This is a genomic window from Mesorhizobium sp. NPDC059054 (assembly GCF_042739215.1).
Taxonomy (GTDB): domain Bacteria; phylum Pseudomonadota; class Alphaproteobacteria; order Rhizobiales; family Rhizobiaceae; genus Mesorhizobium.
The window spans coordinates 622,589-1,072,836 of sequence record NZ_JBHYHV010000002.1; the positions used below are offsets into that span (position 1 = coordinate 622,589).

Sequence of the window (450,248 nt, forward strand, 5' to 3'; positions counted from 1 at the left end):
GCCAATCTCTATGCGCTGGCGATCATCGGCGTTCTGGCTTCGGTGGTGGGCGCGTTCTATTACCTGCGCATCATCAAGCTCATGTGGTTCGATGAGTCTGTCGGCGGCTTCCAGCCCATGGCCGGCGAGCTGCGCCTGGTGCTTGGCATTTCCGGTGCCTTCGTGTTGTTCTACGTATTGATCGGCGGCCCTATTAGCACCTACGCACAAGCTGCTGCGAAGACCTTCTTTTGATGGGCTTCACGCTGGCGCCGACTGCTGCTTCCCAAGGCTTTCGTCTCGAAGCGCATGACAGTGTCGGCTCTACCAATGCGCTGGCGCTGGAGCATGCCCGCGCCGGCGATCCCGGCAAGCTCTGGGTCGTTTCCAAGAAGCAGGAGAGCGGACGCGGGCGACGCGGCCGCGTCTGGGCGACGCCGGAAGGCAATCTTGCAGCCACACTGCTCGTGGTCACCGAAGGCGACCTGCGCATGGCCGCAACGCTCGGCTTCGTTGCAGGGCTGGCCTTGGCGGACGCGCTTGACGCGGTGGTTCCGAAAGGACGTATTGCGGTCGCGCTTGACGGAGCTGCCGCGGGCCGCAACCGTTTCGAGCTGAAATGGCCGAACGACGTACTGGCTTCGGGCGCCAAGCTTTCCGGCATCCTGCTGGAATCGACACTGCTCGACGGCAATCGATTTGCCGTGGCCGTGGGCATCGGCGTCAATGTCGTGGCGCATCCGCAGGACCTGCCTTATCCTGCGACGTCGCTGAAGGCGCTCGGCGCAACCTGCGATGCCGAGACGCTGTTCCTGGCACTGTCGGACGCCTGGAGTGAAAACGCGCGGCTGTGGGCTGACGGGCGGGGGCTGAATGCCATCCGCCAGCGTTGGCTTGAGCGGGCGGCAGGGCTTGGCGGCGAGGTTGCGGTCAGGATCGACGGCGATGTCGTACGTGGCATCTTCGAGACCATTGACGAAGACTGTCGTTTTGTGATCCGCGAAAGCGGAGGACGCCTGATAACGGTTGCCGCCGGCGACGTGCATTTCGGCGCGGTGGCTTCGGCCGGAGCGCAATAGAGCGGACTGCCCTGATCGGCAATTCGCTCTATCTATTTGTTTTGCCGCATGATCCTTTTCCGAAAAGTCTGCAACTTTTCGGGGTCATGCTCTAGGCTTCCACGGCGCCATTCGCGCCCATCGTGGAATAAAAGGAGAGACTGGATGGCGAAAGCGGATAACGCCGAACTCGTGTTCGTGCCGCTGGGCGGCGTCGGCGAAATCGGCATGAACTTCGCCCTCTATGGCTATGGTCCAGCGAACAACCGCGAATGGATCGTGATCGATGTCGGCGTGACTTTTCCGGATCCCGCTCACCCGGGCGTCGACCTGATCCTTCCCGACACGCGTTTCATTGAAGACAAGCTCGCCAACCTGCGTGGCATCGTCATCACCCATGCGCATGAGGACCACTATGGCGCGCTGCATGACATCTGGCCGAAGCTGAAGGCGCCGGTCTGGATGACGCCGTTCGGTGCCGGTCTTCTTGAAGCCAAGCGTCAGGGCGAGGCGAATGCACCGAAGATTCCGGTGACGATCTACCGTGCCGGCGAGAAATTCACTGTGGGTCCGTTCGAGATCGAGGCGATCCCGGTCGCGCATTCCATCCCCGAGCCGATGTCGCTGGCGATCACGACGCCGGTCGGCACGGTGATCCATACAGGCGACTGGAAGATCGATCCGGCGCCGTCTATCGGTCCGAAGACCGACGAAGCGCGTTTCCGTGCCTATGGTGACAAGGGCGTGTTGGCACTGGTGTGCGATTCCACCAACGCACTGAGGGAAGGGGACTCGCCTTCCGAGCAGGAAGTGGGCGAAAGCCTGAAAAAGCTGATCGAGGAAGCCAAGGGGCGCGTCGCCATTTCCACCTTCTCGTCCAATGTCGGGCGCGTGGTGGCGATCGCGCGCGCCGCTCGTGACGCAGGGCGTCAGGTGCTGGTGCTTGGCCGGTCGCTGAAACGCGTCATCGATGTTTCCAGCGAGCTGGGTTACATGGACGGGCTGCCGGAGTTCATCGCGGAGGAGGATTACGGCTTTATCCCGCGCGAGAACCTCGTCATCATCTGCACCGGCAGCCAGGGCGAGCCGTTGGCGGCTCTCGCCAAGCTGGCGCGCGACGAGATGAAATCGGTCGCACTGACAGCCGGTGACACCGTGATCTTCTCGTCCCGCACCATTCCCGGCAACGAGAAAGCGATCCTGGAGATCAAGAACCGCCTGATCGATCTCGGCATGAAGATCATCGAGGACGGTGATGCGCTGGTGCACGTATCAGGCCATCCGCGCCGCAGTGAATTGAAGCGCATGTATGAATGGGTGCGGCCTGAGATCGGCGTGCCGGTGCATGGCGAGGCCGCGCATCTGGTGGCGCAGGGATCGCTGATGTCGATGTCGGGCATCCGCCAGGTCGCGCAGGTGCGCGACGGCGATATGCTGAGACTCTACCCGGGCGCCGCCGAAGTCGTCGACCAGGTGCCGTATGGCCGCGTCTACAAGGACGGCAAGCTGGTCGGTACCGACGAAGCAATGGGCATCCGCGAGCGGCGCAAGCTGTCTTTTGCCGGCCATGTCGCGGTCAATGTCGTGCTGGACGACAAGTATGAACTCGCCGGCGACCCCGACCTCGTCGCCATTGGCGTGGCCGAGGCCGACGCCGCGGGCGAGCTTCTGGAAGACATCATGCTCGACGCGGCCGTTGGTGCGGTAGACTCCATCCCCCGCCAGCGCAGGAAAGACCTCGACCTGGTCCAGGAATCCGTCCGCCGCGCCGTGCGCGCCGCCGCCAACGAGACCTGGGGCAAGAAGCCGCTGGTGACGGTGTTTGTGACGAGGTGACGAACGAGTGAATAGCGAATAGGGATTAGTGAGTAGAAAGTGGAAAATAGAAGTTTCGCAGCGTTTTCCCTCTACTCACTGATCACTACTCACTGGCACTATTCCGCTTGGACTAATAATGCTCGGACGATTGAACCATGTCGCGATTGCAGTGCCGGATCTGGCCGCAGCCAGCGCCGTCTATCGCGATACGCTGGGTGCGAGGGTAACCATGCCACAGGCACTGCCGGAGCATGGCGTGACCGTGGTGTTCATCGATCTCGGCAACACCAAAGTGGAGTTGCTGGAGCCGCTGGGCGAGAATTCGCCGATCGCTGCATTCCTGGAAAAGAACCCGTCCGGCGGCATGCACCATGTCTGCTACGAAGTGGACGATATACTCGCCGCCCGCGATCGGCTGAAGGCGGGTGGCGCGCGCGTGCTGGGCGACGGCAACCCGAAGATCGGCGCGCATGGCAAGCCGGTGCTGTTCCTGCACCCGAAGGACTTTGCCGGCACGCTGGTGGAGCTTGAGCAGGCATGACCGGAGGAACCATCACCCCCTGGGACTGGATCTCCATGGTCGCGGTCTACTTTGTGGTCTGGTGGATCACACTGTTCGCGATCCTGCCGTTCAGCTTCCGCAGGCAAGACGAACAGAGCGAGGTGTTGCTGGGCACCAATGCCAGCGCGCCGAAAAAGCCGCGCTTCCTCTACATCATCATCTGGACTTCGATCTGGGCCTTTATCGTGCTCGGTGTCTATTATGGCGTCACCCAAGGGCTTGGCTGGACCGTGGATGACATTCCGCAGATCCTTCCGAAGTTCGACTGAAGCCGCGTCACCGCCTTCAGGTGCCGTGAGGGTTTTCTTCTTGTTGCAGTGCAATATGGAATCTTCGCCAATAATTTTTTGACGGGCGTCGCGGTCGCGTGGACAGAGACCCACGCAGTCGGAATGACAATGTTGTGACGGTTGCGTGACGTCGTTGCCGTCGGGCGATCTGCCCGGCATGCGAATGGCAGTCGCGTCGAAATCTGCGAAAAAAGCTGAGTAAAATTGGAAGGAAAACTCGGGTTTTTCCGCTGGAAAAATTGAATTTGGTTCGTGAGCCGGCTTTATCGTTCACTTCAACAGAGAACAGCAATTCACTGATTGCTCAAAAAAAATGCAAGGCACGAAGCCTTGCAATTTAAACGCGTCCGATCTGCTTTCCGTTTCCGGCGGCTGCGAGTTACCGCGCCTAGATCGCATCCTCCCAAGACTTTGACCGCGCAGGAGAATAGGTCTTTACCCCATCCTCTCGGTTATGTTGTCACAGTAGAACAGCGCGCATGAAAATGTCACGTTAAATTTTACGACTAAACGTACTTTCCTGTGCTGCATTGCACAATAAAACGGCTTGGCTTGCTTAAGGAAAGAACAGCCTTTACCAGCGCGCACTTGCCATGGACGCGCGGGTTTCCATTCCGCCATGAAATGGCTATGAAGCCCTTGCATTGAAGCCCGCTATGCGCCGATTCCGGCGCGGCCTTCCTCACTTACGGACCCGCCCATGCGTTTGTCGCGCTATTTCCTGCCCATCCTGAAAGAGAACCCCCGCGAGGCCGAGATCGTCTCGCATCGCCTGATGCTGCGTGCCGGCATGATCCGCCAGCAGGGGCAGGGCTCCTTCACGATGCTCCCACTGGGCAAGCGCGTGCTCGACAAGGTCTGCGCCATCATCCGGGAGGAACAGAACCGCGCCGGCGCTCTGGAAATCCTGATGCCGACCATCCAGTCGGCGGAGCTGTGGCGCGAAAGCGGCCGCTACGACGCCTATGGCAAGGAGATGCTGCGCATCAAGGACCGGCAGGACCGCGAATTGCTCTACGGCCCGACCAACGAGGAGATGGTGACGGAGGTCTTCCGCTCCTACGTGAAGTCCTACAAGGACCTGCCTCTCAACCTCTACCACATCCAGTGGAAGTTCCGCGACGAGGTGCGCCCGCGCTTTGGGGTCATGCGTGGTCGCGAATTCCTGATGAAGGACGCCTATACGTTCGACCTCAACTACGAGGGTGCCAAGGCGGCCTACTACCGCATGTTCGTGTCGTATCTGCGCACCTTCACCCGCATGGGCCTGAAAGCGATCCCCATGCGTGCCGACACCGGCCCGATCGGTGGCGACCTTTCCCACGAATTCATCATTCTGGCCGAGACCGGCGAAAGCCAGGTGTTCTGCCACAAGGATTTCCTGTCGCTGCCGGTACCGGGCGAAAACGTCAACTACGACGACGACGGCGAGATCGCCGGCATCGTTCAAGAATGGACGACGCCCTACGCCGCGACCGACGAGATGCATGATGAAGCCGCCTGGGACAAGATCGCCGATGGCGAGCGTCTCTCCGCGCGTGGCATCGAGGTCGGCCATATCTTCCATTTCGGCGATAAGTACTCCAAGCCGATGGGTGCCAAGGTACAGGGGCCCGACGGCAAGGAGCACAATGTTTCGATGGGTTCCTATGGCATCGGCCCGACCCGTCTGATCGCCGCCATCATCGAAGCAAGCCATGACGAAGCCGGCATCATTTGGCCGGAGAGCGTCGCGCCTTTCGACATAGCCCTCATCAACATGAAGGCGGGCGATGCCGATTGCGATCGCACCTGCGACGAGCTCTATGCGACGCTGACTGCCGCCGGCAAGGACGTGCTTTACGACGATACCGACCAGCGCCCCGGCGGCAAGTTCGCCACCGCCGATCTGATCGGCCTGCCCTGGCAGGTCATCGTCGGGCCGCGTGGAGTCGCCGCCGGCGAGGTCGAGATCAAGAACCGCAGGAGCGGCGAGCGCGAAACGGTATCACTCGGGGCCGCTCTCAAGCGCCTGGGTGCCGCCGCATGAGCCAGACGGCGGCAGCCAAGCCGGCGGGCGCCGGGCCTTTCTCGGGTTTCGAGCGCATGGTGGCCTGGCGCTATCTGCGCTCGCGCCGCAAGGAAACGGTGATCTCGGTCATTGCCTCGATTTCCTTCCTCGGCATCATGCTGGGCGTTGCGACGCTGATCGTCGTGATGGCGGTGATGAACGGTTTCAGGGCCGAGCTTCTGTCGCGCATCCTTGGCATCAACGGCCATCTCATCGTCACGCCGGTGGATATGCCGCTGGAAGACTATGCCGAGCTCGCCACGCGTATCAACGGCGTGCCGGGTGTCAAATACGCCATTCCACTGGTCGAGGGGCAGGTGCTGGCGCAAGGCAATGTCGGTTCCGGTGGTGGTGCGCTGGTGCGTGGCATCCGCGGCGAGGATCTCGGCAAGATCACGCTGGTCGCGAACAACATCAAGCAGGGTTCGATCGTCGGTTTCGACACAGCCGGCGGCGTTGCCATCGGCCGCCGCATGGCTGAAAATCTCGGCCTTGTGCTTGGCGACACCATCACGCTGATCTCACCGGACGGCGATGTCAGCCCGCTCGGCACCACGCCGCGCCTGAAAGGCTATCCTGTGACGGCGATCTTCGAGGTCGGCATGTCGGAGTACGACACCTCGATCGTCTACATGCCGTTCTCCGAAGCGCAGATGTATTTCAATTCGGAAGGCAAGGCGCAGAGTCTCGAAGTCTATCTCGACAATCCCGATAATGTCGAAGCGATCAAACCCAAGGTGGAGGAGGCGGCGCAGCGCCAGATCTACCTGACCGACTGGCGCCAGCGCAACCAAACCTTCTTCTCGGCGCTGCAGGTCGAGCGCAATGTCATGTTCATGATACTGACGCTGATCGTGCTTGTGGCGGCGCTGAACATCATTTCAGGTCTCGTCATGCTGGTGAAGGACAAGGGGCACGACATCGCCATCCTGCGCACCATGGGGGCGACGCGTGGTGCCGTGCTCCGCATCTTCCTGATGACGGGCGCGGCGATCGGCGTGGTCGGCACCATCGCGGGCGTGCTGCTCGGCGTTCTCATCTGCCTCAACGTCGAACGTATCCGCGAGTTCTTCTCGTGGTTGTCGGGCACGGTGCTGTTCAACCCCGAGCTCTATTTCCTCAGCCAGCTGCCGGCCAAGATGGACGCCAGCGAAACGTTCTCGGTCATCATCATGGCGCTCGTGCTGTCCTTCATCGCGACGCTGTTTCCGGCCTGGCGGGCGGCGCGGCTCGATCCGGTCGAAGCGCTGAGGTACGAGTGATGGCTGAGCTGGTGCTGGAGCTGAAGAGTGTCGAGCGGCACTATGTTCAAGGGCCGCGTAAGCTCACCATCCTGAATGGCGCCGACTTTTCGCTGCGGCGCGGCGAGATGGTGGCGATGGTGGCGCCGTCCGGTACTGGCAAGTCGACGCTTCTCCACACCGCGGGCCTGCTGGAAAAGCCTGACGGTGGCGATGTCATCCTGTCCGGCAGGGCTTGCGGGCGGCTGTCGGACGAGGAGCGCACCGCGATCCGCCGCAATGACATCGGCTTCGTCTACCAGTTCCATCATTTGCTGCCGGAATTCTCGGCGCTTGAAAACATCATGATGCCGCAACTGATCCGCGGTCTGCCGAAGCCCGAGGCCGCCAAGCGCGCGGCGCAGTTGCTGGACTACATGCAGATCGGCAAACGTGCCCAGCATCGGCCGGCGGAGCTGTCTGGAGGCGAGCAGCAGCGCGTGGCGATTGCACGCGCTGTGGCCAATGCTCCGCTGGTGCTTTTGGCGGATGAGCCGACCGGCAATCTCGACCCGGTGACGGCGTCCTATGTCTTCGATGCGCTGGAGGCGCTGGTGAGGCAGTCAGGTCTGGCCGCTCTGATCGCCACGCACAACCATGAGCTCGCCGCTCGCATGGACCGCCGTGTGACGTTGGCCGAAGGCAAGGTCGTGCCGCTGTAAAGAAGGGACACCGCGTTTCCATGGGCTCCTGTGGTTTCGGCCCGACCCGCCTGATCGCCGTCCAGCGCCTGGGCGTTGCCGGATGAGCCAGACCGCGGCAACCAAGTCGGCGGGCGCCGGGCCTTTCTCGGGTTTCGAACGCATGGTGGCCTGGCGCTATCTGCGCTCCCGCCGCAAGGAGACGGTGATCTCGGTCATCGCCTCGATCTCTTTCGTCGGCATCATGTTGGGCGTGGCGACGCTCATCGTCGTGATGGCGGTGATGAACGGGTTCCGAGCGGAACTGTTGTCGCGTATCCTCGGCACCAACGGCCATCTCATCGTATCGCCGGTAGACCTGCCGTTCGAAGACTATGCCGAGCTTGCCAAGCGCATCAACGGCGTAAGCGGCGTCAAATATTCCGTCCCGCTGGTCGAGGGCCAGGTGCTGGCGAAGGGCAATGTCGGGTCAGGCGGCGGAGCACTCGTGCGCGGTATCCGCGGCGAGGATCTCGACAAGGTCACGCTGGTGGCCAACAACATCAAGCAGGGCTCGATCGTCGGTTTCGACACCGCCGGTGGTGTTGCCATCGGCCGCCGCATGGCCGAGAATCTCGGCCTGGCATTGGGTGACATCATCACGCTGATCTCGCCCGACGGCGATATCAGCCCGCTCGGCACCACGCCACGTGTGAAAGGCTATCCTGTGACGGCGATCTTCGAGGTCGGCATGTCACAATATGATGCCTCGATCGTCTACATGCCGTTCTCCGAAGCGCAGATGTACTTCAACTCGGAAGGCAAGGCGCAGAGTCTCGAGGTCTATCTCGACAGTCCCGATGATGTCGAAGCGATCAAACCCAAGGTGGAGGAGGCGGCGCAGCGGCAGGTCTACTTGACCGACTGGCGCCAGCGTAACCAGACCTTCTTCTCAGCGCTGCAGGTCCAGCGCAACGTCATGTTCATGATCGTGACGATGATCGTGCTGGTGGCGGCGCTCAACATCATCTCTGGCCTGATCATGCTGGTGCAGGACAAGGGGCAGGATATCGCCATCCTGCGCACCATGGGCGCGACGCGTGGCGCTGTCCTGCGCATCTTCTTGATGACCGGTGCCGCGATCGGCGTTGCCGGTACCATTGCCGGCGTGCTGCTCGGCGTTCTCATCTGCCTCAACGTCGAACGTATACGCGAGTTCTTCTCGTGGCTGTCGGGTACGGTGCTGTTCAATCCAGAGCTCTATTTCCTCAGTGAGCTGCCGGCCAAGATGGAGGCGGGCGAGACGCTCTCCGTCGTTGCCATGGCGCTAGTGCTTTCATTCCTGGCAACGTTGCTCCCAGCCTGGCGGGCGGCGCGGCTCGATCCCGTCGAGGCGCTGAGGTATGAATGATGGCCGAGGTGGTGAGCTGAAAAGTCGAGCGGCACTGGTCGAAGGCAGCATCGTGTCACCAGGGAGTGGCCTATCTATCCTCGCCAGCGAGCGTCTGGAGTGAGCTGACGCCAGTTCGACGTCTCTCGCTTTGTTGCCGGATATCGACCTGTGATCCTCCTGATCAGGCCAGGGCAGGGCATGCCCTGTGAATTCCCGGCATAACCCGGCTCCCCTCCGCTCTCATCAACCTTTCCTTAACCCTGGCTTCAGGCGCCACCCGGAATCGTCCGATGGTTCTGCTTTGTTCCGTTGACTTTAGAACAAAATTAGAACAAATTGCGTACATATTAACAACAGGAGCCAGCCATGACCGATCTGATCCAGGACGTCGCCTCTCTTGTCTGCATGAGCGCTTTCCTCGTCTCGATGGCGATGTGGATCGGCGCGATGTGATGAAATCGCCGCGGCAGAGGCCGTGGCTAATGGACAAGGCCGACGGTATGGCCGGCCGTGAAGACAGACCATAGTCCGGCCCGATACGGGCACCAGGACGAACCTTTCAGAAACAGCATCGATGAAGCCTCGGCGCGACATGTCGCTCGTACACTTGCGATGATCGCAACGCGCCGCTTCTTCTCATGCATTTGCATGCCGCAATCTCCAGGTCACCGGAGGGCGGGGCGGGGTAGAAACCATGCCGGCGGCTTACGAGGTCGTAGCGGCTGGGCTTACGTGGCGTGATTTTAGCGCTGCCGGCCTCAGCCGGCTTTGCGCTGCAACTCCGCCTTGGGTGCCTCGGCAGGGCCGAATACGCTTTCGAAGCCGGCTCTCAAGGCCACGTCGAGATCGGCCATCGTCACTGGCAGGCCAAGGTCGACCAGCGAGGTGACGCCATGGTCGGTGACGCCACAGGGCACGATGCCGTCGAAATGCGACAGGTTCGGCTCGACGTTGATGGCAATACCGTGGAACGACACCCATTTGCGCAAGCGGATGCCGATCGCCGCGATCTTGTCTTCTGCCGGGGTGCCATCGAGTGATGTTGGCCGGTCGGGCCGCACCACCCAGACGCCGACGCGGTCCTCGCGTCGCTCGCCCTTCACGTTGAAGGCGGCAAGCGTTGCGATGATCCATTGCTCAAGCGCAGCCACGAAGGCGCGGACGTCCTCGCGCCGACGCTTGAGGTCCAACATCACGTAAGCGACCCGCTGGCCGGGGCCGTGATAGGTGTACTCGCCGCCGCGGCCGGCCTTGAACACCGGAAATCGATCCGGATCGATCAGATCGCCCGACTGTGCACTGGTGCCGGCAGTGTAGAGTGGCGGATGTTCGACCAGCCAGACCATCTCGTCTGCCATGCCTGCACGAATCGCCTCGGCGCGCGCCTCCATGACATCGAGCGCGGTCGCATAGTCGGTGAGGCCAGGTTCGATGCGCCACTCCACCGGCGCGGAGCCGGCAAAGGGCAGGAACGTCGTGGCTATCTGGCTGCGTTCGGTCATGGCGCTCACGGAAAGGCTTGTCATCATATGGCTCCAATCGGAGCCGACGTCCAGTTCCGGCGATTGTCCCAGGGACACTCCCGCTGAAGCCCATAAACGAGTGAACCTGTCCCATGCATGGTTCTGACGTGGGACAGTTTTGCCCTGAAAGCTGCAGAAATGCTGAGTTCTCGGAGTGAGAATGGTGCGGTCGAGAAGACTCGAACTTCCACGGGTTGCCCCACAGCGACCTCAACGCTGCGCGTCTACCAATTCCGCCACGACCGCACGTGGTAGGGCCGGAGTGCACCGGCTCGCGGCGTGTAGCAAATCGTTTCCGGCGAAACAAGGCCATCGCCAGCAATATTCGCACCTTCCGGCAAAGAGTTTTCGCGGGGCGGACTTGGCTGGTCGCAGAACCCTGGATTGGCATACTTTTCCGGCCTGTGTACGGCTTCAATCCGGCAACGTCTTGTTCTACACCGGGCACGGACCCTTTCCCTTCAAACCGGTCGCGGGGAAAACATGCAAGGTGAGGAGCGTAACGAGGCCGATCCGATCCACGCCGACATTTATGGCGAGGACGGCGTCATCCGTGCGCCCTTCGTTGCCCACATCGGTGCCGCCATCGCCGACCGCGACATCCTCGCCCTCAAGCGGGAAGTGGGTGACCTGCATCAGTCGGAAGTGGGCGACCTGCTGGAAGCCCTGCTGCCCGATCAGCGCCGGGCATTGGTCGAACTTCTGGGTTCCGATTTCGACTTCTCGGCCCTGACCGAAGTCGACGAGGCGATCCGCCTCGATATCGTCGACAACCTGCCCAACGCGCAGATCGCACAGGCGGTGCAGGAGCTCGACTCGGACGATGCCGTCTACATCCTCGAGGACCTCGATCAGGAAGACCAGGACGAGATCCTGTCGCAGCTTCCGTTCACCGAGCGCATCAGGCTGCGGCGCGCGCTCGACTACCCGGAAGAAAGCGCCGGCCGGCGCATGCAGACCGAATTCGTCGCCGTGCCGCCGTTCTGGACGGTCGGGCAGACCATCGACTACATGCGCGAAGACAAGGATCTGCCGGACCGTTTTTCCGAAATCTTCGTCATCGACGCGACCTTCAAACTGCTCGGCGCCGTCGGGCTCGACCAGGTGCTGCGCGCCAAGCGCGCGGTGAAGGTCGAAGAGATCATGCATGAGACTCGCCACGCCATTCCGGCGACGATGGATCAGGAAGAGGCGGCGCGGGAATTCGAGCAATACGACCTTCTGTCCGCCGCCGTCGTCGACGAGAATGAACGGCTGGTCGGCGTGCTCACCATCGACGATGTGGTCGACGTCATCCAGCAGGAGGCGGAGGAAGATCTTCTGCGCATGGGTGGTGTCGGTGACGAGGAGCTGTCCGACACGGTGGCCGCCACGTCGCGCTCGCGCGTGCCTTGGCTGCTGGTCAATCTCTGCACGGCTTTCATCTCCGCCTCGGTGATCAGCATGTTCGGTGCCACCATCGAGGAAATGGTCGCGCTGGCGGCGCTCATGCCGATCGTGGCTTCGCTCGGCGGCAATGCCGGAACACAGACCATGACGGTGACGGTGCGGGCGCTCGCGACCCGTGATCTCGACATCTACAATGCCGGCCGCGTCATTCGCCGCGAAGTGCTGGTCGGGCTGCTCAACGGCGCCATCATCGCGACCCTGCTCGGACTGGTCGCCGGCACATGGTTCCAGAATGTGGATCTGGGCCTCGTCATTGCGGCCGCGATGATCGTCAATATGCTGGCGGCGTCGCTTGGCGGCATCCTGATCCCGCTTTTCCTCGACAAGTTCGGCGCCGATCCCGCGATCTCATCGTCGATCTTCACCACCATGATCACCGACGTCATCGGCTTCCTGGCCTTCCTGAGCTTTGCCAGTTGGTGGTTGCATCTGGGCTGAGGGGCCGCAGAGTGTACCAGTCGCCAATTGCCTAGGCTCATCGAGCTTCGAGCGGTGAAAACTCATTGCGCCGAAAAGCTGGGAGTTCAGGCGAGGGCGACTGGTGCAGATTTGAACGATTCTGGCGCCATAGGCAGTTGGATTGCGGAAACGATTGAGGATTTTTGCCTGCAATTGACTTTTACGTAAATGCCGTGCGAAGCTTCCGAGGAACCCGCATGCTGTTCGATTCTCGCATCATCCATGTGCGAGGTGGCACGACGGACAACGGCATATTTTAAAGCCATCTGCGCCCGGAGCGACAATGCGGGAATACTACACGATCACCGAATTGACGCGCGAATTCGATATCTCGACGCGCACACTGCGTTTTTATGAGGACGAGGGGCTGGTCGCTCCGGTGCGGCGTGGGCGTACGCGCCTATTCCGCCCCTCCGACCGCCACCTCATCCGCCAGATCCTGCGTGGCAAGCGGCTGGGCTTCGCTATCGCCGAGATCCGCGAGATCATCCAGATGTACAAGGAGCCGCCCGGCGAGGTCGGACAGCTCAAGCTCATGATCAAGCGCATCGAGGAGAAACGGGATTCTCTGCGCCAGAAGCGTCGCGACCTCGAAGAGACGCTGGCTGAACTCGACCAGGCCGAGGAATCCTGTGTGGAACGGCTGGTGGAACTGGGTGTCAGCACCTGAACCTGAGGACGCTGCCGCATCTCATCCTTTGGTAGCCGTCGGGTCGCCGCTGTGCTTTTCCGTTGTACTCCCATCACCGTCTCTGCAATGATCTGAGCACTATGCGAGCTGGGGGGCTCGACGGTGAACATGGATCTCAAAGGGCTCGACCTTGCCCTCGACAAGGTAGTGGAAGCGACGTTCAGTCCATCGCTGTGGCAGGACGTCGTCGAAAGCGTCGCGCAAGCGACTGGCTCATTTGGCGTCAATATCATCCCTGTGGCCAAACGTTCGCCTCAACTGATCATTGCCACCGAGAGCCTTGGCGGCGCGCTTGAGGATTATTTCAACGATGGCTGGCATGAAAACGACTGGCGTTTGCGCGGAGTGCCGCATCTTTTGAAGCAGGGCACCGCCTGCGAGCCGCAATACACGTCGCGCGACGAATTCGAACACCATCCCTACTACCGCTTCCACGCCAAGCACGGCATCGGGCGCTCGTGCATGGTCGCCTTTTCGACGCCGGAGGACATGCTGGTCATGACGTTGCACCGCAAGCTGGTCGATGATTTCTTCAGCGAGGAGGAGGTCTCGGTCCTGCGCGCGATGCGCGATCGGCTCACCATGGCGTCGACGTTGATGCGCAGCGCCATGCAGCATCGGGTCGCCGGCATGATGGAGGCGTTCGAGTTGGCGGATGTGGCGGCGATCTTCTTCAATCGCTTCGGCAAGGTGACGCGTGCAAACGACGCCGCGGTCCGGCTACTTGGAAGCGAGCTCCAGGTCAGCAATGGGGAGCTGCGCTCGCGCCGCTCCGACGAGACCATACGCATCCGGGAGCGCGTGCGCTCCGTTCTCAGCGAATCGTGGCTTCGCCCCGTCGGCGCGGATGGTCCGCTCCTCATCGCGCGCGAGGGCAGGCGCCCGCTGGCCATGCGCATCCAGAGGCTGGGTGGCAGCCTGCCTGACTTTTTCTCGCCGTCCGTCGGCGTTTGCCTGCTGGAGGATCCGGAGCGGCGCAGCGCTGCCGAGCCGCAGCTTCTGCGCCAGGCCTTCGGATTGACGCGGACGGAAGCCGAGATCTCCGTACTGCTTTGTCAGGGTATGCGGTTGAGGCAGATTGCCGAGCGGAAGTCGATTTCTTACGAAACGGCGCGTGCGCATCTGCGCTCGATCTTTGCCAAGACAGGTGCCAGCCGTCAGGCGGATCTCATCGTGCTGACGGGAAATCTTGGAAGCGTCGGCTAGCTGTCGCCGGCTGCACTGAAGTCATGCAAGACTCTTCCACGCTGCATTGAAACAGCAGGGTCCGACAACTCCGATGTATGGAAAACTGGTACGCCCAAGGGGAATCGAACCCCTGTTACCGCCGTGAAAGGGCGGTGTCCTGACCGCTAGACGATGGGCGCAGCCAAGGCGGCTTATAGTGGCGTTGTGCGCGGCGGGCAACCCGTCAAAATCGGGTTTTCTGCATTTTTTTCCAACCCTTGCGAAGAAGACCGGATAGCGCTGGATTCCTTGGGGTTCGGTACCTGGCCTGGAAGGATCGCGACCAGGGCGAGCCTGGGCCGTCAACGGGAGCTTTCGGAGGCGATTTTCCGCAGGAAGCTGGATGACGCGGGGAATCGACCTGCACGGGGCCGACTGTCTTTTCCACTCCGCGAATCGGAGCGGTCCGTGCCGCCAGTGCCTATCCCTGGAGCGGGGCGCGGCTTGCGGACATCGGTGTGGTGACACTTGTGCCTTTCCGGGGCAAGGGACATGCACGCAAAGCGGTAGGTGCATTGAGCCGCCATGCCTTTGGCCAGGGTTATGAGCCGCAGTACCGTTGCCAAACCGACAATCTTGCCTCCGCGGCGCTCGCCGAGGCATGCGGCCTGACGCTTTTCGGCAAATCGCAGTACGTTTCTCCCGACAGCACGGTCTGAACGACACGCTATGGACGTGTTATTCTCGCTGACGGGGAGAAAGACATGGCGTTCGCGATCAAGGCTGAGATTGCCGATCCGCAAGCGGAGCATTTTGCGTTCACTGCGCAGAAGACGATGTATGGCGGTAAGAACATCGCCGCCGGCGATACGATCTTTCTGTTCGCAAGCGAGAACGAGGGCGGGCATGGCCTCGTTGCGCGTGGCATCGTGCTTTCCGCGGAGGCGGTTGCGAAGCAAGCGGACATTGAACGGCAGACGCCGCGTGTCAGCATATCGGTCAGGCGCACAGCGCTTGCCAGGCGGCCACTTGGCCGCAGCGAACTCAGGCATCTGACCGACTGGCAGGATGGCAGGCCCGGAACCGAGCTCAATTTCAAGTTCTACCGGCAGGCGACAAACAAGATCGTCGGCATTACCGACGGCGCAGCGGCATTCCTGAAGGGATTTTTCTAGACGGTGGCTTAACCGCGGCGGCGGCAGCGCCAGTTCCAGTCGCGCTCGGGGCCGACGTCAACATGCACGGATTCGGTGTGGCAATAGGTGCCGACACCACCGCGCCCGGGCAGCGAGCGTACATAAGTCGCCAGATCCCACTTGCTGACGCCCGGAATCTGGATGTCGGCGGCGGCGCAATACATATGGAGCGAGTTCTTGGCGCCGCGCGCACGTACATTGCGGGCTTGGTCGCGATAGCCGGAGGTTACGATCATCTTCTTGCGGTAGTGCCCTTCGATCTGCTTCAAGACGCGCACCAGCGACGGTTTCAGACAAGCAACATCCACGCTTTCGGTCTGTTTCAGCAGGCCGTTGGGCGCGAGGCGCGCCAGGCCGGCGGCTGAAGCCACCTGATAGGAGCCACCCTCGTCGTCCTCATTGAGGTCGACATCGCTGTCATCGTAGGTGCCGGAACGGCGGGTGATCTCGAACAGCGCGGTCTTGCGCACGCCGGGCAGACTGTTGAATGCAGATGAACTGTCCGCGGAAGCCAGCGTCGCCTGCTTTTGGCCGGCCTCGGCGGAAGCCAGCGTGATGATCGGCTTGGCGGGCTTGTCTTCGGGGATGATCGCTTGTTTGGTTCCGGCTTGTTCCGCGGGCACGATCGGTTTTGGTTTCTCCGCGACCGGCGCTGCCTTGGCTGGTGACGAGCCGAACAACGAGGCCAGGAAGCCCTTCTTTTCCGGCTTGGCAGGCGCCGCCGGCATTTCGCCAGCCGTCACATAGACCGGATGGTTCATTTCCGGCGTTGCAGCGCTGGCTGTCTGCGGTGCCACGGCGGCTGGCTCGGCAGCTCGCTGGCTGGTCGCAACGCCTTGTTGCGGCAGGACGGCAGTGGTGCCAGCCGCGACCTGTTGGGCCGCAGCGGCCGTTTGCTGGGCGGTTTGTTCAGGCGCGACCAGCTGTTGCGGCGTGTTGCCGACGAGAGCCTGTGCATCGATCGGAGCGGTCAGCGGAAAAGTAGCGGTACCTGGTTTGGCGGACGGAAGATAGGCAATCTGTTCGGGCAGGGCGGTGTCGCCCTCTGCGGTCATCAGCGTCTGCGGGGTCGCCGCGGCGGCTTGGGCCGGATCCGTGGTGTTCGGAGTTCCCCGTGTGGTCGCGGCTGGATTTGTTCCGGCGTCGGAGGCTGCATAGTTCGGATTGGCGACGCCGAGGTCTGGCGCGCCCGTCGAGGTGCAGGAAGCCAGCAGCAACGCACACAACGCCGCCACGACGGCGCGGCGTTCTCCTTTCGCGAAGCGCGAGCTGCTTGCCCTCAAATCCAAATTCCCCCTCGCTAGCCGATCCGAACCGTCATCTCAGGCGCCAGAACGCCGCCGAATGATCGAGTTTCCGCAATCGGAAACGAGACCTGTGACAAATTCGCAAGCTTTCTTATGAAATCGTCCGAGCTTGCGTGATTTGCGTCAAATTGATGATTGACGTGACCATTTCGCCCGCTTTGGCGAAGAGGTCAACTCACCGCATATTACAGATTGTTACACTCTGACTTTTACATAGTCGCCGGGAGCGTCGCCCAGCGTTTCCATGGTCTTGCCCGGAATCCGGGCCGGCACGCGCTTGTCGTCCTTCGCCTCGATCCAGCGTTGCCAGTGTGGCCACCACGAGCCTGGGTTCTCGGTGGCGGCGGCGATCCAGTCTTCGAATCGTCCAACCGGTTTGCCGCCGGTCCAGTGCTGGTATTTGCCAAGTGCAGGTGGATTGACGACGCCGGCGATATGGCCGGAACCCGCCATCACATAGTCGACCTCGCCGCCGAAATACTGGCAGCCGAGGAAGACCGAGCGCGCCGGTGCGATGTGATCTTCCTTGGAAGCCAGGTTGTAGACAGGAATTGTGATGTCGGAGAGCGAAACCGTGCGCCCGGCAAGCTCCATCTGGCCACGCGAAAGGTTGTTCTCCAGGTAACAATTGCGCAGGTAGAACGAATGGTTGGCAGCCGCCATGCGGGTGGAGTCGGCGTTCCAGTAGAGCAGGTCGAAGGGAAGAGGCTCCTTACCGCGCATGTAATTGTTGACGACATAGGGCCAGATCAGATCGCCCGAGCGAAGCATGTTGAAGGCGGTCGCCATCTTGGTGCCGTCGAGGAAGCCTTTACCACGCATCGCGATTTCGAGTGCGGCGATCTGTTCCTCGTCGACGAAGACCTTGAGGTCCCCGGCATAGGTGAAGTCGACCTGGGTGGTGAAGAAGGTGACTGATTTGACGCGGTCATCGCGTTCCTGCGCCAGGAGAGCGAGTGCTGCGGCCAGAAGTGTGCCGCCGACGCAATAGCCGATCGCGTTGACGCCGCGTTCCCCGGTTGCCTGTTCGATCACGTCGAGGCCGTATTGCAGCCCCTCGCGGATATAGGCTTCCCAGTTCTTGGTGCCGTGGCGTTCGTCAGGATTGATCCAGGAAATGACGAAGACGGTATGGCCTTGTTCCACTGCCCAGCGAATGAAGGACTTCTCCGGGTTGAGATCGAGGATGTAGAACTTGTTGATCCATGGTGGGCAGATCAGCAAAGGCCGCTTCAGTACGGTCTCGGTTGCCGGGCTGTACTGAATGATCTCCGCGACGTCGGAACGGCCGACCACCTTGCCAGGGGTAACGGCTATGTTGCGGCCGATCTCGAATTTCGAATAGTCGGCTTGGCGCAGCTTCAGGTCGCCCTTGCCGGCGGCGATATCCTCGGCGAACATCTTCATGCCGCGCACCAGGTTCTCGCCGTGCGAGGATACGGTTTCGCGGAACAGTTCAGGGTTGGTGAGGATGAAGTTGGATGGCGAGATCGCGTTCGACACCTGCTTCACATAGAAGCCGGCCTTGTGTCGCGTGTGCTCGTCCAGGCCCTCGGCATGTTCGACAAGGTCGGCCGCCCATCGTGAGGTGACCAGATAAGCCTGTTTCAGAAAATCGAAGAAGGCATTCTTGCCCCATTCCGGGTCCTGGAAGCGTTTGTCGCCGCGTTCCGGTTTGACACCTGTGGCCTCGTCCTCGACGCCGCCGATGCGATGGATGGCGCTGGCCCAGACATTCATATAGCCCGCGAACAGCCTGGTCTGCGCCTCCAGGGCGCGTTGGGGGTCGGCCAGCCAATATTCGGTGAGCTTGGAGAAGGTCTTGACCATGTCGGCCATGGGCTCGGCAACGCTGTCGCGCACCTCGCCGCGTTCACGCGGTTCGGCCCAGGCGGAAGCGGCCTTGCCGGCCTGTTCGATGACGCGCGCCAGATTGAGCGCGAAACGCTCTGGGTCCTTTACCAGATACTGCTCGACGGATGGATGTTCATGGGCGTCCGTCTTGCCTGCATCAGGTCTGTCGGCCATGGTTTGCGCGGTTCCTCCCTAGCCATTTCTTGACATAGTATCATGCAAGGTCGAATAGGAGCCAATATGCTTTTGCTCTCCCATGATGGGAAAGTGAGCTTTAATGGCCATTGCGGGAAATAGTATGACGGATCGTGTTGGTCAGCTTCTGATTGCCGTCACAGGGCGGTTGTCGCTGGCGCTCGTTCTTGCCGGCGGTCTTGCCATGGCTGGCTGCGCCAGTTCGAGCAGTGGACGTTCAACGGCCGTACAGTCTGGTGGCTCGGTGACCGGGCCAAAGGATACCGGCACATTCCCCAATCTGAACATCAAGCCGCAGAATGCGGCAACGCAGTTCACCGAAGACGAGAAGAACGCCAAGCTGGCGCAATTGTCGGCCGCCAAGTCCAACGTGCAGGCGCATCCGGGTGATCCGGCTGCCGCGGCCGATGCCGCCGAGCTCGACAAGCTCAAGGCCAGCCACGCCAAGGACGCCCTGAAGCAGATTGGGGCCAAGTGCGACCCCGCCCTCGACCCGAATTGCAAATAACGTTATAGCGCGCCGCCAAGCGCCCCTCGATCGGAACGAACATGGAAGAGTTTCACAAAGTCCGCCGTCTTCCACCCTACGTCTTCGAACAGGTCAATCGCCTGAAGGCCAGTGCCCGGTCACGCGGCGCCGACATCATCGACCTGGGCATGGGCAATCCCGATCTTCCGACCCCGAAGGCCATCGTCGACAAGCTGTGTGAAGTGGTACGCGATCCGCGCACGCATCGCTACTCGTCCTCGCGCGGTATTCCTGGCCTGCGCCGCGCCCAAGCCAATTATTACGCCCGCCGTTTCGGTGTGAAGCTCAATCCCGACACCCAGGTCGTGGCGACCCTGGGCTCCAAGGAAGGCTTCGCCAATATGGCGCAGGCCATCACCGCGCCGGGCGATGTGGTCTTGTGCCCGGATCCGACCTATCCGATCCACGCCTTCGGCTTCATCATGTCGGGCGGTGTCATCCGCTCGCTGCAGGCCGAGCCGAATGACGGCTTCATTCCGGCGCTGGAGCGTGGTGTGCGCCATTCCATCCCGAAGCCGCTGGCACTGATCCTCAACTATCCGTCCAACCCGACGGCCTATGTCGCCACACTCGACTTCTACAAGGACGTGGTGGCCTTCGCGAAGAAGAACGACATCATCATCCTGTCGGATCTCGCCTATTCGGAGATCTATTTCGACGGCAACCCGCCCCCTTCGGTGCTGCAGGTGCCGGGCGCGATCGACGTCACCGTCGAGTTCACTTCGATGTCGAAGACCTTCTCCATGCCCGGCTGGCGCATGGGTTTCGCCGTCGGCAACGAGCGGCTGATCGCGGCGCTGACGCGCGTCAAGTCCTATCTCGACTACGGCGCCTTCACGCCGATCCAGGTCGCGGCCACCGCGGCGCTCAACGGTGATGGTTCCGACATCGAGGAAGTGCGCGATATCTACCACAAGCGCCGCGACGTGATGGTCGATGCCTTCGGCCGCGCGGGCTGGGACATCCCGGCGCCCGCCGCCACGATGTTCGCCTGGGCACCGATCCCCGAGCCGTTCAAGCATCTCGGTTCGCTCGAATTCTCCAAGCTGCTGATCGAGCACGCCGATGTGGCTGTAGCGCCTGGTATCGGCTTCGGTGAGCACGGCGACGATTACGTGCGCCTGGCTCTGGTCGAGAACGAGCACCGCATCCGGCAGGCGGCCCGCAACATCAAGAAATTCCTGGCGACCACCGCCAAGCAGCCCAACAATGTGGTGCCACTGGCAGCACATCGCTGAACTGCCGCAGACAATCCTGAAAGACCGAGAAAGAGGGGCCGTCCATCATGGCTGAATCCTTGCGTGTTGGAATTGCCGGCCTCGGCACCGTCGGGGCTTCGGTGGTGCGTGTGCTCACGGAAAAGGCGGCCGAACTAACCCGCCAGTGTGGCCGCACCATCACCGTGACCGCCGTCTCTGCGCGCAGCCGTGGCAAGGATCGCGGTGTCGATCTTTCCAATGTCTCGTGGTTCGACAATCCGATCGATCTCGCCCGTTCGAACGAAATCGATGTCTTCATCGAGCTGATAGGCGGCGACGAAGGCCCCGCGCGCGAAAGCGTGAAAGCTGCGCTCGAAGCCGGCCGACATGTGGTGACGGCCAACAAGGCACTGCTTGCCAAGCATGGCGTGGCGCTGGCCGAGATCGCCGAGAAGAAAGGCGTGCTGCTCAACTATGAGGCGGCGGTGGCCGGCGGTATTCCGGTCATCAAGACGATGCGCGAGGCGATGGCCGGCAATTCGGTCAACCGCGTCTTTGGCATCCTGAACGGCACCTGCAATTATATCCTGACCCGCATGGAGGCCGAGGGCCTATCCTTCGAAGCGTGCCTGAAGGATGCGCAGCGTCTCGGCTATGCCGAGGCTGATCCGACCTTCGACATCGAAGGCAACGACACCGCCCACAAGCTCGCCATCCTCACCAGCCTGGCTTTCGGGCATAAGATCGCTGCCGACGACATCTATCTGGAAGGCATTTCCAACATCACCCAGGCCGACATTCGTGCCGCCGCCGAACTCGGCTATCGCATCAAGCTGCTCGGCGTTGCCCAACGCACCGAAAGCGGTATCGAACAGCGCGTGCACCCGACCATGGTGCCGACCGCCTCCGTGATCGCACAGGTGCACGGCGTTACCAACGCGGTGGCTATCGAGACCGACATCCTGGGCGAATTGTTGCTGTCCGGCCCCGGTGCCGGCGGCAATGCCACGGCCTCGGCGGTGGTCGGCGATATCGCCGACATCGCCAAGAGCCAGCCCGGCTTCCAGCACGGACCGGTGTTCGGTCGTCCGGCCAAGGAACTGAAACCTTACAAGAAAGCACAGATGCGCAGCCATGCCGGCGGCTACTTCATTCGCCTCACCGTGCACGACCGTGTCGGCGTATTCGCTTCCGTGGCCAAGCGTATGGCCGACAACGATATTTCGCTGGAATCGATCGTTCAGCACGCTGTCGGGCCGGAGGTCGTCGACAAGAAGACCGTCATTCTCGTCACACACGAAACGACGGAAGCGGCGGTGCGCAAGGCGGTGGAGGCCATCACCAAGGACGGTCACCTGACCGACAAGGCGCAAGTGATCCGCATCGAGCGGGCCGGCTAACAAACGCACGTCAGCAATTATCTGACGGTGCGTGGCCGGGAATTGCCTCAGATCCAGCGGCGTACGCGCTTGGCATAGTCGTGATATTTCTTGCCGAATTTGCCAGCGAGCGTCTTTTCCTCGCGCTGGATCACCAGCTTGCTGGTTACCAGCCCCGCGACGAAGGCAAGCAGGATGAGCCAGATGTTGCCGGTGATCAGCCCGATGCCGACAACCAGCGTTGCCAGCGACAGATAGATCGGGTTGCGGCTGATGCCGAACGGACCGCCGGTCAAAAGATGTGTCGGCGTGGCCACTGGGTTCAGCGGCGTCCTGGACTTGAACATCATGCGGATGGCGGCGAACCACAACGCAACCGCGCCCAATGCCGCCAGCCAGCCGAAGCCGAACAGGATGTCGCCCAGGACATCGCCGAACCAGGGCAAGGGGTAGAGGATGCCCAGGACAACCCCTGCAATCAACGCGATCAGGAAGATGACGGGCGGTAGCGGAAAGGGCAGGCGTACGGCATCGGTCATTGCGGTTCCCCCGGGCTCATGGCGTCCTCGGTCTGAACCGTGCAGGTGCTGATGAGATCGCTGAGGCGGGTCCTGGCCGAAGCCGACTGGTCGCCCCTCATGATGCCGGTCAGCAGCCCGTCCTTTTCGACCGCGGTGAGCATGCATCCACAATAGCGCACGCAGAAGGCGGCGTCGCGGCTGTCCTGGCACGATGCCTGGCAGGTATTGGTGAAGCCGAGCTTCTGATCTTGTGCCGGGGCGGGCCACGCTTGCGCAAACAGCCATACGCAACCGATCAACACGGGCTGGTGGATCAGGTAGAAGGCCAGGCTGTGGCGGCCGATGAAGGTGAGGGGACGCTGAAATGTCTGGCTGAGTGAAATGGTCGCCAGTCGTTCGAACAAGCCGGCCGCCTTGGCCAGTTTGGCCACGCCGATGCCGATCATTACCGCACCGAACCAGGGAAACAGCGGGACGTAGTCGTTCGAGCGCGGGTCGGCCGAGGAGAGGCCGACCCATAAAAGTGCAGGATGATCGAAAAAGGGCGAGCGCAGATAGAAGGGAGCCGCGACCACCAGCGCGGCGGCGACCAGCGTCAGCAGCGCAGGCAGGCGCAGGAACAGAAGGCCGAGCACGCTGGCCAGCGCGATCTGATGCAGGATGCCGAAGAAGATGAAGCTTTCGGGTGTGGCGAAATAGGTCGCCACAGAGATCGCAGCCGCCGCCACCGCCACCATGGCGAAGCGGATCCAGAAGCCCCGCCAGCGGATGCGCTCGCCATGCGCGAGTACAAGCGAGACACCGACCAGGAAGAGGAAGCTCGAGGCGATACAGCGTGCATAGAGCTTCCAGGGGCCGTGCGCGGTCAGTCCCAGGCTCGTGTAACCGAAGAATCCGAGGTCCCAGGTGAAGTGGTAGCTGGCCATTGCCAGAAGCGCGATGCCACGCAAGACGTCGATCAGCGCAATGCGTCGGGAGGAGGAAATCTGCTGTTCAAGGCTCATGCGGCAGGATTCGAAATTGCAACCGTGCCATGCCTAGCATGGATGCGGGCGAAGCGAGAGTGGGCGGGAGATGCACTGCATCTTCTTTCAAAAGGAAGAAAATCGCTGGCGCCGTTGTACCAGCCCTCAAAACCCGTTGGCCGGCTTCGCATTCCGGCATGAGTGCGTCGGTTTCCTGCTACCGATTCGGCCGTCAGCGACGCAGATTTCCGTTGCGAGTCGCTAGTCTGGGAATTCATGTCCACGCACGTCCGCCATCCGATCTGGCTACCGGCTGTGCAGCCGGCGGACGCGCGCACCTTCGCCTCGCTCTATGCCATCGAATCCTGCGCGCGCGCCACGGTCGCCTCAGTTATCCCGATCCAGGCCTATGAGATCCTGAAGAACGAGCAGACGGTCTCGATCCTCTATACGATCGTGTCGCTGCTGGGCCTGTCGGTCACGCTGTTCATGCCGATGCTCATCCATCGCTTCGCGCGCAGATGGGTTTACACGGCTGGCGCGCTGCTGCTTGCCATCGGCTCGCTCTTCTTCGTCACCCATTCGCTGCCGGGCCAGATCATCGGCATGCTCTGCCGGGTGATGGGGGCGAGCGCGCTGTCGATCACGCTCAACCTCTACATCATGGACCATATCCGCAAGACCGACCTGATGCAGGCCGAATCCTTGCGCATGGCGTGGTCGATGATCGCCTGGACGAGCGGGCCCACGCTCGGCATCTTCCTCTATACGCGCTACGGCATCTATGCCGCGCACGGAGCGGTTGCCGTCTTCGCGCTCTGTCTGCTTGCGCTGTTCTGGTACTACCGGTTGGGCGACAATCCGATGATCGTGCCCGGCAAAAGCCGACCCATCAATCCGTTCGCCAATATCGGGCGCTTCGTCAGCCAGCCGAGGTTGAGGCTCGCCTGGCTCATCGCCTTCGGCCGGTCCTGCTACTGGACCACCTTCTTCGTCTACGGCCCGCTGTTCATGGTCATTACCGGCCAGGGCGAACTCGCCGGCGGCTTGCTGGTCTCGGCCGGCAACGCTCTTCTGTTCGCAGCGATTTACTGGGGCAGGGCAGGCAAGCGTTATGGCGCGCGCAACGTGATGACGCTTGCCTTCATCGGGATGGCGATATCGCTCTGGTTGGCTGGCGCCATTGGCGAACTCATTCCGCTCGCCACCGCCGGGCTGCTGCTGGTCGGTGCCCTGTTCACCATCGCGCTCGACGCCATCGGCTCCACCGCCTTCATGCGATCGGTGCGTGCCTATGAGCGGTCGCAGATGGCTGCGGTCTATCGCACCTATCTCGACTTCTCGGAACTGACGCCGCCGCTGGTCTATTCCGTGGTGCTGACGTTCTTCGGGTTGGGATCCGTTTTCGCCACACTGGGCTGCCTTGCTGCCGTCTGTGCGCTTGTCACCTGGCGATATCTGCCAAAGTCGATGTAACGACCGCCTGCCGCAATGACGCTTCCGCATCCGTAGATGGCGGAATTTGGTTTGCCGGACGCTGCGATTCTTTCTATAGTCCGCCTGTCGTCGGTCCCTTCGGGACCAAGAGGGAATACGGTGGGGAAGGGGAAATCCATCCGAAGCCGTGGCTGCCCCCGCAACTGTGAGCGGTAGTCCTCTCCAATGCCACTGAGGTTTGCCTCGGGAAGGTGGGGAAGGGCGCTGATCCGCAAGCCAGGAGACCTGCCGGCGACAGCAATGACGGTAATGCCCTCGGGTGGAGGGCGAAAGGACAGACCATGAATACCGCTTCCGTTTCTCTCGGCGCCTCGGCCTCCTCGCAGTCGCGTTTCCTGCAGCTGGCACTTGCCGGTCTGCTCGGCATTTTCGTCATCGGCTTCACTGGCTTCTCGCATATCGAAGCCGTCCACAACGCTGCCCACGACGCGCGCCACTCGATGGCGTTCCCCTGCCACTAACCAGGGGGAACCCGTCATGTCTGTTTTTCGCAACGTCGTGTTCGTCGCGGCGATCGCGGGTCTATTGGCCGGCATTGTTCTCGCTTGCCTGCAGGCCTACGCAACCGTTCCGCTGATCCTGAAGGCGGAAGTCTATGAGCAGGCCGCGGGCGGCCACGAACATGCGGCCGCGCCTGCGGCACCCGCAGCCGATGCCGGCACCAATGCGATGAGCTCGGCGCCGGCTCCTACCGCCGCTCCGGCCGAGGAAGAGGAAGGCTGGGCGCCTGCCGATGGCGTCGAACGCTTCTCCTTCAACGTGCTCTCCAACGTCGTCACCGGCATCGGTTTCGCGTTGATCCTTGTTGCGTTCTCGGAATTCGCCGGCGGCATCGGCAATTGGCGCCAGGGTGTGTTCTGGGGGCTTGCCGGCTTTGCAGTCTTTACGCTGGCACCGGGTCTCGGCCTGCCGCCGGAGCTGCCGGCGATGCCGGCTGCCGAACTGCTGCCCCGGCAGGTCTGGTGGATTTCCACCGTCGCTGCCACGGCCATCGGTCTGGCGTTGATCGCCTTCCGCCGCTCATTGCCGCTGACGGTGCTCGCCATCGTGCTGATTGTCGCGCCGCATGTCGTGGGCGCGCCGCAGCCGGAGAGCTATGACACGCCGATCCCGGAAGGACTGCATCACCAGTTCGTCGTGGCGGTCACGCTGACCAACCTGGTGTTCTGGGTTGTGCTGGGCGTTGTCGTCGGCGTCGTGCGCGGTCGTTTCACCGGGCAGTCGGCGAGCCTTCGCGACAGCTTTGCCTGATCGCCTGACCTTGGTTATCGGCGGTGCGCGCTCGGGCAAGAGCGCGCATGCCGAAAAGCTGGTTACGGCGCTGCCGGCGCCGTGGACCTATATCGCGACCGCCCAAGCTTATGACGATGAGATGCGCGAACGCATCGCGCATCATCGTGCTCGGCGTGGCGAAGGCTGGGAAACGGTGGATGCGCCACTCGACCTCGTCGGGGCGTTGGAGCGCTTGCCCAAAGGGCGTCCGGTGCTGGTCGATTGCCTCACGCTCTGGCTCACCAATCACATGCTGGCTGAGCATGACGTGGAGGCCGAATGCGCGAAGCTGAAGGCCGCACTGTCGAAACCACGCGGCCCGTGGTTCGTGGTGTCCAATGAGGTCGGCCTTGGCATCGTGCCGGACAATGCGCTGGCACGCCGCTTCCGTGACGCCGCCGGGCGTCTCAACCAGCAGGTCGCAGCGGTCGCCGACAGTGTGGTGCTGACCGTTGCCGGCCTGCCGCTCAAGGTGAAATGACATGACCGGAATCAATGAGAGCGAAGCCGAGCGCCATCGTGCCAAGATGGCCAAGCGCAAGGCGGTGCAGGATGCCGAGGTGGCGCAAAAGACGATCGAGAAAGGGCTGCTCATCGTCAATACCGGGCCTGGCAAGGGTAAGACCACGGCGGCCTTCGGACTGGCGCTGCGCATGCTGGGCTACGGCCGGCGTGTCGGTGTCGTGCAGTTCATAAAGGGCAAGTGGCATACCGGCGAGAAGGACGCTTTCAAGGCCTTCGGCGATCAACTGGTGTGGTATTCAATGGGCGAAGGCTTCACCTGGGAAACACAGGACCTGAAGCGAGACATCGCCGCTGCCGAAGCTGCCTGGGTCAAGGTGGAAGAGCTGATGGCAGACCCTTCAATCAGCCTGCTGGTGCTGGACGAACTCAACATCGCGCTGCGCTATGATTATCTGGATATCGACCGTGTCGTGACTGTGCTGAAGGGGCGGCGCGATGATCTGCATGTCGTCGTTACCGGTCGCAATGCCAAGCCGGCGCTCACCGAAGCTGCCGATCTCGTCACCGAGATGGGGGCGACCAAGCATCATTTTTCCGCCGGCGTGAAAGCGCAGCAGGGAATAGAATTTTAGCGCATCGGCCCGAAAATCGGAATCGATTTTCGGAAAGCACGATGTGCAGCTTAAAAGTGTTAGAGCGTCCTTTGCGCGTCCGAACGGACGCGCGGCGCTCTAAAGGCTACCAGATCATCAGCGCGATCGCGCCGAGCAGTACGATGAGCAGCATGTCAGCGGTCCAGTAAAGCCTCAGCGCCTGGCGGATATCGGCGCTGGTGACGCCGACGCGGCCGCCTTCTCCCATGTAGCGGCCTTCCACCAGGACACCGCCGTAGGAACGTGGGCCGGCAAGCGCCAGGCCCAGAGCGCCGGCCATCGCGGCCTCCGGCCAGCCGGCATTGGGCGAGCGATGAAAACGGGCGTCGCGCCGCATGGCGCGCCAGGACTCGGCCGGATCAGCGCCCTTGACGAAAAACGCGGCGGCGACGATCAGCAGGCCGGTCAGGCGCGAGGCGGGCAGATTGATGAGGTCGTCGAAGCGCGCCGCTGCCCAGCCGAAAGCCTCGTGGCGCTCGGTGCGGTGGCCGATCATGGAATCGGCGGTGTTGGCGGCCTTGTAGGCGGCACCACCGGCCAATCCGCCGACGCCAAGCCAGAAGGCGGGGGCGACGATGCCGTCCGAGAAATTCTCGGCCAGGCTCTCGATGGCGGCACGCCCGACAGCGGCTTCATCGAGTTTTTCCGGGTCGCGGCCGACGATCATCGAGACCGCCTTACGCCCGGCAACGAGACCGCCGCTGTCGAGGGCGTCAGCCACTGCTTCGACATGGCTGGCGAGGCTCTTCTGCGACAGAAGCGAGCTTCCGAGCAGTGCGACGGCAACAATGCCGAGCGGCAGGGCAAGCAGGGCCGATTCGGCGAGCCGAGCGATCGTTGCGGGCACGACAACGATGACCAGCAGCGCAAACAGGCCGGCCATGCGACGCGCCGCGTCGCTGTCGGCGGCGCGGTTGAGCCCGCGATCGAGACAGGATATCAGGGCGCCGATCCACGTCACCGGATGGCCGATGGCGCGAAACAGCCGGTCCGGATAGCCGAGCCGAGCTTCGATCAGCAGCGATAGAAAGGCGGTCAGGGCGGACATGCGGCTTCCAGGCGAGGCAATTGCGGCAGTTGATCACGGCGGAAGTCTTGGCCGGGCGCGGGCACTGTTTCCTGACGCACCGGAACCGTTCGTCGATCTCTCGACCGGGATCAATCCGCACTCCTATCCACTTTTCGATCCGCCCGCCACCGCCTTCACCCGGCTGCCGGAAGCAGCACGGCTTTCCGAATTGCTGGCGGTTGCTGCGGCTGCCTATGGCGCGCAGTCGGCCGGGAACGTGGTCGCGGCGCCGGGCACCCAGATACTCTTGCCGCGGGTCGCCTCGCTGGTGAGGGCAGGCCGCGCGCTGGTGCTGTCGCCAACCTATGCCGAACACGCCCGGGCAGCCGCCATTGCCGGCCACGTCGTTTCCGAAACGACGGATTTCGATGCGCTGGCCGAGGCGGACCTCGCCATCGTGGTCAATCCCAACAATCCGGACGGGCGCGTCGTTTCGCGCGAGCGGCTGCTTAACCTTGCAGATCGCATGAAGGCAAAGGGTGGTCTGCTCGTGGTCGACGAAGCCTTCATGGATGTCGGCCCGCGCGAGGCGAGTCTCGCTGCCGACGCCGGGCATGGCGGGTTGGTGGTCCTGCGTTCCTTCGGCAAGTTCTTCGGGCTTGCCGGCGTGCGGCTCGGCTTCACGCTGACGGAGCGCGCGACGGCCGCACAGCTCAACAGCCAGCTTGGCCCCTGGGCCGTGGCGGGGCCGACACTGGAGTACGGCATCCGCGCGCTTGGCGACATCGCGTGGCAAGAGGCGATGCGGCGGCAATTGACGAAGGACGCCGCCCGGCTCGATGCATTGTTTGCCGGCCGAGGCGTGCCGGTGGCTGGCGGCACTTCATTGTTCCGCTATCTGGACTTCGGCAACGCGTCAGGCCTGTTCAACGCGCTCGGGCGGGAGGGTATCCTGCTGCGCCATTTCGCGGAACGTCCCGGCACGCTGCGTTCCGGTCTGCCTGGTTCGGAAGAGGAGTGGCAACGGCTGGACGCCGCTCTTGCAGGCTGGGCCGCGAAGGATGATGGTTCCCAAAACAGGATCCGCGCATGATCATCGTCTGTCCGCTCTCCAAGGTCGAAGCCACTGTCGATCGTGCCGGTGCTGAGCGGCTGCTGTCCTTGCTGGCGGCAGGCACCGATATGGTGCGCCCCTTTGCCATCCGGCCGGAGAACCATCTGCATCTGGTCATGCACGATATCGCAGAGGCGCAGGAAGGCATGACCTTGCCCGGCGAGGAGCATGTGCGCGCTTTGCTTGGCTTCGCGCATGACTGGGACCGGTCGCGACCGCTGGTGGTCAATTGCTATGCTGGCATCAGCCGTTCGACGGCTTCGGCCTACATCATCGCGGCTGCTCTCGCTCCCAAGCGTGACGAGATGGAGCTGGCGAAGACATTGCGTTGGCTTTCGCCTTCGGCCACACCCAATCCACGCCTTGTCGCGGTGGCAGACCACATCCTCGGCCGCGATGGCCGCATGGTCGCGGCCATTGCTTCGATCGGTCGCGGTGCCGATGCTTACGAGGGCGTGCCGTTCGAGCTTGAGATCGAGTGAAGTGCTCGGCCTCACAGAACCCAATCGCTCAATTTCGCCTCACGCACGTCCTTCAGCAGTGCGATGAATCCGTCGGCCTGATGCTCGGCGGTCAATCGGCCCTTTTCGGCGGTGGCAATCGAAGCATCGCCCACCACACCGTTGGGGTTCAAATCACTTGCGATCCAGGCATAGGCGTGGGTGCCGGTCTGGCGCAGCAGTGAAAACGCCTTCTCTGCCTTGGCGACGTTGGAAACGAAGTTCTCAGCCTCGTCCATGGCGACCAGGTCCGGGCGAAAATGCAGCATCAGCGAGGTTTCGACATCGCCGCCATGGATGCCGTGGCGATCCTCGAGTTCCGTATACATGCCGGCGGGGCGGCCGAAGCGCTGCCAGCTCGTCTTCACGGCTAGCATTTTTTCGCGCACGCGCAGTTCGCGCGTGACGATGCCCATGATCTCTTCATTGCCGCCGTGCGAGTTGACGACGACGAGTTTCTTCAACCCGGCGCGCGCGATGGAAAGGCCCAGTTCGGTCCAGGCTTCGATCAGCGTCGAGGGCGGCAAGGTGAGCGTTCCCGGTGCATGCACATGTTCGTTGGATTTGCCGACGGCCTGCACAGGCAGGATACGGATGTCGAGGTCGGCAGGCAGGCGCTCGATCACCGTCTCCAGCATGCCGTTCATGATGCTGGTGTCGGTCGACACCGGCAGATGCGGGCCGTGCTGCTCGATCGCCGCCACCGGCAATACCGTGATCGTCGTTTCCGGGTCTATGGAAGCATATTCCGTGGTGCGGAAATCGCCCCACCACACGCGTCTTTTCGTCGTCACATCAGTCTCCGGATTGTGGGCAGCCCATTCGGGCTTGTCTATCACAAGGAAAGGGCGCGGGCTGCTCACCCTGCCGCAATCACCTCCACCTCGACCTTGAATTCCGGTCGCGCGAAACCGCCGACGATCATCAGCGTGGACGCCGGTGCCGGGTCCGCAAAGGTGCGGTCGCGCACGGCCATATAAGGCCTGAGATAAGCGCGATCGGTGACATAGGCGTTGATGCGCACGACATCCTTCAGGCTGAGGCCGGCCTCAGCCAATACGGCAGCGATGTTCTTGAAGCAGAGCTCGGTCTGTTCCTCGACCCCTTCGGGGATGTTGTCATCGGCGGTGATTGCGACCTGGCCGGCGCACAGGATGAGCCGCTTGCCGGCAGGGACTTCGACGCCATGGCTATAGCGGGCGAAAGGCGGCTTGATCGATTTGGGCATCAGATAGCGGAACATCGCGGTCTCCATTCGAGGCAGCGAAACTAGGCCCGCTTGAGGTTGCGATTCAAGCACTGCTTGCGCGGTGCAAACATTACTTTGATCGTGAACTACTCATGGACAGCTGCCTGGAAAGTGGGCACGATGACGAACGAAGCTGCAGGGCAGGGAATACTCATCGCAATGTTCTTCCGGAAATGCGCGGCGGGTGTTGTGGCACGGCCTTTGCTTTGTCGGTCGATAGTGATGCTGTGCTCCGGGTGAGCGAAGGGGAGAGGAAATCGATGACGAAGATCTTGGCCAAGGCCACTGTGGCGGCCGCGGTGTTGTTCGGCGGTTGGATGTCCGCCGCGACGGCTAACGAGAAGGTGACGTTTGCGACCAACTGGCTCGCCCAGGCCGAGCATGGCGGCTACTATCAGGCCGTCGCCGACGGTTCCTATGCCGCCTGCGGCCTCGATGTCACCATCCAGCAGGGTGGCCCGCAGGGCAGCGGACGGCCGCTGCTGATGGCCGGCAAGATCGATTTCTACATGGGCGGCAACATGCTGCAGGCATTCGATGCCGTGCATCAGGGCATTCCCTTGCGCGTCGTTGCGGCCACCTTCCAGAAGGAACCGCAGGTCATCATGGCGCATCCGGGCGAGGGGCTGGACAAGTGGGAGGACCTGCCCAAGGCCGACCAATACATCATCGGTGACGAGGGGGCGCAGAGCTTCTTCCTGTGGATGGTGTCTGAATTCGGCTTCGACGCAGCCAAGCGCGTGCCTTACACCTTCAACCCGGCTGCCTTCATTGCCAACAAGAAGTCGATCCAACAGGGTTATGTGACTTCCGAGCCGCATGCGGTTGCCAAGGAGGGTGGCTTCCAGCCCAATCTGTTCCTGCTCGCCGACAATGGCTTCAACACCTACGCCACCACGATCGAGGCGATGCAGACCACGATCGACAAGCGGCCCGAGGTTGTTCAGTGCTTCGTCGATGGTTCGGCCAAGGGCTGGTACAATTACCTCTACGGCGACAACAAGGCCGCCAACGAAGCGATCAAGAAGGACAATCCTGACATCAACGACGAACAGATCGCCTTCTCCATCGAGATGATGAAGAAGTACGGCATCGTCGATTCCGGTGACACCGAAAAGCTCGGCATCGGCGCCATGACGGATGAGCGCATGCAGAGCTTCTACGACAAGATGGTCAAGGCAAAGGTGCTGCCAGCCGGCATCGACATCAAGAAGGGCTACACGCTGCAGTTCGTGAACAAGGGTGTCGGTCTCGATCTGAAGAAGTGAGTGGTATCCCGGCAAATCGCGTGGCAGGCGCAGGCCCCGTCCTTCTCCCGTAGGGGGAGAAGGGGAAACGGGCGCTTATCCGCGGAAAGGCACTGATGTTGCAGAAGGTGGCCGACAGGGACGACAGCTGGCAGCGCGGAGCCGCACCGCTGCTTTCCTTCAAGGGCGTGGGCAAGGTGTTCTCCAATGGCGTGACCGCATTGGACAACGTCAATCTTGCTGTCCGCGAGGGCGATTTCGTCAGCCTGCTCGGTCCTTCGGGCTGCGGCAAGTCAACGGCGCTCAGGTTGATCGCCAGGCTTTCCACCCCGACCTCCGGCCAACTGGAGTGGCGCAAAGCATTGGGTGACGACTGTGTCGGTTACGTTTTCCAGGAACCGACCCTTCTGCCCTGGGCAAGTGTGTTCGACAATGTCTGGCTGCCGCTGCGCCTGCGCGGTGTGTCGCGCCTCAAAGCCACGCCGGCGGTGATGGAGATGCTGGCGCGCGTGCATCTGGAAAACTTCGCCGACGCGGTGCCGAGGGAACTTTCCGGCGGCATGAAGATGCGCGTTTCCATCGCGCGCGCCATGGTCACCAAGCCGCGCGTGCTGCTGATGGACGAGCCGTTTGCGGCCTTGGACGAGATCACGCGCTTCAAGCTCAACAATGACCTGCTGGAACTCTGGCAACAGGAACGTTTCACCGCCGTCTTCGTCACCCATAGCGTGTTCGAAAGCGTCTTCCTGTCCAGCCGTATTGTCGTGATGGCGGCCAAGCCGGGACGTGTGTTCCGCGACATGACGGTCGATGCGCCTTATCCGCGCGACGAGGCGTTCCGCACGTCATCAACCTATGCGGAGCTGTGCCGGCGGACGTCTGACGAGCTGAGCGCGGCCATGGATGCCCAGGTGGAGGCACGGCCATGACCGCCATCGACAACCGGTCGGTCGTGCTCGACCCTGAAGAGGCGCGGCGCGTTCGTCAGCAGCGGCTGGAGAAGATAGGCTCCTGGGTGCTGCCGCTTGCCATCATGGTACTGGCGGTCTGGTTCTGGGACCGTATCTGCGTATGGAACGACATTCCGAAATACATCCTGCCGAGGCCAGGCGTCGTGGTGCAGACCTTGCAGGACGACGCGCCGCTGCTGTTCTCTTCGTTGCTGGTCACGCTCAAGATCACGTTCCTCAGCCTTGCGCTCGCCATTCTCGGCGGGGTGGGGCTGGCTGTGCTGTTTGCCCAGTCGAAATGGGTGGAGATGTCGTTCTTTCCCTTCGCCGTCATCCTGCAGGTGACGCCGATCGTGGCGATCTTTCCGCTGATCAACATCTATGTCGACAACCAGACCGCCAAGCTTTTGCTGTGCGCCTGGATCGTCGCCTTCTTTCCGATCCTCTCCAACACGACGCTGGGGCTGAATTCGGTCGACCGCAATCTTCGCGATCTGTTTCAGCTGAACGGCGCCACGCGTTGGCAGGAGCTGTGGCACCTGCGTCTGCCGGCGGCCATGCCCTATTTCCTCGGGGGGCTGAAGATCGCTGGCGGCCTCTCGCTGATCGGTGCCGTGGTGGCTGAATTCGTTGCCGGCACGTCCGGCCAGGCTTCGGGTCTCGCTTCGCGCATCATCGAGGCGGGATATCGGCTGAACGCGCCACGGCTGTTCGCTGCCCTCATTCTGATTTCACTGACCGGCATCGTCATCTTTCTCGCACTGTCATTGCTGTCGCATCTCATTCTGCGCCGCTGGCACGAGAGCGCGCTGAAGCAGGAGGCATGATGGCGGACGCTTCATACAATTGCCGAGGCTGCATCCCGTTCACGTCGAGTGACCGGGCCGTGGCGGACGCGGAGGTGTATTGAACAAGCTGCCGATCCCGCCATCTGGAATCTATACATTTGAAAATGCTCGCCTTCATGCCTCGCTGACTGTCGGGTTCGACGGCCTTGCCGACGCAGACGGCTTTGTGAGTGCCGATGTCGCCATCAATGGCGGTCGCATTGTCTCCATTGCTCCTCACCGTTTGGGAACGCCGGCTTCTTCAGGGGCGCTCGACCTCAAGGGCCGCATCGTCCTGCCCTGTTTTGTCGACTGCCACACCCATCTCGACAAGGGTCATATCTGGCAGCGTAGCCCCAATCCGGATGGTTCGTTTGCCGGTGCATTGTATGCGGCACATGCTGACCGGACGGCGCGCTGGAGCGCAAAGGACGTTTCGCGGCGCATGGATTTTGCATTGCGCACGGCTTTCGCGCATGGAACCAAGGCCATCCGCACACATCTCGACAGCGCGGCGCCCCAGGACGCCATTTCCTGGCCGGTATTCGAGGACATCCGCGAAAAGTGGCATGGGCGCATCGACCTGCAGGCGGCTTGCCTCGTCGGTATCGAGGAAACCCGTGACCAAGCCTGGTTTGCAGGATTGGCGCGGCGCGTGGCCGGGGCAAGGGGCGTTCTCGGCGCAGTCACCTATATGGTTCCCGATCTCGATGCCTTGCTCGACCGGATGTTCGCGCTTGCCATCGAACATGGCCTCGACCTTGATTTCCATGCCGACGAGACCGACGCGATCGATGCGATCTCCCTGAAAAAAATAGCGGAAGCGGCGTTGCGTCATCGTTTTGAACGCAAGATCCTCGTCGGCCATTGTTGTTCCCTGGCGCGTCAGCCTGACGGCGAGGTGCTCGATACTTTGGACAAGGTGGCGCGGGCAGAAATCGCCGTCGTGTCGTTGCCGATGTGCAATCTCTACCTGCAGGATCGCCGGCATGACCAAACCACGCCGCGCTGGCGCGGCGTGACACTGCTACATGAAATGAAGGCACGCGGTATTCCGGTCGCGGTGGCTTCCGACAACACGCGTGATCCATTCTACGCCTATGGCGATCTCGACATGCTCGAAGTCTACCGCATGGCGACGCGTATCCTGCATCTCGACCACCCGGTCGGCGATTGGCCACGCGCGGTCGCGCAGACGCCGGCCAAGACGATGCAACTCGACAATACGGGTGTGTTGCAGCCAGGCGGACCGGCAGATCTGGTTGTTTTCAAAGGGCGGAACTGGACCGAGCTGTTGTCGCGCCCGGAAGCCGATCGCATTGTCATCCGCGACGGCAAGCCGATCGACACCAGCCTGCCGGACTATGCCGAGCTCGATGATCTGATGGGGGCATGATGGATATCGCGGCGCTGAAACGAGACCTCGAGGGGCTCAAGGTCGAGGATAACGAAAAGATCGTCCAGCAGAAGAGCCGCGACTTCTACTGGTACAGCCCTGTGCTCAAGCGCCAGCTCGAACATGTCACCGGCGATCTCGTCATATCGCCGAAATCCGAGGCGGAAGTGGTGCGCATACTCGCGGCCTGCTTTTCGCATCGTGTGCCGGTGACGCCGCGCGGCACGGGCACCGGCAATTACGGGCAGGCGATGCCGCTTTCCGGCGGCGTGGTGCTCAATCTGGCTGAAATGAACGAAATCGTCGCGATTTCTCCCGGCCGTGTGGTGTGCCAGCCGGGTGCGATCATCGCCGATATCGATCGCGCGACGCGTGCACATTCTGCGCAGGAACTGCGCCTGCACCCTTCCACCTACAATACGGCTTCCATCGGTGGGTTCATCGCTGGCGGCTCTGGTGGTGTCGGCTCGATCAATTTTGGCGGTCTGCGTGACTTCGGCAACATCGTCCGGCTACGCGTCGTAACCATGGAGGCCGAGCCAAGGATACTGGAATTGACCGGCGAGGATCTGCACAAGGTCACCCATGCCTATGGCACCAATGGCATCATCACTGAAGTCGAGATGCCGTTGACGGCATCCTATGACTGGGTGGACGTGCTGATCGGTTTCGACAGCTTCATGGGCACTGCGCGTTACGCCAACGCACTGGCCTGCCAGGATGGGCTGCTGACCAAATTGATCACGCCGATCGCCGCGCCGGTTCCGCAACTTTATTTCAAGAGGCACCAGAAGTTCCTGCGCGAGGGGCAAAGTATCTGCGCGATCATGGTCGCCCCGCATTCGCTCGACGCATTCCTTGCCTTCACGCGACGCGAAGGCGGTGAGGTTATCTTCAACGCTGCCACGTTGAGTGAGGAGGAGAAGAAGGGCCTGCCGCCGGCCTTCGAACTGGCGTGGAACCACACGACGCTGCGGGCGCTGCGCGTCGATCCGTCGATCACCTACCTGCAATCGCTCTATCCGTTTCCCAATCATCTGGCCTTGGTTGAGAAGATCGACGCGATGTTTCCCGGCGAGGTGTTCTCGCATCTGGAGTTCGTGCGGTTGGACGGCAACATCACCTGTTTCGGTCTGAACCTGGTACGCTTCACCACGGAAGAGCGGCTGGACGAAATCGTGCAGCTGTTTGAGGAGAATGGCTGCCCGATCTTCAATCCGCACCGCTATACGCTGGAGGAGGGTGGCATGAAGCAGACGGATTCCGTCCAGCTCGCCTTCAAGCGCGAGGCCGACCCGCAAGGGCTGCTCAATCCCGGCAAGATGATCGCGTGGGAAAATCCTGACTACGATTACCGCTCTGGAAGGACGTTCCTTTTCAAAGGCTTGGCGAAGGCTGGTTAAGCATGCGGGTGCTGGTCGTCTATTGCCATCCTGTACCGGAAAGCTTCTGCGCGGCTCTGCGCGATGCCGCGCTCGAAGCTATCGCTGCCAAGGGTTGCGAGGCACGGCTGGTTGATCTCTATGCCGAGAATTTCGACCCGGTGATGCGAGATGGCGAACGGCGCGAATACAACGAACGCGCGCCGGCCGACCCGGCGCTGGTGGAACACATCGCTCATCTGAAATGGGCGGAGGCGATCGTTTTTGTCTATCCGACCTGGTGGTACGGACTGCCGGCAATGCTGAAGGGATGGCTGGACCGTGTCTGGGCCAAGGACGTCGCGTTTGCGCTCGATCCCGCCGGACGGATCACACCGCTGATGGGTCACATCCACAAGATCGCGGTGGTGACGACCTGCGGCGCGCCGCGCTGGTGGTCGCATGTCGTCGGCCATCCGGGCCGAAAGACGATCCTGCGTGGCATTCGTGCCTTGTGCGCCAAGCGCTGCAAGACCTTGTTCCTGGCGCATTATCTGATGGATGCCTCGACGCCGCAAAGCCGGGCGGCTTTTCTCGGGCAGGTACGGCAGAAGTTGAAGGCGTTTTGAGGATGCCGGCAGGCAGGTGAGGGGCGGCATGAACCTTGCAAGGCAGGCTCTGCCCCTCATCCGGTCCTTCGGACCACCTTCTCCCCGTGAACGGGGAGAAGGAAGATGCTACATCCGCACCCTCTCAGATTTCGGATCATACATCGGCCTCAATGATGCTTCTGCGGCGAAGCGTTCGCCGGCGATCTCGATCTCATAGCGGGAGCCGAGGATATCGGCTTCGCCCTCGCCGCCGGCCGGCACATAGCCCATGCCGATGGCGCCGCCGAGATGATGGCCGTAATTGCCTGATGTAACGGTGCCGACGATCTTGCCGTCGCGCACGATCGCTTCGTTGTGGAACAGCAGTGGTTCCGGGTCGGTCAGGCGGAATTGCACCAGGCGGCGCTCTAGCCCGGCATCCTTCTTTGCCAGCACCGCGTCGCGGCCGATGAAATCGCCCTTTGCTGTTTTCACCGCGAAGCCAAGGCCGGCTTCCAGCACATGATCCTCGTCGGTGATGTCATGGCCGAAATGGCGAAAGGCTTTTTCGATGCGGCAGGAATCCAGCGTGTGCAGGCCGCAGAGTTTCAGGCCAAGGTCTTTGCCGGCGTCCTCGATCGTTTCGAAGACGTGTGCGGTCTGGTCGGTTGGGACATAAAGTTCCCAACCGAGTTCGCCGACATAGGTAACGCGATGGGCACGGGCGAGACCCATGCCGATCTCGACTTCCTGAAATGTACCGAACGGGTTGGTTTCGTTCGAGAAATCGTTTGGACTCACCTTTTGAATCAAGTCACGTGAGCGTGGTCCCATGAGGCAGAGCACGGATTCGGCGGCTGTCACGTCCGTGATGACGACAAACTCGTCATTCACGTGCCTGCGCATCCAGGCGAGATCGCGCTGCAGTGTGGCGCCTGGAACAACCGCAAAGAAGGCCGTTTCGGAAAGGCGCGAGACGGTCAGGTCGCTTTCGATGCCGCCGCGCCGATTGAGCATCTGCGTGTAGACGATCCGGCCCGACGCAACGTCGAGGTCGTTGGCGCACAGCCGCTGCAGGAAGGCAAGCGCATCCCGGCCCTCGATCCTGATCTTGCCGAAGGAGGTCATGTCGAACAGGCCGACATTGTTGCGCACGGCCAGATGTTCCTCGCGCTGGTTGTCGAACCAGTTCTGGCGTTTCCAGGAATAGCGGTATTCGCGTTCCTGGTCGTCCCTGGCGAACCAGTTCGCGCGTTCCCAGCCGGCGATTTCGCCAAACACCGCACCGCGCGCCTTCAGATGTTCGTGGATGGGCGAACGACGCACACCGCGGGACGTCACGACCTGGCGGTAGGGGAAGTGATCGGCATAAAGCAGGCCAAGCGTTTCGGAGACGCGCTCCTTCAGATAGGCGCGGTTCTTCTGGAACGGCTGGGCGCGGCGGATGTCGACTTCCCAGAGATCGAACGGCGCCTCGCCATCGTTGATCCACTGCGCCAGCGCCATGCCTGCGCCGCCTGAGGAAACGATACCGATGGAATTATAGCCGGCTGCGACCCAATAACCGCCGAGTTCCGGCGCTTCGCCGAGATAATAGCGGTCATCCGGCGTGAAGCTTTCAGGGCCGTTGAAGAAGGTGTGGATGCCGGCCGTGCCCAGCATCGGCATGCGATTCACCCCCATTTCGAGGATGGGCTCGAAATGCTCGAAATCCTCCGGCAACTGGTCGAAGCAGAAATCCTCGCGGATGCCCTCCATGCCCCAGGGCTTGGCATTGGGTTCGAAGGCGCCGAGCATCATCTTGCCGGCATCCTCCTTGTAGTAGGCGCATTCGTCTGGCACGCGCAGCACCGGCAGACGCGTAAGCCCGGAGATCGGTTCGGTGACGAGATAGAAGTGCTCGCAAGCGTGCAGCGGAACGGTGACGCCGTTCTGCGCACCCAGTTCGCGGGCCCACATGCCGGCACAATTGATGACCACATCGGTCTCGATCGTGCCCTGGTCCTCTCCCTGTGCCCACGATACGCCCGATACACGCCCGTTTCTGGTGTGAACCCTGGTGACCTTGACGTTCTCGATGATCCTGGCGCCACGCTGGCGTGCGCCTTTCGCCAAAGCCATGGCGATGTTGGCTGGGTCGCACTGGCCGTCGAGCGGCAGATGCACCGCGCCCACCACGTCGGACACGTTGAGATGCGGATACATCTCCTTGACTTCGCTGGGAGAAATCTCGCGCACGTCGACGTCAAATGCGCGGGCAAGCGATGCCTGCCTGTAGATTTCGTGCTTGCGTTCCTCGGTCAGGGCGACGGTTATGGAGCCGACCTGGCGCATGCCGGTGCCGACGTCGGTTTCTTCCTCAAGCTTGACGTAGAGGTCAGCGGAGTACTTCGCCAGCCGTGTCATGTTCTGCGAAGCGCGCAACTGGCCGATCAGGCCGGCAGCATGCCATGTGGTGCCCGACGTCAGCTGCTTTCGTTCCAGAAGCACGATATCGGTCCAGCCGAGCTTGGCCAGATGGTAGGCCACCGAGCAGCCGGACACGCCGCCGCCGATGATGACGGCGCGGGCTTTGGAGGGCAGGGCGGTCATGCGGCCTCGCGTCGATAGGTGGAAACGAAGCGGCGCAGCCTTTCGGCCGCCTCGAGAAGGATGGGTTCTGGCTGGCACAGGCTGATGCGGATGTGACCGGCGGCGGCATCGCCGAAGGAGGAGCCCGGCATGACACCGACATTCTCACGGTCGAGGAAAGCCCAGGCGAATTTCTCGTCGTCCGGTTCGACCGCGCTGATATCGAGCATGGCATACATGCCGCCCTCGGAGCCGCGAACGGTCACGTTGTTCATGCCGTGCACGGCATCGAGGAAGAGTTTGCGCCGTCCGGTATAGAGCGCGGCGATCTGTTCCACGCCGTAATCGTTGTTCAGCGCTTCGATGGCGGCGCGGCTGACAAAATCGGTCAGGCCGTAGGTGATGACAAGGTTGAGGCTGATCAGCAGCGTGATCAGTTCCTGCGGGCCGGTCAGCCAACCCAGGCGCCAGCCGGTCATGCCGTGGCTCTTCGACATCGAGTTGATAACCAGCGTGCGCTCTTCCATGCCGGGCAGGGCGCGTGGTGAAAGATGCTCGCTGTCGCCCAGCGTCCAATAGACCTCGTCGCTCAGCAGCCACAGATCATGTCGGCGGCAGATATCGGCGATGCCTTCCAGCGATTTCCTGGAATAAACCGCGCCGGTGGGATTGTTGGGCGTGTTGATGAGCATGGCCCGTGTGTTCGGCCGTACCGCTGCCTCGATCGCCTTTGGGTCAGGCTGGAAGCCATCCGTGGCGCGGGTCTCGACCACGGTGAAATCGGCGCCAGCGGCGCGGAATGTGCCGGGGTAGGTGGCATAATAGGGCGCCACGACGATGGCGTGGTCGCCTGGGTCGAGCACGCCCTGTACGGCGGCATAAAGCGATGCCTGGCCGCCGGGCGTGGCAATTATTTGCTCCGGGCTCGTCTCCACGCCGGTGCATCGCGTGGATATCCGCGCCATGGCCTCACGCAATGCCGGGATGCCGGGCAACTGGGTGTAATGGTGATGACCCGCGCGCAGCGCGGCAACGCCGGCCTCCACCGTCTCCTCTGGCGTATGGAAGTCATGGTCGCCGACCGAGAGCATGATGATGTCTTCGCCGGCTTCCAGGCGCTGCCATGCGGCGAAGTGAACCTCCCAGCCGTCCTTGCCGGAAGGCGTGATGCCGGAAATGCGGGACGAAGGTTTCGGCATGTCAGGCTCCTGCAGTCGCAGAGATCGTCGGACCGGAATTGGCAAGTACCAGCTTGCCTCCGCCATTAAGCAAAGGGATCAGCGAGCCATATCCGGCAATGGTCGGATGCGGGGTTTCGGCGGCATGTTTGTGTGTCGCTGTCACGACAACGACTTTCGTGCCTGCCGCCTCCGCGGCCTGGATGCCAGCCGGGGCGTCCTCGAAAACCAGGCAATCCTGTGGCTTCTGGCCAAGCCGTTCGGCGGCAAGCAGGAAGCAATCTGGCGCCGGCTTGCCATTGGCCACGTCTTCTCCCGTGATCATCACCGGCGGCACCGGCAGGCCGGTGGCTTCCAGCCGGCGGATCGCCAGCCGACGCGGTGATGAGGTGACGATCGCCCAATGCTGCGATGGCAGCGCATTGAGGAATGCAGCCGCGCCGGCGATGGCTTCGATGCCTTCGACGTCCTCGAATTCGGCCTGGGTCAGTGCTTCGACTTCCGCCATGACGTCGATGCCGGGCAAATTCAGCCGGCGGATGGTCTCCACAGCCCGCACGCCATGGATGGTCGGCAGGAACGTCTCCACGTCAAGACCGTGCTTCTGCGCCCACGCCGCCCACACCCGCTCGGCAGCCGCGATCGAGCTCAGGATGGTGCCGTCCATGTCGAACAGGAACGCGCCGAAGGTGTGGTCGGGGAAGGGAAGGGTCATTATGCGCGCAGCCTTTGATTTTCGGGGTCCCACAAGGGTTTGTCTTCCTGGACCGTCGCCTTGAAGCGTTCGCCGAAAATCTCGACTTCGATTTCGGTGCCCGGCACGGCCAGATCGGCGCGCACCATGCCGAGCGCAATGGATTTGTCCACCCTGTAACCCCAGCCTCCCGACGTCGTTTCGCCAACGATCGTACCGTCATGCCAAAGTGTGGACATGTAGGGCGCGTCGCATTCCCCTGGGGCCTGTACGACCAGCGTCGCAAACCGTTTCTGCACGCCTTGCTGCTTCTCGTTCAGCAGCGCCGCCTTGCCGCGGAAATCCGGTTTGTCCCATTTCACAAAGCGTTCCAGCCCACCCTGCAAGATAGTGTAGTCGGTCGAGAGATCGCCCTTCCAGGCACGGTAGCCTTTTTCGAGACGCAGGCTGTCGAGGGCGAACATGCCGAAGGGTTTCAGGCCGTGCTTCTGCCCGGCAGTCCAGACGGCGTCGAAGACGGCGGCAGTATCCTCAACCTTGGTGTGCAATTCCCAGCCGAGTTCGCCGGCAAAGGAGACGCGCACCAATTGCAGCCAGCAGCCGGCAATCTGGCAGGATTGATGCGAGAGCCAGGGCAAGGTCAGATCAGCGTCCGTCACATCGGCCAGTATGGCCCGTGAATTCGGTCCGGACAGAATCTGGCAGGAGAAACTCTCGGTCATATCCTGCAGCGTGATTTCCGTGCCCTGGGGGAGTTGCTTCGAAAGCCACTCGAAGTCATGCAACTGTGCCACCGCGGCGGTGATCAGGAAAAAGAAGTCCTCCTCCAAGGCCATGATCGACATCTCGGTGACGATACGACCCTCGTCGTCGGCGAAATAACCGAGGCCGATGCGGCCGGGCTTCGGCACCACACCGGTTGTCAGGGTGGAGAGCCACGCGCGGGCGCCGGGACCTTTCAGGCGGAAACGGCTGAAGCCAGGCAGGTCGAGAATGCCGGCGGCATCGCGCACGGCCAGGCATTCCTCGCGAATGCGTGGCTCCCACGGCCCTGAGCGGGCGAAGGTCTGCGTCGATTGCTCCGAAATGTCGTCGCCCGGCTTGGCGTACCAGGTTGCACGTTCCCAGCCATTATAGGCGCCGAACTGTGCTCCCATGGCCTTCAGGCGTTCATGCAGCGGCGAAAGCTTGCGGTCGCGTGCCGCCGGCCAGGCGTGGCGTGGGAAATGGATGGCGTATTCGTGGCCATAGACTTCCATACCCTTGGCGACGGCATAGTCCTGAGCCGATCCGAACGCCGTGAAGCGGCGTGGATCGCATGACCACATGTCCCATTCGGTCTGGCCTTCCGTCACCCATTCGGCAAGCACCTTGCCGGCGCCGCCGGCCTGGGCGATGCCGAATGTGAAGACACAGGCCTCAAAAGCGTTGGGCACGCCGGGCATCGGCCCAAGCAGCGGGTTGCCGTCCGGTGCGTAAGGGATGGGGCCGTTGATGACCTTGGAAAGGCCGGCGGTGCCGAGGATCGGGACCCGTTCGATGGCATCGTTCAGGTACCATTCCAGCCGCTCGAGATCGTCCGGGAAGAGCTGGAACGAGAAGTCGGCCGGCATCGGGTCGCCTGAGGTGGCCCAGTGCGCATGGCAGTTGCGCTCATAGGGGCCGAGATTCATGCCGTTCTTTTCCTGGCGCAGGTAGTAGGAGGAATCGACGTCGCGCAGCAGCGGCAACTTGCGGCCGGCTTCCTTCGACCAGGCAGCAAGTTCGGGGATTTCGTCAAAGAGAATGTATTGATGGCTCATCACCATCATTGGCACTTCACGGCCGAACATCCTGCCCACTTCGGCGGCACGATAGCCTGCGGCGTTGACGACGTATTCGCAGCGGATTTCGCCTTTCTCGGTCACCACCACCCATTCGCTGCGCTCGCGCCGCACGGCGATAACCGGGCAGAAGCGAATGATCTTGGCGCCCTTGTCGCGTGCGCCCTTCGCGAGTGCCTGGGTGAGCTGGGCCGGGTCGATGTCGCCGTCATTCGGGTCGTAGAGTGCGCCCTGCAATTCATGTGTCTCGATGAAAGGGTAGCGTGCCTTGACCTCGTCGGTGCCGATGACTTCGATCGCCATGCCTTGATAGCGGCCCATGCCCTTGGCGCGCTGGAATTCCTGCATGCGCTCCTGGCTGTGCGCCAGCCGGATCGAGCCGGTGACGTGGTAGTTCATCGGATAGTCGACTTCTGCCGCCAGCCCCCGGTAGAGCTCGGTCGAATAGCGCTGCATGTTCATCAGCGACCAGGAGGACGAAAAGGTCGGCACGTTGCCAGCCGCGTGCCAGGTCGAGCCGGAGGTCAGTTCGTTCTTTTCGAGCAGAACGCAATCGGTCCAGCCCGCCTTGGCGAGATGATAGAGGGCCGATACGCCCACCGCGCCGCCGCCGATGATGACCACACGCGCCGTCGTCGGAATTCCGGCCATTCTGTCCTCCCGATTTCCTGGGGCGTTTCCGTTTTTACGGAAACGCGGAAACGCTCTAACCCTTTGTTTTACGCAATTCCGGACGGAAAACCGCTACGCACTTTTCCTGGAATTGCTCTAGAGTGGAAAGTGATCGATGGATCGGAATTCCGCTCTATCTATTTGTTTTGCCACACGATCCTTGTCCGAAGAGTCCGCAGTTTTTGTTTCGCTGACCTCGGTTCAGGATCATGTTTCTAGTAGACCGGTGGCGAGACCACCCAGATCACCACTGCGGGTACCGTTCCCGGGTTCCTCCAGCGGAACGGCTTGCCGGCAAAGCGAAAGCTGTCGCCTTCGCCAAGTGTGTGCCAGGCCCCATCAATCTCGATCTCGAAAGTGCCGGACGTGACGTAGCCGGCTTCTTCGGTTGGCCTTGTCGCGGCCTTCTTCAATTCCGCACCCGGCGCGAATTCCGAGCGCAACATCTCGAAACTGCCACCGAGGTCGGGTGACAACAGCTCTTCCACCAGTCCCGATTCGCTGGTACCCAGCGACCGTCGCCGACCGCCGCGCACCACCACCCCCCGCTCGTTTTCTTCCGGCACGTCATGGCTGAAGAACAGGCTGAGTGGCACGTCGAACAAGTCCGCCATGGCGCGAAGATCGCCAAGCGACGGCACGGAAAGGCCACGTTCGACCTGGCTGACCCAGCCGACCGAGCGGCCGAGTTTCAGGGCGATTTCGGCCAGGGTCAGGCCTCGCGTCTTGCGTAGCGCGCGAATGTCTGCGGCGAGAAAACGTTCGCCGGTCTGCGCGTCCGGTTGGGCAGCAGGTGATGTCACTGTTCGACCGTTCGTGAAAAAATCAGCTATAATTTCATGAGACGCCAAGTGCGTGAAAAGATCAAGCGCGATCTAATGGTCCAGACAAAATTGCTTGCGGTATTTTGGTGCTTCATGCAAAGGCACCGCGACCGCGCGTTGGGGGACGTGCCCATTGAAATCCTGCGTTGAAGAGATTGCCATGCTGGCACCTGAAAGCAGCACCCCGAAGTTGGACGAAGCGACGATCGTGGACGAAGCGATCATCTCGCGCCGATCCGTTCGCGCCTTCCTGCCCGATCCGGTCGACGATGCGACGATCCGCGACATCCTGAATGTCGCCTCGCGCGCACCGTCCGGCACGAACATGCAGCCGTGGAAAGTGTATGTTGCGAAAGGCGAAGTGAAGCAGAAGCTGAGCGATGCCATCCTGAATTCCGGCATCCGCGCCGAAAAGGCGGAATGGGATGAGTACCGCTATTATCCCGATCAGTTCTTCGAGCCCTATCTCACACGCCGTCGTGCTAACGGTTTCGGCCTCTACGGTGCGCTGGGAATCGGCCGGCGCGAAGTCGACAAGATGCGTGCACAGCACGACCGCAACTTCATCTTCTTCGACGCGCCCGTCGGTATGATCTTCACCATCGACCGCCGGCTGAACCAGGGCTCGTGGATCGACTATGGCATGTTCCTGGAAAATATCATGATCGCCGCGCGGGCGAGAGGGTTGCACACCTGCCCGCAGGCGGCTTTCGCTCCCTATCACCGGCAGATCCGCCCTGTACTCGATATTTCCGAGGAAGAGATCGTCGTGTGCGGCATGGCGCTTGGGCATGAAGACACGTCAAAGCCGGAAAGCGCTTTCCGTACCGACCGTGCGCCGCTGGAAGAGTGGGTGAGGTTTGTGGAGTGAGTAGCGAATAGTGGGTAGTGAGTAGTGAGTAGTGAGTAGTGAGTAGTGTTGAGAGTCGCCGAGATAAAATACTCACTACTCACTACTCACTACTGCATTTCCACTCACATTCTGACCGTCCTGCGGCGTCAGCCGGCGATAGGCGAGCAGTGCGCAGAGCGTGATCAAGGCTTCGATCACGAACAGCACGCGGAAATCCGCGACAGAAGCATGTCCTCCCGCACCCGTCAGCAACGACAGAACCGCGGCGGCGATGCCGACGCCGATGGCGACCGCAAGCTGCCACAGGATGTAATAGAGCGCGCTGAAACGGGCGAGTTGTTCAGGTTCGATATCGGCATAGGCAAGGTTGCCGGTCGAGGCCCATTGCACCGAACGGAATACCCCGAACATGAAGATGTAGGTCAGCACGATCCACACCGGGGTTGTCGCCTGGATGAGGGCAAAACCGGCGACAAGAGCGGCGACGATCGGGGTGTTGGTGACCAGCACGCGGCGGAAGCCATAGCGCTTCAGCATGGCGGGCATCATAAACCGGGTGAGCAGCGAACCGACTGCTGCCATGAACGTCAGCGATCCGGCGTGGACAGCGCTCATGCCGAAGCCGAGCTGGAACATCAGCGGCAAGATGAAGACGACCGAGCTCAGGCCGATCGTGTCTAGGCCACCGCCGGTCAGGAAAGCGACGCGGAAGGTGCGAATGCGCAAAAGCCTGAGATCCAGGACAGGATTGCGCGCTCGCAGCAGGTAAAAGACGGCGAAGCCGAGCAGGGCAACAGCGATCGCGACCTGCGCGGCGATCAGGGTGCCCGCCATGTCTTTGGCGGCGAGTGAATCCATGCCGAGCACCAGAAGCACCATGCCGACGCCGACAAGGGCGAAGCCTGGAAAGTCGAATGGAGTACGAAGTGACTTCCTGGCTGTCGGAAACAGGGCCGCCGCAAGCAGAAGCGCAGCCAGTGCCAGCGGCACGTTGATGAAGAAGATCCAGCGCCAGGAAATGTAGGTCGTCAGCGCGCCGCCGACGAGCGGGCCAACCAGAGGCCCCGACTGGCCGGCCAGCGAGATATACATGTTGATCTTCAGCGTGCGATTGCGCGGAAAGCTCTGCAGCACGACGATCTGGCCCAGCGTGCCCATCAAGGCGCCACCAAACCCCTGCAGGGCGCGGGCGCCGACGAGCGTCCACATGTCATTGGCGATGCCGCACAGCGCCGACGCGATGCCGAACACGATCAGCGCGAAGCAGTAGGCGTTGCGCAGGCCGAAGCGATCCGCAGCCCAGCCGCCCAGGGGCATCATGATGATGAGGCTCGCCACGTAGGCGGTGACCAGCAGGCCGAGTTGGCTTGGCGGGCGGGCGAGTGTTTCGCCTATGCCTGGAAGGGCGGTGACGACCACATTCTGGTCGAGGCTGGTCATGAAGACACCGCAAGCAACGGTGACCGGAATGAGCAGCGAAACGCCGTCCGGTGAATCGACGCGACCGGTCGCGGTCGCGGAAGTCTGTGCGTCCATGGTGAACGAAATCGAGCGCCGGCCTTTTCGATCAATCGACGGCGGCCGAAACCGTCGATTCTTTCAGTCAACTATCGAGCCGCCGCCGGTTTGTCTCTAGCGGCAGGATGAGCTCTTCGTAAGGCCAGTTCCCGGCGCACGAGCAGAGACGCTGTCTAACGTGCCGGCATATAGGCCATGCATTCGAGTTCGAGTTGCGCACCGAGCGCAAGGCCGTTCGCACCGAATGCAGAACGCGCCGGCAACCGGTTCGGATCGAAATATTCGAGATAGACCCGGTTGAAATCGCCCCATTTCGACATATCGGCCAGCATGACCGTGCATTTGAAGATATCGGCGAAGCCAAGTCCGTTTTCCCTCAGAACCGAGCCGATGTTCTCCATCGTCTGGCGCGTTTCGGCTTCGATGCTACCCGATACCAACTCCAGCTTGCCTGGTACATTGCCGAGCGCGCCCGACAGATAGAGAATGTTGCCGACGCGTACCGCCTGGCTGAAAGGGAGCTTCGCTGCCTTGGCCGCCGGTGAATTGATGAATTCCATGACGCGACCTCTCGAACCCGATTTCAGGCGACTTCGTATCCGACTTCTTCCGCAGCGTGACCGAGTGCCTTCCAGAAGGAGCGGGCAAAGGAGCGGAAGACATAGATGTCGAAACGGTCGCCGCCTGTTCTCTGGATTTGCGCGAAAACGTCGTGATGCGTGGTCGAGCGCGCGGCGCCGACAGGGAAGGCGGGCAGGGCAAAGTCGATGGCGAAGAATTTCGCCAGGACCCATTCAGCCTCCGGCCCTTCGATGCGAATGGCCGTGCGGCCATGTGACAGGTCCGTCACTGTGCCAATCGCCGGCGTGATCGCCTTGGCGAGTGCTACCGCGAGGCCTTCTGCCTCGTCGACGACCGTAAATTTGCCCGGGGCAAACCCGAAGGCGGCCTTGTCGCCTTCAATCACACCGCCACCGGCGCCGTCCGGCAAGGCAAGGCCGGACACCTTGCGGATGGCAGCGATTGCACGCGCTTCCTCACCTGGCCAGGCCGCAACCTGGATGATGGAACCGGGGCGTGTCTCGGACAGGATCACACCGACGCCGTCCTCGAAGCGGCCGTGCGAGCCGACACGATAAACGGACTCAAGCGGCGAAAGGCGCTCAACCATGCATGCGGCTCCCTTCGGGATCGAAGAAGTGGTGGCTGACGATCTCGACAGGACCGAAGCGCTTGCGCAGCGGGTCGGACATATGGGCGCGCGTGCCATGGCGGCTCTTGCCGCCCTGAACGAGCGCCAGAGCGATATATTTGCCGAGCGCCGGCGCATAGCAGCAGGCCGTGATGTGACCGATCGATCCGTGCGGGTTTTCCTCGTCGAGTTCCTCGACGATGTGCGCGCCACCGTTGAGGGGCCGGTTGTCGAGGGCGACGATGCCGACGAGTTGCAGGCGGTCGGTACCAATCAGACCTTCGCGGTCCATCATGGCCGAACCGATGAAGGGCTTTTTCTTCGACAGCATCCAGTCGAGGTGCAGGTCGCGCGCGGTGGTGCGGCCATCGATCTCGGCGCCGGTGACGTGGCCTTTCTCGATGCGCAGCGTGCCGAGCGCTTCCAACCCGTAGGGCACGAGGTCGAACGGCTTGCCTGCTTCGATCAACGCTTCCCAGACGTGGGTGCCGTAGCCGGCGCCGCAGTAGACCTCGAAGGCCATCTCTCCGGAGAAGGACAGGCGACAGATCATCACCGGAACGCCGGCGATTTCGCCGTGGACAATGCCCATGAAAGGCAAAGCGGCATTGTCCACCGCAGTGCCCTTGACGCAGGCGGCGAGGATTTCCCGTGCCTTCGGCCCGCCGATCGCGGCGCCCGCCCATTCATCGGTGACGGAGGTGACGGTTACCCTCAATTCCGGCCAGATCACATCGAGGAAGTATTCCAGATGCTGCATCACCTTGCCAGCATTGGCCGTGGTGGTTGTCATCAGGAAGTCGTCCTGGCCGAGACGCCAGGTGGTGCCGTCGTCGAAGGCGACGCCATCCTCGCGCAACATCAACCCGTAACGCGCCTTGCCGACAGGCAGGCTCGAGAAGATGTTCGTATAGACCCGATCGAGCAATTCTGCTGCATCCGGGCCTTGAACCGCGATCTTGCCGAGCGTCGAGACATCGACGATGCCGGCCGTCTCGCGCACGGCCTTGGCTTCGCGCACATAGGCCTGTTCGACCGTTTCGCCGGCATGGCCGTAGATCATAGGCCGGAACCAAAGGCCGGCGGAATACATCGTGGCACCCCGGGCAAGGTGCCAGTCGTGCATCGGCGTCAATCGCTCGGGCTTGAGATCGCCAAACCGTTCTGCCGCCAGCGAACCGAGGGAAACAGCTGTATAGGGCGGGCGGAAACGCGTTGTGCCGACTTCCGGGATGGGTTTGCCGAGCGCTTCGGCCATTATGGCCAAGCCCGGAACATTCGAGCTCTTGCCCTGGTCTGTCGCCATGCCGAGCGTGGTGTAACGCTTCAGGTGCTCGACCGAGATGAAACCTTCGCGATGGGCCAGGCGCACGTCATCCGCGGTGACGTCGTGCTGGAAGTCGACGAAACTCTTGCCCTCCGCCTTGATCTCGAACACCGGCGCCGGTTCGGGATTGACAAAGGTCGGCTCGATTGCCGGTTGCTCGACGACACGTGCCTTGCCTCCTGCCGCGGCAAGCCCTGCAGCGTGGCCTTCGACGATCGCATCCGCGGTCGCGAGGTGTCCGGTGAAGGCGCCGGCGCCGCTCCAATTCTGCGTCGGCTCCGGCGGCAGAAAGGCCTGCAGCCTCTCATCCCATTCGGGTTTCGCGCCAGCCTGGCTGGCCAGATGCAACACCGGCGACCATCCGCCGGCCATCAGCAGGCAGTCAGTCTGGATGCCACGCTGTTCGCCGGTCAGCGTTCCGCTTGCGCGGTCCAGCCGCTGGATCCTGATGCCGTTCAGTGTCTTGCCGCCGTCCGTCGCTGATACTGCATGACCTGCAATCAGTTCCGCGCCGGCTGACGCGGCGAGCGCACGTGCCTGATCGGAAATGTCAGTGCGGACATCGACGATCGTCGCAACATTGGCGCCGGCCTTCTTGAGGCTAGCGGCTGCCTGGTATGCGGTGTCGTTGTTGGTGAAGAGCGTGATCTTCTCGCCCGGAAGCACGCCGAACTGGTTGGTGTAGCGCTGCGCGGCGCTGGCCAGCATCACGCCGGGCCGGTCGTTTCCCGGGAAGATGAGGGGCCGTTCCAAGGCGCCGGCGGCGAGCACGACCGATCTGGCGCGGATAGTCCAGTGGCGATGGCGCGGTTCGCCGCGTGCCGCGGTTTCCTTATGGTCCGAAACGCGCTCCAGGGCAGCCAGCGTGTTTCCGTCGTAATAGCCCCAGACCGAGGTACGGGACAGCAGACGGACATTGTTGCGGCCCTTGAGGCCGTTGACGATTTCACTTGCCCAGTCTGCTGCTCGTGCACCGTCGATGGTCTCGCCGGACCAGTTGGCGGAACCGCCGAAACGTGGGTCAAGTTCCGCCAGGATGACGTGCGCCCCACTATCGGCGGCTGCCTTGGCAGCCATGAGCCCCGCAGGGCCGGAACCGACCACCAGCACGTCGCAGAAGGCATTCATGCGCTCGTAGCGGGCATCGTCGGCCACCGTGCCGGCGCGGCCAAGGCCGGCGGCGCGGCGGATGAAATGCTCGCAGAACATCCAGAAGCGGGTGCCCTTCAAAGGCCCGACCACCGGGCCCATGAAGGTCTTGTAGTAGAAGCCGGCGCCGATGACCTTGCTTGCAAGCTGGTTGACTGCCCCGACATCCCAGTTCAGCGACGGGAAACGGTTCTGGCTCTCGACCCGCAAGCCGTCATAAATCTCAATGGCGGTGGCCGGAATGTTCGGCTCGCGCGCGGTGCCGCGCAGGATGGTGACCAGCGCGTTCGGCTCTTCCACACCGGCGCTCAAAACGCCGCGCGGCCGGTGATATTTGAAGGAGCGTCCCATCAGCGTGACGCCGCAGGCAAGCAGTGCCGAGGCCAGCGTGTCGCCAGCATGGCCGGTGTAAGGCACGCCGTCGAAGGTGAAGCGGACGGTTTTCAGCCGGTCGATCTGACCGCCTGTTTCGTTACGGCGCGGGCTCATGCCTTGGCTCCCGGCTTACGCCGCTCGGTTGCGCGATGATGGACGGCGCCGCGCACCGGCACGGTGCTTGAGATGACATGAGATAGCGTGTTGCGCATCACACGAATGTGGCTGCGGCAGCCGCCGGAGTGCTGCCAGATCTCGTTATGGTCACCGGCAGGGTTTTGCCGATCGTAGACATATTCGTTCCAGGCCTGCAGGTCCTGCGAGTTGGGGGCAGGGCGCTGGCGGTTGCCGTCGCCCTGATAGGTGAATTCGGACACGTCCCGCGGGCCGCAATAGGGGCAGGTGAGCAGCATGATCAGTCCTAATGCAGGCGGGGCGTGGCGCCCTGGCCCTTCTCGTCGATGACCGCGCCACGATGGAAGCGGTCAAGCGTGAAGGCGGCGTTGAGGTCGTGCGGCTCATCGCGTGCGATGGTGTGGGCAAAGCAGAAGCCTGAGGCCGGGGTCGCCTTGAAGCCGCCGTAGCACCAGCCGCAATTGAGATACATGCCGGGCAAGGGCCCCGTCGTGATGATGGGGGAACCGTCCATAGACATGTCGCACACACCCGCCCAGGAGCGCAGCATACGCACGCTGGCAAGGCTCGGGAACAGCGCCAGCATTTCTGCCATCACCTCTTCCACGATCGGCAGGTTGCCACGCTGCGCGTAGGAATTGTAGCCGTCGAGATCGCCACCGTAGATCAGGCCGCCCTTGTCGGATTGGCCCATGTAGAAATGGCCCATGCCGAAGGTGACGACGGTGTCGAGGAACGGCTTCAGCGATTCCGAGACGAAGGCCTGCAGCACGTGGCTTTCGATCGGCAGCCGGTCGATGCCGGCAAGCTGCATGACGCGACCGGTGCTGCCGGCAGCAGCCAGAGCTACTTTCCTGGCGCGGATTTCGCCGCGGGTGGTGACAACGCCGGTGACGCGATCACCATCACGCAGGAAACCGGTGACTTCGCAGTTTTCCAGGATGTCGACGCCGCGTCGGTCGGCGCCGCGCGCATAGCCCCAGGCGACAGCGTCGTGACGGGCAGTGCCGGCACGCGGCTGCATCAGGCCGCCGAAAATGGGAAAACGCGCACTGGCCGAGACATCGATCGCCGGCATAAGCCGCTTGATCTCGGCAACCGACATCAGCTCGGCATCGACGCCCTGGTGACGCATGGAGTTGCCCCGACGAGCATAGTCGTCGAACTGGGCAGGCGTGTGTGCGAGGTTGAGCACGCCGCGTTGCGAGAACATGACATTGTAGTTGAGGTCGTGGGAAAGGTTCTCCCACAGTTTCATCGAGTGTTCGTAGAAGCGGGTATTTGGCGGTAGCAGATAGTTGGAACGCACAGCCGTGGTATTGCGACCGACATTGCCGGAGCCAAGATAACCTTTTTCGACCACCGCGACATTGGTGATGCCGTGCTCCTTGGCGAGATAATAGGCGGTCGCAAGACCGTGCCCGCCGCCACCGACGATCACGACATCATAAGAAGCCTTGGGGTCGGGTTTGCGCCATGCAGGCTTCCAATCCTTGTTGCCGGACAGCGCATTGCGCAGCAGCGAGAGAGCCGAATATTCCGCCATGCCAACTCCATCCCGAATCCGCATGCGGCTCGGATAGCCCATTTCAGTAGGAGACTATAGAGCCAGCCCTGCCGCCAAAGCCAGAATTGCGCCACGGCTTTTCGACTGACCGACCAGCGTACTCACGCGTGAAGCGGCTTGCTCCGCCCCAATGCCGTCTCTATCAAGGGCAAGATTTCGCAGCCTTGATGGCTGCTTCGCGAGTTGCCGGTCTATGCTTTATCGATTTGTCCGTCTTTTGCTGATCCTGGCTCTCACGGCCGCGATGCCGGCGCTGGTGTTGGCACAGACCGGAATTCCGCTGCTTGGCGAGACCGCTGAGCCGGCATCTCCTGTCGCACAGCCTCCCGCGCAGGCTGCACCGCAGGCACCTCAGGCCGCTCCTGTGCAGGCACAGCCATCCGATGAGCTAATCACGGAACAACAGAATGCCCTGAAGGCTCTCGTGGCGAAGACCGACGCCTTCGCCAAGCAGATCGACGATAACCAGGAAGATGACGGTACGTTGGTCGATATTCGAAGCCAGTTGGAAGAGCTTTCCAGGCAGGCACTGGGTACAGCGACCGTCTTCCGGCCGCGGCTGAACGAAATCAATGCCCGTCTCGAACAGCTTGGGCCCGCACCAGCACAAGGTCAGCCGGCCGAACCGGACATCGTCGCCACGGAACGCAAGGCGCTGACGAACGAAAAAGCAGAGATCAATGCCGTCATTGCCGGTGCACAGACGCTGTCGGTGCGTATCGCGAGCATGGGCGACAAGATCTCCACCCTGCGCAGCGAACTCTTCCGCAAAACGCTGACCAAGCGTTATGAGCTGAATGATCTGCTCAGCACCAAGCTTGCCGTCGACGCCAATACCGAATTTTCCAATCTCTCCGGCGCCGTAACGTCCTGGTTCTCCTTTGTCCTGAAATTCAAGTACCAGGCCGCTCTGGTCGCAACGATCATGGCACTGGTGGCGGCGCTGGTCCTGCATATCGTGGTGCGGCGCATCTTCGGCCGCATCTTCGAGCCGGATCCAACGGTGGAGAATCCGACCTATCTCAGCCGCCTGTCCGCAGCATTCTGGTCGACCTTGCTGCCGACGCTGGGGCTCGGCGTCTTCCTGTCGCTCGCCTATTTTTTCTTCGACTACTACGGCGTGCTGCGAGGCGATATCGGCATCTTCCTGCGCTCGATCATGGGTGTCATCCTGATCGTGTTCTGCGTCCATCGCCTGACCAATGCCGCGCTTTCGCCCGGCATGCCGAAATGGCGGCTGATTCCGGTCGAATCCGGTCCGGCGCGCTGGCTGGTTGTGCTGTCCACCGCCATGGCGGTGGTGCTCGGCGCCAACGTCTTCCTGTCCGTGGTGAACGAACAGATGGGCTCGCCGCTTTCGCTGACGGTCGGACGCAGTTTTGTCGCCACCATCATTGTCGGCCTGATCCTGATCATGATGGGCCTTGTGCGGCCCTTCCGCACGAAGTCCGGAGAATGGCGGCCATGGCCGGCCTGGCTGCGCTTCCTTGCCTACGCGCTTGGAACGATCATCATTGTCGCAGCTTTGCTCGGCTATATCGGGCTTGCCATTTTCCTGGCATTTCAGGTCGTCATTACGACCACACTGTTGATCACTGCCTATATCGGCTTCCTGTCCGCGCGGGCCATCGGCGCCGAGGGCGGTTTCGCGGAAACCTCGGTGGGACGCTGGATCGCCGGTCGAACAAGTTTGGAGGAGGGCACGCTTGATCAACTGGGGTTGGCAACAAGCATTGCCCTCAATCTGCTGATCGTCGTCGTTTTCCTGCCAATGCTGCTTCTGATGTGGGGCTTCCAGTTCGCCGACATCCAGGCCTGGGCCTACAGGATCGCGATGGGCGTCACGGTCGGGTCCGTCACCATTTCGCTGTTCGGCATCCTGACGGGCGTCATCGTCTTCATCCTCGGCTACTTCCTGACGCGCTGGTTCCAGTCCTGGCTCGACGATTCCGTAATGGCGCGCGGCAAGGTCGATACCGGTGTGCGCAACTCGATCCGGCTTGTGGTCGGCTATGCCGGTGTTGCCCTGGCGGCGGTCGTCGGGGTCTCATCGGCGGGCATCAACCTGTCCAACCTTGCCCTGATTGCCGGTGGTCTTTCCCTCGGTCTCGGTTTCGGTCTCCAGAACGTGGTCTCCAACTTCGTCTCCGGCCTGATCCTCCTTGCCGAGCGGCCGTTCAAGGTTGGCGACTGGATCGTGGCCGGTGACGTCAGCGGAACCGTCAAAAAGATCAGCGTTCGTGCAACCGAGATCGAAACCTTCCAGCGCCAGTCGGTGATCCTGCCGAACTCCAATCTGATCAACAGCGCTGTCGGCAACTGGACACACCGCAACAAGCTCGGCCGGGTCGAGATCAAGGTGGGTGTTGCCTATGGTTCGGATGTCCGGCGTGTGCACGAAGTCCTGCTCGAGATCGCACGCGGGCATCAACTGGTGTTGAAAAATCCGGAACCTTTCGTGCAATTCGTCAATTTCGGCACGAATGCACTGGAGTTCGAAATCCGTGTCTTCCTCGCTGACATCCTGAACGGCGGTTCGGTGCAGAACGATATCCGTTTCGCGATCATGGACGCTTTTGGCGCGGAAGGCATCGAGATCCCGTCGGCGCCGCGTCAGCAGATGCCTCATGCGGACAAGGAGCCCTGGCCGATCGACGACGACAAGACCGAGGCGCTGCATGCGGAGGAACAGGCAGCGAAGGAAGAGGAGGAGCGCAGTCAACCGAAGGGTCGTCGCCGAGCGCGCCGGCCTGATCCGAGCTAGCTTTCACGCCAGCTTCAACCGATTGCGGCATGAATGAGGCATTCAGTTGCGGTTCAGCTTGATTGTCCTATAAGCTTGATTGCGAAGGGCGAAAATGCCTCGCGAACGCAACAGAGGCGGTGGAAACACCGGAATTGCAATGTGGAAGATCCTCATCGCCGCCGTCGCTCTCATAGCCGCGAGCGAGGTGGGCCATACGGCCAGCGCCGTCAACAAGGACAATGAGACCCGCACGCTGATCGTGACCGAGGGCGGCGGCAAGAGCGAGTTGACGCTTGCGGGCGGCGAGACTGTAGAGTTCTGCGCGAGCGGCTGTTTCGTGACCTTGCCCAATGGCGATCTCGAAGCGCTGACCGGTTCCGAGACGATCGTGATCTCGGGTGGCAATGCGACCGTAAAATAAGCGCGAAACGCATGTTTTGGAGGGATAAGGCCGGACATCTGTCCGGCCTTTATTCTTTTGTGGTAAGCTCCACTTAACGACGGCTGGCAAAACAGGACGGCGGGCGCCTGTTTTGTGGGGTCTTTTCAGCGTTCGGTAATGTGTCCCGCCACTATATCCGGTCCGACGGCTGCTTATGGTGGCCTGGGTGGGTGGGACAACAAAGCCATGGATGCGCGCTCTGACAGGAACGCAACGCCACTTGCTGTCGATCTGGACGGCACCTTGCTTGCGACCGATCTCCTGTGGGAAGGACTGTTCATCCTTCTCAAGAAGAATCCGCTTTATCTCCTTCTCATTCCTGTCTGGTTGGTCGGCGGTCCTGCCCGATTGAAGCAGGAAATCGCCAGCCGTATCGATATCGATCCCGCAATCTTGCCCTATCGCGAATCGTTGCTCTCCAGACTCCGCGCTGAGTGGGCGGATGGGCGAAAGCTCGTGCTTGCCACTGGCACACCACGCAAATTCGCTGAAGCAATCGCGACCCATCTCGGCATCTTCGATAGGGTGATCGCCACAGACGGCACCGACAACCTGACCTCGGTCAAGAAACGCAGCGCGCTGGTGGCCCTCTATGGCGACGGCGGCTTCGACTATGCCGGCAATAGCCGCCACGACCTCAAGGTCTTCGACGCTGCGCGCAACGCTATCGTCGTGGCACCGGACCGCGCTGCCAAACGTTGGCAAGACAGGAACGGTGGCGAACTGGTGCCAGGCCCTGAGCGATCTCTGAAGACCGTATTCAGGATGCTTCGTGTGCACCAATGGGCCAAGAATGGGCTCATCGCAGTACCGATGGTGCTTTCGGCCGAATATTTCAATCCAATAATGCTGTGGCAGACGCTGATGGCCTTTATCGCGTTCAGCGCGGTCGCGTCAGCCATATATATCGTCAATGACTTCTTCGACCTGCCGCTGGATCGCCGCCATCCGACCAAGCGCGATCGGCCTTTTGCCGCGGGCACGCTCTCCATTCCTTTCGGCATCGGATCGATCATCGTCCTGCTTGCCATTGGCGTCGCTGTCAGTCTGACGCTGGCGCCTGTCTTTGGTGCCGTGCTCGTCGGTTACACGGTGATCACACTGGCCTATTCGCTGGCGTTGAAACGCATGTTGCTCGTGGATGTGCTCACGCTTGCCGGTCTCTATACGGTAAGGGTTCTGGCTGGTGCCGCCGCCACGGGCGTGGAAGTGTCCTTCTGGCTGCTTGCATTTTCGATCTTCTTCTTCCTGTCCCTGGCGCTGGTGAAGCGTTTCGTCGAGCTGCGGACCTCGACACCGGCGCCTGGCGAACGGATTGCCGGCCGTGGCTATCGTGCCGAAGATCATGACGTCATCGCGCAAGCTGGGCTGGCTTCGGCATTCTCTTCCGCACTGGTGTTGGCGCTCTATATGGACAGCACCGAGATGCGTGGCCTTTACCCGCATCCATGGATGATCTGGCCTTTGCCGCCGATCATTTTGTATTTGACGATGCGCATCTGGATCCTCGCCCGCCGCGGCGAGATGCATGATGACCCCGTCGTCTTTATCATTCGTGACTGGCGCAGCCAGGTTTTCGTGCTGATCGGCGCGGCGCTGTTGGTTGCAGGAGCGTGGCCGAATTGAACTCAAGTCGTTTCCAGAGTTTCGGCAGGGCGACACCGCCGGCCACGAAGGTCATTTCGGCAGCCGACGCTGTCGCGCTGCTGAAGAGTGGCAGCGCGCGCCCGGATTCACTGCTCGCATATGGCAACGGCCGTTCCTATGGCGATACGTGCCAGAACGTCTCGGGTACGCTTGTCGATATGCGGTCATTGGCCAGAGTACACTCCTTCAACGACGAAACAGGCTTGCTCGAGGCAGATGCCGGCGTGCTGCTCGCCGACATCATCGCTTATGCCGCACCGTTCGGATTTTTCCCACCCGTTGTGCCCGGCACCCAGTTCGTGACGCTTGGCGGTGCCATCGCGAACGACGTGCACGGCAAGAACCATCATCGGCGCGGCACTTTCGGCTGCCATGTAGAAGCCTTCACGCTGCTGCGTTCGGATGGCCATGTTCTTACCTGCTCAGAAACCCAGAATACCCGCCTGTTCTGGGCAACAATCGGGGGGATGGGGCTCACGGGCTTGATCCTGTCCGCCACGATCCGTCTGATGCGGGTGCCGTCGCTGGATGTTCTGGAAACGGTGACCCGGTTTGGCAATCTTGCGGAATATTTCGATCTTGCCGAAGCCGCAGACCAGGCCAACGAATATGCGGTGGCGTGGATCGACCAGTTGGCCAGTGGTCGTCGCCTGGGCCGTGGCCTGCTGTTCACAGGCAATCATGCCGACCACGGTTCGCATGGGGCGCCAAAGCCGGGCGGGCGTTTCTCGGTGCCCTTTCAGCCGCCGGTCACGGTTCTCAACCGGCCGTTCTTGAAGATGTTCAACACCGCCTATCGGTGGAAAAAGGGTAGAGCAAGCGATCCGCACAGGGTTGGATATCAGGGGTTCTTCTTTCCGCTCGACGGCGTGCGTGACTGGAACCGGCTTTATGGACCAACTGGTCTTTATCAACATCAAAGCGTCGTTCCCGGCGAGGCGGCACGCGAAGCCGTGCCAGCGTTGCTGGCGGCCGCAAAGCGCGCCGGGCAGGGTTCGTTCCTGACCGTGCTGAAGCGCTTCGGCTCAGTCCGCTCACCCGGGATGCTGTCTTTCCCACGCCCGGGCTACACGTTGACGCTCGATTTTCCAAACCGAGGTCAAAAGACACTGGCATTGCTTACCGAACTTGACCGCATAGCAGTCACGGCAGGCGGGGCGGTCAATCCTTACAAGGATGCGCGCATGAGCGCGGAAACCTTCGCAGCCTCGTTTCCTGATTGGCGGCGGCTGGAAGCGGTCCGTGATCCGGCCTTTCTGTCGAGCTTCTGGGCGCGCACCGCTCAACGGCTGGGCCCGCAGCGCAGCGGCCTGTCCGAAGCGGCTGAATGACAAGGCCTCATTCCGACGCAGGTAAACAGAATACAACCAGGACGGTCTGAAAATATAGATTCCGTTTCACGGATTCTTTTCAGCTTTGCAATAGACGAGAGATGGGTTCTGGGGACGACATGAAATATATAGCCTTCATATTATTCACGGTGATGACCAACGCCGCCGCACAGCTCATGCTGAAACAAGGCATGATGTCGCTCGGGCCGATTTCGTTCGATGGTGTCAATCCGATCATCAGGCTTTTACAGATCGTCTTCAGCCCGTGGGTGTTCCTTGGCCTTTGCACCTTCGTCATCTCGATGGCATCGCATCTCTACGTCCTGTCCAAGGTTGAGTTGTCCTTTGCCTATCCCTTTCTCAGTCTTGCCTATGTCGCCGTGGCGGTCTTCGCTTATTTCGTTTTCAAGGAGGACCTGAATGCCTGGCGGATAGCCGGTATCGCCTTCATCTGCGTTGGCACTGTGCTCATTGCCCAAAGCGGCGGGACCGACCGCGGGCACGAGGCTGAGAAAAACGAGGCAGCACAGACGGCATCCCTTTCCAGCGAAAACGGGACGGTTCGATGAGACATGTGATTATCGGCGGCGATGGCTTCGTCGGCCGGCATCTTGCCCCCAAGCTCGTTGCTGATGGCGAGGAGGTCGTTGTCGCTGACATCGTCAAGAGCGATCTGAAACACTATCGCTCGGCACGCCATGTCCATTGCGATGTGACCGATCCGGCATCGCTTGCGAAATTGGGCATCAAGGCCGAAGACATGGTCTACAACCTGTCGGCCAAGATGTTGTCGCCGATCCAGGTCCGCGCCAAGCGCCACGACTTCTTCTATCCCGTGAACTATCACGGTACGGTCAACATCATCGAAGCAATGGACAAAGCCGGTGCACTGAGGCTCGTCCATTTCACCACCGACATGATCTACGGCCATACGGTCACCCATCCGATGACCGAAGAACATCCGGTTTCGCCGCTTGGCGAATATGGCATGTCGAAATGGGAGACCGAGCGGCTTGCCGCCGAGTGGCGCAAGCGCGGCATGTCGATTTCTCTATTTCGGCCGCGCCTGATCATCGGTCCGGGTCGTCTCGGTATCCTCGAAAAGCTGTTCAAGCTGATCGACTGGAACCTGCCGGTGCCAATGATCGGTTCGGGCCGCAACCCGTATCAATTCATCTCCGTATTCGATTGCGCGGAGGCCGCCAGACTTGCCTGGAAGGCCGGGGTGCCCAACGAGGCCTACAATCTCGGCTCGATCAATCCGCCGCCCGTGCGCAAGCTGCTCGGCGACCTGGTCCGTCACGCAGGCTCGAAATCGATCCTGTTGCCGACACCTGGCTGGGCCGTGAAGCGCACGCTCGACCTGCTCGATCTGATGAATATGCCCATCATGGATCCCGAGCAGTATTTGATTGCAGACGAGGATTGCGTGCTCGACGTGTCCAAGGGCGAGCGCCAGCTCGGCTGGGTGCCGCAATATCGCGATGAGGACATGCTGATCGCAGCCTACAGCGAGTATCGCGCCAAGAAAAACGGGACTGCTGGTGCAACCGAGCACGCGCCTGCCGAATAGATCCAACAGGCGCTGGCTTTGTTTCCAGGCGGAACCAGCTCCGCCGTCAGGAGAGATTTCGAGATGACCGTCATGAGCAAACCGGAACAGGCCACGGCGCATGTCGCAGCCATTCGCAAGCCGGACCTGATCACCGTCGAGCAGGCGAAGGTGCTGGACGTCGCCCGTATCACCGATCTGTTCAAGGCGCATCTCAACCCGGGGCAGCTGCATTTCATGAAGCTGCTCGGCTTCCACAAGGTGAAGATCGAGCGCGCCGAGGGTATGTTCTACATCGACCAGAACGGTCGCAAGATCCTGGATTTCTTCGGTGGCTTCGGATCACTGGCCTTCGGCCACAATCATGCGCGCATCCTGGAAGCGCGCAAGAAATTCCAGGAGGAGAAGCGGCAGGAGATCGCGATTGCCTTCATGTCGCAATATGCGGGCGCCCTCGCGCATAACATCGCTGCCTGCTCGCCTGGCGACCTCGACATGGTTTTTCTCGGCTCGTCCGGTTCGGAGGCGATGGAGGCAGCGGTGAAGCTCGCCGAGCGTGCCGCCGGCCCGAAGCGGCCGAAGGTCGTCTATGCGGAGAATTCCTTTCACGGCAAGACCAAGGGCGTTCTCGCCATCACCGATGGCTCGCTCTACCGCGCCGAATTCAAGGTCGTGGACAACACCGTGCGCGTGCCATTCGGCGACATCGATGCCGTAGAGCGGCTGTTCCGCGCCGATCCGGAGATTGGCGTCATCGTCCTGGAGACCATCCAGGGTGGTGGCGGTATCATCCAGGCACCCGCCGAATACTGGCAGAAACTGCGCGCCTTGTGCGACCAGCATGGCGTGTTGTGGGTGGCTGACGAGGTCCAATGCGGTTATGGCCGCTCGGGTCGCTTCTACGCATTTGAACACTATGGCGTGGTGCCGGATGTGACGGCACTGGCCAAGTCGCTCGGCGCCGGCAAGGCAGCGGTCGGTGCGATGATCGCTAGGCGTGACGTCTATATGAAGGCTTATGGCACGCCGAAGACGGCGATGATCCACGCTATGGCTACCTTTGGCGGCATGGGCGAAGCTTGCGTGACTGCCATCGAGGGGCTCAACGTGCTCTACGATGAAGGGCTGATCGACAATGCTGCCGACACTGGTGCCTATCTCCTGGAGCGTCTCGCGGCACTCAAGGACAAGTATCCGAAGATCATCAAGGACGTTCGCGGCAAAGGCCTCATGATTGGCCTCGAATTCCACGACTTCTCACAGACCTTGCCGATGGTGCTCCGTCCGGTGGTCAGCGTGCTGGACGACAAGCTGAAGGGATCACTCTCCGGTTTCGTCGGTTCGCTGCTGCTACGCGACTACGATGTGCTGGTTGCGTTTACCGAATACAACCGCAACGTCATCCGGCTGGAACCGCCGCTGATCTGCCGGCGCGAGCATGTCGATCGCTTCATCGAAGCGTTCGACAGCCTGCTGTCGCGCGGCATCGTTTCGATCGTCAAGGATTTCGTGAAGAGCCAGGTGCGCTGACCCCGCAACTTTGCGGATTGAAACACAGAAGGCCGGGCGATGATCCCGCCTTCTTTGTTTTTAGGCCTGTTTCCCAGTCAATTGGTTCGGATGATGTCGGGACCAAGTGCGGCGTCGAACTTCGGGTGAATGAAAGCATCATAACAGGCGTCGAGCTTGATGCGCCGGTGTTTGGTCAGTGCCGGCTCGTAGAGCGTGTGGAGTATCTTGTTGTTTGCCGTCGGTGGGCAGGTCGGCAACAGCACGAGATCGGTGTCCGCGACGGCTTGTTCTTCCTGCGCCCCTGGAGGAGGGACAGCGCGACCAGGATCTGCACCGATCGCGACATGCAGGGGGGCGGAACGCTCCATCAACCAGGGGAAAGGGTTGACGAAATTCAGCGACATGATGGTGTCGAAACGGATGTCGGCCTTTGTCTCGATCTCCCGAATGGAATCGATCGCAGTGTCGACACCACGCAGGTAGCCGATCTGGAAGTCGAAATCGGAGTAGAGCAGGGGCGTCGGCAGCTCGTTGATGTCGGCGAGTTCTTCGTAGAGCTTCCCATGCTCGGGATAGAAGCGCATCATATGATCGGTACGGACTTCGACATCGGGGCGCATGTTGAGAGCGCCGAGCGACTTCAGGTTGCGCTGGTCCATCGCGACATTCTTGATCGCGCCGAGATAGGTGCGTGCGGTGCGCTCGATGATGCGTATGGCGGGCGGCAGGGCCGCGGCGGCGACTAGAGCCGAGATGATCAGCACCAAGGCCGGTTTGTTGGAGATCCTGCTGGTCTTCAGGAGAATGGCAAGCAATACCGGCCACAGGAAGATGAAGGCCTGGCTACCGGTATTCTGCGTTTCGTAGAGGATGCCGGCGGTCAGGACAACAGCCAGCCAGAGGCTGTCGCAAGTCAGCACGGAGCTCTTTTCGACCGGTTGCATGCCCAGTCTGCGCCAGTCGGACCATAGAAGCACCAGAACCAATGCTCCCGCGGATCCGACGATGCCGAAGCTGAGTGAGGAGGCCTGCAGGATGCGCGGCAGCAAGGAACCGCTGTTCAGACTGATCAGCATGAGGATGTCATCGACGTAGCGGTCGACCATTCCCGACGAAACTTCCATGCCGGCAATGATCGCCATGAAGACCACCGCGACGATCAATGCGTCGCGCAGCGTGACGCGTCCCGCGATCAACGCATAGGCGCAGATCATGCCTGCGGCCAGGAAGCCGGTAATCTTCAGGAAAAACAGCGAGCCCATGCAGATGGCGATCAGGCCCACCAGCAGTCGTCTGTCGCGAACAAAGGTGAAGGCCGCGACCAGCACGTAGAGCATCTGGCAGGCCTGGCGGTTATAGATGCCGAAGCCGTCGGAGCCGGGATAGGTATACATCTCGCGCGTGTTGAACGGCAGAAGCGCGAAAATCAGGAATGGAATGAGCAGGGCGAAAGCCGTGAAGCGCGACCTCTGGTCGACATGCCAGACGATGGCGGCCATCGCGGGGGCAGTAATGGCAAGCAGGGACCAGTGCGCCAGCAGCACCGGATGGCCGTTAGGGAAGAGCGCTACCCAGCCGGCGAAGAGATAATAGCCGAGCGGTCCGACCGGCACAAAGAAGTCGTTGATCGGGATCTGGCCGTCGAAGATGCGGTTGGCGGCGTCATAATAGATGAAGACGTCCCAATACATCGGTCCGATCGGAAGCCGTAGTGGAACAATCAGCAACAGGAAAACAATAACGACCGCCGCCGCCAGCAGCGCCAAGGGGCTAGTCAGCACGGACTGTGCCCGTCGGCTGCTGACCTTGGAGGTTTGGTCGAGAGCCACGCTCATCTCCGGTTTCCGCGGCGCTCCAAGAAAGAATATCGGATCATATTCTCCGCCTATCAGAAAATCTGCAAGTAAGCGTTAAATTGAACAGATCGGCCAAAGTGCAAATGGCTGCCGTGGCCGCGTCGCGCCGCTTTTTTGCAATGTCGCAAACAGGCTGCAATCGTATGACGGCGCCCTATAGTGTGCGCGCGAGCATCATTCTCGGAGTGGCACGCAATGGCAGGGTTCCCGAAAAAGGCGAAGGTCGTCATCATCGGGCTGGGCGGTATCGTCGGCGCATCCGTCGCGCATCATCTGATCGAACGCGGCTGGGAAGACATCGTCGGCATCGACAAATCCGGTATCCCGACAGACGTCGGCTCGACCGCGCATGCCTCCGACTTCTGCTACATGACCAGCCACGATTTCTTGTCCTGCTGGACTTCGCTCTATTCCCTCGAGTTCTACGAGAAGATGGGCCACTACGCTCGCATCGGCGGTCTCGAAGTGGCACGGGTGGGCGATGACAGCCGCATGGATGAAATCAAGCGCAAGGTTGCTTCCGCCAAGGCCTTCGGCACGCGCGCCCGACTGATCGAACCAGCCGAGATCAAGGAGAAATTCCCTCTCATCGAAGAAAGCCTGGTGCAGGGCGGCCTGTGGGATCCTGATGCCGGGCTCGTCGTTCCGCGCTCTCAGACAGTGGCGGGCAAACTGGTCGACCAGGGCGTGGCTGCCGGCAAACTGCAGGCTTTTGCGAACACGGCGGCGAAATCCCTGATCATCGAAAATGGCCGCATCAGGGGCGTGGTGACGGATCGCGGAACGATCGAGGCCGACCATGTCGTGGTCTGCGCCGGTCTGTGGGGCAGACTGATCGCCGAAATGGCCGGCGAGGACCTGCCGGTGATGCCGGTCGACCATCCGCTCACCTTCTTTGGCCCGTATAATGAATTCGCCGGCACCGGCAAGGAGATCGGCTGGCCGCTGCTGCGCGATCAGGGCAATTCCGCCTATATGCGCGACACCGGCGATCCGAAGACCACCGAAGGCGGCCAGATCGAATGGGGCTACTACGAGGAGAAGAACCCGCGGCTCTGCCATCCGCGTGACTTGCTCGAAAAGCACGAAGCACGCCTGTCGCCGTCGCAGCGCGATCTCGAAATGGACCAGATCCTCGAGCCGCTGGAACGCGCCATCGAGTTGACACCGATCCTCGGCGAGCTCGGCTACAACGAAAGCCATTCCTTCAACGGTCTGCTGCAAGTGTCGGCTGCCGGTGGCGCATCCTGCGGCGAGAGCCAAAAGGTGAGGGGGCTGTGGTACGCCGTCGCCATCTGGGTCAAGGACGGCCCCGGTTATGGCAAGCTGATCGCCGACTGGATGACGGACGGGCGGACCCATGTCGACCATGCTTCCATCGACTATAGCCGGTTCTATCCGCATCAGCTCGAAGAGAGCTTCATCGAAGGCCGTTGCGGCGAGGCGGCGCAGAAGATCTACACACCGGCTGTCCATCCGCGTGAGCCCTACGCCACGGGTCGAAACATCCGCCGTTCGCCATTCTATGAGCGTGAGAAGGAACTCGGCGGCTATTTCATGGAGCTCGGCGGCTGGGAGCGCGCGCATGGTTACGCCGCCAACGAGCACCTGCTTGAAAAGTATGGCAACCGCGTACCGAAGCGTGAGAACGAGTGGGACAACCGCCATTTCTGGCGCGTGTCGAATGCTGAGCATCTCGCGATGAGCGAAGATTGCGGCATCGTCAACCTGTCTCATTTCTATATGTTCGATGTCGAGGGACCCGACCATGTCGAACTGATGGAATGGTTGTGTGCAGCCAAGATCGGTGGCGACAACAACATCGGCAAAGGCATCTACACCCACTTCCTCGACGATGAAGGCATGGTGCGCGCCGATCTCACCGTCATTCGCATGGCCGGCCGTTGCCGGGTCATCGACGGGGCCGATGCCGGCCCGCGCGACTTCCACTATGTGAAGCGGATGGCTGAGGACAAAGGCTTCAATGTCACTGTCACCGACGTGACCGAGAAGTTCGTGACCATCGGCATCTGGGGCCCCAATGCCCGCACGACCTTGCAGAAGGTGGTCGAGGATCCGGCCGGGCTTGCACCGGAGAATTTCCCGTTTGCGGCGATCAAGTCGATCAGGATTGCAGGCAAGGATGTGACGGCGTTCCGCATCTCCTATGTCGGCGAACAGGGCTGGGAGCTGCATATGCGCTACGAGGACGGGCTGGCCGTCTGGGATGCGCTGCGCGCCACCGGCGTCATGGCCTTCGGTGTCGAGACCTACGCCAATTCGCGCCGCATGGAAAAGAGCCTGCGCTTGCAGAACGCCGATCTGCTGACCGAATACAATCTCCTGGAAAGCGATCTCCAGCGTCCGAAGGTCAAGGAAGCGGATTTCCGCGGCAAGGCGAAACATCTGGAACATCGCGCGCGCGATCATCAACCGGCGATGCTGTGCACGCTGGTGATGACAAGCAACGTCGATTCCAACGGTGTCGCCCGCTATCCGGTTGGCGCCATGCCGGTTATGGACCCTGCAACCGGCGAGACGCTGGTCGATGAGTTCGGAAGGCGCTCGTTCACCACCTCGGTGGCCTATGGTCCGACGCTCGGCAAGAACATCGCGTTGGCTTATCTGCCCTGGGCTTTCGCCCGGGAAGGACAGAAGCTGCAGGTCGAGTATTTCGGCGAAACCTATCCTGTCGAAGTGGTCGGCGTCGGCTATAAGCCGCTCTACGATCCCGAGAGCCTGAAGCCGCGTAGCTGATCATATCAGCGCGTTGTCACAAACCTCGCGAAATCGTGAGGGATAAAGCCCGGCTGCAGCCGGGCTTTATCTTTGTGGGAAGCCGAATCTCGCTTACCCTCCATGCATGTCGGCATCCGCAGCCAGTGTCCTTCTTGCCGGCGCCATTTCGGCGCTGACAGCTGGATTGATGCCCGCAGCTCAAGCCGCCGAGCAGGTCGATGTCGAGTTGGTGCTTGCGGTCGATGTTTCGCTTTCCATGTCTCCCGAGGAGCTTGAGATACAGCGTCATGGCTACGCCGCCGCGCTGACCGACGAGGCGGTATTGCGTGCCATCGCGGACGGTGTTCATGGCAAGATCGCGATTACCTATGTTGAATGGGCCGGCACCATGTCGCAGGTGGTGGTGGTGCCTTGGACGATGGTCGCCAACCGAACCGACGCAGAGCGTGTGGTGGCGCAGTTGACTGCGCGTCCGCCCAACAGCGCGCGTCGCACATCGATCTCGGCGGCGCTGGAGTTCGGAGCCGATCTGTTCGCCGAGAGCGGGTTCGAGGGGGCCAAGCGTGTCATCGACATTTCCGGCGACGGACCGAACAATCAAGGCGCACCCGTGCCGCTTGTGCGCGACGCAGTGCTGAAACAGGGCATCATCATCAACGGTTTGCCGCTGATGACCAATGGCGGCTTCGAGACTTCCTATGATATCCGGGATCTTGACCGCTATTACCGAGATTGCGTGATCGGCGGGCCGGGCTCTTTCATGATTCCGGTCAACGGCTGGGAGCAGTTCCCCGAAGCGGTCCGCCGCAAGTTGGTGCTGGAATTGGCGGACGCTGCTTCACCGCAATGGGCGGTCGAGGAGGTAGCGCATCCACCCATCGTGCTGGCGCAGGCCAGCCCAACGATCGATTGCCTGGCGGGCGAGAAGAAATGGCGCGACCGCGGCCTGATGTTCGATAGCCGGTGAGGGGGGGCCTCCCCGTTTCGCGGGGAGGTGTTGGATTCAAGCCGCCAATAACTGCTTGCGGTCGACACGCTCCTGCTGCGGCGAGCGCGCGTAGAGTTCGCGATAGCATTTCGAGAAGTGCGAGGCCGAAACGAAACCGCAGGCCACGGCGACCTCGACCACCGGCAGAGACGATTGAATCAACAGGTGGCGGGCGCGGTCGAGCCTGATCTCCAGATAGTAGCGGGCAGGGGAGCGGCCCATCTCGGTGCGGAAAAGACGCTCGATCTGACGGCGCGACAGGTCGACATGGTCGGCGATCTCGATCAGCGACAACGGTTCCGCAAGATTGGCTTCCATCAGCTCGATGATGGTCAGCACTTTCGAGTTCTGAACGCCGAGGCGTGCACGTAAAGGCAGGCGCTGGCGGTCGGTCGGGCTTCTGACGCGATCCGTCAGCACTTGCTCGCAGACACGGTTGACAAGGTTTTCGTCGAAATCGTCGCCGATCAGCTTCAGCATCATGTCGAGTGCGGCGGTGCCGCCAGCGCATGTGTAGATGTTCTGGTCGACCTCAAAGAGGTCCGCAAAGACATTTGCTTTCGGGAAGGCTTCCTGGAAGCCCGGAAGGTTTTCCCAGTGGATGGCGCAGCGTTTGTTGGACAGGAGGCCGGCCGCAGCCAGCACATAGGCGCCGGTACACAGGCCGCCCACGGCAACGCCGCGGTTATACTCCTCGCGCAGCCAGGCAAAGACCGATTTGTTGTGATACCTTTCGACATCCATGCCGGTGCATATGATGGCCATCGATGGGCGGTCCGGCCCGGCCATCTTGCGGCGCTCCTCGTCGAGCGAGGTGTTTACCGCGCACAGCACGCCGTTGGAGGCCTGCACCGGCTTGCCGTCGGTGCTGGCGAGGCGCCAGCGATAGGCTTCGTAGCCCAGCATACGGTTGGCAATGCGCAGCGGTTCGAGCGCTGTCGCAAATGCGACCATGGTGAAATCGGGAACCAGGAAAAAGACCAGCGATCGTTTGATCGGATGCTTAACGGCGTTCACGAAAATCTTCCTCCCATGACGCGAACAGAATGTCGCGATCAGCACAGCGTCATCAGGAAAATTATTTTCTGTCAATTGGCTGTGGCGGCCCGACGCGACTAAATTTGCGACATGGGTCGCAAATCGACTACCGCAAGCGCTTTGGATCCGTCGGCACCGTCCAGCTCCCTCGGACGATGCCGCAAAAATGCCAGTCTTTCGAGGTCAATGTCTGATCGCGTCGTGATCGGAGGTACGGAAAATTACGACGAAGTTCGTGACGGCAGGCGGTCTTTTGAAGACTTGACTTGACATTCTCGTGAATGGAACGAAGCGTTAACCGTGTTGACCGACATACTGCGTCTTTGATCCGCAGCTATCGCTAACAAGCCCGTGTTCGCAAAACTCGCCAAACTCAGTTCAGCAATTCTACTGGCCGCGCTTGCGGCCGGATGTGTTTCGTCCGCCCTGGACGTCGATACGAAAGGCATCCAACCCATTCCGGCCAAGCTGGTGGCGGAGATGAAGAGCAAAGGGATGACGCCTTCGTCGCCCATTCTGGTACGCATTTTCAAGGAAGAGAGCGAGCTCGAAATTTGGAAACGGAACGGCAATGGCAAATATGCGTTGCTGAAGACCTACCCGATGTGTCGCTGGTCGGGGCAACTCGGCCCCAAGAAGAGGATAGGTGATCGCCAGGCGCCGGAGGGGTTCTACCATGTCAGTGCGGACAGGCTGAATCCGAACTCCCAATACTATCTCTCCTTCAATCTGGGTTACCCCAACAAGCTGGAGTCCGCACTCGGCTATTCGGGCGAAGCCTTGATGGTACACGGTGCCTGTTCGTCCTCCGGTTGCTACGCATTGACGGATGAAGGCGTGGCCGAGATTTATGCGGTGGCGCGCGAGGCTTTGAAGGGCGGCCAGACTTCCTTCCAGGTGCAAGCCTTTCCGTTTCGCATGACCGCTCAGAAGATGGCCCGCAACCGCAACAATCCGAACTATGGCTTCTGGACGGACCTGAAGAAAGGCTACGACAGCTTTGAGGTGACGCGACGTCAGCCCAAGGTTGCGTATTGCGACAAGCGCTATGTCTTCGATGCTGAATTTGCGGGCGGCGATCCGTTGGACCCGCTCGCGGCATGCCCGCCAACCATATCCGGTGCCGACCCGCTGGTAGCGGCACGGACCCAGCGCGATCTTTCCAGCGCCGAGACGATGGCGTCGACTATGACTGGCACCGCGGTTCATGCCTACACTGACGGCGGCATGCACCCGACCTTCCGCAAACTGCTCGCGGCCGGTGGCGACAAAGCTTTGTCGAAAAGGACATCACTGACGAAGGTCCCGATCAGCCGGCCCGAAGCAGCACTGGCGGATCCTTATAGCGCTTCGGAATAGCGCCTTTGGTCGGTTGGTGATCGGCGGAAGCCGGCAAGACGACGCTCGCAACGAAAACGCCGCCTCGGCGAGACCGAAGCGGCGTCGTCAATCGGACAAGCGACAGATGTCTGCCGCGTGATGCTTAAACTCAGGCGATAAAGCCGAGGCGAGCCGCGGCAACCGCTCCGGTCTGGCCGGGCATGGTCTTGGCCAGGCGCTGACGTTCCAAAGCGGTGGTCAGGTTGATTTCGCGACGGGCGAACAGGCGGGTAAAGAGCTTCATCGTTATCTCCAATCGGTTGCTCAGACGGGTCGCCTTCGCGTGATGGAGTGGGGCAGCTCGTTTGCTGCAGTGCATATATGCCTGTCCAAGCGAAAACAAAATCGCAAAAGCGAAGCGTTTCGCATGAAAAAGCGACATGGGCTTCGACGCGGTTTCAGCAAAAGAATGATATTTTATAGTTTTTACAATCGGTTGGTCTCTTTTTGAGCTGCTATGCGGCTTGTTCATATGCGTCATGCAGCCATTGCATGGCCGGTTAACCGTTCGCCACAAACGCGAAAAAGCCCGCCGGAAGGGTCGCGGCGGGCTTCAAAGGGAATAGAACTCGGTCATTTTGCTCCGGCCCAGCTTCCGACGCCGGGGGTATGAACCGCCCTCGACGTCACGTCGGGCCAGCCGATGTCCTTCTGCACCTCAGCCGGGAGGGAGCTGATGGCGCGCTCGGTGAGATAGCGGCTGCGAGCGGCACCGAGTTCGGTCGCGATCCGACCGATGGTTGACAGAATGTACATGCACTTTCTCCTTCCACGGTTGGCTGGCAAATTCTGCTGCTGGGCACGTCAAAGCGACTGCTGCGCCAGCTGTTGTCAGCAGTGATCGATCGGGCCTTCTCGACGCTGTTGACTATGAACTTTCCGTGATATTCAATCAAACGAAATGGGATGATGCTTTGCATCAGAAAATTTGAAGGTGATGCCATGAACGCGCCACTCAATCATCCGCTTCCCCTGCTGGATCTGGATGTGCTGCGTACTTTCGTTGCAATCGCCGAAACAGGCAGCTTCACCACAGCGGCAACTGCGGTCTTCCGTACGCCGTCCGCCGTGTCCATGCAGATCAAGAAACTTGAGGACGTGCTTGGCCGCTCGGTCTTCGCGCGTGATGCACGCTCGGTGGCGCTGACCACCGATGGCGAAATGTTGCTTGGCTATGCGCGACGGCTGCTCGCCATCAATCGCGAGGCAGTTTCCAAGTTCATCGTACCCGATATCGTCGGCGTCGTGCGGCTGGGCTCGCCGGACGATTATGGCGAACGCGTACTGCCGCATGTGTTGAAGCGTTTTGCGAAATCGCATCCTTCGATTGCCGTCGATGTCACCATCGACCAGTCGATCAACCTGCGTCGGCGCATGGATGATCGTGCGCTCGACCTCACACTGCTCACCAATTCCTACAAGACCAGCGCCATCGGCGCCGAGGTGCTTCTAACCGAGCCGATCGTCTGGGCAGGTGCAAAGGGCGGTTGCGCGCATCTGCGTGAGCCGCTGCCGGTTTCGATCTGGGAGGAAGGCTGCGTGTGGCGAGCCGGCGCCCTGGAAGCGCTCGGTCGTGAGGGCCGCAATTATCGCGTTGCTTACATGAGTGCGCACACGGCAGGCCAGCGCGCGGCGATCCAGGCCGATCTCGCGGTGGCACCGCTGCCGAAATCCTTCCTGGGCAATGACATGGTCGAGCTGGGGCCGAAGGATGGCATGCCGCATATCGGCAGCTACAATCTGGCGATGATCGTCACGCCGGACGCCAGTGCGCCGGTCAAGGCGGTGGCCGATCATATCCGCGCGACCTTCGATGTGTTCCGGGAAACGGGACGCTTCTAAGAGCTGCTTCCTTATTCCGCCGCCAGCGGCATGTCGGCCTGGCGCCCCCGGCTGTTCAGGAACGCCACGATGCGGTCGCGCGCGCGGCGCGCCTCCGGCATGTTGATCAGCGGCCAGACGTGAAACATGCCTTCCTCGTGGACGAGTTCAATCTCGACGCCTGCGGCGCGCGCCTTGTCGGCGAAGATCAGATTGTCGGGCGTCAGAAGATCGTGCGAGCCAGTGAGGAGCAGGGTTGGAGGCAGCACGGTGAGGTCACCGTAAACCGGGCTGATATGCCAGTCGCTGCGATCCATTCCGGCCCCATAGAGGCGTACCGCTTCCAATCCGCCAGGAATGCCGAGCCACGGGTCGTGCTGCTCGGCTTCGAATACTTCGGGATTGGCCAGCGACATGTCGAGGCCCGGCGAGATCAGCACATGGCTGCCTGGCGTAGGCAGACCTTCCTCGGCCATCATCATGGTCAGCACCACGGCCATGTTGCCACCGGCTGAATCGCCCATGAATATGATGTCTTCCGCGGCCGTCTCTTCGAGCATTTCGCGATAGACCGAGCCCACCATGCCGAACATATCATGGAAGTCGTGCTCCGGAGCGATCGGGTAGATAGGCACGGTTATGCCGAAACCCAGGCGGTCGGCCATCTCGGCGATCAGCGCCCAGTGATAAGTCGTGATTTCAAAGACATAAGCGCCGCCGTGCAGGTAAAGAATCCGCCTGGTGCTGCCGTTGCGCGGCGCGATCTCGTAGACCGGGAAGCCCGCAACGCTGCGTGTTGCGATATCGAAGCGCTGGGTGAGTGCAGGCGGAGGCTGATGACATTGCCTGCGGCGTGCATGCTGGATCCAGCGACGCATGTTCTCCGGGCTGGAGAACGCCTTCTTGCGGGTGTGTTTCAGAACAAACGAAACGAGATGGCTACGGATGCTGGCCATGGAACGACGGACTGATGCTGCGCCGGCTGGCCGGCTCTTGACTGCCCCCAATGACCGAAATTTTGGTCTGCGGAGGCGAAAGTCAAGGATGAGGTCACGTAACCGTTTATACCAGCTGCCTATCGCCTAGCCCGCAGCCGCGGGCAATACGATCCGATATCAAGCCGCCGGCACGTTGTCCTGCTGCAGCACGACCACGCGCGTTCCGTTCAGGACTCGGCGGTGCAGATCGATGATGTCCTGGTTCAGCAGACGAATGCAGCCAGACGAGATCGAGCGACCGATGGACCAATCCTCGTTTGTACCGTGGATGCGGTAGAGTGTGTCGACACCGTTCTTGAAGAGATAGAGCGCGCGGGCACCGAGCGGATTTGTCGGTCCCGGCTCCATGCCAGCGGCGAGTGGGCCATAACGCTCGGGTTCACGCGCGACCATGTCCGATGTCGGCGTCCAGCGCGGCCACTCGCGCTTGTACTGGATCACACCACTGCCTTCGAAGGCGAGGCCCGCCTTGCCGACGCCGACGCCATAACGCAGCGCGCGCCCTTCACCGAGCACCAGATACAGGAAACGGTTCGGCGTATCGATGACGATGGTGCCCGACGGCTCAGGGCCCTGGTAGGCAACTTCCTGACGGTAATATTTCGGATCGATCTTGCTCAGGTCCGGTGCGGGAATGGGAAACGCATCGTCGGCGACCGCCGCGTACATGTCGCGATAGTATTGCGGGACTTCCCGCTTGCCCGGCTTGATCGAAGCGACCTTCTGCGTCGTTGTGCAGCCGGCCGCTATGAACGGGACGGCGAGGACGAACATACGGCGGGTGATCGAAACGGGCATAGGGAAACCTGAGCTTGTTGGCGTCTTTTGGAGCGGTTCGTCGCAGAAAAGTCTAAACGCTTCCAATCACCCAAAATCACGCTTTGGTGAAAGACGCGGATCGGTTGGATTTCGGCGGTTCGAACACGCGTCGAACTGCACCGGTGCCGATGACCTCGGTGCCGAAGGGGGCGAGAAAAAGGCGCCGGGAGCGAAGCAAGCCCATATGACGGGAGCTTTGACATCCCACTGTGTCACGAAGGCAACACTGGGTCTTGCAAGCCGCTAGTCGTGCGACCGAAGATCCAGATGTGCTGAAAGCGCAGGAAAATCCGCCGCGACGATATCCCAATGGCTGGTGGCCTTAAGGTCGGTCACTTGACCGGTGCCGTGCTCCAGCGGGCGTGCCACGAAGGCCGTCTTCAGTCCGCAATCCCTTGCGGCGACCAGATCGTCATTGTGCGCGGCAACCATCATCACATGCGCGGGTTCGAGCCTCAACGCGTCGCACGCCGCAAGATAGGTACGCGGGTCGGGCTTATAGGCGCGGGCAATGCCCGCGCCGAGAATGCAGTCCCAGGGCAGGGCGCCATATCTGGCCAGCCGCGTCATCAGTGCTATCGAACCATTGGAGCACGGCGCAATGATCCGGCTTGCCTTCAGCCGTATCAGACCGGGAACGACATCCGGCCAGGGTGGCAGTTTTTCCCAGGCATGATTGAGTGCCGCGCGCTCTTCGTCATTGAAATGTGTGGCAATCCCGAACCTGCCGAGCGTCGTGTCAAGGTTCTCGCGATGCAGCGCATCGAGATCGGTGTAGGGGCGGCCGGAGCGGATTTCCTGCATCGCCGGCTCGTAGAGACCGCGCCAGGCATCCGCAAAGGCGACGCTGTCGATCTCCAGCCCTTTTGCGCCTGTCGCCGCCGCCACTTCGCGGGCGACGCCGGTACGCCAATCGACGCAGGTACCGAAGACATCGAAGATAAGGGCTTCGACCTGCATCAGGGCTCCCTATTCCCGGTTGCGCCGGGCGGCGCGTTCCTCGCGTGAACGACGGCGGGGTGTTGTCTCGCCAGTCGCGCCTTCATCGCTTGCCGCCTTGCGCGGGGGCAGTTTGACCTGTTCGGCCAGCTTAGGGAAGGGGTCGACCTTGTTCGGCAGCGCCATGGCGTCAATGAACAGCTGCTGGAAATGTGGCTCCAGCGCGGTTTCGATCTTTTCGATCTTCGCCACCTGTTGCTCGATCTCGCGGCGATGGTCGCGGTTGAGCAGAGCCATCAGCGCACCTGTGCCTGCGGCGTTGCCAACAGCTTTCACTTCCGCCAAGTCGCAATCGGGGATGAGGCCCAAAACCATGGCGTATTTCGGATCGATGAAGGAACCGAATGCGCCGGCGAAGCGGATGGTGTCGACAGTCTCTACCCCCTGCTTTTCCATCAAAAGCTTCACGCCGGCATAAAGGGCCGCCTTGGCGAGTTGGATGGCGCGTATGTCGTTCTGGGTGACTGTAATGCGCGGCTCACCCTGGCGCCCTTCGCGCAGCAGGTAGGAGAAGGTGCGGCCGTTCTGGATAATGCGTGGGCTTTTCTCGGCAAGCGAGCCGTCGACGACGCCGTCTTCCGAAATGATGCCGGAAAGATACATCTCCGCCACCACTTCGATGATGGCCGAGCCGCAGATACCGGTGACGCCAGTGGCCCAGGATGCTTCCTCGAAACCTTCCTCGTCGGACCATTTATCGGTGCCGATGACGCGATAGCGCGGCTCCAGCGTTTCGGGATCGATGCGCACGCGTTCGATGGCGCCGGGCGCGGCGCGCTGGCCGGACGAGATTTCCGCGCCTTCGAAGGCCGGACCTGTTGGGGAGGAGGCGGCAACGACACGATCCTTGTTGCCGAGCACGATTTCGGCGTTGGTGCCGACATCGACCAGCAACATCATGCTGTCCTGCCGATACGGACCTTCCGACAGAGTTGCGCCGGCCGCATCCGCGCCGACATGACCGGCAATGCAAGGCAGTGTGTAGAAGCGCGCTCCGCGATTGACGTCGATGCCGATCTCGTTGGTCCAGCCTTGTACGGCGCCGGATACGGCCAGTGCAAAAGGCGCCTGCCCAAGCTCGGTCGGATCAATGCCCAGGAACAGATGGTGCATGATCGGGTTGGCAACAAAGACGCAATCGAAGATGTCGTGACGATCGACGCCACCTTCCTCGCAGACCTTGCCGATGAGCGTGTTCACGGCCTCGCGCACGGCCTTGGTCATGGCCTCGCGCCCGTCCGGATTCATCATGACATAGGAGACGCGACTCATCAGATCTTCGCCAAACCGGATTTGCGGGTTCGACGTGCCTGACGAGGCAACGACACGGCCAGATAGCAACGACACCAGATGCATGGCGATCGTCGTGGATCCGATGTCGCAGGCGATGCCATAAGCTTCGTTCTTGAGACCCGGGTAAAGCGCGATCACCGTAGCGCGGGAGAACTCCATGTCCTTGTGGATCGCCGCCGTAACGGCCCAGTTCTCCTTGCGCAGGATCTTCTGGACCTCGGGGATGAGGTGTGGCGCGACGCGTAGATCCTTCCAGCCCCAGTCGTTCTGCAGCACGGCCTTGAGGCGCTCCAGATCGCCGGTAGGTTTGTGCATGTCAGGCTGCTCGACCTCGACGTAACACATCTGAACCGCCGAATTGCGCTCGATGACGCGGTCGGTTGCGGCCTTGCGCACCACCTGAGCGTTGATCACCGTATCCTGCGGTACATCGATGACGAGATCGCCCTGGATGGTGGCCGAGCAGGACAGACGCCTGCCTTCGGGCAGACCGCGCACGCGCTCGTAGCGCTCTTCCTTCGGACCTTTCGGCGAAATGTGGTCGAGCGAGGAGACGATCTTGTGCTTGGCGAAATTGCCTTTCTGCACTTCGATCTGGCAGCGCCCGCAGGTGGCGCGCCCACCACACACCGATTCCACATAGACGCCGAGCTGGCGCGCGGCATCGAGCACCGGCGTGCCGAGCGGGAACCGCCCGCGCTTGCCGGACGGCATGAACAGGACGAGAGGATCGGTGGAGTTGAGAGGGGCGTTCATCGCTCAGACACCATCATGTTAACGCAGCATTGGCGAAAATCGGGTAGAGGCAGGGTCTGACCAAAAGGCGCATTTGCCGATGAAGCCGGACTTTTCGCTGCTTGCCCTGCTTCCGTCCGCTCTGTCGGCGATCTCCACAGGCATGCTTGCGGTCCGCATTACCAAAGGGAGCTGGACCCGGTATCCGCATTATCTTGCGGCCGCGATCATCGCTTCGACAGCCACCATTGTTTACCTGTTCCCGTTGCGTCCCAATGATGCTGCAAGCGTTGCCTGGATGTTGCTCTCCGGCATCGTAGGGGGCTGTGTCGGCGTGTTCATCTTCAATCTGGTGCTCGGGAGCACCAGGGCCGAAGATTGAACGCCGGACGGGGTTGGCCAAGACGATCACGACTTATCCGGCTGCTCTTCTTGCCTCGCGTCCACCGCGGCGGCGTCCGCCTGCAGCCGCGCCGGCATCGCCAGGGGCATTGACTGCCACCGGCGCGGGGGCGGCATGTTCACCCGGCTTATAGTCCTTGTAGGTCTTGATCCAGGTCATGCAGTCCTTGTCGGTGCCGTTGAGAACGTTGGCGGCGCGAACCGCCTCCATTTCCTGAGGACGGACCGGGTTCATGATCGCTGAGGTCATGCCCGCGCCGATCACCATCGGGATGAAGCCGGCGTTGATGCCATGGCGGTGCGGCAGGCCGAAGGAGATGTTGGAAAGGCCGCAGGTCGTATTCACTTTCAGCTCCTCGCGCAGGCGGCGCAGCAGCGCAAAGACCTGACGGCCGGCATCACCCAACGCGCCGATCGGCATGACCAGCGGATCGACGACGACATCCTGCGGCTTGATGCCGTAATCCATGGCGCGTTCGACGATCTTCTTGGCCACGGCGAAGCGCACATCCGGATCCATCGAAATGCCGGTTTCATCGTTTGAGATGGCCACCACCGGCACATCATATTTCTTCACCAGCGGCAGGATGGCTTCCAGCTTCTCTTCCTCGCCGGTGACGGAATTCACCAGCGGGCGACCCTTGGCGACTTTTAGGCCGGCTTCGATCGCAGCGGTGACGGAGGAGTCGATCGAGAGTGGCAAGTCGACGAGGCCCTGCACGATTTCCAGGGTCTGAACCAGAAGCGCTGGCTCCGTTGCATTGGGATCGACGGCGGTCACGCCCGCATTGACATCCAGCATGGTGGCGCCGCAGGCAGCCTGTTCCAGCGCGTCCTTGATGACCGTCTCGAAATTGCCGGCCTGCATCTCCGCGGCCAGCTTCTTGCGGCCGGTCGGGTTGATGCGTTCGCCGATGACGCAGAAGGGCTGGTCGAAACCGATGACGATTTCGCGGGTCGCCGAAGCGACGATGGTGCGGGTCATTTCAAACTCCCTCCGGATATAAAGACTTCTTTATATCGTTTCTGATGTGGATCAAGCCAATGATGTCGTCGTGCATGTTCAATGCGCGGTCTTCACCATGTCGACCTGTGTTTCGGTGACGTCGTCTTGCAGGATGTGGCCGAGGCGCTCGGCAACTAGCGCATCGTCGGCCCGGGTCTCGCGTTTCCAGGGCTGGCGGCCTTTGAGCACGCCCGATTCGTCGACGATCTCGGCGACATACTCCTCCTGGCGATAGGCCATCACATGGACGCCGGAAACGCCTGGGATTTCCTTCACTTCATTGATGATGTCGATGCAGATCTTCTTGCCTTCGGCTTTCTGGTCCTCGGCGCCTTCAAGGCGCTTGATGATGGAATCGGGGATATGGATGCCCGGTACGTTGGAGCGGATCCATTTCGCCGTCTTGGCCGAGGCCAGTGGCCCGACGCCGACGAGGATGAAGACCTTTTCGGTCAGGCCGAGATCGCGCGCTTTCTGCATGAAGGTTTTGAACATCGGCACGTCGAAGCAGTACTGGCTCTGCACGAACTGCGCACCGGCGGCGATTTTCTTGCCGAGATGGATCGGGCGGAAATCATAAGGCGGCGCAAAGGGGTTGATCGCTGCGCCTAGGAAGACCTGCGGTGGCGTCGTCAGCTTGCGGCCTGAAAGGAATTTTCCATTGTCGCGCATGATGCGGACGGTTTCGAGAAGTGACATGGAATCGAGATCGAACACCGGCTTGGCGCCCGGTTGATCACCCGCCTGCACGCCGTCGCCGGTGAGGCACAGAATGTTGGCGACGCCCATGGCCGCACCGCCCAGAACGTCGCCCTGGATGGCGATGCGGTTCTTGTCACGGCAGGCGATCTGCATGACCGGGGCGTAACCCATACGGGTCAGCAGCGCGCAGATGCCGACGGACGACATGTGGCAGTTGGCGCCGGAGGCATCGACGGCATTGATCGCGTCGACCCAGCCGTCAAATACCTTGGCACGATTGTAGACGTCTTCCGGGTCGGCGCTGTCGGGCGGGTTGAGCTCGGTTGTCACCGCAAATTCGCCGCGGCGCAGCACGCGTTCCAGGCGGCCACGTGAGGAGTGGCCGGGCTGGGGCTCCAGCGGAAGATGGATGCCAGCGGGGTTTTCGTCGCGCTGAGGCGGACGCGGCGGTGTCATGCGGAGGCTCCGGTGTTGGCGGTCTTGGCGGCATCGCGCGTGGCAGCCGCCTGCGCTGTGACGCGCAGCCAGGCGGAGGTTTCCCGCAGCGACTGGTCGACCGGCTTCTGCACGTTGAGGATGGCGTCGCCATTGTTCATGTTGCGTGAGCCTTCCCAGGCCTTGACCCAGACGCAGGGCATATCGGGTTCGACTTCGCAATTGCCGTTGGCACGCACGCCCCCGCAGGGGCCGTTGCGCAGCTGCTTGGGACAGTTCATCGGGCAGGACATGCCGGTGGAGGAGAGGATGCATTGGCCGCACATGCGGCAGTCGAACATGAAGCCTTTCACGCGTTTTTCGACGAATTTCACCGGCGCCTCGACGCGGCCGTAGCCGATGCCTTTCCAAAGCGGGTGCAGCAGCAGGAAGGCATCGGCAAAGCGGCTGTAGAACCATTCCAGCAGCTTCGAATGGCGGATCGCCCAGAGCCGTACCGAATAAGATCGCTGCACGCGCCGTTGTGGCGACACGTCGGCGGGCTTGTAGTCGCTCTTCGGTGCCGCCTTGCGCACCAGCGTCGCCTGGGTAACGCCAGAACTACCGGCGGGTGCTCCGGCAGCGCTGTTGTTTGATCCTGTGTTCGGTATCGGCTGGGTGTCAGACATTTTCCTTGCCGCCTGCCTTGGCGAGAGCGACCAGCCGCTCCCGGCTATAGTCCGCATCGATAGCTGCCGTGGCCTTTTCCGCTTCCGCCTCGAGGTCGTCGCCAACCGGAACGGGGTCCGCCTTGCGCCACTCAGCAAGATAGGCATCGGTCTCGGCAGCGCCGGAACGCATCGCGGCCATGTCTATCGCTTCGGTGAAGCGCAGCGGCAGTTCGCGCTTGGCGTTCTGCCGGCCCTTCTTGACGATGACCTGGGCGGGAATGTCGCGCCAGTAAACGACGATCAGATCGGCCATTTGTCAGTATTCCTTCTATGGTTGAAGCATTGCCGGAAGCGGGAATACCCCGCTCCTCATCAGACGACGCGCGCGCCTTCAAAAACGACGCGCTCGAATGTCGCAAAACGATAGAGCGCCTGCGGATTCGAGGCACCCAGCGCGGCCCGAAAATAGCTGCCTAATCGTGCTTGCTGAAATCGCTCACGAGCTTGCGATGGAAACGCACATAGCCGCGTTCAGTCGAGCGCAAATGCTCGGCGATTATTTCGTGAAAACGCGGCAGGCGGTGGAAGGGCACTGCCGGATAGGAGTGATGCTCGGCGTGGTAGGGCATGTTCCACGCCACGAAACGCACGATGGCCGTGGTGAAAGTGGTGCGCGTGTTTTCGAGCATGTTGGCAACATGCGGGCAGCGTGTGTGCTCGGCCAGAAGGTAAGCCCGCAGGAAGGGCTGGCCGATCAGCACCGGCACGATCCATACCCACAGCAGTGCCGTCGATTGCAAGAGCAGAGAGCCGGCCAACAACAGGGCGTAAAGGCCCAGAAACCATCGTGCCTCCGAGATAACCTTGGCACGACCTTTTTCCGGCACGAAGGGATCATCGTTGCGGCCGGAGGCATTGATGGCGATGACCTTGACCATGCCACTCCAATAAGGCCAGCCGGACAGGTAGCGCAGATACTGCGCGATTGTCTCAGGCTTCGGGCTCATCAGTTCCGGATCGTTGTCCGGATCGTGCGTGTAGCGATGATGGGCGAAATGGAAATAGCGGAACCAGGCTGGCGGCAGCAGGATGAGGAAGCCGGAAACGGCGGCGGCCACGCGGTTCAGGCGTTCGGTGCGAAATGCCGTCTCATGGATCGTCTCGTGAAGCAGCGTGAACAGGAAGACGACAAGGATACCGAGCGGCAGTATCAGCACAGGCCAGAACGGCACCTGGAACAGTATGAAGGCGGCAAGCAGCACGATCAGTCCGCCATGGAGCGCGAGCCGCAGCACACCGGGCGCGTCCTGTTTTTCGGTCAGATCGCGTCGATCCTCGACCGAGAGGGATGCGATGATCTGTCTGTGGTCGATCTCAGCCATCGGCGAAGTCTAACGCTGTCGAATTGTAGCGTAAACGGACGGTTGTTTCTGGCCTACCAGATGTTGCGGCGTAGCCCGGTCCACACATAGGACCAAACCGTCGGATGAAACCATATCTGCGAGGGCAGGCCGGGATCGAAGGGTTCGATGCGGCCGGCCAGAACCTTCTCGACCACATCGACGCAGGCGTCGCGCGAAATCGCAGCCTGGCGCAGTGGATAGGACGAGATGGTATCGCCGCGACCAGGCTTGCCGCGCGTGTGGCGCAGCACTGCGCCGGTGTCGACACCGGCATCGACGAGGTGAACGGTTGTACCAAAATTCTCGACGTCATTGTTCACCAGCGCCCAGTAAGCGCCGTTCATGCCACGGTATTTTGGATTGATGCCCGCGTGATAGTTGATGACGGGGCAAGGGATGGAAGCCAATGTCTCGCTCGTCAGCACACGGCATCCGGCAAGCAATACGACGCCTGGCTTGATGTCGGTTATAACCTTGATCGCCTCCGGCGCGTTGGCGGAGGGCACGTGCACGATGTCCTGGCCCGGCTTTGGCTGAGTCTTGAGATTGTATTCGGTCGCGATCTCTTCGGCATGCGCAGTGCCGAAACGTTTGCCGAGTCGCACCAGCACCATGGTGCCGATCTGACCTAAAACGGAGACCCAACCTTGCCGCACGGCGCGGCGCTTGAGCAGCGACCATTTGGAGATAGGCGTCTCAAGGATGACGGTGACGTTTGCGAAACGGTCGGCAATGGCGTTGACGATCGCCCAGATATGGTCGCCGCCTTCGGTGACGACGACGACGGGTGCCGTGTCTGCAGCCTCGTTCATCCTTGGAAGTCCAGCCTCTTAGAACTTGGCCGCGTGCGCAACTGCAGCGGTCGCAAGTTCAGTCCCCAGTCAAAATACCCTCGGCCGAGCCGGTTAATCCTTTATGTCAGCGTTGTTCAAGAACCAAGATCGATCAGCGTTTGAATTCGATGATGTCGAGCTTGGATTCATAGTAGGGCGCCGGAAATTCGACACGCCAGGCGTTCGGTCCGGTGCGGAAGGCATAACCGACCTGGTCGGTCTTGGGGCCAGTGCCATAGCGTTGCGCCTTCTCGCCTGCGACGAAACCAGAGCCCAGATAGATCGCGCGCTTCTCACCGTCGTCATAGAAACGACCCTTGGTGCGCTGGGAGCCGGTCGTCTTTTCCAGCGCCCAGCCGGAGCCGTCGTCGGTCACGCGGCACTTGAACCAGCCGTAGATGACAAGCGGGCCGAGTCCGCCGGCCTTGATGGTGCGGCACTGCCAGTTGCCGGTGAGGTCCTTATCCGAGAAAGGGACCAAGGGGCGGGAGAGCAGTGTGTCGAGTTCCTTCACCTCACTCGACCGGCCTGCCTTTGCCTCAGCAAGCGCTGATTTGCGGGTCGCGTCATATTTGGCAAGCCGCGCCTTGTCTGCCGGAGTGATCAATTTCTGCACCACGCCGTCCGCAAGGGCATTTCCAGCCAGAAGGATGGCTGTGGTGAATACGAAGGCGCGCAGATGCATGTCGTGTCCCCAGTGCGTCGACGACGGCGTTATAGCCCGTCCGAGTGGGAGAAAACCAGTCCGACAATCAATGGGTTGTTTGTTCGACGAAGCGGCCCAACCAGTGAGTTGGTTGAGCGATCAATGCTCCGCAGCCGCGAGGATTGCCGGCGCAAGATCGCCATAGCCGGTAAAGCGATATTCGTAGTCGAGACCCAGATAGTCGGCGGCCCACTTCGCCTTTCTCTGCAAGTCTTCGTCCTCGGTCTGTGCCAGATAGACGATCTTGGTGTAATTGCCGAAAACCATTTCCTTGAGTTCGGGATGTTTGTCGAGCTTGAGCGGTTCGATGACAAAAGCCTCGAACTGGCGCGTGATCAGGTCGGTCAGGTAGAAGGCCGTGAATTCGTCCTCAGCTACCTTCGCAAAGGCCTCATTGCCGCTGAAGAAGGCATAGCAGTGTGGCCCGCCGATACGCTCGATGCCCTCTTCCTCGCAGATCTTGTCGAGCTCGCCGCGCGTGCCGCATTCGGCATAACCGATGAAGATGCGACTGTAGCCTTCCGTTCGTGCCTTGGCGATCGCCTCACGCATCGCCGGCGCGATCTTGTCGGGATAGACATGCCAGATTGCCGGCAGACAGATCAGGTCTACATGGTCGAGATGGTTGGCTTTGCAGACCGCCAGCACCTCACGCGCGATCGCGCCGCAAGCAATGACCCGAACGCGCTCTACGAGAGGAGCGGTCGAGGGAATCTCCCCATCGACCATCACCACAGCGTCGGCGATGGCTGCCGGATCGAGGTTCTGCTGTGTTGCCATGCGGATCACTCCAACATCGCCATTCGCGTTCTGCACAACGTGGAACTGTGTTATCTCTTTGGCGTTGATGATTGTTACATCGCCATAAGGGAGACACCGTCCATGAAACTGTCACGCATCGCACCGCTCGCCGTCATTGCCGTGGCGCTCGTACTCTCCGGCTGTGCCAATACGGTTCGTGGCGTCGGCAAGGACGTCAAGGGCACTGCCCGCGCCGTCGAGGACACGGTCAAAAACTGACCGGCTCCCCACAATTGGTTACGACAAGGCCGCGTCGCAAGACGCGGCCTTTCGCGATCAGGCTGAAGCGCGCACGTTGTGCTTGCGTTTCATGAAGTCCTTGGCGGTTTCCACCGCCACCGCAGCGTCGCGGCAATAAGCATCGGCGCCGACGGCTTTGCCGAATTCCTCATTGAGCGGGGCGCCGCCGACCAGAACGACATAGTCGTCGCGAATGCCCTTTTCCTTCATCGTGTCGATGACGACCTTCATGTAAGGCATGGTGGTGGTGAGCAGCGCCGACATGCCGATGATGTCCGGCTGATGCTGCTCGATCGCGTCGAGATATTTCTCGACCGGGTTGTTGATGCCGAGGTCGATGACGTCGAAGCCCGCGCCTTCCATCATCATGCCGACAAGGTTCTTGCCGATGTCGTGAATGTCGCCCTTGACGGTGCCGATCACCATCTTGCCCTGCTTGGGAGCGCCAGTGGCTGCGAGCAGCGGGCGCAGGATGAACATGCCTGCCTTCATCGCATTTGCGGAAAGCAGCACTTCCGGCACGAACAGGATGCCGTCGCGGAAATCCTCGCCGACAATGCGCATGCCTTCGACCAGCGCCTCGGTGAGGACCGTGTACGGTGCCCAACCACGCTCCAGGAGGATGTTCGTGCCTTCCTCGATTTCTTCCTTGAGGCCATCATAAAGATCGTCGTGCATCTGCTGCACGAGTTCCTCGTCGGAGAGTTCGGAAAGGATGATCTCGTCGTCGGACATGTTTGATCTATCTCCCTGCGGCCGCGCGACCTTGTCGCAAGGCACCAATCATCGCGTCAATACCTACCGTGCGGCGACGCGCATCCATAGCTGATTTGCGACTTTCCGCAAAAGGAAAGCGACCGGGAATCTGTTGTTCTTCTTGTCGATTTTGCGACAGGCGTTGGCGCTCGCTGGCCGTTTCGGATAGGGTGCATGACTACGATCCGGGGAAGCAGCCGCCGTGAGGCGGTCGAACGGATTTCAAGGAAGAGCGATCATGAGTGAGAACGCGGCAGTCGATCACGAAGCGGCGGCGGGCGGCAGGCGAGGGCGTGGAGACCGAGGTGGCGCCGCCGCCAGACGCGCCGCGCGCACCGGCGGTGGACCCGGCCAGCAGCTCACCTATATCCGGCGCCAGATCAAGGTCTATGAAGTGCTGGACGAGGAAGGCCTGGCGCTGATCGAGAAGAACGCCGACACGGTTCTCGAAGAGACCGGGATCGAATTCCGCGACGATGCGGAAGCGCTTCAATTGTGGAAGCAGGCCGGAGCCGATGTGAAGGGCGAACGCGTTCGCTTTCCGCGAGGGCTCTGCCGCTCCCTGCTCAAGACCGCGCCGAAGCAGTATACCCAGCATGCGCGCAACTCGGAGCGTTCGGTACAGATCGGCGGCAATGCCACGGTCTTCGCACCCGTCTACGGACCGCCCTTCGTGCGCGACCTCGACGGCAACCGCCGCTACGCGACGATCGAGGATTTCCGCAATTTCGTGAAGCTCGCCTATATGGCGCCGTCGATCCACCATTCGGGTGGAACAGTGTGCGAACCGGTCGATGTGCCGGTCAACAAGCGCCATCTCGACATGATCTATTCGCACATCAAATATTCGGACAAGCCGTTCATGGGCTCTGTCACGGCGCCGGAACGCGCGGAAGACACCGTCGCGATGGCCAAGCTGGTGTTCGGCGACGACTTTGTCGAAAACAACACCGTGCTGACTTCGCTGATCAACGCCAACTCGCCAATGGTTTTCGACGAGACGATGCTGGGTGCACTGAAAGTCTATGCACGCCACAACCAGGCTTGCATCGTCACTCCGTTCATCCTGGCCGGCGCGATGAGCCCGGTGACGGTAGCCGGCACGCTGACGCAGGTCCTGGCCGAGGTTCTGGCCGGCGCTTCCTTTACCCAGCTCATCCGGCCCGGTGCGCCAGTGCTGTTCGGCACCTTCGCTTCGTCGATCTCGATGCAGTCGGGTGCGCCGACTTTCGGCACACCGGAGCCGTCGCTGGTGTCCTACGGTGCTGCGCAACTGGCGCGTCGGCTCGGCCTGCCGTTCCGTACCGGCGGTTCGCTTTGCGCCTCCAAGATCCCGGACGCGCAGGCAGCCTATGAAAGTGCCAACACGCTGAATTCGACCATTCTTGCCGGCACCAATTTCGTGTTGCATTCGGCTGGCTGGCTCGAGGGCGGACTGGCCTCCTGCTATGAGAAATTCATGATGGACATCGACCAGCTCGGCATGCAGCAGAAGTTTGCCGAGGGTGTCGATCTGTCGGAGAACGGCCAGGCGATGGACGCCATCCGCCAGGTTGGCCCGGGCAGCCACTATCTCGGCTGCGACCACACCCAGGCCAACTTCCAGACGGCCTTCTACCGTTCCGCCATCGCCGACAACAATTCTTATGAGCAGTGGTTGGCAGAAGGTGAGAAGACTGCACCGCAGCGCGCCAACGAGCTGGCCCGGCGCTGGCTGGAGAGCTACGAGGCACCGGATCTCGACCAGGGCATCGACGAGGCGCTGCAAGCCTTCATCACCAAGAAGAAGGAGTCGATGCCCGACGCCTTCACTTGAAAGGAGCCCGATTCAGGCCGGGCTAAAGTGGCCAACATCATTCACAAGGAAGTCTGGCGGAGTGCGTTTTCCGACCCGGACAAAAGGTGATGTCGGTCGATCGCCAATGAAGGTCGGGTCGCCGTGAGCAACCATCGTCAGGCCAAAGATCTACGCCTGCAAAAGATTTCGAGCCAACTCGCCGCGCATGGCCTCATCCTGCGCGGCGGTTTTGTGTTCGGGGATGGTGAAGCGGTGCCCGAGACTTCGGGGGTGAGACCGGCGAAGTCTGTTCTTCTGGTCGGGCAGGCGGGCGCGGCACCCTGGCCGTACTTCCTTGGATGGCGAGAACAGCAGCCGTGGGATCTTCAAAACCCGCTCGACACATGGTCGCGGGAGGTGATCGACGGGGTCGCGGCGTATTTCAGCGCGTGGACCGTTTATCCGTCGGACAAACCTTATCAGCCGTTCCAGCAATGGGCGATGCGGGCGGAGGGATTGAAACCATCACCGCTCGGCATCCTTATGCATCCCGAATATGGCCTGTGGCACGCATATCGGGGGGCGCTGCTGTTTGCCGACGAGATTCCGATTCCAGACATTCACGATTCGATTCATCTTTGCGACCTATGTGTCGGAAAACCCTGCCTGAAATCCTGTCCGGTGGATGCTTATTCGGGCGATGGTTTTGCCTACCAGTCCTGTCTCGCTCATGTGCATGGAGCGGAAGGTAGGCCATGCCGTACTGGCGGCTGCCTCGATCGCAACGCCTGTCCCTATGGTGCAGACTATCGGTATCCCGCTGACGTGCAGGCCTTTCACATGGCGAGCTATGCCGGCATGTAGCTGTTTGCTTTAGGGCTTCGGGCACCTGGTGGCTGCCACTCTGGCCCAATCGTTTCGTTCGGATCGTCCTTGCCTCGTGGTTGACCTCAAGCACACATGAACATATTCATCAAGTCATCCGATGACTTGATGAATATGTTACGATGCAACCAGCCAATCGCACAAATCTCACCGATAGCGCCACTGAAAGCCTGCGCACCGAAATTCTCAGCGGCCGCTGGCTGGTCGGCGGCCGCATTCCCAATGAATCCGCCTTGTCCGACCAGCTTCTGGTCAGCCGCGGCACGGTGCGGGAAGCCGTGCGGGCGCTGGTTTCGCAAGGCCTGCTCGAAACACGCCAGGGGTCCGGTACCTATGTACGCTCGGCTGTCGACCCCACAGCGGCGCTGGTGCGGGTCAGGCGGGCCTGCCTGCGCGACCAGTGGGAAGCGCGCACGGCGCTCGATGTGGAGGCGGCGCGGTTGGCGGCGCTTCGACACACACCGGCGGACATCGAAAGGCTCAGTCGCCTGCTCGCCGAGCGCGGCACGGTCGCCGATGACGGACAGCACAATTTCGTCTGCCGCGACCTCGCTTTCCACAAGGCAATCGTGGCGATGTCGGGCAATCGCGCCATGGTAGAGCTCTACGACTTCTTCACCGCGGCAATTGCCGAAACCATCCAGGCGACGCTGGGCGGTGACCTGCCGGAACCGGATGTTCCGATGCACGCGCAGATCATCGAGGCCATCGCCTCGGGCGATCCGGACCGCGCCGGTGATGCCGTCCGTGCTTTCATGACACCCGTTCTCCTGCAACTCGACCGGCACCTCGCACAATGAACCAGATTTTCCGTCAGAACCGGCCTCAGGCCGGACAATCGGCCATGGACGCTATCGATGACCAGCTCATCGACGCCGAAGCCGACAGCCTGCCACCACCGCAAGCGCCGGTGCTTGCAAGCCCGGCCGCGCGCATCCTGCTCGGCGCCAGCCTCGTGCTGATCGCTTTCAACCTGCGTCCGATATTTTCCAGCCTCTCGGTGCTGTTGCCGGAGATGATGCAGGCAACGGGCCTGTCCAGCACCGGTGCTTCGCTGCTGACGACGCTGCCGGTGCTGTGTCTCGGCATCTTTGCGCCCTTTGCGCCCAGGCTGGCGCAGCGCTACGGCGCCGAGCGCACGCTGCTTGGCGTCATGGCACTGGTCACGCTGGGCACGGCGCTACGCGGATTTGGATCGGTGCCGATCCTGTTTGCCGCCACCTTCATCGCGGGCGCCGCCATCGCGGTCGGCAACGTGCTGTTGCCCGGTTTGGTCAAGCGCGACTTTCCCGACAGCATGGCGCTGATGACCGGCCTCTATACGATGGCGTTGTGCGCGGGAGCGGCCGCCGCTTCCGGGCTGACGCTACCGGTCGAACATTACATCACGGGCTCCTGGGCCGTCGCACTCGCCGCCTGGGCGGTACCGGCTTTTGCCGTTCTGTTGTTGTGGACGCCGCAGGCATTCGCCACCCGCCACCGGACAAGCCATAGCGGTTTCCGTGTCACCGGACTGTGGCGAGACCCGCTGGCATGGCAGGTCACGCTGTTCATGGGCCTGCAGTCGGCACTGGCCTACAGCATCTTCGGTTGGCTGGCCCCGATCCTGCGCGAGCGTGGCTTCGACGCGACCGCCGCCGGCGCGATCGTCTCGGTATCCGTGATGGCCCAGGTCGTTGCTTGCCTGGCAGTGCCGCCAATCGCGGTTCGCTGCCGTAATCAGAGCATCGTCAATGTCGCCCTGGTCGCTGTCGCGGTCGTTGCGCTGCTGGGTATGCTGTTCGCGCCAACCTCCATGACGCTGCCTCTGGCCATCGTCCAGGGGTTGGGACAGGGTGGTTTGATCGCTGCTGCGATGACAGTGATCGTCTTGCGCTCGCCCGACCCGCATGTGGCGTCGCATCTTTCCGGCATGGCGCAGGGCGTTGGCTATGTGCTGGCTGCGATCGGCCCGCTGCTGGTCGGTTTGATCCATGGCTGGACCGGAAGCTTCGCTGCCTGCGCAATCCTTTTTACGGCTCTCGGTCTCGGGGTTGCGGTGATGGGGTTTGGAGCCGGCCGAACGCAGCTGGTCGGTGCACGCACGGTGCGTCTCGAAAAGCACGGCTGACGACCCGGCTTGCCTGCCGCGAGGCTCGCGCTATCTATCCGTTCCCATTTCCCCCAACATGGAGACGGATGGTGCCTTCAGCCAGCAAGCGCGACATCACGATCAGAACCCCGGACGGTGTGGCGCGGGCTTCCATGTTCCGCACCGGACAGGTGAAAGCCGGGGTCGTCCTATACATGGATGCCTTTGGACCACGTCCCGCGCTTTATGACATGGCAGCCAGGCTCTCCGGTCACGGCTACGCGGTACTGGTGCCGGATCTGTTCTATCGCAACACGCCCTACGGGCCGTTCGACGCCAAGACCGCCTTTGCCGAGGAAAAGAGCAAGGCGGCGCTCACGGCCCTGATCAGTGGCACGACGCAAGACATGACCGCCCGCGACAGCGGCGCCTTCATTGCGGCACTCGAGACAGAAGGTGTGCGGGGGGCGATTGGCGTCGTCGGCTATTGCATGGGTGGCGGTCGCGCGCTCAACGCCGCGGCGGCGTACCCTGACAAGATCGCGGCTGCTGCGAGCTTCCATGGCGGCCGGCTGGGAACGGATGCACTAGACAGTCCGGCTTCGAATGCGGCCAAGATCAAGGCGCGCGTCTATGTCGGCTCGGCCGGCGTCGACGGCAGTTTCCCGCCGGAGCAGTCGGCCCGGCTGGCGCTGGCATTGCGGGAAGCGGAAGTCGACCACGTCATCGAGAACTATGTCGGCATGCAGCATGGCTGGTGCGTGTCGGATCACAGCGTTTTCGACATTGCCGGCGCCGAACGCCATTGGAAGCGTTTGATAGACTTCTTTGGCGAAACCCTGGGCTGATCTCTTCGACGAGTCCGCCAGCCGATGCCTTTTCAACTACTTTGAGGAAAAATCTTCCCATCCGCCCAAGGATTGGCCAATAGGCGTCGTCCAACAGGCAAATGATGGCGATGATGCTGGACGACGAGGCATCCGACACCGAGTTGATCGGGCGGGCCAGAGAAGGAGACAGGGACGCGTTCGGCCAACTGGTCGGGCGTCACTACGATTTTGTCTACCGCGTCGCCTATCGCTGGTGCGGCCGCAAGGCCGATGCTGAGGATGTCGCCCAGGACGTGTGTGTACGGCTCGGCCGGGCGATCCGTGATTATCGCGGCGGTGGCGCCTTCACCACCTGGCTTTATGCCATGACCTTGAATGCCGCCCGCGACCTTGCACGCAAGAGCGCCCGGGAGAGCGCAAAGACGGAGGCGTATGGTAGCCATACACAGATCGTCGGGCAGGCGCAGGCCGCTGAAGAAAATGATCCGGTGGATGCGCTCTGGGCGGCGGTGCGTCTCCTTCCCGACAAGCAGCGCGAGGCAGTTCTGCTGGTCTATGGGGAGGGACTCAATCACGCGGCTGCGGCCGAAACGATGGCAATCTCGGAGGCGACGGTTTCGTGGCACATCCATGAAGCGAAGAAACGGCTGAAAGTTCTGATGCGTTCAGTCGGGGAAGTTTGACCATGGTCGATGACAACGAACTGAAAAAGCTGCGCGATGCGGCAGTGCCAGGCCCGGGTGCTAAGGCACGCGCGCGCGCGCTCGCCGCCGCCATGACGGCCTTCGATGAAAAAGATGAAGCAGCCCCCCAAGGAACGGCGGCGACGTCGCGTCTCACTTCCCGAGCACTCACGCTCTGGAGAGAGATCATGCAGAAGAAGCTCATCGCCACACCGGCCATCGCCGGTCTCGTCGCATTGCCGATTGCCGGCTACACGGCTTTCCACCTGATGCAGGAACAGAGATCAGCGGTCGACGCAAGCGATAGCGTCGCCGAGACGCTTGCGGACAAGCCGGCGTCGGCAAAACCGGACACGCAGCCACCACTGGCTGCGGCTCCCTCGACAGATGAAATCAAGCAAAAGATCGCTCCTGTGGCGTCTGCCGCGAAACCCGAGGCTGCCGCGCCTGCCGGCAACGTGCAGGCTGCTCCGCGCAAGGAGTTCGCGCGGATGAAAAGCGCCGAGATGAAATCGGCCGCGCCTTTGGCCGAGAGCGAATCCGCCGATTCCTTGGCGCGCAGCCCGGCGAGTACAACATTGATGGCTGAGCCCTCGATCGCGCCGGCGCCGATGCCTGCCGATACCGTGCAGCCGCGCGAGGAAAACCGCGACCGCGTCCAGGATTTCAAGACCAATCCGGTCCGCTCGGCAAAAGAAGATCCGGTCTCGACCTTCTCCATCGATGTCGATACCGCGTCCTATTCCTTTGTTCGTCGCTCGCTGAAGGATGGGCTTTTGCCGCAGGCAGATACCGTCCGCGTCGAGGAGATGGTCAATTACTTCCCTTACGACTGGAAGGGACCGACCGACGCTGCGACCCCATTCAACACGACGGTCAGCGTCATGCCGGCGCCGTGGAATGCCGAACACAAGCTCATGCATGTCGCCATCAAAGGCTACGATATGCAGCCCACGGTACAGCCAAAGGCCAATCTGGTTTTTCTGATCGATGTGTCCGGCTCGATGGACGAGCCGGATAAGCTGCCATTGCTGAAATCCGCTTTCCGCCTGCTGATCAACAAGCTCAAAGCTGACGATACTGTCTCTATCGTCACCTATGCGGGCGATGCCGGCACAGTGCTGGAGCCGACCAAAGCGTCGGAGAAGGACAAGATCCTGCGTGCCATCGATGACCTTGCGCCGGGTGGTTCGACAGCCGGGGAGGCGGGCATCCGCGAGGCCTACCGGCTGGCGCAGAAATCCTTCGTCAAAAGTGGCATCAACCGGGTGATGCTTGCCACCGATGGCGATTTCAACGTCGGCCAGACCGACGATGACGATCTCAAGCGACTGATCGAGAAGCAGCGCGAGACGGGCGTGTTCCTTTCGGTTTTCGGCTTCGGGCGCGGCAATCTCAACGACCAGATGATGCAGACCATTGCCCAGAACGGCAATGGCACCGCCGCCTATATCGACACGTTGGCCGAAGCCGAGAAGGTGCTGGTCGAAGGCGCTTCCTCGACCTTGTTCCCGATTGCCAAGGACGTGAAGATACAGGTCGAGTTCAATCCCGCCAAGGTCGCGGAATACAGGCTGATCGGCTACGAGACGCGGGCGTTGAATCGAGAAGACTTCAACAATGACCGTGTCGATGCGGGCGAAATCGGTTCGGGCCATTCCGTGACGGCGATCTATGAGTTGACGCCGAAAGGGGGCACGCAACAGGTCGACGATCTGCGCTACGGTGAGGCGACGACCAGCAATGGCGGTGTTTCCAATGCGGACGAATTTGCGTTCGTGAAGATCCGCTACAAACTGCCGGATGCGGATACGTCCAAGCTGATCACCACGCCGGTGACCGGTGCCAACGAAGTGTCGTCCTTCGATGCTGCCGGCGCCGACCAGCGCTTCTCGGTCGCGGTTGCGGCTTTCGGGCAGAAGCTGCGCAACGAGGATGCGACCGCCAAATTCGGCTATGACCGCATCCAGGAGATCGCCAGCGCCGCGCGCGGCGCCGATCCATTCGGTTATCGGGCGGAATTCCTGTCTTTGGTGCGGCTGGCGGCAGCGATGAACTAGCAGGCTGCCCTCTCTCCGTCTCAGCGGAGAGAGGGCATTTCAGAAGGCTTCGGAACGATCGCGAGGATGCCTGATCGCTGCCTTTTCTTCTGATTGCTAAAATGCCGAATAATTTCGCTACCGCGGTGCAACGTAACGTCACGTAAGGACCTTCGAGGGACGCTCTTTAAGGGTTTGGACGTGCGCATAGACGGAATTTCGACTTCGGTTCAGGTGACCGCAACACAGGTCACCGAACCGGCAAGGACATCACAGGCAATGCTCAGCCGGGACGTTGAGACTGCACGCAAGACGGCATTGTCGGCGCTCACCAATGAGCGTTTTCGTGCGGCGCTGGAAAAGCTCAGCGACCCGCGCGCATCGGAAACGGTCGCGTTGATGCGCAGTGGCGGACCGTCGACCGATCTCGGCTCAGTGCAGGCTCGCTACGCCGACAACAGCAACGATTAAAAAAAGAGTACCGCCGGATCAGGCGCGCGAGCGGCGACGCTCGCGACGACCTTCGCCGGTCTCATTGGCATTGGCGCTGGCAGCCTTGTTGCGCAGCGGCCCGATGCGCTCGACGATGGTTTCAACCGTTGGGCGCACGTCCTTCTTGTGCACATCCAGCGCCTTGCGCATGGCGGCCAGGTGGGCGAAGGAGGTGCCACAGCAGCCACCAACGATCTTTGCGCCGGCATCGACGGCCAGACGCACATAGTCGGACATCAGTTCCGGCGTGCCGGAGTAATGGATTTCCGAGCCGCGGAATTCCGGGATGCCGCAATTGCCCTTGACGATGACAGTGGCCTCCGGCTTTGCCTCGGTCATGTCGAGCAGGGAAGCCAGGATATCGGACGCGCCGACGCCGCAGTTGGCGCCGACGCCGAGCGGGGCTTCGGCCAAGCCATCAGCGACGGCGTGGATATCCTTCGGCAGCAGACCCATCATGGTGCGGCCGGCGGTGTCGAAGGAACCCGTATAGGTATAGGGCAGGCCGACGCGGATTGCAGCCTCGGCGGCAGCGCGGATCTCGTCAGGTGCCGACATGGTCTCGATCCAGGCGACTTCGGCGCCACCGGCCTTCAAGCCCTCGATCTGTTCGGCAAAGGCCTCGACGGCATCCTCGTAGCTTAGCGCGCCGAGCGGAATGAGCAGCTCGCCGGTTGGGCCGACGGAGCCGGCGACGATGACTTTGCGGCCAGCCTTGTCGGCAACGGAACGCGCGATTTCCGCAGCCGTCTTGTTCAATTCGAAGACGCGGTCCTGCGCATGGTGCAGCTTCAGACGGTGACGGGTGCCGCCGAAGGAGTTGGTCAGGATGATGTCGGCGCCAGCATCGACAAAGCCCTGATGCAGCTTGGTAATGGTCTCGGGCGCGGTCTCGTTGAGGATTTCCGGCGCTTCGCCAGCCGGCAGGCCCATTGCGAACAGATTGGTGCCGGTGGCGCCATCGGCCAGAAGCACGCCCTTTTCGGCGATCAGGGCATCGATCGGATTGATGGTGGTCATGGCGCGGGCTTTCAAACTCGAGTTTGGATAAGGATATAAAGAAGTCTTTATGTCCAGTCAATGGAAGCGCGCTTCACGATCTCCTGCCTAAGACGAAAAAACACGATCTCTTGCAGAAGACGAAAATGCGTTTCACGGGTCGAACTACGCGGCCGGCGTCAGCTCGACTTCGATTTCGGTGCAGACGTCGCCATTGGTCGGATGATGATCGACCGAACAGGCTGTGACGACGACCAGGAGATCGCGTTCGGCTCGCAGCGTCACCGAACCGCCCGGCGGGTTGATGGAGGCGTCAACCAGCAATGTTCCGTCAGCGGTCGGCAGCGAGTTCTGGAAGAAGTCGACCGGGTCCGGCGTGAAGGGAAGCGCAATGCCCTCGGCGGCGAGTGCCTTATGCAGATTGTCCTGGCAACTCGGATGCTCGTCGAAACCGGCGCGGCGGTATAGCGCCGCGTTGCAGGCCGGAAAGAGCATGTCGTGCGGACCGGGGGAATCGTTCGCCACCAGTGTCAGCAGCGGCTCACCTGTGGTGCCGTAAAAATGTTCGCCGATCTGTGGGAACAATCGCTCGATGATGTCGCGGGTGTTCGACGTGCTCAGCCAATCCAGCGTTTCTCCGGTCACGAAAGCCCACAGATCGGCGACTTGTTGGCCCTTGGGGTCGATGATGCGGATGCGTTCGCCCTTTTTTATACGGAAGGCGCGGCCGGACTGCGGAGGCACGACGATATGGCGATCCAAGGATAGCTCCCTGCATTGATGACTGCGGGAGGGTGCCGTCAGGGGCGCGAAACCGCAAGGGGCAGGTCGGCCAGACGCTGGGCGAAGGCAGCCGCCTCATGTGCGTTGATCTCGGCCGCGCGGATCAGATTGTCGAAATGGCCCGTCAGCGTACGGATCGGTTGGGTGGCGTTGAGCACGATATACATGTCGCCGACATAGATCGCGGCGCGATAAGGTCCGAAGATCGTATAGGGGATCGAATAGCGCATGCGCCCGTCATAGAGATAGAGGCGGAAGGTCGGATAGAGGTCGTCGAGCAGGGCAGCCATATGCATCAGTTGCTCGCGGCGCTCTTCGGCCGGAAAGGCATCCCAGACACCCAGGCCGCGCGCGAAGATCTCCAGCGTATGGCGTGGCATGCAGACCTCCATGTCGGTCTCCGGCCGCCTGCTGTAGTCTATGCGGTACTGCGTTTCGCCGGCCTGTGCCTGTCGGCTTTTGTTGGAAATGCCCGCCTCATAGTCGACCAGCGCCTCTGTGCGCAGAAGGTCAGGGATGCCCGCCGGTACGTAGCGGATCTTGGTGCCGACCGCTTCGGCATGCCATTTGGCGATCAGCGTGCGCTCGAAGCCGCCGGAGGCTTCTTCGATTTCCAGGCTTTCGCGGATTTCGCCGGTCACGCCCTCGTCCTGCGAGAGGCCAAGCAGCCAGTCGAGCGAGACCTTGAACTCGGCGGCGATGTTGAGAAGCGTCTCCGCGCGCGGCAGGCGCACGGACGCGCCGGAAAGCAGTTGCGACAGCGCTGAACGGTCGATGCCGACGGCGGACGCGAAGGCCGACTGGTTGAGATCGGAGCGTGTCAAGAGCATTTTCAGTCGCTCCCGGAACACGGTGGAGAGGTCGCGCTTGTCCATTGCGTTGTTCCTCCAAAAGCTAGCAAAAAGTTCTACACATAGGCTTCATTCGCGCAAATGGGCGTAAATGAATCTCCCGATTTGTTTACCAAGCGCATCATATGCTTGCAAAGGTGCGCAATCGCAACACTTTGTGCGCTTTGTCGCGTTGAGACAGCGTATGACTGCTGACACAATGTTGTCAGGAATCACAAACCGGTTCCGGCGACTGAAAGGCAGTGGTCGATCGCATGGCAAACAAGCGCAAGAAGGTGAGCAGCAAACCGGCGGTGGAATGGCCGACCGTTTTTCTCGCCATAGGCTGTTACGGAACCTGGCTCATCGCCGGCCTGTTGATCTGGCCCTCCTATCCGCTAGTTGCCCTTGTCGTGCTCACTCTGACTGTCGCGTTGCAGTCGTCGCTGATCCACGAAGTGCTGCATGGCCATCCGACCCGCAACGCGCTGGTCAACGAGGCTGTCGTCTTCCTGCCGATCGGGCTTATTTGGCCATTCCGCCGCTTCAAGACGCTGCATCTGCGCCACCACGCCGATGAGCGCCTCACGGATCCGCTCGACGATCCGGAGAGCTACTACAAGGCGCTGTGGCACCATGACGAGCTTCCGGAGGCGATGAAGTTCCTGCTCAGGATCAACAACACCATGGTCGGCCGCTTTTTCCTCGGTCCGTGGATGTCGATGATCGGCTTTTACATCGACGACGCCAAGCAGATGCTGGCTGGAGACAAGTCGATCCGGCAGGCTTGGCTGTTGCACGCCATCGGACTTGCCGCAGTGCTGCTGGTGATCCAATTCGGCTTCGGCATGCCGCTGTGGCTCTACATCCTTGTCCCGATGTGGTTCGGCCAGTCGCTGATTGCGATCCGCACCTATGCCGAACACCAGTGGTCGGAGCGTCCCGAGGGCCGAACCGTGATCGTGGAACGCTCGCCGCTGTCCTTCCTGTTCCTCAACAACAACCTGCATTTCGTGCACCACAGCAAGCCGACGGTGGCCTGGTACAAGTTGCCGAAGCTCTTCCGGGATGACCGCGAAAAGTGGTTGAAGGCCAACAACGGCTATACATACCCGAATTATTTCGCGCTGTTGAAAGCCTATGCCTTCAAGGCCAAGGAGCCGGTCGTGCATCCCGCGCTGCGGCGTGTGCCGGAAAAGGGCAGGGCGTTTGCGCCGCGCGTGCGGGCTCGCAACGTCAGCGGCCTCGGAACCGCGCCGGTTCCTGCCGAACCCCCGAAGGAGTGATTGTCGGTACTCCGTTTCTTACGCCATCTTGAAACCTCAACCCTGCGACGATCATATCCTGGCATGAGCAAATTCATCGCCGCCCTTTCTATGTATGACTGGCCGGAAGCCCGCGCGCAGGTCGATGCTCAATGGGCAAAGATTCGCCATGCCTTGCAGTACGCCGGTGTCGATGCACCCGAAGCGTTGGTGCGGCGCAATGCAGACCTGCCTGCCGTTCCGGGCGGGATCCGTGACGCATCAGGCAAGGTCGTCGTATCTGATCCTGCAAGACTGTCGCCGGACGAACTTGATTTCCACGCCATCTGGCTGCATCCGGCGCTGCTGTTCGCGCAGACCTGCTGGGGGCCGATGGAACTCGGTCTTCAGCACCATGTGCAGGTGGTCGGCCAGCCGAGCTATGACGGTATCGAAGGCGGGCAGGGTGGTTTCTACTCCAGCGCCATCGTGATGCGGAAACCGGGCAAAGACGTTGCCGCACCCGACAAGGGACAGGCGCTCATTCCGCTCGACCTGATCAGGGGCAAGCGTTTCGCCTTCAACAGTCTCGATTCCATGTCGGGCATCATTGCCATCACCCGTGACCTCCAGGCGATGGGCGAAAGTCTCGATGTCTTCGCCGAACGGCTGGAAAGCGGCGGCCACCGCAATTCCGTTGTGGAGGTCGCCGAGGGACGGGCCGATGTGGCAGCGATCGATTGCCAAAGCTGGGCCCTGGCGCAGCGTTTCGAACCACGGGCGAAGGATGTCGCGGTCGTTGGCTGGACAGCGCGGCGCAAGGGACTGCCTTTCATCACGGCGCGAACCACGCCACCGGCGCTGCTGGCAAAATTGCGCGCAGCTCTTGTGGCGGAAGCCGAGCTGATTGCCGGCTGAGTTGGTCGTCAGCCGGCGGCAGCTTCCCCGGGTATTTGAGAGCGTTTCCGCCTATTTCGCGGCCACGGTTTTCTGCCATTCAGCCCATTCGTTGATGACGGTATCGGCGAATTTCGAACCGACCCGATAGGCATTGGCGGTTGCCGGTCCGAACCCGCCAGAGTCGGCGCTGAGCGATTCGATCGCTGTCTTGCCGTCCGGCTCTCGGTCGAAGTTCGAAGCGGTACGCAAAAGCGCGATACGATCGAATTGCAGCAGGCCTGCATCGGCGCCGCGCTGGAGAGCGGTCAGCGAAGCATTGTCCTCCATCTGCGTGGTGCAGTAGTTGCCGGCACCATCGGTCAGCAGCGACACCCATTTGCCCATGCTTTCGGCCGTTTTGGTGCCGTGCCAGTAGGTGTCGGTCGAGAGCGTGTCGCAGATGCTGACAGCGGGTGCTGCATTGCCTGGCGAGGATTTGTATGCCGCCCGGTAGGCCTTGGCCTTGTCGCTGTCTGCAAGCTCGACGCTGCTGGTCAGGGCCAGTGCCTTCTCCGCCAGCTTCTCGTTCAGCTTGTAGACCTCCGTTCCCGACCCCCATTTGGGCTTCTCTCCTGGTTTTTGGGCGCCAAGTGCCACGACGCCGTCCGGCCAGTCAGCAGGGATCTGGCGCGGATCGATCTCGTGGCGAAGACCGGCGTCGACGGCAAAACGCGCCCAGTGCGCCGAACCAAGCGTGCCGTCGCTCGGATCGACGCCGGCAATGCCGGCGATGAGGATATAGCTCTGCTTGAGGTCGAACAGGCCGCTGTAGATCACAGCCGAAACAGAGCTGGCGGCATTGGCGTAGCCCATGGCCGTCGTCATCACGCACAGGCCTGCGGTATCGCAAGCGACCTCCGGATATTCCTTCGACAGACCCGGAACCTTCACCTTGGTGTCGAGCTTGCGCCCTTCCAGCCAAGGTTTCGCTTCGCTGCCAAACATGGTGATGACGAGGACTTTCGGCGCGATCGGTTGTTGCGCAAAGGCTGAGGGGGCCGCTGAGACGAGAGCCGCGGCAAGCGCGGTATTGGCGAGGCCGAAGCGATAGGAGAATGGCATGGGCTTGATCCGAGGTTAGGGGCGACAGACGCCACTATCTCTGCCGGTATGGCCTACAGCCATGCCGGCATCAGCGCTTTCCACACCAAATTGGAGGGCCAGAGCTCACACGGCCAGCAGGCGTTCGTCGAGCGGATAGGATGACAGTTTTTCGGGGCCGGTCTCGGTGATGAGAATCTGTTCCTCGAGCTTGACGCCTTCGTACCCGCCCAGACGGCCGATATAGCTTTCCACGCACAGGACCATGCCGGGTTCAATCACGCCATCTGGCGTATCCTCCGTCCAATCGGAGATGTGCGGCAGGGTTGGGTATTCATCGGCAAGGCCGACGCCGTGATAAAGCACGCCATAGCGGGTCGGGAAACAATCCGGCGGCGGCACGGCGGAGCGTTCGACAAGTTCTTTGAACGAGATACCTGGCCGCATCAACTCGGTGTTGTAGATGATCTGGTCGGCGGCAATGCGATAGAGATCACGCTGTTCGTTGCTGGGACGACCGTCGCCGCACAGCCAGGTGCGCGAAAGGTCGGCACAGAACCCGTAAGGGCCGATGAGGTCGGTGTCGAAGGCAACGAGATCTCCCGCGTCGATGATGCGCGACGAGCATTCCTGGAACCAGGGGTTGGTGCGCGGGCCCGAGGAGAGCAGCCGCGTCTCGATCCACTCGCCACCACGCGCGATATTGCCGCGATGCAACTCCGCCCACAATTCGTTTTCGGATATGCCGGGCTGCAGCGCCGCCTGCATCTCGCCCATGGCTGCCTCGCAAGCGATGATTGCACGGCGCATGGCAAGGATTTCGTCGGGCGATTTGATGAGGCGGGCGTTTTCCATCACGGCTTCGCCATTGCCTATGGTGATGCCGAGGCGTGCAAGCTCTTCGACCCCTTCGTGGTCGAGATGATCGACGGCAATGCGATTGTTGCTGCCGCCATGCTCACGTACCAGATCGGCGATCTCGGCTGCCCAACGGCGAACCTTTATCTCTGTGATCTCGCCGCCATAGAGATACATCCAGGACACGGCTGGCCGCACCTCGTCGACGACACCGGAGTGGTCGGACAGGTGCTCGCAGGAGAAATAATCGAAGAGAACTACCGGCCCCTCCGTTGCCACGAAACAGTGGCGGGTCGGATTGTGCGCGACCCAGAGCTGCATGTTGGTACTGTCGGTCGCGTAGCGGATGTTGACCGGGTCGTAGAGCAGAGCGCCGGCATAACCGCGGCGCTTCAGTTCGGCGCGGATGCGCTCGAGCCGGTATCGGCGCATCGCGGGGAGATCGGGGGCGGCTGTGCCGGCGGCCGCCCATTCACGTTCGGCGATCTCGCCGTAGCCCAACACATGCTGGTTGAGCGAAGCTGCCTTTTCACGCGATGCGGCGCGTAGCTCTTCAGTCGAGCCGGGCTGCGAAGTACTGCCCGGCTCGAAAGGCATGATCTTGCGATGACGGCCGAAAGTCCCTGAAGTCCGGCCAGCCGTCGACATGGTTCAACCTCGCATCTTTTCGCCGCTCGGGTCGAAGGGCGGTTCAATGTTGATGCGGGCAGGGCGGCGGTGCCCGAGGATCTCGATCTCGAACATGCCGGCGCTTTCATTTTCAGCCAATGCCGCCGGTACGTAGCCCTGCGCCATCGATTTCTGCACATAATGCGCGTAGCCGCCCGATGTGATCCAGCCGACAACACGCCATTCGCCGTCGACGATGCCGCGCACGCCGGAGGCGCCTTGTGCCGCCGTTGAGCCGCGCACTTCCTTGCCGAACTCATCGAAACGCGGCGCACCGTAGCCGTGCGGCTTCTCGACTGTGCCGTAATCGGTCGCAACCTTGGCCCAGACGGGCTCGTCGCCCATCACGTCGGCATCGGCTGCATCCACCAGGAAGGAAACACGGCGCAGTTTCGAACCTTTGCCGTTGGCCATTTCGGCCTGTTCGCGCGCGGCGGCTTCGCGACCGATGAAGTCGTTCTTCTCCATCTTGATGAATCGGTCCATCGAGCCCTCGAATGGGCCATAGATGGGCCTTAGCTCACGGAACCATGTCGGAAAATTCTTCTCCAGGCGCATGGCAAGCAGCGCGCGCATACCGAAATCGACGATGCCGAATTCGTCGCCCGCTTCCTTGATGGCAGCATAGACAAGCCGTTGATAGGCAGGCGGCATCCAGATCTCGTAGCCGAGATCGCCGGTATAGGTGATGCGATTGACGAGGCACGGCGCGCCGCCGACGGCCATCTCGCGAAAATCCATGAATCGGAAGGCCTTGGACGAGATATCGATGTCAGTGAGCTTCTGCAGCAGTTCCTGGCTCTTCGGTCCAGCAATGGAGAGGCCGACAAGGGTCTGGTCGAAGCGGTGGATGCGAACGGAGCCGTCCTTCGGCAGATACTTCTCGAACCAGCGCATGTGGTATTTCTGCGCTGCTGACGAGCCCCAGATCATGAACTTGTCGTCGTCCGTCTTGGCAATGGTGAAGTCGCCGATCAGCTTGCCGAATTCGTTCAGCATCGGGGTCAGCACGATGCGGCCCTTCTTCGGCATGCGATTGGTCATCAGACGATTCAGGAAATCTTCCGAACCCGTTCCACTGACTTCATATTTCGCGAAATTGGCGATCTCGGTGATGCCGACGCGCTCACGTACCGCACGCACTTCATTGCCGATATGTTCGAAGTCGTTGGAGCGGTGGAAGGAGACGACGTCCTTCGGTTCCGAACCCTTTGGCGCGAACCAGAGCGGGGTCTCCAGGCCCCAGCTGTCGCCCATGACGGCGTTGTTGGCCACCATCGTGTCATAGAGCGGCGTGGTCTGCGCCGGACGGGCAGCGGGCAACTCTTCGTTCGGGAAGCGGATGGAGAAGCGGCGCGAATAGTTTTCGCGCACCTTGGCGTTGGTGTAGCGCAGGCTTGCCCATTCGCCGAAACGGGCGACATCCATGCCCCAGACGTCGAAGCCGGGATCGCCATTCACCATCCAGTTGGACAGGGCGAGACCGACGCCACCACCCTGGCTGAAGCCGGCCATGACAGCGCAGGCGCACCAGAAATTCGTCAGGCCCTGTACCGGACCGACCAGCGGGTTGCCGTCGGGCGCAAAGGTGAAGGGGCCGTTGATGACCTGCTTGATGCCGGCATTGGCGATGCCCGGGAAATGTTTGAATCCGATCTCCAGCGAGGGCGCGATGCGGTCGAGGTCGGGTTGGAGGAGTTCGTGGCCGAAATCCCAGGGCGTGTTCACCGGCGACCATGGCTTGCAGGCTTTCTCATAGGTGCCGAGCAGGATGCCGTTGCGCTCCTGGCGCGTGTAGATCTCGCCCTTGAAGTCCAGCACGCCGACCATTTCGCGGCCGGTGGCCTTGTTGAATTCCTCGACCTCCTTCATCGGCTCGGTGAGCAGATACATATGCTCCATGGCGAGCAGGGGCAGCTCGACGCCGACCATGCGGCCGACCTCGCGCGCCCACAGGCCGCCACAGTTGACGACGTGCTCGGCCTTCACCGTGCCCTGTTCCGTGACAACGTTCCAGGTGCCGTCGACCTCCTGGGTCAATTCGATGACGCGGTTGCGCAGTACGATTTCGGCGCCCAGCTTCTTGGCTGCCTTGGCATAGGCATGCGTGGTGCCGGACGGATCGAGATGGCCTTCGACGGGATCCCACATGGCGCCGACGAAGTTCGTCTCGTCCATCAGCGGGAACATCGCCTTGGCTTCCGAAGGCGTGATCAGTTCGGTGTCCATGCCAAGGTAGCGACCCTTGGCGTGGGCGAGCCGCAGGAAGTCCATCCGCTCCGGCGTATCGGCCATCATGATGCCGCCGGTCAGGTGCAGCGAGCAGGACTGGCCGGAAAGCTCCTCCAACTCCTTGTAGAGCTGCACCGTGTAGGCCTGCAGCTTGGCGACATTCGGATCGCCGTTCAGCGTATGGAAGCCGCCGGCAGCATGCCAGGACGAGCCGGAGGTGAGTTCCGAACGCTCGATCAGCATGACGTCGGTCCAGCCGGCTTTTGCCAGATGGTAGAGGACCGAACATCCGACGACGCCGCCGCCGATCACAACCGCTTTAACGTGGGATTTCATAGAGTTATTTCTCGGTTTGGATGGTTTGACTCAGGTTGTGGGTGAAGCTTCAGGCACATGATTAAAAGTCATGTGCTCAACAAATTGAGCCTGTTTTGCATAGACAAATCGCAGATCGAAGGCTGTGACGCTCTCCAATAAGCGGCCGTCGAGCGCGGCGAGGATTGTTTCGCAGACAGCCGTTCGGTGCTTCAGGACATCCGTGTTCCAGAAGCGGAGTATGGAATAGCCATGGGCACGCATAAATTCGTCACGTTTGCGATCATGGGCGCTGTCTATGTGTTGGGAACCGTCGATTTCGACGACGAGCCATTTTTCTCGACAGGCAAAATCAGCGAAGTAGGGGCTGATCGGTAGCTGACGAGTAAAACGGAAACCACCCAGTTTGCGGTTTTTGAGTTCAAGCCAGAGCAGGGCCTCAGCCTTATTGCCCCCTTGCCGCAGTGAGCGAGCGCGATCGGTCACGCCTTTCCGTCGACGACTGCGCGTAACGTGAACGTCTTCCCCCACTCCGTCGCCGCTTTGCGGCGCCACCTCTCCCCCCTCCGGAGGGAGAGGAAGGGAGTCAAGCTTCGCCAGTTCGCGCCTTTCCTCTCCCCCGTCGAACGGGGGAGAGGTGGTCGGCGAAGCCGATCGGAGTGGGGGTCGATCTTTCATCTAAAGCCGTATTCAAAAATCCGTGGGAGCGCCGCCCTCGGCGATGCGCCGGTCGACGAAGGCATTGAGTTCTTCACGGACTGCAGGGTCCATATAGGGCTCTTCGTAGCTCGCCAGACGCTCCTTCCAGACGCGGTTGGCTTTCTCCATCGCTGTCGGCGAGCCTGCTTCGGCCCAGGTCTCGAAATTGCGCCAGTCGGACAGGATCGGCGAATAGAAGGCGGTCTTGTAGCGCGACTGGGTATGCGGCGTGCCGAAGAAATGGCCGCCGGGGCCGACATCGCGGATGGCGTCGACGGCAAGCGCGTCCTCCGAGAGGTCGAGCGGCGTGAGGAATTCCGCCACCATCTGCAGAAGATCGATGTCGAGGATCATCTTTTCATAGGAGCAGCGCAGGCCACCTTCCAGCCAGCCGGCGCCATGCATCATGAAGTTGCCGCCGCCCTGAATGACGCCCCACAGCGAAAATACGCTTTCATAGGCAGCCTGGGCATCCACTGTATTGGCGGCACAGGTGTTGGAGGTGCGGTAGGGCAGGTTGTAGCGGCGGGCCAACTGGCCGCCAACCAACTGCGCCTTCATATATTCCGGCGTGCCGAAGGCCGGTGCGCCGGACTTCATGTCGACGTTGGAGGTGAAACCGCCATAGCCGACGGGCGCACCCTTCCGAACCATCTGCGTAAAGGCAATGCCGGCAAGCGCCTCGGCATTTTGCAGCACCAGGGCACCTGCGATCGTCACCGGTGCCATCGCGCCCGATAGCGTGAAGGGCGTTACGAAGACGATCTGGCCCATGGATGACATCTGGATGATGCCTTCCATCATCGGGACATCGAGCTTAAGCGGCGAGTTGGTGTTGATGATGGTATAGAGCGACGGCTCCTCCATCATCTGCTCGCGCGAGATGCCGCGCGCGATGCGGGCGATCTCGATGCCGTCGAGATTGCGTTCCTTGCCGAGAGAATAGGCGTGGAAGGCCTTGTCGGTCAGGATGGCGAGGTCGCGGATGCACTCGAGATGCCGGACGGACGGGTGAACGTCGATCGGTTCGACCGGATACCCGCCCGTTATCTGCAGGATGTTGTGCATCTGCGCGAACTTGAGAAAATTGCGATAGTCGCGCTGGTTGCCGGGCCGGCGGCCGCCATCAAGATCCGAGCAGTTCGGCGCGGAGGCCATCTGCGCGAAGACCGTGTTGTTGCCGCCGAAGCGCAGATTGTGCGCAGGATTGCGAGCATGAATGGTGAATTCGCTGGGCGCATGGGAGATCAGGTCGAGGATCATGTCTGCGTCGAAACGGACACGAATCTCGCCTTCGCGCACATCGGCGCCGTGCGCCTTCATGATGCGGCGGGCTTCGTCGTGCAGCACGTCGACGCCGATTTCCTTGAGCACACGCAGCGAGGCCAAGTGGATCGATTCCAGCTCGTCATCGGAGAGCAGTTTGGTCGGTGCGAAGGGGATCTTGAGCTGTCGGAAGGCCGGCTGGTCAAAAGCGGCGGAGCCTACGGCGCGCTTGCCGGCGCGTCCGCCGCGACGGGCGCGATCGGTGGCCAGGGCCGGTTCGGCGGGTTGCAGCGCGGCGGTCATGATAATCCTCATGCGATTTTTTGTTGCCGCATAATGGACCGCCGACCGGTTCGCCATTGCGGAGGCGGCGACCATTAGAGCGAGCAAAGCGACATGACGCTTGGCGTGTCAGCTACGTTGGGTAAGCCGCAGGAAATCGGCGCAGGCAAATGTGAAGGGCGTTACAGTCGCGCCATAAGAGCGGTTTAGATTGCGCGCGCGAGAGACTTCCAAGCGAACTTGCGTGGCTTCTGATCGCAAAACCGAGAGACACTTTTCCGAAACCCGCCTGGGGAGGATATCGTGGCCGATGTGGTAAGGGTGCGGGCGGCAACCAACAACGAAGTCGCCTTCATTGCCTGGGATGTCGACGGCATGATTCCAGGCTGTCTCGGTTTCGAGATCGTGCGGCTTTACCCCGATACCGGCGAGGAGCGTTGCCTGGCTTCCTGGGTGCCGTTCAAGGGACAGCGCAACAAGGAGTGGATCCCACAGGATACCGGCGTGTGGCCGGTACAGAAGACCTTCTGGCGTGATCTCACGGTGCGGCGGCGCCGCGACAGCCTGACCATGCGGCCCGATGGCGAAATGATCGCCTATCGTGTGCGTCCGGTCGGCGCCATGAAGCCGGGGCTCGAGCCGGTTCCGGTTCGACCGCCCGAAATTGACGGAAAGCGGACCTACACGGGCACGCCGCGACAACTCGGCTATCTGGGACAGGGCGCTGTCAGCCCGACGATTTTCCTGGGTTCGATGTTCGGCAAGGCGCGCGTGGCCTTCACCAACGGCGTGCTGTCGACACAATGGATGTCGCGCGCGCTCGCCGAGGCCGGCATCAAGGTCGGCCAGCGCGACAAGATCCGGGAAGAGCTGCAGGACCGCAACAGCAAGATCCGCGCTTATCTGCATGGCGATGTGCCCGACGTGCTGACCAGCCTGCTGACGCGGGCCAAGGCGGAAGGCGGTTCGGTGCGGCTGGCGCTCTATGAACTCGGCGATGACGCGCTGCGCGACGCCATCATCGCCGCGAAGGGTGTTGTGGAGGTAATCCTTTCCAACTCCGGCAAGGACGAGCAGACCAAGAAATGGGATTTCGGCAACGCTCCTTACCGCCAGGCGCTGCGCGATGCCGGGGTGACGGTGACCGATCGGCTCTTCAACAACAACCATATCGGCCATAACAAGTTCGCGGTCTATCGCGACAAACACGGCGCGCCGCAGGCGGTGATGACCGGGTCGACCAACTGGACGACCACCGGTATCTGTGGCCAGTCCAACAATGCCTTCATCCGCGATGATCCCGAAATGGCGAAGATCTTCAACGACTACTGGGAGTGCATGAAGGGCGATGTGTTTCCGCCGCCGCAACGCGAGGACGCGCCGGGCCATGCCGTGCAGACCCAAGGCGTGGCGTTTCGCAAGAACAACCACATTGCCAATCCGCTAAACGGTCAGAGCGCGCCACTCGATGATATGACCGTGTGGTTCTCGCCGAACGACCCCGAGCGTAACAAGAAGACGCTTTCGGTGCGGCCGGTCGACCTGGAGGACGTTTTTTCCCGCATCAGGGCTGCCAAGAAGGCCGTGCTGTTCCTGGTGTTCAACCCGTCGCGGCGTGGCGACAATTCGATCGTTGCCGAAGCGGTCGCTGCCGCGGGGGCGGACAGGGGGCTCATCGTGCAGGGCGCGATCAGCGATCCGGCTGCGATGCCGAACTACGTGCCCTCGACGCGCGACCCAGTCACGCGCAAGTCCAACAAGGACGGGAAGGCGCCCTTTGTCTTCCCGGAGAAGGTCTGGGAGATGCCGAATGTTTCGATCGTACGGGCCGCAAATCTGACCGGCGCCTCGATCGCGACGGATTTCCAAGCCGAAGTGCTGACCATCGGCCATGCCATTGTGCACGATAAGATCGTCATCATCGATCCGATGGAAGACAACGCCACCGTGATCACCGGCAGCCACAACCTCGGTTACAAGGCGTCCTACGAGAACGATGAAAACCTCGTGATCATCGAGGGCGACAAGACTTTCGCCGCCGCCTATGCCGTGCATTTCCTTGACGTGTTCGATCACTACAAATTCCGGGCCTGGCGGCGCACTTTGGGCAGGAGACCGTCCGCCGACGATGGTTTGCGGATCGACGACAAATGGCTGAAGCCTTATGCGCAGGGCAGGAAGGGAGCGCTGGCGCGGTACTTCCCCTGAACACGCCCGCGCCCTTCGGTTCGGGATCATGCTCTCGTGGAGCAAGCGATCCTGCGTATCCAGCTCTTTCGTCCATCGCAATGAACGGCTAGCACCCGAAAACCGTTGACCATCGAAGATGGGTGCGGTGGGAGGAGACATGGCCGCCGCAGAGAGCTGCAAGAACGAAGCGATGACCAATTGGGCTGCGATCGCAGGTGTGATCGCGACCGTTTCGGTCTACGCCATCGCGCAAGGCCTGACCTATCCGCTTTTGTCTTTCGTCCTGCAGCGGCAAGGTGTGTCGCCGGCGATGATCGGCCTTTCCGCAGCGATGACGCCGATCGGCTTCATCGTGTCGTCGCCGCTGATCCCGTCGCTGGCCAGGCGCTTTGGGGCAGGGCGCACGGCGCTGACCTGCGCCGCGCTTTCCGCGCTGACGCTGGCCCTCGTCGGTCTGACCTACAATGTCTATGCATGGTTTCCACTGCGCTTCATGATCGGCGTCGTCACCAACCCGCTTTATGTGCTGAGTGAGGTCTGGATGATCGCGCTGGCGCCACCGGGCAAACGCGGGCGCATTATGGGTGTGTATTCCACGCTGATCTCGGCCGGCTTTGCCGCAGGACCGCTTTGCCTGCTCTTCGTCGGCACCGAGGGCTGGCCGCCCTTCCTGGTTGGCATCGTCGCCTTTGTCGTCTGCGGTGCGTGTCTCGCGGTCGTATTGCCCAGGCTGCCGAAGGTCGACCAAACCGGTCATCACGTCTCCGTTCTGGGCTTCATGCCTTTGGCTTTGCTGCTGCTCACGGCGGTGGTCGTCGCAGCCGGTTTCGAGCAGGCGGTGCTGGCACTTCTGCCGGTCTACGGCACAAATTTCGGTATTGCCGAGACACGTATGTCGGCGCTGCTGACCGTCATGATCGCCGGCAATATCGCCATGCAGGTGCCGCTTGGGCTGCTGGCGGAACGGCTTTCGGCACAGGTTGTGCGGCTGGGCTGCGTTGTCGCCACGGTTGCCGGTTGCGCGTTGCTGCCGCTGGTGATCACCACGCCACTGGTGTGGGCGTTCCTGTTCGTGCTGGGTGCCGTCTCCTATGGCATCTATACCATGACCATCATCGAACTCGGCGAGCGTTTCACCGGCCAGGCCCTCGTCGCCGGTAACGCCGCCTTTTCGCTGATGTGGGGCGTCGGCGGTATAGCCCTGCCGCCGCTTGCCGGCGCCGCCATGACCTTGTTCGGAGCGCCCGGGCTACCCGTGACATTGGGGGCAATCTGCCTTGTTCTTGTCGTTGCCAGTGTCATGGCATTGCGCGGTGGGTTGAACAGCCGTCGCAGGGTCGGCTAGAGTGTGCCCATGCGTGTTGTAGTGGCCCATCCCCGCAGGCTCGATATCGCCGTGACGCCTTCGCTGCGCACGCGCCACACCGAGCTTTTGCGGCTGTGCGCCCGCATCGGTTATTCGCCGCCTTCCGCTCTTTGAGAATCCGTCTCCGGCTGTTGCCGGGTTGATTCAAAAGGAAAGGCTAATCTTATGACTTATCAGAATTTTTCGCTGAAGCAGCTTCAGCAGATCGATGCCGCGCATCATCTGCATCCCTTTACCGACCACAAGGAACTGCGCGGCGCCGGTTCGCGCATCATTACCCACGCCAAAGGGCCGTTCATCTACGATTCCGAAGGCGCGGAGATCCTCGACGGCATGGCGGGCCTTTGGTGCGTGAATGTCGGCTATGGCCGCGATGAACTGGCCGATGCTGCCTACACCCAAATGAAGGAGTTGCCGTACTACAACTCCTTCTTCAAGTGCTCGACACCGACGCCGGTGCTGTTGTCCAAGCGACTGGCCGAGATCGCGCCGAAGGGCGTGAGCCAGGTCTTTTATGGCTCGTCAGGCTCGGAAGCCAACGACACCGCGCTTCGGCTGGTGCGTCACTTCTGGACGCTGGAAGGCAAGCCGGAGAAGAACCGCATCATCTCGCGCAAGAACGCTTATCACGGCTCGACGGTGGCAGGCACCTCGCTCGGCGGCATGGAAGGCATGCACAACCAGCTCGGTGGGCCGGTTCCCAATATCGTCCATGTCATGATGCCTTACGCCTATGAGCTGGCGCTGCCCGGCGAGAGTGACCATGATTTCGGCCTGCGCGCCGCCAAGGCGGTCGAGGATGCGATCATTGAGGCTGGGGCGGAGAACGTGGCCGCCTTCATCGGCGAGCCGATCATGGGGGCCGGTGGGGTCAAGATCCCACCCGCCAGCTACTGGCCGGAAGTGCAGCGCATCTGCCGCAAGCACGATGTGCTTCTGATGCTGGATGAGGTGATCACCGGCTATGGTCGTACCGGCGAGTGGTTTGCCGCCGATTATTACGGCATCCAGCCCGACACCATCACTACCGCCAAGGCTCTGACTTCCGGCTACCAACCGCTGTCGGCACTGCTGGTCGGCGACCGGATCGCCACGACGCTGGTCGAGAAGGGCGGCGAGTTCTACCACGGCTACACCTATTCCGGTCATCCGGTGGCCTGTGCGGTGGCGATCGCCAATCTGGACATCATCGCCAAGGAAGGGCTGGTCGAGCGGGTGAAGAACGAGACCGGGCCATATTTCGCCAAGGCGCTGCAGGAACGCATTGCTGGGCACGACCTGGTCGGTGAAGTCCGCTCGATCGGCCTGATGGGGGCCATTGAGATCGTCAAGGACAAGGCGACGAAGGAGCGCTTTTCGCCGGTGGGGAGCGCTGCGGTGACCGTACGCGATCATGCCATTGCCAATGGCATGATGCTGCGGGCCACCGGTGATACGATGATCCTTTCGCCGCCGCTGATCTGGACCCGCGACACGATCGACATGGCCTGCGAGCGTATCGGCAAGGCGCTCGACCTCGCCAAGGAAGACCTGCGCCGGGCGTAGCCAGAGCTGACAGTTTGTCACAGGGAGCCGGCGGAACGATCCGCCGGCTTTCGCATTCGCTATTTCAGGCAAATCCTTTCAACCTGGATGATCCCGTGAAAAGCCGTTCTCGAAAGAGATCCCGCCAGCCGGCGGGTGCCAAGGCCGTTGCCGATCTGATGCTCGCGCCGGCGGTTGTGATGCTGCGTCTGCCAGTGATGGCCGCAGAAGCAAGTGGCTTGGGTTGGCGTGACGAAAGCGTGCGTGCGCTTTCCGAGAAAGTGGCCGCAGCGGCCGAAGGTGTCGCCGCAGCCCAATTGTCCATGATTGACTCGTTGAGCCGCTTCTGGCCCGAAGTGATGACTGGCCAGGCGCCGTCGATGCTGAACGGTGTCGCACTTGAGCGGTCGGTGCACGCTGCACTCAAGCCGGCAAGCCGACGCGTGAAGGCGAATTTCAAACGGCTGTCGGGATGATCCGCCGCTTCCTAGGGATATGGAGCCATCCCTGTGCGCCGGATAGGCGTGCAGCGCCCTAACGGCAAAAACCGCGCTCTCGGGGAACGCGGCTTTGCCAGATACGCATGGCGTTTCGCTACTCGAAAACCTGCGAAACTAACGGCTCCGGTACGCGAGACCTGATCCGGAGCGCGGGGCAGAGCGTTTCGTCCGCCTTGGATTCCGTTCTACAGGCACATCGTTACCGCGTGGTTAGCGAGACCTTAAGCAAATCTAAATTTGCCGATTTTTTGAACTGCATTTTAGGAAAATTGAACAGATAGAATGGCTTATCCGTTCGATCCCCGCAGGAAATTGATGATTCCGGAAAAGTCGGCACCGCTGCCGCCCTGCGCGTTGAAGAGCGCATAGAGCTGTGCGGCCTCGGCACCCAGCGGTGTGGCGGCACCGGCAGCTTGGGCGGCTTCCTGGCTGAGTTTCAGGTCTTTCAACATCAGCGCCGCCGCGAAGCCCGGCTTGTAGTCGCGATTTGCAGGGGAGGCGGGAACCGGGCCTGGCACGGGGCAATAGGACGTCAGCGACCAGCACTGGCCGGACGAGGTCGAGGCGACATCGAACAGCGCCTGATGCGACAGGCCGAGTTTCTCGCCCAGCACGAAGGCTTCGGCCACGCCGATCATCGAGATGCCGAGGATCATGTTGTTGCAGATCTTGGCAGCCTGGCCGGCGCCGTCCTCGCCACAATGGACGATACGACCAGCCATCGGCTGCAGCACCGGCTCTGCGCGGGCGAAAGCCTCCTTCGACCCGCCAGCCATGAAGGTAAGCGTGCCAGCTGCGGCGCCGCCGGTGCCGCCGGAAACAGGCGCATCGATGGAGAGAAGACCATTTTCGCCAGCGATCGCATGCGCCTTGCGCGCCGACTCGACATCGATGGTGGAGGAATCGATGAACAAGGCACCCTTCGGTGCCCAGGGAGTGATTTCGGCGTAAACCGAGAGCACGTGCTTGCCGGCCGGTAGCATGGTGATGACGATTTCGGCTTCCTTGACTGCGCTCTGACCGTCCTCGGCAATCGTCAGGCCGTGTTCCTTTGCCAACGCGAGATTTTCCGGGATGAGGTCGAAACCGACGACCTTGTGCCCCGCCTTGACGAGATTGGCGGCCATGGGGTTGCCCATATTGCCGAGGCCGATGAAGGCGATGGTGGTCATTGGTGGGTTCCTCCGGAATTGGAATTAGGCAGTAGGCAATCGGCAGTCGTTAAGCAGAGGCAGAGTCAGGTGGATGGCGACAATCCGTTTCGACTGCCTACTGCCGATTGCCTACTGCCTACCAATCAAATGCCGCGCCACGATCACGCGCATGATCTCATTGGTGCCTTCTAGGATCTGGTGGACGCGCAGGTCGCGAACCAGCTTCTCGACGCCGTAGTCTTGCAGATAGCCGTAGCCGCCGAACAGTTGCAGCGCCTGGTTGGCCACCTCAAAGCCGGTGTCGGTGACGAAACGCTTGGCCATCGCCGACCATTTCGAGGCGTCGTGCGCCTTGGCATCCAGTTTCGAAGCCGCCGCATAGAGGAAGATACGGGCGGCCTGCAACTCCGTCTCCATGTCGGCCAGCCTGAACTGCAACGCCTGGAACTGGTTGATGGTGGAGCCGAAGGCCTTGCGTTCGCCGGTATAGGCCAGCGCCTTGTCGAGTGCCGACTGTGCGCCGCCGAGCGAACAGGCGGCGATGTTCAGCCGTCCGCCGTCGAGACCGGCCATGGCGATCTTGAATCCCATGCCCTCGTCGGACAGCAGGTTCTCGGCCGGCACTTTGCAATCTTCGAAAATGACGGTGCGGGTGGACTGCATGTGCCAGCCCATCTTGTGTTCGTTGGCGCCGAAGGAAAGACCGGGCGCGTCCTTGGGCACGACCAATGTGGAAATGCCCTTCGGGCCGTCCTCGCCGGTGCGTACCATGGCGACATAGACGTCGGAATCGCCGGCGCCTGAAATGAATTGCTTGGCGCCGTTGACGACGTAGTCGGAACCATTGCCGCCCGAGCGGGTCGCCTTGGTCTTCAGCGCGGCTGCGTCGGAACCCGAGCCCGGTTCGGTCAGGCAGTAGCTGGCCAGCCATTCCATGGAGGTCAGCCTCGGCAGAAAGCGCTGGCGCTGTTCGTCGTTGCCGAAGCGATCGATCATGGACGCCGCCATGTTGTGGATCGAAATGAAGGAGGAGAAGGCCGGGCAGGCACGCGCCAGCGCCTCGAAGATCAGCACTGCGTCAAGCCGGCCAAGCGCGGAGCCGCCGACATCGTCGCGTACATAGATGCCGCCAAGTCCGAGCGGCCCGGTTTCGCGGATCACATCGGCCGGAAAATGCTTGGCCCTGTCCCATTCGAGCGCGTTCGGCGCGACCCGCTCGTCGGCAAAAGCCTCGGCCATGGTCTGGATGGCGCGCTGGTCTTCGTTAAGTTCGAACTGGCCGCTGGCCGCCGTCGTGACGGTATCCATGGCGTCCTCCCGAATATGTCGTTTTTGGCTATGCGTGGACAGCAATCTAGACCAATGATGCGCCCGCGCAACCCGACCTTAGGGATCAATCCAGCGAAGGATCGAGGCAAAGCGGCTGTGCAGGAATGCGAGAGCGGAGCGTGTGGTGACGACGAATTTTGATGAGCTGCTGGAGGCGTTCCATGCCTTTCTGCGGTTCGAGGAAGCTTCCCTGGCGCACGATGCGGCAGCGGGCATCGACTGGAGGATGGCCGCCCGTCGGCTGGAGCCGAAGGCAATTTCATGCATGCGCCATCTCGACCGCATTGGCGAAATCGCACCGGCTGCGGCCCAGCCGCTCGTTCGTTTGCTTGCTGGCAACCGGGAGGCCCTGCGCTGGGGGCAGACCTATACGGAAAAGGATTTCGGTCACGATTTTCTCGACAATTACGGCTGGGTGGAAGTGTTTGGCACGCGTGGCCATTTTGCCAATGACACGGTGGCCGGCGGGTTCCTGATCCTGGGCCCGGAAGTCGTCTATCCGGACCATCATCATGAGGCCGAGGAGATCTACATTCCACTGACCGACGGCACCGGCTGGCGCAAGGGCGAGGGCGCCTTCCAAGTGCGCGGTGCCGGTGAGGTGATCCACCATCCTTCCAACGTCAACCACGCCATGAAGACCGGCGTCGAACCACTGCTTGCGCTTTATCTCTGGCGCGGCGGTCCACTGGCAGCGAAGTCGACCATAGCCGGCGGAGAGGCGTGAACCATGGCGCGGGCGATCATGCTCCAGGGCACGGGCTCGGATGTCGGCAAGACGGTGCTGGTCGCGGGGCTTTGCCGGGCGGCACGTAAGCGCGGGCTGAGGGTGAGACCGTTCAAGCCGCAGAACATGTCGAACAATGCTGCCGTGGCCGAAATTCCAGGTGAAACCGGGGGTGGCGAAATCGGGCGAGGGCAATGGTTGCAGGCACTTGCCTGCGGCGTCACACCCACGGTGCACATGAACCCTGTGCTGCTGAAACCGCAGACGGATATCGGCTCGCAGGTGATCGTGCAGGGCAAGATGTTCGGCGAGGCGCGGGCAAGAGACTACCAGACCATGAAGGGCCGACTGCTGGAGGCGGTGCTGGATTCCTGGGAAAAAGTGGGTGAGGGCGCGGATCTCGTCATCGTCGAAGGCGCCGGTTCGCCTGCGGAAATCAATCTGAGGCCTCGCGACATCGCCAATATGGGCTTTGCCACGCGCGCCAGCGTGCCGGTAGTGCTGGTCGGCGACATTGATCGCGGCGGGGTGATCGCCTCGGTGGCGGGCACGCACCTGATCCTGCCGGAGGAAGACCGGCGCATGATCGCCGGTTACCTGATCAACAAGTTCCGCGGTGACGTTACGCTGTTCGACGACGGCATCAAGGCGATCGAAAGTTTCACCGGTTGGCACTGCTTCGGCGTGGTGCCCTGGCTGAAGGCGGCGTCGCGGTTACCGTCGGAAGATTCAGTGGTGCTGGAACGACTGGCAGCGGGTGAGAAGCGAGCGTTGAAGGTTGCCGTGCCGATGCTGTCACGCATCGCCAATTTCGACGACCTCGACCCACTGAAGGCCGAACCGCCGGTAGAAGTGGTGTTCGTACCACCTGGAAAACCGTTGCCGGCCGATGCCGGGCTTGTCGTCATCCCCGGTTCGAAGTCGACCATCGGTGATCTTCTGCATCTGCGTGAGCAGGGTTGGGATCGCGACCTTGCTGCCCACGTTCGGCGTGGAGGTCACGTCGTCGGCATCTGCGGGGGCTTCCAGATGCTGGGGCGCGTTGTGCGCGACCCTCAAGGTATCGAGGGCAGTATACGCGAAACCGAAGGGTTGGGCCTGCTCGATATCGAGACCGTGATGGAGCCCGAAAAGACCGTGCGCACCAGCAACGCACGCTCCGCCATGTTCGACCTGCCGCTAGATGGCTACGAGATTCATCTCGGCCGCACCACGGGGCCGGATTGCCGACGCCCGGCAACGATCATCAACAATGTCCCGGACGGCGCAATCTCCGCTGACGGCAAGGTGTTCGGTACCTACCTGCATGGACTGTTCGGAGCGGATGCCTTTCGCGCCCGCTTTCTGGAAAGCCTTGGTATTGCTGGAGGCGGCATCGACTACAGGGTCAGTGTCGAGGCTGCGCTGGACGACATCGCGGCAGCTTTGGAGACGCATCTCGACTGCGATGCACTGTTTTCGCTGGCACGGTAGAGCAATTCCAGCAAATTATGCAGCGGTTTTGCGCTCGGATTTCCGTAAAAGAGTTGGAGCGTTTCCGGGCGGAAACGCTCTAGGTTCGGGACAGCATGGCGGATTTCGCGCCGGGTACTGTATCAGGGACAGTGGGCCCGGCGCGAAATCCGGGCGCGCCACGCCCTTTCGGGGAACGGATGCCGGTGTCTCAGTTTGGCTTGTCGCCGGTTTTCGGCCAGTAGGTGCCGAGCGACCAAACATTGCCTTCCGGGTCGCGGCAGATGAATTCACGGCTTCCGTAACCCCGGTCAGTCAGGCCCTCGAGGATTTCGGCACCAGCCGCTTGCGCGCGCGTGAAAGCCGCGTCCGCGTCATCGACCGCAATGTAGATGGAACGCCCGTTAGGACCGGGTTCGCCGACGATCTCGCCGAAGCGGTCGCAGCGTGAAGACCCAAGCATGATCATGGCTGAACCGAGGGCGAGTTCGGCATGCTGGATGACGTCGCCTTCACCGTAGCTGGCGTGCACGGTGAAACCGAAGGCCTTGTCGAGCCAATCGATCATTGCGGGCGCATCGCGAAAGCGCATGACGGGGTAGAGGCGGGGTGGTTCGACGGACATGGTGGTCTCCTGTCAGGTTGGTCGATGCGTCATCCTGGCAGGACGGCATGGGAGCGTCTTGAACAAATGTTACCTTAGAGCGTTTCCGATTTTCTCGGAAACGCGGAAACGCTCTAACCCTTTGTTTTACGCAATTTCGGACGGAAAACCGCTACGCACTTTTCCTGGAATTGCTCTAGGCTTCAGGCGCGAACGGTGACCACTCAGCCCGAAAGCGTGCTTGGCGTGGCGCCAGCAAAGTCCCGAAATTCACGCGCCAGATGTGCCTGGTCGGCGTAGCCGCAGTCGGCAGCGATGCCGGCCCAGTTGTCATCGCCGCGGCGTGACAGCGCGAGCGCGCGGTTGAAGCGCACCATGCGTGCCACCGTCTTGGGCGCCATGCCGGTGGCGTCGCGAAAGCGCTCGACCAGATGCTTGCGACTCCAGGCAAGTTCAGTGGCTATCGTGCCGATGCGGGCTTTGCCGCCGCTTTCCAGCACCCGCTCCACTGCCCAGGCGACCTGCGGTCCCTGCCCAGGCGTTGCGGCCAATCTGCGGGTGATGAAGGCTTCCACTGTGTCGAAGCGACGGTCCCAGTCAGGTTCGTTGCCAAGCACTTCGCGCAAGGCATGACCTCCCGCCCCCAAGACATCGTCCAATGGTACCATGCGGTCGGTCAGTTCGCTGAGCGGCATGCGGAAGAAGCGCCGTGCGCCGGCAAGCGTGAAATTCACCTGCAGACAGCAGCATTGACCGAAGGAATCGATCAGCACCGGTCCGGCATAAAGGCCGGCAGCGAAACTGTCATAGCGGTCGTCCTTGCCTGGCGTGCGGCCGAGAGCGATCGCAAAGGGCGCTTCGAAATTGATGACCAGCGGCACAGCCAAAGGCGCATATTCGACCTGGCGATAATAGCCGCCGGCCGTTTCGCGATAGCCGCAAATATCAATGACGAAAGACCGCAACCTCGGCGCCGGAGCCCGGCGCAGCACGACAAACTGCTGCGGCGAGGTTTCCTCGTCTCTATCCTTGTATTCGGCGGGCATCGCCATCTCCCAGAGCAATTCCAGGAAAAGTGTATAACGGTTTTCCGCCCGGAATTGCTTAAAAACAGAGAGTTAGAGCGTTTCCGCGTTTCCGTAAAAAACGGAAACGCTCTAACGGCTGAAGCATAGCGGTTGCCCGCCGAAGCCGAAAGGATCGCCCTATCGTTCCCGTCAGGCGCCGCGCAACAGGCAGGCGACCGCAAGGATGACGTAGGCGAGCGTCATGACCCAGAAGGCCGAGATCGCGCCGAGGCTGAACACGCCAAACCCCATCAGCAGAGCGATGACGGCAATGACGACCGTGATGATGAAGACGATTTGGGTAGGTGCGCTGAGATTCATGTTTGGACCCTCTCCACATGATTCGTGCAGAGCAATCCTACCAGTTGTCGGACTAGACCCCAATCAGGACGCGCAAGGGGTTGCTTGGGTCGACCAGAAGCTTGGCGGCAAGCGCGACACAGGTCAGCACCAGCAGTGGCTTAATCAGCTTCGAGCCGACGCGAACGGCAAGGCTCGCTCCGAGCCTGGCTCCCAGGAACTGCGCTATGCCCATGACGATGCCGACCTTCCAGACGATCACACCAACCATGGCGAAAACCGCGAAGGCACCGATGTTGGAAGCGAAATTGAGCAACTTGGTATGGGCGGTGGCTTTGAGCACGCCGTAGCCGGCGAGCGCCACGAAGGCCAGCATGAAGAAGGAGCCGGCGCCTGGGCCGAACAGCCCGTCATAGAAGCCGATGGCCGGGATAACGGTGAAGCCGAGCAGGAAAGGCGACAGCCGCTCGGTACGGTCGACATCGTTCATGTTGGGCTTCAGCGCGAAATAAAGCGCTATGGCGATCAGGATGAGAGGCAACGCGGCGCGCAGTATGTCGCCCGGAACGATCGTTGCGGCGAGCGCGCCGAGCACACTGCCTGCCAATGACATCAGGGCCGAGGGCCATTGCTTCAGCGGGTCGACCTGGCCCTTGGCGGCGTAGGCTAGTGTCGCCGATCCCGAGCCGAACAGCCCCTGCAATTTATTGGTGCCGAGCGCCTCGATCGGCGAGAACCCGGCCAGAAGCAATGCCGGGATGGTGATCAGCCCACCACCGCCGGCGATAGAATCGATGATGCCGGCCACGAAAGCGGCAAGGCCGAGCATGGCGATGGTTTGAACGGTGAGGTCGATCATCGGGCGGAAGGCGCCGGGGAACAATTGGAGGGACAGCGGCGTTCGATCACAGCAGGCACGTTTGCGCAAGGGCCAAACCACGCTACGAATGAACATCGATTCGGGAGGACGCGATGGCGATTGTGCTGCTGGACAAGATTCGTTCGATCTTCGAAGGTGATCCCGGCGTGCGCAAGGTCGCGGATGACCCGGTCCTGTCGGCCGAGCTCCTGATGCTGTTTCGCATGATCCTCGCCGACGGCTCGGTTTCGGAAAGCGAGATGGAGGCATTCCGACGCATCTGTTCCAGCTCTTTCGGTATCCCGGAAGACAGCATCGATGCGGTGATCGAATATCTCAACGAATACGGCTACGAGACCAACGGCTCGCAGGCCGTGGCAATGTTCCGCGATCTCGACACAGAGCGGAAACGATTGCTGGCGCAGCACATGGCCGAGATCGCCAAGGCCGACCGCCATCTTGCCGAGAATGAGGTGAAGCTTTTACGCCGCACGCTCGAACTGCTCGGTATCAGCCCGGTGGACGTGGTGAAGCCTTAGCTGGGTGCTGTGATCGGCCCAATAGAGGGCGGTGATTTGAGCTTCGCTGACAGCTATCTGGGGCGGCTGAGGCAATTGGTCGGAAACCGCCTCATACTGGTGCCCGGCGCACGTATCGTCGTCGAGCGCGAGGACGGGTGTATCCTTCTGCACAAGCGGACAGACTTCAATATGTGGGGCTTGCCGGGCGGCAGCGCCGAGGAAGGCGAGAACATCGAAACGATCATAATCCGGGAGGTTGCCGAGGAGACGGGGCTGGTCGTCAGCAATGTCAAACCTTTCGCCTTCGGCAGCGATCCTCGCTACGAAACCTTTGAGTTTCCAAATGGCGACCGGACCCAGTTCTTCGCGCTGATTTTCTATACGCGTTCATTCACGGGCGAAGCCGCTGTCACGGATGATGAAAGCAGCGCCGTTGGATGGTTCGCTCCCGATGCGTTGCCCGATATGCTGCCCAACATGGCGCGCAGCATGGAAGCCTATGTCCGGTTCAGGAAGACCGGCGAATTCCAGATGATTTAGGCGGCTATCAACGGAGCGGACGCGGTGAGGACGCAGCAGTCGCTGCTTCTGCAATCAGCGCCAACACTTCCTGGCAGGTGCGGACATCGCCAAAACTGCGATAGATATTGTGCAGGGTGGCATTGTGATCTTCGTCTCGCCGCGCGGCATTGGCATCGGCCACCATGATGACGCGCAGCCCAAGCGCATGGGCATCACGTGCTGACGATTCACAGCAGATGTTGGTCACGGTGCCGGTGATCAGGACCGTATCGATGTTGCGCGCCTGAAGTTGCTGCAGCAGGGTCGAAGACCCTGGAAAGAAGGCGCTGTAGTGGTGTTTTTCGATCAGTAGATCGTCATCGCCAACCTTCAATTCGGGCCAGAGTCTGTCCCGCACCGAGCCGCTACCGCCTGATAGGCGATATAGTCGCGAGACTTCTGCCCCGAAGAACTCATCCAGCAGGAGGGCGTTGGCGGGTTCTGCTGAAGGCAGGACCCATGCCACGCAACCACCCTCAGCTCGCAACGCATCCGCCAGCTGGTTTATGTTCGGAATTATACCGCGACAATAACTGCTCTGCGCGACGAAAAATGGCACCATGTCGATGACAATCAGAGCTGTCCGGCTTGACACCAGGTTCTGAAACGCATGCCGCTTTCCACGGCGTTCCTCTTGCCGTGCATATTCGCGCTCTTCGATACGCCAGCGATGCAGCTCGGCCTTTGCGGTCAATGTCTTATCCCTGTTCCTGCATCTTCCTCGCAATCGCGCGGTGGAGATCCGGTGCGGCGGCAACGAGCGCCTGCGCGGCTTCCGATTGCGGGTGGTCAAGGATTTCCTTGGTTGGGCCGCGTTCGACGATCCGCCCCTCGTGCATCACCAACACTTCATCGGTGATGGCACGGGCGACGGTTAGGTCATGCGTGATGAAAAGATAGGCGACGCCGAGCCGGCTGTTCAGATCAGCAAAGAGGTCGAGGATCTGGGCTCTGATCGAGACATCGAGGGCAGATACCGGCTCGTCGGCGACGATCAGCCTCGGTCGCGTGATGATGGCGCGGGCAATCGACAGGCGCTGCCGCTGGCCGCCCGAGAATTCATGCGGATATTTGTCGAGATCTGCGCGCCCAAGCCCCACCTCGTTCAACGCATGCGCCACCATTTCACGGCGTTCAGCCGGTGTTGGTTTCTTTTCCAGCAGATGCAGAGGCTCGGCGACCAGCTTCTCCACCTTCTGGCGTGGATCGAAGGAGCCGTAAGGGTCCTGGAACACCACCTGCATGTCGCGCCGGGCCGGTTTCAACTCCGCTTCGTCGCGATGCGAGATCATCTCACCGCGGAAACGGATTGCGCCGGCGCTCGGCTTGTCGAGCGCTAGGATCATGCGCGCCAGCGTGGATTTCCCACAGCCCGAGCGGCCTACCAGCGCAACCGATTGAGCGGGCGCTATATCAAGCGAAACGTCATCGACGGCATGGATAGGAGTGCCGCGACCGAAGAAGGACGTGCGGCGACCCGGATAAAGGCGCGAGACATTTTCGACCGAGACGAGGGGTGTTTTATTTGGTGTGTCGACGTTCCTTTCTGAGGCAACTCCCTCTGTCGCCTTTGGCGACATCTCCCTCTCAAGGGGGGAGAACGGCCGGCGTTTCGGCACGTGCATCGAGGCCAGGGCCAATTGCCGGGTGTAGGGATGTACCTGCCCGGACAGGGTTTGCGCGGTCTCGCCGGCTTCCATCACCTCGCCATGGCGCATGATGGTGATGCGGTCCGACATTTCGGTGACGACGGCAAGATCGTGCGAAATGAGCAGCAGGCCCATGTTGTTCTCGCGCACGAGATCGCGCAGCAGATCGAGGATCTGCGCCTGCAGGACGACGTCGAGCGCTGTAGTCGGCTCATCCGCGATGAGCAGCTTCGGTTTCAGCGCGCAGGCGATCGCGATGACGACGCGTTGGCGCTGGCCGCCGGAGAGTTCATGCGGGTAGCGCGTCAGCGGGAATTTGGCTTCCGGCAGCCCGACCCGGTCGAGGATTTTCCGGGCGCGCTCTTCCGCCTCGGCGCGGCCGGCCCTGGTATGCCAGCGAATGCCTTCGGCCACCTGCTCGCCGATGGTCTTGACCGGGTTGAGTGCGGTCATCGGCTCCTGGAAGACCATGCCGATGTCATCGCCGCGTAGGGCGCACATCTGGTCTTCGGTGGCTGCAAGGATGTCGATGCCGTCAAAACGCACGCCGCCGTCTGCCTTGGCAGTGAAAGGCAGAAGCTGCATCACGGTCATTGCCGTCATCGATTTGCCGGATCCGGATTCGCCGACCAGGCCGACGACCTCACCGGGTGCGATTGAGAGATCCACATCCTTCAGGATCGACCGGTTGCCGATGGCAAGCGACAGGTTTTCGATCTCGAGAAGGCTCATCGGCGCCGCCGTGATTTCGGATCGAGGATATCGGCGACGCCGTCACCCAGCAGGTTGAGCGCCAGGACCGTGATGACGATAGCCATGCCTGGGAAGATCGCCATCCAGGGCGCCTGTGCCATGCGCGTCTGCGCCTCGAACAGCATGCGACCCCAGCTCGGCATTGGTGGCTGGGCGCCCAGGCCGACATAGGACAGGCTGGCTTCGGCCAGAATGCCCAGCGCGAACTGGATGGTGCCCTGCACCAGAAGCAAGGTCGCGATATTGGGCAGGATATGTTCCAGCGTGATCAGAGCTTTGCCCTTGCCGGCGGCGCGGGCGGCAAGAATGTATTCGCGCGGCCAGATGGCAAGTGCGCCGGCGCGGGCGACGCGGGCAAAGACCGGAATGTTGAAAATGCCGATCGCGATGATGGCGTTGATGGCGCCAGGGCCGAAGATCGCGGTGATCATGATGGCCGACAACAGTGCCGGAAAGGCGAAGACGAGGTCGTTCAGTCGCATCAGCACTTCATCGACAAGACCGCCACGCGCTGCTGCCCAGCAGCCCAGCGGCACGCCGATGCCCATGCCGATGCCGACGGCGACCAGGGCAACGGCAATGGAATTGCGCGCGCCGACCATGATCATCGACAGCACGTCTCGGCCGAAATGATCGGTGCCGAACCAGTGCGCGGCGGATGGGGCAAGTAATTTGTCGGAGATCACCAGTCTGGTAACATCATAAGGCGTCCACAGAAAGGAGAGGGCGGCCATTCCCGCCACCAGCAAGGTGACGAGGAAGCCAGCGATGAAGGATTTGTGATGCAAGGCCCTGGTGGCCAGCGAAGGCAGCTTCTCACGTGGGATTTCAGTCTGCAGCGTCACGAGCGCCCCCGCAGGCGCGGGTCGACCACGGCGTAGGAGAAGTCGACCAGGAGATTGACGAGGATCACGGTTGCGACCAGCAGCATGACGACGCTTTCCACCACGATCAGGTCGCGTTGGGTGATGGCCTGAAAGATCAGCCGGCCGAGGCCCGGCAGGTAAAAGACGTTTTCGATGATGATGGTGCCGGCAAGCAGGAAAGCGAATTGCAGGCCGAGAATCGTCAGCACCGGGATCATGGCGTTGCGCAACGCATGTCGCCAAAGCACGGTACGATAAGGCATGCCCTTGGCGCGGGCGGTGCGGATATAGTCTTCCGACAGCACTTCGATCAGGGCCTGGCGGGTGACGCGGGCTAGGATCGCCGCCTGCGGAAGCGCCAGAGCAATAGCCGGCAAGATCAGTGCTTTCAGCGCTGGCCAGATGCCTGCGCTCCAGCCGGGAAAGCCGCCAGCCGGCACCCACTTCAGCCATACCGCGAAGAGATAGATCAGAAGCAGCGCGAACCAGAAATTGGGCACTGCAACGCCGACTTGCGAAGCGCCCATCGAGACGGTGTCGCCGAGGCGCCCCTGGCGCGAGGCCGCATAAAGGCCAACGGGAATGGCAATTAGGGTCGACAAAGCGAGCGCAATCAGCGCCAGCGGCAGCGAGACGGCGACACGCTCGCGGACCAGGTCGATCACCGGTACCGAATAGGTATAGGAGCGGCCGAAATCGAGCACGGCCAGGTTGCCGATCCAGTGAAAGTAGCGCAGCAGCAGCGGGTCATTCAGCCCCATCTGCGTGCGTACCTGCTCGACCTGCTCGGCACTGGCATTCATGCCGAGCATCAGGCGTGCCGGATCGCCGGGCAGGATCTCCAGCACGGCGAAGACAACGATCGAAGCCAGCACCAATGTAGCAAAGGCGATGGCGACGCGCTTGAGGAGATAGGCGGTCATCGGATGCCGACGTCGTCACGCCACCCCGGTCAATCGTTCCACTTCACCTTGGTGAGGTCATTGGCCGGCACCGGCTGGTTCTGCCACAGGCCTTCGATCTTGGCGTCCCAGACGCCGACCTTCGGCAGTTCGAACAGGAAACCCACCACGGCATCGTCTGCGAGGATCTTCTGCGCCTTGCCGAGCAGCTCCTTGCGCTTGCCTTCGTCGGCGGTGAGATCGAGTTCCTCGATCACCTTGTTGAACTCCGGGTTCTGGTAATTGAAGTAGTAGTCCTTGCGCGCATAAATGCCGATATCGTTAGGCTCGACATGGGAGACGATTGTGAGGTCGTAGTCCTTCTTGGTGAAGACCTGATCCAGCCACTGTGCCCATTCCACCGGGACGATCTCGGCCTCGATCCCGACGTCTCGAAGTTGCGAGGCGATGATTTCGCCGCCGAGGCGGGCATAGGGCGGTGGCGGCAGCTTCAGCGTTACCTTGGTTCCGCCCTCCAGGCCCGCTTCCTTGAGAAGCTCCTTCGCCTTGGCGGGATCGTGCGGATAGGTGCCGGTCAGGTCGACGTAGTCCTTGCTGGACGGGGACATGTGCGAGCCGATCGGCTGGCCGAGGCCCTCCGAAGCGCCATCGATGATTGCCTTGCGGTCGAGCGCATAGGAGACCGCCTGGCGGACCTTGAGTTGATCGAATGGCGGTTTGCCATTGTTCATGGCAAGGATGGTCTCGCCTTCGGTGGAACCGACCACGACCTTGAAGCGCGGATCCGACTGGAACTGGGAGAGGCTGTCGCTTGTCGGCATGTTGGGGAAGGCCTGCACGTCGCCGGACAGCATGGCCGGAACAGCGGCGGAGGCATCGGGAATGAATCGGAATTCGGCCTTGTCGAGATAGACCGGCTCGCCCCAATAATTGTCAGACTTCACAAGCGTTACGGAAGAACCCTTCGCCCAATTCTGGAACTTGAAGGGACCGGTACCGATCGGTTTTTCCTTGTTGGTTTCAGCGCTTTCAGGCGCCACGATCACCGCGTCGCCCCAGCCCATATTGTAGAGGAAAGAGCCTTGCGGCTGCTTCAAAGTGACCTTCACGGTCGTCGGATCGACGACGTCGACGGTGTCGATGGCCGCGAAGAGCTGTTTCTGGGCGTTCTGGGCGTTTTCAGCACGGGCACGATCGAGCGAGAACTTGACGTCAGACGCGTCGAAATCGCTGCCGTCGTGGAACTTCACACCCGTGTGCAGCTTGAACGTATAGACCTTGCCGTCCTCGGAAATCGTCCAACTTTCGGCGAGATCCGGCAGTACTTCGCCGTTGGGGCCGATACGGGTGAGGCCTTCGAAGATGTTGGCATAGGTGACTTCGCGGATGGCGGCAGCGGCACCGGCTGTCGGGTCGAGATGCGGCGGCTCCAGCACCATGCCGAGCACCAGATCGGTGCGCGCGGCGAACGCTGCCGTGCTGCAGCCAAGTGCCACGGCGGTAGCAGCCAAAACCGTCTTCCAGAGCCTCATCGCAATTCCCCTCGTTATTCCGCTTGTTTAGCTCGGGCGGGATAGAAGCGTGAAATTCCAACGGAGTAAATCACGTTTGTTTTCCTCGATGATGTCGATGGGGAAATCTTGTGCCAATATACTGGCGATATCTGGTGCGCCACGGCAGTGGTGACGCGCAACGGGCGGGAGGATGTGACGATGGATGCCGCAACACTCAAGACTCTCCAGGCTCCTCTCAAGGAAACCTATCGCGAGACACCTGAAAAAGCGCTCGTCACCTTGCGCGCCAAAGGCTCGATTGACGACCAGTCGATCGCTTGCAGGGTGGAAACCGGCCGCGCCCTGGCAACGGCGGGCCTTCACCCGGCAACCGGCGGCAGCGGGTTGGAATTGTGCTCCGGCGACATGCTGCTCGAGGCGCTGGTTGCCTGCGCCGGCGTAACACTCAAGGCCGTCGCAACTGCGCTCGAATTCCAACTGGACGGCGCCACGGTAACCGCCGAGGGAGATCTGGATTTTCGCGGCACGCTGGGCGTCGCCAAGGATACGCCGGTCGGGTTCAGGGCAATAAGGCTGGGTATCCAGCTCCAGACAAACGAACCGCAAGAGCGGATCAATTCGCTTGTGAAGCTCACCGAACGCTACTGCGTGGTGTTCCAGACGATCAATCAGCGGCCGGAGCTATCTGTGACGGCGCAGCGGCTCTAGTTTCGCCCACCACGCAACAGCACGTTCAGCCCGATCGCCATGACCTTGGCCGATTGCACCATGTCCTCGATGCCGACCCATTCGTCCGGCCGGTGGGCAAGGTCGAGTATGCCTGGGCCATAGGCGATGCAATCGAAGATATGGCCGATACGGGCAACGTGTTTCTGGTCGTAGGTGCCAGGTGAAATCACATAGTCCGGTTCGCGCTCGAACACCTGCATGATGCCTTCGGCCACCGCCTTGACCACTGGCGCGTCGCGCTCGGTCATCGTCGGTTGCACTTCCATGACATCGCGGATGCGGTAGTCGAATTTCATCCGCTCACGCTTCAACCGATCGAGAATGTCGATCACCTCGCGCTTCACATCGTCCAGCTTTTCTTCGAGCAGGAAGCGGCGATCGATGGTGAGCCGGCATGAGTCCGGCACGTTGGGCGAGGGTAGGCCAGGCTTGAAGTCCTCTGTCTGGCCGCCATGGATCGAATTGATGTTCATGGTCGAGCGGCGCGCCCCTGCCGGTACCACCGGCATCGAGGTCTGTTTTCTGTCGAGTGCAGGGAAGAGGTCTGCCTCGAACGCCGCCAGCACGGCGCCCATGTGGCGCACGGCATTGTCGCCGAGGAAGGGCATCGAGCCATGTGCGATCTCGCCCAGCGTCTCGATCTCGGCCCACCAGACACCGCGATGGCCAAGGCAGATGCGGTCTTTGTTGAGGGGTTCGGGGATGATGACGTGGTCAACCTTGGGTTTTGAGAAGTAGCCTTTGCCAGCCAGGTAGGCGACGCCGCCGAAACCGCCGGATTCCTCGTCCACCGTGCCCGATATCTCGATGGCGCCGGGAAAGTCGGGATAGGCATCCATGAAGGCTTCGACAGCGACGATGGATGCGGCAAGCCCCCCCTTCATGTCGCAGGCGCCGCGGCCGTAGACACGGCCGTCTTTCACCAAGCCGGCAAAGGGGTCGACCGTCCAGCCTTCGCCGGCTTCGACCACGTCGATATGCGAGTTGAAATGCACGGTGGGGCCGGGCGAACGACCGTCGAAACGCGCGACCACATTGATACGCGGATAGCGGTCGTTGTCGCCCGGCGTGCCTTCGCCGCGGATCAGTTCAACGCCAAAACCGCGCTTCTTCAGACGTTCGGCGATGAATTCCGCACAGGGGCGATACGCCTCGCCGGGCGGGTTCACGGTCGGAAAGCGGATCAGGTCGGCGGTCAGCGCGACAAGCTCGTCGGTGCGGGCCTCGATGCCTTGCAGGAGTCGGTCGATCATGCGGGAAGTTGAGCAGGGAAAGGCCATGCCTTGCAAGAGCCCGCATGTTGATCCAACCGCCCGGCGCCAGTTGCGCCGGCAGTCCGTTCAAATCTGCGTCAACAGGCTCGTCGCAAGGTCTTTTGTGTAAAGCTGATCACTGTTCTTTTAACCTTTGAAAGATAGTGTGAGGTGTCGAAAGTCTGGGGAAGCAATGCAAGGAGAGGGATTAGACTCATGAAGAAGTCTGTTCTCATGGGAGCGATTCTGGGGGCGTTGTTGTTGACGAACGTGGCGGAGAGCCGCGCTGACGGCCTGATCGCGAGGGTCAACATTTCGACGCAGACGATGACGGTCAGCCGCTACGGCGAAGTGCTGTATCGCTGGAATGTGTCAACGGCCCGAAAGGGTTACGTGACCCCGAGCGGGAGCTGGAAGCCGAAGCGTCTGCACAAGATGTGGTATTCTAAGAAATACGACAATTCGCCGATGCCCTGGTCCGTCTTTTACCATGGTGGTTATGCCGTGCATGGCACCAATGCGGTGCGGCAGCTTGGGCGCCCCGCCTCGCATGGCTGCGTGCGCCTTGCCACTGCCAACGCGGCGACCTTCTATTCGCTGGTCCGGGAAGTGGGCATAAAGGACACGCGCATCGTCGTCACATATTAGGCTGTAGCCTCATAGCGCGGCTTCAAAGCCGCGCTATGGCAAGCCTATCATGTCGGATTGCGACGTGGCGGAAGTCCTTGAGTTTGAAAAAAACGCTCGATGGAGTCACGCTCGTGGCGGCAGTGTTTGCTGAAGACGAACCGTGAGTAGCATTGATGATGCTCAACCCCTCGCGCAAGTCCGGCAACCGTGATCCGGCGATCACTATCCGTCGCATACTCAAGGTCAATCACGCAGGTGAGTTTGGCGCAATTCGGATTTATGGCGCTCAGATTGCGGTGGCTCAGCGGCTGTTCGCTGATATCGTGCCGTCGCTTAAAGAAATGCGCGACGACGAAATCGATCATTGCCGCCTGTTTCGCGAGGCGATGCCTCCAAGATACGCCAAACCCTGCCGCGTCATGTCGCTTTGGAGCCTCGGCGGTTGCGTACTCGGCTTTCTGACTGCGCTTGGCGGTCGCAACATGGTCTGGATTTGCACCGAAGCCGTGGAACGTACGGTTCATCGACATCTGGAAGATCAACTGACCTTTCTTGCCTCGCGCGATCCAGACCTTCATGCCCTTATTGCTTCGATACAGGAACAGGAATTGGCGCACCTGCGTGAGGCAGAGCACAACCAGAAAAGACAGGGGCCGAGCCACGCAGTGCTGCTACCCATCATAGGCGGCCTTACCGACCTCATGATCTGGCTTTCGACGTGGGGTGATTCAACCTGGATGCGCGTGGAGATGGCTAGGGCCAGAGAGAGTGACTAGGCGAAGGCGTCCACGCTCTTTTGTCCCGGTGTTTCACCGGCCTCAACGTCGATGAAAATGGGCTGCCATGAGGCAGCCCATCCATGAAATCCGATCGAAACAAAACTTACGGCCTGACTGCGGTGACCTCGATCTCGACGAGGAAGCCGGGCGCCGCGAGACCGGCGACCTGGAAGACCGAGCGTGTCGGCAGGTTCGGCTGTTCTTTGGTACCGAAGAACTGCGTGTAACCCTCCATGAAGCCGCCGAAGTCCATTTTGCCACCCTTGGCCGGATCGCCGACCAGGAAGACCTGCATCTTGACGACATCGCCCATCTTGAGGTCGAGGCCGGCAAGCGTTTTCTCGATCGACTTCAGTACCGATTCGGTCTGGGTCTTGGTGTCGCCATAAGCTGCGAGCGAGCCCTTTTCGGCCTTTTCGTCCGCGACGGTAGGTACCGCGCCACTGACATAGACGGTGGTCTTGCCCGCTGGAACCTCGACCGCCTGGGAGATCGGGAAGTCCGAATTCGGGATCTTGTGGCGCACGACGTCTTGCGCCATTGCGCTGCCGGTCATGGTCATCAATGCCGCGACCAAAGCGGCGCCGGTCCGTGCTTTCATAGCCGGTGTTCTCCTTCTTGCTGAAAATGTCGGACGAAGCGGGCCCTGAGGCCCGCCCCCTGTCGTTGGTTAGCGGGCGTCCTTTACGTCCTGCGCGGTTGCGGCATCCTTGTAGTCGTTGCCGAAATGCGTGCGGACGTAGTTGACGACAGCAGCGACCTGTTCGTCGTCGAGCATCTGGCCGACGGGCGGCATGCCCTTTTGACCGTGCAGGATGACATAGATCGGATAGCCAGCCGATTCCAGATTGGCATTCTTGGCGAGTGCTGGATATTTGCCGGCGCCGACTGCGCCTTCACCTTTTTCCATGTGGCAGGCCTGGCAGAGGTTGGCGTAGAGCGCATCTCCCGTTTTCTGCGAAAACTTGTCGCCGGTCGAGAACGTGGCGCCAGCCGAGTCGGCGAAGGCGGCAGGGGTGGAGAGGGCAGTGAGGATTGCCGCTGCTGCGGCGAGGCCGAATGACCTGTTTGTCTTGGTAGTCATGATGACGTGCCTTGCAAAATTGGGGGGAAGAGGGATGGGCCGTGCGGCCGTCACCCCTGCAGAACGCGTTTATGCAAGCGCTCGATGGCGTTGAGGGCCGACAGGATCGCTCCTTCCTGCCAGGCAGGAATGTAGGAGGCATGTTCGCCGGCCAGCATGATGCGTCCGTCGAGCTGGCAGAGGTTGTCGTAGTGCTCCTTGCGGGCTTCCTCGGTCCAGTCACCGGCGCAGCCCAGCGTGTAGGGCGAGCGGTGCCAGGCCCAGGAGACGCCGTTCTCGAACTCATCCTTGTATTGCGGATGGATCTGGCTGCCATATTCGACCGCGCGCTTGACCCGGTCCTGCGGCGACAGCGCCGTGAACTCATAGGAGTTCGGACCGTTCCAGGTATAGCAGCCGAGCAGTACGGCCTTACCGGTCGTGTTGAAACCGGTGCTGGGATAGGAGATCTGCGTGATCGGCAGATCGGTGTAGGAGACGCCGCCGAAAATCAGATCGTCCTCTTCCCAGAAACGCCGCTTGAACTGCAAACCGACCTTGACGGAAGAGGCATAGGGCACAGCCGCGATCGCCGCCTGCATGGCGCCGCTGACCTTGACGTCGATCTGGCTCAGGATCGTCAGCGGGATGGTACAGATGCACCAGTCGGCGCTGGCTTCCTGTGTAGCGCCAGGCTTGGTCGTGTCCTCATAGGTGACGGTGACACCTTTCTCGTTCTGGTCGATCTTGGTCACCTTTGCATTGAAGGTGATCAGGTCGCCGACCTTCTTGGCGAAGGCCTCGCCGACCTTGCCCATGCCGCCGACAGGCTGGAACATCGTCGTCTGGAATTCATAAAGCGCGAAGTTGGCTAGGCCGCCCCAGAGCTTGGACTTCAGGATGTCGGAAAGTCCGATCGGATCGCCGGGAACGGGTGCGGCCCCCAGGCCGCCACCGGGGTCCTTCTCGTAACCGCGATATTCGGCAGACGTCAGGCCCTTGGCATAGGCATAGTCCTTGTCGAGCGCCCCCCAGGATTTGAGCGCCTCCAGCAACATCTCCTGGTCTTCCTTCGTGACGTCGCCTTCGAGTTTGCCCTTCTGGGCGACCTTGGCCAGCAGCTCGGAGGTATGACCCTGGAAGTCGGTCTTGATGTCACGAACGCGCTGTGGCTTGCCACCGAAGGCGGTCGAGGAATGCAGGAAAGCATTGTGGTTGATCTGCTGGAACGGCTCCAGCTGAACACCCAGACGCTTGCAATAATCGAGCAGGCCGTTGTGGTGGTACGGGATGCGCCACGGGCCAAGATTGACGTAGAGACCTTCTTCGAATTCGCAGGTCTGCTTGCCGCCGCCGAGCTCGCTGAACGTGTCGCCGCCGCGCACAGTCCAATTACGGCCGCCGGCACGGTTGTTGTACTCCAGAATCTTCACCTTGTAGCCGGCCTGGCGCAGTTCCAGCGCGGCCGTCATGCCGGCGAGACCAGCCCCGAGGATCAGCACGGTGGCGCCTTTCGGATCGCCTTCCAGCTTGATACGCCCTTTGTAGCCGGACTCGGCCGCAAGGCCCATCGTGGTCATTGCCTGGTACATGGCAGCGGACCCCGCTGTCATGCCAATGAGCGTAAGCAGCTTGCGCCGGCTCAATCCGTTAATTGAGTGATTCTGTTGCACTTTTATTCCTTTCTGGCCGCCATTAGCGGCGTCCGCCCCAGCCGGAAGCACCCCCGTTCCATCCAGCTGCGCGATCGAAGCTAGGACGATGTTGCGGCAAGTCAACGCGGCCGAGAGGGATGGTTCAATGAATGCAAGAGAGCTGGCGCAAACGGCCATATGATCGGTTCAGCGTGCCGTCGCGTGTTTTCGCAATTTATCAAGTTGATGGGAGATCATGCTCCGGTGTGATCCATGTTGGAACGAAATTGCTGTCGGGAACCTCGTTCGCGCATTTCCTTTCCGGTTTTGGCCCGGTACGTTCCGGAGCGGAGGAACTCGATTGATGAATCGCACCGAGAGGGTGGCACTGTCCGAACCCGTGGCCGACGAGGTTCGCAAGACGACCTGCTACATGTGCGCCTGCCGTTGCGGCATCAACGTGCACATCAAGGACGGCAAGGTCCGTTACATCGAAGGCAACCGCGACCATCCGGTCAATAAGGGTGTGCTTTGTGCCAAGGGGTCCGCCGGCATCATGCAGCACTACGCGCCGGCCAGGCTGCGTGCGCCATTGAAGCGGGTAGGGCCGCGCGGCTCGGGCAAGTTCCAGGAGATCAGCTGGGATGAGGCGCTGGAGATCGCAACCGGCTGGCTGGACGACGTGCGCCAGGACGATCCGAAGAAGCTTGCCTTCTTCACCGGACGGGACCAGTCGCAATCCCTGACCGGTTTCTGGGCCCAGCAGTTCGGCACACCGAATTACGCCGCGCATGGCGGCTTCTGCTCGGTCAACATGGCGGCCGCGGGCATCATGACGATCGGCGGCGCCTTCTGGGAGTTCGGTGCGCCAGACTGGGACCGCACCAAGCTGTTCGTGCTGTTCGGCGTGGCCGAGGATCACGATTCCAATCCGATCAAGATGGGCATCGCCAAGCTGAAGCAGAACGGCGCCCGCTTCGTTTCAGTCAATCCGGTGCGCACCGGCTATTCAGCGGTTGCCGACAACTGGATCGGCATTCGGCCGGGCACGGACGGGCTGCTGATCCTCGCCATCGTTCACGAACTGCTCAAAGCACGTCGCGTCGATGTCGACTATCTGGTGCGCTACTCCAATGCCACATGGCTGGTCATCGATGCTGCCGGCACGGCTGAGCACGGCTTGTTCGCGCGCGACGGGGAGGGCAGGCCGCTTGTCTTCGAGACTGTGACGGAGCAGGTCGTTGCTGCCGGTGCCAAGGGGGCGAGGCCTGCACTCTCCGGCCGCGTGCAACTCGCCGACGGGCGCTCCGCGGTGCCGTCCTTTCAGCTGCTCGCAGAAAAATACCTTGACCCGAAATACGCGCCGGAAGCCGTATCCGCAGAGACGGGCGTTGCAGCGGATACGATCCGCGGGCTTGCAGCGGAAATCGCGCGGGTAGCCTTCGATGAGGCGATAACCATCGAACAGCCGTGGACCGACGTACACGGGCAACGCCACCAGAGCTTTGTCGGACGGCCGGTGTCTTTCCATGCCATGCGCGGCCTGTCTGCCCATTCCAACGGCTTCCAGACGGCGCGGGCGCTGCACATGCTGCAGGTGCTGATCGGCGCCGTCGACTGTCCTGGCGGCTTTCGTTTCGAGCCGCCTTATCCCAAGCCGGTATCCGCGCATCCGACGCCGCACGGCAGGGCCGAGCATTTCGGTTCCAACAAGCCGCTGTCGGGACCACATCTCGGCTTCCCGCGCGGGCCGGAAGACCTGCTGGTCGATCCACAAGGCCGGCCGACTCGCATCGACAAGGCGTTCTCCTGGGATGCGCCGTTATCCGTGCACGGGCTGATGCACATGGTGATCGCCAACGCCCACGCGGGCGATCCGTACCCCATCGACGTATTATTCCTCTACATGGCCAACATGGCCTGGAATTCCTCGATGAATACGGCGGGCGTCATCCGCATGCTCGAGGACAAGGACGAGACGACCGGCGAGTACAAAATTCCCAAAATCATCTATTCCGACGCCTACGCTTCGGAGATGGTCGCCTATGCCGATCTCGTCTTGCCCGACACGACCTATCTCGAACGCCACGACTGCATCTCGCTGCTCGACCGGCCGATTTCGGAACCGGACGCTGTACAGGACGCCATCCGCTGGCCTGTGATCGAGCCGGATCGCGACGTGCGCGGTTTCCAGAGCGTGCTGATCGACCTCGGCGCGCGGTTGCGGTTACCGGGCTTTGCCGACAATCACGGCAAACCGCTTTACAAGGACTATGCCGACTACATCGTGCGTCATGAACGCCGACCGGGCATTGGTCCTCTGGCGGGTTTCCGGGGCCTGAAGGGCGACCGTGCCGGGCGCGGTGCGAGCAATCCCGAGCAATTGCAACGCTATATCGAAAACGGCTCGTTCTTCTCGGCGCATGTTCCGCTGGAAGCGCAGTTCTTCAAGCACGCCAATCAAGCCTATCAGGACTTTGCCGTTCGCATGGGCTTTTTCGATACGCCGCAGCCGGTGACGTTTCAGCTCTACCAGGAATCGCTGCAGAAATTCCGGCTGTCTGCGCAGGGCGTGCGCGAGCCACTGGCGCCTGAAACCCATCGGCAACGCATCCTCGCTGCTTTTGATCCGCTGCCCGATTGGTATAGGCCATTCGGCGAGGCGATGGTCGACGGTCATGAGTTCCCTTATCACGCCATCACCCAGCGCCCAGCGGCGATGTACCACTCCTGGGGCTCGATGAACGCTTGGCTGAGGCAGATCCATACCGCCAACGCGCTCTACGTGCCGGGGCCGATCTGCGAGCGACTCGGCCTCGCTGATGGCGACTGGGTGTGGCTGATCTCGCACCACAGCCGCATCAAGGTGCCGGTGGCACGGATGGAGGCTGTGAATTCCTCGACCGTGTGGACCTGGAACGCAATCGGCAAGCGGGAAGGGGCGTGGGGCTTGGACCGCAACGTTCCGGAAGCGCAAAAATCCTTCCTGATGAATCATTTGATCCACGAACTTCTACCGGCAAAGGAGGATGGGCCTCGGTGGTCGAATTCCGATCCGATCACCGGCCAAGCCGCCTGGTATGACCTCAGGGTTCGCATCGAGAAAGCCGACAAGGGCGCGGTGAGCGAACCGCATTTCCCGAGCATCGCCGAGCCGGACGGTGAGCAGCCGAGCCCAACGGAACTGCGCTATGGGCAGGAGTGGGCGCAATGACCTCGCTCCCGGCATTGCCCACAGCGAAGAAACTCGGCCTCGTCATCGACCTCGACGTCTGCGTCGGCTGTCACGCCTGTGTGGTGAACTGCAAGGAATGGAACACCGGCGGTTATGGTGCGGCTTTGTCGGACCAGAAGCCCTATGGGGCCGATGTTTCAGGCGCGTGGCTCAACCGCGTGCATTCCTTCGAGGTGGTGCCGGAAGGCGGTGAGATCGTCGGTGAGGCGGGCGAGGCACGTATCGTCCACTTTCCGAAATCCTGCCTGCATTGCGAAGACGCGCCTTGCGTGACCGTGTGCCCGACCGGCGCTTCCTACAAGCGCGCCGAGGACGGTATCGTGCTGGTCGACGAGGAGAAATGCATAGGCTGCGGTCTTTGCGCCTGGTCGTGTCCCTATGGCGCGCGCGAGATGGATCTGGCTGCCGGCGTGATGAAGAAGTGCACGCTCTGCATCGACCGCATCTACAACGAGACCATCGAGGAGGTGGACCGGCAGCCGGCCTGCGTGCGTACCTGCCCGGCCAATGCCCGCCACTTCGGGGACCTGGGTGACCCGTCGTCGGTCGTCTCCATCATGGTTGCCGAGCGTGGCGGCATCGACCTGATGCCGGAGCAGGGAACGCGCCCGGTGAACAAATATCTGCCACCCCGGCCAAGGACGTCGCTGGCGGCATGCGCCAGCCAGATGGCAAGGGGCGAGGACACGAGCGGCGTCACCGGTTTCTTTGCCTGGCTCGACGGCATGTTGGACCGAATCTGATCCATGCATCCGGCTGCCTCCATCATCGCCTTCACCGTGCTGTCAGGCCTCGGCTACGGTCTGGCTGCGATTCTGGGACTCGGACTGCTCGACCCGGCAGCAATTGCCACCAAGGTTGCTCACATTGCGGCATTGGGCTTGATCTCCGGCGGGCTGCTGTCGTCGACGCTGCATCTCGGCAATCCGCAGCGCGCCTGGCGCGCATTCTCGCAATGGCGCTCGAGCTGGCTGTCGCGCGAGGGCGTGCTGTCGGTTCTGGCTTTTGTGCCGCTGACCGTGTCGGCGTGGCTCTGCGTCATCGAAGGACGCTACTGGGCGCCGATTGGCCTTGTCGGGTGTGTGCTGTCACTTGCGACGGTCTTTTGCACTTCGATGATCTACGCTTCGCTGAAGTCAGTGCAGGCCTGGCACACGCGACTGACGACATCCTGCTATCTGTTGTTCGCGCTGGCTGGGGGGGCATTGCTGGGCAGTGCCTTTGGCGTTGCAGGCGGTGGATCCGCGAGCCTGTTGTTGTTCTTCGTGCTGGTTCTGTTGATCGCAGCCTGGGCAGTGAAGATCACCTGGTTGCGCAATCTCGACAGCCTTCAGCCATTGTCGACACCGGAAAGCGCAACCGGCCTTGGCACCATCGGCCGTGTTCGGTTGTTCGAGCGGCCGCATGTCACCGAGAACTACCTGACCAATGAGATGGGCTTCCGTGTCGCGCGCAAACATGCCGCCAAGTTACGCAAGCTCGCCCTGCTATTGGGCGGATTGCTGCCGGGAGCATTGGTTTTCCTGGTGATGGCCGCGTTGTTGGCGGGAGCCGAAACTGGAGCCGTGGCGATCCTGGCCCTGGTGGCTGCAGTGCTCAGCCACGTCGTTGGGATGTTGACTGAGCGTTGGCTGTTTTTCGCGGAAGCGCGTCACGCCGTGATGAATTATTACGGCGGCTAGGCCGGGCGCGCATTCACCATGGCTGTAGCGGTTGGTTGCGGTGGCCCTTGGCAGCCTAGTTGCCGGCGACGGCAGGTTTTGCCATCTTTTTCTTTCGGACACTGCGCAGTCGCTTCGCCAGTCGTCGCAAAGCCGCGAATTTCTCGCCTGGCTTTGCCGGTTGCTGGCTGCCCCACGGCGTCCACAGCGCCGTGTCCTTCTTCCTTGTCTGTTCGTCCTTCATCGCCCTGCCGCCCTGCTATGACCGCACTGTCGATTAAAAAAGTTAACGATCGAGTGTGACAGAAGTTGCGAGTTTAAGCGATGCCTGTCCGCGATATGGGTCACATTCGCGCGAGAATCGCATGTGGACGCGCGGCGCTCTACCGAGTGCGCCCCCGGATCTGCCAGCGCTTGTGGAACCACATCCACTGACCAGGATCCTGCCGCACCCAGCCTTCGACCGTGTCGTTCATCAACTGGACCATTGCGGCCACATCCAGCTGGCCGGCGTCATTGCGCGGCAGCTCAAGCTTGTCGCACAGCGTCAGCCGAAAGCGGTTGCCCGGCAGGCGCACGGAAAAGACAGGATAGACGTCGCAGTCGAACTGGCGTGCCAGTTTCGGCACGAGGGGACTGGTCTGGCATTGCTGGCCGAAGAAGGTGGACAGCACGCCATTGGTGAATTTCTGGTCGACGAGAGCGCCGACATTGCCGCCGCGTTCCAGCACCTGTGCCATGGCGAAGGAGACGCCGTTCTTGGAGGCAAGCAATTCCCCCATCGTCGCCGCGCGCGTCCTGAAGATGTATTCGGCCAGATAGGGGTTGTTCGGGGCACGGAAAAGCGCCGATACCGACAGGTCAAAGGTGGCAGCCGCCACCGGCAGCAGCTCGAAATTGCCCATATGGGCGGTGAAGAAGATGTGCGGCTTCTTCTCATCGCGGATTTTCAGGAAGAGTTCCTTGCCGATGACCTCGACGCGACCGGGTGTCTCGGCATCGGGATCGTAGTCGAAAAGCCGATCGAGGAAGACGTACTCGCCTGCCAACCGCCCCATATTCCCCCACATGTCGGACGCGATCTTTTCGATCTCGGCGTCGCTCTTGTCGGGATAGGCCTGCTTGAGATTGGCGATGGCGACGCGATGGCGTCCGACCATCGGGCCGATCCTGCGAGTAGCACGGTCGATGAAGTTGAGGGCGCGATCCGGCGGCAATATCCGCAGGACGGCTAGTATCGTCATCGCCACACGCGCGGTGAGCCAGTATTCCGCAACCTTCAGGCCGCGCAACGCCTTGTAGACGAGGGGGCGCAGCATTGGTTCGCGGTTTGCAGACATCAGCCCACGCGCAGGATGATCTTGCCGAAGACGTCGCGGCCTTCCATGCGCTTCAGCGCTGCATCGATGCCGTTGAAATCGACCTCAGTATCGATGACAGGTGCGACGAGGCCGGCTGCCATCTTCTGCATGGCATCCGCCATGTTTTCCATGCGGCAGCCGAACGAACCCAGCAGCTTCAGCTGCTGCTGGAACAGCATCATCAGATTCACCTCGGTCGTGACGCCGGAAGTCGAACCGCAGGTGACGAGGCGGCCACCACGCTTCAGGGAAAACATCGAGCCGGCCCAGGTGTCCTTGCCGACATGTTCGAAGACGACGTCAACGCCCTTTTTCCTGGTGATCTTGCGAACCACGCCCTCGAAGCGGTCTTCGCGGTAGTTGATGACATGATCGGCGCCGAGCGCCTTGGCCTTCTCGATCTTGTCGTTGGAGCCGACGGTGGTGATGACGGTGCAGCCGATCTTCTTGGCAAGCTGGATCGCTGCCGAGCCGATGCCGGAGCCACCGGCATGGATCAGGATCGTTTCGCCGGGCTCGAGCCTGGCGTTGTCGAACAACATGTGCTCGACCGTGCCGAAAGTGACCGGTGCGACAGCCGCGCCAATGGCATCAACGCCGGGAGGAGCTGGAACCAGCAGGCGGGCAGGCAGGTTGATTTTCTCCTGTGCGAAGCCGTCGAGGTGGAAGCCGTGCACGCCGCCGACATGTTCGCAGAGATTGTCGCGCTTCTCGCGGCAGGCGCGGCACAGTCCGCAGGTACGGGCGCCGTAGATCGAGACGAGCTGGCCAGGAACCAGATTGGACACGCCGGGGCCAATGGCCTCGACCTCGCCCGAGGCTTCCGCGCCGACGGTGAGTGGCAGCTTGCGCTTGGCGAAGGCCATGCCGCGCCAGCCCCAGACATCGATGTGGTTCAACGCCACAGCCTTGATGCGCAAGGTCACCTCGCCGACAGCAGGTGGCGGAGGAGGGGCGATGTCGACGATTTCGAGCCGACGGTCCTCAATAAGTTGCAGTGCGCGCATCAGGCAGCGCTCCCTTCAGCAGAATTCACACGCCAGGAGGGTAACCTGGACCCGTTTTGTGCAATTAATTGCGCAGGCTGCGCCTTAAACGGGTTCCCGTGCCATGACAAGGCAGGTGTTCTGGCCGCCGAAGCCGAAGGAATTGGACAGAACCGTGCCGACCTTGGCCTCGCGCTTCTTGTTCGGCACGACATCCAGCGCGATCGCCGGATCGGGATTGTCGTAGTTGATGGTCGGCGGGATGACGCCTTCGCGCATGGTCATCAGCGAGAAGGCGGCCTCGATTGCACCAGCGGCAGACAGGGTGTGGCCGATCATCGACTTGTTGGACGAAATCGGGATCTGGCTGATGCGTTCACCGAAGACCGTCGAGAGCGACAGGTGCTCCATCTTGTCGTTTTCCGGCGTCGAGGTGCCATGCGCATTGATGTAGTCGATCTCGTCTTCGGAAAGACCGGCATCGGCAAGGGCTGCCTTGACCGCAGCGATCGCCGGTGAACCGTCCGGCTTGGACCGGGTACGGTGAAAGTCGTCGGCCTTTTCGCCGCAGCCGCGCAGGATGCCGAGCACGGTGGCACCGCGCGCCAGCGCACTTTCCAGCGATTCCAGCACAAGGGCGGCCGAACCTTCGGCCAGGACGAAGCCGTCGCGGTCCTTGGAGAAAGGCTTCGAAGCCTTTTCCGGCGCGTCGTTGGAGGTTGACAGCGCCGAAAGCAACGAGAAGCGGATCAGCGCTTCGGCTGTGGCCGAGCCGTCGGCGCCGACCGACAGCGCACGTTCGCATTCGCCGCGACGGATCGCTTCGACGCCGAGCTGGATGGCGGTGGCGCCCGATGCGCAAGCGGTGGAAAGCGTGATCGGCAGCCCAATGGTGCCGAAAGCATCCGAAAGGCGATCGGCGATGGTGCCGAACTGCGCGGAATCGAACATCTCAGGTGAATTCAATCCGCGGGCCACGTCCAGGATGCGTTCGGAAGCGTCTGGCTGGTCGCCGCCCTTATAGAGGGCCAGCCGATCATGCCAGTCGAGCTCGACGGGCGGGGAGGCGAGGAAGAGCGGACCGCCAAAATTATCGAGGTCAATTCCGGCCTCCGTGACAGCTTCGCGTGCGGCAGTCTCGGCCAGTTCATAGGTGAGGGCACTGGCGCCCTTGCTGCTTGACGGCAGGAAATCGACCATGCCGGAGATGCGGGTGTTCAACTGGTCGATGGGGAAGCGGGTGATCGGATGAATGCCCGACTTGCCGGCTGTCAGTGCCGCCCAGTTGTCAGCCTTGCCGACGCCCAGCGATGTGACAACGCCGATACCGGTCACTGCAACCACTGGCCTGCCCAGATGATCCTTCAGCTTTGCCATGCCTCAATCCTTGACCCTAGAGCAATCCAGCAAAAGTGCGTTGCGATTTTGCGTCCGGGATTGCGTAAAACAAAAAGATAGAGCGTTTCCGCGTTTCCGTTAAGAACGGAAACGCCCTAGTTGCCTTGCGGCGGCGCGATCCACCTTGCCGTTGTGCGACCGGTGGGCTCCGCTCAAGCGGCGCTGACCAGCGCCAGGCCCTCGAATTGGTGATAGCCGACCGCCGTTGCCAGTACCTGCTCAGGAATTCCGTTGAAATTGCGCTCCGATGCCGCATCAAAGACGGGATAGGGCGCCTTGTTGTGGACGGCCAGTGCGGCGAGCGCCACCGCGAAGGGGAACTGCGCTTCCTTCATATGGCCGGTCAGCGTACCGAAGCCGCGCGCGGTCAGGCCGGCATGCGCATCGATCGCCGCCTTCTCGGCCGACGTGGCGGCATGGCCACCGGAAGCGCCCGAAAGCGCGAGGACTTGGCTTTGCGGCAGGTTCGCCGCCTTGAGCAGCGTTTCGATGGTCGAGCCCAATTCGCCGCGCTTGCGCCGCGCGCGTCCGGAGCGGACCGGACCGAGCTCAGCATAGACGCGGGCGTTGCGCTTTTCGGCGTGCTCGCGGCTTTCCAGAACCAGGAACGCGCCGCCGGAGCCGGAAACGACGCCGCCACCTTCCGAACCGGCACGTTGCCAGACCGGCTTCCAGGCTCCTCTATGCAGATAGGCGCCAAGTTCATAACCGAGCAGCATGTCGGGATGTTCGGTCTGGAAGGCACCGCCCACCAGCATGTGCGTCGACTGGCCGGAGCGGACGCGGGCGGCGGCCGTCTCGACGGCGGCGACACCTGCGCCTTCCTCGCCCATAAAGGTACGCGAGGAACCGGTGACCTTATGCACGATCGAGATGTTGCCGGCGAGCAGATTGGAAAGCTGCGCCAGAAACAGCGTTGGCCTGAGTTCGGTGGTCAGCTTCTCGTTGAGCAGGACGTCGAAGTCCGGTCGGCTTTCAGATGCGGCGAGGATCGTGTTGTCCACCGCCACATCGCGCTCGCCGCCACCGGCGGCCACCACCATGTCCATGGTGGAGCACAAAGCCTCATCGGTCTTGATCCCGGCGTCATCCAGAGCAAGGCCAGCCGTATAGGTCCCGAGCCGCTGCCATGTTTCCATCTGGCGCTGATCGCCACGCTTGGCGATCTGCAGGTTCCAGTCGATCTCGGGCAGGGGATGGACGGTGTATGGAGCGAAGCGCTCTGCATCGAGCACGGGCTTGGTGCCCGTGGCCGTCAATTTCTGCCAGTGTGCGTCAGGGCCTTCTCCCAAGGAGGAGACGAGGCCGATGCCGGTGATGACGACGTCGTGGGATGTCATGGGCGGTTTGTGGGTCAGCGCGCGTCGCCCGTCAAGGGCAGCCGGTGCGCCGGCCTGCCGATTATCAGGCTGCGCTCTTGGCGGCGACCAGCGCGTCGATCTTCGCGCAAAGGTTCTTCATGACGAAATATTCGTCGGTCGAAGCCTTGCCGTCATTGACTTCCTGGGTCCACTTCTCAAGCGGAACCTTGATGCCGAATTCCTTGTCGATGGCGAACACGATATCGAGAAAGTCGAGGCTGTCGATGCCGAGATCGTCGATGGTGTGGCTCTCAGGCGTAATGGTGTCGATGTCGATTTCGCTCGTGTCGGCAATGATTTTGGCAACTTTTTCAAATGTCGTGGACACGGGCAATTCCTTCGAGCGAAGCGGATTCAGTATTGGAGGTTGTCGCGCTCTCTAATCCGTTTTGCATGGCAGGAAAAGGGCGAATGTGCCACGCAGATGTCAAGAAACGCATTTGCACAAGTATATCGGCGACGAGTGTCGTAAGGGAAGGCAAGCAGGTTCCAGGCTAATAAAAGGCCGCCGGAGTACTTCGGTAGTCTTTCTCCCGGGCGAAGGGGGCGGTAGCCAAAATCGTGCTTCTTGCCGTGGTGGTGGCAGAGGTTCAGGATTTGGCGATCATCAAAAGATGATGCGGCCGAGCACGCGCAGCTTCTCGTTGTCGAGGCCGACGATCACCGCCTCCCCCTCGCGGGCACCGGCGCCGGTCAGCGCCTGGATGTTTTCAAGATGGGTGACCAGGACGAGGTTTCCGTCGCCGGTGAAGCTCTCCACTTCCTTGATCACAGCGGCGTTCTGCACCGCGGCCGCCGCCGGATCCTTCGACAAAAGATCGAGCGGCTCGAATTGCTCGGCCTTGTTGTCCTCGAAGGCGATGCCGGCGGTGTCGAGCGCGCGGCAATAGCGGCTGGACAGCACCCGGTCGATAGGGGCGGCGCGCGCAGCGAACAGCGCGCCGATCTTGCGCGCCTGCTGCTTGCCGCGATCCGACAGCTTCTGTTGTGTCGCGCATTTGCCGACGTCGAAACCTGCCGGGTCGCCATTGCCGGTCACCATGGCGTGACGCAGCAGGACGACATGACCACCGGCCCTGAGCAGCGCCCAGCCGGCGTCGGTCGCGTAGGCTGAGACCGGCGACAAGCACAGCAAAAGGACAAGGGCGACGCGAAGCATGACGGACCTTTCCGTCGTCCCATCGACGCCGGTATGGGTCATATAGGGACCGCAAAGTTTTCAGGAAGGCAAGCCGGCATGGTTTGCTGGCTGCCAGCATCGAAGGCGAGGATCTTGCGGTTGCGCGGCCGGCGCGGCTCTCCTATCAGTCGGCCATCGAGGAATCCAATGTCGCCGCTTACCGAAACTGTTCTGTTCGTCTTCGGCCTTGTGGCGCTGGGCTATCTGGCTGGGCTCTCCGGCTATCTCAAGGCGCAAAGTGCGGAAGGTGTGGCTGAATTCGCCATCGGTATCGCCATGCCGCTTCTGCTCTTTCAGACCATGGTAAAATCCGATTTCCACGGTTCCGCGCCCTGGCTTTTGTGGGCGACCTACTTTTCTGCCGTGGCGCTGACCTGGGTAGCCGGCCATCTGGTCACGACGCGCCTGTTCGGCCGCGATAGCCGCACAGGCATCGTTGGCGGTATCTCCGCAGCCTATTCGAATGTCGTGCTGCTCGGCGTGCCGTTCATCCTCGGCATCTATGGCCAGCGAGGGTTCGAGGTGCTGTCGCTGCTGGTGTCGGTGCACCTTCCCATCATGATGATGGCCTCGATCGTGCTTTTTGAGCTGTTCGGCCAAAGCGGTGGCAAGGGCGTGCATCCTTTGCGTATGCTGCGCCGTTTCTTGCAGAAGCTGCTGATCAATCCGCTCATCGTCGGCATCCTTGCGGGCCTTGCCTGGCGACTGACCGGCGTTCCGCTGCCCGGACTGGTGTCGCGGCTGGCCGAGGCGCTGGGCGGAACCGCGGCCCCTGTGGCCCTGTTTGCCATGGGGCTCGGGCTCAATCGTTTCGGCATTACCGGCCATATCGGCCCAGCGGTCGCTCTTTCGATGCTAAAGCTGTTCGTGATGCCGGCGATCACGCTTGTCTTGGTGTGGCTCGCCGGTCTGCCACCATTGACCGCTCAAGTTGCCGTGCTGGTGGCGGCGCTTCCCTCCGGTATCAATTCCTATTTGATCGCGGTGCAGTTCGACACGGGGCAGGGGCTCGCTTCCAACCAGATGACGCTCGCCACCGCCAGCGCAGTCGTCACCACATCGTTCTGGTTGGCGGTCACCGCTCAAGTATTTGGTTAGGGCTGGATTTACGCTGGCCCAGTGCTTAGTTTCAGCTATGGCGATTGATCGTTGGGCCGGCCCTGGAGTAAGAGCGGTGGTCCAGTTGCGTCAGCGGCGCCGAAAACACCCATCGACCTGTTCATCACCGGTCCACAAGCGGCCGAAGGGAGGCTAGATCATGCTTCAGAAAACCAGCCATTTCATGCGGCAGGCCAATCTCATCAATGGCGAATGGGTGCAGGCCGATTCCGGTCAAACCATCGACGTCACCAATCCGGCCAATGGCCTGAAGATCGGCACGGTGCCGAAGGCAGGTGCCGCCGAGACCCGCCGTGCTATCGAGGCCGCGCATGCCGCTTTCCTCACCTGGCGCAAGACCTCGGCGCTCGAGCGCTCGAAGCTTCTGCGCAAGCTGCATGATGCCATCATGGATAATCAGGATGCACTGGCCGAGCTGCTGACCACCGAGCAGGGCAAATCGCTGTTCGAGGCGCGCGGTGAGGTCGGTTCTTCGGCCGCCTATGTGCTGTGGTTCGCCGAGGAAGGCCGCCGTACCTACGGCGATGTCGTGCCGTCGCCCTGGGCCGACCGCCGCATCATGGTGACCAAGGAGGCGGTCGGCGTTGTCGCAGCCATTACGCCCTGGAACTTCCCGTCTTCCATGCTGGCTCGCAAGCTCGGCCCGGCACTGGCCGCCGGCTGCACGGCCGTCGTCAAGCCTGCCACGCAGACGCCTTACTCGGCGCTGGCCTGGGGCGCGCTGGCAGAGGAAGTCGGCTTCCCGAAGGGCGTGGTCAATATCGTAACCGGTGCCGCGGGCGAGATCGGCGACGAGCTCTGCTTCAACCCGCTGGTCAAGAAGATCACCTTCACCGGCTCGACCCCGGTCGGCAAGATGCTGATCGAGAAGTCGGCCAAGACGGTCAAGAAGGTCTCGATGGAACTCGGCGGCAATGCGCCGTTCATCGTCTTCGACGACGCCGATCTCGACCGTGCGGTCGAAGGCGCGATCACCGCGAAGTTCCGTAATTCCGGTCAGACCTGCGTCTGCACCAACCGCTTCTTCGTCCAGGCAGGCATCTACGACAAGTTCGTCGAAAGGCTCACCGCGGCGACTGCCAAGCTGAAGGTTGGTTCAGGCCTCGAGGAGGGCGTGCAGCAGGGACCGCTGATCGATGAAAAGGCAGCGTTGAAGACTGCGGAATTCGTGGCTGATGCCAAGGCCAAGGGCGGCAAGGTCGAAACCGGCGGCAAGCCTCATGCGCTCGGCGGCTCGTTCTTCGAGCCGACTGTGATCAGCGGTGCTACTCCCGACATGATGTTCATGAAGGAAGAGATTTTCGGGCCTGTCGCGCCGGTCTTCAAGTTCAAGACCGAAGAAGAGGCGGTTGCGCTGGCCAATGACACCGAGTTCGGTCTGGCCTGCTACTTCTATACGGGTGATCTCGGTCGTGCCTTCCGCGTCATGGAAGGGCTGAAATACGGCATGGTCGGCGTGAACGAAGGCCTGATCACGACGCCGGAAGCACCGTTCGGTGGCGTCAAGGAATCCGGCCTCGGCAAGGAAGGCGGGCATCAGGGCATCGAGGACTATCTCGATACCAAATATGTCTGCATCGGCGGTCTCGGCCTCTGATCGGTATGCGGGTCGCTTGGTGACAAGCCGACCCGCGCTAGCTGCATGAAAGACGGCGAGCTCTTCGGGACGACGCAAGCGGGCGAGGCGATCCGCCGCTTCACAATTCGTGGCGGCGGGCTCTCGGCCAACATCCTCAATTGGGGCGGGGTCATCCAGGACTTGCGCCTCATTGGCCATGATGCGCCGCTGGTGCTGGGTTTCGACCGGTTCGAAGCCTATGAAAACGACAGCCTCTATTTCGGCGCGGTCGTGGGGCGTTTCGCCAACCGCATCCGTGACGGCCGATTCACACTGGCTGGCCAGCGCCACCAGATCGATCGCAATTTCCTGGGCAAGCATGCGTTGCATGGCGGCACAGGCGGCTATGCTGGTCGTGCCTGGGAGGTTTCCCTGCATGGGCGCGATTTCGTGACGCTCAGCCTGCACGATCCCGGCGGATCGATGGGCTTTCCCGGCGCGCTCGACGTGACCTGCACCTACCGGCTGAAAATTCCTGGCACGCTCAGCGTGGAGTTCACAGCCACGGCTGATGAGGCCACCGTGTGCAATCTCACCCAGCATTCCTATTTCAACCTCGACGATGGCGGCGCTGGTGACGTGCTGGATCACCGCGTGATGATCCCGGCCGGTGCTTATCTGCCGGTCGATGCCGAAATGATCCCGACCGGCGTCGTGCAGCCGGTTGACGGTACGCCGCTCGATTTCCGTCAGGCGCGTGAACTGCGCAGCGAGGGCGAGCAGTTCGTCTACGACCACAATTTCTGTCTGGCTTCGGTACGTGGACCCATGCGGCAGGCAGCTTGGGTACAGGGCGCCACCTCCGGTGTGGAGATGGAGGTGTGGACATCGGAACCAGGCGTCCAGCTTTACGGCGGTGGTTATATCGCGCCATCGACACCGGGCCTTGGCGGGCTCGGCTACCGGCGCTTTTCGGGCCTATGCCTTGAAACACAAGTCTGGCCCGATGCTCCCAACCGTTCCTATTTTCCGTCTGCGACCCTGTTGCCGGGCGAAACCTATCATCATGTGACGGAATACCGGTTCCGGTTGGGCTAGAAGTTCTTTCTGGCCCCGGGGCTTATTCGCCGAACGCTTTCCGCAGCATTTCGAACGGGGCGAGCGCGCCTCGCACCTGCACGACGGTGGAGGCGACACGGTGGGCGCGGCGCGCGGCGTCGGCGGGCGCGAAGCCCGCCAGGCGGGCGGCGAGATAGCCGCCGTTGAAGGAATCGCCGGCGCCCGTCGTGTCGACGGGTTTGGCGACATGGACGGCGGCAACCTCTTGCCGATCCGTTCCAGCGACGACGAGTGCCGGCAGCTCACCGTTCTTGACGACCACTTCGTGTACCGAATGGCCTATCCGCCCGGCAGTCTCGTCCGGCGTGCGGTCGCCGTGCAGCATCTGTTCGTCGGGAAAGGTCGGCAAGGCGATGTCGCTGACGGCAAGCGCATCGGCGATTGCCGTCTGTGCGGTTTCGCGGTCCGGCCACAGGCGCGGCCGATAGTTGGGATCGAAGGCTATCCGGCTTCCGGCTGCGCGGGCGCTGGAAATGGCTTTGAGCAAAGCCTTGCGTGCGTCCGGATCAAGAATTGCCAAAGTGATGCCGGAAAAATAGACAAGCGACTGATTTTTCAGGTTCTTCTCCAGGGCGCTTTGGTCCGAAGCCAGCTGGCGCGCTGCCGAATCGGAACGCCAGTAGGTGAAGGATCGCTCGGCGCCTTCGAGCGTGATGGCGTACAGGCCCGGGCGTGCACCTGCGATGACCGGGCTCGCGCCGATGCCGATACCATTCTCCGAGAAGAACTCGATCTGGCGCTGGGAGAAAGGATCGTCGCCAAAAGCGGAGACATAGGTTGCCGAGCCGCTGGTAAGCGCTGTCAGCGCCCATAGCGTGTTGAATGTGTCGCCGGCAAAACCCAGCCGCCAGTCCGGCCCGTTCTGGCCTGATAGTTCCAACATGCATTCGCCGATCGCGGCGACACCCTTTGCCGACATTGTCCGTCTCCCTGTGCGATCCGCTGTAGCTTTTTGTCGAACCGTGCGCCATGCCTGCTTCCTGCCGATTGCACCATCGCCGCACTTTCCCACAAGCGGGCGGGATGCTAGGCCCGATGTTCAGCGTTCACTGGCATGATGTGGGGCTTCATTGGCACCGTTCTGGCGTTATCTGGTTGCGGGCATAGGACTGATCGCGGTCGTGCTCGGCGTTCTTGCGGTGGTTTACATGACCGCGCCGAATACGCCGCCTGCAGCGGCGCCGGAAACCGGCCAGACACGCGGCAGCGAGAAGGGTATGTTCGTTGCAACCTTCGTGCCGCAAGACGGGACGGCGAAGCAGAACGAACTGCAAGACTGGGTGCTGACGCTGAAAACCGCCACAGGCAAGCCGGTGGAGAATGCGACGATCGAGGTTTCCGGCGGCATGCCGCAGCATGCGCATGGCTTGCCGACCAGTCCAAAGATGACGGACTATCTGGGCGAGGGCCGTTACCGGATTTCCGGCGTGAAGTTCTCGATGAGCGGCTGGTGGCAGCTGAAACTGGGCATTTCGGCACCGACCGGATCCGATACGGTGGTGTTCAACATCGTGTTGTGAGCATGAGACGCTTTCCAGCGCAATTCCAGGAAAAGTGTGTAACGGTTTTTCGTTCGGAATTGCGTAAAAACAAAAGATTAGAGCGTTTCCGCGTTTCCGTGAAAAACGGAAACGCTCCAGGCATTGCCCTTATCTTGTTGCTGGCAGTTCTTGTTGCCGGTTGCGAGAGGCCGCAATTTTCCGAGGCCGAAAAAAGGACCATCGCCAGCCTGGCGCTGAACGCCTTGCCGCCACTCAAACCCGACACCACCAACCGTTATGCCGACGATCCCGGCGCGGCGGCGTTGGGCGCGACCCTGTTTTTCGACTTCACGCTGAGTCGGAACGGTACGGTTGCCTGTTCCACCTGCCACCAGATCGGCCAGCAATTTCAGGACGGTCTGCCGCAGGGAGTGGGCGTGGCGCGTACGAACCGGCGTACCCAGCCGCTTGCCGGTGTCGCCTACAGCCCTTGGCTTTTCTGGGATGGCCGCCGCGACAGCCTGTGGGCGCAGGCGCTGGTGCCGCTGGAAAACCCGCTCGAGCAGGCTGGCAACCGCACCGCCTATGCGCGCTACGTCAAGGCACGGTTTGGTGAACGCTACGAGCGCATCTTCGGGCCGCTGCCCGATTTTTCTACTGTGCCGGCCAATGCCAGCCCGCTTGGTTCCGCAACGGAACAATCGGCCTGGAACGGGATGAGCGGCGCGCAACATGACGACATCAACCGCGTTTTCGCCAATATCGGCAAGGCACTGGCTGCCTTTCAGCGCTCCATCAACCCCAAGGAAGCGCGGTTCGACCGTTTCGCGGCAGCGCTTGCCGCGGGTGGGGAGCCGCAGGATGACGCTGTCTTCTCGCCGGAGGAAATCCAGGGCCTGAAACTGTTCATAGGCAAGGCGAGTTGCTCGACCTGCCACAATGGCCCGCTGTTTACCGACCACGCTTTCCACAACACCGGCGTACCGCCGGTGGCGGACTTGCCGCCGGACCGCGGCCGCGTCGATGCGGTTGCCCAGGTCGATGCCGATCCGTTCAATTGCCTCGGTGCCTATCGTGACGGTGGACCGGAAGCCTGCGGCGAGTTGAAGTTCATGGTCCGCGACAAGCCGGAACTGATCAGGGCGTACAAGACGCCGTCGCTGCGCGCTGTCGCAGGGCGACCGCCCTATATGCATGCCGGCCAATTCGGCTCGCTTGAGGAGGTGGTGGCGCACTATGCCAAGGCGCCGTCCAGTGTCGAAGGCGTTTCGGAAGTGCATCCGCTGCGGCTTTCCGAGCGAGAGCGCGCGGCGCTCGTGGCGTTCCTGAAGACGCTTTCGCCTTGAGCGCACGCGCTGCTCGGTCGCGGCTAGCGGTCCTTCACCGTTTCCATCGCCACGAAGGTCGATGTCTGCGCGACATGCGGCAGTGATGAAATGCGCTCGCCGAGAATGCGTCGATAGGCGGCGATATCGCGGGTGCGCACCTTGAGCAGGTAGTCGAAGCTCGCCGCCATCATGTGGCATTGCTCTATCTCGGGAACGGCCTGGACAGCGCGGTTGAAAGCATCAAGAGCGCTGGAGCGCGTGTCAGATAGCTTCACCTGTACGAAGGCGACATGACCTTCGCCCATGCGCTCCCGGTCGATGATGGCGGCATAACCTTTGATGAAGCCATCTTTCTCCAGCCGTTTGACGCGCGCCTGCACCGGTGTCTTGGAGAGCCCGACCTTTGCCGCCAGTTCCGACATGGACTGCCGGCCGTTCCTGGCCAGTGCGGACATGATGTTCCGGTCGAGGCGGTCTAGTTGGTCTTCAATTGTCAATTATGTAGTCCGATTTCTATATCATATCAGTGATTGATAGCCTGAATGACCTGAATTTGCCAATTCTTTGGACCGACGAAAGTGGGGCTTCGTGCTAATTTTTCGTCATCCAGTCCGGTAGCTCGCTCACCGGATCCTTCAACTTGCGCTTCAAAGGATCGCCATGCCCGCGCTCTCCACCATCCGTCAGCAGATCCGTGCCAATTATCTCCCCGATGAAGGTGAGGCCGTGAAACGGCTGGCTATGGCCGCAGGACTGTCCGTTGACGAGCGCAAGGCAATCTCCAGGCGCGCTGCCGATCTGGTGCGCGCCGTGCGTGGTTCGTCCGATCCACGCCTGATGGAAGTTTTCTTGTCGGCCTACGGGCTTTCGACCAAGGAGGGCGTCGCGCTGATGTGTCTGGCGGAAGCGCTGCTGCGCGTTCCGGATGCCGAGACGATGGACGATCTGATCGCAGACAAGATCGCCCCGCACGATTGGTCATCGCATTCCGGCTCGTCCTCCTCGATCTTCGTCAACGCTTCGACCTGGGCGCTGATGCTGACCGGCCGTGTGTTGGATGAAGGCGAGGGTGGCATCGAAGGCACGCTGCGTTCCATGGTACGGCGGCTGGGCGAACCGGTGATCCGCAAGGCTGTGGCGGCAGCGATGCGTGAAATGGGCGAACAATTCGTGCTTGGGCGTACCATTGCAGAGGCGGTCAAACGCGGCAAGTCGATGACGCAGAAAGGCTATCTCTATTCCTTCGACATGCTGGGCGAGGCGGCTCGCACCGAACATGACGCGCTGCGCTATTTGAAGGCCTATGCCGACGCCATCGCCTCACTGGCGTCCGGCGCAAAGGGCGACGACATCCGCCTGAACCATGGCATCTCGGTGAAACTCTCGGCGCTGCATCCGCGCTATGAGGTTGCGCAGAAGGAGGCCATGCTGCCGGTGATGGCCGATCGGCTATTGTCGCTGGCGCGCGCTGCGCGCACGGCGCGCATGGGCCTGAACATCGACGCCGAAGAGGCTGATCGGCTTGATCTTTCGCTCGATGTCATCGAGCGCGTGCTGGCCGATCCGGAACTTGCCGACTGGAATGGGTTCGGCATCGTCGTTCAGGCTTACGGTCCGCGCGCGGCCTTCACCATCGACTGGCTGCATGCACTGGCAACCAAGCTCGATCGGAAGATCATGGTGCGACTGGTCAAGGGCGCCTATTGGGACACCGAGATCAAGCGCGCGCAGACGCTCGGCCTCACCGGGTATCCGGTGTTCACGCGCAAGGTGAATACCGATGTGTCGTATCTCGCTTGCGCGCGCAAGCTGCTTGGAATGACCGACCGCATCTATCCGCAATTTGCTACGCACAACGCACATACGGCCGCGGCAATCCTGTCGATGGCCTCGGATCGGGACAGCTTCGAGTTCCAGCGCCTGCACGGTATGGGCGAACAGTTGCACGAGACCATCCGCAAGGCGGAAGCCACGCGTTGCCGGATCTACGCACCGGTCGGCGCGCATTCGGATCTGCTTGCCTATCTGGTGCGGCGTCTCCTGGAAAACGGCGCCAATTCCTCATTCGTTCATCAGTTGACCGACGAGGACGTGGCGCCGGAAGAGATTGCGCGCGATCCGCTCGAAGCCATCGAAACGCAAGGTTTGGCCGCCAATCCGAACATCGCGAAACCCGCCGAAATCTTTGGTGCCGGTCGGCGCAACGCGAAAGGCTGGGACATCACCGACACGGTGACTTTGACCGAGATCGACAAAGCCAAGGCTGCTTTTGCCGGTATCAACCGGTGGACCGCAAAGCCGATCACTCGCGCCGCCGGCTATGGCCAGGAGCGGCCGGTGGTCAATCCGGCACGGCCATCCGAAATCGTGGGAACGGTCGTCGAGACAGCGGCGAAGCAGGTGTCGACAGCGGTGCGTTTCGCAGTCGAGGCACAACCTGCCTGGGCGAAACGGCCGGTCGGCGAACGCGCCGCTATCATCTCCCGCGCCGCTGATCTTTATGAGAAGCACGCTGTCGAGTTCTTCGCGCTTGCCACTCGCGAGGCCGGCAAGACGCTGGCCGACGGCGTTGCCGAAGTGCGCGAAGCGGTCGATTTCCTGCGCTATTACGCAGTGCAGGCAGCTCAAGCAGAGACCGGTACGCAGGCACGCGGCGCCATCGTCTGCATCTCGCCGTGGAATTTCCCGCTCGCCATTTTCACCGGCCAGGTCGCCGCGGCACTTGTGACCGGCAATTCGGTGATCGCCAAGCCAGCCGAGCAGACACCGTTGATCGCCTATCGTGCGGTCGAACTGCTGCGCGAGGCGGGCGTGCCGGAAGACGTGATCCAATTGTTGCCGGGTGACGGTCCCAATGTCGGCGCACCGTTGACCGCCGACCCGCGCATTGCGGGCGTCTGCTTCACCGGCTCGACGGAAGTCGCCAAGCTGATCGAGCGGCAACTGGCGAAGACGGCGGCGCCCGATGCCATGCTGATTGCCGAGACCGGCGGCCTGAACGCCATGATCGTCGATTCCACCGCGCTGCCCGAACAGGCGATCCGCGATGTGCTGGCTTCCTCCTTCCAGAGCGCCGGCCAGCGTTGTTCGGCGCTGCGTGTGCTCTATGTCCAGAAGGATGTGGAGGCCAAGACACTGGAGATGCTGAAGGGTGCGATGGATGCGCTCAACATCGGCGACCCGTGGCAGATCTCGACCGATGTCGGTCCTGTCATCGACGATGAGGCGCAGAAGTCGATCAGGGACTACAGCGCCAGGATGGCTGGCGAAGGGCGTACGGTCGCGCAACTGAAGGTGCCTGGAGACGGCCGGTTCGTAGCGCCTTCGGTGTTCCGGGTCAAAGGCATCGAGGAGATGGAGCGCGAGGTATTCGGTCCGGTACTGCATGTCGCGACCTTCGACGCCGACGAGATCGATGCCGTCATCGCCGCAATCAACCGCAAGGGCTATGGGCTGACCTTCGGCCTGCACACCCGCATCGATGGTCGCGCGCAGCATTTCGTCGATGGCATCCATGCCGGGAACATCTATGTGAACCGCAACCAGATCGGCGCCGTGGTCGGTTCGCAGCCGTTTGGTGGCGAGGGGCTGTCCGGCACCGGCCCCAAGGCCGGCGGACCGCATTATCTGCGCCGTTTCCGCAAGGGGCCGGAGGCGGGCACGGCTCTAGGCGAAGGGCGTTCGGCCACAGCCAGGGAACTTGCCGACAACATGCCGGATCCCTCGCTCGGCGGCTGGTCGACGCGGCTGGATCGTATCGCCATCCTGCGCAAGCACCTGCGCGGCAAGGCGGCGGATGCCATCGGTGCCGCAGCCGGGCTCGAATTCGGTCAGGTCGATCTGCCTGGACCCACGGGCGAAGCCAACACGCTGTCGCTGACGCCGCGCGGTCGCGTGCTGGCGCTCGGGCCGGATGCCGAGACGCTGACGGCGCAGGCGGTGCAGGCGCTGGCCGCCGGCAATGCCGTTCTGGCGGTTGCGCCCGGTGCGCCAGCCGTCCTGTCTACACTGACGGGCAAGGGCCTGCCGATCGCCGCCCTCGATGCTCGCGTGGATCCCGGCGCCATCGGCGTGCTGCCGCTCGACGTTGTCGCCTTTTCCGGCGCTGCCGACGATACCCGCGCCCTGCGTGGAGCCATGGCAGGTCGCGGTGGGCCGATCGTGCCGCTAGTGAGCGAGGTGATCTATCCGGCGGCGTACGCGCATGAGCGCGCGGTCTGTGTCGACACCACCGCTGCTGGCGGCAATGCCAGCTTGCTGGCGGCCGCGTGAGGTTGCCATGGGCATGCGGGTGATGATGGGGGACATCACCAGGCTTGCGGTGGATGCGATCGTCAATGCTGCCAACACGTCGCTCCTGGGCGGAGGCGGCGTGGATGGCGCGATCCACCGTGCGGCTGGCCCTGACTTGGTTGAGGAATGCCGCAGCCTCAATGGCTGCAAGATCGGGCAGGCGAAGATCACCAAGGGCTATCGGCTGCCAGCCCGACATGTCATCCACACGGTGGGGCCGGTTTGGCAGGGCGGCGAAAAGAGCGAGCCGGAAATGCTTGCTTCCTGTTATCGCAAGTCGCTTGAACTGGCCGTCGCAAATGATTGTCGGACGATCGCTTTCCCGGCGGTTTCGACCGGTATCTACCGCTATCCGAAGGACCATGCCGCGCGGATTGCGGTGAGCACGGTGGCAGACTTTCTCGATCAAGATCCGACGCTGATAGACGTCACCTTCGTCTGTTTCGACGAAGAAACGGCGGCGCTGCATCGCGCCGCCATTACTGCCTTGAGACAGGATTGATCAATCCGATCGGGGCACGGCCCCCTCAGGATGGGAGGGTCGTGCTCGACCGGTTCAGGCGCCTTCGACGACCGAAAAACCTTCGAATTGCGGGTGACCGAGATAGTGGACTTTGCTGGTGCCGGCATTCTTGTGCGCGGCACGGAAGTTCTCCGACTTGGTCCAGGCGACAAAATCGTCGTGGCTTGCCCAGATCGTGTGCGATGCGAACAGCGTGTAGCCTTCTGCCTCGTTGACCGGGCCACGCAACAGGTGGAATTCCTTGAAACCGGCCATCTCCGACAGCGAGGAATCACGATTTTTCCAAACGTCCTCGAAGGCCTCTTCCGAGCCGTTCTGTACCTTGAAGCGGTTCATGGCGATGTACATGGTGTTCCTTTCTGGACGTGGGGTGAAAACTTAGAGGAATGGGCCGACCTGGACGGTGAAAGGCCAAGTTTTCCGGCCAGTTTCTGGCGGGATCGCGGGGTAGGGTGCGACGCTCTTGACCAGCGCCACAGCGAATTTATCGAGCTCGGACGAGCCCGAGCTTCGGACCAGCCTTACGTCCATCACGCCGCCATTGGCGGTGGTGACAAAGCTGACGATTGCGTTGTCTGTCGCTTTTGCCTGGGCTGATCGCGAGACCCGCCGGCTGGCGCGACTCAGTTTTTTCTGCACTAAACCACGATAGTTGGAAGCCACCGCGTTGCCCGCTTCCATCTCGTTGGTGTCAATGCCGGAGACCGTACTGTCGCCGTCTACCTGACCTTCGTTCGTACCGCGCAGAGTATCCGCTTCGGCTTGATCTCCGGGATCGGTCGCTGATTGAACTGGCTGCGGTTCTCCAGCCGGTGTTTCGGGTGCAGGCTGCTGCTGCTCGGCCAGTCGCCGTTCGGCTTCGCTCGGTTCTGGCATCACCGGTCGCAATATTTCGAGCTTGGCGGTTGGTCGACCCTCCAAGGTTGCGATGCCATCTTTTTCCTCAGTCGCCTGCGGGTTGACCAGGACGTCAGGGGAAGGTTCGGCCGGCTGCTGCTCCTGTCCTTTGGTTGGTTGAGTTCGTTCCTCAGGTGGCTGAACTGGTTGAACCGGAGGCGAGGGGGCAGGTTGTGCCTGTCGAGGCGGCAACAATTCGCTTTCTGGCACGACGGTAACGTCCGTCACCTCCGGTTGCTGAGCGGCAGTGGTAGCGTCGGCTTCGTCATTGCCAAACAGGAGCGGATTGGCCGTTTTTGCCCCCTTGATGTCTGTCATTTGACGCGGTGGCAGGATGCTTTCGGGCGCCAGAATCAGCATGGCTGCGACTGCTGCGTGGAAGAGAAGCGAGGCGATGAAAGCCAGAGTCCATTTCGAGCCGCCGGCTTCGTTCGCATGACCTGGCTCCGCGGAAGCCGGCTCGACCTCGGCATCAGCAATGTCATCGAAGATGGCGGTTTCGGGAGGATCCGGCTGCAGAACGTCGCCGGGAATGACGATCCGTGGATCTTTCGGTTGCACAGCATCCGTCTCGCCAAACGGCTGGAACGGTACGCTGTTCGAAGAAGCCGGTTGCGGATCCAAGGCACAAGTTCCTGTTCATGACGGAAACTCAGACCCCGAAGGTGATGCCCGCCTTGCTGCTGGTCTTGAGGTCGCGCATGCATGCGGCGGGCTCGACGCCCTGACCCACGCATTCCGTAGCGCTGTTGACCAGCACGCGGCTGATCTTGGAGCAAGTCGTACCCGAAAGATCGAAACGCGTCACCTTCGTCTTGCCGGCCGACAGTTCCTTGAAGTCGAGCACGGTCATGCGGTCGACGACGCCGGCTTCATTGAACAGGGCGATCTCAAAGGCAGCCTTGGTAAGATCCGCGCCGAGATTGTTTGCAACGACGAAGGTCAGTCGGCAGCCCTTGTCGGAGGGCTGCGCGCCATTCAATTCCAGCGAAAGCGAAGTCGCCTGCTGTGCAAATGCGGAGCTCACGCCGGCAGGGAAGGCGGCGAGGGCGGCAAACAGGACAAACGACTTCGCTTTCATGGTCAGCCTCCGAAACGCATGGTTGCGCCAAGTTTGAACGTCACGCCGGGTTCGTAGATAGTCGAAGTGGTCGTGGCATTGAGCGGGTTGGCGTATTTGACGTCGAAGATGTTGTCGACGCGGAAGTCGACTTTGAGATTGTCATTGGCCTTGTAGGAGGCAAAGGCATTGACCAGCGTGTAGTCGCGGGCCGCAGCATTGCCTTCCGGCTTGCCATTGTACTGGACCTCGCCGCCGACGGTCAGCCTGTCCTCGAAGAAGCGGAAGCCGAGCTGGGCCGCCACTTGCGCTGAGGGAACAGTGGTCAGGTCTGCACGCACGCCTTTGTAGGAGACGGTGTGACCGTCGATGATCGAGGCGGACAGGCCGGCAAAACCCCAGGCTGCATCATAGACGCTTTCGAACTCGAAGCCGTTGATCTTGGCCTTGGCGAAATTCTGGTACTGGTAGCAGATCGGGATCATGCCGCCGCGGCGGCAGCCGCTGGTCGGATCGAATGCCGACAGCTGCACGCCGGAAATGTAATCGGTGACATCGTTGTTGAAGTAGGCGGCCTTGATGCGCAGCGCATCATCCGGCTGGAAGATGCCGTCGGCAGTGTAGTTCAGGCCGGCTTCCCAGGTCTTGCCGGTTTCGGGCTTCAGGTTCGGGTTGGGCAGGAACGGGAAGGAGACGCCGGCCGGATGCAGGCCGCTGATGAAGGTTTCGGTGAGCGACGGCGAGCGGTAGCCCTCTGCATAGGTCGTGTAGAGTTGCAATCCGCTCAGGCCCGGCGCTTCAAAGGGCGAGACGCCGACAGTGATGCGCGGCGATACGCGGTCGCCGGAGGTCTCGGAAGTTGAACCCTTCAGGCTGTAGCTGTCATAGCGCAGGCCGGCAATGACTTCGAGCCACTCCCAGGTCAGCTTGTCCTGGATGTGAGCGCCGCCGACATTGCGCTTGCCGCCTGGCGTATAGAAGGCGTCACCCGCTGCAAGACCGGTGGTCTCGACATCATCCGATACCCAGTCACCGCCATAGGTCAGTTCGTGATTGATGCCGGATGTCTCGAAGCGCGAGGTGTTCCAGACGTCGATGCCGAAGGTGCCGATATCATAGGTGGTCTTGGAACCGGCCGGCAGCGTGACCGGCCGGCCCGTGATCGGATCGAAACGGCCACCGAGCGGGATCAGGCTGGTCTGGTCGAGCGTAGCCTTGTTGTAGGAAAGATTGACGTTCAGATCGAGCCAGCTCTTGTCCTCGTCAGTCAGGTTGTAGCGGCCGGTAAAGGTGTTCTGCTTCATGTCCAGATCGTAGGCAGGCTTGCCGCCACTGATCTCGTTCCAGCTCTCGCTGTTGCCGATCCAGCCAAGTTTCAACGTCGAATTTTCGGTCGGGCGGATGGTGCTCTTCAACATGCCACTGAGCACGTCGAAGCCGCTGCCGCCAACCTTGTTGCCATCGCCGTCCTTGTAGTCGCCGTAGTCGCGATAGACGATGTTGCCGAGCACATCGAAATTGTCGTTGAATTTGTAGGCACCGGTCGCGCTGGTAGTCCAACCCTTGCCGTTGGTCTCGTAGCGACCTGAAAGGGAGGTTGCCCAGGTTTCACCGGGTTTCAGGAAATCTTCGGCGTCCTTTGTGTCGAACATGACGACGCCACCGATGGCGCCTGAACCATAGGTGTTGGCTACGGGCCCGCGGATGACGTCGACCGATTTGATCAGTTCAGGATCGATATAGAAGGTCGACTGCGTGCCGTGGTCGGAACGCTGGAAGTTCTGGCGGGCGCCATCGACGATGACGGCGACGCGGCCGAAATCCTGGAGGCCACGGATGTTGATGGAGGAGGCGGTGCGGCGGGCATCGGCCTGCACCGTGACGCCTGGCACGCCGCGCAGCATCTCGTTGGGGGTCGTCGCCATGCGGCGCTCGAGCTGCTCCTGGTCGATATGGCTGACCGAAGCGAGTGCCTTGATGGCGCTCTCGCCGGTGCGGCTGATCAGCATGATCTTGTCGAGCAGGGTGCTTCCCTGGGTGTCAGCCTTGGCCGCCTCCGCTGGCTGACCGTTCTGCGCCCCGGCTTGAGCTGCCGGTTTGGCAGTCTCCTGAGCCAGTGATGCACCCGATAGCAACGCCGTGACGGCAGCGCTGGCTGTCAGCACTGCAAGTGTTTTGGCGACGGTCCCACCCACGCCATAAAAATCCCCGGCCTGTTCAGACCGCTCCTTCGTCCCCACGCCCATCTCCAACTCCAAATTCCTGTCTGCATGCTGGCTCGCCGTGGGGCTGGCTCGCATCTTTTTCGTTCGGCCGGTGTGTTAAATGTTGACTCATCTAGTCCGGTATTGCACTGACTAGTAAACATGAGTATTCAAGTCAACAAATGAATCGGCCTTTCGCAGGAAGCCGGGTGCGCCCCGGCGAGATCAGGAGTGGACCAACATGAACACGCACAACCCTGACGACTTCCGTTTCCGCTACCGTCGGCCAGAAGCGCAGGCGCAATTGCGCGTCGAACGGATGCCGCTTTCGGTGAGGACGCTCACCAGCAATTCGCTTTTCCAGGGTGAGCACGAGATCGGCATCGAGCACCACGGTGCGCTCTACCGGCTCAAGATCACCCGCCAGGGCAAGCTCATCCTCAACAAGTAAGGCACCAAGGGTAGGGACGGAAATGGACCAGCGCGTAAAGCCAGCCCCGCACGAAATTCGGCGGACGCGAGCGGAAAACCCCAAGATGCGCGAGCGCGATCTCGCCGCACAGCTCGGCATTTCGGAAGCCGAGCTTGTGGCCGCGCATTGCGGCGAAGGGGTGACGCGCGTCGAGCCACGCGTCAACGACCTGCTGACTGGTCTCGAGCCGGTCGGCGAGGTGATGGCGCTGACCCGCAATGAAAGCGCGGTCCATGAAAAGATCGGCGTCTACGACAAGGTCGTCACCGGTGAACATACGGCGATGGCTTTGGGCGAGAACATCGATCTCCGTATCTTCCCGAAGGTGTGGGCACATGGTTTCGCCGTCGAAAAGCGCGACGGTGACGAAATCCGTCGTAGTCTGCAATTCTTCGACGCCGCAGGTGACGCCGTGCACAAGGTGCATCTGCGGCCCGCATCCAATCTCTACGCTTATCAGAAGCTGGTCGATCAGCTCGTTTCATCGAACCAGGAGCCGACGGTTGTCCTAGGCGCCGTCGCCGAGGACGATATGCCGGGCGAACTGACGCCGCAGACGATCGATGACCTGCGTGAACGCTGGAGCAAGCTGACGGACACGCATCAGTTCTTTGGCATGCTGCGTACGCTGAAGCTCAGCCGTCAGCAGGCGGTGCGGATGATCGGCCAGGACTATGCCTGGAAACTTGATCCATCCGCTGTGATGGCGATGTTCCAGGGCGCGTCTGCAAGCGGTCAGCCGATCATGTGTTTTGTCGGCAACCGCGGCTGCATCCAGATCCATTCCGGTCCGGTCAAGTCGGTTAGCCCGATGGGGCCTTGGATCAATGTATTCGACGAGACCTTCCATCTGCATCTGCGTGCCGATCACATCGCCGAAGCCTGGGTCGTGCGCAAGCCGACCAAAGACGGCCATGTCACTTCGCTTGAGGCCTATGGTGCCGACGGCAAGATGATCATCCAGTTCTTCGGCAAGCGCCATGAAGGCGAAGTCGAGCGCGCCGACTGGCGTTCGCTGGCGGAAGGCTTGCCGCGCCTGGCAGAACAGAGCGCCGCGTGATGCGTGGCGCGATGAAGAAGATGGTGCGGATGGCCGTTTTCGGCACCGCACTATCGGCTATGTCGCTCGCCGCCGTGGCGAGCGAGAACGGCGCCGTGTTCACCGACACCAAGCGTATCGTCGCTGTCGGTGGCGCCGTCACCGAGATCGTCTATGCGCTGGGCGAGGAAGGTAAGCTCGCCGCCCGTGATTCCACCAGTGTCTATCCCGAAGCAGCCTTGAAACTGCCGGATGTCGGCTACATGCGCGCGCTGTCGCCGGAAGGTGTGCTTTCTGTCAATCCAACCGGAATTCTGGCGCTCAAAGGCAGCGGGCCGAAGGATGCGATCGATGTTCTGAAAAAGAGCAGCGTGCCCTTCATCGAAGTGCCCGAGACCTACGATCACGCCGGCGTGCTGGAAAAGATCCGTATCGTCGGCAAGGCTCTGGGTGCTGATGCCAAGGCGGAGAAACTGGCCGCCGAACTGGATACCAAGCTGAAGGCCGCAGAAAAGCAGACTGCAGACGTCAAGGACCGGAAGCGGGTGCTGTTCGTTCTGTCGATGCAGAACGGCAAGATCCTCGCAGCCGGTTCCAACACGGCTGCGGATGGCATCATCAAGATGGCAGGCGCCATCAACGTTGCTGCCGAAGTGCCGGGCTACAAGCAGCTTGCCGACGAAGCGGTGGTGACAGCCGCGCCGGACGTCATTTTGATGATGACGCATGCCGGACCGCCGGTTTCGGACGAGGTGCTGTTTGCCAATCCGGCGATCGCCGAGACGCCGGCCGGCAAGGAAAAGAAGGTGATCCGCATGAACGGCGCCTATCTGCTCGGATTCGGCCCACGCACCGCCTATGCAATCCACGATCTCGCCGCAGCTTTCTACGGCAACAAGATCGCCGATTGAGCGACGAGTGCCATGGTTGATCACTCCATTGCCGGCTCGTCCGGCTTGATGGCGCGCAAGGCAGCTGGCGATCGCTCAGCGCGTGCGCGTCTTGCCATCGTACTGCTGGCGATATTGCTTGCAGCTGTTGCGCTGTTCAGCCTTACCGCCGGCGCCTCGGACGCTTCGGCTTTCGACGCCCTGCGCGACTGGTTCTCCAGTTCCGATGCTGAGGGCGTGCTGAGCGCCCGCGACCGCATCATCATCTATGATATCCGTTTGCCGCGTGTCGTCCTGGGCGCGCTGATCGGAGCGGCACTCGCCGTATCAGGTGCTGTCATGCAAGGTCTGTTCCGCAACCCGCTGGCCGATCCCGGCATTGTCGGCGTCTCGGCGGGTGCGGGGCTCGGCGCGGTATCGGTCATCGTCCTGGGCGGCACCGCGCTGGCGCCTTTCACGACGCTTCTGGGGTCTATGGCATTGCCGCTCGCGGCCTTCATCGGCGGTCTGGTCACGACGCTGATCCTCTACCAGGTCGCGACGCGCCAAGGGCGTACCTCGGTGGCGACCATGCTGCTGGCCGGCATTGCACTGTCGGCGCTGGCCATGGCACTCACCGGCGTGCTGATCTACATGGCCGACGACCGCCAACTGCGTGATCTCACCTTCTGGCAGCTCGGCTCGCTGGCCGGCGCGACCTGGACCAAGATCGGCACCGCCGGGCCGATCATGCTGATTGCGCTGGTCGCCATGCCGTTCTTCGCACGCGGACTCAATGCGCTGTCGCTCGGCGAGGCGACGGCGGGGCATCTCGGCATTCAGGTGCAGAAACTGAAATATGTCGCCATCGCCGGCGTTTCGGCGGCTGTTGGCGCTTCGGTCGCTGTCAGCGGCGGCATCGGCTTTGTCGGCATCGTGGTGCCGCATTTGCTGCGGCTCACCATTGGTCCGGACAACCGCTACCTGTTGCCGGCCTCGGCGCTGCTTGGCGCTACGCTGCTCATCCTGGCCGACACCGTCTCGCGCACCATCGTTGCGCCGGCCGAACTTCCGATCGGTATCATCACCGCCACGGTTGGCGGTCCGTTCTTCCTGTGGATACTGCTGCGCAAGCGCGGCGTCATCGACCTGTGAGCCACCCATGATCGAAGCCCATGATGTTTCAGTGAAACTTGCCGGAAAGCGCATCGTCTCCGGCATCGATTTCGAAGCGCATCCGGGTGAGATCGCGGCCATCGTCGGCCCGAACGGCTCCGGCAAGACGACCTTCCTCAAGGCCTTGTCGGGAGACCTCGGCTATGATGGCTCGGTTGTCATCAATGACCGCGAAGTGTCGGCGATGCGTCCGGTTGAAGCCGCAGGGATGCGGGCCGTCCTGCCGCAGGCAACGTCGCTCGCCTTTCCCTTCACGGTCCAGGAAATCGTTCGGCTTGGACTGATCGGTGGCCGATCCGGCGTGTTGGCTGGCGAAAACGAGCGTCTGCCGGAGCGCGCGCTGGCCAAGGTCGATCTGGATGGTTTCGCGGGACGATTCTATCAGGAACTCTCAGGCGGCGAGCAGCAGCGTGTGCAATTGGCTCGTGTGCTTTGTCAGGTCTGGGCGCCGGTGCTGGACGGCAGGCCGCGCTACCTGTTCCTCGATGAGCCGGTATCGAGCCTGGACGTCAAGCATCAGCTCATCATCATGGATATTGCCCGCGATTTCGCGAAACGGGGTGGCGGGGTCGTCACCATCCTGCACGATCTCAACCTGACGGCGATGTACGCCGATCGCATCTTCGTCATGCATCGTGGTTCGCTGGCTGCAGCCGGCACGCCGGCTGCAGTGCTCAGTGACAGTCTTATCGAAAAGGTATTCGACTGCCGCATGCGCGTCGGGGTGCTGCCGACCGGCGACGTGCCGTTCGTGCTGCCGCAATCCGTTGCTCTTTAAGTCTCGCCTTTGGCTCAGGCAGCCGGGGCGCGGCGTTCCAGAAGATCGATGCCAAGCAGCGAACGCACATTCGGACGGGCGGCGACCAGATCAGCGATCGTGTAGCGGCCGAGCACCTCGAAAAAGGCGTTGAGCGCTTCGCGCAGTGCCGAATTCAGCGCGCAGCTGTCGATCAGCGGGCAATCGGCATCGGCCTCGAAGCATTCCGCCATGGCGAAACTCTCTTCGGTGATGCGCACGACATCGAACAAGGTGATCTCGGCGGCTGGTTTGCCCAGTCTGACGCCGCCGTTGCGGCCGCGTACGGTTTCTACCAGCCCATGTTCGACCAGCGGCTGCAGGATCTTGAACAGGAACAGTTCCGACACCGTATAGGCGGCGGCGATTTCGGGAATGCGGCTGAGGCGGTCGTCATTGGCCGCACAATACATCAGGATCCGCATGGCATAGTTGGTTTGACGCGTGAGCCGCATGGTCGCTCCTTCGCAAAGCACGTGTTCGCGCGAATATGGCGCATAGTCTGGAATAATTCTAGACTGGACTTCCGTATATATGACATTTTCCGTCAACTTTTTGAAGGAAAACGTCAAGCTCGCGACGCTTCCGTTGCGTCACCTACCCGGCAAAGGGCCAAGAGGCCGCGTCTCCTTGCGTTTCCGCTGAAACTCACGATTATTCCGGCTAGGGCAATTCTAGGAAAAGTGTGTAACGGTTTTCCGCCAGGAATTGTGTAAAAACAAATGGTTAGAGCGTTTCCGCGTTTCCGTGAAAAACGGAAACGCTCTAGGGAACAGAACCGGAAGGAAGTCTGAGGGAGGGCGCGCATGGCGCAGGACACCGGGTTCGGCAGGATCCCTGGTCCGCCCAAAAAGCCGATCGTCGGCAATATGCTGACGGTGGACACCGAGACGCCCCTCCAAAGCCTGATGCAGCTTGCGCGTGAGCTGGGACCAATTTTCCGCCTCGACATGATGGGCACGCCGATGGTGGTGGTGTCGGGCGCTTCGCTGGTCGAGGAAATCTGCGACGAAAGCCGTTTCGACAAGGCGGTGCGAGGCTCGTTGCGGCGCGTCCGGTCCGCGGCCGGCGACGGGCTCTTCACCGCCTACACCCAGGAAGACAATTGGACAAAGGCTCACAACATCCTGCTGCCTACCTTCGCCCAGCGCGCCATGGCCGGCTATCTGCCGCTGATGCAGGACATTGCCAGTCAGCTCTGCATGAAGTGGGAGCGTCTCAACGTCGACGACGACATCGACGTCGTGCACGACATGACGGCACTTGCGCTCGATACGATCGGGGTCTGCGGTTTCGATTACCGCTTCAACTCCTTCTACCGGCGCGACTATCACCCTTTCATCGACGCGCTGACGCACACACTTGAAACCTGCATGGTGCAGCGCGGGCTGCCGTTCGAAAAAGTGATCCTGCGTAAGCGGCTCGATCAGCTCAAGACCGATGTCGCCTTCATGTCGAAGCTGGTCGACGACATCGTGCGCGAGCGGCGCCGTGGCGGCGGTGACCAGGCACAGAAGGACCTTCTCAACTTCATGCTGGCCGGGGTCGACAAGGCAACCGGCGAAAGCCTGTCCGACGAAAACATCCGTTACCAGATCATCACTTTCCTGATTGCCGGTCACGAGACGACATCGGGGCTGATGTCTTTCACGCTCTACTTCCTGCTCAACAACCCGGATGTGCTGGAAAAGGCCTACGAAGAAGTCGACCGTGTGCTTGGCAGCGACATCGGCGTCATGCCGACCATCAGCCAGGTCAGCCATCTCACTTATGTGCAGCAGGTGCTTAACGAGTCGCTGAGACTGTGGCCGACCGCACCGGCGATCGGCCTTTATCCCTACGATGACGAGTTGCTCGGCAACCAATACAAGGTGAAGAAGAACACCTTCACCACGCTCCTGACGCTGATGCTGCACCGCGACCCGTCCATCTGGGGCGCGGACCCCGAGCGTTTCGACCCCGACAATTTTACGCGCGAGGCGGAGGCTTCCCGGCCTGCCCATGCCTTCAAACCGTGGGGCAATGGCCAGCGCGCCTGCATCGGTCGCCAGTTCGCCATGCAGGAGGCGACGCTGGTGATCGGGATGATCCTGCAGCGTTTCCAGCTGTTCGATCACCAGAAGTACCAGCTGCGCATCAAGGAGACGATGTCGATCAAGCCCGACGGCTTCCGCATGAGGGTGAAGCCTCGTCCGGGCCGGACACGAGGTTCGATGGTGCCGGGCGCGACATTGAGCGATCAGGCAGTCGCGCAATCGGCGCCACAGGTCGCCAGACGGCCAAAGCATGGCACGCCGCTCGCCGTGCTTTACGGCTCAAACCTTGGCACGACGGAGGATCTTGCCCGCGCGATCGCTCAGACGGGCGAATTGAACGGGTTTGACGTGACGATGGACGAGCTCGACGCCAGGGTCGGCAGTCTGCCGACCAAAGGGGCGGTGGTGATCGCCAGCGCATCCTACAACGGCGCGCCGCCCGATAATGCGACGAAGTTCATGGATTGGCTGGAGAAAGCCGATCCGGGAGCCGCCAAGGGCGTCAACTATCTGGTGTTTGGTTGCGGCAACCGCGACTGGGCTTCCACTTTTCAGGCGACGCCCCGGCGCATCGACGAGCGGCTCGAAGCACTTGGCGGCAAGCGCATCACGCAGCGTGGTGAGGGCGACGCGCGCGAGGATCTCGACGGTCAGTTCCAGGACTGGTTCAAGGGCCTTTTCCCATCCGTGGGCGAGGCTCTGGGACTGGACATCGATTTTTCGGAACAGGCGGAGGCCGAGCCGCTTTACGAAGTCGAGGTTGTTACCGGTCAGCCGGTCAATCCAGTCATATATCAGTCCGGCGCAGTGGCAATGGGGGTCGTCGCCAACCGCGAACTGCAATCGCCCAGCTCAGGCCGCTCGACCCGTCACGTCGAGGTGATGCTGCCTGAAAATGTCGGCTATCACGCCGGCGATCATCTGTGTGTCGTGCCTGTCAACGACCCCGCCTTGGTCGAACGGGTCGAAAAGCGTTTCGGCTTCGGGCCGGACGCGCAGGTGAGGTTGAAAACCACGGGTGGACGGCAGGCACCGTTTCCGGCAGACGGCCCGGTTCCGGTGCGCCGCATCCTCTCCGACTATGTCGAACTGCAGGCCGTCGCCACGCGCAAGCAGATCCACGCGATGGCTGCAGCAACCCGCTGCCCATTCACCAAACCGCAGCTGGAAGCACTGGTCGCCCAGGCCAAGGATGGCGTCGATTCTTACAAGGCTGAAGTGTTCGCCAGGCGTAGATCCGTGCTGGACCTCCTGGAACAGTTTCCGGCCTGCGAATTGTCCTTTGGGCAGTATCTGGAAATGTTGCCGCTGCTGGCGCCACGCTATTATTCGATTTCATCTTCCCCATCCTCGAAAGCCGGACATTGCTCGATCACCGTCGGTGTCGTCGATGAACCGGCGCGGTCGGGCAGCGGCATCTATCGTGGCGCCTGCTCCAACCATTTGGCTCGGGCAGGCGAGGGGACCATCATCCATGCGACGACGCGCGCGACAAAGGCGGGTTTCCGCCTTCCCGACAACCCCGCGCGGCCGATAATCATGGTCGGGCCAGGCACGGGGTTGGCACCGTTCCGCGCCTTCCTGCAGGAGCGGGCAGCCTTGGCAAATGCCGGCGCGACACTCGGGCCAGCGATGTTGTTCTTCGGCTGCCGCCATCCCGACCAGGATTTCCTCTACCGCGAGGAACTGGAAGCGATGGCTTCCGCTGGCTTGGTCGAGCTTCATGTCGCTTTCTCCCGGCAAAATGGCGAGCGGACCTATGTGCAGGACCTCATTCGCAAGAACGGCGCTTCCATCTGGCAACTGATCGAGGCCGGCGCGCATATCTATGTCTGCGGTGACGGCAGCCGGATGGAACCGGATGTGAAACGCGCGCTGACGCGTCTCTATGCGGAGGAGACCGACACTGACCCGCAGGCCGGCGATGCCTGGATCGAACGGCTCGCCAAGGAAAACCGCTACGTGCTGGACGTCTGGGCCGGGAGTTGAGACGACTACCTGCGACAAACTTACTTTGACGTAAACGTTACGTTGGGTGATCTTGCAAACCATGGTGCGCTGCACAATATTAGCAGCGTCGAGCACCGACTCGGGGAGGAACCCGTTAGGAGTGCGACATGGAAAGACAGATTACGAACACCGCTCCCCTGATGGGGACCATACGGCAGCTCAGGCCTTCCGAGCTGCCGCGATTCCGCGACCATCTGTTGAGATTGGATGCCGAAAGCCGGCGCGATCGCTTCAACGGACTGACGGACGACGCCTTCATAGCCTCTTATGCCGAACGCAGCTTCGCGGATGGCACTACGGTCATCGGCTATGTCGAAGACGATCTGGTGCTGGGCGCTGCCGAGCTGCATGAGCGGCCGGAGGATGCCGAGCCGACCGCCGAGATCGCCTTCAGCGTGGAGCGTCATCTGCAGCATCGCGGCATTGGCGGCCACCTGTTCGAGCGCCTGATCGCACAGGCACGCGGACTGGGCTATATGCGACTGCGTGTTACCACCCATCCGCAGAACCAGGCGATGAAGACGTTGGCCCGTCGTTACCGCGCTGCCTTGAACTTCGTGGATGGTGAGACGGTCGGCACAATCGACCTCGAACCAGTTGATGAAGATGTGCTGACGGCGCTTCTGCCGACCCGTCCCCATACCGACGTTGCGCTAAGCAGGGCTTGAGGTTTTCTGCCTTGCCTGAGGCAAGGCAGTTGGGTTTCATGAAAAAGGCCGCCCTAGGGCGGCCTTTTTTGCTTTCTAGCCATTGGCTGGGCAATCAGTTGCCGTTGGCCGTGACGGTCACGCCGAGCGTCTTGGTGAGGTCGGCCGGGCTTGCCATCGCACCAGCCGCGATCAGTGCGAAGGGCACGGGGCTGGCGGGCTTGGCTGTAATCACCAGGTTCTGCGGGTTGTCGAGATAATCGCTGACAGCCTTTGTCACCTGAGCGGTCAGCTCGGGGTTGTTGATCTGCGCCATGCCGAACGGCACGATGGCCTTGGCCTGGTTGGCGATGTCTTTCGGCTGCATGTTCTGCTTCTTGGCGACGAATTCCAGCACCTTGTTGGTCAGTGAATTGTCGGCGAAGCGGATCGAGGCGCTGTTGAAGGTGAGCTGCTGCATCAGGCCGAGCACGGCCATGCCCTCAGCGGACTTGTCGGCACCTTCCGGCGACGCGGCCATCTTCTTCTGGAGCTGCTGCAGCGACTTGATGAAGTCGGTGGTGTAGCCGCCGAGCGAGAAGGCCATGCCAAGTGTTCCGGCATTGTCGACGGTGATGTCGTATTTCGACAGATCCATCTTGCCGTCCTTCGGCTCCCAGGAACCGGCCATGTCGAGCTTGCCGGAAATGTTCTGGTAGCCGAGGCCATCAATCATTGCCTTGGAGTCGGCATCCTGCACCAGCGACAAGTCTCCGGTGAATTTCTCGGCGCCGCCGGTGAAGCTCAGGGCTTTGCCGTCAGCCGGGGGGACGATGTCGACATTGGCGTTGGCGACCGAGAAGGCGGTCTTGTCGCCAACCTTCACCGACAGGCTGTCGAGCTGGGCGGATTTGTACATCAGCAGCGAGGCCACGGGATCGGTGTTGCCTTCTCCAGGGATGGTCATGCCGTTGATGACGAAGGGGCTCATTTCGAACTTGGCGCCGTCCTTCTCCTGGGTGAAAGCTTCAGTCGAGACTGTGTCGACGAGGTAGCCGCCATTGGCATCGGTCACGTTCTTGAAGGTGACGTTGCCGATCTTCAGCGGTTCCTTGTCGCCGGCAGGGGCGACCGTCACCCCTTCCAGCACCATGCTGGAAGTGTCGCCGGAAACGCCGGTCCAGGCGAGGGTCACGCCCTGGTTCTCGAAAGAAGCCTTCAGGCGCTCGGCCACCGCCTTGGTGTCAGCCGCAAAAGCGGGATTGAGCGGCAGGGCGAGGAGAAGCGCCGAATAGGCGAACTTGCGAAGGGTTGAGCGGTGAATGGTCATCGCGTGCTCCAAAGTGACAGGGGCTGTCCAGAAAAATCTGCTCATATTTAACACCTTCACCCGTCCGCAACGAACTGGGCCGGAAGAAGGCATTCCCGCCAGAAAAGCCGACATTCGCGGAAAAGACAGATCCAGGAAATCGGGCAGCGGCAAGGCGCGGTCCTTACGTCATGGCAGCTGTCCACGCAACATCCCGCATCGATGCGCCGCGCTTAAACGGCTCATGTTACAGTTTCATGGCGACCATTTGGTCGCTGCCGACCGGGGAAATATCGCGGATGCGCTTGCCAACCGCTTTTTTGGAATGAGACTTGGAATGACTTGACCCACGCGCCTCTTGTCGCGAATCAGCCTCTCGGTTAGTCCAAACCCATGGGAAAGAGCCTTTTGCCGCCTGACAATGGTGGCCACGACAACATCGAATCGGTCGACCTGAAGAAGGCGTTGGAAGATCGTTATCTTTCTTACGCGCTCTCGACGATCATGAACCGCGCTTTGCCGGATGTGCGCGATGGCCTGAAGCCGGTGCATCGCCGCATCATGCATGCCATGCGGCTGTTGCGCCTCAACCCCGACCAGGGTTTTGCCAAATGCGCCCGCATCGTCGGCGAGGTGATGGGTAAATTCCATCCACATGGCGACCAGTCGATCTACGACGCGCTGGTGCGTCTCGCGCAGGATTTCTCCATGCGCTACCCGCTCGTCGACGGGCAGGGCAATTTCGGCAACATCGATGGCGATAACGCCGCCGCCATGCGTTACACCGAAGCACGCATGACGGATGTGGCAACGGAACTGCTCGCCGGCATCACCGAGGACGCGGTCGACTATCGCCCGACCTACAACGAGGAGGACGAAGAACCCATCGTCCTGCCGGGCGCGTTCCCGAACCTGCTGGCCAATGGCTCTTCCGGCATCGCGGTGGGCATGGCGACATCGGTGCCGCCACACAACGTTGCCGAGCTGTGCGATGCCGCTCTTCACCTCATCGATCATCCCGACGCTTCTGTCGCCAAGCTGGTGGAGTTCGTACAGGGACCTGATTTCCCGACTGGCGGTATCATCGTCGACAGCCGTCAATCCATTCTCGATGCCTATGAAACGGGCAGGGGTGGTTTTCGCGTCCGTTCGAAATGGAGCCAGGAGGACCAAGGCAGGGGCACCTGGGTGATCGCTGTCACCGAAATCCCCTATGGTGTGCAGAAGTCGCGGTTGATCGAAAAGATCGCCGAGCTTCTGATGGCCAGGAAACTGCCGCTTCTGGAAGACATTCGCGACGAGAGCGCCGAGGACATCCGCGTCGTCCTGGTACCGAAAAGCCGCACGGTCGCCCCAGGCCTTCTGATGGAATCGCTGTTCAAGCTGACTGAGCTCGAAAGCCGCTTTCCGCTCAATATGAATGTGCTGTCGCGCGGCAAGGTGCCGAACGTGCTTTCGCTCAAGGGCGTGCTGCAGGAATGGCTGGAGCATCGCCGCGAAGTGCTGGTGCGCCGTTCGAAGCACCGGTTGGGTGAAATCGAAAAGCGCCTCGAAATCCTGGCTGGCTACCTGATCGCCTATCTCAACATCGATGAGGTGATCCGCATCATCCGCGAGGAGGATGAACCCAAGCAGGTCATGATGGCCCGTTGGTCGCTGACCGACGTACAAGCCGAAGCCATTCTCAACATGCGGCTGCGTGCTTTGCGCAAGCTCGAGGAATTCGAGATCCGCAAGGAATACGACGGGCTTTCGGAGGAGAAGAAGCAGATCGAGTCCCTGCTCGCTTCGGTGGAGAAGCAGTGGAAGACGATCGCCTGGGAAATCCAGAAGATCCGCCGCGATTTCGGTCCTGAGGAAAACAAGGAACTCGGCCCGCGTCGTACCCAGTTCGCCGATGCGCCTGAACACGACCTGACCGATATCGCGCATGCGATGATCGAGAAGGAGCCGGTGACGGTGGTGGTGTCGGAGAAGGGCTGGCTGCGCGCCATGAAGGGTCACCTGACCGATCATTCGCTGTTCAGCTTCAAGGAGGGCGACGGGCTGAAGCTCGCCTTCCACGCCCAGACCACCGACAAGATTCTCGTCTTCACTACCGGCGGCAAGTTCTACACGATCGGTGCCGACCGATTGCCGGGCGGTCGGGGCCATGGCGAGCCGATCCGCATCATCGTCGACATGGAGAACGACCAGGACATCGTCACGGCCTTCGTCCACGATCCGAAGCGCAAGCTGCTTCTGGTCTCGCATCAGGGCAATGGCTTCGTGGTTTCCGAAGAAGAGGTCGTCGCCAACACCCGCAAGGGCAAGCAGGTGATGAACGTCAAGGCACCCGACGAGGCGAAACGATGCCTGCCGGCTGTCGGTGACCACGTCGCAATCGTCGGTGACAACCGCAAGATGCTGGTGTTCGCACTGTCTGAAATTCCCGAGATGGCGCGCGGCAAGGGCGTTCGCCTGCAGAAGTACAAGGATGGCGGTGTTCTCGATGTGAAGACCTTCGTCATGGAAGGCGGTCTGTCCTGGCAGGACTCCGCTGATCGTACCTTCACCCGGCCACGCGAGGAATTGACCGAATGGATCGGCAACCGCGCTGCCGCCGGTCGGATGGTGCCAAAGGGCTTTCCGCGTACAGGCAAGTTCGGCTAGCCACTTTTTTATGCGAAGCGCGAATCCTTTTGCCGGTTTCGCGCCTCTTGTCCCTGAAGCCGGCATGGTGCGGGTGACAGGAGAGACAAGACATGGCCTTCTACCGAAAGAATATCGGCAGCCTGCACCAGGTGGTGAGGATCGTCATCGGGGCTGCGGCCGCTGTTGCCGCGTTGGCATGGTTCGCAGCGCCCGTCAGCTATTGGGGAGCCATGGCCGGGGTCGTCTTGGCGCTGTCGGGACTGTTCGGCTATTGCCCGATGTGTGCCGTGGCAGGGCTCGGGCGGCAATGATAGGCTCCACATGAATGGCGTGCCTTCTCATCTCTTCGATGCTGCGCGGCTGGGGGACCGCGAAGCAATCGTCAAGGTGCTCGAGATTGCCCAACCCGACATTCGCCGCTATGCCCGCTCGACATGCCGGGGTTCCGCCGATGCCGAGGATGCAGTGCAGGAAGCCTTGTGGCTGCTGTCACGCAAGATTGGCACGATCCGCTCGCTGACTGCGTTCTCCGCCTGGCTTTTCACGGTGGTGCGGCGGGAGTGCACGCGGCTGGCGCGTGCCTTGCGGCTGCCTCCGCCGCAATCACTGGCGGAGCTCGATCTCGAGCGCTCCTTCGGCACACGCCCGCAAGCCGAGCTCGCGCTGGATGTTGCAGCCGCGATCGAAGCACTGCCGCCGCATTATCGCGAGGTTGTGCTGCTGCGCGACCTGCGCGAGATGACGATCGACGAGATCGCGGCGAGCCTTGGCGAGACACATCAGGGCATCAAGGCAAAACTCCATCGCGGCCGCTTGTTGGTGAGGGAATATCTTTCGGACTGAAACGGTCGTCCGCACCTGATGTACGCCCTACGCGAGCCCGGAACCCCATGCCGAAAGGTTCTGGGATAACTCCGCGACATGCCAAAGATGCCGACAGCTTCTTGACGCTTGCGGCCGGCTCTCTACCTTGATCCGCGAATATTCGAGGGTGGAGCGTTTATTTTATGCCGGCAGTTCTGTGTGCGGCCCTGTTCCTGGTGCTGGCCGCGTGCATGCCGGCCAGCGCTGTCGAACGGACCATTTTCCTCACATTCGATGATGGCCCGCTCAACGGCACCAGGAACGTCCTGGATGTCCTGGAGGCCCAGCAGGTGCCGGCTGCGATGTTCATGGTGGGCCAGCATGTACAGGTAAATGCTGAACGCGGAGCTCTGCTCAAGCGCGCCAAGTCGCTGCCGCTGGTGACGGTGGGAAACCACAGTTTCAGTCACGCCAACAATCGCTACGAGCGTTTTTACGCCGACACCGAGAACGTCGTCGCCGATATGCTGAAGGCGAACGCAGTCCTCGGGCTCAGCGCACCGCCGCCCATTCCGGCGCGATTGCCCGGGCGCGACGTGTTCCGGTTGCAATACATGTCGCGCGATGATTTCGGCCTCAGCCTGGAACAGGCGCAACGCGAACAAGTGGACTTCGAGTTCGTCGCTGCGTCAGGTTTCCATCTCTACGGCTGGGACTTCGAGTGGGTGCATGATGGCAGCGGCAAGCCGGTGCAGTCGGTCGAGCGGCTGATCGATGAGATCGGACACTTGTTCGCGGCGCGCAGAACGATCGGCAAGAACAAACTCATCCTGCTCATGCATGATGAGATGTTTCAGGACGTCTTCCAAGGCAAGGACCAACTGTCGGCACTGGTCACCGGCCTGAAAGCCAAAGGCTATGCCTTCGGTCATATTGCTGACTACGACACCGAGACGAGCCCGTAGAGCATCGAGATTGCTCAGGCCGCAATGCCAGGCAGAGCGCGGACGACAGAATCAGCCTCGCGTTGCTTCGACAGCGGCCCGTACTGTTCCGACCACTCGACCAGCGCCTTGAAGGCCGGCTTCAGCCGCTGTGCGACTTCGCTGACCTCATATTCCACTCTCAGTACATTTTCCGGGTAGACGGTGCGGCGGATGAGGCCGTCCGCTTCCATCTCGCGCAGTCGCAGGGTGAGCATATGCTGCGTGATGCCGGGCAGGCTGCGGCGCAATTCGCCGAAGCGATGCCTGCGTTGGGCAAGGATCCAGAGGATCTCGATCTTCCACTTGCCGGCGAGGGGACGCATCGCCTCGATAAGTTTCAAATAGGGCGCGTCGCCATTCGCGATCGGGTGGGGATCCTGATCGTGTGATGGGTACATCGGTCTCATCTCTCGCTGCAATGGATAGAATGTAATAAGCGCTATGAACGAACTCGCGCGATTTTCGTTGCCTGACTTTTGTCAGGAGTGTTTCGCGCAGCTCAACGTTGACCGAGAATGATCGCTCGCATAAATTGAGAATGATCATTCGCATTTCGGAAATAGCAATGAAAACCGCGCTTGGCAATATCGAGATTCTGCTGGAGGCCGAGATCGACGAGGGGCGGACGCTGTCACGCGCCCAGCGCCGCGAGCTTCAGGTGCAGCGTGTCCTCGATGCCGCCAAGACTTGTTTCGCCCGGGAAGGGTTTCAAGGTGCGTCGATGCAGCAGATCTGCGCCGAGGCCAGCATGAGTCCCGGTGCGCTTTATCGCTATTTCGTTTCCAAGGAAGCGATCATCGAGGAAATCTGCGCGGCCGCGCGACGCGATGACGAAGAGAAACTCGCGGAAATGCTGACGAAGCGCGATGTCATCGAGGGCATGGTTTTTGGCTCGATGACCCATATCCGTTTCGTGCATGAAACGGACGCTTCTGCGTTGATCGCGCAATTTCACGCCGAGGCGACGCGCAGCGAGAGCGTGCGCGCGATCTATTGCAACCATCTCGCCGAGGTGCGCGGCATCTTCCTCAACTATCTGGGTGCGGCCCTCGGCCGCGGCGAAATCGATCCGCTGTTCGACCTCGAAACGCTGGTGCCGGCGCTGATGGCGATCATTCAGGGAATCGCCAACAACGATTTGCCTGCAAACGGCATCGAGTTGGAGAAGCTGGAGACGATCGTCCGCACCGTGATGGTTGCCATGCTGCGACCAACCGGCAAGACGGCATGAACCTTTCTCTTGCCCGTGACGGCGATGGCTGGCAGGAATTCACCTGCAATTGGCTTATGGTCACGATTGCTGCACTATCGTTCGGCATAATGACGAATGGCGTGGGTCTTTGCTGCGCCGTTGTCGATTCGGGGTATCTGTTTGAAAACATCGCAGACGAGACCAAAGGAGCCGCGCCTCTTCGGTGTGCCTGCGCCGATGCGGGCCGCCGTCATTCCGCCGCTGTCGGCCGCGCGCTGGCTTCTCGTCCTGGTGGCTGCCGCCGGTGTCTATTTTTTCTATGGGTTTCTGGTTCCGGTTCTGGCGGCACTCGTCATTGCCTTCGCCAGTTGGCCGCTCTACCGACGTCTGCTCGCCGCGGTCAACGGTAACCGTACCATTGCCGCGACGATCGCGCTGCTGCTCATCCTCGCTTTCCTGGTAATCCCGATCTCGTTGGCCGGAACCTATGTGATCAATGAAGTGCGCGAATGGATAACCTGGGCGGTCGGAACCAATCGCCACGGTGCTCCGACGCCACAATGGATCGCCAGCCTGCCTGTGATTGGGGAGTGGCTGAATGAGCAGTGGACGAAAAACATCGGCCATCCCGGCGGTATCGGCCAACTGATCCAACTGGTAAGCGGTGCCAACATCCGTTCAATCTACCAGACCGCGCTTGTCGCTGGAGGCAGCGCGTTTTCTCTGCTGCTGACACTCCTGTTCATGCTGATTGCGTTGTTCTTCGCCTATCGCGATGGCGAAAGCTTTGCGCGTCAGGTCGATACGCTGGGAGAGCGCATCCTGCCGGTGCGGTGGGAACGTATCTCGCGGGTGGTGCCGGCAACCATATCTTCGACCGTCACCGGCCAGACCGTCATCGCCATCGGCGAAGGCGTGGTGCTGGGCATCGCCTACTGGCTGGCCGGCGTACCGTCACCGGTGACACTGGGTGCGCTGACGGGGGTGATGGCACTGATCCCCGGCGGTGCCCCGCTCTCGTTTACGCTGGTGTCGCTCTATCTGATCGGTTCCGGCTCGACTGTGGCGGGCGTGGCACTGTTTGTCTGGGGTTCGGTGGAACTCTTCATCGTGGACAAGACGATCCGTCCCAAGCTGGTGGGCGGACCCATCAAGCTGCCGTTCCTGCCGACCTTCTTCGGCCTGATCGGCGGCGTGAAAACCATGGGCTTCCTCGGTCTGTTCATCGGCCCTGTATTGATGGCGCTGCTTGTCGCCATCTGGCGCGAATGGCTGCATGAGGTGGAGGTGGTCGACAACCTGCCGGCAGAGACGCCGTCCGCCGAACCGGAAGCAAACGCATCGGTCGCGGCGGAGCCAGTCGTTCTGGAAGCGAGGAAGGTTCAGGCCGGGTGACGCACGGCCAGTGCCGCGCGGCGCTGGCGGCCAAGGCGCAATTGCCAAAGCGAATGCGCAATCAGTGCGATGATCAGGATCGCGCCCCCGATCAGCGTGTCGCGTGACGGCACCTCGTTGAACACCAGCCAGACCCACACCGGCGCCAGTACTGTTTCCAGGAGATAGAACATCGCCGCTTCCGGGGCCGAGATGTATTTTGGGGCAGTTGCCAGGCAGAAGAACGAGATCGGAATGACAACGCCGCCGTTGAACAGGATCCACCATGGCGCATTGACCTGGAACCCGGTGTTCCAGACCATGTAGGTCGCCACCAGGAAGGGCAGGACCACGCCGATCAAGGCTGGAAAGCCCATATCCTTGCCGCTACGACGTGAAATCGTGATGGCGGAAGCGATGCAGAACGCCGACGTCGCGGCAAGCAGATCGCCGAACAGGTGGCCGGAGCCGATCGAGCCGCCGACGATGATACCGACACCGACGATCATCGCCGCCATGGCTGCAAACGTGGCCGGGCGCGGGCGTTCACGAAGGAACAGCCAGGACAACAGCGCTGCGAACATGGTGTTGAATGCGAGGATGAAGACGAGGTTGGCTGTTGTGGTGTTGAAGACAGCCGTGATGAAGGCGATCGAGCCAAGGCCATAGAGCGTGGCTACGGCCAGGCCGGCGCGGCCGGGGATCAGTTTCGGCGCGCTTGGCGTCCACCAGCGCCACACGGCCCACACGATCAGGCCGGCAAGCAGCGTGGTGCCGCTGCGCAGCATCAGGATTGTCCAAGGTGCGCCGTCGGCAAGGCGGATCAGCGGGATGTCTACCGTCAACGCCATGCCGCCCAGCGCGGCAACCAGCAGACCCTTGGAATGGTCGTGAGAAACAGTCACGTGCAGCCCCCCGCCTCAAAGCAACGGCAGCGTTAGGAGCCTCGGAAAGGCTGGACGGGCCGATTGTTCAGAGCGGAATGCGATGGCTCGGCATTCCGCTTCTCTCTTGTCTTATCGCGTGACCTGGCTCCGAAAAGTCTGCAACTTCTTCTTCGCTGACCTTCGGGATCACACTCAGCCGCCAAAGCGTTCCCAGCCCTTCGGGCCAAGATGTTCTTGCGGCATGAAACGCATCTTATAATTCATCTTGCGCGAGCCGTTGACCCAGTAGCCGAGATAGACATGGGGCAAGCCCATCGCCTTGGCGCGCTGAATATGGTCGAGGATCATGAAGGTTCCCAGCGAGCGCTCATCCAGGTCAGGGTCGAAGTAGGAATAGACCATCGACAGCCCGTCGGCCATCTTGTCGGTCAGCGCCACCGCCACCAGTGCGCCCTGACCCTTGCCGGTGATGAAGGTATCCGGTCCGCGCCGTCGATATTCGATGATCTTGGTGTCGACATGGGTGTCTTCGACCATCATGGCGTAGTCGAGTACCGTCATGTCCGACATGCCGCCCTTGCGGTGGCGGGCATCGAGATAGGCGCGGAAAAGTGAATATTGCTCGGTCGACGGTTCGGCGTCGTGCATGACGCCAACGAGATCGGCATTGTGCTGTTCGACGCGGCGCATGTTGCGGCTGGGTTCGAACTCCTGCGCAAGGATACGCACCGAAACGCAGGCGCGGCAGTTCTCGCAGGCCGGGCGATAGGCGATGTTCTGCGACCGGCGAAAGCCTCCCTGGGTCAGGAGGTCGTTCATCTCCGAGGCTTTGTCACCGACCAGATGGGTGAACACTTTCCGCTCGAACTGACCTTCGAGATACGGGCATGGCGAGGGCGCGGTCAGGAAGAATTGCGGAGACTGGGTAGGATGCTGCGTCATCGCGCGTCGAAAAATGCTCCCACGAATTACCCTAGCTTGGCGCGCGCGCCAAAAAATTCAACAGGATAATCGTGCCGAAAGGCCTTCTGGTCCATATATTCGATGGTTGGGCAGGACAGTGTGGACAAGTCCTGCCTCAGCGGTCGGTGCGGCTGACGACTGTGCCGAGCAGCAAGTCGTGCAGTGTGCGCTTGCGGTCGGAAAACAGCGTAACCAGAAGCACCAAGGGGGTGAGAATCACATTGGCGGCCCAGAACAGCACGGAATGCACGACCGCGGTCATGCCGTCGATCGGCGCGCCATCCAGCCTGTCCAGGCGAATGCTCATCGCCTTCATGCCAAGCGTGGCCTGATCGCGGCCACCCAGCGTATTCCAAATGTAGATCACGGCGACTGCCGGCACCAAGACCGAAAACAGCATCCAGCCCAGGCCCAGCGTGATGATGCCGAGCAGGAACACCAGGATGGCAAAGGGAATGGTGAGTAAGCCGACCACGAGATAATCGATGATACAGGCAAAGACACGACGCGTGCGCACGCCATCATAGGCGCGGACATCGTCCAGCCTGGAAGTGATGATCTCACCGTCAAGAACGCGGGCGTTCATGTCCTTTATATCCTCGTGGTTGGCCGGCTGACAGCCGGTCTCCTTCCTCAAATGGTATAGTGGCCGCTTCGGTTCAAGTTTGAGTGGCCGATCGCAGCCCACTCAGCCACTTCCCAATGATATCGCCGTCCACTGCGCCGAATTCATGGCCTGCGGTGACGGTATGGGCGTCGATACGCGCACCGTGCCGTCGCAGCAACGCAACGAGAGACGGCGCAAATGAAGAATAGGTGACGTCGTTGGCGCCAGCAATCATCAGGATCCGCGCATCCGATAAGTCGGCGGCGGGCACTTGATCCAGAACCGGCATGGCGCGCAACAGCACTGCGCGTTCGATGGGACCAGGGTGCAGCAGCATTGTGCTGGAAAGCAGATTTGCGCCGTTCGAATAGCCGATGAAGGCGATACGCGCCGGTTCAAGGTTGTGAAGGGCCGTCAGCTCACCGACGAAATGCGCAAAGGCACTTGCTTCCTCACGGATGCTGGCCTGATCGAACCGTGTCGGCGTGATTCGCCTGAACCAGCGCAGATCGCCATCCTGGACAATGCGGCCACGCACCGCGATCAGCCTTGCCCGCGGGGCAATCGACATCGCCAAAGGCATCAGTGTTGTCTCGTCCGCGGCGGAACCATGGAGCAATATCAGCGTGTCGCAATTGGCGTCTTGCGGGACATGGAGGCGATAAGAGAAGGGCAGGTCGCGGCGTAATGCCGCCATTTGGCCATTTTGTCGGCTATCTGTTCCAGCCATTTGTTTTTCAAACATTTTATCTCTTTTTGCCGGCTTCAAAACGAAACATTTTTGGGTCGTCCCAAAAGTGATTGAGCCTGCTCTGTTTTTGGTCGCTTTCGCACTGATATGGAATATCCAGCGGTTCCGTGACGGGAGGCGAGGATCGAACCGCTCACAGTATGAACCGTTGCGGAGTCCTAATCATGACCACGCCGCTCTCATCCGAACGAGATACCCGCATCGATGTTCTGCGTGCGCTCGCTCTGTTGATGATTTTCATCGATCATGTGCCGGGCACCGTGTTCGAACTCTTCACCTACAAGAATTTCGGCTTTTCAGACGCAGCCGAAGCTTTCGTGCTGATTTCGGGTATTGCCGTCGCGCTTGCTTATGGCCGCAAGTTCCAGCCTGGGGACCGGTTGCTGGCAACGCTCAAGATGTGGCGCCGCGCCGGTGTTCTGTATGCCTCCCACATCGTTACGACCATGGCCTCGGTTGCCATCTTCTGCGCGGCCGCCCTGTTGGCCAAGCGACCGGACTTCCTGACGCAAATCAACATCGGTCCGCTGATCGAGCGCACGCCCGAGGTGCTGCTCGGGATCGCGACGCTTGGCCACCAGATCGGCTACAACAACATTCTGCCGCTTTATGCAGTGTTGCTTCTGGCAGCGCCTGCGCTTCTGTTTTTTGGCGGACGCTGGCCGTTTCCGACCCTGGCGGTTTCCGGCATGGTGTGGCTTTGGGCCGGTCTCTATCAGGTCGCGCCGCTGAACTATCCCGAACAAGGGTTCTGGTTCCTCAATCCGCTGTCGTGGCAGTTCCTGTTCACCATCGGGGTTGTCGGCACGTTGCATGTGCGCCGTGGCGGCAGCATCCCGGTCAATGGCTGGCTGCTGGGTTCTGCGGCTGTCTATGCGCTGATCGCCCTGGTCTGGGTTCGCGGCCCTTGGTGGGGGCAGGATACCTGGTTTGGCTTGCCGGCGGTTCTGGCTGGTTTCGACAAGACCTTCCTGTCGCTGTCCCGGCTGCTGCACGTGCTTTCCGTTGCCTACCTGATCGTGGCTCTGCCGGCGGTCTCGGCCTTCTTCCGCAAGCCACTGGATCATCCGCTTGCCATTCTCGGCAAGCGTTCGCTGCCGGTGTTCATCGCCGGTACGATCCTCGCCATTGTGGCGCAGGTGCTGAAACTCGTGCGGCCTGGCGGTTTTTCCTATGACGCCATGCTCGTCGCCACCGGTATCGCGGCACAATTCGCATTCGCCTATTATCTGGAATGGCTGTCACGGCTCGGATGGACGAGCCAAGCAAAGGCGCCACAGCAGAGCCGAGGTTTTGCTGGACAGCTGGTCAGCGTGCGCTGACGGGACCTGCCGATTCACGCACGACCAGTTCGATCGGCATTTCCTGCCGCCGTTCGGCCTGACCAGGGTCGAGGATAGCGTGGGCCGCGCGGCGGCCCATTTCCCGCATAGGCTGCGCGATGGTGGTCAGTGGCGGCTTGCACCATGCGGCTTCCGGCACGCCGTCGAAGCCGACGATGGAGACATCGCCGGGCACCGACATGCCGCGTTCCTTCAGCCAGTCGATCGCGATCATGGCAATGCGGTCGGACATGGCGAGCAGCGCCGTCGGCGGCTCGGGCAGGCTGAACATGTAGTCGAGACTGGCATGAACAGTGGGTACATCGTTGCCTGTTTCGTAGATCGGAACGCCGGCTGCATCGATCCCGGCCTCGGCGAGCGTCTCCAGATAGCCGTAGAGGCGGTCGCGCGTACCGGAATAGGTGGCGCCTTCCGCGCGCAAGGCGGTCATAGGCCCGCTGCTTCCTTCATCAAAATTCAGCGCCAGAACGCCGAAACGGCGATGCCCGAACGCCAGAAGGTGGTCCGCTGCCAGCCTCGCGCCGGCCTTGTTGTCGATGCCGATGGCCGAAAGGGCGCCTTCATCGTAACCGAAGTCGAGTACTACGAAGGGGAGTTTTCGTTCTCGTGTCAGGTATACCGGCTGCCAGTTGCCTTCCACGCAGAAGACGATGAAGCCGTCGACCAGTGCACTCTGGATGTTCCAGGCGAGATGCTCGCCATTGATCGCCGATACCAGCGACAGGCCGGCACCAGTGGCGTCGCAAATCTCCGAAATGCCTGACATGACCACACGGGCGAAAGGATCGTCGAAGAAATAGGAGAGGGGTTCTGCCGTGGCGACGCCAATGGCATTGACCTTGCCGGCGCGCAGGAGCCGCCCCTTGGGGTCCGGGCCGGCATAACCCAACGCGTCCGCGGCCGCCTTGACGCGTTCGCGCACTTCCTCGCGCACGATCTCGGGGTGGCTGAAAACATTCGAGGCGGTTCCGTGCGAGACGCCGGCAGCCTTGGCGACATCCGCCAATCTGACCGGTTTGATCGCAGTTGCCCGTCTTGCCATCAGCCATCCTTCTCATTGACGGACGCAGTGAAGGTCCGAGTGTCTTCCAGCTGCCTGATGATCACAGGCACTGACCTTGTATCACAATTGTTGGATCGATCCATATTTGCCTTGACTTCGTGCGGTTGAAGGGTGAGGATTTGAATCGATCCAAAATTTTTTATCCCGATATTGGATCGATTCAATCATGATGCGAACCAAATAGAGAAGGTGAGGCAATCATGCATCCGATCAACTACCTGTTTAAAGATATCTATCGCAACTATTGGGGCATTCCGTCAGTGTCGGCCAAGCGCGCCTCGGAGCGCCGCGAAAGGCAGGTCCGGCCATTCAGACTTGGCCGTGGCCCGGCACATCGTGGGCGGAACCAGTAGATTGCTGATTGATGTGCAAGCGCGGATCGCCGCTCAGGCGGCGACCCGCGCGCTACGCTTAAAGGTCAGCAGCGGGACACACAGAAGGTAAAGGGCTGCACCGCCGATCCATACCAATCCGGGGAAGGTCGAGCGCGTGGCGAAATAGGTGGTGGAAATCGCCAGCGGCGCGATGATGGAGGCGAGACTGGTCAAACCGGCAATCACGCCTTGCAGCCGGCCTTGATTGTTCTCGTCCACTTTCGCCGTCATCATCGACTGTAGCGCCGGTGCACCGATGCCGCCGAAACAGAGCATCGGCAGAAGTGCGAAGGCCATCCAGCCGTGCGTTGCAAGGCCGACCAGGATATAGGCTGTGCTGTCGGCCGCGATGGCGACGGCAAGCGCTTTCTTTTCGCCAAGTCTTTCGCTGATGGGCCCGGCCAGAAATGCCTGCGCAAGGGCGTGGAACAGGCCGAACAAGGTCAACGAAATGCCGACTGTCAGCGGGTTCCAGGCGAACTTGTCCTCGACGTAGACAACCCAGATCGTGCCGCCGACTTCACCGACCATTGTCAGCAGGATGGCCGTGCCAAGCAAAGGCAGCAGCAATGGAAAGCCGAATGCCCAGCCCAAAGGAGCGAAGGGATTGAGGGAAACGGAAGTCGCTTCGCTGTTCTGACGTTTTGGCTCCTTCAGAACCAGTAGGGCAATCAGCAAGGTGACGAGATTCAACGCCGCGGCGGCAAGAAACGGCGCGCGTGTCCAGACGCCGCCGAGTAGCCCGCCGATCGCCGGACCGGCAATGAAGCCGACGCCGAAGGCCGCGCCCAATTGCCCAAAGCGCCTGGAGCGCTGCTCCGCGCTGGTCACATCGGCGATATAGGCCGACGCGACCGCCGAGACGGCACCGGTGACGCCGGCTATCGCGCGGCCGAAAAACAGCAACCACAATGTCGGGGCAAACGTCATGAACAGGTAGTCCACTGTGGCACCCGCCAGCGACATCAACAGCAAAGGCCTGCGCCCGAAACGGTCCGACAACGCGCCGAGCAGGGGCGAGAAGACGAACTGCATCAATGCGTAAAGCGCCAGGAATGCCCCGTAGCGCCAGCCGAGATCGCCGGTGTGGCCTACTTCACGCAGCAACTCTGGAATGACCGGCATGGTGAGTCCGATGCCAGTTGCGGTGAGGGCGACCGTGGCCAGAATAATGGCGATCGAGCGGTTCATGATCTTGTCCAAAAATTTATCAGTGATAAATTCACTTATCATTGATAAATTTCAGATGCAATACGGGTGACGTCCTGGATGGAGGCGGCAATGAAGGTCGACCGTGCGCGTATCGTCGAAGAGGCGCTGAAACTGCTGAACGAAGTCGGCGTGGATGCGCTCTCGACGCGGCTGCTTGCCGAGCGGTTGCAGGTGCGACAGCCGGCACTGTACTGGCACTTCAAGAACAAGCGTGCGTTGCTGGATGCGATGAACAAGGAGATACTGGAGCGCAGCCATAAAAATAGGCTGCCACGGGCCGGCGACGACTGGCGGCAGTATCTCTTGGAGAACACGCGCAGTTTTCGGGCAGCGCTGCTCGCTTATCGCGATGCCGGCAGGGTGCATGCAGGCACCGAAGCCGAGCCCGATGAATTACAGGATGTCGAGATGAAAACCGCGTTTCTGGTCTCACAAGGCTTCGACGCGGGCGAGGCCATGATATTGTTCATAGCGCTCGGTCGCTACACGCTCGGTTGCGTGATCGAAGAACAGTCCGACTATCCAAAAGGCCCAGGCAGAGGGGCTGATCTCGATATTGCGGCGCGCGATTATCCTCTGTTGGCAGCGGGACTGGCGCACTATCGCGAAGGTGGTCACACGGCCCTGTTCGAAACGGGGATCAGCCTTATCCTGGACGGTGCCGACATGCGGCTTCGTGGCAAGACGGCAAAATCCGGCGCTTAGGTTCTTGGTCTGGCGAATGCCGAAGCCGCGATTGTCAGCCAGCCCAGGATCAACAAAGTGCCACCAGTCGGCGCTGCGAAAGGCAACAGCCGTCTACCCAGGAAGTCGCGGGCAAGCAGATCGCCGCAGAACAGGACCAGTCCTACCAGAAGCACCAGTCCGCCAAGGCGAAGTACCCTGTTGCCACCGACCAGTCCGACCGCGAGCAGCGCGAGCGCGTGGGTGAGCAGGAATGAAGCGACTGTGGCGGTGAAGGCGCCACCGACATGCGCTGCCGCCGCTGACAACGCCACGCCTGCGGCACCGCAGAGCCCTCCGGTCGATACGAGAGGCGCGCATGGTTCAAAGGCAAAACGGGAAGAATTCATCGTCAGTGTTCCATCGAGGTAAACGCTGAAATCTGGAAGCCAGGCTATTTCTCTGACGAAATCGCCAAGAGACCCTGCCAAGATCGCATGGTTTGAGCGTTACGCGGACTGCGGCTGTTCGTAGCGGCTGCGTACGATCCAGTTGAAAAGCGCGCCTAATGCCAGCAGCACCGCAGTGAACAGAAAAACCGCGCGCATGCCGAAATGACCGCCAATGAAACCACCAAGAACCGGGCCGGCGACCTGACCGACATATTGCGCCGAGATCGAATAGCCCAGAACGTTGCCGCCGATCCCATCTGGTATGTTGTGTCGGATGACGCTGGTGACGGAGGGCAGCAGACCACCCAGCGCGAGGCCCATCAGAAAGCGCAGGACGATCAGTTGCCAGCTTTCGGTGACGAATGCCTGCGGAATGAGCAGCAGCGCGGCAGCCAACAGCGCGCCGACAATGACGCTCCAGTGGCCGACGCGATCGGCGAGCTTACCGAGCCTTGGCGCCGACAGGATCGCGCCGAGGGCCGCTGCTGACATGACGAAGCCGGCGACCAGCGTTACCTTCGTGGAATCCGTCACCAGCTCCGCGACATAGACGGTGATGATCGGTTCGATCGACATGGTGGCGAACATCAAGAGCATGCCGGTTGCCAGCATCGCCATCACCGGCCGTTTGTCGGGAATTTGTGACCAGCCCCCGCTTGCCTGCTTCTTCGCGCTCGCAATCGCCGGCCGGCGATCTTCCTTGATCAGGAAGGTGGTGGCGAGAAAAGCCAGGAAGATAACGCCGCCAGCAATCAGGAAGGTCGCACGAATACCGATCCTGGGCGGCAAGGCGCCGCCAATCAAAGGCCCGACGAGGTTGCCGGCCATGATGCCGGCCGAAAGTGTGCCCAAGGCCCAGCCGGAGCGGTCCTTTGGCGTCTGCATGGCGACCAGAATGGTCGAGCCTGACGAATAGCCGCCGGCGAGGCCGACCAGAAGGCGCAAGGCAACCAACTGCCAGACATCCTGCACCATGCCCATAAGCGACATGCACACCGCCATGCCAAAGCTTGCGCGCACCAGCATCAGCTTGCGGCCGTAGCGGTCACCCAGCCGTCCCCACAGTGGCGCGACAAGTGCTGCCGCCAGAAACGTGGCGCCGTAGGCGATGCCAGACCATTGCACTATTCCCGCATGATCGCTGATACCCAGTTCTTCCACATAGAGCGGCAGGAAGGGCAAAAGCAGTGTCATCGCCACGAGCGTGCTGAAGGAACCGATGAAGCAGACGATGAGATTGCGACGCCAGTGGACATTGTAGCCTGCTTCCCCGGAGGTGGTGCTTTCACTCGACATGGCGTTGCTCTTCGCTGTGTATGCTTGCCTTGTATCCCGATTTGGGATACCAAAATGGTATCCGTATCCGATGCGGACTTTACGAAGTCAATGGGCCAGTGAAAGGGAGAGTGGCTGCGATGTCGCAGATGCAGCAGGTCGAGCGCCAGCTTCGTGAAATGATCCTCGGGCTCGACATCGGCCCCGGGGAAAAGCTGACCGAGCGCTGGATCGAGAGCCGTTTCGGGGCTTCGCGCACCCCGGTGCGCGCTGCTCTGCTCAGGCTGGAGACAGAAGGGCTTGTTGCCCGCGACGGTCGGGGCTGGACGGTTTCGCCGATCAATCTTGCTGAAATCGAGCAGATTGCCGTCTATCGGCAGGCTGTTGAGGCCGCGGCGGCACGGCTCACGGCGATGCTCACCGACAAGAGTGGTCTCGATGCAATCGAGGCGATGCTTGATTCCTGCGGACCGGACACACCGAGAGAGGAATGGCATCGGGTCGGCACCGATTTCCATGTCGAACTGGCGCGCCTGTCCGGCAATGAGTTCCTGTTTCGCGCTGTACGCGACGCCATGACCCGGCTGTCACGAGCGCGCTGGCTGGAAATCCGCAATGAGGCCGCATCCGCGCGGGCCTGGGCAGAGCACGGAACCATCTTGACCGCTCTGCGGGCAGGGCGAGGTGAAGAGGCAGCCGATCTTCTGATCCGGCATATCGGCGGCAGCCGTGACCGGCTGGTCGGCTCGCTGCAAACCGAGCGCCGTGGTCTGCGAGCCCGTGGCTTCGCCGTCGTTGCTGCCTAGAACAAACCGTGCCTCTCGAGAGGATCCACCGTCGCTATTCTTTGATAATGTTTCGTCACATTCTTTGACTGTTTTTCACCGGGATTATCTGGCGCGGCAACGACCATGACGCTAAAAGCCTGCGCGGGCTTTTGCGTTGGAATTTCGATGCGTAATCTTCGTCGCAGGACTGGCAAGGTCTTCTATTACGCGCGCAATATTGTTCGCGACAGCGCGCCGCAATTGCTCTTCCGCCATCGGCTGGATCAGGCGCTCGCAACCGCGATACGCCGCGGCCCCGCGCTTCTTGACCGGCTCAATTACTACAACAAACTGCGGGATCCGTTCACGCCAAGCCCGGTAGCAGTGACGGTCGCGACGCTGCCGCGCCGTCCGTCGATGTATTATTACGATCTCAAGGAGTTCGCCCGCTACTTCGATGCAGATCTGCGACTGGACCTGGAGTTCGGTGACGTCCGCGGGCTTCCGCCGGTTCCCTCCATTGTCAAGAACCGCCCGATTGGCGCGGACAATGCCAACGGTGTTCTGTTCAAGATGGACAAACTGCGACATTTCCAGTTGCAGGCGGATCCGATGCGGTTTGCCGATAAGCAGCCCAGGGTCGTCTGGCGGGGCGACATGAACAATCCGATGCGTCTGGTTTTTCTGGATGCCGCGCAGGGACTGCCGTTCTGTGACGTCGGATCGCCGGCCACCCATGCGCCCGAGCGCCACCGCAAACCGTTCATGAGTGTCGAGGACCAGAAGCGTTATCGCTACATCGTCTCGCTTGAAGGCTACGACGTGGCAACGAACCTCAAATGGATCATGAGCTCGAATTCGCTCTGCCTGATGCCCGAACCGACCAATGAGATCTGGTTCTGCGAGGGACATCTCAAGCCGGATCAGCACTATGTGCAGCTCGCGCCCGATTTCTCCGATATTACTGACAAGGTCGCGTTCTTCGAGCGCCATCCCGAACAGGCGGAGCGCATCATCGCATCGGCGCAGGCCTATTGCCGCCAGTTTCTGGACGAGCCGACCGAAAGGGCGTTGTGCTTCCTCGTGCTCTACAAATATTTCGTCCTCAGCGGACAGATCGAGCCCGATGAGAAGATTTGGCGCTTCATTTCGGCATAGACGCTCTTTGGTTTCGCAGTTGCAATAAAACCGTCATTGCCCGCGGATATTGGTCGGCTCACGGTGCGAACGCGGAGCGACATCATGACCGAACTGGAACGCAATTCCCCCGCCGCTGACTGGCTCGAGGCAGAACTGGCCGACACGCTCGATGAAGATTACGAGCTCGAACTGTCGGAACCCGCGCTTTCGGAGGAAATCGCCAAAATATACAAGCGGACGCATCCGCCGTCCGTCGAGCGCCAGGTCTATTTCCGTGAATTGCTCAGATTGCAGTCGGAATTGATCAAGCTGCAGTCATGGGTTGCCCACACGAAAGCCAAGGTGGTGGTGTTGTTCGAAGGGCGCGATTCCGCCGGCAAGGGCGGTGTCATCAAGCGTATCACCCAGCGTCTCAACCCTCGCATCTGCCGTGTCGTGGCGTTGCCGGCGCCGACCGAGCGCGAGCGTTCGCAATGGTATTTCCAGCGCTATGTGCCTCACTTGCCGGCCGGCGGCGAGATCGTGCTGTTCGACCGTTCCTGGTACAACCGGTCCGGCGTTGAGCGGGTGATGGGCTTCGCCACGCCGGATCAGGTCGAGGAGTTCTTCCGCGACGTGCCGGAATTCGAGCGCATGCTTGTGCGTTCCGGCATCATCCTGGTGAAATATTGGTTCTCGATCACCGACGAGGAGCAGCAGATGCGCTTCCTCATGCGTATCCACGATCCGATGAAGCAGTGGAAGCTGTCGCCGATGGATCTGCAGTCGCGCGTGCGTTGGGAGCAGTATACCAAGGCCAAGGAGGAGATGTTGTCCCGCACCAACATCCAGGAAGCGCCCTGGTTCATCGTTGAAGGCAACGACAAGAAGCGGGCACGGCTGAACTGTATCGATCACTTGTTGCAGCAGGTTCGATATGACGAGGTGCAGCATGATGAGATCACGCTGCCCGACCGCGTCTTCAATCCGGAATACGAACGTGCAGTGCTGCCGCCGGAACTTTACGTGCCGCAGAAATACTGAGGCCGATCATTCGGCCTTGCGCTGGGCGACAAAGAAGGCTTTCAGCGCCTCGACCTTCTCAGTCGTCCATCCAGACGGCTGAGTGACGGCCATCCAGGCGTCGATATAATGTTCGGGCGCGTAGACATGACCGTAGCCGATCGGCGTTGTTGTGCCCAGTCCGATATCGACGGTCAGCTGCAACAGCGTGACGATCGGGAACCAACGGAAGCGCGGTGAGACATCCGGTCCACGTTCGCCCTTCATCCAATCCGGCCTTCTGTAGGCCGCATAAGGGTCGAAGAACACGATCGGGTCGCTGGCATATTGCAGATAGACGACTCGTATCGGTCCCCATGGCGCACCATCGAGATCGAGGGCATTGTGCTGGCTGGTGAAGCGGATGACCGAACCGTCGCGGAAGCGTGGCAGCCATGCGGGTGAGCCAGCGACGCGGCCTGCAGTCGCAATTTTCCAGGTTCGGCTGGGGAAGGGTGGCCCCGCCCATACTGCGCCCTGGTACGGGTCGGCGACGACATCATAGATGTCGCTCGACAGATCGGAATTCATCGCGCCGAGGCTAAGGCCGTAGAGGTAGAGTTTCGGGCGCCGGTCCTTCGGCAATTTCTTCCAGTATCCGTAGACCTGCGTGAAAAGCGCCCGTGAGGCTTCTGAGCCGTAACCTGGCTCGATCAGCAGCGAGAGCCAGCTCGGCAGGTAGGAATACTGGATGGCGATGCTCGCGATGTCGCCGTGGTGCAGATATTCTACCGGGTCGATGCCGGCTGGATCCACCCAACCCGTCCCGGTCGGGGTGATGATGACAAGCGCTGTGCGCTCGAAGCCGCCAACGCGCACGAGTTCCTCAAGCGCCAGCCTTGCCCGCTCCTCGACGGTTTCGGCGGAGTTCAGGCCGGCATAGACGCGGATCGGTTCCTTCGCGCTTTCACCAGTTTGGGACCCGATTTCCCTGCCGGTCGGTGCCGAGGCGATGTAGCTGCGCCCCATCTTGCCGAGCCCTTGCCAGTCGATCAGCGAGGCAGAACTGCCGGTCTTTTGAGGATCGCTTGGCGGACGCAGATCAGCATCGATGATCTGGTCCAGCTCCCGATAGGACGAGTCCATGGCCCGAATTGCGAAACGCAGGAGCACGCCATCAACCACCGACCAGAAGAGAAGGGCGGTGACGGCAAGCCCGACAACGCCAGCAACGCGGCGTGGCACATAAGGGCGCAGGCGCCCTGCAACGATGCGGAAGATGCGAGCGAGAAGCCGCGCGATGAGGATCACGAAGACAAAAGTCACCAGTGCGATCAACGCGACCTGTATCGGTCCGATCTTGTCTGCCGGTTCCATGCCCATCAGGACGCGGATGGAGTCCTGCCAGCTGGACGCCTGGATCAGGAAGAAGACCGCACCAGCGAGACAGGCAAGGATGGTCACCCGTGACGCGCTGACCAGTCGATGCGGGTCCGCCTTGGGCAACTCCATATAGCTCCAGAGCGCACGCAGGGCGACGCCGACACCATAGCCGCAAGAGAAACTCAGCCCCGACAGAACGCCTTGTATGATGCTGTCGCGTGGAATGAGGCTGGGCGTGAGCGACGCGCAGAAGAATAGCGTGGCGAGAGCCAATCCGGTCAGCGAGAAGGCGTCGATTGTCCTGGCTGCCCACCGGAACACCATGCGCGGGTTCAGCCTTTCAGGATTTCGGCCACCCTCGGCGCGAAATAGGTGAGAATGCCGTCGCAGCCGGCGCGCTTGAATGCCAGCAATGATTCCAGCATCACCTTTTCGCCATCGATCCAGCCATTGGCGGCAGCGGCCTTGATCATCGCGTATTCGCCGGACACCTGGTAGGCGAAGGTCGGCATCGCGAACTCGTCCTTCAGGCGGCGGATGATGTCGAGATAGGGTAGGCCAGGCTTCACCATCAGCATGTCAGCCCCTTCGGCGAGGTCCTGTTCCGCCTCCCGAACAGCCTCATCGCTGTTGGCGTGATCGATGTAATAGGTCTTCTTGTCGCCCTTGAGCAGACCCTGCGTGCCGATCGCCTCGCGGTAGGGGCCGTAGAAGGCGGAGGCGAATTTGGTCGCATAGGACATGATGGCGACGTCCTGGAACCCGTTGGCATCCAGCGCGTCGCGGATCGCCCCGATGCGGCCGTCCATCATGTCCGAAGGGGCGATGATGTCGGCACCTGCGGCGGCCTGCAATACGGCTGCGGCGGCAACCTGCTCGACCGTCTCGTCATTGACGATGATGCCGTCGCGCAGGATGCCGTCGTGGCCGTGGCTGGTGAACGGGTCGAGCGCGACGTCGGTGATGATACCGATCTGCGGGACGGCCGCTTTGATCGCGCGCGTCGCAGCGTTGATCAGGTTGTCCGGATCGAGAATGTGTGAACCAGCCTCGTCCTTGCGCCCGGCCTCGATGTTCGGGAAGGTTGCGATCGCAGGGATGCCGAGCTTCGCGGCACGTTCTGCTTCACGAACCGCCTCGTCGATGCTGAGGCGGAACACGTCCGGCATGGCGTCGATCGGTTCGCGCACATTGGTTCCACTTGTCAGGAAGATCGGCCAGATCAGGTCGTCGACGGTCAGGCGATTTTCCTGAACCAGGCGGCGCGACCAGTCGGCCTTGCGCATGCGGCGCAGGCGGCGCGAGCCGGTGATCTCGTCGACGCTGCGTGCGCCAGCTGGTTTTGTGGGGGTGAACTTGTTCATGGCCAAAACTCCGATCGGTGGTTTTCTAACATGGGCTGGCCGCAGCGACCAATGCGGCATGGTTGTGCCAGCAGTTGCGCGGATGGTCGCAGTCCATTCTGTCCGCTTGCCTGGGGCCGAACCGGTCGAAAAGGGTGGGCGGCATTGACGCGCCAGAGGGGGGCGCTTAGCACTTCCAGTGCATACGAATGAGGATTCTATGGCAATGGACTTTGGCGGCGGCGAGGAAATCCGCTTCGAAAGGATGGGCCGCGCCGGCATAGTGACGATGACCCGTCCGCAGGCACTCAACGCCATCACGCACCGCATGATCAACGCGCTTTCGCGGGCGCTGGACGCCTGGGAAACCGATCCCGCGATCGATCTCGTGCTGCTGAAGGGAGAGGGCAGGGCGTTTTCGGCCGGCGGCGACATCATGGCAGTCTATGAAGGCGGCAAGGCTGGCAATCCGCCCGTCGAGTTCTTTGCCGACGAGTACAGGCTGAACGCGCGCATTCCCCGCTTTCCCAAGCCGTATGTGTCGTTGATCGACGGGATCGTCATGGGCGGCGGCGTCGGTCTTTCCTTCCATGGCTCATATCGGCTGCTTACAGAAAACGCCCAGTTCGCGATGCCGGAGGTCGGCATCGGCTTCTTCCCCGACGTGGGCGGCAGTCACCTGTTGCCGGGTCTGGAGGATAGTTTCGGCGTGTATCTGGCGTTGACCGGCGAGCGCATCCGCTATGGCGATGCTTTGTGGTCGGGCTTGGCCACCCACGCGATCAAGGCGGCCGACCAGGCCGACATCATCCAGCGGCTGACCGAAACGGGAGATGTGGACGCGGTGCTGCGCGACCATGCCATCCGCCCTGACGCCGAAACCGGACCGCCTGCGCGCGAGGCGATAGCAAGGCATTTCTCCAAAGGCACACTGGCGGAGGTCACCGCCAGCCTCGAAGCCGAGGCCACCGGCGACGAATTCGCTTCCAGAACGCTGGCTACCATTGCGCAGCGTTCGCCGACCAGCCTCAACGTGGCCTTCCGTCAGATCCGCGCCGGCCATTCTTTGTCGATGGACGATTGCATGCGGATGGAATTCCGCATCCTGGTGCGCATGCTGGAAGGCCACGACTTCTATGAAGGCATCCGCGCTGCGATCGTCGACAAGGACCGTCAGCCGAAATGGCGACCCGCCGGGCTTGGTTCGGTCGCGCCGGGGGACGTCGATCCATATTTCGCGTCGCTCGGCGAGCGGGAATTGGCGCTGTGAACGACGCCGCGCAAAGCCGCGTGGTTCTGGAGCCTTCGACGACGGAACTCGTATTCGAATGGTTCCAGCGCATCGTCGCTGTCTATTGCCTGATGTTCGGCGTTCTCTACTGGATTCGGCTCATCGGCTTCTACCCAGGGCCACTATGGCGCTTCGACCTGATGCCGGTGCACTGGCAACTCGCTGCTGCGATCCTGGCCGTCTTCTTCCCTTTTGCCGCCGCGGGCCTGTGGATGCTCGCGTCGTGGGGACCCGTCATCTGGTTCATCTGCGCCCTGACCGAAACGATCATGTATGTGGGCTACCCGCAGCTTTTCGGCGAACGCTGGCCGATCGTCGCAACACATGCCGCCGTGGCTTTGATCTACGTTGCACTCAGGCTCGTCGTGCATTTCCAGAGACGCCGCCGGCGTACATGATTTCGGCCTTTTGGCCATTCGCTAAATCTTTAGGTTAATTTTCTTCCCTTGGCGGGGTTTTTATTAACCCTCTCTCGAAACCTCTTACCGGTAAGCTCTTGTTAGCCTTGGCGTTTAAGTCGAATTTTATAGGTATTCGATAGTGTCGCGATCAAGGTGACAAAAACAAAAAATCACCGGGCGACAAACGAGAGGCAAAGACAATGATCAATTCGCGTCCAGTGGCGAAGACCGCCAACGTTATCGATGAACGCCGCGAGTCCATCCGCACGCTTTACATGGAATCCCTTCAGCTGGTCGAGCGTCTGCATCGGCGTTTGCTTGATGTGATCAAGGATGAGTTCGATCGCAATGGTCGTTCCGACATCAATGCTGTCCAGGCTCTGCTGCTGTTCAACATCGGCAACGCCGAACTGACCGCCGGCGAACTGCGCTCGCGCGGTTACTATCTCGGTTCCAACGTATCCTATAACCTGAAGAAGCTTGTCGACCTGGGCTTCATCAACCATCAGCGCTCGCGCATCGACCGTCGTTCGGTTCGCGTCAGCCTGACCGACAAGGGCAACGAGGTGGCAGAGGTGGTAGCCGGTCTCTACGAGCGACACATCGGCTCGATCGAGCATGTCGGCGGCATCAACCAGGACGAGTTCAAGCAGATGAACCGTGCCCTGCAGCGCCTCGACCGCTTCTGGAACGACACCATCGCCTACCGTATGTGAGCAGCTGTCTTTTGGGTTTGCCCGCCGGTGAAGCCGGCGGGCTTTCTCTTGCGCGGCGCTTCGGCGGCGCAGTTCAATACCACGCCAAAGAGCGGGGAGGAGGAGACCAAAAATCTCCGGACTGGGCCGGTGCCGAAAAGGCACTGGCCCATTCTTTCGTGCAACATAGGTCTAAAGCGCGGGCTTCACGCCCAATTGCCGCCATATTCCGGTGAAAGCGAGAAATCGGACGGTGCAGTCGGGTTTGGCTGACTGGTCTGCTCTCGCGAATGTGCGTTTTCCGGCAGCGAGATGCGAGATATGGTTGGCTAAATGTTAAGGATGGCAACCATAGAGTGCGGGCCGCTAACCAGGCCCAATGGCCGATCGTCGAATTGTTGAACAAGTCTGGAACGCTCATGAACACCAGCCGCCGCCTGTTTCTCACCGGAGCTTCCGCGCTCGCCGTGGCTTTTGCCGCCGGTGCCGCCAGCGCCCAGGACGCCGTTGACGGTATCCTGAAGGCGGCAGGGCAGGGCAATTGGGACGACACCTTCGATGCGCGCGCCACCCAAAGTGGCAAGGTCGCCTCGACGCTGCCGATCTTCAGCCCGCAGACTGTTAGCTACACCGAGCAGGCTATCGCCCAGTACCGTGAGATCGTGGCTCAGGGTGGGTGGCCTGAAGTGCCGGCAACCAAGAAGCTGAAGCTCGGTGTTTCCGATGCCGATGTCGTGCCGCTGCGCAAGCGGTTGATGGTATCCGGCGACCTGTCGCAGAGCGCCGGTCTGTCGGAATCCTTCGATTCCTATGTCGATGCGGCATTGAAGCGTTTCCAGACCCGTCATGGGCTGCCGGCTGACGGCGTCACCGGCAAATACACCTTTGCCGCGATGAATATTTCGGCGCAGGTCCGTCTCGGTCAGCTCGAAACCAATCTGGTGCGCCTGCGCGCCATGGGCGGTTTCCTCGGCAACCGCTATGTGATGGTCAACATCCCGGCCGCACAGATCGAGGCGGTGGAGGGAGACCGCGTCGTGCTGCGTCACACGGCAATTGTCGGCAAGATCGACCGCCAGACGCCGATCGTCAATTCGAAGATCAACGAGATCATCGTCAATCCCTATTGGAACGCGCCAGTGTCGATCGTCCGCAAGGACATCATTCCACTGATGCGTAAGAACCCGGATTACCTCAAGGACAGCCACATCCGCCTGCTCGCGCCGGACGGCACAGAGGTCGATCCGACCACCGTGGACTGGTCGACGGAAGACGCCGTCAAGTATCGCTTCCGGCAGGATCCGGGCACGGGCAACGCCATGGCGTCAGTCAAGATAAACTTCCCGAGCCCGGACGGCGTCTACATGCACGATACGCCGCAGCAGAGCCTGTTCGGCAAGCTGATGCGTTTTGATTCATCGGGCTGCGTGCGCGTTCAGAATGTGCGCGACCTCGTCACCTGGATCCTGCGCGATACGCCGGGCTGGAGCCGCCAGCATTTCGAAGAGACCATCAAGACGGGTAACAGCACCCCGGTTGCCGTCACGAATCCGGTTCCGGTCTACTTCACCTACGTCTCGGCCTGGTCGACGGGTACTGGTGTCGTGCAGTTCCGCGACGACATCTATCGTCGCGACGGCGTCGATGAGTTGCAGATTACCTCGTCGCTCTAAGAAGAGCCGATCAGATTTCATCATGGCCATCGGCGGCAACGCCGGTGGCTTTGTTGTTTCCGGTGCAAACGTCGCGCACGCAACCGCGCAGCCAGCGATGCGCCGGATCGGCGTCGAGCCGCGGATGCCACAAAAGAGAAATGGTGATTTCCGGCAGGGCGAAAGGCAGCGCGAAGCGGTACATACCATCTCTCAGATGGCCGGTGTAACGCTCGGGAACGCTGGCAATCAAACCCGCCGCCCGCGCGAAGACGAGTGCTTCCAGAAAGCCGCTGACAGTCGTGGCGATTTCCCGCTGCAATCCCAGCATTTCCAGCGCATCGTCGATCGGCCCCTTTTCGAGATTGCGGCGCGAAACGAGAACATGTTGACCAGCAGCGTAGCGTTCGGGCGTGACGACACCCTCGCATAAAGGATGCCCAACCCGCACAACACCGACAAAACGATCGCGAAAGAGTGTCTGCGCCCGGATTTCTGGTCCGGTAGTGGTTCCGATCACACCGGTTTCCAGATCCACGCTGCCGTCGCGTAGCGGTGTGCTGTCCTTGTCCGGCTTCGGCACGAAGCGCATCCGCACACCGGGTGCCTCCCGGGCAATGCGTGCAAGCAAGGCTGGGCCGAAGTTTTCGACAAAGCCGTCGGAGTTCCTCATCGTAAATGTCCGCGTGAGCCTTGTGAGGTCCAGCTTTTCGGCGGGACGCAGCATAGCTTCGGCATCTTCGACGATACTGCCGACGCGTTCACGCAGTTCAAGCGCACGTGGTGTGGGGACAAGACCGCGTCCGGCTCGAACCAGGAGCGGGTCGCCTGTCGTTTCGCGCAGCCGTGCCAGGGCGCGGCTCATCGCGGAGGCGCTGAGCCGCAGTCTCTTGGCGGCGCGAGCGACACTGCCTTCGGTAAGCAGCACATCAAGGGTGACCAGGAGGTTGAGGTCCGGATGCGACATGGGCTGATCATAACGCATCTCCTTCGTTTTGATGAGGCGTTGTATGCATGAATACAGTGCAAATGATGCGTCTTCCGCCATGCTACGTGCGGCGCTACCTGTCTTGCCTTGGTTTCAGATCCGGCGAAGGCAGAGGACATCATGCAATCGAATGCTGTCGAACGTGGTGCAAAAACAGGACAGGCTTTTGACGACAGCGGACGCTGGGCGCTGATCAGCCTGGCGCTATCGATGCTGCTTTCCTCGCTGGGTATCAGCATCGCCAATGTTGCACTGCCATCGCTGGCGGAAGCCTTCGACACGTCTTTCCAGCGCGTGCAATGGGTTGTGCTGGCTTATTTGCTGACCGTCACGATCACGATCGTTACTGCAGGGCGGCTTGGCGATCTGATTGGTCATCGGCGCATGCTGATTGGTGGCATTTCGCTGTTCGCACTGGCCTCGGGGCTGTGTGGTGCCGTCTCTTCGCTCTGGTTGCTGATCGCAGCGCGCGCTTTGCAGGGGTTAGGCGCCGCGGTTTTGATGGCACTCAGCATCGCATTCGTGCGCGATACGGTCGCCAAGGACAGAACGGGAAGCGCGATGGGCTTGCTCGGCACCATGTCGGCAATCGGCACCGCACTTGGGCCCTCGCTGGGTGGTGTTCTGCTGACTGCGGCAAGCTGGCGGGCGATCTTCCTGGTGATGGTGCCGCTCGGTGTGCTGAACCTTCTTCTTGCCTCTCGCTTCCTGCCCGCCGGCAAGCCGACTGGAAAGGGCGGTGGCTTTGACAGTCTCGGCACGCTGTTGCTTGGCCTCACGCTCGCTGCCTATGCGCTCGCCACGACTGTCGGTGGTGCGCATATGGGGTGGCCGAATGTGGCGTTGCTCGTTGTGGCCGTTCTCGGTGTTGGGCTGTTCGTCATGGTCGAAGCAAGGGTGGCTTCGCCGTTGATCCAGCTTTCGGCATTCCGCGATGCCTCCTTGAGCGGCAGCCTGGTGATGAACGCGCTGGTTTCCACCGTCATGATGGTCACCTTCGTCGTCGGGCCTTTCTACCTTGCCCGCGCACTCGGGCTGAATGCGGCCCTCGTCGGTATGGCGATGTCGGTTGGCCCGGTGATCTCCGCTCTGACAGGCATTCCGGCCGGCCGCATCGTCGACTGGCTCAGTGCTTCGCTTGTGGTCATCATCGGGCTGGCCTTGATGACTGCCGGCGCGTTTGTCCTCGTCGTGGTTCCGACGTCTTTCGGTGTCGCCGGCTATGTCGTAGGCATTGCCATCCTGACGCCCGGTTATCAGCTGTTCCAGGCTGCCAACAACACGGCCGTCATGATGGACGTCAGCCCGGATCGGCGCGGCGTCGTTTCGGGCATGCTGAGCCTGCCGCGCAATCTCGGACTGATCACCGGCGCATCTGTCATGGGCGCCTTGTTTGCCTTCGTCTCAGGCACCGTGGATGGGTCGACTGCGCATCCCGAGACCGTTGCGACAGGGATGCGCGTGACATTTGCGGTGGCGGGGATGTTGATCCTTGCCGCAACCGTTGTTGCCCTCCTGGTGCGCGGCAGTGTTGCGAACGCGGCAACGGTGGAGGAATAGCCGCGATCCGCGACGCGCTAGGTTTTGTCGGATGCGCCTCGGTAAAGTTTCGCACGCCTGTCATCTTAGCGTTATGAGCGCCCATTAGCGTTTTCTCACGGACGCAGGGGACGCTCGTGAGACATTTTTCAGGGGTATGGGCATTTTGCCTGGCGATCTTGTTGGCGTTGCCAGCGGCCGCCGAACCAATTCGCGGCGCGGGATCGACTTTCGCTGCGCCGGTGATCTCGGCCTGGGGGCGGGCCTACAAGGATGCAAGGACAGATGGGGGTGACTATTTTACCCTCGACTGGACCGTCGACTACGAGCCGATCGGCTCGCTGGCCGGCGTCATGCGACTTTCGCAACCGGATATGGATTTTGCCGCAACCGACGCGCCACTTTCGCCGGAGGAAGTTGCCAGGCGCAATGTGGCGCAGTTTCCGATCGTCATGGGCGGTATCGCCGTGGTCGCCAATGTCGTTGGTGTCGAGCCTGGCAAGTTGCGGCTGGACGGTCCAACGCTGGCGGGCATCTTCTCCGGCAAAGTCAAAAGCTGGTCCGACCCGGCGATCGCCACGCTCAATCCGGACATCCAGCTACCGGACCGCGTCATCAAGGTGCTGCGGCGCCAGGATGGTTCCGGCTCGACATTCGTCTTTACCAGCTATCTATCGAAGACCAGTTCCGAATGGCGTGAGAAATTCGGTGCGGCAACGCTGATCAATTGGGCCGTCGGGCAGGGCGCTGAAGGTACCGGCAGTCTGGTCGCCCTGGCTGGGACAACGGCCGATAGCATCACCTATGTCGAATATGGTCAGGTGGCGCGCGCCGGCTTGCCAGCTGTGCAGTTGCGGAATGAGACAGGGGCGTTTGTTGCTCCTACTGCCGAAAGTTTTGCCGCTGGGCTGTCGAGCGTCGCATGGAATCCTTCCCGGCATTTCTTTGCCGATACGACCAACATGCCGGGCGCCGCTGCCTACCCGATGGCCGCCATCACCTATGCGGTGGTACCGAAGGATCGCGGTATGGAGCGGACCAAGCGCGTGCTTGACCTTTTCCGGCTGGCTTACTCGGCGGGCGCCGGCGACGCGCGTGCACTGGGTTACATCCCAGTGTCGCCCGAACTCGCCGACCAGGTCGACCGCTATTGGTCGCAGACCCTCACGAACCTGAACAACTAGAGCGCCCCCCAGGCGCCGGCATTGTCCACACAGGAAGGCACACCGACATGCAGGCCGACATCTTCAAGGACATCCTCGTTCCCGTCATCGGCGGTCTGGGCATCTTCATGCTCGGCCTGGAATTCATGGCCAACGGCATTCAGGCACTTTCCGTCAACAAGATGCGGGATTTCCTGGCCAAGGCGGCCGGCACGCCGATTAAAGGCGTGCTTGCCGGCACCCTCATCACCGGTGTGATCCAATCTTCGACGGCGATGACCGTAATGGTCGTCGGCCTTGTCAATGCCGGCGTGGTGGCGCTAAGGCCCGCCATCAGCGTGATCATGGGCGCCAACATCGGCACCACGCTGGGCAATGGTCTGATCGCGCTGCCGCTGGGGCCGCTCGGGCTGATATTGGGGGGTATCTTCGCGCTCATCTATTGCTTCGCGAAGAGCGAGAAGGTGCGCAACATCGCGCTTGCTTGCATGGGCTTCGCGCTGATCTTCTACGGGCTCAACCTGATGACTGGCGGTTTGCGTCCACTGCGCAACATGCCTGAAGTGATGGAACTGCTGCAGACGCTGAGGGCGGATTCCTACTTCAATCTGCTGAAATGTGTCCTGATTGCCGCCGGCGTCACAGCAATGATCCATTCGTCGTCGGCCACCATTGGCATTGTCATGGGCCTGGGTGCGGCCGGTGTGCTCGACTGGACCACCGCCGTCGCTTTTTCGCTTGGTGCCGATCTCGGCACGACGATCACTTCGTGGATGGCCTCGCTCAACCTCTCCAAGAACGCCAAGCGCGCGGCCTACGCGCATATGTCGTTCAATGTGATCGGGGTTTTCGTCACCGTCCCGCTGTTTTTCGTCTCGATCGAGGTGCTGCGCTGGGCCATGCAATGGTTCGGCGGCGATCCGAGCGTGCCAGTGGTGGTGGACGGCAAGGACACGTTCCCGCTGGTTCCCGTTGCGGTCGGCCTCTATTCGACCTTCTTCAACGTTTTCAACACGGTCCTGCTGTTTCCATTTGTTGGCGTGTTCGAACGTGTTCTGTCCCGCATCGGTCACACAGAAGCCGATGACGTTGAAGATTTCTCGGTGCCGAAATACCTCGATCGCCGTTTCTCGACCGATCTCGGCCAGGCAGTACCCGCGGTGGAGCAGGAGACGATGCGTCACCTCAAGGCAGGGGCTCTGTTCCTCGACATTGCCCGCTCCAGGGCGAGCGCGCCGAACGATCCGGGCGAGCACTATCTGGCGACCGATATCCTGTCGCGCGATATCCGCTCCTATTCGGCCGCACTGCTGTCGTCCGACATGCCGATGGACCAACTCGACCTTGTCGCCAGCCTGATCGAAGAGGCGGACTTCACCGCGGCGCTCGCCGAGCAGCTTCATCAGGTGGCGCGCCGGGTCCGTCGCGAGACCTTCGGCCAGCAAGGCAAGGTGATCGTCGACACCGCGCTCGACAAACTGGATTTCGACCTTCGCGAGATCCTGCCCGACTTCGGCGTGAAGGCGCCGCAAATGCCGGCCGGCCATGTCAGCTTCCCCGAGGTCGAGCAGCTTCGTGGGCAGATCTTGACCGCGGGCACAGGGATCGCTCCCGGCGAACGTGGCGCGTTGCTGGCACTGCTGGGCAGCGTCGAGCGCGCCGATCTGTTGATCAAGCGCATCGATGCCGAGCGCAAGTCTGTCAACCGCCGGGCGGTCATCGCGCGTGCGAGGCCCCAACGTGAACAGCGCGATGAAAAGGGTGGTGCTTTTGGCGGCGATCTGGCGCCGGTGCCGGGCGAGTAGCGGGTCTCTCGCCTCGCGTCAGCCCGGCGCATATCCAGTTGTGGGTGACGAGCGGATTAATCCGGGAAATCGGCGCTGAGCGTCGTTTCGGCCCAGGCGTCGAAATTCTCCCGCAGCACATCGAGCCGCTGTCGGGCGATCTTCAGGGCGGCGGCGCCGAGCAAGAGCCGCAAGGGCGGTTCGCTTGTTTCGAATGCCGAGATGATCGCCGTGGCCGCGCGCGCCGGGTCGCCGGGCTGCCTGCCTGACACGGCGCGGGTCGCTTCACGGCGCTTCCCAGCCGTCTCCGCATAGTCGTCGATGATCGTCTCGGATTCGACCATCGAGCGGCCAGCCCAGTCGGTGCGGAACGCGGCGGGTTCGAGGATGGTCACACTGATACCGAGCGGCTTGACCTCATGCGAAAGCGATTCCGAAAGCGCTTCGACGGCGAATTTCGAGGCGTGGTAGTAGCCAGTCGCGGCGAAGGCCACGAGACCGCCGAGCGATGAGACGTTGAAGATATGTCCCCGACGGCGGTTGCGCATGCCTGGCAGGATGCGCTTCGTGACAGAGACAAGGCCGAAGACGTTCGTTTCGAACTGGTCGCGGATTTCGCGATCAGCGCCTTCCTCTATAGCGGCTAGATAGCCGTAGCCTGCATTGTTGACCAGTACGTCGATCACACCGAATTTTGCCTCTGCCGCTGAAACGGCCCGCTCGATTGAAGCCTTGTCGGTGACGTCGAGTTGCAAGGCGAGTGCGCGTTCATCGTGCCTGGATGCCAAAGCGGTTAAAGCATCGGGATTACGGGCGGTTATCGCGGCGCGCCAGCCGCGTTCCAGCACGGCTTCGGCGAGCGCCTTGCCGAGCCCGGAGGATGCTCCGGTAATGAACCACACGGGGTTGGTCGTCGTCATGGTGAGTTCCTTTCCGCCGAGAGCCGGTTGTCTCCCAGGCGTTCATTGGCGGCGCAGAATCATGCCGCCGTGATGAAGGGTGTCTTCGTCGACGAAATCGCCGTCGGCGGTGAAACCGGTATCGTCCCAGTATTCGATGTGGGTGCCGGTCACTTCGTAGCGGCCCTGATAGGCGCTTTGCCTGTTGCCGCGTGCTTCGTCATAGCGCCCGTCGGGCAGCAGTTCGTGGCGGACCCGGCCATCATCGGTCACCCACATGCCGACATAGGGATGTTGTGTCATCTGTCGTTCCTCGACTTGGTTGCTTGAGTTGACGGTGCTTTCGGATGCCTGTGCCGGCGGCGCCGAAAAAGCCTCCAGGATCAGGCAGGCCAAGACATGTCCTTTGCCGTGTACCGTCATTGTTCGATCTCCGGTCAGCCTCATGTCATGTGATGCTGCTCACGCCCTGGCTGGTACGGAGAACATAGGATGGTCGATTGGGATGATCGACTTGCCAATCGTAAATGGCTTGGTTAGCAACACTAACCAATGGCGGATGATTTCGAAGGCATTTCGGTGTTCCTGGCCGTGGCGGAAGCGCGCAATTTCCGCCTCGCGGGAGAGCGCCTTGGCGTCACCCGCTCGGCCGTGAGCCAGGCATTGCAACGACTCGAGGATCGGATCGGCACCGCACTGGTGCAGCGGACCACCCGCAGCGTCAGCCTGACGGAGGCGGGGGAGATGTTCTACGACATGGTCAGGCCGTCAGCGCAGGACATAACCGAGGCCGTGCAGGCGGTTCGCGAGACGCAGATGCGTCCCTCCGGCCTGCTGAAGGTTGCCGTGTCCTCGATTGCCGAACGTTTCATTTCCGGGCCGTCGCTTGCCGGTTTCCTCGCGGCCCACCCGCAGGTGAGGCTGGATATCACCATCACAGACGCTGAATTCGATATCGTCGCCGAGGGTTACGACGCCGGTGTCAGGTTGGGCGAGGTGATCGAACAGGATATGGTCGCGGTGCCGGTTTCAGCGGAACAGCGGCAATGTGCTGTCGCTTCGCCCGGCTATCTCTCCCGGCACGACCGGCCGCTTCATCCGCGCGATCTGGCGGATCACGTCTGCATAGGCTGGCGACCGCGGCCGGACGCGGCACCATATCGCTGGGAATTCACCGAAAACGGCCGTGATTTCGAATTGGCGGTCGAGCCGGTGATGACCACCAACGAGATGGGCATGATGATCCGCATGGCTTGTGCCGGCGCGGGTATCACTTTCGGCATGGTGGAGACCTTCGAACCCTATTTTGCACGCGGCGAGTTGGAGCCGCTTCTGGGAGACTATTGCCCGCCCTTCGCCGGTTTCTATCTCTATTTCCCAAGGCGTCATCGCCAGCCGTTGAAGCTGCGGGCGCTCGTGGATCATGTCCGCACTTTTCGGAGGGGCGAGGCCTAGAGCGGATTGGCTGCTCGAGTTGAGAACTTGAATCATCATGCAGGTTCAAGCCATTGGGCAGAAAAAGGAAACGGGCTTCAAGCCTTTTGCCGAAAGATGAGAAAAGTCGGTGCCGTTGTTCCTTGCGCTTTCCTCGTCATGCCAAACGGTCTAGGTCGGACCGGTCACTGTTGGAGAAATGCTTGGCCGTCGCGACCCTGATCCTGTTGCTTCTGGTGCTGGTTGCCGCATCCGGCGTGCTGGTGCGCTTCCTGCCATTGCCTTTGCCGATCATCCAGATCGGGCTGGGTGTTCTGCTGGCATGGCCGATCGACGGATTGCGGGTTGAGCTCGAGCCGGAGCTGTTTCTTCTGGTATTCGTACCGCCGCTGCTGTTCATCGACGGCATCATGCTGCCGAAGCGCGAATTCGCCGAGCTTGCGCCGCGCATCTTCGGCCTGGCTTTCGGTCTCGTCTTCTTCACCGTCGTGGTCTTCGGCTATGCGCTGAACTGGCTGCTGCCGCAGGTGCCGCTGCCTGTCGCTTTCGCGCTTGCCGCCGTGCTCTCGCCGACCGATGCGGTCGCGGTTTCGTCCATTGTCGGGCGCGATCTGGTTCCGGCACGCGTGCGCCACATCCTGGAAGGCGAGTCGCTGCTCAACGATGCCTCCGGCCTTGTCGTGTTGCGGTTCGCGGTCGCTGCCGCGCTCACCGGCCAGTTCTCACTCGGCGAAACGGCCCTGACATTCGTGCTGGTCGCAGCTGGCGGTGCTCTGGCCGGTTTTGCGACACTGTGGGCGACGGCCAAGGTGCTGCGTATCGTCGCCAAGATCGGCGACGTTCGACCTGAGGTGGAGGTGGTCATTTTGATCCTGCTGCCTTTCGCAGCCTATCTGCTGGCCGAAAAATTCCATCTTTCCGGCATCCTGGCGGCAGTGACTGCCGGTCTCTTTATCGCTCGCGCCGGCTTGTTCGGCTCACTGTCGTTTCCGGCGCGCATGCAGAACATGGCGCTGATCGAGATGCTGTCGTTTACCTTCAATGGCGTGATCTTCCTGCTGCTTGGCCTGCAATTGCCGACCATCATCCGCAACGTTCCGCCGGAACTGTCGCTCTACGGCACGGTCTGGGAGCCGGTGCTGGCGGTGATGACGCTGACGCTTATCCTGCTTGCCATCCGCTTCGCCTGGATTGTCTTCGGGTCGACGGTGCGGGGTATCGTCGAACGCTGGCGCGGCCGCAAGACATTCAGGCTAACCACGCGGTTGAAGCTGGTCATGACATTGGCCGGAGTACGTGGCGCAATCACCCTTGCCGGTATTCTTTCGCTTCCGCTTGTCATCTCCGAGAATGGTCCACCATTTCCGGCGCGCGACCTGGTCATTTTCATCGCTGCCGGCGTCATCATCTGCTCGCTGGTGCTGGCCAGCGTGACGCTGCCGATCGTGGCGCGTGGCATCCCTCTAGACGAGGACGAGGAGAGCGCCATCGAGGAAAGGATGGCGCGACAGGTCGCGGCCGAGGCGGCGATTGCACGCATCGAACAGATGGTGGACGAGGCACGCGCGACCCCCGCACTCTATGAAGCGCGTTTGGCCGCCGCGCAGCAACTCATCCCAGCCTATCGACAACGCATCGTTGCAGGAGAGGAGGAGGATACGACCGTGAAGGACATACAGCCGGCCTTGCAGTCGATGCTGGATGCTGCTTTCACCGCCGAGCAGGCCGCCCTGCGAGGACTCCTGCGCGAGCGCAAGATCGACGAGACCACCATGCGCGCGGTAGCCGGCGAAGTGATGCTCAATCAGGCGCTGAACGCTCGCCAGCAAGCGAACAAGCGGACCAACTCGAAAAAGCCGTCTGCAAAAAAGGCGGGCGCCAGGAAATAACGGCGTCCGCTCAAGTTAGAGTGTTCCCGTTTTTCACGGAAACACTCTAACTCATTGTTTTTATGCAATTCCGGACGGAAAACCGTTACACACTTTTCCTGGAATTGCTCTGGCTTCAGTTCTCGTCCCCGGACACGGTTGCAAAGAAATTCTCCGGCCCATCCACTTCGATCAGCTTGCGATTGTCGATCTGCCAGAAGCGATTGCCGACCGTGCGCACGAAGCTGCGGTCGTGCGAGACGAGCAGGCAGCTTGTCTCATGCGCCATCAGTTCGGTCTCCAGCGCCTCCTGGCCTTCGATGTCGAGGTGGTTGGTGGGCTCGTCGAGCAGATAGAAGTTGGGATTGGTAAGCCTCAGCACCAGCATTGCCAGCCTGGCCTTCTGCCCACCGGACAGCCTGCCAATCGGTCGCTCCTGCATGTCGATGCCGATGCCCGCGCCAGCCAGCAATGATCGCAGCCGTGGATCACCGAATTCGAAGCGGCGACCAATGGCAGCCATGGGCGTATCGGTATTGCCGAGATCGGCCAGCGCCTGGTCGACATGGCCAAGCGCCAGCGACGGCGTGGCGCGAATAACGGACTGGCCGCCATCGCTGCCCGCAATCGCGTCACGCAGCATGCCGACCAGTCGTGATTTGCCGGAGCCATTGCGGCCAAGCAGTACGATACGGTCGCCCTGGCAGATCCAGCGCTTGCCGGTCCTGAACAGCAGCGTCCCATCGGGTGTTTTCACTTCGGCATCATCCAGCGTCACCAGCTGCCGGGCGTGGGTGCCGCGGTTGCCCAGACGGATGGCCCCGGCGGAGCGTTCGTGATGGGCCGGGCGGGCAGCATCCTCCAGCCGTTCGGCACGGTCCTTCAACTGCCTGGTTTTGATGACCAGGAGATCGCTGCCGGAATTGATGCCGATGTTGTTCAATTTGGCTGCCTGCCGGCGAAGTTGCTGCGCTGCCTTCATGTCACGCTGATATTGCCGCTCCTGCGAGGCGTCGATCTCGTCCAGCGCCACCCGAGCCCTCGAGTAGGGCAGGGCAAAGGTCTGGCTGTGGTCAGCGCGCAGGAACAGCGTGCGGTTGGTGACGGCGTCGAGGAAGGCGCGGTCGTGGCTGGCCAGGATCAATGGGATGCTCTGCGGCAGGCTGTTCAACCAGTCTTCCAGCCAACGGATACGGGCGAGGTCGAGATGGTTGGTGGGCTCGTCGAGCAGCAAAGCGTCGGGGTCATTGACCCAGGCTCGCGCCAATAGGGCGAGCCGCTGCCAGCCACCGCTCAAGGCGCCGAGCGGACGCTCGCGCAGTTCATCGGGTACCTCGAAGGTCTCCAGTACCACATCGGCGCGCCAGCTTTCGCTTTCCGCTTGTTCCGGCGGCAAGGCCTGCCGCACGGCTTCATGGAAGGGCAGGGTGAGCAGCGCCGGCGCCATGTCCTGCTCGACGTGGCCGATGGTTAGGCCGCGCGCTTTGGTGACGTCGCCGTCCGTGGGTTCAAACGTTCCGGCGATGGTGCGCAGCAGCGTCGACTTGCCCCTGCCATTGGCGGCGACGATGCCGATGCGGTCACCGGCCTCCACGGAGAGGTCGAGATTGGAAAACAGGCGAGCGCCAAGCGTGACGCCGAGTGCCTTGAGATTGATCAGTGCCATTGGGTGTTCTCTGGTCTGTCGCGAGCCTCGCCGGTGGCCGGGCATGTCCGATGCCAGGCAGTCGTACCGGATTGCGTTGGCTCGTTGTTGCAACGATGGGCGAACAGGCCGGCATTGAACCGGTGTCGCGCTACCCCTTGGGGCAGACCAGGTAGAGATGCTTAGGTGCGATCGTCTCTTGGTCAGCCCTGCAAACGCATTTGCAGGGCCTGGATCGGGCCACGCTGACGGTGTTGATCATGTCTGAACACGCAGCCCTCCTTTCTTCTTGACGGTTGCTTGGCCTAGATAAACGCGGCTGCGTGTCGATGCAAGCGGGCTGCGGGCCGATCAAGCCGCAGCATAGCGCAAGAGCACGACATCCTGCGGCAGGATTTGCTGCCCGAGGAACCGGAGTTTCGGCGTCGTGCCGGCGAAAAACGGCCTGCCGCCGCCGAGCACCACCGGGTAGATGTAGAGATGGTACTCGTCGATCAGGCCCAGCCCCTCCAGGCTAGCGGCGAGTTCGGCGCCGCCGACATCGATGATACCTTCTGTCTCATCTTTGAGATGCTTCAGCGTTCCGACGACATCTTCGCTGACCAGCCTTGCATTCGGGCCGACTTCGCGCAGCGTCGTGGAACAGACGAGTTTGGGTGTCGCGCGCCACAACGGCGCGAATTCTCGCGCCTCGTCAGGCCAATCAGCCTGATCGTCTTCCCAGTAGCGCATCACTTGATAGAGCCTGCGGCCGCAGACACTGATCTTGGTGTCCTGCATCAACCGGTTGAAATATCGGTGCAGTGGCGCTTCCGGCACTGGCAGTTGCGGACCGCCTTCCGACCCAGTGATGTAGCCGTCCAGTGACGCCAGCATGCCGAAGATCATCGTGGCCATAGCTTTCTCCAATCTGATTGCATTTTGCAATCAGATTGTGCGATTGGCAAGAGCGAACCAAGGGTACCTGACTCGCCTGGTTTTGCCGGGCTTGGCGGTTCAAAGAAACGGCGCGATCCGGCCAGAGGATTTCGCAGCGTAAACGTGGCAGGGCCGGGACAACTGTGTTAATGGCGCCATGTCTTTTCCGACTGTGAGGATCCCAAGTCCATGGCGACAACAACGGCCGTTTCGAACTCTCTCGAAGCCTTCTTTGGAACACCGCTTGCGGAGGTCGATCCGGAGATCTTCGGTTCCATCCGCAACGAGCTCGGTCGCCAGCGTCACGAGATCGAATTGATTGCCTCGGAGAACATCGTCTCGCGCGCCGTCCTGGAGGCGCAGGGCTCGATCATGACCAACAAATACGCCGAGGGTTATCCGGGCAAGCGCTACTATGGCGGCTGCCAGTTCGTCGACGTGGCCGAAGAACTCGCCATCGAGCGCGCCAAGAAGCTGTTCGACTGCAAGTTCGCCAACGTCCAGCCGAATTCCGGCAGCCAGATGAACCAGGCGGTGTTCCTGGCGCTGCTGCAGCCGGGTGACACTTTCATGGGTCTCGATCTCAATTCGGGCGGCCATCTCACCCACGGCTCGCCCGTCAACATGAGCGGCAAGTGGTTCAAGGTTGTCTCCTACGGCGTGCGCAAGGACGACCATCTGCTCGATATGGACGAGATCGAGAAGCTCGCGCAGCAGCACAAGCCGAAGCTGATCCTGGCTGGCGGCACCGCCTATTCGCGCGTCTGGGACTGGAAGCGCTTCCGCGAGATCGCCGATTCGATCGGTGCGTATCTGATGGTCGACATGGCCCATATCGCCGGCCTGGTCGCCGGCGGCGTGCACCCGAGCCCGCTGCCGCATGCGCATGTGGTGACCACCACCACGCACAAGTCGCTGCGCGGCCCGCGCGGCGGCATGGTGCTCACCAATGACGAGGATATCGCCAAGAAGATCAATTCGGCGGTGTTTCCCGGCCTGCAGGGTGGTCCGCTGATGCATGTCATCGCTGCCAAGGCGGTGGCCTTTGGCGAAGCGCTGAAGCCGGATTTCAAGGTTTATGCGCAGAACGTCGTGGCCAATGCCAAGGCGCTGGCGGAGAGCCTGAAGGAAACTGGGCTGGATATCGTTTCGGGCGGTACCGACAATCATCTCATGCTGGTCGACCTGCGGCCGAAGAACGCCACCGGCAAGCGCGCGGAAGCGGCGCTTGGCCGTGCCAACATCACCTGCAACAAGAACGGCATTCCGTTCGATCCAGAGAAGCCGTTCGTCACCTCGGGTGTGCGTCTCGGCACGCCGGCCGGCACGACGCGTGGCTTCGGCCAGGCTGAATTCCGGGAAATCGGCAAACTGATCGCCGAGGTGCTGGACGGTCTGAAAGTGGCCAATTCCGACGAGGGCAACGCCTCCGTCGAGGCCGCTGTGAAGGCCAAGGTGGTGTCACTGACCGGACGCTTCCCACTCTATCCCTATCTCGGCTGAACGCTAAAATAGAGAAAACCCGCCGGGTAACCCTTTTCAGAGGGCCGCCGGCGGGTTTTGTTGTCGTGGCATATGATCTGTCGAAGGACCCGGGATCGCAAATCCGACAAAAGATCGGAAATGCCGATCCGGCCTTTCATTTTGCACATTCATCGCGAAAATGACGCCCAACTCGTTCGGAGGATTCGGTATGCGCCCTAACAGGCTGTCTCTCATTCTGTTTTCCGCCTTGGCGGCGCTGTCGCTCGCTTTCGGGCCGGCCAGCTCGCTGGCGCAGGAGAATGCGCAGCAGCCGCCGGCCAAGAGCGAGCCCGGCCTTTCCGATGTGCTGACCGACCTGTTGCACGGCGTCGAAGGCGAGAACCCGACCGCCGGCCCGGACAAGCGTGTGCCCTTCGGCCGAGAGGAGGTGCAGCTCTCGTTCGCGCCGCTGGTCAAGCAGACAGCGCCCGCGGTGGTCAACGTCTATGCCTCGCAGACCGCGCGGGTACGCTCGCCTTTCGACGGCGATCCCTTCTTCGAGGAATTCTTCGGCCGTTCCGTGCCGCGTGCACAGTCTTCGCTGGGTTCCGGCGTGCTGGTCGACCCGAGCGGCATCGTCGTCACCAATTTTCACGTCATCAAGAACGCCGATGAGGTCAAGGTCGCAACGTCGGACGGGCGCGAATTCACCTCCAAGGTCATGCTGAAGGATGAAACGCTCGATCTCGCGGTCCTGAAGATTTCTGCCGACAAGCCGTTTCCGGTGGTTCCGATCGGCGATTCCGATGCGCTTGAGGTCGGCGATCTTGTGCTGGCCATCGGCAATCCGTTCGGCGTTGGCCAGACCACGACTTCCGGCATCGTTTCAGCGCTTGCGCGCAGCCATATCGGCATTTCGGATTCCGGCTATTTCATCCAGACCGACGCAGCCATCAATCCCGGCAATTCCGGTGGCGCGCTGATCAACATGGGCGGCCAACTGGTTGGCATCAACACCGCCATCTACAGCCGCAGCGGTGGTTCGATCGGCATCGGCTTCGCCATTCCCGCCAACATGGTGCGCGCTTTCGCCGAGGCCGCCAAGGCAGGCAGTGATTTCTTCGAGCGTCCCTATATCGGCGCCGAATTCGAGGCTGTAACGCCGCAGATCGCTGAATCGCTTGGTCTGGAAAAGGTCGGTGGCGCGTTGGTCTCCTCCGTGGCCGAAGGTGGCCCTGCCGCGAAGGCCGGCTTGAAGCCCGGCGACGTTGTCCAGACGCTGAATGGTGCAGTGATTGAAGGCATAGAAGCGCTCGACTACCGTATGGCAACACTGACGATCGGCGCGAACGCCACGTTCGGCGTTCTCACCAAGGGGCAGCAACAGCAGGTGGCTATCGCGCTCGAACGCGCACCGGAAGGACTAACCACCGCGCAGATATTGCTGCGTGGCCGCAGTCCCTTCGCGGGCGCCAGGGTAGCCGAACTCTCGCCACGTCTCGCTCAGCGGCTCGGCCTGCGCAGCGACGCGAAGGGCGTGGCTCTCGTCGATGTCGCAAGCGCTTCGCCAGCGTCCGATTTCGGATTCCAGCCGGGCGACATCGTGCGCGAGGTGAACGGCGTCACCATCGATTCCGCCAAGCGCCTGGAAGAGGCTGCACTGCAAAGCACGCGCTGGTGGCGCTTTACGGTCGAGCGGGGTGGGCAGACACTGCGGCAAGTCCTACGTTATTAGGCTTGACCTGGAGCGTTTCCGTTTTTCACGGAGACGTGAAACGCTCTACCTCTTTGCTTTTACGCAATTCCGGACGGAGAACCGTTGCATACTTTTCCTGGAATTGCTCAAGGAGCGTGGAAACACGCCTGACGTTGCCCCATGGCCGATCTGTTCGGAAGCGATGAAGTTGAGAAGGCTCCGCCCGGCCGCCCGCTGGCCGACCGGTTGCGGCCGAAGACACTTGCCGAGGTTGTCGGTCAGGAGCACCTGACCGGATCGGACGGCGCACTTTCACGCATGATCGCGTCGGGCTCACTGGGCTCGATGATCTTCTGGGGACCACCCGGCACCGGAAAGACGACAGTGGCGAGGCTTCTCGCCGGCGAAACAAGTCTGGCCTTCGAACAGATTTCGGCGATCTTCTCCGGTGTGGCGGATCTGAAGAAGGTGTTCGAAACCGCGCGCCTGCGCCGCTCCAACGGGCGCCAGACCCTGCTCTTCGTCGACGAGATCCATCGTTTCAATCGTGCCCAGCAGGACAGCTTCCTGCCGGTGATGGAAGACGGCACCGTCGTGCTGGTCGGCGCTACCACGGAAAACCCGTCCTTCGAACTGAACGCAGCTCTTTTGTCACGTGCCCGCGTCCTGGTGTTCCAGTCGCTCGGCGAAGACAGCATCGCCAAGCTGCTGGCCCGGGCCGAGGAGACGGAAGGCAAGCCGCTGCCGCTCGACGGAGAGGCGAGGGAGGCGCTTATGCGCATGGCCGACGGCGACGGCCGCGCCTCCTTGACCCTGGCCGAGGAGGTATGGCGTGCCGCCAAGTCCGGCGAGGTTTTCGATGCTGCCGGCCTGCAAGGCGTGGTGCAGCGTCGCGCGCCGATCTACGACAAGGGCCAGGACGGCCACTACAATCTGATCTCGGCGCTGCACAAATCCGTGCGGGGCTCCGATCCGGATGCCGCGCTCTATTATCTCTCGCGGATGTTCGACGCCGGTGAGGATCCGCTCTATCTCGGCCGCAGGCTGGTCCGCATGGCGGTCGAGGACATCGGCCTGGCCGATCCGCAGGCACTCGTCATCGCCAATGCGGCGAAGGATGCGTACGACTATCTCGGCTCGCCGGAAGGCGAACTGGCGTTTGCACAGGCCTGCGTCTACCTCGCCACCGCGCCGAAGTCGAACGCGGTCTACAACGCCTTCAAGGCGGCGACGCGCGCGGCCAAGGAGAATGGGTCGCTGCTGCCGCCCAAGCATATCCTGAACGCGCCGACCAAGCTGATGAAGGAGGAGAGCTACGGCGCCGGCTATCGCTACGACCATGACGAGCCGGACGCCTTTTCAGGCCAGGACTATTTCCCCGAAAAGATGGGCCGGCAGACCTTCTACGACCCGCCGGAGCGCGGCTTCGAGCGCGAGATCAGGAAACGGCTGGAGTATTGGTCGAAACTGAGGAAGGAGAGGGGTGAGTAATTCCTCGCAGCGGCAGCACGCAAGCTAGGCTAACCGGCCGCTTTCCTTCCTGAACCTTGCAGTCCATTCGCTGCTTGTACCATCGGCCAGTTTCGCCGTTCCGACCCTGACGGCCTTGGCAAGTTCTGGATCCTTGCCAAGAGCCGACAGCACTTTCGACAAGGCCAACTGCGGGTCGGCGGACATTGTCTCATATGTCAGCCGCAGTGGGTCGATGCCGCGCGATTTGAAGAAATCCGCCCAGCAAGCATCGTCTTCTTCCAGTTCCTTCACGATCCGGCCGATATGCTCGCCATCGTAGGCGACTGGCCGCGGTGTCTCTTCGCCCTCGAGCACGGTGCCGTCGCTGTTCCGATGCCATAGGCCGCTCTGCTGGGCGCGGATCAGTGAAACGGCTTGTGCAACCTTGTCCAGGCGCGAGAGATGGATGTAGAGCGTCGGTCCGAAGGTTTCTTCCAACCTCGCAGTTATATCCGCCCTGTCGCCGGCGATGTTGTCCAGTCGCCGCGAAGCTTCCGCGACACTGACCCACATCAGGCGAAGGCCGAAGGTACCTGTGTCGTCCGTGCCGGCCCGCCGCATCGCGGCAACGTAGTCCCTGTCGAATTGCGCGTCGTCCGGATCTCGTGCCGGCTCGACACCCCATTCCTGTGCCCACTCCGCGATGTCCTGCTGCCGGAAATATGAATGAGGTCGTCCCGCCACGCGGGTTTCGGTCAACATGGTGCAAAGCAGGGTGCTGCCCGAACGGGGTGTGCCGCAGATGATGTAGGAGGAGAACTGCATTGTGCGACACCTGTAGCGCGATCGCTCAGGCCCGCGCGACTTGAGCGAGATGGCAATTACCCTGACGCTACGAACAAGTCATGGGGCCAGCAGATGGTCGAAGAGTATCTTCGCTCCAAGGCCGATGAGGGCAAGGCCGCCAACGATTTCGGCATACCGGCCGAATCGCGCTCCCAGATATCGTCCGGCGAGCATGCCGCCTGTCGACATCACCATGGTTGCCAGCCCAATCGCAGCCGCGATCACGAAGATATTGACGTTCAGAAAGGCCAACGAGACGCCGACAGCCATGGCATCAAGGCTTGTTCCGACCGCGGTTGCCAGCAGACCAAACGCCGAGGAGCTGTTTTCTTCCCGAGCGGTGTCCTTTCGCGACAGGGCATGGATCGTCATCCTGCCACCGACGGCTGTCAGCAGAATGAAGGCGACCCAATGGTCGATCGCCTGGATGTATTGGCTGGCGGCAACACCAAGCGCCCAGCCAATGATGGGCGTCAGCATCTCCACGATGCCAAACACAAGTCCGGTTCTAACCGCTTGCGACAATGTCGGGCGTACAGGTGAGGCGCCGCGCCCGAGCGCGGCAATCAGGGCGTCGACAGACATGCCGACAGCCAGCACGGCAATGGAAACGGGTGACATCGCTGATCCCGGAGTTAGGACGTTGGCCGGACGAGCAAGGCTTTCCTGTCCAGGAAAAGCTTTCGTCACGGTCTTGCCGAGCGTCAAAGCGCCGGCCGCACCACGCGAGAACGCGAGTATGTTGATGCGGCCCCGTTTCCGGTGGCTACTCCCCGATGGCCGCTGACTATCAAAGGGCAGTTTGCACGTCAATGCCTTCTGAGATTTAATTAATAATTTTCAATGGTTTAGCTTTGGCTATCTTTGCGCGACGAAGACAAGAAACCTCGACATGGTGAAGCGGCACCCCGAGGCTGACGATCTGCACGATCCGCTTGGCGCCGAAACATGCCTGGGGCGCCTGAAGCGGCTTTGAAGCGCAGTCACCGCTCCGGCTGCCGGAGCGGTGACTGCGCGCGTGGGTTCCGCTCGGGGCTCGTTGAGGTGGGCTGTGGGCTGTGGGCTTCCCGAACTTTAACTCTCGCCTGGAGCGTCTCAGGGAATGCGCGCGATGACTTTGATCTCGAAATCGAAATCGGCCAGCCAGTTCACGCCGACCGCAGTCCAGTTCGGATATGGCGCCTTGTCGAAGATCCGGTTCTTGACGGCCATGATGGTCTCGAACTGGTTCTCGGGATCGGTATGGAAAGTGGTGACGTCGACAATGTCGTCGAACGTGCAGTTCGCTGCCTTCAACGTCGCTCGCAGGTTTTCGAAGGCCAGTTCGACCTGGCGCTTGAAATCGGGCTCTGGAGACCCGTCAGGGCGGCTGCCAACTTGTCCCGAGACGAACAGGAGGTCTCCGGAACGGATCGCTGCCGAATAGCCGTGCGCTTCATAAAGCGCATGTCGGTCAGCCGGGAAAACCGGGTCGCGTTGTGCCATCTTTTGTCCTCTTCCAGTTTGTCGCGCAGCACCGTTAGCAAGGGTGCGGTTCGCATCAATTGACATACGGCGCGTATGTAAGATCTGCGAGGGATGTTTCAATACACATACGCTACGTATGTGAGGACGCAGGCAATTGGCTGGGTGGTTTTAGGATAGCCGGGGCCGCGAACGGCACCGGCTTCCGCACGGCTAAAATGTCAGTCCGCAAGCCTGGCGGATGGCGATCTGGACCGGCGAGGGCGGCAAGGCCGGATCGAACTCGCTCCTGGGCAACAGAGGCGGTTGCGCCAGGAAACGCGGTTCCTTGCCCCGGTGCGGCTGCGCGGCATGCACGAGGAAGGGGTGGCACAGATAGACTGTGCCCGCCGCACCCGTTGCCAGTTCGATTTCGCAGCCTTGCGTGGATGCGTAGCCATCGGCGGAAAGCTGCCGCAACGTGGCGCCCGCTTCACCATAAGGCAGCAATTCGCGGGCGATGGCGCTGTGGGAGCCTTTTCGGATCTTTGTCGGCGCATCGTCCGGTCCGACATCCGAGAACAGGAACAACATCAGCAAGGCGCGGCCGCTGCTTTTCACATTCACGCGCCATTCCATGAAATCCGGATTGTCGGTGCCGAAGCTCACGTCCACGTGCCAGCCGTCGTCAGCGGGCGCCTGTCGCGACGGAAAGCGGATTGGAAAGGTCCCGAGCGCCTTGGGCGCAACCCAGCGGCCTTCGCCGACAATCTGGTCGTAGGCGCGGTGCAGGCGAGGAGTGTTGGCCGCCTTCACAAATGTCGGCGAAGCCATCGACCCCACACGGATCACAGGTTTCGTCCACGTTTCGGGTTCATGTGGTGACAGGCCGATTTGGGCCCACAACTCGTCCCGGCATTGCTGGGCGAGGTCGGTGTTGAAAGCGTTCTCTATTCTGATGAAGCAGTTATCGATGAAATTCTGGACCTGATTGGTCGTCAGGCCGATGGGTTCGGTTTTGGGCATGACATTCTCCGTTCGCCACCTATCGGCGGCGTTGTGATCCGAGGGGCGCGGGTGCGCCAAGCGACCATGTCGTTCAGAAACGACCGGTGCGGCTCAGATCAGCGGGAAGAATGTGGACATGAACATTGTGATCGGAACCTATGGCCTATCGCGCCGGAGTGCAAGATCGCGGCGCGAGGCTCTCGATGGAAGGGGCACACTCACTCACGGTAGCCGGCCAACAACCAAAATCAGCTTGGTGGATCGGCCGCTATGGCGTCGCACCGTGCCATCGCCCATAGCAAGTCGGTCGTGTTTCCCGCCATGGCGCATTCAAAAACCTGCTGCAAGCCAATGCGAAGCTGATAGCAGCGCAAGGCCTGCTCTTTGCTCATTATATCCAGCCGGTGCCCTTCGACGAAGCGCGCCTGCGCTTCCATGCAAGCAAGCCAGGGGCGCCAGAAGAAGATATTGGCGACGTCGTAGAGCGGATCGCCGAACATTGCCTCGCTCCAATCGATGACACCAGTAATGGCGAGGCTGTCGGTCAGGACATTGTTCGAGCCGAAATCGCCATGCACGAGGCTTCTGGTTTCCGGACACTGCGAGATGAGAAAGCCGAGCAGGTGCAGATGCCGATCGATCCAGGACCTGCTGACCGCCGGTTCGCATCCTTTCCAGTCATAACGCTGTGGATCGGCAACGGCCGCCAGGAAGCCGCGCCAGCTCTCGTGCACCCCAATGCCGTCGGCATCGAAACGGCCGAAACCTTCGGTTCCGTGCAGCGGCGCTTCCGCGATGGCTCGCATGACTTCATCGACCCGGGCAACCACCGACGGCAGCTCAGCCGGCGACAGATCCTGCAGGGTTTTGCCTGCGGCGCGCCGTGATACGCAATAGGCATGACCGTCGACCTCGCCGATCGACAGGATTTGCGGGATCGGCAAACTGGCGGAGGTGAAGTGCCGGTAGCAAAACGCCTCCTTTTGAAAGCCTTCGGCCAGGCGATTGATGCGCAGGATGAGGTCTTCATCAGCAAGCCTGATGCCGAAAGCCTGCGATTCCTCGCCTTCCGACACCGAGGTCCAGGACGAGATTGGTCCCAGGTCGCGTTCTACGGCTGACGCGATGGCTTGAGGGGACAGTTTTGGCTTCATGTTCTTCCCGGTTTCTGGGCGCTCGACGTCGACCCCACCAATGCGATGCAATCATCTGGAGGAAAAGGCGGAAGTGGCTATCATGGTTTTAGTTGACTCCGTAAACTAAATAAGTTCACTTTATCAACTATATTCGATCTGTCGTTCGTACAGACGCACCTCAAGAGCCGAGATATCAACCGTGCAAACATACGACTATATCGTTGCCGGCGCAGGATCGTCCGGCTGTGTCCTTGCGAACAGGCTGGTGTCTGCTGGCAAAAGCGTGCTTCTGCTTGAAGCTGGGCCCCGCGACAACACGCCGTTCATTCACGTTCCCGCCACCTTCGTGCGCGTGCTCGGAACGAAACGCACGTGGATGTATCAAACCGAGCCGGAGCCAGCAGCGAATGACCGTGTGATGACGATTCCGCAAGGGCGTACGCTGGGTGGTGGATCGTCCGTCAATGCCATGATCTATATTCGGGGACAGGCGGAGGACTACGACGAATGGCGCCAACGCGGCTGCCGCGGCTGGGCCTACGAGGATGTTTTACCGGTCTTTCGCCGCTGCGAGGACAATGAAACCTACTCGAATGCCTTTCATGGTGTCGGCGGACCGCTGAAAGTCTCCGAGCCTCGTCACAGGCATCCGATCAGCTCTGCGTTCGTGCGGGCCGCGCAAGAGGTCGGGCTGCCGTTCAATGCGGATTTCAATGGGGTCCAACAGGCCGGCATCGGCTTCTATCAAACGACCACGTTCGCGCAGCGAAGAGGCTCGACTGCGGCAACTTATCTGAAAGCCGTGCGCAGATCGCCCCTGTTGACCCTGCGCACCGGCTGCGCGGTGCTTGGGCTCAACCTCGAGAATGGAGCTGCCAGCGGAATCCGCTACCGCTCCGACACCGGCGAGAACGGCAGGGCAGCGGCCAGGGAGGAAGTCATCCTGTGCGCCGGAGCGCTGGCAACGCCGAAGCTTCTGATGCTGTCCGGCGTCGGTCCTGCGGCGGAACTGGCTGCTCTTGGCATTCCGGTCGTTCGTGACCTGCCGGGTGTCGGAGAGAATTTCCAGGATCATATCACCGCTTCGGTCTATGGCATCACTGAACGACCAATCTCTCTCAAGGGGCAGGATCGCGGCTGGCGTGCGGCTGTGAACGCCCTGCAATATCTCTGCGGCCGCGGCGGCCTTCTGGCCTCGAACGTTGTCGAGTCAGGGGGCTTCGTCGACACGTCGGGTTGCGGCAGGCCGGATGTGCAGTTCCATGTCACGCCCGCTTTGGTCGGCGATGCGACGCGCCAACCTATGGAAGGGCACGGCGTTTCCATCAACCCGTGCATATTGCGACCGGTTTCGCGGGGGAAAGTAACGTTGCGGAGTGCTGAGGCGCAGGATCCGATCCGGATCATCGGCAACAATCTCACGGCGCCGGAGGATGTCGATACGCTGCTGCGCGGGGTGAAGCTGGCACGCGCCATTCTCGCCGCGCCGTCAATGCAGGCGTTGGGATTCAGTGAACTGACACCTGGAGATGTCGGTGACGCGGAGACCGTGTCTTATATCCGCTCGCTGGCCAAGACGGTCTACCATCCTGCCGGCACCTGCAGGATGGGCAATGATCCGCTGGCGGTGGTGGATGACCAGTTGAGAGTGAAAGGCGTGCCGAGATTGAGGGTCGCCGATGCGTCGGTCATGCCGACGCTGGTCAGTGGAAACACCAATGCTCCCTGCATCATGATCGCCGAACGCTGCGCCGATTTCATATTGGCTGCATAGAGCCGCCGGCGTCGTACGAGCACACCGGTCGATGCGGATACTAAAAAGGTGAGTATTCCAATCCAATTTTGTGAGATGCTTGCCGGTACGGATTTTGCGCCGTCTTGTGCGTAGCGAGAATTGAGCCTATGCAGCCGTCACTGGGGTGAATGCGTCGCGACAGAGGGCGCGGCGAAACTCTTAATAAAGGGTGGCGTCAGGCGCCAGGCTCACATGACCAAAGATCAACGCAAGGCAATCCGCAAAGCCGCCATCGCCGTCGTGCTTCTGGGGCTCGGTTTCTATTTCATTCCCATCATCACGCTGATCTGGCTCGCTTGCGGGCTCATCGACGTGCTGCGCAACAAGAACAAGGACCAACGGCTGTTCAGCCTCTATTTTACCGGCAACGGCATATTCACCTGGCTGCTGTCTCCCTTCAACCTGCTGGTCGACCTGATCAGCTACAAGAACTGGGGTGTGTGGAAGCTGGAGCAGTTTCCGGCTGACTATCAGCGCGAAGTCAACGAGGTGCTCAATGTCTTCAAGGAGCGCCGCAACGAGATCATCGCCGACATCGACGCCAATTTCGGCACCGGCCGGCGGGGTATGTACGTCTACCAGTGGTACGGCAAGCACAAGATCGACAACGTGCCGGAGTTCAACAAGGACTTCAAATATGTGAAGACGATCGCGGTGTCGGTGTTTTCGGGGCGTGAATCGACGTCCTGGCATTTCGGCCCGCTGCGCCTTTCGCTGCGCGTGCTGTACAACCTGATCCCGGTGAACGCTGAAATCTTCGTCGAATGCCAAGGCGCCAGGAACTATTGGCACGACAGTCCGATGTATATTTTCGACGACACGCTGCTGCATCGTTCGGTCAACGAATATGACGGCCGCCGCTATTGCGTGTTCATGGACATCATTCGTCCTTCCCCGGTTCCCGGTGTCGTTGCCGGCTTGCTCACCATCGTTTCGATGAGCGTCGAGCGCATCAATTCCATGTTCTACAAGAACTGGAAGATGATCTCGTCGAGCAAGGGCAAGAAGGCTCAGGCCTAGGCCGTCGCGCTGACGGGATCGGTGCCGATGTACCATCTTCTCCTCGTGGCAGTCGGTGGCGCGATCGGCGCCGCCATCCGCCATCTCTTCAACCTCGGCGCGCTCAGGCTGATCGGCCCCAATTTTCCCTGGGGCACGATGGCGATCAACATCATCGGCTCCTTCATCATGGGCGCCTTCATCGAGACGCTGGCGCGCCGCTATGGCGGCGCCTCGGCGGAATTGCGTCTGTTCGTGGCCACAGGCGTCCTCGGCGGCTTCACCACCTTCTCGGCATTCTCGCTGGATTTCGCTACCTTGTGGGAACGCGGCGATGTGGTGCCGGCGGCAGGCTATGCGCTGGTGAGCGTCATCGGCGCGATCCTTGCGTTGTTCCTCGGGCTGTGGCTCGTAAGAACGCTCGCATAGTGCTATTGGCGCGTTTCGAAACGGACAGCTGAGGCAGATGGCAGGCGTCGAACAGATCACGGTGGAAGCCGGCGAAACGGGCATGCGGCTCGATCGCTGGTTCAAGAGCCACTATCCCGGATTGAGCTTCGTGCAGTTGCAGAAGCTGCTGCGTTCCGGTCAGGTGCGCGTCAACGGCGGGCGCGCCAAGACCGATACCCGTGTTGAACCGGGGCAGGTGATCCGCATCCCGCCGCTCGATGTCGACAAGAAGGGCGGGGCCGACCAACTCACCGGCCATTCGATCCGCAACCAGGGCGACGCCGACGTGCTCGCCAAGATGCTGCTGCATGAGGATGACAAGGTCTTCGTCTTCAACAAGCCGGCAGGCCTTGCCGTGCAGGGCGGCTCGGGCGTGACACGCAATGTCGACGACATGCTGGAGGCATGGCGTAACAAGAAGGGCGAGAAGCCACGCCTGGTGCACCGGCTGGACCGCGATACGTCGGGTGTGCTGGTCATCGCGCGCACGCGGCTGGCCGCCATGAAACTGTCCGAAGCCTTCCGCGCCCGCGAAACGAAGAAGACATACTGGGCGCTGGTCAAAGGTGTGCCCCCGAAGCGCGAGGACAAGATCTCGACCTGGCTGATCAAGGAACCGACCCCGGATGGCGACCGGGTGCGGGTAGCCAAGCATGGCGAAAAGGGCGCCGACCACTCGGTTTCCTACTACCGCATCGTCGAGCAGGCGGCGCAGTCGCTGTCGTGGCTGGAGATGGAGCCCTATACAGGCCGCACGCATCAGTTGCGCGTGCATGCTGCCCATATCGGCTGCCCGATCATCGGCGATCCGAAATATTTCGAAGCCGACACCAACTGGGATTTTCCGGGTGGCATGCAGAACCGGCTGCATCTGCACGCCCGCCGCATCATCATCCCACATCCTGACAGGGGCGTGATCGATGTCACCGCACCGATGCCGCCGCATATGCGCCAGAGCTGGAATCTGCTCGGCTTCGACGAGGCGAGCGCCGAGGACGATTGATGTGCCAACTGGCGGCTGTGGTGAACCACCGCTCGGTGCCGCTTGGACCATGCCGTGACTGCTGCCGTCTTGTAGGGCTGTAGCGACGCGGCTGAGCCCGCGCGGGGGGAGCTCATGAGCACAGCAAGTCACAGCTTTGACCGGCGCGATGCCGTCGACGCCGCGGCGGTCGCCTTCATGCTGGTGCTGACATTTTCGTGGGGACTGAATGGTGTTGCGGCAAAGCTCACCAATGTTGGCTACAACCCGATCTTCCTGAACGTCGCACGTTCGGCGATCGCATGCGTGCTTGTATTCCTGTGGTGCCAGTTCCGCGGGATTCGCCTGTTCGAACGTGACGGCACACTTTTCGGCGGCATCCTTGCCGGCCTGCTGTTCGGAACCGAATTCTCCCTGGTGTTCGTGGCGCTCGAGTACACGACCGTGGCGCGCAACTCGCTGCTGGTCAACACGATGCCGTTCTGGGTGCTCGTCGGCGCGCATTTCTGGCTTGGCGAACGCATGACAATGCAGAAGCTGGTCGGGCTGGTGCTCGCCTTCTGCGGGGTGATCGTGATCTTTTCCGATCGACTGGGCGGCAGCGGCCAGCCGACATTGTTCGGGGATCTGCTCAGCCTCGCCGCCGGCTTGTTCTGGGCGCTGACGACGCTGACGATCAAACGTTCCAAACTGCAGACCGCGAGTGCGGAAAAGGTGCTGCTCTATCAGCTCGTCGTTTCGGCAATCATGGCAATCCCGCTGGTTCCCCTGGCGGGGCCGGCGCTCCGCGACGTGACGCCGCTGGCCACCGGAGCGCTGCTGTTTCAGGCTGTTTATATCGTCACGATCACCTATATCGTCTGGTTCTGGCTGATGCGCCGCTATCCGGCGGCAGGGTTGTCGAGCTTCGCCTTCCTGTCGCCTGCATTCAGCGTGATATGCGGCTGGCTGATCCTGGGAGAGCCGTTGACCTGGACGATCTTCCTGGCGTTGGGGCTGATTGCGGTAGGCTTGAGCATCGTCAATCGTCCGAGGCGGCCGAAAACGGCATAGGGGTGTACTGGCAATGCGCGATATTCTGAGCGATCTCGAGGCGGGCAAGCAGCTTTCCGATCCGGACCCGACGCGACGCGCCCAGATCCAGATGCGCACGCCGCTGCCGAAGCGCTTTTACAAGGCCGCTTCCATCGCGCCTTCGGACACTGGTTTTGCCGTGCATCTTGACGGCAAGCCGGTTCGCACCCCCGGCAAGGCGCTGCTTGCATTGCCGACCGAAAAGGCCGCTGCGCTGGTGGCGGCCGAATTCGAAGCACAGGAGGACGTGATCGATCCGGTGACGATGCCGGTATTGCGTCTCGTCAATACCGCCATCGACGGTGTCTCGACCGACACGCAGGCGGTGCTTGAGGACATCCTGCGCTTTGCTTCATCCGATCTGCTTTGCTACCGCGCCGATGGTCCGCAGGGACTGGTCGATCGTCAGAACACGCATTGGGACCCGGTCATCGACTGGGCGCTGACTTCGCTCGGCGCGCGCTTCGAACTTGCTGAAGGTGTGATCCACGTCGAACAGCCGCGCGAGAGCATCGCGGTGCTCGGTGCGCATCTGGCCCGCCGCAACGACCCGTTCCGGCTGGCCGCCATCCATGTCATGACGTCGATCACCGGATCTGCGTTGCTGGCACTGGCGGTGGAGCAGGGCGGGCTTGCCGCCGAGGCGGCATGGACGGCCGCCCATGTCGACGAGGACTGGCAGATCGAACATTGGGGCCAGGATTCGGAAGCGGTGGCGCGGCGCGCCTTCCGTAAGCGCGACATGATGGCAGCAGTGGCGCTGCTCGAGGCGCTGGGCGATCGCATCTAGCGGCTCGTGACGTCAGAAGAGTCCTGGGCATCGTGTTTTCCGAGAATCGAAACTCATTTTCGGACCGATGCATTAGACCAAAGTCATAATCCCAATTGCTCGGTCCCCACGAGAAGGGCTTTCTGCCAGATTCCTCGGTGATGGCTGGGCCTGAGTCTGCATCCGGAGGAGGACGCAGACGGCCGGCATCGAGGGCATTTGGGAGGAAGCTCATGGCAATGGCACAGACCGCCGGCAGAACTGGCCGCGGCATGACGCGAGAGGAGAAGAAGGTTATCTTCGCCTCTTCGCTCGGTACCGTGTTCGAATGGTACGATTTCTATCTCTACGGTTCGCTGGCCGCCTTCATCGGCGCGACCTTTTTCACGCAATATCCGGAAGCGACGCGCAACATCTTCGCGCTGCTGGCTTTCGCCGCCGGCTTCCTGGTGCGCCCGTTCGGCGCGCTGGTGTTTGGCCGCATCGGCGACCTTGTCGGCCGCAAATACACATTCCTCGTCACCATCCTGATCATGGGCCTGTCGACCTTTCTGGTCGGTGTCTTGCCCGGAGCGGCGACCTGGGGCATCGCGGCGCCGATCATCCTGATCGCGCTGCGCATGTTGCAGGGACTGGCGCTTGGCGGTGAATATGGTGGTGCGGCGACCTATGTCGCCGAACATGCGCCGGACGATCGCCGCGGCTACTACACCTCGTGGATCCAGACCACGGCGACACTCGGCCTGTTCCTGTCGCTGATCGTCATTCTGGTCGTGCAGAGCTGGCTCGGCAAGGATGCCTTCGCGGCCTGGGGCTGGCGCGTCCCGTTCATCCTGTCCTTCGTCCTGCTCGGTATTTCGGTGTGGATCCGGCTTTCGCTGTCGGAATCACCGACTTTCCAGCGCATGAAGGAAGAGGGCAAGGGTTCCAAGGCGCCGCTTTCGGAAGCCTTCGGCCAATGGAAAAACGCCAAGATCGCCATTCTGGCATTGCTCGGCCTCACGGCTGGTCAGGCTGTTGTCTGGTATTCCGGCCAGTTCTATGCGCTGTTCTTCCTGCAGAACGTGCTGAAGGTCGACGCCTACTCGGTCAACGTCATGATCGCGATCGCGCTGGCACTCGGCTCGATCTTCTTCGTCGTGTTCGGCTGGCTGTCCGACAAGATCGGCCGCAAGCCGATCATCATGGCTGGCCTGGCGCTGGCCATCGTTACTTACTTCCCGTTGTTCAAGGCGCTGACCTGGGCCGCCAACCCGGCACTGGCCACCGCGCAGCAGAACACCCGGGCGACCGTGACCGCCGCCCCGGGCGACTGCAAATTCCAGTTCAACCCGGTCGGTACCGCCAAGTTCACGACATCCTGCGATATCGCCACCGACTTCCTGACCAAGAACTCGGTGCCGTATGACGTCGTCACCACGGCGGCACCCGGTACCGCAGCCTCAGTCAAGATCGGCAATGAAACCGTCGAATCCTACGACGCTGTTGCCGCCGGGGCCGACGCTGCAGCGAAGAATGCCGCACTCACGAAGGCACTCTTCAATTCGTTGCAGGATGCCGGTTATCCGCTAAAGCGAGATCCTGCAAAGGTTGTTGACCAGAAGCTCGACGCGCTGGTTGCCTCTAATCCGAAGCTGGCTTTGGATGCCGCGGCTATCCGCGGCGGCGACAAAGCGACATTGCCGGTCGCGCAGGCAATCAAGGACAAGCTGATCACCGCCGAGGAAGCGGCCGGTGCCACCGAATTCACCGTCTACACCGTTCCTGGTGCAGGCGCATTCAAAATGGTGGCCGATCCGGCGCAGGTGAACTGGCCGATGGTCATCGGTATCCTGTTCATCCTCGTCCTCTATGTGACGATGGTGTACGGCCCGATCGCGGCGATCCTGGTCGAGATGTTCCCGACCCGCATCCGCTATACCGGCATGTCGCTGCCCTATCATATCGGCAACGGCTGGTTCGGCGGCCTGCTGCCGGCGACCGTATTCGCGATGAGTGCAGCAAAGGGCGACATCTACTACGGCCTCTGGTACCCGATCGTGATCGCAGCGATGTCGCTTGTCATTGGCATGCTCTTCGTCAAGGACACGCTGGGTACAGACCTGAACGCCAAGGATTGAGCGACCGGTCAAACCGGCAGCACTAAACAAAAAGGCCCGGCGTGGTTTCCCACGCCGGGCCTTTCACTTGCATCGTTTGCCGGCACCCTGTTCAGGCCTCCGTCAGCTCCGGCTTTTCCGCCAGGAGGTCGCGCACCATCGGGATCACCTTGGTGCCGTAGAGCTCGATCGAGCGCATCATTTTTTCATGCGGCAGCGGACCGGACGAATATTTCATCTGGAAACGCCGGGCGCTCAGCGCCTTCACCGTCGCCGCGATCTTGCGCGCGACCGTCTCCGGCGCGCCGACATAGAGCGATCCACGTTCAACTTCCGAGGTGAAGTCGGCGCGGGTGGCTGGCGGCCAGCCACGCTCGCCACCGATACGGTCGCGCATCACCTTGTAATGCGGCCAGAGTTCTTCAGCCGCCCGCTCGTCGGTGTCGGCAACATAGCCCGGCGAATGCACGCCGACCGGCAACGTCCCTCCACCAAGCTGGTCGAGCGCTTGATGGTAGAGGTCCACATAGGGGCGGAAGCGCTTCGGATCGCCGCCGATGATGGCCAGCATCAAAGGCAGATTGTAGCGTGCGGCGCGCACGACCGATTCCGGGCTTCCGCCGACGCCGATCCAGGTCTTCAAGTTGCCATTCTCGATCGGCGGATAGACCGATTGATCCTTGAGCGGCGGCCGGATGGAACCCTGCCAGGTGACTGGTTCGCCCTTGCAGACAGCTGCGAACAGATCGAGCTTTTCGGTGAACAGGGTCTCGTAGTCGTTGAGCCGGAAACCGAACAGCGGGAAGGATTCCGTGAAGGAACCGCGACCAAGGATCACTTCCGCGCGCCCATTCGACAACGCGTCGACGGTGGAAAAGCGCTGGAAGACGCGGATCGGCTCGTCCGAGCTCAGCACGGTGACGGCCGAGCCCAGCTTGATGCGATTGGTGCGCGTGGCAATGCCCGCCAGTACCGTCTCAGGCGCGGAGACGGCGAAGTCGTCGCGGTGATGCTCACCAACGCCGATGAAGTCGATGCCGACCTGATCGGCGAGAACGGCTTCCTCGACGAGATTGCGGATCACCTTGGCCTGCGGCAACAACTTGCCGTCGGCGCCAAGCGTGACGTCGCCAAACGTGTCCAGTCCGAATTCGATTTGGTCGGTCATGTCATCCCCATGTTGGGCCACCGGCGCGATCCGAGAGAGCGGGCTCCGGGCCTCGTCTGGCCACCGGTCTGTTGGTGGCGGATTGTCCAATTCGGTGAGTGAGATAGGCGAGGCGGGCGAGGTTGCCCATTCATTCGGGGAGTACGCACCGTTCACTTTCGGTTGACGATAGCGCGGCAACGCTCGCGGCAAATTCGGCGCGAACCCATTCAGCGAAGATACGGGCAGGTTCGCTGAGCCTCGAAAGGCTGCGCGCGACGAGGAAATAACCACCGGAATTGAGCTCCGCCGTAAAAGGCCTGACCAGCGTGCCGGCGGCGAGTTCATCTTGCATGTAGAGGAGATCAACCAGGGCCACGCCGTGGCCAAGCAAGGCAGCTTGCTTGGCCAGCGCCATATCGGCATACATCGGCCCCGGCGCCAGCACCTCGGCCTCCTCTTCGCCAGCGAGCCGAAACCAGTTCTTCCAGTGTTCGCGGCTTTCTTCGTGCAGCAAGGTGAAGCGGCGCAGATCGCCAGGCTTTGCGATTGCAGGGCCGCCAGCGAGCAGGGACGGCGCAAGCACAGGCGTCTCGAGCGCATGGGCAAGGCGTTCAGCTTCCGTGTTCGGCCAGCTTGTGTTGCGGAAGGAAAAGCGCAAGGCGAGCTCGGCCTGGTCGGCGCGGAACTCGATCAGTCGCGGATCGACATCGAGCACGACATCGATATCGGGGTTCATACGCCGGAAGCGGTCCAGGCGCGGGATCAGCCAGCAGGCGGCAATGGATGCATCGGAACTCACCCGTGCCGTCCGGGTCTGGCCGCGGCCGGCGATCTCGGTGAGCATTCTTTCGATGCCGTCGAAACTGGCACTCAGCTGGGTGAGCAATGCCTTGCCGACCTCTGTCAGCACGACCTTGCGATGCAGGCGCTCGAACAGTGGGGTGCGGAGTGTGGTCTCAAGCTCACGGATCTGGCGACTGATGGCTGCCTGCGAGACATGCAATTCCTCGGCAGCCCGGCTGAAACTCGCATTCCTGCCTGCTGCCTCAAAAGAGCGCAGGGCTGTGAGCGGTAAACGACTGCGTTTCATTCGCATAACCTCAGGTTATCCGAATGCGAAAATATACTCGTTTGAAGGCAGGCGCCAGAAGGCGTTGAATCCGGTCATGAAACAGATACGCGAAACCGGAGTGAATGTGATGTCCGAGGTCATCCAAGCGCTTCTCGATGCGCTGAAAGTTGCCACTTTCCAGACGTTGAACAGACCACCCCAGCGCCAGGATACTTACCTGCGCACGCGGCCTGAGCGGCGCGGCAAGCCACAGTGACGACATGCGGCGCCGTGATGATGAGCCGGAACGTCAATCGTCGGTCGAAGACTGATCGCCCAGCCAGTAATGCGGGCCGGGACCAAGGGCTCCGGCCTTGTCGTGTGGATTGACCAGCCGGCAATATTCCAGTGACAGGCAGCCGCAGCTGATGCATTGCGCAAGGCCAGTCTTCAGCCGTTCGAGCTCGGCGATGCGCTCGTCGATGCGGGCCGACCAAGGACCAGAAAGCAGTGACCAATCGGCGCCCTTCGGCACGTGGTCGGTCGGCAGCTTCTCAAGCTCCGAGCGGATTTCGGCGAGCGACATGCCGAGGCGCTGGGCAAAGACGATGAAGGCAAGCCGCCGCAAGGTGGCGCGGGTGAAGCGGCGGTGGCCTGAGCCTCTGCGCTCGGACTGGATCAAGCCGCGTTCCTCGTAATAGCGCAGCGCCGAGGCCGCCACGCCGCTGCGGCGTGAAAGCTGATTGATGGTAAGCGTCGTTTCCATTTCGATCTTTTTGCATGCTTTGCTCTTGACTTCAAGTTTACTTGAACTTGTAGGACGCCATTCACGCCAGTGGACAGCTGGCTCGGATAGCGCCGCCAAGAGGAAAAAGAGCGATGAACACGCAGATTTTGAACACGCCGGACATCCGCAAATTCACGGCTGCCTCAGCGCAGGACTGGATGGAGTGGTCCGGCGCTAGGCTGGTCGATGTGCTCAACGAAGACGAGGTGCCGACGGCCAAGCTCGGGGCGGTTGGCTTCCTGAGAGCGCCGCGCGGCGCGACGAGCGATTTCATTTTTGCCTATGACGAGGTGCTGGTCGTCACCAAGGGCCGTTGCACGATTGCGAGCCGAGACGCGTGGCAGACGGCGGGGCCGGGCGACGTGTTCTATCTCCCGGCCGGTACGCCAGGATCGTTCAACGCCATCGAGGATGTGGAACTGGTCTATGTTGCATCCTCCCCGTATGGCGCTGTCAACCGTGTCATCAGAGCAGTACTGCTCGATGCGGCCGAGTGAGCCGGCCATGTCGGAACGCATCGTGCAGTTGGCCAGCTTCGACATTCGCCCAGGCAAGCTCGAAGTGTTCAAGCAGGCTATCCGCAAGGCCGTTGCCTTCGCCGAGAGCCAGGGGCCTCAACTGGCCGTTGAAACCTATATCGACGAGGATTCCATGCGGGCAAGCAGCCTCCAGATCATGCCGAGTTCGAAAGCCGTGCTCGCGCATTGGAAGATGGCGGATCCCTATATTCGCGATGTGATGGAAAACTGCATCATGCGACGGCTCGACGTGTACGGCGAGCCGAACGAGGAAGTGATGCTCGGGCTGCTCTCCCTCATCGAACAGGGCATACCCGTCACCGTCACGCCGGCTTTCGTCGGCTTCCGGAGAGGACACCACTAGAGCGTTTCCGTTTTTCACGGAAACGCGGAAACGCTCTAACTCTTTGTTTTTTAGCAATTCCGGACGGAAAACCGTTGCGCACTTTTCCTGGAATTGCTCTAGCTACTTGTTGCGAAACCGACCGGAGCGCGCCATCTAGAGCGGATGAATTCGCGAGCGCGACACCCGCAATGACAGGCGAAGCAGACGGCCACGGCTGCGGTCACCGGCATGCAGTCACCCGCGGCCGCAACTGGCCAGGCCCCTGGCGCAAGACCCCGGGCAGGCTGGCCGGGACGGCTTTTGTTCGGACCTACCAGCTCACGCTTTCCGGTTTTGTCGGCAACACCTGCCGCCATCTGCCGACCTGCTCGGAATATGCCTATGAGGCCATCGCCAGGCACGGCCTGTGGGCTGGTGGCTGGATGGGGCTGTTTCGCGTCATGCGCTGTGGCCCAGGCGGCACGCACGGCATCGACAATGTGCCAACGACACTCGATGCCCGCTACACCTGGTATACGCCGTGGCGCTACTGGTCGATTGGCCGCAAGGCTGGCGAGCAGTCAAATCGTTAAAAAACCACCCACTTTTCGTTAATGAATCCTATTCAATAGTGGCAACGGATTTCATGCGGCGGGCCTGTTCCGGCGGGTGGGGCCGCCGTCGTTTTTCAATCACATATGCTCCCTCGGGGACGTCTCTACATTTCACGGAGCGATCATGCCGGTCATCGATAAATGGCTCGGGCGCAAGGTCTTTGCGGCCTCGCTGACCTTCAGCGCGGTTTTCCTGAGCGCAGCAAGCGCGATGGCCGATGTGTCCTGGGCGGTACTCGACACACGAACCGGCAATATCCTCGGCCATCAAAACGCCGGCAAGCGGCACGCGCCGGCTTCGCTTGCCAAGTTGATGACACTCTATCTGACCTTCGAGGCAATCCAGAAGGGAAAGCTCGGGTGGGACGACCAGATCGTCTTTTCAAAAAACGCGTCGGCAAAAATTCCGATGAAGCTCTGGGTCAAGCCCGGCCGGAGCATCAGCGTCCGCGATGCCGTCAACGGGATGATCGTGATTTCGGCCAATGACGCGGCGACCGCCGTCGGCGAACATCTGGCTGGATCGGAAGCTGCCTTCGCACGACTGATGACCAAACGCGGTCGACAGCTGGGACTTCGAAACACGGTCTTCGCCAACCCGTCCGGATTGACCGATCGGACCAGCCAGTTGACGACCGCCCGCGACATGGCAGTGCTCGGCATGGCGTTGGAGCGGGATTTCCCGAAACTGTTCGGCCTGTTCTCGCAGCCTTCTTTCGTTTTTCACGGCAAGCGCCTGAAAGGTCACAACAATCTGATGTATCGCTATGCCGGCGTCGACGGCTTGAAGACCGGATATACGGCCGTTTCGGGCTACAATCTGGTGTCGTCGCTTGGGCAAGGCAAAGGGCATTTGATCGGCGTCGTGTTGGGCGGCAAGACGGCCCGGAGCCGCGATGCCAAGATGGAAGCGTTGCTGAAGCGCTTCAGCACGAAGGGGGCCGTTACCGCGCCGCCGCTGGTAGCCTCGAATGCGCCAGTGCCGACACGCAGGCCGAAACGACCAGTCGCGCCGTCGGAGACGATGGACGAGGTGGCGATCGAGCAGGGCGACGGCGACACCGAAGTCGCGCTCATCCCGTCAGCCTGGCAGATTCAGATCGGCGCGCTACCCAGCCAGACAACCGCCGAGGCGTTGCTGGGCAAGGCGCAGAAATTCGTTCGTTCGATCCATGGGGAAGCAGCTGGCCAGATCATGCAGGCCGAAGCGCACGGTACCACATTCTATCGTGTTCGTTTCGACGGCTTCGAGGATGCGAAAACGGCGGGTAAAACCTGTGCGGCGCTCAAACGGCAGAAGTTCGACTGCATAACGGTCAAAGCCAACTGAGCGCTGGATCGCGTGGTGAGAGCTTCTTTCCTCAAAGAGCTGACTGGGCCGGTCAAATTCAAATAAGGCTGTCAGGCGATCCCCGATTTGATCCAGCGTGCGGCGTTGCTTTGTCAAAGCGGCTCCGTTTCGCTTTACGTCGGCTGCAACTGCCCCTAAAAGACCGCTCGCCGCCGGGCGTCATCCGGCACAACACCACCCGCGTTCGTATGCGGGACTGGATAGGAGAAGACCATGGCAAACGTTTCCCTCACATTCCCTGATGGTTCCGTGCGCGATTACGACGCCGCGACGACCGGCGCCGAGCTCGCCGAATCCATCTCCAAGTCGCTCGCCAAGAAGGCAGTGGCCTATGCCGTCGACGGCACCTTGCGCGACCTGTCAGACCCGCTGAAGGCTTCCGGTAAGATCGAGATCGTCACCCGCGACGACCCGCGCGCGCTGGAGCTGATCCGTCACGATACCGCCCACGTGTTGGCCGAGGCGGTGCAGGAATTGTGGCCGGGAACGCAGGTCACCATCGGTCCGGTGATCGAGAACGGCTTCTATTACGACTTTGCACGCAACGAGCCGTTCACGCCGGAGGATTTCCCCGTCATCGAAAAGAAGATGCGGGAGATCATCCAGCGCAACAAGCCCTTCACCAAGGAGGTGTGGGACCGCGATCGCGCAAAAAAAGTGTTCCGCGACAAGGGCGAAGGCTACAAGGTCGAACTGATCGATGCCATTCCTGAAGATCAGGACCTGAAGATCTATTTCCAGGGCGACTGGTTCGACCTTTGCCGTGGTCCGCATATGGCTGCCACCGGCCAGATCGGTACGGCCTTCAAATTGATGAAGGTCGCCGGCGCCTATTGGCGCGGCGACGCCAACAACCCGATGCTAACGCGCATCTATGGCACCGCCTGGGCCGACCAGGCGCAGCTCGACCAGTATCTGCACATGCTGGAAGAGGCCGAGAAGCGTGACCATCGCCGCCTCGGCCGCGAAATGGACCTGTTCCATTTCCAGGAGGAAGGGCCGGGCGTCGTGTTCTGGCACGCCAAGGGCTGGAAGATGTTCCAGAATCTGATCGCCTACATGCGTCGCCGGCTTGGCGACGACTATCAGGAGGTCAATGCCCCTCAGATCCTCGACAAGTCGCTGTGGGAGACTTCGGGTCACTGGGGTTGGTACCAGGAGAACATGTTCGCGGTGAAGTCCGCGCATGCCTTCACCCATCCCGATGATCCCGACGCCGACCAGCGCGTCTTCGCGCTCAAGCCGATGAACTGCCCGGGGCATGTTCAAATCTTCAAGCATGGCCTGAAGTCCTACCGCGATCTGCCGATCCGTCTTGCGGAATTCGGCAGCGTGCACCGCTATGAGGCTTCCGGCGCCCTGCATGGATTGATGCGCGTGCGTGGCTTCACGCAGGACGACGCGCATGTCTTCTGCACGGAGGAGCAGCTGGAAACCGAGATCCTGAAGATCAACGACCTGATGATGTCGGTCTACAAGGATTTCGGCTTCGACGAGGTGGTGGTGAAACTCGCCACGCGGCCTGAAAAGCGCGTCGGCACCGACGCCATGTGGGATCACGCCGAAGAAATCCTGAAGAACTCGCTCGCCCGGATGGCGCGGGAAGACAACCGGATCAAGACCGGCATCAACGAGGGTGAGGGCACGTTCTACGGCCCCAAGTTCGAATATACGCTGAAGGACGCCATCGGCCGCGAATGGCAGTGCGGTACCACGCAGGTGGACTTCAACCTGCCCGAGCGGTTCGGTGCCTTCTACATCGGACCGGATTCGGAGAAGAAGCAGCCGGTGATGGTGCACCGCGCCATCGTCGGCTCGCTGGAACGCTTCCTCGGCATCCTCATCGAAAGCCACGCCGGCCACTTCCCGCTGTGGTTCGCGCCGCTGCAGGTGGTGGTGGCGACGATCACCTCGGAAGCCGACGACTATGCCCGCAGCGTCGTCGACAGACTGAAGGCCGCCGGACTGTCCGTGCAGGCGGACCTGCGCAACGAGAAGATCAACTACAAGGTCCGCGAGCATTCGCTGACCAAGGTTCCGGTCATTCTCGTCTGCGGCAAGCGCGAGGCGGAAGAGCAGACGGTCAATGTCCGCCGGCTTGGCTCCCGTGACCAGGAATCGCTGTCGCTCGACGAGGCGATCGCCCGTCTGGTCGACGAGGCGACACCGCCGGACCTCAAGCGCGCGAAAACGGCCTGATCCGGGATTTTCCGGAAAGCGGCGGTGGCTCGATCCACCGCCGTTTTTCCATCGACGTCATGTTGGCGTCATCCAACACGCTTAACGACAGAACATGCTGAGATCGCGCGAAAGACCGTTTCCGGAACTTTCCTACGCCAATGCCGGCCAGCCGGCGTTTACGCGCTGGTTCATTCGCTCGGTCGAGGGGCTTTCGGGACGTGACCGCTTTGCCGCCCTTTATGATCTCTGGCGCCGCAACATCGTGCCGACGGGCGACCGTGTCTTCGGTCGGATGCTCGACCTGATCGATGTCCGCGTACGCGGTGACGACCAGTGGCCGCCCGCCAATCTGCCGGATACACCGCTGGTGATCGTCGCCAACCACCCCTTCGGCATCGGCGACGGCATCGCCGTGCTGTCGCTGGCCGAAAAACTCGGCCGGCCATTCAAGGTGATGATCCACAAGGATCTGTTGCGCATCCGCGAGATGGAGCCTTATTCGCTGCCCGTGGACTTTTCCGAGACCAAGGAAGCGGTGAAGGCCAATATGGCGATCCGCCACGAGGCGATGCGCCTGTTGAAGGAAGGCGTGACGATCGTCGTCTTCCCGGCGGGCGGCGTTGCCACCGCGCCGAAAGGTTTTGGCCGCGCCCAGGACCTGCCGTGGAAGATGTTTCCGGCTCGGCTGGTGCAGGAGGCCAGAGCATCGGTCATCCCCATGCATTTTTCCGGGCAGAATGGCCGGCTGTTCCATTTGGTCAGTGGCCCGATGAACCTGGCTGAGCGGGAAGGGCGCCTGGCACGCTTCGTCGGCAAGGCCTCGCTGACGCTTAGAATTTCGCTGCTGATCCGGGAATTCGCCAGGTTGGCTGGCCGCTCTATCGATGTGAAGATCGGCAAGGTGCTGACACCGGAAGAGTTCGATCCTTTGCGCGATCGCAAGGTTCTGCTGGCAAGGCTCCATCGCGCCGTCTTCGACCTGGCGCCGGTCGAACCTGCTAACCGCGTGAAATTCCTGCGGCGGCGGTTTCGCCGTGCAGCCGCCTGATCAGGGAGATCAGTCGGCGCCCTCGGCCGGGTCGATCGCCGTCGCTTCGGAGGCGACAACCTCGATCTCGCCGTTCTTGCCGGCTTCGACCGTCAGGTCCTTCTGGTAGATGCGGTCACGATTCTTGGCGATGACCGTATAGTTGCCTTCCGCCAGTACCATCGGCGCGAAGGCGCCGACGGCTTCCTTGAGCGAATCGCCGGATTCGTTGAGCACCGACCACGACGTATCGGCCAGCGCTTCGCCGCCGGCCTCGCGCACCAGCTTCAAGGTGATTTCAGCCGCCCGATGTTCGACCGTCGCCTCGGTCAGCTTGCCGGCCTCCACGCGGATGTCGGAGCGGATGACGGCATTGACCGAGCCATAGGTCGAGACGACGTTGTAGACGCCGGCATTCAACCGCACGACGGAGTTCGGCTGCACGTTGGGGATGATGAGTGCCTTTTCGTCGTCCTTGCCGGAGCGCGACTCATAAATGGAAAACCGCAGCTTCTCGCGTGGAATGCGGATACCACCGGCCAGCGTGGCATCGAGCTTCAGCCCGCCGGCATCGAGAACCATGCTCTCGCGCTTGGCGTCGCGCCCGACGGTGATGCGTTTGGTGGCACCGGCGCGGCCGTAGGAAGCATGCACCAGGTAGCTGCCAGGCTGCAGCTGGAAGGCCGCCGTGCCGCCTTGCGCGGAGGCGACCAACGGCAATTTGCCGTCGGCGCCCGGTTCGGGGAGGAAGACGCGCCAGACCAGGCCGCGTGTGATTTCCCCGCCCTTGTCGGTGAGTTGCGCACTGAGTGTGATTTCGCCGTCGCCACGGGCAAGCTGCGTGCCCGCATGCGGGGGCGCATAGGTCGAAATGCCGGGCAGTTTGAGATTGTCGAGCGAGTCGGGATCCTTGGCGCCGGCAGCCGACGACAGAGCCATGCCGAGCGCGGCTCCGAAAACAGTCAGCGAAAGTCGGCGAAGCCCGGCGAACATACCTTGCGTTGAAGCCCAAGCCGGTGGCAATTTCAAGGCTGAAGAGTCTGGCGGGGATGCCTCAAGGCTCTTTTCCGGTGCAGTTTGCGCCGTTGCCAGAGCAGCCGATGCCCATCGCGCGCTTCAGCCAATCGAATTTCAGGAGAACCGCGCCATGACGCAACCGATCCTCGACTACCTGCTGACCCGGAATTCCGCGCCCATTCCGGAGCTGAAGGCACCTGCGCCCTCGGATGCCGAAATCGCCACCATCATTGCGGCGGCTTCGCGTGTGCCGGACCACGGCAAGCTGGAGCCGTGGCGTTTCATCCTCTACCGCGGCGAAGCGCGGGTGGATGTCGGCAAAAAACTCGCCGCGCTGGCGGAAAGTCGCGAGGGGCCGCTCAACGACGTTCGTCGCGATCAGGAACTCGCCCGCTTCTCGCGTGCGCCGTTGGTGATCGGTGTGGTGTCCGTGCCGAAAGCGCATCCGAAGATCCCGGAATGGGAGAAATTCCTCTCCGGCGGCATGGCGGCGATGAACCTGATGATCGCCGCCAATGCGCTGGGTTATGGCACCAACATGATCAGCAACTGGTATTCCGATGTGCCGGAAGGCCGCGCGATCCTGGGGTTAGCGCCTGAAGAGCGCGTCATCGGCTTCGTTCACATCGGCACGTTTTCCGGCACGGCGCAGGAACGGCCGAGACCGGACGTTTCGACGCTTTACGCCGACTATGCCGGACCGTGGAACGCCGGCTAGCGGCAAGCTAGGCGCTGACGCCAGCCGCCTTGGCCCGAGCCAGCAAGCGTTCGGCCAGCCGCAGATGCGGTCGGTCGTACATCTTGCCTTCTATGCCGACGACGCCGGGATTGCCGGCAGCGGCGAAGGCCGCGACGATGGCGGCCGAGCGTTCGACAGCCTCCCTGGATGGCGTGAACGCCGCATTGATCACGGGCACCTGGGCTGGATGGATGGCCATCTTGGCGGTGAAGCCGTCGCGCTCGGCCTCGAGGCATTCGGCCTCGAATGCAGCCATGTCGCTGAAGTTTGGAAACACGGTATCGACCGCAGCGACTTCGGCGGCGGAAGCAGCGAGCAGGGTCATCGTGCGGGCAAGGCGAAAGACATCGGTGTAGCGGCCATCGTCGTCGCGCGCCGTGCGGGCGCCGATCGCCGCCGACAGGTCTTCCGCGCCCCAGGTGAGGCCCGACAGGCGGCTGCTCGCGCCGGCATAACTGGCGGCAGCCAGCACGCCCGCCGCCGTTTCGGTGATGATCGGCAGGATGCGGATCGCGCCGTCTGCCAGGCCCGCACGCGCTTCCTGGACACGCAGCTTGGCAGACAATTGCTGGATATCCTGCCCGCTGTTGGATTTCGGCAACATGATGCCGTCTGGCTTCGAGCGGACAACCGCCGCGAGATCCTCGTCGGTCAGTCCAGTGGTCAGATCGTTGACGCGAACGTAGATGATCGCCTTCGTATCGGCGCGGTGCTGGGCGATGTACCCGGCCGCGACCTCGCGCGCGGCCGCCTTGTTCTGCGCCGCGACAGAGTCTTCCAGGTCGACGATGACGACGTCGGCCTGTGAGGAGAAGCCCTTTTCCAGCTTGCGTTCGGAATCGCCGGGAACAAACAGCAGGGAACGCATCAGGCAGGCCTCTTCAGCATCATCGCCTGCCGGATGCATTTGGCGACCAGTACATTGTCCTGGTTAAAAGCACGATGCTCGAGTTCGACGATGCCGCGATCGGGCTTCGATTTCGATTCACGCACCGAGACCACGGTCGTCTCCACGCGGATCGTATCGCCATGGAACACCGGGTGCGGGAAGGTCGTCTCCTTCATGCCGAGATTGGCGACTGTGGTGCCGACGGTGAGGTCGTTGACCGCGATGCCGATCATCAGGCCGAGCGTGAACAGGGAATTCACCAGCGGCTTGCCCCATTCTGTCTTGGAAGCGAAATCAAAATCGATATGCAGCGGCTGCGGATTGAGCGTCATGACCGAAAACAGCATGTTGTCGCTCTCGGTCACTGTTTTGCGCAGCGTGTGCTGGAAGTTCCGACCGACGGTGAATTCTTCCAGATAGAGACCAGGCATGACGATCCTCCGTTTCCTGCTTGATAGGCCTAGCGCATCGGCCCGAAAATCGGAATCGATTTTCGGAAAGCACGATGCGCAGATTCAAAAGTGTTAGAGCGTCCTTTGCGCGTCCGAAGAGACGCGCGGCGCTCTAATGCATCGGCCCGAAAATCGGAATCGATTTTCGGAAAGCACGATGCGCAGATTCAAAAGTGTTAGAGCGTCCTTTGCGCGTTCGAAAGGACGCGCGGCGCTCTCACGCGCCGGGGGCCGCAAGCTGGTTAAGATTTATGGTGAACGCTTCGTAAACCATTTCTGCCTAACGTCTTTTTCGGGTTTGCCGGGTTGGGTTCCGGCTGGGGTATGAAGCGGTGGGCATGATTGTTCCTCATTTCCTGAAATGGGTCGGCACGGCGAGGGTTTCCGAGCGTGCGGCCGCCGCGAGCGCGCTCGCCAGAGCCTATGTCAATCGCGACCTTCCCTTCGAGGATCGGTGTGCTGCCGAGGCTGCTTTAACCCTTCTGCTCGACGATGCCTCATCCAAGGTGCGGGCCGCCATGGCCGAGGCGCTTTCGATGAGCCACCACGCCCCCATCCAGATCATAGCTGCGCTGGCTTCGGACCAGCCGGAAGTCGCCAGCCTTGTCCTTGCGCGCTCGCCATTGTTGACCGACGCCGACCTGATCGACCGCGTCGCCTGCGGCCAGAAAGCGACGCAGGAGCTGATCGCGGATCGGCCGGCCGTTTCCATGACGGTTGCGGCGGCGATCGCTGAAATCGGCGAGGTCGCAGCCTGCGTGACGCTGCTTTCAAATCCAGGCGCTGCGGTCGCGTCCATGAGCTACCGCCGCATTGCCGAGCGGCATGGTCACGTGCCGGCAGTGCGCGAGGCGCTGATCGCGCACGACACACTGCCAGCGGATTGCCGCCACATGCTGCTGGTGAAGCTTGGCGATGCGTTGAAGGGCTCGCCGCTGGTCCTGGCGCTGATGGGCTCGGCGCGCGCCGAGCGCGTGTTGCGCGATGCCTGCGTGAAGGCGTCGGTCACCCTGATCGAGAGCACGCAAGCAGCCGAACATCCGGCCCTTGTCGAACATCTGCGCCTGCGCGGCGATCTTACGGCATCCTTCATCATCCGCACCGTGGCGCATGGGAAGGTCGATTTCTTCGGCGCGGTTCTGGTGGCGCTTACCGCCCAGTCGGAGCAGCGGGTGAGGGCATTGCTTGCCGGTGGCAACGATGTCGCGCTGCAGGCGCTGCTCACATCCGCTGGACTGTCATTTGCCATGCACAGCGTCATCCTCACGGCGCTGAAAGTCTGGCGCGAGGTCGCCAATGGCAAGCGCGTCGCCGGCGTGCAGGAGGTGAGCTGGCTGATGCTCAAGGAACTGGGCGGACAAAAGGCTGAAGGCGATCTGGCTATACTCGTGAAGTCCATCCACCTCGATGCGCTGCGTCAGAACGCGCGCGGTCATGCATTGGCCATAGCCGCCGCCTAGAGCCTGGCTGGTGGGCATCGGCCATGGATGACGCTGGATATGCAATCGACCCGGACTTTGGTCGCGGCGACCCTCATCCTATGCGCGGGAACGGCGACCGCTGTGGAACAAGAGCCTGGAGCGGCTCGAGGCTTCGAGACACTTCCTTCCGATGCCATTGCGGACTATCAGCTCGGTGGAGCCTACAATCCTCAGGCCAGGACAAATGTCGTGGTGCGCGACAGCACCGCTGCGCCGATCCGAGGTCTATACAATATATGCTACGTCAACGGTTTCCAGACACAGCCAGGTATAGCGTGGCCGCCCGAACTGCTGGTCAAGAACAGCAAAGGTAAGCCGCTGGTCGACCCCGACTGGCCGGACGAGCATCTCCTCGACATCTCCTCGGAAAAGCTTCGGGCCGCTGTCCTTAAGCGCCTTGCCCCGGCCATTTCCGGGTGCGCTCGATCGGGCTTCAACGCCGTCGAGTTCGACAATCTGGATTCCTTCACGAGGTCAAAGGGGGCGCTCAGGCACGAAGATGCCGTCGCCTTCGCAACTTCGCTGGTGCGTGCCGCGCACAACGCGGGTCTGGCGGCGGGGCAAAAGAACACGCCGCAGCTTTCCGACCTGGAACGAAGGCGGATCGGGTTCGATTTCGCGGTATCCGAGGAATGCCACCGCTACCACGAATGCTCCGAATACACGCGGTTCTACGGCGACCGGGTCATCAATATCGAATATGTCGATGATCTTCGCGGGCGTTTTGCCGACATTTGCGCTGATGCCGCCACGCCACGCGATACCGTTCTTCGTGACCGGGAGCTCAAACCTGCGCAGCACGGGGGCTACCACTATGATCACTGTGTGGAGCACCGGAGCGTCCGGCGATAGGATGCGGGAGGCCGTATTCGCCAGAACTGGATCGGTCCTGACCCTAGAGCGTTTCCGTCTTTCACGGAAACGCGGAAACGCTCTAACTCTTTGTTTTTACGCAATCCCAGACGGAAAACCGTTACACACTTTTCCGGGAATTGCTTTAGTCCTTGCGGAAGAAATCCGGATAATCTTCCGCCGCCGCGGCTACGACACGCAGTGATGCCGCGACGCGTAGCGCATCCGGCGTTCCGGCGGCGGCAATCGCGGTCGCGTCCGCACGCATGGCGGCAATGCTGGCAGTCCAGGATTCGTTCGGCACATGCACGAGCAGATTGCGCGCCAGTTGCCGCAGAAAATCACTGACGTTTTGCGTGATGGCCGACGGCAGACCGCCGGCCTTCTGGTCGATACGCAGGCGAAGCAGTTCCAACCCCACCATCACCGAGGCGACGCTGCCGTCGAACAGGCCTTCGCTCCTGCGGCCGGCCTGCTGCACGAGCGGCATCATCTGGTTGACGCGGTCGTAAGCGAGGCTTTCGAAGGCTGAACGGCGCGGGATGCGCTCATGCAGGCATAACCGTACCAGGTCCTCGCGCATGGCGCCGGCGATGCGGCTGGCAGTGGCGATCGGATCGACCGGCAACACCACCATGAACACGCCGATGGCGATCAGGATGCCGACCAGAACAGAAATCGAACCGGCGAAGAAAGCGACAGGATCGTAACTCATGCCCTGGTGGGGATTGAGGAAGGCAAGGAAGTTGATGGCGAAGGCGGTGGCGACGCCGACGAGACGCGGATTGGCCATGGCGAGAGCCGCGGGCACCAGGATCGGCACGACAAACAGCACGAACCAGGCGAAGCCGGGCAGGGCCGGCAAAGCAAGCTGGCCGATCACAAAAGCAACGGGCAGTGCGAGCAATGTGCCCTTGAAGAATCCCCAGGCGACCTGAGCGGGATCCGGCCTGGACGCAAACAGGCTGGAGACGACGGCAACAAGGATCAGCGTGCCGGCGGCCTCCGACCAGCGGGTGGCAAGCCAGAAACTGGCGACAAGCATGGTGGCAACCGTGGCGCGGATGGCGTTGCGCCAGGCCGCATGATGATCGCGATGCACGATCAGGGCAGGCTGCCGGCGCTGTCGCATGGCCTTTTCGCTCGTCGGCCGCCGTAGCGCATCGAGGCCGCGCAGCACCTCGCGCAGCGACTGAGCGAATTCGCCGGCGACGGTGAGGCGGGTTATGGTTCCAACCGGGTCCTCGCCTTCACTCGTAACATCAGGAGCATGAAGCGCCTCATTGGCAATTGCGGTGAGCCTGGCCTCCCAAGGCTTTGTGTCTTCAAGCGAATTCGGCGCGTCAACGAGTTCGGCGACAAGCGCCTTCAACTGGCCTCGCACCGGCAGAAGAGCGGCATTCTGGGGGGCGGCGTGGGCATGCAGCATGCGTGCCGCCGAGAGGGCGGAAAGCAGATGGCCGATGGTGCGCCGCACCGGGTGCGCGCGCGTCGCCACGCTTGGCGCCTCGAGCCGCGCATAGGCACGCATTTCGCCCAGCGTCTGCGTGTCGGCGACCAGTTTACGGTAGAGAGCATCGAGTTTGGCCGGTTCCGCGCCCGCGAAGGCGCCGCGTGTATAGGCGGCAAGGTCGAGGATGCAACGTTCCAGCCGCGCCTTGATCGCAGACCCCGCCAGCCGTGGCAGGATCAACCGGCTGGTGACCGCCGCGCAGACGATGCCGAGGATGATTTCGAGGCACCGGGCGACGGCAAGATCCGTGATCAAATGCGGCTGGCCGAAGGCCGGCAGGCCAACGATCATCGCGGTGTAGCCGGCAAGTGCGGCGCCATAGGCTTCCGGGTTGCGCAGCAGCGAGGAGACGAGCGTGCACAGTCCGATCCACAGCGACAGAACCGTGACGAAGAGCCAGGGGTTGCCGCCGAAGGCGAAAGTAAAACCGATCGCGGCTGTCGCGCCTACAACCGTGCCGATCAGTCGATAGAAGCCTTTGGCCAATACCATGCCGGCGACCGGCTGGGCGACGATGAAGACGGTCATCATCGCCCATTGCGGGTGTTCGAGCTTGAGAGCGTAGGCCACCAGAAGCGCGATCAGCCCAGCCGAGGTGGTGCGCAGCGCGAAGATCCAGTCGGAGCGGGTTGGCTGAAGCGAGCCGGCGAATGTCGTGCCGACCCATTCCTTCAGCTTCACCCAACTCACCACGTCATCTCCGAAGCGAAATCAAAAGCCGTTTTCAAATCGGCTCGATCGTTTTCGAAACTGTCTTCTCAGATATCCAGGACGTCGGTAGCCGCGAACTCGGCGCGCTCCTGGATGAATCGGAAGCGAGCCTCGGGTTTGGTGCCCATCAGCGCGTCGACGGCATCTTTGGTCGCGGTTTCTTCGTCCAGTACATCGACCCGAAGCAAGGTACGCTTCCTCGGGTCCATGGTGGTTTCCTTGAGCTGGTTTGCCATCATCTCACCAAGGCCTTTGAAGCGTCCGATTTCGACCTTGCCGCGGCCGGTGAATTCGGTACGCAGCAATTCGTCCTTGTGCGCGTCGTCACGAGCATAGGCGATCTTGCCACCCTGGCGCAGCGAATAGAGCGGCGGCACCGCCATGAAGAGGTGGCCGCCGCGGATCAGATTCGGCATTTCCTGATAGAAGAAGGTGATCAGCAGCGAGGCGATGTGGGCGCCGTCGACATCGGCGTCGGTCATGATGATGACGCGGTCGTAGCGCAGATCCTCATCGCGATATTTCGAACGCGTACCGCAGCCCAGTGCCTGGATGAGGTCCGAAATCTGCTGGTTGGCGGCGAGCTTGTCGTTGCCGGCGCTGGCGACGTTCAGGATCTTGCCGCGCAGCGGCAGGATGGCCTGCATGGCGCGATCGCGCGCCTGCTTGGCCGAGCCACCGGCCGAATCGCCTTCGACGATGAACAGTTCCGCCCCTGCTGCCGCGTTCTGCGTGCAGTCGGCAAGCTTGCCAGGCAGGCGCAGCTTGCGCACGGCGCTCTTGCGCGACACTTCCTTTTCCTGACGCCGGCGCACGCGCTCGTCGGCCCGGGCGATCACCCAATCGAGCAGTTTCGAGGCTTCCTGCGGATTGTCCGCCAGCCAATGGTCGAACGGGTCCCGCAGAGCGGTTTCGACGATGCGAATGGCTTCGACCGTGGCCAGCTTGTCCTTGGTCTGGCCGACGAATTCGGGCTCGCGGATGAAGACCGAGAGCATGCCGGCGGCCGAAATCATCACGTCTTCGGAGGTGACGATGGAAGCACGCTTGTTGCCGATCAGGTCGGCATAAGCGCGCAGGCCGCGGGTCAGAACGTTGCGGAAGCCCATCTCATGGGTGCCGCCTTCGCCGGTCGGGATGGTGTTGCAGTAGGAATTGAGGAAGCCGTCACCGCCATACCAGGTAACGGCCCATTCCAACGAACCGTGGCCGCCCTGCTTCTCGCTCTTGCCGGAGAAGATCTCGCGCGTAACCTGCATCTCGTCGCCGAGCGAGGCTTTGAGATAGTCGCCGAGGCCACCGGGAAAGTGGAACTCTGCCTTGGCTGGCGTCGGGTCCTTGTCCTTGATCAGAGACGGGTCGCACAACCAGCGGATGTTGACGCCGCCGAACAGGTAGGCCTTCGAACGCGCCATGCGGTAGATGCGGGCCGGTTCGAAATGCGCGCCCTTGCCGAAAATATCGGGATCGGGATGAAAGCGGGTCCGCGTGCCGCGCCGGTTCTGCACGTCGCCGAGGAATTCGAGCCCGCCCTGCGGGATGCCGCGTGAAAAGCGCTGGCGATAGAGTTTGCGTCCGCGCGCGACCTCCACTTCAAGGTCATCGGAGAGCGCATTGACCACCGAGACGCCGACGCCATGCAGGCCGCCGGAGGTTTCGTAGACCTTGGAATCGAACTTGCCGCCGGCATGCAGCGTCGTCATGATCACTTCGAGTGCCGACTTGTCCTTGAACTTGGGATGCGGATCGACCGGAATGCCGCGGCCGTTGTCGGTGACTGTGAGGTAGCCGTCAGCGCCCAACTCAACCTCGATGAAGGTGGCATGGCCGGCAACCGCTTCGTCCATCGAGTTGTCGATGACTTCGGCGAAGAGGTGGTGCAGCGCCTTTTCATCGGTGCCGCCGATATACATGCCTGGCCTGCGCCGGACCGGTTCCAGTCCCTCCAGGACCTCGATGTCGGCCGCGCTATAGCCTTCGCTGCCATCCTTGGCCGCGCTCTGAGTGCGCTTGGCCGCCTGCACGAGCGGGTCGGCAGGACGTGAGCTGGTGCGCGGCGGTTGCTGTGGCTGTTTGTCCGGGTTGCCGAAAAGGTCGTCCATTTCGTCCATGAGCTTTGAAAACGAATCAGGGAGTGATACTGCCATGTTTTGAGGGCCGGATCACAGCAGTTCGTGTTCCGTTCATGGCTTGCGAGTGCTCCTACTCCGAATGGAGACGTCTCGTAAACCATCTGGCGACTTTCTCCTGAGCGTTCGAGCCAGGTTGCCGCAAAATGGGCGATAATAGCGTACAGCGTACGCTGTTGCGATAGCGGGGAAGCGAAACAATGCTGGACTATCAGTCCTTGCTGCTGGCGGCGGCATTGTCCGGCACATGTCTTAGTGTGACGATGCTGGTCATCTGGACCGCAATGCGCCAGAGCCGCTATTTCCTCACAGCTTCCATCGGCTTGATCGTCGTCGCGGCGCACGTCATTGCCTTCTGGCGCTATACCAACAACCCCCAGCCCTGGGTGGGGGCGCTGCTGCTCGGATTGCTGCCGAGCGGCTTCGCGCTGATCCTGGTCGCGGCCGGCCAGTTCTATGGCCACATCCATATTGCGCGGAAGGTGCTGGCCGTCGTGGCCACTTCAATCCTCTCAACCACATTCCTGATGATGGTCGGCCTCGATGGCGTGGCGTTCATGGTGGAATATGCCTTTGCAACCATGCTCCTTCTCTGGATCGGCTGGGTTTTCTGGCAGACTCGTGCCGAGTTTCCAGCGCTGATCACCCTGATGACCGTGCTGTTTGCAATCTGCGCCACCTCGTTCGCCCTGTGTGGTCTTGTGCTTTTGTTGGACGGTAGCTGGGTGCTGGGCAAGGCCCCTGACAATTGGGCCGAGCGCGTCAACATCATCGTTTCGGTGGCGTGTTTGACTGCGCTCGGCGCGCTGCCGATGACCATGCACAATCTGCGGGTAGCCGCCCGGCACCGCAGCGAGGCGCTGACCGACCCTCTGACCGGCCTGCAGAACCGTCGCGCCTTGGTGGATGGCTATCCCGACAAGGCATTCGGTGAGGACCTGGCGGTCGTGATGTTCGATCTCGACCATTTCAAGAATACCAACGATGCCTATGGTCATTCGGCCGGCGATGAGGTGCTGAGGTGCTTCGCAGATGTCATCAGGGCGAATGTGCGTGCCGGCGACAGCGCGTTCCGCCTTGGCGGCGAAGAGTTCGCGCTCGTGATCGCACGTGTCGAGGGGAACTATGTCGAGGCGGCCGCCCGCAGCATACTGGCGGATTTCGCCGGACAGGAAATCCTTACGCAGGCCGGTGTATTGCAGTGTACCGTCAGCGCCGGCGTCGCCTTCGGGTCCATGCAGAAGGCTACTCTGAGCGAGATGCTGACCCGCGCCGACCGCGCGCTCTACCAGGCCAAGCGCGCGGGCCGCAACAGGGTGGTGGTCGATGGGTGGATTACGGAGCCGACGCGACGGCCGGCCTTGCGAGCCTAAACCCCACAACGACTTGCGAGGGCCTCGGTAGGCTGGATGCTGGAGCGTTTCCGTATTTTCGGAAAACGCTCCAGCTCTTTGTTTTTACGCAATTCCGGACGGAAACCGCTACGCACTTTTCCTGGAATTGCCAAAGGTCGCCTTATTCGGCCGCGCCGAGATATTCCGACAGCGGCGGGCAGGAGCAGACCAGGTTGCGGTCACCAGCGACATTGTCGATGCGCGATACCGGCGGCCAGTATTTGGCGGCAGTATCCGGATCGGCTGCAGGGTAGGCGGCTTCCATCCGCGAGTAAGGATGAGCCCAGTCGCCGGCGAGCGTCTCGGTTGCCGTGTGCGGCGCATTGACCAGAGGATTGTCTTCCTTCGGCCATTCGCCTTTAGCGACCTTGCCGGCCTCGTTGGCGATCGAGATCATCGCTTCGCAGAACCGGTCGAGCTCGTGCTTGGGCTCGGATTCGGTCGGCTCCACCATCAGCGTGCCAGCCACCGGCCAGGACATGGTCGGTGCATGGAAGCCGTAGTCGATGAGGCGCTTGGCGACGTCGTCGACGGTGATGCCGGCGCTGTCTTTCAGCACGCGGGTGTCGAGGATGCACTCATGCGCGACACGGCCGTTGGCGCCCTTGTAGAGCACCGGATAGTGTCCTTCGAGCCGCCTGGCGATGTAGTTGGCCGACAGGATGGCTGCCTCCGTCGCCTGCTTGAGACCTTGAGCACCCATCATGCGGATATACATCCAGGTGATCGGCAGGATCGACGCACTGCCATAAGGCGCCGCCGAAACCGGGAAGTCCGTGCCAAGGTCGATATGGCCGGGCAGGAACGGTGCCAGGTGCGACTTGACGCCGATAGGACCAACGCCGGGACCGCCGCCGCCATGTGGGATGCAGAAGGTCTTGTGCAGGTTCATGTGGCAGACGTCGCCCCCGATGTCGCCCGGACGGGCGAGACCGACCAGCGCATTGAGGTTGGCACCGTCGAGATAGACCTGCCCGCCATTGTCGTGGATGAGTTGGCAAAGCTCCTTCACGCCTTCTTCGAACACGCCATGCGTCGAAGGGTAGGTGATCATCAACGCAGCGAGGTTCGCGGCATGGGCGGCCACCTTGGCGCGCATGTCCTCCATGTCGATGTCGCCGCTTTCCATGCAGCGCACCACCACCACTTCCATGCCCGCCATCGCCGCGCTGGCCGGATTTGTGCCGTGCGCGGAGGAGGGAATGAGGCAGATATTGCGGTGCGATTCGCCGCGCGAAGCGTGATAGCGGCGGATTGCCAGCAGCCCGGCATATTCGCCCTGGCTGCCTGCGTTCGGCTGCAGCGATACGGCCTGGAAACCGGTGATTTCCGCCAGCCAGCGCTCGAGATCGTCCGTCATCGCCTTGTAGCCCTTCGAATGGGCCTTCGGCGCGAAGGGATGCATGTTGGCCACGCTCGGCCAACTGACCGGGATCATCTCGGCGGCCGCATTGAGCTTCATGGTGCAGGAGCCCAGCGGGATCATGGTGCGGTCGAGCGCCAGATCCTTGTCCGCCAGCTTGCGCAGGAAGCGCATCATGTCGGTCTCGGAGCGGTTCTGATGGAAAACCGGCTGCGACAGAAAACCCTTCATGGTGCGTGGCTTGCCGGGCAGGACACGTTCGGCCTTGTCGGAAACTGTAGCGCCGAACAGCGCGGCAATCGCCTGCAGGTCGGCCTCGGTCGAGGTCTCGTCGAAGCAGATGCCGACGAGGTCGTCGTTCACCATACGCAGCAGGCGTCCGTCGGCCTGGGCTTCCTTGGCTTTCGCCTTGGCTTGTCCCTTCAACTCGACGGTCACCGTGTCGAAGCGGTCGTTGCCCAGAACGGTGTGTCCCTTGGCCTTCAGGGCTGCGGCCAGCCGTGCCGTGAGGCCATGAACGTGGTCGGCGATGGCCTGCAGGCCTTCCGGACCGTGCCAGATGGCATAGGCTGTCGCCATGTTGGCCAGCAGCGCCTGCGCGGTGCAGATGTTGGAGGTCGCCTTGTCGCGGCGGATGTGCTGCTCGCGCGTCTGCAGGGCAAGGCGGAAGCCGGGCCGGCCCTTGGTGTCGACCGACTGGCCGACGAGACGGCCGGGCATCAGGCGCGTCAGCTTGTCCGAGACGGCACAGTAGGCGGCGTGCGGGCCGCCGAAGCCGATCGGGACGCCGAAGCGCTGCATGGAACCGACGGCAATGTCGGCGCCGAGGCTGGCTGGCGTGTCGCTGACGACGAGCGCCAGCGGGTCGGCAACGAAGATGACGACGGCGCCGGCCGCCTTGGCCTCGGCGATCTTGGCCGAATGATCGCCATAGACGCCGTAGGTGTCCGGCCAGGCGACGACGAGGGCCGCGGTGTTTTCGTCGATGGTCTCGCCATTGACTTCGATACCGAGCGGTTCGGCGCGGGTGACAACGACATCGCGGCTCTGCGGATGCAGCTTGCCTGCGAAGGCCACCTTGGTGCGCTTATCGCGGTGATGGCGAACTGCCATGCCGACCGCTTCGGCGAGCGCGGTGGCTTCGTCCAGCAGCGAGGCGGATGCCACCGGCAGGCCGGTCAGTTCCGTGACCAGCGTCTGGAAATTGAACAGCATCTCCAGGCGACCCTGGCTGATCTCGGCCTGATAGGGCGTATAGGCAGTGTACCAGGCGGGATTCTCGAACAGGTTGCGCAGGATCACCGGCGGCGTGTGCGTGCCGTGATAGCCGAGGCCGACGAAGCTTTTCAAAACGACGTTGGTCGACATCTTCTCGGCGAGTTCGGCCAGGGCTTCCGCCTCGGAAGCGGCGGCCGGCAGGTCGAGCGGACGGTCGAGCCGGATCGACTTCGGCACGGCCTGCGAGATCAGCGTTTCCACGGACGGCACGCCGATCGTCGCCAGCATGGAGCGGGCATCGGTTAAGCTCGGCCCGATATGCCGGGTCGAAAAGGGATAAGGAGCAGCGGTCATGGTTTCACGTCCTGCCTAGCCGATATGGGCTTTGTAGCCGGCTTCATCCAGAAGTCCGGCGAGCTGGCCTTCATCGGCGAGCTTCATCTTCCATAGCCAGCCGTCGGTGGCAGCGGCGGAATTGACCAGCGCCGGATCGCCCGACAGCGCGCCGTTCACTTCAGTGATCTCGCCATCGAGCGGCGCATAGACGTCCGAAGCCGCCTTGACCGACTCGACCACGACAGCGGTGTCACCCTTGGCGAGCTTGCGGCCGACTTCCGGCAGGTCGACGAACACCAGATCGCCGAGCTGTTCCTGCGCATAGTCGGTGATGCCGACGGTGGCGACGTTGCCGTCGACGTTCAGCCACTCGTGATCTTCGGTGAAATAGGTCTTGGCCATTTTGCAAATCATCCTTTGCGGTAACGGTGAGGCGTAAAGGGAAGGGCGCTGACTTCAACAGGAATCCTGGTTCCGCGAACATCGGCGAACAGCTTGGTGCCGGCCTTGGCCAGCGGAGTGGAAACGTAGCCCATGGCAACCGGATGGCCGGCCGAAGGGCCGAAACCGCCCGAGGTGACAGTGCCGGCCGGATTGCCGTCGGCGTCGAACAGAGCAGCACCGCCGCGCACCGGTTGGCGACCCTCCGGCTTCAGGCCCACGCGCTTCCGAGCCGCACCCTTTTCGACGATGGCACGTAGCGCATCGGCGCCGATGAAGGTTCCGGACGAGCGGATCTCCTTCGGCACCGCCCACATCAGGGCGCCGCTTGCCGGATCGGTATCCGGGCTGATGTCGTTGCCGTGCAGGCAAAGGCCTGCCTCGAGCCGCAGGCTGTCGCGCGCGGCAAGGCCGATCCACATGGCGCGCTCATCGGCCAGCAACTGAGCGACCAGTGCGCGCGCGTCCGCCTCCGGCAGGCCGATCTCGAAACCGTCTTCGCCAGTGTAGCCCGAGCGGCTCATGAACCAGTTCGGCCTGGGCTCAAAACCATGCATGAAGGTGAGCGAACTGCCATCGACACCGGCCTTTGCCAGAACTGCCTCGGCTTCCGGGCCTTGGATGGCTAGGAAGACACGGTCGAGCGGTTCGACCCTGGCGTCGAAATCCTTGGCGAGGGCCTTGAGATGCGCCTCATCGGCGATCGCGTTGCCGGCGTTGGCGACGACCATGAAGCGGTCGGCACCCAATCGGGTGACGATCAGGTCATCGAGTATGCCTGCCTCGTCGTTCAGGAAGAAGGTGAGCTTCGACTGCGAGACTTCGAGAGTCCCGGCGTCGATCGGGCAGGCACGGTTGAGCAGGGCAGCAGCGCCGGCACCGCTCACCGCAAACAGTTTCATATGCGAGATGTCGAACAGGCCGACATGCTCGCGCGTATGCTGGTGTTCCTTCATGACGCCGGCCGGATAGGTCAGCGGCATGGACCAGCCGGCAAAGGCACCGAATTTGGCGCCTGCGGCCTGATGCAGGTCTTCGAGTGGAAGGGTCTTGGTGGCGTCGCCCGTCATGTCTTCTCCAGAGCAGCACAATGATCGGCCGCTGGATGCGACCGCTCCGTGCCCCTCTGTCTGAAGCCTGAGAGACTCGCGCCCCGGAACCCTGTCGGAAGCGCTTACACCTTCGGCGCGAGGGTTTTGGTTGCCCTCGACTTTCCAGAGTGTCTTTCCCGTCTACGGTTCTTTTGCCTGAGAGATTTCGGGCGATTTCCCCTTCGGCGGCAGCTTTCGCTGCTCTCTCCCGCAAACAGGTGAGGCCTCTCACGAAGCCCCAGACGACTCATCCTTAGCTTGGCCGCGACGGATTGTCACCTCTCCGCGACAGATTTTGTCGAGGCTTGAAACATCTTCGAAGACCTTTGCACGGGAATGTGATTGCCCCAGCCTGCTTTGGCACGAAAAAAAGCCGCCGAAACGAAAGCGCTTCGGCGGCTTGGAAGGAGGGCGGCGTTCGCCGCTGGCCGTCAGGCGGCCAGGACGGCCTTGGGCTCGACCATCTCGTAGCCGAGCGCTTCGGCAACGGCCTTGTTGGTGATCCTGCCCTTGTGGACGTTTAGGCCGTTGCGCAGGTGGTGGTCGTCGACGATGGCTTTCAGGCCCTTGTCGGCGAGTTGCAGGCCGTAGTGCAAGGTGGCGTTGTTCAGCGCATGCGCGGAGGTGACCGGAACGGCACCAGGCATGTTGGCGACGCAATAGTGGATGATGTCGTCGACCACATAGGTCGGCTCGGCATGGGTGGTCGCATGTGAGGTCTCGAAGCAGCCGCCCTGGTCGATGGCGACGTCGACGAGCACTGCGCCCTTCTTCATGCCGGACAGCATTTCACGTGTCACCAGCTTGGGCGCCGCGGCACCCGGGATCAGAACGGCGCCGACGACGATGTCGGCCGAGAAGCATTCTTCCTCCAGCGCCTCGACGGTCGAGTAGCGCGTATGCACGCGGCCGCCGAAGATGTCGTCAAGATAGCGCAGGCGCGGGATCGACCGGTCGAGGATGGTTACATCGGCTCCGAGGCCTGCCGCCATCTTGGCCGCATGCAGGCCGACGACGCCACCGCCGATGACCGCGACCTTGCCAGGCAGCACGCCCGGCACGCCGCCGAGCAACACGCCGCGGCCGCCATTGGCCTTCTGCAGGGAGGTGGCGCCGGCCTGGATCGACAGGCGACCGGCGACTTCAGACATCGGCGCCAGCAGCGGCAGGCCGCCACGATCGTCGGTCACGGTCTCGTAGGCAACGGCGGTGACGCCCGAAGCCAGCAAGCCCTTGGTCTGTTCCGGATCAGGAGCGAGGTGGAGGTAGGTATAGAGGATCTGGCCTTCGCGCAGTTGCACCCATTCGTTCGGCTGCGGTTCCTTGACCTTCACGATCATGTCGGATTTGGCGAACACGTCCGCAGCCGTCTTGGCGATGGCGGCACCTGCGGCGCGATAGGCGTTGTCATCGGCACCGATGCCGGCGCCGGCGCCGGTCTCGACCAGCACTTCATGGCCGTGGGCGACATATTCACGAACCGAGCCCGGCGTCAGGCCGACCCGATATTCATGGTTCTTGATTTCCTTGGGGCAACCGACACGCATGTTGAGTGATCTCCTCTTGGCCCTGATGGACCTTCTCCCTGTAAGGAGAACAGTGAACCACCAATCGGGTTGCATGTGTTTGCGAATGCGCTTGCCGCCAGGATCTCAATTCGATAATTGTTGCGTAAAATAATCACTTTTTCGCAGGAATCGCGAAGAATGCCCTTAGACAAGATTGATATCGCCATTCTGGACACGCTTCAGAAGGATGGTCGCATACCCAATGCAGCGCTCGCCGAGCGGGTTGGCCTGTCGCAGTCGGCCTGTTCGCGCAGGCTCGACAATCTGGAGAAATCCGGCGCCATTCGCGGTTATCACGCGCGCCTGTCGAACGCTGCGCTTGGCCACCAGATGACGGCGATCGTGCATATATCGCTCTCCGGCCAGTTCGAGAAGACGCTGTCGGATTTCGAAACGGCGATCAAGCGCTGCCCGAACGTGCTCTCCTGCCATCTGATGTCGGGCGAATACGACTATATCCTGCGTATCGCCGCGCGTGACCTGGCCGACTACGAACGTATTCACAAGGAATGGCTGTCGGCCATGCCTCATGTGACCAAGATCAATTCTTCCTTCGCGCTGCGCGAAATCGTCGACCGAACGGCGATGGGGCTGAAGCCGGAAATGGCGTGATCGGCCGTTGGCCGGCAAAGTCGGTCTGAATATCAGTACCGCTTGAAATTACGCTCTTGCGCCCGCATGTTTGCTGCGATGCACAACGGGTGTTGCGATGAACAGCGAACCTCATCATGTGGTCGTGGTCGGCGCAGGTTTCGGCGGCCTGGAATTCGTCAGGGCGATAGCCAAGGCGCCGGTGCGCGTGACGCTGATCGACCAGCGCAACCATCATCTTTTCCAGCCGCTGCTCTATCAGGTCGCGACGACCTCATTGGCGACCTCCGAAGTCGCCTGGCCGATCCGGCATCTTGTCCGCAACGAGCAGGCGGTGACGACGCTGCTGGCGACGGTGAAGGGGATCGACAAGGATGCCAAGCGGGTCCTGCTGGCTGACGGCAGCGACGTTGCCTACGACACGCTGGTGCTGGCGACAGGGGCACGGCACGCCTATTTCGGCCATGACGAATGGGAAGAATTCGCGCCAGGGCTGAAGACGCTGGAAGATGCGACGACGATTCGCCGCCGCATGCTGCTGGCCTTCGAACGGGCCGAACGCGAAGCCGACGCGGCGATGCGTCAGGCCTTGCTCACCTTCGTCATCATCGGCGGTGGTCCGACCGGCGTCGAGCTTGCCGGCACGATCGCTGAACTGGCCCACGCCACGTTGCGCGGGGAATTCCGCAACATCGATACCCGCGATACCAAGGTTGTCCTGATCGAAGCCGGTGACCGCATCCTGCCGGTGTTCCGGCCCGATCTCTCAGCCTATGCCAAATCCGCACTGGAGCGGCTCGGCGTGACTGTCGAGCTTGGTCGCCCGGTATCGGCGTGTGACGCCGAGGGCGTCGTTTTCGGCGACCAGCGGCTGGCAGCGCGTACCATCATCTGGGCGGCCGGCGTCGCGGCTTCGCCGGCGGCGCAATGGCTGGGCGCGGAGGCCGACAGGGCGGGCAGGGCGGTCGTCGAGGACGACCTGACCGTGCCAGGACATCCGGAGATCTTCGTCGTCGGCGACACGGCATTGGCCAAACGCGGAGACGGCCGTCCCGTGCCCGGCATCGCTCCAGCCGCCAAGCAGGCCGGGCGCCATGTCGCCGTCACGCTCAAATCGCGGCTGGCCGGCGACAACGCAAGACGGCCATTCGTCTACAAGCACCAGGGCGATCTCGCCACGATCGGAAAGCGGGCGGCAGTGATCGATTTCGGCCGCTTCAGTGTTACCGGCTGGCTGGCCTGGTGGTTGTGGGGCCTCGCCCACATCTTCTTCCTGATCGGCCTGCGGAACCGGATAGCGGTGGCGCTGAGCTGGCTCTGGATCTACACGACCGGCCAGCGCAGCGCGCGGCTGATCACGCAGGGCCGCCAGTCTCCGTAACCACCGCATCCATTGGGATGTCGTGCGGCTGTGGGTAGATGGTCGGGATGCGCTGCATGTCGTAGCCAATGCCGATCACCAGCGGCTTGCGCGGCAGCGAGGCAAGCGTGCGGTCGAAGAAGCCGCCGCCATAGCCCAGCCGGTATTTGTTCGGATCGATGCCCACGATCGGCGAGATGACGACATCAGGAACAACCGGATCGCCTTCGGCCGGGATCGGGATGTTCCAGACGCCACGTTCCAGCCTGTCGCCATGCCTGTAGGCGCGGAAGATCAGCGGCTGGCCTTTTTCGACGACGATGGGCAGCGCGGTGCGGCCGCCACGTTCGTTCACGCTCTCCATCCAGCCGCGCAGGTCCGGTTCGCCGCGGAACGGCCAGTAAAGGCTGACCATTTTGCCGGCAACATTGCCGATCACGGCATCGAGACCTTCGGCGATGCGCTTTGCCATTTCGGTGCGGGTATCGGCCGAGATGGCGAGCCGCGCTGCAATCAGCCTTTCGCGTTCGGCTTTGCGCCAACGCCGCACGTCGCTCCAGTCGGCAAGCGGTTGCTGGAAGGCCGGGTCGAGCTCGTGCATGAAACAGGGCGGCGATGCGTATTGCGCCGGTGTCGTATCGTCATTGTCGCTCATGCCGATCTCTCTGTGTCGATCGTTCCACCACAAGCCTATGCCTGCGGGTTCTCGCAAGTTTGTCGTATCACGACATAACCGGGGTCGAGGAGGTCGTATTTCTCGGCCTTTCGTAGCATGAACGTCATGGGAGCCTGCTGGACTTGCGCCGCTTTTGGCGCAAGATTTGAGCCGGGCGACAGGGTAGCAGAACGCAACGCAAAGAGATCATCCATCATGTCCGAACCGCTCCTGCCGATGTCCCGCCGCGCGCTGCTTCAGGGGGCAGCCGCAACCGGAGCGCTGATCATGCTGCACCCCTTTTCGGCACACGCTGCGGCCAACCAGGCGCATCTCAGGATCATGGAGACGACCGACATCCATGTGAACCTGTTGCCTTATGACTATTACGCCGACAAGGCGAACGACACGCTCGGCCTGTCGCGCACCGCCGCGCTGATCGACGCCGTGCGCAAGGAAGCCGTCAATTCGATGCTGGTCGACAATGGCGACCTGCTGCAAGGCAGTCCGATGGGCGACTTCGTCGCCTATGAGCGAGGCATGAAAGAGGGTGACGTCCATCCCGTCATGAAAGGCATGAACCTGCTGAACTACGCCTGCTCGACGCTGGGCAACCATGAGTTCAACTACGGGCTTTCCTTCCTCGACAAGGTGCTGGCAGGAGCCGATTTTCCCTTTGTCTGCGCCAACCTGATCCGAGGCACCGAAAAGGCCGCCAACCCGCGCGACGACAAGCTTTATCTCAAGCCGTATCTGATCCTCGACAAAACGCTGAAAGACGGGGCAGGAGCCGAACATCCGATCAAGATCGGCGTGATCGGGTTCGTACCGCCGCAGATCCTGGTGTGGGATGCCAAGAATCTCGCCGGCAACGTGGTGACGCGCGACATCGTCGAAGCGGCCAAAGCCTGGGTGCCGCAGATGAAGGAGGAGGGCGCCGATATCGTCATCGCGCTTTCTCATTCCGGTATCGACATCAAGCAGGCCGAGATGATGGAGAACGCTTCGTTCTTCCTGGCGGGCGTGGAGGGCATCGATGCCGTCTTCACCGGCCACCAGCATTTGGTTTTCCCCGGCAAGAAGGATTTTCAGCAACTCGCCGGCGTCGATGCCGAAAAGGGCACGCTGCAGGGCAAGCCTGCGGTGATGGCCGGTTTCTGGGGCTCGCATATGGGCCTGATCGACTTGTTGCTCGAGCGCGACGGCACCAAATGGCGCGTCGTCTCGTCGATTTCCGAAGCGCGGCCTATCTTCGAGCGCGTCGACAACAAGAACAAGGCGACCGTCGAGGACGTGAAGAGCGTGGTCGACGCGCTGAAGACTGATCACGAGGCGACGCTCGCTTACGTGCGCCGTCCGGTCGGCAAGACGTCTGCACCGCTTTATTCGTATTTCGCCCTGGTCGCCGACGATCCCTCCGTGCAGATCGTCAGCCAGGCGCAAAGCTGGTATCTGAAAGACATTCTCAAGAGCACGCAGTGGAAGGACCTGCCGCTGCTTTCGGCGGCGGCCCCTTTCAAGGCCGGCGGCCGTGGCGGCGCCGACTATTATACCGACGTGCCGGCAGGCGATATTGCCATCAAGAATGTCGCCGACCTTTATCTCTACCCGAATACGGTGCGCGCGGTGGAGATCACCGGTGCACAGGTGAAGGAGTGGCTGGAGATGTCGGCCGGCATCTTCAAGCACATCGAGCCAGGCAAGACCGACCAGCCGCTGATCAACACGGATTTCCCGTCCTACAATTTCGACGTGATCGACGGCGTCAGCTATCGGATCGACCTGTCGCAGCCGCCGAAATACGACGCAAAAGGCAATGTCTCCAATGCCGGCTCCAGCCGCATCAAGGACTTGATGTTCGATGGAAAGCCGATTGATCCGGCTCAGAAATTCGTCGTTGCCACCAACAATTATCGCGCCGGCGGCGGGGGCAATTTCCCCGAGATAAACGAAAGCAAGATCATCTATGAGGCACCCGATACCAACCGCGATGTGATCGTGCGCTACATCGTCGCCGAAGGCACCATCAACCCATCGGCCGACGCCAATTGGTCGTTCGTGCCGTTGCCGGAGACGAGTGTTGTGTTCGAGACGGGTGCTAAGGCCCGTGATTTCATCAGCCAGGTCAAGACGCTGAAGATCGAGCCGGCAGGCGAGGGTGACAACGGCTTCTCCAGATACCGCATCCTGTTGTGATCGCCTGACGGGAACAAAGCCACGGCCGCCATTGCAGGCGGCCATGGCTGGGCAACTCAGGCCTTGTAGATGACCTGGCGCACGTCGATATAGCTAGAGCGAAAGCCCGCCTCGCAGTAGTGCAGGTAGAATTCCCACAGTTTCTTGAAGCGGTCATCGAAGCCGAGCGGGACAATCCGCTCCCAGGACGCCCAGAAACGCTGGCGCCATTCCGCCAAGGTGCGCGCATAGTCCTGAGCAAAGACACGCTCAGCCAGATAGGCGAGGCCATGATCGGCGCCGAGCGATTTGAGGATCGTCGGCGTCGGCAGCATACCGCCCGGGAAGACATAGCGCTGGATGAAATCCGGCCGGACGCGATAGGTTTTGTATGCGGCCTCGTTGATGGTGATGATCTGGAAACCGGCAGTGCCGCCTGGCTTCAGGCACTCCTTCACCTTGCCGAAGAAGGTCGGCCAGTATTTTTCGCCAACCGCCTCGAACATCTCGATCGAAGCGATGCGGTCGTATTTGCCGGTTTCGTCGCGATAGTCCTGCAGCTTGATGTCGACCTTGTCGCCGAGACCGGCCCGTTGGATGCGCGCCCTGGCGAAATCATGCTGTTCGCGGCTGATGGTGAGGCCCGTGACGCGGCAGCCGATTTCACGGGCGGCGAACTCGGCAAAACCGCCCCAGCCGCAGCCGATTTCAAGAACATGGTCCTGCGTGCCGATGCCGATATCCTTGGCGAGCTCCCGGTACTTGGCAGCCTGAGCGCTTTCGAGATCATTGGCACCTGTCGAATAAAGCGCCGATGAATACGTCATGCTCGGGTCGAGCCATTTCTGGTAGAAGGCGTTGCCGAGGTCGTAATGTGCTGAGATGTTGCGTTTCGAGCCGGTGTGCGTGTTCTCGTTCAGCCAATGGCGGACGCGCTGCACGGTGTTGACGATCCAGCTGGCACCGCCAGCCACCTTTTCTCCGGTTTCGGTATTCACCACGAAGAGCTCCAGGAAGCTCGTCACGTCCGGGCTTTCCCAGTCACCATCCATATAGGATTCGGCGACCCCGATCGTGCCGCCGGTGAAGGCGCGGTTGGGCAGACGCCAGTTGTTGAGCACCAGTTCGGCATTCGGGCCTGGCGCCTTGCCTTCGACCAGCACGGCGCGGCCGTCGGGCATGCGAACCTTGAGCGAGCCACGCGGCATGGCCATTGCGGCCTTGAACACCATGCGCGCCTTGGCCGGCAGGCCCTTGACGATTTCGGTGAAGTTACGCTCATCGAGGCGGATGGCGTCCGTCATCGGCGTCGCGGTTCGGTGATTTTCATTCATAAAGTCCCCTCCTGTTCAGAAGCAATTCCCTCTGCCGCTCCTGATTGGACCCATCCGTTGCTGCGCCGTGCGTTGCGCGGCGCGGATTTCCTCTCCCGAAAACAACAAAACGGCGCGCCCGGCAGGGCCCGTCGCTTCGTGATGAATCCATTGATGATTTTCTATCGTGTCGCGGCGACTGGCAAGGGGCAGGCGCGGCGCCCGATTGGGGCAAAGAGCCGTCGCCTGGGAGCCATCGCAAGCGAGGGAACCAGGTTATGATTGTGGTAATCGAAATCGACTAGCGTACGCTCATGCGCCTCGTCATCTTCATCGCCGCGATTGCTTTCTTCCTGATCTGGGACGGCCTCTACAATGAGGGCCGCTACATGGATGCGGGAACGAAAGGCATCAGCCACGCGATTGCCTACATCACCGGTTGATCCAGACGATCGACCGGCTCGCCGCGACAACCTGCCGGTTGACGCCACTCTGCCGCTGGCCCAGAAGCTGCTGATCTCAAAGAATGCAGCACCCGCCTACCTTGCGGGCAAGGTGCCAGGGAGACTGGATTGATCCGGCACATCGTTTTCTTCAGCGTGCGGCCCGACGAAGATGTCGAAAAGGTTCGTACCGGCCTGCTTGCCCTGGGGCGGATCCCGCATTCGCGCCTGTTCGAGGTGACGCTCAACTCCAAGGTCGATCCGCTGTGCGACAAGATCGACATCGTCGTCTATGCCGAGTTCGAGGACGCTGCCGCGCTCGCGGCCTACAAGGCGCATCCGATCTATGCCGAAACGACCAGCAAGGTTCGTCCGATGCGCGAACTGCGCTTTTCGGCGGATGTCGTGGCTGCGGGGTAGGGATGGCGCTCCTCTGACGAGAAGGGGAGAAAGCGCTTTCACGTGTGGTTAGTGAGAACGGTGCTGATCGCCAAGACGAGGCGCTAAAAACTGCCGTTTGCCACGGGATGTCGCGCCGCTGTCTTCACCACGTGTTCTTTGAAATGGCTCCCCGGGCCGGATTCGAACCAGCGACCAACCGGTTAACAGCCGGTTGCTCTACCACTGAGCTACCGGGGAACAGGGCTCTCGTGTGAACGGGGGTGGCTATAGCGATCCTTTTCGGCTTTGCAAAGCGGGAATTCGTATTTTTTCGAAGGTTTTTCTGTGGCGCGTTCTCGCAATCGCCGCCTGATGCCATCATATCAGGCGCCGATGCCGGTAAACAGGGCGTTTGAGGCCTGGCCAGGCAAGGAGCAAGGATGAGCGGAGCGGTGCAAGGCATGAACGCAGACAGCGAGCCTCGCAAACGAAAACACAAGATTTCGGCGTTCGGGCGCGACTTCGCGTTGCCGCGTTCGCGTGCGTTGCGCATCGCCATCGGTGTGGCGTTCCTGTTTGGTGGTCTGCTTTGGTTCCTGCCGGTGCTGGGCCTGTGGATGTTGCCGGTCGGCTTCCTGGTGCTTTCCTACGAGTTCGCGGTGATTCGACGCCATCGCCGCCGTATCGTGGTGTGGTGGGAGCGCCGTCGGCGCTCGTAGGTGCCCCTCATCCGCGCAGTCTGGTGCTTTTCCATAGCCGTCGTCCCAGGCGATACGGCAGCCTTGGGGCGGCTGTTCAGAATAGGTTAGGGAATTGTTTCCAGAATGAAGCCTGTGTCCTTGACTGCCAAAACGGCCCAACCTATTGAAGCGCCGTGGAACGCCGGGAGCGATGAGGCCTCGTGGCGGAGTGGTTACGCAGAGGACTGCAAATCCTTGCACCCCGGTTCGATTCCGGGCGAGGCCTCCAATCCCAAGCCGGTGTCCTATGCCGGTGGGCGTTCTTGATGACTGTAGGCGCGGCACGTGCGCCGGAAGCGGGACGGTTGGAACATGAGCGCTGATTTCTCCGCACGCCGCGTGAAGATGGTCGATGGCCAACTGCGTACCACCGATGTGACGAACGCTTCGCTGCTCGACGCTTTCCTTGCCGTTCCGCGTGAGGCTTTTCTGCCTGCCAGCCAAAGCGATCTCGCCTACATCGATGAGGATATCCGCATCGGCGGCATTGCCGGTGATGCGCGCTACCTGATGGAGCCATCGCCCTTGGCCAAGCTGTTCCAGCTCGCGGGAATCAGTGCCGACGATACCGTTCTCGATGTCGGATGCGGTACCGGCTACTCCGCAGCAATCCTTTCCCGGGTGGCGAAGTCCGTCGTTGCTCTGGAAAGCGATTCGGGCCTGGCTGAAGCCGCACGTGCGACCCTGTCGTCGCTCGGCTACGACAACGTCACCGTTGTCGAGGGCGCATTGCGCGACGGCGCCCCTCAAAAGGGGCCGTACGATGTGATTTTTGTCGGCGGCAGCGTCGAGGAAGTGCCGCAGGCGCTTCTGGACCAGCTCGCCGAAGGCGGCCGACTCGTCGCCGTGGAAGGCCACGGCAATGCCGGTGTCGCACGTCTGTTTTTGAAGACTACTGGTATCGCGACCGGGCGGCGTGCATTTAATGCGGCAATAAAGCCACTACCGGGATTCGAACGTGTGCGTGTTTTCGAATTCTGAGAGATTTGCTCTTGCGGCTCGCGTCGCGGCATGATGGCTTGTGTTAACAGATCGTTGCCGGTGGTTCGGATTTGGGGAGACGGGCTAACGGCAGGGAACACAAACACGCGATGACGGTTGCCAAAATGACGGCAGCCGTTCTTGCGTGGTTTCCAATGAAGAATGAGGATTTGCCGTGCATTCTGTGAACAAGAGTTTCCTCGCTATTCTACTTGCTTCGGTGACCGCGCTTTCTCCCGCCGCGGCATCTGCCGAAACTATTCTCGGCGCACTGTCCAAAGCCTATCAGAACAACTCGACGCTGAATTCAACGCGCGCCGGTGTGCGGGTGACCGATGAAGGCGTGGCGATTGCCAAGTCGGGCTGGCGCCCGACCATCACCGGTTCGGCCAGCATCGACTATTCGAGCACGCGCGGAAACAATGCCGGTCGCCTGACGACCGGCAATTTCGGCGTGCAGATCAATCAGACCCTGTTCGACGGCTTCCAGACCAAGAACAATGTGGCTGCAGCGGAAGCGCAGGTGCGGGCTTCCCAGGAAGGGCTGAACAATCAGCAGAATGCCACGCTCTTCGCGGCTGCCCAGGCTTATATGAACGTCATCCACGACCGTCAGGTCGCGAGACTGACGGAGCAGAACCTGAAGGCCTTGACCGAGCAGGTACGCGCCGCGCGGTCGCGTTTCGAAGTGGGCGAGGGCACTCGCACCGACGTTGCGCAGGCGGAAGCTCAGCGCTCGACCGCGCAGGCGCAGTTGAGCGCTGCGCAAGCCCAGGCGCTGGCCAGCGCGGGTGTCTATCGCCAGATCATCGGTGATCAGCCAGGCAAGCTGAAAGCGCCGTCGCCGCTGGGCAAACTTTTGCCGTCGAACATCGAAAATGCGATCGCGGCGGCCAACAACGAGAATCCGGCCATCCTGGCTAACCAGCATCTGGTCGATTCCTCCGGTTTTGGCGTCAAGGCCGCCGAGGGTGCTCTGCTGCCGACACTGAGTGCCAATGCTGGAATTTCCAGGCAGTATAGGGATGCGTCGCCCGGCAGCATCCTGAGCCCGGACGGTTCGTCAACCTCCGCCAGCGTCGGTGCGACGCTCTCGGTGCCGATCTATTCGGGTGGCCGCACATCGGCCCAGGTCCGTCAGTCGAAGGAGCGGCTTGGCCAGGCCCGTATCGAGGTCGACGTGGCGCGCGATCAGGTTCGCAATGCTGTGGTCGCGGCGTGGACTGCCTATCAGGCTGCCCGGGAGAATGTCGACGCCAACCGCGCTTCCATCGCGGCCGCGCAACTGGCGCTGAACGGTGTGATCGAGGAGCGCAATGTCGGCCAGCAGACCACGCTGGACGTCCTGAACGCGCAGAACGTGGTTTTCAGCGCGCAGATCAATCTGGCCGCTTCCGAGCGCGATGTCGTCATTGCCAGCTACGGCATTCTGCAAGCGATGGGCCGGCTCACCGTCGAGCGCCTTGGATTGCGGGTGGCGAAGTACAATCCGGAAGAGCACTACAAAGCCGTCAAGGACAAGTGGTACGGCCTGCGCACGCCGGACGGTCGCTAACCTCTCTCGATCCGTTGAATTTGACAGCCCCGCAAAGCGGGGCTGTTTTATTTTCTAATCTGTTGAAACCGCCCAAGTCCCCAGTTTGGGGATTCTCCGATTGCAATCGGTCGGTTACGCTTGACGCATGATTCGAACCGGCCTTGGTGCCGGGCGAAAATGCAACAGGTTTCCAGGGCGGCGAATGTGACAATGGCCACGGCAGCAAGCAGCGCGCAACGCGAACCCTCGATGGAAGAGATCCTGGCTTCCATCCGCAGGATCATCGAAGACAGCGACACAGGCCGCAAAAGCACGATTGAGACGGTCGAGACGCGGCAGGACGATGAAACGGCGACAACGCAGCCCACAGCTGTCGAGGCGCCTGAAGTCGATGCATTCCGCAGCGAGTTGCATGCGGAAACACCGAACAAGCCGGTCAGCCTGGCTGAAGTTCAGGCACAGCTTGCCGCCGAAGCGCCTGAGCCTCGCCCGGCAGCGTCCGTGATCACGCTGGCTGAAATCGGTACGATGACAGCTTCCGAACGGTCCACGCCGCAGCCGGTTGCCGACAGGGAAGAGGCTGCAGGCCAGCTTCGAGCCGCCTGGCCACGCGAGGTCGAGATTGTTTCCGGTACAAGAGCCGACGAAGCCTTGGAGCCGGAAGATACCGTTTTCGCAACGCAATCTGGCAATGTCGATGCCATCCGTGAGCAGGCTGAATTCGGGGTGCAGCGTGCAGCGGCGGTTGAAACCGCAGCGCTGCGGCCTTCCCTGATTTCCGAACACACCAGCCGTCAGGTTGCTGCTTCCTTCGAAGAATTGTCGGAAGCTTTCGCCGGGCGAGCCAAGAAGACCTTCGACGACATGGCTGCCGAGATGCTGCGCCCGATGCTTCAGGACTGGCTAGACAACAATTTGCCGACGCTGGTCGAGCGCCTCGTGCGTGAAGAAATCGAACGCGTCGCGCGAGGCTCCTGACACCGAGCTTTCTATCGTAAGGCATGAAAGCCGCTTCAAGCACATCGGCCCGAAAATCGGCATCGCTTTTCGGAAAGCACGATGCGCAAATTCAAATGAGTTAGAGCGTCCTTTGCGCGTCCGAATGGACGCGCGGCGCTCTAATGAGGCGGCTTTCGTTTTTCTTCAATTTCCGACGCGCTTCATCAGCGCCATCGCGCCGAACGGCGCGCGGACCTTGCCCTCGGTGATGAAGTAGACGAACACGTCTCTAGGCTTTACTTCGGCCTTGGTGCTGGGGTCGGCGCGCTTCAGGTCATCAGGTTCCTTGCCGGCGGCCCAGACCTTCGCGCGTTCGGCCCATTGGTCGAGCGCTTTCGGCGTATAGCAATCCGGGTTGTCGTCGCTGCCCGTCTGCAGCCGCGCATAGACGAAATCGCCGGTTGCATCGGCGATCGCCGGATATTTGGCATGGTCGGCATAAACGATTGCGACATTGTGCCTGCGCGCCAGCGCGGGGAATTCGGGCACTGTGAAGGAATCGTGGCGGACCTCCACCGCATGGCGTAGCGCCACGCCGTCCTGCTTTTCGGGCAGCAGTGCCAGGAACGCGCCGAAGTCGTCGGCGTCGAAGCGCTTGGTCGGGGCGAACTGCCAAAGAATCGGCCCCAGCTTGTCGCCGAGTTCCGAGACGCCCGAGTCGAGGAAGCGCTGCACCGATTCGCCTGCTTCGCCCAGCACCCGGCGGTTGGTCGCAAAGCGGATCGCCTTCAGCGAAAATACAAAACCGTCCGGAGCATCCTTCGCCCATTTGGCAAAGGTCGGCGGCTTGAAGGTCGAGTAATAGGTGCCGTTGACCTCGATTGTCGGCACCTGCCGCGAGGCGTAATTGAGCTGCTTGGCCTTCGACAGCGTCTCCGGATAGAACGACGTGTCCCAGGGCTCGAACGTCCAGCCGCCCATGCCCGACCGGATCCTGCCTGCTGCGCTCATTTTATCCTCCACTGGGTCGTTCGGTTGATCGGGTGTGTCTGCTCAGGCAAGTCAAACCACGGCAAGGCGTTACAGGCCATCCGAAATCGGCAACCACAGACGATCCTCCTGCCAACTCCGTTCAACATTCCCGGCCTTCGCGGCGTGGCAAGTCCGGGCTGGATCGTCGCGGCATGCCGCTTGTTGAAGCCTTGCCGTTCCAGCCCAAAGCCCCGCATCTCCCCCAATTGAGGTATGTACCTTGGATCAAGATGCGCTAAAATGAGACAGACCGTTAATATCGTTCTCCCGGTTCTTTGGCTCGGGGGCGGTGCGCGGTGCCAACGGCCGCGTTGCCGCCAAATGCTAGGGGAGAGCAGGCGAATTCGACTTCGTCTGCTCTTTTTTTGTTCAGCCCAGGCTGGGAGATCGTCAGTGCGCGCGAGGCTCTGAAGCCTGCTGTTCGCGCCCGGCTGCCATCCCGATGACCTTGCCCATACCGTCGGCAATCGCCTGGACCGCTGTCAGGCTGGCGTCGCCCAGCCCATGGCGGGCAGCGATCCAGTTAGCTGCGTTGTATGAGAGCCAGACCTTGCCGGCTTCGTCTTCCCACGCAAGTGCCTTCACCGGTAGGTCGATGCCGGCAATCTGCTTGTCCTGCATCAGCGGTGTGCCACCCTTCGGATTGCCGAAGATCAAAAGCTACGTCGGGCGAAGCGCCACACCGACATCGCGCGCACCGGCTGCATGGTCGATGCGAGCGAAGACGTAGAGGTCCAGCCGGGTCACTGTCTCCGCCAGCCGGTCGATGGTTTCGGCTACCCCGAACCGGCTCTCGACGGAAACCACGCCCTCGCTATCGTTCACTCGGCCGCCTCGCGCTTGCCTTTCGGCCGGCGCTCCAGAAGCTCCTTGAGGAACTGGCCGGTGTAGCTGCGCGGTTCCGCGACAATATCCTCGGGTGTACCAGAGGCCACCAGCTCACCGCCACCGTCGCCACCTTCGGGGCCGAGGTCGAGCACCCAGTCGGCCGTCTTGATGACCTCGAGATTGTGCTCGATCACGATGACGGTATTGCCCTGATCGACCAGCTCATGCAGCACTTCGAGCAGCTTCGCCACATCGTGGAAATGCAAGCCGGTGGTCGGCTCATCGAGGATGTAGAGCGTTTTGCCGGTCGCCTTGCGCGACAGCTCCTTGGCGAGCTTGATGCGCTGTGCTTCACCACCTGACAATGTCGTTGCCTGCTGGCCGATGTGAATATACCCGAGGCCAACCTGGTTGAGCGTGATCAGCTTGTCGCGCACCGCCGGCACCGCGGCGAAGAACTCGACGCCTTCCTCGACCGTCATGTCGAGCACGTCGGCGATGGACTTGCCCTTGAAGGTGACATCCAGCGTTTCGCGGTTGTAGCGCTTGCCGTGACAGACATCACAAGTGACGTAGACGTCCGGCAGGAAGTGCATCTCGATCTTGATGACGCCATCGCCCTGACACGCCTCGCAGCGGCCGCCCTTGACGTTGAAGGAGAAGCGGCCAGGCTGGTAGCCGCGCGCCTTCGCCTCGGGAAGCCCCGCGAACCAATCGCGGATCGGCGTGAAGGCACCGGTATAGGTCGCCGGGTTGGAACGTGGCGTGCGGCCGATCGGGCTCTGGTCGATGTCGATGACCTTGTCCAGGAACTCCAGCCCTTCGATGCGATCATGCTCGGCCGGGTGTTCGCGCGAACCCATGATGCGGCGCGACGCCGCCTTGAACAGCGTCTCGATCAGGAAGGTCGACTTGCCGCCGCCCGATACGCCGGTGACGGCGGTGAAGGTGCCGAGCGGGAATTCGGCGGAGACGTTCTTCAGATTGTTGCCGCGCGCGCCGACGATCTTGATGCGCTTGCCCTTCTTGCCGGGACGGCGCTCGGCCGGGGTCTCGATCTCGAGCTCGCCGGACAGATATTTGCCGGTGATCGAATTGGGGTTGGCCATGATCTCGCGCGGCGTGCCCTGGGCGATGATCTGCCCGCCATGGATGCCGGCCGCCGGGCCGATGTCGACGACATAGTCGGCGGTGAGGATGGCGTCCTCGTCGTGTTCGACGACAATCACCGTATTGCCGATGTCGCGCAGATGCTTCAGCGTTTCGATCAGACGCGCGTTATCGCGCTGGTGCAGGCCGATCGACGGCTCGTCCAGCACGTAGAGCACGCCGGTGAGGCCGGAGCCGATCTGCGAAGCGAGGCGGATACGCTGGCTTTCGCCGCCCGACAGCGTGCCGGAATTGCGCGACAGCGTCAGATAGTCGAGACCGACATCGTTGAGGAAACGCAGCCGTTCGCGGATCTCCTTGAGCACCCGTACGGCGATTTCAGTCTGCTTCTCGTTGAGCTGCGCCGGCAATTCGGTGAACCAGGCATCGGCCTTGCGGATCGACAACTCCGTCACTTCGCCGATGTGCTTGCCTGCGATCTTGACCGCCAGCGCTTCGGGCTTGAGGCGGTAGCCACCGCAAGCGGGGCAGGGCGTGGCCGACATGAAGCGCTCGATCTCCTCGCGCATCCAGGCCGATTCCGTTTCCTTCCAGCGCCGCTCGAGATTGGGGATCACGCCCTCGAACGTCTTGGTGGTCTTGTAGGAGCGCAGGCCGTCGTCATAGTTGAAGGTGATCTCGCGCTCGCCGGTGCCGCGCAGGATGGCCTGCCGGGCATCGTCCTTAAGATCCTTGAACTTGTCGCCCAATTTGAAGTCATAGACCTTGCCCAGCGCTTCCAGCGTCTGCGAATAATAGGGCGAGGTGGATTTCGCCCACGGTGCCACCGCACCGTCGCGCAAGGTAATGTTGTCGTCCGGCACGACGAGGTTTTCGTCGATGGCGCGCTGGCTGCCGAGGCCGTCACAGGTCGGACAGGCACCGAACGGGTTGTTGAAAGAGAACAGCCGCGGCTCGATTTCCGGGATGGTGAAACCGGAAACCGGGCAGGCGAACTTTTCCGAAAACAGGATGCGTTCGTGTGTCTCGTTCTTCGATTTGTAGGCGGATTCTTCTGCCGTCGCTGCCGCGGGCAATGGTTTGTCGGCGAATTCCGCGACCGCGAGCCCTTCGGCCAGTTTCAGCGCCGTTTCCATGGAATCGGCCAGACGTGTAGCCAGGTCGGCACGCACGACGATGCGGTCGACGACGACGTCGATGTCGTGCTTGTACTTCTTGTCGAGCGCCGGCACGTCGGCGATCTCGTAGAAGGTGCCGTCGACCTTGACGCGCTGGAAGCCCTTCTTCTGAAGCTCCAGCAGCTCCTTCTTGTACTCACCCTTGCGGCCGCGCACCATCGGTGCCGTGATATAAAGGCGGGTGCCTTCCTCCAGTGCCAGAACGCGGTCGACCATCTGCGAGACGGTCTGGCTCTCGATCGGCAGGCCGGTGGCCGGCGAATACGGCACACCGACGCGCGCGAACAGCAGGCGCATATAGTCATAGATTTCGGTGACGGTGCCGACCGTCGAACGCGGATTGCGGGACGTGGTCTTCTGCTCGATCGAGATGGCGGGCGACAGACCGTCGATCTGGTCGACGTCCGGCTTTTGCATCATCTCCAGGAACTGGCGGGCATAGGCAGAAAGGCTTTCGACGTAGCGGCGCTGCCCTTCCGCATAGATTGTGTCGAAGGCAAGTGACGATTTGCCCGAGCCGGACAGGCCGGTCATGACGACGAGGCTGTCTCGCGGCAGATCCAGATCGACATTCTTCAGATTGTGCTCGCGCGCGCCGCGAATGGAAATGTACTTATGGTCGGCCATGCCGCTCCGCCGCCTCAGCTTTGCAATGTCTCGGATCGGCGAACCCTGCCGCCATCCGCTCATATGGGGTATTTTCGCCGCAAGATCGAGAGACTCCGGCCAATTGCAGCGTTTAACCGCCTTTCGCGCGAGCGAGCAAGCAAAAAAGAACAAAGGCCGAACGTGCTCCTGACAAGGCGATGTCAGCAGAACGTGACGTTCCGGATCGTTCCGATCACAATTTTTGTAATCGATGGGTCGCCGGTTGACGCTGCGGAAGCGAAGGCGCAAGGTCGGTTCGTCGCCTGAACCGATCGCCCTGTGGCGATCCTCGTGCCGGAAGGCGGTCTGCGAGGCGCCGCAGACCAAACGAGTGAGAGTTCGGGAAGACGGCAAGAGCAACCAGCAGAAGGAGCGAGGCATGACCCCACCGGACAGTCCCTTCGGGCTCCACCTGTCGTTGGAGCCGCGGCAGGCATAGGTGTCAGGAAGGCAGTGCTTTTCTGCGCAAACCGTGACCTGCCGATCCCCTACAATCAGAGACCACTAGTCGGGTCGTCGGCTGCGAGCCGCGAAGCACCCGAAACCCAAAGCCGGTAAAACGCTCCCGGTAGACCTGGGTAAAACCCTCAAAAGCCCCGTCCGCATGCCATGGGCAGCGGCGGGGCTGTTATTTTGAGCCGACAGGGACCGTCATCCGACCCGTTTGGAGCGCCGTGCACCCCTTCAGACGTGCAAGAAATCTCCAGCGCTTTGAAGCGGACATCGTGCCTGAATGCGTTCAGCGTCGCGGCGCAGGAATGTCGCCGGCACCGACATCCACGATCACCGAACCGGAAATGCGCACGTCCATGTCGCCAACCTTGAATTGGCGGCCGGTGGCCGGATCATAATCGTCAGGTTCCGGCTGCGGGGCAGCCGGTTTGACGATGCTGTAGCCGCCATTGACCCCGGGAAGGGGCTTTGCCGTCTGTCTGGTCGCTTCTCCTGCAAGCGCAATCGGGGCCGAGAGGGCGAGAATTGCGAGAGCAGCGAAATTCGTACGGATAAAGGCAGCCATGAAGTTCATGGTTGCAACATAGGCATGTTCGATCGACACGGCCAGTGTCGGCTGTCTCCCATGCTGTCAGAAAACCCGAAGCTCATGCGGCTGTGGCTCGTTTGCGCGTGTCGTAGACATGGTCGACCAGTCCCCAGGCCTTGGCGTCCTCGGCGCTCATGAAGTGGTCGCGGTCGAGCGTGTTCTCGACCTCCTCGATCGTGCGGCCGCAATGCTGTGCGTAGAGTTCGATCATCTGCCGCTTGGTTTTCAGGATGGCCTCTGCGTGACGCTGGATGTCCGATGCCTGGCCCTGGAAGCCGCCGAGCGGCTGGTGCAGCACGACCTTGCTGTTGGGTAGCGCGATGCGCCGGCCAGGGTCGCCAGCCATCAGCAGGAACGAGCCCATCGAGGCGGCAAAGCCCATGCACACCGTCGAAACCGGGCAGGAGATGTAACGCATCGTGTCGTAGATGGCGAAGCCGGAACTCACGACGCCGCCCGGCGAATTGATGTAGAGCGATACTTCTTTTTCCGGATTGTCCGCTTCGAGCGTCAGCAACTGCGCGCAGATGATGGCGGCCATGTTGTCTTCGATCTGGCCGTTGACGAAGATGATGCGTTCGCGCAGCAGCCGGGAGAAAATGTCGAAGGAGCGTTCGCCGCGGCTCGACTGCTCGATCACCATGGGCACAAGGTTGGCAACACCGGACATCGTATCGGTTCCTTCTGATTCAGGCGGCCATGCGCCATTGCGGCGCGTTGGCTGAGGTGAGGGTCCTGTTGGGCCTGGGGGCATTGATGGCGACACTGCAATTGGCACCGGAAATGCTGCAGGTGGCTGTTGTCGCTGCGATGAAGCTGTCATGCACGACGCGCAGGTGCGTCCCGCCATTGGCAGTACGCGCCAGTTCGAAGGTGACGACGCTGTCGAAGCCGCTTGTCCCTTTGGATCCGGTGTCCCGTTCATGCCAGGAATAGCGCAGCAGGCGGCCAGGCTCCGCTTCCAGCACCGTGCAATCGATACCGCCTTCGGTGCCGAGCGAAAAACGATGCCCAGTTTCGGCCTTGATGTCGTTCGGCATCAGCCAGGCCGCGACGATTTCCGGCTCGGTGAGCGCGCGCCAAACCTTTTCCGGCGCCTCGGGCAGATCGCATTCGACAACGATGTCTTCATGGGGTTCGCGGGTCATTGATCCATCTCCTTCAGCACGGTCTTCAGCCTTTCGATGCGGTCAGGCCAGAAGGCGCGGTAACGTTCGATCCACCCGAGAAGTGGCGACAGCCCCTCCGGGTCAGCGCGGTAAAAGGCGTTGCGTCCAACGCGGCGCTCGCTCACCAGCCCGGCGCCACGCAGCACGGCAAGATGTTGCGAGACCGCCGGTTGCGAAACCGGTGTGCCGGCGCGCAGTTCGGAGACGGTCAGCTCGCCGGCCGCAAGCCGCTCGAACAGCGCGCGCCGGGTGGGGTCTGCCAGGGCCCTGAAGATTTCGGATTCGATCATGTTAAAAGCATAAGTGAATACTTATCTATTTGGCAAGGGCCGTTCCGCACAAGGATTGGAAATAGGCCCGTATCCGTTCATTTGCCGCCATTCCTTGACAAAGCACCGCGTTAAGAACTAGAACATAGATAGAACAAAAACCTTGTGGGAAAGGCGTGTCCGTGGAGGCGGGCAGGTCCCTCAGCCTATATGGTGCGGCGAGAATTCTGGTTTCGGATGAGCGCGGAGAAGTGTGATGGCTGGTAGCGTCAACAAGGTCATTTTGGTGGGCAATCTGGGTGCGGATCCCGAAACCCGTCGGCTGAACTCGGGCGATCCGGTCGTCAACATCCGCATCGCTACATCGGAAACCTGGCGCGACAAGAATTCGGGCGAGCGCAAGGAAAAGACCGAGTGGCACAATGTCGTCATCTTCAACGACCAGCTCGCCAAGGTGGCTGAGCAATATCTGAAGAAGGGCATGAAGGTTTATGTCGAGGGGCAACTGCAGACCCGCAAATGGCAGGACCAGAGTGGCCAGGAGCGTTACACGACCGAAGTCGTGCTGCAGAAGTTCCGTGGCGAGTTGCAGATGCTCGATGCACGCGGGCAGGGCGAAGGCGGCCAGGTCGGTTATTCCGGTGGCAACCGCGACAGCTTCGGCCAATCCGGCCCTAGCGATTTCGGTGGTGGCCGCAGCTCGGGCGGCGGTTCCGGCGGCGGAAACGGCAATCGTGGCGGCGGCGGTGGCGGATCGCGCGAACTGGATGACGAAATCCCGTTCTGACCGTTGAGAACCGGGTCCTCCCGGCCAATGCCTCTAAAAAGTGCTATCCCGGCGAAGGAGCCTGAAGCATGAGCGCTATCGCACGCGTGATGGCTTTCGGTCTGCTGTTCCTCGTCATGTTTTCCGCTGCCGTCCCGGCAGCGGAACGGCTCGACGACAAACCGCGTGTCGCGATTGTCTCGGCCTTTCCACCGGAATGGGTAGCGTTGCAGGCCGATCTTGCCGACCGCGCCGAACATGAGATCAATGGCCGCAAGTTCATCACAGGCAAGCTTGCCGGCAAGGATGTCGTGCTGTTCCTGAGTGGAGTCAGCATGGTCAACGCATCGATGACGACTCAGTCCGCGCTAGACCGGTTTGTCGTCACTTCCGTGGTGTTTTCCGGCATTGCCGGTGGCGTCGATCCCGCGCTCAGCATTGGCGATGTCGTCGTTGCCGATCAGTGGGGCGAATATCTCGAGGCGGTCTTCGCGCGCAAGGTTGGCGACGGCTACGAAATTCCGCCTTTTATTCCCAAGGATCAGTTCGCCGGTTACGGGATGGTCGTGCCGCGTTCGGTGACTGTCACGCGCAAGGGCGGCAGCGGCGATGAAACGAAGTTCTGGTTCCCGTCCGACCCAGCCTTGCTCGAGGCAGCCCGCAAAGTTGCAGCCAAGCTCGATCTGCAAGCCTGCGCGCCGGAGAACAAATGTCTCGCCAAGCCGCCGAAGATTATTGTCGGTGGCAACGGTGTTTCCGGGCAGGCCTTCGTCGACAATGCCGAATTTCGTGACTATGTGCACAAGACCTTCGACGCCAAGGTGCTCGACATGGAAAGTGCTGCTGTCGCACATGTGACCTACAGCAACGGCGTACCGTTCCTGGCGGTGCGCAGCCTGTCGGATCTCGCCGGTGGCGGTGAGGGCGCCAATCAGATGGCGACCTTCATGGCGCTGGCCTCGATAAACTCGGCCAATGTCGTCAAGGCGCTGCTGGCGGAAATGCCGTAACCTCGACGGGAAGATACAAGGAAATCAGGAATGAAGGCGCGTATCAAATGGGTTGAGGGCCGCACATTCGTGGGCGAGTCCGGCAGTGGCCATAAGCTGGTTCTGGGAACGACGCATGGCGATGACGGCAAGACGCCGGGCCCGAGCCCCATGGAACTGCTTTTGATCGGCACCGGCGGCTGTTCGGCCATCGATGTCGTGCATATCCTGGAAAAGGGGCGTGAGGCGGTTGAAGACTGCGTCGTGGAGCTTGATTCCGATCGCGCGCCAACGGACCCGAAGGTGTTCACGCGTATCCACATGCACTTCATCGTCAAAGGCAAGGGCCTGTCGCATGACAAGGTCAAGCGGGCGGTTCAGCTGTCGGCCGAAAAATATTGCTCGGCCTCGATCATGATGGGCAAGACGGCGACGGTGACGCACGATTTCGAAGTGGTCGATACGGCTGCTCAATAAGGTCTGTGCATGCGCATCTGCTCCAATATGGTCGTTGCGTGAGTTGATCAGCTCGCCGCCAGCGCCTTGATGCCGTCGGCGACGAACTGGACGGCGAGCGCGGCCAGGATCACGCCGAGCAACCGCGTCAGAATCGAGCGTCCGGTCTGTCCGAGAATTCCGTCGATGCGCTCCGCCAGCACGAACACCAAGTAGGTGATGAGCAGGCAGGCGAGGATGATGCCGAGCAGCGACAGCTGGCCTCCAATACCCTGGAACGAGCTCGACAACAGGACCGTGGCCGAGATTGCACCGGGGCCGGCGATCAGGGGGATGGCCAATGGGAAGGCAGCGATGTTGTGGATGTGATCCTTGGTGATCGCCACATCCGCGCTTTTCTCCTTGCGGTCCTGCCGACGCTCGAAAACCATTTCGAAGGCGATGAAAAACAGCAGGAAGCCGCCGGCCACGCGAAAGGCCGGCAAGGTGATGCCGAACACTGAAAGGATCGAAGCGCCGGCCACCGCAAACAGCGCGATCACCATAAAGCCGATGATCGAGGCGCGAACCGACACCTGGCTGCGCTGCTCCCGATTCATGCCGCGCGTCACGGCAAGGAAAAGCGGCGCCAGCCCCGGCGGATCGATGGTCACGAGCAATGTAACGAAGGCGTTGAACAGGCTTTCGTAATTCGGCATGCCGTGCCCCTCCTGCGGCGCAACCGAATGATTGGTAGCGCGATCGCGGGGAACTTGCCAACTATCTGTGCGGCAGGCGGACTAGCCCTCTACGTCGCAATAGGCCTCGATGCGATAGCCATCGGGATCTATGGCAAAGGCGGCGAAATAGGTGTCGCCATAGTCGGGGCGTAGCCCTGCCTTGCCGTTGTCATCGCCACCATTGGCGAGCGCCGCCGCATGGAATGCATGAACGCTGTCCCGGCTGGGTGCCGCGAAGCAGAAATGCAGGCCGGACGCCATATCGGCCGGCACCGGCCGTTCAGCCTCAAGAATCCAGAGTGCCACCTGTTCGCGGCCATAACCCAGCGAACCCGGCGCTTCGCTGAGACAGGAATAACCGAGCGGCGCCAGGACCGCGTCATAGAAAGCCTTGGAGCGGGACTGGTCGGCGACACCAATCGAGACATGGTCGAGCATTTGCACCTCGCGTTGAATCTGAGTTGATGAACAAAGGGGACGTCAGGCAACGCGCCGTGCCAGGAATTCGACCTGCAGGTGCCAGCCTCCTTCGTCGCCAGCCCGCTCGCCGAGCCAGCGGAACGAATTGCCGGTTATCTCGGTGAAGCGCCAGCGTGTCCTTGTTCCGCTGCCGTCGCCTCCGATCTGGACGATGTCCGCACCTTCGGCCCGGCCGGTTTGTCGGCTGTAGTATTGCGTGCGCGGATCGCTCCACAGGATGTGCCAGGCATCGATGTCCGGGTCATAGATCCGCAGCGTCGTGCCATAGAATGTCCAGGGGCCGAGTTCCGGCGAAGGTCCGGCGTCGCGCGCGGGCAAAATCCAGACGTCCTGGATGGCGCGTCCCTCCAGTGCCCAGCCGAAATGGATCTCGCCGCGACCGGTCAGCAATCTGCCGTCATCGGTCCAGCGTTTGGCATCGAAGCTCCAAGCGCCGGCGAAACGGCCGTAAAGAGCGAGCTTGTCGGCGTGCGCGGCGAGCGGACCCGGCGCGTGCAGCGCCTCAGCGAAGGTATTCTGGCTATGCATAACGCCCTCAAACCTGTCAGGAGACATGGCCGGCGTAACGCTTGCCGGCTGTCTGGGCTTGGGAAAAATTGCTAAATCGCGGCCATGAGCCAACAGGTGCGGATACTCGCTAAAAAGGCGGGATGGAGCGTGGCCGACATCGTCTGTACGGCGACGGTAGGGGAGCGGCCGTTCGAGGAAGAGCACGGCGCGTTCTGTATCGCAGCCGTCACACGCGGTACTTTCCGCTACCGTTCACGGCAAGGAACGGCTGTGATGACACCAGGCGCCTTGCTGCTTGGCAATGCCAACACATGTTTCGAATGCGGGCATGAACACAGCAGCGGCGACCATTGCCTATCCTTCCAATTCTCCTCCGCGATGTTGGAAGGCGTTCTGGCGGATGTGCCCGGAGGGAAGCATGTGGAGTTCGATGCGCCGAACCTGCCGGCATGTCCGGAGCTTGTTGCGCTGTTCGCGGATGCCGAAGTCGCACGCAGCGAAGGTGATGCCGATGAGCTGGAAGAAGTCGCGCTGCGACTGGCAGGTGCGACCGTGACTATGCTGACGGGATCGCTGACAAGGCCGGCAAAGATCAGCCAACGTGATGAAAAGCGGGTCTCCGAAGCGATACGTTTGATCGAGGCCAAGGGTGAGGAGCAGCTCTCGCTATCCGAATTGGCAGACCGGGCCGCGACCAGCCCATACCATTTCCTGCGTTCGTTTCGTGCGATCGTTGGCATGACCCCGTATCAGTTTCTGCTGAGGACACGGTTGCATCGCGCGGCCGTCCGGTTGCGGGTCACCGGAGATGCCGTATCGGAAATCGCCTTCGAGGCGGGTTTCGGCGATCTGTCTACCTTCAATCGTCGTTTCCGGAGGGTCATGGGGCAAACGCCGACCGGATACAGGCTATCCAGCCAGCCTGTTTCGGAACTGCGCCGGCTATTTGTCTGAATGGCAAAATCCGTCTCGACCTCAAGTTGCCGTGTGAGAGATTTCGCGGTTGCCGTAGCGGGAAGCGACGGGTGCATTTCACACGGTCGCCACAATCTGCCGGGCGCCATATGTGCCGCGTTTTTAGGGTCCGTCTATCTATTTGAAATAACTCGAAAAATAAGCACTGGAAAACGACCGCTTTACAGCGAAAATCCGCGCCCTCGCATTGGAGAATGGCACGGCTTTCCTATATAAGAGGCCAGTGATTCCCAGCTGATTGCGATCCATTTTGACCGACCAGAAAACACCGCAGGGGCCGGACGGCCCTTCAGGCATCGAGCCGATTTCCATCATCGAGGAGATGCAGCGCAGCTATCTCGATTACGCCATGAGCGTGATCGTCAGCCGCGCGCTGCCCGATGTGCGCGATGGCATGAAGCCGGTGCACCGACGCATCCTGTTTGCCTCGCATGAGAGCGGTTACCACTGGAACCGCAAATATGTGAAGTCGGCCCGTCCGGTTGCCGACGTGATGGGTAAATACCACCCGCATGGCGACGCCTCGATCTATGACGCCTTGGTGCGTATGGCGCAGGATTGGTCGATGCGCGTGCCGCTCATCGACGGGCAAGGCAATTTCGGCTCGATCGACGGCGATCCGCCGGCGGCGATGCGTTATACGGAATCGCGTCTGACCAAAGTCGCGCATGAATTGCTGGAGGACATCGACAAGGATACCGTCGATTTCCAGGATACCTATGATGCGTCAGGGCAGGAGCCACGCGTTCTGCCGGCGCGTTTTCCGGCACTGCTGGTCAACGGTGCGGGCGGCATTGCCGTCGGCATGGCCACGAACATCCCGCCGCACAATCTGGTGGAAGTCTGCAACGGCGCTATCTCCGTCATCGACAATCCGGCCATCGACCTCACCGAGATTATGGAGATTATTCCCGGTCCGGACTTCCCGACGGGCGGCCTGATCCTTGGTCGTTCGGGCATCTACAATGCCTATTCGACCGGCCGTGGTTCGGTCGTCATGCGCGGCAAGGTGCATGTCGAGGAAATGCGCGGCGAGCGTGAGGCGATCGTCATCACCGAGGTTCCCTATCAGGTGAACAAGGCCTCGATGATCGAGAAGATGGCCGAACTGGTGCGTGAAAAGCGCATCGAGGGCATTTCCGATATCCGCGACGAGAGCGATCGTCAGGGCTACCGCGTGGTGATCGAGCTGAAGCGCGACGCCAATGCCGAGGTGATTCTCAACCAGCTTTATCGCTTCACGCCGCTGCAGACGTCGTTCGGCGCCAATATGGTGGCGCTCAACGGCGGCAAGCCTGAAGTGCTGACGCTGCTCGACATGTTGCGCGCCTTCGTGGCTTTCCGTGAGGAAGTCATCAGCCGGCGCACCAAATTCCTGCTGCGCAAGGCGCGCGAACGTGCGCACGTCCTGGTCGGTCTGGCCATCGCGGTTGCGAATATCGATGAAGTCATCAAGCTGATCCGCAACGCACCCGATCCGCAAACGGCGCGCGAGCAGTTGATGACGCGCCGCTGGCCGGCCGCTGATGTCGAGGCGCTGATCCGTCTGATCGACGATCCGCGCCACCGCATCAACGAGGATGGCACTTACAATCTGTCCGAAGAACAGGCCCGCGCCATTCTTGAACTGCGCCTGCAGCGCCTGACCGCGCTCGGCCGCGACGAAATCGCCGATGAACTGAACAAGATCGGCGCTGAAATATCTGATTTCCTTGCGATTCTTGCGTCCCGGGCTCGTATCCAGCAAATCGTCAAGGACGAGCTTATCGCCGTGCGCGATGAATTCGGCACGCCGCGCCGTACCGAGATCACCGATGCCGGCGCAGACATGGAAGACGAGGACCTGATCCCGCGTGAGGATATGGTCGTCACCGTGTCGCATTCGGGCTACATCAAGCGCGTGCCGCTTTCGCTCTACCGGGCGCAGCGCCGTGGCGGCAAGGGCCGCTCGGGCATGTCGACCAAGGACGAGGATTTCGTCACGCGACTGTTCGTTGTCAACACGCACACGCCGGTGCTGTTTTTCTCCTCACGCGGCATCGTCTACAAGGAAAAGGTCTGGCGTCTGCCCATCGGCAATCCGCAGTCTCGTGGCAAGGCACTGATCAATATGCTGCCGCTCGAACAGGGCGAACGCATCACCACGATCATGCCGCTGCCGGAGGACGAGGCAAGCTGGGCCGAACTCGACGTGATGTTCGCGACGACGCGCGGCACCGTCCGCCGCAACAAGCTCAGCGATTTCGTCCAGGTCAATCGCAACGGCAAGATCGCCATGAAGCTGGAGGAAGAAGGAGACGAGATCCTCGGCGTCGAAACCTGCACCGACAACGACGACGTGCTTCTGACCGCGAATTCGGGTCAGTGCATTCGTTTCCGCGTCGATGACGTGCGCGTGTTCCAGAGCCGCAACTCGGTTGGCGTGCGCGGCATCAGCATGGGCGAGGGCGACCGTGTCATCTCGATGGCGATCATCGAACATGTCGACGCCGATCCCGCACAACGCGCAGCCTATCTCAAGCGCTCTGTCGCCGAGCGGCGCCTGGCCGGCGCGGGAGAAGAGGAAGAGATTGCGCTGACCAACGAGGACGTTTCGGAAGAAGCGCAGCTTTCCGATGAGCGCTACGAATTCCTCAGGCAGCACGAGCAGTTCGTGCTGACAGTCACCGAGTTCGGCTATGGGAAGCGTTCCTCGTCCTACGACTTCCGCCTGACCAATCGCGGCGGCAAGGGTATCCGGGCCACCGACGTATCGAAGGTTGGCGAGATCGGCCCCCTGGTGGCGGCATTCCCCATCGGCAATGACGATCAGGTCATGCTTGTCTCCGACGGTGGCCAGGTCATCCGTGTGCCGGTACACGACATTCGCTTCGCGAGCCGTGCCACCAAGGGCGTCACCATCTTCAACACCGCCGAGGGAGAAAAGGTGGTGTCGGTGGAGCGTATTTCGGAACCGCAAGGCGATGATGAATCTGGGGATGAAGAGGTGGCCGAAAACGGCGACAATTCAGCCGATGATGGCAGCAACGAAGGCGGAGAGGCCTGAGGTCGCGCGACCTCTGCTCCTGAGCAGAATTTCGTGAAAAGGGCGGCTTCCGAGCCGCCCTTTTCACAATTCGAACGCTGAGCGCCACCCTGGAGCGTTTCCGTTTTTCACGAAAACGCTCTAACTCTTTGTTTTTACATAACTCCGGACGGAAAATCGCTACGCACTTTTCCTGAAATTGCGCTATCGCGCCGCCAAGGTTTCGATGCCGACGGAGCGCGTGTTGCGGACAGACAGGATCATTTCCGCCGCCTTGGCGGCGATCATCATGGTCGGGGCGTTGGTGTTGCCGCTGACCAGAACGGGCATGATCGAGGCATCGACGACACGCAAACTCGACAGCCCGCGCACCCGGAGCGATGGATCGACCACAGCCTGAGGGTCGGTGCCCATCTTGCAGGACCCTGCCGGGTGGAAATCGGTGACGGCATGGGCGCGAATGAAGTTTTCGATCCCCGCCGCGTCCCGAATGCTCGGCCCAGGAAAAAGTTCTCCACTGCAGTAGGGCTTGAGCGCCGGTGCGGCGAGGATCTGGCGGCCGCGCTTCACGGCTCTGACCATCATGGCCATATCCGTTTGTGCGGAAAGATAGTTCGGGTCCACCAGCGGTTCGTCATGCGTGTCAGGCGAGGTCAGCCTGATCTCGCCGCGGCTCTGCGGCTGCAGGAATGTGGCGTTGAGTGTCATGCCGTGGCCCTTCGGCCATTGTTCCACTTCGTCCATGGCGTAGACCGGCAGGAAATGCACGGCGAGATCGGGCCTGCTCTTCATCGCCGAACTGCGGAAATAAGCACTTGCTTCGCACCAGGTGGACGAGGCCGGTCCTCGACCGGTCAAGGCAATCCGCAGACCATGGCGCAGGAACGGCAAGAGGCGATCCTGCCCGTCATAAGACAGCGGCTGGCTGCAGCGGCCCGCGATACTGACATGCATGTGGTCGTGAAAATTCTTGCCGACGCCGGGCAGGTCGTGGACCGGCTCAATACCAATGGCGCGCAACTCATCCGCCGGCCCGATTCCGGACCGTAGCAGAAGGGAGGGCGAGCCGATTGCGCCGGAGGAAACGATAATTTCGCGTCGGGCGTGAAAGTGGCGTATCTCACCGTCCGGCCGCGTCGCCTTGACGGATACCGCCTTTCGGTTGGCAAGGATGATACGAGTAGCCAGCGCGCCGGTTATCACGTCGAGGTTCCGTCTTGCCATGGCGGGGCGCAGATAGGCCCGCGCCGTGCTCCAGCGATAGCCGTTGCGATTGGTCACTTGGAAGATGCCGGCGCCATCCTGCCAGATGCCGTTGAAATCCAGGTTTTTCGGGATGCCGCACTCGGCAGCGGCCTCGATGAAGGCGTGGGACAGCACGTTGGGTGTGGGAATGTCGCGCACATGCATAGGCCCCGACCTGCCATGGAACGGCGCTCCATGGTTTTGATTGTTCTCTTCGGCGATGAAATGAGGCAGGACGTCCGGCCAATCCCAGCCGACATTGCCGAGTGCGCGCCAAGCGCGATAGTCGGCCGGGCTGCCACGAATATAGATCATTCCGTTGATGGAGCTGCCGCCACCCAGCACATGTGCCTGAGGAATGGCGCAGCGACGTCCCGCCAGATGCGTTTGAGCCATTGTTCGATATATGCGCACGTATCCCCCGCGCATGGCTTTTCCCGCCCGGCCAGGTATGCGCAGGAGAGGGGAGTTGTCAGGGTGTCCCGCCTCAAGAAGCAACACACGATTTGCAGAAACTTCACTTAACTTGTTTGCAAGGATGCATCCGGAAGTTCCTGCGCCTATAATAATATAATCATACATGAATAGATCCTTTGCTTTATTCAAAGGATCTACATTTTTCACATAGACGTCTTATTTGAGATTGATTCCAATTTTCCCAGTAAAATATTCTAAATTACATCGATATATTGGGAGTGAAATTTAATATATTCTACATTAGAGGCATTCGTCATATTCCCGGCATGTTCCATCGAGTGCGCTTCAACTGGTGCATTGGGCCGAGTGCAGTCAGGGTTATGATGCCGGACGGTCAGTGGTGGCAGTCAGTTTGGAAGCCGAGATGGTGCAGGAACATAGCAAGTTGCGGCGTGCGACTGGGTCGGATCTGAGAGCGATCGTTGCACTGACTGAACAAGCTTATGCGCCATACACGCAGATGCTGGATGCGCCGCCTGTTCCTGTTACCGAGGACTACGCGCCACGTATCGAGGCTGGCGAGGTCTGGCTGCTGGAACTCTCGGGTACGTTGGCGGGGCTGATCGTTCTCGAACGACACAGTGACCACATCTGGATCTTTTCCGTAGCCGTAGCGCCCGAGTTCCAAGGGAAGAAACTCGGCATTCGGTTGCTCGACTGGGCCGAGGAAAAGGCGGGTGAAGCAGGGGTCGATCTGGTCAAGCTCTACACGAACGCCAGGATGGAGCGGAATATCGCGCTATATTCGGCATATGGCTATCGGGAAACCGGCAGGCGGGCCAATCCGAAACGTCCGGGCTGGACCGTGGTGGACATGGAAAAGCAACTAGCCGGCTGACGCCGACGAGCCGGGCTTTTCGAAGCCTCGATCTACCGGTGCTTGCCGAAACGATGGCGGCGATCGAGATCGTCGAGACGCACGCGCTCGGCTTCCTGATGCAGCCCGAAAACGGTCGCGATCAGCATGGCTACGGTCATTGCGGTGGCGAGCATGAGGATCATCATGGCTTAATCTCCTGTTCCTTGAAACGAGCAGAAGGTGAATTGGTTTCACCGCGCATGATCATCTGTACGTGAACAGACTTTAACCGTGTGTGATCGTGCCGTTCATCTGCCGTTCATGGTTGACGAAGGGTTCACGGCGCGCTCCGGCAGCCATTTGCGTTCCGGCCCGGTGCCCGCTAGAAGCAGCATCATGACCGAACGCATCGCCCTCTATGCCGGCTCCTTCGACCCACTGACCAACGGCCATCTCGATGTGCTGAAGGCCTCGCTGACGATTGCGGACACGGTCTATGCCGCTATCGGCATCCAGGCATCAAAGACGCCGCTGTTTTCCTTCGAGGAGCGTTCCGAACTGATCGAAAAGGCTGCCGCAGCCGAATTCGGCAACGAAGCCAGGCGTATTCGTGTCGTCTCCTTCGCTGGCCTTGTGATCGACGCGGCACGCAAGCATGGCGCCTCGATCATGATCCGTGGCCTGCGCGATGGCACCGATCTCGACTACGAGATGCAGATGGCCGGCATGAATGAGACCATGGCGCCCGAGTTGCAGACCGTTTTCCTGCCGGCGAGCCCTTCGGTGCGCACGATTACGGCCACATTGGTCCGCCAGATAGCCTCGATGGGTGGCGACATCCGCCCGTTCGTTCCCGTTGCCGTTGCCGGCGCGCTCAAAGCCAAATTCGCGAAATAGGTCCTGACCCTAGATATTTCGGAGATCATTCCATGCAGCTCAAGAAGCTCGCCGCCTTCCTCGTCGTGCTTGCCGGCCTGTTCGGCGGCGCGTCGCAGGCTTTCGCCGCAGAGCCAGAAAACACCATGATCATCACGCTGAAGGACGGCGACGTGGTCGTTGCCCTTCGGCCCGATCTTGCGCCCAAGCATGTCGCCCAGATCAAGAAGCTGGTGCGCGAAGGCGCCTACGACAACGTTGCCTTCCACCGCGTCATCGACGGCTTCATGGCCCAGACCGGCGATGTGCAGTACGGCAACATGAAAAAGGGCTTCGACGCCAGCCTCGCCGGCACCGGCGGCTCGAAGGAACCCGACTTGCCTGCCGAGTTCTCCAAGGAGAAATACGCGCGCGGCGTCGTGGGCATGGCGCGGTCGCAGGATCCGAATTCGGCGAATTCGCAGTTCTTCATCATGTTCGCGCCTGCGCCGTCGTTGAATGGCCAGTACACCATTGTCGGCAATGTCGAGAAGGGCATGGAACTCGTCGACAAGATCAAGAAGGGCGACGATGCCAACAACGGTTCGGTCTCCGATCCAGACCGCATGGTCAAGGTTCGCATCGCCGCCGACAAGAACTGAGTTTTATCAGAAGGATATCCAAAATGGCTGAAATCAAGGATCGCGAAAACGCGCTCATCATGGAAACGACCAAAGGCAAGGTCGTCATCGAACTGTTCCCGGATCTCGCCCCCGGCCATGTCGGCCGTATCAAGGAACTTGCACGCGAAGGCGCCTATGATGGCGTTGTTTTCCATCGCGTCATCGATGGCTTCATGGCCCAGACCGGAGACGTCAAGTTCGGCAAGTCGGATGGCAAGGATTTCAATCCGTCGCGTGCAGGCATGGGTGGTTCCGACAAGCCGGATCTGAAGGCGGAGTTCTCCAACGTCAACCATGCTCGCGGCACCTGCTCGATGGCGCGCGCGCAGAACCCGAATTCGGCGAATTCGCAGTTCTTCATCTGCTTCGAGGACGCCGGCTTCCTCAATCGCCAGTACACGGTCTGGGGCCAGGTCATCGAAGGCATGGAAAATGTCGACAAGATCAAGCGTGGCGAGCCGGTGCAGGATCCGGACAAGATCGTCTCGCTGAAAGTCGCTGCGGACGTGCCGGCGTAAACATCATGGCTGGCGTTCTCTGGTCGCTACTCGGCGTCCTGGCGGGCGCCTTCATCGCCATCCAGGCTCCCATCAATGCCCAGCTCGCTCGCGGGCTGGGTGTGCCTGTTGCCGCTGCCGCGATCTCGTTCCTGGCCGGCGCGATCGTGCTTGGCATCGTCACGTTCTTCACCACGCGCGGACAAGGCATCGCCATAGACTGGCGCGCGCCGGCGCCGTGGCTCTTTGTGGCCGGTGGCGTGCTCGGCGGTGTTTATGTCACGAGCTCGGTGCTTCTGACGCCAAGGATCGGCGCCGCCGCGCTGATGGCCTTCCTCGTCGCTGGTCAGCTGCTGGCGGGCATGCTGGTCGACCGCATCGGCTTCCTCGGCGTGGCTGTGCGTGAAATTTCGATGGGCCGCATCGTCGGGGCAGCCCTGCTTCTGGTCGGCGCGCTGATGATCCGGCTCTACTGACCGACAGCGCTTTGGCCAACAACCATGGTGGCGGATCGATCAAGATCGCGCTATTGCCGCGGCCATGAAAGTGGATTTCTTCGATTTCGACCTGCCGGAGGAGCGTATTGCGCTTCGTCCTGCTGAACCGCGCGATACCGCACGGCTGCTGGTGGTGCGGCCAGGCGAGGAGCTTGCTGACAAGGGGGTAGGCGACCTGCCATCGCTGCTCGATCCCGGCGATGTTCTGGTCTTCAACGACACCAAGGTCATTCCCGCGCAACTGCGCGGTATTCGCCGGCGTGGCGAAGCCTCCGCCCAGGTGGAGGCGACGCTGCACATGCGCACCGGTTCCGACCGTTGGCTGGCCTTCATGCGCCCAGGCAAACGCATCGCGGAAGGTGACCGCATCCATTTCGGCCATGACGGCAATTCCTGCTTCCTCGGCCGGCTCGACGCCACGGTTCTGGAAAAGCGTGATGGCGGCGAGGTGCTGCTCGGCTTTGATCTCTCAGGCGCGTTCCTGGATGAAGCGTTGCATACGGTCGGCCATATTCCGCTGCCGCCCTATATCGCCTCCAAACGCGACGACGATGCGCGTGACCTTTCCGATTACCAGACCATCTATGCGCGCGAAGAGGGAGCGGTCGCTGCCCCGACGGCTGGCCTGCATTTCACGCCCAATTTGTTCGCGGCGTTGGATGCCAGGGGCATCGAGCGACAGTTCGTGACCCTGCATGTCGGAGCCGGTACCTTTCTGCCCGTTAAGGCCGATGATACCGCAGACCACAAGATGCATGCCGAAACCGGCTACGTGTCGCAGCAAGTCGCCGAAGCGTTGAATGCAGCCAAGGCGCGCGGCAACCGCATTGTTTGTGTTGGCACGACGTCATTGCGACTTCTGGAAAGTGCCGTGCGCGACGACGGGACCTTGGCCGCGTGGTCCGGCGCCACCGATATTTTCATCACGCCAGGCTATCGCTTCCGCACCGCCGATGCGTTGATGACGAATTTCCATCTGCCGCGTTCGACGCTGTTCATGCTGGTTTCGGCCTTTGCCGGACTGGACACCATGCGTGCAGCCTATCGGCATGCCATCGAGACGGATTATCGGTTTTATTCCTACGGCGACGGCAGCCTGCTGTTTCGGATGTAGCGATTCTCGGAGGTCGGCATCTAAGCGCCCCACGCTTAGGGTGCTGCGGAAGCAACGCACGCCTTGTCCCGCGATCGTGGTGCCACCATGGCCGAAATTCATGCGCGGCTGCATCCGCTACCGGCAATTGCTTGCAGAGCAAGCGGCTGCGCACAGTCCACGACGAGGAATTCGGCCAATAGCGACTGCGCTAAAACCAATAATCGACAACGCAGCGGCCGTCGCGGGGCAGGTCGGTGAAAGTGTTCAGGCCGTCGAAATGGTCGATCGGCAAGGCGGCCACGGTTTTCGGTTCGGAAAGCCGCACGTTGACGGCCATGCGCCTGCGGCCTTTCTTATCCAGATGCGCGCCGCGCCACCACGCCACGTTACCGCAGTTCGGGCAGAAATGGAACGTGAGAGCGCCATCACTGTCGTTGCGCGCATAGGCACGGCTCTCGCCGGAAACCTCGATTTCTTCGCCTTCGTAGCCATAGATCCACAACACGCCATAGCGGCGGCAGGCTGTGCAATTGCAGGCCGTCGCCCCGTCCGGAGTTCCGTTGAACTGCCAGCGCACGGCGCCGCAGTGGCATGCACCTTCGAACATCGGCATTGGATCGTCTCGCGGTTCGCAGTTTCACAAGCTAGGCGCGTGAGCCGGACCGGACAAGGATTTCATCCCCGATTGTCTTGCGTCGCGGCGGGAGCTAAAGGCAGCGCATGATCGAGAATTTTTCCTTTTCCCTACTCGCTACGGACGGCAAGGCACGGCGCGGCGAAATCTCCATGCCGCGCGGCAGGATCCGTACGCCAGCCTTCATGCCGGTGGGCACTGGCGGCACGGTCAAGGCGATGTATATGGACCAAGTGCGCGGCGTCGGTGCCGACATCATCCTGGGCAACACATATCATTTGATGCTGCGGCCAGGCGCGGAGCGTGTGGCGCGGTTGGGCGGTCTGCACGAATTCGCGCGCTGGCGGCATCCGATCCTGACCGACTCCGGCGGTTTCCAGGTAATGTCACTGTCGAAGCTTAGGAAACTCACCGAACAGGGCGTCACCTTTCGCTCGCATATCGACGGCTCGCCCCATGAGATGTCACCGGAGCGTTCGATCGAAATCCAGGGGTTGCTCGATTCCGATATCCAGATGCAGCTCGATGAGTGCACGGCGCTGCCGGCCGATGCCAAAGAGATCGAGCGGGCGATGGAACTGTCGCTGCGCTGGGCAGAGCGCTGCAAGACCGCCTTCGGCAATCAGCCCGGCAAAGCGATGTTCGGCATCGTACAAGGCGGCGACATCGCGCCGCTGCGCGTGCGCTCGGCGCAGGCGCTGTCGGCCATGGATCTCAAAGGCTACGCGGTCGGCGGACTTGCGGTGGGCGAACCGCAGGCGGTGATGCTGGACATGCTCGACATCACATGCCCGGAATTGCCGGTCGACAAACCGCGCTACCTGATGGGGGTCGGTACGCCGGATGACATCCTGAAATCGGTGGCGCGCGGCATCGACATGTTCGACTGCGTGATGCCGACCCGGGCAGGGCGCCATGGGCTTGCCTATACCAGGCGCGGCAAGATCAACCTGCGCAATGCGCGTCACGCCGACGACCCGCGGCCGCTGGACGAAGAGAGCGACTGCCCGGCCGCGCGCGACTATTCGCGGGCCTATCTGCATCATCTGGTGCGCTCGCAGGAAGCGTTGGGCGCCATGCTGCTGACCTGGAACAATCTCTCCTATTACCAGAAGCTGATGCAGGACATTCGCGACGCGATCGAGGCCGGTCAGTTCGAGGATCGTGCTGCCGTGATCACCGAAGGATGGGCGAGGGGCGATCTGCCGCCTTGCTGAAGCTCGCCCGTCGCCGTCATAGCGCGTCGGCGATCGCCTGAAATGCGTCTATCGTTTCGTATTCCATGACATTGCCGCTGTTGTTGTAGTCGGCATAGGCCGAGGTCTTGGCAATCACCACCTTGCGCGCCGGGTTCACATAGATGAACTGGCCATAGATGCCTATTGCGGTGAAGTCGCCCTGCGGCTTGCCGGGTATCCACCATTGGTAACCATAGCCGAACGGAATGCCGGCGGCAGGGTCTTCGCGGCCAGGCATGAGATGTGGTGCGTCCGGCGTCACCGAGGCGTGAACCCAGTCGGCGGGTACGATCTGCTCGCCCTTCCAGTTGCGGCCTTCATTGAGATAAAGCAGGCCGAAGCGAGCGTAATCGCGCAACACGGCATTCAAGCCGCCCGCGGCCAGCGTTTCCTTCTTCTGGTCGATCAGCCAATAGGCGTCGGCTTCGGGGCCGAGCCTGGACCACAGCCTTTCCTTGAAATAGTCGGGCAGGGATTTTCCGGTCGCACCTTCGAGAACCATGCCGAGCACCTGGGTATCGGCCGAGACGTAGCGGTTTAAGGTGCCCTGCGGCCGCTCGTTTTTGAGATGCGCCGTGAACTCGTTGACCGAACCGGTCAGGATCTGGATGATGTAGCGCACGATGTCGGAGTTGAGGTCGCCATAGTCCTCGTTGAAGCCGATGCCGGACGACATCTGCAGCACGTTCTTGACGGTGACGCCTTTGTAGCCTCCTTCGGCCAATGTCGGCGCGTACTTCTCGACGGGGTCATCCAGCTTGATCAGCCTGTCGGCGACGGCGTTGCCGACAAGGAAGGAAACGGTCGACTTGGAGACCGACATGGCGATCGATTGCGTCTCGGCGCTGTTGCCGCGTCTGTATTCCTCATGAACGATCTTGCCATCCTTGATCACCAGCAGGCCAGTGGTCTGCGTCTTTTCGATCCAGTCGGAGATCCTGCGCGTTCCGCCGCGGGAGACATAGGTTTCAGGCAGTGGCCGCTCCGCCCGCTGAAGTTCGCTTACCTCCGGACCGTGTTCGACCCGAACAGAGGGATAAACCTTGTAAAGCGAGCGGAAATTCTCATCGATGACGTCCGGTTTGAACGCGTTCGCGTAAGTGTAGACGGCGTGCAGTTCTTTGATCTTCTGACGGAAGACGAAGCCGCCGACCAGCGCGACGGCAACAAGCAGAAGAACGACGCGCAGCGCCCATCGCCAGAATGTCCGCATGAAGTTCTCCCTTAGCGCATGACCCCGAAAATCGGAATCGATTTTCGGAAAGGATCATGCGCCAAATCAAAGTGTCAGAGCGTCCTTTGCGCGTCCAAATGGACGCGCGGCGCTCTGGTGCCGGAACTGCATCGGTTCCGATCGAATTGGGATGAAGTTGAAGCGGTGGCTGTCCAGCCTGTCAATGTGCCGCAACGGCAGGTGGGGGTTCTTCATCCCTGTCGGAAATCGGCTTGAATGCGCTGGGCACGTCTGCCAAAACGGATGCGAAACAGAAGGAAGGCCGGCCCGTGAAGACGTTTTTCGTGCAGTTCAAATGCGAACTCGGCAAGGCCTATGAAGTGGCGGCCGCGCTCGCCGACGCCGAGCTCGCTTCCGAGATCTATTCGACCGCCGGCCACTACGACCTGCTCGCGAAGTTCTACATCGACGACGACCAGGACATCGGCCATTTCGTCAACGAGAAAGTGCAGATCATTCCGGGTATCTCCGACACTTTCACGACGGTGACGTTCCGGGCATTTTAGACAGCGGTAAAGTGCACGCCAAATAAGCACGCGCTGCCTGGGAAGCTGTTTTGCCGCCTGACAATCGGGCAATCGTGAAGGCAAAGCAGTTGTAACGATGCAAATCGCCGATTGCGCTTGATTTTCTTCTCCGACGCCAGTTGAAATGGCGTCAGAGGGGAGTACGCGTTTGGCAGCTTTCGATGAGATGCTTCCGGAAACCACCGGGCTGAGAAGACCATACTCGGCATATGATCGCTGGCTGAAAGAACAGGACCCAGGCAGACTGACCCAAAAGATGGAGGATGCCGAGCGCGTCTTCCGGAAAACAGGTATCACCTTCGCCGTCTATGGCGAACAGGAGGCGTCCGAACGCCTCATTCCCTTCGACATCGTACCGCGCATCATCTCGGGTCAGGAATGGCGCCGTCTGGCGCTGGGCATCGAACAGCGGGTGCAAGCGCTCAATGCATTCCTGGACGACATCTACCACCGCCAGGAAATCCTGCGGGCGGGACGCGTTCCAAAACAGTTGATCGCTGCCAATGAGGCCTTTCTGCCGGAAATGATCGGCGTGCGGCCTCCAGCCGGCGTCTACACGCACATCATCGGCGTCGACATCGTGCGCATCAGCGAAAACGAATTCTATGTGCTGGAGGACAATGCACGCACGCCATCAGGCGTTTCATACATGCTCGAGAACCGCGAGACGATGATGCAGCTCTTTCCCGAGCTGTTCCAGCAGATCAAGGTCCGACCCGTCGAGAACTATCCGGCGCTGCTCAGACAGTCCCTGGCTGCCGTCAAGCCGAAGGGCGTGGAAGGAACGCCCACCATCGCGGTGCTGACGCCGGGCATCTACAATTCGGCTTACTATGAACATGCTTTCCTGGCCGACCAGATGGGTGTGCAACTGGTCGAAGGGCAAGATCTGCGCGTCGTCGACGGTCATGTCGCGATGCGCACCACCGAAGGTTACAAGCAGATCGACGTGCTCTATCGCCGCGTCGACGATGCTTTCCTGGACCCGCTGACCTTCCGCCCGGATTCGGCACTTGGCGTGCCGGGCATCATGGACGTCTACCGCGCCGGCAACATCACCATTGCCAATGCGCCGGGCACCGGCATTTCCGACGACAAGGCGATCTATTCCTACATGCCGGAAATCGTCGAGTTCTACACCGGCCGCAAGCCGATCCTCGGCAACATCCCGACCTGGCGCTGCTCCGAGCCGGACAGCCTCAAATATGTGCAGGAGCACCTTTCTGAACTGGTGATCAAGGAGGTGCACGGATCGGGCGGCTACGGCATGCTGGTCGGCCCGGCCGCAACCAAGAAGGAATGCGAGGAGTTCGCCAAGAAACTCGCAGCCAAACCTGCCAACTACATCGCCCAGCCGACGCTTGCGCTCTCCACTTGCCCCATCATGACCGAGAAAGGCCTGGCGCCGCGCCACGTCGATCTCAGGCCCTACGTGCTGGTTTCCGATCGCATCCAGCTGGTACCCGGTGGTCTGACGCGCGTGGCGCTGAAGGAAGGCTCGCTGGTGGTCAATTCCTCTCAAGGGGGAGGCACAAAAGACACATGGGTGTTGGATGATTGAGGGCAAATAGGGAGTAGTGATTGGTGAGTAGTGAGGTAGTGAAGGAGATGGAGAGGCCGAAGGTCCGTTCATACCGTGACCTACTCGTCTGGAAGGCGGCAATGGATCTTGCCGTCGACTGCTACGCAGCAACGAAATCTTTCCCTACCAGCGAAATTTATGGAATGGCCTCTCAGATTAGGAGATCTTCAGCTTCAATAGCCGCCAATATTGCTGAAGGGTATGGGAGGGAACAGACTGGGTCCTTCATTCAATTTCTTCGAGTGCCGCAGGGCTCTCTCAAAGAGCTGGAAACTCACGCGATATTGTCTGGACGGGTTGGTTTGCTGACCGACGAAATGGTCGCGGTATTACTCGGCAAATCAGATGACCTGGGCAAGATGCTGCATGCAATGATCCGAAGCCTGCAACGAAAGGCTGAAGAATGATTGGGCATTCTCCACCACTGCCTACTCACTACTCACTACTCCCTATTCGCTACTCCCTCGTCTGCGGAGCAGACTGATGCTTCTCGGACGCACCGCTAACGGCCTTTACTGGATGAACCGCTATATCGAGCGGGCGGAGAATATGGCGCGGCTGGTCGATGCCGGGCTTCGCATGGCGCTGACGCGTACGCAGGATGCCTCGGAAGAATGGCACTCGGTGGTGATCAGCGCCGGTTCCGACGTAGCTTTCACGCAGAAATATTCGGAATTCACTGCAACGAACGTCGCCGACTTCCTGTTGCGAGACACGTCGAACCCGTCCAGCGTCATGTCGTCGATCGAGACGGCGCGCCACAACGCGCGCATGGTGCGTACCGCGTTGACGCGAGAGACCTGGGAAAGCACCAACGAGGCCTGGATGGCGTTGAAGCGGATGCTTGCCCGGCCGATCGACCAGCGTGAGCTGCCTTCAGTGCTCGATGCCGTCAAGCGTGAGACGGCTCTGATCCGTGGCTCCCTCTTCGGAACGCAACTGCGCAACGAGATCTTCGATTTCGCACAGCTCGGCACCTATCTCGAGCGCGCCGACAACACCGCGCGCATCCTCGATGTGAAATACTACGTGCTGTTGCCGTCGATCTCTTGGGTCGGCTCGACACTGGACAACTATCAGTGGGAATCGATCCTGCGCTCGGTATCGGCGCATCGTTCCTATCGCTGGGTCTACGAAGCTGAATACAAGCCGACGAACATCGCCGACTATCTGATCGTCAATGCGCGCATGCCGCGTTCGCTGACCTTCTGCTATCGGTTCATCCTGGAGCACCTGAATTTCCTGTGCGGCGACTACGGCGAGCGCCACGCGAGCCATGCGACCGCCGAGCGAATTCATGCGATGCTGAAGGTTGGCTCGATCAAGGATGTCTTCGACGTTGGTCTGCACGAATTCCTTGGCAATTTCATCACCGAGAACACGCGGCTGGGCGACCAGATCGCCGAAGATTACCGGTTCTATTAGGGCGAGCAGGGGATGGAATCCCGCCATTCCAGTTCGTTCTGACATGAATCTCAACACGCCCTAGTCGGTTCCATCGCCATGCGTCTCAAGATTTCCCATCGGACCGAATACAGCTACGACGCCCCGGTCAGCTATGCGCTGCAGCGCCTGAGGCTGGTGCCGGGTTCGGGACCGACACAGACCGTCCAATCGTGGGCGCTGCAGATCGAAGGCGCCAGGGAGGAAGTGCATTTCCGCGACCAGTTCGCCAACGACACACGGCTTGTCAGTGTCGAAGGCGCGCCGCATGTCATTGCCATCGAGGCAAGTGGTGAAGTGGAGACGATCGACAAGTCTGGTGTCCACGGCCCCCATCAAGGCTTCGCGCCGCTCTGGCTGTTTCTGCGCGAAACGCCGTTGACGGTGGCTGGCAAAGGCATTCGCGGTCTCGTCGAGGAGATCGGAGAGGGCACCGAGATCGAGAGGTTGCACGGGTTGATGGCGTTGGTGCGCGACCGGATCAGCTACCAACCGGGCAGCACCAGCGCCGAAACGCTGGCCGAGGAAGCGCTCAGCCTCGGTACCGGTGTATGCCAGGACCATAGCCATGTGTTTATTTCAGCGGCGCGGCTGCTCGGCCTGCCGGCGCGTTACATCAGCGGTTACCTGATGATGGACGGCGTTTCAGAACAGGTGGCGAGCCATGCCTGGGCCGAAGCGTATGTCGCAGGACTGGGATGGGTGTCCTTCGACGCCGCCAACGGCATTTCGCCGGACGAACGTTATGTGCGGGTCGCGACCGGCCGCGACTATCGCGACGCCATGCCGGTTTCCGGCATTCGTCTGGGCCAAGGCCGCGAGCAACTCGCCGTTTCGATCACGGTCGTGCAACAGTAGCCTCGACGGCGACGGCAATCGCTGCCGGCCGGCCTTGTGCACGATTGCCCAACACCATAATGCACATGTTAATCGTATCGGGCCGGGCTCAAGGAGGAGGCGGTATGGATAGCGAAGAATTCCGCATGTGGTCGCGGCGCGCCGCGGACTGGGGCGCGGACTACCGGGATACGGTGCGGGACAGGCCGGTACGGCCACAGGTGGCGCCAGGGTCGATACTCAAGCAGATCGCGGCATCGCCACCGGAGCAAGCAGAGGCTATGGAGGCGATCTTCGCCGATTTCGAGGCCAAGATCATGCCCGGCATGACGCATTGGCAACATCCGCGTTTCTTCGCGTATTTTCCGGCGAACGCTGCGCGTGTTTCGGTGATCGCCGAATATCTGGTCACGGCGGTCGCTGCGCAATGCATGTTGTGGCAGACCTCACCTGCCGCGACCGAACTTGAAACAAAAATGATCGACTGGCTGCGCCAGGCGCTAGGGCTGCCGGAAGGATTTTCCGGGGTCATCCAGGATTCAGCCTCGTCCGCCACGCTGGCCGCGGTGCTCACCATGCGGGAGCGTGCGCTGGGTTGGGACGGCAACAAAAAGGGGCTGCCAGGGCAGAAGCAACTGCGCGTCTACTGTTCGAGCCAGGTTCACACCTCGATCGATCGCGCGATCTGGGTGGCGGGCATCGGCGACGAAAATCTGGTGCGTGTCCCCACGACCGGATCTCTGCGCTCCATGGATGCAACTGCGCTGGAAGCGGCAATTCGCGCCGACACGGAAGCAGGCTTGCTCCCCGCGGGCATTGTTGCCTGTGTCGGCGGCACCAGCACCGGCGGCACCGACGACATCGCGGCGGTCGCCGAAATCGCGCACCGCCACAATCTCTATCTGCATGTCGACGCGGCCTGGGCGGGCGCCGCGATGATCTGCCCCGAATACCGGTACTTCTGGAAGGGGTCGGAATTGGCCGATTCCATCGTCTTCAATCCGCACAAATGGCTGGGCGCAAGCTTCGACTGTTCGATCCAGTTCGTGCGCGATCCGGAAAGCCACGTGCGCACGCTGGCAATCAAGCCGGAATATCTGAAGACGCATGGTCATGACGGCATCATCAATTATTCCGAATGGACGGTGACGCTGGGCAGGCGGTTTCGCGCGCTGAAATTGTGGTTCCTGATGCGCGCGCATGGCCTGGATGGTCTCCGAACCATGATCCGCAACCATGTTGCCTGGAGCGTTGCGCTGGCGGAACGGCTCTCGACGGAGCCGGATTTCGAGATCGTTACCGAGCCGATGCTGTCGCTGTTTTCCTTCCGTCATCGGGCAGGCGAGGGACGGGACGCGGACGAGCACAATCTAAGGCTGGTCAACGCCATCAACGACGATGGCCGCATCTACCTCACACAGACGCGTGTCGACGACCGGGTCGCGATCCGTTTCCAGGCAGGACAATTCGAGGCGACGCGAGAGGATGTCGAAGCGGCCTTCGATGTGATTGTCGAGATCGCGCGCGGTCTTCCATAGAGAGGTCGCCGAAACAACGGGAATGCAGCGAACACGGTGTTCGCCGTTCCTGGCTCTTGCTTTTCTTCCATTTTCGTTTTTGGCTATGAGTAACAAAAACGAAAATGGGAACTGCTCCATGTACCTGTCGCCTCGCCACGCCGAGATCATTCAGATGGCCAAGGAAGCGGGGCGCGTGCTGGTCGACGACCTTGCCGCGCATTTCGAAGTGACACCGCAGACCATCCGCAAGGATCTCAATGATTTGTGCGACCAGCGGCTTTTGACCCGCATTCATGGAGGTGCGCTGTTCCCGTCCGGCATCGAGAATATGGAATATGAAGCGAGGCGAAAGATCGCCGCCGACGAGAAGGAGGCGATCGGGCGCGCCGCCGCAGGGCTGATCCCGGACAATGCCTCGCTGTTCATCAATATCGGCACCACGACCGAAGCCGTCAGCAAGGCCTTGCTCGATCATAACGGCCTGATGGTGATCACCAACAACATCAATGTTGCCAATAGGATGCGGGTCTATCCTTCGATAGAGGTGGTGATTGCCGGCGGTGTCGTGCGTGGTTCGGATGGCGGTATCGTCGGCGAAGCGGCAGTCGATTTCATCAAGCAGTTCAAAGTCGACTACGCGGTGATCGGGGCTTCGGCCATCGATCATGACGGGGCGCTGCTCGATTTCGATTTTCGCGAAGTGAAAGTCGCGCAAGCCATTATCGCCAACACACGCCATGTCATCCTGGTTTCGGACTGCACCAAATTCGAACGCACCGCACCCGTGCGCATCGGCCATCTCTCTCAGGTCAACACCTTCATAACCGACCGCTGCGACATCCCGTCGGTGCGCAAGATCTGCACGGACTCCGAGGTTCAACTGATTGAAACGTCACGGTCCTGACGCGGAGGCGCAAGCGTCTTTGTCTGTTTTCAATTTCGTTTGACATTCGTTCTGTTTTCGAAATAACATCTAACTGCTTTCGAAATGCGGCTATCAATGCTGCAATGCGAAAACGTGGGAGGGCATTTTGGACGGAACTCCGGTCCATGACATTTTTGTCATCGGCGGTGGCATCAACGGTTGCGGTATCGCGCGCGACGCGGTCGGCCGTGGCTATTCCGTTTTCCTTGCCGAGATGAATGATCTGGCGAGCGGGACGTCCTCCGGCTCCACCAAGCTCATCCATGGCGGCCTGCGTTATCTCGAATTCTATGAGTTCCGTCTTGTGCGCGAGGCGCTGATGGAACGCGAGGTGCTGTGGCGCAACGCGCCACACATCATCTGGCCGATGCGTTTCGTGCTGCCTTATTTCGACGGCGGACCGCGTCCGGCCTGGATGCTGCGGCTCGGCCTGTTCCTCTATGATCATATCGGCGGGCGCAAGCTGCTGCCGGCCACCAAGACGCTCGATATGCGGCGCGACCCAGCCGGCAAGCCACTCAAACCTCTGTTTTCCAAGGCGTTCGAATATTCCGACGGCTGGGTGAACGATGCGAGGCTGGTCGTTCTCAATGCCCGCGACGCCGCGGATCGCGGCGCAACTATCCGAACCCGCACCAAGGTTGTCGGCGCGCGTCGCGACGGCAATCTGTGGATCCTCACGATCGAGGATCTGCGCAGCCGCAAGACCGAGACGGTCAAGGCGAAGCTGCTGGTTAACGCTGCCGGGCCATGGGTCGACCATGTCCTTTCAACGACGGTCGGCAAGAATGACGTTCACAATGTCAGGCTGGTACAGGGCAGCCACATCGTCGTGCGCAAGAAGTTCGACGACCCACGGGCCTATTTCTTCCAGAACAAGGACGGTCGCATCATCTTCGCGATCCCCTATGAGGAAGAGTTTACGCTGATCGGCACCACTGACCGCGACTACACGGATGATCCCCATAATGTGGCGATCAGCGAAGGCGAGATCGACTATCTGTGCTCAGCCGCCAGCGAGTATTTTTCCGACCCGGTGACGCGCGCCGACATTGTCTGGACCTATTCGGCGGTGCGTCCGCTTTTCGACGACGGTGCATCCAAGGCCCAGGAAGCCACCCGAGACTACGTCCTCAAGGCCGAGGGTGGAGAAGGCACGGCACCGCTGGTCAACGCCTTTGGCGGCAAGATCACCACCTATCGGCGGTTGGCGGAGTCCATGCTGGAGAAGATCGAAGGCTTTCTCGGTAAGCGTGGCGAGCCCTGGACCGCGAAGGGAACCTTGCCGGGCGGTGATTTCCCGGCAACTGGTTATGAGGCCGAGGTCGCGAAGCTGAAGAAGGCCTTTCCGTTTCTCGATGCGCGCCTGGCGAAGCGGCTGGTCAGACTTTATGGCACGCGCGCGCGCACCTTGCTCGGGCTTGCCAAGTCCAAGGCCGATCTCGGCCAGGATTTCGGCGCCGACCTCTACGAAGCCGAGGTGCGTTACCTTGTTGAAAACGAGTGGGCGCAGACCGCGGAAGATATTCTTTGGCGCCGGACGAAGCGAGGTCTGCATTTCGACCGCGAACAGACCGCTCAACTGGAAGCATTTCTGCGCCGCATCAGCGGTCCGCACATAGCGGCCGCCGAATAGCGCGGCCTGGGGAGGAACAAATGCTGGAACTGCGGAACGTCTCGAAGGTCGTGGGTGCTGCAACGCACATCGACGACGTGTCGCTGACGCTGCAGCATGGGTCCCTGAACGTGCTTCTTGGGCCAACGCTGTCCGGCAAGACGAGCCTGATGCGCCTGATGGCCGGGCTCGACCGGCCGACCACCGGCAGCGTCTGGTTCGATGGCAAGGATGTCACCGGCGTTCCGGTGCAGAAGCGCAACATCGCCATGGTCTACCAGCAGTTCATCAATTATCCGACGATGACCGTCTACGAGAACATTGCTTCGCCGCTGCGTGTCGCCGGCATCGAACGGGCCAAGATCGATCGCGAGGTGCGGCAGGCGGCGGAACTCCTCAAGCTAACGCCTTATCTCGAACGCACGCCGCTCAATCTATCCGGTGGCCAGCAGCAGCGCACCGCGCTTGCGCGCGCCATCGTCAAGAATGCCAGCCTTGTGCTGCTCGACGAGCCGCTCGCCAATCTCGATTACAAATTGCGCGAGGAACTGCGTGCAGAATTGCCGAGGATCTTCGCAGAGGCCGGCACCATCTTCGTCTACGCGACGACTGAGCCGCATGAGGCGCTTCTGCTTGGCGGCAACACCGCGACGCTATCGGAAGGCAAGGTCACCCAGTTCGGTTCGACCATCGAGGTTTTCCGCAAGCCGAACGATCTGATCACGGCACGGACGTTCGCGGACCCGCCGCTCAACACGATCGTCCTGCGTAAATCTGGTGCCAAGTTCCTGCTCGACGGCGGCGTGAGCTTGCCCGTGCCGGCCGACATTATCGGCGTCGCCGATGCCAGCTACACGATCGGTTTCCAGCCGCACCATCTTTCGCTGCAGCGACCGAACGATCAGGCAGTGCCGGTGCGCGCCAAGGTGTCGATCACCGAAATCACGGGTTCGGAAAGCTTCGTGCATCTCGATTTCGCCGATGCGCGTTGGGTCATGCTTTCCCACGGCATTCTCGATTTGACCGCTGACGATGAGGTCGAGGTGTTTATCGACCCGCGCCACATCATGGTTTTCGACGCGTCGGGCCGTTCGGTCGGCGCTTCGCAACTGGCAGCGTGAGGCACCAGCATGGCACGCATCGATCTCGATCACATCCGCCATTCCTACCTGCCCAACCCGCAGAAGGAGACGGATTTCGCGCTTAAGGAAGTGCATCACACCTTCCAGGACGGCGGTGCCTATGCGCTGCTTGGCCCGTCCGGCTGCGGCAAGACCACGCTTTTGAACATCATCTCCGGCCTGCTGCATCCTTCGCACGGCAAACTGTTGTTCAACGGACATGACGTCACCAACCTGTCGACGCAGGAACGCAACATCGCCCAGGTGTTCCAGTTCCCGGTCATCTACGACACGATGACAGTCTACGACAATCTGGCCTTCCCGCTGCGCAATCGCGGCGTGCCGGAGGCCGATGTCGACCGCAAGGTGCGCGAGACGCTCGACATGATCGATCTCGCCGACTGGGCCAAGCGCAAGGCGAGGGGCCTGACCGCCGACCAGAAACAGAAGATCTCGCTTGGACGCGGTCTCGTACGCTCCGACGTCAACGCGATCCTGTTCGATGAACCGCTCACCGTCATCGACCCGCACATGAAATGGGTGCTGCGTTCGCAGCTCAAGCAGCTTCACCGGCGCTTCGGCTACACCATGGTTTACGTCACGCATGACCAGACCGAGGCGCTTACCTTCGCCGACCAGGTGGTGGTGATGTATGATGGCGGCATCGTCCAGATCGGCACGCCCGCGGAACTCTTCGAACGGCCGAAACACACCTTCGTCGGTTATTTCATCGGCTCGCCAGGCATGAACGTGCTGCCGGTCGAGGTCGAGGGCAAGACGGCCAGGTTCGGCTCATTGGCCATCGTGCTTCCCGGAGCCCCGGAGAAGACCGAAGGATCGATGGAGCTCGGGATCAGGCCCGAATATGTGCGGCTCGGTCGCGTCGGTATCGGCGTGTCGATCAGCAAGGTCGAGGATGTCGGCCGCCACAAGGTCGTACGCGCCAAAATGGAAGGCCGCGAGATCGCGGCTATCGTCGGAGAAGACGAGGAAATTCCGGCTGAACCGAAGCTGCGCTTCGAACCGGCCGGCATCAATGTCTACGCCGATTCCTGGCGCGTCGAGATGAGGGCCTGACCATGGAGAAAACATGGAACAACAAGGCCTGGTTTCTCGTCCTGCCGGTGCTGGTGCTGGTGGCCTTCTCCGCGGTGATACCGCTGATGACGGTGGTCAACTATTCGGTCCAGGATACATTCGGTAACAACCAGTTCTTCTGGGCCGGTACAGAATGGTTCGAGGAACTGCTCGGATCCTCGCGCTTCTGGCAGGCGATGGGCCGCAACCTCGTCTTCTCCGCCATCATCCTGGCCATCGAAGTGCCACTCGGTATCCTGATCGCGCTCAACATGCCGAAGAAGGGCTGGGGCGTTCCGGTCTGCCTGGTGTTGATGGCGCTGCCGCTGCTGGTTCCCTGGAATGTCGTCGGCACGATCTGGCAAGTGTTCGGTCGCAGCGACATCGGCCTGTTCGGCTACTATCTGAACAAACTGGGCTTCAACTACAATTATGTGCAGGATCCGATCGACGCCTGGTTCACCGTCATCATCATGGATGTGTGGCACTGGACGAGCCTTGTCGTGTTGCTGTGCTACGCCGGCCTCGTCTCGATCCCAGATGCTTTCTACCAGGCCGCCAAGATCGACGGTGCGTCACGCTGGGCCGTCTTCCGCTATATCCAGCTGCCGAAGATGCAACGCGTGCTGCTGATCGCGGTCCTGCTGCGCTTCATGGACTCGTTCATGATCTACACCGAACCGTTCGTCGTCACCGGCGGCGGCCCAGGCAACTCGACCACTTTCCTGTCCATCGACCTCGTCAAGATGGCGCTCGGCCAGTTCGACCTCGGCCCGGCGGCGGCGATGTCGCTGGTCTACTTCCTGATCATCCTGTTGCTGTCATGGGTGTTCTACACCGTCATGACCAACTACGACGCGGAGCGCTGATATGGCGAGCGCAAACGAACGAACAAATCCGACGGATACGGCGATCGCCGCCGGTTCCCTGAGAAGCGGCCTTTCGCAGGAGCAGCTTGCGCGGCGCATGCGCAAGCGCGGCGAGGAATCGAAGTTCTGGTGGGTGATCCCCACGCTCTACATCCTCTTCCTGCTGCTGCCGATCTACTGGCTCGTCAATATGAGCTTCAAGACCAACACGGAGATCGTGTCGGGCCTGACGCTCTATCCACACGAGCCGACACTGCGGAACTACCGGATCATCTTCACCGATCCCTCCTGGTACATGGGTTATGTCAACTCCATCACCTATGTCGTTATGAACATGGTGATTTCGGTCGCTGTCGCCTTGCCTGCGGCCTACGCCTTCTCACGCTATCGCTTCCTGGGCGACAAGCACCTTTTCTTCTGGCTGCTGACCAACCGCATGGCACCGCCTGCCGTGTTCGCGCTGCCGTTTTTCCAGCTCTATTCCGCCTTCGGCCTGATCGACACGCACATCGCGGTGGCGCTGGCGCACTGCCTGTTCAACGTGCCGCTGGCGGTGTGGATCCTGGAAGGCTTCATGTCTGGCGTGCCGAAGGAGATCGACGAAACGGCCTATATCGATGGCTATTCGTTCCCGCGCTTCTTCTTCAAGATATTCATGCCGCTGATCGCGAGCGGCATCGGCGTGGCTGCCTTCTTCTGTTTCATGTTCTCATGGGTAGAACTACTGCTCGCGCGCACGCTGACCACCACCGATGCGAAGCCGATCGCGGCCGTCATGACACGCACCGTCTCGGCCTCCGGCATGGACTGGGGCTTGCTTGCCGCCGCCGGCGTGCTGACGCTGATCCCCGGTGCCATCGTGATCTGGTTCGTCCGCAACTACATCGCCAAGGGCTTTGCCCTGGGGAGGGTTTGATGGCTGTTTCTCGAAACTGGATCGTTCCCCTCATTGTCGTGATCGCCATCTATCTCGGCGCATCCGGGCTGCTGGCCTCCTTTGTTCCGGTTCAGGACGGCGCGCGTGATTGGGGCGCGCCTTTGATCGCCGGCGGATGGATGGCCTGGACCTTCCCGACCGCCATGTTCTTCCTCTCCATCTTCGGTATCCTGTCGCTGATGGCGGTGTGGGAATATGCTTCGCCCGGCGGCAATCCGCGCGTCGGCGTGCTGCGTTTCGAAACAACGCGCGGCGACCGCCTCTTTATTTCGCTGCTCGGCAGCGCCTTCATCCATCTCGCTTGGCTGGGTCTCGTCGGAGCCGGCCTGTGGTGGGCTCTCGCTCTCTCCGTGGTCTACGCCATCGCGGTGTTTCGCTACGTATAGAGGGAGAAAACTGTCGGGGAGGCGGCGAGCCGGCCGCCGATCCGGGGCATATTGAAACTTATTTTGGAGGAGACCTATGCGACGGCAATTTCTGATATCGACCACCGCGCTCGCCCTGCTTGCTGGCATGGGCAACGCCTATGCAGGCATGGACGAGGCGAAAGCCTTCCTGGACAAGGAAATCGGCGACGTATCGACGCTTCCGCGCGCCGACCAGGAAAAGGAAATGCAATGGTTCATCGACGCCGCCAAGCCGTTCGCCGGCATGGAGATCAAGGTGGTGTCGGAAACCATCACCACGCACTCGTATGAATCGGAAGTACTGGCACCAGCCTTTTCGGCAATCACCGGCATCAAGCTGACGCACGACCTGATCCAGGAGGGTGACGTCGTCGAAAAGATCCAGACCCAGATGCAGACGGGTCAGAACCTTTACGATGCGTGGGTCAACGATTCCGACCTGATCGGCACGCACTGGCGCTACAAGCAGGTGCGCAACCTGACCGACTGGATGGCGAACGAAGGCAAGGACGTTACCAATCCGAACCTCGACATCGCCGACTTCATCGGCACTTCCTTCACCTCGGCGCCGGACAAGAAGCTCTACCAGTTGCCGGACCAGCAGTTCGCGAACCTCTACTGGTTCCGCTACGACTGGTTCAACGACGAGAAGAACAAGGCCGACTTCAAGGCGAAGTACGGTTACGATCTCGGCGTGCCGGTCAACTGGTCGGCCTATGAGGACATCGCCGAGTTCTTCAACGGTCGCGAGATCGACGGCAAGAAGGTCTTCGGTCATATGGACTATGGCAAGAAGGACCCGTCGCTCGGCTGGCGCTTCACCGACGCATGGCTGTCCATGGCCGGCAATGGCGACAAGGGCATACCGAACGGTCTGCCGGTCGACGAATGGGGCATCAAGGTCAACGAAAAGTCACAGCCTGTCGGTTCCTGCGTGGCCCGCGGCGGTGACACCAACGGCCCGGCTTCGGTCTATGCGATCCAGAAATATCTGGACTGGCTGAAGGCCTATGCTCCGGCTGAGGCACAGGGCATGACCTTCTCCGAAAGTGGCCCGGTTCCGGCTCAGGGCAACATCGCCCAGCAGATGTTCTGGTACACCGCCTTCACCGCCGACATGGTCAAGGACGGTCTGCCGGTGGTGAATGCCGACGGTACGCCGAAGTGGCGTATGGCGCCGAGCCCGCATGGCGTCTACTGGAAGGACGGCATGAAGCTCGGCTACCAGGACGTCGGTTCCTGGACACTGATGAAGTCGACGCCGGACGACCGTGCCAAGGCAGCCTGGCTCTATGCTCAGTTCGTCACCTCGAAGACGGTCGACGTGAAGAAGAGCCATGTCGGTCTCACCTTCATCCGCGAGAGCACCATCCACCACAAGAGCTTCACGGACCGCGCGCCGAAGCTCGGCGGCCTGATCGAGTTCTACCGCTCGCCGGCCCGCGTGCAGTGGTCGCCGACAGGCACCAACGTGCCGGACTATCCGAAGCTGGCACAGCTGTGGTGGCAGGCAATCGGCGATGCATCCTCCGGCGCCAAGACCGCGCAAGAGGCTATGGACTCGCTGTGCGCCGAGCAGGAGAAGGTGATGGGCCGCCTCGAGAAGGCCGGCGTGCAGGGCGACATCGGTCCGAAGCTCGCCGAGGAACACGATCTTGAGTACTGGAACAAGGACGCCGTCTCGAAGGGTAACCTTGCGCCGCAGCTCAAGATCGAGCCCGAGAAGGACAAGCCGATCACCATCAACTATGACGAGCTGGTGAAGAGCTGGCAGAAATAAACGGTGTGGACCACGGTCCGCATTGGAGAAACGGGGAGGCGGCGTTAAGCCGTCTCCCTTCTCATGTCGTACAGAGGGGAAGAGATGACAGGTTTCGTGTTAGCGATCGACCAGGGCACGACATCCTCGCGTGCGATCCTGTTCGACGGCGCCATGAAGGTTGCCGGCGTCGGTCAGCAGGAATTCACCCAGCACTTTCCGGCGTCGGGCTGGGTCGAACATGATCCGGAAGAGATCTGGGCAAGCGTCGTCCACACCGTCAAGGCAGCGCTGAAAAAGGCGAACCGCAAAGCCTCCGACGTTGCCGCGATCGGCATCACAAATCAGCGCGAGACGGTCGTTGTTTGGGATAAGGCGACAGGCAAGCCGATCCACAACGCCATCGTCTGGCAGGACCGCCGCACCGCACCGCTTTGCGTCAAGCTGCGCAAGCAGGGGCTGGAGCCGAAATTCACCAAGAAGACCGGCCTGCTGCTCGATCCCTATTTCTCCGGCACCAAGATCGCCTGGATGCTGGACAAGGTGAAAGGGGCGAGGAAGCGCGCCGAGCGCGGTGAACTTCTGGCAGGGACCATCGACAGCTTCCTGATCTGGCGGCTGACCGGCGGCAAGGTACACGCAACTGATGCCACCAACGCTTCGCGCACACTGGTCTACAACATCGCCACGAACGAGTGGGACGACGAGTTGCTACGCATCCTGAACATCCCGGCACAACTGCTGCCGCAGGTGAAGGATTGTGCGGATGACTTTGGCGTGACGGAGAAAAATCTGTTCGGCGCCGAGATCAGGATCCTCGGCGTCGCAGGCGATCAGCAGGCTGCCACCATCGGTCAGGCCTGTTTCGAGCCCGGCATGATGAAATCCACTTATGGCACCGGCTGCTTTGCCCTGCTGAATACCGGCACCGACATCGTACGCTCGAAGAATCGGCTGCTGACGACGATTGCCTATCGCCTGAACGGCAAGACGACCTACGCGCTCGAGGGTTCGATCTTCGTCGCAGGCGCTGCCGTGCAATGGCTGCGCGACGGCATCAAGGTGATCGGCAAGGCCGAACACAGCGGCGAACTGGCCGCGCACGCCGACGATGCGCAGAATGTCTATCTGGTGCCGGCTTTTGTTGGACTCGGCGCGCCGCATTGGGATGCCGACGCGCGTGGCGCTATCTACGGGCTGACGCGCAACTCTGGCCCGGCGGAGTTCGCACGCGCGGCACTGGAATCAGTCGCCTTCCAGACGCGCGACCTGCTCGACGCGATGAAAAAGGACTGGAAGACCGGCAACGGCAAGACGGTGCTGCGGGTAGACGGCGGCATGGTGGCATCCGCATGGACCATGCAGCGGCTCGCCGACATCCTGGATGCACCGGTCGATCGCCCGGCCATCCTGGAGACCACGGCGCTCGGTGCTGCCTGGCTGGCCGGCTCCAGGGCAGGGGTATGGCCGAAGATGAGGGATTTCGCGAAGGCGTGGTCGCTTGACCGCCGTTTCAAACCCGAAATGGAAGCAAAGATCCGCACGGCCAAGCTGAAAGGCTGGCACGATGCCGTGAAGCGGACGCTAACGGCGTAATTTCGCGCATGGTGGCCTCTGCAGTCGCCGGCGAAAAGCCTGTTGTTTGCAACGGCTTGGAAATCGGCTTTTTTCCGGTTGACCGGTGGGAGCACTCTCCCTATGTTCCGCCCACTTTTCAGGCGGACCGACATTCGGAAACGCGGTCGGCGATGCCGGGCGATGTTCCGGGCCAGAACGCCAGGATGGGCCGGTAGCTCAGCGGTAGAGCACGTGACTTTTAATCATGTGGTCGAGGGTTCGATCCCCTCCCGGCTCACCATCCTAACCAGCTGAAAATTTTACATTGTTCTAATTTAGAGTGCTGTTACGCTGTGCAAAACGCGCGTGGCCCAATTGCCTGTTTCCACGCCCGCAGCACAGTGGGCGCATTATGGCGGCAGAGTTGGATACAGTCCTGTTCGAAATGGCGGTGCGGACCGCCAGCACGCTGCCGACCAGTTTTTCGGAGAAGGTGACGGATATCGCGGCGCGCACGGCAGGGCGGTTGGCTTTCGACGTCCGGGTCGAGGGCGACTACCGTTTCCAGCGTATCGCCGGTATTCGGTATGGCGGCGATATCGGCATCCTGGCGCTGAGCAAGGATGGCCAGTCGATGGATAGCTGCAGGGTCAACGGTGCGCTGGCGAGCTTCATCGAGCCACTGGAGAGCTGGAACGGCCTGTCCCTGCCGGCACAGGCACAGACCGATATCCTTGGCCATACCAGCCTGTTGGTTGCCGCGCTCAGGAATGCGGGCAACCTGCCCAACCGATCGGCTGACTGAGCTGCAGCGCGAAAATCCAGATCGTGGGCGCGGCGGCTTGGCAGAATGGCGTCAGGCCGCCCGCGCGGCTGCGAGACCGGCTGACAGATCGGTCTTCAAGTCCTCGAGGTCCTCGAGCCCGATCTGCAAGCGGATCAGTGGGCCTTCGTAAGGCCCCTTGGCGATGGTGCGGTCGTCGAGGAAGACCGGCACGGCAAGGCTTTCATAGCCGCCCCAGGAATAGCCGAGGCCAAAGATCTTCAGCGCATCCAGGAAGGCATGTGCCTGCTTCTGGCCACCACCGGCCAGCACGACGGAGAAGACGCCGCTGGCGCCCGAGAAATCCCGCTTCCACAAGGCGTGGTCCGGGTGGCTTTCCAGGGCAGGGTGGAGCACGCGCGCCACGCCCGCCTCCGTTTCCAGCCAGCGAGCGATCTCCAATGCGTTCTTGCCATGGTGCTCAAGCCGCACACCCATCGTGCGCAGGCCCCGCAGGACCTGATAGACATCGTTGGGACCGGCGCAGCAGCCCAGCGCATCGAAGCCGCCGAGCAATTTCGGCCAGCATGCCTCGTTGGCCGAAACGGTTCCCAACAGCACGTCCGAATGGCCGCCAGGATATTTGGTGGCGGCGTGGATGGAGATATCGACGCCGTGGTCGAGGGGACGCAAATACAGCGGCGTCGCCCAGGTGTTGTCCATCATGACCATCGCGCCGATGGCATGCGCTTCCTTCGAGATCGCCGGTATGTCCTGGACTTCATAGGTATTCGAGGCAGGCGATTCGGTGAACACGATCCTCGTATTCGGCCGGAACAGGGCCTTGATGCCAGCACCGATGCGTGGCTCGTAGTATTCCACATCGACACCCATGCGCTTCAGCATGGTGTCGCAGAAGTGGCGGGTCGGCCGGTAGATGCTGTCGACCACCAGGATATGGTCGCCGGCCGAGGCGAATGCGAGCAGCGGCACCGTCACCGCCGCCAGACCAGACGGCACGATGATGGTGCCGGCGGAACCCTCGAGTTCGTCGATGGCGGCAGCCAGCGCGTCAGACGTGGGCGTTCCGTGCGTGCCATAAGTGTATTTCTGGCCGCGCGTGGTCATGGTGGCTGCGTCGGGATAGAGCACAGTGGAAGCGTGCACCACCGGCGGGTTGACGAAGCCGAAGAAATCGCGCGGGTCGTTGCCGCCATGGGCGAGCCGCGTGTTGATGCCCCAATTACCGTTGTTTTTTGCCATGATCCTGCTGCCTGCTGAGGTTGCGAAGGGATAGAGCGGGCGGGGCGGAGGCGCAACCGCCGGGTGATTGCCAGCGTCATGCTTCAGGTGGACCAGCCCGAGCGTCCTTGCGTTGTTTTTGAGCAATTTGGGGTTGAATTTCGTCAATCTGCCGAACACTGCGACAGCAGCGGAGGCACGTTTGTTCGAGCGTCGATATTATTTGCTTGATGGCTGCCACGGCTCGGTCATTTTCCTTGACCTCACGGGAATTATCGCCTTCGATGTTCTTCGTGAACGGGAGCAGCTTGTGCGTCGGCTAGGGAGCCGCGTTCCGGAAGTGGGCCGGAATGGCTGATGGGGTTCGCACAAAAAATCGGGCAATGCGCCCAAACAACCGAAAAAGGGTCTGAGGGTTATGAAACACATTGCAATCGGCATTCTGGCGGCGGCGACGATGGGTCTGATGGCGTCCGCTGCTTCGGCCGCAAGCACCTTGGAGGCGGTCAAGGCCAAGGGATTTATCCAGTGCGGCGTCAACACCGGTCTCTCGGGCTTCTCGTCGCCGGACGACAAGGGCGAATGGAAAGGTTTGGACGCCGATTTCTGCCGCGCGGTTGCAGCCGCCGTCTTCGGTGACGGCACCAAGGTCAAGTTCACGCCGCTGTCGGCCAAGGAGCGTTTCACCGCGTTGCAGTCGGGCGAAATCGATCTTCTGTCGCGCAACACAACCTGGACGATCAATCGCGACACCGCGCTCGGCCTGAACTTCGCGGGCGTCACCTATTATGACGGCCAGGGCTTCATGGTGAACGCCAAGAAGCTACCGGGCGTCAATTCCGCGCTACAGCTTTCGGGTGCGGCGGTCTGCGTGCAATCGGGCACGACCACCGAGCTCAACCTTGCCGACTACTTCAAGGCGAACAAGATGGAGTACAATCCAGTCGTCTTCGAGAAGGTCGAAGAAGCCAACGCGGCCTATGATTCCGGACGTTGCGACGCCTACACGACCGACCAGTCGGGCCTTTATGGCATCCGCTTGACGCTGTCGGCGCCGGGCGACCATGTCGTGCTCCCGGAGATCATCTCCAAGGAGCCGCTCGGCCCGGCCGTGCGCCAGGGTGACGACCAGTGGTATCACATCGTGAAGTGGACCTATTTTGCCCTGCTGCAGGCGGAAGAGCTCGGCATCACCCAGGCCAATGTCGACGAGCTGAAGGCTTCTGGTGGTCCTGAAGTGAAGCGCGTGCTCGGTCAGGAAGCCGACACCAAACTCGGTACCGATCTTGGCGTCTCCAACGACTGGGTCGTCAACATCGTCAAGTCCGTCGGCAATTACGGCGAGATGTTCGAGCGCAATGTCGGTGCCGGCAGCCCGCTCAAGATCGCGCGGGGCCTCAATGGGCTCTGGACGAAGGGCGGCCTGCAATACGCTCCGCCGATCCGCTGATCGAGAATACCGTCAGGGAGGTGGCGTTGCCGCCTCCCTGTTTCTCATTCAGGGGATTGACCCATGGCATCGCAGGAAGTTCTTCGCGAGGAGCCCACTCGCGGCTCCTTGATCAATGACCCGAGAGTCCGCAGCATCTTCATCCAGGTCGTCGCCGCCCTGGCGTTGATACTGTTCATCTGGTGGATCGTCGGCAACACCATCGACAATCTCCAACGTTTGCGCATCGCGTCCGGTTTCGCCTTCCTCAAGGGACGCGCCGGTTTCGATATCGCCGACAGCGCCATCGCCTATTCGTCGGATAGTACCTATGGCCGTGCGATCCTCGTCGGCCTGATCAATACGGCGATCGTAGCCCTTGCTGGCATCGTCACGGCAACCATCATCGGTTTCATGGTCGGTATCGGCCGGCTTTCCAACAACTGGCTGATCCGCAAGATCTGCACGGTCTATGTCGAGGTGTTCCGTAACATCCCGCCGTTGCTGGTCATCTTTTTCTGGTATTTCGGTGTGCTGTCGGTGCTGCCGTTGCCGCGCGACAGTATCGAATTGCCATTCGGCTCCTATGTGAACAGCCGGGGTTTCTATTTCCCGCGCGCTGTTTGGGGCGAGGGTGCATGGTTGATCCTGCTCGCTTTCCTGCTCGGCATCGCCATGTCGTGGTTCGTCGCACGCAAGGCACGCCAGCGGCAGATGGCAACCGGCCAGCAATTCCCCGTGTTCTGGACATCGGTGGCGCTGATCGTCGGGCTGCCATTGCTCGCCTATGTCGCCAGCGGTTTTCCGCTTTCGTTCGATCTGCCAAAGAAATCGACCTTCAACCTGACCGGTGGCTTCCAGGTCAAACCGGAGTTCCTGTCGCTTTATCTGGCGCTTTCCTTCTATACCGCCGCTTTCATCGCAGAGATCGTACGCGCCGGCGTTCGCGGGGTGAGCAGGGGGCAAACCGAGGCTGCAGGAGCGCTCGGGTTGCGATCTGGGCCGATCCTTCGGCTTGTCGTCGTTCCGCAGGCGATGCGCATCGTCATCCCGCCGCTGACCAGCCAGTATCTCAACCTGACCAAGAATTCTTCGCTGGCCATCGCGATCGGCTATCCGGATCTCACAGCCATCGCTGGAACGGTGCTGAACCAGACCGGTCAGGCGATTGAACCCGTGTTGATCATGATGGCGGTCTATCTCGGTCTCAGCCTGTTGACGTCGGCCATCATGAATGTGGTCAACGCCAAGATGGCGCTGGTGGAGAGGTAAGGTCATGGCACAGACTGATCTTTCCTGGGTCCGCACAGAGTTGGCGCAGCCGATGCCTGCGCCTCCCGGCGAGCGGGGGCTGGTTGCCTGGGTCCGCAAGAACCTTTTTGCCTCGGTTGGCGATACCATCCTGACTCTCGTCGGGCTGGTGCTGGTCGCCATGATCCTGCCACCGATCATCGACTGGGCCTTCATCCAGGCGCAGTGGACGGGTCCAGACCGCACGGTCTGCGCTACCGTAGCGCAGGGAGGCACCCAGCCTGACGGCTGGTCCGGCGCCTGCTGGGCCTTCGTCAATGCCAAGTTCGGCCAGTTCATGCTCGGGCGCTATCCGCTGGAGGAACGCTGGCGGCCCATCCTCGTCGGTATCCTTTTCGTGGCACTGCTTGCGCCGCTCCTGATCCCGCGGGTTCCACACAAGGGGCTCAATGCGGTGCTGTTCTTCCTGGTGCTGCCGATCGTGGCCTTCGTCCTGCTTGTGGGGGGTGTATTCGGCCTGCCGCATGTCGAGACGCCGCTGTGGGGTGGCCTGCTGGTGACGCTGACGCTGTCTTTCGTGGGCATCGTCGTTTCCCTTCCGCTTGGCATCCTCTTGGCACTTGGCCGGCGTTCGAAGATGCCGGTGGTGAAGATGATCTGCATCGTCTTCATCGAGACGATACGCGGCATTCCGCTGATCACGGTGCTGTTCATGGCGAGCGTGATGCTGCCGCTGTTCCTGCCGGCGGGCGTTACCTTCGACAAATTCCTGCGCGCGTTGATCGGCGTCTCGCTGTTTGCCGCAGCCTACATGGCGGAAGTGGTGCGCGGCGGTCTTCAGGCTATCCCGAAGGGGCAGTACGAGGGGGCCGATTCCCTGGGACTGAGCTATTGGCAGAAGATGTATTTCATCGTGCTGCCGCAGGCGCTGAAACTGGTCATCCCGGGCATCGTCAACACCTTCATCGGCATGTTCAAGGACACCAGCCTCGTCTACATCATCTCGATGTTCGACCTGCTGGCGATCGTGCGCCAGAATTTCTCCGACGCTTCCTGGGCATCGCCGCAAACACCGGCGTCGGGACTTATTTTCGCGGCGGTGGTATTCTGGCTGTTCTGCTTCGGCATGTCTCGCTATTCTATGTTCATGGAACGCCGGCTAGACACCGGTTACAAGCGCTGACCGCAAGCCGGTCGTGCTAGAATCAACCAAGGGGAAATCGGCTTATGGCCACAGAAAATGCAGTCAGCGCGGAAGATCTCAGCGTCAACACCAAGAAGATGCATATCTCGGATACCGACGTGGCGATCGAAATCGTCGGCATGCACAAGTGGTACGGCGAATTCCATGTGCTGAAGGACATCAACCTGAAGGTGATGCGCGGCGAGCGCATCGTCATCTGCGGTCCTTCGGGCTCCGGCAAGTCGACCATGATCCGCTGCATCAACCGGCTGGAGGAGCACCAGAAGGGCAAGATCATCGTCGACGGCAAGGAACTGACCAACGACCTGAAGAAGATCGACGAGGTGCGCCGCGAGGTCGGCATGGTGTTCCAGCACTTCAACCTGTTCCCGCACCTGACCATCCTGGAGAACTGCACGCTGGCGCCGATCTGGGTGCGCAAGATCCCGAAGAAGCAGGCGGAAGAGGCCGCCATGCACTTCCTGAAGCGCGTCAAGATCCCCGAGCAGGCACACAAATATCCAGGCCAGCTGTCGGGTGGTCAGCAGCAGCGGGTGGCGATCGCGCGTTCGCTGTGCATGAACCCGCGCATCATGCTGTTCGATGAGCCGACGTCTGCGCTGGATCCGGAAATGATCAAGGAAGTTCTGGAGACGATGGTGGGTCTTGCCGAAGAAGGCATGACGATGCTGTGCGTGACCCACGAGATGGGCTTCGCCCGCAAGGTCGCCAACCGCGTCATCTTCATGGATCAGGGCCAGATCGTGGAAGAGAACACGCCGGTCGAGTTCTTCGACCACCCGCGCCACGAGCGCACCAAGCTCTTCCTCAGCCAGATCCTGCACTGATCGCGTTGCGATTGTCTGCGCAAGGCCCCGTCGCAAGGCGGGGCCTTTTGCGTGGTGGATAAAGGCCTTCCATGCCAATGGCTTCGAGGAGATGCCGAGATGAGAGGGATTTTCCGCTTCGCTCTCCGTATCCTGGCTCTGATCGCTGTCATCGCAGCGCTAGGCACGCTCATTCCGCGACCACTTTGGTCTGGAGATGAAGGCTCGGGCACGCGCCGAATCTATGTAATCAGCAACCCGATCCACACGGACATCGCCATTCCGGTCGATGCCGCGGTTCTGGAAAGGTTTCGTTTCCTGGCGGAAGATGGCATCGCAGCAAATGGGGAAGGGGTGCGCTACCTCATCTTCGGCTGGGGCGGCCGGGCCTTCTATCTTGAAACGCCGACATGGTCACAACTGAGGCCTGCACCGGTATTCAAGGCGCTGACCGTGGATGCCGCAGCGATGCATGTCGATGTGGCTGGACCGATCCCTGAACCACATCCCGCCGTCGCCGGCTACGACGTCAGCGAAGCGCGGTTTGCCGCGCTGCTCGATTTCATCGCCGCCAGCTTCACGCGCGATGCGGATCGACCGAAATTCATTCCGGGTGCCGGCTATTCCATCAGTGATGGTTTTTACGAAGCCGAGGGTGCCTTCAACGCACTGGTCGGCTGCAATACATGGACGGCCAGGGCCCTGCGGGTGGCTGGTCTCAGAACAGGTTGGTGGAATCCGTTGCCCTGGTCGCTGAGCCTGTCGATGCAACTCTACAATCGCGATGAGCCCCAGCCGGCGCGGCAATAGGTGGAATGCCGTCAGGTCAAGGGTTTGGAGCCGGCGCTCGGCATCCGCCAACCGTAAAGCCAGTCGAGATCGGCGGCGAGGCGCTGCGATGGACGCAGCGCCAGAACGAGGTTGCGTGCCAGTGCAACGGGACCAGTCGCATGCCAGGCGAGGTGGTTGAGGGCGCCGCGCCGCGCGACTTTGGCCACCCTCGGCTTGCGCTGTTTTTCCCAGTTCGTCAGCGCTTGGGTGAGATTGATCGGCGTTTCGGCAACACAGGCGGCGAGTGCAGCGGCGTCTTCGATCGCCATGCCTGCACCCTGCGCGGCAAAAGGTGTCATGGCGTGTGCGGCATCGCCAATCAGCGCGACACCTTGTGGCAATGTCCATGCCGGTTTCCGGTCGACGACATGCAGAGGCCAGGCCAGCCAGGTTCCTGCTTCCGCAATCAGCTTCGCCAGGGCAGGGGCAGCGCCCTTGAGTGCTCTGGTCAGAATTGCCGGATCGGCGTGGCCCGACCAGCCTTCGGCGATGCGCTCACCCTTCGTGAAGGCGACGAGGTTGATGGCCGCACCTGCGCTGACCGGATAGGCGATCAGGTGAAAACCGGAATGCAGGAAGGCGGTCACACAGCCCGCAGCACCGATGGAGGCAAAAGTCCTGCCCGCCGTGCTATCCGCCGCAACGGTGACGCGCCAGGCGAGCTCACCCGTGAAATGGCTCTTGCCGGCAAGGCCGGGCAGTTCCCTTACCTTCGACCAGACACCGTCCGCACCGATCAGAAGCGAACTGGCTGGCTGGGTCTCCGTACCATCGTGTTCGAAGCTGCCGACTGCGTTACCCCTTCCGATGCCGATATCCTTGAGGCGCGCGCCGGTGACCAGGCGGATGCCTGCTGTTGCAGTCACTTGCGCAACCAATGCCGCCTGTACGTCAGCGCGATGGGCGGTGAGATAAGGCGCCTGCCAGCGCTGTTCGGCAAACGCACCGAGCGGTACACGCGCGCGTTCCTTCAAGCTGGCTGCATCCTTCAGCACAACGGCTTCGGGCCGGACCGCCATCGACAACAGCCGTTCCAGCACGCCGAGATCTGCCAGAATGCAGGTCGCGTTTGGGGAAAGTTGGATGCCGGCCCCCACGGTCTCGAACTGGGCAGCCTGTTCATAAATCTCGACTGCAAGGCCGCGTTGCGCAAAGGCGAGCGCGGCTGTCAACCCTGCAATACCGCCGCCCGCGATCACCACCGGGCGGGATCGCGCATCCATTGTCATGGTCGGGCGATAAGAAAGATCAGGCGGCGCGGTCGACGTAGAGGCAGCCGGCCGGTACCGTTTCGGTCGCCTTCAGCTTGGCTGAATAGCGATAGAGGGTCGAGCAATAGGGGCAGACCTTCTCGTCGTCGCTGCCGAGATCGAGGAAGACATGCGGATGATCGAAGGGTGGATTGGCGCCGACGCACATGAATTCGCGCACGCCGATCTCGATCGCCGGGTGGCCCGCATCGTTCTGGAAATGGGGAATGGAACCGCCGGCCATCATCGTCTCCTTCAACGCATACGACATGCGTTTGAAGCATATCCGTGTTCTTTGCAAGTTCGATGAAATGAAACTGTCGCAAAACCCTGTCACAGGATAAATTGAGCCGGTTAACCGGCGTGACTCGCTGGAGAGAAAGGCGGACATGAACGAGCTCAAGCCGGTCCAGGCCGACTTCATCAATGTCGGAACGGCAAGCGTCGAGGGCGGCAATCCCGATCGCTTTGTCAATCGCGAATTCTCCTGGCTGCAGTTCAACCGCCGTGTGCTGGAGGAATCGCTCAACGCGAACCATCCGCTGCTCGAGCGTGTCCGCTTCCTGTCGATTTCGGCCGCCAATCTCGACGAGTTCTTCATGGTGCGCGTCGCTGGCCTTGCGGGCCAGGTGCGCGAAGGCATCGTTCTGAAAAGCCCCGACGGGCGCACGCCGGAACAGCAGCTCGAACAGTTGCTCCGCGAGGTGGAGCGCCTGCAGGAGGATCAGCAGAAGAGCCTGTCGGCGTTGATGATCCTGCTCAACAAGGAAGGCATCGAGACGGTCGCCGGCGATGCGCTGACCAAGGACGAGCGCGCCTGGCTGGAAGAGCATTTCCAGGAACAGGTTTTCCCGGTACTGACCCCTCTGTCGATCGACCCGGCGCATCCGTTCCCGTTCATCCCCAACCTTGGCTTTTCGATCGCGCTGGAGCTCCGGCATCGCAAGAACGGCGAGACGATGAGCGCGCTGCTGCGCCTGCCGCAGGCCCTGAAACGCTATATCCGCCTGCCGGACCGCAAGGGGCATGTGCGTTTTGTTCCGCTGGAGGCGGTGGTGGGCCTCTATATCGGCAAGCTCTTCCCGGGCTATGAGGTCACCGGCTCCGGTACATTCCGTATCATTCGCGACAGCGATATCGAGGTGGAAGAAGAGTCCGAGGACCTCGTGCGGCTGTTTGAGACCGCGCTGAAACGCCGTCGCCGCGGTTCGGTGATCCGCATCGAGTTCGACAATTCGATGCCCGAGGAATTGCGCGAGTTCGTCGCCGGTGAACTCGGCGTCTCATCGAGCCGCATCAGCGTCCTGACCGGGCCGCTGGCGCTTAGCCAGATCTCCGAGATCGTCTCGATTGCGCGCGACGACCTGAAGTTCGTGCCGTACAATCCGCGCTTTCCGGAACGTATCCGCGAGCATGGCGGCGATTGCTTCGCGGCGATCCGGGAAAAGGACATCGTCGTCCATCACCCGTATGAATCCTTCGACGTCGTGGTACAGTTCCTGCGCCAGGCGGCAGCCGATCCGGAGGTCGTCGCGATCAAGCAAACGCTCTATCGCACCTCCAACGACAGCCCGATCGTGCGTGCGCTGGCTGATGCCGCCGAAGCTGGCAAGTCGGTGACCGCACTGGTCGAATTGAAGGCTCGATTCGACGAGGAAGCCAACATCCGCTGGGCGCGCGACCTCGAGCGTGCCGGCGTGCAGGTCGTATTCGGTTTCCTGGAGCTGAAGACACACGCCAAGATGTCGTTGGTGGTGCGGCGCGAGGACGGGCGGCTGCGCAATTACGTGCATCTCGGCACCGGCAATTACCACCCGATCACGGCACGCATCTATACGGACCTGTCCTTCTTCACGACGGATGCCCGAATCGCGCGCGACGTGGCACAGATATTCAACTTCATCACCGGCTATGCCGAGCCGACCGGCGAGATGCGTCTCGCTTTATCTCCCTACACACTGCGCAGCCGCATCCTCGATCACATCAAGGAAGAAATCGAGCATGCGCAAAACGGCAGGCCCGCTCGCATCTGGATGAAGATGAACTCGCTGGTCGATCCGACCATCATCGATGCGCTGTACGACGCCAGCCGTGCCGGCGTCGAAATCGATCTCGTCGTGCGTGGCATTTGTTGTCTGAGACCCCAGGTTCCCGGGCTGTCCGAGAATATCCGGGTGAAGTCGATCGTCGGCCGCTTCCTCGAGCACAGTCGCATTTACTGCTTCGGCAACGGACATGGGCTGCCGTCGGACGAAGCCATCGTCTACATCTCGTCGGCCGATCTGATGCCGCGCAATCTCGACCGCCGCGTCGAATGCATGGTGCCGATCACCAATCCAACTGTGCATGAACAGATACTTGGCCAGATCATGCTGGGCAACATCATGGACAACCAGCAAAGTTTCGAAGTATTGGCCGATGGTACCTCGCGGCGCCTTGTGCCCGATGAGGGCGAGGAACCGTTCAACGCACAGGAATATTTCATGACCAATCCGAGCCTGTCGGGACGGGGCGATGCCTTGAAATCGCATGCGCCGAAACGCATCGCGCAGTTCAAGCGCCGCAAGAAGGACATGGCCGGCTGATGATGGCCGCTTCCCAGGGGAGGCTGCAGGACCGCCGCCCGCTGTCGATCATCGATATCGGCTCGAACTCGATCCGTCTCGTTATCTATGAGGGGTTGGCGCGTTCGCCGACAGTTCTGTTCAACGAAAAGATGCTGGCTGGTCTCGGCCGTGGCATCGTCTCCACGGGCAAGCTGGACCCCGAGGCTGTCACTCGCTCCATGGAGGAGTTCCGCCGTTTTCGAGCCCTGTCCGAACAGGCCGGAGCCGAACGTATATACGTTCTCGCCACGGCCGCCGCGCGCGAGGCCGTCAACGGTCCGGACTTCATCCATCGCGCCGAACAGGTCCTTGGCACCGAAATCCATGTGTTGAGCGGCCGCCAGGAAGCATATTATTCAGCGCTTGGCGTCATTTCCGGCTTCCATCCCGCCGATGGTATTGCGGGCGACCTTGGCGGCGGTAGCCTGGAACTCATCGACGTCAACGGCGAAGTGATCGGCGACGGCATCACCTTGCCGCTTGGTGGCTTGCGGTTGCAGGACATGGCCAAGAATTCGCTCGCGCAGGCGACACGTATCGCCAGGACGCAACTGGCCAAGGCCAAGTTGCTCAAAGGTGGCCAGGGCAGGGTCTTCTATGCCGTTGGCGGCACGTGGCGAAACCTGGCGCGTCTCCATATGGAAATGAACAACTACCCGCTCGGCGTCATGCACCACTATGAGATCGGCGTGGAAAGCGCGCTTGCCTTTCTCAAGCAGGTCGCCAAGGGAGACGTTGAAAAGGTCAAGGGCATCGAGGGCGTCTCGAAGAATCGCCGTTCGCTGCTGCCCTACGGCGCCGTTGTGCTGCAAGAGATACTTGGTGCGATGCAGCCGTCGAAGATCGTGGTCTCGGCAATCGGCGTGCGCGAAGGCTATCTCTACTCACTGCTCGACGAGGTCGAGCGCAAGGCCGATCCGCTGATCTCGGCGGCCGAGGAACTGGCCCGGCTGCGCTCGCGCTCGGTCACCCATGCACACGAGCTGGTCGACTGGACCGGCAAATCGTTCGAGGCGTTCGGCATCGACGAGACCGTCGACGAAGCCCGCTATCGCAGGGCGGCCTGCCTGCTTGCCGATATTGGCTGGCGGGCGCATCCCGAATATCGTGGCCGTCAATCGCTCAACATCATTGCGCACGCATCCTTCATCGGCGTCGATCATCCCGGCCGCGCGTTCCTGGCGCTGGCCAATGCCTATCGCCACGACGGTGTGTTCAACGAGAACATCGCGCCGGAGATCAAGGCGCTGGCGACGCCGCGCTATCTGGAACGGGCCCGCATCCTGGCCGGCATGATGCGTGTGGTTTACCTGCTTACCGCTTCGATGCCCGGTGTGATGCCGCGCCTGCGATGGGAAAGCCGTGGCAACGGCGCGCTCGCACTGGTCATCCCGGCCGATCTTGCCGGCCTTTATGGAGAACGTCCGGCCGGGCGTTTGGCGCAGCTTGCCAAGATCACCAATCGCCGCCTCTTCCTGGCGGTGGATGGCGGCCCGAGCATCAGCGCCAAGTAAGGGCCTGGCGGCTCCAGCCGTCGATCGAATAGGCGCCGGCGCCGGCAACGGCGAGCGCCAGGAAGCCGCCTGCTATGGCGATATCCTTCATCAGCATCTGTGTGTGCAGGAAGGCGAGCGTCGGGTCTTCGCCCTGGCCGTAATGGCCAATATAGCCGGCGATCAGGCAAAAGGCGGCGAGCAAGCCTGCCGCGATACGCATCTGGAAGCCGATCAGGACGGCAAATCCGGCTATCAGCTCGAACAGGCCGACACCCCATGCGGCAAGCTGGGGCGAGGGCAGGCCAAGACCGGCGAAGTAGCCGGTCGCGCCACCGATATCGCCAAGTGTCTGAATGCCGGCAGGTACGAACAGAGCCGCCAGCAACAGTCGGGATAGAAGAAGCAGAAGATTGGCCGGCATGGCGTGCCTCCTTCCGAAATCCCGCCGATGCAGCCTACATCGGTTTCGAACCCGGGGACATCGACAACGAAAAAAGGCGCGGAATTCATCCGCGCCTTCTGATTCGAGAGAATTTCCGGTTTTCTCGGAAACACGGAAACGCTCTAACTCTTTGTTTTACGCAATTTCGGACGGAAAACCGCTACACGCTTTTCCTGGAATTGCTCCTGCTTTCAGATCGAATTAGCCGCGACGGCCGTCGATGGAATAGGCGCCGGCGCCGATCAGGGCGAGCAGCAGGAAGCCGCCGGTGATGGCGAGGTTCTTCTGCAGCATCAACGGATTGAGCGGCTGCGAGAAATCGAGATGTGCGGCTGCTGTTGCGCCAAGAACGAAGATGGCAAGGATGATTGCGGCGATGCGGGTTTTGAAACCGACCAGCACGGCCAGGCCGCCGAGGAGTTCAATCAGGCCGACGACGACTGCGGTAACCGATGGAGCCGGCAGGCCAAGGCTGCCGAAGAAGCCAGCGGTGCCGGCGAGGTCGGTCAGTTTGCCGTATCCGGCAAGGATGAAAAGGATCGACAGGAGAATGCGGCTGGCGAGAATGACGCCGGACGCATTCGAGGTAACACCGGAACCGGCGGATGAGTTGATGGACAATGTACCCTCCAATGGCAAGCGCTCCCCAAGGAGCACAATACCACCAAATTACTGCAACTTCAGCGTTCACTGAAGTCGGCTGTCCGGCAACACATCGTTCACAGGTTTGTCACGTTAACCGGTATCACCCGGGATGCGTCATGTCCTCCGGCTTGACCAGACGGTCGAAGTCGGCATCGGTGACATAACCGCCGCCGACGGCCTCTTCGCGCAGCGTCGTGCCGTTCTTGTGTGCGGTCTTGGCGATCTTGGCGGCATTGTCATAGCCGATCGTCGGCGCCAGTGCGGTGACCAGCATCAGCGAGCGTTCGAGCGCTGCCTTGATGTTCTCCTCCCGGGCTTCGATGCCGACCACGCAATTGTCGGTGAACGAGACCGCCGCGTCGGAGAGCAACTGCACCGACTGCAGGAAATTGTAGGCCATCAGCGGATTGTAGACGTTGAGTTCGAAATGGCCCTGGCTACCGGCGAAAGTGAGTGCCGCGTTGTTGCCGAACACCTGCACGCAGACCTGGGTCAGCGCCTCGCACTGCGTCGGGTTGACCTTACCCGGCATGATCGAGGAACCCGGTTCATTTTCCGGCAGCGATAGCTCGCCGAGACCCGAGCGCGGACCTGAGCCGAGGAAACGGATGTCGTTGGCGATCTTGAACAGAGCCGCAGCCGTTGCATTGATGGCCCCGTGCGAGAACACCATGGAATCATGCGCGGCAAGTGCCTCGAACTTGTTCGGGGCCGAAGTGAAGGCGATGCCGGTGATCTTGGCGATGTTGACCGCGACTTTCTCGGCGAAACCGACCGGAGCGTTGAGGCCGGTGCCGACGGCGGTACCGCCCTGCGCCAGTTCCTGCAGGCCGGGCAGCGTCAGTTCGATGCGCTTGATGGACGAGGCGACCTGCGCGGCATAGCCGCCGAACTCCTGGCCGAGTGTCAGCGGCGTAGCGTCCTGCGTATGTGTGCGGCCGATCTTGACGATGTGGTCAAAAGCCTTCGCCTTGGCCTCGAGTGCGGTATGCAGATGCTTCAGGGCCGGCAGAAGATCGTGCACGATGCGCTCGGCGCAAGCTATATGCATGGCCGTCGGATACGTGTCGTTGGACGACTGGCTCATATTGACGTGGTCGTTCGGATGCACAGGCTTTTTGGAACCCATGACGCCGCCGAGCAGTTCGATAGCCCGGTTGGAGATCACCTCATTGGCGTTCATATTGGACTGCGTGCCCGAGCCTGTCTGCCAGACGACAAGCGGGAAATGGTCGTTGAGCTTGCCGTCGATCACTTCCTGCGCAGCTTCAATGATGGTCTTGCCAAGCGCGGGGTCGAGGCGGCCCAGTTCCATGTTGGCTTCAGCCGCCGCGCGTTTGACGATGCCGAGCGCCCGCACCACCGAAAGCGGCTGCTTTTCCCAGCCTATCTTGAAATTGCCGAGCGAACGCTGTGCCTGCGCACCCCAGTAACGATCGCTGGCCACCTCGATCGGGCCGAACGTATCGGTTTCGGTTCTGGTCTTCTCAGCGCTCACGGCCTCACTCCAATCTGATGCGGTGGCAAGGGCCTATCGCGTTGCACAAAACGCTTCAAGCGGAGATTGCGTAGCCCCGCGAACCAAATCGGTTGAAGGGTATGAGGCCGGTTGCGCTAGCGCAGCAGCGAGCGTGAAGTCGGCGACAGCCACAGCGTTTCAATGGTTCTCGCGAAGACGAAACGTCCGCTTCCGGGCAGGCTGGACGGGTCCGGCACGGTCGACGTGCTGTCTCGTCTGTCTGGCCTCCTGTTCAGACCGATCACCGAGACAAAGACGTTTTCGTTCTCGCGCACGGGCAGATGCGGGAACGTGTTTTCGGCGGGCTCTGTGAGATAGGCGCCAAGAAGGCAGGCGGAGGCCTCCCTCAGCGCGGGAACGGCCAGTGCTCTGTAGGATGAAGCGAAATCGGGCCCTGCATCGGGTTCAAGATGGTGGATCTCGATGCTGATGGAGGCCAACAGACGCTCAGACGCGGGATTTGCCGGCCCGGTGTCGTTGGCAGCCGGCCTGGCAGCGACGGGCCGTGTTGCGTCAGTCAGATCGAAGCCGGATCCTGGCCAGGCCGGTCTCAGCAAGAGGACGTCGTCGGACGATACCATCGTTGCGTTGGCCTGGTCCCTATGACGTGCCCAGACCGGCCCGTCGTAAAACGAGCCCAGTGCCTGTCGCCGTGCGTCCATCGACGCGAAGCCGCGCAGCCACACGAATGTGTCGGGCCTGCCGAGATCGCGGAACTGTCCGATCATCCTGATGTCGGCGGCTTCCTGCGTCTCGACGAACTCGCGGTCGAACAGTTCGATCAACGTCTCGCGCTGGCCAGGTACCAGCGCGTAGCGGCGCAACTCGACGACTGGAACATCTTCGACCGAGATCGGTGCGGGCAGGGTGGTATCGAGAACCGTCACGACGCGTCTCCAAAACAGGGTGATTGTCCTGTTCATAAACAAACCGGTTGTCCTGTTTTGTCAACGTGATAGTTCTGTAGCAGTGATCGTCTGCTGACATCTTTAGGGAATGGCTGCCTGCAGCATGCCGACCATTTGAAAGGATGGAACCTCATGCCGTCTGACCGCCAGAAACGCACCAATGATCCGGAAGGCATGCGCCGGCGTGTGCTCGACAAGGCCGAGGAATCTTTCCAGGCACGCGGCTTCCACGCTACCAGCCTGGGCGATGTGATGGCTGCGGCTGCCGTCACCGGTGGCGCGTTGCACCATCATTTCCCAACAAAGAAGGCGCTTGCGCTTGCGGTTATCGAAGAGCGTGTCGCCGAAGTTGTGCGCCGCACCTGGGTCGAGCCCCTGCGAAGTTCTGCTTCTGTACGCGCGGGCGTCAGGCAGGTTTTCGCTACCGTCGCGGACAGGTTGGAGCGACAAGGTTTCGTGCGCGGCTGCCCGCTCAACAACCTGGCGCATGAGCTGTCGTTGGCCGACCCGGATTTCCGGATCAGTCTCGCCAGCATTTTCAAGGAGTGGCGGAGTGCTATCGCCGACAAGGTGAGAGCCGACCAGCAAGCCGGTGGCGAGGCCGACACTGACCCGGAGCGGTTCGCGGCAAGCGTCGTAGCGCTTTATTCGGGAGCCATGTCAATGGCCAAAACTGCGCAGGATTCCAGCTTGTTGCGGCTCTGTGCGAAAGAACTGGACGAGAGCGCAGGCGGCGTGTTGAATTGAGGTCGCCATGGCCGTTCAGCTTTCGTCCTCGATCTCGCGGCGCCGCTTGCTTGCCGGTATGGGAGCAGCGACCGCCGGCGTGATCGCGCCCAGCTTTGCCTTCGGCCAATCGGCTGCAGGGATACCGCCACTCGACGCAACCTTCCTGTTCATCGCCGACGTCCATGCCTGCCGCATGGCGAGCGGTCTGAGCCCGAATTGCCTGCAAGAGGGCAAGACCGACGCGGCGCTGCTGCGTCAGATCGCGGCGCTGAATAGCATTGGCGACAAGCTTTGGCCGTCCGCAATAGACGGCGTCGCCACCGGTTTGCGTTCGGCCGGCAATCAGATCGGCACATCGCTCGGCATCGTAGTGGGCGGTGATATGACCGATGATGGTGGCGGCCAGGTCACACAACCCAGCGAAGGTACCCAGCTTCTCCAGTTCAGCCAGCGCTACCAGCAAGGGGTCGGGCCGGATCGCGTGCACGTGCCCGTCTATGTCGGTCTCGGCAATCACGATCTTGACCAGAATGGTCCGCCGCCACACGCGGATTGGTATCGGCGCGAACTGCGCGACTATGTCGAGGTCAATCATCGCCCTGGCGTCTTCTTCAAGCCCCCGGTGCCGGTCGCCGACTACGATGTCGCGTCCGATTGTTATTCCTGGGATTGGGGCGGGCTGCATCTCGTGCAGTTGCATCGCTTCGCCGGCGATACGATCCATGGCGCTGAAAGCAGTCTGCCTTGGCTGCAGCGCAACCTGGCGGCGAAAGCCGCGGATGGCCGACCCGTCGTGCTGTTCCAGCATTACGGTTGGGACAGTTTTTCAGTTGAGCGCTGGGACCCGCAGAAATCCACCTTCGACGATGAAGGCGCCGGCGCACCGCATTGGTGGAGCGCAGCGCAACGGGAGGCCCTGTTGGCGGTGCTCACGGGCTACAACATCGTCGCCGTCTTCCATGGCCACCAGCACGAGACGCCGATGATCTACCGTCGGGACGGGCTCGATGTCGTCAAACCGAAGGCGGCTTATTTGGGCGGCTTCGCACTGGCCCGCATCACCAGTGATGGCATGGACGTGGTACTCGGGGAAGCGACCGGCAACGATGGCGGCGTGATGTTCACCAACGCGCTGTCACGGCGCTGGAAAAGCTGAGCGTCCGCCCTGTCAGGGCCGAGGCTGTGCCCTACATGGAAAGGAGATGCGGGGGCATCATCCTTTCCGGGAGAACAGGATATGACGACTACGGTTTCCGCGCGCCCGCTCGCGGGCAGGGTGGCTTTGGTCACCGGCGCTTCCTCCGGTATCGGCGAAGCCACGGCTCTGGCGCTTGCCGCGGCAGGTGCCGATGTGGCGATCGTCGCCCGCCGGGCCGATCGCCTGAAAGCGCTTTCCGAACGGATCGAGAAGGCCGGTGGCAAGGTCTTTGCCATCGAGGCGGACATTGCGCGTCCGGACAGCGCGCAGGGGTTGATCAACGATGTGCTGGCATATGGCAAACGGCTGGACATCATCGTCAACAATGCAGGCGTCATGCTGCTATCGCCGGTGTCCCAGGCTCGTGCCGAAGACTGGCGGCAGATGATCGAAGTCAATCTGGTCGCGCTGATGGAATTGACCCGGACGGCATTGCCGCATCTGAAGGAAAGCAAGGGCCATATCGTCAACGTGTCGTCGGTGGCTGGCCGCATCGCCAATCCCGGGGCCGCGGGTTATGCGGCAACCAAGTTCGGCGTCGTCGCCTTTTCGGAGGCGCTGCGCCGGGAAGTCTATGCCGACAAGGTGCGGGTGACGGTGATCGAGCCGGGCATGGTCGAAACCGAACTCGGTGACCACATCACGAACCCCGCCATGAAGGCCAATCTCGAGCAGCGCAGGGCTGCAACGGAGCCGCTGCAGTCCGAGGATATCGCCGCAGCCGTGCTTTATGCGGTCACGCAACCGCCGCGTGTCAACGTCAACGAGATCCTGATCCGCCCGACCGATCAGGAACGGTGACGCTCCTGACTTGAGAGGGGCCAAGCTTACTGATCCGTAAGGTGGCGGACAGGTGGTGGTGAGGTGCTGCCGTTATCCATCGTCTCGAGCCGTCTCGCTCGTCAGACGAAGCGATTGCTTTCAAATGGAATGAGGCACCTTTCGATGAAACAGGCGGACTGCATCGCGATGACAAGGATCGCGGCGCTCCATCATTTTATCATAAAGCCCTGCCACCTCATCCTCGCGCCACTGCCGGCGCGATGACGGCTCGTTCGCGCGCCGGCCCGCGACCTGCCGAGGCCTTCCAAACCGGATCCGACCGCATGCGCATCCTGATGCTGGAGGACGACAAGAAAACGGCCGCTTTCGTCGTCAAAGGGCTGAACGAGGCGGGGCACGTCTGCGATCAGCTAGCCGACGGCCGCGACGCGCTGTTTCAGGCAACGCGCGAAGCCTATGACGTTTTCGTGGTGGACCGCATGACGCCGGGGCTCGACGGGCTGTCCGTCGTCAAGTCCCTGCGCGCCGCCGGGGTCCTGACACCGGCCATCTTCCTCACTTCCGTCGGCGGCGTCGACGACCGCGTCGAAGGACTGGAGGCCGGCGCGGATGATTATCTGGTCAAGCCTTTCGCCTTTTCCGAACTTCTGGCGCGATTGAATGCGCTCGGCCGTCGCCCGCCAGTGCAGGAACAGAAGACTGTACTCAAGGTGGCGGACCTGGAAATGGATCTGGTCAAGCGCCATGTGGTGCGCCGGGGGCATCCGATAGACCTGCAACCACGCGAATTCCGTCTTCTGGAAGTGCTGATGCGCGGTGAGGGGCGGGTGATTACCCGCACCATGCTTCTGGAACGCGTCTGGGATTTCCATTTCGACCCCAAGACCAGCGTGGTGGAGACCCATGTCAGCCGCCTTCGGGCCAAGATCGACCGCCCTTTCGCGGTGCCGCTGCTGCATACCGTGCGCAACACCGGCTATAGTCTCCATGCGCCTCGCTGAAAGCCTGCTGCGCTCGACACCGTTCCGTCTCGCCTTGAGCTTCGCGGCGCTTGTCATCCTCGCCTTCCTGCTTTCCGGCGGTATCGTCTACCAAACGATGAGCGCAAACCTGAACCGGCGCCTCGATGACGCAGTCCGGCAGGCCTATTCGATGATTGCGACGACCTATGCCGAGAGCGATGTCGACGACCTCATCACCGCGGTGAACAGCCACGCCAACGGCAGTTCCGGCAACGATCAGCTGATCTCGTTGACGGGACCGCAAGGCGAGAGCCTGGCCGGCAATCTTTCGGCGATCGACTTGCCCTTGGGATTCGCGACCGTGCCCGAAGGGACGCCGGGATTTCCCGATACGGCGCCATACCGAGCCTATTCAGGCAAGGTCGGCTCGGCCGACCTCACGGTCGCGCAGAGCTTCACCGAGACGGAGGAACTGGAGAGCCTCCTCTTGGCCAGTTTCGCCTGGGCCGCCATTATTGTTGCGGGGCTTGCCATCGCTGGCGGTGCCTATCTCGCCTCGCGCGTGCAACGCCGGCTGGATGCGATCGGCGACACCATGGTTGCGGTCTCGCATGGCAAGCTCGACGCGCGCATTCCGCAGCTCGGCCGCGATGACGACATCGATGCCGTCTCGATCCAGATCAATGCCGCGCTCGACAGGCTGGGCTCACTGGTCGAAGGCATGCGGCAAGTCTCCAGCGACATCGCCCACGATCTGAAAACACCGCTCAACCGCCTGCACATGATCCTGGACGGCGCCGCCGACAAGGCAGGCAGGTGCGAGGACGTTTCGGCAGACCTTGCCGAAGCACGCGCCGAAAGCTCGCAAATCGACGAGACTTTCGATGCCCTGCTGCGCATCGCGCAGATCGAGGCCGGCGCGCGCAAGGCACGTTTCGTGCAGCTTGACCTTGCCGAGCTGGTGGCTTCGGTTGCGGATATCTATGCCGAGGTCGCCAAGGATGATGGCAAGACGCTCTTCCTCGAGCGCAACGAAGCCGATGGCGCCATTACCGGCGATCGAGAGTTGCTGACGCAGCTTTTCGCCAATCTCATTGAAAACGCCATCCGTCATACGCCCGCCGGTACGCGGATCGAAATTTCTCTAACTCGACAAGCCGTTGGTCTCGTTGTGGAGGTGCGAGACGATGGCCCGGGCATTCCCCTGCAAGAGCACGAGAAGGTCTTTCAGCGCCTCTACCGGCTGGACAAGAGCCGCTCGATGCCAGGGACCGGATTGGGGCTGAGCCTCGTCCGGGCGATCGCCGATCTGCATGGCGCGACAGTGTCGATGCAGCCGCTCGATCCCGGCGTTGCAGCCGTCGTGGTTTTTCCCAGCGGGACTCAGGTCTCCGTCCGGTAATCGGCCAGCACAGCATCGATGACATTTGCCGATATGACGATCTCCTCTGCGCTCCGGCCGATCTGGCCCGAAACGGTGATCATCGCCTTCCACAGTGTCCAAGCGCGTCCGCGTGTCCAGGTGCCTTCATCGAGGGGCAGGGCACTGCGGAAAGCGCCGCGGCTCTCGTTTCGAAACAGCGTCCAGGCAATCGCCAGATCGCAGGCTGGGTCGCCGATCGCCGAACTGCCGAAATCGATGACGGCGCATAGTTTGCCGCCCTTCACCAGCAAATTGCCCCAGGCGATATCGCCGTGCACCCAGACCGGTGGATGCTGCCACTCGGTTTCGAGTGCTTCTTCCCAGATCGCGCGCGCCGTTGTTGTGTCGATCCTGCCTTGGAGCAGGCGAAGTGCCTCTCGTGTCTGGCCGTCATAGACGGCAAGCCTACCGCCCCTGAAGTAGTTCTGCGGTCCGGCGGGCGGTCCACCGGCCGCATCGATCCGGTGGAGTGCGGCGAGGAAATCGGCCAGATCGACGGCGAATTCGGCAAGGTCGCCGATGCGCTCGTCCGAGGCCGTCTCGCCCTCCAGCCAGCCATAGACCGACCAGGGCCAAGGGTAGCCTTCGCCAGGCTTGCCCAAGGCGAGCGGCGCGGGGATCGGCAAGGGTAAACGCGGTGCCAGTTTCGGGAGCCAATGCTGTTCGCTGGCTACTTGCGCTGCGTAGCCGCCTGCGCTCGGCAGCCGCACACTCATCTCGTCGCCCAGCAGGAAGGTGCGGTTGTCCCAACCGCCTGGCTCGACCTTTCGGATCGGCAGATGGGCCCACTGCGGAAATTGCGTGTCGATCAGTCGCCGCACCAGCGCCTTATCGATCTCGACCGTGATTCCGGATTTGCCCGGCATGGCTGTCCCTGGTGCGTGTCGGTACCCTTGCAAAAGAAGAAAGGGCGACATTTCTGCCGCCCTTTCCCGTACATTGCCTGAGAAGGACAGCCGTAGACGGATTTCGTTAAAAAACCATATCATTGCCGGCACTTACCAGCAGATCATGAGAATTTTTCCGGTGCTGGAAGCGCTATCCTTGGCGGTAAACAACGTCAAAAAAGAGAAAGGGCGGCATTTCTGCCGCCCTTTGCAAACTGAGCCGGTTGGCCGGACTTAGAAGTCCATGCCGCCCATACCGCCCATGCCGCCAGGCATGGCCGGAGCCGGAGCGTCCTTCTTCGGAGCTTCGGCGATCATGGCTTCGGTGGTGACCAGCAAGCCGGCAACCGAAGCGGCATCCTGCAGGGCAGTACGCACGACCTTGACCGGATCGACGATACCGAAGGCGATCATGTCGCCGTATTCGCCGGTCTGGGCGTTGTAGCCGTAGGTCGCGCCCTTGTTCTCGAGCACCTTGCCGGCAACGATCGAGGCTTCAGCGCCGGCATTCGAGGCGATCTGACGGATCGGAGACTGAAGGGCGCGACGGACGATCGCGATGCCAGCAGCCTGGTCGGCATTGACGCCGGCCGACTTGATGGCCTGGGTGGCGCGCAGCAGAGCAACGCCGCCGCCAGCAACGATACCCTCTTCCACCGCAGCGCGGGTGGCGTTCAGGGCGTCGTCGACGCGGTCCTTCTTTTCCTTCACTTCCACTTCGGTCGCACCGCCGACGCGGATGACGGCAACGCCGCCAGCCAGCTTGGCAAGACGCTCCTGGAGCTTCTCACGGTCGTAATCCGAGGTGGTCTCTTCGATCTGCTGCTTGATCTGGGCAACGCGGCCCTGGATCTCGGCCTTCTTGCCGGCACCGTCGACGATCGTGGTGTTTTCCTTCTCGATACGGACCTTCTTGGCCTTACCGAGCATGTTGAGCGTCACGCTCTCGAGCTTGATGCCGAGGTCTTCCGAGATGACCTGGCCACCGGTGAGGATGGCGATGTCTTCCAGCATGGCCTTGCGGCGGTCGCCGAAGCCCGGAGCCTTGACGGCGGCGATCTTCAGGCCACCGCGCAGCTTGTTGACGACCAGCGTGGCCAGGGCCTCGCCTTCGACGTCTTCCGAGATGATGAGAAGCGGCTTGGAGGTCTGCACGACGGCTTCGAGAACCGGGAGCATGGCCTGCAGGTTGGACAGCTTCTTCTCGTGCAGGAGGATATAGGCGTCCTCGAGCTCGGCAATCATCTTGTCCGGGTTGGTGATGAAGTACGGCGACAGGTAGCCGCGGTCGAACTGCATGCCTTCAACGACTTCCAGCTCGGTCTCGGCGGTCTTGGCTTCCTCAACCGTGATGACGCCTTCGTTGCCGACCTTCTGCATCGCTTCGGCGATCATCTTGCCGACCGACTCGTCGCCATTGGCCGAGATGGTGCCGACCTGAGCGACTTCCTCGGAGGTCTTGATCTTCTTGGCAGCCTTGCCAAGCGCCGAAACAACTTCAACGACGGCGAGGTCGATGCCGCGCTTCAGGTCCATCGGGTTCATGCCGGCGGCAACAGACTTGGCGCCTTCCTGAACGATCGCCTGGGCCAGAACGGTCGCGGTCGTGGTGCCGTCGCCGGCGATGTCGTTGGTCTTCGAAGCGACTTCGCGGACCATCTGGGCGCCCATGTTCTCGAACTTGTCCTCAAGTTCGATTTCCTTGGCGACGGTGACGCCGTCCTTGGTGATGCGCGGGGCGCCGAACGACTTGTCGATGACGACATTGCGGCCCTTCGGGCCGAGGGTCACCTTCACCGCATCGGCGAGGATGTTGACGCCGCGCAGCATGCGCTCGCGGGCATCACGGGAGAATTTTACTTCTTTAGCAGCCATTTTTTACTCCTGGGCTTTGCGCCCGAAATCAAGATTGGATGGTGCGGATGAAAGGCTGGTGGTCAGCCGATGATGCCCATGATGTCGGATTCCTTCATGATCAGAAGGTCTTCGCCATTGAGCTTCACTTCGGTGCCCGACCACTTGCCGAACAGGACGCGGTCGCCGGCCTTGACGTCCAGCGGAACCAGCTTGCCGGCCTCGTCACGAGCGCCCGAGCCGACGGCGATGACTTCGCCTTCCTGCGGCTTTTCCTTGGCGGTGTCGGGGATGATGATCCCGCCAGCCGTCTTTTCTTCGGATTCAACCCGGCGAACGACCACGCGGTCATGAAGCGGGCGGAACTTCGACTTTGCCATTTGATTTCCTCGGTGCGAAAGGTGAGAAAGAATTTCCTCCGTCCGGCCCTGCCGGACCTTCGGTTAGCACTCGCTATGGGTGAGTGCTAACGTGGCGGTGAGATAATCCCGCCTCCGGGGAGAGTCAAGGCGCGGCGCGGCATCTGGCCGCATGAAAATTGTCGTTTGTCCCGGTTGCGCTGTCAGCCGGGGATTCATCGCAAGCGATCTTGATCTGTAGAGGCCGGGCGAAGACTGTTTGGCTGCCTGTCGGGCGCATGATCCAAGCAGACAAGAAATATGCTAATCTCGGCCGTCGGATGGACCGCGGGTGGTGGCCATGCAGGAAGCAGATAAGGTGTTCGCCGGTTCGGTCCCGGAAAACTATGACCGCTATATGGTGCCGTTGATTTTCGAGCCGTACGCAGCCGATCTTGCACAACGGGCCGCGTCCCTCTCGCCGAACGCCGTTTTGGAAATCGCGGCAGGCACCGGGGTCGTCACACGCGCACTGGCGCCGAACTTGTCTGCTGGCGCAAGCTATGTCGTGACCGATCTCAATCAGTCGATGCTGGATTACGCCGCTTCCAGGCAACCTCCTGACAGTCGCATCAAATGGCGCCAGGCGGATGCTTTGGCACTGCCTTTTGAAGACGCGGTCTTTGATGTCGTTTGTTGTCAGTTCGGCGCGATGTTTTTCCCCGACCGTCCGGCGGGCTACCGTGAAGCAAGGCGGGTCCTGAAACCTGGTGGGCATTTTTTGTTCAACGTATGGGATCGCATCGAAGAAAACGTGTTTGCGAATGATGTGACGAACGCTCTTGCAAGGATTTTTCCGAACGATCCGCCGCGCTTCCTGGCGCGCACGCCGCACGGCTACCACGATACGGCGCTGATCCGTGGCGAACTCGAAGGCGCAGGTTTTTCCCGTCTGATGATCGAGACGAAAGCCGAACAAAGCCGCGCGTCCTCGCCCCGTCTCCCGGCCGTGGCGTATTGTCAGGGAACGCCTCTTCGCAACGAAATCGAAGCCAGGGAGGCAGGAAAACTGGACGCTGCCACTGACTATGCCGAAGCTGCGATCGCGGAAAGGCATGGGCACGGTGAAGTCGCCGCCAAAATTCAGGCTCACGTCATCGTGGCTGTGACCTAAGCGAGGGAATATCGCTTCAGCGCTCTGAGACGTCGTTTCCGTCTTTCTCGGAAACGGTTTTCACGCAATTCCGGACGGAAAACCGCTGCGCACTTTCCTGGAATTGCCCTAGTCGAAAAATGCGCGCAACTGGCCGTGGATGATCGATTTGTAATCGTCGACCATGCGTTGCCCCTGCGTTTTGTCCTGTGTCAGCGCCAGCCGCACGACGCCGCCGGCAAGCTGGAAGAACAGGAATACCAGGCGTCGAAACTCTTCGCGCCGCTCCGGCTTCAGCAAATGGATAAGCTGATCGCAGAAGACATCGGCCTGATGATGCGTCTCGGCGATGTCGAGATTCTGCAGCGCCTTGTCGGCCTGGATGGCGTTCTGCAGGTCCTGGATGGCGGGGTCTCCAGCGACGCGGTCGTAATAGTCGTCGAGCATCCGGTCGGAAGCTGCGATCATGCTCTCCAGTCCGTCGATGCCAACGACGATCTCCCGCTGGCGCGCCCGCGTCACTTCCGAGAAGCGCTCGTAGAGCGTGGCCAGGATCGCGGACTTGTTCGGGAAGTAGTGATAGACGGTGGCGATCGGTCCGCCGGCCAGTGCGCCGACTTCCTTCATGGTGACGGCGTCTATGCCTTTTTCGCCGATCAGCCGCTTGGCGGTGGCCAGGATTGCGTCAATGCGCTCGCGGCTGCGCTCCTGTTTCGGGCGGCGCCGCAACTGCGATCCGGTGGCTGCACGCCTGGCCTGTTTCATGCGCCGGTTGTCCACATTTCAACAAATCCTGGCCAACCGATCCTGGTCGGCAAATTCACGTTGACAGGAAAGATGATAAAGTATCAGTTTTCAAGATGCTGGTTGATTGTCAGCTTTTGGGTTGAGGCAACGGACGTTGGGAGGCGCCTGTGGACTCGATGGATCCTGCCCGTCCAGGGAGTGAGGATTGGCTGGTCGGCAATCCGACGCGCGGGCAGCTTGCTGCGGCTTTGTGGATCGGCTCCGTCGGGTTGCTGATCCTTGGTCTGCAGCCGGTGCTGCTCGGCGCGCTGTTCACGCAAGGCCATGTCGGCGGCGATGAGCTGGCGCTGGTGGCGACTGCAGAACTGATCACCATCGGTATCGGCTCGGCCACCGTGGCGATGGCTCTCTCAGCGCGCAACATGCGTCGCAAAAGCACGATCCTGCTTCTCCTGCTGGCATTGGCCAATATGTGGACAGCCTATGCGGCGAACGCCAACATGCTGATAGCCGCCCGCGCCGTTGCGGGCTTCGCCGAGGGTGGTCTGGTGGCGGTCGCGACGGAATTGATCGCGCGTTCGCGCCGGGCGGAGCGTATCGGCGGCTATTTCGTGTCACTGCAAACCTTGGCGCAATGCGTTCTGGCTCTGCTGCTGGCGCTTGCCGTCATCCCGGCCTATGGCGCGAGCGGCGGTTTCGTCACGTTGGCCGTGGTTTGCGGACTGTCGGTTGCCGTTGCACGCGCAGTGCCCGACGACTATGCGGACCTGCCGAAGGATGAGCATTTCGCCAATGTGTTGACGCCAGGCGCCATCACCGCACTGCTTTGCATCTTCTGTTACTTCATGTTCTTCGGCTCTGTCTGGGCTTTCCTGGAACCGCTGGGCGCACAATACGGTATCGACGGCCGCACGGTCGGCTTGATCGTCTCGGCGAGTTTGGCTGCGCAGATCCTGGGCGCGATGACGGCAACCGTCTTCGAGGCGCGCATCGACTATCGGCTGGCCATCACTGCCGTCGGCATCGTTGCCGTGCTTGCGTGCGTCACGCTGGCCAGTGGTCCGGCCCTGACCACTTTCTGGGCAGCCGCGCTGGCCATGGGTTTCATCCTGCTCTTCATCGTTCCTTACCAGATCCGATTGGCGATCACCTCTGACGAGACGCGCACGACGGCGCTTCTTGTGCCGGCCGCGCAGCTGTTTGGACTGGCGCTTGGACCTGTCGCCGCCTCGCTGCTCATCGAGGAAGTGGATTTCCGTGCGGTGCCGGAATTCGCGGCTGCCAGCGTCATCGCCTCCATCGCGTTGCTTGGCCTGTTCGTCGCCTTGACGCGCCGTCGCGTTGTCGCCTGAGCCGAGGGTGTCCATGACAGATACCTTGCGCTGGACGAACTGGTCGGGCTTTGTCGAAGCCTCGCCGCGGCGGATTTTGAATCCCGATACCCTCGACGGCATCGTTGAGGCGGTGAAGACGGCTGCAGGCCCGCTGCGCGTCGTCGGGGCAGGGCATTCGTTCACGCCGCTCGCCAGGACGGACGGTACGATGCTGTCGCTGGAGAAGTTCGAAGGGCTGGTTTCGCACGACGCAGCCGCCAATGTCGCGCGTGTCCGCGCCGGCACAAGGCTCGGGTCGCTGATGCTGCTCCTGCAGGATATCGGCCAGGGCCTGCCCAATATGGGTGATATCGACAGGCAGGCGATCGGCGGCGCGCTCGGCACCGCGACACACGGTTCGGGCCGGATGCTCGGCGCCTATCACACACAGCTCCAGGCGATGCAGTTCGTTGATGGGCGAGGCGCGGTACGCGAACTGACGTCGGCCAAGGATCACGACATGATCCACGCCACCGGTGTGGCACTCGGAAGCTTCGGCGTGTTGACGGAAGTCGCGCTGAAGAACATCCCGACTTACAGGCTGCACCGCCGCAAATGGGTGCTGCCGATCGGGGAGATGCTCGCCGAATTCGAACCGATGATGGGCGCACACCGCTCAGCCGAATTCTACTACGTGCCCTTTTCGGGCCACGCGCAGTTCATTGCCAGTGACCTGTCCGACAAGCCGGTCAGCGCGCGGCCGCCGGAAGAGGACGAGGAAGGACTGGCGACGCTGCGCAAGCTGCGCTCGGGGCTGCGTTGGGCGCCCTGGCTGCGCGGATTGATCATCCGCTCGGTCATGGCGAGGTTGCCGTCGGAGGATTACGTGCAGGATTGGCTCAACGTCTACGCCAGCGACCGTCGTACCCGCTTCAACGAGATGGAATATCACCTGCCTTTCGAGGAAGGGCCGAGGGCATTGGGCGAGATCATCGAGCTGACCGAAAAACGCTTTCCGGAGGTCTATTTCCCGATGGAGGTCCGCTCGGTGGCCAGCGACGAATTCTGGCTCAGTCCTTTCTACAAGCGGCCGACCTGCTCGATCGCGATCCATCACGACGCCGCCAACGATCCGTTGCCCTTCATGCGCGCGGCTGAACCGATCTTCCGCAAATATGGCGGACGCCCGCATTGGGGAAAGATGCACAGTCTGAAAGCAGGAGACTTCGAGGCGCTCTATCCACGCTGGAGGGACGCGATGGACGTGCGCCGGGACATCGATCCGCAGGGCCGTTTCGTTTCGCCTTATATGGCAGACCTGTTCGGGTTGAGGTGATGGACGCCTATTTTCAGACCATGACGGCTGCGCTGCGCGAAGCTGGATTGTTCAAGCCTTGCCTTGTACTGGACCGTGATCGACTCGATGCCAATATCGCGCTGACCCGGCAGAAGCTGGCACCTGAACTCGAGCTGAGGCTGGTCGACAAGTCGCTGTCCTGCCTGCCGCTTCTTTCCCGCATTGCAAATGCCCTCGGCGCGACGCGATTCATGACCTTCCACTTGCCGATCAGCGAAGCGGTGCTGAAGGCCTTTCCGACAGCAGACCTTCTGTTCGGCAAGCCGATGCCGGTGGATGCAGTCCGGCAAGTGCTGTCGCGCAGGGATGACGCGTGGAAACGCGTATGCTGGTTGATCGATACGCAAGCGCGGCTGGAGCAATATATGGTCATGGCCGAGACGCTGGGATGCGACCTGCGCATCGCCTTCGAGGTCGACATCGGCCTGCATCGCGGAGGTATCGCAGAACCGGCGGCGTTGTCGCAGGCGCTGCAGCGGGTTCGCCAGCATCCCTTGCTGCATTGTGAAGGCATCATGGGCTACGAGGCGCATGCGCCTCATATCCCGAACCTGTTCGGCGGACCGGAAAAAGCGTTGGCGGGATCTGTCGCCGCATTCCAGGCGTTCATCGCTTGCCTCGCGTCCGGTGAGCGGCAGATACTCAACACCGGTGGCTCGAAGACAGCGCTGCTGCATGGCGCGCAGAAACAGGCACCCACACAGGCTAATGAGGTATCGATCGGTTCGGCTTTCGTGCTGCCGAGCGACTTCGATACGGTCGGTCTGACCGGATTCCGGCCAGCCGCCTTCATTGCTACCCCGGTGCTGAAAGTGGTGGAGGCGAAATTGCCGGGGCCGGCTTTCGTCGGTCGCGTGTTGCAGGCGCTTGGCCGTTTTCCACGACGCGGCTGCTACATCTATGGCGGCAAGTGGATGGCGAAGCCGATCTTTCCCGAAGGGGCGCGGGAGGGAGCGACACTCGGCCAATCCTCAAACCAGCAGTTCATGGCACTGCCGGACAATACGAAGCTTCAACCAGACGATTTCTTTTTTCTGCGTCCAACCCAGTCCGAGTTCGTACTGCAGCAGTTCGGTGCCATCGCGGTGTTCTCGCAAGGACGTATTGTCGAGCAATGGCCGGTTCTGCCTGTGGGCTGAAGCGTCTTTCGTAAAAGCGCAACAAGCGGGCTTGATCGTTGCCTCTGGCATGCATATATTTGACTTAATCAACAATATTGTTGACGTAGTCTAATAATGCACTCCCGTCGAGGTTCCCATGTCCGCCTTTTCCAGCCCCAGCGACGAGCAGGTTGCCTGCGTACGCGCCTTCAACCGCTTTTATACGCGCCAGATCGGCTTGCTGGAGGAGGTGCTGCTGAAAAGCCCGTTTTCGTTAAGCGAAGCGCGGGTCCTGTTTGATCTTGCCCAGCGTGACGGCCAGAGCGCCGCCGAACTCGGGCGCGAGCTCGGGCTCGATGCCGGCTATCTCAGCCGCATGCTGAAGAAGTTCGAGGAGCGCGGGCTGGTGCAACGCCAGGCGCAGACCGACGATGCCAGGCAGTCGGCGATCGCGCTGACCGAGGCGGGCAGGCAAACATTTGCCGGCCTGGACGAAGCCTCCAATCGCGAGGTTGGAACCATGCTCGACCGGCTGCCAGCCGAACGCCGTGAAACGCTGGTGACGGCGATGATGACGATCATGCGGCTGCTGGGCGATGGAGGCGAGCCCAAGGTGCCCTATATCCTGCGGCCGCTGCAGACTGGCGACGTCGGCTGGATCACGCACCGGCAAGGCCTGCTCTACGCCCAGGAATATGGCTGGGACGAAACCTACGAGGCGCTGGTCGCCGAAATCCTCGTCAATTTCGTCAGGTCCTACGATCCGAAGAAGGAACGCGCCTGGGTGGCGGAGCGCAATGGCGAGGTGGTGGGGTCGATCTTCGCCGTGCACCAGTCCGATGACGTGGCAAAGCTCAGGCTGCTTTATGTCGAGCCGTCGGCGCGGGGGCTTGGCATCGGCAAGCGACTGGTGGACGAGTGCATCGCCTTCGCCCGCTCGCGCGGCTACAAGACGCTCACCCTGTGGACCAACGACATTCTTGTTGCGGCACGGCGCATCTACCAGGCCGCGGGTTTCAAGCTGGCCAAGGAGGAGCGCCATAGCTCCTTCGGCAAGGAACTCGTCGGCCAGATCTGGAACCTCGAACTCTAGGCCTGTTTGCGCTTTAAACAGCGCGGCCGAGGCTGATTGCAACATCGTTCCGTTCTCGCGGTGTCGAGCGCACGACCATGCCTGCGCCTGCCATGCGCAGGGCATCGCTTTGCTTTTCCTGACCGAACCGACGCGCGACACTCCAAACATTCGATGCAATCGTGTGGAGGCGAGGATCGCAATGACTTTCCGTTTCAAGGATGTTTTCGGCAACACGCAAAGCGCTCTCGGCGCCGATGCCAGTCAAGCGACCGTGACCTTCCAGGCACGTTCACAGCTCGCCGACGGGTTCCGCTCGAACGTGGCGATCCGTCAGTTCAGCGTTGGCGTCGACGAGCCGCCGGCGCTCGCCGGCCAGGATACGGCGCCGAACCCCGTCGAATATATTCTGGCGGCGCTCGGGTCATGCCAGGAGATCACATATCGACTTTATGCCGACGCGCTCGGCATTCCGCTCAAAAACGTATCGGTGCAGTTGAGCGGAGACATCGACCTGCGCGGCTTCTTCAACGTCGACCCGCAGGTTCGACCGGGCTATCAACGCATCAATGCCGAGGTTTTCATCGACAGCCCGGCGCCAGCGGTCGATATCGCCCGGCTCAAGGAAACTGTCGACCGGCATTGCCCGGTGCTCGACATCCTGCGCAACCCGACACCTGTCGAGTTGCAGCTCACCACGAGGGTGCAGCAGGTGGCGGCGGAATAGAGCACCTAAACTCAGCCAGCGAACCACCCGGCCTTAGTCCAGTTTGAAACTTTGTCAGGGTCGAACCGTCAGGTTCGGCCCTTTGTCATGCCCTTGCGCGCATGCATCCCTGTCAGGATGCTCGCGTGCCTGCGCATGGCTGTCATGCAAATTTGCCCGATCACGTCTTTGGTGATCCGCTTGAATAGTAAGCATGCTCATTATATATCGCGCTCATGACTTCGAACACGGAACATACACTTGGCTTCCTGGTCCACACGGTGGGCCGGCTGTTACGCAAGCGGCTGGAGCAGATGGCGATCGATACGCACCTTTCTGCCGCCCAGTGGCGGCTGCTGTTCTGGGTCGCGAAGGAGGAAGGCACAACCCAGGCCCGTATCGCCGAGTTTCTGGAAATCGAGCCGATCAGTGTTTCTCGCATGCTCGATCGCATGGAGCAGGGCGGCTGGGTCGAACGCCGGACCGACGTCAACGATCGTCGCGTGCGCGCGATCTTTCTGACCGATCTGGGGCGGGAAGCCTTCGTCTATGTGAAGAGCTTTGTCGGCGAGGTTACCGAAGAGGCGTTCGCCGGCATATCGAAGGCCGACCAGAAGATAATCATGCAGGGGCTCGAGAGGGTCATCGAGAACTTGAACAGCAACATAACGTCCTCCCAGGGCGTTGAAGACGGCACCGACGCCAAGACCTTAGAAAGTGCACACCAATGAACGCTGTGTCCAAGATCGATGAGAAAGACGCCGCCAAGCTCGAGATGGAGCAGCCGACGCCAGCTACCCAACCGGCCGTTGCAGCGCCGCCTCCCGTAGAAACGCTGGCGGTTCCGCAGAAGAAAAAGTCGCGCGGCCTGCGCTTTATCCTGATGGTTTCTGTGCCGCTCATCCTCGTAGCTGCCGGCGGCTATTATTATGTGACCGGCGGCCGCTACGAAGAGACCGAAAACGCCAATCTGCAGCAAGCGACACTTTCGATCGCGGCCAATGTTCCCGGCCGCATCGTCGAGGTGAACGTTGCCGACAACAAGCCGGTGAAGAAGGGGGACGTCCTGTTCGCCGTGGATCCCGAGCCTTACAAGATCGCTCTGGCGCAGGCCGATGCCGCCGTCGCCAATGCGCGGCTTGGTGTCGAGCAGTTGCGCTCCGCCTACAGGCAGGCCCAGGCCAAGGAACTGTCGGCTTCGAGCGAAGTCACCTATGCGCAGTCGCAGTATGACCGTGCCGTTGACCTGGTGAAGAAGGGCATCAACCCGCAATCCACGCTCGACCAGACCCGCAATGACCTCGACAAGGCCAAGCAGGACCTCTCCGTCGCCGTGCAGGGCATCGATAGCGCCAAGGCTGCTCTTGATGGCAATCCCGACATCGTCACCGACCAGCATCCAACCGTGCTGGCGGCGCTTGCCGCGCGCGACAAAGCCGCGTTCGATCTTTCTCAGGCGACCGTGAGAGCGCCCGACGATGGTGTCGCCTATAAGGCCGCGTCCTTCCGTGTCGGCCAGTATGTCAGCGTCGGCACGCCGCTGTTCGCGCTGGTCGAGACCGGCGACACATGGATCGATGCCAACTTCAAGGAAACGCAGCTGACGCGCATGAAACCGGGCCAGAAGGCCGAGGTCGTGCTCGACACCTATCCGGACAAGACCTTCGAGGCGACTGTCGAGGCAATCGGTGCCGGCACGGGTGCGCAGTTCTCATTGCTGCCGGCCCAGAACGCCACCGGCAACTGGGTCAAGGTCACACAGCGCATTCCGGTGCGGCTGCAGCTCGACAATGCGGATGCCGACTTGGCTCTGCGCGCCGGGATGAGCGCTTCCGTCACCGTCGACACCGGCGTTTCGCGAGGTTTCGGCGGCCTGTTCGGCAACGCCTTTGCGGGCGAGGCCAAGTAAGCCGGCTCCCTGGAGCCGGAATGCGATTTGACGAAGAGGATCAGTTTGCCGGCGGGTTCGCTTGGCGGGTGATGTCGGTTGAGACGGTGCAAACGCGCCGTTCAGCCGAACCACCTCCCTTCACGACCCGCAAAGAGTTTCCGGGCGGCAGGCGCCGCGATGTGGGCGCCGACCGTTGAACCCCCAAAACGGCTGGCATCTTCCCGAATTGGGTCGCCTGCCGCCCGGAAAGCCTGCAAGGCGACCGATCATTCCGTATTGGACGATATTGCCATGAGCGCAGATCAAAGCTTTCGCGAAGTCCCGAACCGCGGGCTGGCCACCGTTGCCATCATGGCCGCGACGGTGATGCAGGTGCTCGACACCACAATCGCCAATGTCGCGCTGCCTTCCATGTCGGGCGACCTCGGCGCTTCGCCCGATACCATCAACTGGGTACTGACCTCCTATATCGTCGCCGCGGCCATCGTCACGCCGATGACCGGCTGGCTATCGGACAAGTTCGGGCGCAAGGAGCTGTTCCTTGGCTCGGTCGTCGGCTTTGTCGCCTTTTCGCTTTTGTGCGGGCTCGCCTGGAGCCTGGAGACGATGGTGCTGTTCCGCCTCATGCAAGGCGTATTCGGCGCGTCCATCGTGCCGCTGTCGCAGCTCTTCCTGATGGATATCAATCCCAAGGAACGGCGCGGGCAGGCGATGGCGATCTGGGGCGCCGGCATCATGGTGGGCCCAGTGGTTGGGCCGACTTTGGGTGGCTGGCTGACCGACAGTTATAACTGGCGCTGGGTGTTCCTGATCAACCTTCCGGTCGGCATCGTAGCCTTCCTCGGCATGGCGGCCTTCCTTCCCAGCATTCCGAAGCGCCTGCGCGGTTTCGATTTCTTCGGATTCGCTATGCTGTCGCTCGGCGTTGGCGCGCTGCAACTGATGCTTGATCGCGGCCCCGACGCCGACTGGTTCTCTTCGACCGAAATCTGGATCGAGACGGGCCTCGCGTTGATCGGCTTCTGGGTGTTTATCGTCCATACAGTCACCGCAGAGCGGCCATTCATCGACGCCAAGATCTTCCTCGACCGCAATTTCGCGGCTTCGCTGGTGTTCATCTTCATCATCGGCGTGATCCTGCTTGCCGGCATGGCTCTGCTGCCGCCGATGCTGTCGGCCATCTTCGGTTATCCGACGGTGACCACGGGCATGGTCATGGCGCCGCGCGGGGTCGGCACGATGATCTCGATGCTGGCGGTCGGCCGGCTGATGAAGATGATCGACCCGAAGAAGCTGATCTTTGTCGGCATGCTGCTCACCGCCTATTCATTCTACATGATGTCCGCCTTCACGCCGCAGATGGACGCCTGGCCGATCGTGACGTCTGGCATCGTTCAGGGCCTGGGGCTCGGTCTGGTGTTCGTACCGATCTCCACCATGGCGTTTTCGACGCTCAATCCGGGCAACCTGCCGGACGCGACATCGCTGTTCACGCTGGTGCGCAACATCGGTTCGTCGATCGGCATCTCGGCTTTCACGGCGGTACTGACGCAGAATACGCAGATCAACCACATCGAACTGTCGGCGTTCATCAATCCGTTCAACCCGAACCTGTGGCTCGCCAATCCTTCGGCCGCGCTGGGCGACCGTACCGCGCTCTCTCAGGTCGACGGCCTCGTCAACATCCAGGCGCAGATGATCTCCTACGTCTCCGACTTCAAGCTGATGGCGATCGTCACGGCATGCGCCATCCCGCTGCTTCTGCTGCTGAGATCGCCGAAGCAGGCGCCGGCGGGCGGCGCGCCGGCGGTGCATATGGAGTGAGTAGCGAGATGGAGAGTAGCGAATAGTGAGTGGGGCGAGTTTTGCGCTCTAACCACTATTCGCTACTCTCTAATCACCATTCGCTCGTCATTTCCCCATCACCAGCGCCCAATAGCGCCAATCCGGCCGCTTGCCGTCCGTGACGTAGGCAAGGCCGAAGCGTGTGAATCGCGGATCGAGCATGTTGCGGCGGTGCGGCGGCGAATTCATCCACATGTCGAACAGGCGGGTGAGATCCATGCGGCCTTGCGCGATGTTCTCAGCGGCCGCCCCTTCGATGCCGTTGTCGGACACGCGCGAGGAGAAATCCTTGCCCCAGCCGGTTGTATGTTCCATGCGCCCGGCGCCAGCCATGTAGCGCGCTTGCTGAAGGGCTGCGCGTTCCAGCTGCGAGTCCGCCGTCATGGCCGACAAGCCTGCGCTGGAGCGGATCTTCCCAACCAGTCCGGAAGCAGCCGATGATGCGCCACCGCCTTCACCGGTTGTCCGCATAGTGCCGCAGCCTGCGAGCGCAACGAGCACCCCGCCACCGGCGAGCGCGAAGAAGGCACGGCGGTGGAGCTGGGGAGCGGAAGTAACGGACGGCGAAAGGTCGGATAAGGACGGCATTCAGCTTCCCATAAGAGTGATCATGGCTTTTAGCGGGCAGAGTGTGTTGTGGCTCAACAATCTGTGATGGCGGGGGTGCGACAATTTGGCAGAAAACTGCTAGTCTCCAAACGTTCATTGAGTGGCAGCCACGGGTGGCCATCTGGGTCTTCTTGACCAGGCGATGACCGCCCTCCAACCCCACGGGAGGAAGGTAATGGCCGGTTTTCACGTCATGGCTGGCGCGCACGGGCTCGAAATGCCGACAGTGCGTCGTATCACCATCTCGGATCTTTTCGATGCATTGAAGCGCGGCGCCGAGGATTTCTGGGCCAAGCCGTCGCATTATGTCTTTCTCGGCCTGATCTATCCGATCGTCGGCCTGATCCTGACGCAATGGTCGTCCGGCTCGAACGCCATCCAGCTCGTCTATCCGCTGATGACCGGCTTTGCGCTGGTCGGCCCGTTCGCGGCGATCGGCCTTTATGAGATGTCGCGGCGGCTTGAACGCGGCATGGATACCTCCTGGAAGCGCGCTCTGGATGTGCGCCATTCACCGGCACTGCCGTCGATCGCGGTCATCGGCATCATGCTGATGGCGGTCTTCCTGCTCTGGCTGTTCACCGCGCAATCCATCTACACGGCTTATTTCGGCGAGCAGCCGCCGGCCTCGATGGGAACCTTCGTGCGGGACGTGCTGACCACCGGGCAGGGTTTGGGGTTGATCCTATGGGGCAATGCCATCGGCTTCCTTTTCGCGCTGGTGGTGCTGGCCACGACGGTCATTGCTTTCCCGCTGCTGCTCGACCGCGATGTCGGCGTGGTCTCGGCCATCGATACCTCGGTGCGCGCGGTTGTCATGAACCCGGTGCCGATGCTGGCATGGGGCCTGATCGTGGCCGTGCTTCTGGTGATCGGCTCGATCCCGCTCTTTGCCGGCCTTGCCATCGTCATGCCGATCCTTGGCCATGCCACCTGGCACCTCTACCGCAAGGTGGTGGAGCCGGAGCCCAGAGCCGACCGGCGGCCCATGTAGCTAACGGATTCGAGTTGGAAAAATCAGCGCTGGCTTTCGGTCGCCATCCGAACAGCCAGCGCAGCCAGCACCGTTCCCATCAGCCAGCGTTGGACAAGCATCCATAACGGACGCCCAGCCAGGAACACCGCGATCGAGCCGGCTGTGATGGCAATGATGGCGTTGACCGATAGGCTGATCGTGATCTGAGTTACGCCCAGCACCAGAAGCTGCGACAACACCTGGCCTTTTTCCGGGTCGATGAACTGCGGCAGCAGCGACAGATAGAGCACTGCGACCTTCGGGTTCAAAAGGTTGGTCATCAACCCCATCATGAACAGCTTGCGCGGCCGGTCGCGTGGCAGTTCGCGCACCTGGAAAGGCGAGCGTCCGCCGGGCCTCAGTGCCTGCCAGGCGAGATAGAGGAGGTAGAGAGCACCGGCCAGCCGCAAGGCGTCGTAGGCATAAGGCACGGCAAGCAGCAGCGCGGTGATGCCGAAAGCAGCGGAGAATACATAGAACAGGAAGCCAATGGCGACGCCGCCGAGCGAGATCAACCCGGCCTTTGGCCCCTGAGAAAGTGAGCGCGAGATCAGGTAGATCATATTCGGGCCAGGCGTCAGCACCATGCCGAGGCAGATCAACGCAAAAGCGATATGATTGGCTGTATCGGGCACGGCTGTCCCCCAGAGAAAAGCGCCAACCCGGTGGCGTTGGCGGAAACTGCACCTTTGCCGTGTGTTCCGCAAGGGCGTGTCCCGTCGGTTGATTGCGCCAGCTCAGGCTCCTCCTTATGGCCACTGCCCGGTTCGGGCAAAAGCTGGTGACAGGCGGGAAGGCTTCGGCTAATCCGGGGCCGTCCTGGCAGTGTTTGGAACTTCAAGCGCCAACGGCCGGAGAACCCAACCGCAGTCTTTTCCCTGGGATGCCATGACGGACCTTTTTGAGACGATCGAGACATTGACCGCCGTGTCGGGCCGTTATGATGTGCTTCTGTGCGACGTCTGGGGTGTGGTTCACAATGGCGAGACGCATTTTCCGGCCGCCGCCGCTGCATTGGCTGAAGCGCGCAAGGCCGGCATTGCTGTCGTGCTGATCACCAATTCGCCGCGCCGCAGCGCCGATGTGATTGCGCAGATGCATCTGATCGGCGTGCCGGATGGCAGCTTCGACCGTATTGTCAGCTCCGGCGACGTCACGCGCGACCTGATCGCGGATGGACCCCGCAAGGTGTTCCATCTCGGCCCCGACCGCGACATGAACATCTATGATGGGCTGGATGTGGAAATCTCTGAAGAGTTCGAGGCGCAGGTCGTCGTCTGTACCGGCCTGTTCGACGACGAGGCCGAGACGCCTGAAGACTATGCAGAGATGCTCACCAGGCTGCGTGCCCGCAATCTGCCGTTCATCTGCGCAAACCCCGACATTATCGTTGAACGCGGCGAAAGATTGATCTGGTGCGCCGGCGCGCTTGCCCGCGACTACGCGCAGCTTGGTGGCCGCACACTGATCGCAGGCAAGCCGCACGCACCGATTTATGCGGCGGCGATGAAGGCAGCGGCGGAAGTGCTTGGCCGCGACATCCCCCGCAGCCGCGCACTCACCATCGGCGACGGCATGATGACGGATGTGAAGGGGGGCGCCGACAACGGTTTCGACGTGCTCTACATTTCCGGCGGCATTCATGCCCGGGATTATGGCGATCCGCTGCAGCCCGACCCGGCAAGGCTCGCAGCCTTCCTCGAAAAGCACGGCTACCGGCCGGTTGCCGTCATGCCCCGGCTGAAATAAGGAAGCCGGTATGGACAAGCCGTTCGAGCGCATTCCGGGCGACACAGTGCTGCCGTCGAAGCTGCGCGGCGGCGTGGTGGCGATCGGCAATTTTGACGGCGTGCATCGTGGCCATCAGGCTGTGCTGGAGCGGGCGCTCGACGAGGCGCGTCAGCGCGGCGTGCCAGCGCTGGTGTTAACCTTCGAACCACATCCGCGGACCGTCTTTCGACCGGATGTACCGCTCTTCGTGCTGACGCCGCCGCCGGTGAAAGCCAGGCTTCTGTCCGATTTCGGTTTCGATGCGGTGATCGAGCAGGAATTCACGCACGAATTCTCGCAACGTTCGGCGGAGTCCTTCATCACTGACATCCTGGAACGCGATCTCGGCATTTCCTGTGTCGTTACCGGCTTCGACTTCCATTTCGGCAAGGATCGGCAGGGTGGCCCCGCTTTTCTCGCCGAGGCCGGCAAGCGCCATGGCTTCGGCGTCGTGCGGGTCGAAGCTTTCTGTGACGAGGGCACCGAGGTCATCTCCTCCAGCCGCGTCCGCACGCTGCTCACAGAAGGCAATCCGGAAGAAGCGGCTGGCCTGCTCGGCTACCGCTTCACGGTCGAAAGCGAGGTGATCGGCGGGCAGCAGCTCGGCCGCACGCTCGGCTTCCCGACGGCGAACATGAAGCTTTCGCCGCAAACAACTTTGAAGGAAGGCATTTATGCCGTCCGTTTCCGCCGGCAGAATGGTTCGATCCATGACGGCGTGGCAAGTTTCGGCCGCCGCCCGACGGTAGACGACAATGGCGCGCCGCTGCTCGAAACCTTCCTGTTCGATTTCTCGGACAGTCTCTACGGGGAAACCTGCGAGGTTTCGTTTTTCGCCTACCTGCGCGGCGAGGTGAAGTTCGAAGGTCTCGATCCGCTCATTGTCCAGATGAAGCGTGACGAGGCAGAGGCGAGGGCGCTTTTGGCCGGTATCAGGCCGCTGTCCGCCCTCGACGCGAAGATCGCGTTCTAGAGCGCCGCGCGTCCATTCGGACGCGCAAAGGACGCTCTAACACTTTTGAGCTGCGCATCGTGCTTTCCGAAAATCGATTCCGATTTTCGGGCCGATGCATTAGAGCGCCGCGCGTCCTTTCGGACGCGCAAAGGACGCTCTAACACTTTTGAGCTGCGCATCGTGCTTTCCGAAAATCGATTCCGATTTTCGGGCCGATGCGTCAGGCCCGGCTGTTCTTCAAACCCAGACCGAAGGCAATGTAGGTCCAGCCTTGAAAAACCAGGTCAATGGCCAGGAACAGGCCTAGCACCCACAGGCTGTTGACTGGCCATTGCAGGGCGATCAGCAGGCCCGCGAGCGCAGTGATGACGCCGCCAGCGATGATCCAGCCAGAGCCCTTCTCAGCACGGTGCTGGTAGCCGATCGAAGCGCGGATCAGGCCTGCGGCCACCAGCGCAATGGCCAGCAGCAGAGTGAACACCGTCGAGGCGAGCAGTGGATTGTAGAAGGCGAAGAAGCCGGCCACCGCATAGAGCAGGCCGCTGAGCAGCCAGTAGAAAAAGCGCCCCCAGGTCTTCACGCCGAAGGCATGGATGATTTCGATGGCGCCGGCCATCAACATCAGCCAGCCCACGAAGTAGACCGAGGCGACCGTGGCGATGAACAGATTGCCGAAAGCGATGCCACCAAAGATCAGCAGCAAGACGCCGAGCGCCACGAACCATCCCCATTTGGAACGGGCCTCGCCGATTACATTCTTCAGTTCGTCCGTGGGCAGGGTCATGGCCATCCTCTCCAAGGTTGCGCCTGTCACAAGGGGGACGATAACGCCGTGCCAATATGACGTCCAGTGACGGAGCCGAAACCGAATGTGTTTGAAAATCGGGGATTTAAATCAAATTTTACCAAGCTGCCCTCATAGACAATTCAACGGTGAGTTGTGCATGGTGTTGTGATGAGTCCTGCAAAGTCCCTTCCGGTGGCGATTGCCGCTGCTGTTCTCTTTGCGCCGGCCGGTGCGCGTGCCGAAGGTGATTTCTTCGGCTGGATACGCGGCGACTGGTATCTTGAGGTCGGTGTCACCGGACTGGTCGCCCCGAACTTCGAAGGCGGCAAGAAATATCTGCTTGGCGCCGAGCCGATCATCTCTCTTGGCAAGGCCGGTGGCGACACGCGCTTTTCCTCGCGCAACGACAATATTTCGCTCGGCCTCTACGACAACGGCAATTTCCGCGCCGGCCTGAACGGCAAGCTCCTGCTACGGCGCGACAGCGATACGCAAGGGCTGGAGGGGCTGGACCCGGTGCGGTGGGGCGGGGAAGTCGGCGGGTTCGCCGAATTCTATCCACTGGATTGGCTGCGTGTGCGTGGCGAGGTCCGGCAAGGATTCCGCGCGCATCACGGCGTCGTCGCGGATTTCGCTGCCGATGCGTTCTATGACGTTACACCCGAAGTGCGTATTTCCGGCGGTCCGCGCATGTCCTTTGCTTCGGCCAGCTACTTCGATGCCTATTACGGCGTCAACGCCGCCGAATCCGCAGCCACCGGCCTTGCCGAATACAAGCCGGGTGGTGGCCTGAAATCGGTCGGCGTCGGTGGTGCCGTTACCTGGAAAGTGACCGATCCTATCACGGCCAGCTTGTTCGGCGAGTACAGCCGTCTGACCGGTCCAGCTGCCGATTCCAGCCTGGTCAGGCAGAACGGCTCGAAAGACCAGTTCACCTTCGGCATTTCGACCAGCTATCGCTTCGACTTCAAGCTCTAGACGCACGCCGTTCGGGCGAGGACGGCCAGCAGATAACGGCTTTCTGCGCTTCCGGTACTCACGTACTTGGACGTACGCTCCGCTCCGGTTCTTGCCCCCGATTTTTCGGCTCGTCCCGGCCCGAATTGCGCCGCATCGGCAAACGTCGTGACACTTGCTGTAGGGAAGCGCTTTATTCCTGCCGGCTTATCCGCTAAAAGCGCGGCCATGACAGCTTTCTCGCGCCTTCGCGGCATCGCGATACGAATTAGTGGCCCGGTGTTCCGGACGGCCTGAGGTCGTCGGAGCCGCCGGGACTTTTGCGCGGGCTCTCGCGCTTTTTCCAGAACATGTTTACGCAACTCCGGACGGAAAACCGCTACACACTTTTCCTGGAATTGCTTTAGTTCAACGCCCGAGGCTCGCGCCGCCGGGCAACGCATATGGCAGATCGATGAACGACAAAGCTGAAACCCTCGACTATTCGAAAACCCTTTATTTGCCGCAGACGGAATTCCCTATGCGCGCCGGCTTGCCGGAAAAAGAACCGGTGCTGGTCAAGCGCTGGCAGGATATGGACCTCTACAAACGCCTGCGCGAAACCGCCGCTGGCCGTCCAAAATATGTCCTGCATGATGGCCCACCCTATGCCAACGGCAACATCCATATCGGGCATGCGCTGAACAAGATCCTGAAGGACATCATCGTCCGCTCGTTCCAGATGCGCGGTTTCGATTCCAATTACGTGCCGGGCTGGGACTGCCACGGCCTGCCGATCGAGTGGAAGATCGAGGAAGAGAACTACCGTTCGAAAGGCAAGTCCAAGCCGGATCTCACGCAGCCCGCAGCCATGGTGGCATTCCGCCAGGAATGTCGCGCTTATGCGGAAAAGTGGATCAAGGTGCAGGGCGACGAGTTCCAGCGCCTCGGTGTCGTCGGCGATTTCAAAAACCCGTACACGACCATGGCCTACCATGCGGAAGCCCGCATCGCCGGCGAACTGCTGAAATTCGCGACGAGCGACCAGCTCTATCGTGGCTCCAAGCCGGTGATGTGGTCGGTTGTGGAACGCACCGCACTGGCCGAAGCCGAGATCGAATACCAGGACTATGAGAGCGACACGATCTGGGTGAAGTTCCCGGTCAACGGTGCGGCCGGCGAGTTTGCCGGGGCACATGTCGTCATCTGGACAACCACGCCCTGGACGATCCCCGGCAACCGCGCGGTCGCCTATTCGCCGCGCGTTACCTACGGTCTCTACGAAGTTACGGCGGCTGAGAACGACTTTGGTCCGCAACCGGGTGAGAGGCTCATCTTTGCCGACGCGCTTGCCGAGGATTCGTCTGCAAAGGCGAAGGTGACCATGAAGCGTCTTCGCAACGTCTCAGCGGAAGAGCTTGGTAGCTTTACAGTTTCTCATCCCCTGAAGGGCCTCGGTGGCGGCTACGACTTCGTCGTGCCGATGGTCGCCGGCGACCATGTCACCGACGATGCCGGTACCGGGTTCGTGCACACTGCGCCCAGCCACGGCCGCGAAGACTTCGAGGCCTGGATGGATGCGGCGCCGGAACTGCGCAAGCAAGGCATCGACGTTGCGATCCCGTTTCCGGTCGACGATGCAGGCTTCTACACCAAGGACGCGCCGGGTTTCGGTCCGGATCGCGAGGGCGGCGCTGCACGCGTCATCGACGACAACGGCAAGAAGGGCGATGCCAACAAGGCCGTCATCGAGGCGCTGATCGCGGTGAATGCGCTGTTCGCACGCGGGCGGCTGAAGCACCAGTATCCGCACTCGTGGCGTTCGAAGAAGCCGATCATCTTTCGCAACACGCCGCAGTGGTTCGTCTATATGGACAAGGAACTCGGCGACGGCACCACGTTGCGCAACCGTGCGCTCGCCGCGATCGACGCCACGCGCTTCGTGCCGGCTGCCGGCCAGACGCGCCTGCGCTCGATGATCGAGGAGCGCCCCGACTGGGTGCTGTCGCGCCAGCGTGCCTGGGGCGTGCCGATCGCCGTCTTCGCCGACGTCGACGGCAATGTGCTGAAGGACGAGGCGGTCAACGCCCGCATCGTCGATGCCTTCGAAAAGGAAGGGGCGGATGCCTGGTTCGCCGAGGGCGCGCGCGAGCGTTTCCTGGGGTCGCGTGCCAACGAGCCGTGGACGCAGGTCATGGACATCCTCGACGTCTGGTTCGATTCCGGCTCGACCCACACTTTCACGCTGGAGGATCGTCCCGATCTGAAATGGCCGGCCGATGTCTATCTCGAAGGGTCCGACCAGCATCGCGGCTGGTTCCATTCCTCGTTGCTGGAAAGCTGCGGCACCAGGGGCAGGGCACCCTATGACGCGGTCGTTACCCATGGCTTCACCATGGATGAGGAAGGCCGCAAGATGTCGAAGTCGCTCGGCAACACCGTGGTGCCGCAAGACGTCATCAAACAGTCGGGCGCGGATATCCTGCGACTGTGGGTGGCAACGACCGACTATTGGGAAGACCAGCGGCTCGGCAAGACCATCCTGCAGACCAACATCGACGCCTACCGCAAGCTGCGCAACACCATCCGCTGGATGCTGGGAACGCTGGCCCATGACGATGGTGCCGAAGTGGCGCTCGCCGAAATGCCTGAGCTGGAGCGGCTGATGCTGCACCGACTGGCCGAGCTCGACGAGCTGGTGCGTTCGGGCTTCGATGCCTTCGAGTTCAAGCGTATCACGCGTGCGCTGCTCGATTTCATGGTCGTCGAACTGTCGGCTTTCTATTTCGACATCCGCAAGGATGCGCTCTACTGCGACGCGCCTTCCAGCGTGAAGCGCAAGGCGTCCGTGCAGGTGGTGCGCCATCTGTTCGACTGCCTGGTGAAGTGGCTGGCGCCGCTTTTGCCGTTCACCACGGAAGAGGCCTGGCTGGATCGCAACCCGCAGGCCGAATCGCTGCATCTCGAACAGATGCCAATTGTGCCTTCCGCTTGGCGCAATGATGCGCTGGCGGAGAAATGGCGCAAGGTACGCCAGGTCCGCAGCGTTGTTACCGGTGCTCTGGAACTCGAGCGCGCCAAGAAGACCATCGGCTCTTCGCTCGAGGCGGTGCCGATCGTTTACCTCAACGATGCCAGCCTGGAAGCAGCGCTTGCCGGGATCGATCTCGCCGAGATCAGCATCACCTCGGACCTCGTCATCTCGCATGATGCGGCACCTGCGGATGCCTTTGCGCTGCGCGAAGTTCCCGGTGTCGCCGTCGTCATCGCGAAGGCGGAAGATCGCGGCCTCGTCAAATGCGCGCGCTCGTGGCGCTACACCGCCGATGTCGGCTTGGATGCAGCCTATCCGGACGTCTCGGCGCGCGATGCGGCAGCCTTGCATGAACTGCAGGCGTTCGGCCGTCTCTAGGTCTTTTCAGCTTATGCAGCGCCGGCGCCAGTGTGGTGGCCGGCGTTGCCCTTAACCGGGTGTTGAGGTAAAGACCCCACATTCCGACGAAGAACAATGACAAACTATCGCCGGATTCCCGTTGAATGAGCGCATGATGTTTCATTTCCGGGCCACCGGGGCTGGCCAGAGGTCGAGAGTGATAAAATTCAGCATGACCGAAAGACACCACGCGCGTGCGTTGGTTCTCGTGCCGCTCATGGCGTCCGGACTCGCGCTGGCTGGCTGTGTGGGTTCACCGACCTATGGCACGGGGACGCCAGCGGGTGAACAACTGCTCGGCGACGTTTCAAATGCGATTTCGCTGCGTCCTCAAAAGCGTGACGCCATCGACTACAAGCCACGCGCAACGCTGGTGAAGCCGAAGGCTGGCACGAGGGAAGCGCTGCCGGCGCCGCAGGATTCGATCACGCAGACTGCGAGCGGCGAGTGGCCGGAATCGCCGGAACAGCGCCGCGCGCGCCTGCGCGCCGAGGCGACTGCCAACGAAAACAACCCCAACTACGAGCCCGGCATTCTGGCCGACGACGTGCAGACCGACCCGGTCGCCGTGCGCAGGGCAATGGCCGAATCGGGTTCGAGCCATCCGCCGCCCCCGGACAGCGGCCAAGCCGTTGCCCGCCGCGCCGAAGTGGCAAAACGTGTCGCCGAAAGCCAACAGAGCACACCGACGACTCGCAGGTACCTCACCGATCCGCCGGCGGCTTATCGCACCGCGGCCGATACCGCGCCGCAGGGCGAGCTTGGCGAGGACGAATACAAGAAGGAACGGCGCCTGAAGAAGGAAGCCCAGGCCAAGAGCGGCAAGTCGGGCTGGTTCGACTGGTGGAACTAGGCTGCTGATAAGCCGTCACGATAACGCCGCTGGCCCTGTCAGCGGCGTTTTTTCGTTGGAGCGGTTGCTGTTTCGCGGAGCCATGAAACGCTCCAGATCCCTGTGCTTCCGGAAAGCCATACATTTTCCTGGAGCTGCTTTAGCGGCGATCCCGGAAGAAATCCTTGAGAATGGCGGAGGCCTCCGTCTCGGCAAACCCGGCATAGACATCCGGGACATGGTGGCAGGTGGGAGCAGCGAAGAAGCGCGGTCCGTTGACCACCGCGCCGCCTTTTTCGTCCGCGGCACCGAAATAAAGCCGCCGTAGTCTGGCGAACGAGATCGCGCCGGCGCACATCGCGCACGGTTCCAGTGTCACATAAAGGTCGTGGCCGGTCAGCCTTTCGCTGGCGAGTTTCTGGCAGGCTTCACGGATCGCGAGCATTTCTGCGTGCGCGGTCGGGTCAGACAGTTCCCGTGTGCGGTTGCCTGCGGCGGCGACAATTGTGCCGCCATGGACGATGACCGCGCCGACTGGCACCTCGCCGCGCGCAGCGGCGGCTTCAGCTTCCTTCAGCGCGGCTGCCATGAAATCCGGTCGTTTCACGCGATTTCTGCTCCTTAGCGCATCGGCCCCCAAAAATCAGAATCGATTTCGGAAGCACGCTGCGCAGCTTCAAAAGTGTTAGAGCGTCCTTCGCGCGTCCGAATGGACGCATGGCGCTCCAATGGGCTTAGAATAGTCCTCGCCACCCGGCAGCGATCCTGTTATCTAGCGCGCGACTTCGAAAACCGATATCGATTTTCGAACCGGATCATGCGCACAACAGCAGCGTCACAGCGTCCTGACGCGTCGTTTCCGACGCGCGGCGCCGTGATTGCGCAGAACATGATCCCGAAAAGGCAGACTTTTCGGACAAAGGTCATGCGGTAAAACAAAGAGATAGAGCAGACTGCCAACCGCATTCCGCTCTAGCGAGCAAGGCAAGATGGACGACAAAGACAACAAGCCGCCGCGGTCGCGCGGTTCCAAAACAGACGGCCCACGCAGCCGCGATTCCGGCAAAGGTGGAAAGCCTGGTTTCGGCAAGAAGCCGTCTGCCAAGCGTTTTGACGGCGACAAGGCAGCAGGCGAACGGCCTCGCGGCGACTTCAAGCCGGGCGGCGGCAAGCCGTGGCAGAAGCGCGAGGATGGCGGTAAGCGGCCTTTCGAGAAGGGTGCGCGCGGCGAAGGCAAGCCTTTCGTCAAACGGGACGGTCCCCGCAAACCCTACGCACCGCGCGAAGACCGCGCGGCTGAGGGCGAGCGGCCAAAGCGCGATTTCGGCGATCGTACCCGCAGTGTACGCTCCGAAGGTGAGTTCCGGCAGGACCGCAAGCCTTACGAGAAGCGGGAAGGCGGCGGTTCGTTCGGCAAGCGGCCTTTTGAGAAGGGGGCACGTGGCGAAGGCAAGCCTTTCGTCAAGCGCGACGGTCCACGCAAACCCTATACGCCACGCGAGGACCGTGCGGCGGATGCCGAGCGACCAAAGCGCGACTTTGGTGGCGACCGTCCGCGCGGGCCGCGTCCCGAAGGCGGCTTTCGTCCTGATCGCAAGCCCTACGAGAAGCGGGAAGGTACGGGCAATCCGCGTCCCGGCCGTTTCGAGCGTGGCGAGCGTAAATTCGAGGGCGGACGCCTTGAGCGCCGCTTCGACAATGAAAACGGCGAGCGCGGCGAGCGCCGTTTCGAGCGCCCGAAGCGCGAGTTCGATGGTGAGCGCAAGCCGTTCCAGAAGCGCGAAGGGGGTGCGCCGAAACGTCCCTTCGACAAGGGTCCGCGCCGCGAAGATGCCGCGCATTCCCGCGTTTCCGCTGAGGCCACCGAGGCTGGCGAGCGTATCGCCAAGCGGCTGGCCCGTGCGGGCATCGCTTCCCGGCGCGACGCCGAGGAGCTGATCGCTGCCGGTCGCGTCAAGGTCAACGGCAAGGTGTTGACCTCGCCGGCGTTCAACGTGGCGGCGAATGACGTCATCCATCTCGACAATACGGAAATTCCGCCGATCGAGCGTACGCGTCTGTTCCTGTTCCACAAGCCAGCCGGCGTGGTGACCACCAACCGCGATCCGGAAGGGCGCAAGACCGTTTTCGACGTGCTGCCAGCCGAATTGCCGCGGCTGATGACGATCGGCCGCCTCGATATCAACACCGAAGGCCTCCTGCTGCTGACCAATGACGGTGGGCTGTCGCGTGTGTTGGAACTGCCCGCGACCGGCTGGCTGCGCCGGTACCGGGTGCGCGTGCATGGCAAGGTCGAGGAACAGGCGCTGGCCGACCTCAGGGACGGTATCGCCGTCGACGGCGTTTTCTATGGTGCTATCGAAGCTTCTCTGGAGCGCACACAAGGCACCAATGCCTGGCTGACCATTGGCCTGCGCGAAGGCAAGAACCGAGAAGTCAAGAACATCCTCGGTGCACTCGGCCTTGAAGTGGCACGGCTGATCCGTATTTCCTACGGTCCCTTCCAGCTTGGCGAATTGCCGGAAGGTCATGTGCAGGAGATCAAGGGCCGCACACTACGCGAACAGCTTGGCGAAACGCTGATCGAGGAAGCCGGCGCCAATTTCGACGCCGACATCACCACCCCCTTCTCCAACAAGCCGGTGCGCCGCACCGAGCGGCGCGAGGAAGATGCGCCGCGTGCGCGGCCGTTGCGCGATGGCGACCATCGTCCGGCGGGCGAGGGCGGCCTGATCAAGGCACGCAAGCGTCGCGAAGGCAGCCGTGACGAGGCGCTCGGCAAGCTTTCGACGAAGCCGGATCGTGGCGGTTTCGGCGACCGTGGCGGCTTTGGCAAGGGTGGTTCCGGCAAAGGTTTCGGTGAGCGTGGCCCGAAGAAGGGCGAGCGCGAGCAGCGGCCGATCGATCCGCCCGGTCAGCGCCGCGCCAATGTGTGGATGGCCCCTGGTGCGAGGCCGCAGGGCGCCAAGACGGAGCGACCGGAAAAGTCCGATACTGGCAAAGGTGGTCCGCGTGGCCGCTCCTTTGACAGCAAGGGCGGTTCGCCGCGCGGCAAGGGGCCAGGTAAAGGTCCAAGGTCGCGCTGATGCGGATTGTCGGTGGTGAATTTCGCGGGCGACCGTTGGCGACGCCGCGTGATCAGTCCATTCGCCCGACCACCGATCGCGCGCGGGAAGCCGTCTTCAACGTGCTGGCGCATCGTTTTGACGAGAAGCTCGAGGGTGCGCGCGTGCTCGACCTCTTCGCCGGCACCGGTGCGCTTGGCCTCGAGGCGCTGTCGCGTGGCGCTTCTTATGCGGTCTTCATTGAGGAATCGGCGGAAGGGCGTGGGCTGATCCGCTCCAATGTCGAGGCCTTCGGCCTTACCGGCCGAACGAAGATCTTTCGCCGCGATGCCACGAAGCTTGGAGAGGCCGGTACCATAGCACCATTTGGCCTGCTGTTCGCTGACCCACCCTATGGCAAGGGCTTGGGCGAACAGGCACTGCAATCCGCGCGCGCCGGCGGATGGTTGATGCCGGGTGCGCTTTGCGTGGTTGAGGAATCGGCTGCGATACCGTTCCAGCCAGGGGCGGGGTTTTCGGTGATCGACGAACGCAACTACGGCGAAACCATCATTCGCTTCATCGAGGCGGCCTGACTTGGACCTTTTCGCGCAGCGGCCTGACTTCGGCCCTTATTTGCGGCAAGACGGGCAGGAGTACGCAAGGAGAATCGGCGAAAGCGCATGATTGCAGTCAAGCGGAGCGGTCGGTGAGAACTCGAAAAGATTGGCCGCGCCGCATTGTGCTTGCGGTATCGCTAGAGCGTTTCCGCTTTTCACGGAAATGCGGAAATGCTCTAGCTTTTTGCTTTGACGCAATTCCGGACACAAAACCGCTTCGCACTTTTGCTGGAATTGCTCTGAGCGTCTTGATGGCAACGCCGGTGCTGGCCGAGCAGGCACCTCCTGAAAGCACGATCAGCCAGTTCACGCTGGGCAACGGCATGCAGGTGGTGGTCATTCCAGATCATCGCGCGCCGATCGTTACCCATATGGTGTGGTACAAGATCGGCAGCGCCGACGAACCGCCCGGCAAGTCCGGCATCGCGCACTTCTTCGAGCACCTGATGTTCAAGGCGACCAGCAATCATCCAGCCGGTGCTCTCGACCAGGCCGTTGCCGATATCGGCGGCAACGACAACGCCTTCACTTCCTACGATTTCACCGCTTTCCACGAGACCGTGCCGCCCTCGGCACTCGGCCAGATGATGGGTTTCGAGGCTGATCGCATGCGCAACCTCGTGCTGAGCGACGAGGCAGTGACTACCGAGCGTGACGTCATCATGGAAGAGCGCCGCTCCCGCATCGACAATGACCCGCAGGCGCAGCTCGATGAGGCGGTGAACGCAACGCTTTATATGAACCAGCCTTACCGCATCCCGGTCATCGGCTGGATGCAGGAAATAGAACAGCTCAACCGGGTCGATGCAAAGGCGTTCTACGATCGCTACTACGCGCCGAACAACGCCGTCCTGGTCGTCGCCGGCGATGTCGAGCCAGAGGCGGTGCGCAAACTGGCGGAGGAGAATTACGGCAAGGTGCCACATGGACCGGATCTGCCGCCTCGCATCCGCCCCAAGGAACCGGAAAAAACGACGGCACGTTCGGTGACGCTCGCCGACGCGCGCGTCAGCGTGCCGAATTTTTCCATGCAATGGGTCGTGCCGTCCTACAACACCGCAAAGCCAGGGGAAGCGGAAGCGCTCGACCTGCTGGGCGAAATCCTCGGCGGTGGCTCGCGCAGCCGCCTCTATCAGCAGCTCGTCGTCAAGCAGGGGGTCGCGGCCAGCGTCGGCGCGGGTTTCCAGGGCAGGGCGCTGGATGATACGGTTTTTGCCGCTTATGCCACGCCACGCGGCACCGCCAAGCTTGCGGATGTCGAGAAAGCCGTCGGCGTGGAAATCGAAAAGATCGCGCGCGACGGTGTCAGCGTCGACGAGCTGGAACGAGCCAAGAACCGCTACATCCGCGCGATGATCTTTGCCCGCGACCGCCAGGATTCGATGGCCAATATCTATGGCAACGTGCTGACCACCGGCGGCACGATCAAGGATGTCGAAGAATGGCCGGAGCGGATCCGCAAGGTGAGCGCCGAAGAGGTCAAGGCGGCTGCGCAACGCTATCTGCTCCTCGACAAGGTGGTGACGGGCTATCTCTTGCCCAAGGCGGAGAACTGAGCGATGCCGGTATCGAACCCTGTCAATGCCAGCCTATGGATCCGGCTGCTGCTCGGCCTGATCTTCCTTGTCCTGCCGGCATTCGCCGCTTCGGCTGCCATGAACATCCAGGAGGTGAAGTCCGACAAAGGCATCACCGCTTGGCTGGTGGAAGACTACACCGTGCCGATCGTGACGATGCGTTTCGTGTTCGACGGCGGCGCCAGCCAGGACCCCGCCGGCAAGGAAGGTACGGCCAATCTGATGGCCGGCCTGTTCGACGAAGGGGCTGGCGACCTCGACAGCGATGCCTTCCAGATCAAGCTCGACGATGTCGGCGCCGAGATGAGCTTCGAAGAGACCCGTGACGGCTTTTACGGAACGATGCGCATGCTGGCAGAGAAGCGCGACGATGCGCTTGGCCTGCTCAAAATGGCGATCGAGGAGCCGCGTTTCGACCCCGCGCCGGTGGAGCGCATCCGGGCGCAGATCATTTCCGGCATCGAGGCCAATGCGCGCAACCCCGAAACCATCGCCCAGGCGAAATGGCGCAAGGTACTCTACGGCAGCCATCCTTATGCCAATCCGGAAAACGGCACCAAGGAGAGCGTGACGGCGATCGGTCAGGACGATTTGCGCGCTTTCCATAAGGCGATGTTCGGTCGCGATGGCCTGCATGTCGCGGTTGTCGGCGCGATCGATGCCGAAACATTGAAGCGCAAGCTCGACGAAATTTTCGGCGGCCTGCCGGAAAAGCAGCAATTGCGGCCTCTCGCCGATGTCGATCTCAAGCTTGGACAGACCATCGACGTGAACTACGACCAGCCGCAAACCTCGCTGCAATGGGCGTTCCCGGGTGTCGCGCGCGACGCGCCGGATTTCTATGCCGCAGCTCTGCTCAACGAGATCCTGGGCGGTCAGGCCTATACGTCTCGCCTTTATCAGGAGGTGCGCGAGAAGCGCGGGCTTGCCTACGGCGTCTCCTCGTCGCTGGTCGACCGCCGCTATTCGACGCTGTTGACCGTCGGTACGGCGACGCGCTCGGACCGCGCTGCCGAAACGTTGAAGATCGTACGCGACGTAGTGCAGCGCCTGGCAAGCGAAGGACCGACCGACCAGGAACTGGCGGCGGTGAAGAAGAACCTCATCGGCGCCTACGCCATCAACAATCTGGATTCATCGAGTTCCATCGCCAACACGCTGGTGGAACTGCAACTCGATAAACTCGGCATTGACTACATCCAGCGCCGTGCTGCCTATATCAATGGCGTGACGCTCGACGAGGTGAAGGCCGTGGCCAAGAAATTGCTGTCAGTCGATCCGGCAATCCTGGTGGTGGGGCCTGCGCTCACCACGGGTGGCAAGGGGTGAGCCCCTCGTTCTCCGTCGCCTTCGGCGGTGGCGGCGCGCGCGGCCTCGCGCATATCCATGTCATCGAGGCACTGGACGAACTCGGCATCAAGCCAGTCGCGATAGCCGGTTCCTCCATCGGTGCGCTGATGGGGGCAGGCGTTGCCTCAGGCATGAGCGGTCGCGAAATCCATGATTATGCACGCTCCATCCTCGGTACGCGGGCACAGGTGGCGAGCCGTATGTGGCGCGCGCGTCCTGGCACCTTCGCCGAGGCGATGGAAGGCGGCCTGCGGGTCGGCCAATTCAACATCGAGCGCATCCTCAAGGCCTTCCTGCCGGAAATCGTGCCGGCTCGCTTCGAGGAACTGAAAATTCCACTCAAGGTGACGGCGACCGACTATTTCGGTCATAAGCTCGCGGTGTTCGACAGCGGCGATCTGCATTCGGCGCTGGCGGCATCAGCGGCGATCCCGGCGGTGTTCCGGCCGGTTATGCGCGACGGTCGTATGCTGATCGATGGCGGTATCTACAATCCCGTGCCGTTCGACCTGGTCGAGGGATCCGCTGACATCACCATTGCAATCGATGTCGTCGGCGGCCCGGAAGAGGGCAGCAAGCGGCCGACCTCGATCGACCTTATGTTCGGCGCGACCCAGTTGCTGATGCAGTCGATCATCGCCAACAAGCTGACGCAGTGCCACCCTGATATCCTGATCCGCCCGCCGGTGTCGCGCTTCCGCGTGCTCGATTTCATGAAGATCGACGCGGTGATGGCTGAAACCGCCGCGGTGAAGGATGAGGTCAAGCGTGCTGTTGAGGCCGCGCTGGAAACGCGGCGCGAACCACAGGTATAGCTTCTCGGCTGTTCGCCCGATGTCAGTGCGCGAATACCTGTTCCAGTGAACGGAAACCTTTGAATTCCAGCGCGTTACCGGAGGGGTCGCGGATGAAAAGCGTGGCCTGTTCGCCCGGCTGACCCTTGAAACGCACCATCGGCCGTTCCAGCCAATCAATATCGTCGCGGGCTACGAGGCGCGCAGCGAGCTTTTCCCACTCGTCCATCAAGAGTACGGCGCCGAAATGCGGGATCGGCACAGCGACGCCATCGACTGCACCGTCGCGCTGTGCCGCAGTTGCATCCGGACGCAGATGCGCGGACATCTGGTGGCCGTAGAGATCGAAATCGACCCAGGTATCGGACGAGCGCCCGATGCTGCAGCCGAGAATCTCGCCATAGAAAGCGCGTGTCTCATTCAGGTCGCGGACGGGAAAGGCGAGGTGGAAGGGTGGTGTCATGGTTCGAACCTTTCGCGTCTGAGCCATAGGGATATCGGAACACAACCACATGCGAGAGCCCGCCGCAAACATCATCCTCGCACATATCCGATCGAGATGAAGCCGGGGTTACGCTATCGCCAACGGTCCGAAAAAGCCGATGATGCGGGTTATGCGCGCCTGACCAGCATCGAGGAAGGCGATGTCGAGACCTTCTGGAAAGGACGATCCATCCGGCAGTACGAACTTCCAGGCGAAGCGCGCAATGCCGTGGTGAATGTCCACGTCGCTTGTCCGGGAGATGCGGGCGCCCGGATATCTCGTCTGGATTCCCGCGATGTGTACAAGCAGGTCGTTCGCGCCGTCGGCATGAACAGTCGGATCGGTGTAGGTCGCGCCTTCGCCCCACACCGACAACAGCAGCGTTCGCCGCCGCTCGGCATCCTGGTCGGACCAGGCTGCGCAATATGTGTCGATGAGATGCGTCAACGACATCTATCCGGCCTTTCCCATAAACTGCGACAGCGCCGCGAAATCGTCGTGCAGGTGGCCGGCAGCGATCGCCCGCCGGAAGATGGCATCATAACCATCGACCACCGTGCGGTCGAGCTTGCGCACCTCCATCAGCTCTACGAGATGCTGGAACGCGCTATAATGTGGAGAGAGCGACGAAAGCGTCTCGTCGTCTGCCGCCAACCGTCCCGCCGCCGTGCGCTTGATCAGGTCTGCGACCAGCCCTTCGACCACCGGTGCGGTTGCTGTCCACTGCCTTGCCAGTTCGCCGAGATCGATCCTTTCGGCCCGGCACACCGCGATGGATTGCAGCGCGCCGAACAGTGCCCCCCACATCAGGGCGAGCAAGGCGCTGTCCTGCGCGTTCGCCAACCCGAGATCCTCGCCGACATGCTGGATGTTGCCGCCCAATGCCCGAAACATGTCCTCGTTCCGATCGAAGGCTCGTCGCGGTCCAGAGACCAGGATGGTGCCGTGCTCCGTGCCGATGAAGTCCGGCGTGGCCATGATCGCACCGTCGAGATAACTCACGCCATGCGCTGCGGCCCATTTGCCAACGTCTCGCGCACCATGCGGCGTACCGGAGGTCAGTTCCACGACCAGCTTGCCGCGAAGAGCCGTGGCGACATCACCGCGCAGCAGTGCGGCGGTCGCCGGATAGTCGGTTACGTTGACGATGATGATTTCGGCCGCTTCGACGGCCTCTTGCACCGACGGCGCAACAACGGCGCCGGCGGCGGCCAGCGGCGTGGCTTTTTCCAACGTTCTGTTCCAGACCACGGTGCGGTGTCCTGCCTTCAAGAGTGCGTGGACGAGCGCCGACCCCATACGTCCGGTTCCCAAAACAGTGATTGCAGGCTTCATTGCGACACTCCATATCGGCTGAACAGGCGGCTTTCTTGCCGTTGGCCGAGAGCTATGAGGTGGAAGCGGCGAGGCCAATACGCACGGAAGCGTAAGTGGTTACCTGCCAGTAAGGAGAACGGGGATGGACAAGCCTCCGGACAATGGCTTTCTGATCGCGATGAAAATGGTCGCGGGCAAATGGAAGATCGACATCCTGTGTGCGCTTTCTGCCGCGCCGCGCAGGTTCGGCCGGCTGCGGCACTCGATCCCGGACATCAGTGAAAAGATGCTGGCGCAGCAACTGCGCGAAATGGAGGCCGATGGGCTCGTGAAAAGACAGGCCTATCCGGGATTGCCGGCCAAGGTCGTCTATTCGCTGACGGAAAGCGGAGCTGCACTCTGCGCCGGCGCGGAAGGGCTGTGCCGATGGAGCGAACAATTCATGAGCCCCGCACAGGCATAGCGACCTGTCCTGAACTGCGGCGGATTGGCTTTCGGCATTGCGCAGACCGGGCGGGGACAATAGATGGAGCTGCGGCGCAGGTGCATGGACGCTGCCGCAAAACAGTAGGAAAGCAGCATGGCCGATACGCTCGACACCTCGAAACTGACCGATCGCGTCGCCGCGCTTGTCGACGCCGCCAGGAAGGCTGGCGCCGATGCTGCCGATGCCGTGGTGGTGCTCGGCCGCTCGACCAGCGTTTCGGTTCGGCTCGGCAAGGTGGAAAACACCAACGCGTCTGAGAGCGAAGACGTGTCGCTGCGCGTTTTCGTCGGCAATCGCGTCGCCTCCGTTTCGGCAACCGCGGCCTCGGATCCGAAGTCGCTTGCCGAAAGGGCAGTGGCAATGGCCAAGGTGTCACCGGAAGATCCCTATCAAGGTCTCGCGGATCCATCGCTGCTTGCGAATGGCGCGAACGATCTCGATCTGTTCGACAAGACGGAAATCGCCGCCGACCGGCTGCGCGAGGACGCGCTTGCCGCCGAAGAGGCAGCCCTTGCGGTCAAGGGCGTGACCAATTCGGGCGGTAGCGCCGCCGGTGCTGGCATGGGCGGTCTGGTGCTTGCCACCTCGCATGGCTTCCTTGGTCAATATGCCGCCACGCGTTTCTCTCGCTCTGCCAGCGTGATCGCGGGCGAGGGCACCGGCATGGAGCGGGATTACGATTATTCGTCGCGCCTGCATTTCGCCGACCTCGACGATCCCGAAGCGATCGGCCGCAGCGCTGGCGAGCGGGCGGTGAAGCGCATCGGCGCGCGCAAGGTGCCGACCGGTACGATCACCGTCGTGTTCGATCCACGCGTGGCGCGTGGCATTGCGGGCCATCTGGCGGGTGCCATCAATGGCGCTTCGGTGGCGCGCAAGACCTCTTTCCTGCGCGACATGATGGGTAAGCAGGTGGCTTCTGCCGCGATCACCGTGACCGACGAGCCGCGGCGCAGGCGTGGCCAGGCGTCGCGGCCCTTCGATGGTGAAGGCGTCGGCGGCGAGAAGCTTTTGATGGTCGAAAAAGGTGTCCTGAACCACTGGTTCCTGTCGACATCGGCCGCGCGCGAACTCGGACTGATCACCAATGGCCGTGGCGCACGCAGCGGCTCGCAGGTGTCGCCGTCCTCCACCAACGTCGCCATCGAACCCGGCGAGCGTTCGCCTGAAGAGCTGATCGGCGCGCTGAAGACCGGCTTTTACGTCACCGAAGTGTTTGGGCAAGGCGTCAACATGGTGACTGGCGAATACAGCCGTGGCGCCTCCGGATTCTGGATTGAGAACGGCGAACTCACCTATCCCGTGTCGGAAGTGACGATCGCCTCGAACCTCAAGACGATGTTCCTTGGCCTCGTGCCGGCCAACGATCTCGACCGCGAATATGGCACCGCCGCGCCGACGCTGCTCATCGAAGGAATGACCCTTGCCGGAAGTTGACGCAGCCGGCCTCACCAGCGCCGATAAAGACCTTGCCTTGCTGCGCGACGCCGCGCGCGAGGCTGGCGCGATCGCGCTGCGCTATTTCGGCAAGAACCCTGAAGTGTGGATGAAGGGCGGGACCTCTCCGGTAAGCGAAGCCGACTATGCCGCCGATACCTATCTGCGCAACACGCTGTTGGCCGCCCGGCCTGACTATGGCTGGCTGTCGGAGGAGACCGCTGACGGCCCGGAACGTCTGAAGGCGCGCCGTGTCTTCGTCGTCGACCCCATCGATGGTACGCGCGGTTTTCTCGACGGTCAGAAATTCTGGTGTGTCAGTGTGGCCGTGGTCGAAGACGGCAAATCAATCGCCGGCGTGCTCGAATGCCCCGCGGCTCATGAGACCTACTGGGCGACGCCCGACACAGGCGCTTTCCTCAACGGCCAGCGGGTCAAGGTGCGCAACATACCGACCGTCGCAGAGCTGGCTGGCCCGAAAGCCCTCCAGGATCTGGTGCCGCAGGCCTGGCAGGGGCGGTTAAGGCGCACGGCCTACATCCCTTCCTTGGCCTACAGGCTGGCGATGATCGCCAAAGGCAGCCTCGATGGCACCTTCGTCAAGCCCAATGCGCATGACTGGGACATCGCCGCCGCTGAGCTCATCCTGCGCGAAGCCGGCGGGCGGCTGGTCGACAGCCATGGTTCCACGCCTGCCTTCGGCAAGGAAAAGGTCAGTCATGGTGCGCTGGCCGCCGGAAGTGGTGAAATGCTTGCCATGATGGCCAGCGTGATTTCCGGCCACGCCGGCTGAGGCGTTTCATAGGTTTCAAAATTAGCGGCTTTGGTCTAGACCAAGCACCAAATCACATGATGTGAAGGACGGACATGACCGGGGAAGACGGAAAGAAACAGCTCCTGCACCTGGTGTTCGGTGGTGAACTGACGTCACTTGGCGGCAGCGAGTTCCGCGATCTCGATGCACTCGACATCGTCGGCATCTATCCCGACTACCAGTCGGCGCTGAACGCCTGGAAATCCAAGGCGCAGGCCAGTGTCGACAACGCGCATATGCGCTATTTCGTCGTGCATCTGCATCGCCTGCTCGACCCGCAGGGCCAGGCCAGCGCGTGACGATGGAAGAGCACGTGGCGAAACCGCAGGCTGATCGGCCCGCGGCCGAAAGGAAGCGCTCCAACAGCGCGCTGAAGCCGCTGTGGAAGAAAGTGCGCGAGCCGCTCGCGCAGTCGCGTTTCGTCAAGAGCCTGATCGTCAGCCTGTTCACGCTGACCATGCGCTTTATCCGGCTCACCAATCCGCGCCTCGCCCAGTCCGCCAAGTTCAGCGACAAGGAATATGAAGGCATCGAGCCTGGCATCATCGCGCTGTGGCATGGCCAGCATATCCTGATGCCGGCCTTCTACCCCTCGAAGCGCGGGCTGGTTGCCATGGTGTCGCGCAGTGCCGACGCCGAGATCAACGCACAGGTGATCGAGCGCTTCGGTATCGAGACCGTGCGCGGTTCCGGCGGCCGGGCGGATGCCCGCCATATCGACAAGGGTGGCGCCAAGGCACTGATCGCACTGAAGAAATCCCTGATGGCCGGCAAGAATGTCTGCATGATAGCCGATATTCCGCATGGCACGCCACGCGATGCCGGCCTCGGTGTCATCCTGCTTGCCAAGCTGTCGGGCCGTCCGATCATTCCGGCGGCCCTTGCCACTAGCCGCCGCAAGGTGCTGGAGAAGAGCTGGGACAAGACAACCATCAACCTGCCGTTTGGCCGTTCGGCGGTCGCGGCCGGCGAGCCGATCTTCGTGGCAAACAACGCCGACGAGGCCGAGATGGAGCGCAAGCGCGTCGAACTCACGGATGCGCTCAATGCCGTTACGGCGAAGGCCTATCATCTGGTGGATACGCGATGAGCGAGCGGTGGGCCCGCATGATGCTGTCGCTCTACCGCGCCGCCGGCTCGGCCGCCTATCCACTCGCCGGCCCCTATGTCGCGTGGCGGGCTTCCAAGGGGAAGGAAGACCGTACTCGCAGCCGCGAACGCTACGGCGTCGCCAGCCAGCCTAGGCCCGATGGGCCGCTGATCTGGGTGCATGCAGCAAGTGTCGGCGAAACCAATGCGGTGGTGCCGCTGGTCCGATCGATCCTCGACTATGGCGTTACGGTGGTGCTGACCACAGGAACCGTCACTTCGGCCAAGCTGGTCGCGGAACGGCTGGGCGAACGTGTCATTCATCAATATGTGCCACTGGATCTGAGGCCGGCGGTGAGCCGCTTCCTCAACCACTGGTACCCGGATCTCGTCATCATCGCCGAGTCCGAGATCTGGCCGAACACCATCCTGGAACTCGGTGCGCGCAGCGTGCCGCAAGTGCTGGTCAATGGGCGCTTGTCCGATCGTTCCTTCGCTTCGTGGAAGAAGCGTTCCAACATCGCCGAGGCTTTGTTCGAGAACCTTGCCCATGTTGTCGCTCAATCGGAAGTCGATGGCGAGCGTTTCCGGGCGCTCGGCGCGCGGCCGGTGACGGTTTCCGGCAACCTCAAGGTGGATACGCCGCCGCCGCCAGTGGACGAAAGCGAGCTTGCTCTGCTCAGCCGTCAGATCGACGGGCGTCCGACCTGGGCTGCCATCTCGACCCATGACGGCGAGGAGGTGATCGCCGCCGAAGTGCACAAGACGCTGGCGTCGCGCCATCCCGGCCTGCTCAGCATCATCGTGCCGCGCCATCCCGAGCGTGCGGGAGACCTTGTCGAGACGTTTGCCAGGATGGGGCTTACGGTCGCACGACGCAGCCTCGACGACCAGATCACGCCCGATGTCGACATCCTGCTCGGCGATACGATCGGTGAAATGGGGCTTTATCTCCGGCTCACCGAGATCGCCTTTGTCGGTCGTTCGCTGACCTCCGAGGGCGGGCAGAATCCGCTGGAGCCGGCCATGCTCGACACAGCGGTGCTGGCCGGCCGCAACGTGCAGAATTTCCGCGATTCCTATCAAAAGCTGCTGGACGCCGGCGCCGCCAAGTTGGTGCGTGATCGACCGATGCTGGCCGGCGCTGTCAATTTCCTGCTCACCAATGAAACGGCGCGCCGCGAGATGATGGCGGCGGGCGCGGCGACCGTCGAGCAGATGCGCGGCGCGTTGGCCACCACGCAGAGGGCGCTGGAGCCCTATATCCAGCCGCTTGTCGTCAAGGCCCGCCTCAAGGTGGTGGGAGGTCGCTGAGCATGGCGAGCGAAGCGCCGCCGTTCTGGTGGGAAAAGCCGGATTGGCGCACTCGTGCCCTCTCGCCACTGTCCTGGATTTACGGCGCGATCGCTGGTCGCCGCATGCGCTCCGCGAAACGCGAAAAGATCGACGTACCAGTACTTTGCGTCGGAAATTTCACCGTTGGCGGTTCCGGCAAGACGCCAGTCGCCATCGCGTTGGCAGGGCATGCGCGGCAGCAAGGGTTGAAACCCGGATTCTTGTCGCGTGGCCACGGCGGCTCTTTTGCCGAGCCGCATATCGTCGATCCGCACCACGATGCGGCCAAGCATGTCGGTGACGAGCCGCTGCTTCTGGCTGAACACGCGCCGGTGGCGGTGTCGCCGAACCGCGCCGCAGGTGCACGCATGCTGATCGAAAAAGAGGGCTGCGACTTCCTCATCATGGACGACGGCTTCCAGAGCGCGCGGGTTCACATCGATTTCGCGCTGGTCGTGGTGGATGCCTGTTATGGGCTGGGCAACGGGCGTGTCATCCCAGGTGGGCCGCTCAGAGCACCGGTGCTCACCCAGCTTCTTTACGCGAATGCGCTGCTCAGGATGGGCGAGGGCACCGCTGCCGACGCTGTCGTGCGGCAGGCTGCACGTGCTGGCAAGCCGATCTTTGCCGCACGCGCCCGGCCGCGCGAGGCCAAGGCACTTGCCGGCAAACGGCTGCTCGCTTTCGCGGGCATCGGCCATCCGGAAAAGTTCTACGACACGGTGGCGGAGGCCGGCGGCAAGGTGGCGCTCAGCCGCTCGTTCCCCGATCATCACGTCTATGCCGAGGACGAACTGGCGGAACTGCTCTCAACCGCCAAGGCGGCGGATCTCGGCCTCGTCACCACTGCCAAGGATGCCGCACGCCTGCGTCACAGCGCGACCCCGTCCGGATTCCTTGAAAAACTCAGCGTGCTCGAAATCGAGACGGTATTCGAGCCCGACCACACGCCGAAGCGTATTGTCGATGAAACGCTCGAAGCATGGCGAAGGCGGCGGATCGGCGGGTAAGCACGGCTCTTCTTCTTCCCGCAAGGGAATCGCCATTGGTCACTTACGCTTGCGCAAATCCGGATTGGCTTCGATTTCGCGCTGCAGGGAGGCGGCGGCGCTGACATAGGGCTCCTGCCTGGCCACGCTCCAGTATTTCAACTCGTCCAGAGCGATGCTCTCGCCGGTCACGGCACAGCGCACGAAGGCTCCCGGGCTGGTGACCTGGAAATCGCCATCGAGATAGCGGATGCGGGCTTCCCGGCCACCGGGGCCTTCGAAACGGTTCATCATCGCGACAGACCTGTGTTCACATGGTCAAGCTTGTTGAGCTCCTGACCTTCGGCGTTTCCGCCATAAAACACGGACAAGGTCAAGCGCGGGGCCAGCTTCGCACAACGCAGACGGCTTATTGTCGCATAAAACGCCTTCGGATCGCCATGGTCGCCGTCATTTCTCGCCTCGCTTCGCGGCTCAAGCAGGCAACCGCCGGCGATGTGCCGTTGCAGACGGCGCGGTCCGATCCAGCCAAGGCGGCCTTGATCAGGACATTGGCGACGCCACGCCCGCCACTCGGCGCCGAGCCGCTGGCGTCGCTGGCGCCGCCGCTCGTCGTGCCGGCTGGAAATGCAGCAGCGCAGAAGGAAGCTTCGTCGCGGATCATCGAAGCCTACCGAGCAGCGTTCGAACTGCAGGAAACCGAATCGTCGTCGATCGGCTCGCGCCCGTCGTTGGCGAGAGGCGCTGACGCGGAAACCGGCCCCCGGCCCCTCTCAGGGCAGCCTGTTGCTCGAGACGACGCGGCTTCCAGCATCCGCACCCAACCCATGCCGGCTTATACGCTTGCCTTGCCGCTTTCGGTCGCAACTGGACAGGTGCGGACGGACGAGGTCGCGACCGGAAGGCGACGACCCGCGCAAGCGAAAGCAACGCGCGAAGAGACGGGGGAAGTTCCGCTGAAAGCTGTGTTCAGTGGCCGCACGGCAGGCTTTGGGCTTGCGGCGTTCGCGTTGTTGCTGCTGGTCGTCCTGCTGGTGTTTTAGTCTCGAACGAACACGGAAACGCTCAACTCATTGTTCTTACGCAATTCCGGACAGAAAACCGTTACACGCTTTTCCTGGAATTGCCTTACAGGCTCAAGCGGTTCGGTGCGGCAGCGAAGCGCTTGCCGGGAAATTGCAGGGTGGTTAGCGCTCGGCGGCCAGAAAGCTCTGGAAGCGTTCGGACGGCACGCTAGCCGCATCGGCGATACGTCGGGCGAGTTCAGCGGCTGCGGCACGCGGTTTTCCGGCCGGGCGATCGAGCCAATAGGACACGGGATTGAGTGCTGTACGCTTGTCGACGGCCACAACGCGTCCTGCCGCGACCTGGCCTTCGGCCAGAGGCGGTCGGGCAAGCGCAATGCCGAGCCCATAGGCGGCGGCATCCAGCACAAGATTATAATCCTCGAAACGGCGATCCTGCGGGCGGGGACGGTAGTCGACGCCTTGTTCGCCGAACCAGGCGCGCCAGCCGGCGGCGTCGGAATCGTGGATCAGCGGGTACTTCAGGAGCCGCGCGGCGTCGCCGGTATCGATCTCCTTCGCCAGTTCCGGTGAGGCGATCGGGAACATGTGTTCCTCGAACAATTGCATGGCGATGCGCTCGGGTATGCGCCCACGCCCGCAGCGGATGGAAAGGTCGATGCCTTCGTCGGCGAGGTCGATCTGGCGGTTGTCGACATCGAGCACGATCCTGATCTTCGGATCACCGCTTTCCAGTTGCGCCATGCGCGGCATCAGCCAGAGTCCGCTGATGGAAGGAATGGTCGCCAGCCGCACCACCGCGGAGCCTCTAGGTTCGACCCAGCGGTCGGAATTGGAGGCGATCAGCGCAAAGGCCTCGCTGGTGCGCAGATGCAGCCTATTGCCCTCGATGGTCAACGAGACGCCACGCGCGCCGCGTTCGAACAGCTTCAGACCGAACCAGTCTTCCAGCCGCGCAATCTGCCGGCTGACCGCGCCATGGGTGACGTTGAGCTTCTCCGCAGCGGCTGAAAAGCTGCCTGTCTTGGCTGCTGCGTCGAAGGCGCGCAGGGTTTCGAGTGGGGGCAGTACATCCAAGCTGTGATCCATACTCACAGCTCATCCTCGATTTCGTCGTTTGTCAACGGCACCGGAAAAGCGTTTTCTGCGACTGCGACCAACAGTTGGCGTGGAGAAAGACGATGAGTGCACCCATAAGCATGGCGAATTCGGAACAACGGACAGATGTCACCGCAATGCTGGCCGTGGCGCTCACCGTGGTCGGTTGGGCATCTGCCTTTCCGGCGATCCGCGCCGGTCTCGCTGCGTTCGGGCCGCTGGAACTCGGCGCATTGCGTTTTGCCATTGCCGCCGTGCCCGCCGCGGTCTTCCTCGCCATCAAACGCCCAGCACTGCCCAGACTCAACGAACTGTGGCGCTTCGGCGTCGGGGGCGCGATTTTCGTTGCGCTTTACACAGCGATGCTGAACATCGGCGAGACCACCGTGTCGGCCGGTGCGGCAGCCTTCATCATCAATGTCAGCCCGATCTTCACGGCCATCATGGCGATGTTCCTGCTCGGCGAGCGATTCCCGGTGCTGGCCTGGCTGGGCACGTTCGTCTCTTTCGCCGGCATCGGCGTCATCGCCATGGGTGAGGGCAACGGACTGACGTTCAACACCGGCGCATTGCTGATCCTGGGCTCGGCGCTGTGTTCCTCGGTCAACACGATCGTGCAGAAGCCACTGTTTTCACGTCATCATCCGCTGACGGTTTCGGCATGGAACATGGTGCTCGGCGCGCTGTGCCTGGCGCCGTTCTTTCCGGAAAGCCTTGTCCAGGCTTCACATGCCGACACGGCAGGCCTCGGCGCGGTCATCTATCTCGGCATCATCCCGAGCTTCATCTCCTACGCCGCCTGGGCGACAGCCCTGTCGCGCTTGCCGGCCGCACGTGCCTCCAACTACCTCTATCTGGTTTCACCGGTGGCGACGGTGATCGGCTTCGCCTGGCTGGGTGAAGTGCCGACGACGCTTGGCATCGTGGGCGGCGTGCTGGCACTCGGCGGCGTGATCATCGTCAACATGAAGCGATAGGCCGAACGGAGGCCCTTATCGCCTGCCGAACAATCGCTCGATGTCGGCCAGCTTCAATTCGATGTAAGTCGGGCGTCCGTGGTTACAGGTACCGGATCCCGGTGTCGCCTCCATCTGGCGCAGCAGAGCGTTCATTTCATCGGGCTTGAGCAGGCGCCCCGAGCGCACCGAGCCATGGCAGGCCATGGTAGCGGCGATGTGATGGAGGCGCTCCGTCAGCGTTTCGGTGGTGTCGTTGTCGGCGATCTCGTCCGCCAGGTCGCGGACAAGCTGCTGGATATCGGTTTCACCCAGCATTGCTGGTGTTTCGCGCACAGCGATCGCTCCCGGACCGAAACGCTCGACGCCAAGGCCGAAGCGCTTCAGCGTCTCGGCATGCACGGCCAGCCGTTCGGCGTCGTCTTCGGGCAGGTCGACGATTTCCGGCAGAAGCAGCATCTGCGCAGGCACCGGGCGGGAATGCAGCGCGTTCTTCAGGGCCTCATAGACCAGCCGCTCATGCGCGGCATGCTGGTCGACAATGACCAGCGAATCCCTGGTTTGCGCGACGATGTAGTTTTCATGCACCTGCGCGCGCGCGGCGCCCAGCGTCGCTCCCAGCAGGGTTTCGGTGGCCTCTACCTGGCTGGCGCGGGCATCGGCACTTATCGCCGGTCCGTTGTCGAAGGCCTGCTGGTCGTGTTCGCGGAAACCCATATCAAGCGGCCGCTGCAGCGAGCGCATGGCATCGAATCCCACCGGTCCGGAAGCGCGATAAGCCGCTTCGTAGCTGCGATGGCCGTTGGTCGGGCCGCCATGGTCGAAGCTCGTAGCCCCGGGCCTGAAAGCGGCCATCATGCCGGCGGCTCCGGTTGTTGCCGCCCGCACACCGGCGCTCGTCAGCGCCTCGCGGATCGCGCCGACGATCAAGCCGCGCACCAGGCCGGGATCGCGGAAGCGCACGTCTGCCTTGGCCGGATGCACGTTGACATCGACGGTCGCGGGATCGAGCGTCAGGAACAGCGCCACCACGGCGTGCCGATCGCGCGGCAGCACGTCCATATAGGCGCCGCGGATGGCGCCGGCGATGAGTTTGTCACGCACCGGGCGGCCATTGACATAGGCATATTGTTGCAGGGCATTGGCGCGCGTGAAAGAGGGGATCGAGACGTGGCCGGTCAGCCGGACACCTTCGCGCATGGCATCCACGGCTATGGAATTGTCCGGAAATTCGGACCCCATCACCTGCGCCAGCCGGCGCAATTGTCCCTCCGGGCTGTCGTCCGTTGCCGGCAGTTCCAGCGTCGAGCGATCCGAACCGGCCAGCGTGAACCGTACAGCAGGAAAGGCAATCGCGATGCGCTTGATGACGTCGCTGGTGGCCGAACTTTCGGCGCGTTCGCCTTTCATGAATTTCAGCCGGGCGGGCGTTGCGAAGAACAGGTCGCGCACCTCCACCGTCGTGCCGCGGTTGGCTGCCGCCGGCCGCACGGGCGCCACGCGTCCGCCCTCGATGCTGATTTCGGCAGCGCTGTCGCCTTGTGCGGTGCGTGAGCGGATAGACAGCCGCGCTACGGAACCGATCGAGGGCAAAGCCTCGCCGCGAAAGCCGAGCGAGCGGATGTCATTGATGTCGTCGGAAAGTTTCGAGGTGCAGTGGCGCGCCACGGCAAGCGCCAGTTCCGGTTCAGGAATGCCAAATCCGTCATCGGTGACACGGATCAAATTCAGCCCACCACCGGCGGTGACGATCTCGACGCGGCCAGCACCGGCGTCCAGCGCATTCTCCACCAGTTCCTTGACGACGCTGGCAGGACGCTCGATGACCTCGCCCGCAGCGATCTGGTTGATCATCGTTTCGGAGAGTTGGCGGATGGACATGGCCGGACTATAGCGGGATTCGCCAAGGCGGCGAACAACCGCGCCCGGCCATTTCACGCAAAGACCACAGCGAAATCGGCGGGGATTTCCCGCCGATTCCGGTTTATCCGGCCAAACCTATGCGCTTTGGATTTTCAAGGATCGGTTTTCCTCGCGCCCGAAGCCACGAATCTCGATCCGGTCATCATAGATTTCGACGATCGAGTAGGCGCTGGTTGCAGGTGTGTCGACCATGCCCTTGAAATTGAGGAAGTATTTGCCGTTGAGCTCGCCGAAATTGCCGGCATGGTTGTGGCCGTTGAAATAGGCAACGACGTTGCTGGCACCGGTCAGCAACTCCACGATTCGTCCCGAATCCCACATGTTGTGTTCATTTTCCGGATAGACCGGATAGTGACCCATGACGATTACCCTCTCGTTCGCCGCCTGCGCCGCCTTGATGGTCTTCTCGAGCCAGGCGAACTGTTCGTCGCTCAGCGAGCCGTTCCAGCTCTGGGCATTGACAGCGCCTTTCGCCTTCAACTCCTCGAGCCGCTTGGCGGCGACCTCACGGCGCGGGTCATCCTTCGGCGGTGCGAACAGGCTGACGTCGTTGCCGTCGAGCACGATGAAGCGGTAGCCACCGCCTGCGAAATCATAATAGGCCTTTTCCATGCCGGCGGTGCGCACGACCGAAGTCAAGTATTCGGCTGCGACGTCATAGTCGTGATTGCCGAGCAGGAAGAAACGCTCATGCTTCAGCTTGTCGTAGAGGGGGAGGATATGCGCGTAGCTTTCCCAATGCCGGTCGATGATGTCGCCCAGCGTCGCGACGAAGCGCAGGTCCTCCTGGTTGAAGGCTTCGATTGCTTCCGACAGCTTCCACAGGCTGTTCGAATAGTAGCGGTTGAGCTTGAGATTGGGCACGACGGGTGCGTATTGCGGATCGGCAACGATGCCGAATTTGAACAATGGCGCCCCTTCGGCTGCTGCCGCTGCGTCGATGGTGAAACCTCCGAACGGTGCGAACATCGCGGCGGTGCCGCCTATCTTGAGGAGGTTGCGTCGGGTGATCATGAAAGCCTCTGCATTGCCAGTTACCGCGGCAGGGTAGGCAGGCTTGGTGACAGCGGCATGAAATCCGGCCTGGTTGCCGGCGGCCAATCGCTGTTCGATTTTCAGGTCGTAAAAAAGCCGAGATGACCGATGCGTGCTATGAAGAGACTGCATCTGTCGCGCGGGATTGGGGGAATCATGAAGCTGGGACTGCTGCTCGCACTTTCCGTTTTGACGTATTCAGGCTCCGCTTTGGCCGGATCGGCATCGGACGCGGTGATGTTTTTCTACGCGCCGGTCAAATTCGCCGCCGATCCGCAATACCGGGATCGCTTCACCGACCCCGTCATCAAGCTGTTCCAGCTCAACGACGCCGCCATCAGGAAACATCCGGACGAGGTGGCTTGCATCGATTTCGATCCGGCACTGGACGCGCAGGACTATGACGACAAGACCGTCGCCGACAGCCTGAAGCTCACCGAAGCCATCGACGGCGACCACGCGACGGTGACGGCAAGCTTCAGCCTTTTTACTGAAGGTGATGATTCCAAACGTGAAATGGTCTGGGATCTCAGGCAGGTCGACGGTTCCTGGAAGGTCGCCGATATCGCTTCCAAGAGCAACAGCTGGAAACTCAGCGAACTGGGTTGTTCGGGTGGAGAAGAACCGGAATAGGCCTATGGTGCGCAGACGCCGTTTTTTGTCTTTGCTGTTGGTCGGGATTGTCACTGCCGGCTCGGGTGGCGGTGCGTGCGCGGAAGGACTGCTGGGCGCCAAGGCACCAACAGCGCCGACCGCATCTGCAGGTGCGGCTCCGACTGCGTCCAATTTGGCCACGGCTGTCGCTCCGGATTCTCCAACGGCGCAGGTCAGGCCATTCTACGCGGATGGTGCGGATCTGGCTTCAGCCGATCATGAGCGCTTCGTCGATCCGGCAAAGACGGTGCTTGAGAAGAACGAAGCACTTAAAAAATCCGGCCAGGGTGATTGTCTCGACCAGAACATGCCGCTCGACCAGGTTCCATACGACAAGGCTGTGCTCGAAAAGACCTTCAAGTCGCTGGAGGCGATCAATGGTGACGACGCTCGCGTCGTCGTTGCCTTCGTCGAAGGCAGCGAGCCACATCGACTGGAGTGGAAACTGAAGAAGGTCGAAGGTGCCTGGAAAATCACCGACCTTCTGTCGGTCACCGGCGAGTGGGCACTCAGCCAGTACCAGTGCGAGTGACACCAGCACCAGCGACGTTGGCCCTGCCATTCAAATCTCGGCCCAATGGCGTTTGTTGCGGGGAACAGGCGCGCGCGCCACGCGTTGGGCAAGCTGATCCCCAACAAGGAGCCGAGACAATGATTGCGACACGCCGTTCCGTCCTTCTGCTTGCCGCTGGCACCGCCGCGGCAACGCTGGCCCGCCCCTCCGTACTTCGCGCAGCGAAACCGTTCGAGCAGCCGCCGTTGCCTTATGACGAGAGCGCGCTAGCCCCACAGATATCGGCCCGCACGGTGGGTCTTCATTACGGCAAGCATCACAAGGCCTATTTCGACAAGCTGAACCAGTTGGTGCCCGGAACGCCCTATGCGGACATGACGCTCGAAAAGGTGGTGGTGGCCGCCAAGAAGGACGGCAAGGACAAGATTTTCAATCAGGCAGGCCAGGCCTGGAACCATGTCTTCTACTGGCAGCAGTTCAAGGGCGGTCCGGCCAAACCGGCCGGGGCCTTCGCCGACGCGGTCAAGCGCGACTTCGGTGACGAAAAAGGGCTGTTCAAGGCCATGGCAAAGGAAAGCGACGCCGTGTTCGGCACGGGCTGGGCCTGGCTTGTCGCCGACAACGGCAAGCTGGCCATCAAGGGCTACCAGGATGCCGGCAACCCGTTGCCCGATGGATTGAAACCGCTCGCCGGCATCGATCTATGGGAACATGCCTATTATCTCGACTACGAGAACCGCAAGGCCGAACACATCGAGGCGGTTCTGTCGGAGCGGATCAACTGGCAGGCCGTCGGCGAGCGGATGAATTCGTAACATCGGCGTTGCCGGCCAGCATCGCAATCGGGAAACTGCAGTCAGCCCCTGCCGCGATAGGGGGCGACACCGGTGTCGGGCAGCCATGCGCCTTTCGGCGGCTCGCCTGTCTGCCAGAACACGTCGATCGGAATACCACCGCGCGGGTACCAATAACCGCCTATGCGCAGCCATACCGGTTTGGTGGCTGCCACGACGCGTCGCGCGATCATCACCGTGCAATCTTCATGGAAGGCGCCATGATTGCGGAAAGAGGTGAGGAACAGCTTCAGGGACTTGGACTCGACCAGCAGCGTGTCAGGCGCATAGTCGATGACGATGTGCGCGAAATCCGGCTGGCCGGTGACGGGGCAGAGCGAGGTGAACTCGGGGCAGGTGAAGCGTACGATCGCCGGCGGACCGTCGCCGCGCGTGAATGGCACGGTCTCCAGCACCGCATGGTCAGGACTGTCCGGCGTCTCGACCTTGGTGCCGAGCTGGGTAAGGTTTTCCGTTATCGTCATGGGCGGGCTCCTTTGGGATAGGCTCTATCCCCAAGGGGCCGCGCAAGCCAGCATCGAATGCGACCGGATCAACATCGAAAGATCGGCTCGCCGAACATCGCCGGATCCACCTCGACCCCAAGACCAGGGCCACGTGGCGGCGTTATGCGACCGTCGGCTATGGTGAAATCGGCGTTGCCGTTGGCGACGGTGACCCAGTTGTGGAAATCGACCGTGTGCTGGCGCAGCAGTTCAGGGGTCGACAGCAGCAGGCCGCAATAGGCGGCGGTGTCGATCTGCGCGCCGCCGGTGTCCTCGATGGTGATCTTCAGGTTCCGGGCGATGGCGATGTCGCGGATCAGCTTCGCCTTGGTCAGTCCGCCGACCCGGGCAAGCTTGATGGTGATACCGTCGACCAGCCCATCCGCGATGGCGCGCAGCAAGGCATCGGTGCCGTCGATGGTCTCGTCCAGCACCAGCGGCCGGTCGCAGGCCGAACGGATCGCCAAATTTTCCTCATAGCCCGCGCAGGGCTGCTCCAGCGTATAGTCGAGCGCCCGCGTCGCCTGCAGGAAGCGCCGGGTCTCCGCTGTGCCCCAACTGCCATTGGCATCGCAGAACAGCACGGTACTGGAAGGCACCACGGCGCGCACGGCTTCCAGGCGTGCGATGTCGTCGTTGACATCGAGCCCGACCTTGACCTGCAGCCGTTGATAACCCTCGGCTATGTATTTTCGGGCACGGGCTGCCATTGCGTCGGGGCTCTCCTGCGCCAGCGAACGGTAAAGCGGGACGCTGATGCCTTCCGCGCCGCCGGCCATGGCGGCCAAGGAAAGACCGGCGCGCCTGCCGGCGAGATCCCACAGCGCCATGTCGATGGCAGCCTTGGCATAGGGGTGGCCCTTGAGCAGCAGATCCATGCGGCGGTTGAGCATCTCGATGCCGGCAGCGTCCTCGCCGATCAGGCGTGGCGCCAGTTCACGCATGGCGGCACGAGCACCTTCCGCAAAGGCCGGATCGTAGAAAGAGCCCAGTGGCGCCATCTCGCCATAACCCTTGCCGCCATCGCGGCTGGCGATCTCGACGATGGTCGAATCGAAACCTTCCGCACTGCGTCCACCCGAGCAAGTGTATGTACCGTCCCGGAACGGTTGCCATTGCCGATAAAGGGTGATGGAGACGATGGTCATACGGTGCTCCTTCGAGGGGGCGGACTGGTGCGACAGTACCGCTATGCTAGCGGGACGAAACGCGGCGTGCCGCGAAGGAAACGGCAGTTGCAGCGGTCGTTTTTATGCTAGCTTTCGGCCGGCCGGCCGCAGTATGCGTTGCCAGATTCAAGGGAGTCCGTCGTTCATGAGCCACAACTTTCTCTCCCATCTCGACACCGAATTGGCGGGCCTCAAGGCCGCAGGGCTCTACAAATCAGAGCGGGTCATCTCGTCCATGCAGTCGGCCGAGATCGAGGTGGCCGGCGAGAAGGTCTTGAATTTCTGTGCCAACAACTATCTCGGCCTCGCTGACAATGCGGAGCTGCGCGATTCAGCGCAGAAGGCGCTGGATCGCTATGGCTACGGCATGGCCTCGGTGCGCTTCATCTGCGGCACGCAGGAAGAACACAAGCAGCTCGAAGCCAGGATTTCCTCCTTTCTCGGCCTGGAGGATACGATCCTTTACGGCTCCTGCTTCGACGCCAATGGCGGATTGTTCGAGACACTGCTCGGCGAGGAGGACGCGGTGATTTCGGATGCGCTGAACCATGCCTCGATCATCGACGGCGTGCGGCTCTCCAAGGCCAAGCGGTTCCGTTATGCCAACAACGACATGGCGGCGCTCGAAGAGGAACTGAAGAAGGCCGAAGGCAGCCGTTTCAAGCTGGTCGCCACAGACGGCGTCTTTTCCATGGACGGTATCATCGCCAACCTGCAGGGGGTCTGCGATCTCGCCGAGAAATACGGGGCGATGGTGATGGTGGACGACAGCCATGCCGTCGGCTTCGTCGGCAAGCACGGCCGTGGCTCGGCCGAACATTGCGGCGTCGAGGGCAGGGTGGACATCATCACCGGTACGCTCGGCAAGGCGTTGGGCGGGGCCTCCGGCGGCTATACGTCGGGCAAACGGCAGGTCGTGGACTGGCTGCGCCAGCGTTCACGACCCTATCTGTTTTCCAACACGCTGATGCCGGCGATCGCTGCCGCGTCGCTCAAGGTTTTCGACATAATCGAAAAGGGCGACGCGCTGCGTGAAAAGCTCTACGCCAACGCGTCCCACTTTCGCTCCTCGATGAGCAAGCTCGGCTACTCTTTGGCCGGTGCCGACCACCCGATCATCCCGGTGATGCTGGGCGATGCGACGCTGGCCCAGCAGATGGCCGCCAGGATGCTGGAACGCGGCATCTACGTCATCGGCTTTTCGTTCCCCGTTGTGCCCAAGGGGCAGGCGCGCATCCGTACGCAGATGTCGGCCGCGCATTCTACAGCCGATATCGATCGCGCGGTTGCGGCATTCGAAGCGGTCGGCAAGGAACTCGGCGTTATTTCCTGAGGAAGAACACAATGTCCAACATGATGCGCGCGCTGGTGAAGGCGAAGGCCGAGCCGGGAATCTGGATGGAACGCGTGCCGGTACCCGAAATCGGCCCCAACGATGTGCTGATCAAGGTCAAGAAGTCGGCGATCTGCGGTACGGACGTGCACATCTACAACTGGGACCAATGGGCCCAGAAGACCGTGCCGGTACCGATGGTGACGGGACATGAATTTGTCGGCACCATCGCCGATGTCGGGTCCGCCGTGACCGAATACAAGGTCGGCCAACGCGTATCGGGTGAAGGCCACATCGTCTGCGGCCACTGCCGCAACTGCCGTGCGGGCAGGGGACATCTGTGCCGCAACACGTTGGGTGTCGGCGTCAACCGGCCTGGCTCTTTCGGCGAATATGTCGCCATCCCACAGCACAACGTCGTGCCGATCCCTGACGACATCCCGGACGAAATCGCGGCGATCTTCGATCCGCTCGGCAACGCGGTTCATACCGCTCTGTCCTTCGATCTGGTCGGCGAGGATGTGCTGGTGACCGGCGCCGGGCCGATCGGCATCATGGGCGCGCTGGTGGCGCAATGCGTCGGCGCGCGCAAGGTTGTCATCACCGACATCAATCCGACCCGGCTGGCGCTGGCCAGAAAGATGGGCGTGCATCATGTCGTCGACGCCTCGAAGGAGAAATTGCGCGATGTCATGCATGACGAAGGCATGACCGAGGGTTTTGACGTCGGATTGGAGATGTCAGGTTCAGCCGTTGCCTTCCGCGACATGATCGACACCATGAACAACGGCGGCAAGATCGCCATTCTCGGCATTGCGCCGACCGGATTCGAGATCGACTGGAATAAGGTCATCTTCAAGATGCTGCATCTCAAGGGCATCTACGGCCGCGAGATGTTCGAGACCTGGTACAAGATGATCGCGCTGGTGCAAGGTCCGCTGGATGTCAGCGGGCTGATCACCCACCGTATCGGCATCGATGACTACCAGAGTGGCTTCGATGCCATGCGCAGCGGTAATTCCGGCAAGGTGGTGATGGACTGGTAGGAAAATTTTTTTCTTAGCAGTGGATTTTTTCGAATAACGTTCGTTGCCTTGCTGCTGGCTCGTTTGCTAAAGCAGGCAACTTTATTGTGCAAGCGCTTCGCCCCGGAAATCGAATGGATTTTCGGGGTGATGTGTAAGAGCCGGAATTCCGACCATGCGCCGCCATATCCGCCACTTCACCGCGCGCCATGAGCCGTCCAGCCATCCGCTTTCGCATGCGAAATCCGGGCTCGGCGCGGTTATCGGAATCGGTGCCGTTGGCGGTCTTGCCGCGCTGACCGACCTGCCGCTGTTGTTGGCGCCGCTGGGAGCAACCGCCGTGCTGATCTTTGGCCAGCCAACCAGCCCGCTGGCGCAACCCGCCAATGTGTTCGGCGGCTATCTGTTGGCGACTGTGGTGGGCGTGGCCGCCGCCCTGGCGCTTCCGGCCAGTTGGACGGTGGCCGCATTGGCCGTCGGTGCCGCGATCGCACTGATGTCGATGCTTCGCGTGACCCACCCGCCCGCCGGCGCGGTGCCGCTGATTGCAATCGCCGCCCCCCTGCAGAGCGCCTCGCTGTTCGGCACGATCCTGGTCGGCTGTATCAGCCTTGTCGGGCTCGGCGTCGTCCACCATCGCCTGCCACCACGCCTTCATTATCCGCGTCGGGTGGACTGAGGGCGGCTGGGTTGGACTGCTAGGCTAGGTCTTCTTTCGCGCCTTGGCGATCGCCTTCATGTGCAGTTCATAACCCGCCAAATCGCCGGCTTTCTGCGCTATGCGTGCCATGCCGACGTGCGCCTCGACATAATCGGGATCAATAGCCAGAGCGCGGTTGAAGTATTCGACAGCTCTTTTGTCCTCGTTTTGCTCTTCGAGTATACGACCGTGGTCGGAGAGAAGCGGCACGACATTCGGTATTCGCTTTTCGGTCTCTGCAAACCAGCGCTCGACCGTTTCCAAAGGCTCTCCACGTTGGTGCGTGACCAATGCGAAGCCCCAATAGATTGCCGGATTTTCAGGATCCAAGAGCCAAGCTTGGTTGAACCGCCGGATCGCGGTTTCGAAATCTCTGGTTTCGAACGATTGCCATCCCAGTTCGATGGCTCGCTTGGCGCCGGCTTTCAAATCGCCATTGGTGGATTGTCGAACGCTTTCGATGAGTTTCTTGTCAGCTTCCATCATCCGAGCGTTTTTCTGCAAGCCCTCCCATAACGGCATCTCCTTCGCAGACGCATCTGTCGCCACAACGAGGAAGATCAGTCCGACGAAGATCTTTCGAAAAGCATGCATTTCTTGCCCCCGCGATGAAGCTTACGAAATGTATCTTAGCTTTACTCCAGAATTGCGGATTCAAGTTTGCCAAGCAACCGAACAATGCCGTCTTGGTCACTATTTTCTAACTTTCCGAGCATCTCCCGTTCGAACGCTTTCGCCAACGGTACCATGTCGCGATAGGCGGCAAGGCCTGCCCTGGTCAGCGTCAGATGCTCGATGCGGCGATCCTTCTCGTCCGGCGCACGGGTCAGCCAGCGCCGTCGCTCCAGTTCCGCCACGGCACGCGAGACCTTGGTCTTGTGCATGGAAGACTGTTCGCCAAGTGCGGTTGCAGTCATCGTGCCGTGCTGGCCAAGCCCGGACAGGATGCGCCATTCCGGACGGGTCAGGCCGAGCCTATCCTTGTAGACGCGCGCGAACTCGCGGCTGACCAGATCCGCCAGGTGATAGAGCCGGTAAGGCAGGAAAGTTTCCAGCTCGAGGACGTCGTCGTGGTTTGCCATGCTGCTCGTTCCGGAGGAACTTCAGGGAAAGATCGCGCCGTTGATAGTTACATTTTAGATGGTTACAGATGTAACCAGTTTGGTCAACCAGGGGAGGATGCCATGGCCTTTTCCTACATGCCGGGTTTCGGCAACGATTTCGAAACCGAGACGCTGCCGGGCTCGCTGCCACAGGGACGCAACTCACCGCAGCGGCCGGCCTACGGGCTTTATGCGGAGCAGTTGTCTGGCTCACCCTTCACCGCGCCGCGCGGTACCAACGAACGCTCCTGGCTCTACCGCATCCGTCCGAGCGTCAAGCACACCGGCCGTTTCAAGGGAGTGAGCTATCCGTTCTGGAAGACCGCTCCCAATGTCGGCGACCATGAACTGGCGCTTGGCCAGTATCGCTGGAATCCGACGCCGATGCCGACGGAACCGACCGATTTCATCGCCGGTATCCGAACCATGACGACGGCCGGCGACGCACTCGGGCAAAGCGGCATGGCTGCTCATGTCTATGTCGCCAACGCATCGATGGTGGACGACCATTTCTTCAATGCCGACGCCGAGATGCTGGTGGTGCCGCAGGTGGGACGGCTGAATTTCGTCACCGAGATGGGCGTCATCGAAATGAGGCCTGGCGAGATCTGCGTTCTCCCACGTGGATTGGTGTTCAAGGTCGAACTGCTCGATCCGGAAGTGCGCGGCTACATCTGCGAGAACTACGGCGCCAAATTCACCATGCCGGATCGCGGTCCGATCGGTGCCAACTGCCTGGCCAATCCGCGCGACTTCAAGACGCCCTGCGCGTGGTTTGAAGAAAAAGAAAAACCCTGCCGGCTGATCGTGAAATGGTGCGGCTCGTTCCACGTCACGGAACTCGACCACTCACCGCTCGACGTGGTCGCGTGGCATGGCAATTACGCACCATATAAATATGATCTTGCTACGTTTTCCCCCGTCGGCGCGCTCCTGTTCGATCATCCCGACCCGTCGATCTTCACGGTACTTACCGCGCCGTCCGGTGAGGAAGGTACGGCCAATGTCGACTTCGTCATCTTCCCACCGCGATGGATGGTGGCGGAGAACACCTTCCGCCCGCCCTGGTATCACCGCAACATCATGAGCGAGTTCATGGGCCTGATCCATGGCCAGTATGACGCCAAGGAAGAAGGTTTTGTCCCGGGCGGCATGAGTCTGCACAACATGATGCTGGCGCATGGGCCGGACGCACCGGGTTTCGAGAAGGCCTCGAAGGCCGAACTGAAGCCGGTGAAGCTCGACAACACAATGGCCTTCATGTTCGAGACGCGTTTCCCACAGATGCTGAGCCGCTTTGGCGCGGAACTGCCGACCCTGCAGGAAGACTATATCGACTGCTGGAAGGACCTGAAGAAACGCTTCAATGGTACGCCGGAAGGCGATTGGAGCTGATCGCGGCCATCATAATCGATTTTCCCGGTTCCGTTGTCGGAAAACGCGCCCCGCATACGTCCTAGGATCGTCAAAACCCGAAAAGGAGACGCATCATGACCTATGTCGATGGCTTTGTTCTGCCGGTGCCGCAGGCGGAGATGGAGGAATACCGGAAAAACGTCGATCTCGCCGCCGTGGTCTGGATGGAGCATGGCGCGTTGTCTTATGTCGAAGCCGAGGCCGATGATGTGCCAGATGGCCAGGTCACCTCTTTCCCGCTTGCGGTGAAGAAGGAAGCAGGTGACACAATTGTATTTTCCTACGTCACCTACAAATCGCGCGAACACCGCGACGAGGTGATGAAGAAAGTGATGGAGGACCCGCGATTGCAGCCGGGCATGCAAAATATGCCTGCCTATATGAAGCGGCTGATCTATGGTGGGTTCAAAGTCTTCATGGAGCGATAAGGGGAACTGAATGAAGCTTGCCACCTTGAAGAACGGGACGCGCGACGGAAAGCTTGTCGTCGTGTCTCGCGATTTGACGCGCCTGACCGACGCCTCGTTTCTCGCGCCGACCTTGCAGGCCGCGCTCGATGACTGGCGCCGCATTGCCCCGCATCTGGCCGCGCTGGCCGAGTCGCTCGAGCATGGTTCCGTACCCACGGAGCGTTTCCATGAGCACGACGCTCATTCGCCGCTGCCGCGTGCGTACCAGTGGGCCGACGGCTCGGCTTACGTCAATCACGTCGAACTGGTGCGTAAGGCACGCAATGCCGAAATGCCGGCAAGCTTCTGGACCGATCCGCTGATGTATCAAGGCGGATCGGACACCTTTGTACCCCCGCGCGATCCGATCCGCATGGCCGATGAGGCCTGGGGTATCGATCTCGAAGCCGAAGTTGCCGTCATCGTCGATGACGTGCCGATGGGCGCAGACAAGGATCAGGCGCGCGATGCGATCCGCCTGGTCATGTTGGTCAACGACGTCACGCTGCGCACGCTGACGGCACCGGAGCTTGCCAAGGGGTTCGGTTTCTTCCAGTCGAAGCCGTCGTCGGCCTTTTCGCCGGTGACGGTCACGCCCGATGAACTCGGCGATGCATGGGATGGCGGCAAGCTGCATCTTCCGCTTTGTGTCGACCTCAACGGAAAGCCGTTCGGACGCGCCAATGCCGGCATCGACATGACTTTCGATTTTCCGGCCCTGATCGTGCACGCGGCCAAAACCCGCCCGCTTTCGGCGGGGGCCATCATTGGCTCCGGGACGATTTCCAACAAAAAGGACGGCGGCCCAGGCAAGCCTGTTGCCGAAGGTGGCTCCGGCTATTCCTGCATTGCGGAACAGCGTGTGATCGAAACCATCGAGAGCGGCGAGGCGAAAACGCCATTCCTGCGTTTCGGCGATACGGTGCGCATCGAAATGAAGGACAAGGCCGGGCATTCGATCTTCGGCGCCATCGAGCAAAAGGTGGAAAAGTACCAGAAGTGACCACCGACGAGCGACAAGGGAGCGGCGATGGACCTGATCGATCATTTCCACCGCATGGCCGCGAACAATCTCTGGTCCAATGATCGCCTCTATCGGGCTGTGACGGCACTGAAGCCTGGGGAGTTCGAAGCCGGGCGCGCGGGCTTCTTTCCATCAATCAAGGCAACGCTCAACCATATCCTGTCGGTCGATCTCTACTATCTGGACATGGTGGAAGAGGGTGGTGTTGGGCTTGCCGTTTTCGACGACTGGACGGATTTCGAGATGCCCGTCAAACTGGCGGCGGTGCAGGCCGAGACCGACCGTCGGCTGATGTCGTTTTGCGAAGAATTGACCAAATCCGACCTTGATCGCCGCGTGCCGACCGACCGGGGCGACGACGGCATCATTCCCGAGCGCATCGGTGATCTGCTGGCGCATCTGTTCCTGCACCAGATCCATCATCGCGGGCAGGTGCATGCCATGCTTTCCAGCACGTCGGTCAAGCCGCCGCAACTCGACGAGTTCCTGCTCGACTATGATATCAAGCTCAGGAAAAAAGAGGCCGAGCGCCTGGGACTCTGACGCGCCCGACCTTTGAACCGGTGGCTGCCTGGCTACTCGGCAGCCTGCACTTTGAGCACACCGCGCTTGATCTGGTCCTGCTCGATCGATTCGAACAAGGCGCGGAAATTGCCTTCGCCGAAACCCTCATCGCCCTTGCGCTGGATGAACTCGAAGAAGATCGGTCCGATCACGGTCTTGGAGAAGATCTGCAGCAGGATCTTGGTCGTGCCGCCATTCACCACGCCTTCGCCGTCGATCAGGATGCCATGCTTCTTCATGTGCTCGATCGGCTCGTCATGGCCGTTCACGCGGGCATGTGACATCTCGTAGTAAGTGTCGGGCGGGCCAGGCATGAACTTCAGCCCGTTGTCGGCAAGCCTGTCGGTGCCGGCGTAGATGTTATCGGTGCCGACCGCGATGTGCTGGATGCCTTCTCCCCGGTACTTTTTCAGGTACTCGGCGATCTGGCTGTTATCGTCCTTGGATTCGTTCAGCGGAATGCGGATCTTGCCGCAGGGCGAGGTAATGGCGCGGCTGACGAGGCCGGTGATCTTGCCATCGATGTCGAAGAAATGGATTTGCTTGAAACCGAACAGGTCGCGGTAGAAGTCCCACCACTTGTCCATGTTGCCGCGGTAGACATTGTGGGTGAGGTGGTCGAGGAAATAGAAGCCGACACCGGCCGGCTTCGGATTGGTTTCGCCAACCCAGTCGAACTCGGCGTCATAGGCCGAGCCCTTGGCGCCGTATTTCTCGACAAAGTAGAGCAGCGAACCGCCGATGCCGACGATGGCGGGCACACTGAGCGCCTTGTCGGTGCCTTCATAGGGCTTGGCGCCCTTGGAAACGGCGTGCTCGAAAGCGTGCCTGGCGTCGACCACGCGCCACGCCATCGACGGCGCGCAGGGGCCGTGTTCGTCGACGAACTTCATGGCATGCGAGCCAGGCTCGGCGTTGAGGACGTAGTTGATGTCGCCCTGGCGCCAGACCGAAATTTGCTTGGTCTTGTGCCTGGCAACCTCGGCATAGCCCATGCGGGCGAACAGCTCGGCGAGCTTTTCAGGCTCCGGATGGGCGAATTCGACAAATTCGAAACCATCGGTACCGGCGGGATTGGCTTTGCTGATGGTGGCGGGCGGTGCGTCGTGCGGGAAGGGACCCATGGCAAATCCTCCGGTTCGTCTCCAGTTCCGCGGAGTATATGCCCGATGGCCCGCACGGTGCTTGCATTCGGGTATGCGCCTCCATCATAATGTGCGAATTTCGTGCATGAATGAGGGCGAGATGGCGGAAGGCGCGCGCATTGATCAGTTCGACCGCAAGATATTGGCTCTTTTGCAAGGCGACGCGCGGCTTACCAACAACGATTTGTCGGAGCGCGTGAACCTTTCGCCTTCGCAATGTTCGCGTCGGCGACAGCGGCTGGAGGAGGAGGGCTACATCCGCAACTACCAGGCGGTGCTCGACCGCGACAAGTTGGGGTTCTCCCTGGTCAACGTCATCACCGTGACGCTTGCCACGCATAACCGTGACAACGCCCGCCGCTTCGCTGAATTGGTCAAGCGCCTGCCTGAGGTCCAGGAAGCGCACGCATTGACCGGCGAGATGGACTACATCCTCAAAGTCGTCACGCCTGACCTGAAGTCGCTGTCGGAATTCGTCAACAACGAGCTGTTGCCGCACGAATCCGTGCAGCATGTAAAAACGGCGATCGTGCTGGAAACGCTGAAAGAGACCGGCGCGCTGCCGATCTGATTTAGCCTTTCAACTGCTGTACGGCAGCGTAGAGGTTGGTGCAGCGGGTACCGGAACGGCAGTAGGCGAAAACCGGTTCGGGCAGGGTATCCAGAGCCTCGGCCTGGTCCTCGACATTCTGTGCCGTCATCTGGCCGCTGATGACCGGCACCCAGCGGAATTCCAGTCCAGCGGCCTCAACCGCGGCCTTGATCTCATCGGCGCTCGGCTGGCCGGGGTCCTCATTGTCGGGGCGATTGCAGATCACGCTCTTGAAGCCGGCGGCCTTGATCGCCGCAACGTCCTCGACGCTGATCTGCGGCGAGACGGAATAAGTTTCGGAAATCTGACGGACATTCATGGGGCAGCTCCGGAGCAGGATGGCATGTTTGGCCTGTCATGCCATTCCGAGCGATGGGCCGCAACCTTGGCGTATTGGAGCAGCGCCGATCATCCCGACCGGCGCTGCTGCGAACCCTTGGCCACCGCGGCTCAGGCCGCCCGTTCGCTGTCCAGCATCGCCATCTGATGTTCGGTGTAGCGCTGACCGGCTGCCGCGCCCCTGGGCGCCGCTGCCTCGATGGCAGCGATGTCGCTGGCAGAAAGAGCAAGGTCGAGCGCACCGAGTGCTTCGGCCAGACGATCCCGGCGGCGGGCACCGATCAGTGGCACGATATCGTCGCCCCGTGCCAGCACCCACGCAATGGCGATCTGCGCCACGCTGGCACCACGCGTTTCCGCGACCTGGCGCAGCGCCTCGACCAGCTTGAGATTGCGATCGAGATTGTCGCCCTGAAACCGTGGGCTATGGCTGCGGAAGTCCGTTGCAGCCGTGGCCTTGGTTCTGTCCCAGTGGCCGCTGATCAGCCCGCGCGACAGGACGCCATAGGCGGTTATGCCAATGCCGAGTTCGCGACACGTGTCGAGAATGCCGTCCTCTATGTTGCGCGAAAGCAGGGAATACTCGATCTGCAGATCGGCAATCGGATGCACGGCGGCAGCGCGGCGAATGGTTTCGGAGCCTACCTCCGACAAGCCGATATGCTTGACATAACCCGCCTTGACGAGGTCGGCGATAGCGCCGATCGTTTCTTCGATCGGCACATTCGGATCGAGCCGCGCTGGCCGGTAGACGTCGATTGCCTCGACTCCCAGTCGCTTCAGGCTGTAGGCAGCCGCAGTCTTGACCGCATTCGACCGGGTATCGAAGCCAAGCCAACCTCCGTCGGGACTACGCTGCGCGCCGAATTTGACGCTGAGTGCAACTTTGCCGCCGCCGCGCGTGGCGAGCGCTTCGGCGATCAGCATTTCATTGTGACCCATGCCATAAAAATCACCGGTGTCGAGAAGCGTGATGCCGGCATCCAGCGCGGCATGCAATGTCGTCAGGCTTTCAGCCCGGTCCGCCGGACCATAGAGATCAGACATGCCCATGCAGCCGAGTCCCATGCGTGAGACGACGGGTCCGTTGTTTCCAAGAGTGTGTTCGCGCATGGCCATTCCTTTCGCGTTGAACCGATGATCGGGGTGTGTCCGAAAAGATGGCGCATGCTACACTGTGCGATAAGCTGGTCTTTTCCAAACAGACTGTGTGGATTTTCGCACAATGCCGATCGACCTCAATCTGCTCGCCGCTTTCGCCGCCGTTGCCCGCCGCCGTAATTTCCGGGCAGCTGCCGTTGAACGCGGCGTGTCAGCCTCGACACTCAGCCAGCAGGTGCGCGATCTGGAGGCCGCGCTCGACCTGCGGCTGCTGAACCGCACGACACGCAGCGTCGCGCCGACTGAGGCTGGCACGCGGTTGCTCGAACGGCTGACGCCGGCGCTTGCCGACATCATATCGGCCGTCGATCATCTGCAGTCGGATAGTGACAGCCCCAACGGTACGCTGCGCATCAACGCTCCACAGCCGGCGATCGATCTTGTCCTTGCGCCCCTTCTCGGTCCGTTTCTCGAGGCGTTCCCCCGCATACGAGCGGAGATCGTCGCCGAGACGGCTTTTATCGACATCGTGTCTGCCGGGTTCGATGCAGGCGTGCGCTGGGGGGAAAGCCTGGCGCAGGACATGATCGCCATCCCGCTCAGTCCACCACAACGCTATGTCGTGGTGGCCACGCCATCCGTCGTCGCGGCAGGTGCGCCGATCCTGAAGCCGCGCGACCTGCTTGGGCGTCCCTGTATTCGCACGCAGTTTCCGAGCGGAATGAAACTGCCATGGGAATTCGAACGTGACGGCGTGCTCGAGAAGATCGAGCCGGAAGCCAGGCTGCTGTCCAGCAACATCACCTCGCAACGGCGCGCCTGCCTGGATGGCGTCGGTTTCTGGGCGACTTTCGAGGACTATGTGCGGCCGGATATCGAGGCTGGCCGTCTGGTCAGCGTGCTGGATGATTGGTTGCCGCCGTTTCCTGGCCCGTCTCTCTACTATCCTGGTCGCAGGCACGTGCCTGCGCCACTGCGCGCCTTTGTGGATTTCGTCAGGCGGCAGCGGCGCGGTTAGAGCGTTTCCGTGTTTCCTTGAAAAACGGAAACGCTCTAGCCTTGGGAGGAGGCTATTCGGTTGCGTGCGTTTCGCCTGAGCCTCCGACGGCCACGATATTGAAGGGCTTGCCGGCAAGCGGGATGTCGCCTGTCTTTGCGAAACTGGTTGCGTCAACGAGATGGAGCTGACCCTTCAACGGATCGGTAACGACGATACGGTCGCCTGCAACGGCGACGCGTGGCCGCGGATCGCTCCAATGGCCGTCCATCGAGTAGGGGTCGGTCAGCTTCACGGACTGCGTGATCTTGCCCGCGACGATGTCGACCTGATGGAGTTGGCCGTCTTCGGTGAACGCATAGGCGAAGCGAGGCCGGATCGGATCCACTGCAAAATGCACGCGTCGTGTCGGCAGGTCGACCAGCCGGAACATATCTTTGGCCGAAGGGTCGATAAGTGCCAGTCGGTCAGCGCCGTAGTTGCCGAGGAAATATTGCAGGCCCTTGCCACCGAGCAGCGTCGTCACCTTTCCGGACGGCAAGCTGGCAGGGTAGGCGATGTGCTCGATGGACGGCGCCTGATCTCCATCGCGAACCAGCAAGATACCACTCGCGCAAGCGAAGAGGAGAAGGTTGCCGGACGTCGCCTCGCCATGCAGGTCGGGACAAGTGTGGATGTCGCCGACCTGCTTGCTTGCATTGTCGACGGCACGGATGCCGACCGGCAGCTCGTCTGGCTTTTCCTTGTTGGGTTCCGACAACAGAACATAGTCACCATAGACCGCGGCAACGCCGTGATGCGGTGCCTCGGCCTTTATCTCGCGGACGCTCGTCCCACCTTCGAGAGCCGTTTTTTCGTCGAGGATCCGGGCGGCGCCTTCACCGTCGAAGAACAATGCGAATTCGCCGCCATGCTCGACGAAATGCGATGGCTTCGTTCCGGTGATCTCCGTTCCCGTCAGCTTGGGCGTCGTGACTTCGATATCTCCGTGATCGCCATGGTCCTCGAAGGTGATGCCGGTGGAGACGGCGGACACCGTGTCGGCTTTGCCTTGCACGGCAAACACGGTACGGCCGCTGTTGCTGCGATACAGCGAGGCTGGTCCTTTCACCGATAGCGTCTCGATCTTATTGCCGGTGAGGGCATCGATGACGTTGATGACCGGTTCGCTGTGATCCGAGACAAACAGGCGCCATGCGGTTTTTTCCTCCGCGAAGGACGAGGTTGTGGCCATACTCACAGCAAGCGCGGCGATCGAGGCCGCAGCCAAAAGGCGTCTCATGGAATTCTCCTGTAATGTTATCTAATAACATATCGGTGTCGAAAATAGGCGGAAGGGATACCTTCCGCCAGGAAAGTGATGCTGATCAGCTAGATCGATGGATACGTGAAAGTTACTCTCTAGCTGCCGAGGATGGCGCCTTTTATCTGTTCGATGTTGTTGCGCATCAGGTCGATGTAGGTCGCGGCCGGGCCATCAGCCTTCGACAGGGCGTCTGAATAGAGCGTGCCGCCTACCTTGACGTCCGTCTCGACCGAGATCTGTTCGATCAGGCGTGGGTTGCTGATGTTTTCGACAAAGATCGCCGCAGCCTTCTGCTGCTTAACCTGCTCGACCAGCTTGGCTACATCGGCCGCCGACGGCTCCGACTCGGTGGAAAGTCCCTGCGGAGCCAGGAAAGTCAGCCCATATTCGTGCTCGAAGTAGCCGAAGGCGTCGTGCGAGGTAATGACGATCCGCTTCTCCTGCGGGATAGCGGCAATCGCCTCGCGTACCTCCTTGTCCAGGGCATCGAGCTTTTCGGTATAGGCGGCGGCGTTGGCCTTGTAGGCGTCGCAGCCGGTGCTGTCGGCATTGCAGAAGGCATCGGCGATGTTCTTCACATAGACCTTGGCGTTCACGACCGACTGGAATGCATGCGGGTCGGTTGAGCCATGGTTGTGACCTTCATGGCTGCCTTCGGCTTCCTCGGCTTCGGCGAATTCCGGTTTGAAGTCGATCGGGGTGATGCCCTTGGTCAGTTCGACAATGCTTGCCTTGCTGGCGCTTGCCTCGACCAGGCGCTGCAGGAAGCCCTCGAAATGCAGGCCGTTGACGAGGACAAGCTTGGCGGAGGCCATAGAGACGGCGTCGGCCGGGCTTGGCTCGTAGACATGGGCGTCGCCATCCGGGCCGACCAGCGTCGTCACATCAACACGATCGCCACCGACATTCTTAGCGAAATCGCCGATAATCGAAAAGCTGGCGACGACCTTCAAAGGTTCGGCGAAGGCATGCCCCGCGGTGATGGTTGTTAATGTTATAACGCTCAACATCAGGGCGCGACGGATCGATTTAAGCATGGCCAACTCCTTTGAACGGTCAGGCGGTTCTGTGGCGATGGTGGACGAGGCGCGAGCGCAGCACGCCGCGCGGTCCAGCCAGGATGGAAGCGATATAGGCGGCGCCGGCAGAGAGGATGATGGCCGGGCCGGACGGCAGCGCTGCATGATAGGACAGCAGAAGTCCGGCAGCGCAGGAGGCAAAGCCGATCGCGACGGCGAGCACGCACATCGGTCCGACGCGCTGGCTCCAGAAACGGGCGGCGGCGGCGGGCAGGATCATCAGACCGACGGAGAGCAGGGTGCCAAGCGCCTGGAATCCTCCGACGAGGTTGAGCACCACGAGTCCAAGGAAAATGAAATGCACTGGGCTGCCCAGCCTGCTGACCGAACGCAGGAATAGCGGATCCAGGCATTCCGCGACGAGCGCTCGCCAGAAAACGAAAAGAGCGACCAGCGTGACCACGGCAATGCCGCCAATCAGGACCAGCGCCTCATTGTTGAGCGCCAGCACAGTACCGAACAGCACGTGCATCAGGTCGATGCTGGAGCCGCGGATCGAAACCATCAGCACGCCGATCGCCAGCGAGATCAGGTAGAAGGCCGCCATCGAAGCATCTTCGCGCTGAATGGAAAAGCGCGAAACCGCGCCGGCGCCGAGTGCGACGATGACGCCGGCGATCAGTCCGCCGATGGTCATCGGCAAGATTTCCAGCCCGTAGAACAGGAAACCGGCGGCAGCACCGGGCAGGATGGCATGCGCCATGGCGTCGCCGGAAAGGCTCATGCGCCGCAGCATCAGGAAGACGCCGACCGGGCATGCGCCGAGCGACAACATCAGTGAACCGGCCAAGGCTCGCTGCATGAAGGCGAAGTCGGCAAAGGGGGCAATGAAGAAGGCATAGAGCGAATTCACGATGCCACCCTCTGCCTGGTGGGATGGTCGTGGTCATGGTGTGCATGGTCGTGCCCATGATCGCTGTGGCCATGGTCATGACCGTCCGGCTCGCACCAAGGCGCGTCATCTTCCCAGGCTTCGTGGAACCTGCGGGCGCGCAGCATGTTTTCCGCACTCAATGTCGCCGACGTGTCGCCCCAGGCCACTGTGCGGCGCGCAAGCAGCAGCGTTTCGGGAAAGTTCTGCCGGACCAGCTCGAGGTCGTGCGCAACGACCATCACCGTGCGGTCTTCGCCGTGCCAGCGCTTGATCAACGCGATCAGGTCCCCAACCGTCTTGGCGTCAATGGCGTTGAACGGCTCGTCGAGCAGGATGAGATCGGCGTCCTGCACCAGCACGCGGGCGAACAGCGCACGCTGCAACTGGCCGCCGGAAAGTGTGTCCAACGCGCGGGGCTCAAATCCTTCAAGGCCGACCGCCATGAGCGCCTTGCTGACCGATGCGCGATCCTCCGCCGTGTGCCGGCTCAACAAGCCTCGGCGTGGCCAAAGGCCGAGCGAGACCAGATCGACGACGCGCGCGGGGAAACTGCGGTCGAGCTCGGACTGTTGCGGCAGATAGGCAATACGTACGCCGGGCATCTTGACGACGGCGCCAGCCATCGGCCGGAGCGCTCCGACGATGCCTTTCATAAGGGTCGACTTGCCTGAGCCATTGGCGCCGACAACGGCGGTCAGCGAACCCTTCTGGACAGTCCCGTTCAAGTGATGAACGGCGGGGTGGCTGCCATAGCCGAGGGTGAGGTCGCGAAAGGTGAGGGCGGCTTGGCTCATGGTAGTCCGTGCTCTTACGAAAGAGGTCGTATGTTATGTTATTACATGTGTCAACACGAACTGCGAAAAAAGCTGTAAAGTTCGCTGGAAGCGCAGCACGCTATGACAGCGGAGATGACTGATTGCGCCTGTGGCCGTATTCGTTGTCCTTGACCTTGTCGGGGGGCGAGGCGCTCTCTAAAGAAGCCTTTCCAATCAGGAAAGGACATATCCATGAGCGTTCGTCGCATCGATGTCGGCCCCCGCATGAGCCAGGTGGTCATCCACGGCAATACCGCCTATCTCGCCGGTCAGGTCGGCGAGGGCAAGACCGTCGGCGAACAGACCAAGGACATCCTGGCGACCGTCGATGCATTGCTCGCAAAGGCCGGCACTGACAAGACCAAGATCCTGCAGGCGATCATCTGGCTCTCCGACATGAGCACCTTCGCTGAGATGAACAAGGAGTGGGATGCCTGGGTGCCGCAGGGCAACACGCCGGCCCGCGCCACTGGCGAGGCCAAGCTGGCCGGCCCGCAGTACCTGGTCGAGATCATCATCACCGCCGCTATCTGAGGCGGCGCCGGAGTCTTATTGTTTTGGAGCGTCGGCCTTCGTCGACGCTCCACCCGGGTGCATGGCGGGCGGCACGTCGTCCATCAAAGCCTTTACCCAGACGACAATCCGCTGGGCGATGAAATCGGTCGTGCCGGGCGACAGCACGTTACCGGCGATGACGTGGTTGTCGGGGTCCCCGCTGTTGTCGACAGGCACCTCTTCATGCAGGGCACCCCAGCGCGAGGCGATCTCGCGTGTCCGCTCCGGACGCACCACTTTGTCATCGTTTGAGAAGATGAAAAGTGCGGGCACCTTGGCATCCCCGACCGGCGCCCGATAGGCGAGTTCGGTCAACGCGGCCATCGGCAGCAGCGCCGTGGTGGGATAGCGCCAGGTCCAGTACTTTTCCTGCAGCGCGTTGCGTGGCACGAACGAACGTTCCTTGCCGATGATCAACTCTGCCAGCTGCTTGCCCCATGGCCATAACAGCATCTCGGCGCCGGAAGCCTGTACGCCGTAGTTTGGTGAGAGGAGCGCCATGCCGATGACATCCTTCGAGGCGTCCGGTTGGCTCGCTGCCCAGGTCGCGAGCGAAGCGCCTGTGGAGGTCGCGATGACAATTACCTTGTCACCGATTGTCCGGCCGATGGCGAGCGCTTCCTCATAGTCGTTGATCCATGCATTGACGTTGCCTTCAGCCATGGCCGGACCATCCTGGCCGTGGCCGGTCAGGCGCGTGTAGAACAGGTTGGCGTCGAGTTCTTCCGCCACCTTGTCGGCCAGTGGACGGGTTTCTTCCTTGGAGGCCGAGAAGCCATGAATATAGACCACGGCAAGCGGCGTCTTGGCTTGAATCATCGGGTTGGCCCAGACGATCTCCTTTTCCAGCCCGTCACGGATGTTGGATACCTTGGCTTCCTCGCGAATGAGATAAGCCTGTGGATCGTCGCCGATCTTCGACGGGTCGAAGCGGATTTTGGTGTCGATCGGTACGCGCGGCCCCAACAAAGCCGCCAGGGCGATCAGGATGATCAGGCCCAGGAACATCACCGCGATACGGCGCCCCATGACAAACTCCAGAACGATCGGCGCAAACTATTGTGGTGGCTGACTGCAGGCAACGGGTGGGCGGGATGCCTGAACACGTCCCTAGATGGGTTGGCGTGGCTTGCGGCCGAAACTCAACGGCCTGTCGCCCCATCCTGTCATCCGGTTGAGGAACCAGTGGCGAAGCGGATGCGGCAGCATGCCGAGCACCTTGAGACACAATGTGAAACGGCGTGGGAAGGTGATCTCGAAACCACCCGTCTCAATGCCTCGCATCATCCTGTCGGCGGCACAGGTCGAGGAAATGATTGCCGGCAGGCGAACGCCGTTCTTCTGCGTCATCGGCGTGTCGATGAAACCGGGGTTCATCACCTGGACCCGGATGTTCAGCTTGTCGAGATCGAATTTCAGCGACTGCGCCATGACATTGATGGCGGCCTTCGTGGCGCCGTAGGCGGCTGTTGTCGGCCAGCCGAAATAGGCGCTGATCGAGCCAACCATGACGATATGACCGCGGCCATGCTTGCGCATGAACTTCACTGTCGGCACGAGCCCATGCACGATGCCCATCACGTTGACATCGAAGGTGCGGCGGAATTTGCGCACCGACAGGTTGTCGCCGGCAACCTGCGTGTAGCTGCCGGCGTTGAAGACGGCGAGCACGATCGGGCCGAGATCGGCCTCTATGGCGACGACGGTGTCGGCCATGCCTTGTTCATCGGTGACATCGCATGGAAAGGCAACGATGCGGCCGGGCAGGGAAGCCGTTTCCGTGATCAGCAGGCCGATATGGTCTTCCTCGCGGGCGGTGACCGCCACGATGAAGCCTTTCGACGCCAATTCCTTCGCAAGTTCCCTGCCGATGCCGGAACTGCCCCCGGTGATCCAGGCAACGCCGTCTTTCGGGTTGGCCCGATAGAGTGTCATTCAGTGTCCCGAAAGCTCTTTCAATGGGTCATCTAGCCGTGCGGAAGTCGAAAGGAAAGCATGTTCTTGGATGCCCACTATTTTAGTTTGGACTGATGTTTTCGTTCATTCGTCAGGTTGCAATGGCGGATGCAACTGGTCCAGGTCAATTCGAGCCTTGAAACGGCAAGCCAGCGTTTCTAGGGTTCCTCGCTGACACGAGAAGGATTCCCCATGCACCGTTCGGTGATTGACGCCATCGGCAATACGCCGCTGATCCGCCTCAACCGCGCCTCGGAAGAGACCGGCTGCGAGATATTGGGCAAAGCCGAGTTCATGAACCCCGGTCAGTCGGTCAAGGACCGCGCCGGGCTTTTCATCATCCGCGATGCGGAGCAACGCGGTCTTCTGAAACCGGGCGGTGTCATTGTCGAGGGCACAGCCGGTAACACCGGCATCGGGCTCACCTTGGTCGCCAAGGCGCTCGGCTATCGCACGGTCATCGTCATTCCGGACACGCAAAGCCAGGAGAAGAAGGATACCATCCGGCTGCTTGGCGCCGAATTGATCGAGGTTCCGGCGGTCCCATACAAGAACCCCAACAACTATGTGAAACTTTCCGGTCGCCTCGCCGAACAGATGGCGAAAAGCGAGCCGAACGGTGCGATCTGGGCCAATCAGTTCGACAATGTCGCCAATCGCGATGGCCATATCCGCACCACCGCGGAGGAGATCTGGGCGCAGACCGGCGGCAAGGTCCACGGTTTCGTTTCCGCCGTTGGTTCTGGCGGCACGCTGGCCGGCGTGGCCGCCGGCCTCAAGGGCAAGAGCAAGGACGTCAAGATCGCGCTGGCCGATCCCCTGGGGGCGGCGCTCTTTTCCTTCTATACCAACGGTGAACTGAAGGCCGAAGGCAGTTCGATCACAGAGGGCATCGGGCAGGGGCGTATTACAGCCAACCTCGATGGGTTCACGCCGGACTTTTCCTTCCAGATTCCGGACGAGGAGGCTTTGCCGATCGTTTTCGACCTGATCCAGGAAGAGGGGCTGTGCGTCGGTGGTTCGACCGGCATCAACATTGCCGGCGCCATTCGCCTGGCCCGCGAACTCGGACCCGGTCATACCATCGTGACCATCCTGTGCGACTACGGCACGCGCTACCAGTCGAAACTGTTCAATCCGGAATTCCTGCGCAGCAAGAACCTGCCGACACCGGACTGGATGGAGGCGGTGAGCACCATCCCTGTGCCGTTCGAGCAGGTGGCATAATGGCCTTCAAGACCGAGGCGCTGTTTCGCGACGATTCCTATCTGAGGGATCTCGAAGCGACCGTGGTTGCCATCAACGATCGCGGCGGCATCATCCTCGACCGTACCGTCTTTTACGCGACGTCTGGCGGCCAGCCTGGCGACACCGGTCATTTCGAACGGGCGGATGGCAGCCGCGTTGCGATCGCCGCCACGGTGACGGGGGAGACCAAGGACGAGATCATCCACGTTCCGGCACCAGGCCAGCCGGAACCGGCTGTCGGTGAAAAGCTGAAAGCCGTCATCGACTGGGACCGCCGCTACCTGCTCATGCGCATGCATGCGGCCTGCCATCTGCTCAGCGTCGTGTGCCCGTTTCCCATTACCGGCGCGGCCGTTGCCGAAGACGATTCGCGTGTCGATTTCGATATTCCCGAGACCGGTTATTCCAAGGAAGAGGTGACGGCAAAGCTGATGGAACTGGTACGGGCGGACCACCCCATTTCCGTCGAGTGGATCACCGACGAGCAACTGGCCGCCAATCCCGGCCTGGTGAAGTCGAAGAATGTGCGCCCGCCGAGCGGCACCGGTCGCATCCGCCTCGTGCTGATCGGCGAGGGCGCCTCGGTGGATAGCCAGCCTTGCGGCGGCACCCATGTTGCCCGTACTGGCGAAGTCGGCGAGATTCATATCGGCAAGATCGAAAAGAAAGGCCGCGAGAACCGGCGCTTCCGCATCCGGTTCGGGCCTTTACCTGCCGCCTGATCGAGCCGGTGCGAGAGCATGACCCCTGAAAAGTTGCAGATTTTTCGGGCAAGATTATACGACGAAACAAGTAGATGGAGCGGTATGCTGATGTATCTCGATCGCATTCCGCTCTAACATCTGGGAGAACAGCATGGCCGAGGACAGCCCCTTTACTGTCGACGCGGACTGGCTTGAGCAGCGGCTCGGCCAGCCGGGTCTGTCGATTATCGACGCCTCCTGGTATCTGCCCGCGCAGAAGCGGGACGCCCGCAGCGAATATGACGCGGCGCATATTCCTGGTGCCGTCTTTCTCGATCAGGATGCTGTGTCCGACCAGGATTCGCCGCTGCCGCACACCCTGGCTTCGCCGCGTGACTTCGCCCAGTATGTCGGAACGATGGGCATTTCGGCCGACGACACGATCGTCGTTTATGATGGTCCTGGCTTTTTTTCAGCGCCGCGTGCGTGGTGGATGTTCCGTGTCATGGGTGTATTCCAGACCTACATCCTCGACGGCGGCTTCGATCGCTGGAAGGCCGAAGGGCATCCGGTGACGGCTGAACCGACCAAGATCGCGCCCGGTATCTTCCATGCCGATTTCGACGCGTCCCGGGTGGCCTCGCTCGAAGACGTGCGTCGCATCGTCGCCGGCGGCGAAAGCCAGATCGCGGATGCCCGTTCGCCAGGCCGTTTCGCCGGTGCCGAGCCAGAGCCGCGCGCCGGCGTGCGTGCAGGCCATATGCCTGGCGCGCATAACCTGCCTTACAGCGTACTTTCGGAAAACGGCGTGCTGCTGCCGAAGTCGAAATTGCGTGAGATTGTCGAACAGGCCGGGATCGACCTGTCGAAACCGGTCGTCACTTCATGTGGCTCCGGCGTCACGGCTGCCGTCATCACGTTGGCGCTGGAAACGCTCGGCCATACCGACAACCGGCTCTATGACGGCTCCTGGACGGAGTGGGGCGGTCTGCTGGACACGCCGGTCGAGACAGGCAAGGGCCGTTAAGCACATGAGTGCCGACGATCAGGATCGGATCGACGTCACGGTGACGTTCCTCGAGATGAACGTGCCGCCGACCTACTATCCGCCGCTGCCCTACAACCGGCAGATCGCGCTTTTGAAGACTCGGATGATCCCGCTGCATTTCTATCGTTATCTGCAGGATCGTGTCGGGCGCAAATGGCATTGGGTCAACGTGCTCAAGCTTGACGACGAGGAATTGGCCGCCGGCTTGCACCGCGAGGATCGCGACATCCGTGTGCTCTATCTCGACGGCGCACCGGCAGGCTTCTTCGACATCAAGCCACATCTGCCGGGAGAAGCCGAACTCGCCTATTTCGGCATGATGGAGCATGCGACAGGGCAAGGCATCGGTCGCTGGTTCCTGGGTGCGGCGATCGAGGCTTGCTGGTCGCATGGGCCGAAGCGGATAACCGTGCAAACCTGCACGCTCGACCATCCGGCCGCGTTGCCGCTTTACCAGAAACTCGGCTTCAATCCGGTGGCGCAGAAGAAGGAAGTCGTGCGGCCGATGTCTTTCGTCGAGCGATCGGCCAGCGTCATGCGTTAAAGCGTTTCCGTTGTTCACGGACGCTCCAATTTTTGTTTTTGCGCAATTCCGGACGGAAAACCGCGCACACTTTTCCTGGAATTGCTCGGGGGCTGCTGAACAGCGCGTTCATGCCGGCTTCAGACTGGCTCTGCCATGGTACGGACAACATCGATCCGGCCATAATTTTCTCAGGAGCCAAGCATGATCTCTCGCCGTACCGTCGCCGCTGCGATGATGGCTTCGATTGCGTTGCCAAGCCTCGCCTTCGCGCAGGCACAGACACCGTCTGCCGCGCAGATCGAACGCAAGCTGGAAGCGGCACCGCGCATGAAGCTGCGCTCCAACGAGCGCGTCACCATCCGTGAATTCAAGCGCCGGCCTGATCTGCGTCGCATGGCGCCGTCTATCGACATTCAATCCATCAATTTCGCCTTCGGGTCGGCTGCGATTGAGCCATCGCAATACCGGAAGGTCGAGATCATCGCCGACGGCCTGCGCCGTATCTTGCGCCGCGATCCTGATGCCCGTGTGCTCATTGAGGGTCACACCGACGCCGTGGGTTCATTTGCCTCGAACCAGGCGTTGTCGGAACGACGTGCGTCCTCGCTGAAGCGGGCCCTTGTGCGCGAATTCGGTGTGCCGGGCTATGCGCTGGAGACAGTCGGTTATGGCGAGGAATTCCTCCTGGTGCCGACCGAAAACGAGAATTGGCGCAATCGCCGTGTCACACTGCGCCGCTTCGACGATTTCATCCGCTAAGGGCTTTCTGAAGAAAATCGACGACCTCGTTTGAGGTCGCTCGAAAGGCAGGTTTCGGGTGGGAAGCGCCTGTCGGCGATCATAGGCTGCGGTCACGAAAACCGGAGATCCGAACTCATGACCGTCCTGTTCAAAGCTTTGCCGACCGCAACCGTGAAGGCACTGCAAAAAGGTGGGCCAGACGCCTACGGCCATATACCAGAACGCAGGATTTCTGACGGTGATGGCGTACCGTGCCGGCACTGCCTGAAGAATGTCCCGGCCGGCGAGGCATATCTGATCCTCGCCTATCGGCCATTCCCAGAGCTGCAACCCTACGCCGAGACCGGACCGATCTTTTTGCATGCCGAGGAATGCGAACGCGCCGAGGAGGCGGTGACCATTCCGGAATTGTTCCTGGAAACCGCGGACTACATCGTACGTGGATACAGCGCCGACAATCGTATCGTTTACGGAACGGGCGCCGTGGTGCCGACGCCGGAGATCGCCGAGCGGGCGCGAATGCTTCTGGAGCGCGAGGATGTCGCCTATCTGCATATGCGTTCGGCGCGCAACAACTGCTTTCAGTGCCGGATGGAACGAGGCTGAATCTAGAGCAATTCCAGGAAAAATGTTTACGGTTTTCCGTCCGGAATTGCGTAAAAACAAAGAGTTAGAGCGTTTCTGCGTTTCCGTGAAAACGGAAATGCTCTAATGTAACGAATGCTTAACCAAAATCGGCCGAAGATCGCGCCAGCTTGTCACCTAGTTGTTGTATTGAGTGGCTATAAGACAAGCGTCGAAGGATTTCATCGACCGCGGATGGACCGGCGGTGAATTTTTCGGCGGACGAGGAAGCGGGGTTTCAACCCCGCTTTTTTGTTTTCTGCCGCAATGCTGGCGGGCTGCAGGGGTCAGATGCCGCCATACCAGTCATAGCCGTTGTCTTCCCAGTAGCCACCACGGCCGCCGCCGAAATTAGTGAAGGAATCCACCAGTTCGATGCGCTGGATGTATTTCGGCATCTTGTAGCCGAGTTGGCGTTCGACCCGCACGCGCAGCGGTGCGCCGTTCTCCACGGGCAGTGGCTTGCCGTTGAGGCCATACGCCAGAATGGTCTGCGGATGGCGCGCGTCGATCAGATCGATGGAGCCATAATATTTGATGTCGCCAGAGAGATTGCGGTCGATGGTATCGAGGCAATGAAACATCACGTAACGCGCCTGCGGCTTCACCACGGCCTGGTCGAGCACCAGTGAGAGAGGCGTTCCAGTCCATTTGGCAATGCAGCTCCAGCCCTCGACACAGTCGTGGCGGGTGATCTGGGTACGGCTCGGCATGGCAGTCAGTTGCTCGCGTGTCAGCGACAACGGCTTTTCCACGAGACCGGAGACCTCAAGTCGCCAGTCGGCGAAGTTGTTTGTGAGCAGGCCCTTATAGGTATCGTCGTCAGGAGCAGTGATACCGTTCGGCCGCATTGGCTGGCGGATATCGGCCTCGGTGAATTCCGGCGCCAGTGTGTCGCGTCCAGCCAGCAGGCGTTGCGCCCGGTAGGTCAGGCCGTTCGCCCCTTCCAGGAAATTGCGCAGGCCATCACCCATGCCGAGCTGGTCGTCGAAGGCATCGCAGCCGGAAAGCATGATGCCGGATGCTCCGAGGCCGGCAGCGGTCAGGAATTTGCGACGGTTGATTTGGAACTTGGCCATATTACTCGCTCCGTCCGGTCGCATCTGTCCCGCCGCCAGGCGGATCGGTCCGGTACCAACCGGTGATGATGGATCTCAGTTCGTTGATCGGCCCTGCAGCGAGGATCATCACCATGTGCACGAGAAAGAACAGGACGAGCAGCACCATGACCGTGAAGTGGATGGTGCGCGCCGTTTGCCGCCCACCAAGAACTTCGTTGAGGAAAGGCAAGACCGCGTTCATGCTGGGTGACATGGCAAGGCCGGTCAGGATCATCAGCGGCAGAAGACCGAACAGCACGCCTCCGTAGGCAAGTTTTTGCAGGGTGTTGTAGCGGCCGGTGTGATGGAAACGCAGTCGGACGTGGTCGGCAACGTCGCGAGGCAAGTTGCGGATGTCGGCGGAACGCGGTGCGAGATCACGCCGAATGTGGCCGTTGAACAGCCCCGCAAGCAGCCAGATGAGCAGTGTCGCGCTCAAGGCCCAGGCAAAGAAGAAGTGGATGACTCGTGCGGTGCCAAGATCGTAGTAGGACGGGACGGTGGCCCAGGATGGGAACGCGCGTGCACGTTCGTTGCCGGGTGGTCCCGACCAGCCGAGAACGCCTGTGGTATCGAAACGATATCCGAGGACTTCGGTGAATCCGCGCGGACCTCGATCCGTATCCTCGGCGCCGATCCTCAGGATCGTGTTGTTGTAGCCGAAACCCGATTCCTTGCCGATGTAGAGCTGCGGCCGGGCATTGAAAATCTGCAGGCCGCTGAGCAGCAGGAAGAACAAGGCAAGAGCCCAGATCCAGTGTGTCAGTCGGGTCCAGCGATTCTGCCGATAGACGAGCGGGCCTTTTCCTGACCGGCCTGCCTGGACTTCTTCGCTTTCGTCGATGCTGGCAATCGCGTCCATGCCCGGCCCCTTCTGCCGCATGATACGGCTCGCGAGTGGTTTTCGCATGGTAATACGAGCCTCAGCCTCGTCTTGTTTCACGCCATCACGATTTTGTGCGCGGCTCGCGTCAGTTACCGAGCGTGACGGCGACATTGACGGCCGCCGCCACGATGACCGTGTTGAACAGGAAGGTGATCAGCGAATGCAGGATCACCAGCTTGCGCATGCGGGTTGTGGTGACACCGGTGTCCGCAGTTTGCGCGGTCATGCCGATGACGATGGCGAAGTAGAAGAAATCCCAGCCCTGGGGTGGCTTGTCGCCGGGAAAATCGAGACCACCAACCGGCTGGCGCACCGGTCTGCCCTTTGCATCGCGCACTTCGTCGTCGTCACGCCAATAGACATGGGCATAGTGAAACGCCGCCATGGTGTGGATCGTCAGCCAGCCGAGCGGCAGCGAGATCAGCGATGTCAGCAGTTCCGCCGATGAATGCTTGTGGTCGTCATTGACGATCAGGAAGAGCGAGCCGACAACAACGGCGATGACCGCAACGGTAACGGCAAAGATAATGAAGACCGGTAGATCATCGACACGCGCTTTGCGTCGAAGATGCTCCGCCGTCAGATAGGGCATGCGTGCCAGCATCAGCACGATATAGACAAGGAAGAAGGCGTCCGCGCCGATCGAATACGCGATCGCGAGTTGGAATTGCCGCGCTACCGCCAGCGCAATGAGCCCCACGCATGCCGCCGCCGCGAAAGGCAGCAGGCGGTTCGTGGATTTGCCAATCAATAGTTTCATGACCGCAACCTGCTGGCTTCAGCTTGGTGCTGCCGATTTGAGCGCGCGTCGCAAGATTCGGTCAAGCTCACCCAGGAAACGCGAGCGATCCTGCGGGGTGAAGCCGGCATTGTAACCCTTGCTCTCACCGGTCTCGCGCAGGTGCTGTTTCAAATCACGCATCGCGACCGCCATGCCGATCGTTTCAGGTGTGAAGGGGCGTCCGGTCGGCCCGAGCACATGGGCATCGAGCGCGACGGCCCGTGCGGCGAGCGGGATATCGGCGGTAATGACGACATCGTTCGGTGCAGCATTCTCGACGATCCAGTCGTCCGCGGCATCCGCGCCTTTGCTGACGACCACGTTGCGGATCATCGGATCTCTCGACGGGCGTAGCCCGCCGTTCGAGACGAACGTGACGGCGACACCGTGTCGTTCGGCAACCTTGATCACCTCGTCTTTCACCGGACAGGCGTCGGCGTCGACATAGATTGAGACTGTCATGGGCGTGGTCGTGGTCACTTGGCTGCTGCTGTCAATCTGCGTTCCATATCGATATGCGGGATGTCGTCTTCCAGATAATCCTCCGAAACGGCCATGAAGCCGAACGCTTCATAGAAGCGTTGCAGATGGCTCTGGGCCGAGAGCACGATCGGATGACCGGAAAAGAGCCGTTCGCACGCTGCGATCGTCTCTGTCATCAACGTATCCCCCAGGCGTTTGCCACGATGAGTTGGCGATACCACGACCCGGCCGATCACGACCGGATCGGCTGCATGAGACGGTTTGCCGATGCGGGCGCAGGCCAGCAATTCACCATCGGTCAACAGGCGCAGATGCAAGGTCTCCGGATCTTTACCGTCGAGTTCAGGGTAGGGGCATTTCTGTTCGACCACGAAGACGTCGGTCCGCATCTTGAGCATCGTATAAAGTTCTCTTGGCGAGAATTCATCGAGCGTGCGCACGTCAATGCTGTAACCGGCTTCAGTCATCAAACCATTCCGATGTTGCTGGAGTCCCTGGGCAATGTTCCGGCACGCGAGATCTTGGTCTAAGGTCGGCGCCGGCAAACGAGACGGAGCGACCATGGCACATGTGATCGAGCGCGAGCAATGGGTTGAAAAGCCGGATGTCCTGCATGGGGAATTCCAAGCCGGAGCCTATGGTGCGGAGGTCTCCGTGATCTTCTACAGTTCCGACCAGATCGGTGACGGACCGAAATTGCACAAACATCCCTATGCGGAGGTCTTCGTCGTCAGGGAAGGGCGGGGATCGTTCACCATCGGGGACAAGACAATCGAAGCAACGGCCGGGCAGATCCTGGTCGTTCCTGCTGATGTTCCACATAAATTCTCCAACCTTGGTCCTGGACGTTTCGAGAGCACCGACGTCCATCTTGCCGGCGCCTTCATTACCGAATGGCTGGAGTAGACGGCCGAATACGGCGGCCGCACGACGATGATCTCGAAGACCGGCTTGCGGATATCGCCGGTCTTCAACTTTCGAACACCGGCTTAGCAAATGACTGCGGCTTGAGCAGGCGCTCCGGACTCCATAAAAGGTAAGGACTTAGCGGAGGACGCGGCATCCATGTTCAAGAAGATCCTGATCGCCAACCGCGGCGAGATTGCCTGCCGTGTCATCAAGACGGCGCGCAGGATGGGAATCGCCACCGTGGCGGTCTATTCGGATGCCGATCGGGATGCCGTTCATGTCGAGATGGCGGATGAAGCGGTTCATATCGGTCCGGCGCCGGCCGCGCAGAGTTATCTGGTCGCGGACAGGATCATCGAAGCTTGCAAGGAGACCGGCGCCGAAGCGGTGCATCCCGGTTACGGTTTCCTCTCGGAACGGGCGTCTTTTTGTGAAGCGCTGGAAGCGCAAGGCATCATCTTCATCGGCCCCAAGCCCAAGGCGATCAACGCCATGGGCGACAAGATCGAATCGAAGAAATTCGCCAATGCCGCCAAGGTTTCGACGGTTCCTGGGTTCCTGGGCGTCATCGAAAACGCGGATCATGCCGAGCGCATCGCCGGCGAAATCGGCTATCCGGTGATGATCAAGGCCTCCGCCGGTGGCGGCGGCAAGGGCATGCGCATCGCCTGGACGAAAGAAGAGGTGCGCGACGGCTACGATCGCGCCCGCTCGGAAGCCAAGAGCTCCTTCGGAGACGACCGTGTCTTCATCGAGAAGTTCGTCGTCGATCCACGCCATATCGAGATCCAGGTCCTTGCCGACGGACATGGCAATGCCGTCTATCTCGGCGAGCGTGAATGTTCGATCCAGCGCCGCAATCAGAAGGTGGTCGAGGAGGCACCGTCGCCTTTCCTCGACGAGAAAACCAGAAAGGCCATGGGCGAGCAGTCGGTGGCGCTGGCAAAGGCGGTCGACTATCAGAGTGCCGGCACTGTCGAGTTCATCGTCGACAAGGACAAAAATTTCTATTTCCTTGAAATGAATACCCGATTGCAGGTTGAGCATCCGGTGACGGAGTTGATAACCGGCATCGATCTGGTCGAGCAGATGATCCGCGTCGCTGCCGGGGAAAAACTGGCTTTTGGCCAGGGCAATGTGAAGCTGAACGGCTGGGCGGTCGAAAGCCGGCTTTATGCCGAAGATCCGTATCGCAATTTCCTGCCGTCGATTGGCCGCCTGACGCGCTATCAGCCACCGGAAGAAGGTCGCTTCGGCGACGTTGTCGTGCGTAACGACACCGGTGTCACGGAAGGCTCCGAAATCTCGATGTTCTACGATCCGATGATCGCCAAGCTCTGTACCTGGGCACCGACACGCATCGAGGCGATCGATGCCATGTCGGAAGCGTTGGACGAGTTCGTGGTTGACGGTATCGAGCACAATCTGCCGTTCCTTTCGGCATTGATGCAGCACCCGCGCTGGCGGGAAGGGCGGCTTTCCACGGGGTTCATTGCCGAGGAATATCCGGACGGATTCGCGCCGATCGCGCCAAATTCCGAAGACAAGGCCGTGCTGGCGGCTATCGCGACAGCGGTGGAACTGTTGCGCCGCGACCGGCTCGACCGCCTCAGCGGCCGGTTGGCACCGCATTCCGGCGCACTCAAGCGCGACTGGGTGGTGAAACTAGGGGAGGACTATCTGTCGGCGACGGTGCTCGAAGGCATGATCTCCATTCCGATGGAGCTTGACCTGTCGATTGAAGGGGGCAAGGCGCTTACGGTGATGTCAGACTGGCGGCCGGGCGAATCGGTGTGGCGCGGCGCGATTGGCAAGCAGAAGATCGCCGCGCAGTTGCGGCCTTTGCCGAACGGTACTCGTGTCGCCTGGAAAGGGATGTCGGTCTCAGCGCAGGCTATGTTGCCGCAGACGGCAGCGCTGGAGCGGTTGATGCCGGTGAAGCTGCCGCCCGACACTTCGAAGCTGCTGCTGTGCCCGATGCCTGGGCTCGTCGTCTCGATCGCAGTCGTCGAGGGGCAAGAGGTGAAAGCCGGAGAGACACTGGCTGTGGTGGAGGCAATGAAGATGGAAAACGTGTTGCGCGCGGAGCGCGACCTGACCATTGCCAGGCTGAATGCAAAGCCGGGCGACAGCCTCGCCGTCGATGCGGTCATCATGGAATTTGCGTGAAGCAGGATTGGCCCAGCAAACGCTTGGAGCGCCCGCTGGGTCATCTCGTCAGGCTACCAGTTGGTCCGCTCGCCGTCAGGCACGACATAAACACAGGCCCGGGCAAGCATCCCCCGCGTTGGGTAAACCAATAGCTTACGAGGGTGATCGTGGCAGGATCGCGTTCGGAATACTGTGAAGCATTTCACACGGGCTGATATGAGTGCCCGTATTACCCGTGCCCGAGGGTCTTTTCTGTGGTCGAGGGGTCGACCCGGAGGATGGATGTGGCGAGGCGCGGATCGGCTGATTAGATTGGGTGAGGCAGACCAAGATTCGTTGGCCAGATCGGTTGAGCAGTGACAAACGAAGTCAGAATACGCGATCCTCTCAAACGCGAGGCAATGGCCCCAAAAAGGGAAGAAATTCCCGCGCGCCCGTTCATTCACCTGCGGGTTCATTCGGCCTATTCGTTGCTGGAAGGCGCCCTGCAACTTGGTCCAATCGTTGGTCACGCCATCAAGGACCAGGCACCGGCTATCGCTGTCACCGACACCAACAACCTGTTCGGAGCGCTGGAGTTCGCACAGAAGGCGGTGAAAGACGGCATCCAGCCGATCATGGGCAGCCAGATCGACCTGGCCTTTTGCGGTGAGAGCAATGATGGACAACGCGACCGTCGCAAGCAGGGGCCTGATCTACGCCCCGTCGTGCTTATCGCCGCAAACGAGGATGGCTATGCCAATCTGGTGCGGCTGATCAGCCGGGCCTATCTGGAGACGCCTTCCGGTGAGCCGGTGCATGTCACGACCGACATGGTTGCGGAAGTTGTCGAAGGCGTCATCTGTTTGACCGGTGGGCCGCGTGGCCCGATCGGCGCAGCCTTGCGCGACGACCGCAAGGATCTGGCCGAGGCTCGACTGCTGACCCTCAAGGCCCTGTTCGGCGACCGGCTCTATGTCGAACTGGAACGCATGGCGGGCTATGATCGCGGTATAGAGCACGCCACCGTCGAACTTGCCTATCGCCACGACTTGCCGCTGGTGGCGACCAACGAGGCGTTTTTCTCGTCGCGTGACGATTTCGAAGCGCATGATGCGTTGATCGCCATCGCGGAAGGTTCGGTGATCGCGGCCGACGAGCGCCGCCGGCTGACGCCTGACAATTATCTGAAGACCCAGGCAGAGATGGCGCGGCTGTTCGCTGACCTGCCCGAAGCGATCGACAACACGATCGAGATCGCGCAGCGCTGCTCTTACTATCCGAAGAACCGCAAGCCAATTCTGCCAAGGTTTGCCGGCGCCGATGTGGCCGATGCTGAAGCCGCCGAGAGGGCCGAGGCCGAGGAACTGGCGCGGCAGGCCCGAGACGGGCTTGCGAGGCGCTTCGCAGAGCGCGGCCTTTGTGGAGGCTTTACGGAGGAGCAGTATCGCGAGCGGCTGGAGTTCGAGATCGGCATCATCCAGCGCATGAAGTTTCCCGGCTACTTCCTGATCGTGTCGGACTTCATCAAATGGGCGAAACAGCATGACATTCCCGTCGGCCCGGGGCGCGGTTCCGGCGCCGGCTCGCTGGTCGCCTACGCACTCCTCATCACCGACGTTGATCCGTTGCAATTCTCGCTGCTGTTCGAGCGCTTCCTCAATCCCGATCGTGTCTCGATGCCGGACTTCGACATCGACTTCTGCCAGGATCGCCGCGAAGAGGTGATCCGCTACGTGCAGGGCAAATACGGCCGAGACCAGGTCGGTCAGATCATCACTTTCGGTACGCTGCAGGCCCGCGCCGTCCTGCGTGACGTCGGCCGCGTGTTGCAAATGCCCTATGGCCAGGTCGACCGGCTCTGCAAGATGGTGCCGCAGAATCCGGCCAATCCGGTGAAGCTGGCGGATGCCATTGCCAATGAGCCGCGTTTCGCCGAGGAGGCGGAAAAGGAGCCGATCGTCAACACGCTGCTCGAGATGGCGCAGAAGCTGGAAGGGCTTTACCGTCATGCCTCAACGCACGCCGCCGGCATCGTCATCGGCGACCGTCCGCTGTCGGAACTGGTGCCGATGTACCGCGATCCGCGCTCGGACATGCCGGTCACGCAGTTCAACATGAAGAAGGTCGAGGACGCCGGGCTGGTGAAGTTCGACTTCCTCGGCCTGAAGACGCTGACGGTGCTGGATAAGGCGGTGAAGCTGATACGCCGCCGCGGCGTCGACATCGATCTTGCCACGATCCCGATCGACGATCAGCAGACCTACGCCATGCTGTCGCGCGGTGAGGTCGTCGGCGTGTTCCAGGTTGAAAGTGCCGGCATGCGCAAGGCGCTGATCGGCATGCGGCCCGACCGTATCGAGGACATCATCGCACTGGTGGCGCTCTATCGGCCGGGCCCGATGGAGAACATCCCGACCTACAATGCGCGCAAGCATGGCGAAGAGGAGATCGCATCGATCCATCCCAAGATCGATCACCTGGTTAGGGAGACGCAGGGCGTCATCGTCTACCAGGAACAGGTGATGCAGATCGCGCAGGAGCTTGCCGGCTACACGCTCGGCCAGGCCGACCTGCTGCGCCGCGCCATGGGCAAGAAGATCCGTGCCGAAATGGACAAGCAGCGCGATATCTTCGTTGCCGGCGCCGTCGAGCGCGGTGTCGCCAAGCCGCAGGCTGATTTCATTTTCGACCTGCTGGCAAAGTTCGCCGACTATGGCTTCAACAAATCGCACGCTGCCGCCTACGCCATCGTTTCCTACCAGACCGCCTATCTCAAGGCGCATTACCCGGTGGAATTCCTGGCAGCATCGATGACGCTCGATATGTCGAACACCGACAAGCTGGCGGATTTCCGCCAGGATGCGATGCGGCTGGGCATCGAGGTGGTAGCACCTTCGGTTCTGACCAGCTTCCGCGATTTCGAGGTGGGCGAAAACAAGATTTTCTACTCACTCGCTGCACTGAAGGGCGTCGGCGATGCCGCCGTCGAGCACATCGTCGAAAAGCGCAAGGATGGGCCCTTCAAGAATCTCGCCGACTTCTGTGAGCGCATCGACCCCAAGATCGTCGGCAAGCGCGTCTTCGAAAGCCTGATCATGGCCGGTGCGCTCGACTGTTTCGGGCACGATCGCGCACAGATGATCGCTGGCGTCGAGCGCATGATGGGGCTGGCCGCGCTGGCGCAGCAGAATGCCACCTCGGGACAGGCAGACATCTTCGGAGCCTCGTTGGGCGCGCAGTCTCAGGCGCTCAATTTGCCGGTGACCGAACCGTGGTTACCGGCGGACCGCCTGCACCGCGAATTCCAGGTGGTCGGCTTCTACCTGTCGGCGCATCCGCTTGATGAATACAAGGCAGCGCTCCAGAAGATGCGGGTGCAGAACTGGGCGGAATTCTCGGCCGCCGTGAAGCGTGGCGCCTCCGCTGGCCGGCTTGCCGGAACGGTCACGGCCAAGCAGGAACGCAAGACCCGCACCGGCAACAAGATGGGCGTCGTCAATTTCTCCGACATGACGGGTCAATACGAGGCCGTGATGTTCTCGGAAACGCTCGCGCAATATCGGGATATGCTGGAAGCCGGCAAATCCGTCGTCATCACCGTTGCGGCGGAAGACAGGCCGGAAGGCGTCAATCTGCGCATCCAGACAGTGCAATCGCTGGAAGACGAGGCGAGCCGTATCCAGAAAGCGCTTCGCATTTTTCTGCGCGATGTCAGCCCGCTCAACACGTTGGCCGGCCAGCTTACGGTAAAAGGCGAGGGACAGGTTTCCTTCGTGCTGATCAAGGATGATGGGCAAGGCGAAGTCGAAATCGAACTGCCAAATCGTTACCGCATATCGCCTCAGGTGGCTTCGGCCATGCGAGCCGTACCGGGAGTCATCGAAGTCGAACTCGTATAGGCGCGCAAAACCGATCTGGAAAACGCTGGACGAGCGACGTGGCTGACGTTACCCGATAGCAATGGCAGCTGAAGCGAAGCCTGAAGCCACGAACGGTTCTTCTCTGGCGAGACTGCGTGATCGCCTGCGCCGGCTCTATCACGGCCGCTCGCCAGAAGCGGTTCGCTTCCAGGCCATGGTGGTCCTGATCGACCTTGTCATCATCGCCTTCTTCATCGCAACACCGCTGCTGCAGAACTCCGCGTCCTTCCTATGGCTGGATTATGCCGTGGCCGTGCTTGTCGCCGCCGACCTTCTGGCGCGCCTGCTTGCTTCGACGGATATGCTGCGTCTGATGCGGCAGCCGACGACCTGGGTTGATATCTTCATCCTGCTTACGCTGTTGTTCCCGACGGCGCTCGCCAACCTCAGCTTCCTGCGCATCCTGAGACTTTGGTCGCTGTCGCGCAGCGGCGTGTTGTGGCGGCATTTTGGTTCTGGCCGGTTCCTGGCATGGCGTGAAACCACGCAGGCCGTCATCAATCTGCTGACGTTCCTGTTCGTCGTAACCGGTTTCGTCTACACTTTCTTCTTCCGGCAGGCTTCCGGCCTTGCTGGCTATGTCGATGCGCTCTATTTCACGGTGGCGACAGTGACGACCACCGGCTTCGGCGATATCGTGCTGCCGGGTATCGCCGGCAAACTCACCGCTATCGTCACCATGATTACCGGTATCTCGCTGTTTGTACGGCTGGCTCAAGCTGTATTCCGCCCGGCCAAAGTGCTGTTTCCTTGCCCACAATGCGGGTTACAGCGCCATGAGCCCGATGCCGTGCACTGCAAGGCTTGCGGTCATATCCTCAATATACCGGATGAAGGCGACTGACAGCGCTGACACAAAACTGAAATACACGATGCCGAAAAGCGGTGCAGGGGGCTCTCGTGATTCAAGGGGAAGAGAACGAATGTCGATCCGCCTTTGCCTGACCGCCGCGCTGGCCACGCTGTTGCTCGCGCAACCGACGAACGCCGCGGAACCTGCCTTCCTCACCACACTGGGTGGCAAATGGACCGGCAAGGGCAGTTTCCGCGTCAACACCAAGGCTCCGGCGGTCAGTGTTTCCTGTTCCTTCGCCGCCAAATCAAGCACTGTCTCGCTTACGCTCGATGGCAAATGCCGCGGCATGGTGCTCATCTCGCGCAGCATCGGTGTCCGCCTGAAAGCCGATGGCCAGCGTTACGGCGGCACCTATATCGGCTCAAGAACCGGTCCCGCTGCGCTTTCCGGCCAACGCCGAGGGGATGTTCTCAACCTCGGCATCCGCTGGGCCAAGCCGGTCAATGGCGACCGGAGCGCCGAAATGCGGGTCGAAAAGCTTGGCCAGAATGCCATGCGTATCGTCACCATCGACAAGGATGCGACGACGGGCAAGTCGGTGGTCACGGCCCAAGTCGATCTGAAACGTAACTGATCTTGGAGCGTTTCCGTTTTCACAGAAACGCGGAAACGCTCCAGTTTTTTGCTTTGACGCAATCCCGTTTGGTCAGTCTGCCGTTGCTGCTGCCATTTTTGCTGAACGGCGTGGCAGATTGAGCAGATTGCCCATCAGGATGAGTACGGCGCCGCCTGCGGTGAAGGCGTCGATTTGCTCCTGATAGAGCAGCCATCCGATCAGTGCCGATAGCGGCACGCGCAGGAAATCCATCGGCGAGATCAAGGTCGCGTCCGCGTAGGTAAGCGCTCGCGCCATACAGAAATGCGAGGACATACCGGTGAAACCGATGACGAACAGCCACGGCCAGATTTCGGGAGGCGGGTTACGCCACTCGATGAGGGCAGGGATCAGTCCCAGGACCGATTGCACCACCAGCATCCAGAAAATGATGCGCACCACGCTGTCGGTGCGCGTGAGCGCCTTGACCATCACTACTGAGGCGCCGAAGAACACGGCTGCGCCCAGCACGATGAGATGGCCCGGCTCGATCGAGCCGGTGCTCGGCCGCACGATGATGATCACGCCGATCAAGCCGAGGACGATCGAGGCGATGCGAAACCGATTCAGCCTTTCGCCGAGGAAAAGCACCGCCAGCAGCGCGGTCCAGATCGGTGTCGTGAACTCGATGGAGACCAGCACGCCGAGCGGTATCAGCGTTAAAGCATAGAGCCATGCGCCTTGGCCGACATAGTGGACGATATTGCGCGCGAGATGCAGCGGCAGTCTTCGCGATGCCATGGCTGCAAAGCCACCTCTGGCCAGAACCAGCGGCAGCAGGATGAACCAGCCAATCACAGAGCGCAGTTCCAGCACCTGAAAGACACTGAGCACGCTGGTTGTCATACGCCCCGCGACCGACATCAGCAGGAAGGACGCGATCGACAGCGCCATCCAGAATGCGGCTTTGGGAATCGAGGGGGCCGGTGCCATGTGCGATTGTCTGGCAGATCGGTGGTCGCACCACAATCGCTAGGCCAGCCTTTCGCATGAGCCAAGCGACGAGGATTTCAGATGCGCTCCCAGGGGTGCTGGACTTCAGGGCCTTCATCTTCGTCGGGACGGGCAGGGCGGCCGCGATGACCTTTGCCGAAGGTGTAGCCAGTCTCCACTGCCTTGCGTCCGAACTTGTCGCGCAAAGTATCGATCGCGCCTTCGGCCAGCGCGCGCTTGCGCGACTGCAGGTCGACAAGATCAGGCGGATCGGCCTTTTCATCATTGGAGAGATCGCTGACGCCGACACCCAGAAGCCGATATTTGGTGCCGTCGGTTTCCCTGCGCAGCAGATCGAGCCCCGTTGAGAATATGCGGTCTGCAAGGCGGGTTGGATCGCCAAGCTGGCGGTTGCGGGTGCGGGTCTTGAAATCGTGAGTCTTGAGCTTGAGCACGACCGTGCGGCCGGCAATGCCGGCTTTCTTCAGGCGCGCCGAGACTTTTTCAGACAGGGCACGCAGCACCGGCACAAGGTCATCCATCGTGGCCAGGTCGGTGTCAAAGGTGGTTTCGGCAGAGACGCTCTTGGCGTCGTGATCTGGTTCGACGCGGCGATCGTCCTGGCCACGTGACAGCCGGTAGAGCCGATCGCCCATGACGCCGTAACGGCCCATGAGGTCGCCGCGCTCCATCTTCTGCAACTGACCGATCATGCGGATACCGTCGCGTGCCAGGACTTCGGCAAAAGCCTTGCCCACCCCCCAGATCATGGTCACGGGCTGCTCGGCGAGGAAGGTAACGGCCTCCTCCCTGCCGATCACCGCGAAGCCGCGGGGTTTGCGGAAATCGGACGCGATCTTGGCCAGGAACTTGCAATATGAAAGTCCGGCCGAAACGGAGATGCCGATGTCTTTTTCGACCGCCTGTGAGAAGCGCGCCAATACCATGGCAGGGGGCAGACCATGCAGCTTTTCCGTGCCGGCCAGATCGAGAAAGGCTTCATCGATCGAGATCGGTTCCACTTGCGGGGTGAGTGCCAGCATCATGGCGCGCACCTCGCGCCCGACGCGCACGTATTTTTCCATGTCCGGCTTGATGACGACCGCCTCGGGGCAGGCCTCGAGAGCCTTGAACATCGGCATCGCCGAGCGCACGCCCTGGATGCGGGCGATGTAGCAGGCTGTCGACACGACGCCACGCTTGCCGCCGCCGATGATCACCGGCTTGTCGCGCAAGGCCGGATTGTCGCGTTTTTCAACGGCTGCGTAGAAGGCGTCACAGTCGATATGGGCAATATGCAGCCGGTGGAGTTCGGGGTGACGGACGACGCGGGGACTGCCGCAACGCTCGCACCGCATCGTCCTGCTGCGCTGGGGCGTCAGGCAGTCGCGACAAAAACCATGCTCGGGATCGTTGACAGGTGCCGCCATCACTGCGAACATAAAGAGAACAAGTGCAAGCTAGTCTACACGGCCGGGACACGCAATGCGACCGGAGGGACAAGTCATGAACATCGAAATCCACCCTTTGACGCCGGATTTCTGGCCTCAGTTCGAAGATCTGTTTGGCAAGCAGGGTGCATGCTACGGTTGCTGGTGCACACATTTCAGGCTGCCACCGGCTATGCGCCGGGCGAGTAACCGACAAAGCAACAAGGATCACATCAAGGCGCGCATCGAAGCCGGGCCGCCACCCGGCTTGTTGGCGGTGGAGGATGGTACCGCGCATGGCTGGATGCAGATCGGGCCGCGCGCCGACATTCCCGAATGGAACAACAAGGGAAGGGGATCCGCGCCGGTCCAGCCCTCGGATGCGGATGATCTCGGCGTCTGGGCAATTTCGTGCTTCTTCATCCGCATGAAAATGCGTGGCCAAGGTCTGACCCACCGGCTTGTTTCTGGCGGCATTGACTTTGCGCGGAGCCGCGGCGCACGGCAGATCGAGGCTTGCCCGATCGATCTCTCGCGCGATTCGCGCTCGCTCGGTCTTTTCGTGGGCTCATCCCGGGTCTTCGAAAAGGCCGGCTTCGAACGGCTTGTCGAGCGTAAGGCAGGACGCCCGTTGATGCGGCTGGTCCTAACATCCTGAAGAAACAAAAGCCGGGGCTCGTTGCCCTGTGTTTTGCGTTGGCTCTGGCCCTGCGCCAGTTTGGTGCGGATTGTCATGTCGCCTTGTGGTTGTGGCGGTAATTTCCTACGAAGGAGCCGATTGGAGCGGGTTTTCCCGTTACCTTGAATAGAAGTGGAGACCATAAGTGCGCCGCATATTGACGACTGTTTCCGCTCTGGCGATCTGCGCTCCGGCTTTTGGCCAGGGCATCGATAGCCAGGGTGCAGCTCAGGTTCAGAAGGATATTTCCCGCTACTTCGGCAGCCAGGCTTTCGAAAAGGGCGTGATCAAGGTCGAGCCGAAAGGCGACGCCTATCAGCTTACGATCGATTTCAAGGCACTTGTGAATGCGTTCCCCAAGCAGGATTTCGTCAAATTCGACGTGCCTGCCTATGTGCTCGCGGTGAAGCCACGCACCGACGGCAGTTGGGATGTGTCCAGCGTGCTGCCTGCCAAGGGAACGTTCGAGGTAAAAACTCCCGAAGGACAGCAGAATACCGAGATCGAGATCAAGGACGGAAAGTTCTCCGGTCTTTACGATCCGGCTCTGGCGGCGTTCACCGCCGTGACATCGTCGATGGCCGGCATGACCATGACGTCGAAGGACCCGAAATCGAACGTGCAGGCAAGCGCAGGTGCCACCACGATGACGGGAACGGGCGCAAAGGCTGCGGATGGTGGCGTCGATTTCACCATGAACCAGACTGTGGCCGATTTCAGCGAGACGGTGACGATCGACGATCCTGAAAGTGGCATGAAAGTCCCGCTGACCTTCCATTCGCCGAGCTTTGCTGTGGATGCGACAGCAAAGGGGCTACGCAGCCGTGCCATACTGGATCTTGTCGCCTTTGGCGTCGCCAACCAGGAAGAAGCCAAGGTCAAGGCGAATCAGGCGGAATTGAAGACGCTGCTTCTGGCTGCGCTGCCGGTCTGGCAGCGTTTCGATGGCGCCTACAATTTCAGGGATTTCAAGGTCGGTACGCCGCTCGGCGAGTTCGGGATGACCGAGATGGTCGCCAAATTCGGCGCCGATGGCGTGAGCCAGAATGGCAAACTGAGCTATGGCCTCAAGGCCAGCGGCCTTACCGTGCCCGCGATCGCCGCGCAGATGTTGCCGGCATGGAGTGTCTCGCTATTGCCGACTGACATCGAACTCAACTTCGGTGGCTCCAATCTCGATCTCGATACAATGGCCAGAAAGGCCATCGACACGTTCGACTTGACCAAGGAGCCGCCGCTGCCCGAAGATTTCGGCGACAAGATCGGGGCAGAGTTCCTGGCCAAATCGCCGAAGGTGTTGATAGAGCCCAGCATCATCAAGAACAAGGATACCGAGATTGCATTCAACGGCGAGGTTCGCTTTCCGTTCGACAAGCCGGATCCGACCAAGAAGCCGGACATGGATCTGACCATTACGGTGTCGGGCTATGACAAGATCGTCGAAAAGCTGCAAGAGGCTGCCAAGACGACGCCGGATGCCAGCAACGCGGTCGCAGCGGCATTGGCGATGAAGGGGTTTGCCAAGACATTGCCGGATGGCCGCATTGAATGGGCGTTGAATGCCAAGCCGGACGGCACTGTTGTTGTCAACGGCGTCACCGTGAAGGCTGCTGACCCGGTCGTCGATCCTTCCCAGGAAGGCGTGACCGACGATGAAGCGATTCAGGAAGAAGGCACCGATCCGGCGCAGGATACCACCGAACCTTCGGAAGGAGCGGATCAGCCGGAGCAGGCTCCACAGCAACCTGCGCAACAGTAAGAAATCGGCTAAGGGCAGCCTTGCCGCATGAATCAAAAAGCCCCGCTTGATACGCCAAGCGGGGCTTTTTGATTGAGATGTCCTCGAGTTGCGTAAGTTTCCTAAATGCCCAGCGCATGCGCAATCTTCGGGGCCGCTTCATGCCAATCCTGTACGACGATCAGATCGTCGGGCAGCGGCGGCAGGAATGCGCGCAGCGAGTTATCGGCCATCAGATGGAACAGGTGCGCGTCGATGACCGAACCCCGTGCTGAAATCAGGTTGTTGGGCTGGTCGTCGACGAAGGCGACAGGGCGTCCCTTGTCGCCGCGAAGCTTCGCCACAGCCGGCCCTTTGGCCATTTCGGTGGTGAGCAGCGGATAGCGAAGTCCGAGCTGGTCGAGATGCGCGCGCCGCGCTGAGCGATGCTTGTGCGGCATTGCTGTCAGAAGCACGATCTCTGCCCGTTCTTCCAGCGAACGCAGCGTGTCCGCGACGCCTTCGGCCAGATATTGCCATTCGGCCTGACCGGCGAAGAAATCGTCGAGCAGGGTATGCACTTCGTGCTGCTCCGCCACGCGTCCCGTGGCCTTCTCTGCGACATTGCCGGTCAAGCGGAACGAAGCGAAGGTCAGGTCATAGCCGCGGACCTCCAGAAAACGCGGAAACGGCCGGATGAATTCAAGGATCACGTCATCGACATCGAGTACCAGCAGGGGCCGATCATCGCTTGCCAATTCCGCGATCTGGCGGGCTGTCTCGGGGTCATCGCTCATGTCGAACGCTCATAGTCATCTTGGTTGCCGAGGGGCAGGGCGCGTAGCGCCTTGCCCACTGATGCCGGCGCTGTGCCGGTTTCTTCACAGAAGCGCATCAAGGTCGGCTCGTGCGCCAGAACGAATTGCAATACGCCGGCGAGAAAGCCGGGTTCGGTGGCTGCGCGCCGGATGGAACTTGCCTCGATACCGGTGATCGCCAGGAAGCGCGGCAGGAGTTCAGCATCGCCGGCAACGAAAGCCAGCGCATCGATCGCAAGAGCCTCAGCCTGTTCGCGCATTGACGCTGCGTCTGCCATCGCTACCTTTGATTCCGACAATGGTTATGAGTCTGCGTCCCGAAGTAGTCACAAGCTCTGCCCAGGGCAAGGCTTGTGTCGCGTTCCTATTGTTTTGTTGCAGGCAAGCCGATCGGATTTCGGGCCGCCGGTTTGCGTTTCGTCAATCATCTCGCGCTAAAGTAAAACCGGGTTTTGGGCGCTCTCTGTTGGAGCGCATTGCGACGGTTTCCGCGCGGGAGCGCCGTCGGAGCGGGAAAATATGCCGAAGAAGGTAATGATCGTCGAAGACAACGAGCTCAACATGAAGCTCTTTCGCGACCTCATCGAGGCCAGTGGCTACGAAACCGTGCGCACTCGCAACGGCCTCGAGGCATTGGATCTGGCGCGCAAGCACCGGCCTGACTTGATCCTCATGGATATCCAACTGCCGGAGGTTTCGGGGCTCGAGGTGACCAAATGGCTGAAGGAGGACGACGAATTGCACGTCATTCCGGTCATTGCCGTCACAGCTTTCGCCATGAAGGGGGATGAGGAACGCATCCGTCAAGGCGGTTGCGAGGCTTACATCTCCAAGCCGATTTCGGTGCCGCGCTTCATTGAGACTGTAAAATCCTATCTGGGTGATGCCTGATGGTTGCCCGATGTTTGCCCGGAGCCGCGTGAGATGACAGCCCGTATTCTTGTCGTCGACGACGTGCCGGCCAATGTGAAGCTGCTCGAGGTTCGGCTTCTGGCCGAGTATTTCGACGTGCTGACGGCGTCGAGCGGCCCGGATGCGATTGAAACCTGCGAAAACGGCAAGGTCGACGTCGTTTTGCTCGACGTGATGATGCCGGACATGGATGGGTTCGAGGTCTGCCGCCGGCTGAAAAGCGATCCGGCGACCTCGCATATTCCGGTCGTCATGGTCACCGCGCTGGACCAGATCACCGACCGTGTGCGCGGGCTGGAGGCTGGTGCCGACGATTTCCTGACCAAGCCAGTCAATGACCTGCAACTGATGACGCGGGTAAAGAGCCTCGTTCGGCTGAAGATGTTGACCGACGAGCTGCGCCTGCGGGCTTCGACCACGCAAAACATCGGCATTGAGGAATTGCTGAGCCGCAGTTTGGCCGATGAGGATTCGCTTCCCAAGGTTCTTTTGATCGACGAGCGCCAGAGCTCAACTGAACGTATTCAGAAAGTGCTGCGCAACAAGGCGGCGCTGGATACGGTCAAAGACCCGCATGCCGGCTTTTTCCAGGCAGCCGAAACGCCTTACGAATGCATCCTCGTTTCCACCGATTTCACCGATTTCGATCCGCTCCGGCTCTGCTCGCAGTTGCGTTCGCTCGATCGCACGCGCTTCGTGCCGATCATGCTGCTGGCAGATCCCGGTGAGGAAGATCGCGTCATTCGCGGACTGGAACTGGGCATCAACGATTACCTTACCCGGCCGATCGATCCGCACGAGCTGACGGCGCGGTTGCGCACGCAGGTGCGCCGCAAGCGCTACAACGACCAATTGCGAGCCTCTGTAACACAGACGATCGAGATGGCGGTAACCGACGGTCTGACCGGCCTTCACAATCGCCGCTATCTCGATAGCCATCTGCAGACACTGTTCGACCGGGCGGTGGCGCGCCGGCGCCCGTTGTCGCTCATGATCACCGACCTCGATCGCTTCAAGGCGATCAACGATACCTATGGCCACGATGGCGGCGATGATGTGTTGCGCGAATTTGCTCATCGGCTGCGTAAGAATGTGCGCGGCATCGACCTGGCCTGCCGCTTTGGTGGTGAGGAATTCGTGGTCGTGATGCCGGACACGGAAGGTGCGGTCGCGGAAAAGGTGGCTGAGCGTATTCGCGCCGAAATCGCCCGCTCACCCTTCGCGGTCGGGCGCGAAGGCAAGACTGCTGAAATTACCATAAGCGTTGGCGTTTCGTGTCTGCTCAAGGGGGCGGACACGGTGAACGATCTGATCAAGCGGGCAGATATCGCCCTGTATGAAGCCAAGAACAGCGGCCGCAACCGGGTGGTGGCAAAGGCTGCGTAGTGTGGGAGAGAAGCCGGCCGTTTGGCCGGTAACGCTAGCAATTTACCTTACCAGCGCGAATCTTAGGTGCGTGGTTAAGAAAGTATTGCTTTTCATCAGCGCTTGCGCAAATGTGCAGCCGCTAACGAGGAACTGTTCGGTGCGGGGGCGATGCCGGCACGTTCCATTGATACCCCATGATGCTCAGGTCCGCCGCATCTCCTGGGTCCGTGGGGTCGGCCGGCCGGCGTTGGCATATAGTGGCCTCCTCGTACCGCTGCCATCCGCCGACCGGCCCCCTTATTCTTCTTCGAATTATTGAGCCACCATGTCTTGGCGAGCCATACGCCTTGGGCAGGGAGAGGGCTTGTCTCGCGAAACCGCGCAAACAAAAACGCCGCCCTGGGGCGGCGTTCGGCATTCCAGTTGGAAACCAGATTACTTGATCTTGGTTTCCTTGAATTCGACGTGCTTCTTTGCAACCGGGTCGTACTTGCGGAACGACAGCTTGTCGGTCTTCGTGCGGCTGTTCTTGCTCGTCACATAGAAGAAGCCGGTATCGGCGGTCGACAGAAGCTTGATCTTTATGTTCGCGGCTTTGGCCATGGTGTTCGTCCGTTAATTGTCTGGAGTTCGAGCCGCTGGAACACGGGGAAAACACCCGGACGCGGAAAACTTGGCCGGACACATAAAGAATGCTTCCGGAAAGTCAAGTCCGCGCGGGGGTTGTTGCCCGATATCGCCGGCTGTCGATGCTCGTCAGCTCGTGTGGGCGACCAGCCGATTTATGGTCTCGGGGAAGAAATCCCGAGCCGACCAGCGCTTGCCGAACATCATGTCGTACTGCAGATAACGATAGTCGCGTACCAGCGGCTCGATCTGCTTTTGTCTTGCCCAGTCGACGGTCGCTTCGTTGTCTGTGGCAAGCAGGACGTTGCGATCGATCGCGCTATATCGTTTGCTGACCTCGCCAAGGAAGCCTGTGTAATAGGGGTGCGTGATGCCGGCGGCCTTGAGCAGATGATAGGGTAGGAGTGCCGGACTGACCGAGCCAATATCCTTGGCAAGGCCCGTGCGGTTTGACCATACGACCAGCGGCGTTTCGCGGTGCAGCTTCATCTGGTCAGGCGCTTCCCTGCGCGGCGCGACATTGTCTTTGAGGAAGCCAGTTTCCACGTAGACCGGCCCCAGCGGCGGCAGGTGATCCCCGAAAAAGACGATCACGGTCGGGCGATCGCGCTTTTCGGCCCAATCAACCAAGCGTTTCAGATTGCGGTCGGCATCGGCCGCACCTTCCGCGTAAGAGAGAAGCGAATCCTTTGCCCACTGGCTGATCGGCGCTTCCACAGTGTGAGAGGCGTCGAAGTAGCGATTGGGTTCGTAGGGGCCATGATTCTGAAGGCTCACGGCGAAATAGAAGAATGGTTCGTCGGATGCATCGGCCGCGGAAATGAGCTTGTCAGTCATCGCTTTGTCGGAAGCGAGCGGCCCACGCTTTTCCATATAGGGCATGGTCTCTTCCGACTGGAAATCGTCGAAGCCGAAATCGGTGTAAACTGCCGTGCGGTTCCAGAACCAGTTGGTTCCGGGGTGGAATGCCCTGGCGGAATAGCCCTCACTCTTCAGGAAGGTGGCAAGCGAAGGTACCGGCGCGCGCACATACTGCTGGTAGGGGATCGATCCCGCCGGCAGGAAGGCGTTGGAGAACCCGGTCAGTGCTTCAAACTCGACATTGGCGGTCATGCCGCCGAATTCCGGCGACAGCATCGAGCCCGAACGAAGCTGGCGCACGGCTGCGACCGGGTCGGGCTTGATCGAGACGCCAGGCAGAATGGTGGGATCCCAGAACGATTCGCTCATCACCATGATGATGTCGGGTTTCTGCTCCGGCACCGTCGCACCAGCCTCGGGTCTGGCGATGGCTGCAATCGCTTTTTCCGAATAGCCGGCTGGCGCGCCGACATGTGCCATAGGCACGTTGAGGGCAAAAGCGAGCGCGAAGCCGTTGGAATTGTAGTTTTCCTTCTGATCCCACATCATCGGGATGATCTGCAGGCGGTCGCGCGTCCACGAGAAGGTCGCGTAATCCATGATCGAGACAAAGAAGGCGAGGAGCGGGATTGCAACCGTCAGGCGCGCCAGCCGCGCTTTGTAGCGCAGCGCAGGCGTGCGGCGGCGCCAACTGCGCCACAGCATCACCATTAGAGCCAATGTCGCGGCAATGCCGGTTGCCAGCGCCACGCCGGTCCAGGGCCGCTCGCGTACCAAAAGCGGCATCAGTTCGACGATCTGGCGCGCATAAAGGAAGTCGGTCGGATAGAGCGGATCACCGAGATAGCGCGATTTCTGGTGGCCAATGAAGGCCAGGGCCAGGGTCAGCGGCGCAAAAATCATCAGACTTTGATGATTGCGTCCGAGCAACGCATCGAGGCCGATCAGGATGAGCGTGAACAGGATGATCGTTGTCCAGCCCGGCTTGAATGGCTGAAGGAAAAAGCCGAAAGTGGCCGCAAGGTCGCCACGGAAGATCAACTCGATGGCGAACACCAACACCGCTGAAGCCGCCAGAGTTACCAGGCAATAGCGCAGCGCACGCCTTTCCTCGCCCGGCTCAAAGCCGGGGGCAGCGGTATTATACTTATGCTTCGGCGCGTTCATGCCGCTCCCTGACCATCCCTTCGCCAACTCACCAGTCCCCCGACCGCAAAACCCGTCACGCAACTGTCACTCAAATGTCACAAAAAGCTAGCTCCTGTGGCGAAATTTAGAAGAGCCAGCAAACGAATCGTGTTCGATTTTCATCATGATTGATCGTCCCGAGTGGGCGGACGTGTTGTCCGGAAGGGGATGCGAAAGCCGCGTCGGGCTTGACTTGTCGGTCGGGCTTGCGCACAGGGCAGGCGAGATCAAGCAATTGGAGCTCTCTATGGCGGTCGCGTTCACCTTTCCAGGGCAAGGCAGCCAGTCGGTCGGCATGGGCAAGGATCTGGCTGACGCCTTTCCCGAATCCCGGCGCGTGTTCGAAGAGGTCGACGAGGCGCTCGGCGAAAAACTGTCCGCTTTGATCTGGGATGGACCAGAGGAGACGCTGACATTGACGGCCAATGCGCAACCGGCGCTGATGGCAGTCTCCCTGGCCGCTGTCCGCGCGCTGGAAGCACGTGGCTTCTCGCTGAAAGACAAGGTTGCCTACGTTGCCGGCCATTCGCTCGGCGAATATTCAGCGCTTGCCGCCGCCGGCTTCGTCTCGGTGGCCGATACGGCACGGCTCCTGCGCATTCGCGGCAACGCCATGCAGTCGGCGGTACCGGTGGGCGAGGGTGCCATGGCTGCGATCATCGGTCTTGAGCAGCCGGATGTCGAAGCAGCCTGTGTGGAAGCCGGTAAGGGTTCTGTCTGCCAGGTCGCCAATGACAATGGCGGTGGTCAATTGGTCATATCGGGCGCCAAGGCCGCTGTCGAACTCGCTGCCAGGCTTTGTACCGAGAAAGGCGCCAAGCGAGCGCTGATGCTGCAGGTGTCGGCACCATTCCATTCGGCGCTGATGGCGCCAGCCGCCGAAGCTATGCGTGAAGCTTTGGCCGGTGTCACCAAGAATGCGCCGGTCGTTCCTGTCGTCTCCAACGTTTCGGTTTCGCCGACGAGTGATCCGGAAACCATTGCGGCGCGGCTGGTCGAGCAGGTGACGGGCCGTGTGCGCTGGCGCGAGACCGTGGAATGGTTCGGTGCCAATGGCGTCACCACCCTCTACGAGATTGGCGCCGGCAAGGTGCTTTCTGGCCTGGCACGTCGCATCAATCGCGATATCGGCGTAGCCGCGGTCGGCAATCCTGCCGATGTCGATGCGGCCGTCGCGGCAATGGCCTGAGAAACCTGATGACCCCGCCCTGTGAAAGGGCGTGCTTGAAAGGGACGAAACATGTTTGATCTGACTGGCCGCAAGGCGCTCGTCACCGGGGCCACCGGCGGCATCGGCGAAGCCATCGCCAGGATATTGCATGCCCAGGGCGCGATCGTCGGCCTGCACGGGACACGTGTGGAAAAGCTCGAAACACTGGCTGGCGAGCTCGGCGACCGCGTCAAGTTGTTCCCGGCGAACCTATCCGATCGGGACGAGGTCAAGGCGCTGGGCCAGAAGGCCGAGGCCGATCTCGAGGGCGTCGATATCCTGGTCAACAACGCCGGCATCACCAAGGACGGCCTGTTCGTGCGAATGTCGGATGCCGACTGGGACAGCGTGATCGAGGTCAACCTGACCGCCGTCTTTCGCCTCACCCGGGAGCTCACACATCCGATGATGCGCCGCCGCTATGGCCGCATCATCAATATCACCTCTGTCGTGGGCGTCACCGGCAATCCTGGCCAGGCTAATTATTGTGCTTCCAAGGCCGGCATGATCGGCTTTTCCAAATCGCTGGCGCAAGAGATCGCCACCCGCAACGTCACCGTCAACTGCGTCGCCCCGGGCTTCATCGAATCGGCCATGACCGACAAGCTGAACGACAAGCAGAAAGAGGCGATCATGGCGGCGATTCCCGCCAAACGTATGGGAACGGGTAGCGAAGTAGCCTCCGCTGTCGCTTATCTCGCTTCGGAGGAAGCGTCCTATGTGACGGGGCAGACCATTCACGTCAACGGCGGCATGGCAATGATTTGACGTGCGGCCGCGCCCCGTCGCGGCTTTGGAAAAACGATGCTCGCGCCTTGGATGCCGAGCCGTTTTCGTGTAATGCGGCCCGCAACCCGGCGGTTCGGGCAAAAGCCGGCCTTAATTGTTGTGTTTAAGCCCGGCCTATCTTTCAGCTTGATTAGCGGCATTGTGCCCGCTAACGAAGACAGATCATAGAACGAAGGATGCCAACATGAGTGACACCGCAGAGCGCGTCAAAAAGATCGTTATCGAGCATCTGGGCGTCGATGCCGACAAGGTGACGGAGCAGGCCTCCTTCATCGACGATCTCGGCGCGGACAGCCTCGACACGGTTGAGCTTGTCATGGCGTTCGAGGAAGAGTTCGGCGTAGAGATCCCGGACGACGCGGCCGAGACCATTCTCACGGTCGGCGACGCCGTGAAGTACATCGACAAGGCCTCGGCCTGATCTTTCCGGCATAGGTCTTCGGGAAAGGCTTGGAATGAGGCGCGTCGTCGTTACGGGCCTCGGCCTGCTGTCGCCATATGGCGTTGGGGTCGAGCACGGTTGGCGGGAACTTCTGAGCGGTCGTAGTGCCGCCAGGCGTGTCACCGAGTTTGAGGTCGAAGACCTAGCCTGCAAGATCGCGCATGTTATTCCGCGCGGCAATGGCGAGAACGGCACCTTCAATCCGGAAGCCGTTCTCGAACCCAAGGAACTGCGCAAGATCGGCGACTTCATCCTGTACGGGATTGCAGCCGCCGACGAAGCGCTGAAGGATTCGGGCTGGCAGCCGAAAACCCACGAAGAACAATGCGCGACCGGCGTCATGATCGGTTCGGGTATTGGCGGCATCGAGGGCATCGCCGAAAACGCCCTCATCCTTCAAGAAAAGGGGCCTCGCCGTATCAGCCCCTTCTTCATTCCCGGACAGATCATCAATCTCGTCTCCGGACAGGTTTCGATCCGGCATGGGCTGAAAGGCCCCAACCACGCAGTGGTGACCGCCTGTTCGACCGGCGCGCACGCGATCGGCGACGCGGCACGGCTCATTCAATTCGGCGACGCCGACGTGATGGTGGCCGGTGGTGCCGAAGCTCCGGTCACGCGCCTATCGCTGGCTGGTTTTGCTGCTTGCCGCGCGCTTTCCACCGAACGCAACGAGACACCGGAAAAGGCGTCACGCCCTTATGATCGTGACCGTGACGGGTTCGTCATGGGCGAGGGTGCCGGTGTCGTGGTGTTGGAAGAGCTGGAGCACGCCAAGGCGCGCGGTGCCAAGATCTATGCCGAGGTCACCGGCTATGGCCTGACCGGCGATGCCTATCACATTACGGCGCCGGCCGAAGATGGCGACGGTGCTTTCCGCTGCATGACCGCTGCGCTAAAGCGCGCCAAGCTGACAGCCGCCGATATCGACTACATCAATGCGCATGGCACTTCGACCATGGCCGACACCATCGAACTGGGCGCCGTTGAACGCTTGGTCGGAAACGCCGCCTCGAAAGTGTCGATGTCATCCACCAAATCGTCGATCGGTCACCTGCTCGGTGCCGCTGGTGCCGCAGAAGCGATCTTTTCGGTTCTCGCCATCCGTGACAACATCGCGCCGGCCACAATCAACCTGGACAATCCCGAGCGCGAGACGGCGATCGATCTCGTTCCCAATACGCCGCGCAAGCGGCAGATCGATGTCGCATTGTCCAATTCCTTCGGCTTCGGAGGTACCAACGCATCGCTGGTCTTCCAGCGTTATAACGGCTGATTGACCGGTTTCGGCCGATCTCCCAACAGCCTTGAGACGGACGAATTCGTCATTTTTGCCATATTCCCCGCTATTCTTGGGGGATTCGTCGATAGGACATACGGTAGGGCCATGAACACTGTTCCGACGAACAACGAGGATGTCAGCCAAGCCGCCGCGCAGACCACGCCGATCATCCCCAAGACCGCCAACGAGGCGTTGCGTCCAGAAGCGGGTACGCCACCTCCGGTCAAGCGGTCACGGGCATCGCGCAGCCAGATCATCGTATTCATGAACTTCCTCATTTCCTGCGTCATGCTGGCGGTGCTGGCCGCTGGCGCGGCGGTCTATTTCGGCAGGCAGGAGTTTTTTGGCCAGGGCCCATCGGCCAATGGTGACACCTTCTTCGTCAAGCCGAACAGCGGCGTGCAGGATATTGCCGATCAGCTGGAACGGCGTGGCCTGATCAGCGATGCGCGTGTTTTCCGTCTCGGCGTGCGTGCCTATGGCAACGATCAGGCGCTCAAGGCCGGTGAATATGAGATCAAGCCGCGCGCCTCGATGCGCGAGATCATGAACCTTCTGAAGAGCGGCAAGTCGGTTATGTACTCACTGACTATTCCGGAAGGCTTGACCGTCCAGCAGGCATTTCAGCGCGTCGCCACCGAAGATGCGCTGACCGGCGATATGCCGGCCAGCCTGCCGCCGGAAGGTAGTCTTGCCACCGACACGCTGCGTTTCACGCGGGGCGCTACTCGCAAGCAGATGATCGACAAGCTTTCGGCCGATCAGAAGGAACTCGTCGAGGAAATCTGGAAACGCCGTTCGACCGACCTTCCACTGGCCAATATCGAAGAATTTGTCACGCTTGCCTCCATCGTTGAGAAAGAGACTGGTCGCAGCGACGAGCGCTCGCGGGTCGCAGCGGTGTTCCTGAACCGTTTGGGCAAGGGAATGCGGCTACAGTCCGATCCGACCATCATCTATGGCCTGTTCGGCGGCAAGGGCAAGCCCGGCGACCGGCCGATCTACCAGTCGGACATCGACAAGCAGACACCTTACAATACCTACCAGATCAATGGTCTGCCGCCGACGCCGATCGCCAATCCGGGACGTGCCTCGCTTGAGGCTGTGGCCAATCCGTCGAAGACGAAAGACCTCTACTTCGTTGCTGACGGCAATGGCGGACACGTGTTCGCAGCAACCCTTGACGAGCATAACCAGAACGTCACGCGCTATCGCGCCTTGATGAAAAAGCAGGCCGAGGAAGCAGCTAAGGCTGGAAATGCCACGCAGCCCGGCGCAAATGGTGATGCGACGGCAACTGGGACGAACACGGTCCAGTAAAGGTGCTTTGGGGCGCGGGGATATGAATTTGCAAAGCATGACTGGCTTCGCGCGCGCGGTCGGTGATCATCAGGGCACTGCCATTGCGTGGGAAGTAAAGTCGGTCAACGGCAAGAGTGTCGAAGCCCGGCTACGTCTTCCGCCAGGCTTCGATCGGCTTGAGCAGGTCGTTCGTCAGGCGGTGCAGAAACGCTTTGCGCGTGGAAACTTCCAAGCCACGCTGACTGTGGGACGTATGGGCAACCAGGCTGTTCAGCCGGTGGTCAATGAAGCTTTCCTGAGCGACATCGCTGGTCTTGCCAAGCGACTGCAGGAGCAGTTTGGCGTTGCGCCTGCGACCGCCGACGGATTGCTTGCCTTGCGCGGCGTGCTGGAGGTGCCGGAGGCGGCTGAGACCGAGGAGACACGGGCGGCGCTTGATGAGGCGATCGGAGAGACACTCGAAGAAGCCCTTGCAGGTCTTGTCAAGGCACGGCAGGGGGAGGGCGAAGCATTGCGCGCACTGCTTTCGGGCCAGCTCGACGCGATCGAAACATTGACGCTGCGTGCCGAAGCGGATCCATCGCGCCAGCCGGCAGTGATCCGTGAGCGGATTGCCGAACAGGTTCGGCTTTTGATGGATACCGGTGCGGGGTTGGATGAGACCAGGCTCCACATGGAAGCGGCCTTCCTTGCCACCAAGGCCGACATTCGCGAGGAAATCGACCGGCTGAAGACACACGTGTTTTCGGGCAGGGCGTTGCTTTCTGCCGGAGGTGCCATCGGTCGCAAGCTCGATTTTCTGGCGCAGGAATTCAATCGCGAATCGAATACTTTATGTTCGAAATCGAATGCTGCCGCAGTCACCGCGATCGGGTTGGAGCTGAAGGCCGTTGTCGACCAGTTTCGCGAACAGGTCCAGAATCTGGAGTAACAGATGGCCGTCAAGGACACCGGTTCCCGCATCCGCCGCCGGGGCCTGATGCTCGTTCTGTCGTCGCCCTCGGGGGCCGGCAAATCGACGATTGCGCGCAATCTCATCGAGAGCGACCAGGGCTTCGAACTTTCCGTGTCTGTCACCACGCGTCCGCGCCGTGGCAGCGAAATCGACGGTATTCACTACCATTTCCGTTCGCGCCGCGAGTTCGAACTGCTGCGCGACAATGATGAGCTGCTTGAATCGGCGGAAGTACACGGAAACTTTTATGCCACCCCGCGTGAACCCGCCGAGCGGGCCATGGCTGAAGGGCGCGATATGCTCTTCGATATCGACTGGCAAGGTGCGAAACAGCTTAAGGAGAAGATGCGCGGCGATATCGTTTCGGTCTTCATCCTGCCCCCGTCGATGAAAGAACTGAAGGCGCGGCTGAAGCGACGGGCGGAGGACCAGGAACAGGTCATCGAAACGCGGCTGAAGAATGCGCGTACCGAGATCGAGCACTGGACAGAATACGACTTCGTCATCGTCAATGACGATCTCGACCGCGCCTTCACCGAAGTGCGCTCCATCGTTGCCGCCGAACGCCTGCGCCGCGACCGCCGACCCGGGCTGTTTGACTTCGTCTCGGGTCTTCTGGACGAAGCCGTTTGAATTTGCGGCATCAAGGTTGAGCTTTCTTTCCCGGTAGATTGGTCACGTCCATAGCAATCGAGGCGTTCTCGACTCAGCGAAGCCTTGTTATGCTTTCGTTCGGCACTGGCCCGCGCCTCCGCCCTCCACTCGGGAAGCATAGTCCATGCGGGGCTCGACATTCATCGAACCAACTGTTCGAGCACCGCGCATAAGGAGGGATTGCGAAGTTCGCTCGCAATAGGAGGTTTTCGATGAAGCTTTCCGTCCCTGCCTATCAATTGAAGCGACAGGCCAAGCGTCTGTCGCGCGAGGAAAACATCCCGCTCCACGCCGCACTCGACCGCACCGCGGCCAAGCAAGGGTTTGCGAACTGGAGTTTGCTGGCGTCCAAACATGAGACAATGCCAGCAGCCGGCAGGTTGCTCCGGTTGCTGCAGCCGGGCGATCTTCTGCTGGTCGGGGCGCGTCCGGGACATGGCAAGACACTGTTCAGTCTCGAATTAGCGGTCGAGGCGATGAAATCTGGTCGCCGCAGCGCCTTCTTCTCGCTTGAATACACGCAGAAGGATATTCTCAGTCGTTTTCAGGTCCTTGGCGTTGAGCCGAGCCAGTTCGACCGCCAATTCGAGTTCGATGGGTCCGATGCGATCGACGCTGGTTACATGATGACGACACTCGAGGCGGCCCCTTGGGGCACGCTCGTTGTTGTCGACTATTTGCAGCTGCTCGACCAGAAACGAGAGAGCCCTGATCTGGTTGAGCAGGTCCGCAAGGTAAGGTCGTTCGCTCGAGAAAAAGGGTTGATCTTCGTCTTCATTTCCCAGATCGACCGGTCATACGATCTGGTGAACAAGCCGTTTCCGGATCTTGACGATATCCGCCTGCCAAATCCGCTGGATCTCGGGCTGTTCGACAAGGCATGTTTCCTGAACAATGGGCTCGTTCAGTTCAAGACCTCGAATTGAGTTCGGGAGAAGGCTGAGCAGGCATATATTGCTTGCGTCAGGGGTTGAGCTTCAACCATCCAGCAAGTTGGTTAGCCGCACAAACTCTTCGACGCTGAGCGTCTCGGCACGGCGGGTCGGATCGATTTCGGCCCGTTCCAGCAATCTTTCGCCACCAAGGCTCTTGAGACTTTGCCGCAGCATCTTGCGGCGTTGACCGAAGGCTGCTTCGGTGACGCGACCGAGCCGCTTCGCATCTGTGGGCAAGGGAACTTCGCGCGGTACAATGTGCACAACGGACGACGTCACCTTCGGTGGTGGCGTAAACGCCTGGGGCGGCACGTCGAATGCGATTTTTGCCTCCGTTCGCCAGCCGGCCAGAACACCGAGCCGTCCGTAGGCGCCGGAAGCGGGTTTCGCGACGATGCGCTCGGCCACCTCGCGCTGGAACATCAGCGTCAGCGATTGATAGAAAGGCGGCCAGCTATCGACGGTTAGCCAGCGAATGAGCAATTCGGTGCCGATGTTGTAGGGCAAGTTGGCGACGATCTTAACCGGGCCATCGGTCGCCAGGGTCGTGAAATCGGCCTTTAAAGCGTCACCCGAGATGACTTCCAGTCGTCCAGGATAATAGTCCGACACCTCGGAAAGGGCCGCAAGACAGCGCTCGTCACGCTCGATGGCGACGACGCGGCGGGCACCATGGAGGAGGAGGGCGCGTGTCAGCCCACCCGGCCCGGGGCCGACTTCTATGACGGTCGTCTGGGTCAGATCGCCAGCAGTTCGCGCTACCTTGCCTGTCAGATTCAGGTCCAGCAGGAAGTTCTGGCCAAGCGCCTTCTTGGCTTGGAGGCCATGGCGTTCAAGGATTTCTCGAAGTGGCGGCAGGCCGTCAGCGCTCATCCCTGGGCGCTCCTGGCATTGCCGGCCAGTTCTGCGGCCAGTTTGAGCGCGGCAATCAAACTATCCGATCGTGCGATACCTCGGCCAGCGATATCGAAGGCCGTGCCGTGGTCGGGTGAGGTGCGAATGAATGGTAAGCCAAGAGTCACGTTGACGGCTTCATCGAAAGCCAGCGTCTTTGCTGGGATCAAGGCCTGATCGTGGTACATGCAAAGAGCAACGTCGTAGCTTGCCCGAGCGCGTCGATGGAAAAGCGTATCAGCAGGCAGCGGACCACGTGCATCGATGCCTTCCTGGCGCAATGCTTCGACGGCAGGGGCGACGATTTCCAGGTCTTCCTTGCCCATGGTGCCGCCCTCGCCGGCATGCGGATTGAGGCCGGCAATGGCAAGGCGGGGCGCTTCGATGCCGAAACGGGTTTTTAGATCCCGCGCGGTGATGCGGGCGGTCTCGACGATCAGGTCGGTGGTGAGCACTTTCGGCACGGCAGCAAGCGGAATGTGGATGGTAACGGGAACTGTGCGTAGGTCTGGGCCCGCCAGCAGCATGACCGGCGTCACCTTCCGGCCGGTGTGGCGGGCAGCCAGATGCGCCAGATATTCAGTATGGCCCGGAAAACCGAACCCGGCATCGTAGAGCGGCTTCTTGGCGATGGGGCAGGTGACAGTACCCGCAGCGTGACCGGCAAGGCTATCCGCAACCGCGCGATCGATCGCCTCAATGACACCCTCGGCGTTGACGGGATCAGGATGGCCGACTGTATCGACGAACTTTGCCTTCAGCGGCACAATAGGCAGGGCGCCGGCGAAGACAGTGTGTGCCTCTTGCGCTGTCGTTTCGGCTATCTGGACGTCGGCGCCGACGAGACGACCGCGTGCGGCGATCAAGTTTGGATCCGCAAGCAAATAGAAGGTAGGAACACCCAGTTCTTCGCGGCGTTTCCAAGCCGCCAGTGCGATCTCCGGGCCAATGCCTGATGGATCGCCAACGCTCAACGCAAGCGGACGTCTAATTTCGCGCACGGCCGTCAGCGCTGCACGATGACGGCTTTGGCTTTCAACTCGGAGACATATTTCTTGCTGAGTGCGTCGGCGGCATCGTCTTTCTTGCCGTCGAGCCCTTCGTTCTGAAGCATCAGTTGGGCAGTCTTGTCGTCCGAGACTTCGCGCGCCGAGCAGATGCCAATGAACTCAATGCCACGATCGGTTTCCTTCACCTGAGTGGCGCCGCCGGCTTTTGTCGCCTTGATCTGATCTGCCCAATCCGCCGGTAGCTGGGGAGCAAGCACACGGCCTAGATCGCGAACGGTTACGTCGATGAGGCCCTTGGCGAATTCGCGCGTGGTGTTGCAGCCGTTGAAACGGGCGCGCATCGCTTCCGCTTCGCGCTTGCGCTTTGCCATCAGCGCGCCGCGCTCAGCTGCAGGGACCACGAAGATAACCTGCTGCAACAGGTATTCGGTGGCGGATGGCTTGTTACCGCCTTTCTGCAGCATCTTGCGCACGGCATCCTGCTCGCTCATGCCGCCACCGCCGCCTTGCTCGGAACGGTAGCGCATGCCAAGCGCCTGGTTCCAGGCCATCTGCGCACGGATGAATTCCTTGAAGTGCTGTTTGGTGACGCCTGACTTGTCCATGACACCGTCGAGCTGTGCCAACTTCATCTTGTTGTTGGAGGCAAAGCGCGCATAGGCGTCGTTCACCTGCTGGTCGGAGATACGGATACCCAGGCGTCTCGCCTCGGCCAGACGGAGCGTCTGCTCGACCATCTCGTCGGCGGCGTTACCCTTGCGCTTCTGCAGGCGCAGGAAGGCCGCGCGATGCTGGATGTCGCCGCTGGTGATGGCAACATTGTTGACGACATATTTGATTTCGCTGGCAAAGGCAGGTTGGGACATCGCTGTCAGCGAGACGCCTGCGGTCGCGACCAGAAGTGCGAGGCCTGCGGAAAAGAGCTGTTTCCTCATTATCTCTGTTCCAAATCCATTTCGGTTCCGGCCCATCGCTGAGCCGGATACAATTTTCCCATGCCCGTCCTATGCGGCGAAACCATGTCCTGCAAGGGGGATGGCTTACTCGAAGCTGCTGGAGGTCGAGCCGAAATCGCCGATGGTACGGAACGAGATGTTGAAGCCGATATTACGGGTCACTTCCCGGGTGACGCGATCGCGGCTTTCGGACACAGTCATCATATAAGTGAAGCACTCGTCGTCATAGGCAAAGCCGAGCCCGTCATTCGTCAGCACTCGTGTCTGGATGTCGTAAGTGCCTGAACCGAAGACGCGCCAGTTCTGGTTGAGGCGTGTCGATGCCCCGAGCGAGACCTCGTGGCGATCGTCCTCAAAGCCATAACCGGGCTGTGCCTGGATGAAGGCATACTGTGCCGACACTGATATTGGCGATGAGCCGCTATAGGCGGCCTTGGCTTCGGCGCGGCGGACCTCAAAGGTCTGCTCGTCGAAACGGCCGCTGACCGAAGCCGACAGGCCATAGGGGCTAGTGAAGCCGGCCAGGCCGACGTAGTCGGATGTTTCGGTCTCGAGACCGGAATAGGCGCCGACATTCACCAAATCAGGCTGCGCGAAAGAATTTGTGCCGCCAATCTGATAGGATTGGCCGAACAGCGCGTTCGTGGTCCAGCCATTGGAATAACTGCCCGAATAACGCACGCCGACATTGGCGCGGCTGCCGCCTTCGATACGGTCATAGCCGGAGAATTTGTCGCGTTCGAACAGGGTGGTGGCGTCAAACACCATGCTCTGTGCGTCTTCGTTGGGAACGCGCAGACCACCGACATAGGACTCGTTCGGGCGCACGAACAATTGCGCGGTCGGCTCGATGATGTGCGAGCCGCCGGTCAGGCTGGTGAACAGCAGCGGCCAGCGAAATTCGAGACCCGCGGTCGCCATGGCCCTGGCGAAAGAAGAGCGCATGTCAGCGGAAACACCTTGCTCGGCAGCCATCTGATTGATGGCGTCAAGTGAGCCGGAGGACGCACGCAGGTAGTTGGCATCGCCCTGGAAAGCCAGCAGGGGTGTGATGACCATGCCACCTTCGGTGACGAAGCTGCGCTTCCATTCGGCTTCTGCGGTCAGGCGGCCGGAATCGCCTTCGATGCCGCGAACACGCTGGACGGCGCTCAGCGTATCGTAGTTCACCGTGAAGGCTTCATCGAGACGGTCGCGCTTGATGACGCGGGAATTGAGGTTGATCGAGAGCTGACCACCGGCCAGTGGCGTGTCCGGGATGTAGGCATAGTCGAGCGACGGCAGCACCCAAGGCTGGAATTCGTCGCGCGCGCCGGTCTGATAGCGGGCGCCGGCCTCTCGCTGCAGAACATTTTCCTGTACTTCGAAGTGCATGGCACGCACGTCGAAGTAGTTCCGGTCGTTCAGGCCGGTCAGATAGACCTCCGAGCGATGCACGGAGGCGTCGTAGCCGTTGATGTGATAGGTGGTCGAGAAGTTCTTGTCCGTCTGCAGCAGGACATCCCAGCCGAAGTTCCAACGCGAATTGATCGCGAACTGGCCCTTGCTGCCCATCATGCCACGGAACTTGTTCGGGTCGTCGGTCGGACCGGAATCGACGGTATTGGGGTCGAATTTCGAAGGCTTCTTCTGGTCGATGCCGGCAACGCGCAGGCTGTACTGGCCGTTGTCGAAACGCTGGCGCCACTCGGCTTCGCCGAGGAAACCCTGGTTGGTATAGTAGGTGCCGCGCGCGGTGATGTCGTAAGTCGGCGACAGCGCGAGGTAATAAGGAATGGTGACGCCGGTGCCGAGCTTGCTGTTGAAGGTAATGCCGGGCATCAGGAAGCCGCTCTTGCGCTTCACCGTCGGGTCGGCGATCTCGAAGGCGGGCAGGAAGGCGATCGGGAACCCAAAGAACTCGAAATTGGAGTTCTCGAAGCGCACCGTCTTCTTTTCGCCATTCCAGATGATCTTGCGTGCCTTGACGCGCCAGATCGGCGCTTTGTCCGGCTTGTCCTCGCAAGGTTCGCAGGCGGTATAGACGCCGTTGTGGAACGTTGTCAGCACGCCGCCGATGCGTTCGGCGCTTTCGGCACCGAAATAGGTCTTGTCCACGGTCTCGACGCGCAACGCGTTGACGAAGCCGTCGGCAAAATCGTCGGTGATATCAATGTGCTCGGAATTGATCTTCGTGCCGTCGCTTTGCACGAGCTGTGCGTTACCGGAGGCAACGAGGCGTTTGGTCTTGCGGTCGTATTCGACGCGCTGAGCCACGAGCTTGTTCCCGCCGTAGTCGATCTGCACGCCACCAACGGCAGTCACTGTCTGGTTGTCATTGTCGTAAACCAGGGTGTCGGATTCGAGCAGCATCTGCGAACCGGCTGGCACGCTGGGTGCTTCAACCGCTTGTGCTGCGGCCGGGATAGCGGTCGCCAAGCTGCCGGCAAAAAGGCAAGCGAGCGCGCTCACTCCGCACAAGAGTGCCGCTCGGATCGGTCTGCGACCTTGCAAAACCGGCCTCATCACTAACCGTCTTCCCTGTACAGCAGGAACGTCACCCCGAAGAACATCGCCACGACCACCGGAAACCATGCAGCTACCACGGTCGGGACGAATCCCGCCACTCCAAACGCTTTGACCAAAACAGACACAACATAAAGCAGAAACCCAGCGACTACGCCACCCAGAATCATCGTTGCAGATTGTCCCATTCGCGCAAATCGCATCGAGACAGTTGCTGCGATCAGAGTCATCGCAACCAGAAGGAAAGGCATCGCCACCAGCGAATCGAACTGCATGGCGAATGCATTTGCCTTAAGCCCGAAGGAACGAGCAACTTCAATCTTTTGCGGCAACTCGTAAAAGGGAATTGTTTCCGGCCGCGCCAGCCGTTCCTGTACGAATTCCGGCTTCAAATCAGTCGGCAATCGGTCCGTCGTTTTCTTTTCGACATTGCCGTCCTTGAGGATGCTGACGTCCTGCAGTTCCCAATAACCATCCCGCAGGAACACTTTCTTGGCATCCTTGCGTTCGACGATATTGCCCTGCTGGTCGAGCAGGAAGAAGACAGCGTCCGCCATCTCCAGGCCCTGGTTCAAGATTGCCCGGGCGCCGATGATCGTATCGCCGGCGGCGGTCTTCTGTCGGATCCATGGAGCTGAATCAGCAGAGACATCGTTGGAGGCCCCTGAGCGCAGTTCGCTTTCGATTCTTTCGGATTGGGAAAAGCCGTAGGCGGCCAGCGGATTGAGGATCGCGACGGCGACGGCGCCGAACAGCAACGCGCCGATGCAGCAGGGTAGCAGGAACTGCCAGGCCGAGATGCCCGCGGAACGTGCGATTACCAACTCGTACTTGCGATTGAGCGAGACCAGCGTCGCCATGGCCGAGAACAGTCCGACAAAGGGGACGGTCTGCAGCATGATCATCGGCACGCGCAGCGCCGAGATGGCAAAACCCGCCTGGTATGTGAAGCCGGGGACACCAGCGATGCGGCCCGTCAACTCGGTGAAATCGATCAGAAAGACCAGCGCGAACAGCCCCAGGAAGATCCAGATGGTGATCCCCAGGTAGCGGAAGAAGAAGTAGCGGCCGAGTGTCCAACCCATCAGGAATTCCCCTGACGGGTTGTGCCGCGGCTAGCCCACCAAAGCCTCAGGCGGATGCCGATTTCGCCAAAACGGCTGAACATGTTCGTCAGCCAGTCCGCCCAACTTGACGGCAATTCCATCCGTCGGTTGGAAAAGATGACCCAGCCGGCCACGGCCGAGGCGCCAAAGGGCACTGCGATCACCAGATAATTGTAGAGTGGATTGGTATTGGCCTTGCCGGCGGCGAAGAAACCCAGCCAGCGCACGAACAGCGCGATGCAAATTGCCGTGATCAGTGGGTGGATGCGAGCCTCGCGGTGCGAGCGCGCGTCGCCGGCGACGGCAAGAGCGATCATCGCGAAGGCAAGAGAATAAGCCCATTCGGAGAAACGCAATGCGAGCTCGGCACGATACTGGTCTGGCGCTTGCTGGTAATAGCGGTCGTTGGGATCAGGGTTGAGCAGGTATTGTGTCGTTTGGTCCTTCGGATAGAGCGTCGCCTGCGCCGCAGTCGCAAAAGCCGACAGATCGAAGGCGTAGGACGTGAAACGAATGACCGAAACGTCACCGGCGGGTGCCCTGCGATGCACCACGCCGTCATTCATCAGGAGCACTTTTTCGTTGCCCTTGTCGATGACCGCACCGGTCTTGGCGTAATAGACGAGATCCGTGCCTTCCTGACGAGAATCGGCCACGAAGATGCTGCCCAAGCCGCCGTCGGCAAAGCGTTCGCCGATCTGCACGAACAGGCCGTCTTCCACCTTGCGGAAGGTTCCTTCCTGGATGATCAACGACAGAAAGTCGGCGCGTGCGCTGGCGATCAGCTCGCGATTCTTCTGGCGGGCATAGGGTTCAACGCCGTTGTCGACGACGAAGGAGATGACGCTCGCGATCAGCGCGAGGATAAGGATCGGCTTGACGACGGTCATGCGCGAGGCGCCGGCGGCGTTGATCACCACCAGCTCCGAATCGGAATTCATGACGCTGAGCGTCTGCGCTACCGCCACGATGAGCGCGAAGGGGACGACGATCGGGATGATCGTCGGCAGAATGAGTGCCGCAACCTGGAAGAAACTTAACGCAGATTGCCCGTTGTCGGTCACCAGGTTGATACGTGTGAGAACTTGCGTCGTCCAGACAATCGCCAGCGTCCACGCCAACGCTGCAAGAAAGAGCGAGAGCGCGCGCCGGAAGATATAGAGCTCGGCGACCTTCATTCAGGGCAGTTCTTCTCGATTGATCTCGACGGGTGTCGCAGCTCTAGACGTTATCTTTCCGGTGACACCCATACAACCGGCCTGGTTTGGTTCCGTTTCAAGTCGTCGTGTCCGGTGGCGCCGACTCTGGTCGGGAATGGATAAGAAAAGGCGAATAGGTATGGTTAACAGCGGTTTGCGCCAGACATTTGTGCGACCTGCTGGCGATCGTCAAGGGTCGCCGTCAGCCAAATCGTCCATTCATTGGCCCGGTGACAGGGGACCGCTGCACGCGGAGTGAGCTTATCCCCATGTATCGGCTCGAGGTTTGCCGGTCTTGCCAAACGATCGAAAAGCGCGAAAGGTCGCCCCTCGTTTCAAGCGTTCAACCAAGCAGGATCTCATGGCTGCCCGACCCACGATTGCCTTTGCCAAATTCGCCGCCGTCAAGAAGGGCGCAGCCTTCGTGCTTTCCGCGGAAGAAGCGGGGCTTTCCGAACGCGCCAAGGCACATGATCCTGCCAGTGCCCTGGAAAGGATTCTGCCTGCGGCGGATTTTTCAGGAAAATTCGGCACTTCCGCCGAGATCTTCGCGCCTGAAGGCACCGCGCTCGACAGGCTGGTGGTGGTCGGTACAGGCAAGTCATCGGCACTGGATGAATATGCGTGGCTGAAACTCGGTGGGCACGTGGCGGCATTGCTGCGCAAAGCTAAAGAAGCAGTCGTCGTGGTTGATCTGCCAGGCGTCGAGACAGACGGTACCGAAGCTGCAGGCATTGCCGCGGGCATTCTGTTGCGGGCCTATTCCTTCGACAAATACAAGACGAAGAAAGGCGACGACGGCAAGGACGATGGCAGGACTGCGACCAAGATCACCATCCAGACGGCAAATCCGGCAGCTGCCAAGAAGGCATTCGCTGAGCTCGAAGCCGTTGTCGATGGTGTGACTATCGCGCGCGACCTGGTCAACGAGCCGGCGAACGCGCTGGGGCCCATCGAGTTTGCTGAGCGGGCCAAGCAATTGGAAGCGCTGGGTGTCAAGGTCGAGATCCTGACCGAGAAGGAAATGAAGAAGCTCGGCATGGGCTCCTTGCTCGGCGTGGCGCAGGGTTCGCCGCGTGGTGCCCGTCTCGCGGTGCTGCAATGGAACGGCGGCAAGGCCAAAGACAAGCCGCTTGCCTTCGTCGGCAAGGGCGTGACGTTCGATACTGGCGGCAATTCGATGAAGCCGGCGTCGGGCATGGAGGACATGAAGGGCGATATGGGCGGTGCAGCGGCTGTCACAGGCCTGTTGCACGCGCTCGCAGTTCGCAAGGCTAAAGCCAATGTCGTCGGCATCCTCGGGTTGGTGGAAAACAGCGTCGACGGTCATGCCCAGCGTCCAGGCGACATCGTTACCTCGATGTCCGGCCAGACCATCGAGGTGCTTAATACCGACGCCGAGGGTCGCCTGGTGCTCGCTGACGCGCTCTGGTACTGCAGCAACCGCTTCGAACCTCGATTGATGATCAATCTTGCCACGTTGACGGGCGCGATCATGGTGGCGCTCGGTCAGCACCATGCCGGCCTGTTCTCCAATGACGACGAGCTTGCCGGGCAATTGTTGCAGGCCGGTGCCGCCACACAAGAGAAGCTGTGGCGCATGCCGCTCGGCAGCGAATACGACAAGCTGATCGACTCAAAGAACGCCGACATGAAGAACATCGGTGGACGGTATGGCGGCGCCATTATCGCCGCTCAATTCCTGCAGCGCTTCGTCAGGGAAACGCCGTGGGCACATCTTGATATTGCTGGTACTGCGATGGGTGCGCCGGCGAGCGAGATCAACCAGTCCTGGGGTTCCGGCTTTGGCGTCAGGCTGCTCGACCGGTTGGTGCGCGACCACTACGAAGCCTGATCGATGGCCGAGGTGCTGTTCTATCATCTGACCGAGTCGACGCTGGAGGAGGCGTTGCCGGGCTTGCTCGAGCGCAGCGTCGACCGCGGCTGGCGCGTCGTCGTGCAGACGGGCACGGAGGAGCGCAGAGATGCGCTGGACCAACATCTATGGGTGTATCGTGACGACGGCTTCCTGGCGCATGCAACCGACCGCGAGCCTTATCCGGCTGAACAGCCTATCCTTCTCACCACCGGGGAAATGAACCCCAATACGGCGCAGATCCGCTTCCTCGTGGATGGCGCCACGCCTCCCGACTTGTCCGGCTACGATCGCGCTGTTTTCCTGTTCGATGGGCATGATGCAGGCCAGGTCGAGGCTGCGCGTGGCCATTGGAAGGACATGAAGGGTGCTGGCCACACCGTGACCTATTGGCAGCAGACGGCAGACCGGCGCTGGGAACGCAAAGCATGAGATTGCGTGGGTACGCGCAGCGTTCTATGGGCTGAGCCATGCGCAAACTGTTCCTGCTCGTTATCCTGGCCGGCGTCGCCCTCGGTTTCATCTATCCTTGGGCCGTTCGAAGCTTTTCCGGCGAAGAGCTTGGCACGTGGCATGCCTATCAGGACGGCCGCTTCAAGCCGGTAACGGTATCGCTGAAGGCTGGAACCGGACCGGTCCGGGTCTTTGTCGATCTGACGAGCAATGCAGATCGCATCCTGGCCTTTGATCGTACCGTGCTGACGCTGACAGCTGCCGCCGGCAATCGAACCGTGCTCGCGGAACGGCTGAGTTTCAGCGGCAATCCGACGCCACGCGAACAAAGCCCGCAGTTGACCGACAAGGTGTTCCGGGACGAAGCAGGACTGATCGAGGTCGAGGAAGCAGGCACCTATGTCTTCACCCTCGGATCGGGCGATGCCGATAACATCCAGATCAAAGCAGTGGACCTGGTGTTGCGTACCGGTGCGGCCGTTCCGGACAGACGGGCCATTCAGATCGGCTTCGGGTTGATCGCGCTTGGGGCGATTGGTCTGATACTGGCGATCCGTTTCAGCAGATCGCGACGTCCTGACAAACCCGAAACTCCGCCCAAACCGCGCTGGGGCAGGGGCGGAAGCGCCGTCTGAAGGCTATGAATTATCGCCATGCCTATCATGCCGGAAATTTCGCTGACGTGGTCAAACACGTCGTGCTGGTGCGGCTGATCGAATATTTGAAACGCAAGGAGAAGCCGTTTCGCGTCATCGATACTCATGCCGGTATCGGTCTTTATGATCTTTCCTCGAATGAAGCTCAGAAGACGGGCGAATGGCGCGATGGCATCGGTCGATTGGCCAGGATAGACCCGGGCATACAGACGACCGTTTTGCTGGAGCCTTATCTCGAAGCGGTCAATGCCTGCAACACCGATGGCGGCATTCGCTTCTATCCGGGGTCTCCATGGCTTGCACGGCGCCTGCTGCGCAATCAGGATCGGCTGACGGCGATCGAATTGCACCCTCAGGACGTCGTCCGGCTGAAAGGGCAGTTTGAAGGCGATTTTCAAACGCGTGTTATCGAACTGGATGGCTGGTTGGCGCTTGGCGCACACTTGCCGCCCAAGGAAAAGCGCGGGCTGGTGCTCGTCGATCCCCCCTTTGAACAGGAGGGTGAGTTCGATCGTCTCGCAGCGGGTGTAGAAAAGGCTTACAAACGCTGGCCAGGCGGTATCTATGCGCTCTGGTATCCGATCAAGGATCGACATGGCGTTGCCGATTTCCGCAATCGGCTGACGGCATCCGGCATGAGCAAGGTGCTCGACGTCGTTTTCGAGGTGCGGCCGGCTTCGAACAGCGAACGACTGGACGGCACTGGCATTGTGGTGGTCAATCCGCCATTCACGCTGGAGCAGGAACTTCGCCTGATCCTGCCTGCGCTGCAGGCGGCGATGGCCGAACCGGCCGCTGCCGGCTGGCGGCTCGACTGGCTGGCGCGCGAGGATGGTTAGGCATCTGATTTGATCGAGGTCCAATACTTCCCAGCTTGACCGTGTGACGGCAAATCCGCACAGTGCCGCCGATCAGAAATGAGGCGCCGCCATGACTCACTTGTTCAAATCTCTCCTTGCCGGGTTGATTGGCCTGGGTTCCGTCCTGACAGTTGGTCCGGCGGCGCAAGCTGCCGATCTGTCCAGCTATTCGGGCGATCCGGGCGTCTGCGGGGAAGCTTGGGTGCTCAACAAGATCAGCAGCCGCTTTGCGCATCAGGTCCGCAATGTGCCGAATCTGCCTGACGTGCAGATTACCGATTTCCGCCGCATCAACGAGCGCCGTTATCAGCCGGCGGAGGATAACTGGCCTATCGGCCGTCGTTATTGCGATGCGAGGGTCATTCTCTCCGATGGGCATGAGCGCAGCATCTGGTATCTGATCGAGGAAGGGCAGGGCTTTGCTGGCGTTGGCGACAATGTCGAGTTCTGCGTTTCGGGATTCGACCGCTGGCATGTCTATGACGGTGCCTGCCGCGTTCTGCGCTAACGATTCCGACGCCTCGGCAGAGGCGTTTTCCGGAATTTCATCTGGCTCTCATTCCGCTCATCAGTGGGCATCGCACCGGTGTTCGGTCTTGGCGCGCAGCCGAGACCCGGGCACCCCATTCCAATGAGGACATCATGCCCAGCCTGCTCTATGCAACCGCTTCGCCATACAGTTCCAAGGTCCGCATGGCGGCGGCCTATGCCGGCATCGTGTTGGAATTGAAACCCGTCAAGACGGAAGAGGACCCAGCAGATCTGATCGCTGCCAATCCGTTGGGCAAGATCCCGGTGCTGGTTTTGGAAAGCGGCCAGTCGATCTTCGATAGCCGCGCCATCACTCAGTATCTTAACCGGCAGGCCAAGAACGTGCTGTTTCCGCGCAACCCCGAAAAGCGCACCGAAGCCGAGGCGCTGGAAGCGTTGGCGGATGGCATCTGTGATTCGGCGTTGTCGATGGTCTATGAACGCAGGGTGCGGCCCGACGACAAGGTGTTCCAGCCTTGGCTGGACCGGCAATGGGAGAAGGTCACCCGGGCTCTCGACAGCCTGAACGCCAACCCACCCAAGCTGCCGAAAAAAATCACCGTCGGCCAAATCGCACTGCGTGCAGCGCTTGGCTATCTGTCTTTGCGTTTCGCTGGCAAATGGGAAAAGGGGCGAGGCAGGCTGGTGCGCTGGGCGGCGCGCTTCGACGATAAGTTTCCGGAACTGAAGGGATGCGTGCCGGCCTGAGCTGAAGGCCGTCTGGTTGCCGTTCAGCTCGTTCGGGTGTGCATCGAAACAAAAAAAGCCGGGCTTGCGCCCGGCTTTTCATGCTGAATCGGAAATCGATCAGAACTTCATACCCACGCCGAACTGGACGCGGTTGTCGCTGCTCTTGACCTTGCCGATACCGTTGTCAAAGTCCTTGGAACCGTAGTCGGTGTAGCGATACTCAACGCGACCGAAGACGTTTTCAGTGAACTTGATGTCGGTACCGACACCGGCGGTCCAGCCGAACATGGTCTTACGATCGTTGAGACCGGTGACCTCGTCGGTGACCTTCAGGCCCTGGCCCGCACCGCCGGCCGTGCCGTAAAGCAGGATGTCGGGGCTGACGGTGTAGCCCAGGCGAGCGCGGATCGAGCCTTCAAGGCCCGACTTGGACTTGAAGCCGTTTTCCGAACCCTTCGTGCCGTTGTAACCGAGGTCGCCCTCAAGACCGTAAACGAAGCTGTCCTGCTGCCAGTTGTAGCCGGCAAAAGCTCCGCCGAGGAAGCCGTCGGTCTTGATGCGGGTGTCGAAGTCTTCGACCTTGGTGCGGCCCGCGAAGCCGTAGCCGAGCTGCACACCGGCATAAGCTCCGGCCCAGGAGGCAACCGGCAGTTCGGCAACAGGAGCCGGAGCCGGCGGCTCTTCCGCAACGACGTCCGCGGCGAAAGCCGGAACAGTGCCGAGAACAGCGAGAAGCCCGATCGCAGCAACCGACGTCCGCGTGATTTTGTGGTTGATAGACATAGTTCTTACTCCATAAAGCCAAAGACGCTGGCTTGTTCCTTGCGAACCAGACCCGCCGGGGGGAGAAACGGATCAAGCGCTCAACGGTTCCGGAATTTGGGCGGCAAATGCGGCGGAAGCGAACCTGAACTTGGGTCTTTAGCTGGCGCGAATGAGGCTGAACCATGACGTTGCACTAGTGCAACAAAGTTGTCAGGAGCCTTTCGCATAGGAAGCTGTACCCCGCTTGGTGCAAGGGGTTGTGGTCCCTATATTGGCCATTCGACCAGATGGCCGAATCCGAGTCGAAACCTTCATTTCAGCGCATCGACACAATATGGCCACAGGAACGAACGGCATTTTATTATTGAGCGGTCTCATTTGCTGGCTGCCCTTATCGCGGATGAAAGCCAGATGACGAACAAAACCACAGCGACGGCCCTGGTGACGGGCGGAGCGAGACGAATAGGCAAGGCAATCGTCGAGGATCTTGCCGCCAACGGGTTCTCCGTCGCCATCCATTGCAACCGTTCCCGCGAAGAGGCTGAAGCTCTCGCAAGCGAGATTGTCGCGGGCGGCGGTCGTGCCGCCGTCGTCGCCGCAGACCTGACCGACGCGGAAGCGACGGCTGGGCTGGTCGATGCCGCGACGAAGGCGCTCGGGCCGATTGGCCTTCTGATCAACAACGCTTCGTTGTTCGAGGAAGATTCGATCGAGGATTTCGATTGGTCTGGCTGGGACCGCCATTTCGCGGTGCATGTGAAAGCGCCCGCGCTTTTGGCACAGCGTTTTGCTCGTGCCTTGCCGGAGCGCCAGGATGGTCTGGTCGTCAACATGATCGATCAACGGGTGTGGCGGCCGACGCCACGCTATTTTTCTTATACGCTTTCGAAATCGGCATTGTGGGCTGCCACGCAGACGATGGCGCAGGCGCTGGCACCGCGCATTCGCGTCAATGCTATTGGGCCTGGACCAACGTTAAAGGGAGTGCGTCAGGATGATCGTGACTTCCAAACGCAGCTCGACGGTGTGTTGCTGAAGCATGGCGCTGACCTTGGCGAATTTGGCGCGACGATACGATATCTATGGAGTGCGCGGTCGGTCACCGGCCAGATGATCGCGCTGGACGGCGGCCAGCATCTTGCATGGCAGACGCCGGATGTGACAGGCGTGGTGGAATGAGTTCCGGCAAAGCAAAAAACGGACGCGCGGCGGGCGAGGATCTGCCCGATGTCGATCTGGATGACGACGACAGCATCGAAGCGGAGGTTGTGCCTTCCGGCCCGGTGGTCGCCTTCACTGCGATCGACTGGACACAACACGCCGGCGACACCGACGGCATGGTCGGCGCGGAAGTCATCCAGACGCTGGTCAAGCGGTTGCCCAATGCCCCTGGTGTCTACCGGATGATGAACGTTGCCGGCGATGTGCTCTATGTCGGCAAGGCCCGCAGTCTGAAGAAGCGGGTAACGCAGTACGCGCAAGGTCGTTTCCACACCAACCGTATCGGTCGCATGGTGCGCGAGACAGCGACGATGGAATTCGTCGTCACCCGCACAGAGATTGAAGCGCTGCTGCTGGAAGCAAATCTCATCAAGCGTTTGCGGCCGCGTTTTAATGTGCTGCTACGCGATGACAAGTCGTTCCCCTATATCCTCCTGACCGGGGATCACTCGTCACCCGGTATCTACAAGCACCGTGGCGCGCGTTCGCGAAAAGGCGATTATTTTGGCCCGTTTGCTTCCGCGCAAGCGGTGGGGCGCACGATCAATTCACTGCAGCGCGCCTTCCTGCTGAGAAGTTGCACGGATTCTTTCTACGAAAACCGGACACGCCCATGCCTGCTTTACCAGATCAAGCGTTGTGCCGGGCCGTGCACGGGTGAAATCTCGCACGGCGACTATGCCGTGCTGGTCGAGGAGGCGAAGGATTTCCTGTCGGGCCGCAGCCAGAAGGTGAAGACCGAGATTTCCGTCGCGATGCAGGCTGCTGCCGAAAATCTCGATTTCGAACATGCCGCAGTCTACCGCGATCGTTTGGCGGCGCTTGCCCATGTGCAGAGTCATCAAGGGATCAATCCGCAGTCGGTGGAAGAAGCGGATGTCTTCGCCATCCACCAGGAAGGCGGGCAGGTCTGCATCCAGGTGTTCTTCTTCCGGACGGGCCAGAACTGGGGCAATCGTGCCTATTTTCCCAAGGCCGATCCAGCCATGGAAGCAGCCGAGGTTTTGGGTTCCTTCCTTGCCCAATTCTACGACGACAAGCCGACGCCGCGCACGGTGCTGCTTTCGCATGCCGTGGACGAACAGGACCTGCTTGCCGAGGCGTTGTCGACCCGTGCTGGCCGTAGAGTCTCGATCTCGGTGCCGCAGCGCGGGGAGAAGAAGGATTTGACCGACCATGCATTGCAAAACGCGCGCGAGGCGCTTGGCCGCCGTTTGGCGGAGACCTCAACGCAGGCGAGATTGCTGGCTGGATTCGCGGAAACATTCGGTTTGCAGAAGCCGCCCGTGCGCATCGAGGTCTACGACAACTCGCATATCATGGGCACCAACGCCGTCGGCGCCATGGTCGTTGCCGGACCGGAGGGGTTCGTCAAGAACCAGTATCGCAAGTTCAACATCCGCTCGACCGAGATTACGCCTGGCGACGATTTCGGCATGATGCGCGAGGTGATGGAGCGGCGCTTCTCCCGCCTCATCAAGGAGCATGGTGAAGAGGCTGTTGTGGGTGAGGAGGCCAGCGAACCGGACGACCTCGTCTCCAATGGTTTCCCTGCCTGGCCTGATGTCATTCTGATCGATGGTGGCCAAGGGCAGATGTCAGCGGTGCGCAAGATCCTTGCGGACCTCGGCGTCCAGGATCGGGTTGTCGCCATCGGTATCGCCAAAGGTCAGGACCGCGAGGCGGGGCGCGAACGTTTTTTCGTCGAGGGCAAGCCGTCCTTCACGCTGCCGGTGCGAGATCCGGTGCTCTATTTCATCCAGCGGCTGCGTGACGAGGCCCATCGGTTCGCGATCGGCTCGCACCGTGCTCGCCGCAAGAGGGAGATGGTGAAGAGTCCATTGGACGAGATCGCCGGCATCGGTCCCGGCCGGAAACGCGCGTTGCTTCTGCATTTCGGTACGGCCAAGGCGGTAAGCCGAGCCGCCGTCGAGGACCTGATTGTGGTCAACGGCATTTCGGAACAGGTCGCGCGGCTTGTTTACAACCATTTTCATGAGAATTGACTGTCTGTACGGTGTTTTGCGCTGGCTAGTCGATTTTCAATGGTTGACCCCTGATATCGGCTTCTGATTTGAGTACGGAAGTAAGAAAAGAAACGACCCGGAAGTTCCAGGCACGCATGGCGAAACACGCATTCAACCTGCCGAATATACTCACCTATGCGCGCATCATCGCAGTGCCGATGGTTGTCGTGTGCTTCTTTCTCGAAGGCCATCTGAAATCGAGTGATTTCGCGCGCTGGCTCGCACTGGCGATCTTTCTGGCCGCGTCGATTACCGATTATTTCGACGGCTATCTGGCGCGCGCCTGGCAACAGACCTCCAATATCGGCAAGATGCTCGATCCCATCGCTGACAAGCTTCTGGTTTCGACCTGCCTGCTTCTGCTTGCCGCTGACGAAGACGGCATTGCCGGCTGGTCGCTGTGGGCGGCCATCATTATCCTGTGCCGCGAGATCCTGGTTTCGGGGCTGCGTGAGTATCTTGCGGCATTGAAGGTTTCGGTGCCGGTCACACAGCTTGCCAAATGGAAGACGACGATCCAGATGGTGGCGATCGCCTTTCTGCTTGCCGGCCCTGCCGGCGACAAGATTTTCCCGTTCACCACCGAGACCGGGCTGGTGCTGCTTTGGATCGCGGCGGTTGTGACGCTCTATACCGGCTATGACTATTTTCGTGCCGGATTGAAGCATATCGTCGACGAATGACGAGACGTGCGATGAAGCTCATCTATTTCGCCTGGGTGCGGGAGCGGATCGGCAAATCCGAGGAGGATGTCGAGCTTCCGGCCGAGGTGACGACTGTGACTGAACTGCTTGCCTGGCTGAAATCGCGCGGCGAGGAGTATGAAAACGCACTCCAGCATCCGCGCTCGATCCGCGTTGCCATCAATCAGGAACATGTCGACCATTGTGAGAAGATCGACGGTGCGCGCGAGATTGCATTGTTCCCGCCGATGACGGGAGGCTGATGCCGTGCTTGGCGTCGTCAAGCCGAAAATCAGCATCCAGGCGCAGGATTTCGATATCGCTGCCGAAATCGCGACACTCGGTGCTGGTCGCACCGATATCGGCGCGGTGGTCACATTTTCCGGCCTTTGCCGTGACGAAGATGGCATGCTGGCGGCACTTGAGCTGGAGCATTACCCAGGTATGGCAGAAGCCGAGATCCGTCGCATCGCTGCCGATGCAGTTGGCCGCTGGCCGCTGCAGGGTGTCACGGTTATTCATAGGCACGGTCGCATCCGGCCAGGTGAAAACATTGTGTTGGTGGTGACGGCGTCCGCACACCGGCGGGCCGCCTTCGAGGCTGCTGATTTCCTGATGGATTACCTCAAATCCCGCGCTCCCTTCTGGAAGAAGGAGCATCGTGTCGATGGCACGGAAGGCGGGTGGGTCGAAGCCAAGGACAGCGACGAGCAAGCGGCCACGCGCTGGCGTTGAGCCTCTGACAGAAGGCCGCTTGTACGCGAAAATACCCAAGATCAGCCACGGATTGTCCGCAATCGGGGCGGATTTTTCATTGGCGCCGCTGGGCGCCGGTGGAGATGCGCCATGCTGGACAGGATCGCGGAATTGCTCATCTTCGGCTTCGCGCCGATGATGGTGGTTATGCTGGCCACGCCAGACGTGACGATGGCGGCTGAGCGGCGATTGACCGGCGAGGTCACCTATCGCGAGCGTCTGATCTTGCCCAAAAACGCGGTGCTTGTGGTGCAGTTACTCGACGTTTCTCAGCCGAACGCGCCAGTCCGGGTAATCTGCGAGCAACGTGTCGACCCCGCTGGCCAGGTGCCGGTGCGTTTCACGTTGAAATTCGACAGCCAGGACATTCGGCCCCAAACAACTTACGCGGTGGATGCCCATATCACGATCGACGGTCGGCCGCTGTTCCTGACCAATGCCCGCCACTATGTCGACCCGCTTGCCAGCGAGCCGATGACGATGGTGTTGAGGCAAGTGCAAGACAAACAGAACGGGGCCGGCACGCCAGGTTAGAGCAATTCCAGGAAAAAGTGTGTAGCGGTTTTCCGTCCGGAATTGCGTAGAACAAAGGGCTGGAGCGTTTCCGTGAAAAACGGAAATGCTCCAGCCCAACAAGCTTTTGCTGTCGGGAAAGAAAAAAGCCGGGCAAGGCGCGCCCGGCTTTTTGATGAAGACGACGGCCTCGTTGCCGAGGCCGAAGTGGGTCAGCCGACGATCTCGGTTCCCGAAAACCAGTAGGCGATCTCTTCGGCAGCGGTTTCCGGAGCATCCGAACCGTGCACCGAATTCTCGCCGATCGACAGCGCGTGTACCTTACGGATGGTGCCCTCTGCGGCGTTGGCCGGATTGGTGGCGCCCATCACTTCGCGATTCCTGGCGATTGCGTTTTCGCCTTCGAGAACCTGCACGATCGTCGGGCCCGATGACATGAATTCGGTCAGTTCGCCGAAGAAGGGGCGGTCCTTATGGACGGCGTAAAAGCCCTGAGCTTCGCGCAGGCTCATCCAGACGCGCCTGGAGGCGACGACGCGCAGGCCGGCATCTTCGAGCATCTTGGTGATGGCGCCCGTGAGGTTGCGCTTGGTGGCATCCGGCTTGATCATCGAGAAAGTGCGTTCGATCGCCATGGGTCGTCCTTTGGTGATGGGGATTGAGGTGTGGCGGGCTCTATACAAGCCGCCCGGGCCATTGCCAAGGGGAGGCGTTGCTCCTCCTGCCGGGGCAAAATGGTCATGGCTTTGCCCTTGCTGACGCTTTAGATCAGGTTGCTGTCGGAAGCTGCATTCCGACAGGCGGGAACCGAGGGTTGGAATGAAACGGCATTTCATGATGTTCGCAGCCTACAATCAGTGGGCCAACAACCGTCTTTACGATGCCGTCGACAATCTGACTGACGAGGAATTCGGGCGTGATGCCGGTGCTTTCTTCGGTTCCATGATGGGCACACTCAACCATCTGCTGGTCACCGACCGTATCTGGATGAAGCGCTTCACCGGTCAGGGCGACGCGCCGGCCAGCCTTGACGTCATCATCCAAAGGGCGCTGCCGGCGCTCCGGATGGCGCGTGAAGCCGAAGACAGGCGCATCGTCGAATGGGTCGAGCGACTGGGCGACAAGGATATCGCGGGACGATTTTCCTACGTGACCACTGACATGCGCACGATCTCGCAGCGACTGGCGCCGGCGCTCGATCATCTCTTCAACCACCAGACACATCACCGAGGCCAGGCGCATATGATCCTGACTGTTCTTGGTCGCGCCTCTGTTTCTCTGGACCTCATGCAATTCCAGCGCGCGGAAGAGGGGCGTGCCTTTGCATGATGCAGGCCGCGGTGCTTCGGTTGGGACAAAACGGCATTGGCGTAGAATCGCATCAGCTCAATTTTTTCGGCTGGCCCACACATCCTAGCGATGTTCTCCATTGCGCGCGCTCATTGCCAATGCGAAGCCACGGGGCGTCGGCCGTTTGAGCCGCGAAGGCTTCGAAATGTCCATGAACAGTTATTCTGAACAGACCGGGCGCATGGTCGCTCTGCTGCTTATTGCCGGCTCCGGTGTCGTTGCGGTCGCCAAAGGCATGAGCCTTTCGTTCCTGGCAATCCGGCTTCAGCAGGATTTCGGGCTCGGTCCTGCAGGGATAGGTGCGCTCATTGGAGTGGGGCCATTGCTTGGTGCGATGGTCAGTCCACTTGCTGGAGCGATATCGGACAGGCTTGGACGACGCACGGTGCTCGCCATCGCCATTTCTTTCGCTGGTCTCGGCATGATCGGTCTCGGACTTGCTCAGTCCGTTGCAGCATTCACATTCGCCCACGTCGTGGCTTCCATTGCTGGCGCAGTTTACGAGCCTGCCGCCCGCGCCATGATGAGCGACGCGGCACCTGAAAAATTACGTCTGAAGGTGTTTTCGTGGCGCTATCTTGCCATCAATGCCGGCTGGGCGATCGGCCCCTTGATCGGGCTGGCTTTCGGGGCGACTTCCGACGTTCTGTTTGTCGTGGCCGGCCTGGTTCATCTGGCATTCGGATCGACCATCTTCCTGTTCGTGCCGGAGATCGCGGCAAGTTCAGAAAATACCGCGGGGCAGCGCGTCGGGGGCTGGCGACGTCTTGTCGGCGCTTTTCGCGATCCCAGGCTCATGTTCTTCGCCGGCGGCGGTACGTTGCTGGTGGCCGTCTATGGGCAGTGGTCGGTGCCGCTATCCCAGTACATCATCAAGGACTTCGCCAAAGGCGTCGAGATATTCGCGTTGCTGGTCAGCACCAATGCGGCCGCAGTGCTGGTGGCGAGCACGCCGGCGCGCCTGGTGATCGAACGAATCGGCGCACTGCGTGCGCTGGTGCTGGGCTGCCTGCTGTTTCTTTTCGGCAATCTAGGATTTGCGGCATCTTCGGGCGTCGAGATGCTGGTCGTTTCGATGATTGTCTTTACGATCGGTGAGGTCCTGGTCGTCCCAGCTGAGTACATGCTGATCGACGGCATTTCGACCGCCGCCAACAGAGGCACCTATTTCGGAGCGCATTCACTGTCCACTGTCGGCAATTTCTTCGGCCCGCTGCTGGCCGGAATGGCACTCGGGGCTTACGGCGGAACCGGCATGTTCCTGTTGTTCGCGATGTTTTCGGCCGGCAGTGCGCTGCTTTTCGCCATCGGTCATTCGTTGCCGCCGCCACGCCGGCTTGGTGCCGCTGCGCCAGTTGAAGACGTGGACACTGTGTTAGGCGATTTGTTGCGGGCCGGGCGGCTAGCGCCAGTCAGGACAGTATAGCGGCTTTACACCGCTCGTGACCGCCTCCCATGCCGATACAGTCGGCCGCATCCCCTTGCCATTATTGCCTATACGGGCCAAAACCGCGCCGCCATGCTTATCATCAACGACCTTTCGCTCCGCATCGCCGGACGCCTGCTTCTCGACCACGCTTCGCTGACGCTGCCCACAGGCACGAAAGCGGGTCTCGTCGGCCGCAATGGTACCGGCAAGACCACGTTGTTCAAGGCAATCACCGGCGATCTCGCTTCCGAAACCGGCTCGATCAGCATTCCGAAGAACACGCGCATCGGTCAGGTGGCGCAGGAAGCGCCCGGCACGGAGGATTCGTTGCTGGAGATCGTGTTGGCCGCCGACAAGGAGCGTGCTGCACTGTTGGAAGAAGAGAAGACAGCGACCGATCCCAACCGAATCGCCGAAATCCATATTCGGCTGGCCGACATCGATGCACACACCGCCGAATCCCGTGCGGCCACCATTCTGGCGGGCTTAGGCTTCGATGAAGCGGCGCAAGCGCGCCCGGCATCATCCTTTTCCGGCGGCTGGCGCATGCGCGTTGCGCTCGCGGCGGTGCTGTTTTCCGAGCCGGATCTTCTGCTGCTCGACGAGCCGACCAACTATCTCGACCTCGAAGGCACGCTCTGGCTGGAGAACTACGTTTCGAAATATCCGCATACCGTGCTCCTGATCTCGCATGATCGCGATCTTCTCAATCGCGCGGTCAACTCGATTGTGCATCTCGACCAGCAGAAGCTGAGTTTTTGGCGTGGCGGCTACGATCAGTTCGAACGGCAGCTTTCCGAGCAGCAGGAACTGCAGGAAAAGAGCCGCATCAAGCAGGAGGTGCAGCGCAAGCACCTGCAGTCCTTCGTCGACCGTTTTCGTGCCAAAGCCTCGAAGGCCAGGCAGGCACAGTCGCGCATCAAGGCGCTGGAGCGCATGAAGCCGATCGCGGCCCTGGTCAACGATTCCGTCAAACCGTTCTCCTTTCCGGAGCCCGTGAAGACCGTTGCCTCTCCTATCGTGGCGTTGTCCGGCGTTGAGGTTGGTTACACGCCGGGCAAGCCGATTTTGAAGAAGATGACATTGCGGATCGACGCCGATGACCGCATCGCGCTGCTCGGTGCTAACGGCAATGGCAAGTCGACCTTTGCCAAGTTGCTTGCTGGACGGCTCAAGGCGGAGACCGGCACGATGACGATCGCGCCTGGGTTGAAGGTAGCGATCTTCGCCCAACATCAGCTTGATGATCTGCGCCCGGATGAAAACGCCTACGAACATGTACGCCGTCTCATGCCGGAAGCACCGGAGGCAAAGGTGAGGGCGCGTGTCGCGCAGTTTGGCCTGGCAACCGAAAAGATGAATACCGCTGCCAAGGACCTGTCTGGCGGCGAAAAGGCGCGACTGCTGATGGGCTTGGCTGCCTTCGAAGGACCGAACCTGTTCATTCTCGACGAACCGACCAACCATCTCGACATCGATTCCAGAGAATCGCTGATTCACGCGCTCAATGATTTTCCCGGAGCGGTGATCCTGATTTCCCACGACCGCCATCTGCTCGAGGCGACCGCCGACCGGCTGTGGCTGGTCAAGGACGGTGCGGTCAATCCGTATGACGGCGACCTCGATGACTACAAGACGCTGGTAACCGGTGTCTCGGTGGACCGTCGCGAAAAGCGGGAGGCCGACAAGGCCTCCAAGGCCGACCGCCGCAGGGAGGCAG

General features: G+C 61.3%; 433 protein-coding genes, 5 tRNA genes and 3 riboswitches (2 of these 441 running past the window's edge). Of the genes, 256 read left to right on the plus strand and 182 right to left on the minus strand.

From position 1 onward, the window contains the following. From nuoN to ACFWXH_RS10775, 9 genes are all read left to right on the plus strand, one after another. Nucleotides 1–234 carry the 3' end of an NADH-quinone oxidoreductase subunit NuoN gene (gene nuoN / locus ACFWXH_RS10735; RefSeq protein ID WP_054308097.1) on the plus strand. It extends 1,203 nt beyond the left edge of the window, so 234 of the gene's 1,437 nt are visible here — the last part of the coding sequence; its start codon lies beyond the left edge, outside the window; its stop codon occupies nt 232–234. After that, nucleotides 234–1,058 (plus strand): biotin--[acetyl-CoA-carboxylase] ligase, encoded by an 825-nt coding sequence (locus ACFWXH_RS10740; protein ID WP_379120017.1) that lies wholly within the window; start codon nt 234–236, stop codon nt 1,056–1,058. The genes nuoN and ACFWXH_RS10740 overlap by 1 nt, the downstream gene beginning before the upstream one ends. A 144-nt stretch (nt 1,059–1,202) precedes the next feature. After that, nucleotides 1,203–2,873 (plus strand): ribonuclease J, encoded by a 1,671-nt coding sequence (locus ACFWXH_RS10745; protein WP_379120019.1) that lies wholly within the window; start codon nt 1,203–1,205, stop codon nt 2,871–2,873. Between the two features lie 118 nt (nt 2,874–2,991). Beyond that, a complete protein-coding gene (mce, locus tag ACFWXH_RS10750; protein WP_379120021.1) occupies nt 2,992–3,396 on the plus strand; it encodes a methylmalonyl-CoA epimerase in 405 nt (134 codons plus the stop codon). Further along, nucleotides 3,393–3,686: a DUF1467 family protein gene (locus ACFWXH_RS10755; RefSeq protein ID WP_379120023.1), complete on the plus strand. Its 294-nt coding sequence runs from the start codon at nt 3,393–3,395 to the stop codon at nt 3,684–3,686. Before mce ends, ACFWXH_RS10755 begins: the two co-directional genes overlap by 4 nt. A 721-nt stretch (nt 3,687–4,407) precedes the next feature. After that, nucleotides 4,408–5,736 carry a proline--tRNA ligase gene (proS, locus tag ACFWXH_RS10760; protein ID WP_379120025.1) on the plus strand — a complete coding sequence of 443 codons (1,329 nt, stop codon included), beginning with the start codon at nt 4,408–4,410 and terminating at the stop codon, nt 5,734–5,736. Next, nucleotides 5,733–7,019: a lipoprotein-releasing ABC transporter permease subunit gene (locus tag ACFWXH_RS10765; RefSeq protein WP_054308091.1), complete on the plus strand. Its 1,287-nt coding sequence runs from the start codon at nt 5,733–5,735 to the stop codon at nt 7,017–7,019. The genes proS and ACFWXH_RS10765 overlap by 4 nt, the downstream gene beginning before the upstream one ends. Continuing rightward, nucleotides 7,016–7,699, plus strand: a complete 684-nt coding sequence (locus ACFWXH_RS10770) for an ABC transporter ATP-binding protein (RefSeq protein WP_379120027.1) — start codon at nt 7,016–7,018, stop codon at nt 7,697–7,699. Before ACFWXH_RS10765 ends, ACFWXH_RS10770 begins: the two co-directional genes overlap by 4 nt. A gap of 82 nt (nt 7,700–7,781) precedes the next feature. Continuing rightward, entirely contained in the window at nt 7,782–9,068 is a 1,287-nt protein-coding gene (locus ACFWXH_RS10775) for a lipoprotein-releasing ABC transporter permease subunit (RefSeq protein ID WP_379120030.1), read from the plus strand. A gap of 740 nt (nt 9,069–9,808) precedes the next feature. On the opposite strand, the gene lipB is transcribed toward ACFWXH_RS10775, so the two are convergent. Further along, complete coding sequence (gene lipB, locus ACFWXH_RS10780) at nt 9,809–10,552, minus strand: lipoyl(octanoyl) transferase LipB (RefSeq protein WP_379120900.1); 744 nt, start codon at nt 10,550–10,552, stop codon at nt 9,809–9,811. Between the two features lie 182 nt (nt 10,553–10,734). Continuing rightward, nucleotides 10,735–10,819, minus strand: a tRNA-Leu gene (locus ACFWXH_RS10785). 237 nt (nt 10,820–11,056) lie between these two features. Here ACFWXH_RS10785 and mgtE point away from each other — a divergent pair. The 3 genes from mgtE to ACFWXH_RS10800 all read left to right on the plus strand — a co-directional run bounded on the left by mgtE (nt 11,057) and on the right by ACFWXH_RS10800 (nt 14,378). Further along, a complete protein-coding gene (gene mgtE / locus ACFWXH_RS10790; RefSeq protein ID WP_379120032.1) occupies nt 11,057–12,460 on the plus strand; it encodes a magnesium transporter in 1,404 nt (467 codons plus the stop codon). 304 nt (nt 12,461–12,764) lie between these two features. Then, nucleotides 12,765–13,151 (plus strand): MerR family DNA-binding transcriptional regulator, encoded by a 387-nt coding sequence (locus ACFWXH_RS10795; protein WP_054308087.1) that lies wholly within the window; start codon nt 12,765–12,767, stop codon nt 13,149–13,151. 129 nt (nt 13,152–13,280) lie between these two features. Next, complete coding sequence (locus ACFWXH_RS10800; protein WP_379120902.1) at nt 13,281–14,378, plus strand: helix-turn-helix transcriptional regulator; 1,098 nt, start codon at nt 13,281–13,283, stop codon at nt 14,376–14,378. An 86-nt stretch (nt 14,379–14,464) separates the two neighbouring features. Here the strand turns inward: ACFWXH_RS10800 and ACFWXH_RS10805 are convergent. Next, nucleotides 14,465–14,539, minus strand: a tRNA-Glu gene (locus tag ACFWXH_RS10805). Nucleotides 14,540–14,794: 255 nt separating this feature from the next. Here ACFWXH_RS10805 and ACFWXH_RS10810 point away from each other — a divergent pair. Together ACFWXH_RS10810 and ACFWXH_RS10815 are read left to right on the plus strand one after the other, a co-directional pair. Beyond that, nucleotides 14,795–15,058, plus strand: a complete 264-nt coding sequence (locus tag ACFWXH_RS10810) for a GNAT family N-acetyltransferase (RefSeq protein ID WP_379120904.1) — start codon at nt 14,795–14,797, stop codon at nt 15,056–15,058. Nucleotides 15,059–15,103: 45 nt separating this feature from the next. Further along, nucleotides 15,104–15,514 (plus strand): hypothetical protein, encoded by a 411-nt coding sequence (locus ACFWXH_RS10815; protein ID WP_379120034.1) that lies wholly within the window; start codon nt 15,104–15,106, stop codon nt 15,512–15,514. 8 nt (nt 15,515–15,522) lie between these two features. On the opposite strand, the gene ACFWXH_RS10820 is transcribed toward ACFWXH_RS10815, so the two are convergent. Further along, complete coding sequence (locus ACFWXH_RS10820; RefSeq protein ID WP_379120036.1) at nt 15,523–16,824, minus strand: D-Ala-D-Ala carboxypeptidase family metallohydrolase; 1,302 nt, start codon at nt 16,822–16,824, stop codon at nt 15,523–15,525. 213 nt (nt 16,825–17,037) lie between these two features. After that, nucleotides 17,038–18,870: a class I poly(R)-hydroxyalkanoic acid synthase gene (gene phaC / locus ACFWXH_RS10825; protein WP_379120038.1), complete on the minus strand. Its 1,833-nt coding sequence runs from the start codon at nt 18,868–18,870 to the stop codon at nt 17,038–17,040. 124 nt (nt 18,871–18,994) lie between these two features. Here phaC and ACFWXH_RS10830 point away from each other — a divergent pair, with 124 nt between their 5' ends. From ACFWXH_RS10830 to ACFWXH_RS10840, 3 genes are read left to right on the plus strand one after another with little or no spacing between them, the layout of a single operon-like run. Beyond that, a complete protein-coding gene (locus tag ACFWXH_RS10830; protein ID WP_379120040.1) occupies nt 18,995–19,399 on the plus strand; it encodes a hypothetical protein in 405 nt (134 codons plus the stop codon). Between the two features lie 41 nt (nt 19,400–19,440). Beyond that, nucleotides 19,441–20,658: an LL-diaminopimelate aminotransferase gene (locus ACFWXH_RS10835; RefSeq protein ID WP_054308080.1), complete on the plus strand. Its 1,218-nt coding sequence runs from the start codon at nt 19,441–19,443 to the stop codon at nt 20,656–20,658. 47 nt (nt 20,659–20,705) lie between these two features. Next, on the plus strand, nt 20,706–22,019 hold the full coding sequence (locus tag ACFWXH_RS10840; RefSeq protein WP_379120042.1) for a homoserine dehydrogenase: 1,314 nt from the start codon (nt 20,706–20,708) through the stop codon (nt 22,017–22,019). A gap of 47 nt (nt 22,020–22,066) precedes the next feature. Here the strand turns inward: ACFWXH_RS10840 and ACFWXH_RS10845 are convergent, their stop codons facing one another. Both ACFWXH_RS10845 and ACFWXH_RS10850 read right to left on the minus strand, forming a co-directional pair. Further along, nucleotides 22,067–22,537 (minus strand): methyltransferase family protein, encoded by a 471-nt coding sequence (locus tag ACFWXH_RS10845; RefSeq protein ID WP_379120044.1) that lies wholly within the window; start codon nt 22,535–22,537, stop codon nt 22,067–22,069. After that, nucleotides 22,534–23,523 (minus strand): DUF1624 domain-containing protein, encoded by a 990-nt coding sequence (locus ACFWXH_RS10850; RefSeq protein WP_379120046.1) that lies wholly within the window; start codon nt 23,521–23,523, stop codon nt 22,534–22,536. The genes ACFWXH_RS10845 and ACFWXH_RS10850 overlap by 4 nt, the downstream gene beginning before the upstream one ends. Before the next feature lie 237 nt (nt 23,524–23,760). Between ACFWXH_RS10850 and ACFWXH_RS10855 the strand changes: the two genes are divergently transcribed. The 5 genes from ACFWXH_RS10855 (at nt 23,761) to cobO (ending at nt 27,350) form a co-directional block, all read left to right on the plus strand. Then, complete coding sequence (locus ACFWXH_RS10855) at nt 23,761–24,960, plus strand: MFS transporter (protein WP_379120048.1); 1,200 nt, start codon at nt 23,761–23,763, stop codon at nt 24,958–24,960. Nucleotides 24,961–25,034: 74 nt separating this feature from the next. Then, nucleotides 25,035–25,229: riboswitch (cobalamin riboswitch) on the plus strand. A gap of 33 nt (nt 25,230–25,262) precedes the next feature. Further along, entirely contained in the window at nt 25,263–25,442 is a 180-nt protein-coding gene (locus tag ACFWXH_RS10860) for a CbtB-domain containing protein (RefSeq protein WP_379120050.1), read from the plus strand. A 16-nt stretch (nt 25,443–25,458) separates the two neighbouring features. Beyond that, nucleotides 25,459–26,232, plus strand: a complete 774-nt coding sequence (locus tag ACFWXH_RS10865) for a CbtA family protein (RefSeq protein ID WP_379120052.1) — start codon at nt 25,459–25,461, stop codon at nt 26,230–26,232. Beyond that, nucleotides 26,225–26,734: a bifunctional adenosylcobinamide kinase/adenosylcobinamide-phosphate guanylyltransferase gene (cobU, locus tag ACFWXH_RS10870; RefSeq protein WP_379120054.1), complete on the plus strand. Its 510-nt coding sequence runs from the start codon at nt 26,225–26,227 to the stop codon at nt 26,732–26,734. Before ACFWXH_RS10865 ends, cobU begins: the two co-directional genes overlap by 8 nt. Before the next feature lies 1 nt (nt 26,735). After that, nucleotides 26,736–27,350, plus strand: coding sequence for a cob(I)yrinic acid a,c-diamide adenosyltransferase (gene cobO, locus ACFWXH_RS10875; protein WP_379120057.1), 615 nt, complete (start codon nt 26,736–26,738; stop codon nt 27,348–27,350). A 106-nt stretch (nt 27,351–27,456) separates the two neighbouring features. On the opposite strand, the gene cbiB is transcribed toward cobO, so the two are convergent. Beyond that, a complete protein-coding gene (cbiB, locus tag ACFWXH_RS10880) occupies nt 27,457–28,419 on the minus strand; it encodes an adenosylcobinamide-phosphate synthase CbiB (RefSeq protein WP_379120059.1) in 963 nt (320 codons plus the stop codon). Between cbiB and cobD the strand changes: the two genes are divergently transcribed. After that, the gene (gene cobD, locus ACFWXH_RS10885) at nt 28,418–29,473 is read left to right on the plus strand and encodes a threonine-phosphate decarboxylase CobD (RefSeq protein WP_379120061.1); all 1,056 of its coding nucleotides are present in this window, start codon (nt 28,418–28,420) and stop codon (nt 29,471–29,473) included. The two genes, cbiB and cobD, sit on opposite strands and share 2 nt — an antisense overlap. Continuing rightward, nucleotides 29,470–29,976, plus strand: coding sequence for a tyrosine phosphatase family protein (locus ACFWXH_RS10890; RefSeq protein WP_379120063.1), 507 nt, complete (start codon nt 29,470–29,472; stop codon nt 29,974–29,976). Before cobD ends, ACFWXH_RS10890 begins: the two co-directional genes overlap by 4 nt. 11 nt (nt 29,977–29,987) lie before the next feature. Here ACFWXH_RS10890 and ACFWXH_RS10895 read toward each other — a convergent pair whose 3' ends face one another. After that, nucleotides 29,988–30,788, minus strand: coding sequence for a creatininase family protein (locus ACFWXH_RS10895; protein WP_379120065.1), 801 nt, complete (start codon nt 30,786–30,788; stop codon nt 29,988–29,990). 65 nt (nt 30,789–30,853) lie between these two features. Further along, complete coding sequence (locus ACFWXH_RS10900; RefSeq protein WP_054308067.1) at nt 30,854–31,237, minus strand: RidA family protein; 384 nt, start codon at nt 31,235–31,237, stop codon at nt 30,854–30,856. A gap of 323 nt (nt 31,238–31,560) precedes the next feature. Between ACFWXH_RS10900 and ACFWXH_RS10905 the strand changes: the two genes are divergently transcribed. The 6 genes from ACFWXH_RS10905 (at nt 31,561) to ACFWXH_RS10930 (ending at nt 37,653) form a co-directional block, all read left to right on the plus strand. Then, the gene (locus ACFWXH_RS10905) at nt 31,561–32,511 is read left to right on the plus strand and encodes an ABC transporter substrate-binding protein (protein WP_379120906.1); all 951 of its coding nucleotides are present in this window, start codon (nt 31,561–31,563) and stop codon (nt 32,509–32,511) included. 95 nt (nt 32,512–32,606) lie between these two features. Next, nucleotides 32,607–33,419 (plus strand): ABC transporter ATP-binding protein, encoded by an 813-nt coding sequence (locus ACFWXH_RS10910; RefSeq protein WP_379120067.1) that lies wholly within the window; start codon nt 32,607–32,609, stop codon nt 33,417–33,419. Next, the gene (locus tag ACFWXH_RS10915) at nt 33,416–34,267 is read left to right on the plus strand and encodes an ABC transporter permease (RefSeq protein ID WP_379120069.1); all 852 of its coding nucleotides are present in this window, start codon (nt 33,416–33,418) and stop codon (nt 34,265–34,267) included. The genes ACFWXH_RS10910 and ACFWXH_RS10915 overlap by 4 nt, the downstream gene beginning before the upstream one ends. Nucleotides 34,268–34,346: 79 nt before the next feature. Further along, complete coding sequence (locus tag ACFWXH_RS10920; RefSeq protein WP_379120071.1) at nt 34,347–35,663, plus strand: cytosine deaminase; 1,317 nt, start codon at nt 34,347–34,349, stop codon at nt 35,661–35,663. After that, entirely contained in the window at nt 35,663–37,066 is a 1,404-nt protein-coding gene (locus ACFWXH_RS10925) for an FAD-binding oxidoreductase (protein ID WP_379120907.1), read from the plus strand. The genes ACFWXH_RS10920 and ACFWXH_RS10925 overlap by 1 nt, the downstream gene beginning before the upstream one ends. A gap of 2 nt (nt 37,067–37,068) precedes the next feature. Further along, complete coding sequence (locus ACFWXH_RS10930; RefSeq protein ID WP_379120073.1) at nt 37,069–37,653, plus strand: NAD(P)H-dependent oxidoreductase; 585 nt, start codon at nt 37,069–37,071, stop codon at nt 37,651–37,653. 108 nt (nt 37,654–37,761) lie between these two features. Here the strand turns inward: ACFWXH_RS10930 and ACFWXH_RS10935 are convergent, their stop codons facing one another. From ACFWXH_RS10935 to ACFWXH_RS10955, 5 genes are all read right to left on the minus strand, one after another. After that, on the minus strand, nt 37,762–40,206 hold the full coding sequence (locus tag ACFWXH_RS10935; protein WP_379120075.1) for an FAD-dependent oxidoreductase: 2,445 nt from the start codon (nt 40,204–40,206) through the stop codon (nt 37,762–37,764). Further along, the gene (locus ACFWXH_RS10940; RefSeq protein WP_379120077.1) at nt 40,203–41,384 is read right to left on the minus strand and encodes a pyridoxal phosphate-dependent aminotransferase; all 1,182 of its coding nucleotides are present in this window, start codon (nt 41,382–41,384) and stop codon (nt 40,203–40,205) included. The genes ACFWXH_RS10935 and ACFWXH_RS10940 overlap by 4 nt, the downstream gene beginning before the upstream one ends. A 1-nt stretch (nt 41,385) precedes the next feature. After that, nucleotides 41,386–42,078, minus strand: a complete 693-nt coding sequence (locus ACFWXH_RS10945) for an HAD-IA family hydrolase (RefSeq protein WP_379120079.1) — start codon at nt 42,076–42,078, stop codon at nt 41,386–41,388. Next, nucleotides 42,078–44,531 (minus strand): FAD-dependent oxidoreductase, encoded by a 2,454-nt coding sequence (locus ACFWXH_RS10950; protein ID WP_379120081.1) that lies wholly within the window; start codon nt 44,529–44,531, stop codon nt 42,078–42,080. The genes ACFWXH_RS10945 and ACFWXH_RS10950 overlap by 1 nt, the downstream gene beginning before the upstream one ends. A gap of 236 nt (nt 44,532–44,767) precedes the next feature. Next, nucleotides 44,768–45,355 (minus strand): helix-turn-helix domain-containing protein, encoded by a 588-nt coding sequence (locus ACFWXH_RS10955; protein WP_054308057.1) that lies wholly within the window; start codon nt 45,353–45,355, stop codon nt 44,768–44,770. A 181-nt stretch (nt 45,356–45,536) separates the two neighbouring features. Between ACFWXH_RS10955 and ACFWXH_RS10960 the strand changes: the two genes are divergently transcribed. Beyond that, the gene (locus tag ACFWXH_RS10960) at nt 45,537–46,247 is read left to right on the plus strand and encodes a nitroreductase (protein WP_379120083.1); all 711 of its coding nucleotides are present in this window, start codon (nt 45,537–45,539) and stop codon (nt 46,245–46,247) included. 75 nt (nt 46,248–46,322) lie between these two features. Here the strand turns inward: ACFWXH_RS10960 and ACFWXH_RS10965 are convergent, their stop codons facing one another. The 6 genes from ACFWXH_RS10965 to ACFWXH_RS10990 form a co-directional block, all read right to left on the minus strand. Further along, entirely contained in the window at nt 46,323–47,765 is a 1,443-nt protein-coding gene (locus ACFWXH_RS10965; RefSeq protein ID WP_379120085.1) for an MFS transporter, read from the minus strand. A 155-nt stretch (nt 47,766–47,920) separates the two neighbouring features. Further along, nucleotides 47,921–48,307, minus strand: coding sequence for a RidA family protein (locus ACFWXH_RS10970; protein WP_379120087.1), 387 nt, complete (start codon nt 48,305–48,307; stop codon nt 47,921–47,923). Nucleotides 48,308–48,330: 23 nt separating this feature from the next. Continuing rightward, entirely contained in the window at nt 48,331–48,918 is a 588-nt protein-coding gene (gene soxG / locus ACFWXH_RS10975) for a sarcosine oxidase subunit gamma family protein (protein WP_379120089.1), read from the minus strand. After that, the gene (locus ACFWXH_RS10980; RefSeq protein ID WP_379120091.1) at nt 48,911–51,904 is read right to left on the minus strand and encodes a sarcosine oxidase subunit alpha family protein; all 2,994 of its coding nucleotides are present in this window, start codon (nt 51,902–51,904) and stop codon (nt 48,911–48,913) included. Before ACFWXH_RS10980 ends, soxG begins: the two co-directional genes overlap by 8 nt. After that, entirely contained in the window at nt 51,901–52,203 is a 303-nt protein-coding gene (locus tag ACFWXH_RS10985; RefSeq protein WP_379120093.1) for a sarcosine oxidase subunit delta family protein, read from the minus strand. Before ACFWXH_RS10985 ends, ACFWXH_RS10980 begins: the two co-directional genes overlap by 4 nt. Nucleotides 52,204–52,211: 8 nt before the next feature. Further along, complete coding sequence (locus tag ACFWXH_RS10990) at nt 52,212–53,471, minus strand: sarcosine oxidase subunit beta family protein (RefSeq protein WP_379120095.1); 1,260 nt, start codon at nt 53,469–53,471, stop codon at nt 52,212–52,214. A gap of 214 nt (nt 53,472–53,685) precedes the next feature. Between ACFWXH_RS10990 and ACFWXH_RS10995 the strand changes: the two genes are divergently transcribed. The 7 genes from ACFWXH_RS10995 to ACFWXH_RS11025 all read left to right on the plus strand — a co-directional run bounded on the left by ACFWXH_RS10995 (nt 53,686) and on the right by ACFWXH_RS11025 (nt 62,740). Further along, nucleotides 53,686–56,256: a mechanosensitive ion channel domain-containing protein gene (locus ACFWXH_RS10995; protein ID WP_379120097.1), complete on the plus strand. Its 2,571-nt coding sequence runs from the start codon at nt 53,686–53,688 to the stop codon at nt 56,254–56,256. A gap of 139 nt (nt 56,257–56,395) precedes the next feature. Beyond that, nucleotides 56,396–56,659, plus strand: a complete 264-nt coding sequence (locus ACFWXH_RS11000; protein WP_054308049.1) for a hypothetical protein — start codon at nt 56,396–56,398, stop codon at nt 56,657–56,659. Nucleotides 56,660–56,866: 207 nt separating this feature from the next. Continuing rightward, a complete protein-coding gene (locus tag ACFWXH_RS11005; RefSeq protein ID WP_379120099.1) occupies nt 56,867–58,306 on the plus strand; it encodes a UbiA family prenyltransferase in 1,440 nt (479 codons plus the stop codon). After that, nucleotides 58,303–59,658, plus strand: coding sequence for an FAD-dependent oxidoreductase (locus tag ACFWXH_RS11010; protein WP_379120101.1), 1,356 nt, complete (start codon nt 58,303–58,305; stop codon nt 59,656–59,658). The genes ACFWXH_RS11005 and ACFWXH_RS11010 overlap by 4 nt, the downstream gene beginning before the upstream one ends. A 119-nt stretch (nt 59,659–59,777) precedes the next feature. Next, entirely contained in the window at nt 59,778–60,227 is a 450-nt protein-coding gene (locus ACFWXH_RS11015) for an EamA family transporter (RefSeq protein WP_054308047.1), read from the plus strand. Next, on the plus strand, nt 60,224–61,231 hold the full coding sequence (locus tag ACFWXH_RS11020; protein ID WP_379120103.1) for an NAD-dependent epimerase/dehydratase family protein: 1,008 nt from the start codon (nt 60,224–60,226) through the stop codon (nt 61,229–61,231). Before ACFWXH_RS11015 ends, ACFWXH_RS11020 begins: the two co-directional genes overlap by 4 nt. Before the next feature lie 63 nt (nt 61,232–61,294). Next, nucleotides 61,295–62,740, plus strand: a complete 1,446-nt coding sequence (locus tag ACFWXH_RS11025) for an aspartate aminotransferase family protein (RefSeq protein ID WP_379120105.1) — start codon at nt 61,295–61,297, stop codon at nt 62,738–62,740. Nucleotides 62,741–62,817: 77 nt separating this feature from the next. On the opposite strand, the gene ACFWXH_RS11030 is transcribed toward ACFWXH_RS11025, so the two are convergent. Beyond that, nucleotides 62,818–64,557: a hypothetical protein gene (locus ACFWXH_RS11030; protein WP_379120107.1), complete on the minus strand. Its 1,740-nt coding sequence runs from the start codon at nt 64,555–64,557 to the stop codon at nt 62,818–62,820. Nucleotides 64,558–64,773: 216 nt separating this feature from the next. Here ACFWXH_RS11030 and ACFWXH_RS11035 point away from each other — a divergent pair, with 216 nt between their 5' ends. After that, nucleotides 64,774–67,335: an FAD-dependent oxidoreductase gene (locus tag ACFWXH_RS11035; protein ID WP_379120109.1), complete on the plus strand. Its 2,562-nt coding sequence runs from the start codon at nt 64,774–64,776 to the stop codon at nt 67,333–67,335. 106 nt (nt 67,336–67,441) lie between these two features. After that, entirely contained in the window at nt 67,442–68,284 is an 843-nt protein-coding gene (locus tag ACFWXH_RS11040) for a DUF1194 domain-containing protein (RefSeq protein WP_379120111.1), read from the plus strand. A 36-nt stretch (nt 68,285–68,320) separates the two neighbouring features. On the opposite strand, the gene ACFWXH_RS11045 is transcribed toward ACFWXH_RS11040, so the two are convergent. After that, nucleotides 68,321–69,259 (minus strand): GlxA family transcriptional regulator, encoded by a 939-nt coding sequence (locus ACFWXH_RS11045; RefSeq protein ID WP_348271439.1) that lies wholly within the window; start codon nt 69,257–69,259, stop codon nt 68,321–68,323. A 435-nt stretch (nt 69,260–69,694) separates the two neighbouring features. Here ACFWXH_RS11045 and ACFWXH_RS11050 point away from each other — a divergent pair, with 435 nt between their 5' ends. After that, entirely contained in the window at nt 69,695–70,702 is a 1,008-nt protein-coding gene (locus ACFWXH_RS11050; RefSeq protein ID WP_379120113.1) for a L,D-transpeptidase family protein, read from the plus strand. Nucleotides 70,703–70,832: 130 nt separating this feature from the next. Here the strand turns inward: ACFWXH_RS11050 and ACFWXH_RS11055 are convergent, their stop codons facing one another. Next, complete coding sequence (locus ACFWXH_RS11055; protein ID WP_379120954.1) at nt 70,833–71,195, minus strand: hypothetical protein; 363 nt, start codon at nt 71,193–71,195, stop codon at nt 70,833–70,835. Between the two features lie 101 nt (nt 71,196–71,296). After that, nucleotides 71,297–71,479 carry a hypothetical protein gene (locus ACFWXH_RS11060; RefSeq protein WP_054308039.1) on the minus strand — a complete coding sequence of 61 codons (183 nt, stop codon included), beginning with the start codon at nt 71,477–71,479 and terminating at the stop codon, nt 71,297–71,299. 186 nt (nt 71,480–71,665) lie between these two features. Here ACFWXH_RS11060 and ACFWXH_RS11065 point away from each other — a divergent pair, with 186 nt between their 5' ends. Continuing rightward, the gene (locus ACFWXH_RS11065; RefSeq protein ID WP_054308429.1) at nt 71,666–72,565 is read left to right on the plus strand and encodes a LysR substrate-binding domain-containing protein; all 900 of its coding nucleotides are present in this window, start codon (nt 71,666–71,668) and stop codon (nt 72,563–72,565) included. Nucleotides 72,566–72,576: 11 nt separating this feature from the next. Here the strand turns inward: ACFWXH_RS11065 and ACFWXH_RS11070 are convergent, their stop codons facing one another. The 4 genes from ACFWXH_RS11070 to ACFWXH_RS11085 form a co-directional block, all read right to left on the minus strand. Continuing rightward, nucleotides 72,577–73,500, minus strand: coding sequence for an alpha/beta hydrolase fold domain-containing protein (locus ACFWXH_RS11070; protein ID WP_379120115.1), 924 nt, complete (start codon nt 73,498–73,500; stop codon nt 72,577–72,579). A 159-nt stretch (nt 73,501–73,659) separates the two neighbouring features. Next, a complete protein-coding gene (locus ACFWXH_RS11075; protein WP_054308037.1) occupies nt 73,660–74,340 on the minus strand; it encodes a L,D-transpeptidase in 681 nt (226 codons plus the stop codon). A 264-nt stretch (nt 74,341–74,604) separates the two neighbouring features. Further along, entirely contained in the window at nt 74,605–75,321 is a 717-nt protein-coding gene (locus tag ACFWXH_RS11080; protein WP_054308036.1) for a haloacid dehalogenase type II, read from the minus strand. A gap of 9 nt (nt 75,322–75,330) precedes the next feature. Then, nucleotides 75,331–77,409 carry an ASKHA domain-containing protein gene (locus ACFWXH_RS11085; RefSeq protein ID WP_379120118.1) on the minus strand — a complete coding sequence of 693 codons (2,079 nt, stop codon included), beginning with the start codon at nt 77,407–77,409 and terminating at the stop codon, nt 75,331–75,333. A gap of 79 nt (nt 77,410–77,488) precedes the next feature. Between ACFWXH_RS11085 and ACFWXH_RS11090 the strand changes: the two genes are divergently transcribed. Beyond that, nucleotides 77,489–77,770, plus strand: a complete 282-nt coding sequence (locus ACFWXH_RS11090; protein ID WP_379120120.1) for a hypothetical protein — start codon at nt 77,489–77,491, stop codon at nt 77,768–77,770. A gap of 33 nt (nt 77,771–77,803) precedes the next feature. Here the strand turns inward: ACFWXH_RS11090 and ACFWXH_RS11095 are convergent, their stop codons facing one another. The 8 genes from ACFWXH_RS11095 to ACFWXH_RS11130 form a co-directional block, all read right to left on the minus strand. Then, nucleotides 77,804–78,775, minus strand: a complete 972-nt coding sequence (locus tag ACFWXH_RS11095; RefSeq protein ID WP_054308033.1) for a methyltetrahydrofolate cobalamin methyltransferase — start codon at nt 78,773–78,775, stop codon at nt 77,804–77,806. A gap of 78 nt (nt 78,776–78,853) precedes the next feature. Next, a complete protein-coding gene (locus ACFWXH_RS11100; protein ID WP_054308032.1) occupies nt 78,854–79,954 on the minus strand; it encodes a methylenetetrahydrofolate reductase in 1,101 nt (366 codons plus the stop codon). After that, complete coding sequence (locus ACFWXH_RS11105) at nt 79,951–80,601, minus strand: methylenetetrahydrofolate reductase C-terminal domain-containing protein (RefSeq protein WP_379120124.1); 651 nt, start codon at nt 80,599–80,601, stop codon at nt 79,951–79,953. Before ACFWXH_RS11105 ends, ACFWXH_RS11100 begins: the two co-directional genes overlap by 4 nt. Continuing rightward, on the minus strand, nt 80,594–80,896 hold the full coding sequence (locus tag ACFWXH_RS11110) for a virulence factor (protein ID WP_054308030.1): 303 nt from the start codon (nt 80,894–80,896) through the stop codon (nt 80,594–80,596). The genes ACFWXH_RS11105 and ACFWXH_RS11110 overlap by 8 nt, the downstream gene beginning before the upstream one ends. Nucleotides 80,897–81,056: 160 nt before the next feature. Beyond that, nucleotides 81,057–81,965, minus strand: a complete 909-nt coding sequence (locus ACFWXH_RS11115; protein WP_379120126.1) for a fatty acid desaturase — start codon at nt 81,963–81,965, stop codon at nt 81,057–81,059. Nucleotides 81,966–82,018: 53 nt separating this feature from the next. Continuing rightward, nucleotides 82,019–82,798, minus strand: a complete 780-nt coding sequence (locus tag ACFWXH_RS11120; RefSeq protein WP_379120128.1) for a formyl transferase — start codon at nt 82,796–82,798, stop codon at nt 82,019–82,021. A 133-nt stretch (nt 82,799–82,931) separates the two neighbouring features. Next, entirely contained in the window at nt 82,932–83,504 is a 573-nt protein-coding gene (locus ACFWXH_RS11125) for a DUF4893 domain-containing protein (RefSeq protein WP_379120130.1), read from the minus strand. 120 nt (nt 83,505–83,624) lie between these two features. Further along, nucleotides 83,625–84,254 carry a DUF1638 domain-containing protein gene (locus tag ACFWXH_RS11130; protein ID WP_379120909.1) on the minus strand — a complete coding sequence of 210 codons (630 nt, stop codon included), beginning with the start codon at nt 84,252–84,254 and terminating at the stop codon, nt 83,625–83,627. A 153-nt stretch (nt 84,255–84,407) separates the two neighbouring features. Between ACFWXH_RS11130 and ACFWXH_RS11135 the strand changes: the two genes are divergently transcribed. Further along, complete coding sequence (locus ACFWXH_RS11135) at nt 84,408–84,545, plus strand: entericidin A/B family lipoprotein (protein ID WP_082407155.1); 138 nt, start codon at nt 84,408–84,410, stop codon at nt 84,543–84,545. Between the two features lie 57 nt (nt 84,546–84,602). Here the strand turns inward: ACFWXH_RS11135 and ACFWXH_RS11140 are convergent, their stop codons facing one another. Next, nucleotides 84,603–85,301, minus strand: coding sequence for a B12-binding domain-containing protein (locus ACFWXH_RS11140; protein ID WP_054308027.1), 699 nt, complete (start codon nt 85,299–85,301; stop codon nt 84,603–84,605). Nucleotides 85,302–85,560: 259 nt separating this feature from the next. On the opposite strand from ACFWXH_RS11140, the gene ACFWXH_RS11145 reads away from it, so the two are divergent. From ACFWXH_RS11145 to ACFWXH_RS11180, 8 genes are all read left to right on the plus strand, one after another. Beyond that, on the plus strand, nt 85,561–87,138 hold the full coding sequence (locus ACFWXH_RS11145) for a trimethylamine methyltransferase family protein (protein WP_379120133.1): 1,578 nt from the start codon (nt 85,561–85,563) through the stop codon (nt 87,136–87,138). A 123-nt stretch (nt 87,139–87,261) separates the two neighbouring features. Then, complete coding sequence (locus tag ACFWXH_RS11150; protein WP_379120135.1) at nt 87,262–87,963, plus strand: hypothetical protein; 702 nt, start codon at nt 87,262–87,264, stop codon at nt 87,961–87,963. A 143-nt stretch (nt 87,964–88,106) separates the two neighbouring features. Continuing rightward, the gene (locus tag ACFWXH_RS11155; protein WP_379120137.1) at nt 88,107–88,784 is read left to right on the plus strand and encodes a FadR/GntR family transcriptional regulator; all 678 of its coding nucleotides are present in this window, start codon (nt 88,107–88,109) and stop codon (nt 88,782–88,784) included. Between the two features lie 44 nt (nt 88,785–88,828). Then, nucleotides 88,829–90,094, plus strand: a complete 1,266-nt coding sequence (locus ACFWXH_RS11160; protein WP_054308425.1) for a CynX/NimT family MFS transporter — start codon at nt 88,829–88,831, stop codon at nt 90,092–90,094. A gap of 134 nt (nt 90,095–90,228) precedes the next feature. Then, nucleotides 90,229–90,903, plus strand: coding sequence for a dienelactone hydrolase family protein (locus ACFWXH_RS11165; RefSeq protein ID WP_379120911.1), 675 nt, complete (start codon nt 90,229–90,231; stop codon nt 90,901–90,903). A 104-nt stretch (nt 90,904–91,007) separates the two neighbouring features. Continuing rightward, nucleotides 91,008–91,568: an RNA polymerase sigma factor gene (locus tag ACFWXH_RS11170; protein WP_379120139.1), complete on the plus strand. Its 561-nt coding sequence runs from the start codon at nt 91,008–91,010 to the stop codon at nt 91,566–91,568. Nucleotides 91,569–91,570: 2 nt separating this feature from the next. Continuing rightward, nucleotides 91,571–93,628, plus strand: coding sequence for a von Willebrand factor type A domain-containing protein (locus ACFWXH_RS11175; protein WP_379120141.1), 2,058 nt, complete (start codon nt 91,571–91,573; stop codon nt 93,626–93,628). Between the two features lie 180 nt (nt 93,629–93,808). After that, entirely contained in the window at nt 93,809–94,078 is a 270-nt protein-coding gene (locus ACFWXH_RS11180) for a hypothetical protein (RefSeq protein ID WP_379120143.1), read from the plus strand. An 18-nt stretch (nt 94,079–94,096) separates the two neighbouring features. Here ACFWXH_RS11180 and bmt read toward each other — a convergent pair whose 3' ends face one another. From bmt to ACFWXH_RS11195, 3 genes are all read right to left on the minus strand, one after another. Next, nucleotides 94,097–95,119 (minus strand): betaine--homocysteine S-methyltransferase, encoded by a 1,023-nt coding sequence (bmt, locus tag ACFWXH_RS11185; protein WP_054308020.1) that lies wholly within the window; start codon nt 95,117–95,119, stop codon nt 94,097–94,099. Between the two features lie 144 nt (nt 95,120–95,263). Continuing rightward, nucleotides 95,264–95,860 (minus strand): DUF1989 domain-containing protein, encoded by a 597-nt coding sequence (locus tag ACFWXH_RS11190; protein ID WP_244483213.1) that lies wholly within the window; start codon nt 95,858–95,860, stop codon nt 95,264–95,266. A 38-nt stretch (nt 95,861–95,898) separates the two neighbouring features. Beyond that, a complete protein-coding gene (locus tag ACFWXH_RS11195) occupies nt 95,899–96,756 on the minus strand; it encodes a helix-turn-helix domain-containing protein (protein WP_054308019.1) in 858 nt (285 codons plus the stop codon). A 230-nt stretch (nt 96,757–96,986) separates the two neighbouring features. On the opposite strand from ACFWXH_RS11195, the gene ACFWXH_RS11200 reads away from it, so the two are divergent. Together ACFWXH_RS11200 and ACFWXH_RS11205 are read left to right on the plus strand one after the other, a co-directional pair. Then, nucleotides 96,987–97,997, plus strand: coding sequence for a fatty acid desaturase (locus tag ACFWXH_RS11200; RefSeq protein ID WP_054308423.1), 1,011 nt, complete (start codon nt 96,987–96,989; stop codon nt 97,995–97,997). A gap of 63 nt (nt 97,998–98,060) precedes the next feature. Continuing rightward, on the plus strand, nt 98,061–98,873 hold the full coding sequence (locus tag ACFWXH_RS11205) for a phosphate/phosphite/phosphonate ABC transporter substrate-binding protein (protein WP_379120146.1): 813 nt from the start codon (nt 98,061–98,063) through the stop codon (nt 98,871–98,873). A 51-nt stretch (nt 98,874–98,924) separates the two neighbouring features. On the opposite strand, the gene ACFWXH_RS11210 is transcribed toward ACFWXH_RS11205, so the two are convergent. The 5 genes from ACFWXH_RS11210 to ACFWXH_RS11230 all read right to left on the minus strand — a co-directional run bounded on the left by ACFWXH_RS11210 (nt 98,925) and on the right by ACFWXH_RS11230 (nt 106,277). Continuing rightward, nucleotides 98,925–99,956, minus strand: a complete 1,032-nt coding sequence (locus tag ACFWXH_RS11210; RefSeq protein ID WP_379120148.1) for a purine-nucleoside phosphorylase — start codon at nt 99,954–99,956, stop codon at nt 98,925–98,927. 105 nt (nt 99,957–100,061) lie between these two features. Then, nucleotides 100,062–101,441 (minus strand): M24 family metallopeptidase, encoded by a 1,380-nt coding sequence (locus ACFWXH_RS11215; RefSeq protein ID WP_379120150.1) that lies wholly within the window; start codon nt 101,439–101,441, stop codon nt 100,062–100,064. A gap of 3 nt (nt 101,442–101,444) precedes the next feature. Further along, nucleotides 101,445–104,030 carry an FAD-dependent oxidoreductase gene (locus ACFWXH_RS11220; RefSeq protein ID WP_379120152.1) on the minus strand — a complete coding sequence of 862 codons (2,586 nt, stop codon included), beginning with the start codon at nt 104,028–104,030 and terminating at the stop codon, nt 101,445–101,447. Between the two features lie 30 nt (nt 104,031–104,060). After that, a complete protein-coding gene (locus tag ACFWXH_RS11225; RefSeq protein ID WP_379120154.1) occupies nt 104,061–104,564 on the minus strand; it encodes an endonuclease domain-containing protein in 504 nt (167 codons plus the stop codon). Between the two features lie 135 nt (nt 104,565–104,699). Continuing rightward, nucleotides 104,700–106,277, minus strand: a complete 1,578-nt coding sequence (locus tag ACFWXH_RS11230; protein ID WP_379120156.1) for a trimethylamine methyltransferase family protein — start codon at nt 106,275–106,277, stop codon at nt 104,700–104,702. 282 nt (nt 106,278–106,559) lie between these two features. On the opposite strand from ACFWXH_RS11230, the gene ACFWXH_RS11235 reads away from it, so the two are divergent. From ACFWXH_RS11235 to ACFWXH_RS11255, 5 genes are all read left to right on the plus strand, one after another. Continuing rightward, on the plus strand, nt 106,560–108,464 hold the full coding sequence (locus tag ACFWXH_RS11235) for a phospholipase D-like domain-containing protein (protein WP_379120158.1): 1,905 nt from the start codon (nt 106,560–106,562) through the stop codon (nt 108,462–108,464). A 139-nt stretch (nt 108,465–108,603) separates the two neighbouring features. After that, nucleotides 108,604–109,791 carry an MFS transporter gene (locus ACFWXH_RS11240; protein WP_379120160.1) on the plus strand — a complete coding sequence of 396 codons (1,188 nt, stop codon included), beginning with the start codon at nt 108,604–108,606 and terminating at the stop codon, nt 109,789–109,791. 9 nt (nt 109,792–109,800) lie between these two features. Further along, nucleotides 109,801–109,926 carry a capsid protein gene (locus ACFWXH_RS11245; RefSeq protein WP_379120162.1) on the plus strand — a complete coding sequence of 42 codons (126 nt, stop codon included), beginning with the start codon at nt 109,801–109,803 and terminating at the stop codon, nt 109,924–109,926. A 51-nt stretch (nt 109,927–109,977) separates the two neighbouring features. Further along, the gene (locus tag ACFWXH_RS11250) at nt 109,978–111,357 is read left to right on the plus strand and encodes an aspartate aminotransferase family protein (protein ID WP_379120164.1); all 1,380 of its coding nucleotides are present in this window, start codon (nt 109,978–109,980) and stop codon (nt 111,355–111,357) included. Nucleotides 111,358–111,452: 95 nt separating this feature from the next. After that, nucleotides 111,453–111,812 carry a hypothetical protein gene (locus tag ACFWXH_RS11255; RefSeq protein WP_379120166.1) on the plus strand — a complete coding sequence of 120 codons (360 nt, stop codon included), beginning with the start codon at nt 111,453–111,455 and terminating at the stop codon, nt 111,810–111,812. 311 nt (nt 111,813–112,123) lie between these two features. On the opposite strand, the gene mmsB is transcribed toward ACFWXH_RS11255, so the two are convergent. After that, complete coding sequence (mmsB, locus tag ACFWXH_RS11260; RefSeq protein WP_379120168.1) at nt 112,124–113,008, minus strand: 3-hydroxyisobutyrate dehydrogenase; 885 nt, start codon at nt 113,006–113,008, stop codon at nt 112,124–112,126. A gap of 111 nt (nt 113,009–113,119) precedes the next feature. Further along, complete coding sequence (locus ACFWXH_RS11265; protein ID WP_054308008.1) at nt 113,120–114,298, minus strand: isobutyryl-CoA dehydrogenase; 1,179 nt, start codon at nt 114,296–114,298, stop codon at nt 113,120–113,122. Between the two features lie 145 nt (nt 114,299–114,443). On the opposite strand from ACFWXH_RS11265, the gene ACFWXH_RS11270 reads away from it, so the two are divergent. Together ACFWXH_RS11270 and ACFWXH_RS11275 are read left to right on the plus strand one after the other, a co-directional pair. Further along, nucleotides 114,444–115,046 (plus strand): dimethylsulfonioproprionate lyase family protein, encoded by a 603-nt coding sequence (locus ACFWXH_RS11270; RefSeq protein ID WP_379120170.1) that lies wholly within the window; start codon nt 114,444–114,446, stop codon nt 115,044–115,046. Between the two features lie 3 nt (nt 115,047–115,049). Continuing rightward, nucleotides 115,050–116,519, plus strand: a complete 1,470-nt coding sequence (locus tag ACFWXH_RS11275; RefSeq protein ID WP_379120172.1) for a cobyric acid synthase — start codon at nt 115,050–115,052, stop codon at nt 116,517–116,519. Nucleotides 116,520–116,709: 190 nt separating this feature from the next. On the opposite strand, the gene ACFWXH_RS11280 is transcribed toward ACFWXH_RS11275, so the two are convergent. From ACFWXH_RS11280 to ACFWXH_RS11295, 4 genes are all read right to left on the minus strand, one after another. Further along, nucleotides 116,710–117,123, minus strand: a complete 414-nt coding sequence (locus tag ACFWXH_RS11280; protein WP_054308005.1) for a VOC family protein — start codon at nt 117,121–117,123, stop codon at nt 116,710–116,712. Between the two features lie 203 nt (nt 117,124–117,326). Beyond that, nucleotides 117,327–118,148 carry a helix-turn-helix domain-containing protein gene (locus ACFWXH_RS11285; RefSeq protein WP_379120175.1) on the minus strand — a complete coding sequence of 274 codons (822 nt, stop codon included), beginning with the start codon at nt 118,146–118,148 and terminating at the stop codon, nt 117,327–117,329. Between the two features lie 171 nt (nt 118,149–118,319). Next, entirely contained in the window at nt 118,320–118,490 is a 171-nt protein-coding gene (locus tag ACFWXH_RS11290) for a hypothetical protein (RefSeq protein WP_379120177.1), read from the minus strand. Nucleotides 118,491–118,542: 52 nt separating this feature from the next. After that, on the minus strand, nt 118,543–119,328 hold the full coding sequence (locus tag ACFWXH_RS11295) for a TSUP family transporter (protein ID WP_379120179.1): 786 nt from the start codon (nt 119,326–119,328) through the stop codon (nt 118,543–118,545). 113 nt (nt 119,329–119,441) lie between these two features. On the opposite strand from ACFWXH_RS11295, the gene ACFWXH_RS11300 reads away from it, so the two are divergent. Both ACFWXH_RS11300 and ACFWXH_RS11305 read left to right on the plus strand, forming a co-directional pair. Continuing rightward, nucleotides 119,442–119,867 carry a TerB family tellurite resistance protein gene (locus ACFWXH_RS11300; RefSeq protein ID WP_379120181.1) on the plus strand — a complete coding sequence of 142 codons (426 nt, stop codon included), beginning with the start codon at nt 119,442–119,444 and terminating at the stop codon, nt 119,865–119,867. Nucleotides 119,868–119,903: 36 nt separating this feature from the next. After that, complete coding sequence (locus tag ACFWXH_RS11305) at nt 119,904–120,389, plus strand: NUDIX domain-containing protein (protein ID WP_379120182.1); 486 nt, start codon at nt 119,904–119,906, stop codon at nt 120,387–120,389. Nucleotides 120,390–120,396: 7 nt separating this feature from the next. On the opposite strand, the gene ACFWXH_RS11310 is transcribed toward ACFWXH_RS11305, so the two are convergent. From ACFWXH_RS11310 to ACFWXH_RS11330, 5 genes are read right to left on the minus strand one after another with little or no spacing between them, the layout of a single operon-like run. Continuing rightward, the gene (locus tag ACFWXH_RS11310; RefSeq protein WP_379120184.1) at nt 120,397–121,104 is read right to left on the minus strand and encodes an isochorismatase family protein; all 708 of its coding nucleotides are present in this window, start codon (nt 121,102–121,104) and stop codon (nt 120,397–120,399) included. Nucleotides 121,105–121,108: 4 nt separating this feature from the next. Next, nucleotides 121,109–122,791, minus strand: coding sequence for an ABC transporter ATP-binding protein (locus ACFWXH_RS11315; RefSeq protein ID WP_379120186.1), 1,683 nt, complete (start codon nt 122,789–122,791; stop codon nt 121,109–121,111). Continuing rightward, complete coding sequence (locus tag ACFWXH_RS11320) at nt 122,788–123,657, minus strand: ABC transporter permease (RefSeq protein ID WP_379120188.1); 870 nt, start codon at nt 123,655–123,657, stop codon at nt 122,788–122,790. Before ACFWXH_RS11320 ends, ACFWXH_RS11315 begins: the two co-directional genes overlap by 4 nt. Beyond that, nucleotides 123,654–124,601, minus strand: coding sequence for an ABC transporter permease (locus tag ACFWXH_RS11325; RefSeq protein ID WP_379120190.1), 948 nt, complete (start codon nt 124,599–124,601; stop codon nt 123,654–123,656). Before ACFWXH_RS11325 ends, ACFWXH_RS11320 begins: the two co-directional genes overlap by 4 nt. Before the next feature lie 29 nt (nt 124,602–124,630). Continuing rightward, the gene (locus ACFWXH_RS11330) at nt 124,631–126,112 is read right to left on the minus strand and encodes an ABC transporter substrate-binding protein (protein ID WP_379120192.1); all 1,482 of its coding nucleotides are present in this window, start codon (nt 126,110–126,112) and stop codon (nt 124,631–124,633) included. Between the two features lie 180 nt (nt 126,113–126,292). On the opposite strand from ACFWXH_RS11330, the gene ACFWXH_RS11335 reads away from it, so the two are divergent. Next, a complete protein-coding gene (locus ACFWXH_RS11335; protein WP_379120913.1) occupies nt 126,293–126,802 on the plus strand; it encodes an OsmC family protein in 510 nt (169 codons plus the stop codon). Here ACFWXH_RS11335 and ACFWXH_RS11340 read toward each other — a convergent pair. After that, nucleotides 126,799–128,076 carry an acetylornithine deacetylase/succinyl-diaminopimelate desuccinylase family protein gene (locus ACFWXH_RS11340; protein WP_379120194.1) on the minus strand — a complete coding sequence of 426 codons (1,278 nt, stop codon included), beginning with the start codon at nt 128,074–128,076 and terminating at the stop codon, nt 126,799–126,801. The two genes, ACFWXH_RS11335 and ACFWXH_RS11340, sit on opposite strands and share 4 nt — an antisense overlap. A gap of 216 nt (nt 128,077–128,292) precedes the next feature. Between ACFWXH_RS11340 and ACFWXH_RS11345 the strand changes: the two genes are divergently transcribed. Together ACFWXH_RS11345 and ACFWXH_RS11350 are read left to right on the plus strand one after the other, a co-directional pair. After that, nucleotides 128,293–128,724 carry a L,D-transpeptidase gene (locus tag ACFWXH_RS11345; protein ID WP_379120196.1) on the plus strand — a complete coding sequence of 144 codons (432 nt, stop codon included), beginning with the start codon at nt 128,293–128,295 and terminating at the stop codon, nt 128,722–128,724. A 158-nt stretch (nt 128,725–128,882) separates the two neighbouring features. Beyond that, nucleotides 128,883–129,482: a demethoxyubiquinone hydroxylase family protein gene (locus tag ACFWXH_RS11350; protein ID WP_379120916.1), complete on the plus strand. Its 600-nt coding sequence runs from the start codon at nt 128,883–128,885 to the stop codon at nt 129,480–129,482. 106 nt (nt 129,483–129,588) lie between these two features. Here ACFWXH_RS11350 and ACFWXH_RS11355 read toward each other — a convergent pair whose 3' ends face one another. From ACFWXH_RS11355 to ACFWXH_RS11365, 3 genes are all read right to left on the minus strand, one after another. After that, a complete protein-coding gene (locus tag ACFWXH_RS11355; RefSeq protein ID WP_054307996.1) occupies nt 129,589–130,086 on the minus strand; it encodes a RidA family protein in 498 nt (165 codons plus the stop codon). A 69-nt stretch (nt 130,087–130,155) separates the two neighbouring features. Continuing rightward, nucleotides 130,156–130,569: a c-type cytochrome gene (locus tag ACFWXH_RS11360; protein ID WP_379120198.1), complete on the minus strand. Its 414-nt coding sequence runs from the start codon at nt 130,567–130,569 to the stop codon at nt 130,156–130,158. A gap of 50 nt (nt 130,570–130,619) precedes the next feature. Further along, nucleotides 130,620–132,140: a flavin monoamine oxidase family protein gene (locus tag ACFWXH_RS11365; protein ID WP_379120200.1), complete on the minus strand. Its 1,521-nt coding sequence runs from the start codon at nt 132,138–132,140 to the stop codon at nt 130,620–130,622. Between the two features lie 406 nt (nt 132,141–132,546). Between ACFWXH_RS11365 and ACFWXH_RS11370 the strand changes: the two genes are divergently transcribed. The 3 genes from ACFWXH_RS11370 to ACFWXH_RS11380 are packed head-to-tail and all read left to right on the plus strand — an operon-like array spanning nt 132,547 to nt 137,099. Continuing rightward, the gene (locus ACFWXH_RS11370; protein WP_379120202.1) at nt 132,547–135,396 is read left to right on the plus strand and encodes a molybdopterin oxidoreductase family protein; all 2,850 of its coding nucleotides are present in this window, start codon (nt 132,547–132,549) and stop codon (nt 135,394–135,396) included. Continuing rightward, entirely contained in the window at nt 135,393–136,160 is a 768-nt protein-coding gene (locus ACFWXH_RS11375) for a 4Fe-4S dicluster domain-containing protein (protein ID WP_379120204.1), read from the plus strand. Before ACFWXH_RS11370 ends, ACFWXH_RS11375 begins: the two co-directional genes overlap by 4 nt. A 3-nt stretch (nt 136,161–136,163) precedes the next feature. Then, a complete protein-coding gene (locus ACFWXH_RS11380) occupies nt 136,164–137,099 on the plus strand; it encodes a dimethyl sulfoxide reductase anchor subunit family protein (RefSeq protein WP_379120206.1) in 936 nt (311 codons plus the stop codon). Between the two features lie 55 nt (nt 137,100–137,154). Here ACFWXH_RS11380 and ACFWXH_RS11385 read toward each other — a convergent pair whose 3' ends face one another. The 7 genes from ACFWXH_RS11385 to ACFWXH_RS11415 form a co-directional block, all read right to left on the minus strand. Beyond that, entirely contained in the window at nt 137,155–137,322 is a 168-nt protein-coding gene (locus tag ACFWXH_RS11385) for a hypothetical protein (RefSeq protein ID WP_379120208.1), read from the minus strand. A 139-nt stretch (nt 137,323–137,461) separates the two neighbouring features. Continuing rightward, entirely contained in the window at nt 137,462–138,418 is a 957-nt protein-coding gene (locus tag ACFWXH_RS11390; protein ID WP_379120210.1) for a lipid A biosynthesis lauroyl acyltransferase, read from the minus strand. Then, entirely contained in the window at nt 138,418–139,446 is a 1,029-nt protein-coding gene (locus ACFWXH_RS11395) for a zinc-binding dehydrogenase (RefSeq protein ID WP_379120212.1), read from the minus strand. The genes ACFWXH_RS11390 and ACFWXH_RS11395 overlap by 1 nt, the downstream gene beginning before the upstream one ends. Nucleotides 139,447–139,530: 84 nt before the next feature. Beyond that, nucleotides 139,531–140,802, minus strand: coding sequence for a beta-ketoacyl-ACP synthase (locus ACFWXH_RS11400; RefSeq protein ID WP_379120214.1), 1,272 nt, complete (start codon nt 140,800–140,802; stop codon nt 139,531–139,533). Between the two features lie 173 nt (nt 140,803–140,975). After that, nucleotides 140,976–142,163, minus strand: coding sequence for a beta-ketoacyl-ACP synthase (locus ACFWXH_RS11405; protein ID WP_379120216.1), 1,188 nt, complete (start codon nt 142,161–142,163; stop codon nt 140,976–140,978). Nucleotides 142,164–142,227: 64 nt separating this feature from the next. Beyond that, a complete protein-coding gene (locus ACFWXH_RS11410) occupies nt 142,228–142,512 on the minus strand; it encodes an acyl carrier protein (RefSeq protein ID WP_054307986.1) in 285 nt (94 codons plus the stop codon). Between the two features lie 279 nt (nt 142,513–142,791). After that, nucleotides 142,792–143,343: a histidine phosphatase family protein gene (locus ACFWXH_RS11415; RefSeq protein WP_054308418.1), complete on the minus strand. Its 552-nt coding sequence runs from the start codon at nt 143,341–143,343 to the stop codon at nt 142,792–142,794. A 168-nt stretch (nt 143,344–143,511) separates the two neighbouring features. Between ACFWXH_RS11415 and ACFWXH_RS11420 the strand changes: the two genes are divergently transcribed. The 3 genes from ACFWXH_RS11420 to ACFWXH_RS11430 all read left to right on the plus strand — a co-directional run bounded on the left by ACFWXH_RS11420 (nt 143,512) and on the right by ACFWXH_RS11430 (nt 147,139). After that, entirely contained in the window at nt 143,512–144,462 is a 951-nt protein-coding gene (locus ACFWXH_RS11420; RefSeq protein WP_379120218.1) for an AEC family transporter, read from the plus strand. A 160-nt stretch (nt 144,463–144,622) separates the two neighbouring features. Further along, on the plus strand, nt 144,623–146,080 hold the full coding sequence (locus ACFWXH_RS11425; RefSeq protein ID WP_054307984.1) for an NAD-dependent succinate-semialdehyde dehydrogenase: 1,458 nt from the start codon (nt 144,623–144,625) through the stop codon (nt 146,078–146,080). Between the two features lie 45 nt (nt 146,081–146,125). Continuing rightward, a complete protein-coding gene (locus ACFWXH_RS11430; protein ID WP_379120220.1) occupies nt 146,126–147,139 on the plus strand; it encodes an aldose epimerase family protein in 1,014 nt (337 codons plus the stop codon). Between the two features lie 22 nt (nt 147,140–147,161). Here ACFWXH_RS11430 and ACFWXH_RS11435 read toward each other — a convergent pair whose 3' ends face one another. Beyond that, nucleotides 147,162–148,079, minus strand: coding sequence for a sugar kinase (locus ACFWXH_RS11435; RefSeq protein WP_379120222.1), 918 nt, complete (start codon nt 148,077–148,079; stop codon nt 147,162–147,164). Nucleotides 148,080–148,230: 151 nt separating this feature from the next. Between ACFWXH_RS11435 and ACFWXH_RS11440 the strand changes: the two genes are divergently transcribed. Continuing rightward, complete coding sequence (locus ACFWXH_RS11440; RefSeq protein WP_379120224.1) at nt 148,231–148,680, plus strand: FixH family protein; 450 nt, start codon at nt 148,231–148,233, stop codon at nt 148,678–148,680. Nucleotides 148,681–148,814: 134 nt separating this feature from the next. Then, nucleotides 148,815–149,987, plus strand: coding sequence for a cytochrome-c peroxidase (locus tag ACFWXH_RS11445; RefSeq protein WP_379120226.1), 1,173 nt, complete (start codon nt 148,815–148,817; stop codon nt 149,985–149,987). A gap of 23 nt (nt 149,988–150,010) precedes the next feature. Here the strand turns inward: ACFWXH_RS11445 and ACFWXH_RS11450 are convergent, their stop codons facing one another. Then, nucleotides 150,011–150,460 carry an Lrp/AsnC family transcriptional regulator gene (locus tag ACFWXH_RS11450; protein WP_379120918.1) on the minus strand — a complete coding sequence of 150 codons (450 nt, stop codon included), beginning with the start codon at nt 150,458–150,460 and terminating at the stop codon, nt 150,011–150,013. Between the two features lie 169 nt (nt 150,461–150,629). Here ACFWXH_RS11450 and putA point away from each other — a divergent pair, with 169 nt between their 5' ends. Together putA and ACFWXH_RS11460 are read left to right on the plus strand one after the other, a co-directional pair. Further along, on the plus strand, nt 150,630–154,241 hold the full coding sequence (gene putA, locus ACFWXH_RS11455) for a bifunctional proline dehydrogenase/L-glutamate gamma-semialdehyde dehydrogenase PutA (RefSeq protein ID WP_379120228.1): 3,612 nt from the start codon (nt 150,630–150,632) through the stop codon (nt 154,239–154,241). After that, a complete protein-coding gene (locus tag ACFWXH_RS11460; RefSeq protein ID WP_379120920.1) occupies nt 154,216–154,764 on the plus strand; it encodes an O-acetyl-ADP-ribose deacetylase in 549 nt (182 codons plus the stop codon). The genes putA and ACFWXH_RS11460 overlap by 26 nt, the downstream gene beginning before the upstream one ends. A 54-nt stretch (nt 154,765–154,818) precedes the next feature. Here the strand turns inward: ACFWXH_RS11460 and ACFWXH_RS11465 are convergent, their stop codons facing one another. The 4 genes from ACFWXH_RS11465 to ACFWXH_RS11480 are packed head-to-tail and all read right to left on the minus strand — an operon-like array spanning nt 154,819 to nt 158,988. Further along, nucleotides 154,819–155,133: an antibiotic biosynthesis monooxygenase gene (locus tag ACFWXH_RS11465; RefSeq protein ID WP_054311203.1), complete on the minus strand. Its 315-nt coding sequence runs from the start codon at nt 155,131–155,133 to the stop codon at nt 154,819–154,821. A gap of 30 nt (nt 155,134–155,163) precedes the next feature. Continuing rightward, nucleotides 155,164–156,306: an energy transducer TonB gene (locus tag ACFWXH_RS11470; RefSeq protein WP_379120231.1), complete on the minus strand. Its 1,143-nt coding sequence runs from the start codon at nt 156,304–156,306 to the stop codon at nt 155,164–155,166. Between the two features lie 28 nt (nt 156,307–156,334). Then, a complete protein-coding gene (locus ACFWXH_RS11475) occupies nt 156,335–156,763 on the minus strand; it encodes a hypothetical protein (protein WP_379120233.1) in 429 nt (142 codons plus the stop codon). Nucleotides 156,764–156,765: 2 nt separating this feature from the next. Further along, nucleotides 156,766–158,988 carry a TonB-dependent hemoglobin/transferrin/lactoferrin family receptor gene (locus tag ACFWXH_RS11480; protein ID WP_379120235.1) on the minus strand — a complete coding sequence of 741 codons (2,223 nt, stop codon included), beginning with the start codon at nt 158,986–158,988 and terminating at the stop codon, nt 156,766–156,768. Between the two features lie 199 nt (nt 158,989–159,187). Between ACFWXH_RS11480 and hemP the strand changes: the two genes are divergently transcribed. Genes hemP through ACFWXH_RS11505 form a run of 5 tightly spaced genes read left to right on the plus strand, consistent with a single transcriptional unit; the run spans nt 159,188 to nt 163,280 of the window. Continuing rightward, nucleotides 159,188–159,397 (plus strand): hemin uptake protein HemP, encoded by a 210-nt coding sequence (gene hemP / locus ACFWXH_RS11485; RefSeq protein ID WP_054311199.1) that lies wholly within the window; start codon nt 159,188–159,190, stop codon nt 159,395–159,397. Nucleotides 159,398–159,419: 22 nt separating this feature from the next. Beyond that, the gene (locus ACFWXH_RS11490; RefSeq protein ID WP_379120237.1) at nt 159,420–160,478 is read left to right on the plus strand and encodes a hemin-degrading factor; all 1,059 of its coding nucleotides are present in this window, start codon (nt 159,420–159,422) and stop codon (nt 160,476–160,478) included. 29 nt (nt 160,479–160,507) lie between these two features. After that, nucleotides 160,508–161,368: a hemin ABC transporter substrate-binding protein gene (locus tag ACFWXH_RS11495; RefSeq protein ID WP_379120922.1), complete on the plus strand. Its 861-nt coding sequence runs from the start codon at nt 160,508–160,510 to the stop codon at nt 161,366–161,368. Between the two features lie 12 nt (nt 161,369–161,380). Beyond that, nucleotides 161,381–162,481, plus strand: coding sequence for a FecCD family ABC transporter permease (locus ACFWXH_RS11500; RefSeq protein WP_379120239.1), 1,101 nt, complete (start codon nt 161,381–161,383; stop codon nt 162,479–162,481). Between the two features lie 7 nt (nt 162,482–162,488). After that, complete coding sequence (locus ACFWXH_RS11505; protein ID WP_379120241.1) at nt 162,489–163,280, plus strand: heme ABC transporter ATP-binding protein; 792 nt, start codon at nt 162,489–162,491, stop codon at nt 163,278–163,280. 14 nt (nt 163,281–163,294) lie between these two features. On the opposite strand, the gene rirA is transcribed toward ACFWXH_RS11505, so the two are convergent. Then, nucleotides 163,295–163,753 carry an iron-responsive transcriptional regulator RirA gene (gene rirA, locus ACFWXH_RS11510; RefSeq protein ID WP_054311194.1) on the minus strand — a complete coding sequence of 153 codons (459 nt, stop codon included), beginning with the start codon at nt 163,751–163,753 and terminating at the stop codon, nt 163,295–163,297. A 351-nt stretch (nt 163,754–164,104) separates the two neighbouring features. Here rirA and ACFWXH_RS11515 point away from each other — a divergent pair, with 351 nt between their 5' ends. Both ACFWXH_RS11515 and ACFWXH_RS11520 read left to right on the plus strand, forming a co-directional pair. Then, nucleotides 164,105–167,323: a bifunctional cytochrome P450/NADPH--P450 reductase gene (locus tag ACFWXH_RS11515; RefSeq protein WP_379120244.1), complete on the plus strand. Its 3,219-nt coding sequence runs from the start codon at nt 164,105–164,107 to the stop codon at nt 167,321–167,323. A gap of 128 nt (nt 167,324–167,451) precedes the next feature. Further along, nucleotides 167,452–168,012 (plus strand): GNAT family N-acetyltransferase, encoded by a 561-nt coding sequence (locus tag ACFWXH_RS11520; protein ID WP_379120246.1) that lies wholly within the window; start codon nt 167,452–167,454, stop codon nt 168,010–168,012. A 94-nt stretch (nt 168,013–168,106) separates the two neighbouring features. On the opposite strand, the gene ACFWXH_RS11525 is transcribed toward ACFWXH_RS11520, so the two are convergent. Further along, a complete protein-coding gene (locus ACFWXH_RS11525; protein ID WP_379120248.1) occupies nt 168,107–169,300 on the minus strand; it encodes a hypothetical protein in 1,194 nt (397 codons plus the stop codon). On the opposite strand from ACFWXH_RS11525, the gene ACFWXH_RS11530 reads away from it, so the two are divergent. The 5 genes from ACFWXH_RS11530 (at nt 169,293) to ACFWXH_RS11550 (ending at nt 173,682) form a co-directional block, all read left to right on the plus strand. Continuing rightward, entirely contained in the window at nt 169,293–169,625 is a 333-nt protein-coding gene (locus ACFWXH_RS11530) for a hypothetical protein (RefSeq protein ID WP_379120250.1), read from the plus strand. The two genes, ACFWXH_RS11525 and ACFWXH_RS11530, sit on opposite strands and share 8 nt — an antisense overlap. 47 nt (nt 169,626–169,672) lie before the next feature. Then, entirely contained in the window at nt 169,673–171,931 is a 2,259-nt protein-coding gene (gene parC / locus ACFWXH_RS11535; protein WP_379120252.1) for a DNA topoisomerase IV subunit A, read from the plus strand. 92 nt (nt 171,932–172,023) lie between these two features. Continuing rightward, nucleotides 172,024–172,224 carry a DUF2892 domain-containing protein gene (locus ACFWXH_RS11540; RefSeq protein WP_379120254.1) on the plus strand — a complete coding sequence of 67 codons (201 nt, stop codon included), beginning with the start codon at nt 172,024–172,026 and terminating at the stop codon, nt 172,222–172,224. A gap of 10 nt (nt 172,225–172,234) precedes the next feature. Further along, the gene (locus tag ACFWXH_RS11545; RefSeq protein ID WP_379120256.1) at nt 172,235–172,756 is read left to right on the plus strand and encodes an RNA polymerase sigma factor; all 522 of its coding nucleotides are present in this window, start codon (nt 172,235–172,237) and stop codon (nt 172,754–172,756) included. Nucleotides 172,757–172,920: 164 nt separating this feature from the next. Beyond that, nucleotides 172,921–173,682: a polysaccharide deacetylase family protein gene (locus ACFWXH_RS11550; RefSeq protein WP_379120258.1), complete on the plus strand. Its 762-nt coding sequence runs from the start codon at nt 172,921–172,923 to the stop codon at nt 173,680–173,682. A gap of 14 nt (nt 173,683–173,696) precedes the next feature. On the opposite strand, the gene ACFWXH_RS11555 is transcribed toward ACFWXH_RS11550, so the two are convergent. Continuing rightward, nucleotides 173,697–174,101: a winged helix-turn-helix transcriptional regulator gene (locus ACFWXH_RS11555; protein WP_379120260.1), complete on the minus strand. Its 405-nt coding sequence runs from the start codon at nt 174,099–174,101 to the stop codon at nt 173,697–173,699. 167 nt (nt 174,102–174,268) lie between these two features. Between ACFWXH_RS11555 and ACFWXH_RS11560 the strand changes: the two genes are divergently transcribed. Both ACFWXH_RS11560 and ACFWXH_RS11565 read left to right on the plus strand, forming a co-directional pair. Next, complete coding sequence (locus ACFWXH_RS11560; protein ID WP_054311185.1) at nt 174,269–174,934, plus strand: TetR/AcrR family transcriptional regulator; 666 nt, start codon at nt 174,269–174,271, stop codon at nt 174,932–174,934. Between the two features lie 198 nt (nt 174,935–175,132). After that, nucleotides 175,133–176,290, plus strand: coding sequence for an AI-2E family transporter (locus ACFWXH_RS11565; protein ID WP_244483383.1), 1,158 nt, complete (start codon nt 175,133–175,135; stop codon nt 176,288–176,290). On the opposite strand, the gene ACFWXH_RS11570 is transcribed toward ACFWXH_RS11565, so the two are convergent. From ACFWXH_RS11570 to ACFWXH_RS11585, 4 genes are all read right to left on the minus strand, one after another. Beyond that, the gene (locus tag ACFWXH_RS11570; RefSeq protein WP_379120262.1) at nt 176,278–177,174 is read right to left on the minus strand and encodes an EamA family transporter; all 897 of its coding nucleotides are present in this window, start codon (nt 177,172–177,174) and stop codon (nt 176,278–176,280) included. The two genes, ACFWXH_RS11565 and ACFWXH_RS11570, sit on opposite strands and share 13 nt — an antisense overlap. Nucleotides 177,175–177,348: 174 nt before the next feature. Then, nucleotides 177,349–178,098 (minus strand): arginyltransferase, encoded by a 750-nt coding sequence (locus ACFWXH_RS11575; protein ID WP_054311183.1) that lies wholly within the window; start codon nt 178,096–178,098, stop codon nt 177,349–177,351. 136 nt (nt 178,099–178,234) lie between these two features. After that, nucleotides 178,235–178,705: an RDD family protein gene (locus tag ACFWXH_RS11580; RefSeq protein WP_379120264.1), complete on the minus strand. Its 471-nt coding sequence runs from the start codon at nt 178,703–178,705 to the stop codon at nt 178,235–178,237. 73 nt (nt 178,706–178,778) lie between these two features. Beyond that, entirely contained in the window at nt 178,779–179,495 is a 717-nt protein-coding gene (locus tag ACFWXH_RS11585) for an alpha/beta hydrolase (RefSeq protein ID WP_379120266.1), read from the minus strand. Between the two features lie 146 nt (nt 179,496–179,641). On the opposite strand from ACFWXH_RS11585, the gene ACFWXH_RS11590 reads away from it, so the two are divergent. Further along, nucleotides 179,642–180,799, plus strand: coding sequence for an OpgC family protein (locus ACFWXH_RS11590; RefSeq protein ID WP_379120268.1), 1,158 nt, complete (start codon nt 179,642–179,644; stop codon nt 180,797–180,799). Here ACFWXH_RS11590 and ACFWXH_RS11595 read toward each other — a convergent pair. Both ACFWXH_RS11595 and tet read right to left on the minus strand, forming a co-directional pair. Continuing rightward, nucleotides 180,786–181,862: a LacI family DNA-binding transcriptional regulator gene (locus ACFWXH_RS11595; RefSeq protein ID WP_054311179.1), complete on the minus strand. Its 1,077-nt coding sequence runs from the start codon at nt 181,860–181,862 to the stop codon at nt 180,786–180,788. The genes ACFWXH_RS11590 and ACFWXH_RS11595 overlap by 14 nt on opposite strands. Before the next feature lie 407 nt (nt 181,863–182,269). After that, the gene (tet, locus tag ACFWXH_RS11600) at nt 182,270–183,448 is read right to left on the minus strand and encodes a Tet(A)/Tet(B)/Tet(C) family tetracycline efflux MFS transporter (protein ID WP_379120270.1); all 1,179 of its coding nucleotides are present in this window, start codon (nt 183,446–183,448) and stop codon (nt 182,270–182,272) included. 90 nt (nt 183,449–183,538) lie between these two features. Between tet and ACFWXH_RS11605 the strand changes: the two genes are divergently transcribed. Beyond that, entirely contained in the window at nt 183,539–184,174 is a 636-nt protein-coding gene (locus ACFWXH_RS11605) for a TetR/AcrR family transcriptional regulator C-terminal domain-containing protein (protein WP_379120272.1), read from the plus strand. On the opposite strand, the gene ACFWXH_RS11610 is transcribed toward ACFWXH_RS11605, so the two are convergent. Together ACFWXH_RS11610 and ACFWXH_RS11615 are read right to left on the minus strand one after the other, a co-directional pair. Continuing rightward, entirely contained in the window at nt 184,171–184,542 is a 372-nt protein-coding gene (locus ACFWXH_RS11610) for a DUF423 domain-containing protein (protein WP_379120274.1), read from the minus strand. The two genes, ACFWXH_RS11605 and ACFWXH_RS11610, sit on opposite strands and share 4 nt — an antisense overlap. Nucleotides 184,543–184,641: 99 nt before the next feature. Next, complete coding sequence (locus tag ACFWXH_RS11615) at nt 184,642–185,952, minus strand: multidrug efflux MFS transporter (protein ID WP_379120924.1); 1,311 nt, start codon at nt 185,950–185,952, stop codon at nt 184,642–184,644. Between the two features lie 47 nt (nt 185,953–185,999). On the opposite strand from ACFWXH_RS11615, the gene ACFWXH_RS11620 reads away from it, so the two are divergent. The 3 genes from ACFWXH_RS11620 (at nt 186,000) to ppk2 (ending at nt 188,789) form a co-directional block, all read left to right on the plus strand. Beyond that, nucleotides 186,000–186,665 (plus strand): GntR family transcriptional regulator, encoded by a 666-nt coding sequence (locus ACFWXH_RS11620; RefSeq protein WP_379120276.1) that lies wholly within the window; start codon nt 186,000–186,002, stop codon nt 186,663–186,665. 147 nt (nt 186,666–186,812) lie between these two features. Then, entirely contained in the window at nt 186,813–187,784 is a 972-nt protein-coding gene (locus tag ACFWXH_RS11625; RefSeq protein ID WP_379120278.1) for a glycosyl transferase family 90, read from the plus strand. Between the two features lie 84 nt (nt 187,785–187,868). Next, the gene (ppk2, locus tag ACFWXH_RS11630; protein WP_379120280.1) at nt 187,869–188,789 is read left to right on the plus strand and encodes a polyphosphate kinase 2; all 921 of its coding nucleotides are present in this window, start codon (nt 187,869–187,871) and stop codon (nt 188,787–188,789) included. 6 nt (nt 188,790–188,795) lie between these two features. On the opposite strand, the gene ACFWXH_RS11635 is transcribed toward ppk2, so the two are convergent. Together ACFWXH_RS11635 and hemB are read right to left on the minus strand one after the other, a co-directional pair. Next, nucleotides 188,796–190,454: an alpha/beta hydrolase gene (locus ACFWXH_RS11635; protein WP_379120282.1), complete on the minus strand. Its 1,659-nt coding sequence runs from the start codon at nt 190,452–190,454 to the stop codon at nt 188,796–188,798. Nucleotides 190,455–190,462: 8 nt separating this feature from the next. Continuing rightward, on the minus strand, nt 190,463–191,494 hold the full coding sequence (gene hemB, locus ACFWXH_RS11640) for a porphobilinogen synthase (RefSeq protein WP_379120284.1): 1,032 nt from the start codon (nt 191,492–191,494) through the stop codon (nt 190,463–190,465). Nucleotides 191,495–191,699: 205 nt separating this feature from the next. On the opposite strand from hemB, the gene ACFWXH_RS11645 reads away from it, so the two are divergent. The 4 genes from ACFWXH_RS11645 to ACFWXH_RS11660 all read left to right on the plus strand — a co-directional run bounded on the left by ACFWXH_RS11645 (nt 191,700) and on the right by ACFWXH_RS11660 (nt 195,533). Next, entirely contained in the window at nt 191,700–192,743 is a 1,044-nt protein-coding gene (locus ACFWXH_RS11645; protein WP_379120926.1) for an enoyl-CoA hydratase/isomerase family protein, read from the plus strand. Further along, a complete protein-coding gene (locus ACFWXH_RS11650; RefSeq protein WP_379120286.1) occupies nt 192,740–193,162 on the plus strand; it encodes a DUF6163 family protein in 423 nt (140 codons plus the stop codon). Before ACFWXH_RS11645 ends, ACFWXH_RS11650 begins: the two co-directional genes overlap by 4 nt. A 203-nt stretch (nt 193,163–193,365) precedes the next feature. Further along, a complete protein-coding gene (ldtR, locus tag ACFWXH_RS11655) occupies nt 193,366–193,881 on the plus strand; it encodes a transcriptional regulator LdtR (RefSeq protein ID WP_054311167.1) in 516 nt (171 codons plus the stop codon). A 398-nt stretch (nt 193,882–194,279) separates the two neighbouring features. Next, nucleotides 194,280–195,533, plus strand: a complete 1,254-nt coding sequence (locus tag ACFWXH_RS11660) for a murein L,D-transpeptidase (RefSeq protein ID WP_379120288.1) — start codon at nt 194,280–194,282, stop codon at nt 195,531–195,533. Between the two features lie 10 nt (nt 195,534–195,543). Here the strand turns inward: ACFWXH_RS11660 and ACFWXH_RS11665 are convergent, their stop codons facing one another. Then, the gene (locus ACFWXH_RS11665; RefSeq protein ID WP_379120928.1) at nt 195,544–196,479 is read right to left on the minus strand and encodes a LysR family transcriptional regulator; all 936 of its coding nucleotides are present in this window, start codon (nt 196,477–196,479) and stop codon (nt 195,544–195,546) included. 141 nt (nt 196,480–196,620) lie between these two features. Between ACFWXH_RS11665 and ACFWXH_RS11670 the strand changes: the two genes are divergently transcribed. The 3 genes from ACFWXH_RS11670 (at nt 196,621) to ACFWXH_RS11680 (ending at nt 201,007) form a co-directional block, all read left to right on the plus strand. Further along, nucleotides 196,621–198,060, plus strand: coding sequence for an MFS transporter (locus tag ACFWXH_RS11670; RefSeq protein ID WP_379120290.1), 1,440 nt, complete (start codon nt 196,621–196,623; stop codon nt 198,058–198,060). 161 nt (nt 198,061–198,221) lie between these two features. Then, on the plus strand, nt 198,222–199,223 hold the full coding sequence (pstS, locus tag ACFWXH_RS11675; RefSeq protein ID WP_379120292.1) for a phosphate ABC transporter substrate-binding protein PstS: 1,002 nt from the start codon (nt 198,222–198,224) through the stop codon (nt 199,221–199,223). A 47-nt stretch (nt 199,224–199,270) separates the two neighbouring features. Further along, nucleotides 199,271–201,007 carry a Na/Pi cotransporter family protein gene (locus ACFWXH_RS11680; protein ID WP_379120294.1) on the plus strand — a complete coding sequence of 579 codons (1,737 nt, stop codon included), beginning with the start codon at nt 199,271–199,273 and terminating at the stop codon, nt 201,005–201,007. Nucleotides 201,008–201,063: 56 nt separating this feature from the next. On the opposite strand, the gene ACFWXH_RS11685 is transcribed toward ACFWXH_RS11680, so the two are convergent. Both ACFWXH_RS11685 and ACFWXH_RS11690 read right to left on the minus strand, forming a co-directional pair. Then, complete coding sequence (locus ACFWXH_RS11685; RefSeq protein WP_379120296.1) at nt 201,064–201,906, minus strand: oxidoreductase; 843 nt, start codon at nt 201,904–201,906, stop codon at nt 201,064–201,066. Between the two features lie 42 nt (nt 201,907–201,948). After that, nucleotides 201,949–202,308 (minus strand): Atu4866 domain-containing protein, encoded by a 360-nt coding sequence (locus ACFWXH_RS11690; protein ID WP_379120298.1) that lies wholly within the window; start codon nt 202,306–202,308, stop codon nt 201,949–201,951. Between the two features lie 129 nt (nt 202,309–202,437). Between ACFWXH_RS11690 and ACFWXH_RS11695 the strand changes: the two genes are divergently transcribed. Further along, the gene (locus tag ACFWXH_RS11695) at nt 202,438–203,340 is read left to right on the plus strand and encodes a LysR family transcriptional regulator (protein WP_379120300.1); all 903 of its coding nucleotides are present in this window, start codon (nt 202,438–202,440) and stop codon (nt 203,338–203,340) included. Between the two features lie 182 nt (nt 203,341–203,522). Next, nucleotides 203,523–205,208 carry a Na+/H+ antiporter gene (locus ACFWXH_RS11700; RefSeq protein WP_379120302.1) on the plus strand — a complete coding sequence of 562 codons (1,686 nt, stop codon included), beginning with the start codon at nt 203,523–203,525 and terminating at the stop codon, nt 205,206–205,208. A 115-nt stretch (nt 205,209–205,323) separates the two neighbouring features. On the opposite strand, the gene ACFWXH_RS11705 is transcribed toward ACFWXH_RS11700, so the two are convergent. Together ACFWXH_RS11705 and ACFWXH_RS11710 are read right to left on the minus strand one after the other, a co-directional pair. Next, a complete protein-coding gene (locus tag ACFWXH_RS11705) occupies nt 205,324–206,853 on the minus strand; it encodes an ABC-F family ATP-binding cassette domain-containing protein (protein ID WP_379120304.1) in 1,530 nt (509 codons plus the stop codon). Between the two features lie 330 nt (nt 206,854–207,183). After that, nucleotides 207,184–207,729: a dihydrofolate reductase family protein gene (locus ACFWXH_RS11710; protein WP_379120306.1), complete on the minus strand. Its 546-nt coding sequence runs from the start codon at nt 207,727–207,729 to the stop codon at nt 207,184–207,186. A gap of 210 nt (nt 207,730–207,939) precedes the next feature. On the opposite strand from ACFWXH_RS11710, the gene glyA reads away from it, so the two are divergent. From glyA to ACFWXH_RS11725, 3 genes are all read left to right on the plus strand, one after another. Next, nucleotides 207,940–209,253 (plus strand): serine hydroxymethyltransferase, encoded by a 1,314-nt coding sequence (gene glyA, locus ACFWXH_RS11715; protein ID WP_054311157.1) that lies wholly within the window; start codon nt 207,940–207,942, stop codon nt 209,251–209,253. Nucleotides 209,254–209,443: 190 nt separating this feature from the next. Next, nucleotides 209,444–210,949, plus strand: a complete 1,506-nt coding sequence (locus tag ACFWXH_RS11720; RefSeq protein ID WP_379120308.1) for a DegQ family serine endoprotease — start codon at nt 209,444–209,446, stop codon at nt 210,947–210,949. Nucleotides 210,950–211,090: 141 nt separating this feature from the next. Further along, entirely contained in the window at nt 211,091–212,401 is a 1,311-nt protein-coding gene (locus ACFWXH_RS11725) for a replication-associated recombination protein A (protein WP_379120310.1), read from the plus strand. 24 nt (nt 212,402–212,425) lie between these two features. On the opposite strand, the gene ACFWXH_RS11730 is transcribed toward ACFWXH_RS11725, so the two are convergent. The 5 genes from ACFWXH_RS11730 to ACFWXH_RS11750 all read right to left on the minus strand — a co-directional run bounded on the left by ACFWXH_RS11730 (nt 212,426) and on the right by ACFWXH_RS11750 (nt 216,813). Beyond that, nucleotides 212,426–213,187, minus strand: coding sequence for a Stf0 family sulfotransferase (locus ACFWXH_RS11730; protein WP_379120312.1), 762 nt, complete (start codon nt 213,185–213,187; stop codon nt 212,426–212,428). Nucleotides 213,188–213,265: 78 nt separating this feature from the next. Then, nucleotides 213,266–213,793: a manganese efflux pump MntP family protein gene (locus tag ACFWXH_RS11735; protein WP_379120314.1), complete on the minus strand. Its 528-nt coding sequence runs from the start codon at nt 213,791–213,793 to the stop codon at nt 213,266–213,268. Further along, nucleotides 213,770–213,995, minus strand: a riboswitch (yybP-ykoY riboswitch). It overlaps the preceding gene by 24 nt. Before the next feature lie 308 nt (nt 213,996–214,303). Further along, the gene (locus tag ACFWXH_RS11740; RefSeq protein ID WP_379120316.1) at nt 214,304–214,693 is read right to left on the minus strand and encodes a RidA family protein; all 390 of its coding nucleotides are present in this window, start codon (nt 214,691–214,693) and stop codon (nt 214,304–214,306) included. A gap of 192 nt (nt 214,694–214,885) precedes the next feature. Continuing rightward, entirely contained in the window at nt 214,886–215,677 is a 792-nt protein-coding gene (locus ACFWXH_RS11745; protein ID WP_379120318.1) for a phytanoyl-CoA dioxygenase family protein, read from the minus strand. 230 nt (nt 215,678–215,907) lie between these two features. After that, on the minus strand, nt 215,908–216,813 hold the full coding sequence (locus ACFWXH_RS11750) for a phosphotransferase family protein (protein WP_379120320.1): 906 nt from the start codon (nt 216,811–216,813) through the stop codon (nt 215,908–215,910). 181 nt (nt 216,814–216,994) lie between these two features. Between ACFWXH_RS11750 and ACFWXH_RS11755 the strand changes: the two genes are divergently transcribed. The 7 genes from ACFWXH_RS11755 (at nt 216,995) to ACFWXH_RS11785 (ending at nt 224,984) form a co-directional block, all read left to right on the plus strand. Then, entirely contained in the window at nt 216,995–218,569 is a 1,575-nt protein-coding gene (locus tag ACFWXH_RS11755; protein ID WP_379120322.1) for a GMC family oxidoreductase, read from the plus strand. A gap of 213 nt (nt 218,570–218,782) precedes the next feature. After that, complete coding sequence (locus ACFWXH_RS11760) at nt 218,783–219,610, plus strand: aspartyl/asparaginyl beta-hydroxylase domain-containing protein (RefSeq protein ID WP_379120324.1); 828 nt, start codon at nt 218,783–218,785, stop codon at nt 219,608–219,610. Nucleotides 219,611–219,637: 27 nt separating this feature from the next. Further along, nucleotides 219,638–220,018, plus strand: coding sequence for a fluoride efflux transporter CrcB (crcB, locus tag ACFWXH_RS11765; protein WP_379120326.1), 381 nt, complete (start codon nt 219,638–219,640; stop codon nt 220,016–220,018). A 37-nt stretch (nt 220,019–220,055) separates the two neighbouring features. Next, a complete protein-coding gene (locus tag ACFWXH_RS11770) occupies nt 220,056–221,042 on the plus strand; it encodes an RluA family pseudouridine synthase (RefSeq protein WP_054311145.1) in 987 nt (328 codons plus the stop codon). A gap of 114 nt (nt 221,043–221,156) precedes the next feature. Further along, nucleotides 221,157–222,074: a DMT family transporter gene (locus tag ACFWXH_RS11775; RefSeq protein ID WP_379120328.1), complete on the plus strand. Its 918-nt coding sequence runs from the start codon at nt 221,157–221,159 to the stop codon at nt 222,072–222,074. A gap of 13 nt (nt 222,075–222,087) precedes the next feature. Beyond that, nucleotides 222,088–222,885, plus strand: a complete 798-nt coding sequence (locus ACFWXH_RS11780) for an ATP12 family chaperone protein (protein ID WP_379120330.1) — start codon at nt 222,088–222,090, stop codon at nt 222,883–222,885. Between the two features lie 212 nt (nt 222,886–223,097). Continuing rightward, nucleotides 223,098–224,984, plus strand: coding sequence for an MFS transporter (locus ACFWXH_RS11785; protein ID WP_379120332.1), 1,887 nt, complete (start codon nt 223,098–223,100; stop codon nt 224,982–224,984). 91 nt (nt 224,985–225,075) lie between these two features. Here ACFWXH_RS11785 and ACFWXH_RS11790 read toward each other — a convergent pair whose 3' ends face one another. Next, entirely contained in the window at nt 225,076–226,131 is a 1,056-nt protein-coding gene (locus ACFWXH_RS11790) for an LLM class flavin-dependent oxidoreductase (protein WP_379120334.1), read from the minus strand. Nucleotides 226,132–226,261: 130 nt separating this feature from the next. After that, on the minus strand, nt 226,262–227,203 hold the full coding sequence (locus tag ACFWXH_RS11795) for a LysR substrate-binding domain-containing protein (RefSeq protein ID WP_379120336.1): 942 nt from the start codon (nt 227,201–227,203) through the stop codon (nt 226,262–226,264). 109 nt (nt 227,204–227,312) lie between these two features. On the opposite strand from ACFWXH_RS11795, the gene ACFWXH_RS11800 reads away from it, so the two are divergent. Then, entirely contained in the window at nt 227,313–227,441 is a 129-nt protein-coding gene (locus ACFWXH_RS11800; protein WP_379120338.1) for a hypothetical protein, read from the plus strand. Between the two features lie 33 nt (nt 227,442–227,474). On the opposite strand, the gene soxR is transcribed toward ACFWXH_RS11800, so the two are convergent. Continuing rightward, the gene (soxR, locus tag ACFWXH_RS11805) at nt 227,475–227,930 is read right to left on the minus strand and encodes a redox-sensitive transcriptional activator SoxR (protein ID WP_054311138.1); all 456 of its coding nucleotides are present in this window, start codon (nt 227,928–227,930) and stop codon (nt 227,475–227,477) included. 113 nt (nt 227,931–228,043) lie between these two features. On the opposite strand from soxR, the gene ACFWXH_RS11810 reads away from it, so the two are divergent. The 6 genes from ACFWXH_RS11810 (at nt 228,044) to ACFWXH_RS11835 (ending at nt 233,988) form a co-directional block, all read left to right on the plus strand. Then, nucleotides 228,044–228,448, plus strand: a complete 405-nt coding sequence (locus ACFWXH_RS11810) for an AraC family ligand binding domain-containing protein (RefSeq protein WP_379120340.1) — start codon at nt 228,044–228,046, stop codon at nt 228,446–228,448. Nucleotides 228,449–228,455: 7 nt separating this feature from the next. Continuing rightward, nucleotides 228,456–228,833, plus strand: a complete 378-nt coding sequence (locus tag ACFWXH_RS11815) for a hypothetical protein (RefSeq protein ID WP_379120342.1) — start codon at nt 228,456–228,458, stop codon at nt 228,831–228,833. Nucleotides 228,834–229,003: 170 nt separating this feature from the next. Continuing rightward, a complete protein-coding gene (gene yidD / locus ACFWXH_RS11820; RefSeq protein ID WP_379120344.1) occupies nt 229,004–229,387 on the plus strand; it encodes a membrane protein insertion efficiency factor YidD in 384 nt (127 codons plus the stop codon). Between the two features lie 232 nt (nt 229,388–229,619). Then, entirely contained in the window at nt 229,620–230,738 is a 1,119-nt protein-coding gene (locus tag ACFWXH_RS11825) for a serine hydrolase (protein WP_379120930.1), read from the plus strand. A gap of 234 nt (nt 230,739–230,972) precedes the next feature. Continuing rightward, complete coding sequence (gene thrS, locus ACFWXH_RS11830) at nt 230,973–232,958, plus strand: threonine--tRNA ligase (protein ID WP_379120346.1); 1,986 nt, start codon at nt 230,973–230,975, stop codon at nt 232,956–232,958. 94 nt (nt 232,959–233,052) lie between these two features. Beyond that, nucleotides 233,053–233,988 carry a lysophospholipid acyltransferase family protein gene (locus tag ACFWXH_RS11835; RefSeq protein ID WP_379120348.1) on the plus strand — a complete coding sequence of 312 codons (936 nt, stop codon included), beginning with the start codon at nt 233,053–233,055 and terminating at the stop codon, nt 233,986–233,988. A gap of 9 nt (nt 233,989–233,997) precedes the next feature. Here ACFWXH_RS11835 and ACFWXH_RS11840 read toward each other — a convergent pair whose 3' ends face one another. Next, nucleotides 233,998–234,906: a hypothetical protein gene (locus ACFWXH_RS11840; RefSeq protein ID WP_379120350.1), complete on the minus strand. Its 909-nt coding sequence runs from the start codon at nt 234,904–234,906 to the stop codon at nt 233,998–234,000. A gap of 208 nt (nt 234,907–235,114) precedes the next feature. On the opposite strand from ACFWXH_RS11840, the gene ACFWXH_RS11845 reads away from it, so the two are divergent. Then, on the plus strand, nt 235,115–235,702 hold the full coding sequence (locus ACFWXH_RS11845) for a nitroreductase (protein ID WP_054311131.1): 588 nt from the start codon (nt 235,115–235,117) through the stop codon (nt 235,700–235,702). A 7-nt stretch (nt 235,703–235,709) separates the two neighbouring features. On the opposite strand, the gene ACFWXH_RS11850 is transcribed toward ACFWXH_RS11845, so the two are convergent. Beyond that, the gene (locus tag ACFWXH_RS11850; protein WP_379120353.1) at nt 235,710–236,591 is read right to left on the minus strand and encodes an HpcH/HpaI aldolase/citrate lyase family protein; all 882 of its coding nucleotides are present in this window, start codon (nt 236,589–236,591) and stop codon (nt 235,710–235,712) included. After that, nucleotides 236,591–237,043, minus strand: coding sequence for a MaoC family dehydratase (locus ACFWXH_RS11855; protein WP_379120355.1), 453 nt, complete (start codon nt 237,041–237,043; stop codon nt 236,591–236,593). The genes ACFWXH_RS11850 and ACFWXH_RS11855 overlap by 1 nt, the downstream gene beginning before the upstream one ends. 359 nt (nt 237,044–237,402) lie before the next feature. On the opposite strand from ACFWXH_RS11855, the gene ACFWXH_RS11860 reads away from it, so the two are divergent. Continuing rightward, the gene (locus ACFWXH_RS11860) at nt 237,403–238,524 is read left to right on the plus strand and encodes a DUF2336 domain-containing protein (protein WP_379120357.1); all 1,122 of its coding nucleotides are present in this window, start codon (nt 237,403–237,405) and stop codon (nt 238,522–238,524) included. A gap of 39 nt (nt 238,525–238,563) precedes the next feature. After that, on the plus strand, nt 238,564–239,397 hold the full coding sequence (locus ACFWXH_RS11865; RefSeq protein WP_379120360.1) for an endo alpha-1,4 polygalactosaminidase: 834 nt from the start codon (nt 238,564–238,566) through the stop codon (nt 239,395–239,397). Between the two features lie 145 nt (nt 239,398–239,542). Here the strand turns inward: ACFWXH_RS11865 and ACFWXH_RS11870 are convergent, their stop codons facing one another. Together ACFWXH_RS11870 and parE are read right to left on the minus strand one after the other, a co-directional pair. Next, nucleotides 239,543–241,600 carry an FUSC family protein gene (locus ACFWXH_RS11870; RefSeq protein WP_379120363.1) on the minus strand — a complete coding sequence of 686 codons (2,058 nt, stop codon included), beginning with the start codon at nt 241,598–241,600 and terminating at the stop codon, nt 239,543–239,545. A gap of 68 nt (nt 241,601–241,668) precedes the next feature. Next, nucleotides 241,669–243,732: a DNA topoisomerase IV subunit B gene (gene parE, locus ACFWXH_RS11875; protein WP_054311126.1), complete on the minus strand. Its 2,064-nt coding sequence runs from the start codon at nt 243,730–243,732 to the stop codon at nt 241,669–241,671. A 218-nt stretch (nt 243,733–243,950) separates the two neighbouring features. On the opposite strand from parE, the gene ACFWXH_RS11880 reads away from it, so the two are divergent. Further along, on the plus strand, nt 243,951–245,123 hold the full coding sequence (locus ACFWXH_RS11880) for a diguanylate cyclase (protein WP_379120366.1): 1,173 nt from the start codon (nt 243,951–243,953) through the stop codon (nt 245,121–245,123). Between the two features lie 142 nt (nt 245,124–245,265). Here ACFWXH_RS11880 and gcvP read toward each other — a convergent pair whose 3' ends face one another. The 4 genes from gcvP to ald form a co-directional block, all read right to left on the minus strand. Continuing rightward, nucleotides 245,266–248,079 (minus strand): aminomethyl-transferring glycine dehydrogenase, encoded by a 2,814-nt coding sequence (gcvP, locus tag ACFWXH_RS11885; RefSeq protein ID WP_379120369.1) that lies wholly within the window; start codon nt 248,077–248,079, stop codon nt 245,266–245,268. Nucleotides 248,080–248,094: 15 nt separating this feature from the next. Then, on the minus strand, nt 248,095–248,463 hold the full coding sequence (gene gcvH / locus ACFWXH_RS11890; RefSeq protein ID WP_379120371.1) for a glycine cleavage system protein GcvH: 369 nt from the start codon (nt 248,461–248,463) through the stop codon (nt 248,095–248,097). Nucleotides 248,464–248,471: 8 nt separating this feature from the next. Further along, the gene (gene gcvT / locus ACFWXH_RS11895; RefSeq protein ID WP_379120374.1) at nt 248,472–249,572 is read right to left on the minus strand and encodes a glycine cleavage system aminomethyltransferase GcvT; all 1,101 of its coding nucleotides are present in this window, start codon (nt 249,570–249,572) and stop codon (nt 248,472–248,474) included. Between the two features lie 155 nt (nt 249,573–249,727). Continuing rightward, nucleotides 249,728–249,814: riboswitch (glycine riboswitch) on the minus strand. 210 nt (nt 249,815–250,024) lie between these two features. After that, a complete protein-coding gene (gene ald, locus ACFWXH_RS11900) occupies nt 250,025–251,140 on the minus strand; it encodes an alanine dehydrogenase (protein ID WP_054311121.1) in 1,116 nt (371 codons plus the stop codon). A gap of 159 nt (nt 251,141–251,299) precedes the next feature. Between ald and ACFWXH_RS11905 the strand changes: the two genes are divergently transcribed. After that, complete coding sequence (locus ACFWXH_RS11905; protein WP_024924815.1) at nt 251,300–251,773, plus strand: Lrp/AsnC family transcriptional regulator; 474 nt, start codon at nt 251,300–251,302, stop codon at nt 251,771–251,773. A gap of 97 nt (nt 251,774–251,870) precedes the next feature. After that, nucleotides 251,871–253,133: an NAD(P)/FAD-dependent oxidoreductase gene (locus ACFWXH_RS11910; protein WP_379120377.1), complete on the plus strand. Its 1,263-nt coding sequence runs from the start codon at nt 251,871–251,873 to the stop codon at nt 253,131–253,133. Here ACFWXH_RS11910 and ACFWXH_RS11915 read toward each other — a convergent pair. Further along, complete coding sequence (locus ACFWXH_RS11915; protein WP_379120379.1) at nt 253,108–253,767, minus strand: 5-formyltetrahydrofolate cyclo-ligase; 660 nt, start codon at nt 253,765–253,767, stop codon at nt 253,108–253,110. The genes ACFWXH_RS11910 and ACFWXH_RS11915 overlap by 26 nt on opposite strands. 35 nt (nt 253,768–253,802) lie before the next feature. Further along, nucleotides 253,803–253,985 (minus strand): hypothetical protein, encoded by a 183-nt coding sequence (locus ACFWXH_RS11920; RefSeq protein ID WP_379120381.1) that lies wholly within the window; start codon nt 253,983–253,985, stop codon nt 253,803–253,805. On the opposite strand from ACFWXH_RS11920, the gene ACFWXH_RS11925 reads away from it, so the two are divergent. After that, nucleotides 253,984–255,963 (plus strand): bifunctional 2',3'-cyclic-nucleotide 2'-phosphodiesterase/3'-nucleotidase, encoded by a 1,980-nt coding sequence (locus ACFWXH_RS11925; RefSeq protein ID WP_379120383.1) that lies wholly within the window; start codon nt 253,984–253,986, stop codon nt 255,961–255,963. The genes ACFWXH_RS11920 and ACFWXH_RS11925 overlap by 2 nt on opposite strands. A 56-nt stretch (nt 255,964–256,019) precedes the next feature. Here ACFWXH_RS11925 and ACFWXH_RS11930 read toward each other — a convergent pair whose 3' ends face one another. Beyond that, the gene (locus tag ACFWXH_RS11930; protein ID WP_379120386.1) at nt 256,020–257,276 is read right to left on the minus strand and encodes a class I SAM-dependent methyltransferase; all 1,257 of its coding nucleotides are present in this window, start codon (nt 257,274–257,276) and stop codon (nt 256,020–256,022) included. A 293-nt stretch (nt 257,277–257,569) separates the two neighbouring features. Here ACFWXH_RS11930 and ACFWXH_RS11935 point away from each other — a divergent pair, with 293 nt between their 5' ends. Both ACFWXH_RS11935 and ACFWXH_RS11940 read left to right on the plus strand, forming a co-directional pair. Continuing rightward, nucleotides 257,570–257,698, plus strand: a complete 129-nt coding sequence (locus ACFWXH_RS11935; RefSeq protein WP_280138630.1) for a hypothetical protein — start codon at nt 257,570–257,572, stop codon at nt 257,696–257,698. Between the two features lie 129 nt (nt 257,699–257,827). Then, nucleotides 257,828–258,118: a Dabb family protein gene (locus ACFWXH_RS11940; protein WP_379120389.1), complete on the plus strand. Its 291-nt coding sequence runs from the start codon at nt 257,828–257,830 to the stop codon at nt 258,116–258,118. Between the two features lie 144 nt (nt 258,119–258,262). Here the strand turns inward: ACFWXH_RS11940 and ACFWXH_RS11945 are convergent. Continuing rightward, a tRNA-Asn gene (locus ACFWXH_RS11945) sits at nt 258,263–258,337 on the minus strand. Nucleotides 258,338–258,540: 203 nt separating this feature from the next. Here ACFWXH_RS11945 and ACFWXH_RS11950 point away from each other — a divergent pair. From ACFWXH_RS11950 to ACFWXH_RS11970, 5 genes are all read left to right on the plus strand, one after another. Further along, nucleotides 258,541–258,798, plus strand: a complete 258-nt coding sequence (locus ACFWXH_RS11950; protein WP_054311237.1) for a hypothetical protein — start codon at nt 258,541–258,543, stop codon at nt 258,796–258,798. Between the two features lie 176 nt (nt 258,799–258,974). After that, nucleotides 258,975–259,048 (plus strand) — tRNA-Cys (locus ACFWXH_RS11955). Nucleotides 259,049–259,131: 83 nt separating this feature from the next. After that, complete coding sequence (locus ACFWXH_RS11960) at nt 259,132–259,800, plus strand: protein-L-isoaspartate O-methyltransferase (protein WP_379120391.1); 669 nt, start codon at nt 259,132–259,134, stop codon at nt 259,798–259,800. A gap of 175 nt (nt 259,801–259,975) precedes the next feature. After that, a complete protein-coding gene (locus ACFWXH_RS11965) occupies nt 259,976–261,355 on the plus strand; it encodes a TolC family outer membrane protein (protein WP_379120393.1) in 1,380 nt (459 codons plus the stop codon). Nucleotides 261,356–261,547: 192 nt separating this feature from the next. Continuing rightward, nucleotides 261,548–262,315: a PopZ family protein gene (locus tag ACFWXH_RS11970; RefSeq protein ID WP_379120395.1), complete on the plus strand. Its 768-nt coding sequence runs from the start codon at nt 261,548–261,550 to the stop codon at nt 262,313–262,315. A 165-nt stretch (nt 262,316–262,480) separates the two neighbouring features. On the opposite strand, the gene ACFWXH_RS11975 is transcribed toward ACFWXH_RS11970, so the two are convergent. The 8 genes from ACFWXH_RS11975 to ACFWXH_RS12010 all read right to left on the minus strand — a co-directional run bounded on the left by ACFWXH_RS11975 (nt 262,481) and on the right by ACFWXH_RS12010 (nt 269,573). Beyond that, on the minus strand, nt 262,481–263,287 hold the full coding sequence (locus ACFWXH_RS11975; RefSeq protein ID WP_379120397.1) for a DUF72 domain-containing protein: 807 nt from the start codon (nt 263,285–263,287) through the stop codon (nt 262,481–262,483). A 411-nt stretch (nt 263,288–263,698) separates the two neighbouring features. Then, complete coding sequence (locus ACFWXH_RS11980) at nt 263,699–263,965, minus strand: DUF302 domain-containing protein (protein ID WP_379120399.1); 267 nt, start codon at nt 263,963–263,965, stop codon at nt 263,699–263,701. Nucleotides 263,966–263,968: 3 nt separating this feature from the next. Continuing rightward, nucleotides 263,969–264,133 (minus strand): hypothetical protein, encoded by a 165-nt coding sequence (locus tag ACFWXH_RS11985; protein ID WP_379120402.1) that lies wholly within the window; start codon nt 264,131–264,133, stop codon nt 263,969–263,971. After that, nucleotides 264,130–267,051, minus strand: coding sequence for an excinuclease ABC subunit UvrA (gene uvrA, locus ACFWXH_RS11990; RefSeq protein WP_379120404.1), 2,922 nt, complete (start codon nt 267,049–267,051; stop codon nt 264,130–264,132). Before uvrA ends, ACFWXH_RS11985 begins: the two co-directional genes overlap by 4 nt. A gap of 760 nt (nt 267,052–267,811) precedes the next feature. Beyond that, nucleotides 267,812–268,129: a hypothetical protein gene (locus ACFWXH_RS11995; protein WP_379120406.1), complete on the minus strand. Its 318-nt coding sequence runs from the start codon at nt 268,127–268,129 to the stop codon at nt 267,812–267,814. Between the two features lie 43 nt (nt 268,130–268,172). Continuing rightward, a complete protein-coding gene (locus ACFWXH_RS12000; protein WP_054311107.1) occupies nt 268,173–268,784 on the minus strand; it encodes an ATP-dependent Clp protease proteolytic subunit in 612 nt (203 codons plus the stop codon). A gap of 19 nt (nt 268,785–268,803) precedes the next feature. Then, nucleotides 268,804–269,262 carry an SRPBCC domain-containing protein gene (locus tag ACFWXH_RS12005; protein ID WP_379120409.1) on the minus strand — a complete coding sequence of 153 codons (459 nt, stop codon included), beginning with the start codon at nt 269,260–269,262 and terminating at the stop codon, nt 268,804–268,806. Beyond that, entirely contained in the window at nt 269,259–269,573 is a 315-nt protein-coding gene (locus ACFWXH_RS12010; RefSeq protein ID WP_379120411.1) for an ArsR/SmtB family transcription factor, read from the minus strand. The genes ACFWXH_RS12005 and ACFWXH_RS12010 overlap by 4 nt, the downstream gene beginning before the upstream one ends. Before the next feature lie 235 nt (nt 269,574–269,808). Between ACFWXH_RS12010 and ssb the strand changes: the two genes are divergently transcribed. The 3 genes from ssb to ACFWXH_RS12025 all read left to right on the plus strand — a co-directional run bounded on the left by ssb (nt 269,809) and on the right by ACFWXH_RS12025 (nt 271,784). Then, nucleotides 269,809–270,339, plus strand: a complete 531-nt coding sequence (ssb, locus tag ACFWXH_RS12015) for a single-stranded DNA-binding protein (protein WP_379120413.1) — start codon at nt 269,809–269,811, stop codon at nt 270,337–270,339. A gap of 68 nt (nt 270,340–270,407) precedes the next feature. After that, nucleotides 270,408–271,328: a 5'-methylthioadenosine/S-adenosylhomocysteine nucleosidase gene (locus ACFWXH_RS12020; protein ID WP_054311103.1), complete on the plus strand. Its 921-nt coding sequence runs from the start codon at nt 270,408–270,410 to the stop codon at nt 271,326–271,328. Between the two features lie 30 nt (nt 271,329–271,358). Beyond that, complete coding sequence (locus ACFWXH_RS12025; protein WP_379120415.1) at nt 271,359–271,784, plus strand: OsmC family protein; 426 nt, start codon at nt 271,359–271,361, stop codon at nt 271,782–271,784. 47 nt (nt 271,785–271,831) lie between these two features. Here the strand turns inward: ACFWXH_RS12025 and ACFWXH_RS12030 are convergent, their stop codons facing one another. The 3 genes from ACFWXH_RS12030 to ACFWXH_RS12040 all read right to left on the minus strand — a co-directional run bounded on the left by ACFWXH_RS12030 (nt 271,832) and on the right by ACFWXH_RS12040 (nt 273,490). Continuing rightward, entirely contained in the window at nt 271,832–272,461 is a 630-nt protein-coding gene (locus ACFWXH_RS12030; RefSeq protein ID WP_054311101.1) for a MarC family protein, read from the minus strand. An 81-nt stretch (nt 272,462–272,542) separates the two neighbouring features. Beyond that, nucleotides 272,543–272,920: a VOC family protein gene (locus ACFWXH_RS12035; protein WP_379120417.1), complete on the minus strand. Its 378-nt coding sequence runs from the start codon at nt 272,918–272,920 to the stop codon at nt 272,543–272,545. Between the two features lie 42 nt (nt 272,921–272,962). Continuing rightward, nucleotides 272,963–273,490, minus strand: a complete 528-nt coding sequence (locus ACFWXH_RS12040; protein ID WP_379120419.1) for a hypothetical protein — start codon at nt 273,488–273,490, stop codon at nt 272,963–272,965. Nucleotides 273,491–273,619: 129 nt separating this feature from the next. On the opposite strand from ACFWXH_RS12040, the gene ACFWXH_RS12045 reads away from it, so the two are divergent. Continuing rightward, nucleotides 273,620–274,426 carry a helix-turn-helix domain-containing protein gene (locus ACFWXH_RS12045; protein WP_379120421.1) on the plus strand — a complete coding sequence of 269 codons (807 nt, stop codon included), beginning with the start codon at nt 273,620–273,622 and terminating at the stop codon, nt 274,424–274,426. Between the two features lie 271 nt (nt 274,427–274,697). Further along, complete coding sequence (gene gyrA, locus ACFWXH_RS12050) at nt 274,698–277,493, plus strand: DNA gyrase subunit A (protein WP_379120423.1); 2,796 nt, start codon at nt 274,698–274,700, stop codon at nt 277,491–277,493. Between the two features lie 183 nt (nt 277,494–277,676). Here gyrA and ACFWXH_RS12055 read toward each other — a convergent pair whose 3' ends face one another. After that, nucleotides 277,677–279,341, minus strand: a complete 1,665-nt coding sequence (locus ACFWXH_RS12055; protein ID WP_379120425.1) for a GMC family oxidoreductase — start codon at nt 279,339–279,341, stop codon at nt 277,677–277,679. Nucleotides 279,342–279,558: 217 nt separating this feature from the next. On the opposite strand from ACFWXH_RS12055, the gene ACFWXH_RS12060 reads away from it, so the two are divergent. Continuing rightward, complete coding sequence (locus ACFWXH_RS12060; RefSeq protein WP_379120427.1) at nt 279,559–280,032, plus strand: GNAT family N-acetyltransferase; 474 nt, start codon at nt 279,559–279,561, stop codon at nt 280,030–280,032. Nucleotides 280,033–280,064: 32 nt separating this feature from the next. Here the strand turns inward: ACFWXH_RS12060 and ACFWXH_RS12065 are convergent, their stop codons facing one another. Then, complete coding sequence (locus ACFWXH_RS12065) at nt 280,065–280,199, minus strand: hypothetical protein (protein ID WP_275448200.1); 135 nt, start codon at nt 280,197–280,199, stop codon at nt 280,065–280,067. Nucleotides 280,200–280,389: 190 nt separating this feature from the next. On the opposite strand from ACFWXH_RS12065, the gene coaD reads away from it, so the two are divergent. From coaD to queA, 5 genes are all read left to right on the plus strand, one after another. After that, nucleotides 280,390–280,890, plus strand: a complete 501-nt coding sequence (coaD, locus tag ACFWXH_RS12070; protein ID WP_379120430.1) for a pantetheine-phosphate adenylyltransferase — start codon at nt 280,390–280,392, stop codon at nt 280,888–280,890. Nucleotides 280,891–280,922: 32 nt separating this feature from the next. Beyond that, entirely contained in the window at nt 280,923–281,510 is a 588-nt protein-coding gene (locus tag ACFWXH_RS12075; RefSeq protein WP_379120432.1) for a peptidylprolyl isomerase, read from the plus strand. A gap of 23 nt (nt 281,511–281,533) precedes the next feature. After that, complete coding sequence (locus ACFWXH_RS12080) at nt 281,534–282,049, plus strand: peptidylprolyl isomerase (RefSeq protein ID WP_054311093.1); 516 nt, start codon at nt 281,534–281,536, stop codon at nt 282,047–282,049. Nucleotides 282,050–282,054: 5 nt separating this feature from the next. Continuing rightward, nucleotides 282,055–282,504 carry a DMT family transporter gene (locus ACFWXH_RS12085; RefSeq protein ID WP_054311092.1) on the plus strand — a complete coding sequence of 150 codons (450 nt, stop codon included), beginning with the start codon at nt 282,055–282,057 and terminating at the stop codon, nt 282,502–282,504. 64 nt (nt 282,505–282,568) lie between these two features. Then, nucleotides 282,569–283,639, plus strand: a complete 1,071-nt coding sequence (queA, locus tag ACFWXH_RS12090; RefSeq protein WP_379120434.1) for a tRNA preQ1(34) S-adenosylmethionine ribosyltransferase-isomerase QueA — start codon at nt 282,569–282,571, stop codon at nt 283,637–283,639. A 190-nt stretch (nt 283,640–283,829) separates the two neighbouring features. Here the strand turns inward: queA and ACFWXH_RS12095 are convergent, their stop codons facing one another. Beyond that, nucleotides 283,830–284,228, minus strand: coding sequence for a GFA family protein (locus ACFWXH_RS12095; RefSeq protein ID WP_379120932.1), 399 nt, complete (start codon nt 284,226–284,228; stop codon nt 283,830–283,832). 113 nt (nt 284,229–284,341) lie between these two features. Between ACFWXH_RS12095 and tgt the strand changes: the two genes are divergently transcribed. Next, nucleotides 284,342–285,472 (plus strand): tRNA guanosine(34) transglycosylase Tgt, encoded by a 1,131-nt coding sequence (tgt, locus tag ACFWXH_RS12100; RefSeq protein WP_379120436.1) that lies wholly within the window; start codon nt 284,342–284,344, stop codon nt 285,470–285,472. Between the two features lie 16 nt (nt 285,473–285,488). On the opposite strand, the gene ACFWXH_RS12105 is transcribed toward tgt, so the two are convergent. After that, nucleotides 285,489–286,706, minus strand: a complete 1,218-nt coding sequence (locus ACFWXH_RS12105) for a serine hydrolase domain-containing protein (RefSeq protein WP_379120438.1) — start codon at nt 286,704–286,706, stop codon at nt 285,489–285,491. A 290-nt stretch (nt 286,707–286,996) separates the two neighbouring features. On the opposite strand from ACFWXH_RS12105, the gene ACFWXH_RS12110 reads away from it, so the two are divergent. From ACFWXH_RS12110 to ACFWXH_RS12190, 17 genes are all read left to right on the plus strand, one after another. Beyond that, nucleotides 286,997–287,233 (plus strand): Lrp/AsnC family transcriptional regulator, encoded by a 237-nt coding sequence (locus ACFWXH_RS12110; RefSeq protein ID WP_054311233.1) that lies wholly within the window; start codon nt 286,997–286,999, stop codon nt 287,231–287,233. A 169-nt stretch (nt 287,234–287,402) separates the two neighbouring features. Next, nucleotides 287,403–288,815, plus strand: a complete 1,413-nt coding sequence (locus tag ACFWXH_RS12115; protein WP_379120440.1) for a circularly permuted type 2 ATP-grasp protein — start codon at nt 287,403–287,405, stop codon at nt 288,813–288,815. A gap of 101 nt (nt 288,816–288,916) precedes the next feature. Continuing rightward, a complete protein-coding gene (locus tag ACFWXH_RS12120; protein WP_379120442.1) occupies nt 288,917–289,243 on the plus strand; it encodes a four helix bundle protein in 327 nt (108 codons plus the stop codon). 76 nt (nt 289,244–289,319) lie between these two features. Further along, the gene (locus ACFWXH_RS12125; protein WP_379120444.1) at nt 289,320–290,261 is read left to right on the plus strand and encodes an alpha-E domain-containing protein; all 942 of its coding nucleotides are present in this window, start codon (nt 289,320–289,322) and stop codon (nt 290,259–290,261) included. Nucleotides 290,262–290,339: 78 nt separating this feature from the next. After that, the gene (locus ACFWXH_RS12130) at nt 290,340–291,137 is read left to right on the plus strand and encodes a transglutaminase domain-containing protein (protein ID WP_379120446.1); all 798 of its coding nucleotides are present in this window, start codon (nt 290,340–290,342) and stop codon (nt 291,135–291,137) included. A gap of 104 nt (nt 291,138–291,241) precedes the next feature. Next, nucleotides 291,242–292,654: a pyridoxal phosphate-dependent decarboxylase family protein gene (locus tag ACFWXH_RS12135; RefSeq protein WP_379120448.1), complete on the plus strand. Its 1,413-nt coding sequence runs from the start codon at nt 291,242–291,244 to the stop codon at nt 292,652–292,654. Nucleotides 292,655–292,772: 118 nt separating this feature from the next. Beyond that, nucleotides 292,773–293,540, plus strand: coding sequence for a DeoR/GlpR family DNA-binding transcription regulator (locus ACFWXH_RS12140; RefSeq protein ID WP_054311084.1), 768 nt, complete (start codon nt 292,773–292,775; stop codon nt 293,538–293,540). A gap of 127 nt (nt 293,541–293,667) precedes the next feature. Next, nucleotides 293,668–295,197, plus strand: a complete 1,530-nt coding sequence (glpD, locus tag ACFWXH_RS12145) for a glycerol-3-phosphate dehydrogenase (RefSeq protein ID WP_379120450.1) — start codon at nt 293,668–293,670, stop codon at nt 295,195–295,197. Nucleotides 295,198–295,217: 20 nt separating this feature from the next. Beyond that, on the plus strand, nt 295,218–296,297 hold the full coding sequence (locus ACFWXH_RS12150; RefSeq protein WP_379120453.1) for an ABC transporter ATP-binding protein: 1,080 nt from the start codon (nt 295,218–295,220) through the stop codon (nt 296,295–296,297). 9 nt (nt 296,298–296,306) lie between these two features. Continuing rightward, complete coding sequence (locus ACFWXH_RS12155; RefSeq protein WP_054311082.1) at nt 296,307–297,374, plus strand: ABC transporter ATP-binding protein; 1,068 nt, start codon at nt 296,307–296,309, stop codon at nt 297,372–297,374. A gap of 2 nt (nt 297,375–297,376) precedes the next feature. Continuing rightward, complete coding sequence (locus tag ACFWXH_RS12160) at nt 297,377–298,243, plus strand: carbohydrate ABC transporter permease (protein WP_054311081.1); 867 nt, start codon at nt 297,377–297,379, stop codon at nt 298,241–298,243. 1 nt (nt 298,244) lies between these two features. Continuing rightward, a complete protein-coding gene (locus tag ACFWXH_RS12165; protein ID WP_054311080.1) occupies nt 298,245–299,159 on the plus strand; it encodes a carbohydrate ABC transporter permease in 915 nt (304 codons plus the stop codon). Continuing rightward, nucleotides 299,159–299,566, plus strand: a complete 408-nt coding sequence (locus tag ACFWXH_RS12170) for a DUF2160 domain-containing protein (protein ID WP_200911743.1) — start codon at nt 299,159–299,161, stop codon at nt 299,564–299,566. Before ACFWXH_RS12165 ends, ACFWXH_RS12170 begins: the two co-directional genes overlap by 1 nt. Nucleotides 299,567–299,642: 76 nt before the next feature. Beyond that, nucleotides 299,643–301,367, plus strand: a complete 1,725-nt coding sequence (locus tag ACFWXH_RS12175; RefSeq protein ID WP_379120456.1) for an ABC transporter substrate-binding protein — start codon at nt 299,643–299,645, stop codon at nt 301,365–301,367. Nucleotides 301,368–301,451: 84 nt separating this feature from the next. After that, the gene (gene glpK, locus ACFWXH_RS12180) at nt 301,452–302,942 is read left to right on the plus strand and encodes a glycerol kinase GlpK (RefSeq protein ID WP_379120458.1); all 1,491 of its coding nucleotides are present in this window, start codon (nt 301,452–301,454) and stop codon (nt 302,940–302,942) included. 187 nt (nt 302,943–303,129) lie between these two features. Continuing rightward, nucleotides 303,130–303,204: transfer RNA gene (locus ACFWXH_RS12185), tRNA-Lys, on the plus strand. 123 nt (nt 303,205–303,327) lie between these two features. Beyond that, entirely contained in the window at nt 303,328–303,708 is a 381-nt protein-coding gene (locus ACFWXH_RS12190) for a hypothetical protein (RefSeq protein WP_379120460.1), read from the plus strand. Nucleotides 303,709–303,759: 51 nt separating this feature from the next. Here the strand turns inward: ACFWXH_RS12190 and ACFWXH_RS12195 are convergent, their stop codons facing one another. Next, nucleotides 303,760–304,929, minus strand: a complete 1,170-nt coding sequence (locus ACFWXH_RS12195; protein ID WP_379120463.1) for a cystathionine beta-lyase — start codon at nt 304,927–304,929, stop codon at nt 303,760–303,762. A gap of 397 nt (nt 304,930–305,326) precedes the next feature. On the opposite strand from ACFWXH_RS12195, the gene ACFWXH_RS12200 reads away from it, so the two are divergent. The 5 genes from ACFWXH_RS12200 to ACFWXH_RS12220 all read left to right on the plus strand — a co-directional run bounded on the left by ACFWXH_RS12200 (nt 305,327) and on the right by ACFWXH_RS12220 (nt 310,408). Beyond that, nucleotides 305,327–306,358 carry an amino acid ABC transporter substrate-binding protein gene (locus ACFWXH_RS12200; protein ID WP_054311076.1) on the plus strand — a complete coding sequence of 344 codons (1,032 nt, stop codon included), beginning with the start codon at nt 305,327–305,329 and terminating at the stop codon, nt 306,356–306,358. 63 nt (nt 306,359–306,421) lie between these two features. Then, nucleotides 306,422–307,609 (plus strand): amino acid ABC transporter permease, encoded by a 1,188-nt coding sequence (locus ACFWXH_RS12205; protein ID WP_054311075.1) that lies wholly within the window; start codon nt 306,422–306,424, stop codon nt 307,607–307,609. A 4-nt stretch (nt 307,610–307,613) separates the two neighbouring features. Beyond that, on the plus strand, nt 307,614–308,771 hold the full coding sequence (locus ACFWXH_RS12210; protein WP_379120465.1) for an amino acid ABC transporter permease: 1,158 nt from the start codon (nt 307,614–307,616) through the stop codon (nt 308,769–308,771). A 44-nt stretch (nt 308,772–308,815) separates the two neighbouring features. Then, nucleotides 308,816–309,619 (plus strand): amino acid ABC transporter ATP-binding protein, encoded by an 804-nt coding sequence (locus tag ACFWXH_RS12215; RefSeq protein WP_054311073.1) that lies wholly within the window; start codon nt 308,816–308,818, stop codon nt 309,617–309,619. Between the two features lie 99 nt (nt 309,620–309,718). Further along, nucleotides 309,719–310,408, plus strand: coding sequence for a TIGR02117 family protein (locus ACFWXH_RS12220; protein ID WP_379120468.1), 690 nt, complete (start codon nt 309,719–309,721; stop codon nt 310,406–310,408). An 11-nt stretch (nt 310,409–310,419) separates the two neighbouring features. On the opposite strand, the gene ACFWXH_RS12225 is transcribed toward ACFWXH_RS12220, so the two are convergent. Both ACFWXH_RS12225 and ACFWXH_RS12230 read right to left on the minus strand, forming a co-directional pair. Continuing rightward, nucleotides 310,420–311,652 (minus strand): FAD-dependent monooxygenase, encoded by a 1,233-nt coding sequence (locus ACFWXH_RS12225; protein ID WP_379120470.1) that lies wholly within the window; start codon nt 311,650–311,652, stop codon nt 310,420–310,422. A 25-nt stretch (nt 311,653–311,677) separates the two neighbouring features. After that, on the minus strand, nt 311,678–311,923 hold the full coding sequence (locus ACFWXH_RS12230; RefSeq protein WP_054311070.1) for a zinc-finger domain-containing protein: 246 nt from the start codon (nt 311,921–311,923) through the stop codon (nt 311,678–311,680). Between the two features lie 145 nt (nt 311,924–312,068). On the opposite strand from ACFWXH_RS12230, the gene ACFWXH_RS12235 reads away from it, so the two are divergent. Together ACFWXH_RS12235 and ppx are read left to right on the plus strand one after the other, a co-directional pair. Beyond that, a complete protein-coding gene (locus ACFWXH_RS12235) occupies nt 312,069–314,264 on the plus strand; it encodes an RNA degradosome polyphosphate kinase (protein ID WP_379120472.1) in 2,196 nt (731 codons plus the stop codon). Next, a complete protein-coding gene (gene ppx, locus ACFWXH_RS12240) occupies nt 314,264–315,799 on the plus strand; it encodes an exopolyphosphatase (RefSeq protein ID WP_379120474.1) in 1,536 nt (511 codons plus the stop codon). Before ACFWXH_RS12235 ends, ppx begins: the two co-directional genes overlap by 1 nt. Here the strand turns inward: ppx and ACFWXH_RS12245 are convergent. The 4 genes from ACFWXH_RS12245 to ACFWXH_RS12260 form a co-directional block, all read right to left on the minus strand. Beyond that, on the minus strand, nt 315,786–316,202 hold the full coding sequence (locus tag ACFWXH_RS12245; RefSeq protein WP_379120476.1) for a DoxX family protein: 417 nt from the start codon (nt 316,200–316,202) through the stop codon (nt 315,786–315,788). The genes ppx and ACFWXH_RS12245 overlap by 14 nt on opposite strands. Nucleotides 316,203–316,424: 222 nt before the next feature. Then, nucleotides 316,425–316,844, minus strand: coding sequence for a DoxX family protein (locus ACFWXH_RS12250; protein WP_379120478.1), 420 nt, complete (start codon nt 316,842–316,844; stop codon nt 316,425–316,427). Nucleotides 316,845–316,968: 124 nt separating this feature from the next. Next, complete coding sequence (fumC, locus tag ACFWXH_RS12255; RefSeq protein ID WP_379120480.1) at nt 316,969–318,366, minus strand: class II fumarate hydratase; 1,398 nt, start codon at nt 318,364–318,366, stop codon at nt 316,969–316,971. 116 nt (nt 318,367–318,482) lie between these two features. After that, nucleotides 318,483–319,274, minus strand: a complete 792-nt coding sequence (locus tag ACFWXH_RS12260; protein ID WP_379120482.1) for an NIPSNAP family protein — start codon at nt 319,272–319,274, stop codon at nt 318,483–318,485. A 153-nt stretch (nt 319,275–319,427) separates the two neighbouring features. On the opposite strand from ACFWXH_RS12260, the gene ACFWXH_RS12265 reads away from it, so the two are divergent. From ACFWXH_RS12265 to ACFWXH_RS12285, 5 genes are all read left to right on the plus strand, one after another. After that, nucleotides 319,428–320,042, plus strand: coding sequence for a TetR/AcrR family transcriptional regulator (locus ACFWXH_RS12265; protein ID WP_379120484.1), 615 nt, complete (start codon nt 319,428–319,430; stop codon nt 320,040–320,042). 7 nt (nt 320,043–320,049) lie between these two features. Further along, complete coding sequence (locus ACFWXH_RS12270) at nt 320,050–321,180, plus strand: metallophosphoesterase (protein WP_379120486.1); 1,131 nt, start codon at nt 320,050–320,052, stop codon at nt 321,178–321,180. Nucleotides 321,181–321,261: 81 nt separating this feature from the next. Beyond that, complete coding sequence (locus ACFWXH_RS12275; RefSeq protein ID WP_379120488.1) at nt 321,262–322,023, plus strand: SDR family NAD(P)-dependent oxidoreductase; 762 nt, start codon at nt 321,262–321,264, stop codon at nt 322,021–322,023. A gap of 305 nt (nt 322,024–322,328) precedes the next feature. Further along, the gene (locus ACFWXH_RS12280; protein WP_054311062.1) at nt 322,329–323,006 is read left to right on the plus strand and encodes a winged helix-turn-helix domain-containing protein; all 678 of its coding nucleotides are present in this window, start codon (nt 322,329–322,331) and stop codon (nt 323,004–323,006) included. Then, a complete protein-coding gene (locus ACFWXH_RS12285; protein WP_379120491.1) occupies nt 322,993–324,369 on the plus strand; it encodes a sensor histidine kinase in 1,377 nt (458 codons plus the stop codon). Before ACFWXH_RS12280 ends, ACFWXH_RS12285 begins: the two co-directional genes overlap by 14 nt. On the opposite strand, the gene ACFWXH_RS12290 is transcribed toward ACFWXH_RS12285, so the two are convergent. The 3 genes from ACFWXH_RS12290 to groES all read right to left on the minus strand — a co-directional run bounded on the left by ACFWXH_RS12290 (nt 324,351) and on the right by groES (nt 327,511). Then, a complete protein-coding gene (locus tag ACFWXH_RS12290; RefSeq protein ID WP_379120493.1) occupies nt 324,351–325,256 on the minus strand; it encodes an aminoglycoside phosphotransferase family protein in 906 nt (301 codons plus the stop codon). The two genes, ACFWXH_RS12285 and ACFWXH_RS12290, sit on opposite strands and share 19 nt — an antisense overlap. 255 nt (nt 325,257–325,511) lie before the next feature. Next, nucleotides 325,512–327,152: a chaperonin GroEL gene (gene groL, locus ACFWXH_RS12295; protein ID WP_054311059.1), complete on the minus strand. Its 1,641-nt coding sequence runs from the start codon at nt 327,150–327,152 to the stop codon at nt 325,512–325,514. Nucleotides 327,153–327,214: 62 nt separating this feature from the next. Then, nucleotides 327,215–327,511, minus strand: coding sequence for a co-chaperone GroES (groES, locus tag ACFWXH_RS12300; RefSeq protein ID WP_019173599.1), 297 nt, complete (start codon nt 327,509–327,511; stop codon nt 327,215–327,217). Nucleotides 327,512–327,830: 319 nt separating this feature from the next. Between groES and ACFWXH_RS12305 the strand changes: the two genes are divergently transcribed. Beyond that, nucleotides 327,831–328,643: a class I SAM-dependent methyltransferase gene (locus ACFWXH_RS12305; protein ID WP_379120497.1), complete on the plus strand. Its 813-nt coding sequence runs from the start codon at nt 327,831–327,833 to the stop codon at nt 328,641–328,643. Between the two features lie 108 nt (nt 328,644–328,751). Here the strand turns inward: ACFWXH_RS12305 and ACFWXH_RS12310 are convergent, their stop codons facing one another. Continuing rightward, nucleotides 328,752–329,387: a TetR family transcriptional regulator gene (locus tag ACFWXH_RS12310; protein WP_379120499.1), complete on the minus strand. Its 636-nt coding sequence runs from the start codon at nt 329,385–329,387 to the stop codon at nt 328,752–328,754. Between the two features lie 158 nt (nt 329,388–329,545). Here ACFWXH_RS12310 and ACFWXH_RS12315 point away from each other — a divergent pair, with 158 nt between their 5' ends. From ACFWXH_RS12315 to ACFWXH_RS12350, 8 genes are all read left to right on the plus strand, one after another. After that, nucleotides 329,546–330,721 (plus strand): MFS transporter, encoded by a 1,176-nt coding sequence (locus tag ACFWXH_RS12315; RefSeq protein ID WP_379120934.1) that lies wholly within the window; start codon nt 329,546–329,548, stop codon nt 330,719–330,721. Between the two features lie 13 nt (nt 330,722–330,734). Next, nucleotides 330,735–332,018, plus strand: coding sequence for a D-arabinono-1,4-lactone oxidase (locus tag ACFWXH_RS12320; protein WP_379120501.1), 1,284 nt, complete (start codon nt 330,735–330,737; stop codon nt 332,016–332,018). Continuing rightward, a complete protein-coding gene (locus ACFWXH_RS12325) occupies nt 332,018–333,178 on the plus strand; it encodes an alanine racemase (protein WP_379120503.1) in 1,161 nt (386 codons plus the stop codon). The genes ACFWXH_RS12320 and ACFWXH_RS12325 overlap by 1 nt, the downstream gene beginning before the upstream one ends. Before the next feature lie 118 nt (nt 333,179–333,296). Then, nucleotides 333,297–334,232, plus strand: coding sequence for a GNAT family N-acetyltransferase (locus ACFWXH_RS12330; protein WP_379120505.1), 936 nt, complete (start codon nt 333,297–333,299; stop codon nt 334,230–334,232). A 181-nt stretch (nt 334,233–334,413) separates the two neighbouring features. Beyond that, a complete protein-coding gene (locus tag ACFWXH_RS12335) occupies nt 334,414–334,938 on the plus strand; it encodes an OsmC family protein (RefSeq protein WP_379120507.1) in 525 nt (174 codons plus the stop codon). Between the two features lie 293 nt (nt 334,939–335,231). Next, on the plus strand, nt 335,232–335,648 hold the full coding sequence (locus tag ACFWXH_RS12340; RefSeq protein ID WP_379120509.1) for a MarR family winged helix-turn-helix transcriptional regulator: 417 nt from the start codon (nt 335,232–335,234) through the stop codon (nt 335,646–335,648). Next, nucleotides 335,645–336,826: an efflux RND transporter periplasmic adaptor subunit gene (locus ACFWXH_RS12345; protein ID WP_379120511.1), complete on the plus strand. Its 1,182-nt coding sequence runs from the start codon at nt 335,645–335,647 to the stop codon at nt 336,824–336,826. Before ACFWXH_RS12340 ends, ACFWXH_RS12345 begins: the two co-directional genes overlap by 4 nt. 273 nt (nt 336,827–337,099) lie before the next feature. Next, entirely contained in the window at nt 337,100–338,632 is a 1,533-nt protein-coding gene (locus ACFWXH_RS12350; protein WP_054311226.1) for a DHA2 family efflux MFS transporter permease subunit, read from the plus strand. Nucleotides 338,633–338,719: 87 nt separating this feature from the next. Here the strand turns inward: ACFWXH_RS12350 and ACFWXH_RS12355 are convergent, their stop codons facing one another. After that, nucleotides 338,720–339,241, minus strand: a complete 522-nt coding sequence (locus ACFWXH_RS12355; RefSeq protein WP_054311050.1) for a CAP domain-containing protein — start codon at nt 339,239–339,241, stop codon at nt 338,720–338,722. Between the two features lie 196 nt (nt 339,242–339,437). Between ACFWXH_RS12355 and ACFWXH_RS12360 the strand changes: the two genes are divergently transcribed. Next, nucleotides 339,438–340,256, plus strand: coding sequence for a DUF2189 domain-containing protein (locus ACFWXH_RS12360; protein WP_379120514.1), 819 nt, complete (start codon nt 339,438–339,440; stop codon nt 340,254–340,256). A 23-nt stretch (nt 340,257–340,279) separates the two neighbouring features. Here ACFWXH_RS12360 and ACFWXH_RS12365 read toward each other — a convergent pair whose 3' ends face one another. Further along, nucleotides 340,280–340,864 (minus strand): LysE family translocator, encoded by a 585-nt coding sequence (locus ACFWXH_RS12365; protein ID WP_379120937.1) that lies wholly within the window; start codon nt 340,862–340,864, stop codon nt 340,280–340,282. Nucleotides 340,865–341,165: 301 nt separating this feature from the next. Here ACFWXH_RS12365 and ACFWXH_RS12370 point away from each other — a divergent pair, with 301 nt between their 5' ends. Together ACFWXH_RS12370 and ACFWXH_RS12375 are read left to right on the plus strand one after the other, a co-directional pair. Further along, nucleotides 341,166–342,026: a TIGR01459 family HAD-type hydrolase gene (locus ACFWXH_RS12370; RefSeq protein WP_054311047.1), complete on the plus strand. Its 861-nt coding sequence runs from the start codon at nt 341,166–341,168 to the stop codon at nt 342,024–342,026. Between the two features lie 10 nt (nt 342,027–342,036). After that, nucleotides 342,037–343,020: a bifunctional riboflavin kinase/FAD synthetase gene (locus tag ACFWXH_RS12375; RefSeq protein WP_054311046.1), complete on the plus strand. Its 984-nt coding sequence runs from the start codon at nt 342,037–342,039 to the stop codon at nt 343,018–343,020. 202 nt (nt 343,021–343,222) lie between these two features. On the opposite strand, the gene ACFWXH_RS12380 is transcribed toward ACFWXH_RS12375, so the two are convergent. Further along, nucleotides 343,223–343,786 (minus strand): HdeD family acid-resistance protein, encoded by a 564-nt coding sequence (locus tag ACFWXH_RS12380; RefSeq protein WP_054311225.1) that lies wholly within the window; start codon nt 343,784–343,786, stop codon nt 343,223–343,225. A 171-nt stretch (nt 343,787–343,957) separates the two neighbouring features. On the opposite strand from ACFWXH_RS12380, the gene ACFWXH_RS12385 reads away from it, so the two are divergent. From ACFWXH_RS12385 to ACFWXH_RS12395, 3 genes are all read left to right on the plus strand, one after another. After that, a complete protein-coding gene (locus ACFWXH_RS12385) occupies nt 343,958–344,767 on the plus strand; it encodes a MipA/OmpV family protein (RefSeq protein WP_054311045.1) in 810 nt (269 codons plus the stop codon). Between the two features lie 433 nt (nt 344,768–345,200). Continuing rightward, nucleotides 345,201–348,137, plus strand: a complete 2,937-nt coding sequence (gene ileS, locus ACFWXH_RS12390) for an isoleucine--tRNA ligase (RefSeq protein ID WP_054311044.1) — start codon at nt 345,201–345,203, stop codon at nt 348,135–348,137. A 193-nt stretch (nt 348,138–348,330) separates the two neighbouring features. Next, nucleotides 348,331–349,011: a hypothetical protein gene (locus ACFWXH_RS12395; RefSeq protein ID WP_152979854.1), complete on the plus strand. Its 681-nt coding sequence runs from the start codon at nt 348,331–348,333 to the stop codon at nt 349,009–349,011. Nucleotides 349,012–349,150: 139 nt separating this feature from the next. Here the strand turns inward: ACFWXH_RS12395 and ACFWXH_RS12400 are convergent, their stop codons facing one another. Beyond that, a complete protein-coding gene (locus tag ACFWXH_RS12400; protein ID WP_379120519.1) occupies nt 349,151–349,597 on the minus strand; it encodes a nucleoside deaminase in 447 nt (148 codons plus the stop codon). A gap of 382 nt (nt 349,598–349,979) precedes the next feature. Here ACFWXH_RS12400 and ACFWXH_RS12405 point away from each other — a divergent pair, with 382 nt between their 5' ends. From ACFWXH_RS12405 to ACFWXH_RS12425, 5 genes are all read left to right on the plus strand, one after another. Beyond that, nucleotides 349,980–352,076 (plus strand): pseudouridine synthase, encoded by a 2,097-nt coding sequence (locus ACFWXH_RS12405; protein ID WP_379120521.1) that lies wholly within the window; start codon nt 349,980–349,982, stop codon nt 352,074–352,076. After that, on the plus strand, nt 352,076–352,630 hold the full coding sequence (gene rsmD, locus ACFWXH_RS12410; protein WP_379120523.1) for a 16S rRNA (guanine(966)-N(2))-methyltransferase RsmD: 555 nt from the start codon (nt 352,076–352,078) through the stop codon (nt 352,628–352,630). Before ACFWXH_RS12405 ends, rsmD begins: the two co-directional genes overlap by 1 nt. A 275-nt stretch (nt 352,631–352,905) precedes the next feature. Then, nucleotides 352,906–354,210 (plus strand): M16 family metallopeptidase, encoded by a 1,305-nt coding sequence (locus ACFWXH_RS12415; RefSeq protein WP_379120525.1) that lies wholly within the window; start codon nt 352,906–352,908, stop codon nt 354,208–354,210. A gap of 3 nt (nt 354,211–354,213) precedes the next feature. After that, complete coding sequence (locus ACFWXH_RS12420; protein ID WP_379120527.1) at nt 354,214–355,560, plus strand: M16 family metallopeptidase; 1,347 nt, start codon at nt 354,214–354,216, stop codon at nt 355,558–355,560. Beyond that, nucleotides 355,557–356,396: a patatin-like phospholipase family protein gene (locus ACFWXH_RS12425; RefSeq protein WP_379120529.1), complete on the plus strand. Its 840-nt coding sequence runs from the start codon at nt 355,557–355,559 to the stop codon at nt 356,394–356,396. Before ACFWXH_RS12420 ends, ACFWXH_RS12425 begins: the two co-directional genes overlap by 4 nt. A 22-nt stretch (nt 356,397–356,418) precedes the next feature. Here the strand turns inward: ACFWXH_RS12425 and ACFWXH_RS12430 are convergent, their stop codons facing one another. The 3 genes from ACFWXH_RS12430 to ACFWXH_RS12440 form a co-directional block, all read right to left on the minus strand. After that, on the minus strand, nt 356,419–356,838 hold the full coding sequence (locus ACFWXH_RS12430; protein ID WP_379120531.1) for a VOC family protein: 420 nt from the start codon (nt 356,836–356,838) through the stop codon (nt 356,419–356,421). A gap of 108 nt (nt 356,839–356,946) precedes the next feature. Beyond that, nucleotides 356,947–357,312 (minus strand): hypothetical protein, encoded by a 366-nt coding sequence (locus tag ACFWXH_RS12435; RefSeq protein WP_379120533.1) that lies wholly within the window; start codon nt 357,310–357,312, stop codon nt 356,947–356,949. Then, nucleotides 357,313–358,194, minus strand: coding sequence for an NAD(P)-dependent oxidoreductase (locus ACFWXH_RS12440; protein WP_379120535.1), 882 nt, complete (start codon nt 358,192–358,194; stop codon nt 357,313–357,315). 124 nt (nt 358,195–358,318) lie between these two features. On the opposite strand from ACFWXH_RS12440, the gene ACFWXH_RS12445 reads away from it, so the two are divergent. From ACFWXH_RS12445 to lpxK, 7 genes are all read left to right on the plus strand, one after another. Then, complete coding sequence (locus ACFWXH_RS12445; RefSeq protein ID WP_379120538.1) at nt 358,319–358,639, plus strand: winged helix-turn-helix transcriptional regulator; 321 nt, start codon at nt 358,319–358,321, stop codon at nt 358,637–358,639. Between the two features lie 117 nt (nt 358,640–358,756). Continuing rightward, on the plus strand, nt 358,757–360,100 hold the full coding sequence (locus tag ACFWXH_RS12450; RefSeq protein WP_379120540.1) for a TldD/PmbA family protein: 1,344 nt from the start codon (nt 358,757–358,759) through the stop codon (nt 360,098–360,100). Beyond that, entirely contained in the window at nt 360,087–360,893 is an 807-nt protein-coding gene (locus ACFWXH_RS12455; protein WP_379120542.1) for a 3'(2'),5'-bisphosphate nucleotidase CysQ, read from the plus strand. Before ACFWXH_RS12450 ends, ACFWXH_RS12455 begins: the two co-directional genes overlap by 14 nt. 74 nt (nt 360,894–360,967) lie before the next feature. Further along, complete coding sequence (locus ACFWXH_RS12460; RefSeq protein WP_054311030.1) at nt 360,968–361,213, plus strand: DUF4170 domain-containing protein; 246 nt, start codon at nt 360,968–360,970, stop codon at nt 361,211–361,213. Between the two features lie 2 nt (nt 361,214–361,215). Next, a complete protein-coding gene (locus ACFWXH_RS12465; protein WP_379120939.1) occupies nt 361,216–362,004 on the plus strand; it encodes a lysophospholipid acyltransferase family protein in 789 nt (262 codons plus the stop codon). Continuing rightward, nucleotides 362,001–363,317 carry a lipid IV(A) 3-deoxy-D-manno-octulosonic acid transferase gene (waaA, locus tag ACFWXH_RS12470; RefSeq protein ID WP_379120544.1) on the plus strand — a complete coding sequence of 439 codons (1,317 nt, stop codon included), beginning with the start codon at nt 362,001–362,003 and terminating at the stop codon, nt 363,315–363,317. Before ACFWXH_RS12465 ends, waaA begins: the two co-directional genes overlap by 4 nt. 2 nt (nt 363,318–363,319) lie before the next feature. Beyond that, nucleotides 363,320–364,348 (plus strand): tetraacyldisaccharide 4'-kinase, encoded by a 1,029-nt coding sequence (lpxK, locus tag ACFWXH_RS12475; RefSeq protein ID WP_379120546.1) that lies wholly within the window; start codon nt 363,320–363,322, stop codon nt 364,346–364,348. A 39-nt stretch (nt 364,349–364,387) separates the two neighbouring features. On the opposite strand, the gene ACFWXH_RS12480 is transcribed toward lpxK, so the two are convergent. Beyond that, nucleotides 364,388–364,621 carry a DUF2093 domain-containing protein gene (locus tag ACFWXH_RS12480; protein WP_054311026.1) on the minus strand — a complete coding sequence of 78 codons (234 nt, stop codon included), beginning with the start codon at nt 364,619–364,621 and terminating at the stop codon, nt 364,388–364,390. 146 nt (nt 364,622–364,767) lie between these two features. Here ACFWXH_RS12480 and ACFWXH_RS12485 point away from each other — a divergent pair, with 146 nt between their 5' ends. Then, on the plus strand, nt 364,768–365,370 hold the full coding sequence (locus ACFWXH_RS12485; RefSeq protein WP_379120548.1) for a hypothetical protein: 603 nt from the start codon (nt 364,768–364,770) through the stop codon (nt 365,368–365,370). A gap of 144 nt (nt 365,371–365,514) precedes the next feature. Here ACFWXH_RS12485 and ACFWXH_RS12490 read toward each other — a convergent pair whose 3' ends face one another. Beyond that, nucleotides 365,515–366,441, minus strand: a complete 927-nt coding sequence (locus ACFWXH_RS12490; protein ID WP_379120550.1) for a LysR substrate-binding domain-containing protein — start codon at nt 366,439–366,441, stop codon at nt 365,515–365,517. Between the two features lie 92 nt (nt 366,442–366,533). Here ACFWXH_RS12490 and ACFWXH_RS12495 point away from each other — a divergent pair, with 92 nt between their 5' ends. Next, the gene (locus tag ACFWXH_RS12495) at nt 366,534–367,427 is read left to right on the plus strand and encodes a DMT family transporter (RefSeq protein ID WP_379120552.1); all 894 of its coding nucleotides are present in this window, start codon (nt 366,534–366,536) and stop codon (nt 367,425–367,427) included. A gap of 15 nt (nt 367,428–367,442) precedes the next feature. On the opposite strand, the gene mutL is transcribed toward ACFWXH_RS12495, so the two are convergent. Further along, nucleotides 367,443–369,287: a DNA mismatch repair endonuclease MutL gene (mutL, locus tag ACFWXH_RS12500; protein ID WP_379120554.1), complete on the minus strand. Its 1,845-nt coding sequence runs from the start codon at nt 369,285–369,287 to the stop codon at nt 367,443–367,445. A gap of 117 nt (nt 369,288–369,404) precedes the next feature. Continuing rightward, entirely contained in the window at nt 369,405–370,343 is a 939-nt protein-coding gene (locus tag ACFWXH_RS12505) for a metallophosphoesterase (RefSeq protein ID WP_379120941.1), read from the minus strand. A gap of 177 nt (nt 370,344–370,520) precedes the next feature. Here ACFWXH_RS12505 and ACFWXH_RS12510 point away from each other — a divergent pair, with 177 nt between their 5' ends. From ACFWXH_RS12510 to ACFWXH_RS12520, 3 genes are all read left to right on the plus strand, one after another. Beyond that, nucleotides 370,521–370,997: a DUF3828 domain-containing protein gene (locus ACFWXH_RS12510; RefSeq protein WP_379120556.1), complete on the plus strand. Its 477-nt coding sequence runs from the start codon at nt 370,521–370,523 to the stop codon at nt 370,995–370,997. Nucleotides 370,998–371,001: 4 nt separating this feature from the next. Further along, nucleotides 371,002–371,550 carry a hypothetical protein gene (locus tag ACFWXH_RS12515; protein ID WP_379120558.1) on the plus strand — a complete coding sequence of 183 codons (549 nt, stop codon included), beginning with the start codon at nt 371,002–371,004 and terminating at the stop codon, nt 371,548–371,550. A gap of 119 nt (nt 371,551–371,669) precedes the next feature. Then, nucleotides 371,670–372,347, plus strand: coding sequence for a superoxide dismutase (locus ACFWXH_RS12520; RefSeq protein ID WP_054311021.1), 678 nt, complete (start codon nt 371,670–371,672; stop codon nt 372,345–372,347). A 41-nt stretch (nt 372,348–372,388) separates the two neighbouring features. Here the strand turns inward: ACFWXH_RS12520 and queF are convergent, their stop codons facing one another. Continuing rightward, complete coding sequence (gene queF / locus ACFWXH_RS12525) at nt 372,389–372,850, minus strand: preQ(1) synthase (RefSeq protein WP_379120561.1); 462 nt, start codon at nt 372,848–372,850, stop codon at nt 372,389–372,391. Between the two features lie 68 nt (nt 372,851–372,918). Beyond that, complete coding sequence (locus ACFWXH_RS12530) at nt 372,919–374,019, minus strand: mandelate racemase/muconate lactonizing enzyme family protein (protein ID WP_379120564.1); 1,101 nt, start codon at nt 374,017–374,019, stop codon at nt 372,919–372,921. Nucleotides 374,020–374,185: 166 nt separating this feature from the next. Here ACFWXH_RS12530 and ACFWXH_RS12535 point away from each other — a divergent pair, with 166 nt between their 5' ends. The 3 genes from ACFWXH_RS12535 (at nt 374,186) to ACFWXH_RS12545 (ending at nt 377,077) form a co-directional block, all read left to right on the plus strand. After that, entirely contained in the window at nt 374,186–375,373 is a 1,188-nt protein-coding gene (locus ACFWXH_RS12535; protein ID WP_379120566.1) for a glycine C-acetyltransferase, read from the plus strand. 11 nt (nt 375,374–375,384) lie between these two features. Next, entirely contained in the window at nt 375,385–376,419 is a 1,035-nt protein-coding gene (gene tdh, locus ACFWXH_RS12540; RefSeq protein ID WP_054311017.1) for an L-threonine 3-dehydrogenase, read from the plus strand. A gap of 154 nt (nt 376,420–376,573) precedes the next feature. Then, nucleotides 376,574–377,077 carry an HPP family protein gene (locus tag ACFWXH_RS12545; protein WP_379120568.1) on the plus strand — a complete coding sequence of 168 codons (504 nt, stop codon included), beginning with the start codon at nt 376,574–376,576 and terminating at the stop codon, nt 377,075–377,077. Between the two features lie 24 nt (nt 377,078–377,101). Here ACFWXH_RS12545 and ACFWXH_RS12550 read toward each other — a convergent pair whose 3' ends face one another. Together ACFWXH_RS12550 and ACFWXH_RS12555 are read right to left on the minus strand one after the other, a co-directional pair. Further along, entirely contained in the window at nt 377,102–377,692 is a 591-nt protein-coding gene (locus ACFWXH_RS12550) for a tetratricopeptide repeat protein (RefSeq protein WP_379120570.1), read from the minus strand. A gap of 41 nt (nt 377,693–377,733) precedes the next feature. After that, complete coding sequence (locus tag ACFWXH_RS12555) at nt 377,734–378,180, minus strand: MarR family winged helix-turn-helix transcriptional regulator (protein ID WP_379120572.1); 447 nt, start codon at nt 378,178–378,180, stop codon at nt 377,734–377,736. Between the two features lie 102 nt (nt 378,181–378,282). On the opposite strand from ACFWXH_RS12555, the gene hmgA reads away from it, so the two are divergent. The 4 genes from hmgA to ACFWXH_RS12575 all read left to right on the plus strand — a co-directional run bounded on the left by hmgA (nt 378,283) and on the right by ACFWXH_RS12575 (nt 381,633). Beyond that, the gene (gene hmgA, locus ACFWXH_RS12560; protein WP_379120574.1) at nt 378,283–379,596 is read left to right on the plus strand and encodes a homogentisate 1,2-dioxygenase; all 1,314 of its coding nucleotides are present in this window, start codon (nt 378,283–378,285) and stop codon (nt 379,594–379,596) included. 95 nt (nt 379,597–379,691) lie between these two features. After that, nucleotides 379,692–380,045 carry a DUF1428 domain-containing protein gene (locus ACFWXH_RS12565; RefSeq protein ID WP_379120576.1) on the plus strand — a complete coding sequence of 118 codons (354 nt, stop codon included), beginning with the start codon at nt 379,692–379,694 and terminating at the stop codon, nt 380,043–380,045. 10 nt (nt 380,046–380,055) lie between these two features. Further along, nucleotides 380,056–381,069, plus strand: coding sequence for a fumarylacetoacetate hydrolase family protein (locus ACFWXH_RS12570; RefSeq protein WP_054311012.1), 1,014 nt, complete (start codon nt 380,056–380,058; stop codon nt 381,067–381,069). Nucleotides 381,070–381,096: 27 nt separating this feature from the next. Further along, nucleotides 381,097–381,633 (plus strand): DinB family protein, encoded by a 537-nt coding sequence (locus tag ACFWXH_RS12575; RefSeq protein ID WP_379120579.1) that lies wholly within the window; start codon nt 381,097–381,099, stop codon nt 381,631–381,633. A gap of 32 nt (nt 381,634–381,665) precedes the next feature. On the opposite strand, the gene hppD is transcribed toward ACFWXH_RS12575, so the two are convergent. Next, on the minus strand, nt 381,666–382,778 hold the full coding sequence (gene hppD, locus ACFWXH_RS12580; RefSeq protein WP_379120581.1) for a 4-hydroxyphenylpyruvate dioxygenase: 1,113 nt from the start codon (nt 382,776–382,778) through the stop codon (nt 381,666–381,668). Between the two features lie 106 nt (nt 382,779–382,884). Between hppD and ACFWXH_RS12585 the strand changes: the two genes are divergently transcribed. Continuing rightward, on the plus strand, nt 382,885–383,370 hold the full coding sequence (locus tag ACFWXH_RS12585) for an Lrp/AsnC family transcriptional regulator (protein ID WP_379120583.1): 486 nt from the start codon (nt 382,885–382,887) through the stop codon (nt 383,368–383,370). 1 nt (nt 383,371) lies between these two features. Here the strand turns inward: ACFWXH_RS12585 and ACFWXH_RS12590 are convergent, their stop codons facing one another. Both ACFWXH_RS12590 and ACFWXH_RS12595 read right to left on the minus strand, forming a co-directional pair. Continuing rightward, nucleotides 383,372–383,710 (minus strand): TIGR01244 family sulfur transferase, encoded by a 339-nt coding sequence (locus ACFWXH_RS12590; protein WP_379120585.1) that lies wholly within the window; start codon nt 383,708–383,710, stop codon nt 383,372–383,374. A 131-nt stretch (nt 383,711–383,841) separates the two neighbouring features. Next, nucleotides 383,842–384,843 (minus strand): aldo/keto reductase, encoded by a 1,002-nt coding sequence (locus tag ACFWXH_RS12595; RefSeq protein ID WP_379120587.1) that lies wholly within the window; start codon nt 384,841–384,843, stop codon nt 383,842–383,844. Between the two features lie 112 nt (nt 384,844–384,955). Here ACFWXH_RS12595 and ACFWXH_RS12600 point away from each other — a divergent pair, with 112 nt between their 5' ends. Continuing rightward, on the plus strand, nt 384,956–385,849 hold the full coding sequence (locus ACFWXH_RS12600) for a LysR substrate-binding domain-containing protein (RefSeq protein WP_379120589.1): 894 nt from the start codon (nt 384,956–384,958) through the stop codon (nt 385,847–385,849). A gap of 52 nt (nt 385,850–385,901) precedes the next feature. Here the strand turns inward: ACFWXH_RS12600 and aztD are convergent, their stop codons facing one another. The 4 genes from aztD to aztA all read right to left on the minus strand — a co-directional run bounded on the left by aztD (nt 385,902) and on the right by aztA (nt 389,881). Beyond that, on the minus strand, nt 385,902–387,110 hold the full coding sequence (gene aztD, locus ACFWXH_RS12605; protein WP_379120591.1) for a zinc metallochaperone AztD: 1,209 nt from the start codon (nt 387,108–387,110) through the stop codon (nt 385,902–385,904). A gap of 119 nt (nt 387,111–387,229) precedes the next feature. Further along, the gene (gene aztC, locus ACFWXH_RS12610; protein WP_379120593.1) at nt 387,230–388,171 is read right to left on the minus strand and encodes a zinc ABC transporter substrate-binding protein AztC; all 942 of its coding nucleotides are present in this window, start codon (nt 388,169–388,171) and stop codon (nt 387,230–387,232) included. Nucleotides 388,172–388,190: 19 nt separating this feature from the next. After that, on the minus strand, nt 388,191–389,066 hold the full coding sequence (gene aztB, locus ACFWXH_RS12615) for a zinc ABC transporter permease AztB (protein ID WP_379120595.1): 876 nt from the start codon (nt 389,064–389,066) through the stop codon (nt 388,191–388,193). Further along, nucleotides 389,063–389,881: a zinc ABC transporter ATP-binding protein AztA gene (gene aztA, locus ACFWXH_RS12620; protein WP_379120597.1), complete on the minus strand. Its 819-nt coding sequence runs from the start codon at nt 389,879–389,881 to the stop codon at nt 389,063–389,065. The genes aztB and aztA overlap by 4 nt, the downstream gene beginning before the upstream one ends. A 213-nt stretch (nt 389,882–390,094) precedes the next feature. Here aztA and ACFWXH_RS12625 point away from each other — a divergent pair, with 213 nt between their 5' ends. Next, the gene (locus ACFWXH_RS12625; RefSeq protein ID WP_101936860.1) at nt 390,095–390,436 is read left to right on the plus strand and encodes a RidA family protein; all 342 of its coding nucleotides are present in this window, start codon (nt 390,095–390,097) and stop codon (nt 390,434–390,436) included. Nucleotides 390,437–390,451: 15 nt separating this feature from the next. Here the strand turns inward: ACFWXH_RS12625 and ACFWXH_RS12630 are convergent, their stop codons facing one another. Together ACFWXH_RS12630 and ACFWXH_RS12635 are read right to left on the minus strand one after the other, a co-directional pair. Then, on the minus strand, nt 390,452–391,486 hold the full coding sequence (locus ACFWXH_RS12630) for an alpha/beta hydrolase (protein WP_379120599.1): 1,035 nt from the start codon (nt 391,484–391,486) through the stop codon (nt 390,452–390,454). A gap of 81 nt (nt 391,487–391,567) precedes the next feature. Continuing rightward, nucleotides 391,568–392,392, minus strand: a complete 825-nt coding sequence (locus ACFWXH_RS12635; RefSeq protein WP_054311002.1) for an SDR family NAD(P)-dependent oxidoreductase — start codon at nt 392,390–392,392, stop codon at nt 391,568–391,570. Between the two features lie 213 nt (nt 392,393–392,605). Here ACFWXH_RS12635 and ACFWXH_RS12640 point away from each other — a divergent pair, with 213 nt between their 5' ends. The 6 genes from ACFWXH_RS12640 to ACFWXH_RS12665 all read left to right on the plus strand — a co-directional run bounded on the left by ACFWXH_RS12640 (nt 392,606) and on the right by ACFWXH_RS12665 (nt 397,265). Next, on the plus strand, nt 392,606–393,640 hold the full coding sequence (locus ACFWXH_RS12640) for a cysteine synthase A (protein WP_379120601.1): 1,035 nt from the start codon (nt 392,606–392,608) through the stop codon (nt 393,638–393,640). Then, nucleotides 393,640–394,383: an alanyl-tRNA editing protein gene (locus ACFWXH_RS12645; RefSeq protein WP_379120603.1), complete on the plus strand. Its 744-nt coding sequence runs from the start codon at nt 393,640–393,642 to the stop codon at nt 394,381–394,383. Before ACFWXH_RS12640 ends, ACFWXH_RS12645 begins: the two co-directional genes overlap by 1 nt. A gap of 133 nt (nt 394,384–394,516) precedes the next feature. After that, complete coding sequence (gene sseA, locus ACFWXH_RS12650; protein ID WP_379120605.1) at nt 394,517–395,371, plus strand: 3-mercaptopyruvate sulfurtransferase; 855 nt, start codon at nt 394,517–394,519, stop codon at nt 395,369–395,371. Between the two features lie 4 nt (nt 395,372–395,375). Next, nucleotides 395,376–395,936 (plus strand): GNAT family N-acetyltransferase, encoded by a 561-nt coding sequence (locus ACFWXH_RS12655; protein ID WP_379120607.1) that lies wholly within the window; start codon nt 395,376–395,378, stop codon nt 395,934–395,936. 183 nt (nt 395,937–396,119) lie between these two features. After that, a complete protein-coding gene (locus ACFWXH_RS12660) occupies nt 396,120–396,677 on the plus strand; it encodes an OmpA family protein (protein ID WP_379120609.1) in 558 nt (185 codons plus the stop codon). 117 nt (nt 396,678–396,794) lie between these two features. After that, a complete protein-coding gene (locus ACFWXH_RS12665) occupies nt 396,795–397,265 on the plus strand; it encodes a DUF1203 domain-containing protein (RefSeq protein ID WP_379120611.1) in 471 nt (156 codons plus the stop codon). Nucleotides 397,266–397,570: 305 nt separating this feature from the next. Here ACFWXH_RS12665 and ACFWXH_RS12670 read toward each other — a convergent pair whose 3' ends face one another. From ACFWXH_RS12670 to ACFWXH_RS12690, 5 genes are all read right to left on the minus strand, one after another. Further along, nucleotides 397,571–398,362 (minus strand): molybdopterin-binding protein, encoded by a 792-nt coding sequence (locus ACFWXH_RS12670; protein ID WP_379120613.1) that lies wholly within the window; start codon nt 398,360–398,362, stop codon nt 397,571–397,573. A 1-nt stretch (nt 398,363) separates the two neighbouring features. Then, complete coding sequence (locus ACFWXH_RS12675) at nt 398,364–399,245, minus strand: cytochrome b/b6 domain-containing protein (RefSeq protein ID WP_379120943.1); 882 nt, start codon at nt 399,243–399,245, stop codon at nt 398,364–398,366. A 109-nt stretch (nt 399,246–399,354) separates the two neighbouring features. Then, nucleotides 399,355–400,029 (minus strand): DUF1345 domain-containing protein, encoded by a 675-nt coding sequence (locus ACFWXH_RS12680; protein WP_379120616.1) that lies wholly within the window; start codon nt 400,027–400,029, stop codon nt 399,355–399,357. An 18-nt stretch (nt 400,030–400,047) separates the two neighbouring features. Next, nucleotides 400,048–400,512 (minus strand): YaiI/YqxD family protein, encoded by a 465-nt coding sequence (locus ACFWXH_RS12685; RefSeq protein ID WP_054311219.1) that lies wholly within the window; start codon nt 400,510–400,512, stop codon nt 400,048–400,050. A 14-nt stretch (nt 400,513–400,526) separates the two neighbouring features. After that, nucleotides 400,527–401,000, minus strand: coding sequence for a GNAT family N-acetyltransferase (locus ACFWXH_RS12690; protein ID WP_379120945.1), 474 nt, complete (start codon nt 400,998–401,000; stop codon nt 400,527–400,529). A gap of 94 nt (nt 401,001–401,094) precedes the next feature. Here ACFWXH_RS12690 and ACFWXH_RS12695 point away from each other — a divergent pair, with 94 nt between their 5' ends. From ACFWXH_RS12695 to ACFWXH_RS12715, 5 genes are all read left to right on the plus strand, one after another. Further along, nucleotides 401,095–401,439 carry a cupin domain-containing protein gene (locus tag ACFWXH_RS12695; protein ID WP_379120618.1) on the plus strand — a complete coding sequence of 115 codons (345 nt, stop codon included), beginning with the start codon at nt 401,095–401,097 and terminating at the stop codon, nt 401,437–401,439. 159 nt (nt 401,440–401,598) lie between these two features. Continuing rightward, complete coding sequence (locus tag ACFWXH_RS12700) at nt 401,599–403,611, plus strand: acetyl-CoA carboxylase biotin carboxylase subunit (RefSeq protein WP_379120620.1); 2,013 nt, start codon at nt 401,599–401,601, stop codon at nt 403,609–403,611. A gap of 383 nt (nt 403,612–403,994) precedes the next feature. Beyond that, the gene (gene dnaE, locus ACFWXH_RS12705; protein WP_379120622.1) at nt 403,995–407,474 is read left to right on the plus strand and encodes a DNA polymerase III subunit alpha; all 3,480 of its coding nucleotides are present in this window, start codon (nt 403,995–403,997) and stop codon (nt 407,472–407,474) included. 61 nt (nt 407,475–407,535) lie between these two features. Beyond that, entirely contained in the window at nt 407,536–408,339 is an 804-nt protein-coding gene (locus ACFWXH_RS12710; protein WP_379120624.1) for a potassium channel family protein, read from the plus strand. Nucleotides 408,340–408,418: 79 nt separating this feature from the next. Then, nucleotides 408,419–408,925 (plus strand): hypothetical protein, encoded by a 507-nt coding sequence (locus ACFWXH_RS12715; RefSeq protein ID WP_379120626.1) that lies wholly within the window; start codon nt 408,419–408,421, stop codon nt 408,923–408,925. Between the two features lie 72 nt (nt 408,926–408,997). Here ACFWXH_RS12715 and ACFWXH_RS12720 read toward each other — a convergent pair whose 3' ends face one another. Together ACFWXH_RS12720 and ACFWXH_RS12725 are read right to left on the minus strand one after the other, a co-directional pair. Beyond that, nucleotides 408,998–409,879, minus strand: a complete 882-nt coding sequence (locus ACFWXH_RS12720; RefSeq protein WP_379120628.1) for a DMT family transporter — start codon at nt 409,877–409,879, stop codon at nt 408,998–409,000. A 77-nt stretch (nt 409,880–409,956) separates the two neighbouring features. Further along, on the minus strand, nt 409,957–411,321 hold the full coding sequence (locus ACFWXH_RS12725) for a DNA polymerase IV (RefSeq protein WP_379120630.1): 1,365 nt from the start codon (nt 411,319–411,321) through the stop codon (nt 409,957–409,959). Between the two features lie 64 nt (nt 411,322–411,385). On the opposite strand from ACFWXH_RS12725, the gene ACFWXH_RS12730 reads away from it, so the two are divergent. Continuing rightward, nucleotides 411,386–411,967, plus strand: a complete 582-nt coding sequence (locus ACFWXH_RS12730) for a GNAT family N-acetyltransferase (RefSeq protein WP_379120632.1) — start codon at nt 411,386–411,388, stop codon at nt 411,965–411,967. Nucleotides 411,968–412,133: 166 nt separating this feature from the next. Beyond that, nucleotides 412,134–413,747, plus strand: coding sequence for a hypothetical protein (locus ACFWXH_RS12735; RefSeq protein WP_379120634.1), 1,614 nt, complete (start codon nt 412,134–412,136; stop codon nt 413,745–413,747). Nucleotides 413,748–413,848: 101 nt separating this feature from the next. On the opposite strand, the gene ACFWXH_RS12740 is transcribed toward ACFWXH_RS12735, so the two are convergent. After that, nucleotides 413,849–414,502, minus strand: coding sequence for a hypothetical protein (locus ACFWXH_RS12740; protein ID WP_379120636.1), 654 nt, complete (start codon nt 414,500–414,502; stop codon nt 413,849–413,851). Next, nucleotides 414,499–414,801: a DUF3572 domain-containing protein gene (locus ACFWXH_RS12745; RefSeq protein ID WP_379120638.1), complete on the minus strand. Its 303-nt coding sequence runs from the start codon at nt 414,799–414,801 to the stop codon at nt 414,499–414,501. The genes ACFWXH_RS12740 and ACFWXH_RS12745 overlap by 4 nt, the downstream gene beginning before the upstream one ends. Nucleotides 414,802–415,042: 241 nt before the next feature. Here ACFWXH_RS12745 and ACFWXH_RS12750 point away from each other — a divergent pair, with 241 nt between their 5' ends. Continuing rightward, nucleotides 415,043–415,414, plus strand: a complete 372-nt coding sequence (locus ACFWXH_RS12750) for a response regulator (protein WP_024926172.1) — start codon at nt 415,043–415,045, stop codon at nt 415,412–415,414. Between the two features lie 33 nt (nt 415,415–415,447). After that, nucleotides 415,448–416,821 carry a PleD family two-component system response regulator gene (locus ACFWXH_RS12755; RefSeq protein ID WP_054310982.1) on the plus strand — a complete coding sequence of 458 codons (1,374 nt, stop codon included), beginning with the start codon at nt 415,448–415,450 and terminating at the stop codon, nt 416,819–416,821. 417 nt (nt 416,822–417,238) lie between these two features. Here ACFWXH_RS12755 and rpmG read toward each other — a convergent pair whose 3' ends face one another. Further along, nucleotides 417,239–417,406, minus strand: a complete 168-nt coding sequence (gene rpmG / locus ACFWXH_RS12760; RefSeq protein WP_006201775.1) for a 50S ribosomal protein L33 — start codon at nt 417,404–417,406, stop codon at nt 417,239–417,241. Nucleotides 417,407–417,559: 153 nt separating this feature from the next. Continuing rightward, nucleotides 417,560–419,458, minus strand: a complete 1,899-nt coding sequence (locus ACFWXH_RS12765) for an LTA synthase family protein (protein WP_379120642.1) — start codon at nt 419,456–419,458, stop codon at nt 417,560–417,562. A 268-nt stretch (nt 419,459–419,726) separates the two neighbouring features. Here ACFWXH_RS12765 and fabD point away from each other — a divergent pair, with 268 nt between their 5' ends. From fabD to ACFWXH_RS12805, 8 genes are all read left to right on the plus strand, one after another. Next, nucleotides 419,727–420,668 (plus strand): ACP S-malonyltransferase, encoded by a 942-nt coding sequence (gene fabD, locus ACFWXH_RS12770; RefSeq protein WP_379120645.1) that lies wholly within the window; start codon nt 419,727–419,729, stop codon nt 420,666–420,668. Nucleotides 420,669–420,719: 51 nt separating this feature from the next. Continuing rightward, nucleotides 420,720–421,457, plus strand: coding sequence for a 3-oxoacyl-[acyl-carrier-protein] reductase (gene fabG, locus ACFWXH_RS12775; RefSeq protein WP_379120647.1), 738 nt, complete (start codon nt 420,720–420,722; stop codon nt 421,455–421,457). Between the two features lie 205 nt (nt 421,458–421,662). Continuing rightward, a complete protein-coding gene (locus ACFWXH_RS12780; protein WP_006203723.1) occupies nt 421,663–421,899 on the plus strand; it encodes an acyl carrier protein in 237 nt (78 codons plus the stop codon). Nucleotides 421,900–421,933: 34 nt separating this feature from the next. Then, complete coding sequence (gene fabF, locus ACFWXH_RS12785) at nt 421,934–423,196, plus strand: beta-ketoacyl-ACP synthase II (protein ID WP_379120649.1); 1,263 nt, start codon at nt 421,934–421,936, stop codon at nt 423,194–423,196. A gap of 111 nt (nt 423,197–423,307) precedes the next feature. Continuing rightward, on the plus strand, nt 423,308–424,522 hold the full coding sequence (gene mltG, locus ACFWXH_RS12790; RefSeq protein ID WP_379120651.1) for an endolytic transglycosylase MltG: 1,215 nt from the start codon (nt 423,308–423,310) through the stop codon (nt 424,520–424,522). Nucleotides 424,523–424,544: 22 nt separating this feature from the next. Next, on the plus strand, nt 424,545–425,435 hold the full coding sequence (locus ACFWXH_RS12795; protein ID WP_379120653.1) for a YicC/YloC family endoribonuclease: 891 nt from the start codon (nt 424,545–424,547) through the stop codon (nt 425,433–425,435). 3 nt (nt 425,436–425,438) lie between these two features. Next, nucleotides 425,439–426,092 carry a guanylate kinase gene (gmk, locus tag ACFWXH_RS12800; protein ID WP_054310975.1) on the plus strand — a complete coding sequence of 218 codons (654 nt, stop codon included), beginning with the start codon at nt 425,439–425,441 and terminating at the stop codon, nt 426,090–426,092. A 233-nt stretch (nt 426,093–426,325) separates the two neighbouring features. Beyond that, nucleotides 426,326–427,039 carry a DNA helicase gene (locus tag ACFWXH_RS12805; protein WP_379120656.1) on the plus strand — a complete coding sequence of 238 codons (714 nt, stop codon included), beginning with the start codon at nt 426,326–426,328 and terminating at the stop codon, nt 427,037–427,039. Between the two features lie 51 nt (nt 427,040–427,090). Here the strand turns inward: ACFWXH_RS12805 and rsmA are convergent, their stop codons facing one another. From rsmA to lptF, 6 genes are all read right to left on the minus strand, one after another. Continuing rightward, a complete protein-coding gene (rsmA, locus tag ACFWXH_RS12810; protein WP_379120658.1) occupies nt 427,091–427,921 on the minus strand; it encodes a 16S rRNA (adenine(1518)-N(6)/adenine(1519)-N(6))-dimethyltransferase RsmA in 831 nt (276 codons plus the stop codon). Continuing rightward, nucleotides 427,918–428,943, minus strand: coding sequence for a 4-hydroxythreonine-4-phosphate dehydrogenase PdxA (gene pdxA / locus ACFWXH_RS12815; RefSeq protein WP_379120660.1), 1,026 nt, complete (start codon nt 428,941–428,943; stop codon nt 427,918–427,920). The genes rsmA and pdxA overlap by 4 nt, the downstream gene beginning before the upstream one ends. Before the next feature lie 5 nt (nt 428,944–428,948). Then, on the minus strand, nt 428,949–429,887 hold the full coding sequence (locus tag ACFWXH_RS12820) for a SurA N-terminal domain-containing protein (RefSeq protein WP_379120662.1): 939 nt from the start codon (nt 429,885–429,887) through the stop codon (nt 428,949–428,951). Between the two features lie 105 nt (nt 429,888–429,992). Beyond that, nucleotides 429,993–432,413, minus strand: coding sequence for an LPS-assembly protein LptD (locus tag ACFWXH_RS12825; protein ID WP_379120664.1), 2,421 nt, complete (start codon nt 432,411–432,413; stop codon nt 429,993–429,995). Nucleotides 432,414–432,415: 2 nt separating this feature from the next. Next, complete coding sequence (gene lptG / locus ACFWXH_RS12830) at nt 432,416–433,501, minus strand: LPS export ABC transporter permease LptG (RefSeq protein WP_379120947.1); 1,086 nt, start codon at nt 433,499–433,501, stop codon at nt 432,416–432,418. After that, on the minus strand, nt 433,498–434,697 hold the full coding sequence (lptF, locus tag ACFWXH_RS12835; RefSeq protein ID WP_054310968.1) for an LPS export ABC transporter permease LptF: 1,200 nt from the start codon (nt 434,695–434,697) through the stop codon (nt 433,498–433,500). Before lptF ends, lptG begins: the two co-directional genes overlap by 4 nt. Before the next feature lie 382 nt (nt 434,698–435,079). Here lptF and ACFWXH_RS12840 point away from each other — a divergent pair, with 382 nt between their 5' ends. The 6 genes from ACFWXH_RS12840 to ACFWXH_RS12865 all read left to right on the plus strand — a co-directional run bounded on the left by ACFWXH_RS12840 (nt 435,080) and on the right by ACFWXH_RS12865 (nt 439,802). Further along, nucleotides 435,080–436,573: a leucyl aminopeptidase gene (locus ACFWXH_RS12840; RefSeq protein ID WP_379120666.1), complete on the plus strand. Its 1,494-nt coding sequence runs from the start codon at nt 435,080–435,082 to the stop codon at nt 436,571–436,573. A gap of 3 nt (nt 436,574–436,576) precedes the next feature. Further along, nucleotides 436,577–437,026: a DNA polymerase III subunit chi gene (locus ACFWXH_RS12845; RefSeq protein WP_379120668.1), complete on the plus strand. Its 450-nt coding sequence runs from the start codon at nt 436,577–436,579 to the stop codon at nt 437,024–437,026. 38 nt (nt 437,027–437,064) lie between these two features. Beyond that, nucleotides 437,065–437,682, plus strand: a complete 618-nt coding sequence (locus ACFWXH_RS12850; RefSeq protein WP_379120670.1) for a hypothetical protein — start codon at nt 437,065–437,067, stop codon at nt 437,680–437,682. A gap of 5 nt (nt 437,683–437,687) precedes the next feature. Beyond that, nucleotides 437,688–438,542, plus strand: a complete 855-nt coding sequence (locus ACFWXH_RS12855; RefSeq protein WP_379120672.1) for a 23S rRNA (adenine(2030)-N(6))-methyltransferase RlmJ — start codon at nt 437,688–437,690, stop codon at nt 438,540–438,542. 91 nt (nt 438,543–438,633) lie between these two features. Then, nucleotides 438,634–439,071 (plus strand): hypothetical protein, encoded by a 438-nt coding sequence (locus tag ACFWXH_RS12860; RefSeq protein WP_379120674.1) that lies wholly within the window; start codon nt 438,634–438,636, stop codon nt 439,069–439,071. A gap of 134 nt (nt 439,072–439,205) precedes the next feature. Then, nucleotides 439,206–439,802 (plus strand): glutathione S-transferase family protein, encoded by a 597-nt coding sequence (locus ACFWXH_RS12865; protein WP_379120676.1) that lies wholly within the window; start codon nt 439,206–439,208, stop codon nt 439,800–439,802. A gap of 99 nt (nt 439,803–439,901) precedes the next feature. On the opposite strand, the gene ACFWXH_RS12870 is transcribed toward ACFWXH_RS12865, so the two are convergent. After that, the gene (locus ACFWXH_RS12870; protein ID WP_054310961.1) at nt 439,902–440,567 is read right to left on the minus strand and encodes an outer membrane protein; all 666 of its coding nucleotides are present in this window, start codon (nt 440,565–440,567) and stop codon (nt 439,902–439,904) included. Nucleotides 440,568–440,960: 393 nt separating this feature from the next. On the opposite strand from ACFWXH_RS12870, the gene ACFWXH_RS12875 reads away from it, so the two are divergent. From ACFWXH_RS12875 to ACFWXH_RS12900, 6 genes are all read left to right on the plus strand, one after another. Beyond that, nucleotides 440,961–441,728 carry an SDR family oxidoreductase gene (locus tag ACFWXH_RS12875; protein ID WP_379120678.1) on the plus strand — a complete coding sequence of 256 codons (768 nt, stop codon included), beginning with the start codon at nt 440,961–440,963 and terminating at the stop codon, nt 441,726–441,728. After that, on the plus strand, nt 441,725–443,776 hold the full coding sequence (uvrC, locus tag ACFWXH_RS12880) for an excinuclease ABC subunit UvrC (protein ID WP_379120680.1): 2,052 nt from the start codon (nt 441,725–441,727) through the stop codon (nt 443,774–443,776). Before ACFWXH_RS12875 ends, uvrC begins: the two co-directional genes overlap by 4 nt. A gap of 116 nt (nt 443,777–443,892) precedes the next feature. Then, the gene (gene pgsA / locus ACFWXH_RS12885) at nt 443,893–444,480 is read left to right on the plus strand and encodes a CDP-diacylglycerol--glycerol-3-phosphate 3-phosphatidyltransferase (RefSeq protein ID WP_054310958.1); all 588 of its coding nucleotides are present in this window, start codon (nt 443,893–443,895) and stop codon (nt 444,478–444,480) included. An 11-nt stretch (nt 444,481–444,491) separates the two neighbouring features. Then, nucleotides 444,492–444,743: a molybdopterin converting factor subunit 1 gene (gene moaD / locus ACFWXH_RS12890; RefSeq protein WP_379120682.1), complete on the plus strand. Its 252-nt coding sequence runs from the start codon at nt 444,492–444,494 to the stop codon at nt 444,741–444,743. A gap of 4 nt (nt 444,744–444,747) precedes the next feature. Further along, nucleotides 444,748–445,215 carry a molybdenum cofactor biosynthesis protein MoaE gene (locus ACFWXH_RS12895; RefSeq protein ID WP_379120684.1) on the plus strand — a complete coding sequence of 156 codons (468 nt, stop codon included), beginning with the start codon at nt 444,748–444,750 and terminating at the stop codon, nt 445,213–445,215. 111 nt (nt 445,216–445,326) lie between these two features. Further along, on the plus strand, nt 445,327–445,770 hold the full coding sequence (locus tag ACFWXH_RS12900) for a YbaY family lipoprotein (RefSeq protein ID WP_054310956.1): 444 nt from the start codon (nt 445,327–445,329) through the stop codon (nt 445,768–445,770). Between the two features lie 191 nt (nt 445,771–445,961). Here ACFWXH_RS12900 and ndk read toward each other — a convergent pair whose 3' ends face one another. Beyond that, nucleotides 445,962–446,384, minus strand: a complete 423-nt coding sequence (gene ndk / locus ACFWXH_RS12905) for a nucleoside-diphosphate kinase (protein WP_054310955.1) — start codon at nt 446,382–446,384, stop codon at nt 445,962–445,964. Nucleotides 446,385–446,568: 184 nt separating this feature from the next. On the opposite strand from ndk, the gene ACFWXH_RS12910 reads away from it, so the two are divergent. The 3 genes from ACFWXH_RS12910 to ACFWXH_RS12920 form a co-directional block, all read left to right on the plus strand. Then, nucleotides 446,569–447,078, plus strand: coding sequence for a DinB family protein (locus tag ACFWXH_RS12910; RefSeq protein WP_379120686.1), 510 nt, complete (start codon nt 446,569–446,571; stop codon nt 447,076–447,078). A gap of 172 nt (nt 447,079–447,250) precedes the next feature. After that, nucleotides 447,251–448,525 (plus strand): MFS transporter, encoded by a 1,275-nt coding sequence (locus ACFWXH_RS12915; RefSeq protein ID WP_379120688.1) that lies wholly within the window; start codon nt 447,251–447,253, stop codon nt 448,523–448,525. Nucleotides 448,526–448,618: 93 nt separating this feature from the next. After that, nucleotides 448,619–450,248, plus strand: the 5' portion of a protein-coding gene (locus ACFWXH_RS12920; protein WP_379120690.1) for an ABC-F family ATP-binding cassette domain-containing protein. The gene runs 248 nt beyond the window's last position; 1,630 of the gene's 1,878 nt are visible here — the first part of the coding sequence; its start codon is at nt 448,619–448,621; its stop codon lies off the right edge, out of view.

Bases quoted from the DNA above. Each gene is read 5' to 3' on its own strand.
- ACFWXH_RS10740 (WP_379120017.1), top strand. From the start codon at position 234: ATGGGCTTCACGCTGGCGCCGACTGCTGCTTCCCAAGGCTTTCGTCTC.
- ACFWXH_RS10745 (WP_379120019.1), top strand. From the start codon at position 1,203: ATGGCGAAAGCGGATAACGCCGAACTCGTGTTCGTGCCGCTGGGCGGC.
- mce (WP_379120021.1), top strand. From the start codon at position 2,992: ATGCTCGGACGATTGAACCATGTCGCGATTGCAGTGCCGGATCTGGCC.
- ACFWXH_RS10755 (WP_379120023.1), top strand. From the start codon at position 3,393: ATGACCGGAGGAACCATCACCCCCTGGGACTGGATCTCCATGGTCGCG.
- proS (WP_379120025.1), top strand. From the start codon at position 4,408: ATGCGTTTGTCGCGCTATTTCCTGCCCATCCTGAAAGAGAACCCCCGC.
- ACFWXH_RS10765 (WP_054308091.1), top strand. From the start codon at position 5,733: ATGAGCCAGACGGCGGCAGCCAAGCCGGCGGGCGCCGGGCCTTTCTCG.
- ACFWXH_RS10775 (WP_379120030.1), top strand. From the start codon at position 7,782: ATGAGCCAGACCGCGGCAACCAAGTCGGCGGGCGCCGGGCCTTTCTCG.
- lipB (WP_379120900.1), bottom strand. From the start codon at position 10,552: ATGACCGAACGCAGCCAGATAGCCACGACGTTCCTGCCCTTTGCCGGC.
- mgtE (WP_379120032.1), top strand. From the start codon at position 11,057: ATGCAAGGTGAGGAGCGTAACGAGGCCGATCCGATCCACGCCGACATT.
- ACFWXH_RS10795 (WP_054308087.1), top strand. From the start codon at position 12,765: ATGCGGGAATACTACACGATCACCGAATTGACGCGCGAATTCGATATC.
- ACFWXH_RS10800 (WP_379120902.1), top strand. From the start codon at position 13,281: ATGGATCTCAAAGGGCTCGACCTTGCCCTCGACAAGGTAGTGGAAGCG.
- ACFWXH_RS10815 (WP_379120034.1), top strand. From the start codon at position 15,104: ATGGCGTTCGCGATCAAGGCTGAGATTGCCGATCCGCAAGCGGAGCAT.
- phaC (WP_379120038.1), bottom strand. From the start codon at position 18,870: ATGGCCGACAGACCTGATGCAGGCAAGACGGACGCCCATGAACATCCA.
- ACFWXH_RS10830 (WP_379120040.1), top strand. From the start codon at position 18,995: ATGACGGATCGTGTTGGTCAGCTTCTGATTGCCGTCACAGGGCGGTTG.
- ACFWXH_RS10835 (WP_054308080.1), top strand. From the start codon at position 19,441: ATGGAAGAGTTTCACAAAGTCCGCCGTCTTCCACCCTACGTCTTCGAA.
- ACFWXH_RS10840 (WP_379120042.1), top strand. From the start codon at position 20,706: ATGGCTGAATCCTTGCGTGTTGGAATTGCCGGCCTCGGCACCGTCGGG.
- ACFWXH_RS10845 (WP_379120044.1), bottom strand. From the start codon at position 22,537: ATGACCGATGCCGTACGCCTGCCCTTTCCGCTACCGCCCGTCATCTTC.
- ACFWXH_RS10850 (WP_379120046.1), bottom strand. From the start codon at position 23,523: ATGAGCCTTGAACAGCAGATTTCCTCCTCCCGACGCATTGCGCTGATC.
- ACFWXH_RS10855 (WP_379120048.1), top strand. From the start codon at position 23,761: ATGTCCACGCACGTCCGCCATCCGATCTGGCTACCGGCTGTGCAGCCG.
- ACFWXH_RS10860 (WP_379120050.1), top strand. From the start codon at position 25,263: ATGAATACCGCTTCCGTTTCTCTCGGCGCCTCGGCCTCCTCGCAGTCG.
- ACFWXH_RS10865 (WP_379120052.1), top strand. From the start codon at position 25,459: ATGTCTGTTTTTCGCAACGTCGTGTTCGTCGCGGCGATCGCGGGTCTA.
- cobO (WP_379120057.1), top strand. From the start codon at position 26,736: ATGACCGGAATCAATGAGAGCGAAGCCGAGCGCCATCGTGCCAAGATG.
- cobD (WP_379120061.1), top strand. From the start codon at position 28,418: ATGCGGCTTCCAGGCGAGGCAATTGCGGCAGTTGATCACGGCGGAAGT.
- cbiB (WP_379120059.1), bottom strand. From the start codon at position 28,419: ATGTCCGCCCTGACCGCCTTTCTATCGCTGCTGATCGAAGCTCGGCTC.
- ACFWXH_RS10890 (WP_379120063.1), top strand. From the start codon at position 29,470: ATGATCATCGTCTGTCCGCTCTCCAAGGTCGAAGCCACTGTCGATCGT.
- ACFWXH_RS10900 (WP_054308067.1), bottom strand. From the start codon at position 31,237: ATGTTCCGCTATCTGATGCCCAAATCGATCAAGCCGCCTTTCGCCCGC.
- ACFWXH_RS10905 (WP_379120906.1), top strand. From the start codon at position 31,561: ATGTCCGCCGCGACGGCTAACGAGAAGGTGACGTTTGCGACCAACTGG.
- ACFWXH_RS10910 (WP_379120067.1), top strand. From the start codon at position 32,607: ATGTTGCAGAAGGTGGCCGACAGGGACGACAGCTGGCAGCGCGGAGCC.
- ACFWXH_RS10915 (WP_379120069.1), top strand. From the start codon at position 33,416: ATGACCGCCATCGACAACCGGTCGGTCGTGCTCGACCCTGAAGAGGCG.
- ACFWXH_RS10925 (WP_379120907.1), top strand. From the start codon at position 35,663: ATGGATATCGCGGCGCTGAAACGAGACCTCGAGGGGCTCAAGGTCGAG.
- ACFWXH_RS10930 (WP_379120073.1), top strand. From the start codon at position 37,069: ATGCGGGTGCTGGTCGTCTATTGCCATCCTGTACCGGAAAGCTTCTGC.
- ACFWXH_RS10935 (WP_379120075.1), bottom strand. From the start codon at position 40,206: ATGACCGCCCTGCCCTCCAAAGCCCGCGCCGTCATCATCGGCGGCGGC.
- ACFWXH_RS10940 (WP_379120077.1), bottom strand. From the start codon at position 41,384: ATGCCGAAACCTTCGTCCCGCATTTCCGGCATCACGCCTTCCGGCAAG.
- ACFWXH_RS10945 (WP_379120079.1), bottom strand. From the start codon at position 42,078: ATGACCCTTCCCTTCCCCGACCACACCTTCGGCGCGTTCCTGTTCGAC.
- ACFWXH_RS10950 (WP_379120081.1), bottom strand. From the start codon at position 44,531: ATGGCCGGAATTCCGACGACGGCGCGTGTGGTCATCATCGGCGGCGGC.
- ACFWXH_RS10960 (WP_379120083.1), top strand. From the start codon at position 45,537: ATGCTGGCACCTGAAAGCAGCACCCCGAAGTTGGACGAAGCGACGATC.
- ACFWXH_RS10965 (WP_379120085.1), bottom strand. From the start codon at position 47,765: ATGGACGCACAGACTTCCGCGACCGCGACCGGTCGCGTCGATTCACCG.
- ACFWXH_RS10970 (WP_379120087.1), bottom strand. From the start codon at position 48,307: ATGGAATTCATCAATTCACCGGCGGCCAAGGCAGCGAAGCTCCCTTTC.
- soxG (WP_379120089.1), bottom strand. From the start codon at position 48,918: ATGGTTGAGCGCCTTTCGCCGCTTGAGTCCGTTTATCGTGTCGGCTCG.
- ACFWXH_RS10980 (WP_379120091.1), bottom strand. From the start codon at position 51,904: ATGAGCCCGCGCCGTAACGAAACAGGCGGTCAGATCGACCGGCTGAAA.
- ACFWXH_RS10985 (WP_379120093.1), bottom strand. From the start codon at position 52,203: ATGCTGCTCACCTGCCCCTATTGCGGCCCGCGGGACGTGTCCGAATTC.
- ACFWXH_RS10990 (WP_379120095.1), bottom strand. From the start codon at position 53,471: ATGGCGGAATATTCGGCTCTCTCGCTGCTGCGCAATGCGCTGTCCGGC.
- ACFWXH_RS10995 (WP_379120097.1), top strand. From the start codon at position 53,686: ATGCTTTATCGATTTGTCCGTCTTTTGCTGATCCTGGCTCTCACGGCC.
- ACFWXH_RS11000 (WP_054308049.1), top strand. From the start codon at position 56,396: ATGTGGAAGATCCTCATCGCCGCCGTCGCTCTCATAGCCGCGAGCGAG.
- ACFWXH_RS11005 (WP_379120099.1), top strand. From the start codon at position 56,867: ATGGATGCGCGCTCTGACAGGAACGCAACGCCACTTGCTGTCGATCTG.
- ACFWXH_RS11015 (WP_054308047.1), top strand. From the start codon at position 59,778: ATGAAATATATAGCCTTCATATTATTCACGGTGATGACCAACGCCGCC.
- ACFWXH_RS11020 (WP_379120103.1), top strand. From the start codon at position 60,224: ATGAGACATGTGATTATCGGCGGCGATGGCTTCGTCGGCCGGCATCTT.
- ACFWXH_RS11025 (WP_379120105.1), top strand. From the start codon at position 61,295: ATGACCGTCATGAGCAAACCGGAACAGGCCACGGCGCATGTCGCAGCC.
- ACFWXH_RS11030 (WP_379120107.1), bottom strand. From the start codon at position 64,557: ATGAGCGTGGCTCTCGACCAAACCTCCAAGGTCAGCAGCCGACGGGCA.
- ACFWXH_RS11035 (WP_379120109.1), top strand. From the start codon at position 64,774: ATGGCAGGGTTCCCGAAAAAGGCGAAGGTCGTCATCATCGGGCTGGGC.
- ACFWXH_RS11040 (WP_379120111.1), top strand. From the start codon at position 67,442: ATGTCGGCATCCGCAGCCAGTGTCCTTCTTGCCGGCGCCATTTCGGCG.
- ACFWXH_RS11045 (WP_348271439.1), bottom strand. From the start codon at position 69,259: ATGGTCGCATTTGCGACAGCGCTCGAACCGCTGCGCATTGCCAACCGT.
- ACFWXH_RS11055 (WP_379120954.1), bottom strand. From the start codon at position 71,195: ATGAACAAGCCGCATAGCAGCTCAAAAAGAGACCAACCGATTGTAAAA.
- ACFWXH_RS11060 (WP_054308039.1), bottom strand. From the start codon at position 71,479: ATGTACATTCTGTCAACCATCGGTCGGATCGCGACCGAACTCGGTGCC.
- ACFWXH_RS11065 (WP_054308429.1), top strand. From the start codon at position 71,666: ATGAACGCGCCACTCAATCATCCGCTTCCCCTGCTGGATCTGGATGTG.
- ACFWXH_RS11070 (WP_379120115.1), bottom strand. From the start codon at position 73,500: ATGGCCAGCATCCGTAGCCATCTCGTTTCGTTTGTTCTGAAACACACC.
- ACFWXH_RS11075 (WP_054308037.1), bottom strand. From the start codon at position 74,340: ATGCCCGTTTCGATCACCCGCCGTATGTTCGTCCTCGCCGTCCCGTTC.
- ACFWXH_RS11080 (WP_054308036.1), bottom strand. From the start codon at position 75,321: ATGCAGGTCGAAGCCCTTATCTTCGATGTCTTCGGTACCTGCGTCGAT.
- ACFWXH_RS11085 (WP_379120118.1), bottom strand. From the start codon at position 77,409: ATGAACGCCCCTCTCAACTCCACCGATCCTCTCGTCCTGTTCATGCCG.
- ACFWXH_RS11090 (WP_379120120.1), top strand. From the start codon at position 77,489: ATGAAGCCGGACTTTTCGCTGCTTGCCCTGCTTCCGTCCGCTCTGTCG.
- ACFWXH_RS11095 (WP_054308033.1), bottom strand. From the start codon at position 78,775: ATGACCCGCACCATCGTCGCTTCGGCGACCCGCGAAATCGTCATCGGT.
- ACFWXH_RS11100 (WP_054308032.1), bottom strand. From the start codon at position 79,954: ATGACACCGCCGCGTCCGCCTCAGCGCGACGAAAACCCCGCTGGCATC.
- ACFWXH_RS11105 (WP_379120124.1), bottom strand. From the start codon at position 80,601: ATGTCTGACACCCAGCCGATACCGAACACAGGATCAAACAACAGCGCT.
- ACFWXH_RS11110 (WP_054308030.1), bottom strand. From the start codon at position 80,896: ATGGCCGATCTGATCGTCGTTTACTGGCGCGACATTCCCGCCCAGGTC.
- ACFWXH_RS11115 (WP_379120126.1), bottom strand. From the start codon at position 81,965: ATGGCTGAGATCGACCACAGACAGATCATCGCATCCCTCTCGGTCGAG.
- ACFWXH_RS11120 (WP_379120128.1), bottom strand. From the start codon at position 82,798: ATGAACGAGGCTGCAGACACGGCACCCGTCGTCGTCGTCACCGAAGGC.
- ACFWXH_RS11125 (WP_379120130.1), bottom strand. From the start codon at position 83,504: ATGCATCTGCGCGCCTTCGTATTCACCACAGCCATCCTTCTGGCTGGA.
- ACFWXH_RS11130 (WP_379120909.1), bottom strand. From the start codon at position 84,254: ATGGTCGATGGGGAGATTCCCTCGACCGCTCCTCTCGTAGAGCGCGTT.
- ACFWXH_RS11135 (WP_082407155.1), top strand. From the start codon at position 84,408: ATGAAACTGTCACGCATCGCACCGCTCGCCGTCATTGCCGTGGCGCTC.
- ACFWXH_RS11140 (WP_054308027.1), bottom strand. From the start codon at position 85,301: ATGTCCGACGACGAGATCATCCTTTCCGAACTCTCCGACGAGGAACTC.
- ACFWXH_RS11145 (WP_379120133.1), top strand. From the start codon at position 85,561: ATGAGTGAGAACGCGGCAGTCGATCACGAAGCGGCGGCGGGCGGCAGG.
- ACFWXH_RS11155 (WP_379120137.1), top strand. From the start codon at position 88,107: ATGCAACCAGCCAATCGCACAAATCTCACCGATAGCGCCACTGAAAGC.
- ACFWXH_RS11160 (WP_054308425.1), top strand. From the start codon at position 88,829: ATGGACGCTATCGATGACCAGCTCATCGACGCCGAAGCCGACAGCCTG.
- ACFWXH_RS11165 (WP_379120911.1), top strand. From the start codon at position 90,229: ATGTTCCGCACCGGACAGGTGAAAGCCGGGGTCGTCCTATACATGGAT.
- ACFWXH_RS11170 (WP_379120139.1), top strand. From the start codon at position 91,008: ATGGCGATGATGCTGGACGACGAGGCATCCGACACCGAGTTGATCGGG.
- ACFWXH_RS11175 (WP_379120141.1), top strand. From the start codon at position 91,571: ATGGTCGATGACAACGAACTGAAAAAGCTGCGCGATGCGGCAGTGCCA.
- bmt (WP_054308020.1), bottom strand. From the start codon at position 95,119: ATGACCACCATCAATCCGATCGATGCCCTGATCGCCGAAAAGGGCGTG.
- ACFWXH_RS11195 (WP_054308019.1), bottom strand. From the start codon at position 96,756: ATGGACAAGCGCGACCTCTCCACCGTGTTCCGGGAGCGACTGAAAATG.
- ACFWXH_RS11200 (WP_054308423.1), top strand. From the start codon at position 96,987: ATGGCAAACAAGCGCAAGAAGGTGAGCAGCAAACCGGCGGTGGAATGG.
- ACFWXH_RS11205 (WP_379120146.1), top strand. From the start codon at position 98,061: ATGAGCAAATTCATCGCCGCCCTTTCTATGTATGACTGGCCGGAAGCC.
- ACFWXH_RS11210 (WP_379120148.1), bottom strand. From the start codon at position 99,956: ATGCCATTCTCCTATCGCTTCGGCCTCGCCAATACCGCGCTTGCCGCG.
- ACFWXH_RS11215 (WP_379120150.1), bottom strand. From the start codon at position 101,441: ATGTCGACGGCTGGCCGGACTTCAGGGACTTTCGGCCGTCATCGCAAG.
- ACFWXH_RS11220 (WP_379120152.1), bottom strand. From the start codon at position 104,030: ATGAAATCCCACGTTAAAGCGGTTGTGATCGGCGGCGGCGTCGTCGGA.
- ACFWXH_RS11230 (WP_379120156.1), bottom strand. From the start codon at position 106,277: ATGACCGCCGCGCTGCAACCCGCCGAACCGGCCCTGGCCACCGATCGC.
- ACFWXH_RS11240 (WP_379120160.1), top strand. From the start codon at position 108,604: ATGGCCGCCGCAGAGAGCTGCAAGAACGAAGCGATGACCAATTGGGCT.
- ACFWXH_RS11245 (WP_379120162.1), top strand. From the start codon at position 109,801: ATGCGTGTTGTAGTGGCCCATCCCCGCAGGCTCGATATCGCCGTGACG.
- ACFWXH_RS11250 (WP_379120164.1), top strand. From the start codon at position 109,978: ATGACTTATCAGAATTTTTCGCTGAAGCAGCTTCAGCAGATCGATGCC.
- mmsB (WP_379120168.1), bottom strand. From the start codon at position 113,008: ATGACCACCATCGCCTTCATCGGCCTCGGCAATATGGGCAACCCCATG.
- ACFWXH_RS11265 (WP_054308008.1), bottom strand. From the start codon at position 114,298: ATGGATACCGTCACGACGGCGGCCAGCGGCCAGTTCGAACTTAACGAA.
- ACFWXH_RS11275 (WP_379120172.1), top strand. From the start codon at position 115,050: ATGGCGCGGGCGATCATGCTCCAGGGCACGGGCTCGGATGTCGGCAAG.
- ACFWXH_RS11280 (WP_054308005.1), bottom strand. From the start codon at position 117,123: ATGTCCGTCGAACCACCCCGCCTCTACCCCGTCATGCGCTTTCGCGAT.
- ACFWXH_RS11285 (WP_379120175.1), bottom strand. From the start codon at position 118,148: ATGCCCGCCGAATACAAGGATAGAGACGAGGAAACCTCGCCGCAGCAG.
- ACFWXH_RS11290 (WP_379120177.1), bottom strand. From the start codon at position 118,490: ATGAATCTCAGCGCACCTACCCAAATCGTCTTCATCATCACGGTCGTC.
- ACFWXH_RS11295 (WP_379120179.1), bottom strand. From the start codon at position 119,328: ATGATCGACCTCACCGTTCAAACCATCGCCATGCTCGGCCTTGCCGCT.
- ACFWXH_RS11300 (WP_379120181.1), top strand. From the start codon at position 119,442: ATGGCGATTGTGCTGCTGGACAAGATTCGTTCGATCTTCGAAGGTGAT.
- ACFWXH_RS11315 (WP_379120186.1), bottom strand. From the start codon at position 122,791: ATGAGCCTTCTCGAGATCGAAAACCTGTCGCTTGCCATCGGCAACCGG.
- ACFWXH_RS11325 (WP_379120190.1), bottom strand. From the start codon at position 124,601: ATGACCGCCTATCTCCTCAAGCGCGTCGCCATCGCCTTTGCTACATTG.
- ACFWXH_RS11330 (WP_379120192.1), bottom strand. From the start codon at position 126,112: ATGAGGCTCTGGAAGACGGTTTTGGCTGCTACCGCCGTGGCACTTGGC.
- ACFWXH_RS11335 (WP_379120913.1), top strand. From the start codon at position 126,293: ATGGATGCCGCAACACTCAAGACTCTCCAGGCTCCTCTCAAGGAAACC.
- ACFWXH_RS11340 (WP_379120194.1), bottom strand. From the start codon at position 128,076: ATGATCGACCGACTCCTGCAAGGCATCGAGGCCCGCACCGACGAGCTT.
- ACFWXH_RS11345 (WP_379120196.1), top strand. From the start codon at position 128,293: ATGAAGAAGTCTGTTCTCATGGGAGCGATTCTGGGGGCGTTGTTGTTG.
- ACFWXH_RS11350 (WP_379120916.1), top strand. From the start codon at position 128,883: ATGCTCAACCCCTCGCGCAAGTCCGGCAACCGTGATCCGGCGATCACT.
- ACFWXH_RS11355 (WP_054307996.1), bottom strand. From the start codon at position 130,086: ATGAAAGCACGGACCGGCGCCGCTTTGGTCGCGGCATTGATGACCATG.
- ACFWXH_RS11360 (WP_379120198.1), bottom strand. From the start codon at position 130,569: ATGACTACCAAGACAAACAGGTCATTCGGCCTCGCCGCAGCAGCGGCA.
- ACFWXH_RS11365 (WP_379120200.1), bottom strand. From the start codon at position 132,140: ATGTACCAGGCAATGACCACGATGGGCCTTGCGGCCGAGTCCGGCTAC.
- ACFWXH_RS11370 (WP_379120202.1), top strand. From the start codon at position 132,547: ATGAATCGCACCGAGAGGGTGGCACTGTCCGAACCCGTGGCCGACGAG.
- ACFWXH_RS11375 (WP_379120204.1), top strand. From the start codon at position 135,393: ATGACCTCGCTCCCGGCATTGCCCACAGCGAAGAAACTCGGCCTCGTC.
- ACFWXH_RS11380 (WP_379120206.1), top strand. From the start codon at position 136,164: ATGCATCCGGCTGCCTCCATCATCGCCTTCACCGTGCTGTCAGGCCTC.
- ACFWXH_RS11385 (WP_379120208.1), bottom strand. From the start codon at position 137,322: ATGAAGGACGAACAGACAAGGAAGAAGGACACGGCGCTGTGGACGCCG.
- ACFWXH_RS11390 (WP_379120210.1), bottom strand. From the start codon at position 138,418: ATGTCTGCAAACCGCGAACCAATGCTGCGCCCCCTCGTCTACAAGGCG.
- ACFWXH_RS11395 (WP_379120212.1), bottom strand. From the start codon at position 139,446: ATGCGCGCACTGCAACTTATTGAGGACCGTCGGCTCGAAATCGTCGAC.
- ACFWXH_RS11400 (WP_379120214.1), bottom strand. From the start codon at position 140,802: ATGGCAAAGCTGAAGGATCATCTGGGCAGGCCAGTGGTTGCAGTGACC.
- ACFWXH_RS11405 (WP_379120216.1), bottom strand. From the start codon at position 142,163: ATGACATCCCACGACGTCGTCATCACCGGCATCGGCCTCGTCTCCTCC.
- ACFWXH_RS11415 (WP_054308418.1), bottom strand. From the start codon at position 143,343: ATGCTTCGCGTCGCCCTTGTCCTTTTGCTGTGCTTGTCGCCGGTCTCA.
- ACFWXH_RS11420 (WP_379120218.1), top strand. From the start codon at position 143,512: ATGTCGCCGCTTACCGAAACTGTTCTGTTCGTCTTCGGCCTTGTGGCG.
- ACFWXH_RS11425 (WP_054307984.1), top strand. From the start codon at position 144,623: ATGCTTCAGAAAACCAGCCATTTCATGCGGCAGGCCAATCTCATCAAT.
- ACFWXH_RS11430 (WP_379120220.1), top strand. From the start codon at position 146,126: ATGAAAGACGGCGAGCTCTTCGGGACGACGCAAGCGGGCGAGGCGATC.
- ACFWXH_RS11435 (WP_379120222.1), bottom strand. From the start codon at position 148,079: ATGTCGGCAAAGGGTGTCGCCGCGATCGGCGAATGCATGTTGGAACTA.
- putA (WP_379120228.1), top strand. From the start codon at position 150,630: ATGCCCGCGCTCTCCACCATCCGTCAGCAGATCCGTGCCAATTATCTC.
- ACFWXH_RS11460 (WP_379120920.1), top strand. From the start codon at position 154,216: ATGCCAGCTTGCTGGCGGCCGCGTGAGGTTGCCATGGGCATGCGGGTG.
- ACFWXH_RS11465 (WP_054311203.1), bottom strand. From the start codon at position 155,133: ATGTACATCGCCATGAACCGCTTCAAGGTACAGAACGGCTCGGAAGAG.
- ACFWXH_RS11475 (WP_379120233.1), bottom strand. From the start codon at position 156,763: ATGAAAGCGAAGTCGTTTGTCCTGTTTGCCGCCCTCGCCGCCTTCCCT.
- ACFWXH_RS11480 (WP_379120235.1), bottom strand. From the start codon at position 158,988: ATGGGCGTGGGGACGAAGGAGCGGTCTGAACAGGCCGGGGATTTTTAT.
- hemP (WP_054311199.1), top strand. From the start codon at position 159,188: ATGAACACGCACAACCCTGACGACTTCCGTTTCCGCTACCGTCGGCCA.
- ACFWXH_RS11490 (WP_379120237.1), top strand. From the start codon at position 159,420: ATGGACCAGCGCGTAAAGCCAGCCCCGCACGAAATTCGGCGGACGCGA.
- ACFWXH_RS11495 (WP_379120922.1), top strand. From the start codon at position 160,508: ATGGCCGTTTTCGGCACCGCACTATCGGCTATGTCGCTCGCCGCCGTG.
- ACFWXH_RS11500 (WP_379120239.1), top strand. From the start codon at position 161,381: ATGGTTGATCACTCCATTGCCGGCTCGTCCGGCTTGATGGCGCGCAAG.
- ACFWXH_RS11505 (WP_379120241.1), top strand. From the start codon at position 162,489: ATGATCGAAGCCCATGATGTTTCAGTGAAACTTGCCGGAAAGCGCATC.
- rirA (WP_054311194.1), bottom strand. From the start codon at position 163,753: ATGCGGCTCACGCGTCAAACCAACTATGCCATGCGGATCCTGATGTAT.
- ACFWXH_RS11515 (WP_379120244.1), top strand. From the start codon at position 164,105: ATGGCGCAGGACACCGGGTTCGGCAGGATCCCTGGTCCGCCCAAAAAG.
- ACFWXH_RS11520 (WP_379120246.1), top strand. From the start codon at position 167,452: ATGGAAAGACAGATTACGAACACCGCTCCCCTGATGGGGACCATACGG.
- ACFWXH_RS11530 (WP_379120250.1), top strand. From the start codon at position 169,293: ATGGTCATCGCGTGCTCCAAAGTGACAGGGGCTGTCCAGAAAAATCTG.
- ACFWXH_RS11525 (WP_379120248.1), bottom strand. From the start codon at position 169,300: ATGACCATTCACCGCTCAACCCTTCGCAAGTTCGCCTATTCGGCGCTT.
- parC (WP_379120252.1), top strand. From the start codon at position 169,673: ATGGGAAAGAGCCTTTTGCCGCCTGACAATGGTGGCCACGACAACATC.
- ACFWXH_RS11540 (WP_379120254.1), top strand. From the start codon at position 172,024: ATGGCCTTCTACCGAAAGAATATCGGCAGCCTGCACCAGGTGGTGAGG.
- ACFWXH_RS11545 (WP_379120256.1), top strand. From the start codon at position 172,235: ATGAATGGCGTGCCTTCTCATCTCTTCGATGCTGCGCGGCTGGGGGAC.
- ACFWXH_RS11550 (WP_379120258.1), top strand. From the start codon at position 172,921: ATGCCGGCAGTTCTGTGTGCGGCCCTGTTCCTGGTGCTGGCCGCGTGC.
- ACFWXH_RS11555 (WP_379120260.1), bottom strand. From the start codon at position 174,101: ATGTACCCATCACACGATCAGGATCCCCACCCGATCGCGAATGGCGAC.
- ACFWXH_RS11560 (WP_054311185.1), top strand. From the start codon at position 174,269: ATGAAAACCGCGCTTGGCAATATCGAGATTCTGCTGGAGGCCGAGATC.
- ACFWXH_RS11565 (WP_244483383.1), top strand. From the start codon at position 175,133: ATGCGGGCCGCCGTCATTCCGCCGCTGTCGGCCGCGCGCTGGCTTCTC.
- ACFWXH_RS11575 (WP_054311183.1), bottom strand. From the start codon at position 178,098: ATGACGCAGCATCCTACCCAGTCTCCGCAATTCTTCCTGACCGCGCCC.
- ACFWXH_RS11580 (WP_379120264.1), bottom strand. From the start codon at position 178,705: ATGAACGCCCGCGTTCTTGACGGTGAGATCATCACTTCCAGGCTGGAC.
- ACFWXH_RS11590 (WP_379120268.1), top strand. From the start codon at position 179,642: ATGACCACGCCGCTCTCATCCGAACGAGATACCCGCATCGATGTTCTG.
- ACFWXH_RS11595 (WP_054311179.1), bottom strand. From the start codon at position 181,862: ATGGCAAGACGGGCAACTGCGATCAAACCGGTCAGATTGGCGGATGTC.
- tet (WP_379120270.1), bottom strand. From the start codon at position 183,448: ATGAACCGCTCGATCGCCATTATTCTGGCCACGGTCGCCCTCACCGCA.
- ACFWXH_RS11605 (WP_379120272.1), top strand. From the start codon at position 183,539: ATGAAGGTCGACCGTGCGCGTATCGTCGAAGAGGCGCTGAAACTGCTG.
- ACFWXH_RS11610 (WP_379120274.1), bottom strand. From the start codon at position 184,542: ATGAATTCTTCCCGTTTTGCCTTTGAACCATGCGCGCCTCTCGTATCG.
- ACFWXH_RS11620 (WP_379120276.1), top strand. From the start codon at position 186,000: ATGTCGCAGATGCAGCAGGTCGAGCGCCAGCTTCGTGAAATGATCCTC.
- ACFWXH_RS11625 (WP_379120278.1), top strand. From the start codon at position 186,813: ATGCGTAATCTTCGTCGCAGGACTGGCAAGGTCTTCTATTACGCGCGC.
- ppk2 (WP_379120280.1), top strand. From the start codon at position 187,869: ATGACCGAACTGGAACGCAATTCCCCCGCCGCTGACTGGCTCGAGGCA.
- ACFWXH_RS11635 (WP_379120282.1), bottom strand. From the start codon at position 190,454: ATGGTGTTCCGGTGGGCAGCCAGGACAATCGACGCCTTCTCGCTGACC.
- hemB (WP_379120284.1), bottom strand. From the start codon at position 191,494: ATGAACAAGTTCACCCCCACAAAACCAGCTGGCGCACGCAGCGTCGAC.
- ACFWXH_RS11645 (WP_379120926.1), top strand. From the start codon at position 191,700: ATGGACTTTGGCGGCGGCGAGGAAATCCGCTTCGAAAGGATGGGCCGC.
- ldtR (WP_054311167.1), top strand. From the start codon at position 193,366: ATGATCAATTCGCGTCCAGTGGCGAAGACCGCCAACGTTATCGATGAA.
- ACFWXH_RS11660 (WP_379120288.1), top strand. From the start codon at position 194,280: ATGAACACCAGCCGCCGCCTGTTTCTCACCGGAGCTTCCGCGCTCGCC.
- ACFWXH_RS11665 (WP_379120928.1), bottom strand. From the start codon at position 196,479: ATGTCGCATCCGGACCTCAACCTCCTGGTCACCCTTGATGTGCTGCTT.
- ACFWXH_RS11670 (WP_379120290.1), top strand. From the start codon at position 196,621: ATGCAATCGAATGCTGTCGAACGTGGTGCAAAAACAGGACAGGCTTTT.
- ACFWXH_RS11680 (WP_379120294.1), top strand. From the start codon at position 199,271: ATGCAGGCCGACATCTTCAAGGACATCCTCGTTCCCGTCATCGGCGGT.
- ACFWXH_RS11685 (WP_379120296.1), bottom strand. From the start codon at position 201,906: ATGACGACGACCAACCCCGTGTGGTTCATTACCGGAGCATCCTCCGGG.
- ACFWXH_RS11690 (WP_379120298.1), bottom strand. From the start codon at position 202,308: ATGACGGTACACGGCAAAGGACATGTCTTGGCCTGCCTGATCCTGGAG.
- ACFWXH_RS11695 (WP_379120300.1), top strand. From the start codon at position 202,438: ATGGCGGATGATTTCGAAGGCATTTCGGTGTTCCTGGCCGTGGCGGAA.
- ACFWXH_RS11705 (WP_379120304.1), bottom strand. From the start codon at position 206,853: ATGGCACTGATCAATCTCAAGGCACTCGGCGTCACGCTTGGCGCTCGC.
- ACFWXH_RS11710 (WP_379120306.1), bottom strand. From the start codon at position 207,729: ATGGCCACGATGATCTTCGGCATGCTGGCGTCACTGGACGGCTACATC.
- glyA (WP_054311157.1), top strand. From the start codon at position 207,940: ATGGCGACAACAACGGCCGTTTCGAACTCTCTCGAAGCCTTCTTTGGA.
- ACFWXH_RS11720 (WP_379120308.1), top strand. From the start codon at position 209,444: ATGCGCCCTAACAGGCTGTCTCTCATTCTGTTTTCCGCCTTGGCGGCG.
- ACFWXH_RS11725 (WP_379120310.1), top strand. From the start codon at position 211,091: ATGGCCGATCTGTTCGGAAGCGATGAAGTTGAGAAGGCTCCGCCCGGC.
- ACFWXH_RS11730 (WP_379120312.1), bottom strand. From the start codon at position 213,187: ATGCAGTTCTCCTCCTACATCATCTGCGGCACACCCCGTTCGGGCAGC.
- ACFWXH_RS11735 (WP_379120314.1), bottom strand. From the start codon at position 213,793: ATGTCTGTCGACGCCCTGATTGCCGCGCTCGGGCGCGGCGCCTCACCT.
- ACFWXH_RS11740 (WP_379120316.1), bottom strand. From the start codon at position 214,693: ATGGCACAACGCGACCCGGTTTTCCCGGCTGACCGACATGCGCTTTAT.
- ACFWXH_RS11745 (WP_379120318.1), bottom strand. From the start codon at position 215,677: ATGCCCAAAACCGAACCCATCGGCCTGACGACCAATCAGGTCCAGAAT.
- ACFWXH_RS11750 (WP_379120320.1), bottom strand. From the start codon at position 216,813: ATGAAGCCAAAACTGTCCCCTCAAGCCATCGCGTCAGCCGTAGAACGC.
- ACFWXH_RS11760 (WP_379120324.1), top strand. From the start codon at position 218,783: ATGACCAAAGATCAACGCAAGGCAATCCGCAAAGCCGCCATCGCCGTC.
- crcB (WP_379120326.1), top strand. From the start codon at position 219,638: ATGTACCATCTTCTCCTCGTGGCAGTCGGTGGCGCGATCGGCGCCGCC.
- ACFWXH_RS11770 (WP_054311145.1), top strand. From the start codon at position 220,056: ATGGCAGGCGTCGAACAGATCACGGTGGAAGCCGGCGAAACGGGCATG.
- ACFWXH_RS11775 (WP_379120328.1), top strand. From the start codon at position 221,157: ATGAGCACAGCAAGTCACAGCTTTGACCGGCGCGATGCCGTCGACGCC.
- ACFWXH_RS11780 (WP_379120330.1), top strand. From the start codon at position 222,088: ATGCGCGATATTCTGAGCGATCTCGAGGCGGGCAAGCAGCTTTCCGAT.
- ACFWXH_RS11785 (WP_379120332.1), top strand. From the start codon at position 223,098: ATGGCAATGGCACAGACCGCCGGCAGAACTGGCCGCGGCATGACGCGA.
- ACFWXH_RS11790 (WP_379120334.1), bottom strand. From the start codon at position 226,131: ATGACCGACCAAATCGAATTCGGACTGGACACGTTTGGCGACGTCACG.
- ACFWXH_RS11795 (WP_379120336.1), bottom strand. From the start codon at position 227,203: ATGAAACGCAGTCGTTTACCGCTCACAGCCCTGCGCTCTTTTGAGGCA.
- ACFWXH_RS11800 (WP_379120338.1), top strand. From the start codon at position 227,313: ATGTCCGAGGTCATCCAAGCGCTTCTCGATGCGCTGAAAGTTGCCACT.
- soxR (WP_054311138.1), bottom strand. From the start codon at position 227,930: ATGGAAACGACGCTTACCATCAATCAGCTTTCACGCCGCAGCGGCGTG.
- ACFWXH_RS11810 (WP_379120340.1), top strand. From the start codon at position 228,044: ATGAACACGCAGATTTTGAACACGCCGGACATCCGCAAATTCACGGCT.
- ACFWXH_RS11815 (WP_379120342.1), top strand. From the start codon at position 228,456: ATGTCGGAACGCATCGTGCAGTTGGCCAGCTTCGACATTCGCCCAGGC.
- yidD (WP_379120344.1), top strand. From the start codon at position 229,004: ATGACAGGCGAAGCAGACGGCCACGGCTGCGGTCACCGGCATGCAGTC.
- ACFWXH_RS11825 (WP_379120930.1), top strand. From the start codon at position 229,620: ATGGCCGATGTGTCCTGGGCGGTACTCGACACACGAACCGGCAATATC.
- thrS (WP_379120346.1), top strand. From the start codon at position 230,973: ATGGCAAACGTTTCCCTCACATTCCCTGATGGTTCCGTGCGCGATTAC.
- ACFWXH_RS11835 (WP_379120348.1), top strand. From the start codon at position 233,053: ATGCTGAGATCGCGCGAAAGACCGTTTCCGGAACTTTCCTACGCCAAT.
- ACFWXH_RS11840 (WP_379120350.1), bottom strand. From the start codon at position 234,906: ATGGCTCTGTCGTCGGCTGCCGGCGCCAAGGATCCCGACTCGCTCGAC.
- ACFWXH_RS11845 (WP_054311131.1), top strand. From the start codon at position 235,115: ATGACGCAACCGATCCTCGACTACCTGCTGACCCGGAATTCCGCGCCC.
- ACFWXH_RS11850 (WP_379120353.1), bottom strand. From the start codon at position 236,591: ATGCGTTCCCTGCTGTTTGTTCCCGGCGATTCCGAACGCAAGCTGGAA.
- ACFWXH_RS11855 (WP_379120355.1), bottom strand. From the start codon at position 237,043: ATGCCTGGTCTCTATCTGGAAGAATTCACCGTCGGTCGGAACTTCCAG.
- ACFWXH_RS11860 (WP_379120357.1), top strand. From the start codon at position 237,403: ATGATTGTTCCTCATTTCCTGAAATGGGTCGGCACGGCGAGGGTTTCC.
- ACFWXH_RS11865 (WP_379120360.1), top strand. From the start codon at position 238,564: ATGCAATCGACCCGGACTTTGGTCGCGGCGACCCTCATCCTATGCGCG.
- parE (WP_054311126.1), bottom strand. From the start codon at position 243,732: ATGGACGAAATGGACGACCTTTTCGGCAACCCGGACAAACAGCCACAG.
- ACFWXH_RS11880 (WP_379120366.1), top strand. From the start codon at position 243,951: ATGCTGGACTATCAGTCCTTGCTGCTGGCGGCGGCATTGTCCGGCACA.
- gcvP (WP_379120369.1), bottom strand. From the start codon at position 248,079: ATGACCGCTGCTCCTTATCCCTTTTCGACCCGGCATATCGGGCCGAGC.
- gcvH (WP_379120371.1), bottom strand. From the start codon at position 248,463: ATGGCCAAGACCTATTTCACCGAAGATCACGAGTGGCTGAACGTCGAC.
- gcvT (WP_379120374.1), bottom strand. From the start codon at position 249,572: ATGACGGGCGACGCCACCAAGACCCTTCCACTCGAAGACCTGCATCAG.
- ald (WP_054311121.1), bottom strand. From the start codon at position 251,140: ATGCGTGTCGGTTGCCCCAAGGAAATCAAGAACCATGAATATCGGGTC.
- ACFWXH_RS11905 (WP_024924815.1), top strand. From the start codon at position 251,300: ATGCCCTTAGACAAGATTGATATCGCCATTCTGGACACGCTTCAGAAG.
- ACFWXH_RS11910 (WP_379120377.1), top strand. From the start codon at position 251,871: ATGAACAGCGAACCTCATCATGTGGTCGTGGTCGGCGCAGGTTTCGGC.
- ACFWXH_RS11915 (WP_379120379.1), bottom strand. From the start codon at position 253,767: ATGAGCGACAATGACGATACGACACCGGCGCAATACGCATCGCCGCCC.
- ACFWXH_RS11925 (WP_379120383.1), top strand. From the start codon at position 253,984: ATGTCCGAACCGCTCCTGCCGATGTCCCGCCGCGCGCTGCTTCAGGGG.
- ACFWXH_RS11920 (WP_379120381.1), bottom strand. From the start codon at position 253,985: ATGATGGATGATCTCTTTGCGTTGCGTTCTGCTACCCTGTCGCCCGGC.
- ACFWXH_RS11930 (WP_379120386.1), bottom strand. From the start codon at position 257,276: ATGAATGAAAATCACCGAACCGCGACGCCGATGACGGACGCCATCCGC.
- ACFWXH_RS11935 (WP_280138630.1), top strand. From the start codon at position 257,570: ATGCGCCTCGTCATCTTCATCGCCGCGATTGCTTTCTTCCTGATCTGG.
- ACFWXH_RS11950 (WP_054311237.1), top strand. From the start codon at position 258,541: ATGAACGCAGACAGCGAGCCTCGCAAACGAAAACACAAGATTTCGGCG.
- ACFWXH_RS11960 (WP_379120391.1), top strand. From the start codon at position 259,132: ATGAGCGCTGATTTCTCCGCACGCCGCGTGAAGATGGTCGATGGCCAA.
- ACFWXH_RS11970 (WP_379120395.1), top strand. From the start codon at position 261,548: ATGGCCACGGCAGCAAGCAGCGCGCAACGCGAACCCTCGATGGAAGAG.
- ACFWXH_RS11975 (WP_379120397.1), bottom strand. From the start codon at position 263,287: ATGAGCGCAGCAGGCAGGATCCGGTCGGGCATGGGCGGCTGGACGTTC.
- uvrA (WP_379120404.1), bottom strand. From the start codon at position 267,051: ATGGCCGACCATAAGTACATTTCCATTCGCGGCGCGCGCGAGCACAAT.
- ACFWXH_RS12000 (WP_054311107.1), bottom strand. From the start codon at position 268,784: ATGTCCGGTGTTGCCAACCTTGTGCCCATGGTGATCGAGCAGTCGAGC.
- ACFWXH_RS12005 (WP_379120409.1), bottom strand. From the start codon at position 269,262: ATGACCCGCGAACCCCATGAAGACATCGTTGTCGAATGCGATCTGCCC.
- ACFWXH_RS12010 (WP_379120411.1), bottom strand. From the start codon at position 269,573: ATGATCGAATCCGAAATCTTCAGGGCCCTGGCAGACCCCACCCGGCGC.
- ssb (WP_379120413.1), top strand. From the start codon at position 269,809: ATGGCTGGTAGCGTCAACAAGGTCATTTTGGTGGGCAATCTGGGTGCG.
- ACFWXH_RS12020 (WP_054311103.1), top strand. From the start codon at position 270,408: ATGAGCGCTATCGCACGCGTGATGGCTTTCGGTCTGCTGTTCCTCGTC.
- ACFWXH_RS12025 (WP_379120415.1), top strand. From the start codon at position 271,359: ATGAAGGCGCGTATCAAATGGGTTGAGGGCCGCACATTCGTGGGCGAG.
- ACFWXH_RS12030 (WP_054311101.1), bottom strand. From the start codon at position 272,461: ATGCCGAATTACGAAAGCCTGTTCAACGCCTTCGTTACATTGCTCGTG.
- ACFWXH_RS12035 (WP_379120417.1), bottom strand. From the start codon at position 272,920: ATGCTCGACCATGTCTCGATTGGTGTCGCCGACCAGTCCCGCTCCAAG.
- ACFWXH_RS12040 (WP_379120419.1), bottom strand. From the start codon at position 273,490: ATGCATAGCCAGAATACCTTCGCTGAGGCGCTGCACGCGCCGGGTCCG.
- ACFWXH_RS12060 (WP_379120427.1), top strand. From the start codon at position 279,559: ATGGTGCAGGAACATAGCAAGTTGCGGCGTGCGACTGGGTCGGATCTG.
- ACFWXH_RS12065 (WP_275448200.1), bottom strand. From the start codon at position 280,199: ATGATGATCCTCATGCTCGCCACCGCAATGACCGTAGCCATGCTGATC.
- coaD (WP_379120430.1), top strand. From the start codon at position 280,390: ATGACCGAACGCATCGCCCTCTATGCCGGCTCCTTCGACCCACTGACC.
- ACFWXH_RS12075 (WP_379120432.1), top strand. From the start codon at position 280,923: ATGCAGCTCAAGAAGCTCGCCGCCTTCCTCGTCGTGCTTGCCGGCCTG.
- ACFWXH_RS12080 (WP_054311093.1), top strand. From the start codon at position 281,534: ATGGCTGAAATCAAGGATCGCGAAAACGCGCTCATCATGGAAACGACC.
- ACFWXH_RS12085 (WP_054311092.1), top strand. From the start codon at position 282,055: ATGGCTGGCGTTCTCTGGTCGCTACTCGGCGTCCTGGCGGGCGCCTTC.
- queA (WP_379120434.1), top strand. From the start codon at position 282,569: ATGAAAGTGGATTTCTTCGATTTCGACCTGCCGGAGGAGCGTATTGCG.
- ACFWXH_RS12095 (WP_379120932.1), bottom strand. From the start codon at position 284,228: ATGTTCGAAGGTGCATGCCACTGCGGCGCCGTGCGCTGGCAGTTCAAC.
- tgt (WP_379120436.1), top strand. From the start codon at position 284,342: ATGATCGAGAATTTTTCCTTTTCCCTACTCGCTACGGACGGCAAGGCA.
- ACFWXH_RS12105 (WP_379120438.1), bottom strand. From the start codon at position 286,706: ATGCGGACATTCTGGCGATGGGCGCTGCGCGTCGTTCTTCTGCTTGTT.
- ACFWXH_RS12120 (WP_379120442.1), top strand. From the start codon at position 288,917: ATGGATCTTGCCGTCGACTGCTACGCAGCAACGAAATCTTTCCCTACC.
- ACFWXH_RS12125 (WP_379120444.1), top strand. From the start codon at position 289,320: ATGCTTCTCGGACGCACCGCTAACGGCCTTTACTGGATGAACCGCTAT.
- ACFWXH_RS12130 (WP_379120446.1), top strand. From the start codon at position 290,340: ATGCGTCTCAAGATTTCCCATCGGACCGAATACAGCTACGACGCCCCG.
- ACFWXH_RS12135 (WP_379120448.1), top strand. From the start codon at position 291,242: ATGGATAGCGAAGAATTCCGCATGTGGTCGCGGCGCGCCGCGGACTGG.
- ACFWXH_RS12140 (WP_054311084.1), top strand. From the start codon at position 292,773: ATGTACCTGTCGCCTCGCCACGCCGAGATCATTCAGATGGCCAAGGAA.
- ACFWXH_RS12150 (WP_379120453.1), top strand. From the start codon at position 295,218: ATGCTGGAACTGCGGAACGTCTCGAAGGTCGTGGGTGCTGCAACGCAC.
- ACFWXH_RS12155 (WP_054311082.1), top strand. From the start codon at position 296,307: ATGGCACGCATCGATCTCGATCACATCCGCCATTCCTACCTGCCCAAC.
- ACFWXH_RS12160 (WP_054311081.1), top strand. From the start codon at position 297,377: ATGGAGAAAACATGGAACAACAAGGCCTGGTTTCTCGTCCTGCCGGTG.
- ACFWXH_RS12165 (WP_054311080.1), top strand. From the start codon at position 298,245: ATGGCGAGCGCAAACGAACGAACAAATCCGACGGATACGGCGATCGCC.
- ACFWXH_RS12170 (WP_200911743.1), top strand. From the start codon at position 299,159: ATGGCTGTTTCTCGAAACTGGATCGTTCCCCTCATTGTCGTGATCGCC.
- ACFWXH_RS12175 (WP_379120456.1), top strand. From the start codon at position 299,643: ATGCGACGGCAATTTCTGATATCGACCACCGCGCTCGCCCTGCTTGCT.
- glpK (WP_379120458.1), top strand. From the start codon at position 301,452: ATGACAGGTTTCGTGTTAGCGATCGACCAGGGCACGACATCCTCGCGT.
- ACFWXH_RS12195 (WP_379120463.1), bottom strand. From the start codon at position 304,929: ATGGCAAAAAACAACGGTAATTGGGGCATCAACACGCGGCTCGCCCAT.
- ACFWXH_RS12200 (WP_054311076.1), top strand. From the start codon at position 305,327: ATGAAACACATTGCAATCGGCATTCTGGCGGCGGCGACGATGGGTCTG.
- ACFWXH_RS12205 (WP_054311075.1), top strand. From the start codon at position 306,422: ATGGCATCGCAGGAAGTTCTTCGCGAGGAGCCCACTCGCGGCTCCTTG.
- ACFWXH_RS12210 (WP_379120465.1), top strand. From the start codon at position 307,614: ATGGCACAGACTGATCTTTCCTGGGTCCGCACAGAGTTGGCGCAGCCG.
- ACFWXH_RS12215 (WP_054311073.1), top strand. From the start codon at position 308,816: ATGGCCACAGAAAATGCAGTCAGCGCGGAAGATCTCAGCGTCAACACC.
- ACFWXH_RS12220 (WP_379120468.1), top strand. From the start codon at position 309,719: ATGAGAGGGATTTTCCGCTTCGCTCTCCGTATCCTGGCTCTGATCGCT.
- ACFWXH_RS12225 (WP_379120470.1), bottom strand. From the start codon at position 311,652: ATGGATGCGCGATCCCGCCCGGTGGTGATCGCGGGCGGCGGTATTGCA.
- ACFWXH_RS12230 (WP_054311070.1), bottom strand. From the start codon at position 311,923: ATGGCCGGCGGTTCCATTCCCCATTTCCAGAACGATGCGGGCCACCCG.
- ACFWXH_RS12235 (WP_379120472.1), top strand. From the start codon at position 312,069: ATGAACGAGCTCAAGCCGGTCCAGGCCGACTTCATCAATGTCGGAACG.
- ppx (WP_379120474.1), top strand. From the start codon at position 314,264: ATGATGGCCGCTTCCCAGGGGAGGCTGCAGGACCGCCGCCCGCTGTCG.
- ACFWXH_RS12245 (WP_379120476.1), bottom strand. From the start codon at position 316,202: ATGCCGGCCAATCTTCTGCTTCTTCTATCCCGACTGTTGCTGGCGGCT.
- ACFWXH_RS12265 (WP_379120484.1), top strand. From the start codon at position 319,428: ATGCCGTCTGACCGCCAGAAACGCACCAATGATCCGGAAGGCATGCGC.
- ACFWXH_RS12270 (WP_379120486.1), top strand. From the start codon at position 320,050: ATGGCCGTTCAGCTTTCGTCCTCGATCTCGCGGCGCCGCTTGCTTGCC.
- ACFWXH_RS12275 (WP_379120488.1), top strand. From the start codon at position 321,262: ATGACGACTACGGTTTCCGCGCGCCCGCTCGCGGGCAGGGTGGCTTTG.
- ACFWXH_RS12280 (WP_054311062.1), top strand. From the start codon at position 322,329: ATGCGCATCCTGATGCTGGAGGACGACAAGAAAACGGCCGCTTTCGTC.
- ACFWXH_RS12285 (WP_379120491.1), top strand. From the start codon at position 322,993: ATGCGCCTCGCTGAAAGCCTGCTGCGCTCGACACCGTTCCGTCTCGCC.
- ACFWXH_RS12290 (WP_379120493.1), bottom strand. From the start codon at position 325,256: ATGCCGGGCAAATCCGGAATCACGGTCGAGATCGATAAGGCGCTGGTG.
- groL (WP_054311059.1), bottom strand. From the start codon at position 327,152: ATGGCTGCTAAAGAAGTAAAATTCTCCCGTGATGCCCGCGAGCGCATG.
- groES (WP_019173599.1), bottom strand. From the start codon at position 327,511: ATGGCAAAGTCGAAGTTCCGCCCGCTTCATGACCGCGTGGTCGTTCGC.
- ACFWXH_RS12305 (WP_379120497.1), top strand. From the start codon at position 327,831: ATGCAGGAAGCAGATAAGGTGTTCGCCGGTTCGGTCCCGGAAAACTAT.
- ACFWXH_RS12310 (WP_379120499.1), bottom strand. From the start codon at position 329,387: ATGAAACAGGCCAGGCGTGCAGCCACCGGATCGCAGTTGCGGCGCCGC.
- ACFWXH_RS12315 (WP_379120934.1), top strand. From the start codon at position 329,546: ATGGATCCTGCCCGTCCAGGGAGTGAGGATTGGCTGGTCGGCAATCCG.
- ACFWXH_RS12320 (WP_379120501.1), top strand. From the start codon at position 330,735: ATGACAGATACCTTGCGCTGGACGAACTGGTCGGGCTTTGTCGAAGCC.
- ACFWXH_RS12325 (WP_379120503.1), top strand. From the start codon at position 332,018: ATGGACGCCTATTTTCAGACCATGACGGCTGCGCTGCGCGAAGCTGGA.
- ACFWXH_RS12330 (WP_379120505.1), top strand. From the start codon at position 333,297: ATGTCCGCCTTTTCCAGCCCCAGCGACGAGCAGGTTGCCTGCGTACGC.
- ACFWXH_RS12335 (WP_379120507.1), top strand. From the start codon at position 334,414: ATGACTTTCCGTTTCAAGGATGTTTTCGGCAACACGCAAAGCGCTCTC.
- ACFWXH_RS12340 (WP_379120509.1), top strand. From the start codon at position 335,232: ATGGCGATCGATACGCACCTTTCTGCCGCCCAGTGGCGGCTGCTGTTC.
- ACFWXH_RS12345 (WP_379120511.1), top strand. From the start codon at position 335,645: ATGAACGCTGTGTCCAAGATCGATGAGAAAGACGCCGCCAAGCTCGAG.
- ACFWXH_RS12350 (WP_054311226.1), top strand. From the start codon at position 337,100: ATGAGCGCAGATCAAAGCTTTCGCGAAGTCCCGAACCGCGGGCTGGCC.
- ACFWXH_RS12355 (WP_054311050.1), bottom strand. From the start codon at position 339,241: ATGCCGTCCTTATCCGACCTTTCGCCGTCCGTTACTTCCGCTCCCCAG.
- ACFWXH_RS12360 (WP_379120514.1), top strand. From the start codon at position 339,438: ATGGCCGGTTTTCACGTCATGGCTGGCGCGCACGGGCTCGAAATGCCG.
- ACFWXH_RS12365 (WP_379120937.1), bottom strand. From the start codon at position 340,864: ATGGTGCTGACGCCTGGCCCGAATATGATCTACCTGATCTCGCGCTCA.
- ACFWXH_RS12370 (WP_054311047.1), top strand. From the start codon at position 341,166: ATGACGGACCTTTTTGAGACGATCGAGACATTGACCGCCGTGTCGGGC.
- ACFWXH_RS12375 (WP_054311046.1), top strand. From the start codon at position 342,037: ATGGACAAGCCGTTCGAGCGCATTCCGGGCGACACAGTGCTGCCGTCG.
- ACFWXH_RS12380 (WP_054311225.1), bottom strand. From the start codon at position 343,786: ATGACCCTGCCCACGGACGAACTGAAGAATGTAATCGGCGAGGCCCGT.
- ACFWXH_RS12385 (WP_054311045.1), top strand. From the start codon at position 343,958: ATGAGTCCTGCAAAGTCCCTTCCGGTGGCGATTGCCGCTGCTGTTCTC.
- ileS (WP_054311044.1), top strand. From the start codon at position 345,201: ATGAACGACAAAGCTGAAACCCTCGACTATTCGAAAACCCTTTATTTG.
- ACFWXH_RS12395 (WP_152979854.1), top strand. From the start codon at position 348,331: ATGACCGAAAGACACCACGCGCGTGCGTTGGTTCTCGTGCCGCTCATG.
- ACFWXH_RS12405 (WP_379120521.1), top strand. From the start codon at position 349,980: ATGGACGACAAAGACAACAAGCCGCCGCGGTCGCGCGGTTCCAAAACA.
- rsmD (WP_379120523.1), top strand. From the start codon at position 352,076: ATGCGGATTGTCGGTGGTGAATTTCGCGGGCGACCGTTGGCGACGCCG.
- ACFWXH_RS12415 (WP_379120525.1), top strand. From the start codon at position 352,906: ATGGCAACGCCGGTGCTGGCCGAGCAGGCACCTCCTGAAAGCACGATC.
- ACFWXH_RS12420 (WP_379120527.1), top strand. From the start codon at position 354,214: ATGCCGGTATCGAACCCTGTCAATGCCAGCCTATGGATCCGGCTGCTG.
- ACFWXH_RS12430 (WP_379120531.1), bottom strand. From the start codon at position 356,838: ATGACACCACCCTTCCACCTCGCCTTTCCCGTCCGCGACCTGAATGAG.
- ACFWXH_RS12435 (WP_379120533.1), bottom strand. From the start codon at position 357,312: ATGTCGTTGACGCATCTCATCGACACATATTGCGCAGCCTGGTCCGAC.
- ACFWXH_RS12440 (WP_379120535.1), bottom strand. From the start codon at position 358,194: ATGAAGCCTGCAATCACTGTTTTGGGAACCGGACGTATGGGGTCGGCG.
- ACFWXH_RS12445 (WP_379120538.1), top strand. From the start codon at position 358,319: ATGGACAAGCCTCCGGACAATGGCTTTCTGATCGCGATGAAAATGGTC.
- ACFWXH_RS12450 (WP_379120540.1), top strand. From the start codon at position 358,757: ATGGCCGATACGCTCGACACCTCGAAACTGACCGATCGCGTCGCCGCG.
- ACFWXH_RS12460 (WP_054311030.1), top strand. From the start codon at position 360,968: ATGACCGGGGAAGACGGAAAGAAACAGCTCCTGCACCTGGTGTTCGGT.
- ACFWXH_RS12465 (WP_379120939.1), top strand. From the start codon at position 361,216: ATGGAAGAGCACGTGGCGAAACCGCAGGCTGATCGGCCCGCGGCCGAA.
- waaA (WP_379120544.1), top strand. From the start codon at position 362,001: ATGAGCGAGCGGTGGGCCCGCATGATGCTGTCGCTCTACCGCGCCGCC.
- lpxK (WP_379120546.1), top strand. From the start codon at position 363,320: ATGGCGAGCGAAGCGCCGCCGTTCTGGTGGGAAAAGCCGGATTGGCGC.
- ACFWXH_RS12480 (WP_054311026.1), bottom strand. From the start codon at position 364,621: ATGATGAACCGTTTCGAAGGCCCCGGTGGCCGGGAAGCCCGCATCCGC.
- ACFWXH_RS12485 (WP_379120548.1), top strand. From the start codon at position 364,768: ATGGTCGCCGTCATTTCTCGCCTCGCTTCGCGGCTCAAGCAGGCAACC.
- ACFWXH_RS12490 (WP_379120550.1), bottom strand. From the start codon at position 366,441: ATGGATCACAGCTTGGATGTACTGCCCCCACTCGAAACCCTGCGCGCC.
- ACFWXH_RS12495 (WP_379120552.1), top strand. From the start codon at position 366,534: ATGAGTGCACCCATAAGCATGGCGAATTCGGAACAACGGACAGATGTC.
- mutL (WP_379120554.1), bottom strand. From the start codon at position 369,287: ATGTCCATCCGCCAACTCTCCGAAACGATGATCAACCAGATCGCTGCG.
- ACFWXH_RS12505 (WP_379120941.1), bottom strand. From the start codon at position 370,343: ATGATCACCCGACGCAACCTCCTCAAGATAGGCGGCACCGCCGCGATG.
- ACFWXH_RS12510 (WP_379120556.1), top strand. From the start codon at position 370,521: ATGAAGCTGGGACTGCTGCTCGCACTTTCCGTTTTGACGTATTCAGGC.
- ACFWXH_RS12515 (WP_379120558.1), top strand. From the start codon at position 371,002: ATGGTGCGCAGACGCCGTTTTTTGTCTTTGCTGTTGGTCGGGATTGTC.
- ACFWXH_RS12520 (WP_054311021.1), top strand. From the start codon at position 371,670: ATGATTGCGACACGCCGTTCCGTCCTTCTGCTTGCCGCTGGCACCGCC.
- queF (WP_379120561.1), bottom strand. From the start codon at position 372,850: ATGACGATAACGGAAAACCTTACCCAGCTCGGCACCAAGGTCGAGACG.
- ACFWXH_RS12530 (WP_379120564.1), bottom strand. From the start codon at position 374,019: ATGACCATCGTCTCCATCACCCTTTATCGGCAATGGCAACCGTTCCGG.
- ACFWXH_RS12535 (WP_379120566.1), top strand. From the start codon at position 374,186: ATGAGCCACAACTTTCTCTCCCATCTCGACACCGAATTGGCGGGCCTC.
- tdh (WP_054311017.1), top strand. From the start codon at position 375,385: ATGTCCAACATGATGCGCGCGCTGGTGAAGGCGAAGGCCGAGCCGGGA.
- ACFWXH_RS12545 (WP_379120568.1), top strand. From the start codon at position 376,574: ATGCGCCGCCATATCCGCCACTTCACCGCGCGCCATGAGCCGTCCAGC.
- ACFWXH_RS12550 (WP_379120570.1), bottom strand. From the start codon at position 377,692: ATGCATGCTTTTCGAAAGATCTTCGTCGGACTGATCTTCCTCGTTGTG.
- ACFWXH_RS12555 (WP_379120572.1), bottom strand. From the start codon at position 378,180: ATGGCAAACCACGACGACGTCCTCGAGCTGGAAACTTTCCTGCCTTAC.
- hmgA (WP_379120574.1), top strand. From the start codon at position 378,283: ATGGCCTTTTCCTACATGCCGGGTTTCGGCAACGATTTCGAAACCGAG.
- ACFWXH_RS12565 (WP_379120576.1), top strand. From the start codon at position 379,692: ATGACCTATGTCGATGGCTTTGTTCTGCCGGTGCCGCAGGCGGAGATG.
- ACFWXH_RS12570 (WP_054311012.1), top strand. From the start codon at position 380,056: ATGAAGCTTGCCACCTTGAAGAACGGGACGCGCGACGGAAAGCTTGTC.
- ACFWXH_RS12575 (WP_379120579.1), top strand. From the start codon at position 381,097: ATGGACCTGATCGATCATTTCCACCGCATGGCCGCGAACAATCTCTGG.
- hppD (WP_379120581.1), bottom strand. From the start codon at position 382,778: ATGGGTCCCTTCCCGCACGACGCACCGCCCGCCACCATCAGCAAAGCC.
- ACFWXH_RS12585 (WP_379120583.1), top strand. From the start codon at position 382,885: ATGAATGAGGGCGAGATGGCGGAAGGCGCGCGCATTGATCAGTTCGAC.
- ACFWXH_RS12590 (WP_379120585.1), bottom strand. From the start codon at position 383,710: ATGAATGTCCGTCAGATTTCCGAAACTTATTCCGTCTCGCCGCAGATC.
- ACFWXH_RS12595 (WP_379120587.1), bottom strand. From the start codon at position 384,843: ATGCGCGAACACACTCTTGGAAACAACGGACCCGTCGTCTCACGCATG.
- ACFWXH_RS12600 (WP_379120589.1), top strand. From the start codon at position 384,956: ATGCCGATCGACCTCAATCTGCTCGCCGCTTTCGCCGCCGTTGCCCGC.
- aztD (WP_379120591.1), bottom strand. From the start codon at position 387,110: ATGAGACGCCTTTTGGCTGCGGCCTCGATCGCCGCGCTTGCTGTGAGT.
- aztC (WP_379120593.1), bottom strand. From the start codon at position 388,171: ATGCTTAAATCGATCCGTCGCGCCCTGATGTTGAGCGTTATAACATTA.
- aztA (WP_379120597.1), bottom strand. From the start codon at position 389,881: ATGAGCCAAGCCGCCCTCACCTTTCGCGACCTCACCCTCGGCTATGGC.
- ACFWXH_RS12625 (WP_101936860.1), top strand. From the start codon at position 390,095: ATGAGCGTTCGTCGCATCGATGTCGGCCCCCGCATGAGCCAGGTGGTC.
- ACFWXH_RS12630 (WP_379120599.1), bottom strand. From the start codon at position 391,486: ATGGGGCGCCGTATCGCGGTGATGTTCCTGGGCCTGATCATCCTGATC.
- ACFWXH_RS12635 (WP_054311002.1), bottom strand. From the start codon at position 392,392: ATGACACTCTATCGGGCCAACCCGAAAGACGGCGTTGCCTGGATCACC.
- ACFWXH_RS12640 (WP_379120601.1), top strand. From the start codon at position 392,606: ATGCACCGTTCGGTGATTGACGCCATCGGCAATACGCCGCTGATCCGC.
- ACFWXH_RS12645 (WP_379120603.1), top strand. From the start codon at position 393,640: ATGGCCTTCAAGACCGAGGCGCTGTTTCGCGACGATTCCTATCTGAGG.
- sseA (WP_379120605.1), top strand. From the start codon at position 394,517: ATGGCCGAGGACAGCCCCTTTACTGTCGACGCGGACTGGCTTGAGCAG.
- ACFWXH_RS12655 (WP_379120607.1), top strand. From the start codon at position 395,376: ATGAGTGCCGACGATCAGGATCGGATCGACGTCACGGTGACGTTCCTC.
- ACFWXH_RS12660 (WP_379120609.1), top strand. From the start codon at position 396,120: ATGATCTCTCGCCGTACCGTCGCCGCTGCGATGATGGCTTCGATTGCG.
- ACFWXH_RS12665 (WP_379120611.1), top strand. From the start codon at position 396,795: ATGACCGTCCTGTTCAAAGCTTTGCCGACCGCAACCGTGAAGGCACTG.
- ACFWXH_RS12670 (WP_379120613.1), bottom strand. From the start codon at position 398,362: ATGGCCAAGTTCCAAATCAACCGTCGCAAATTCCTGACCGCTGCCGGC.
- ACFWXH_RS12675 (WP_379120943.1), bottom strand. From the start codon at position 399,245: ATGGACGCGATTGCCAGCATCGACGAAAGCGAAGAAGTCCAGGCAGGC.
- ACFWXH_RS12680 (WP_379120616.1), bottom strand. From the start codon at position 400,029: ATGAAACTATTGATTGGCAAATCCACGAACCGCCTGCTGCCTTTCGCG.
- ACFWXH_RS12685 (WP_054311219.1), bottom strand. From the start codon at position 400,512: ATGACAGTCTCAATCTATGTCGACGCCGACGCCTGTCCGGTGAAAGAC.
- ACFWXH_RS12690 (WP_379120945.1), bottom strand. From the start codon at position 401,000: ATGACTGAAGCCGGTTACAGCATTGACGTGCGCACGCTCGATGAATTC.
- ACFWXH_RS12695 (WP_379120618.1), top strand. From the start codon at position 401,095: ATGGCACATGTGATCGAGCGCGAGCAATGGGTTGAAAAGCCGGATGTC.
- ACFWXH_RS12700 (WP_379120620.1), top strand. From the start codon at position 401,599: ATGTTCAAGAAGATCCTGATCGCCAACCGCGGCGAGATTGCCTGCCGT.
- dnaE (WP_379120622.1), top strand. From the start codon at position 403,995: ATGGCCCCAAAAAGGGAAGAAATTCCCGCGCGCCCGTTCATTCACCTG.
- ACFWXH_RS12710 (WP_379120624.1), top strand. From the start codon at position 407,536: ATGGCAGCTGAAGCGAAGCCTGAAGCCACGAACGGTTCTTCTCTGGCG.
- ACFWXH_RS12715 (WP_379120626.1), top strand. From the start codon at position 408,419: ATGTCGATCCGCCTTTGCCTGACCGCCGCGCTGGCCACGCTGTTGCTC.
- ACFWXH_RS12720 (WP_379120628.1), bottom strand. From the start codon at position 409,879: ATGGCACCGGCCCCCTCGATTCCCAAAGCCGCATTCTGGATGGCGCTG.
- ACFWXH_RS12725 (WP_379120630.1), bottom strand. From the start codon at position 411,321: ATGTTCGCAGTGATGGCGGCACCTGTCAACGATCCCGAGCATGGTTTT.
- ACFWXH_RS12730 (WP_379120632.1), top strand. From the start codon at position 411,386: ATGAACATCGAAATCCACCCTTTGACGCCGGATTTCTGGCCTCAGTTC.
- ACFWXH_RS12740 (WP_379120636.1), bottom strand. From the start codon at position 414,502: ATGAGCGATGACCCCGAGACAGCCCGCCAGATCGCGGAATTGGCAAGC.
- ACFWXH_RS12745 (WP_379120638.1), bottom strand. From the start codon at position 414,801: ATGGCAGACGCAGCGTCAATGCGCGAACAGGCTGAGGCTCTTGCGATC.
- ACFWXH_RS12750 (WP_024926172.1), top strand. From the start codon at position 415,043: ATGCCGAAGAAGGTAATGATCGTCGAAGACAACGAGCTCAACATGAAG.
- ACFWXH_RS12755 (WP_054310982.1), top strand. From the start codon at position 415,448: ATGACAGCCCGTATTCTTGTCGTCGACGACGTGCCGGCCAATGTGAAG.
- rpmG (WP_006201775.1), bottom strand. From the start codon at position 417,406: ATGGCCAAAGCCGCGAACATAAAGATCAAGCTTCTGTCGACCGCCGAT.
- ACFWXH_RS12765 (WP_379120642.1), bottom strand. From the start codon at position 419,458: ATGAACGCGCCGAAGCATAAGTATAATACCGCTGCCCCCGGCTTTGAG.
- fabD (WP_379120645.1), top strand. From the start codon at position 419,727: ATGGCGGTCGCGTTCACCTTTCCAGGGCAAGGCAGCCAGTCGGTCGGC.
- fabG (WP_379120647.1), top strand. From the start codon at position 420,720: ATGTTTGATCTGACTGGCCGCAAGGCGCTCGTCACCGGGGCCACCGGC.
- ACFWXH_RS12780 (WP_006203723.1), top strand. From the start codon at position 421,663: ATGAGTGACACCGCAGAGCGCGTCAAAAAGATCGTTATCGAGCATCTG.
- fabF (WP_379120649.1), top strand. From the start codon at position 421,934: ATGAGGCGCGTCGTCGTTACGGGCCTCGGCCTGCTGTCGCCATATGGC.
- mltG (WP_379120651.1), top strand. From the start codon at position 423,308: ATGAACACTGTTCCGACGAACAACGAGGATGTCAGCCAAGCCGCCGCG.
- ACFWXH_RS12795 (WP_379120653.1), top strand. From the start codon at position 424,545: ATGAATTTGCAAAGCATGACTGGCTTCGCGCGCGCGGTCGGTGATCAT.
- gmk (WP_054310975.1), top strand. From the start codon at position 425,439: ATGGCCGTCAAGGACACCGGTTCCCGCATCCGCCGCCGGGGCCTGATG.
- ACFWXH_RS12805 (WP_379120656.1), top strand. From the start codon at position 426,326: ATGAAGCTTTCCGTCCCTGCCTATCAATTGAAGCGACAGGCCAAGCGT.
- rsmA (WP_379120658.1), bottom strand. From the start codon at position 427,921: ATGAGCGCTGACGGCCTGCCGCCACTTCGAGAAATCCTTGAACGCCAT.
- ACFWXH_RS12820 (WP_379120662.1), bottom strand. From the start codon at position 429,887: ATGAGGAAACAGCTCTTTTCCGCAGGCCTCGCACTTCTGGTCGCGACC.
- ACFWXH_RS12825 (WP_379120664.1), bottom strand. From the start codon at position 432,413: ATGAGGCCGGTTTTGCAAGGTCGCAGACCGATCCGAGCGGCACTCTTG.
- lptF (WP_054310968.1), bottom strand. From the start codon at position 434,697: ATGAAGGTCGCCGAGCTCTATATCTTCCGGCGCGCGCTCTCGCTCTTT.
- ACFWXH_RS12840 (WP_379120666.1), top strand. From the start codon at position 435,080: ATGGCTGCCCGACCCACGATTGCCTTTGCCAAATTCGCCGCCGTCAAG.
- ACFWXH_RS12845 (WP_379120668.1), top strand. From the start codon at position 436,577: ATGGCCGAGGTGCTGTTCTATCATCTGACCGAGTCGACGCTGGAGGAG.
- ACFWXH_RS12850 (WP_379120670.1), top strand. From the start codon at position 437,065: ATGCGCAAACTGTTCCTGCTCGTTATCCTGGCCGGCGTCGCCCTCGGT.
- ACFWXH_RS12855 (WP_379120672.1), top strand. From the start codon at position 437,688: ATGAATTATCGCCATGCCTATCATGCCGGAAATTTCGCTGACGTGGTC.
- ACFWXH_RS12860 (WP_379120674.1), top strand. From the start codon at position 438,634: ATGACTCACTTGTTCAAATCTCTCCTTGCCGGGTTGATTGGCCTGGGT.
- ACFWXH_RS12865 (WP_379120676.1), top strand. From the start codon at position 439,206: ATGCCCAGCCTGCTCTATGCAACCGCTTCGCCATACAGTTCCAAGGTC.
- ACFWXH_RS12870 (WP_054310961.1), bottom strand. From the start codon at position 440,567: ATGTCTATCAACCACAAAATCACGCGGACGTCGGTTGCTGCGATCGGG.
- ACFWXH_RS12875 (WP_379120678.1), top strand. From the start codon at position 440,961: ATGACGAACAAAACCACAGCGACGGCCCTGGTGACGGGCGGAGCGAGA.
- uvrC (WP_379120680.1), top strand. From the start codon at position 441,725: ATGAGTTCCGGCAAAGCAAAAAACGGACGCGCGGCGGGCGAGGATCTG.
- pgsA (WP_054310958.1), top strand. From the start codon at position 443,893: ATGGCGAAACACGCATTCAACCTGCCGAATATACTCACCTATGCGCGC.
- moaD (WP_379120682.1), top strand. From the start codon at position 444,492: ATGAAGCTCATCTATTTCGCCTGGGTGCGGGAGCGGATCGGCAAATCC.
- ACFWXH_RS12900 (WP_054310956.1), top strand. From the start codon at position 445,327: ATGCTGGACAGGATCGCGGAATTGCTCATCTTCGGCTTCGCGCCGATG.
- ndk (WP_054310955.1), bottom strand. From the start codon at position 446,384: ATGGCGATCGAACGCACTTTCTCGATGATCAAGCCGGATGCCACCAAG.
- ACFWXH_RS12910 (WP_379120686.1), top strand. From the start codon at position 446,569: ATGAAACGGCATTTCATGATGTTCGCAGCCTACAATCAGTGGGCCAAC.
- ACFWXH_RS12915 (WP_379120688.1), top strand. From the start codon at position 447,251: ATGAACAGTTATTCTGAACAGACCGGGCGCATGGTCGCTCTGCTGCTT.